383 protein-coding genes and 19 pseudogenes (2 of these 402 only partly in view) are annotated in these 456024 nt (G+C 70.5%); 185 read left to right on the top strand and 217 right to left on the bottom strand.

From position 1 onward, the window contains the following. Both OHB41_RS45965 and OHB41_RS45960 read right to left on the bottom strand, forming a co-directional pair. A pseudogene (locus tag OHB41_RS45965) lies at positions 1-1416 on the bottom strand (BamB-related PQQ repeat family beta-propellar protein); its annotated part reaches 804 nt to the left of the window's first position; the annotation flags it as partial. A gap of 426 nt (positions 1417-1842) precedes the next feature. Further along, positions 1843-5439: a phosphodiester glycosidase family protein gene (locus OHB41_RS45960; protein WP_266707676.1), complete on the bottom strand. Its 3597-nt coding sequence runs from the start codon at positions 5437-5439 to the stop codon at positions 1843-1845. Positions 5440-5732: 293 nt separating this feature from the next. Between OHB41_RS45960 and OHB41_RS45955 the strand changes: the two genes are divergently transcribed. Then, entirely contained in the window at positions 5733-5882 is a 150-nt protein-coding gene (locus OHB41_RS45955) for a hypothetical protein (protein ID WP_266707674.1), read from the top strand. Between the two features lie 30 nt (positions 5883-5912). On the opposite strand, the gene OHB41_RS45950 is transcribed toward OHB41_RS45955, so the two are convergent. Continuing rightward, entirely contained in the window at positions 5913-6812 is a 900-nt protein-coding gene (locus OHB41_RS45950; protein ID WP_266707672.1) for an MBL fold metallo-hydrolase, read from the bottom strand. A 171-nt stretch (positions 6813-6983) separates the two neighbouring features. After that, positions 6984-7883, bottom strand: coding sequence for a LysR family transcriptional regulator (locus OHB41_RS45945; protein WP_266707670.1), 900 nt, complete (start codon positions 7881-7883; stop codon positions 6984-6986). A gap of 137 nt (positions 7884-8020) precedes the next feature. Here OHB41_RS45945 and OHB41_RS45940 point away from each other — a divergent pair, with 137 nt between their 5' ends. The 3 genes from OHB41_RS45940 to OHB41_RS45930 all read left to right on the top strand — a co-directional run bounded on the left by OHB41_RS45940 (position 8021) and on the right by OHB41_RS45930 (position 10085). Next, positions 8021-8839, top strand: a complete 819-nt coding sequence (locus tag OHB41_RS45940; RefSeq protein WP_266707668.1) for a 3'(2'),5'-bisphosphate nucleotidase CysQ — start codon at positions 8021-8023, stop codon at positions 8837-8839. Between the two features lie 41 nt (positions 8840-8880). Next, complete coding sequence (locus tag OHB41_RS45935) at positions 8881-9477, top strand: NADPH-dependent F420 reductase (RefSeq protein WP_266707666.1); 597 nt, start codon at positions 8881-8883, stop codon at positions 9475-9477. A gap of 236 nt (positions 9478-9713) precedes the next feature. Further along, complete coding sequence (locus OHB41_RS45930) at positions 9714-10085, top strand: hypothetical protein (RefSeq protein ID WP_266707664.1); 372 nt, start codon at positions 9714-9716, stop codon at positions 10083-10085. Positions 10086-10448: 363 nt separating this feature from the next. Here the strand turns inward: OHB41_RS45930 and OHB41_RS45925 are convergent, their stop codons facing one another. Together OHB41_RS45925 and OHB41_RS52165 are read right to left on the bottom strand one after the other, a co-directional pair. Then, entirely contained in the window at positions 10449-12398 is a 1950-nt protein-coding gene (locus OHB41_RS45925) for an N-acetylmuramoyl-L-alanine amidase (RefSeq protein WP_266707662.1), read from the bottom strand. Between the two features lie 742 nt (positions 12399-13140). Continuing rightward, positions 13141-13503, bottom strand: a complete 363-nt coding sequence (locus OHB41_RS52165) for a hypothetical protein (protein ID WP_323138544.1) — start codon at positions 13501-13503, stop codon at positions 13141-13143. 272 nt (positions 13504-13775) lie between these two features. Here OHB41_RS52165 and OHB41_RS45915 point away from each other — a divergent pair, with 272 nt between their 5' ends. The 3 genes from OHB41_RS45915 to OHB41_RS45905 all read left to right on the top strand — a co-directional run bounded on the left by OHB41_RS45915 (position 13776) and on the right by OHB41_RS45905 (position 15665). Next, entirely contained in the window at positions 13776-14198 is a 423-nt protein-coding gene (locus OHB41_RS45915; protein WP_266707660.1) for a hypothetical protein, read from the top strand. Positions 14199-14886: 688 nt separating this feature from the next. Beyond that, positions 14887-15351 (top strand): hypothetical protein, encoded by a 465-nt coding sequence (locus tag OHB41_RS45910; RefSeq protein WP_266707658.1) that lies wholly within the window; start codon positions 14887-14889, stop codon positions 15349-15351. Then, positions 15348-15665, top strand: coding sequence for a transcriptional regulator (locus tag OHB41_RS45905; RefSeq protein WP_266707656.1), 318 nt, complete (start codon positions 15348-15350; stop codon positions 15663-15665). The genes OHB41_RS45910 and OHB41_RS45905 overlap by 4 nt, the downstream gene beginning before the upstream one ends. Before the next feature lie 400 nt (positions 15666-16065). Here OHB41_RS45905 and OHB41_RS45900 read toward each other — a convergent pair whose 3' ends face one another. Together OHB41_RS45900 and OHB41_RS45895 are read right to left on the bottom strand one after the other, a co-directional pair. Continuing rightward, positions 16066-17727, bottom strand: coding sequence for an MDR family MFS transporter (locus OHB41_RS45900; RefSeq protein WP_266707654.1), 1662 nt, complete (start codon positions 17725-17727; stop codon positions 16066-16068). After that, positions 17724-18317 carry a MarR family winged helix-turn-helix transcriptional regulator gene (locus OHB41_RS45895; RefSeq protein WP_266707652.1) on the bottom strand — a complete coding sequence of 198 codons (594 nt, stop codon included), beginning with the start codon at positions 18315-18317 and terminating at the stop codon, positions 17724-17726. Before OHB41_RS45895 ends, OHB41_RS45900 begins: the two co-directional genes overlap by 4 nt. Positions 18318-18805: 488 nt before the next feature. Here OHB41_RS45895 and OHB41_RS45890 point away from each other — a divergent pair, with 488 nt between their 5' ends. Further along, positions 18806-19474, top strand: a complete 669-nt coding sequence (locus OHB41_RS45890; RefSeq protein WP_266707650.1) for a hypothetical protein — start codon at positions 18806-18808, stop codon at positions 19472-19474. 162 nt (positions 19475-19636) lie between these two features. On the opposite strand, the gene OHB41_RS45885 is transcribed toward OHB41_RS45890, so the two are convergent. The 5 genes from OHB41_RS45885 to OHB41_RS45865 form a co-directional block, all read right to left on the bottom strand. Further along, complete coding sequence (locus tag OHB41_RS45885; protein WP_266707648.1) at positions 19637-20080, bottom strand: hypothetical protein; 444 nt, start codon at positions 20078-20080, stop codon at positions 19637-19639. A 597-nt stretch (positions 20081-20677) separates the two neighbouring features. Next, the gene (locus OHB41_RS45880) at positions 20678-21613 is read right to left on the bottom strand and encodes a GNAT family N-acetyltransferase (protein ID WP_266707646.1); all 936 of its coding nucleotides are present in this window, start codon (positions 21611-21613) and stop codon (positions 20678-20680) included. Between the two features lie 113 nt (positions 21614-21726). Next, entirely contained in the window at positions 21727-22074 is a 348-nt protein-coding gene (locus OHB41_RS45875) for a YciI family protein (protein WP_266707644.1), read from the bottom strand. After that, on the bottom strand, positions 22071-23021 hold the full coding sequence (locus tag OHB41_RS45870; protein WP_266707642.1) for a Vgb family protein: 951 nt from the start codon (positions 23019-23021) through the stop codon (positions 22071-22073). Before OHB41_RS45870 ends, OHB41_RS45875 begins: the two co-directional genes overlap by 4 nt. Next, the gene (locus tag OHB41_RS45865; RefSeq protein ID WP_266707640.1) at positions 23018-23695 is read right to left on the bottom strand and encodes a CatB-related O-acetyltransferase; all 678 of its coding nucleotides are present in this window, start codon (positions 23693-23695) and stop codon (positions 23018-23020) included. Before OHB41_RS45865 ends, OHB41_RS45870 begins: the two co-directional genes overlap by 4 nt. Before the next feature lie 293 nt (positions 23696-23988). On the opposite strand from OHB41_RS45865, the gene OHB41_RS45860 reads away from it, so the two are divergent. Continuing rightward, positions 23989-24882: a LysR family transcriptional regulator gene (locus OHB41_RS45860; RefSeq protein ID WP_266707638.1), complete on the top strand. Its 894-nt coding sequence runs from the start codon at positions 23989-23991 to the stop codon at positions 24880-24882. A 329-nt stretch (positions 24883-25211) separates the two neighbouring features. On the opposite strand, the gene OHB41_RS45855 is transcribed toward OHB41_RS45860, so the two are convergent. Further along, positions 25212-26381 (bottom strand): epoxide hydrolase family protein, encoded by a 1170-nt coding sequence (locus tag OHB41_RS45855; protein ID WP_266707636.1) that lies wholly within the window; start codon positions 26379-26381, stop codon positions 25212-25214. Between the two features lie 215 nt (positions 26382-26596). Here OHB41_RS45855 and OHB41_RS45850 point away from each other — a divergent pair, with 215 nt between their 5' ends. Beyond that, on the top strand, positions 26597-27172 hold the full coding sequence (locus tag OHB41_RS45850; RefSeq protein ID WP_266707634.1) for a CGNR zinc finger domain-containing protein: 576 nt from the start codon (positions 26597-26599) through the stop codon (positions 27170-27172). 201 nt (positions 27173-27373) lie between these two features. On the opposite strand, the gene OHB41_RS45845 is transcribed toward OHB41_RS45850, so the two are convergent. Then, positions 27374-28216, bottom strand: coding sequence for a DUF6461 domain-containing protein (locus OHB41_RS45845; RefSeq protein WP_266707632.1), 843 nt, complete (start codon positions 28214-28216; stop codon positions 27374-27376). Positions 28217-28926: 710 nt separating this feature from the next. Between OHB41_RS45845 and OHB41_RS45840 the strand changes: the two genes are divergently transcribed. Further along, positions 28927-29409, top strand: coding sequence for a hypothetical protein (locus OHB41_RS45840; RefSeq protein WP_266707631.1), 483 nt, complete (start codon positions 28927-28929; stop codon positions 29407-29409). A 148-nt stretch (positions 29410-29557) separates the two neighbouring features. Here the strand turns inward: OHB41_RS45840 and OHB41_RS45835 are convergent, their stop codons facing one another. Continuing rightward, positions 29558-30580, bottom strand: coding sequence for an NADP-dependent oxidoreductase (locus OHB41_RS45835; RefSeq protein ID WP_266707630.1), 1023 nt, complete (start codon positions 30578-30580; stop codon positions 29558-29560). A 100-nt stretch (positions 30581-30680) separates the two neighbouring features. On the opposite strand from OHB41_RS45835, the gene OHB41_RS45830 reads away from it, so the two are divergent. Continuing rightward, entirely contained in the window at positions 30681-31649 is a 969-nt protein-coding gene (locus OHB41_RS45830; protein ID WP_266707629.1) for a LysR family transcriptional regulator, read from the top strand. A 644-nt stretch (positions 31650-32293) separates the two neighbouring features. Here the strand turns inward: OHB41_RS45830 and OHB41_RS45825 are convergent. From OHB41_RS45825 to OHB41_RS45810, 4 genes are all read right to left on the bottom strand, one after another. Further along, positions 32294-35566, bottom strand: a complete 3273-nt coding sequence (locus OHB41_RS45825; RefSeq protein WP_266707628.1) for a family 78 glycoside hydrolase catalytic domain — start codon at positions 35564-35566, stop codon at positions 32294-32296. Between the two features lie 27 nt (positions 35567-35593). Next, positions 35594-39013, bottom strand: coding sequence for a glycosyl hydrolase (locus OHB41_RS45820; RefSeq protein WP_266707626.1), 3420 nt, complete (start codon positions 39011-39013; stop codon positions 35594-35596). Positions 39014-39064: 51 nt separating this feature from the next. Beyond that, positions 39065-41629: a glycoside hydrolase family 127 protein gene (locus tag OHB41_RS45815; protein WP_266707624.1), complete on the bottom strand. Its 2565-nt coding sequence runs from the start codon at positions 41627-41629 to the stop codon at positions 39065-39067. A 420-nt stretch (positions 41630-42049) separates the two neighbouring features. Next, the gene (locus OHB41_RS45810) at positions 42050-45400 is read right to left on the bottom strand and encodes a GH92 family glycosyl hydrolase (protein WP_266707622.1); all 3351 of its coding nucleotides are present in this window, start codon (positions 45398-45400) and stop codon (positions 42050-42052) included. 1157 nt (positions 45401-46557) lie between these two features. Here OHB41_RS45810 and OHB41_RS45805 point away from each other — a divergent pair. Then, entirely contained in the window at positions 46558-47166 is a 609-nt protein-coding gene (locus OHB41_RS45805) for a YdeI/OmpD-associated family protein (RefSeq protein ID WP_266707620.1), read from the top strand. 352 nt (positions 47167-47518) lie between these two features. Further along, the gene (gene ypfJ, locus OHB41_RS45800) at positions 47519-48421 is read left to right on the top strand and encodes a KPN_02809 family neutral zinc metallopeptidase (protein ID WP_266707618.1); all 903 of its coding nucleotides are present in this window, start codon (positions 47519-47521) and stop codon (positions 48419-48421) included. A 137-nt stretch (positions 48422-48558) separates the two neighbouring features. Here the strand turns inward: ypfJ and OHB41_RS45795 are convergent, their stop codons facing one another. Together OHB41_RS45795 and OHB41_RS45790 are read right to left on the bottom strand one after the other, a co-directional pair. After that, positions 48559-49083 carry a hypothetical protein gene (locus tag OHB41_RS45795; RefSeq protein WP_266707616.1) on the bottom strand — a complete coding sequence of 175 codons (525 nt, stop codon included), beginning with the start codon at positions 49081-49083 and terminating at the stop codon, positions 48559-48561. Between the two features lie 132 nt (positions 49084-49215). Then, positions 49216-49593 (bottom strand): hypothetical protein, encoded by a 378-nt coding sequence (locus OHB41_RS45790; protein ID WP_266707614.1) that lies wholly within the window; start codon positions 49591-49593, stop codon positions 49216-49218. Positions 49594-49970: 377 nt separating this feature from the next. On the opposite strand from OHB41_RS45790, the gene OHB41_RS45785 reads away from it, so the two are divergent. Then, on the top strand, positions 49971-51293 hold the full coding sequence (locus OHB41_RS45785; RefSeq protein ID WP_266707612.1) for a transcriptional regulator: 1323 nt from the start codon (positions 49971-49973) through the stop codon (positions 51291-51293). A 314-nt stretch (positions 51294-51607) separates the two neighbouring features. On the opposite strand, the gene OHB41_RS45780 is transcribed toward OHB41_RS45785, so the two are convergent. The 4 genes from OHB41_RS45780 to OHB41_RS45765 all read right to left on the bottom strand — a co-directional run bounded on the left by OHB41_RS45780 (position 51608) and on the right by OHB41_RS45765 (position 60662). After that, positions 51608-55474, bottom strand: a complete 3867-nt coding sequence (locus OHB41_RS45780) for a S8 family serine peptidase (protein WP_266707610.1) — start codon at positions 55472-55474, stop codon at positions 51608-51610. 77 nt (positions 55475-55551) lie between these two features. Further along, positions 55552-57810 (bottom strand): M4 family metallopeptidase, encoded by a 2259-nt coding sequence (locus OHB41_RS45775; RefSeq protein ID WP_266707608.1) that lies wholly within the window; start codon positions 57808-57810, stop codon positions 55552-55554. A 961-nt stretch (positions 57811-58771) separates the two neighbouring features. Beyond that, the gene (locus OHB41_RS45770) at positions 58772-59941 is read right to left on the bottom strand and encodes an NUDIX domain-containing protein (protein ID WP_266707606.1); all 1170 of its coding nucleotides are present in this window, start codon (positions 59939-59941) and stop codon (positions 58772-58774) included. 229 nt (positions 59942-60170) lie between these two features. Further along, positions 60171-60662 (bottom strand): hypothetical protein, encoded by a 492-nt coding sequence (locus OHB41_RS45765; protein ID WP_323138536.1) that lies wholly within the window; start codon positions 60660-60662, stop codon positions 60171-60173. A 683-nt stretch (positions 60663-61345) separates the two neighbouring features. On the opposite strand from OHB41_RS45765, the gene OHB41_RS45760 reads away from it, so the two are divergent. The 3 genes and pseudogenes from OHB41_RS45760 to OHB41_RS45745 all read left to right on the top strand — a co-directional run. Continuing rightward, the gene (locus OHB41_RS45760) at positions 61346-63460 is read left to right on the top strand and encodes a discoidin domain-containing protein (RefSeq protein WP_526025109.1); all 2115 of its coding nucleotides are present in this window, start codon (positions 61346-61348) and stop codon (positions 63458-63460) included. 258 nt (positions 63461-63718) lie between these two features. Then, positions 63719-64465 carry an ALF repeat-containing protein gene (locus tag OHB41_RS45755; protein ID WP_323138535.1) on the top strand — a complete coding sequence of 249 codons (747 nt, stop codon included), beginning with the start codon at positions 63719-63721 and terminating at the stop codon, positions 64463-64465. Between the two features lie 78 nt (positions 64466-64543). Continuing rightward, positions 64544-64791: pseudogene (locus OHB41_RS45745) on the top strand (IS630 family transposase); the annotation flags it as partial. A 194-nt stretch (positions 64792-64985) separates the two neighbouring features. On the opposite strand, the gene OHB41_RS45740 reads toward OHB41_RS45745, so the two are convergent. Continuing rightward, on the bottom strand, positions 64986-65513 hold the full coding sequence (locus OHB41_RS45740) for a hypothetical protein (RefSeq protein WP_266707604.1): 528 nt from the start codon (positions 65511-65513) through the stop codon (positions 64986-64988). A 329-nt stretch (positions 65514-65842) separates the two neighbouring features. Between OHB41_RS45740 and OHB41_RS45735 the strand changes: the two are divergent. Then, positions 65843-66649: pseudogene (locus tag OHB41_RS45735) on the top strand (MFS transporter); the annotation flags it as partial. 295 nt (positions 66650-66944) lie between these two features. Continuing rightward, entirely contained in the window at positions 66945-68084 is a 1140-nt protein-coding gene (gene ltaE, locus OHB41_RS45730; RefSeq protein ID WP_266707602.1) for a low-specificity L-threonine aldolase, read from the top strand. An 85-nt stretch (positions 68085-68169) separates the two neighbouring features. On the opposite strand, the pseudogene OHB41_RS45725 reads toward ltaE, so the two are convergent. Then, positions 68170-68528, bottom strand: a pseudogene (locus OHB41_RS45725) (NAD(P)H-dependent glycerol-3-phosphate dehydrogenase); the annotation flags it as partial. A gap of 265 nt (positions 68529-68793) precedes the next feature. Further along, positions 68794-69189, bottom strand: a complete 396-nt coding sequence (locus OHB41_RS45720) for a MerR family transcriptional regulator (RefSeq protein WP_266707600.1) — start codon at positions 69187-69189, stop codon at positions 68794-68796. 69 nt (positions 69190-69258) lie between these two features. Between OHB41_RS45720 and OHB41_RS45715 the strand changes: the two genes are divergently transcribed. Next, positions 69259-70473: an MFS transporter gene (locus OHB41_RS45715; protein WP_266707598.1), complete on the top strand. Its 1215-nt coding sequence runs from the start codon at positions 69259-69261 to the stop codon at positions 70471-70473. Positions 70474-70491: 18 nt separating this feature from the next. On the opposite strand, the gene OHB41_RS45710 is transcribed toward OHB41_RS45715, so the two are convergent. The 5 genes from OHB41_RS45710 to OHB41_RS45690 form a co-directional block, all read right to left on the bottom strand. Then, complete coding sequence (locus OHB41_RS45710) at positions 70492-71412, bottom strand: ROK family protein (RefSeq protein WP_266708363.1); 921 nt, start codon at positions 71410-71412, stop codon at positions 70492-70494. A 62-nt stretch (positions 71413-71474) separates the two neighbouring features. Beyond that, complete coding sequence (locus OHB41_RS45705; RefSeq protein ID WP_266707596.1) at positions 71475-73247, bottom strand: dipeptide ABC transporter ATP-binding protein; 1773 nt, start codon at positions 73245-73247, stop codon at positions 71475-71477. After that, on the bottom strand, positions 73244-74143 hold the full coding sequence (locus OHB41_RS45700; protein ID WP_266707594.1) for an ABC transporter permease: 900 nt from the start codon (positions 74141-74143) through the stop codon (positions 73244-73246). Before OHB41_RS45700 ends, OHB41_RS45705 begins: the two co-directional genes overlap by 4 nt. After that, positions 74140-75099, bottom strand: coding sequence for an ABC transporter permease (locus OHB41_RS45695; protein WP_266707592.1), 960 nt, complete (start codon positions 75097-75099; stop codon positions 74140-74142). Before OHB41_RS45695 ends, OHB41_RS45700 begins: the two co-directional genes overlap by 4 nt. 163 nt (positions 75100-75262) lie before the next feature. Continuing rightward, complete coding sequence (locus tag OHB41_RS45690; protein WP_266707590.1) at positions 75263-77077, bottom strand: peptide ABC transporter substrate-binding protein; 1815 nt, start codon at positions 77075-77077, stop codon at positions 75263-75265. A 320-nt stretch (positions 77078-77397) separates the two neighbouring features. Between OHB41_RS45690 and OHB41_RS45685 the strand changes: the two genes are divergently transcribed. The 4 genes from OHB41_RS45685 (at position 77398) to OHB41_RS45670 (ending at position 81976) form a co-directional block, all read left to right on the top strand. Continuing rightward, positions 77398-78654: an ROK family transcriptional regulator gene (locus OHB41_RS45685; protein ID WP_266707588.1), complete on the top strand. Its 1257-nt coding sequence runs from the start codon at positions 77398-77400 to the stop codon at positions 78652-78654. Positions 78655-78883: 229 nt separating this feature from the next. Then, a complete protein-coding gene (locus OHB41_RS45680) occupies positions 78884-80407 on the top strand; it encodes a M81 family metallopeptidase (RefSeq protein WP_266707587.1) in 1524 nt (507 codons plus the stop codon). Next, complete coding sequence (locus OHB41_RS45675) at positions 80404-81282, top strand: copper homeostasis protein CutC (RefSeq protein ID WP_266707585.1); 879 nt, start codon at positions 80404-80406, stop codon at positions 81280-81282. Before OHB41_RS45680 ends, OHB41_RS45675 begins: the two co-directional genes overlap by 4 nt. A 304-nt stretch (positions 81283-81586) precedes the next feature. Further along, a complete protein-coding gene (locus OHB41_RS45670; protein WP_266707583.1) occupies positions 81587-81976 on the top strand; it encodes a fascin domain-containing protein in 390 nt (129 codons plus the stop codon). Positions 81977-82251: 275 nt separating this feature from the next. On the opposite strand, the gene OHB41_RS45665 is transcribed toward OHB41_RS45670, so the two are convergent. Then, positions 82252-83361 (bottom strand): FAD-dependent oxidoreductase, encoded by a 1110-nt coding sequence (locus OHB41_RS45665; RefSeq protein WP_266707581.1) that lies wholly within the window; start codon positions 83359-83361, stop codon positions 82252-82254. Positions 83362-83431: 70 nt separating this feature from the next. Here OHB41_RS45665 and OHB41_RS45660 point away from each other — a divergent pair, with 70 nt between their 5' ends. Continuing rightward, entirely contained in the window at positions 83432-84112 is a 681-nt protein-coding gene (locus tag OHB41_RS45660; RefSeq protein ID WP_266707579.1) for a TetR/AcrR family transcriptional regulator, read from the top strand. 238 nt (positions 84113-84350) lie between these two features. Then, positions 84351-85184, top strand: a complete 834-nt coding sequence (locus OHB41_RS45655) for a PIG-L family deacetylase (RefSeq protein ID WP_266707577.1) — start codon at positions 84351-84353, stop codon at positions 85182-85184. A 327-nt stretch (positions 85185-85511) separates the two neighbouring features. On the opposite strand, the gene OHB41_RS45650 is transcribed toward OHB41_RS45655, so the two are convergent. Together OHB41_RS45650 and OHB41_RS45645 are read right to left on the bottom strand one after the other, a co-directional pair. Continuing rightward, complete coding sequence (locus OHB41_RS45650; RefSeq protein WP_266707575.1) at positions 85512-86504, bottom strand: helix-turn-helix transcriptional regulator; 993 nt, start codon at positions 86502-86504, stop codon at positions 85512-85514. Between the two features lie 136 nt (positions 86505-86640). Then, positions 86641-90375 carry a S8 family peptidase gene (locus OHB41_RS45645; RefSeq protein WP_266707573.1) on the bottom strand — a complete coding sequence of 1245 codons (3735 nt, stop codon included), beginning with the start codon at positions 90373-90375 and terminating at the stop codon, positions 86641-86643. Positions 90376-90874: 499 nt separating this feature from the next. On the opposite strand from OHB41_RS45645, the gene OHB41_RS45640 reads away from it, so the two are divergent. Continuing rightward, the gene (locus OHB41_RS45640) at positions 90875-91303 is read left to right on the top strand and encodes a pyridoxamine 5'-phosphate oxidase family protein (protein ID WP_266707571.1); all 429 of its coding nucleotides are present in this window, start codon (positions 90875-90877) and stop codon (positions 91301-91303) included. Between the two features lie 582 nt (positions 91304-91885). On the opposite strand, the gene OHB41_RS45635 is transcribed toward OHB41_RS45640, so the two are convergent. Together OHB41_RS45635 and cutA are read right to left on the bottom strand one after the other, a co-directional pair. Beyond that, positions 91886-92413: a GNAT family N-acetyltransferase gene (locus OHB41_RS45635; RefSeq protein WP_266707569.1), complete on the bottom strand. Its 528-nt coding sequence runs from the start codon at positions 92411-92413 to the stop codon at positions 91886-91888. A 178-nt stretch (positions 92414-92591) separates the two neighbouring features. Further along, the gene (gene cutA / locus OHB41_RS52160) at positions 92592-92768 is read right to left on the bottom strand and encodes a divalent cation tolerance protein CutA (RefSeq protein WP_323138531.1); all 177 of its coding nucleotides are present in this window, start codon (positions 92766-92768) and stop codon (positions 92592-92594) included. A 269-nt stretch (positions 92769-93037) separates the two neighbouring features. Between cutA and galE the strand changes: the two genes are divergently transcribed. Further along, the gene (gene galE, locus OHB41_RS45625) at positions 93038-94030 is read left to right on the top strand and encodes a UDP-glucose 4-epimerase GalE (protein ID WP_266707567.1); all 993 of its coding nucleotides are present in this window, start codon (positions 93038-93040) and stop codon (positions 94028-94030) included. A 225-nt stretch (positions 94031-94255) separates the two neighbouring features. On the opposite strand, the gene OHB41_RS45620 is transcribed toward galE, so the two are convergent. The 6 genes and pseudogenes from OHB41_RS45620 to OHB41_RS45595 form a co-directional block, all read right to left on the bottom strand. Continuing rightward, on the bottom strand, positions 94256-94783 hold the full coding sequence (locus OHB41_RS45620) for a hypothetical protein (RefSeq protein WP_266707565.1): 528 nt from the start codon (positions 94781-94783) through the stop codon (positions 94256-94258). A gap of 181 nt (positions 94784-94964) precedes the next feature. After that, on the bottom strand, positions 94965-95504 hold the full coding sequence (locus OHB41_RS45615; RefSeq protein ID WP_266707563.1) for a GNAT family N-acetyltransferase: 540 nt from the start codon (positions 95502-95504) through the stop codon (positions 94965-94967). Positions 95505-95513: 9 nt separating this feature from the next. Continuing rightward, positions 95514-95930 (bottom strand): annotated as a pseudogene (locus OHB41_RS45610) (transposase); the annotation flags it as partial. Between the two features lie 142 nt (positions 95931-96072). Then, positions 96073-96189 (bottom strand): annotated as a pseudogene (locus tag OHB41_RS45605) (IS5/IS1182 family transposase); the annotation flags it as partial. 125 nt (positions 96190-96314) lie between these two features. Then, on the bottom strand, positions 96315-96701 hold the full coding sequence (locus tag OHB41_RS45600) for a TraR/DksA family transcriptional regulator (RefSeq protein ID WP_266708359.1): 387 nt from the start codon (positions 96699-96701) through the stop codon (positions 96315-96317). Between the two features lie 58 nt (positions 96702-96759). Next, positions 96760-97830, bottom strand: a complete 1071-nt coding sequence (locus OHB41_RS45595; protein WP_266707561.1) for an NADH:flavin oxidoreductase/NADH oxidase — start codon at positions 97828-97830, stop codon at positions 96760-96762. A gap of 88 nt (positions 97831-97918) precedes the next feature. On the opposite strand from OHB41_RS45595, the gene OHB41_RS45590 reads away from it, so the two are divergent. Beyond that, positions 97919-98149, top strand: a complete 231-nt coding sequence (locus OHB41_RS45590; RefSeq protein WP_266708411.1) for a hypothetical protein — start codon at positions 97919-97921, stop codon at positions 98147-98149. Here OHB41_RS45590 and OHB41_RS45585 read toward each other — a convergent pair. Together OHB41_RS45585 and OHB41_RS45580 are read right to left on the bottom strand one after the other, a co-directional pair. Beyond that, a complete protein-coding gene (locus OHB41_RS45585; protein WP_266707559.1) occupies positions 98146-98946 on the bottom strand; it encodes a transposase in 801 nt (266 codons plus the stop codon). The genes OHB41_RS45590 and OHB41_RS45585 overlap by 4 nt on opposite strands. Then, positions 98943-99122, bottom strand: coding sequence for a transposase (locus OHB41_RS45580; RefSeq protein WP_266707557.1), 180 nt, complete (start codon positions 99120-99122; stop codon positions 98943-98945). The genes OHB41_RS45585 and OHB41_RS45580 overlap by 4 nt, the downstream gene beginning before the upstream one ends. Positions 99123-99578: 456 nt before the next feature. Here OHB41_RS45580 and OHB41_RS45575 point away from each other — a divergent pair. After that, positions 99579-100420 (top strand): annotated as a pseudogene (locus OHB41_RS45575) (IS5 family transposase). 90 nt (positions 100421-100510) lie between these two features. After that, positions 100511-100705 (top strand): hypothetical protein, encoded by a 195-nt coding sequence (locus tag OHB41_RS45570; protein ID WP_266707555.1) that lies wholly within the window; start codon positions 100511-100513, stop codon positions 100703-100705. Positions 100706-100934: 229 nt separating this feature from the next. Here the strand turns inward: OHB41_RS45570 and OHB41_RS45565 are convergent, their stop codons facing one another. Then, a complete protein-coding gene (locus OHB41_RS45565; RefSeq protein WP_266707553.1) occupies positions 100935-101165 on the bottom strand; it encodes a hypothetical protein in 231 nt (76 codons plus the stop codon). A 763-nt stretch (positions 101166-101928) separates the two neighbouring features. Beyond that, positions 101929-102216, bottom strand: coding sequence for a hypothetical protein (locus tag OHB41_RS45560; RefSeq protein WP_266707551.1), 288 nt, complete (start codon positions 102214-102216; stop codon positions 101929-101931). Positions 102217-102229: 13 nt separating this feature from the next. On the opposite strand from OHB41_RS45560, the pseudogene OHB41_RS52460 reads away from it, so the two are divergent. Then, positions 102230-102286: pseudogene (locus OHB41_RS52460) on the top strand (DUF3761 domain-containing protein); the annotation flags it as partial. A gap of 207 nt (positions 102287-102493) precedes the next feature. Here the strand turns inward: OHB41_RS52460 and OHB41_RS52805 are convergent. Then, positions 102494-102675: pseudogene (locus tag OHB41_RS52805) on the bottom strand (IS701 family transposase); the annotation flags it as partial. 370 nt (positions 102676-103045) lie between these two features. Here OHB41_RS52805 and OHB41_RS45555 point away from each other — a divergent pair. Both OHB41_RS45555 and OHB41_RS45550 read left to right on the top strand, forming a co-directional pair. Beyond that, entirely contained in the window at positions 103046-103414 is a 369-nt protein-coding gene (locus OHB41_RS45555; RefSeq protein WP_266708357.1) for a hypothetical protein, read from the top strand. 241 nt (positions 103415-103655) lie between these two features. Further along, positions 103656-106781 carry a discoidin domain-containing protein gene (locus tag OHB41_RS45550; RefSeq protein WP_266707549.1) on the top strand — a complete coding sequence of 1042 codons (3126 nt, stop codon included), beginning with the start codon at positions 103656-103658 and terminating at the stop codon, positions 106779-106781. Positions 106782-106968: 187 nt separating this feature from the next. Here the strand turns inward: OHB41_RS45550 and OHB41_RS45545 are convergent, their stop codons facing one another. From OHB41_RS45545 to OHB41_RS45530, 4 genes are all read right to left on the bottom strand, one after another. Beyond that, entirely contained in the window at positions 106969-107835 is an 867-nt protein-coding gene (locus OHB41_RS45545; RefSeq protein WP_266707547.1) for a carbohydrate ABC transporter permease, read from the bottom strand. An 11-nt stretch (positions 107836-107846) separates the two neighbouring features. After that, entirely contained in the window at positions 107847-108794 is a 948-nt protein-coding gene (locus OHB41_RS45540; RefSeq protein ID WP_266707545.1) for a carbohydrate ABC transporter permease, read from the bottom strand. 12 nt (positions 108795-108806) lie between these two features. Further along, positions 108807-110150, bottom strand: coding sequence for an extracellular solute-binding protein (locus tag OHB41_RS45535; protein ID WP_266707543.1), 1344 nt, complete (start codon positions 110148-110150; stop codon positions 108807-108809). A 395-nt stretch (positions 110151-110545) separates the two neighbouring features. Beyond that, positions 110546-111595: a LacI family DNA-binding transcriptional regulator gene (locus tag OHB41_RS45530; protein WP_526025108.1), complete on the bottom strand. Its 1050-nt coding sequence runs from the start codon at positions 111593-111595 to the stop codon at positions 110546-110548. Positions 111596-111826: 231 nt separating this feature from the next. On the opposite strand from OHB41_RS45530, the gene OHB41_RS45525 reads away from it, so the two are divergent. Continuing rightward, on the top strand, positions 111827-113695 hold the full coding sequence (locus OHB41_RS45525) for a glycoside hydrolase family 2 protein (RefSeq protein ID WP_266707539.1): 1869 nt from the start codon (positions 111827-111829) through the stop codon (positions 113693-113695). 66 nt (positions 113696-113761) lie between these two features. Here the strand turns inward: OHB41_RS45525 and OHB41_RS45520 are convergent, their stop codons facing one another. Together OHB41_RS45520 and OHB41_RS45515 are read right to left on the bottom strand one after the other, a co-directional pair. Then, positions 113762-114193, bottom strand: a complete 432-nt coding sequence (locus OHB41_RS45520) for an ankyrin repeat domain-containing protein (protein ID WP_266707537.1) — start codon at positions 114191-114193, stop codon at positions 113762-113764. An 11-nt stretch (positions 114194-114204) separates the two neighbouring features. Next, positions 114205-114516 (bottom strand): hypothetical protein, encoded by a 312-nt coding sequence (locus OHB41_RS45515; protein WP_266707535.1) that lies wholly within the window; start codon positions 114514-114516, stop codon positions 114205-114207. Positions 114517-114833: 317 nt separating this feature from the next. Here OHB41_RS45515 and OHB41_RS45510 point away from each other — a divergent pair, with 317 nt between their 5' ends. Then, positions 114834-114971, top strand: a complete 138-nt coding sequence (locus OHB41_RS45510; protein WP_266707533.1) for a hypothetical protein — start codon at positions 114834-114836, stop codon at positions 114969-114971. Between the two features lie 59 nt (positions 114972-115030). Here OHB41_RS45510 and OHB41_RS45505 read toward each other — a convergent pair whose 3' ends face one another. From OHB41_RS45505 to OHB41_RS45485, 5 genes are all read right to left on the bottom strand, one after another. Next, entirely contained in the window at positions 115031-116926 is a 1896-nt protein-coding gene (locus OHB41_RS45505) for an SMI1/KNR4 family protein (protein ID WP_266707531.1), read from the bottom strand. Between the two features lie 453 nt (positions 116927-117379). After that, positions 117380-117520: a hypothetical protein gene (locus OHB41_RS45500; protein ID WP_266707529.1), complete on the bottom strand. Its 141-nt coding sequence runs from the start codon at positions 117518-117520 to the stop codon at positions 117380-117382. After that, on the bottom strand, positions 117517-118443 hold the full coding sequence (locus tag OHB41_RS45495; protein ID WP_266707527.1) for an RNA polymerase subunit sigma-70: 927 nt from the start codon (positions 118441-118443) through the stop codon (positions 117517-117519). The genes OHB41_RS45500 and OHB41_RS45495 overlap by 4 nt, the downstream gene beginning before the upstream one ends. Continuing rightward, a complete protein-coding gene (locus tag OHB41_RS45490; protein ID WP_266707525.1) occupies positions 118443-118997 on the bottom strand; it encodes a dihydrofolate reductase family protein in 555 nt (184 codons plus the stop codon). The genes OHB41_RS45495 and OHB41_RS45490 overlap by 1 nt, the downstream gene beginning before the upstream one ends. Positions 118998-119367: 370 nt before the next feature. Next, positions 119368-119583, bottom strand: coding sequence for a tautomerase family protein (locus tag OHB41_RS45485; protein WP_057602221.1), 216 nt, complete (start codon positions 119581-119583; stop codon positions 119368-119370). A 167-nt stretch (positions 119584-119750) separates the two neighbouring features. Between OHB41_RS45485 and OHB41_RS45480 the strand changes: the two genes are divergently transcribed. Next, positions 119751-120665: a helix-turn-helix transcriptional regulator gene (locus OHB41_RS45480; protein ID WP_266707520.1), complete on the top strand. Its 915-nt coding sequence runs from the start codon at positions 119751-119753 to the stop codon at positions 120663-120665. Between the two features lie 39 nt (positions 120666-120704). Here the strand turns inward: OHB41_RS45480 and OHB41_RS45475 are convergent, their stop codons facing one another. From OHB41_RS45475 to OHB41_RS45460, 4 genes are all read right to left on the bottom strand, one after another. Next, entirely contained in the window at positions 120705-120836 is a 132-nt protein-coding gene (locus OHB41_RS45475) for a hypothetical protein (RefSeq protein WP_266707518.1), read from the bottom strand. A gap of 248 nt (positions 120837-121084) precedes the next feature. Next, positions 121085-121744 carry an NADPH-dependent F420 reductase gene (locus OHB41_RS45470; RefSeq protein WP_323138609.1) on the bottom strand — a complete coding sequence of 220 codons (660 nt, stop codon included), beginning with the start codon at positions 121742-121744 and terminating at the stop codon, positions 121085-121087. Positions 121745-121822: 78 nt separating this feature from the next. Beyond that, a complete protein-coding gene (locus OHB41_RS45465) occupies positions 121823-122761 on the bottom strand; it encodes an SDR family oxidoreductase (protein WP_266707514.1) in 939 nt (312 codons plus the stop codon). Between the two features lie 93 nt (positions 122762-122854). Beyond that, positions 122855-123487 (bottom strand): NADPH-dependent F420 reductase, encoded by a 633-nt coding sequence (locus tag OHB41_RS45460; RefSeq protein WP_266707512.1) that lies wholly within the window; start codon positions 123485-123487, stop codon positions 122855-122857. A gap of 268 nt (positions 123488-123755) precedes the next feature. Here OHB41_RS45460 and OHB41_RS45455 point away from each other — a divergent pair, with 268 nt between their 5' ends. Continuing rightward, positions 123756-124673: a LysR family transcriptional regulator gene (locus OHB41_RS45455; RefSeq protein ID WP_266707510.1), complete on the top strand. Its 918-nt coding sequence runs from the start codon at positions 123756-123758 to the stop codon at positions 124671-124673. A gap of 815 nt (positions 124674-125488) precedes the next feature. Here OHB41_RS45455 and OHB41_RS45450 read toward each other — a convergent pair. Beyond that, positions 125489-126100 carry a TetR/AcrR family transcriptional regulator gene (locus OHB41_RS45450; RefSeq protein WP_266707508.1) on the bottom strand — a complete coding sequence of 204 codons (612 nt, stop codon included), beginning with the start codon at positions 126098-126100 and terminating at the stop codon, positions 125489-125491. 144 nt (positions 126101-126244) lie between these two features. Between OHB41_RS45450 and OHB41_RS45445 the strand changes: the two genes are divergently transcribed. Both OHB41_RS45445 and OHB41_RS45440 read left to right on the top strand, forming a co-directional pair. Beyond that, a complete protein-coding gene (locus OHB41_RS45445) occupies positions 126245-126979 on the top strand; it encodes an SDR family NAD(P)-dependent oxidoreductase (RefSeq protein ID WP_266707506.1) in 735 nt (244 codons plus the stop codon). Between the two features lie 33 nt (positions 126980-127012). Then, a complete protein-coding gene (locus OHB41_RS45440) occupies positions 127013-127636 on the top strand; it encodes an NADPH-dependent F420 reductase (protein ID WP_266707504.1) in 624 nt (207 codons plus the stop codon). Positions 127637-127739: 103 nt separating this feature from the next. On the opposite strand, the gene OHB41_RS45435 is transcribed toward OHB41_RS45440, so the two are convergent. Then, positions 127740-128003, bottom strand: coding sequence for a Tn3 family transposase (locus tag OHB41_RS45435; protein WP_266708355.1), 264 nt, complete (start codon positions 128001-128003; stop codon positions 127740-127742). Here OHB41_RS45435 and OHB41_RS45430 point away from each other — a divergent pair. Further along, a complete protein-coding gene (locus OHB41_RS45430) occupies positions 127956-128084 on the top strand; it encodes a hypothetical protein (RefSeq protein ID WP_266707502.1) in 129 nt (42 codons plus the stop codon). The genes OHB41_RS45435 and OHB41_RS45430 overlap by 48 nt on opposite strands. Positions 128085-128138: 54 nt before the next feature. On the opposite strand, the gene OHB41_RS45425 is transcribed toward OHB41_RS45430, so the two are convergent. After that, positions 128139-128558, bottom strand: a complete 420-nt coding sequence (locus OHB41_RS45425; RefSeq protein WP_266707500.1) for a site-specific integrase — start codon at positions 128556-128558, stop codon at positions 128139-128141. Positions 128559-129050: 492 nt separating this feature from the next. Between OHB41_RS45425 and OHB41_RS45420 the strand changes: the two genes are divergently transcribed. From OHB41_RS45420 to OHB41_RS45410, 3 genes are all read left to right on the top strand, one after another. After that, the gene (locus tag OHB41_RS45420) at positions 129051-129455 is read left to right on the top strand and encodes an STAS domain-containing protein (protein WP_266707498.1); all 405 of its coding nucleotides are present in this window, start codon (positions 129051-129053) and stop codon (positions 129453-129455) included. Positions 129456-129578: 123 nt separating this feature from the next. Further along, entirely contained in the window at positions 129579-130127 is a 549-nt protein-coding gene (locus OHB41_RS45415) for a CGNR zinc finger domain-containing protein (RefSeq protein WP_266707496.1), read from the top strand. A gap of 451 nt (positions 130128-130578) precedes the next feature. Further along, on the top strand, positions 130579-131244 hold the full coding sequence (locus tag OHB41_RS45410) for a nitroreductase family protein (RefSeq protein WP_266707494.1): 666 nt from the start codon (positions 130579-130581) through the stop codon (positions 131242-131244). 598 nt (positions 131245-131842) lie between these two features. Here OHB41_RS45410 and OHB41_RS45405 read toward each other — a convergent pair. Next, entirely contained in the window at positions 131843-132946 is a 1104-nt protein-coding gene (locus OHB41_RS45405) for a Gfo/Idh/MocA family protein (RefSeq protein WP_266707492.1), read from the bottom strand. A gap of 279 nt (positions 132947-133225) precedes the next feature. Beyond that, a complete protein-coding gene (locus tag OHB41_RS45400) occupies positions 133226-134872 on the bottom strand; it encodes an alkaline phosphatase D family protein (protein WP_266707490.1) in 1647 nt (548 codons plus the stop codon). A gap of 377 nt (positions 134873-135249) precedes the next feature. Here OHB41_RS45400 and OHB41_RS45395 point away from each other — a divergent pair, with 377 nt between their 5' ends. Continuing rightward, complete coding sequence (locus OHB41_RS45395) at positions 135250-136026, top strand: DUF899 family protein (protein ID WP_266707488.1); 777 nt, start codon at positions 135250-135252, stop codon at positions 136024-136026. A 250-nt stretch (positions 136027-136276) separates the two neighbouring features. On the opposite strand, the gene OHB41_RS45390 is transcribed toward OHB41_RS45395, so the two are convergent. From OHB41_RS45390 to OHB41_RS45380, 3 genes are all read right to left on the bottom strand, one after another. Continuing rightward, a complete protein-coding gene (locus tag OHB41_RS45390; RefSeq protein ID WP_266707486.1) occupies positions 136277-136903 on the bottom strand; it encodes an HIT family protein in 627 nt (208 codons plus the stop codon). Between the two features lie 143 nt (positions 136904-137046). Continuing rightward, on the bottom strand, positions 137047-137739 hold the full coding sequence (locus tag OHB41_RS45385; protein WP_266708353.1) for a DUF4142 domain-containing protein: 693 nt from the start codon (positions 137737-137739) through the stop codon (positions 137047-137049). Between the two features lie 290 nt (positions 137740-138029). Next, positions 138030-139967, bottom strand: a complete 1938-nt coding sequence (locus tag OHB41_RS45380) for an AfsR/SARP family transcriptional regulator (protein WP_266707484.1) — start codon at positions 139965-139967, stop codon at positions 138030-138032. Between the two features lie 111 nt (positions 139968-140078). Here OHB41_RS45380 and OHB41_RS45375 point away from each other — a divergent pair, with 111 nt between their 5' ends. Further along, complete coding sequence (locus OHB41_RS45375; protein WP_266707482.1) at positions 140079-140957, top strand: alpha/beta fold hydrolase; 879 nt, start codon at positions 140079-140081, stop codon at positions 140955-140957. A gap of 305 nt (positions 140958-141262) precedes the next feature. Beyond that, entirely contained in the window at positions 141263-142255 is a 993-nt protein-coding gene (locus tag OHB41_RS45370; protein ID WP_266707480.1) for a DUF6215 domain-containing protein, read from the top strand. A gap of 491 nt (positions 142256-142746) precedes the next feature. On the opposite strand, the gene OHB41_RS45365 is transcribed toward OHB41_RS45370, so the two are convergent. Both OHB41_RS45365 and OHB41_RS45360 read right to left on the bottom strand, forming a co-directional pair. Beyond that, positions 142747-143622 carry a PhzF family phenazine biosynthesis isomerase gene (locus tag OHB41_RS45365; protein WP_266707478.1) on the bottom strand — a complete coding sequence of 292 codons (876 nt, stop codon included), beginning with the start codon at positions 143620-143622 and terminating at the stop codon, positions 142747-142749. Between the two features lie 312 nt (positions 143623-143934). Beyond that, the gene (locus OHB41_RS45360) at positions 143935-144630 is read right to left on the bottom strand and encodes a TetR/AcrR family transcriptional regulator (protein WP_266707476.1); all 696 of its coding nucleotides are present in this window, start codon (positions 144628-144630) and stop codon (positions 143935-143937) included. A gap of 262 nt (positions 144631-144892) precedes the next feature. Here OHB41_RS45360 and OHB41_RS45355 point away from each other — a divergent pair, with 262 nt between their 5' ends. After that, positions 144893-145378, top strand: a complete 486-nt coding sequence (locus OHB41_RS45355) for a hypothetical protein (RefSeq protein WP_266707474.1) — start codon at positions 144893-144895, stop codon at positions 145376-145378. A 461-nt stretch (positions 145379-145839) separates the two neighbouring features. Here the strand turns inward: OHB41_RS45355 and OHB41_RS45350 are convergent, their stop codons facing one another. After that, a complete protein-coding gene (locus OHB41_RS45350; RefSeq protein ID WP_266707472.1) occupies positions 145840-146412 on the bottom strand; it encodes a TetR/AcrR family transcriptional regulator in 573 nt (190 codons plus the stop codon). Between the two features lie 92 nt (positions 146413-146504). Between OHB41_RS45350 and OHB41_RS45345 the strand changes: the two genes are divergently transcribed. Both OHB41_RS45345 and OHB41_RS45340 read left to right on the top strand, forming a co-directional pair. After that, positions 146505-147554, top strand: a complete 1050-nt coding sequence (locus tag OHB41_RS45345; RefSeq protein ID WP_266707470.1) for a zinc-binding dehydrogenase — start codon at positions 146505-146507, stop codon at positions 147552-147554. 218 nt (positions 147555-147772) lie between these two features. Continuing rightward, complete coding sequence (locus tag OHB41_RS45340; RefSeq protein ID WP_266707468.1) at positions 147773-148771, top strand: NADPH:quinone reductase; 999 nt, start codon at positions 147773-147775, stop codon at positions 148769-148771. Between the two features lie 841 nt (positions 148772-149612). Here the strand turns inward: OHB41_RS45340 and OHB41_RS45335 are convergent. Continuing rightward, positions 149613-150014 carry a DUF8189 domain-containing protein gene (locus OHB41_RS45335; protein ID WP_266707466.1) on the bottom strand — a complete coding sequence of 134 codons (402 nt, stop codon included), beginning with the start codon at positions 150012-150014 and terminating at the stop codon, positions 149613-149615. Between the two features lie 114 nt (positions 150015-150128). Here OHB41_RS45335 and OHB41_RS45330 point away from each other — a divergent pair. Next, positions 150129-150230: pseudogene (locus OHB41_RS45330) on the top strand (hypothetical protein); the annotation flags it as partial. 151 nt (positions 150231-150381) lie between these two features. Here the strand turns inward: OHB41_RS45330 and OHB41_RS45325 are convergent. Next, positions 150382-152112: a RecQ family ATP-dependent DNA helicase gene (locus OHB41_RS45325; RefSeq protein WP_266707464.1), complete on the bottom strand. Its 1731-nt coding sequence runs from the start codon at positions 152110-152112 to the stop codon at positions 150382-150384. Between the two features lie 281 nt (positions 152113-152393). Here OHB41_RS45325 and OHB41_RS45320 point away from each other — a divergent pair, with 281 nt between their 5' ends. Together OHB41_RS45320 and OHB41_RS45315 are read left to right on the top strand one after the other, a co-directional pair. Further along, on the top strand, positions 152394-153041 hold the full coding sequence (locus tag OHB41_RS45320) for a class I SAM-dependent methyltransferase (protein ID WP_266707462.1): 648 nt from the start codon (positions 152394-152396) through the stop codon (positions 153039-153041). A gap of 119 nt (positions 153042-153160) precedes the next feature. After that, the gene (locus OHB41_RS45315; protein ID WP_266707460.1) at positions 153161-153676 is read left to right on the top strand and encodes a DinB family protein; all 516 of its coding nucleotides are present in this window, start codon (positions 153161-153163) and stop codon (positions 153674-153676) included. A gap of 84 nt (positions 153677-153760) precedes the next feature. On the opposite strand, the gene OHB41_RS45310 is transcribed toward OHB41_RS45315, so the two are convergent. Beyond that, entirely contained in the window at positions 153761-155665 is a 1905-nt protein-coding gene (locus OHB41_RS45310; RefSeq protein ID WP_266707458.1) for an AMP-dependent synthetase/ligase, read from the bottom strand. Between the two features lie 688 nt (positions 155666-156353). Here OHB41_RS45310 and OHB41_RS45305 point away from each other — a divergent pair. Next, complete coding sequence (locus OHB41_RS45305; RefSeq protein ID WP_266708351.1) at positions 156354-157889, top strand: AMP-binding protein; 1536 nt, start codon at positions 156354-156356, stop codon at positions 157887-157889. Positions 157890-157978: 89 nt separating this feature from the next. Here OHB41_RS45305 and OHB41_RS45300 read toward each other — a convergent pair whose 3' ends face one another. Both OHB41_RS45300 and OHB41_RS45295 read right to left on the bottom strand, forming a co-directional pair. Continuing rightward, positions 157979-158983, bottom strand: coding sequence for a helix-turn-helix transcriptional regulator (locus OHB41_RS45300; RefSeq protein ID WP_266707456.1), 1005 nt, complete (start codon positions 158981-158983; stop codon positions 157979-157981). Positions 158984-159129: 146 nt separating this feature from the next. Further along, on the bottom strand, positions 159130-160293 hold the full coding sequence (locus OHB41_RS45295) for a S1 family peptidase (RefSeq protein WP_266707454.1): 1164 nt from the start codon (positions 160291-160293) through the stop codon (positions 159130-159132). Between the two features lie 475 nt (positions 160294-160768). Between OHB41_RS45295 and OHB41_RS52155 the strand changes: the two genes are divergently transcribed. Next, positions 160769-161491: a lamin tail domain-containing protein gene (locus OHB41_RS52155; protein ID WP_323138520.1), complete on the top strand. Its 723-nt coding sequence runs from the start codon at positions 160769-160771 to the stop codon at positions 161489-161491. A 237-nt stretch (positions 161492-161728) separates the two neighbouring features. Here OHB41_RS52155 and OHB41_RS45285 read toward each other — a convergent pair whose 3' ends face one another. Beyond that, complete coding sequence (locus OHB41_RS45285; protein ID WP_266707452.1) at positions 161729-162022, bottom strand: MarR family winged helix-turn-helix transcriptional regulator; 294 nt, start codon at positions 162020-162022, stop codon at positions 161729-161731. Between the two features lie 14 nt (positions 162023-162036). Then, positions 162037-162180 carry a hypothetical protein gene (locus tag OHB41_RS45280; RefSeq protein WP_266707450.1) on the bottom strand — a complete coding sequence of 48 codons (144 nt, stop codon included), beginning with the start codon at positions 162178-162180 and terminating at the stop codon, positions 162037-162039. 219 nt (positions 162181-162399) lie between these two features. On the opposite strand from OHB41_RS45280, the gene OHB41_RS45275 reads away from it, so the two are divergent. The 11 genes and pseudogenes from OHB41_RS45275 to OHB41_RS45225 all read left to right on the top strand — a co-directional run bounded on the left by OHB41_RS45275 (position 162400) and on the right by OHB41_RS45225 (position 174938). Beyond that, the gene (locus OHB41_RS45275) at positions 162400-163443 is read left to right on the top strand and encodes a hypothetical protein (RefSeq protein WP_266707448.1); all 1044 of its coding nucleotides are present in this window, start codon (positions 162400-162402) and stop codon (positions 163441-163443) included. Between the two features lie 266 nt (positions 163444-163709). After that, entirely contained in the window at positions 163710-164615 is a 906-nt protein-coding gene (locus OHB41_RS45270; protein ID WP_266707446.1) for an NmrA family NAD(P)-binding protein, read from the top strand. Positions 164616-164806: 191 nt separating this feature from the next. Further along, the gene (locus OHB41_RS45265) at positions 164807-166090 is read left to right on the top strand and encodes a methyltransferase domain-containing protein (RefSeq protein WP_266707444.1); all 1284 of its coding nucleotides are present in this window, start codon (positions 164807-164809) and stop codon (positions 166088-166090) included. Between the two features lie 287 nt (positions 166091-166377). After that, positions 166378-168192 carry a cytochrome c biogenesis protein DipZ gene (locus OHB41_RS45260; protein ID WP_266707442.1) on the top strand — a complete coding sequence of 605 codons (1815 nt, stop codon included), beginning with the start codon at positions 166378-166380 and terminating at the stop codon, positions 168190-168192. Between the two features lie 110 nt (positions 168193-168302). Continuing rightward, a pseudogene (locus tag OHB41_RS45255) lies at positions 168303-168984 on the top strand (M24 family metallopeptidase); the annotation flags it as partial. A 248-nt stretch (positions 168985-169232) separates the two neighbouring features. After that, a complete protein-coding gene (locus tag OHB41_RS45250; protein ID WP_266707440.1) occupies positions 169233-169973 on the top strand; it encodes a DUF1684 domain-containing protein in 741 nt (246 codons plus the stop codon). Between the two features lie 46 nt (positions 169974-170019). Beyond that, the gene (locus tag OHB41_RS45245) at positions 170020-171540 is read left to right on the top strand and encodes an ABC transporter substrate-binding protein (protein ID WP_266707438.1); all 1521 of its coding nucleotides are present in this window, start codon (positions 170020-170022) and stop codon (positions 171538-171540) included. Then, positions 171540-172505 (top strand): ABC transporter permease, encoded by a 966-nt coding sequence (locus tag OHB41_RS45240; RefSeq protein ID WP_266707436.1) that lies wholly within the window; start codon positions 171540-171542, stop codon positions 172503-172505. Before OHB41_RS45245 ends, OHB41_RS45240 begins: the two co-directional genes overlap by 1 nt. Next, entirely contained in the window at positions 172502-173380 is an 879-nt protein-coding gene (locus OHB41_RS45235; RefSeq protein ID WP_266707434.1) for an ABC transporter permease, read from the top strand. Before OHB41_RS45240 ends, OHB41_RS45235 begins: the two co-directional genes overlap by 4 nt. After that, the gene (locus OHB41_RS45230) at positions 173377-174177 is read left to right on the top strand and encodes an ATP-binding cassette domain-containing protein (RefSeq protein ID WP_266707432.1); all 801 of its coding nucleotides are present in this window, start codon (positions 173377-173379) and stop codon (positions 174175-174177) included. The genes OHB41_RS45235 and OHB41_RS45230 overlap by 4 nt, the downstream gene beginning before the upstream one ends. After that, the gene (locus OHB41_RS45225) at positions 174174-174938 is read left to right on the top strand and encodes an ABC transporter ATP-binding protein (RefSeq protein WP_266707430.1); all 765 of its coding nucleotides are present in this window, start codon (positions 174174-174176) and stop codon (positions 174936-174938) included. Before OHB41_RS45230 ends, OHB41_RS45225 begins: the two co-directional genes overlap by 4 nt. 31 nt (positions 174939-174969) lie before the next feature. Here the strand turns inward: OHB41_RS45225 and OHB41_RS45220 are convergent, their stop codons facing one another. Continuing rightward, entirely contained in the window at positions 174970-175914 is a 945-nt protein-coding gene (locus tag OHB41_RS45220) for a helix-turn-helix domain-containing protein (protein WP_266707428.1), read from the bottom strand. A 143-nt stretch (positions 175915-176057) separates the two neighbouring features. Here OHB41_RS45220 and OHB41_RS45215 point away from each other — a divergent pair, with 143 nt between their 5' ends. Further along, complete coding sequence (locus OHB41_RS45215) at positions 176058-176783, top strand: alpha/beta fold hydrolase (RefSeq protein ID WP_266707426.1); 726 nt, start codon at positions 176058-176060, stop codon at positions 176781-176783. A 60-nt stretch (positions 176784-176843) separates the two neighbouring features. On the opposite strand, the gene OHB41_RS45210 is transcribed toward OHB41_RS45215, so the two are convergent. After that, positions 176844-177383, bottom strand: coding sequence for an AAA family ATPase (locus OHB41_RS45210; RefSeq protein WP_266707424.1), 540 nt, complete (start codon positions 177381-177383; stop codon positions 176844-176846). A 232-nt stretch (positions 177384-177615) separates the two neighbouring features. Between OHB41_RS45210 and OHB41_RS45205 the strand changes: the two genes are divergently transcribed. Both OHB41_RS45205 and OHB41_RS45200 read left to right on the top strand, forming a co-directional pair. Continuing rightward, positions 177616-177801 (top strand): CsbD family protein, encoded by a 186-nt coding sequence (locus OHB41_RS45205; RefSeq protein WP_187285469.1) that lies wholly within the window; start codon positions 177616-177618, stop codon positions 177799-177801. 661 nt (positions 177802-178462) lie between these two features. Continuing rightward, positions 178463-180013, top strand: coding sequence for a carboxylesterase/lipase family protein (locus tag OHB41_RS45200; protein WP_266707420.1), 1551 nt, complete (start codon positions 178463-178465; stop codon positions 180011-180013). A gap of 244 nt (positions 180014-180257) precedes the next feature. On the opposite strand, the gene OHB41_RS45195 is transcribed toward OHB41_RS45200, so the two are convergent. Further along, complete coding sequence (locus tag OHB41_RS45195; RefSeq protein WP_266707418.1) at positions 180258-181028, bottom strand: SDR family NAD(P)-dependent oxidoreductase; 771 nt, start codon at positions 181026-181028, stop codon at positions 180258-180260. Positions 181029-181223: 195 nt separating this feature from the next. Then, the gene (locus OHB41_RS45190) at positions 181224-181772 is read right to left on the bottom strand and encodes a hypothetical protein (RefSeq protein ID WP_266707416.1); all 549 of its coding nucleotides are present in this window, start codon (positions 181770-181772) and stop codon (positions 181224-181226) included. Between the two features lie 457 nt (positions 181773-182229). Here OHB41_RS45190 and OHB41_RS45185 point away from each other — a divergent pair, with 457 nt between their 5' ends. Continuing rightward, entirely contained in the window at positions 182230-182880 is a 651-nt protein-coding gene (locus OHB41_RS45185) for a DUF4360 domain-containing protein (RefSeq protein WP_266707414.1), read from the top strand. Between the two features lie 100 nt (positions 182881-182980). Here OHB41_RS45185 and OHB41_RS45180 read toward each other — a convergent pair whose 3' ends face one another. Then, the gene (locus OHB41_RS45180) at positions 182981-183187 is read right to left on the bottom strand and encodes a hypothetical protein (RefSeq protein ID WP_266707412.1); all 207 of its coding nucleotides are present in this window, start codon (positions 183185-183187) and stop codon (positions 182981-182983) included. A gap of 341 nt (positions 183188-183528) precedes the next feature. Between OHB41_RS45180 and OHB41_RS52150 the strand changes: the two genes are divergently transcribed. The 4 genes from OHB41_RS52150 to OHB41_RS45155 all read left to right on the top strand — a co-directional run bounded on the left by OHB41_RS52150 (position 183529) and on the right by OHB41_RS45155 (position 187419). Beyond that, on the top strand, positions 183529-183663 hold the full coding sequence (locus OHB41_RS52150; protein WP_323138517.1) for a chaplin: 135 nt from the start codon (positions 183529-183531) through the stop codon (positions 183661-183663). A 1311-nt stretch (positions 183664-184974) separates the two neighbouring features. Next, complete coding sequence (locus OHB41_RS45165; protein WP_266707410.1) at positions 184975-185853, top strand: hypothetical protein; 879 nt, start codon at positions 184975-184977, stop codon at positions 185851-185853. Between the two features lie 103 nt (positions 185854-185956). Next, positions 185957-186208 (top strand): NfeD C-terminal domain-containing protein, encoded by a 252-nt coding sequence (locus tag OHB41_RS45160; protein WP_266707408.1) that lies wholly within the window; start codon positions 185957-185959, stop codon positions 186206-186208. Positions 186209-186219: 11 nt separating this feature from the next. Then, positions 186220-187419: an SPFH domain-containing protein gene (locus OHB41_RS45155; protein ID WP_266707406.1), complete on the top strand. Its 1200-nt coding sequence runs from the start codon at positions 186220-186222 to the stop codon at positions 187417-187419. Between the two features lie 216 nt (positions 187420-187635). Here the strand turns inward: OHB41_RS45155 and OHB41_RS45150 are convergent, their stop codons facing one another. The 13 genes from OHB41_RS45150 to OHB41_RS45090 form a co-directional block, all read right to left on the bottom strand. After that, positions 187636-187875 (bottom strand): hypothetical protein, encoded by a 240-nt coding sequence (locus OHB41_RS45150; RefSeq protein WP_266707404.1) that lies wholly within the window; start codon positions 187873-187875, stop codon positions 187636-187638. Positions 187876-188071: 196 nt separating this feature from the next. After that, positions 188072-189661 carry an NADase-type glycan-binding domain-containing protein gene (locus OHB41_RS45145; RefSeq protein ID WP_266707402.1) on the bottom strand — a complete coding sequence of 530 codons (1590 nt, stop codon included), beginning with the start codon at positions 189659-189661 and terminating at the stop codon, positions 188072-188074. Beyond that, positions 189658-190215 (bottom strand): phage tail protein, encoded by a 558-nt coding sequence (locus OHB41_RS45140; RefSeq protein WP_266707400.1) that lies wholly within the window; start codon positions 190213-190215, stop codon positions 189658-189660. The genes OHB41_RS45145 and OHB41_RS45140 overlap by 4 nt, the downstream gene beginning before the upstream one ends. Beyond that, positions 190212-192170: a putative baseplate assembly protein gene (locus OHB41_RS45135; protein WP_266707398.1), complete on the bottom strand. Its 1959-nt coding sequence runs from the start codon at positions 192168-192170 to the stop codon at positions 190212-190214. Before OHB41_RS45135 ends, OHB41_RS45140 begins: the two co-directional genes overlap by 4 nt. Continuing rightward, positions 192170-192610, bottom strand: coding sequence for a gp25 family contractile injection system sheath assembly initiator (locus OHB41_RS45130; protein ID WP_266707396.1), 441 nt, complete (start codon positions 192608-192610; stop codon positions 192170-192172). The genes OHB41_RS45135 and OHB41_RS45130 overlap by 1 nt, the downstream gene beginning before the upstream one ends. A gap of 40 nt (positions 192611-192650) precedes the next feature. Continuing rightward, positions 192651-194558: a VgrG-related protein gene (locus OHB41_RS45125; RefSeq protein ID WP_266707394.1), complete on the bottom strand. Its 1908-nt coding sequence runs from the start codon at positions 194556-194558 to the stop codon at positions 192651-192653. Next, entirely contained in the window at positions 194558-195295 is a 738-nt protein-coding gene (locus OHB41_RS45120) for a CIS tube protein (RefSeq protein WP_266707392.1), read from the bottom strand. Before OHB41_RS45120 ends, OHB41_RS45125 begins: the two co-directional genes overlap by 1 nt. A gap of 60 nt (positions 195296-195355) precedes the next feature. Then, a complete protein-coding gene (locus tag OHB41_RS45115; protein ID WP_153286961.1) occupies positions 195356-195781 on the bottom strand; it encodes a phage tail protein in 426 nt (141 codons plus the stop codon). Positions 195782-195825: 44 nt separating this feature from the next. Beyond that, complete coding sequence (locus tag OHB41_RS45110) at positions 195826-199311, bottom strand: hypothetical protein (protein ID WP_266707389.1); 3486 nt, start codon at positions 199309-199311, stop codon at positions 195826-195828. Between the two features lie 186 nt (positions 199312-199497). Beyond that, complete coding sequence (locus OHB41_RS45105) at positions 199498-199656, bottom strand: DUF6760 family protein (protein ID WP_194280490.1); 159 nt, start codon at positions 199654-199656, stop codon at positions 199498-199500. After that, complete coding sequence (locus OHB41_RS45100; protein ID WP_266707386.1) at positions 199653-200150, bottom strand: hypothetical protein; 498 nt, start codon at positions 200148-200150, stop codon at positions 199653-199655. The genes OHB41_RS45105 and OHB41_RS45100 overlap by 4 nt, the downstream gene beginning before the upstream one ends. Then, entirely contained in the window at positions 200150-200593 is a 444-nt protein-coding gene (locus OHB41_RS45095) for a contractile injection system inner tube protein (RefSeq protein ID WP_153286958.1), read from the bottom strand. Before OHB41_RS45095 ends, OHB41_RS45100 begins: the two co-directional genes overlap by 1 nt. A gap of 93 nt (positions 200594-200686) precedes the next feature. After that, the gene (locus OHB41_RS45090) at positions 200687-202267 is read right to left on the bottom strand and encodes a phage tail sheath subtilisin-like domain-containing protein (protein ID WP_266707383.1); all 1581 of its coding nucleotides are present in this window, start codon (positions 202265-202267) and stop codon (positions 200687-200689) included. Positions 202268-202497: 230 nt separating this feature from the next. Here OHB41_RS45090 and OHB41_RS45085 point away from each other — a divergent pair, with 230 nt between their 5' ends. The 3 genes from OHB41_RS45085 (at position 202498) to OHB41_RS45075 (ending at position 207218) form a co-directional block, all read left to right on the top strand. After that, positions 202498-204144, top strand: coding sequence for an eCIS core domain-containing protein (locus OHB41_RS45085; protein WP_266707381.1), 1647 nt, complete (start codon positions 202498-202500; stop codon positions 204142-204144). Positions 204145-204258: 114 nt separating this feature from the next. Then, positions 204259-205680: an RICIN domain-containing protein gene (locus tag OHB41_RS45080; RefSeq protein ID WP_266707379.1), complete on the top strand. Its 1422-nt coding sequence runs from the start codon at positions 204259-204261 to the stop codon at positions 205678-205680. A 137-nt stretch (positions 205681-205817) separates the two neighbouring features. Continuing rightward, on the top strand, positions 205818-207218 hold the full coding sequence (locus tag OHB41_RS45075) for a hydrolase (protein ID WP_266707377.1): 1401 nt from the start codon (positions 205818-205820) through the stop codon (positions 207216-207218). A gap of 103 nt (positions 207219-207321) precedes the next feature. On the opposite strand, the gene OHB41_RS45070 is transcribed toward OHB41_RS45075, so the two are convergent. The 3 genes from OHB41_RS45070 to OHB41_RS45060 form a co-directional block, all read right to left on the bottom strand. After that, entirely contained in the window at positions 207322-209460 is a 2139-nt protein-coding gene (locus OHB41_RS45070; RefSeq protein ID WP_526025089.1) for an ATP-binding protein, read from the bottom strand. Continuing rightward, positions 209457-210224 (bottom strand): Pvc16 family protein, encoded by a 768-nt coding sequence (locus OHB41_RS45065; protein ID WP_266707375.1) that lies wholly within the window; start codon positions 210222-210224, stop codon positions 209457-209459. The genes OHB41_RS45070 and OHB41_RS45065 overlap by 4 nt, the downstream gene beginning before the upstream one ends. A 102-nt stretch (positions 210225-210326) precedes the next feature. Further along, on the bottom strand, positions 210327-210989 hold the full coding sequence (locus OHB41_RS45060; RefSeq protein ID WP_266707373.1) for a helix-turn-helix transcriptional regulator: 663 nt from the start codon (positions 210987-210989) through the stop codon (positions 210327-210329). A 189-nt stretch (positions 210990-211178) separates the two neighbouring features. Between OHB41_RS45060 and OHB41_RS45055 the strand changes: the two genes are divergently transcribed. Next, complete coding sequence (locus tag OHB41_RS45055; protein ID WP_266707371.1) at positions 211179-214007, top strand: AAA family ATPase; 2829 nt, start codon at positions 211179-211181, stop codon at positions 214005-214007. Between the two features lie 66 nt (positions 214008-214073). Here the strand turns inward: OHB41_RS45055 and OHB41_RS45050 are convergent, their stop codons facing one another. Then, complete coding sequence (locus tag OHB41_RS45050) at positions 214074-219647, bottom strand: hypothetical protein (RefSeq protein ID WP_266707369.1); 5574 nt, start codon at positions 219645-219647, stop codon at positions 214074-214076. 279 nt (positions 219648-219926) lie between these two features. Here OHB41_RS45050 and OHB41_RS45045 point away from each other — a divergent pair, with 279 nt between their 5' ends. Both OHB41_RS45045 and OHB41_RS45040 read left to right on the top strand, forming a co-directional pair. Continuing rightward, complete coding sequence (locus OHB41_RS45045; protein WP_266707367.1) at positions 219927-220271, top strand: SH3 domain-containing protein; 345 nt, start codon at positions 219927-219929, stop codon at positions 220269-220271. 14 nt (positions 220272-220285) lie between these two features. Next, the gene (locus OHB41_RS45040) at positions 220286-220678 is read left to right on the top strand and encodes a hypothetical protein (RefSeq protein WP_266707365.1); all 393 of its coding nucleotides are present in this window, start codon (positions 220286-220288) and stop codon (positions 220676-220678) included. A 56-nt stretch (positions 220679-220734) separates the two neighbouring features. Here OHB41_RS45040 and OHB41_RS45035 read toward each other — a convergent pair whose 3' ends face one another. The 3 genes from OHB41_RS45035 to OHB41_RS45025 all read right to left on the bottom strand — a co-directional run bounded on the left by OHB41_RS45035 (position 220735) and on the right by OHB41_RS45025 (position 222352). Continuing rightward, positions 220735-221202, bottom strand: coding sequence for a peroxiredoxin (locus OHB41_RS45035; RefSeq protein ID WP_266707363.1), 468 nt, complete (start codon positions 221200-221202; stop codon positions 220735-220737). Continuing rightward, positions 221199-221579 (bottom strand): DoxX-related protein, encoded by a 381-nt coding sequence (locus OHB41_RS45030; RefSeq protein ID WP_266707361.1) that lies wholly within the window; start codon positions 221577-221579, stop codon positions 221199-221201. Before OHB41_RS45030 ends, OHB41_RS45035 begins: the two co-directional genes overlap by 4 nt. Before the next feature lie 194 nt (positions 221580-221773). Beyond that, positions 221774-222352 carry a TetR/AcrR family transcriptional regulator gene (locus tag OHB41_RS45025; RefSeq protein WP_266707359.1) on the bottom strand — a complete coding sequence of 193 codons (579 nt, stop codon included), beginning with the start codon at positions 222350-222352 and terminating at the stop codon, positions 221774-221776. A 306-nt stretch (positions 222353-222658) separates the two neighbouring features. On the opposite strand from OHB41_RS45025, the gene OHB41_RS45020 reads away from it, so the two are divergent. Further along, entirely contained in the window at positions 222659-224107 is a 1449-nt protein-coding gene (locus tag OHB41_RS45020; protein ID WP_266707357.1) for an MFS transporter, read from the top strand. Between the two features lie 402 nt (positions 224108-224509). Then, positions 224510-224878: a hypothetical protein gene (locus tag OHB41_RS45015; protein WP_266707355.1), complete on the top strand. Its 369-nt coding sequence runs from the start codon at positions 224510-224512 to the stop codon at positions 224876-224878. Between the two features lie 22 nt (positions 224879-224900). On the opposite strand, the gene OHB41_RS45010 is transcribed toward OHB41_RS45015, so the two are convergent. Both OHB41_RS45010 and OHB41_RS45005 read right to left on the bottom strand, forming a co-directional pair. Then, on the bottom strand, positions 224901-225368 hold the full coding sequence (locus OHB41_RS45010; protein ID WP_266707353.1) for a hypothetical protein: 468 nt from the start codon (positions 225366-225368) through the stop codon (positions 224901-224903). 315 nt (positions 225369-225683) lie between these two features. Continuing rightward, positions 225684-225881, bottom strand: a pseudogene (locus tag OHB41_RS45005) (EamA family transporter); the annotation flags it as partial. A 98-nt stretch (positions 225882-225979) separates the two neighbouring features. On the opposite strand from OHB41_RS45005, the gene OHB41_RS45000 reads away from it, so the two are divergent. The 5 genes from OHB41_RS45000 (at position 225980) to OHB41_RS44980 (ending at position 230136) form a co-directional block, all read left to right on the top strand. Further along, entirely contained in the window at positions 225980-227299 is a 1320-nt protein-coding gene (locus tag OHB41_RS45000; RefSeq protein WP_266707351.1) for a hypothetical protein, read from the top strand. Positions 227300-227421: 122 nt separating this feature from the next. Further along, positions 227422-227586, top strand: a complete 165-nt coding sequence (rpmG, locus tag OHB41_RS44995; RefSeq protein ID WP_153286939.1) for a 50S ribosomal protein L33 — start codon at positions 227422-227424, stop codon at positions 227584-227586. A gap of 47 nt (positions 227587-227633) precedes the next feature. Then, positions 227634-227894, top strand: a complete 261-nt coding sequence (locus tag OHB41_RS44990) for a type B 50S ribosomal protein L31 (RefSeq protein ID WP_266707348.1) — start codon at positions 227634-227636, stop codon at positions 227892-227894. Positions 227895-227932: 38 nt separating this feature from the next. Then, the gene (gene ykgO, locus OHB41_RS44985; protein WP_148014371.1) at positions 227933-228055 is read left to right on the top strand and encodes a type B 50S ribosomal protein L36; all 123 of its coding nucleotides are present in this window, start codon (positions 227933-227935) and stop codon (positions 228053-228055) included. 506 nt (positions 228056-228561) lie between these two features. Further along, positions 228562-230136, top strand: coding sequence for a DUF7405 family protein (locus OHB41_RS44980; RefSeq protein ID WP_266707345.1), 1575 nt, complete (start codon positions 228562-228564; stop codon positions 230134-230136). A gap of 281 nt (positions 230137-230417) precedes the next feature. Here OHB41_RS44980 and OHB41_RS44975 read toward each other — a convergent pair whose 3' ends face one another. Both OHB41_RS44975 and OHB41_RS44970 read right to left on the bottom strand, forming a co-directional pair. Then, positions 230418-231230, bottom strand: a complete 813-nt coding sequence (locus OHB41_RS44975) for a bacteriocin fulvocin C-related protein (RefSeq protein WP_266707343.1) — start codon at positions 231228-231230, stop codon at positions 230418-230420. 348 nt (positions 231231-231578) lie between these two features. Continuing rightward, positions 231579-231707, bottom strand: a pseudogene (locus tag OHB41_RS44970) (IS5/IS1182 family transposase); the annotation flags it as partial. A gap of 169 nt (positions 231708-231876) precedes the next feature. On the opposite strand from OHB41_RS44970, the gene OHB41_RS44965 reads away from it, so the two are divergent. The 4 genes and pseudogenes from OHB41_RS44965 (at position 231877) to OHB41_RS44950 (ending at position 234631) form a co-directional block, all read left to right on the top strand. Beyond that, entirely contained in the window at positions 231877-233001 is a 1125-nt protein-coding gene (locus OHB41_RS44965) for an SMI1/KNR4 family protein (RefSeq protein ID WP_266707341.1), read from the top strand. A gap of 258 nt (positions 233002-233259) precedes the next feature. Then, positions 233260-233790, top strand: a complete 531-nt coding sequence (locus OHB41_RS44960; protein WP_266707339.1) for a GNAT family N-acetyltransferase — start codon at positions 233260-233262, stop codon at positions 233788-233790. Then, a pseudogene (locus tag OHB41_RS44955) lies at positions 233790-234005 on the top strand (transposase family protein); the annotation flags it as partial. The gene OHB41_RS44960 and the pseudogene OHB41_RS44955, both read left to right, overlap by 1 nt. Before the next feature lie 110 nt (positions 234006-234115). Next, positions 234116-234631, top strand: coding sequence for a hypothetical protein (locus OHB41_RS44950; protein WP_266707337.1), 516 nt, complete (start codon positions 234116-234118; stop codon positions 234629-234631). A 195-nt stretch (positions 234632-234826) separates the two neighbouring features. On the opposite strand, the gene OHB41_RS44945 is transcribed toward OHB41_RS44950, so the two are convergent. The 4 genes from OHB41_RS44945 to OHB41_RS44930 all read right to left on the bottom strand — a co-directional run bounded on the left by OHB41_RS44945 (position 234827) and on the right by OHB41_RS44930 (position 238266). Next, a complete protein-coding gene (locus OHB41_RS44945) occupies positions 234827-235048 on the bottom strand; it encodes a helix-turn-helix domain-containing protein (RefSeq protein WP_062039671.1) in 222 nt (73 codons plus the stop codon). Next, the gene (locus tag OHB41_RS44940; RefSeq protein ID WP_266707333.1) at positions 235048-235539 is read right to left on the bottom strand and encodes a DUF2975 domain-containing protein; all 492 of its coding nucleotides are present in this window, start codon (positions 235537-235539) and stop codon (positions 235048-235050) included. Before OHB41_RS44940 ends, OHB41_RS44945 begins: the two co-directional genes overlap by 1 nt. A gap of 319 nt (positions 235540-235858) precedes the next feature. Further along, positions 235859-237502: a peptidoglycan-binding protein gene (locus OHB41_RS44935; protein ID WP_266707331.1), complete on the bottom strand. Its 1644-nt coding sequence runs from the start codon at positions 237500-237502 to the stop codon at positions 235859-235861. 317 nt (positions 237503-237819) lie between these two features. Continuing rightward, complete coding sequence (locus OHB41_RS44930) at positions 237820-238266, bottom strand: peptidoglycan-binding domain-containing protein (RefSeq protein ID WP_266707329.1); 447 nt, start codon at positions 238264-238266, stop codon at positions 237820-237822. A gap of 262 nt (positions 238267-238528) precedes the next feature. Here OHB41_RS44930 and OHB41_RS44925 point away from each other — a divergent pair, with 262 nt between their 5' ends. The 8 genes from OHB41_RS44925 (at position 238529) to OHB41_RS44890 (ending at position 245978) form a co-directional block, all read left to right on the top strand. After that, positions 238529-239359 carry a peptidoglycan-binding protein gene (locus OHB41_RS44925; protein ID WP_266707327.1) on the top strand — a complete coding sequence of 277 codons (831 nt, stop codon included), beginning with the start codon at positions 238529-238531 and terminating at the stop codon, positions 239357-239359. Then, a complete protein-coding gene (locus OHB41_RS44920) occupies positions 239356-240339 on the top strand; it encodes a helix-turn-helix domain-containing protein (protein ID WP_266707325.1) in 984 nt (327 codons plus the stop codon). The genes OHB41_RS44925 and OHB41_RS44920 overlap by 4 nt, the downstream gene beginning before the upstream one ends. Positions 240340-240829: 490 nt before the next feature. Continuing rightward, positions 240830-241309: a DUF5707 domain-containing protein gene (locus OHB41_RS44915; RefSeq protein WP_266707323.1), complete on the top strand. Its 480-nt coding sequence runs from the start codon at positions 240830-240832 to the stop codon at positions 241307-241309. Between the two features lie 446 nt (positions 241310-241755). Beyond that, complete coding sequence (locus OHB41_RS44910) at positions 241756-242406, top strand: GntR family transcriptional regulator (protein WP_266707321.1); 651 nt, start codon at positions 241756-241758, stop codon at positions 242404-242406. 48 nt (positions 242407-242454) lie between these two features. Further along, a complete protein-coding gene (locus OHB41_RS44905; RefSeq protein ID WP_266707319.1) occupies positions 242455-243204 on the top strand; it encodes a PIG-L deacetylase family protein in 750 nt (249 codons plus the stop codon). Further along, entirely contained in the window at positions 243201-243920 is a 720-nt protein-coding gene (locus OHB41_RS44900) for a 4-carboxy-4-hydroxy-2-oxoadipate aldolase/oxaloacetate decarboxylase (RefSeq protein WP_266707317.1), read from the top strand. The genes OHB41_RS44905 and OHB41_RS44900 overlap by 4 nt, the downstream gene beginning before the upstream one ends. Beyond that, positions 243917-245002, top strand: coding sequence for a 4-oxalomesaconate tautomerase (locus tag OHB41_RS44895; RefSeq protein ID WP_266707315.1), 1086 nt, complete (start codon positions 243917-243919; stop codon positions 245000-245002). The genes OHB41_RS44900 and OHB41_RS44895 overlap by 4 nt, the downstream gene beginning before the upstream one ends. Before the next feature lie 10 nt (positions 245003-245012). Continuing rightward, the gene (locus tag OHB41_RS44890) at positions 245013-245978 is read left to right on the top strand and encodes a catechol 2,3-dioxygenase (RefSeq protein WP_266707313.1); all 966 of its coding nucleotides are present in this window, start codon (positions 245013-245015) and stop codon (positions 245976-245978) included. Positions 245979-246061: 83 nt separating this feature from the next. Here OHB41_RS44890 and sthA read toward each other — a convergent pair whose 3' ends face one another. From sthA to OHB41_RS44875, 3 genes are all read right to left on the bottom strand, one after another. Beyond that, entirely contained in the window at positions 246062-247465 is a 1404-nt protein-coding gene (gene sthA / locus OHB41_RS44885; RefSeq protein WP_266707311.1) for a Si-specific NAD(P)(+) transhydrogenase, read from the bottom strand. Positions 247466-247636: 171 nt separating this feature from the next. Continuing rightward, the gene (locus tag OHB41_RS44880; protein ID WP_266708347.1) at positions 247637-248965 is read right to left on the bottom strand and encodes an enolase C-terminal domain-like protein; all 1329 of its coding nucleotides are present in this window, start codon (positions 248963-248965) and stop codon (positions 247637-247639) included. A 74-nt stretch (positions 248966-249039) separates the two neighbouring features. Continuing rightward, entirely contained in the window at positions 249040-249999 is a 960-nt protein-coding gene (locus tag OHB41_RS44875; protein WP_266707309.1) for a 5-dehydro-4-deoxyglucarate dehydratase, read from the bottom strand. Between the two features lie 106 nt (positions 250000-250105). Between OHB41_RS44875 and OHB41_RS44870 the strand changes: the two genes are divergently transcribed. Continuing rightward, complete coding sequence (locus tag OHB41_RS44870) at positions 250106-250894, top strand: IclR family transcriptional regulator (RefSeq protein ID WP_266707307.1); 789 nt, start codon at positions 250106-250108, stop codon at positions 250892-250894. Between the two features lie 32 nt (positions 250895-250926). On the opposite strand, the gene OHB41_RS44865 is transcribed toward OHB41_RS44870, so the two are convergent. Genes OHB41_RS44865 through dnaK form a run of 7 tightly spaced genes read right to left on the bottom strand, consistent with a single transcriptional unit; the run spans position 250927 to position 258118 of the window. Further along, positions 250927-251193: a UBP-type zinc finger domain-containing protein gene (locus tag OHB41_RS44865; protein ID WP_266707305.1), complete on the bottom strand. Its 267-nt coding sequence runs from the start codon at positions 251191-251193 to the stop codon at positions 250927-250929. 37 nt (positions 251194-251230) lie between these two features. Further along, positions 251231-251674 carry a thioredoxin gene (gene trxA, locus OHB41_RS44860; protein WP_266707303.1) on the bottom strand — a complete coding sequence of 148 codons (444 nt, stop codon included), beginning with the start codon at positions 251672-251674 and terminating at the stop codon, positions 251231-251233. A 5-nt stretch (positions 251675-251679) separates the two neighbouring features. Then, complete coding sequence (gene clpB / locus OHB41_RS44855; protein WP_266707301.1) at positions 251680-254322, bottom strand: ATP-dependent chaperone ClpB; 2643 nt, start codon at positions 254320-254322, stop codon at positions 251680-251682. Next, complete coding sequence (locus OHB41_RS44850; RefSeq protein ID WP_266707299.1) at positions 254313-254708, bottom strand: chaperone modulator CbpM; 396 nt, start codon at positions 254706-254708, stop codon at positions 254313-254315. Before OHB41_RS44850 ends, clpB begins: the two co-directional genes overlap by 10 nt. Beyond that, a complete protein-coding gene (locus OHB41_RS44845; RefSeq protein WP_266707297.1) occupies positions 254705-255664 on the bottom strand; it encodes a DnaJ C-terminal domain-containing protein in 960 nt (319 codons plus the stop codon). The genes OHB41_RS44850 and OHB41_RS44845 overlap by 4 nt, the downstream gene beginning before the upstream one ends. Before the next feature lie 6 nt (positions 255665-255670). Continuing rightward, positions 255671-256213 carry a nucleotide exchange factor GrpE gene (locus OHB41_RS44840; protein WP_266707295.1) on the bottom strand — a complete coding sequence of 181 codons (543 nt, stop codon included), beginning with the start codon at positions 256211-256213 and terminating at the stop codon, positions 255671-255673. Between the two features lie 9 nt (positions 256214-256222). Next, positions 256223-258118 carry a molecular chaperone DnaK gene (dnaK, locus tag OHB41_RS44835; RefSeq protein WP_266707293.1) on the bottom strand — a complete coding sequence of 632 codons (1896 nt, stop codon included), beginning with the start codon at positions 258116-258118 and terminating at the stop codon, positions 256223-256225. Between the two features lie 269 nt (positions 258119-258387). Between dnaK and OHB41_RS44830 the strand changes: the two genes are divergently transcribed. Further along, the gene (locus OHB41_RS44830) at positions 258388-260214 is read left to right on the top strand and encodes a PucR family transcriptional regulator (RefSeq protein ID WP_266707291.1); all 1827 of its coding nucleotides are present in this window, start codon (positions 258388-258390) and stop codon (positions 260212-260214) included. 107 nt (positions 260215-260321) lie between these two features. On the opposite strand, the gene OHB41_RS44825 is transcribed toward OHB41_RS44830, so the two are convergent. After that, the gene (locus OHB41_RS44825) at positions 260322-260942 is read right to left on the bottom strand and encodes an L-threonylcarbamoyladenylate synthase (RefSeq protein ID WP_266707289.1); all 621 of its coding nucleotides are present in this window, start codon (positions 260940-260942) and stop codon (positions 260322-260324) included. A 322-nt stretch (positions 260943-261264) separates the two neighbouring features. Next, on the bottom strand, positions 261265-261447 hold the full coding sequence (locus tag OHB41_RS44820) for a hypothetical protein (protein ID WP_266707287.1): 183 nt from the start codon (positions 261445-261447) through the stop codon (positions 261265-261267). Between the two features lie 207 nt (positions 261448-261654). Between OHB41_RS44820 and OHB41_RS44815 the strand changes: the two genes are divergently transcribed. Further along, positions 261655-262200, top strand: a complete 546-nt coding sequence (locus tag OHB41_RS44815; RefSeq protein WP_526025088.1) for a DUF6328 family protein — start codon at positions 261655-261657, stop codon at positions 262198-262200. Between the two features lie 662 nt (positions 262201-262862). Here the strand turns inward: OHB41_RS44815 and OHB41_RS44805 are convergent. Beyond that, positions 262863-263156: pseudogene (locus tag OHB41_RS44805) on the bottom strand (cytochrome c oxidase assembly protein); the annotation flags it as partial. A gap of 155 nt (positions 263157-263311) precedes the next feature. Here OHB41_RS44805 and OHB41_RS44800 point away from each other — a divergent pair. Then, positions 263312-265633, top strand: coding sequence for a SpoIIE family protein phosphatase (locus OHB41_RS44800; protein WP_266707285.1), 2322 nt, complete (start codon positions 263312-263314; stop codon positions 265631-265633). Positions 265634-265849: 216 nt separating this feature from the next. Here OHB41_RS44800 and OHB41_RS44795 read toward each other — a convergent pair whose 3' ends face one another. From OHB41_RS44795 to OHB41_RS44785, 3 genes are all read right to left on the bottom strand, one after another. Then, on the bottom strand, positions 265850-266596 hold the full coding sequence (locus OHB41_RS44795) for a hypothetical protein (RefSeq protein WP_266707283.1): 747 nt from the start codon (positions 266594-266596) through the stop codon (positions 265850-265852). A gap of 466 nt (positions 266597-267062) precedes the next feature. Further along, positions 267063-268502 carry a dihydrolipoyl dehydrogenase family protein gene (locus OHB41_RS44790; RefSeq protein ID WP_266707281.1) on the bottom strand — a complete coding sequence of 480 codons (1440 nt, stop codon included), beginning with the start codon at positions 268500-268502 and terminating at the stop codon, positions 267063-267065. Positions 268503-268856: 354 nt separating this feature from the next. Continuing rightward, a complete protein-coding gene (locus tag OHB41_RS44785; protein ID WP_266707279.1) occupies positions 268857-269327 on the bottom strand; it encodes a VOC family protein in 471 nt (156 codons plus the stop codon). Positions 269328-270035: 708 nt separating this feature from the next. Here OHB41_RS44785 and OHB41_RS44780 point away from each other — a divergent pair. Beyond that, a complete protein-coding gene (locus tag OHB41_RS44780) occupies positions 270036-270977 on the top strand; it encodes a helix-turn-helix transcriptional regulator (RefSeq protein ID WP_266707277.1) in 942 nt (313 codons plus the stop codon). Positions 270978-271312: 335 nt separating this feature from the next. On the opposite strand, the gene OHB41_RS44775 is transcribed toward OHB41_RS44780, so the two are convergent. Further along, positions 271313-271864: a TetR/AcrR family transcriptional regulator gene (locus OHB41_RS44775; protein WP_266707275.1), complete on the bottom strand. Its 552-nt coding sequence runs from the start codon at positions 271862-271864 to the stop codon at positions 271313-271315. A gap of 110 nt (positions 271865-271974) precedes the next feature. Between OHB41_RS44775 and OHB41_RS44770 the strand changes: the two genes are divergently transcribed. The 5 genes from OHB41_RS44770 (at position 271975) to OHB41_RS44745 (ending at position 279305) form a co-directional block, all read left to right on the top strand. After that, positions 271975-272985 carry an NADP-dependent oxidoreductase gene (locus tag OHB41_RS44770; RefSeq protein ID WP_266707273.1) on the top strand — a complete coding sequence of 337 codons (1011 nt, stop codon included), beginning with the start codon at positions 271975-271977 and terminating at the stop codon, positions 272983-272985. 270 nt (positions 272986-273255) lie between these two features. Further along, positions 273256-274896, top strand: a complete 1641-nt coding sequence (locus tag OHB41_RS44765) for an IS4 family transposase (RefSeq protein ID WP_266707271.1) — start codon at positions 273256-273258, stop codon at positions 274894-274896. Between the two features lie 531 nt (positions 274897-275427). Beyond that, entirely contained in the window at positions 275428-276768 is a 1341-nt protein-coding gene (ltrA, locus tag OHB41_RS44760; RefSeq protein WP_266707269.1) for a group II intron reverse transcriptase/maturase, read from the top strand. Positions 276769-277410: 642 nt separating this feature from the next. Beyond that, positions 277411-277887 (top strand): hypothetical protein, encoded by a 477-nt coding sequence (locus OHB41_RS44750; protein WP_526025107.1) that lies wholly within the window; start codon positions 277411-277413, stop codon positions 277885-277887. Between the two features lie 458 nt (positions 277888-278345). Beyond that, positions 278346-279305, top strand: a complete 960-nt coding sequence (locus OHB41_RS44745) for a DUF1152 domain-containing protein (RefSeq protein WP_266707265.1) — start codon at positions 278346-278348, stop codon at positions 279303-279305. A 57-nt stretch (positions 279306-279362) separates the two neighbouring features. On the opposite strand, the gene OHB41_RS44740 is transcribed toward OHB41_RS44745, so the two are convergent. Further along, positions 279363-280187 carry an endonuclease/exonuclease/phosphatase family protein gene (locus tag OHB41_RS44740; RefSeq protein ID WP_266707263.1) on the bottom strand — a complete coding sequence of 275 codons (825 nt, stop codon included), beginning with the start codon at positions 280185-280187 and terminating at the stop codon, positions 279363-279365. Between the two features lie 477 nt (positions 280188-280664). Here OHB41_RS44740 and OHB41_RS44735 point away from each other — a divergent pair, with 477 nt between their 5' ends. Next, complete coding sequence (locus OHB41_RS44735) at positions 280665-282935, top strand: M4 family metallopeptidase (protein ID WP_266707261.1); 2271 nt, start codon at positions 280665-280667, stop codon at positions 282933-282935. 104 nt (positions 282936-283039) lie between these two features. Here the strand turns inward: OHB41_RS44735 and OHB41_RS44730 are convergent, their stop codons facing one another. Continuing rightward, on the bottom strand, positions 283040-284146 hold the full coding sequence (locus OHB41_RS44730; RefSeq protein ID WP_266707259.1) for a PP2C family protein-serine/threonine phosphatase: 1107 nt from the start codon (positions 284144-284146) through the stop codon (positions 283040-283042). 317 nt (positions 284147-284463) lie between these two features. Here OHB41_RS44730 and OHB41_RS44725 point away from each other — a divergent pair, with 317 nt between their 5' ends. Next, positions 284464-284811, top strand: coding sequence for a PRC-barrel domain containing protein (locus tag OHB41_RS44725; protein ID WP_266707257.1), 348 nt, complete (start codon positions 284464-284466; stop codon positions 284809-284811). A 237-nt stretch (positions 284812-285048) separates the two neighbouring features. Beyond that, the gene (locus OHB41_RS44720; protein ID WP_266707255.1) at positions 285049-286290 is read left to right on the top strand and encodes an NAD(P)/FAD-dependent oxidoreductase; all 1242 of its coding nucleotides are present in this window, start codon (positions 285049-285051) and stop codon (positions 286288-286290) included. Positions 286291-286573: 283 nt separating this feature from the next. On the opposite strand, the gene ligA is transcribed toward OHB41_RS44720, so the two are convergent. Continuing rightward, the gene (gene ligA / locus OHB41_RS44715) at positions 286574-288751 is read right to left on the bottom strand and encodes an NAD-dependent DNA ligase LigA (protein WP_266707253.1); all 2178 of its coding nucleotides are present in this window, start codon (positions 288749-288751) and stop codon (positions 286574-286576) included. Positions 288752-289063: 312 nt separating this feature from the next. Between ligA and OHB41_RS44710 the strand changes: the two genes are divergently transcribed. Together OHB41_RS44710 and fusA are read left to right on the top strand one after the other, a co-directional pair. Further along, positions 289064-289807 carry an alpha/beta hydrolase gene (locus OHB41_RS44710; RefSeq protein WP_266707251.1) on the top strand — a complete coding sequence of 248 codons (744 nt, stop codon included), beginning with the start codon at positions 289064-289066 and terminating at the stop codon, positions 289805-289807. Between the two features lie 608 nt (positions 289808-290415). Beyond that, positions 290416-292527, top strand: coding sequence for an elongation factor G (gene fusA / locus OHB41_RS44705; protein WP_266708343.1), 2112 nt, complete (start codon positions 290416-290418; stop codon positions 292525-292527). A 442-nt stretch (positions 292528-292969) separates the two neighbouring features. On the opposite strand, the gene OHB41_RS44700 is transcribed toward fusA, so the two are convergent. The 3 genes from OHB41_RS44700 to OHB41_RS44690 all read right to left on the bottom strand — a co-directional run bounded on the left by OHB41_RS44700 (position 292970) and on the right by OHB41_RS44690 (position 295182). Continuing rightward, entirely contained in the window at positions 292970-293851 is an 882-nt protein-coding gene (locus OHB41_RS44700; protein WP_266707249.1) for an RNA polymerase sigma factor SigF, read from the bottom strand. A 517-nt stretch (positions 293852-294368) separates the two neighbouring features. Next, positions 294369-294944, bottom strand: coding sequence for a Dps family protein (locus OHB41_RS44695; protein ID WP_266707247.1), 576 nt, complete (start codon positions 294942-294944; stop codon positions 294369-294371). A 67-nt stretch (positions 294945-295011) separates the two neighbouring features. Beyond that, positions 295012-295182 (bottom strand): hydrophobic protein, encoded by a 171-nt coding sequence (locus OHB41_RS44690; protein ID WP_266707245.1) that lies wholly within the window; start codon positions 295180-295182, stop codon positions 295012-295014. Between the two features lie 712 nt (positions 295183-295894). On the opposite strand from OHB41_RS44690, the gene OHB41_RS44685 reads away from it, so the two are divergent. From OHB41_RS44685 to OHB41_RS44650, 8 genes are all read left to right on the top strand, one after another. Next, a complete protein-coding gene (locus tag OHB41_RS44685; RefSeq protein ID WP_266707243.1) occupies positions 295895-296224 on the top strand; it encodes a hypothetical protein in 330 nt (109 codons plus the stop codon). Between the two features lie 177 nt (positions 296225-296401). Next, a complete protein-coding gene (locus OHB41_RS44680) occupies positions 296402-296578 on the top strand; it encodes a hypothetical protein (protein WP_148014566.1) in 177 nt (58 codons plus the stop codon). A 168-nt stretch (positions 296579-296746) separates the two neighbouring features. Next, the gene (locus OHB41_RS44675; RefSeq protein WP_526025106.1) at positions 296747-298423 is read left to right on the top strand and encodes a PP2C family protein-serine/threonine phosphatase; all 1677 of its coding nucleotides are present in this window, start codon (positions 296747-296749) and stop codon (positions 298421-298423) included. Beyond that, a complete protein-coding gene (locus OHB41_RS44670; protein WP_266707239.1) occupies positions 298420-299106 on the top strand; it encodes an STAS domain-containing protein in 687 nt (228 codons plus the stop codon). Before OHB41_RS44675 ends, OHB41_RS44670 begins: the two co-directional genes overlap by 4 nt. Positions 299107-299313: 207 nt before the next feature. Further along, a complete protein-coding gene (locus OHB41_RS44665) occupies positions 299314-299679 on the top strand; it encodes a PRC-barrel domain containing protein (protein ID WP_266707237.1) in 366 nt (121 codons plus the stop codon). 216 nt (positions 299680-299895) lie between these two features. Further along, on the top strand, positions 299896-300267 hold the full coding sequence (locus tag OHB41_RS44660; protein ID WP_266707235.1) for an STAS domain-containing protein: 372 nt from the start codon (positions 299896-299898) through the stop codon (positions 300265-300267). A 49-nt stretch (positions 300268-300316) separates the two neighbouring features. Next, positions 300317-300817, top strand: a complete 501-nt coding sequence (locus OHB41_RS44655) for an ATP-binding protein (protein ID WP_266707233.1) — start codon at positions 300317-300319, stop codon at positions 300815-300817. A gap of 224 nt (positions 300818-301041) precedes the next feature. Continuing rightward, positions 301042-302247, top strand: a complete 1206-nt coding sequence (locus tag OHB41_RS44650; protein ID WP_266707231.1) for a cysteine desulfurase-like protein — start codon at positions 301042-301044, stop codon at positions 302245-302247. 147 nt (positions 302248-302394) lie between these two features. Here OHB41_RS44650 and OHB41_RS44645 read toward each other — a convergent pair. The 3 genes and pseudogenes from OHB41_RS44645 to OHB41_RS44635 all read right to left on the bottom strand — a co-directional run. Beyond that, positions 302395-303411, bottom strand: a pseudogene (locus OHB41_RS44645) (MerR family transcriptional regulator); the annotation flags it as partial. Between the two features lie 309 nt (positions 303412-303720). Further along, the gene (locus tag OHB41_RS44640) at positions 303721-305175 is read right to left on the bottom strand and encodes a hypothetical protein (protein ID WP_266707229.1); all 1455 of its coding nucleotides are present in this window, start codon (positions 305173-305175) and stop codon (positions 303721-303723) included. Positions 305176-305435: 260 nt separating this feature from the next. Beyond that, complete coding sequence (locus tag OHB41_RS44635; RefSeq protein WP_323138500.1) at positions 305436-306761, bottom strand: MFS transporter; 1326 nt, start codon at positions 306759-306761, stop codon at positions 305436-305438. 515 nt (positions 306762-307276) lie between these two features. Between OHB41_RS44635 and OHB41_RS44630 the strand changes: the two genes are divergently transcribed. Then, positions 307277-307921, top strand: coding sequence for a dihydrofolate reductase family protein (locus OHB41_RS44630; RefSeq protein WP_266707227.1), 645 nt, complete (start codon positions 307277-307279; stop codon positions 307919-307921). Positions 307922-308173: 252 nt separating this feature from the next. Here OHB41_RS44630 and OHB41_RS44625 read toward each other — a convergent pair whose 3' ends face one another. Continuing rightward, positions 308174-309280: a hypothetical protein gene (locus tag OHB41_RS44625; RefSeq protein ID WP_266707225.1), complete on the bottom strand. Its 1107-nt coding sequence runs from the start codon at positions 309278-309280 to the stop codon at positions 308174-308176. Between the two features lie 57 nt (positions 309281-309337). Between OHB41_RS44625 and OHB41_RS44620 the strand changes: the two genes are divergently transcribed. After that, the gene (locus OHB41_RS44620; RefSeq protein ID WP_266707223.1) at positions 309338-309478 is read left to right on the top strand and encodes a hypothetical protein; all 141 of its coding nucleotides are present in this window, start codon (positions 309338-309340) and stop codon (positions 309476-309478) included. Positions 309479-309551: 73 nt separating this feature from the next. Here OHB41_RS44620 and OHB41_RS44615 read toward each other — a convergent pair whose 3' ends face one another. Further along, the gene (locus OHB41_RS44615) at positions 309552-310454 is read right to left on the bottom strand and encodes an oxygenase MpaB family protein (RefSeq protein ID WP_266707221.1); all 903 of its coding nucleotides are present in this window, start codon (positions 310452-310454) and stop codon (positions 309552-309554) included. Positions 310455-310884: 430 nt separating this feature from the next. Here OHB41_RS44615 and OHB41_RS44610 point away from each other — a divergent pair, with 430 nt between their 5' ends. Next, the gene (locus OHB41_RS44610) at positions 310885-311514 is read left to right on the top strand and encodes an RNA polymerase sigma factor (protein ID WP_266707219.1); all 630 of its coding nucleotides are present in this window, start codon (positions 310885-310887) and stop codon (positions 311512-311514) included. 102 nt (positions 311515-311616) lie between these two features. Here the strand turns inward: OHB41_RS44610 and OHB41_RS44605 are convergent, their stop codons facing one another. Continuing rightward, positions 311617-313929, bottom strand: a complete 2313-nt coding sequence (locus tag OHB41_RS44605; protein ID WP_526025087.1) for an FUSC family protein — start codon at positions 313927-313929, stop codon at positions 311617-311619. A gap of 602 nt (positions 313930-314531) precedes the next feature. Between OHB41_RS44605 and OHB41_RS44600 the strand changes: the two genes are divergently transcribed. The 8 genes from OHB41_RS44600 to OHB41_RS44565 all read left to right on the top strand — a co-directional run bounded on the left by OHB41_RS44600 (position 314532) and on the right by OHB41_RS44565 (position 320624). Beyond that, the gene (locus OHB41_RS44600; protein ID WP_526025105.1) at positions 314532-316730 is read left to right on the top strand and encodes a SpoIIE family protein phosphatase; all 2199 of its coding nucleotides are present in this window, start codon (positions 314532-314534) and stop codon (positions 316728-316730) included. Between the two features lie 39 nt (positions 316731-316769). Then, positions 316770-316952 (top strand): hypothetical protein, encoded by a 183-nt coding sequence (locus OHB41_RS44595; RefSeq protein WP_266707217.1) that lies wholly within the window; start codon positions 316770-316772, stop codon positions 316950-316952. A gap of 4 nt (positions 316953-316956) precedes the next feature. Further along, positions 316957-317571, top strand: coding sequence for a class I SAM-dependent methyltransferase (locus tag OHB41_RS44590; protein WP_266707215.1), 615 nt, complete (start codon positions 316957-316959; stop codon positions 317569-317571). Positions 317572-317823: 252 nt separating this feature from the next. Beyond that, positions 317824-318069, top strand: a complete 246-nt coding sequence (locus OHB41_RS44585) for a DUF5133 domain-containing protein (RefSeq protein WP_266707213.1) — start codon at positions 317824-317826, stop codon at positions 318067-318069. A 286-nt stretch (positions 318070-318355) separates the two neighbouring features. Next, complete coding sequence (locus OHB41_RS44580; protein ID WP_266707211.1) at positions 318356-319021, top strand: hypothetical protein; 666 nt, start codon at positions 318356-318358, stop codon at positions 319019-319021. Between the two features lie 595 nt (positions 319022-319616). Continuing rightward, positions 319617-319943 carry a PadR family transcriptional regulator gene (locus tag OHB41_RS44575; RefSeq protein WP_266707209.1) on the top strand — a complete coding sequence of 109 codons (327 nt, stop codon included), beginning with the start codon at positions 319617-319619 and terminating at the stop codon, positions 319941-319943. Then, positions 319940-320296, top strand: coding sequence for a DUF1048 domain-containing protein (locus tag OHB41_RS44570; RefSeq protein ID WP_266707207.1), 357 nt, complete (start codon positions 319940-319942; stop codon positions 320294-320296). Before OHB41_RS44575 ends, OHB41_RS44570 begins: the two co-directional genes overlap by 4 nt. A 1-nt stretch (position 320297) precedes the next feature. Continuing rightward, a complete protein-coding gene (locus OHB41_RS44565; RefSeq protein WP_266707205.1) occupies positions 320298-320624 on the top strand; it encodes a DUF1048 domain-containing protein in 327 nt (108 codons plus the stop codon). A gap of 265 nt (positions 320625-320889) precedes the next feature. Here OHB41_RS44565 and OHB41_RS44560 read toward each other — a convergent pair whose 3' ends face one another. The 9 genes from OHB41_RS44560 to OHB41_RS44520 all read right to left on the bottom strand — a co-directional run bounded on the left by OHB41_RS44560 (position 320890) and on the right by OHB41_RS44520 (position 331595). Next, entirely contained in the window at positions 320890-321861 is a 972-nt protein-coding gene (locus tag OHB41_RS44560; protein ID WP_526025086.1) for an endo alpha-1,4 polygalactosaminidase, read from the bottom strand. Then, on the bottom strand, positions 321858-322520 hold the full coding sequence (locus tag OHB41_RS44555; protein WP_266707201.1) for a spherulation-specific family 4 protein: 663 nt from the start codon (positions 322518-322520) through the stop codon (positions 321858-321860). The genes OHB41_RS44560 and OHB41_RS44555 overlap by 4 nt, the downstream gene beginning before the upstream one ends. Beyond that, complete coding sequence (locus OHB41_RS44550) at positions 322517-323443, bottom strand: NAD-dependent epimerase/dehydratase family protein (protein ID WP_266707199.1); 927 nt, start codon at positions 323441-323443, stop codon at positions 322517-322519. Before OHB41_RS44550 ends, OHB41_RS44555 begins: the two co-directional genes overlap by 4 nt. A 7-nt stretch (positions 323444-323450) precedes the next feature. Beyond that, positions 323451-324164, bottom strand: a complete 714-nt coding sequence (locus OHB41_RS44545; protein ID WP_266707197.1) for a nucleotidyltransferase family protein — start codon at positions 324162-324164, stop codon at positions 323451-323453. A gap of 31 nt (positions 324165-324195) precedes the next feature. Next, positions 324196-325197 carry an SDR family NAD(P)-dependent oxidoreductase gene (locus OHB41_RS44540; RefSeq protein WP_266707195.1) on the bottom strand — a complete coding sequence of 334 codons (1002 nt, stop codon included), beginning with the start codon at positions 325195-325197 and terminating at the stop codon, positions 324196-324198. Positions 325198-325429: 232 nt separating this feature from the next. Next, positions 325430-326806, bottom strand: a complete 1377-nt coding sequence (locus OHB41_RS44535) for a hypothetical protein (protein WP_266707193.1) — start codon at positions 326804-326806, stop codon at positions 325430-325432. Then, complete coding sequence (gene pelF / locus OHB41_RS44530; protein WP_266707191.1) at positions 326803-328332, bottom strand: GT4 family glycosyltransferase PelF; 1530 nt, start codon at positions 328330-328332, stop codon at positions 326803-326805. The genes OHB41_RS44535 and pelF overlap by 4 nt, the downstream gene beginning before the upstream one ends. Before the next feature lie 86 nt (positions 328333-328418). Beyond that, the gene (locus OHB41_RS44525) at positions 328419-330554 is read right to left on the bottom strand and encodes a hypothetical protein (protein ID WP_266707189.1); all 2136 of its coding nucleotides are present in this window, start codon (positions 330552-330554) and stop codon (positions 328419-328421) included. A 513-nt stretch (positions 330555-331067) separates the two neighbouring features. Next, positions 331068-331595: a COG1361 family protein gene (locus tag OHB41_RS44520; RefSeq protein ID WP_266707187.1), complete on the bottom strand. Its 528-nt coding sequence runs from the start codon at positions 331593-331595 to the stop codon at positions 331068-331070. 565 nt (positions 331596-332160) lie between these two features. On the opposite strand from OHB41_RS44520, the gene OHB41_RS44515 reads away from it, so the two are divergent. Both OHB41_RS44515 and OHB41_RS44510 read left to right on the top strand, forming a co-directional pair. Further along, on the top strand, positions 332161-333087 hold the full coding sequence (locus OHB41_RS44515) for an SGNH/GDSL hydrolase family protein (protein WP_266707185.1): 927 nt from the start codon (positions 332161-332163) through the stop codon (positions 333085-333087). A gap of 323 nt (positions 333088-333410) precedes the next feature. Further along, entirely contained in the window at positions 333411-334016 is a 606-nt protein-coding gene (locus OHB41_RS44510; protein WP_266707183.1) for a GOLPH3/VPS74 family protein, read from the top strand. 60 nt (positions 334017-334076) lie between these two features. On the opposite strand, the gene OHB41_RS44505 is transcribed toward OHB41_RS44510, so the two are convergent. The 3 genes from OHB41_RS44505 to OHB41_RS44495 form a co-directional block, all read right to left on the bottom strand. Beyond that, complete coding sequence (locus OHB41_RS44505; RefSeq protein ID WP_266707181.1) at positions 334077-335243, bottom strand: hypothetical protein; 1167 nt, start codon at positions 335241-335243, stop codon at positions 334077-334079. A 242-nt stretch (positions 335244-335485) separates the two neighbouring features. Next, entirely contained in the window at positions 335486-335857 is a 372-nt protein-coding gene (locus tag OHB41_RS44500; protein WP_266707179.1) for an ArsR/SmtB family transcription factor, read from the bottom strand. Between the two features lie 211 nt (positions 335858-336068). Next, positions 336069-336443: a roadblock/LC7 domain-containing protein gene (locus OHB41_RS44495; protein ID WP_266707177.1), complete on the bottom strand. Its 375-nt coding sequence runs from the start codon at positions 336441-336443 to the stop codon at positions 336069-336071. A 435-nt stretch (positions 336444-336878) separates the two neighbouring features. Between OHB41_RS44495 and OHB41_RS44490 the strand changes: the two genes are divergently transcribed. Continuing rightward, on the top strand, positions 336879-337064 hold the full coding sequence (locus OHB41_RS44490; RefSeq protein WP_266707175.1) for a hypothetical protein: 186 nt from the start codon (positions 336879-336881) through the stop codon (positions 337062-337064). Continuing rightward, complete coding sequence (locus OHB41_RS44485; protein ID WP_266707173.1) at positions 337064-337372, top strand: type II toxin-antitoxin system PemK/MazF family toxin; 309 nt, start codon at positions 337064-337066, stop codon at positions 337370-337372. The genes OHB41_RS44490 and OHB41_RS44485 overlap by 1 nt, the downstream gene beginning before the upstream one ends. A 94-nt stretch (positions 337373-337466) precedes the next feature. Here OHB41_RS44485 and OHB41_RS44480 read toward each other — a convergent pair whose 3' ends face one another. Beyond that, positions 337467-338927 (bottom strand): hypothetical protein, encoded by a 1461-nt coding sequence (locus OHB41_RS44480; RefSeq protein WP_266707172.1) that lies wholly within the window; start codon positions 338925-338927, stop codon positions 337467-337469. 160 nt (positions 338928-339087) lie between these two features. Here OHB41_RS44480 and OHB41_RS44475 point away from each other — a divergent pair, with 160 nt between their 5' ends. Beyond that, positions 339088-343944, top strand: a complete 4857-nt coding sequence (locus tag OHB41_RS44475) for a hypothetical protein (RefSeq protein WP_266707171.1) — start codon at positions 339088-339090, stop codon at positions 343942-343944. Between the two features lie 2 nt (positions 343945-343946). Then, positions 343947-345590 (top strand): response regulator, encoded by a 1644-nt coding sequence (locus OHB41_RS44470; RefSeq protein WP_266707170.1) that lies wholly within the window; start codon positions 343947-343949, stop codon positions 345588-345590. A 157-nt stretch (positions 345591-345747) separates the two neighbouring features. On the opposite strand, the gene ppk2 is transcribed toward OHB41_RS44470, so the two are convergent. The 5 genes from ppk2 to OHB41_RS44445 form a co-directional block, all read right to left on the bottom strand. After that, positions 345748-346653 carry a polyphosphate kinase 2 gene (gene ppk2, locus OHB41_RS44465; protein ID WP_266707168.1) on the bottom strand — a complete coding sequence of 302 codons (906 nt, stop codon included), beginning with the start codon at positions 346651-346653 and terminating at the stop codon, positions 345748-345750. Between the two features lie 57 nt (positions 346654-346710). After that, positions 346711-346944, bottom strand: a complete 234-nt coding sequence (locus tag OHB41_RS44460; protein ID WP_266707166.1) for a hypothetical protein — start codon at positions 346942-346944, stop codon at positions 346711-346713. A gap of 19 nt (positions 346945-346963) precedes the next feature. Further along, entirely contained in the window at positions 346964-348118 is a 1155-nt protein-coding gene (locus OHB41_RS44455) for an inorganic phosphate transporter (protein ID WP_266707164.1), read from the bottom strand. A 164-nt stretch (positions 348119-348282) separates the two neighbouring features. Beyond that, entirely contained in the window at positions 348283-348528 is a 246-nt protein-coding gene (locus tag OHB41_RS44450) for a hypothetical protein (protein ID WP_266707162.1), read from the bottom strand. A gap of 339 nt (positions 348529-348867) precedes the next feature. Beyond that, positions 348868-350349, bottom strand: coding sequence for a multicopper oxidase family protein (locus tag OHB41_RS44445; protein ID WP_266707160.1), 1482 nt, complete (start codon positions 350347-350349; stop codon positions 348868-348870). 238 nt (positions 350350-350587) lie between these two features. Here OHB41_RS44445 and OHB41_RS44440 point away from each other — a divergent pair, with 238 nt between their 5' ends. Then, entirely contained in the window at positions 350588-351358 is a 771-nt protein-coding gene (locus tag OHB41_RS44440; protein WP_266707158.1) for a DNA topoisomerase subunit B, read from the top strand. Positions 351359-351465: 107 nt separating this feature from the next. On the opposite strand, the gene OHB41_RS44435 is transcribed toward OHB41_RS44440, so the two are convergent. After that, on the bottom strand, positions 351466-351939 hold the full coding sequence (locus OHB41_RS44435) for a hypothetical protein (protein ID WP_266707157.1): 474 nt from the start codon (positions 351937-351939) through the stop codon (positions 351466-351468). Positions 351940-352274: 335 nt separating this feature from the next. Between OHB41_RS44435 and OHB41_RS44430 the strand changes: the two genes are divergently transcribed. The 7 genes from OHB41_RS44430 to OHB41_RS44400 all read left to right on the top strand — a co-directional run bounded on the left by OHB41_RS44430 (position 352275) and on the right by OHB41_RS44400 (position 358862). Then, on the top strand, positions 352275-352682 hold the full coding sequence (locus tag OHB41_RS44430) for a hypothetical protein (protein ID WP_266707156.1): 408 nt from the start codon (positions 352275-352277) through the stop codon (positions 352680-352682). 279 nt (positions 352683-352961) lie between these two features. Then, a complete protein-coding gene (locus OHB41_RS44425; RefSeq protein WP_266707155.1) occupies positions 352962-354167 on the top strand; it encodes a L,D-transpeptidase in 1206 nt (401 codons plus the stop codon). Next, complete coding sequence (locus tag OHB41_RS44420) at positions 354134-354409, top strand: hypothetical protein (RefSeq protein ID WP_266707154.1); 276 nt, start codon at positions 354134-354136, stop codon at positions 354407-354409. The genes OHB41_RS44425 and OHB41_RS44420 overlap by 34 nt, the downstream gene beginning before the upstream one ends. A gap of 278 nt (positions 354410-354687) precedes the next feature. Further along, positions 354688-355478, top strand: a protein-coding gene (locus tag OHB41_RS44415; protein ID WP_526025073.1) for an IS5 family transposase whose coding sequence is annotated in 2 segments (ribosomal slippage) — positions 354688-355012 and positions 355012-355478 — 792 coding nt in all. Because the reading frame shifts where the segments join, the coding sequence is not laid out codon by codon here. Positions 355479-355520: 42 nt separating this feature from the next. Continuing rightward, positions 355521-357326 carry a TIGR03767 family metallophosphoesterase gene (locus OHB41_RS44410; RefSeq protein ID WP_266707153.1) on the top strand — a complete coding sequence of 602 codons (1806 nt, stop codon included), beginning with the start codon at positions 355521-355523 and terminating at the stop codon, positions 357324-357326. Between the two features lie 181 nt (positions 357327-357507). Then, positions 357508-358170: a 3,4-dihydroxy-2-butanone-4-phosphate synthase gene (gene ribB, locus OHB41_RS44405; RefSeq protein WP_266707152.1), complete on the top strand. Its 663-nt coding sequence runs from the start codon at positions 357508-357510 to the stop codon at positions 358168-358170. Continuing rightward, positions 358167-358862: an HAD family hydrolase gene (locus tag OHB41_RS44400; protein WP_266707151.1), complete on the top strand. Its 696-nt coding sequence runs from the start codon at positions 358167-358169 to the stop codon at positions 358860-358862. The genes ribB and OHB41_RS44400 overlap by 4 nt, the downstream gene beginning before the upstream one ends. Before the next feature lie 64 nt (positions 358863-358926). On the opposite strand, the gene OHB41_RS44395 is transcribed toward OHB41_RS44400, so the two are convergent. After that, a complete protein-coding gene (locus tag OHB41_RS44395) occupies positions 358927-359580 on the bottom strand; it encodes a DsbA family oxidoreductase (protein WP_266707150.1) in 654 nt (217 codons plus the stop codon). A gap of 331 nt (positions 359581-359911) precedes the next feature. Then, the gene (locus OHB41_RS44390; protein ID WP_266707149.1) at positions 359912-361723 is read right to left on the bottom strand and encodes an arabinofuranosidase catalytic domain-containing protein; all 1812 of its coding nucleotides are present in this window, start codon (positions 361721-361723) and stop codon (positions 359912-359914) included. Positions 361724-362290: 567 nt separating this feature from the next. Between OHB41_RS44390 and OHB41_RS44385 the strand changes: the two genes are divergently transcribed. After that, positions 362291-362551 carry a hypothetical protein gene (locus tag OHB41_RS44385; protein ID WP_266707148.1) on the top strand — a complete coding sequence of 87 codons (261 nt, stop codon included), beginning with the start codon at positions 362291-362293 and terminating at the stop codon, positions 362549-362551. A 123-nt stretch (positions 362552-362674) separates the two neighbouring features. Beyond that, a complete protein-coding gene (locus OHB41_RS44380; protein ID WP_266707147.1) occupies positions 362675-363019 on the top strand; it encodes a hypothetical protein in 345 nt (114 codons plus the stop codon). Positions 363020-363092: 73 nt separating this feature from the next. Here the strand turns inward: OHB41_RS44380 and OHB41_RS44375 are convergent, their stop codons facing one another. Both OHB41_RS44375 and OHB41_RS44370 read right to left on the bottom strand, forming a co-directional pair. Next, a complete protein-coding gene (locus OHB41_RS44375) occupies positions 363093-363380 on the bottom strand; it encodes an STAS domain-containing protein (protein ID WP_266707146.1) in 288 nt (95 codons plus the stop codon). Next, positions 363380-367540, bottom strand: a complete 4161-nt coding sequence (locus OHB41_RS44370; protein WP_526025085.1) for a SpoIIE family protein phosphatase — start codon at positions 367538-367540, stop codon at positions 363380-363382. Before OHB41_RS44370 ends, OHB41_RS44375 begins: the two co-directional genes overlap by 1 nt. A gap of 202 nt (positions 367541-367742) precedes the next feature. Between OHB41_RS44370 and OHB41_RS44365 the strand changes: the two genes are divergently transcribed. Beyond that, positions 367743-369074: a PP2C family protein-serine/threonine phosphatase gene (locus OHB41_RS44365; protein ID WP_266707145.1), complete on the top strand. Its 1332-nt coding sequence runs from the start codon at positions 367743-367745 to the stop codon at positions 369072-369074. Further along, positions 369071-369424 (top strand): STAS domain-containing protein, encoded by a 354-nt coding sequence (locus OHB41_RS44360; RefSeq protein WP_266707144.1) that lies wholly within the window; start codon positions 369071-369073, stop codon positions 369422-369424. The genes OHB41_RS44365 and OHB41_RS44360 overlap by 4 nt, the downstream gene beginning before the upstream one ends. A gap of 107 nt (positions 369425-369531) precedes the next feature. Here OHB41_RS44360 and OHB41_RS44355 read toward each other — a convergent pair whose 3' ends face one another. Continuing rightward, entirely contained in the window at positions 369532-369897 is a 366-nt protein-coding gene (locus tag OHB41_RS44355) for an STAS domain-containing protein (RefSeq protein WP_266707143.1), read from the bottom strand. Between the two features lie 160 nt (positions 369898-370057). On the opposite strand from OHB41_RS44355, the gene OHB41_RS44350 reads away from it, so the two are divergent. Beyond that, positions 370058-370534 carry an ATP-binding protein gene (locus OHB41_RS44350; RefSeq protein ID WP_266707142.1) on the top strand — a complete coding sequence of 159 codons (477 nt, stop codon included), beginning with the start codon at positions 370058-370060 and terminating at the stop codon, positions 370532-370534. A gap of 184 nt (positions 370535-370718) precedes the next feature. On the opposite strand, the gene OHB41_RS44345 is transcribed toward OHB41_RS44350, so the two are convergent. Then, a complete protein-coding gene (locus OHB41_RS44345) occupies positions 370719-371072 on the bottom strand; it encodes a PRC-barrel domain-containing protein (protein WP_266707141.1) in 354 nt (117 codons plus the stop codon). A gap of 258 nt (positions 371073-371330) precedes the next feature. Here OHB41_RS44345 and OHB41_RS44340 point away from each other — a divergent pair, with 258 nt between their 5' ends. From OHB41_RS44340 to OHB41_RS44325, 4 genes are all read left to right on the top strand, one after another. Then, a complete protein-coding gene (locus tag OHB41_RS44340; RefSeq protein WP_266707140.1) occupies positions 371331-371507 on the top strand; it encodes a CsbD family protein in 177 nt (58 codons plus the stop codon). A 191-nt stretch (positions 371508-371698) separates the two neighbouring features. After that, a complete protein-coding gene (locus OHB41_RS44335; RefSeq protein ID WP_266707138.1) occupies positions 371699-373246 on the top strand; it encodes a CYTH and CHAD domain-containing protein in 1548 nt (515 codons plus the stop codon). Positions 373247-374184: 938 nt separating this feature from the next. Further along, the gene (locus OHB41_RS44330; protein WP_266707136.1) at positions 374185-377640 is read left to right on the top strand and encodes a phosphodiester glycosidase family protein; all 3456 of its coding nucleotides are present in this window, start codon (positions 374185-374187) and stop codon (positions 377638-377640) included. A gap of 286 nt (positions 377641-377926) precedes the next feature. Continuing rightward, positions 377927-378376 (top strand): spore-associated protein, encoded by a 450-nt coding sequence (locus OHB41_RS44325; protein WP_266707134.1) that lies wholly within the window; start codon positions 377927-377929, stop codon positions 378374-378376. Positions 378377-378659: 283 nt separating this feature from the next. Here OHB41_RS44325 and OHB41_RS44320 read toward each other — a convergent pair whose 3' ends face one another. Both OHB41_RS44320 and OHB41_RS44315 read right to left on the bottom strand, forming a co-directional pair. Next, the gene (locus OHB41_RS44320; protein WP_266707132.1) at positions 378660-379844 is read right to left on the bottom strand and encodes a GDSL-type esterase/lipase family protein; all 1185 of its coding nucleotides are present in this window, start codon (positions 379842-379844) and stop codon (positions 378660-378662) included. A gap of 168 nt (positions 379845-380012) precedes the next feature. Then, positions 380013-380609: a TetR/AcrR family transcriptional regulator gene (locus OHB41_RS44315; protein WP_266707130.1), complete on the bottom strand. Its 597-nt coding sequence runs from the start codon at positions 380607-380609 to the stop codon at positions 380013-380015. Between the two features lie 70 nt (positions 380610-380679). Here OHB41_RS44315 and OHB41_RS44310 point away from each other — a divergent pair, with 70 nt between their 5' ends. Then, entirely contained in the window at positions 380680-381171 is a 492-nt protein-coding gene (locus OHB41_RS44310) for an FBP domain-containing protein (protein ID WP_266707128.1), read from the top strand. A 279-nt stretch (positions 381172-381450) separates the two neighbouring features. On the opposite strand, the gene OHB41_RS44305 is transcribed toward OHB41_RS44310, so the two are convergent. Then, positions 381451-382218: an SDR family NAD(P)-dependent oxidoreductase gene (locus OHB41_RS44305; RefSeq protein ID WP_266707126.1), complete on the bottom strand. Its 768-nt coding sequence runs from the start codon at positions 382216-382218 to the stop codon at positions 381451-381453. Positions 382219-382796: 578 nt separating this feature from the next. On the opposite strand from OHB41_RS44305, the gene OHB41_RS44300 reads away from it, so the two are divergent. Together OHB41_RS44300 and OHB41_RS44295 are read left to right on the top strand one after the other, a co-directional pair. Beyond that, complete coding sequence (locus OHB41_RS44300; protein WP_266707124.1) at positions 382797-383660, top strand: NAD(P)-dependent oxidoreductase; 864 nt, start codon at positions 382797-382799, stop codon at positions 383658-383660. Between the two features lie 615 nt (positions 383661-384275). After that, the gene (locus OHB41_RS44295) at positions 384276-384782 is read left to right on the top strand and encodes a Dps family protein (protein WP_266707122.1); all 507 of its coding nucleotides are present in this window, start codon (positions 384276-384278) and stop codon (positions 384780-384782) included. A 189-nt stretch (positions 384783-384971) separates the two neighbouring features. Here OHB41_RS44295 and OHB41_RS44290 read toward each other — a convergent pair whose 3' ends face one another. From OHB41_RS44290 to OHB41_RS44280, 3 genes are read right to left on the bottom strand one after another with little or no spacing between them, the layout of a single operon-like run. Further along, complete coding sequence (locus tag OHB41_RS44290) at positions 384972-385871, bottom strand: helix-turn-helix transcriptional regulator (RefSeq protein ID WP_266707120.1); 900 nt, start codon at positions 385869-385871, stop codon at positions 384972-384974. A 45-nt stretch (positions 385872-385916) separates the two neighbouring features. Then, complete coding sequence (locus tag OHB41_RS52800) at positions 385917-386198, bottom strand: alpha/beta hydrolase fold domain-containing protein (protein WP_526025104.1); 282 nt, start codon at positions 386196-386198, stop codon at positions 385917-385919. 31 nt (positions 386199-386229) lie between these two features. Then, positions 386230-386691: a cupin domain-containing protein gene (locus OHB41_RS44280; protein WP_266707118.1), complete on the bottom strand. Its 462-nt coding sequence runs from the start codon at positions 386689-386691 to the stop codon at positions 386230-386232. Positions 386692-387262: 571 nt separating this feature from the next. Between OHB41_RS44280 and OHB41_RS44275 the strand changes: the two genes are divergently transcribed. Continuing rightward, positions 387263-387997 (top strand): calcium-binding protein, encoded by a 735-nt coding sequence (locus OHB41_RS44275; RefSeq protein WP_266707116.1) that lies wholly within the window; start codon positions 387263-387265, stop codon positions 387995-387997. A 225-nt stretch (positions 387998-388222) separates the two neighbouring features. On the opposite strand, the gene OHB41_RS44270 is transcribed toward OHB41_RS44275, so the two are convergent. Continuing rightward, positions 388223-389053, bottom strand: coding sequence for an SDR family NAD(P)-dependent oxidoreductase (locus OHB41_RS44270; RefSeq protein ID WP_266707114.1), 831 nt, complete (start codon positions 389051-389053; stop codon positions 388223-388225). 199 nt (positions 389054-389252) lie between these two features. Here OHB41_RS44270 and OHB41_RS44265 point away from each other — a divergent pair, with 199 nt between their 5' ends. The 4 genes from OHB41_RS44265 (at position 389253) to OHB41_RS44250 (ending at position 393044) form a co-directional block, all read left to right on the top strand. Beyond that, on the top strand, positions 389253-389927 hold the full coding sequence (locus tag OHB41_RS44265; protein WP_266707112.1) for a TetR/AcrR family transcriptional regulator: 675 nt from the start codon (positions 389253-389255) through the stop codon (positions 389925-389927). 31 nt (positions 389928-389958) lie between these two features. After that, on the top strand, positions 389959-390627 hold the full coding sequence (locus tag OHB41_RS44260) for an NAD(P)H-binding protein (protein ID WP_266707110.1): 669 nt from the start codon (positions 389959-389961) through the stop codon (positions 390625-390627). Between the two features lie 220 nt (positions 390628-390847). Next, a complete protein-coding gene (locus tag OHB41_RS44255) occupies positions 390848-391255 on the top strand; it encodes a hypothetical protein (RefSeq protein WP_266707108.1) in 408 nt (135 codons plus the stop codon). Positions 391256-391592: 337 nt separating this feature from the next. After that, positions 391593-393044, top strand: coding sequence for a purine-cytosine permease family protein (locus tag OHB41_RS44250; protein WP_266707106.1), 1452 nt, complete (start codon positions 391593-391595; stop codon positions 393042-393044). Positions 393045-393306: 262 nt separating this feature from the next. On the opposite strand, the gene OHB41_RS44245 is transcribed toward OHB41_RS44250, so the two are convergent. Further along, on the bottom strand, positions 393307-394266 hold the full coding sequence (locus tag OHB41_RS44245; RefSeq protein WP_266707104.1) for an amidohydrolase family protein: 960 nt from the start codon (positions 394264-394266) through the stop codon (positions 393307-393309). Positions 394267-394451: 185 nt separating this feature from the next. Here OHB41_RS44245 and gcvH point away from each other — a divergent pair, with 185 nt between their 5' ends. Next, positions 394452-394847: a glycine cleavage system protein GcvH gene (gcvH, locus tag OHB41_RS44240; protein ID WP_266707102.1), complete on the top strand. Its 396-nt coding sequence runs from the start codon at positions 394452-394454 to the stop codon at positions 394845-394847. 226 nt (positions 394848-395073) lie between these two features. On the opposite strand, the gene OHB41_RS44235 is transcribed toward gcvH, so the two are convergent. Beyond that, positions 395074-395520 carry an SRPBCC family protein gene (locus OHB41_RS44235; RefSeq protein ID WP_266707100.1) on the bottom strand — a complete coding sequence of 149 codons (447 nt, stop codon included), beginning with the start codon at positions 395518-395520 and terminating at the stop codon, positions 395074-395076. A 442-nt stretch (positions 395521-395962) separates the two neighbouring features. Here OHB41_RS44235 and OHB41_RS44230 point away from each other — a divergent pair, with 442 nt between their 5' ends. Then, positions 395963-397123: an acyltransferase family protein gene (locus OHB41_RS44230; RefSeq protein WP_266707098.1), complete on the top strand. Its 1161-nt coding sequence runs from the start codon at positions 395963-395965 to the stop codon at positions 397121-397123. Positions 397124-397255: 132 nt separating this feature from the next. Here the strand turns inward: OHB41_RS44230 and OHB41_RS44225 are convergent, their stop codons facing one another. The 3 genes from OHB41_RS44225 to katG form a co-directional block, all read right to left on the bottom strand. Beyond that, on the bottom strand, positions 397256-397663 hold the full coding sequence (locus OHB41_RS44225) for a VOC family protein (RefSeq protein ID WP_266707096.1): 408 nt from the start codon (positions 397661-397663) through the stop codon (positions 397256-397258). 148 nt (positions 397664-397811) lie between these two features. Beyond that, positions 397812-398204, bottom strand: coding sequence for a helix-turn-helix domain-containing protein (locus tag OHB41_RS44220; RefSeq protein ID WP_266707094.1), 393 nt, complete (start codon positions 398202-398204; stop codon positions 397812-397814). Positions 398205-398361: 157 nt separating this feature from the next. Next, a complete protein-coding gene (gene katG / locus OHB41_RS44215) occupies positions 398362-400593 on the bottom strand; it encodes a catalase/peroxidase HPI (RefSeq protein WP_266707092.1) in 2232 nt (743 codons plus the stop codon). 538 nt (positions 400594-401131) lie between these two features. Between katG and OHB41_RS44210 the strand changes: the two genes are divergently transcribed. From OHB41_RS44210 to OHB41_RS44200, 3 genes are all read left to right on the top strand, one after another. Then, positions 401132-401542 (top strand): Fur family transcriptional regulator, encoded by a 411-nt coding sequence (locus tag OHB41_RS44210; protein WP_266707090.1) that lies wholly within the window; start codon positions 401132-401134, stop codon positions 401540-401542. 132 nt (positions 401543-401674) lie between these two features. Next, positions 401675-402433, top strand: coding sequence for an IclR family transcriptional regulator (locus OHB41_RS44205; RefSeq protein WP_266707088.1), 759 nt, complete (start codon positions 401675-401677; stop codon positions 402431-402433). A gap of 100 nt (positions 402434-402533) precedes the next feature. After that, positions 402534-403856 carry a PP2C family protein-serine/threonine phosphatase gene (locus OHB41_RS44200; protein WP_266707086.1) on the top strand — a complete coding sequence of 441 codons (1323 nt, stop codon included), beginning with the start codon at positions 402534-402536 and terminating at the stop codon, positions 403854-403856. Between the two features lie 148 nt (positions 403857-404004). Here OHB41_RS44200 and OHB41_RS44195 read toward each other — a convergent pair whose 3' ends face one another. Continuing rightward, positions 404005-404445, bottom strand: coding sequence for an ATP-binding protein (locus OHB41_RS44195; RefSeq protein ID WP_266707084.1), 441 nt, complete (start codon positions 404443-404445; stop codon positions 404005-404007). A gap of 199 nt (positions 404446-404644) precedes the next feature. Here OHB41_RS44195 and OHB41_RS44190 point away from each other — a divergent pair, with 199 nt between their 5' ends. Then, positions 404645-405412 carry an IclR family transcriptional regulator gene (locus OHB41_RS44190; protein WP_266707082.1) on the top strand — a complete coding sequence of 256 codons (768 nt, stop codon included), beginning with the start codon at positions 404645-404647 and terminating at the stop codon, positions 405410-405412. A gap of 41 nt (positions 405413-405453) precedes the next feature. Further along, a complete protein-coding gene (gene glpK / locus OHB41_RS44185) occupies positions 405454-406968 on the top strand; it encodes a glycerol kinase GlpK (RefSeq protein WP_266707080.1) in 1515 nt (504 codons plus the stop codon). Between the two features lie 124 nt (positions 406969-407092). On the opposite strand, the gene OHB41_RS44180 is transcribed toward glpK, so the two are convergent. Continuing rightward, entirely contained in the window at positions 407093-407419 is a 327-nt protein-coding gene (locus OHB41_RS44180) for an antibiotic biosynthesis monooxygenase family protein (RefSeq protein ID WP_266707078.1), read from the bottom strand. 128 nt (positions 407420-407547) lie between these two features. Then, positions 407548-407790 carry an MmyB family transcriptional regulator gene (locus tag OHB41_RS44175; protein ID WP_266708331.1) on the bottom strand — a complete coding sequence of 81 codons (243 nt, stop codon included), beginning with the start codon at positions 407788-407790 and terminating at the stop codon, positions 407548-407550. On the opposite strand from OHB41_RS44175, the gene OHB41_RS44170 reads away from it, so the two are divergent. Next, a complete protein-coding gene (locus tag OHB41_RS44170) occupies positions 407779-408282 on the top strand; it encodes an alpha/beta hydrolase (RefSeq protein WP_323138485.1) in 504 nt (167 codons plus the stop codon). The two genes, OHB41_RS44175 and OHB41_RS44170, sit on opposite strands and share 12 nt — an antisense overlap. Positions 408283-408323: 41 nt before the next feature. Here the strand turns inward: OHB41_RS44170 and OHB41_RS44165 are convergent, their stop codons facing one another. Then, complete coding sequence (locus OHB41_RS44165) at positions 408324-408902, bottom strand: ester cyclase (RefSeq protein ID WP_266707076.1); 579 nt, start codon at positions 408900-408902, stop codon at positions 408324-408326. 179 nt (positions 408903-409081) lie between these two features. On the opposite strand from OHB41_RS44165, the gene OHB41_RS44160 reads away from it, so the two are divergent. Continuing rightward, positions 409082-409699, top strand: coding sequence for a TetR/AcrR family transcriptional regulator (locus tag OHB41_RS44160; protein ID WP_266707074.1), 618 nt, complete (start codon positions 409082-409084; stop codon positions 409697-409699). A 97-nt stretch (positions 409700-409796) separates the two neighbouring features. Here OHB41_RS44160 and OHB41_RS44155 read toward each other — a convergent pair whose 3' ends face one another. Next, positions 409797-412091 carry an FUSC family protein gene (locus OHB41_RS44155; RefSeq protein ID WP_266707072.1) on the bottom strand — a complete coding sequence of 765 codons (2295 nt, stop codon included), beginning with the start codon at positions 412089-412091 and terminating at the stop codon, positions 409797-409799. Between the two features lie 208 nt (positions 412092-412299). Beyond that, on the bottom strand, positions 412300-413232 hold the full coding sequence (locus OHB41_RS44150) for a Ppx/GppA phosphatase family protein (protein WP_266707070.1): 933 nt from the start codon (positions 413230-413232) through the stop codon (positions 412300-412302). A gap of 552 nt (positions 413233-413784) precedes the next feature. Between OHB41_RS44150 and OHB41_RS44145 the strand changes: the two are divergent. Then, positions 413785-414527 (top strand): annotated as a pseudogene (locus OHB41_RS44145) (SDR family NAD(P)-dependent oxidoreductase). 87 nt (positions 414528-414614) lie between these two features. On the opposite strand, the gene OHB41_RS44140 reads toward OHB41_RS44145, so the two are convergent. From OHB41_RS44140 to OHB41_RS44085, 12 genes are all read right to left on the bottom strand, one after another. Further along, the gene (locus tag OHB41_RS44140) at positions 414615-415130 is read right to left on the bottom strand and encodes a flavin reductase family protein (protein ID WP_266707068.1); all 516 of its coding nucleotides are present in this window, start codon (positions 415128-415130) and stop codon (positions 414615-414617) included. A gap of 124 nt (positions 415131-415254) precedes the next feature. Continuing rightward, complete coding sequence (locus OHB41_RS44135) at positions 415255-416085, bottom strand: alpha/beta hydrolase (RefSeq protein ID WP_266707066.1); 831 nt, start codon at positions 416083-416085, stop codon at positions 415255-415257. Position 416086: 1 nt separating this feature from the next. Continuing rightward, entirely contained in the window at positions 416087-417115 is a 1029-nt protein-coding gene (locus tag OHB41_RS44130) for an LLM class flavin-dependent oxidoreductase (protein WP_266707064.1), read from the bottom strand. An 82-nt stretch (positions 417116-417197) separates the two neighbouring features. Next, complete coding sequence (locus OHB41_RS44125) at positions 417198-418073, bottom strand: FAD-dependent monooxygenase (RefSeq protein WP_266707062.1); 876 nt, start codon at positions 418071-418073, stop codon at positions 417198-417200. A 10-nt stretch (positions 418074-418083) separates the two neighbouring features. Further along, on the bottom strand, positions 418084-419424 hold the full coding sequence (locus tag OHB41_RS44120) for an LLM class flavin-dependent oxidoreductase (RefSeq protein WP_266707060.1): 1341 nt from the start codon (positions 419422-419424) through the stop codon (positions 418084-418086). Between the two features lie 118 nt (positions 419425-419542). Continuing rightward, a complete protein-coding gene (locus tag OHB41_RS44115; protein WP_266707058.1) occupies positions 419543-420406 on the bottom strand; it encodes an ABC transporter ATP-binding protein in 864 nt (287 codons plus the stop codon). Further along, positions 420403-421356 carry an ABC transporter ATP-binding protein gene (locus tag OHB41_RS44110; RefSeq protein WP_266707056.1) on the bottom strand — a complete coding sequence of 318 codons (954 nt, stop codon included), beginning with the start codon at positions 421354-421356 and terminating at the stop codon, positions 420403-420405. The genes OHB41_RS44115 and OHB41_RS44110 overlap by 4 nt, the downstream gene beginning before the upstream one ends. After that, entirely contained in the window at positions 421356-422243 is an 888-nt protein-coding gene (locus tag OHB41_RS44105) for an ABC transporter permease (protein ID WP_266707054.1), read from the bottom strand. The genes OHB41_RS44110 and OHB41_RS44105 overlap by 1 nt, the downstream gene beginning before the upstream one ends. A gap of 2 nt (positions 422244-422245) precedes the next feature. Next, positions 422246-423274 (bottom strand): ABC transporter permease, encoded by a 1029-nt coding sequence (locus OHB41_RS44100; protein ID WP_266707052.1) that lies wholly within the window; start codon positions 423272-423274, stop codon positions 422246-422248. A gap of 31 nt (positions 423275-423305) precedes the next feature. Then, positions 423306-424880: an ABC transporter substrate-binding protein gene (locus OHB41_RS44095; RefSeq protein WP_266707050.1), complete on the bottom strand. Its 1575-nt coding sequence runs from the start codon at positions 424878-424880 to the stop codon at positions 423306-423308. Positions 424881-425470: 590 nt separating this feature from the next. Beyond that, on the bottom strand, positions 425471-426370 hold the full coding sequence (locus OHB41_RS44090; protein WP_266707048.1) for a DsbA family oxidoreductase: 900 nt from the start codon (positions 426368-426370) through the stop codon (positions 425471-425473). Further along, entirely contained in the window at positions 426367-426801 is a 435-nt protein-coding gene (locus OHB41_RS44085; RefSeq protein ID WP_266707046.1) for an RrF2 family transcriptional regulator, read from the bottom strand. The genes OHB41_RS44090 and OHB41_RS44085 overlap by 4 nt, the downstream gene beginning before the upstream one ends. A 138-nt stretch (positions 426802-426939) precedes the next feature. On the opposite strand from OHB41_RS44085, the gene OHB41_RS44080 reads away from it, so the two are divergent. Next, positions 426940-427446 (top strand): cupin domain-containing protein, encoded by a 507-nt coding sequence (locus OHB41_RS44080; protein WP_266707044.1) that lies wholly within the window; start codon positions 426940-426942, stop codon positions 427444-427446. Between the two features lie 36 nt (positions 427447-427482). Here OHB41_RS44080 and OHB41_RS44075 read toward each other — a convergent pair whose 3' ends face one another. Both OHB41_RS44075 and OHB41_RS44070 read right to left on the bottom strand, forming a co-directional pair. After that, positions 427483-428205: an FAD binding domain-containing protein gene (locus OHB41_RS44075; RefSeq protein WP_266707042.1), complete on the bottom strand. Its 723-nt coding sequence runs from the start codon at positions 428203-428205 to the stop codon at positions 427483-427485. 292 nt (positions 428206-428497) lie between these two features. After that, the gene (locus tag OHB41_RS44070; protein ID WP_266707040.1) at positions 428498-429631 is read right to left on the bottom strand and encodes a glutathione-independent formaldehyde dehydrogenase; all 1134 of its coding nucleotides are present in this window, start codon (positions 429629-429631) and stop codon (positions 428498-428500) included. Between the two features lie 174 nt (positions 429632-429805). Here OHB41_RS44070 and OHB41_RS44065 point away from each other — a divergent pair, with 174 nt between their 5' ends. After that, complete coding sequence (locus tag OHB41_RS44065; RefSeq protein WP_048456904.1) at positions 429806-429997, top strand: hypothetical protein; 192 nt, start codon at positions 429806-429808, stop codon at positions 429995-429997. Between the two features lie 648 nt (positions 429998-430645). Here OHB41_RS44065 and OHB41_RS44060 read toward each other — a convergent pair. The 6 genes and pseudogenes from OHB41_RS44060 to OHB41_RS44030 form a co-directional block, all read right to left on the bottom strand. Further along, positions 430646-430750, bottom strand: coding sequence for a multicopper oxidase domain-containing protein (locus OHB41_RS44060; protein WP_266707033.1), 105 nt, complete (start codon positions 430748-430750; stop codon positions 430646-430648). Between the two features lie 617 nt (positions 430751-431367). Beyond that, complete coding sequence (locus OHB41_RS44050; RefSeq protein WP_266707031.1) at positions 431368-433917, bottom strand: discoidin domain-containing protein; 2550 nt, start codon at positions 433915-433917, stop codon at positions 431368-431370. A 469-nt stretch (positions 433918-434386) separates the two neighbouring features. After that, positions 434387-434677 (bottom strand): annotated as a pseudogene (locus tag OHB41_RS44045) (aldehyde oxidase); the annotation flags it as partial. 65 nt (positions 434678-434742) lie between these two features. Then, positions 434743-434916 (bottom strand): annotated as a pseudogene (locus OHB41_RS52135) (helix-turn-helix domain-containing protein); the annotation flags it as partial. 110 nt (positions 434917-435026) lie between these two features. Further along, positions 435027-436151, bottom strand: coding sequence for a hypothetical protein (locus OHB41_RS44035; protein ID WP_266707029.1), 1125 nt, complete (start codon positions 436149-436151; stop codon positions 435027-435029). Positions 436152-436384: 233 nt separating this feature from the next. Next, positions 436385-436597, bottom strand: coding sequence for a thiamine pyrophosphate-binding protein (locus OHB41_RS44030; RefSeq protein WP_266707027.1), 213 nt, complete (start codon positions 436595-436597; stop codon positions 436385-436387). A 222-nt stretch (positions 436598-436819) separates the two neighbouring features. Between OHB41_RS44030 and OHB41_RS44025 the strand changes: the two genes are divergently transcribed. Next, positions 436820-437311, top strand: coding sequence for a hypothetical protein (locus OHB41_RS44025; protein WP_266707025.1), 492 nt, complete (start codon positions 436820-436822; stop codon positions 437309-437311). Between the two features lie 171 nt (positions 437312-437482). Here OHB41_RS44025 and OHB41_RS44020 read toward each other — a convergent pair whose 3' ends face one another. Then, entirely contained in the window at positions 437483-439831 is a 2349-nt protein-coding gene (locus tag OHB41_RS44020) for an FdhF/YdeP family oxidoreductase (RefSeq protein ID WP_266707023.1), read from the bottom strand. 137 nt (positions 439832-439968) lie between these two features. Next, positions 439969-440700 (bottom strand): YoaK family protein, encoded by a 732-nt coding sequence (locus OHB41_RS44015; protein ID WP_266707021.1) that lies wholly within the window; start codon positions 440698-440700, stop codon positions 439969-439971. A 394-nt stretch (positions 440701-441094) separates the two neighbouring features. Between OHB41_RS44015 and OHB41_RS44010 the strand changes: the two genes are divergently transcribed. From OHB41_RS44010 to OHB41_RS44000, 3 genes are all read left to right on the top strand, one after another. After that, positions 441095-443329 (top strand): ATP-binding SpoIIE family protein phosphatase, encoded by a 2235-nt coding sequence (locus OHB41_RS44010; RefSeq protein WP_266707019.1) that lies wholly within the window; start codon positions 441095-441097, stop codon positions 443327-443329. Positions 443330-443471: 142 nt separating this feature from the next. Beyond that, positions 443472-444866 carry a cytochrome ubiquinol oxidase subunit I gene (locus OHB41_RS44005; protein ID WP_526025103.1) on the top strand — a complete coding sequence of 465 codons (1395 nt, stop codon included), beginning with the start codon at positions 443472-443474 and terminating at the stop codon, positions 444864-444866. Further along, the gene (locus tag OHB41_RS44000; protein ID WP_266707015.1) at positions 444863-445867 is read left to right on the top strand and encodes a cytochrome d ubiquinol oxidase subunit II; all 1005 of its coding nucleotides are present in this window, start codon (positions 444863-444865) and stop codon (positions 445865-445867) included. The genes OHB41_RS44005 and OHB41_RS44000 overlap by 4 nt, the downstream gene beginning before the upstream one ends. Before the next feature lie 83 nt (positions 445868-445950). Here OHB41_RS44000 and OHB41_RS43995 read toward each other — a convergent pair whose 3' ends face one another. Continuing rightward, the gene (locus OHB41_RS43995; RefSeq protein WP_266707013.1) at positions 445951-446421 is read right to left on the bottom strand and encodes a nuclear transport factor 2 family protein; all 471 of its coding nucleotides are present in this window, start codon (positions 446419-446421) and stop codon (positions 445951-445953) included. Between the two features lie 199 nt (positions 446422-446620). On the opposite strand from OHB41_RS43995, the gene OHB41_RS43990 reads away from it, so the two are divergent. Then, the gene (locus tag OHB41_RS43990) at positions 446621-447061 is read left to right on the top strand and encodes a MerR family transcriptional regulator (protein ID WP_266707011.1); all 441 of its coding nucleotides are present in this window, start codon (positions 446621-446623) and stop codon (positions 447059-447061) included. A gap of 1 nt (position 447062) precedes the next feature. Continuing rightward, positions 447063-448133, top strand: a complete 1071-nt coding sequence (locus OHB41_RS43985) for an NAD-dependent epimerase/dehydratase family protein (protein WP_266707009.1) — start codon at positions 447063-447065, stop codon at positions 448131-448133. 23 nt (positions 448134-448156) lie between these two features. Here OHB41_RS43985 and OHB41_RS43980 read toward each other — a convergent pair whose 3' ends face one another. From OHB41_RS43980 to OHB41_RS43955, 6 genes are all read right to left on the bottom strand, one after another. Beyond that, the gene (locus OHB41_RS43980) at positions 448157-449074 is read right to left on the bottom strand and encodes an AraC family transcriptional regulator (protein ID WP_266707007.1); all 918 of its coding nucleotides are present in this window, start codon (positions 449072-449074) and stop codon (positions 448157-448159) included. A gap of 62 nt (positions 449075-449136) precedes the next feature. Continuing rightward, on the bottom strand, positions 449137-450087 hold the full coding sequence (locus OHB41_RS43975; protein ID WP_266707005.1) for an STM4011 family radical SAM protein: 951 nt from the start codon (positions 450085-450087) through the stop codon (positions 449137-449139). A gap of 8 nt (positions 450088-450095) precedes the next feature. Beyond that, positions 450096-451451 (bottom strand): STM4012 family radical SAM protein, encoded by a 1356-nt coding sequence (locus OHB41_RS43970; protein WP_266707003.1) that lies wholly within the window; start codon positions 451449-451451, stop codon positions 450096-450098. After that, the gene (locus OHB41_RS43965) at positions 451448-452254 is read right to left on the bottom strand and encodes an STM4013/SEN3800 family hydrolase (RefSeq protein ID WP_266708327.1); all 807 of its coding nucleotides are present in this window, start codon (positions 452252-452254) and stop codon (positions 451448-451450) included. The genes OHB41_RS43970 and OHB41_RS43965 overlap by 4 nt, the downstream gene beginning before the upstream one ends. A gap of 55 nt (positions 452255-452309) precedes the next feature. Then, on the bottom strand, positions 452310-453479 hold the full coding sequence (locus OHB41_RS43960; RefSeq protein WP_266707001.1) for an STM4014 family protein: 1170 nt from the start codon (positions 453477-453479) through the stop codon (positions 452310-452312). Between the two features lie 33 nt (positions 453480-453512). Next, positions 453513-454481, bottom strand: a complete 969-nt coding sequence (locus OHB41_RS43955) for an STM4015 family protein (protein ID WP_266706999.1) — start codon at positions 454479-454481, stop codon at positions 453513-453515. Positions 454482-454671: 190 nt separating this feature from the next. Between OHB41_RS43955 and OHB41_RS43950 the strand changes: the two genes are divergently transcribed. After that, positions 454672-454998, top strand: coding sequence for a DUF8820 family protein (locus OHB41_RS43950; RefSeq protein WP_266706997.1), 327 nt, complete (start codon positions 454672-454674; stop codon positions 454996-454998). A 171-nt stretch (positions 454999-455169) separates the two neighbouring features. Beyond that, on the top strand, positions 455170-456024 hold the 5' portion of the coding sequence (locus OHB41_RS43945; RefSeq protein WP_266706995.1) for a DUF6745 domain-containing protein. The gene runs 180 nt beyond the window's last position; the window shows 855 of its 1035 coding nt (coding positions 1-855); its start codon is at positions 455170-455172; its stop codon lies off the right edge, out of view.

Genomic DNA, 456024 nt, shown 5'->3' with positions numbered 1-456024 from the left:
GCCGGCGTCGACCGCGGGCCTGCGGTACACCGGTCCGACCTGCGCGTGCCACAGGCGCTCGTGGGTGTCGCGGGCGCCGGGCCGGATCGCGACCACATCGCCGGTGGTGGAAGCGGCGACCACCACGGGCTTCACGGCGGAGTCGATGAGGGCGATGCCGCCCTGGACCGAGCCCGGCAACTGGTACTGCCAGCGCAGCCGCGGGTCGTCCGCGCCGCGTTCGACCTCGAACCGGGCGGTGTCCTCCCACCAGGACCCGTCCGCCCCGGTGACCTGGAGGCGCAGCCGCTGGGTGCCGGGCACGACGGAGGAGACGTCGACCGAGCCGGTCCAACGGTGGCCCGAACTGGGGGTGAGACTTTTCCATACCGGAGTCGCGGCGCCGCCGAAGACCGTCTGCGGGTAGAGGTCGACGGCAACGGAGGTGGCCCGGGCGTCCTTGTCCAGCCGGACGGTGACCGGGAGTTGACCGCGGTCGACCTTGCCGAGACTGACGGCGTGGGGGCGTTGCGGACGGCCCCGGCCGTCGCCGGCCAGCGGCATGTCGGCCACCGGCGCCTCGGTCTCGGAGCCGTCGGCTGCGATGTTGACCCGGCTGACCCGCAGTGCGGGGGCGCCGTCTCCCGACTCGATCCGCTCGGCCCAGTAGTACAGGGCGCCGTTGCGAACCGCGTTGAGTCCGACCTGGGTGAGGCCGTTGAAACCGCTCACCACTTCCTTGTGGATGTGGCCGGCGAAGATGCCGCGCACGTTGTGGTCCGCGAGGACGTCGAGCACTTCAGGCTGGTCGTCGACGTAGTAGAAGGTGTTGCCCATCGGGAAGTGCTGGAAGAGCACCGTGGGCGTACGGGGACCCAGTCGCTTCAGGTCCGCCTTCAGCCATTCCAGGCCGCCGGGGCCGTAGTGCCCGGGCTCTTGGAGGACCTCGGTGGGGTCGAAGCCGATGAAGTGCACACCGCCCGCGTCGAAGGAGTAGGGCGCGGGGCCGAAGTGGGTACGGTATTCCTCCTTTGCCGACGGGTCCCACCGTACGTCGTGATTACCGGGGGAGTAGTGCATCTTGCCGTGCAGCGCGGTGGGCAGGACCTCGGCGTAGCGGTCGAACTCTTCCGGCCGACCCGTGTCGGTGATGTCCCCGCAGTGCAGGACCAGGTCGGGGTTGCGTGCCGCGATCGACGCCCACACCTGGGTCAGCCACACCGTGGACTGGGGGGAGTCGACGTTGACGTGGGTGTCGGTCACCAGCGCGAAGCGCAGAGGCGCGTCGGGGCGGGCGCCGACCGGTGTCGCGCTCGCCGGGGCGGCTCCCAGTAGGGACGCGAGCCCGGCGGAGGCCAGCGTGCCCCCGGCGAGTCCGAGGAAGCCACGGCGGCCGACGCCTGCGTGGCGGCACGCGTCGTGGGTGGGATCTGACATGTCGATTTCCGATCAAGTGGTCAAGAGTCGCCGAGACTTCGGGATTCGGGTTCAAGGCTCGTCAGATCGCGGAACACCGCACTGGAGATGGATGGTCCATGCATGAAACATTGGGTGGCCGAATGGTGGCCCAGGTCGTGTCCGCGGGCGCGCTCGGGGGAACGGCTGCCTCCGGGAACGGGACCCGCGGCCCCGGCGGGTGCGAAACACAGTCGGGCAGGATGTGCGGGCCGGGGCGGGACTGGTTGAGGCTCGTGAGCGGACGGGCTCGTAGCAGTGCTCGCCGCTGTCGGTACCCCGGTGGTCCCTGCGTCCCGTCCTCCGCCGGAGCGGGGCGCGTGGGCCGGACGCGGCGACGCCGCGGTACGTGGCGGCGGGGAGCCACCAGGTACCGCGGCGCGCGATGACAGTCGCCGCCCAGCCTGCTCAGGACACGTGGACAGAGGCTGTCGCCGTCAGCGGTCCCGTGGAAACCGTGATGTCGGTGGTCCCACGGTGTGCGCCGACCAGGCGCAGCGTGCGCCGGTCCAGAACAGCGACCACGTCGCGACGGCGCAGTGCGGCGGCGAGGGACCGGTCGTCGGCGACGACGGCCAGGTGGGCGCCGCTCCAGAAGACCGTCGCCGGGTAGCGCAGCGGAATGACCAGCCCGCCCATACCGTCGTCGACCGCGGTGGCCGTGATGTCACCGGAGCTGCCCGGCGCCAGAGCACCGGGTACGGTCAGGTTCACCCGGTCCAGCAACGGCCGGACGTCCGCGCGGAACCATCCGAAGCCGCTCGGGTCCGGCCTGTCGGGCGTGACCTTGGCGTCCTTCGGCGCCATGGTGACGAGTGACCAGGCGGAGAACCCTCCGTGGCGGGCGTCACCGTAGGGCGTCTTGCCGACGACCGGGGCGTTGAACTCGAGCAGGCCGTCGACCCGGCGGATGTGCGCGGTGTGCGCGTGGCCGCTGATGAGAGCGACCTGCTTGCCGGTGTGCTGACGGAAGTCGGTCAGCCACTGTTCCAGAAGGGCACCCTCGTTGGGGTCGGACAGCTGGCTGGCGCCGGTCCCGGTGGGGTCGAGCACGGGGTGGTGGAGGGCGACGACCACACTCTTCACGGACCGGTCGTGGGCGGCCTCGTCCAGTTCCTTACGCAGCCAGGGAATCTGGGACCAGTCCGACTGGCGCAGTGAGCCGAGGGTGGAGTTGAGCAGGATGAACCGGGTTCCACGGTGGTCGAAGGACTGCCGGGTGGGCCGGTTGGTGGAGGCGGTGAACTGATCGAGGGTCCCGCCGTTCACGGCGCCGGACTCATGATTGCCGACCGCCCAGTAGAAGGGGATGCTCGCCGGCAGATGCTCTTTCAGCACCTGCTGGAACAGGGCGAAGTCGGCAGGACGGTTCTGGTCGACCCCGTCGCCGGACAGCAGGACGAAGTCGGGCTTGGCGGCCGCGATCTCGTCCAGGGCGCGCGCGGTGTGCCGGTACGCGTAGGACGTGGTGCCACCGTCGGCGTTGACGTGGGTGTCGGACAGTACGGCGAACCGCCATCCCCGCTTGCCGCCGGTGGTCACCTGGTCGGCAGGTTCGACGACGGCCGGGTCGGGCTGGTCGGGAACGTCGGGAACATCGAGGTTCACACCGACACGCGCGTCGAGCAGAGCGAGATCGACCGAACCCGCGGTGCGCAGGGAAGGGTCGGTCTGTACGAGATAGACGCGCTCGATGGTCAACGGCGCCGTGAAACCGGTGGGAATGGCGCCTTCCACCCGCCGCCATCCGGTCCAGTCCACGTTCAGGGCGAAGGTGAGAGGGACATTGGTGTTGCCCTGCGAACGCACCTGCGCGCGCAGCCAGTGCCCCGAGCCGTCGCCGCGGACCCACAGGGACAGGCGCTGGGCGCCGGCCGGAACGGTCAGGGGGGTCTTGGCGACCGCGTAGGCCGCGGACGTACCGAGGGGTTGGCCGGTCATGTCGTAGGACAGACGCAGCCCCTTCTCGCCGGGTACGGCGCCGGGACGGTCGGAGGTGTCGACGGCGGACACGGAGGCCGTCGCCTTCGCCGAGGTCGCGGACCACTGACTCGCGTCGGCGAACGAGTTGATGGGGACGTCGGCCAGGCCGACCGTGGTGGGAAGCCGCAGCACGTGGCCCTGCACGGTCGCCGTGACGACGGTGCCCTTGCCGTCGCCGCCGGGCTGCCCGGTCACTCTGAGGGTGCCGTCGGGCCGGGCGGTCACGGATATGGCGGAGTGGTCGTACTCCAGGCTGATGTCGCGAGGCTCGATCGGGGCGGAGAAGCCCTCGGCGTCGCGTCCGGTGACGGTCACGTCCCGGTAGTCGCCGGGTGACAGGGACAGCGCCTGGACGTCGGCCTCGAGCCGGTCCAGGTCGCCCAGTACACGGACGGGGACCTGCTGGGTCACGCCGCCGCTGCGCGCGTCCAGCGTGCCGCTGCCGGGACGGCCGCCGCGCAGTATCCCGGACTCGTCCGCACGCGCGAGGTTCCCGGGCGCGGTGTGCCAGCGAGCCTCACCGAGCGGTGCGGGGGCCATGGTCTCGTCGTAGCCGGCAGCGCCCACGTCGCGGGACAGGCCGGGGAAGAGGCGGTCGGACCGGAGGCGGACGTCGATGCCGCGCAGTCGCCCGGACCCGGCCGGCGGGACGAGACCCACCGCGTTGGGGACGACGCGCTGCGAGCCGTCGGAGGGGACGTTCGTGACCGAGGCCGCCCGGTCGCCGGGCCGACGCGCCACCAACTGCGAGGAGCCCCCGCCGTCCAGCATGACGGCGTCCACCGCGCCCAGGTCCTTCATGTGCTGGGCGAGTTCGGCCGCGGTCAGTCCGCGGGCCCGGCTGGAGGAGCCGTCGGCGACGTAGAGCAGGAGTTGCCGTCGCGCGGTCCACCCGAGCGCGGTGCGCGGCTTGAGGACGCTGTTGGTGGGTTCACCGGTGTCGATGGGGGCGATTTCGCCGCCGTGGACCAGAACGAGGTGCGCGCCCAGAGCCAGCGAGTAGGGAGAGGGGGCGGAGTTGCGAGCATGGTAGGAAACCTGGATGGGGGTTCCCGGGGCGGTTCCCGCCAAGGCATCGGCGACCTGGCCGGTGGCCAGCAGCAGTTGCGACCCGGCGGGCACCGGCCCGGCGCCGGCGCCCTCGCGGACGGCCACCGCCTTCCCGCCCCGCACCTCGATCTCGACGACGTGGCCCGCGGGTACGGCGTAGTGCCGATCGCCCGAGCCCCAGTCGGAGGTGTACAGGGCGATCGCGTCGGCCGGGACCGATCCCGGGTTGAGCCCGGCCAGATCGCGCGGGGCGCCGTCCACCGTGACGCTGCCCTCGAGCAGAAGATCGGCGATCTGCCCGACACCGTTCTTGTCGAGGCCGACCACCGAAGCCGGGCGGGCGTCGGCCTTGATCAGCTCGCCGTCCCTGACCTCCGGGCCGATGGGCGCGTTGGTGGTGTCGATGGCGAAGAAGTCGCCGTTGGTGGCGGCCACGGCTTTGGCGCGGTCGGCCAGGTTCGTGGGCGTGTCGCGGGTGCTCACGGTCGGGGCGAGCAGCCGGGGCCGGGTCGGGCCGTCGAGGTCGGCGCGCAGCACGTATCCGTCGAGGAACCCGGCGGCGTCCACCGAGCGCTGACGGGTCAAGGTCACTCCGGGCGCGATCCGTTCGGTGTCCGACGCCGTCTGGATCGAGTCCGGGGCACTCCGCGCCGGGCGCCGGTCGGCCGTTGCCGAGGCACCGTCGTCCGGTTGCGGCGGCACGACGGGACCCGACGGTGCACGGACGCCGTCCTCGGCCTCGTCGTCCGGATGTGTCGGAGCATGTTGGACGAGGCCGAGCGGGAGTGCGGGGTGCGCCGACGCGGAGGCGCTCGTGGCCGGCGGAATCAGCAGAGTGGTGAACAGGCCGGCGGCGGCGGCCACGACGGCGACGGGCGCGAGGGGGCGGAGCCGTGATCTGCGCGGGAGGGCGCGGGTGTCCGTGGGCTCCGACCGGCCCACCCCGTCGGAGAGGAACAGGAGTCTTGTCACCCACGTGACACTAGGTCGGGATCTCGGGTGGTGGGTGGGGTGCATGGGAGCCGCTGATGTTCGTGGAGTGAACAGTGGGTGAGCGTCTGCGGTTTACCGCCTGGCGGAAGCCGACTACGGGTAACGACGGTACGGTTGCTCGGTCCGTGCGGTGCCGGGGTCTCGTCCGGGGACGGTCGGAGCCCCCGGGGACGTACCGGAACGGAGGCCGCGGGGCGCCGGTGACCGGTCGATCCCGACGAAAGGGATCCGCCGTGCAGAGGCAGAGTTCGACGCCGTGTCGGCTTGGCCAGTTGAGCTACAGGCCTCTACGGGCCTCTACTGGCTCGTCGATCCGTCCGCCCGAACGGTTCGGGCTCCATCACATCGGCAGGGTGCCCGAGGTCGGCGCGAAGTTCGGCCGATGGCTCGACCCGACCATCATGCGGCTGCCCCTGACCTGAGGTCGGTCATGCGGGTGCCGCGGAGCGTCCTCACCGCCATGCCGCCCAATCCTTCACCGCGAACCGGTCGCCGACGCGGCTCACTTCGACCGCGCCTGGCCCGGGGAAATGCGCCGGGAACAGCAGAGCGCCCCGGTCGGCGGCCTCGCCCAGCACGCGGAGCCGGCTGTCCCGTGCGCGGGACTCGTCCTCATCGAAGCTGGCGCAGTCGTCCGGCTCCACGATCTGCAGTGGGCTGTGCAGCAGATCCCCGGCGAACACCGCCCGGTCCTCGCCCGACCGCAGCCACACGACGGAGGAGCCGGGCGTATGGCCGGGGGCCGGCTCGATACGGAGCTGGGCGTCGATGTCGTAGCTGTCGCCCTCCCAGAGCACGGTCTGTCCGGCCTGGTGGACGGGGGCGACGCTGTCCTCGAAGACGTTGGCCATCCGAGGGCCGGAGCGGGTCCGGTGTCCGTTGGCCGGGTTCCAGTAGTCGAAGTCGGCGCGCGAGATGACGTACTGGGCGTTGGGGAAGGTCGGCCGCCACTCCCCGTCGTCCGTCAGGCGGGTGTTCCACCCGACGTGGTCGCCGTGGACATGGGTGCAGATCACCGTGTCCACGTCCTGCGGGCGGACGCCTCCCGCCGCCAGCTCTCCGAGGTAGTGGGTGTTCAGATGGTGGAAGGACGGCATGGCCGGGCGCTCCCGGTCGTTGCCGATGCCGGTGTCGATCAGGATCGTCCGGCCCTCGCTGCGGATCAGCCAGGTCTGGATCATGACACGGATCTCGTCGGCGGCCGGGTCGAGGAAGGCGGGGGCGAGCCAGTCCTCGTGCGCCCGCCAGTGCTCGACGGGCACGTCGGGGAAGACGAAGTCGCGGGCGAGGCCTCTGGCGGGCTGCTCCACCACGCGGGTGATCCCCACGTTTCCGAGCGTGAAGGTGTCCATGCTTCCAGCTTGCGCGCCGGACGGCGCAGACGCTATCGCGCGCATGACCGCACCTTCGGCAGGAGGGGGATGCGGCGCGATACGGCCGGTCGACGGCACCGGGTTGGAGCCCGACGGTGACGATGGCGGGGCGGGGGAGCGACCACAGATCGACCCACCCATGACCAGCAGTTACGGGACGACGCTCAGCGCGGTTCGCGCCAGCCCACGCAGCCAGGCGTGGGCGTGGTCGGTGTCGTAGCGCTGATGCCACGACAGGTATACCGGTGCCGCGGGTAGTTCGATCGGGAGGGGGAGCACGACCAGGCCGAGGTCGGCGACCGCGGACCGCGTGGTGGCTTCGGGGACGCTGACCAGGAGGTCGGAGCCGCGCGCGAACTCCAACGCGGCCGCTTCCGTGGGCACGGTCGCCACCACGCGGCGGGTGAGGCCGAGTCGCGCGAGGGCCTCGTCGAGGGCGTTGCTGAGGTTTCCACGTCGCGAGACGGTGATGTGCTCAGCGTCGGCGTACCGCTTCGCGGTGACGGTCCTGACGCGGGTGAGGGGGTGCCCCCGTCTCACGACGATGGCGAGGCGGCTCCCGCCCACGTTCTCGGCACGGATGTCCGGTGCGCTCGGGCGGTTGGCGTTCGCCTCCAGGTCGACCTCGCCGCGCCGCAGACCGGGGGTGTCGATGCTCGATTCCGCGACGAAACGCAGTCGCACGCCCGGCGCCTGTCCGCGCACGGCCGCGAGCAGTGCGGGGCCGCTCAGGGAGACCAGGGAATCGTGCCAGCGGAGAGTGAAAGTGCGTTCCAGCGTTGCCAGATCGAGGTCACGGCTCGGTGCCAGCACCCCCTGGACCTGGTGCAGCAGCTCGTGCACCTGCTCCCGGACGGCGATCGCATAGGGCGTCGGAGTCATCGTGCGGCCCGTGCGCACCAGGATCTGATCCCCGGTCGTGCGCCGGATTCGGCCCAGACTCCGGCTCATGGCGGGGGCAGTGACGTGCAGGCGCGCGGCCGCTCCGTTCACACTTCCCTCCTCCAGCAGCGCGTCGAGCGCGGCGAGCAGGTTCAAATCCAATTGCATATGAGTAACCCTATGCGTGCCTGACATGCATTTGAAGTTAATTGAGGGGCTGGATACCGTCGAGACCAGGTCGCAAGACGGAACGCACAGCCCGGCCCGACCGGCCTCATCCCCCCTCATCACACGGGAGCACCACCATGCCCGAAACGCTGAAGACCACTGACGTCGCCGCCTCCGACGCCGACCTGCTCGACCAGACCGCGATCGCCGTGCGCGCGGCCGGTTCGGCGCTGCGCGAGCGCTTCGGAGAGGTGATCCGCTACCGGACCCGCGAAGAGCTGATGCGCGCGCTCGCCGCCAACGACGACACGGCCCTCGACATCCTGCGCCCCCGCCTCACGGGCCTGCGCCCGGACGCCGGCTGGGTGGAGGACGAACTGGACGGCGGGGCGCTGCCGCCCGGCGAATGGTGGGTCGTGGATCCCGCCGAAGGCAATGTCAACCACCTGCACGCCCTGCCGGAGTGGGCGGTGACCGCCACCCTCGTGCGCGAGAACCAGCCGGTGCTCACCGTGGTCCACCTGCCGTTGACCGGCGAGACCTACACCGCGCTCACCGGCGCGGGCGCCCACCTCGACGGCAGGCCGCTGCACGTCTCCCGGACCGCGGACCTCGGCCTGAGCATCGTGGCCACCAGCCAGGCCCGGCCGGACGAGGACGAGAAGGTCGTGCGGCGCGTCGGCTCCTCGATCACCGCGATGCTCTTCGACGCCCTCGTCGTCCGCACCGCCGTGCCCGCGACCCTGCACCTGCTGAACGTCGCCGCCGGCAGGATCGACGCCTTCTGGCAGTTCGCCGGCGCCCGCGCGGACCTGCTGCCGGGGGCGCTGCTCGTCACCGAGGCCGGCGGACAGATCTCCGACGCCGAGGGCCGCCCGTGGACCCCGCGGAGCGAGAGCTTCCTGGCCGCCGCGCCCGGCGTCCACGCCGAGGCCGTCGCCACACTCTCACGCTGACCGCACACCGCAACCCGCACGCACGGAAGGACCAGATCATCATGACCGCGATCGCAGTTCTCGGAAACGGCCGCGTCGGCGGCAACCTGGCAACAGCCCTCACCCGGGCAGGGCATGAGGTGACCGTGGCGGACCGCGCGCCGGGCGCCGCCGCCGACGCTGCCCGGACAGCCCACATCGTCGTCAACGCCACCCCGGGCGCCGGCTCACTGGACCGGCTCGTCGCCCTGCGCGGTGAACTGCGCGCCAAGATCCTCGTCGACGTCTCCAACGCCACCGTCGACGGGCCGGACGGGCTGCCCGCCGACCTGATCTACCCCGGCTCCAGCCTCGCCGAGCAACTCCAGGAAGCACTCCCCGAAACGCGCGTCGTCAAGACACTCAACACCATGCTCTTCCCGGTGATGACCGCGCCGGCCATGCTCACCCAGGCGCCCGACGTCTTCCTCTCCGGCGACGACCCGCGGGCCAAGCAGACCGTCCGCGAACTGCTCACCGACCTCGGCTGGCACGAGGAGCGGATCACTGATCTCGGCGGGATCCAGACCGCCCGCGCCACCGAAGCCGCAATCCTGTTCGTACCGCACCTGATTCGGTCCAGCGGATTCGCGCCCTTCGCGATCTCGATCGCCCGCTGATCCGTCACACGGTGCGGATCGCAGCCGTCGCGCAGCCGCACGGCCGCTCCTGCTGATGGTGGCCGCCGTGATGACCGGTGGACTGTCCCTGTCCCAGGGTCCTGTACGACCGGGAAGGACCGGGCCGTGCGCCTGGTGATGCTTCGTCGACCGGGTCTGCGTCCGCCGGGCATACTGTCCCGGCTGCCCAACTGCCGCCAGGATGACCCCGACACCTGTTGACGAGAGGGGCGTACATGGACAGCGTGGAAGTGCCCTGCAGGACGTTCGACCACCTGCTCACAGGCTTCATCCGCAACGAGGCCAACGACGTCGCCATCTACCGCGTCGAAGGTCAGAGCGCGAACCCGGGCGACGCGTTCGGGAACGTGTTCGCCTGGCTGTGGGAGCGCGACAAGGACTCGGCCGTAGCCGCGTTCGCAGGCCTCCTGGCGGAAGCACGGAAGCAGAGCGACGAGGGTGACGAGGTCCGGCTGGAAGAGCTGATCAAGGGCTTGCGCCTCGCACTCCATCGCTCGCGACTTGGCCAGAAGGACGAGTTCTACGAGGTGGAGCGGGTACTGCGCGACCAGGTACCCGAGCACTTCGGTGGACGCACCGACCTTTAGGACCTGTCCGGTCGATCACGTACGGAGCCGGATGGTGAGGGCCGCGGCGGTTGCGGTGCCAAGGAAGTATGCGCTCCGAAACGCTATGACCTGCCATGGTCGGGTCTCTGACCGGGTGCGCGGTGGTGCACAGCGGTCTGGCGGGCTGGCATGCCACAACGCCCTTCGCCCGATTGGAGTGAGGGCGGAGGGCGCGCGTCGGACGCCGGCGGTCCGTCCCGCGTGCCACCATCCGGACCGGCAGCGTCCAGCCGCATCCGACCCGCCTCGCCCCGTACATGCCGGTGGCCCGGCCGGGGCTCACCGCCCCGGCCGGGCCACCTCGCGACAACTCGCGCTCACAGCCGCCTGTGTGCCTGTGCGTCAGCGCTTCGCGCCGCTGTCCTCCCAGTGTTTGGTCACGGGAGTCGCGGTCACGTCGCCCGAATACACCAGCGCCACGCGGTGGTTGTACTGGATCGTGTACTGCGTCTTCGCGCCGGTGACGACCGTCCCGCTGGACTTGAAGTAGTCCACCGTGGCGTTCGGCGGCTGCGTGGCGACGTACGCCTGGCCCGCGGGAAGGCTGTACCCGCTGATCGGGGCCTGCGTCGAGGCGCCCAGGCCGGCCGGGTACTCCGACGCGTCCGGGTAGCTCGACCCGTAGATGGCCACCGGGGTGCTGCCCGCGGCGGAGATGGTCTTCACGCCGTAGGCCTGCTTGGTGTTCTGGCCGCCCGGGTTGTAGAACCACACTTTCGCGCCGCTGAACCAGATCGCCGTCCAGTCGCCCTGCTGGTCGGCGACGACGAACTGCTGGCCGGTCTGCGCGGTGCTGCCCCAGTCGCTGATCTTGTCCGTGCCCGCGGCCGTGCCGTGGATCGCCTGGTCGCCGAAGAGCGGGGCGGACGCGTCAGGCGCGGTGCGCAGGAAGACGAAGTTCGATGCCTGCTGCCGGTCCGTGCACGCGGTCGTCGCACCGGTCGGGTCGTCGATCGGGCACACCTGGACGGTCTGCAGGTTGGTGTCGAAGACGGGGTCGATGGTCACGACCGAGCCCACGGGCGCCTCGCTCCGCAGGCCGCTGAGCGGCGCGCCGAGCAGGCGCATGAAGTGGTCCCAGTCCCAGCTCGGTCCCGGGTCCCAGTGCTGCGAGCGGACACCGGTCAGGCTCGGCCCGGCGACGTCGTCGTGACCCAGGATGTGCTGGCGGTCCAGTGGTATGTCGAACCGGTGGGCCAGGTACTGCACGAGGTAGGCCGTGGACTCGTACTGCGCCTCGGTGTACCAGGTGGCGCCCTGCGCGGCGTAGCCCTCGTGCTCGATGCCGATCGAGTGGAGGTTCGAGGAGTAGTTGCCCGCGTGGAAGGCGATGTCCTTCGTGGCCACCATCTGCGTCACCGCGCCGTCCGAGGACCGCATGACGTAGTTGGTCGACACGCTGTTCGACGGGTTGGCGAGAGCGGCCACGCCGGAGTCGTATGTGCCCTCCAGGTCGTGGATGACGATGGTGTCGATCTTGATGCCGTTGGCGGGGCGGTTCGACGCCTGCAGGCCGGCCGGGGAGCCGGGTACGAAGGTGCACGGCACGGCCGGCGGGCACTCGGTGTCCGTGGCGGCAGCGGCCTTCAGGTGCAGCCGCTCCACCTGGGCGGTGGCGGGGCTCACCGAAGGGGTGGCGTCGAGCCGGACGCGCTGGCCGTCCTTGGTGGTGACGCCGGCGCCGCCGCGGATGGTGGCGAAGACGCGGTTGGCGAAGCCCGCCGCGTCCTGCTTCCGCGTCGACTGGCTGTAGCGGGCGACCGCGCCGTACCACTGAGCGGTGTCCGACGGCACGCCGCCGGCCACCTGCTTCTCGTACGAGGCCAGCAGGGCCGCGCCACCGCGGATGTTCGCCGCGGGGTCCTTGCGCAGCGCGTCCTCGGACAGGCCGGTCAGCTTCGCGGCGGCCTGCAGGGTGTGCAGCGCCGGGTTCGCGGCCATCGACTTCAGATCGCTGCGCCCGACGGCGCCCGCGCCGCCGGAGGCCATCATGGCCGGGGTCACGTCGGTGAGGTGCATGGGCCCGTAGCCGCCGTCGGCGCTGGCCTGCGCGCCGTGCGACTCCCAGGCCGACTCCTGGTACGCCAGGCCGAGCAGGACGCTCGACGGGACGTGGTACTCCGCCGCGGCCGAGGCGAAGTCCTGCTGCCGGGCGCTGCTCGCGGCGCCTGCGGTGCCGCTCGTCGTGTCGGCCAGCGCTGTGATCGGCAGGACGGCGAGGCCGCCTGCGGCCACCGCGCCCATCGCGATCGCGAGCGTCACACGCCGACGCCGCGTCTTCCTCTTGTGCAAGGTGCTGATCCTTACGGGAGCTCAGAAGGGGGAGGTCGTCGAGCACTCCGCTGACCACGTCGCCGCCAGGGACCACGCACGTCGGAGGCCTCGAACGACGGCTACACGACCGGTCATCTACATCCAAACCTGTTCCCATGCGTGAGCCCCGGCCGGCTTCTCTGGCTCCGGAGGGCCGTCGTCGCAGATCAGGGCGTGAGCCGCCCGCACCGGCCACGTTGCCGTGCGGGCCGCCGGCCCATGACGAAGGCACCCCGTGACGACGGACGCCACGGGTAATTTGCTTGACGACTCAATGATCTTACGTGGTCGATGCACGTGAACGCGTTGCGGTCGGGCCACGAAGGTGTGAAGGTCTTGAACGGGTCCTCGCGGCAGGGGACTCGACCCGCTGCCCCCAAGGCGCGTTGCGCTTTCGCCCCTCCCCGTCGCCGTGCTTTCGCCCCTGGCTCCCGCTCGGTGTCCCCCTGCGTCCCCCTGTCACGCTGCCCCCGCTCCTCCGGGCCGGTACCCCGCACCCCCTCGGCGTGCGGTGACGGCGGGCGGAGGGGTGGCGGAACCGGCCGGCGGGGCGGGGCTCCGAGGGGGGGGCAGGGCCACGACGGGGCTGGAGTCCGGATGGGGCGGGGGATCAGAAGAGCAGCTGGGACAAACCCGGACGGTCCTCGGGGCGCGGTCCGAGCGGCCGGTGGAACGTTGATGCGCGTGATGCGGACCCGCATCATCCCAGTTGCCGGAGACGTCATGGCACTCGCGGACGAAGCGCACGACGATGTGGCTGCCGTCGATCGAAGGCCCACAGCTCCTTGCTGAGGCAGTAGTCCGGCACCAGGAGGGCGACCGGACAGAGAGCGTGGACGGCGTCGGCAGGCGCGTCCTCGCCGACCTTGTCGGCTGTCATGCGGACCGCATCTGGGAGAAACGGATCCACGAACTGGTCCGCCCCGACGTCCTCGTTTTGAATGACTTCGCGATGCGCCCACTCTCTGTGGTGCAGGCAGCTGGTCAGCGAGCGGGGCCGATCCCTGATCATCACCAGCACGGGGCGCCCAGCGACTGGTATCTCCTCTTCGCCCGGCTCCACGATCTGGCCCTCACCGGACATCTCACACCCCCCAGGGGGCAGCCTCAGAGGGCGAGGGCGAGGGCGAGGGCGAGGGCGAAGGGGAGGGTGACGGCGACAGGCTGGTCGAGGCAGCGGGTCAGGCCCTCGGTGAGGCTGGTTTGGGAACATCCCCGCATGCGTGGGGAGTAGAGATCACCGGTATGTTCCGCACTCCTCCTTCGGGGACCATCCCGCCGCGCGGGGAGAGTCCTGCGAGAAGGTCTCGGTGATGAGCCCGCCATATCAAGCTGCCGCGGCACTAGCATTCGATCGTGACCGAGGAATGGTATGTCCTCATTGAAGAGGACGCCCGAGAGACCGAACGTGTCGACGGTGGTGAACTGCAGCTGCACCGCTGGACATTGGTGGGCACTCACTACATCGACGGCGGCGAAGAACAAGCCACCGCAGCGGCTGAAGATGCGGCCCTGCACTTCATGCCGAGAGGTCTCGCCCTGCACGCCCGGCCCGGAGACGAGCCGGCCCGGCATGCTTTCCTCACCCAATTCGGGGCCTGGGTGGTACTCATCAGGCAGCGGACCCGCGAGTGCCATATACGAGTGACCACAGCCCAGTTGGTGCACTTCCGGGAAGAAAGGGAAGCGCCGCCGAAGACCCTGAAGCAAAAGCTCCTCGGTGCGGTGCAGGCACCGCCGCCCTCCCCGAAGCCGTGGACACCGCCCACGAAAGCTTGAGAGCGATGGGGCGGCCGAGCCTCCCGGCCCATCGACTCCGCGATGCGCCCGACGGGAGCATCTCCGCGCGTACGGGGAGCAGTCCTTCTTCATCGGAAGCGGCGCCTGCACGGTGCCGGGGCCTCCCCGCGCGCGTGGGGATGGTCCCGCGGCGGCGTCGATTCCCCGAGGGACACCCGCGCGTGCGATACGCCTTGTTCCGTCATGGACCACAGATCGACCGACGACACGCGGGCGGTGACGGGAAGTCGACCGCGAAGGCCGGCCTCGGCCTCTTCCAGTACGGCATCGTCTTGTCCCTGGGCGGTGGTCAGGTGGGGGGCGAGCTCGTCGGACCGGCCGCCGAACGGGGAGCTCTCCGGCCACCGGTCCGCGATCGCCTCGGTGGGCCGGCGAGCGTCGTTCGCGCTGGGGTGATCGCTCTGCCGGCCATCGGTCGGCCGCCGCAGTCGGGGCGCTCCGCACCGCGCACGATCTTGGTCGGGTTCTGTACGGCTGCCGGGCTGTCGCTCGCCTCGACCGGAGGCGGCGTATCGGCCTCGTGTCCAACCTCCGGCTTCGCCACCCAGCCGTCGGCTTCGCCGCCCAGCCCACAGGCTCGATACCGCAGATACCGCGTCCGGCCCTTGACTTTCCTGTCGGGAAAGAGGGATCCTTTCTTTCCTGATAGGAAAGTGAGGGGGTTGTGGTGGACAAGATCGCTCCGGAGCAGGCACGTACCGCCCTTGACGCGGCCGACCGCGCTCGGCGCCGAGTGGCTGAGGAAGTCGGCTTGCCCCGCGGTTACTGGTGGGCCATGGCGGCGGGCTGGGTCGTGCTGGGTGTGCTGAACGACCTGCTGCCGTCCTGGCAGGCTGGGATCGCGACCGTAATCTTCAGCGTGGGTCACACGGTGCTCGCCTCACGGCTGCTCGACGGGCGTCGGCGCACCGGCGAACTGCAGGTGAGTGCGGCCGTCGCTAGCCGCCGCATCCCGCTGGTGGTGGTCGGCATGCTGCTCGGGCTCGTCGTTCTCACCATCGTTGCGGCGCTCGCGCTGGATGCGGACGGTGCCGGGCATGCCGGTATCTGGGCGGCGGTGCCGGTCGCGGCCGTCGTCGGGTTCGGTGGGCCGGAGATCCTGCGGGTGCTGCGTCGGTGGGTGCGGGCATGACGAACGCGCGGTTCGACGAGCTGATCCACCCCAGCACCCGCCTGTCGCTGGTGGCGACCCTGGCAGCTGCCGACTGGGCTGAGTTCGCCTTCCTCAAGGACCGCCTGGCCCTGTCCGACTCGGCCCTGTCCAAGCAGCTGACGACACTCGAAGAGGCCGGGTACGTCGCTACGGAACGCCGCCTCAGCGGCAGCCGCCGCAAGGTGCGCGCCCGGCTCACCGACGCCGGCCGGGAAGCCTTCGACGGCCACATCGCGGCCCTGCAGGCGATCGTTGCCGACGCCACGGCGCCGGCCGCAGGGGGCTCGGCGTGAGGCGGTATCCGCAGTACAGCGGTTGAACCTGCGGTGGTGGCGAAGGGGACAGTGTCCTCAGGCCTCACCCATGGCCCATGAGGACGATCGTTCGGCTGAAGCTTCCTGGAGCTTTTCGCCCTGCACCGCCCTTCACGACACGACCGTACGGCCGTGCACGTCGACAGCCCCGGTCAGGATCCGCACCTGGTCGGGGCTGTTTGCATACCTGTTGCGCGGGCCTCGCGGCGTAGGGGACGTCGGTGGGGGAGGGGCTGGTGTGGGCGCGGTGCCGACGTGTGGGATGCCGCCATCGGCCGGCAGTGCCGCGGGCGACGTCGGCGAGGGTTACGGGCGGAGTGTGGAGCGCCGCGGGAAGGCGAGAAGGTCGTCCCACGGCGCTCGGCTCCGTCCGGTCTGCCTACTTCGCCTCGGCCTCGGCCGGGTCCTTGGTGAAGGCCGCGGCCGTGGTGCGCAGCGGCACCTCCTTGATGAAGAAGGCCAGTACGAAGGCGCCCACCAGCACCACGGCGCCGACCAGGAACGCCACGGTGACCGCGTTCGTGAAGCCGACCTTGAAGGGGTGGGCGAGGACCGGATCGAGGTGACTCAGGAACGACGTGTCGTTGAGCGTGCCCGCCGAACCGGAGGACGCGGAGGTCAGCGTCTTGAGCTGGTCGGGGTGGGCCTGGGCCGCGGCCTGGAAGGCGGCTGTGCCGCGTGCGTCCGCGAAGGCGTCGCTGATCTTGCCGCCCACCACGGAGTAGACGATCGACAGGAACACGGCGACACCCGCCGTACCGCCCATCTGCCGGAAGAACGTGGTGGACGAGGTGGCGACGCCGATGTCGCGCGGCGGGACGGCGTTCTGCATGGCCAGCACGATGGTCTGCATGTTCAGACCCAGACCGGCGCCGACCACGAACATCGAGATGTCGGTGTAGAAGAGGCCACTGTCGGCCGACAGTCGCCACAACATGAGCATGCCGATGACGAGCAGTCCGCCGCCGATGATCGGGAAGATCTTGTACCGGCCGGTGCGCGAGGTGATCTGACCCGCGACGACCGAGAGTGCCATGATGCCCAGCACCAGCGGGAGGGTCAGCAGACCCGCCTTGGTCGGGGAGTTGCCCTTGACGAGCTGGAGGTAGAGAGGCAGCAGGGTGATTCCGCCGAACATGCCGATACCGATGATCATCGACTGGGCGGCCCCGACGGCGAACACGCCGTTACGGAAGAGCCGCATCGGCAGCAGCGCGTCCTCTCCGGCCCGGCGCTCGGCGAACAGGAAGCCGACGATCCCGAGGGCGCCGACGACGTAGCAGACGAGCGAGGAGGTGGAACCCCAGCCCCAGGTCCTGCCCTGTTCCGCGACGATCAGCAGGGGCACCAGTGCGACCACGAGCGAGATGGCGCCCGCGAAGTCGATGCGGTGCTCGCGCCGGTTGTGCTCCAGGTGGAGGACCTTGGCGACCACGATCAGCGCCACGATGCCGATCGGGACGTTGATGAGGAAGATCCAGCGCCAGCCGTCGATGCCGAGCAGGGTGTTCTGGCCGGCCAGCGCGCCACCGACGACCGGGCCGAGCACACTGGACGTACCGAAGACGGCCATGAAGTAGCCCTGGTACTTCGCCCGTTCACGCGGCGCGATGATGTCGCCGATGATCGCGAAGGCGAGGGAGAACAGACCGCCGGCGCCTATGCCCTGGAAGGCGCGGAACCCGGCCAGCATGTACATCGAGGTGGAGAGTGTGCAGAGCGCCGAGCCGGTGATGAACACCGCGATGGCGAAGAGGAAGAAGGGCTTGCGCCCGTACTGGTCGGACAGCTTGCCGTACATCGGGGTGGCGATCGTCGAGGTGATGAGGAACGCGGTGGTCACCCACGCTTGTGCGGTCAGCCCGTTGAGGCTCTCACCGATCCTGTAGATCGCGGTCGAGACGACAGTCTGGTCCAGGGCTGCCAGGAACATCCCGAGGAGCAGGCCGGACAGGATCACCATGATCTGCCGGTGGGTGTAACCGGTTTCCCCTGTACCGGCCGAGCCGATATCGGCGGACGCGGCGCTGGTGGAACTCATGCGGTGGTCTCCTTTTGGCTCGCCGAGGGACGGAATCCCTTCCAGTCCGTGGCTGCGAGCGCCGTTTTGTACGTTTCAAAATCGTCGATAAAGCGCACCAGCAGTGCGGCCAACCTCTCGCGGTCGTGGTTGTCCCATCCGTGGAGCATTTCCTCGAAGTGCGCATCGCGTGACCGTGTCCGGTCGGCGACGGAGCGCCGGGCCTTGTCGGTGGCCACCAGCTGGCAGGCGCGGCCGTCAGCGGGGTCGGACCGCCTTTCGAGGAAGCCGTCACGTACGAGTTGTGCCGCGTGACGGCTCACGGTGGAGGGATCGGACTCGACCAACTCCGCCAGCTTCTTGACACGCATGGGCCCGTTTTTCACCAGCACGCCCATCAGGATCTGGACCGACCAGTCGATGTCGTCGCGAGCCCGGTCCAGCATCTGTGCGCGCGTGCGGATGAACATCCGCATGAGGCGCTCGACGCCCTCGGACAGTTGCCGGATGGGCTGATGGCCCTCGGACTCCCCGGTTGACGTGCTGTGATCCCCCTCCGGGGGCGGATTGCCCATGCCGACGTCTCCCGTGACTTCACCAAGCAGTTGCATGTGTCGCGCAACTATATATCCCTGGCCGGGCGCCGAAGCCGGGGTGGGCGAGATGCGGCGTTCGGAGAAGGCCGGGGCGTCCTGGAAGAGGCAGAGTGCACCTGACGCCGGTCGATGTCGGACGGGGCCCCGCACAGATCGATCAAGGTTCCCACTCGCGTCACCATGCCAGGGGAAGGGCGCGCGGCGACGGATCGGCTGACGGCGCGGTCCGAAGCTGATGCGGATGCGGCGGCACTGTGGGAACGTAGATATATCTGGCCCGTCGCGCTCCCCCCCCAGCGACGGGCCAGGTGTATGCCCGTTCGCGGGAGGGGGTCACGGGGATGGGGGCGTCAGGGCAGGCGGCGAGATGTTCGGCGAGCGCGGCCGGCCGTGCACGCCGAGCATGGCCCCTGCCTTCTCGGCCGTGCCGAAGTTGCGCACAGCGGCCGTGCCAACGGCGACGGCGATACGCTGAGGGCATTGCCTGGGATATCGGGGGGATCATGAACAGGCTTCCGGCGTACACGCTGACGGGCGTTGCGCTGCTCTCGGCGGCAGCTTGTACCACTCACGGCCAGGCGTTTCAGGCCGGGACACACAGCCCGACCGCGTCGATCGCTGCGGCCCGCACGGCTTCACCGCAGGCCACAACCGCGGCCCGGAACGCGGTCATTGAGGCCGCGAAGTCCACCCTGCTGGCAGAGGTGTCCACCAAAGACCTTCCCGGCTACGCGGGGATGGCCACCGCCAGCGTCGGCCAGGGCGCAGCGTTGTTCGTCTGGGCGACCACCGACGGCCGTTTCTGCTCGGGGACAGGTGCGGCGAACGGCGGGTCCACCGTGTCGACCTGCACCGCGTCCCCCGGCGACACCGCCTTCTCATCCCACCCCAAGCTCCTCCCCCTCGTCACGATGGGAGCGATCGGTACGAGCCAGAACCTCGTGATCGGCGCGGACCGGGAAACCGTCCAGTCGGTGACCTGCAACGGCACGCCCCTGACATTCCGACGGCTCGCCGGCGTGCTGGACAGCAGGCGCGCGCTCTACGCCTTCGACCTCCCCGGCCGGACCGGCGGATCCGTCACCGTGACCGTCGTCCGCGCTCACACCCCTGGCACGGAACACGTGAAACTGCTCTGGGAGCGGCACAAGGGCAGCCCGACCTGCAGCTGACGGAGAGTGGCGTGCGGCCTCGCATGATCGGTGGCGACCAGGCGTCACCGTGGTCGTGGGCATCGCACACAAGACACCGGCCAGTTGCCGGAGGCGGCGAAATTCCTGCGCCGCCTCGGGGGCTCTCGGGGGTGCTCGGACCGGTGTGTCGCGTGTGGGTGGTCACAGATGAGCCACGGCGTCTTCCCGCAGGTAGGCGAACAAGGCTCGCACCTCCTGCGGGTCGTCGCCGACCGTGGTGAAGGAGAGGATCGCCTGCAGGATGCGGCGGGCGAGGTTGCCGGTTGCCTGGACGTCCGCACCGGCGGCGAGAGCCCAGCCGGACATCATGGTCATCGCCACCGAGGTCATGTGCGGGACGAGGCCCTTCTGCAGCTCTGCCAGTGCCTCCTGCTGGTCGGCTCCGTCCAGGTTGGCGATGCCGGTCACGATAAGCACCATGCAGTGCAATCGGCTGGCGCCGTACTGGGCGACCAGCTCCGCAAGCGGTCGCTCGCCATGCCCGCTCTGCACCAGAACGGCCAGTGCGTCGTCGTCGCGGGCCCACGCCGCTTCCAGCGCGGCGACGGCGCGCATGACCTGATCAGCAGTCAGCTCTGGTGGCATGAGCCATACCGTAGCCATCCCAGCACGGCCCCGGGTGCGACCAGGACCGGAAGTCCCCTGTCCGGGTGAGGAGGCGGACCGGCGCGACCAGGGCGTCGGCTCCCGGCGGCACGAGGCAGTGCCATGGCCACCAGGGCTGAGGACTGCTGGAGTCCGGGAGGCAAGGAACCAGGCGTACGGAGCAGTCCGGCGGCCGTGGGACTCCGTGGGCCGGCACGGCGACGTCGGGGACCTGGTTCCGCTCCCGACGAGTGCCCTCCTGGTCATGGCACCCCGGCCGGGGCCGCTTGCGTCGATCACGCGGATGTCGTGGTGTGGGGGATGTCGGCGGGGTGGGGTCGGGTGGGGGCGGTGCCGGCGTGCGGAGTGGCGCCGCCGGCCGGCGGCGGCGCCGTGGCCACCGCTCGCCGCCGTCCAGGTGCCGGCGGTCGACGGGCCGCAGCAGCCGCCCCGCGCCGAGGACCCCCGCCGGCCGGTGCCGAGCGGGGTCGGCGTAGCGGGGCGTTCGTCAGCACCGCGCGCACACCGAGCCGAGCCGCCGAGCCCACGGTGCGCGCGGCCGGCCGCAGAGATCCGGGACCCGAACAGCAGGTGGGGTCAGTCCCAGACCAGGTTGAGGGAGCGTTCGAAGTTGGCGTATCCGGCTCGGGCGAAGGCTTTTGCCATGGGGACGTTGCCGAGGTCCGTCGATGCCCTGATCCGGTCGACGCCCTCGGCGGCCAGGATACGGGTGCCCTCGGCGAGGAGTTCGTCGATGTAGCCGTTGCCGCGGTGGGCGGGCAGGACACCGATGTACGCGATGATCGGGTGGTAGCTGTTGCGGGCCGGGATCACGAAGCCCACCGGGCCGCCGCCGTCGGGCAGTTCGGCGATGCGCCACCATTCGTGAGGGCTCTTGAATCCGGCGAACTCCCCGTCGTAGTGCCGTTCGGCGGCCTCACGCGGGCTCAGTCCGGATGCCAGGTCCGCCTGGCCGTGGGCGTCGAGGGTGCCTTCCATGACCGGGGTCATCAGGGCGAGGAGGTCCTCGCGGCCGGCCACCGGGCGGAAGACGAGACGGTCCTTGGGTTCCGGGAGCGGGGACGAGGGCGTCCACTGCAGCCGCAGCCGCTCGACCAGCAGGCGTGCGCCGGTGCTCTCCAGCACACGCGTGCGGGATTCGACCACCGCGCGGGCCGCGGGGTCCTCACGCCAGTCGGGCGGGACGAAGCGGCCGTACTCCGGGAGCTGGGCACCCGCCGGGAAGACGGTCGCGGTCGCCGTCTTGAACAGTCGCAGGCCGATCTCGTCGCGGTCGGCCTCGGGCAGCGTGTCGTCGATGTCGAAGAAGTCGAACTGCACCGGGATGTCACCGCCCGGTGGCGCCCACCAGGCGAGCCGGGCGAGGAGGCGGTCGCCGTCCAGGGCCACCCAGGTCCACTCGGGGCGGCGGAATCCGTTCGCGAAGTCGTCGCTCAGCTCGTGGTCCAGGACGTAGCGGAGCCGGCAGAAGAGTTCGAGCTCCTCGGGGCCGGTCAGAGGTCGGTAGCTCACCGATGTCGGTATCAAGTCAACTCCTGTGCAGGGGTGCGCGCTTGGGACCCGTCCGGCGTGCCGGTGAGGCACGCCGGGTGTCCGGGCAGAGGGCGGCGAGGGCCGACTGTCGCTCAGGCCGATTCGAGGACGGGACGGATTTCGAGCGCCTCCGGGGTGGGGAAGCCGCGGGCCAGCTCGATGGCCTCGGCGTGGTCGGCCACCTCCAGGATGAACCAGCCGCCGAGGGTCTCCTCGCCGCTGTGCACGGGTCCCTCGGTCACGGCCACGGACCCGTCCGTCGTCTTGCGTACGGTGACGGGGCCCTGGCGCTCGGTGTCAAGGGCGTCGCCGCCCGCCAGTTTGCCCGCTGCCGCGAGCTCGCCGATCCACGTCTCGTACGCCTTGCGGTAGGCGTCGCGGTCGGCCTGGATCCGCGCGCGTGACGCGTGTGTCTCGAAGACCACGAGTGCGTATTTCATGGGGTGTTCCTCTGTTCGGTGTTCCTGGTGATGATGTTGGTTCTGGCGGTGATGTCGGTTCTGGCGGTGGGGGAGATACGGGCCAGTGCGCCTGTCTCCAGGGCCGTCCACAGGGCGCCGTCCGGGCCCATCGTGATCCCGTGTGGTTCGGAGGCCGGGGTGGGCAGGTCGTGGACGGTGACCGTGCCGTCGGCGGTGATCGAGCCGACGCGGTTGCCGGCCCATTCGGTGAACCACGCGGTGCCGTCGGTGTCGGTGGTGACGGCGTGCGGCCGGACCGAGCGGTCGGGCAGCGGATACTCGGTGATCCGGCCGTCGGGCGCGCGGTGACCGATCTGACCGGCGGCGATCTCGGTGAACCAGACGCCACCGTCATGGCTCGCGGCGATACCCACCGGGGCGGCGGCCCCGGTGGGCAGCTCGTGGATCGTGATGCGGCCGTCCATGCCGATGCGGCCGATGGCGTTGGCCTGGTTCATCGTGAACCACATCGCGTCCCCGGCCGTGGCGATCGCAGAGGGGAACGCGCCGGTGCACGGCAGTGGATACTCCGTGACCGATCCGTCGGTGGTGAGGCGTCCGATGCGGTCGGTGGCGGTTTCGGTGAACCACAGTGCGCCGTCCGGGCCTGCGGCAATACCGAAGGGACCGCACCGCGCGGTCGGAAGCGCGAACTCCGTCGTGTGGCCGGCCGTCGTGATCCGGCCGATTCGGTGCGCCCGGTACTGGGTGAACCACAGTGCGCCGTCCGGCCCGGCACTGATGACCGTCGGACCGCTGTCCGGGGCGATCTGATGGCTGGTCGGCTTCTGTCCCGGGACGAGTCGGCCGATCTGGCCGCTGTGCACCATGGTGAACCACAGTGCGCCGTCCGGGCCTGTGGTGATGGCGTACGGGCCGCTGTCGCGACCGGACACCGCGTACTCTTCGACGGTCCGCGTCGTCACTGCTGCTCCAGACCTTCGGCGGCGGCGATGCGCTCGATGTCCCGCGGGGAACCCGCCATGATGGTGCGCGCGTGCGTGGTCACCAGCGCGACGGGCCAGTCCCACCAGGCGGCGCGCACGAGCCGTTCGACGTCGCTGTCGTCGAAGCGCTGTCTGATCGTTCCGGCCGGGTTCCCGCCCACGACGGTGTAGGGCGGCACGTCGGCGGTGACCATCGCACCGGCCGCGATCACGGCACCGTCACCGATCCGTACTCCCGGCATCACGGTGGCTCCGTATCCGAACCACACGTCGTTGCCGACCACCGTGTCCCCGCGGCTGGGCATGCCGGTGACGATGTCGAGGGTCTGCTCGGCCCACTCCCCACCGAACATGGTGAAGGGGAAGGTGGACACCCCCATCGACGGGTGTCCGGCACCCGCCATCAGGAATCGAGTGCCCGTGGCGATCGCGCAGTATTTGCCGATGACCAGCCGTTCCGGACCGTAGGCGTAGAGCACATTGCGCTGCACGAAGTCGGTCGCGCCGTCGGGGTCGTCGTAGTAGGTGAAGTCACCTGCCACGACGTGGGTTCCGGCGACCAGTGGCTTGAGGAAGACGACCCGCTGGTGGGCAGGCAGCGGGTGGAGCGCGGCCGGGTCAGGTGTCCGGGCAGCGCTCGGGTCGGATGGCACGTGGGAATCGCTCCGTGGGGGTTCGTGCGCGGCGGCCGGGGACCGGCGCGTGAAGACCAGGGCCGGCGAGGTACGCGACTTCCGCGCGGTCCGGGTCTTGCGGGCCGTCGGCTGGATCGAGCGAGCCCGATCCTGCTGTCTCGTGCCGGTTCATGCCCTCACCTGTGGGGGGTGGCCGACCGGCTCGGCACCCAGCATGCCGAGCGAGCAGCCTGGGCGCAACGGCATATCTGGTTATGATCGTTAACCCAGAGGTTCATGAATTCGGGGGCCACGAGGGAACCGGGGATGGAATGGAACTGCGGGACATAGAGATCTTCCTGGTGCTCGCGGAGGAACTCCACTTCGGCCGCAGCGCCGAGCGCCTGCATGTCTCCCCAGCCCGTGTCAGTCAGGCGATCAAGAAGCAGGAACGCGTCATCGGCGGTCAGCTCTTCGAGCGGACCAGCCGCCACGTGCGGATGACCCCTCTCGGAGAGGTGCTGCTCCAGCGACTGAAGCCGGCGTACGAGGGCATCCAGGAAGCCATGGCCGAGGTGACCACCATCGCCCGCCATCCGGCCGGCACGCTGACGCTGGGGGTCATGGGTGCGCAGATGCACGAGATGCGCCCGGTCCTCACCCATTTCCGGGCCGGGCATCCGTCCGTCGAACTCCGGTTCAGAGAGGTGTTCTTCAGCGATCCGTTCGGAGCCTTGCGGGCCGGTGAGGTCGACGCGGTGGCCACCTGGCTGCCCGTTCGTGAACCGGACCTGACTGTCGGCGTGGTGCTGCGCGAGGAACCGCTCCACTTGATGGTGGCCACCGGCCACCCGCTCGCCCGGCAGGAGTCGGTGAGCGTGGAGGTGCTCGGTGACCACATCGTGCCGCGCCTGAACGGCCCTCTTCCCGCCTACTGGGAGAGTGCGGTCCTGCCGACCCGCACACCGGCCGGACGCCCTGTCCGCCGGGGGCCGGCCGTCTCCACCTTCTACGAGATCCTTGCCCTCGTCGCGGCAGGCGACGTGGTGTGCACGGTCCCCGACGAGGGACGCCGCTACAACGCGCAGCCCGACGTCGCCTTCCTTCCCCTCCATGACGCCCCGCCCGTCCAGTGGGCCCTGATCTGGCGCACCGACCGCGCGACCGCATTGGTACGCGCACTCGCCGAGGCGGCGACGGACTGCGGGGACGCAACGGAGCGATAGAGACGGGATGGGATGGCGTCGGTGTTGTCGTCCGTGGCAGCACCCCGCCACCGCCACCGCCACCGCCACCGCCACCGCCACCGCTCCGGCCCGAGCCAAGGCGAGCGCGACCAGCGACCCCTGCCCGGCGTCACCGCCTGCCTGCTGCACATCCACCAGGCAGGCGGTCAACCCGAACAGCACCGTTGGCAGGGCGTCGAGGGGCTGGTCGCGAAACGCGCCGCCTCCTCCAACCACCCTCGGCCTCGCACCGCCTGCGGCAGTCAGCCCCCGGTTTCACGCCTCCACGCCGGCGTCGACGACGACATGACCAATCTCAGTCAGCGTTTTCAGTCAGCGGCCAGCACTGCCGCGAGGCCCTCTTGGAGATCCCTGACGAAATAATCGGGAACCTCCAGCGACGGGAAATGCCCCCCGGTTTCGGGCGACCTCCATCGGACGATCTGCCGGTACCGCTCCTGTGCCCAGGCGCGCGGACACTTCTCGATGTCGCGGGGATACACACTGATTGCTGACGGGACGTCCACCCGAAGGTCGGGGTCGAGCGAGTTGTGGCTCTCGTAGTAGATGCGGGCCGATGACGCGCCGGTTCGCGTCAGCCAATACAGGGTGACGTCGTCAAGAACGCGGTCCCTGGAAACCGTCTCGAACGGGCTGTCTTCGGTATCTGTCCACTCGGCGAACTTGTCGAGGATCCAGGCAAGAAGCCCGACTGGTGAGTCGACGAGCGAGTATCCGATGGTCTGCGGCCGGGTCGCCTGCTGCTTCGCGTACGCCGCGTGGTGGCGCCAGAAATCGCGGGTTTCCTCGGTCCATTTGCGCTCGGCCGCCGTCAGCCCGTCCGTTGGCAACCCGGGCGGTGCCTGCGCGGTCGTCGTGTGGATGCCGAGAACGTGCTCCGGGAACCTGCCGCCGAGGACCGTGGTGATCACACCTCCCCAGTCGCCGCCGTGGGCTACGAACTTGCCGTAGCCGAGCCTTGCCATCAGTTCCACCCATGCGGCCGCGATCTTTTCGATTCCCCACCCGGTGGTGGCCGGCTTGTCGCTGTGACCAAAACCTGGCAGCGACGGGACTACGACGTGGAACGCCGGCGCGTCCGCGTTTTGCGGATCTGCCAGTTCGTCTATCACATGGATGAACTCGGCGATGCTGCCTGGCCAGCCGTGTGTCAAGATCAGAGGGGTGGCGTCTGCGCGGGTGGACCGGCGATGCAGGAAGTGGATTCCCAGACCGTCAATGGGCGTGCGGAACTGGCCGATCTGGTTGAGGCGCGCTTCGAACGACCGCCAGTTGTACCCGGTGCGCCAATAGTTCACGACGTCCACGAGGTCGGCGAGAGGAACGCCCTGTTCCCATCGGCGAGGGTCGGACGCGGCGCGGTAAACCGTCTCTGCCTCCGGCAACCGTGCCGCGGCCAATCGTGCGCGCAGGTCGTCGAGGTCGGTGTCGGTTGCGTGGGCTTCGAATGCTTGCACGTCGCGGGTTTGACGGTTCATGAGATACCCCCGCCGAGGTGAGCTGACGTGGTGACAACGCCGCGATCAATGGCGGCCGCAGCGTCGGTGACGCACCAGTGCGTGGACATGAGACCTCCTGCTCATCGGTGGAACCGACTTGGGACCGAGGTGGGACCGAGGTGGAGCCTGTTGGAACCGGCTAAGCCGGTTCTAGCAGGTCTCGATGTCGGCGTGCAACCAGCTAAGGTGGTTCCATGAGTGCTCGTTTCCCTGACTTCCGTCTCGGCAAGGTGCTGGCGACCAGCTTCACGGGGACCCTGTCGGAGCGTCATGGCGACGCTGTGGAGCGCATCCCCACGCCGCAACGACTCGTCGACTGGCTGGTGGTGAGTGGCCTCGCCGTGGAGTCCTGCACCACCGCCCAGCTCGAACGCGCTTGGGAGCTGAGGGAATCAATTCACGCCGCTGCGACAGCGGCCGCGTGCCGAGCCCCACTCCCTGTGGCTGCTGTCCAGATCATCAATGACTGCAGCACTCAGGGTCGGGCCGCGGCGGTCTTGACGCCCGAGAACAATCGGCAGTGGCGGCTTGGCCCGACTTCCTCCGTGGAGGATGCCCTAAGCGTTGTCGCCGCCGACGCGGTCAGCATCATCGCAGGTGAACGAGACGGGAAATTGGCCTTGTGCGCGTCGCCAACCTGCCAAGCCGCCTTCTTCGACACCAGTCAGAGCCGCACCCGCAAATGGTGCGACATGAACACATGCGGGAATCGTCAGAAGAAGGCGCGCTTCAATGCCAGTAGTGGCGAAAACGCCAGATCGGCAAAGTGATCGTTGCTCTCGGTACGTCCAGCGCCTCACGTCCGCGACACAGGTGTTGAAAAAAGGGGGTGCCGCGTCCAGTCCGTCGCCGGTCGACCGGCGGAATACACACAGCGAAGACCAGTTGATCCGCGAGGGGCGCGGCACCCCGCTCCGGGTCCCTTGCCGAGGGAGGCAGGTACGCCGGGTCACCCTCCACGCGCTCGCTCGCTACTCACCTGTCTCGTGCTCCGAACGATCCCTGGCTGGTGAATCGTTGTAGGTGATCACCACCGGCGCGTTTGCCTCCGCCCGTACCCGGTCCGACGCCGTCGCGATCTCCTCGTAGCTCCATTCCCTGTACAGGCGCTTCCCGTGGGCATCGGTGATGTCGATGACCACGCCGGTCCACTTCTCGGCGGGCTGTTCGGGGACGAGTCCCAGCTCGTACGCAGCGTCCTGGAGGAGGGATTCGGTGACGCGTACGCCGGTGAGTCTCTCGGCCAGAGCGAGGACCGCCGCCTTCCGGTCGACGTCCGGGGCGCTCTCGTCGTGCTCTCCCTCAGGGGTCAGAGGGAAGCCGACTTCCCGCAGCAGGGGGACCAATTCATCGGGGGTGCTGCCGCCGCGCGAGGAGGGGCCCTCGAACGTCGTACGGAGGTCACCGTCCTCGAACCAGTGGAAGAAGTGCATGGGCTTGCCGCCGTTGGTCGAGTGCGCCACGACCCGGCCGCCCCTCGACAGCGTCTCCACGCACGGCGCCGCGATCCCCAGGCCGCCGTCGAAGCCGAGAACGAGTGTCCAGTCGCCGTTCTCGCCCGGAGTGCTGAAGGCGCCCGCGACGTAGGACTCGTCCCAGTAGTCGTAGTCCACCTCGGCGCGGTGAGCGTCTTCCGCCTCGATCAGCCCGGCCGTTCCCACCCCGGTGCCGCGCGGCGCCGCCTCCATCGCGCGCAGCACCTCGCGCGGGGTCCGCCCCCGTATCAGTGTCAGTGTGTATCCGCTCTCCATCATGTGGCGGAAGAGCGGCGAGGTGCGGATCCATGCGTAGTCGTGCGCGGTCACCAAGGTCATACGGCGAAGTGTGCCTGATGCCTCTGACAACGCCCGGCGCAAGCAGCTTCCTACGGCTGGAGCTGGTCCTCGGGCCGCGCCACCGAGTCCGTGTCGGCAACATGATCGTGTTACGAGCCCGTACGAGTCTCAGCTCGTCGCCTTCGGCCGGTCCGCCCCGACCCAGGCGAGCCGCATGATCACTCTGCTTGACTTGGTGCGGGGAAGGCAGAAGGTCCGGTACGCGGACACCGTCGCCCCCGACGTCGTCGGCTTCACCGGACCGGCCACCCGTTCCGGACCCGGCCGTTCAACTTCCCGACGGACGCGTCACACGCGCCCAGAGACTCGCTGTGCCGCTTGCCGCACAGATGGCAGGGCGCTGAGTCACGCGTCGAACCCGTGCAGGCGACGGACTTCGCTGACGGTCGCTGAGCCGGTACTCATGTCTCATGACAACTTCTGACGGTGTGTCCGGAGCCGGCGACGCGCGTGAGTCCGACGCCGAGAAGATCGACCGTATAGCGGCCTACGCGGCAGAAGTTGATCAACGCAGGTCGAAGGACACAGTGAGCTCAGGAAGCTCGCGCCGCGTGTGTTCCGTCGGTCTACCAAGCTGACCAGTCAGGCGAACGCAACCGCTCCGACACCCTTGGCCGCAGCCCTACGCACCGCCGTGGCGAATTCCCTCATGGTGGTTCTTGGGGCCCGAGCTGTCCGGGGATACTGTCGTGGTGCTGTTGACGTGGATCGCTGAGGTGGCGGACGAGCCCCTGGTGCTGGAGCCGGCTGACCGGCGCGTGGAGTGGGAGACCAGCACCTGGTCGCTGGGCGCGTCGGACGACGACAGGAGGTCGTTGTCCGTCTCCCAAGTGGTGACTGCCTTCGAGCGGACGGCTTCTGCCATCCGGGAACGTGCTCGCGAGCTGGGCTTTCCCGGGGTGGCGACGTTCTATGTGTGGCACGACGAGCAGGCCGGGCAGCTCCGGTGCTCGACCGGTTCTGTGCCCCCGGAGGCGTTGCCGTTCAGCGGTACCTATGTGGTTACGGACGAACTCGGCCCGGTCGTCGAGGGGTTTCTGGCCGACAGCGAGCCGGGCATCATCGACTGGTCGGCCCTGGACGACGTGCAGGGCCACGCGGAGCAGACCGAGACCGAGCCGGAGGTCATGCCCTTCCGTGTCTGGGTCTGCAGCGTCGGAGCCTCGCACTGACGGATTCTGCCGGTAGTCGTAGCCCTTGTCGACGTGCACCTTCGCCGGGCGGCGACAACGGGATCCGCGGCGGGAACGAAGGGGCCGATTCCGCTGGGGAGAGCCGGAGCCGGGAGGGCCTGGACGGGGCGGGAAGGTCCAGGCGGTGTCAGTTTGCGGGCGGGGCCTGTGTGTGGTCTCGCACGATGATTTTGCCGGTGTTCTCGCCGCGCAGCATTCCCAGGAATGCGTCCACGATGTGCTCGAACCCGTCAACGAGGGTCTCGTCCAGGGCGAGCCGGCCGCTCTGCAGACGGGGTACCGCGAACTCGTACAACTCCTCCTGCATGTCTCGGTAGTTGCTGACCAGGAAGCCCTCCATGCGGATGCTCTTCTCGACGATGTCCGCATAGTTGAAGCGAGGCGCCGGTGCGTCGGGGGTGTTGTACTGGCTGATCGTGCCGACGCGGACGATGCGTCCGAACTCGCACAGCGCTCCGACCGCTGCGGCCAGCTGCTCGCCGCCGACGTTGTCGACGAACACGTCGATGCCGCCCGGTGCGGCCTTGCCGAGCAGGTCGGCCACGGGCCCGTCGTGGTAGTCGAAGGCGACGTCATAGCCCACCTCCCGCACGAGGTGGGCCGCCTTGGCCGTCGAGCCCGCGCTGCCCACGAGCCGTCCGGCGTGGAGCAGTCTGGCGAACCGTCCGGTCGCTGTGCCGACCCCGCCCGCGGCGGCCGACACGAACAGGTTCTCCCCCTCCTGGAGTCGGGCGATCCGGGTCAGCCCCACGTAGGCGGTCAGGCCGGTGCCGCCGAGCGTGCTCAAGTACGCGGTCAGGGGCACCCCGTCGAAGTGGGGTAGCTCCCGGACGTTTTCGGGTCCGACCACCGCGTGTGTGCGCCAGCCCTGCCGGTGCATCACGACATCGCCCTCGGCGAGCCGAGGTGTGCGCGAGGCGATCACCCGCCCGATGGTGCGGCCCTCCAGCGGTGTGTCGAGCGCGAAGCCGCCGGGTACGTCGTCCATCATCTCGCGGTGGTAGGGGTCGACGGACCAGTAGAGGTTCTCCACGAGCGCGCTGCCGGCGGCAGGGGCGGGAAGTGGGGTCTCGACGAAGGTGAAGTGCTCGGCGGTGGGGAATCCGTGGGGGCGGGTGGTCTGGTGCACGGAGATCGCGGTCTCGTTCATGTCCGGACCGTAGGGCGGGAATGCGCCTCCCGGGCAGCCGGTTGGGCTCATGCGACGCACCGTTCCATGAGCAGTTCTCATACGCTGAGGTGAGCGCCCCATGGCACGTACGACCGACTCCGATCTCGTACCGCAGGAACTTCGCGTCCTGGTGGCGATCGCGGACACCGGGAGCTTCTCGACCGCGGCCGGCACACTCGGCCTGACCCAGTCCGCGGTCTCCCACTCGGTTCGCGGCAGCGAGCGCAAGGTCGGTGCCGTCCTCTTCGAACGCGGCCGCACGGGCGCCCGCCCCACCCATGCCGGAGAGAGGGCCGTGGCGCACGCCCGCCGCATCCTGCGCCTGCTGGACGTCCTGACCGCCGAGGCGCGCGCGGCGGCCCGGCCCGATGCCGCGGAGGGACTGCTGCGGATTGCGGCTTTCCGCAGCGCGGCTCTCCACCTGCTGCCGCCCGTACTGCAGCGCCTACGCGCCCGACACCCCGGGATCGAGCCGCGGGTGCGGATCGTACGCGAGGTGGGGCGCGGCGCAGCGGGCGAAGTGGCCGACGGGAAGGCCGACATGGCCATCGCCGCGCTGGGCGGCTCTACGCTGATTCCACCGGGTCTGATCGCGAGCGGACTCTTCGAAGAGCCGTATGCCCTGGTGCACGCGACGGGTCACGAGGCCCCGCGCTCGCTGCCGCTGGTCGACTGGGCCGAAAACTGTGGTCCGTACACCCGCCGCTGGTGGGCCGCACAGGACTGGATCCCTAAGGCAACCGTCGAGGCCGAGGACGACGGAGCGGTGCTCTCCTTGGTGAGCGGAGGCCACGGAATGGCGATCATGCCCGCGCTCTCCTTGGTCGGAGCACCGAACTCGGTCGAGATCACTGACCTGGGCCCCGAACGCCCGACACGCCAGGTCGGTTATGTCACCACCTCCGAGCTGGCCAGGTCCGCCGTCGTGCGCGCCTTGGTGAGAGAACTACGGGCCACGGTCGTCCGGGGTGTGAGCGTTCTCCAGCATGTCGATTCTCTGCGAGCCCCAACGAGTTCGTGCACGGTCGGTCGAGCGGATTCCAGTTGAACCAGCCTCGGGAAGTGTCGTAGAGGGTCGTGGGTTCGTCGCATGTCTGGGATGTCGAGATCTGCAGGGCGACGGCATCCGCGCGCGCCGCATGATCGTCCGCCAGAACCACCGAGATCAGAACCGAGGACAGCATGAGCACGGGAAGAACTCGCCCGCGGCGTACGCGTGAGATGACAAGGGCCGCCACGGCCAGCACGAGGCCGGCCAGCAGGAGCCACCGGTTCACGCTTGCTTCCCGGTCGAGTCGTCGGGACAGCTCGGCGAGGTCATCGCAGAGTACGTACGTCTCCGGTCCACCGAACAGCGACAGACAGCGTTCCAGTACCGCGGCCAGCACGATGAACATCCCTCGCGCCGGCAGCGGACTCGGATCTCTCTCCGCCCCCGACCCCGACCCCGACCCCGACCCCGACTCCGACCCCGACTCGGATCTCGCCCCCGTTCTGACCTGCCGCGCAACCCTCATGGCCCCTACCCTTCGGCTGCCCGCGGAACATCCGGCCGAGCGCGGAGATTACCGCCCCCTGTGGGTCGGGGTGCGGTGACCCAAGGCGGTGAACCCATGTGGTCAGAGCACGTGGTAGTCCCCGGGCCGGGTGGTGCCGATCCCGGTCCACGGGATCGGCACCACCCGCGGCCCTTCAGGACGTGGCCGCCGACTCGCCGGACGGCGGCGTCGACCGGAACGTCCAGCTGCCGGAGCCGACCTCGTACACGGCCTCGGTGGCCGTGGTGCGCAGCGGCTTCGCCTTGCCGGGGGCGGTCGCGTGGCCGCCGGCGGCGGGGACGTGGATCTCGGCCGTACTCCCCGCGGGGACGTCCACCGTGAGACGGAAGGCGTCGGCCGTACGAGTCCAGTCCGTCCGGGCGAGTCCGTACGGGGTGCGGTAGGAGCCCGACGCGGAGGTCAGAGCGCCCACCGCCGCGGGACGGACGAGGAGTTCCCGGTAGCCCACGGAGCCGGCCGTCTGCTCGATGCCCGCGACCCGCCCGGTGAACCAGGAGTCGACGGCGCCGAGCATGAAGTGGTTCTGCGACTGGCCGGGACCGCCGTCCCAGGACTCGCCGAGCGTGGTGTTGCCGGCGAGCACCTGGTAGCCGTAGCTGGGGCTGGTCGTCTGGGTGGCGATCCGGTACACGACGTCGTCGCGTCCCGCGGCGGACAGCACACGGAACGCGGCGGGCAGGGAGATCTCGCCGAGCAGCAGGTGGTCACCTGCGGCGGCGACGGACGAGGTGAAGTGGGCCAGCAGCCGGTTCTCCTCACCCGCCGGATAGGCGCCCATGTCGAGAGCGACCGCCTCGGCGCCCTGGCCGCCGCCCCCGAACGTACCGGTGGCCGAGTCGTAGTACTTCGCGGTGAGGGCCTGTGCGGATGCGTCGGCCTCGGCACGGTAGTCGGCGCCTGCCGTGTCGTCGCCGAGGACCGTGGCGATCCGGGACAGGGCGTCGACGACGCGCCAGTAGCCGTAGGTACCGGCGACCGCGCGCGGGAAGGTGCGGTCGGGGGTGAACCAGTCGCCCAGGCCGTAGTCGAGGATGCCGTCGGACACCTGGGTCCTGAGGAAGGCCGCGTACTGCTTCATACGCGGGTAGTAGGTGCGCAGGGTCTCCCGGTCGCCGTAGGTCGTGTAGAGCTGCCACGGCACCAGGACGAAGGCGCCGCCCCAGTTGGAGTCGTTGCGGTAGGCGCCGGGCAGGCTCGTGTACTCGGGGACGGTGCTCGGGATCAGACCCTCGGTGGTCTGCGCGTCGGCCATGTCACGGACGATCTTGCGGAGATACGCCTCCATGTCGAAGTTCGCGGCGAGGGCCGGGAAGACCAACTGGTCCTGTTCCAGCCAGCCGAGCTTCTCCCGGCTCGGGCAGTCGGTGAGGACGCTCATCATGTTGCCCTCGACGGCCCGGCGGATGATGCCGTGGATGCCGTTGATCAGGGGGTCCGAGCTGGTGAAGTCACCGGCGGAGGCGTTGTCGGTGCGCAGGACCTTGCCACGCACCGAGACCGTCGCGCCCTCGGGTACGCCCTTCAACTCCAGGTAGCGGAAGCCGTGGTAGCCGAACGTGGGATGCCAGGTGGCGGTGCGGCTGTCGCGGGTGGTGTAGCTGTCCCACAGGGGCGCGCCGACGTTGCTGATCGACTGGAAGGCATGGCCGTCCTTGAGGCTCTCGGCCGGGTAGACGCGGATCTCGGTGCCGGCGGGCGCACTGACGGTGATCTCCGGCCAGCCCGCGATGTTGCGGCCGAGGTCGAAGACGCGGCTGCCGGCGGCGCCGTCGACCTCCTCGCCGGTCAGGGTCTGTACGACCCGGATCGGTTCGGTCTCACGGGCGCTGAGCGCGGCGGGAGCGCCGGGGGATCCCGGAGCGGCGACGGTGACGGCGTTCTTCCAGGAGCGGTGGTCGCCGGCCGGCTCGTCCCAGTGCGGGATCTCGCGGCGGGCGTCGTGGTCCTCGCCGCCGTACCAGTTGCTGGAGGTGGTGGGGCCGAGCGTGGTGCGCCAGTCGTCGCCGCTGGTCACGGTGCGGCGGGTGCCGTCGGCGAGGGTGACCTCCAGTTGGGCGATGAGCTTGGGGTCGCTGATGTTCCCGTACAGCTTGCGGTAGCGGTCGGCGGTACTGATGACGTTGGACATGCCGTTGCCCAGGGCCACACCGAGGGTGTTGGCACCGGTGCGCAGCCGGTCGGTGACGTCGTAGGTGGCGTACTGGACGCGTTCGCGGTAGTCGGTGTTGGCGGGTTCCAGCACCGCGTCCCCGACGGGCTCGCCGTTGACGGTGGCGTCGTAGACACCGAGTCCGGCGATGTGGAGCCGGGCGCTGCGGATGCCGTGGGGGAGCGTGAAGTCGTCGGCCAGCAGGGGAAGTCCGGCGGGTAGGTAGGGTTCCGGAGGCTGCTGGCCTGTGACGTGGGCGAGCGGGGCGAAGGGTCCGGCCGGGTCGTCGGAAGCCGAAAGGGCGTAGTCCACGGGGAAGTCGGGGACGTTGCCGTCGGCGGTGAGGACGTCGGCGCGCGGGTAGAGCGCCACCTGGTCGAACGTCTTGGCCGACTTCAGGTCGAGGGTGAGGGTGACGGGAGCGGCCGAGGTGTCGGCGGAGGTGTGGGCGGCGCTGGAGTAGCCGGCGGCCGTCTGCAGGGCGCTGTTCGTCAAACCGTCGGCGGCGAGGGCGGGTTCATAGGTCTTGCGGATCGTGTAGGTCTCGGAGGCGGTGACCGCGGCTCCCACGGCGAGCCCGGTCGCCCCGGTCCCGGAGTCCCGTACGTCGATCTCGCCCAGCTGGAGACGCCACGTGCGGGCGTCGACGCTCTCCTTGAGCGGCAGACCGAGACGGCTGACGTCGAGTCGCAGGTAGCGGGCCGTCGTGCGGGGCAGTCTGACCACGACGGGCTCGATCTTCCGGTCGCTGAGCCGCCATGCGGGGTGGGTGATCCACTGGGCGTGCCAGTCGCCGACTTTCGTCAGACCCGTCTCGAAGGCGGCCGGTGCGCTCCAGCCAGAGGTCCGGCGGGAGTCGGACCACAGCCGCACACGCCAGTACACACGGGTGCGGGAGCCGAGCGCGCGGCCCGCGTAGGTGGTGTCCGGTACGGCGGAGGCGACCTTCCCCGAGTCCCACAGGTCGGGTCGGCCGGAGCGCAGCCGCTCCGTCGAGGTGGCGGCCTGGACGCGGTAGGCGCTCTGGAGGATGTCGGCGGTGCGGGCGTCGGTCTGCCAGCTGAGGGCGGGGGTGGTGTCGTCGATGCCGAGCGCCTCGTCGAGGTGTTGGGTGCGCAGATGGACGGGGGTGAGGGCGCCGGTGGTCGTGGCCGCGGCCGGGACGGTGGCGGACACGGCGGTGACGAGGGCGGTCAGCGTGGCGGACAGCAGGGCGGCGAGGCGCCGGCGTCCGGTGTGTGGTCCGGGTCTGGGCATGAGGGTCCTTCGTGACGGAGCGGCTCGTTACACACGGTCCAGGTCGGCGTCGGCCCGGCGCCTGAAACGCAGCGTGACCGGGCCGAGCAGACCGGAGGGCAGGGGCTTGTTGCGTTCGTTGGAGAGGGTGTTGGCGACCCGTACGGCGATCCGGTTGCGGCCGGGGACCAGCAGCGTGGTGACGTCGGTGACGAAGGGCGCCCACAGCAGCGGGGGGAGAGCGGTGCCGTTGACGGTCACGCCCGCGACGTCGCGTACGTCTCCGAGGTCGAGAAGCACCCTGCGCCCTTCGAGGAGCGCGCGGGGCACGTCGACCTCCTTGGTGTAGGTGCCGCTGCCGGAGAACAGCGGCGCGTACGTGGTCCAGCTGCCGAGCGGGCCGGTGACGGGCGTGTCGTTCTCGCGTTCCAGGGCGAGCGTCCAGTCGCCGGTGACGGGGACCGGGGTCAGCGGGTCGTCGACGTGAACCGTGCCGCGGTAGGTGCGGCCCGCGTCTGTGCCGGTGAGCATGTGGGTCCCGGGTTCGGCCACCTCGATCGTGGCGCGCAGGCCGAGACCGTGGCGCTTGACGGCGAGGACGTCGACCGGGGCGTCCGTGAGGTGCGGCCCCGCCGTGCCGTGGGCGCGGACGACGACGACACGGGTCTCGTACGGTGCGAGGCCGAGCGGGACGTGCAGGCCGCGTCTGCTCACGCGGTACACGGGCGCGGATCCGGTCGCGCCGGTCACCGGGTCCCACAGCTCGGGGACCCCTTCGGCGGGCAGGACGGCGGTGGCCGCCACCGCCGCCGCGCTCTCGTTGTTGAAGAGGAAAGCGGTGTCGTCCCCCCGGGTGACGCGCAGGACGCGGACCGTCTCCTGGGCGGGGTCGAGGACGGCTGCGGCGGCGCCGGCGTCCTGGGCGGCGGTGCCCAGGCCTGCGACATCGGGGACGCGCACCGCGCGTCCCCGGCCGAGGGTCCGGCTGCCGGGGGCCGTGCCGGTGAACAGGTCGTTCAGGGCGCGGGTGAGCGAGTGGTCGTGGGCGTCGGCCTCGTCGGCGGGCAGCGTGCCGACGGCGACGACGGTGCCGCCTGCCCGCGCGAAGTCGTTCAGGGCGCGGACCGTGGCGGTGTCCAGGGTCGGCGTCTCGGGCAGGACGACCAGGTCGTAGCGGGCGGCTCCGACGGCCAGGCGTCCGGAGTGGACCCGGGCGTGGGCCAGCAGCTCGGGATCGCCGGTGAGGACGCCCTCGTGGAGGAGGTCGAAGTCGACCTGGGCGCGTTCCAACGCGTAGGCGGCGTCGCTGAGCGCGCCGTCGAGTGCGCTCTGCCGGTCGGTGCCGGTCCACTGTTCGGCGGCCCGCTGGGGCTGGAGCAGTGCTGTGCGCGCGGCGGAGGTGCCGCGCGCGGCCTCCATGACCCGGCCGATCCATTCGGCCAGCGGACGCATGGACCACCACCAGGGGGCGCGCGGCCCGAAGGGCGGCGGGAAGTAGACCACGGCCTCGTCGGTCCACAGGGCGTGCAGCACGGTCAGGTTGACGCCGCGAGCGGCCTGGGCGCCGACGGTCGCGTGCACGAAACCGGGGGTGACCTGCCAGCCCATGTTGCCGAACATCTCCATCAGGGTCCGCTCCCGGCCCATCTGATGGGCGACCGAGACCGGGTTGCGGGGCAGCATGGTCTGCTCGCCCGCCACGTACTCGGCGGTGATGATGTCGCCGCCGGGCACCTGCGCCCACTGGTTGACCTTGTGCAGGTCGCCGGTGCTGGGGATGCGTTTCGAGGGGGCCGTCTCGTCGTAGAGCGGGTTGGTGATGAGGGCGACTCCCCGGTCCTCGCACCAGGAGGCCTGGGCCCGGAAGTAGCGGGCGAACCGGTTGGAGACGGCCTGCCAGTACAGGCCGCGGGTGATACGGCCGGTGCGGCCGAGGTCGTCGAAGGCGCTGGCGTAGGCGACGCCGGGTTCGGCTCCCACGTCGCGCAGGGCCCGGTCGAGCGTGGGTGACCAGGGAAGCCGCTTGAAATGGGCCTCGGCGGAGGCGAAATAGGGTTCGTCGTCCCAGAAACCGGGCACCACGGTCCCGAACCACCGGTGGAAGCGGCGGTGGTACTCGCCGGGCACGATGTCGAGGAAGAGCTGTACGGGTTCGTCGTCGAGGAGGTCGACGTAACTGCGGCTGTAGCCCTGGGAGTCGTCGATCAGCGGGACCCCACCGAACAGGTCGAGCTGCCAACGGCCGGCCGGGACCTGCCAAGTGCCGTCCTTGGCGAGACGGTCCGTCAGGTCGACGACGGCAGCCGCGTCCGTGGACCCCACCGGGCGGGCGGCCGCGGCGGCGGCCCGGACGGCGAGCGACGCCCGTTCGGGGAAGTCGCCGGCGACGGACGCGTCGTCGAAGGCCGTGGAGTACAGCGTGCCGCCGTCTGGTGTGGTGACGGTGAGGTCCTCCCACAGACCGCGTTCGTCACCGACCGCGCGCACCCCCACCCCACCGGTCGCGTACCGGTCGTCGTCGACGGTGCCTTTGGCGCGGCCGTCGAGGGTGACGGTGAGGGAACCGCCGCTCATCGTCACGACGAGCGCGTGGTACTTCGTCTTGTTGAAGCCGTCGGTGCGGGTACTGGTCAGCAGCGTGACGGGGCCCGCGTCGCGGGTCAGGCGCAGCACCGTGACCACGCCGGTCTGGTCGAAGGTGACGGCGTAGCCGTCGAGGCCGTCGGTGGAGGCGCGCACGACCAGCCCGGCGGCGGTGTGGTCCGCCTTGGCGCTCGCGGTGACGGTGAGGTCGCTCCAGCGCTCGCCGCCCCGCAGCACGGTCGCGCCGCCCAGTACGGCGGCGTCGGCGACCAGGTGTCCGGTCTCCACGCCCACGCCGGTGCTGCGGCGCAGGTCGGCACGGGCCGGGCCCTCGACCACGGAGGTGGAGCGCCACAGGGCCTTCAGCCGGAGGTCGGGTCGGGGTGCGTAGGTACGGGAACCGACGGTGCCGCCCTTGACGATGAACTCGCCGGCCCTGCCGCTCGGGAAGTGGTCGTCATTGAAGAGCCAGACCCGCATACCGGTGCGTTGGGCCGTGCGCAGCACGTGCTCGACAATGTCGAACCATTCCTCGGTGAAGTAGACGGGCCGCATTGCGTCGTTGTCGAAGGAGAAGAGGATGACCTCGTACATGCCCTTGTCGCGCAGGTCCGCCAGCTGCCGGTCGACCAGCTTCGGGGTGACGGCGCCGTTCCAGTACCAGTAGACGGTGGGGCGGCTGTCCCTGGGCGGGTCGGTGAACCGGCGGGCGGAGAAGGCGGCGGCTACGGTGTCCGGTGACTGCGCGGACGCGGCGGCGGCCGGTACCGCGAGGCCGAGACCGGTCAGCCCGGTCGCGAGGGCGGTGCCGGCGCCCGCCGCGGCGACGAAGCCGCGTCTGGACAGGTGGCCTTCGGGGCGGACGGCGGGGGTGGAGTCGGACATGCGCGTGCTCCTGCGGAGTGCGGGGGTGGGGAGGAATGACGGCGGGGCCGGTCAGCCGGCGGCGAGGCGCGCCACCTCGGCCCCCGTGAGGGCGCGGTTGTGCACGCGCAGGTCGCGTACGGCGCCGTTCAGGTAGGGGTGGCTGGTGTTCTGCGAGCGCCCGAGGTACGAGCGGGTGGTCACGCCGAGCAGCAGGGGGCTCGACACCATGGCGGAGTTGCGGCCGGCCTCGGTGCCGTCGAGGTAGAGCACACCGGTGCCGCCGCCCAGGGTGAGCGCGACATGGGTCCAGCTACCGACCGGAAGCGGTCCGTCGGCGTCGATGAAGTCCTCGCGTTCCATACCCGCGATCTTCAGCGCGGCCCGGGCGCGGCCGGCGCCGGTGGTGACGGCCAGGAACAGATACGTGTCCTTGTGATAGCCGAAGTCGAAGACGCGCGCCGAGGCGGCGAGGGCGTCGGCCCGGACCCGCACGCTGATCGTCACCTCGTCCAGACCGCTCAACAGGCCCGGCGGCAGGGCGACGTGACCGCCGGTCCCGTCCAGCTGGACGGACGGTCCCGTGCCGTCGCCGGCCCACCGTGCTCCGGCGGCGAGGGCCGCGTCGGCGAAGCGGCCCGTGGCGTCGGCCGGGTTGCCGATCGCCTCGCTCAACGGGTAGTGGGCGACGTCCCGTTCGCGCCCTCGATGCGGGGCCACGGCCCAGTAGACGTTGTAGCGCTGGTGCTGGATCTCGTGGAACGGCCGCAGGCTCACGGAACCGCCGTCGGAGAGTGCGGTGAAGCGGGTGGAGGTGCCTTCGACCGGGCGCAGCGATGCGGGACGGATGGCCGGGACGGTGGCGAGTTCGGTGTCGCCGTACTCGCCCGCCAGGACGAGGGGGCCGTACGACAACGCTTTCACCTGTGGGTTGTCGGGCGCCGGGGTCCACACGGGCCGTCGGGGCAGGGTGAGTTCGACGGTGTCGCCCGGGCGCCAGGACCGCTCGACCGCCGCGTAGGCGCGGGGGCGGACGCGGCTCGTGACGGGCCGCCCGTTGACCTTGAGCACGGCGTCGCGTCCGGTGTCGGCCACCCAGGCGGGGATCCTGAGGTGCAGCGTGAAGCGTCCCCGGCCCGCCTCGACGGTCAGGCGTGTGCTGCCTTCGTCCGGATACCGCGTCTCTTGACGGAGTGTCACCTTCATCTGGCGCCAGTGGACTTCGGAAGGGATGAAGAGGTTGACGTAGAGGGCGGGCGAGCGGGTGTCACGGGAGTGGAAGTAGACGGAGTCGGCGAATTTGGTGTGCGTCTCCAGTCCGGTGCCGTGGTCGCAGGAGAAGTTGTCGTAGTCGCCGCTGTAGCTTCCCGGCGCGGCACCCAGACCGCCCTTGGGCTCACGCTGCGAACCCGCCCACAGGCCGGTGTAGTAGGTGACGAACCCGTGCGCGGAGTCGGGATCCTGCTCACCCAGCATCTGGTTGTGGAGGGTCCACTCATAGTGGTCCATGTACTCCGACCGCTCGGGGTGGTGCAGGAAGAGACTGCGGCCGAGCTTGAGCATGCTGTAGCTGTTGCAGTTCTCGCAGGTGACCGCGGAGAGTCTGCCGGCGATCTCGTCCGGCGGCCCGAAGAGCTCCTGGTTGGAGTTGCCGCCGATGGCGTACGAGTGATGGCGGACGACGGTCGTCCAGAAGGTTTCCGCGATGTCCAGGTAGCGGCTCTCGCCCGTGGCTTCGTAGGAGGGAACGGTTCCGACGATCTTGGCTATCTCCGTGTTGGCGTGGTGCCCGGCGAGTTCGTCACGGCCGGCGGCCAGCGGCGCGTACAGCTCCTCGTGGTCGAAGCGGCGCGCGGTGCGCAGGTGCGCCGGGTCGCCCGTCTCCAGGTACAGCCTCGTCAGCACCTCGTTCATACCGCCGAACTCCACCTTGAGCAGGCTCTGCATCTGCTCGTACGGCAGCGGAGCGGTACGTGCGTCGGCCCAAGCGGCCATCTCCCGCAGGACGTCGAGGGCTTGGCCGTTCCCGCAGAGCCGGTACTGGTCGAGCAGTCCCGCCATGATCTTGTGCAGCGTGTAGTACGGCGCCCAGGGCTTGCCGCCCGCCTCCAACTGGTCGAAGACCTGCTCGGGGAAGGCCGAGAGGTAGCCCGGGGTGAAACCGGCCGCGGGCGCGGCGCGTTGGCATTCGGCGAGAGAGCCGACCAGGAGGCGCCCCTTGTCGGCGTACGCCGTCACACCGGTGTTGGCGTGGGCCTGGGCGAGGGCGCTGAGCAGGTGGCCCGTCGTGTGGCCGCGCAGCTGGACATCGGGGGCTTCCCAGCCGCCGCAGGGTTCGGCCGCGGAGGGCAGGCCCACGTTCAGGCGGAAGCTGCGCAGGAGCCGGTCCGCGTCCACGAAGAGCAGATAGGCACTGGTGCGCCGCATGTTGGCGAGGAACGGGCTCTCCAGGAGCCGGACGTCCGACAGGTCGAAGGCGACGAGGGCGGGACTAGGGCCACCTGGCGCCGCATCGGGGCCATGGCCGGCCGCGCGAGCGGGCGGGACGGATCCGAGGGTGGTGACGGCGGCCGCGGCGGAGGCGGTGAACAGCACCTGGCGGCGGGGCGGGCCGGCGATGTCGCGTGATGCGGGCAACGTACGGAGCTCCCTTCGGCGGTACGGGCAGGCACGGCACGCGCGGCCGGCGCCGGTCCCTGGAGGGGGAAGCACCTGGCCGCGCTGCCGGTTGAATCGTTTTACATCGCAGCCGCAGACGCTAGGCTCGGGCACCGCAAGCGTCAATACTTCTCACAAGTATTGAGCGGACCTCCTGAAAGTGCGGGGATGAACAGTCCGATTGACCAGGCAGGTTGAACGAAGAAGGGCTCAACCATCCGCGTGGGACGACGTGTTGCAACAGCAGATCGACTGATTGAAACGTTCAATTCTCTCGAAGTCGAGTATCTGAGCGGAGGGCACTTCGATCACCGCTGTCGGGGACCCGCCCATGCACGAAGGGCTGGTTCCGGAGGTCGTGACCGGAACCAGCCCTCTGTCGTCAGTGCCTGCCGTGCCTCACTGCCCGAAGCCGTAGCCGAACAGGTGGACAGTGCCGGTGGAGCCCGTCACCGGAAGGGTGATCGACGCCACCTGCTTGGACACGTCGAGGGGGACCTTCGTCGCGAAGACGTACGTCTTCACGCTGTCCCGACCTCCGCTCGCCGTGTTCCGGTAAGCCGTCGCGACGGCCGTCGTATCACCCGGAATCGGCTTGCCGCCGCCTCCGTTGAGCGTCCAGTCCGAGAAGCCGACTGTCGCCCGGGAAGTGGTGCCGTCGGTGTAGGTGACGGTCAGCGTGCCCGAGACCCCGCTGCCGTCGATCGGCGCGTTGGTCGCAGCGCCCAGCAGGCCGAGGGACGCACCTGAAGTGCCGGCCGGCATGGGGATGGTCTGGCCGGCCATCTCCAGGTTGTCCGGCTGACCGGACGTCACTGTCGGCCAGGTGTAGGAGATGCCGTCGGCCGTGACGGCGGAGCCGTTGGTGACCCCGGCCGCCGACAGCGCGTTCTGCGAGAACGCCCAGCCGCCGCCGTCGAACCCGGACGAGAAAGTGGCCCCGTCGGGGAAGACGCCCTCATTGGTGTCGTAGGGCCACAGCGCACCCGCCTTCGCGACGGCCACGCCGAGGACGGCACTGCCCACTGCCGTACCGGTGGTGTGGTCGGTCAGTGCGAAGGTGACCGGGAACGTGCCTTCGGTCGAGCCCGCCGTCACATGGACCTTGGCCTCGGCGCTGCCGGACGCGGCCACCGGCAGTGCGCCGGATGCCGTGTCCAGCGTGACTCCCGACGGTGCCGTGGCCTTCCAGTCGACCGTGACGGCCTTGCTGCCGAGGTTGGTCAGGTTCAGCGTCCCGTCACCGGACGCACCCGGCTGGAGGACGAGGCCGTCACTGGTGGGGCCGGTCGCGGCCAGCACCCGGTCGCCGCCCGTGGTGTCCGACGGCGGCGCCGCGGACGGGTCGGACGCCCACGACTTGTCGGGCTGGGTGCCGAGCGTGAAGTCGAGCGTGCCGGCTCCCGTGAACTGCTGGTAGGTCAACCAGGAGGTCTGCCACGGCTTGCCCTTGACGGCGAGCGACTGCACGTACGGCGCGTCGGGCGCGGCCTGGGGCGCCTTGATCTGCACCGCCTTGCCGCTTCCGAGGGTCACTTTGGCCACCGGGAAGGACGGACTGCCGAGCACCAGGGTGTCCGTGCCCGGGGTCTCGGGATACATGCCGAGCGCGGACCAGACGTACCAGGAACTCATCGCGCCGAGGTCGTCGTTGCCGAAGGAACCGACCGGGGCGTTGAAGTACAGCTTCTGCTGGGCGTCGCGGACGGCCGCCTGGGTCTTCCACGGCTCGCCCGTGTAGGCGTACTCCCACGGGATCTCGACGCTGGGTTCATTGCTCAGGTCGGCGTCGGTGCCGCCGGGGTGGGCAACGTTGTCCAGCAGGCTGTCCAGGTAGGACGAGTACGCCTGGGTGCCGCCCCGCGCCTGGATGAGCTGCCGCAGGTTGAACGGGACCATCGGAGTGTACTGCGCCGACGTACCCTCGACGAAGCCGTTGGAGGTGCCCGGCGTGAATCCGCCCGCGAACTGACCGTCCTTGTTCTTGCCCTGCATGTACCCGGTCTGCGGGTTGAAGACGTTCATCCAGTCCTGCGCGCGGGTGGCGAACTTCGTGTAGACGGGCGTCTTGCCCAGTGCCTTCGCGAAGGCGGCGACGGCGTAGTCCGCGGAGTCGTACTCCAACTGCGTGGAGACCGGTCCGTAGAAGTTGCAGCAGCTGTAGTCGTTCTCGTCCAGCGGGAGGTAGCCCTTCGCGTCCCGCACCGATTCGCCGGGACGGTCGTTGTTCGGGGTCGTGCCCTCGTGCTGCAGGGCGGCGAGCGCCTTGTCCGTGTCGAAGCTCCGGGCCCCGAAGGCGTACGCGTCGGCGATGATGCCGGCGGCCGGGTCGCCGACCATGACGTAGCTCTCGCCGTTGTTCGACGCCCACTTGGGGAGCAGGCCCGTCTGGTCGTACCCGTTGAGCATCGAGGTGACGACATCGCTGGTGACCTTGGGCTCGACCATCGCCATCAGCTGGGTCTGGGAGCGGTAGGTGTCCCAGCCCGAGTAGTTGGCGTACTGGGCCTGTTGTCCCTTGGCCAGCTTGTGGACCTGATTGTCCATGCCCATGTACTGCCCGTCGGCGTCCGAGAAGACGTTCGGGTGCAGCAGCGCGTGGTAGAGCGCGGAGTAGAACTGCACCTGTTGGTCCGCGGACCCGCCGCCGATCTGGACCTTGTTCAGCACCGCGTTCCAGGCGTTGTGGTTGGCCTGCTCGACGGTGCCGAGGTTCCAGTCCTTGATCTCGCGGGAGAGGTTGCCCGCCGCACCGGCGTCACTCGTGTAGGAGATGCCGACCTTCGCGCGCACTGTGGGGTTGGTGGAGGTGTCGAAGGTCAGGTACATCCCGTTCGCACCTGTCGTCGGCGGCTCGACGCTCGACTTGGCCTTGCCCGTGGCCGACTTGCCGGGTGCGCTGCCTGCGCTCGCCGCCGGGGACGGGGCGACGGAGCGTGTGCCGCCGCCGGCGTCGTGCACCGTCGGGGACGGGGCGGCCGGAACGGTGAAGTGCTTCTCCTTCAGCGGCTTCGACGGGTGCGTGGACAGGTTCTGCCGGACCTTGCCCGCCTTCAGAGCGGTCGCGCTCGGGTTGATCGTGCTGCCGACCCAGGTGCCGCCGGCGGTGAACGGCTGGTCGAACTTGATGTCGAAGTGCAGCGTGTACCTGTTGCTCGCGCCACAGAAGTGGCCACTGTCGATCGAGCCGCTGATCTCCTTCTTGTTCACCACCTGGACACGGGTCCCGTCCACCTGCGTGGCGCCACCACTGAGCTTGAAGAGCAGGTTGGCCTGCTGGCCCTTGGGGAAGGTGAAGGCGCCCAGCCCGGCGCGGGTGGTGTCGGTCAGCTGGGTCGTGACCCCGTTCGCATCGGTCACCTTGTACGAGCCGATGCCGGTCTTCTCGTCGTTGTGGCTGAAGCCCACGGACGTGCCGCCGAGGCTTCCGGACAATGCTCCGGTGACCGGCAGGACGGGCAGGTCGCCGGCGACGCCGCAACCGGGCCCGGAGACATGAGTAAGGCTGAAGCCGGAGATCTTGCTGTCGTCGTACTCGTAGCCGCCGCCCGAGGGCCGGTCGGGCGTCGTGTCGGGACCCCACTGCACCATGCCGGCGGGCATGTCGGGGCCGGGGAAGGTGTCCACCGCACCGGAGGTGCCGATGAGAGGGTTGACCAGGGACGCGGGGTCCTTGACGAAGCCCGGCGCCGCGGGGCTCGCTGCTTGGGCGTTCCCGATGGTGGGAAGCGGCAGCACGGCGATGCCCATGATCGACACCACGGCCAGGCGTTGACGGAATCTCTTGCGGTTACGTGGAGCGGCTGAACGTCGGGGTCTTGCCATCTGTTGCCTCCACAGCGGGTCCCACTTCGCACATGAGGAGTCGGCGTGCCGAAGAGCGCACACCGACGAGCGGCAGCGGTGCCGGTCGCTCCAACGGCCTGACAACGTTGCCATGCACGAGAGACGAGTGAACGCGCGTGCCTGCGGCGTGTCAACGAGGCCAACAGGACTTTCTGGTGCGGCAGTTCACAGCGAGCAACCTCGGGGACATCCATCGGGCCTGCCGGTTGAGCTGTCAGGGACGACAGGCAGCCTCGAATGCGGTCCTACCTGCGCGACTTCGGCCGATCGGACGCTCGGGCATGCCCAACTGTCCACCCGCACCGGGTAGGTGACCTCACGCACGGTCACCGGAAGGCGCGTCAAAGGTTCTGCAAAGTGGCCGCTGCGACGTGCTTCACGTGAAGTCCGTGGCCGACACCGGGGGCGGGGGTGTGGAGTGGCTCGGCGTCGTACCAGCCACCCCATTGGGCGGCGGCATGTTCGACCTGGCCGACGCCCCGTAAGGGTCCTTGGGTGCTCAAAAGGGACATCTTCTCGTCGACGCCCGGGGAACCCTCCTCGTCCCTGCGTCAACCCGGCGGGTGTCGGCGCTGTGGTGCTCTTCGTCCGAGCTGCTGAAGCCTTCCCGCATCTGAGGCACGTGCGGGTGGACCGGGGATGTCGCGGCTCCGGCCTCCACGCGGGGATTCGGCTCGACCTGGGTCCGAGTGGCAGAGCTGCGTCCAGCGGTGCCCCATCTCACCGTGGCCCCGCGTCGGTGGAGGGGAGAGCGGGCCTTCTCGGCCTTCGACTGGCCGGCACGATGCCGTGTCGACGATGCCGTGTCAGGGAGTGCCACCAGTGCGCGGCAGGCGAGCGTCTGCTCTACGAAGCCGGGATCCGCGGCTCATCAGGTTCGTTGAGGCGAGCGCGGTAGGTGGTGCGCTCGGCCGGAGCGAGGACGGCACCGCCGGCCCGTGCCGCGCCGGGCGGGGAATCAAGCCGAGCCCGTGGCTCCTGCGTGATCGTTCTGCGGCGAGAGCAGAGATGATCACGCAGGCCCACGGGCATCCCGCATCCGGGGCCGTGCCGAATGCCTCATGACCACCGGCCGGGTGTGGTTCGCTGCTGGGGTGACTCAGGACATGGAGACCGTCGCATTCGAATCCGCCGAGGCATTCCAGGCATGGCTCGGCGAGAACCACGCCGTCTCGCCCGGCATCTGGCTCAAGCTTCGCAAGAAGGGCCCCGGAATCACCGCGCTGGACTACACGCAGGCGCTCGACGTGGCACTCTGCTATGGCTGGATCGACGGCCAGAAGGCAAAGTTCGACGACCAGTGGTGGCTTCAGCGGTTCACCCCGCGCAAGCCGCGCAGCAAGTGGTCCAAGGCCAACCGGGACAAGGTGGCCGCCCTGATCGAGCAGGGGCGGATGCATCCGCCTGGACAGGCCGAGGTCGACCGCGCCAAGGCAGACGGTCGCTGGGAAGCGGCCTACGACGGCGCGAAGACCGCCACGGTGCCGGAGGACCTCACGGCGGCCCTGACCGCCGACCCGGCCGCGGCGGAGTTCTTCGAGACACTGGACCGGCAGAACCGCTACGCGATCCTGTACCGGATCCAAGACGCGAAGAAGGCCGAGACCCGGGCGCGCCGGATCGAAAAGTACGTAGCGATGCTGGCGAAGGGCGAGAAGCCGCACCCGTAGTCACGGAGAGGGCCGTGGCCGTGTGCTGCCCCGGACTCCCGGCGCGCCCGCGGCCCCCAGCAGCAGCCACCGACCGCCGTCGCTGAGCGTAACGAAACGTCAGAGGCCCTGCACAGGCGCACCGCTCACGATCGAAGCCCCATCGAGCCGGTCGCCGCGAGCACGGTGAGGCGGGCCTGCCTCGGAGGCAGTACACCTTCGCCGAGTTCTTCGGATGCCTCCCGGCACACCCTCACCGTCTGCCGACGGCGACGAGTCGCCGCGGCGGGACGGATGTGAACCCCCTTCCACGGGGTACGCGAGCGTCACGACGCGGGGCGGGCCGACGCGCTGCTGGAGGGAAAGTCAGCGAATGGAATTCGACGACAACGCTGCTCTGGACACGTCCGAGGTGCAGGACAATCGAGGTGGAGCGCTGGGCGGCATCCCGGGCGGCGGGAAGACCGTCGGCGGTGGAGTGGTCGGGCTCCTGGTGCTGGTCGCGTCAGTGGTCTTCGGCGTTGATCCGAGCCTGTTCGGCTCGGACAGCACCGCCAACTCGCCGGGTGCCGGCACGGGATCGGGCACGTCGGCCGCCGACCTGGCGGCCGACTGCCGGACCGGGGCCGACGCCAACCGCAAGGAAGAGTGCCGGATCGTCGCCGTGGTCGACAGCGTCCAGGCGTTCTGGCAACAGACTGAGACCGCCGCCGGCAAGTCCTACGAGCAGGCCCCGACGTTCCTGTTCACCAGCAGCGTGAACACCGGCTGCGGGAACGCCACCTCCGACGTCGGCCCCTTCTACTGCTCCGCCGATGACAAGGTCTACCTCGACCTCGGCTTCTTCAACGACCTGAGCAGCAAGTTCGGTGCCCAGGGCGGGCCGTTCGCCGAGGCCTACGTCGTCGCGCACGAGTACGGGCACCACGTCCAGGACCTCAGCGGCACCATCTCCCGGGGCGGCGGCCACGGCCAGAACAGCGGCTCGGTGAAACTGGAGCTCCAGGCGGACTGCTACGCCGGAGTGTGGGCCCACCACGCCACCACCACTCGTGACCCCAAGAGCGGAAAACCGCTGATCACCAAGCTGACCCAGGACGACATCAACCGCGGGCTGGACGCGGCCGCCGCCGTCGGCGACGACCGCATCCAGCAGCGGTACCAGGGCAAGGTCACGCCCGACACCTGGACCCATGGCTCCGCGAGCCAGCGCCGGCAGTGGTTCTCCACCGGCTACAGCTCCGGCAGCGTCACCCGGTGCAACACCTTCGGCTGAGCACCGTACCGAGGGGGCGAGCGACGCGGGAGCCGCCCCCTTTCGCGGGCCCCGGGCCCCGGGCCCCGGGCCCCGGGCCCCGGCACCGTACTGGTGGACTCGCACGATCGGACTGACCCGGCGGAGCGGCTCCGCCGTCAGCGGGCGCTCGTGGTCTCGATGTCGACGATGTGGTTGTACCGCTCCACCAGCACGTAGAGCTTGGGCTTCTGCGTCGTCTCCCCGCTGCCGAAGGTCAGGGTGACGACGACCTCATGGCCGTTACCGACGGCGCCGTTGTCGGTCACCGTCCACCGCCCCGGGACGTTCTGGGCACGTAGGACGCCGTCCGTGTTGTTCTTCTTCTCCCAGGCCGCCAGCCGTTCGGCGAAGGCGGGCGTCAGGTAGTGCTTGCGGAGCGTCGTGGCCAGCGTGACGTCCGGGTCCGTGTAGTCGCCCTTCGCGTCGATGTACGCGCCGTAGAAGTCGGCGACCCGGGTCACCGCTTGGCCGGGCGTGCCGCTGACCGACTGCGGTGCGGCGGTGGACGCCCGTGGGGGAGCATGGACGGACGCCTGTGCCGACACCTTTGTCGACACACCCAGCCCGACAGCCAGGACGAGGCCGGCGGCGACGGCCGCGCGGCGGCCCGGACGACGGTGTGCGGGTGACTTCCTGTTCATGTGCGTCTTCCTTCTCTGGTCCATAGGTGGTCACTCCCGGCCGGTTCCGGGCCCGGGTGCCGGGGGCGCTTGCCGACTTGTCGCCGTCCGCGTCCGATGCGAGGACAGGACGGCCCGACTGCCCGAGCGGATTCAGCAGGTAGAACTGCTGGAGATCTTTATTCCGGTGACGCTGTAGGCGTTCGTGAACCACGTCTCGGAGTTCGGCACCAGGCAGATCGAGTTCCCGTCCTGGAGCCGCAGATACGCCACGTCGTCGTTCCGGGTGTTGACGACGTGGTAATGCGGGCGGGGCCTGACCGTCTGGTAGGAAGCGGTGACATCGCGGTACTTCGTGATCGGTGTTCCCGCGTCATAGGCGTGCTCGTCCACGTAGAAGCAGACGTAGGGGTACGGGCAACCGTGGGTGGGGGGCTCCGCCCGGGCCGCCGACGCGCCGGTCACGGACAGGGCCGCGACGGCCACGCCCGTTCCCGCGAGGCCTGCCGCCTTTCGAAGGACAGATTTCATGAAACCTCCAGGAGTTGTGCGGATCGTCTGACAGAGCAGCTGTGGTTGGTGATCCGTCGCGGATGCCGCTGGTCGGCACGGGCGAGGCCGGTGCTGCGGACGAGTGCGACGGCCGGCCGGTTGAGCGTGTGTGACGGCGTACCAGGCGCGGTGGCCGTAGGAGCAACCGTTGGCGCATGCGCACCGGACGTCGCCCAACGCCGGTTGGCCCCCTGGCCCGTGGTCGGTGCGACACCAGAAGCATCGGCGGTCACCGGAGTCCGGCGCAACAACCGCCGCCTCTTATCGAAGGTGGAACCATCCCAGCCCACCTGACGTGCAGGGATATGAGTGCCTGGGATACGGGATCGCGGGCGGACGACGGAGGAACGGTGTTGATGCGGGACGACGTCGAAGAGTTCGCGGCGCTGCTGCGCCAACTGAAGGACCGCACAGGCCGGACCTATGGCTCGCTGGCTCGCCGCCTCAACATGAACACCTCTACGCTGCACCGGTATTGCGCGGGGGAGGCGGTGCCACAGCACTTCGCGCCCGTGGAACGCCTCGCGGCCTTCTGCGAGGCGACGCCGAAGGAACGGCTCGAGCTGCACCGGCTGTGGTTGGCGGCGGTGGCGGCCCGGCAGCGAGTGCGCACGGCCGGTTCGGCGGAGGCGGTTCCGGCACGGACACCGGCACCGCTACCGGCCCCGGACGGGGCCCTCGTCGAGGAGAACAACTCCGCGGAGCAGCAAGGGGACACTCCCGACCTGGACGAGCCCGCCGGCACCCCCGCCCCCCGCCCTTGGTACCGCCGCCGGCGGGTCCTGGCGGCCACTGCCGTCACCTGCGTGCTGCTCGCCACTTTGCGGGGCACGTCCGCGCTGTCGGACAACCGCTCCTCCGAGGCGGAGGCTTCCCGCACCGAAGGCCCGCGGACGGCCGCCCCGGGCGTACCCCACCGTTCAGCGAAACCGCCGGCCTCCGCCTCTCCCTTCCCTGGCCCGAGCTCCGCGACGCCCAACCCCTGGCAGAGGACGCCCGCCTCGTCCGCCACCGGCGGCGGTCCCACGTCGGCCGCGAAGCCGGCCACCGGCCTGCCCCTCGCCTGGAGCACGGACTCCCTGGTGTGGGACAAGGGGTGCGACCACGACTACGTGATCGACAAGCCGCCCGCACAGGTGCCTCCGCCGCCGACGGAGCAGGACGCCAGCGCGTGGGCGGCAAGGCAGGGTGCGGTGCACGGGCGGCAGACGAGGGTGCGCATCTCGGTGCAGGGGCGCTCGTCCACGGCCGTGGTCCTGGAGGCGCTCCGCGTCCGCATCGTCAGCCGAGGCGACCCGGGCGCCGGAGGCGCGTACGCCATGGGCCAGGGCTGCGGCAGCGACCTCACGCCCCGCCGCTTCACCACGAACCTCGATGTCGACCGCCCCATCGCCCGCCCGACGGACGGCGCCGACAGCGAACACACCATCCCCGCCGTGCACTTCCCTTACCGCGTCTCCGCCGAGGATCCGGAGGTGCTGCAGGTCGACGCGACGACACAGACCTACGACGTCCACTGGTACCTCGAAGTCGACTGGTCCTCCCAGGGCCGCACCGGCACCATCCGTATCGACGACCACGGCAGCCCGTTCCGGACCACCAGTATCAAGGGGATGCCGCGCTACTGGTACGGCACGAATGACGCGGACCGGCGTGCCTGGGTCCCCTACAACAGCTAGCGCGTGTCTCTTTGACAGGCCGGCCACCGCCGCACCCTTGAGGCCGTCGCGGCGAAAGGACCGCACCTGCTCGCCCCGGCGCGACCTTCCACGAGCCCGGCTCGTTCCAGACCGCTCACACACGGCTGATGAGGTGGGCCGTGGACGCCACTCGGGAAGGGATACTCACCACGGTCCTGGTAGGTGCCGTCGACGGCCCGCATCCGACCGTCCTGGGCGTCGCCGGACGGCGCGGCGGGTGCCGGGGTCCGAAGACCCCGGCACCCGCCGCGTTCGGGCCGGGACGGTTCACGTCACCGGTGGCCGCCGGCGCATCACTTGGGGCCGCGCTGCAGGAACGCGCGGACCACGGTCTGCTGAACGCTGTTGCCGGCCGCGTCCGTTGCGGTCACCCGCAGTGTCACGTACGCGTCGCCGTGAATGTACGACGGACGCTGAAGGGTGGCGATGAACTGCCCGTCGCTGCCGCGCCGCGCCGTATGCACCGTCGCCCAGTTCTTCCCGTCCTCGTAGGACGCCTCGACCTTCAGCTTCACCCCGCGCGGGGCGGGCATGCCGTCCTGCATGCGGACGTTGAGGCCGAGCGCGTGCACGCGCTCCCGACTCACCGCGTTCTGGGCGTCGACCGGTACGTTGTAGTCGATCTGGAGCAGCGGCAGCATGGTCGTTGTTGCCGCGGTGTCCGAGTGGAACGTCCACGACGTGTGCGTGTCGGTGGCGAAGCGCCAGTCGTCGGACTCGCGGGCCGTCGTCAGGGACAGGTTGTAGGCGGCCTTGCCCGGGGACACCTCGAAGTTGCCCCAGGCGCCGTTGTCGGACGCGGCGATCTGCTTCCCGTTGCGGGACAACACCGCCGTGGCCGTGTCGGGCACCGCGTCGGGCCCGCTGTCGTTCACCGCGGCGTCACCGACACCGCCGCCGAAGACCGGCAGTTCGGAGAACGACCAGTGGCCGGTGCCGGAGTCGTTGAACTCCGGCACATACACCGACAGGGTGTCCCCGTTGCGCACCGACTTCATGGCAAAGCCGCGCGGGACCGACGGTCGGACCACTGCCCCGAACCACCGCTCCGTGGCGTGCTGGCCGGGCCGGTAGGTGTGCGGAGAGTCCTGCGACCCGGCCTGCAGGGGGAAGTCGGGGATCCAGACGACGTTGTGGTGCACGACGTGGTTCCACAGCGTGTCCTCGGCACTGCTCACGTACTCGACGCGCTGCTGACCCACCGGCACGTAGCGGCTGTACTGGTTCCACGCCGTGTCCTCGTACGGCCGCCAGCCGAACCGCTGCTCACTTGCCCAGGCCGAGGCACCGGTGCGGGTGTACGTGGCGCTGACCTGCGCGGTGTTCCGATCCGAGACGGTGTAGACCATCCGCTGGGGGATGGAGCCCTTCGAGACCGGCATCACGTCGTACAGATACGGGCTGTTCACCGTGCCGGAGAACTCCAGCGTCGTGGTGCCCTTCTTGATGCGATCCAGCAGGGCACCGCCGTTCTTCCAGTTGGTCCGCATCGAGGGCAGCTCCAACCGGTCACCGTCCGGTTGCCACCGGGTCCAGGCGGCGCCCCCGGCAGGCTCCCAGGCGAATAGCACCGCCTTGGCCCCGGCTGCCGCGGCGAGTCGTGAGAAGCCGGCGTAGTCGCCCGTGGGCCACGCGTAACGGGCCACGGCCAGCTTGCCGCGCACGTTGTCGAGTTGGGGCGCCGTCACCGACCCGGCGTCCACGGCGGTCAGCCGTGCGCCCCGGTCCCCGAAGACCGGGGAGAGCGGCTCGTAGTACGGGGTGAATCCCTGCGAGCTGCCGGAGACCTTCGCGCGCAGCTGCGGGGCCACCAGCTGCCAGCGCGTGTGGTACTCGAAGGCGCCGTCGGTGACCGGAGCGGTGGGGCTGACGTAGAGATGATTGACGGTGTCGAAGTACAGGGCGCCCTGCAGCAGGCCGTGACCGTCGATCTGGCGGTGCAGCATGGTGCTGATGACGCCGTGCTGCTCGGCGGGGCGAGGTGTGCGGATCTTCACCTCGGTGACCTTGGCGGCGTTCAGCGTCACCGTCATGTCCTTGGTGACCTTCACTTCGGGGACGACGACGTCGCCCACCTGGTCACCGTCCGACGTCGTGTCGTAGAAACCGGAGTTGAGGTAGTACGTGCCCTCTTCCACTACGGCGACCGCCGCGTCCCTGTCCGTGTACTGCACCCAGCCGTCGGCGCCCCAGATGTTCGGCAGCGAGCCGGGCACGACATGGCCGTCGCGGTCTCGGTAGACCACGGTCAGCCGGTGCTGCGGCGCATGTACCACCAGGGAGACCGTAGTGTGCGCAACCACGGCGCCGCCCGCGGACTTCGCGGTGACGTATCCATAGAAATTACCGCGGAAGGCCTTCGTCGCGTCGGTGCGCAGCGGCACGTCGACGGTGCCGCCGGCGGCCAGTTGCACGGTGCCGGAGCCCAGGCTGACCACTCCGGCCGGGAGCGCCTTCCCGGAGTCGGTGGCCAGGCTGGCCGCCAGGGAGAGGGTGATCGGGTGGTCACCTGTGTTGGTGTAGTGGATGGTGGCCGCCTGCTGCCGGCCCGCCGCGCCGCCGATCTGGAGCGGGGCGAGGGCGACGGAGCCGGTGGCCGTGACCGGACCGATGGCCGTGGCCAGGTCGATGCGACCGCCGCCCTGCTCGGTCACCTTGGTACCAGGCACCGTGCGAGCGGTGCTGGTCAGGGCGTCCTTGAGCTGCTGTGCCTGCCAGTCAGGGTGCTGCTGGGCCAGCAGGGCGGCCGCGCCGGCGACGTGCGGGGTGGCCATGGAGGTCCCGGACAGCGAGATGTAGTGGGCGTCGACCGGGTCGCCCAGGGTGGTACCGGCCGCGCGGGCGGCGACGATGCCGACCCCGGGGGCCGTCACGTCGGGCTTGACCGCCCCGTCGCCGAAGCGCGGGCCGCGGCTGGAGAAGGGGGCGAGCGAGTCGTCGCGGTCGACGGCCCCCACGGTCAGCGCGGAGTCGGCCGCGCCCGGCGTGCCGATGGTGGACGTCCCCGGGCCGTCGTTGCCCGCCGCGACGACGAACAGGGTGCCGGTGGAGACGGTCAGGGTGTTGACGGCCTCGCTCAGCGGGTCGGTGCCGTCGGTCTCGATGGACGCACCGAGGCTCATGTTGACGACCTTGGCGTGCTCGCCGGTCGCCCACTCCATGCCGGCGATGATGCCCGACTCGTCGCCGGAACCGCTGTCGTCCAGCACCTTGCCGATCAGCAGGTCGGCCTTGGGCGCGACACCCCTGCGGGTCCCCCCGGACGCCGCGCCGCTGCCGCCGACGATCGAGGCGACATGCGTGCCGTGCCCGAAGTGGTCACCGGTGTTTCCGCTGCCGGAGAAGTCCTTCGCCTCCGCGATGCGCCCGGCGAGGTCGGGATGGCTTGCGTCGGCACCGGTGTCCAGCACGGCCACCTTGACGCCCTGGCCCTCGTAGCCCGCCTTCCACGCGGTGGGGGCATTGATCTGCGCGGTGCTGCGGTCCAGCAGCGCCTTCACCTTGCCGTCGAGCGAGATCCGCGGAGTGACCGCCGCGCGGGCGGCGTCCGACGACGCGCCGGAGTTCAGCGTCTTCCAGAACTTGCCCAGGTCGTGGTCGGCGACACGCATCGAGTGAGCGTGGATGCTCTCCAGGTCGCGGAAGGGGGTCGCGGCCGCCTTGAGGGCCAGGAGCCGGTCGGCTGTGGCCGTGGCGGCCTTCGAGGCTTGCGCCGTGACCCTCGCTCCGGCCCGGGACGGCACCGGCTGCGAGGAGACGATCAGCGGCAGCGCGGTGGTGTGGGCCTCGTCGTAGCCATCGGCGATCAGGGCCGTCACATCGAACAGCCGCCGGTCCAGGGTGCCCGCGGACACCAGCCCTTGGGCGTCGAACGGCAGCACGGTCAGTGCCTTGTCGTCCCCCTCCAGCGTCCGGAAGGGAATGTGCTCGCGACCGGGTCCGGGCTGCACCGACGCGGTGTGCAGGCCGCCGGGCAGCGTCGTCACCGTCACCTGGTCACCGGTCACCAACCGTACGGTCGCGGAGCGGGCAGTCGGCGCGGCGGCGGGCTGGGCGGCGGTGTCGGTGCGGTCCGGCTGCGCCGCGAACGCGGCTGGCACGGCTGCGGCAACCAGTATCAATCCGGTTGCTATCGCCGCCGCCGGGCGGATTGTGGACATCAGTCAGATACCTCTCGTACGGCTTGGGTGGTCGGGCCGGGATCACGAGCACTGTCCGGCCGGGAAGGGGGCACCGCTCAGAAGGTGAGCTTCCAGCTGTTGATGTGGCCGCTGTCCAGGTGGTACGCGTCCTGGACCTTCAGCTTCCATGTGCCGTCGGCGGTCTCGGTGGAGGTGTTGACGGTGTAGGTGGCGATGACATTGGCCGCGGAGTCGAAGCCGTTGGACTTCTTCAGGTGGTAGAGGCTGCCGTCCGGGGCGACCAGGTCGACGACCAGGTCACCGCGGTAGGGGTGCACGATGTTGACGCCGACCGCCAGGTTGCTCGGCGCGTGGCCCGCCCGACCGGAGACCTTGATGGGGGAGTACACGGCTGCGCCGGCGTCCGGCACCGGCACGTCGGTGGTGTTCGTGAAGACGTTGCCGCCGACGGTGGAGACCCCCCAGCCGAACGTCGCCGAGCCGGCGACCTTGGAGGAGTCCTTGACCTTGACCGTCACGGTGCTGAGGCCTACGGCGGTCGGCGTGCCGGAGATCAGGCCCGTGGTCGCGTTGATCGACAGACCCGACGGCAGGCCGGTGGCGGAGTACGTCAGCGCTCCCGGGTTGTTGCTGCCGGCCTGGACCTGCAGGCTCACGGGGGTCTTGACGACCGTGTTCTGGTCCGCCGGCCTGGTGACCGTGACGCGGGCGACGACGCCGACGGCGGCCCAGGTGTTGGCGACCGTGTTGTAGGTGGCGCTGCCGGCCCCCCACAGGTCGGCGGCGGCCTGCAGGGTCTGGGTACGGGCGCTCGAGTAGTCGGTGGTGGAGGTGAAGCGCTCGGTCAGGGCCTTGTACCAGAGCTTGGCGGCGTTCTCCCGGCCGATGCCGGGTACCGCCACTCCGTCGGCGGTGGGACTGTTGTAGCTGACGCCGTTGATCACCTTCGCGCCGCTTCCCTCGGACAGCAGGTAGAAGAAGTGGTTCGCCGGGCCGGACGAGTAGTGCACGTCCAAATTGCCGAGGCCGGGGGACCAGTTGTCCGGCGAAACGCCGTCCCGCGAGGGCTTGTCCTGGTAGCGCAGCGGGGTGCCGTCACCGTAGAGGTCGATCTTCTCGCCGATGAGGTAGTCACCGACGTCGCTCGCGTTGTCGGCGTAGAACTCGACCGACGTGCCGAAGATGTCGGAGGTCGCCTCGTTGAGGCCGCCGGACTCATCCCCGTACACCAGACCCGCGGTGGCGGCGGTGACACCGTGGCTCATCTCGTGGCCGGCTACGTCGAGCGAGGTCAGCGGGTGCTTGTCGCCGTCGCCGTCGCCGTACGTCATGCAGAAGCAGTCGTCGTCCCAGAAGGCGTTGTTGTAGGCGACGCCGTAGTGGGTGCGGGAGTAGGCGGCGACACCGTCGTTGCGGATTCCGGTGCGGCCCATCACGTTCTTGTAGAAGTCCCAGGTGGCCTGGGCGCCGTAGGCGGCGTCCACACCGGCGGTCTCGGCGTTGGCCGGCGAGCCGTCGCCCCAGGTGTCGGTGGAGTTGGTGAACAGGGTGCCGGTACCCGAGTCGCCGTGACTCAGGTCGTACGTCTTGTGGCCGCCGCGGGTGTTGTCGGTCATGCTGTACGTCGAGCCCGACAGAGTGGTCCCCAAGGTGACCTTGCCGCTGTACTCACTGTTGCCGGCGCCGGTCTCGATCCCCTGATACTCGAACAGCTTGGCGCCGGTCTTCGCATCGGAGATGACGTGCAGGCGGCTGGGGGTGCCGTCGTCCTGCCGACCGCCGACAACGGACTCCCAGGCCAGGACCGGAGCCCCGGAGGCCGCCCAGACCACCTTGCGGGAGCTGGTCACCGTCGGGCTGGTGGCCCCCGAGGCCTTGGCACGGCCGAGCGCGAGGGTTTTCGCCGAAGCCGCGGAACGGGTCGCGGTGGTGCTCGGCACGCTGATGCGCGCGTCGGTGGCCCTGTCGGTCCCTTTCGAGGTCCCGTCGGCAGCCGTGTGCACGACCAAGTCGCCACCGAGGACCGGGAGTCCCGCGAAGGTGCGCTCGTAGCGGGTGTGCACGGAGCCGTCGGCGTCCTTGACGACCGACTTGGGGACCAGCTGCTCCGATGCTCCCAGGTGCAGCGACCGGGCGGTGGCCGCACGGCCCGCCAGAGCCGCTCCGAGGAGCTTCGCCTGCTCCGTGGCCGAGAGCCGCACGGGCAGTGCGCCTGCCCGGGGCTGGACCCGGACCGCACGGGCGTGCGCCTGGGGCGTACCGGCCGTCGCGGCGCCGGACGACGCGGTGACAGCGAGCACCGTGGCGCCGGCTATCAGCGCACCTGCGACCGACTTGCGAGGGGATTGTCTCACTCGGACTCCTTCTGCGGCGGCCGCTGGATGGCGGCCGGCGAACAGCCCGGGCACGGGGCTTTCGGCACTGCCCGGTTGGAACTGGCGGCGGGGATAGGCGATTTGTGGCCGCTGTGCGGGCGATCACTGCGCTGTAAAACACCAAGCGCACAGCTGGAGGTAAAACCCTCCGAAAGGATTGGCTAATAGAGCCTGAAACGTCACTAGCGCCGGGTGTCGTACCTGCGACATGTCTCATTGGCGACACGCCTCAGCCGCACGCCGCCGCGCCATGTCAGCGCCACCCGAACCATCGGGAATTGCGTGTGCCCCGTTCCGAAGGAGCCGCCTGTCGGACCCGCCTCGCCCCGCTCACCGGCGCGATCCGCACCGGCCCTCTCTCCTGGCCGGTAGCCTCATCCGACCTGGTCCGAGCCACGTGCGTGCTCTCCACGCCGGCGGAGGCCGCGCTGAGCAGTGCTCCGGCCGACAGGACGGCACCTTTCGGAACCACGGCAGCCATACCGGTCACTGACGTGGCGCGCCGATCGACCTGGACCTGTCCTGTCCCGACGCAGGATTTTCCGTTCCGGTATTTCAGCCGGATCCTGGCGGCTGAAGGCCGAGGTGAATGGCGTCACCAACATAGTGTCGCCAGCAACTACGAATCCAAAGTGCCGAGTTGGGCCCCGAGCTTATGAGGTTCTTCCTCGGCGCGGTCAAATCCCCAGTCGGCACAGCCGGCCCGTCACCGGGCCCCGCACGCACAAGCATGGGGCCCTGCGCGACGCCGGGCGGCCTCCGATGTCACCGAGGATTGCAGCACCGGGTCCGACCTGCTCCCAAGGTGTCCACGCCAGTTCTTCGGCGACCGGTGGGACGGAGGAACGGGGGAGCCGGCGCTGTCTCCAGACCGTGCAGGCCTCGCCGTTGATGCCTTCGACGGACACGGGCGTCTCCTTGGCAGGCGGCGCGCCGTGGGTCAGGTGTGCGTGACGAGGTGGGCGGGGCCTTCGCCGAGCCGGGCCCGTTCGACGGCGTCGAGGCGGGCGAAGGCCTCCGGCGCCATCAACTGCCGCCACCCGTCCAGGTCGTGCACGGCCCACATGTCGTGCTCCGACGGATCGAGGCGGATCCGGCGGAGCCGGTCGGAGGTGAGGCGCCCTCCGTCGAAGATGAATCCGACCTTGTTCAGCGCCAGGGGCGGCCCGGCGTGCAGGAAATGTGTCAGGAGCAGCCTCGGTGTTTCCAGGCCGAGGTCGAGACCCGTTTCCTCGACGGCTTCGCGGCGGGCGGTCTGGACAGGATCTTCCCCTCGCGTGTCGAGATCGCCGCCCGGGAAATGCCAGAGCCGGGACCCGTAGACCGAGCGCAGTTGTACGGGCCGGTCGTGCTCGTCGCGGACGTACAGGCAGCCGTACACGGTGTGGTGCGGCACGGTCCGCACGTACTCCGACGGCGTCATCGGCCTGGAGTGGCCGGGGAGCGCCGGGCGGTGGTCGAACTCGAAGGCCAAGGGGCCGAGGGCTTCCTTGTCCGGCGGGTAGATGCTGCGGAGCCTGCTGAGCAGTTCTTGGCGGGGTGCGTCAGGGTCGATGTATGCCGGCTCCTCCGCGTCGAGCAGCTCCTCGAAGGAGGTGTACGGGGTGGCCCGCTTCACGACGATGTCGAGGTCACGACCGCTGGCCCGGTCGCGGAAGACGGTGGCGTCCCCGACTTCGACGGCTGCCGTCCCAGGAGTGGCGACGCGCACCTCGACCGTCTTCCGACCGGACTCCACCTGTCGGTAGGAGCGAGTCAGGAGAGAGAAGCGATGCTGCCGCGGGGAGGCGGGCGCGGTGGACTCGACGCTCCCCGCGCCTGATGGCCCGCCCTGCGCTCCGGCCGTCTGAGGGCGGTCCTGCGGCGTGGTCGTCCCGGTCCGGCACGGGCCACGCAGGATCACGAAGGCCAGGCCTTCGGCGTCGTGCACGGTCGTGCTCGCCCATGCGGTCCGCAGCTGGGCGAGTTCGTCCTCGTCGAGCGCGACACGACGCCGCTCGGCCGGGATGTCGGCGGCGCGCGGCGTGATGACCACGATGGCGCCTCCGCGACGCAGCCGTTGCCCCAGGGCGTGCAGGGTCCGGTCCCGGGACTTGAGTGACGGAACCACGAATCGCAGGGTGATGAGGTCGTAGCCGTCGGCGTGCAGCGGTGTCCCCTCGTCGCTCTCTTCTGGTGGTGCTTCAGCGACGGGTCGAAGACAGGGCGCTGCATCACGTCGTCCCCCGGCACCCACCGCAGCGTCTTCGGCAGGTCCTCGGCCCTGCGAGTGGCCTCGTCCAGCGGCTCCCGGGGCAACTCGGTGCTCCGCCGGCCAAATCCGTCCCACGCCGTCCCGCTCACGTCCGTACCCCCACAGACTCCTCGATCCAACCGTCGTCCACGGACAGGTCACTGTCGTACAGCACGAACTCCCGCTCCACGCTCAGCACCACGAATCCGCCCAGCTCCGACAGCAACCGCTCCAGCGCCCGCCCCGCCCCGTCGGCGCCCACCCCGCGGCACCGCTGCGTCACGAACCGCTCGTGCCCCGCGCCGGCCCGTACCCGCGCGTTCCATGACAGATGAGCGCCGTGCGGGACCACCCGGGCCGCGAGGGCGGCCAGGTCCGTGTCCGCCTCGAGCAGCAGCTTCACATGGTGCTCGAAGTGCCGTTCGTCGCCCCCGCCGAGCCGCGCCGGTACCTCCGCGGCCCACGGCGTGGACTCGGTCTTCAGCCGCACCGGCTCGAAGCCGTCCGTCCGAAGCCCCGCCACAACATGCCGCGCTCGTGCGGCCTGCTCGGCGTACGACGAGGAACAGGACAGCGTGAGCATGGGCTGCTCGCGCATCCGGCCACGCGCCAGAACGATATGCGTCAGCTTCAGATCACCCGAGGGCCGCCCATCGCCGAAGTCGCACCCACTCGTCGGGGTCGGCACAGCGAACCGTCGGGGGACCGACCGACGGTCCCAGGTCCTGTATGCCAGCGCAATGAAAATGAGGACGTCGGGGATGACCGCCTCCCCGCTCCCGATCGGGTGGTGGACCTCGGGCATTCAGTCCAGTGGTCCTCACAGGTCACCGTGGCGTCGGGCGTCCTGCTTGCGCTCCGGTGGGATGCCCCTCGAACTACCGGAGTTGGTCGCCGGTACCCACGCCGAGCGCTGGGACCAGGACCCGGTGGCTGCCGCGGGCCAGAAGGGACCATCCCCACGCGCCTCGGCCGGGGCCCCGATCCCGCCGTCGCGGACCGTCGATGCGTCGCGTTCAGCGGTTCACCGGCCCGTTGGGACATAACGGGCACTCCGGGTCCGTGCGGCTCAGACGTCTTCATTCTTTGAAGGCATACGGCGGCCGCGGAAAGCCCGTCGCCCGATTTCGTTCACAGCCTTGACGTGTCAGCAACAAGGCCGTAACCATCAGTCATCCGGAGAGCGCTCTCTCATTCGGCGACCAACCCACAGGAGACGCCGTGAGTGGAAGACCCCCGTACCGCTTATTCCGCCGTCCCGGCCCACGTTCGTCCCGAACCCTGCTGTTCACCGTCGTCACTGCTCTGCTGGCGACCTGCCTGCTGGCCCTGGTGCAGGCGCCCGCCCAGGCAGCCGGAACGCTGTTGTCGCAAGGCAAGCCCGTCACCGCCTCGTCCACCGAGAACGTCGGCACCCCCGCCTCCGCCGCCGTGGACGGCGACGCCGGAACGCGCTGGTCCAGCGCCGCCACCGACCCGCAGTGGCTGCAGGTCGACCTGGGCTCGACCTCCACGGTCAACCAGGTCGTCCTGAACTGGGAGAGCGCCTACGCCACGGCGTACAGGATCCAGACGTCCGCGGACGGTGCTTCCTGGACCGACATCTACTCCACCACCACGGCCACCGGCGGCGCTCAGACACTGACCGTCAACGGCACCGGCCGTTACGTCCGCATGTACGGTACGGCGCGTGCCACCCAATACGGCTTCTCCCTCTGGGAGTTCCAGGTCTACGGCACCAGCGGCAGCGGCGGCACCGGGTGCTCCACCACCAACGCGGCGCTGAACAAGCCCGCCACGGCCTCGTCCACCGAGAACGCCGGCACCCCCGCGTCGGCCGCTGTCGACGGCAGGAACGACACCCGTTGGTCGAGCACCGCCGCCGAACCGCAGTGGATCCAGGTCGACCTCGGCGCCACGCAGAGCATCTGCGGCGTTCAGCTCAGCTGGGAGGCCGCCTACGGGAAGGCCTACCAGATCCAGGTCTCCGACAACGGCACGACCTGGACCACCGTGTACCAGACGTCCACCGGTGTCGGCGCCACCGAGCTTCTCACCCTGACCGGCTCCGGCCGTTACGTCCGCATGAACGGGACGACCCGGGCCACCCAGTACGGCTTCTCGCTCTGGGAGTTCCAGGTGTTCACCACCGGGACCACCCCACCGCCGGGCGGCGGCAACGCGGTGCTGCTCTCCTACAAGAAGCCCGCCACCGCCTCCAGCACACAGGACGACGCGCAGTGCGGCGGCTGCACCCCCGCCAAGGCCTTCGACCACGACCCGGCCACCCGCTGGGCCACGGCCGCGGGCAGCGGCTGGACCGACCCGCAGTGGATCAGCGTCGACCTCGGCGCGAGCGCGCACGTCACCCACGTCGTCCTGCAATGGGACCCGGCCTACGCCAGCGCCTACCGGGTCCAGGTCTCGGCCGACAACGCCAACTGGACCGACGTCTACTCGACGACCACCAGCACCGGCTTCAAGCAGACCCTGAATGTCGACGGCACCGGCCGGTACGTGCGGATGTACGGCACGGCGCGCGGCACGGCGTACGGCTACTCGCTGTGGACCTTCGACGTGTTCGGCACCGGGGGCAGCCCGACGGCCCCGCCGACCGACCCGCCCGACCCGGGCAGCCCCGAACACGTCGTCTTCCAGGACGACTTCAACACAGCGGCCGGTACCACGCCGGACGCCTCGAAGTGGACCCAGGACACCGGCCCCGGTGTCAACGGTGAGCTGGAGTACTACACAAACGCCAGGAACACCACGATGGACGGCGCCGGGAACCTCGTCATAGAGGCCCGCAAGGAGGCCACGCCGGGCTCCAGTTGCCCCACCGATCCGTTGACCGGCTCCACGACCTGCCAGTACACCTCGGGCCGTATCAACACCTCGGACCACTTCAACTTCACCTACGGACACGTCGAGTCGCGGATCAAGGTGACCGGCACCCAGGGACTGTGGCCCGCGTTCTGGCTGCTGGGCTCCAACTTCAAGACCGGGACCCCGTGGCCGGCCTGCGGTGAGATCGACATCATGGAGCACATCGGCAAGGTGCCCGACACCGTCTACTCGACCCTCCACGCGCCGGCCTACAACGGCGGCGGCGGCTTCGGCTCGCCGTACCAGGTCGCGGGCAGTGACTTCTCTTCCGCCTTCCACACCTACGCGCTGGACTGGGACTCCAGCCACATGACCTTCACGGTCGACAACAACGCCTTCTTCACCGTCGCCCGCTCCACACTGGAGACGACGAAGGGTCCGTGGGTCTACGACCACCCCTTCTACATGATCCTCAACAACGCGGTGGGCGGCGACTGGCCGGGCGCCCCGAACGCCACCACCGTCTTCCCGCAGAAGATGCTGGTCGACTACGTGCGCGTCTCGCAGTAGCCGAGCGGTCCCGGCCCGTCCGGACCTGTGGCGCCATGCCCTGGGCATCCCGCCACAGGTGCCGTGTTGGGTTCGGCGGAGCCTGTCGCCCCGAGCCCGCCCGTCACGCGAGGCCCGCCACCCTCCACCGCGACACCCGCACGACCCTCCCCATCCAGTCCCCAACTCTGCACGCCCCCAGGAGAATTCGCGTTGACGCTGATGCGGTGCGGGGATGAGGATGTGATCACCGCAGTCTGATCACGGAGGCATGCATTCATGAGACCGACCCGCACGGTTCTGCTCGTCGTGGCCACCGCCCTGACCCCAGCCCTCCTTTTCACCGCCCCGGCGTTCGCCGCCGGTCCCCAGGCCCCGGCCACCACCGTGTCGGCCACGTCCGACACCCCGGTGGACGAGATGTCGGAGGCCGAACTGCGCACCGCCATAGCCGACATCCTGGCGGACGAGAACAGCGGCGTGGCGGTCGTCCGGGAGGCCAATGAGGCCCTCGCCGGCACCGTGGAGGACATGCGGGCCTTCCTGGAGACCGGCTACCGACTGGCCCAGGCCGAGGACGACCGGGTGGCGGTCGCCCACATCCTGTTCGTGGCGACGGCCAACGGCGACAAGCGGGTCATTTGTGAGGCCAACCAGGTCCTCGACGACGACTCCCCGGAAGCGCTGCGCGCGTGGCTGGAGACCGGCTACGGACAGGCTCAGGCCGAGGACGACCGGGTGGCGGTCGCCCGCATCCTGTACCTGGCGCGGGCCAACGGCGACAAGCGGGTGGCTCAGGAGGCCAACGAGGTTCTGGGCGGCACCCCGGAAGAGCTGCGCGCCTTCAGGGAGACGGGCTACCGCCTGGCCCAGGCCGAGGACGACGCCGTCTACATCTTCCGCCTGCTCGCGGACCCGAAGACCAGCGACGCCCTCCGCACCGCGGCCGAGGCAGCCCTCGACGACGGCTCCCCGGAGGCCCTCCGACACTTCCGCACGGTCGGCCAGTACGAGGTCGGCGACTAACCGTCGTTGCCTGCTCGCCCCGCAGCGGTGGCACCTTTCCTGCCGCGTCAACCGCCGCAGGAAAGGTGCCACGATGCCTACGCCTCGTGGACAATGCCCATCGAAGCCCACTTCGGACCACTGAGGCAGCGCACCGCCACCGTCACCAACTCCAACCACCCCAACCACCTGCGCAGATCCGGGCCCTGCGCGCCTGTCTGCGCCGGCGCAACGCCAACGCACGCCACCGCGACGACGTCCTGGCCGCCGAACGCAGGGAACGCGCCCGCATGCGAAGCGAGAAGGGCGTCCGCTGGGGACGACGTCCGCTCACGATGGCAGCCTGACCAAGGGGTTACGGGGGTCAGGCCACCAGCGCCGTGTGCAGAGCACTGAATGTCTCACGCAGTTCCCGCGCGGCGCTCGGATCGATCTCCATCTGCAAATGGACTCAGGATCGTATGGGGCGGATCTTCGTCATCGGAAGTCGTCCCTTGCCATCCGCCCATCCGCGGACCCGGCGAACCTTCCCGGTCGGAGCCTAGGCGGCAAGTGCCGGGTCGGGTCCGGGATGGGGGCTGAGCGCCTCCAGCCGCTTGATCTTCTTCCGTACGACGTACAGGGGGATCACCCCGAGGACCCCGAAGGACATGTCGATGACTGTCCACCAGAAGGGAATTCCGCGGAGCGGCCCGCAGATCAGCGCGAGCGGGACGATGCCGGCGCAGGCGATCATGCCGAACTCGACGACCCAGATGTTGCGGACGGGGTCGCGGTACGGCCCGTAGAAGGCCATCGCGATCACGAGGTGGGCGAAGGCCAGCCAGTCCGTGCCGTACAGGAGGAAGGGGTACTCGGCGTCGGCGGTGTCGAGCCCGCGGCGTACGCGCTCGATCCAGTCCATCAGGACGGGCAGGTGCTCGGGGACCGAAAGGGATCGCAACAGGTCCTCGGTCCAGTGCAGTTCGTGCACCAGGGGGAAGGCCGTGGCGCCGCTGAGCACCAGGCAGACGACGAAGAGGACCAGCCATGCGCGAATGCCCTTCAACAGGGCCGCTCTGTCGCTCATGGCAGAAGCGTACGCGCAGACTTGAACATGTTCAAAACCAAGTCCCTGGCGGGAGTGGCAGGTTTCGGATCGGCGTCACGGGGGCGCCGTAGGGGCAAGCGCCATGGACCGGCGGCGCGTTTCATCTCTGGAGCTGGTCACCGCCGTTGCTCGGTAAGCGGGCCGGATGTTGCTCAGGGGGAACGGCGCCGCCGGGCCGATCGGCCGGCGGCGCGCTCCGCGCGGCTGAGGTCGTCGAGGCGAGGGTGACGGGTCACGTCGCTGGGTGTATCGGTGGCGTGCCCGTGTGGGACCCGACCCGCTCAGGCTCCGGCTTGCAGACGGAGGCCCAGCACGGCTGGCTCTCCGCGGTCACCCTCACGTCGATCGTGGGCGCCGTCGTGGCCGCGACGGCGTTCATACGGCACGAGCGACGCAGCGCGGCTCCCATGCTGGATCTGGGTCTCTTCTCGAACGGCACCGTCCGCGGCGCCACCATCGCGCAGATCGGGACGTCCATCGCGATGGCCAGCGTGATGTTCGGACTGATCCCCCACTTCCAGTACGCCTACGGGTGGAGCCCGGTACGGGCCGGCCTGGCCAACCTGCCGATCATCGTGACGATGCTCACCGCGACTCCCCTGTCCGAGTGGCTCGGGCTCGGGCGCCGGTTCGGCCACCGCATCGCCTGCCTGGTGGGCGCGGCCTGCCTGGCCGGCTCGCTGGCAGGTCTCTCCTGGGGAGTCGACCACGGGTACGCCGCCATCGCTGTCTGCATGGTGCTCATGACCGTGGGACTGCGCACCGTGATGACGATCTGCGCGGTCGCGCTCGTCGACGCGATGCCGAGCAACCGCACCTCCATCGGTGCCGCGCTCAACGACACCGCGCAGGAGGTCGGTTCCAGCGTCGGTACCGCTGTCGTCGGCACCCTGATTGCCGCGTTGGTCACGACCCGGCTCCCCGCCGGCACCTGGAGCGGCGGGCTCGTCGCGTCGTTCTTCCACGGCGAACGGATCACCTACGCCCTTCTCGCGGTCGTCGTCGGACTGATCGCGGCCGGCGGGGCGTTGAGCCTCACCGACTCCCACACCATCGAGGAACCTGCTGTCGAAGAATCCGCTGTCGAGGAACCCGCTGTCGAGGAACCCGCCTGACGACCGGGTTCGCCAAGGGCGTCACGAGGTCTCCCTGCGGGCAAGTATCGGAACAGGCGTCCTGCGAGGAACCGGCCGCCGCCCGCTCACTCGTCCGGCAAGCACCGGCCCAGCGCCTATCGGATGCCCAGGGCCCATCGGATCGGGAAGAGTCCGGGCGGGAGCACGCTGCCCGAACCTCCCTCAGACCCGTGGAACGGTCGTCTCCTGGCCGAGATGCGCGGCCGGGACCGCCCTCTCCTGATCGTCGTCCCCCGGGCGGTCGCGGCCCGTCCAGCCGTGGCAGAGTGTGCGTGTGCTGACCACCGATAGCGCCCGCGCCGCTGACCCCGTCGATGTCTCCCATGCCGAGAACGAGGCGGGCGCCGCCCGCGACGAGCCCGGTCATCCCATCGATCTGCGCAGCGACACCGTCACTCGGCCCGGCGAGGCCATGCGCCGGGCCATGGCCGAGGCCGAGGTGGGGGACGACGTCTTCGGCGACGACCCCACCGTCAACGCGCTCCAGGAGCGGATCGCCGGGCTCCTCGGATTCGAGTCCGCGCTGTTCGTCTCCTCGGGGACACAGAGCAACCTGTGCGCTCTGCTGACCCACTGCGGTCGCGGAGACGAATACATCGCCGGTCAGATGGCCCACACGTACCGGTGGGAAGGTGGCGGCGCAGCCGTGCTCGGAGGCATTCAGCCCCAGCCGCTCCCGCACCGGGCGGACGGGACACTGGACCCGCAGGACATCGCGGCGGCCGTGAAACCGGACGACCCGCACTTCGCCCGAACCCGGTTGCTCTGCCTGGAGAACACCGTCGGCGGCCGGGCTGTGTCCATGGACTACCTCAAGACGGCCACACGGATCGCCCGGGACCACGGACTCGCCACGCACCTTGACGGGGCGCGGCTGTTCAACGCCGCGGTGGCCGGCGGGGACGACCCGTACGACCAGGCACGCCGGATCGCCGGCCACTTCGACAGCGTCTCGGTCTGCTTCAGCAAGGGACTGGGAGCGCCGGTCGGCTCGGCGCTCGTGGGGTCCCGGGAGTTCGTGGCGGGTGCGCGACGCTGGCGCAAGGTTCTCGGTGGCGGCATGCGTCAGGCGGGCGTTCTGGCGGCTGCGGCTCTCCACGCGCTCGACCACCACGTGACACGCCTCGCGGACGACCACGCGCACGCCGCCCTGTTCGCGGAGGGACTGAAGGGGCTGGAGGGCCTGACCGTGGAGCCGAGCGGGACCAACATGGTCTTCGCGAAGCCTGCGCCCGGCCTCGATGCCGACGAGGTGAACGCCCGGCTGAAGCGCCGTGGCCTCCTGTGCGCGGCATACCCGGGCCAACTGCGCTTCGTGTTCCACCTGGACGTGACGCGCCTCGATGTGGATCGTGCGGTGCGGATCGTGCGCGAGACCGTGACCGAAGCGATCGGCGGGCCGGCCGAGAGCTGATCGCCCCCTCTCCCACCGTGATGAGCTGCTCGGCCGGGGCACGTCAGTCGCCTGGGTCGGAGCTCCCCGGCAGACGGACCAGGCGTCAGGCGCCGGAGCGTTCCGGTTTCGGTGTCCTGGACATCAGGGCCGCGGCGGCGTCCGGGACGGCCATGGTGCCCGCGATGACGGCGGGACCACCTCGGTGATCGGCATCTCCACGCCGTAGGTGCCCGCCAGGTCGAGGACGGCGCGGCACGATTTCACGCCCTCCGCGGTCTGCCTCGTCGCTGCCGTGGCCCCGTCGACACTCAGCCCGCGGCCGAGGTGTTCGCCGAAGGTGCGGTTCCTGGAGAGCGGGGAGGCACAGGTGGCGATGAGGTCCCCGGCACCGGCGAGTCCGGAGAACGTCAAGGGGTCCGCGCCCATGGCCGCGCCGAGCCGGGCGGCCTCCGCGAGGCCGCGAGCACGTTGCCGTGGATCAGACCGATCACGCGGCCGGTCGTCCTGCCGGCGGTGATCTGTGAGCGGCCCGCGTCGTGGCCCCGGCCCGGCGTCGGTCGAGGCGGATGAGACCTGACGGGCAGGGCCTCGGGGCCGCGGATCAACGCTCCCTTTCTGAACGGGGGGGACCCTGCAGGCGCAGGACGACCCGAGCCCGCGACCGGTGCGGCCACCACGTGCACCTGGAACAACCGGATGTGGTGGACGCCCTCTTGAGGAACTGGCGTCAGGCGCCCCGCGGCCCATCAGGCGCAACCGGGGCGCGATGCTGCTCCACCTCGGCGAAGTACTCGGTCATCGCGTCCCGGTTACGGGTGAGCACCTCGATCCGCTCGGTGAGCTTGTCCCGTTCCGAGGTCAGCAACGCCAACATTTCCGGGGTCGCGTCCGGGAAGTGAATGGACCTGGGTTTGTCCAAGCACGGCAGGATCTGTTTGATGATCCGAGTCGGCAGCCCTGCCGCCAGCAGACCGCGGATCTGCTTCACGCGGTCCACGTACCGTTCGTCGTACTCACGGTATCCGTTCGTCGACCGATCGGGGACGATCAGTCCCTGCTCCTCGTAATAGCGCAGCAGGCGCCGGGACGCGCCCGTCAACCGTGACAGTTCACCGATCCGCACACCGTCGAGAGTAACCGCGCACCCGCGCCCTTGACCCTCACATCAATGTGAAGGTTTCATGATCGGTGCATGACGACCACAACGGCCTCTCCGACAAGACGTGAACTCCTGCCATGGTCCGCGCTCCTGGCACTGGGAAGTGCGGTCTTCATCACCAGCCTGACCGAAACCCTCCCGGCAGGCGTCCTCCCGCAGCTGACCTCTTCTCTCGGCGTCAGCTCTGGTGCGGCGGGCCAGGCCGTCACCGTGTACGCCGCCGGCACGGCCCTGACCGCCGTACCGTTGGCCGCCGCCACCGCGGGAATTCGGCGCAAGCCTCTGCTGCTGTGCGCCATGACCGTCTTCCTGATCGCGAACACGCTCACTGCCGCCGCGCCCGGCTACGCGGTCCTGCTCTGCGCGCGTTTCCTCGCCGGGGTCGCCGCCGGGCTCGCGTGGGCCATCCTCGCCGGCTACGCGCGCCGCATCGCGTCTCCCGGCCAGGAGGGCCGCGCCATCGCGATCGCGATGGCGGGGATCCCCCTGGCGCTGTCGCTGGGTGTTCCCGCCGGGACGCTGATCGGGCAACAGATCGGGTGGCGAGCGTCCTTCGCCGCCGTCTCAGCGATCACCCTCACCGTCATCGGATGGATCGCGTCCAGTGTCCCCGCCATAGGCCTGCCGACGACGACAGTCGAAGAGCCGAAACCGACCGTCCGAGAAACACTCCGGGTCCCCGGGGTCGGCGCCGTCATGGTCGTCGTCGTGACCTTCGTCCTCGGACACACGATCATCTACGCGTACATCGCGCCGTACCTGCGGCACGCCGGCCTCGCCACCGCGGTGGACGCGATCCTGCTGGCTTTCGGCATCGCATGCCTGGTCAGCATTTGGTACACCGGTCGTCACATCGACCGGCACCTCCGCGGGCTCGCGCTGACCGCCGCAACGCTGTTCACCCTCGCCACCGCCGCCTTCGCCGCCACCACGGCACAGGCCGTCGTCTGGGCCGCGGCCATCGCGTGGGGCCTGGGATGGGGCGGTGCGCCCACACTCCTGCAGACCGCGGCCGGTCACGCCGGAATGCGACGCGGCCCGGCCGTGGCCGACACCGCGCAAGCCGTCCTGGTGAGCTTGTGGAACGCGGCCATGGCGCTCGGCGGCATCATCGGCGGCGTACTCCTGCAGCGCGTCGACAGCACCGCCGACGCCCTTGCCGCGGCGGCGCTCGGAGCCTTCAGCCTCCTCGTGATCACGCTCTTGCGAAAGCATGCCTTCGCGACGGAGGAACAGGACGCACCGTGACACACGTTGGTCCTGTCGCTACGTCAACGCCCTCAGCCCCGTGCCCAGTTCACCTCGCACGCGGGCGGCGGCGCCGACCGGGACGGCATCGGAGGCCAAGGCGGCCCGGACCAGGCGGACGGAGTGACCGCTGACGGGGGGATCGGCGGCGAGGGCGGACAGGATGAAGGGTTCCAGCAAGGGCCAGGCGCGGCTGACGCCACCGCCGACGACCACCGTGGTGATATCGGCGACACCCGCCGTGATCACGATCGCACGGGCGACGCCCGCCCCCGCGGCGCGGTACACCGCGCGAGCGTCGTCGTCGCCTCGGACAGCGGCCTCGGCGACTTCACGGGCGGTGCGGCGCCGACCGGTGCGGTCGGCGTAACGAGCGCCTATGGAGCGGCCGGAGGCCAGCGTCTCCAGGTGGCCGCGGCCACCGCAGGAGCAGGGCAGGTCTCCGAAGCCGGGAATGTGCCCGATCTCGCCGGCCGCGCCGTGCGGACCCGCGTACAGGGCGCCGTTGGTCCACAGGGCGCCGCCGACGCCCGTCCCCAGGGTCATGCCGAGGACATCGGCCTCACCGCGCACCGCCCCGCCGTGGACCTCTCCGAAGAGGAAGGCGTTGACGTCATTGTCCAGGTAGGCCGGGACACCGAGGGCGTCCTCGACGGCGGCGGTGACGGCGAAGCCGGCCCAGCCGCGGAAGGAGTCGCTGGCGACCAGGATGCGGCCGTTCACGGAGTCCACCACCCCGGCGGCGCCGATTCCGGCGCCCACCAGGCGGCCCGGGGTACGGGCCAGCAGCGGGGCGAGCGCGTCGAGTGCGGCGCCGACCATGGCCTGGCCGCCCTCGCGCGCCGGGGTGGCGGCCTCCGCGCGGTCGAGGACCGTCAGATCGTCGGAGCAGACCACCACCTGGGTGGTGGTGCCGCCGATGTCGATACCGGCGAACAGCGGCCGGAGAGCGGTGGGCACGGCCGGATCCTGCGGGGTGTGGGGGGAGAGGAGAGGGCCGGTCACGCCTGGGCCTCCGTACGGCCGGCCGCGAGGGTGGCCAGGCGCTCGGCCCTGCGGCCCCGCTGCACCACCGGGTCGGGCACCGGCACGGCGGCCAGCAGACGACGGGTGTAGTCGGTCTCCGGATGCAACAGGGTCGTCCCGGTGGAGCCCTGCTCCTCGATCCGGCCGGCGCGCATCACGACGACGCGCTGGGCGAAGTGCTGCACGACGGCGAGGTCGTGAGAGACGAACAGACAGGCGAAGCCCAGTTCGCTCTGGAGCTCGGTGATCACCTCCAGGACCGCTTCCTGCACGCTCACGTCGAGCGCGCTGGTGGGTTCGTCCGCGACCAGCAGCCGGGGTTCCAGCACCAGGGCGCGGGCCAGGCTGACCCGCTGGCGCTGTCCCCCGGAGAGTTCGCGGGGCGTGCGCCGGGCGACTTCGCGTGGCAGCCGGACCCGGTCGAGGACGGCGGCGATCCTGGCCTGCCGGTCCCTGGGGGACAGGTCGCGGCGGTGTATCCGGAGCGGTTCGGCGATGCACTCGCCGATGGTCATCCGGGCGTCGAGGGAGGCCACGGGGTCCTGGAGGACGACACCGATGCCGGCCCGCAGCGCGCGGCGGGCCCGGGCGCGGGTGCGGCCCAGGTCGGCGCCGAACAGGGAGACGGTGCCGGACGTGGGCGGGATCAGACCGAGCGCGACCCGGGCGGCGGTCGACTTGCCGGAACCCGACTCCCCGACCAGGCCCAGGGTCTCCGCCGGCCCGACCCGGAACGACACTCCGTCGAGGGCGTGCACGGCGGCCTTGCCGCGGCCGAACACCACGCTGATGTCCCGTAGTTGGACCACGGGTTGGTCCTGGGGGCCGTCGGAACCCGTGGGCGGAACCGAGGGCTCGGCTGCCGGACGGCGAGTAGCGGCCGGTGAGGTCGAGGCGTCGGTTCCGCCCGCGGCCTCGGCGACGGACAGCCGGGGCACGGCGGCCAGCAGGCGCCGCGTGTAGTCGTGGGTGGGGCGCAGCAGAACGTCCTCGACCGGCCCGGTCTCGACGATCCGCCCGTGGTACATGACGGCGACCCGGTCCGCGAAGTCGGCGACGACGCCCATGTTGTGGGTGACGAGCAGCACGCCGGTGCCGGTTTCGACGGCGAGCCGACGCAGCAGGTCGAGGATCTCGGCCTGCACGGTCACGTCGAGGGCGGTGGTCGGCTCATCCGCGATGAGCAGCCTGGGCTCGTTGGCGATGGCCATGGCGATGACGACCCGCTGGCGCTGTCCGCCGGAGAGCTGGAACGGGTAGGCGCGGGCACGCTTCTCCGGCTCGGGGATGCCGACCCGGCGCAGCAGGTCGACGGCCTCGGCGGCAGCGTCCCTGGAGGTCACCTCGCGGTGGTTGCGGATCACCTCGGCGATCTGCTTGCCGACGCGGGTGAGCGGGTCGAGCGCGGTGGCCGGCTCCTGGAACACCATGGACGCGGTCTTGCCGCGCAGCGCCGCGAGGCCGTTCTCCGAGGCGCCGACGATCTGGGTACCGTCGATGACGGCGCTGCCGGTGGTACGGGCGTTCCCGGTGAGCAGACCCATCGCCGCGAGCGCGATCGTCGACTTGCCGGAGCCGGACTCGCCGACGAGGGCCAGCGTCTCGCCCGGGCGGACCTGGAGGGACACGCCCTTGACCGCGGGTACCTCGCCGGTCTCGGTGGTGAAGACGACGCCGAGGTCGTCGAGTTCGAGGATCGGACCGGGTGCTGCGGTGCGGGCGGGGGAGCCCTTGGTGGTGGCGGTCATCCGCGTCCCCTCACATCGAATGCGTCGCGGAGTCCGTCCCCGATCGCGTTGAACGCCCACACCACCAGGATGATGGCCAGGCCGGGCGGCAGGATGAGCCACCAGTAGCCGGAGTAGGCGGCGGTGAGACCGGCGGAGAGCATGCCGCCCCAGTCGGTCTGCGGCGGCCGGACTCCCATGCCCAGGTAGGAGACGTACGCGACCAGCAGGATGGCGTCGGCGACCTGGAAGGTCGCGGCGACGATGACGGTCGAGACGGAGTTCGGCAGGATGTGCCGCAGGATCGCCCGGGCGTGCGTGCCGCCGATGGCGCGCAGGGTCAGGACGTAGTCCCTGTTCTTCAGGGTCAGTGTCTCGGCGCGGACCAGCCGGGACGGCACCAGCCAGGACACCAGGCCCAGGATGAGGACGAGTCCGGTGAGGCCCGGTGTGGTGATGGCGGAGACCACCAGCAGGATGAACAGCGCCGGGATCGCGATGCCGGCGTCGACGATCCGCATCATCACGGCGTCGATCCAGCCGCCCGCGTAACCGGCGGCGGCGCCCCACAGCGTGCCGATGCAGGTGGCGAGGACGCCCGCCGCGAGGCCGACGATCAGCGACACCTTGCCGCCGTACATCAGCCGACCCAGCTCGTCGTGGCCGACGGCGTCGGTGCCGAGCCAGTGGGCGCCGCTGGGGGCGAGGTTGACCTGCTGGAGCAGGGTGTGGGTCTGGTCGGTGGAGTACACCAGCGGACCGGCGAAGCAGAACAGGAAGAAGAGGACCACGACGGCGAGTCCGACGACGGCCAGCCTGTTGCGCAGGAAACGGCGGACGGCGAGCCGGGTGCTGGTGGCCTCACGCGGAGCGGCGGCCTTCGCCGGGCCCGCGTCCGGCTGGATGACGGCGCTCATGCCCGGCCTGCCTTCACTCGGGGGTCGATGATCCGCTGGACGATGTCGGCGAGCAGGGTGCCGGTGACGGTGGCGACGGCGATCACCAGGACGCAGCCCAGGAGGACCGGGTAGTCGGAGGACTGCGCCGCCGTCCAGAACAGCAGCCCCATTCCGGGGTAGTTGAAGAGCTGCTCGACGACCAGGGCACCGCCGAAGAGCACCGGGATGTAGTAGCCGAGCATGGCCACCACGGGCGTCAGCGAGTTGCGGAACACGTGCCGGCCCAGGATGGCGCGGGAACGGGAGCCGCCGGCCCTGGCCGTGCGGACGTAGTCCTCGGAGAGGTTCTCCAGGGTGGCCGCCCGCATGTACCGGCTGAACACCGCGACCATGGAGGCGGCGCCCGCGACGACCGGCAGCACCAGGGCCTGCGGGTCGGAGAACACCTGGCCCAGCGTCGCGCCCTGGGGAGCCTGCGAGGGGAACCACGCCAGCTCCTGGCTGAAGACCAGCACCAGGATCAGCCCGAGGAAGTACACGGGTGTGGAGTAGGCGATGAAGCTCAGCGTGGTGATGACGTAGTCCGTCGCCTTGTTGCGGCGCATGGCCTGCCACATGCCCAGCGGTATCGCGAGAACGAGACCCACGAGAGCCGACAGCAGGGTGAGGACCAGCGTCTTCGGCAGCCGTTCGCCGATGAGCTGGGAGACCGGCTCGTTGAGGGTGTACGAGGTCCCGAGGTCTCCGTGCACCAGTCGGCCGAGGTAGTGGAAGTACTGCACGGGCAGTGACTTGTCCAGGCCCTGTTCGTGGTTGAAGCGGGCGATCTGCTGTGCGGTGGCCTGGGGGCCCAGGATCCCGCGCGCGGGGCCTCCGGGAAGGGCGTGCAGCAGGCCGAAGACGACGATCGTCACGATGACGATCACCACGACGGCCTGGAGGACGCGTTTGATCAGGTACGAGGAAGTGCTCATGTCGTTTCCGGTCGCTTCGTCTCTGTGGCGCGTGCGGGCGTCACCTGGACAGGGGCGTCACTGCGACGGGGTGTCGGGGTGGCGCGGGTGCGCGAGGGGTGCGCGCGGGCTCCGGCCGGCCGGGCGGCCGGGTTCCGTCGGCCCGCGCGGGCACCGACCGGGCTTACTTGGTCCACTTCCACATGGCCGGGTGGAAGTTGGCGAGCGAGTCCTGGGCGAAGCCGCCGAGACCGTTCTTGACCACGGAGATCTGGTAGTCGGGCTCCGGCAGCCAGATCACGGGGAGGTCCTTGGCGAGTGCGGCGCTGTACTTCTGCACCGCCTCGTTCGAGGAGGACGTGGTGGTCTCGGTGATCAGCTTGTCGACCTCGGCGTTCGAGTAGCTGCCGAAGTTGGAGCCGCCGCCGGTGGCGAAGAGCGAGTCACCGCTCGGGTAGGCGGGGAAGTACCAGCTGCCCGCGGTGCCGAAGAAGGACAGCTGCCACGAGCAGCTCGACTTGCCGGCGGTGCACTGGCCGGCCTGCGACAGGACGGAGTTGACCGGGGCGGTCTTGATGCCGAACTTGATACCGGTCTTCGCGAACGACGACTGCAGCGCGCTCATCATGTTGTCGGTCACGGTCGAGCCGGACTGCGACAGCACCTGTATCTCGAACTTGGTGCCCTTGTCGACGCCCGCGCCACACTGGTTGCCGCCGGTGCCGGGGTCGTTGCACACCATGGTGCCGCCCTGTTCGGTCCATCCGTGGTCGGTGAGCAGCTTCTTCGCCTTGACGGCGTCGAAGGGGTAGGGGTTGTTCTTCTGCTCGGAGGAGACGAAGGACGACTCCTGGCCCTGCGGAATCGGGCCGTAGGTGGAGACGGCGCTGCCGTTGAAGACCACCTTGGAGAGGGTGGTCTGGTCCACCGACATCTGGATCGCCTGGCGGGCGTACAGCTGCTTGAACACCGGTCCCATGGCAGGGTTGTTGAAGTTGTACGGCATGTACGTGATCGCCCAGCCGCTCCACGGCTTCACCGAGTAGCCCTTGGCCTTGAAGGCCGATTCCTGGCCCAGGTCCGTGGCGTTGATGTAGCCGTAGTCGACGGTGCCGGCGCGGAGGGCGTTCTCCTCGGCGTCGGTGGTGGTGAACGGCAGCAGGTTGACGTTCTTGATGTTGGCCTTGCCGCCGCCGTCGTACTTCGCGTTGGCGGTCAGCTCGACCCTGCCCGCGGTGGAGAAGGACTTGATGGTGTAGGGGCCGCTGACCGTCTTCCACAGCGGGTCGCTCGCGTAGCCGGAGATCTTCTTGGCGGCGTTGTTGAGGTACGTCCAGACCTGCTTGGCGCCGGCGGCGGTGCGGTCCAGATCGGAGACGGCGCCCGAGTCGCTCGTCTTGTCCCAGACGTGCTGCGGGATCGGGCGGATCATGCTCAGCTCGTTGGCGAGCATCCACTCCTGGTTGTAGGCCTTGTCGAAGGTGATCGTGAAGTGCGTGTCGTCGACCGTCTTGAAGGAGGTCCAGTTGTCCGGCGCCTTGCCCGGGCTGTAGCTGGCCCAGTCGGCCTTGTCGGCCTTGACCAGGTTGAACCAGAACTCCACGTCGCGCGAGGTGATCGGCTTGCCGTCGCTCCAGTGACGCTGGTCGAGGGTGATCGTCACGCTCTTGCTGTCCGGGGCGAACTCGGCCTCTTTGGCGAGGGAGTTGTCCTTGTTCCAGCCGACCTTGCCGGTGGAGCCGTCGTACGCGATCAATGGCTCCCAGGCGGCCTGGGATATGGAGGAGTTGTTGGTGTTCAGGTGCGCGGCGGTGCCGATCGGGAGGATCCAGTTCGGCGTGAAGTTCGCGGGGAGGGCGTAGTTGATCGTGTCCGACGATGCCGAACCGGAGATCGAGGTACCGCCGCCGGAACAGCCGGTGACCAGCGCGCCGGTGATGACGGCAGCACCCGCGACGAGCGCCCAGCGGCGGCTGGCGGCCGTGTGAGCAAGGAACATGACTCTCCTCAGGGTGAAAGGACCCGCAAACGTCATGGGAGGACCCAGAACCGGCGCCGCGGGATCGGCGCTGTGTATGGCGACAGTCAACGACGGACCCGCCGAACAAACAAACAAGAATTAGTAACAAATAAGTTACTGCGATCTCGACGAAAGTCCGACGAGCCCCTCACGGGCGCCTCAATCGGAGAATATGGGCCGGTTTGCGTGGAATCGACTTCGCGCACGTGCTCTCCGCTTTCTTCGCGAAGCCGTTCCCTGCCGACCGCAACGAGCGTACTGTCTCCGGCACACCCAACACCGTGGAAGTTACTTCGTACATGACTGAAATAAGTGCACGGGACCGCAAGGGCACCAAGGGCGTGTCCCCGAAGGGCACCGCGCCGAAGAGCGCGACCCTCGCCACGCGAGTCCTCGAACTCGTCGCGTCAGGGCAGGCGTCGTCCCGCGCCGAACTCGCGCAACTCCTCGGCACGGCCCCCTCCACCATCTCCCTCACCGTGGCCGAGCTGGTCGAGCGCGGGCTCCTCGCCGAGGAAGGCACCCAGTCCTCGACCGGAGGCCGCCCCCGCAGGGTGCTCAGGGCCGGCAGCACCGACGAGTACGCCGTCGCCGCCGACGTCGGCGGCCGCCATGCCCGGATCGGTGTGGTGCTCCCGGGCAACGGTGTCCGCGACGTCGCCAACGTCCCCTTCGAGATCGCCGACGGCCCCGAGGCCGCCCTGCCGAGGCTCGCCGAGCACTTGGAGTCCCTCGCCGAGCAGCGGGGACGCGACCGGCTCCGAGGCGTCGGGCTCTCCCTGCCCGGCCCGGTGGACGTGGCCGCCGGCGCCGTCATCCTGCCCTCCCGGATGCCCGGCTGGAACCGTTTCCCGGTCGCCGCCTGGCTGGAGGAACGCTTCGGGGTCCCGGCCGTCGTCGACAACGACGCCAACTGCATGGCGGTCGGCGAGCAGAGCGTCAGGCCCGCCGAGCACCGACGGACGATCACGGTGAAGATCGGCTCGGCGATCGGCGCCGGCGTCATCATCGACGGCAGCCTCTACCGGGGCGCCACCGGAGCCGCCGGCGACATCACCCACATCCGTATCGACGGCGGCGCCGACATCCCCTGCTCCTGCGGCAACACCGGCTGCCTGGAGACCGTGGCGTCCGGCGCCGCGCTCGTCCGCATCCTGCGCGAACGCGGTCTGGACGTCACCAGCACCGAGGACGTGGTCCAACTCGCCACCGACGCCGACCCGGAAGCCACCCGAGCCGTCCGCAGGGCCGGCGACCACCTCGGCCAGGTGCTCGCCGCCAACGTCAACTTCTTCAACCCGGACGCCGTCTACCTCGGCGGCATACTCTCCACCCTCGAACCGTTCGTCGCCGCGGTGCGCAGCCAGCTCTACGAGAGCTGCCACCCACTGGTGACCGAACACCTCACCATCGAGCGGGCCGTCCTCGGCGCCGACGCCGGACTGGTCGGAGTCGGACTCTTCGCCCTGCAGCGCGCCCTGGCCCGCGCTCTGGGCGATGTCGCCGGCACCGGCACGGACCGGTTCCACACCGTCACGCCCCCCAGAAGCGGCTGACGCCGCTCACCACGTCCCGCCCCGGGTGAACTCCCGCCCCGGGCCACCTCCCACGGCACCGGAGCCGTCCGGCAGCCGGCCTCCTGCCGGAAACGAAGTCCTGAAGGAAACGAAGAAGGTCGGGGGCCCGGGACCCGCCCGCGGCCGGAGCCCGGATCCCGGGCAGCAGCCCGGAGCCCGCGGAAAGCCCCCCGCACCGCCCACTCCGCACCACCCCGCACGAGGAGCCATGACGCACACCCGCACCGCTCTCGCCCGCCCCGTCATCGCCGTCGCCGGCCTCGGCATCGAGTCCTCGACCTTCTCTCCCGCCCGCACCGAGGCGCCCGCCTTCCATCCCTCGCGCGGTGTCGGGGTGTTCGACCGGTACCCCTTCCTCGCCCCGGGCGAGGAACTGCGCGAAGCCGCCGAATGGCACGGCGCCCTGGTCGGCAAGTCGCTGCCCGGGGGCACCGTCACCGCCGCCGCCTGGACCGCGCTCGCCGACGAACTCATCGAACGCCTCGCCGCGCTGCCCCGGCTGGACGGTCTCTGGTACGACATCCACGGCGCCATGACCGTGGAGGGGGTCGACGATGCCGAGGCCGTGCTGCTGCAGCGCATCCGCGCCACCGTCGGCCCGGACGTGATCGTCTCCACCTCGATGGACCTGCACGGCAACGTCTCCCGCGAACTCGCCCACCGCAGCGACCTGATCACCTGCTACCGGATGGCGCCGCACGAGGACCACATGGAGACCAAGGAGCGCGCCGTGCGCAACCTGGTCGAGCTGCTGGTCTCCGGCAGCCCCCGCCCGGTCAAGGCGTGGGTGCCGGTCCCGGTGCTGCTGGCCGGCGAGCAGACCTCCACCCGGATCGAACCGGCGAGGAGCGTGTACGCGGCGGTCGACGAGGTCGAGGCCGTCGACGGCGTGACGGACGCCGCCGTCTGGGTCGGCTACGCCTGGGCGGACGAACCCCGCAACCGCGCCGTCGTGGTCGTCACCGGCGACGACACGGCAGCGGTCTCGGCCGGGGCCGAACGCCTCGCCCGGGGCTTCTGGGACGCCCGCCGCGACTTCGACTTCGTCGCCCCGACCGGCACCTACGACGAACTCCTCGACGAGGCCCTCGCCTCGGACCAGCGGCCGTACTTCATCAGCGACACCGGTGACAACCCCACCGCGGGCGGCGCCGGCGACGTCACCTGGGGCCTGACCCGGCTGCTGGAGCGTCCCGAGTTCCAGAAGGAGGACGGGCCGACCGTCATCTACGCCTCGGTGCCCGCCCCCGCCGCGATCGAGACCGCCGTCGTCGCCGGGATCGGCGCCACCGTCACCGTCACCGCCGGCGCGGAGGTCGACGACCGGCACGCCGGCCCCGTCACCCTCACCGGTGTGGTCCACGCGATCCGGCACGGCGACCGGGACGCCGAGACCGAGGTCGTCATCCGTGTCGGCAGCGTGTACGCGATCCTCACCAGGCTGCGCAAGCCGTACCACCACGAGCACGACTTCACCGACCTCGGCCTCGCCCCGCGCTCCGCCGACATCGTGATCGTCAAGATCGGCTACCTGGAGCCCGAACTGTTCGACATGTCGGTCGGCTGGAAGATGGCCCTCACCCCCGGCGGCGTCGACCAGGACCTGGTGCGCCTCGGTCACCGTCGCATCCGCCGCCCGATGTTCCCCTTCGACCGCGACATGGCCGCCCCGGACCTGACGGCCCGTATCATCCCGGCTTCCGACCGGCCGCTCACCGGGAACGACGAATGAGCGGGCGCACCACCCGGTCTCTCGACCCGTCCCGGACCGGCGGTGCGGGCCAGGGCCCCGCACCGGTTCCCGCCGGCGAGGTTCCCGGACGCGGGCAGCCCGGCGCGGCCGGACCGGTAACGCGGCCCGCACTGGAGATCGCCGTCACCTCAGCGGCCGGCGCCCGTGTCGCCCTCGACCACGGAGCCGATCGCGTCGAACTCTGCACCGGTCTGGAACTGGGAGGTCTGACCCCGTCGGCCGCCCTGGTCGAGACGGTCGCCGCCGTGGGCCTGCCGGTTCAGGTGCTGGTCCGCTGCCGCCCGGGCGACTTCGTCTACGACGCCGAGGAGACCGCCCTGATGGTCGCCGAAGTGCGATCCGTGATCGCCTCCGGAGCCTCCGGCGTGGTGGTCGGCGCCCTCGCCGCCGACGGCAGCCTCGATACCGCTGCCGTCACCCGTCTCGCCGCGGCGGCTCACGACGTGGGCCGCCCTGTCGAGGTGACACTGCACCGCGCGATCGATCTGTCCACGGACCCCGTCGCCACCGCCGCGCTGCTGCCCGCTCTGGGGCTCACCCGGGTGCTCACCTCCGGCGGCGCCCCGGTTGCCGGGCAAGGGCTGGATCGCCTCGCCGCCATGGTCGAAGTCGCGCCCGGCGTGCAGGTCATGGCGGGCGGCGGGGTACGCCCCGCCGACATCCCGGAGTTGACCGCCGCCGGCGTGGCCGCGGTCCACCTCTCGGCGAAGCGCCGCGCCGAACCCCGGCGCGGCGCCGCGTGGATCCCCCTCGGCGCCTCCAGCGCGTCCCCCGAGCAGGACACCCACTTCGTCACCGACGCGGCAGTGGTCGCCGAGGCCAGGAGAACGCTGGAGCGGCGGACCACAGGCTGACGGCCCTGCGCTCCCCGGCCGGTCTCGCCGCCCCGGGAGCCAGTGGTCCGGGTAACCCCTGGCCCGGCAAGGCGGTCCAGGTCGTCAACGGGTCCAGCAACCCGGTGGTGGTCTCCTCCACCACGACCGGTACCTTCGACGTGCCGGTCGTCTCCGGCCAGTCCTACCTGGTCGAGCAGGTCGCAGCCCCTACCACGGCGCTGCCCTACGCTCAGGTCTCCGGGTCTCCGGCGACCACCGCCAGACACCTGGGCACCGTACAGATCGGCATCGACGGCAGCGGAGGCAGCCCGGCGACAGCTCTGTGGTCTCCTTCAAAGCGCACGCCAACGGCGACTACGTCACCGCGGACAATGCCGGCGCCGACCCGCTGATCGCCAACCGCACCGCCATCGGCCCCTGGGAGCAGTTCGACCTGATCGACCAGGGCAACGGCTCCGTCGCGCTCCGCGCTCACGCCAACAACAAGTACGTCACCGCCGACAACGCCGGCGCTGACCCACTGCTGGCCAAGGTGGACGCGGTCGGCACCTGGGAGCAGTTCCAGCTCATCCACAACGGCGACGGCAGTGTCAGCCTCAAGTCCATGATCAACGGCGACTACGTCACCGCCGACAACGCCGGCGCCGATCCGCTGATCGCCAACCGCACGGCGATCGGGCCCTGGGAGGAATTCGACCTCGTCAACGACTGACCGCGGCACGTACCCGCCGCGCACGCGACCCGGCGAGTCCGGCGAGGCTGCCGGGCCCGAGCGCGGGGACGACCGTTGTCCAAGGGCGTGTTCGCCGAGCGGCTCGGTGCCGGCCGGGTGACCATCGAGCGCCTCGCGGCGCTCGCTTGCTGCCCTGCCTGCCCTGCCCCGGACCGCACCGCACCGCACCGCACCGACGACGACGATCTCGCCCTTGTCGACGGCGGTCTGCGGCCAACTGTTCAGGCCGGCCACCTGGTTGTACGTGGTTGCCTTCAGCCAGGTCGGAAGAACGCGAGCATCTTCTGGCCGGCGTCCGGCGACATCAGCAGTTCCTGCAGATCCGCGGACATCCGGGCGGCGGCGCCGGTGCGTTCGAACATCTCGCTTTCGTATTCTTTGACGGCAGCGGGAAAGTCGTCCGGATGCGCGGCCAGCGCGAGACCGAGCAGGGCGCCGTCGAGCAGCGCCATGTTGGCGCCCTCTCCCACCGGCGGCATCAGATGCGCGGCATCGCCGACCAGTGTGACGCCCGGCGTCGACGGCCAGGTCAGGCCGACCGGGAGAGTGCTGATCGACCGCGGCACGACCGTGTCGTCGCAGGCCGCGATCAGCGCGGTGAACCGTGAGTCCCAGCCGGGGAGCAGGTCGATCAGCCGCGCCCGGGCGGCGGCAGGGTCGTCGAACGGGATCCCGCTGGTGGCGAACCAGTCCTCGGCGGTGTTGTAGAAGCTGAGGCCGATGCGAACGCGGCCGTCGCCGTTGCGCTGCGCCGCCAGGGACAGTCCGTTGCCGAGCACCCAGTAGTTGCCGCGCCCGACCATCACCGCGAGGTCGGGGTGCGTGCGGTCGATGTCGGGAATGCCGATCTCGACGACATTCTGGCCTATATGTGTCGGACAGGCGTCGGTCAGCAGCGCGCGAACCCGGGACTGCGCGCCGTCCGCGCCGACCAGCAGGTCGTACGTCGCACTGCTGCCGTCGGCGAAGCGCAGTCGGCCGTTGTCGGCGGATTCTAACGCGTGCCCCCAGCGCACCGCGTCCTCGGGGAGGGAATCCAGCAGCAGGTCGCGCAGATCGGCGCGGTCGACCTCGGGCCGCTCGAGCGGGGCGTCGACGGGCGTGTCCTCCTGGAGCAGCAGGGTGCCGTCCGGCTCGAGAAGACGCATGTCCTGGCCTTCCCCACGGGCAATCGCCCGGAACTGGTCGATCAGACCGGCCTCGCGCAGCGCGCGCTGGCCGGAGTGGATGTCGAGCATGCCGCCCTGGCCGCGCGCGCTGCGTGACGCTTCCCGTTCGTACACGACGGAATCCATGCCCTTCACGTGCAGCACACGGGCGAGAGCCAGGCCGCCGAGGCCGGCTCCGACGATGGTGATGGTCACGGCTGTTTCCCTTCGATACAGCGTACTGGTCGATACAGTGTATCGACCGATGCGATGTATGGTGAGCGGCATGTTGGTGTGGGAGAGGCCGGAGCCACCGAATCGACCCGTTCCGGCCCCGTTGAGCCGGGAGCGGATCGTGCGGGCGGCGATCCAACTGGCCGACGCCGACGGCCTGGACGCGGTATCCCTGCGCAAGGTCGGCACCGCGCTGGGCGTCCGTCCGATGCGGTTGTACGGCTACATCGCCGGCAAGGAGGAGTTGCTCGACCTCATGGTCGACGCCGTCCATGCCGAGATCCGGCCGGTCGGAGACGGCTGGCGGGAGGCGCTCCGGTCTCTTGCCGAAGCCACTCGGCACGCCGCTCACGAGCACGAATGGCTCGCCGATCTACTGGGTGGCCGACCCCAGCTCGGGCCGCACGCACTGGCCACCGGGGAGACTGTGGTGGCCGCACTGGGCGCCGTCGACGTGGACGCCATCATGCCGGTGGTCGCCGCGGTCAACGCGTACGCCATCGGCGCGGTGCGTCGGGAGATCGCCGAGCGGCGTGCCGAGCGGGCCACCGGGACGGACGAGAGGCGTTGGCAGGCCTCACTCGGGCCCTATCTGGAGCGAACCTTCGCCACGGGCCGATTCCCCGCGCTGGCCACGGTGGTGCGCGATGCCGCCCACCTGGACGCCGACCGGACTTTCCGGATCGGCCTCGACTTCCTGCTCGACGGCATCGAAGCCCGCCTCTCAAGGTGACGCGCTCGCGCCTGCACCTCGTTCGCGTTGACATGTCGACGACTGGAATGCCGCACCGCCATGCCGGGAACAGCCGGTCCGGCCGGCACGGTTGCATCGACCGGGGGACCGGCGCCGCACGGGCGGGGAACACGGAGACCACAAGGTCGTCCGTCCCACCAGGATCCGGATCCCGGGGCCGCTGTACACCCGCGGCGCCCTCGGACCAATACGTATATCTGCAGGAGGACTGTTCTTCATGACTGACCGGCGCTTGACGCTCATGGCAGTACACGCACACCCCGACGACGAGGCCACCGGAACCGGAGGGGTCCTCGCGCGGTACGCGGCGGAAGGCATCCGCACGGTTCTCGTGACGTGTACCGACGGCGGTTGCGGTGACGGAACGGGGGGTGTCAAGCCGGGCGAACCCGGGCACGATCCGGCAGCCGTCGCTTTGATGCGCCGTCAGGAACTCGAGGCGAGCTGTGACGTCCTGAAGATCAGCGATCTGGAGATGCTGGACTACGCCGACTCCGGGATGACGGGGTGGCCGAGCAACGACGCCCCCGGATCCTTCTGGCAGACCCCCGTGGAGGAAGGCGCCGCCCGACTCGCGGAACTCATGCGGCACTACCGGCCCGATGTGGTCGTCACCTACGACGAGAACGGCTTCTACGGCCACCCCGACCACATCCAGGCGCACCGCATCACGATGGCCGCGCTGGAGATGACGGCGCTGACACCGAAGGTGTACTGGACGACGGCGCCCCGCTCGATGATGCAGCGGTTCGGGGAGGTCATGCGCGAGTTTCAGGAGGACATGCCGGAGCCGGATCCCGCCGAGGCCGCCGCGATGGCCGAGATCGGCCTCCCCGACGACGAGATCACCACGTGGGTGGACACCACTGCGTTCAGTGGTCAGAAGTTCGATGCGCTGGCCGCGCACGCCAGTCAGGGCGAGAACATCTTCTTCCTCAAGATGGGCAAGGAGAGGTTCGGCGAGTTGATGGGTATGGAGACTTTCGTACGGGTCAAGGACGCCACCGGCTCGGCCGTCCCCGAGAACGATCTCTTCGCCGGATTGCGCTGATCCGCCCGCCCGACCGGGGCCCGGGAAAGCTCATCGGCCGCACCACGTGCTGTCGCGAGCCGGCCCGGGCCCGGTCGGCCTGCGACCGCTCCGTGTACTGCCCCCTTTCGACGCCCCGTCGTGGGAGGAGCCGAACACACAACGGGACCAGGCCCAGCGGCGAGACCGCGTTCGACTCGGCCGGCGGGACCTCGTGCGGCCGCTGCCGGAGCCGGCCTCGTTCCGGTCCCGCAAGGGCGCCGGCACGTCATGCGCGAGCCGAACCCCAACTCACCGAGGGCGTGATGGAGTGCGGCGCACAGTCGCACTTCTGAACGGCTCGGACCTTCACCGCGACTCCACCCAGCCGTGTCGGACGGCGTAACCGCCCAGCTGCATCCGGGTCCGAACTCCGGCTATGTCCATGAGGTGGCGCAGGCGTCGGTGCAGCGTGCGCGGTGACAGACCGAGCTGTGCCGCCGCCGTCGGGTCGGTCAGTCCGGCCAGTAGCAGCGCGAGGATCCTTCGGTCGAGGTCGGTCGGGCCCTCCACACCGAGCTCGACGGTGGTTTCGGCCTCTCCGCCGGTGCCCGACAAGTGGAGCGGGTGGGCGGTGCGCCATACCGTCTCGAACAGCGCGTCCAGCGCGTCCAACAGGCCGCTGCGGTGCAGCAGCACGGCGCCGGGCTCTCCGGCCGGTGTGACCGCGAGCGGGACAAGTCCGAGGTCGGCGTCGGCCAGCACGAGTTTCATCGGCAACTGGTCGGCGACACGCAGTTGCACTCCGTTGCGCAGTGAATCGATCGCGTCGGTGACCATGCCCGGCTCTGCCAGCACGGCCCGGTCCAGTACCGCCCGGAAGTGCACGCCGCGGCCGATGGCCATGGGTTCGGCCGTGTTCTCGTCGGGCGGCACGGCGAGGAACGGTGCGGTGATGAAGCTGCGGACCTCCGTGCGGGCCGCCTGCTGCACCTGCAGAAAGCGATGACGGATGGCGTCGACGCCCGTGACGACCTCGATCAGATCGTTGATGCTGTTCCCGGTCATCGCCGCCCGGTGTTCCTCGGCGAAGGTCACCAGCGCCTGCTCAGCGACGCGCAGACCGTCCCGGCGCTGGCTGATGAGAGCGCCGAGGGCCATGGCCGGCGGGGCGGCGCTGAACCGCTCGTCCACCGACCTGATCACCAGTCCCCACCCGACCAGGCGGGACAAGGCCTTGTCGACGTCGGCCTGCGCTACGACGAGCAGATCCGACAGCAGCGTCGCGGTGGAGTTCGGCCTTCCGAGCAGCACCCGGTAGACGCACTCGTCATCGGGTTCGAGGCCCAGAACGTCCAGCACCGGCGACCGACTTTCTTCCGCTTGCCGCAGCGGGGAGAGTATGCGCCACGGCGACAGACCCTGAACAGTCCCTGCTGGGAGCGGACATGACGGGAAGGGCCCCGGGGAGTCTCCTCCCCGGGCCCGACAGCGCGGGTCATCGCAGGCCGTACGCCCGGATGATCTCGTTCTTGACACCGAAGCCGCTGTCCGTCCCGGCGCTCGCGCGGACCGAGATGAAACCGCCGGGCTTCTTCGCCGTCCTGAACGAACCCGTCCAGTAACCGTGGGCGCCCTTGGCCAGGGTCACCTTCTGCCAGGTGGCGCCGTCGTCGTACGAGACGTCCAGCTTCACCCTGGTGACGGTGCCCGGCACGGTGCCGAGGTCCATCGACACCGGCTTGAGCGCGATCTGCTGGGTCGCGTCGGCCTTGACGTCGCCGTGCAGACTCGACTCCAGCTCGTAGTCCAGGTTCAGCACCGAGAACGGCTCGAAGGAGTCCGAGTCGACGGTGTCGGACAGGAACGTCCACTCGGTGTGGGTGCGCGTCGACAGCCGGAAGACGTCACCGGGCCGCTCCGCGTCGAGGACGGCGCGGTAGGGCAGCTTGCCCGCCGGCACCTCCTGCCACTGCATGTCTCCGCTGTTCGGGTTGTCGTATATCCGTGTGTCGCCCTGGAAGACCTGCAGGTGGGACGGTGTCTCACCCCACGGCAGGTAGCCACCCAGCCGCATGTTGTCGCTGGCGGAGGCCCACGCCTGCACATTCCACGTCATGTAGTTCTGCCAGCGGGAGTTGTACACGCCGAAGGACTCGCTCTGCCCGGGGCGGGTCGCTGGGGCGAACCAGTTCAGACGGGTGGTACTGCCCTTCTCGTACGTGTTGTCGCCCGACACCATCGACCACGGCAGGGTGCCGTCGACGCCCTGCGTGTGGAACTCTCTCCAGACCTGCCCCGGGGTCACCCACTCGGTGCGGGTGCCCGGGTGCCACTCCGTTTCGGGAATGTTGACGGACGGGCTGAGGGTGAAGTCGGATCGGTAGCCTTCCGCCAACTCGCCGTCCGTGGCCGAGTAGTAGCGGGCGTCGATCCGCGCGAGGTCGCTCCTGGTCGGCTTGTAGACCAGGGCTCGGTCCGGGACCTGCCGGGGGTAGTCGCGGGTCAGGTCGTAGACGTACGGGGTGTACTGGGTCTGCTTCACTGTCAGTTTCAGGGTGCCGGACCTGGCCATCGCGATGAGTGTCCTGCCGGCGTCGCGGTGCACGGTGGCGACCGGGATGGTCGACTCGCCGACGTACTCCATCAGGGCGCCGGCACCGTCGTTGACCACGATCAGGGCTTTCGCACCGGCCGTGGCCGCGGCCTCGGCGCGCTCCAGCGGCGAGACCTCGTCGCTGTGCTCGACAACAGCGACCTTGCCCTTGGCCTTGACCTTCTCGTAGGCGGCCGCGGTGCCGTCGCCCGCGTAGACCACGTCCCGCCGGTCGGTGGCGGAGTCCAGTGTGCTGCCGGTCTGCACCAGCGCGTCGAAGCGGAGGCGACCACCCGGCGTGCTCAGAGCGAGTTGCGGCTCGCCCTTGCGCCAACGGGTGGTCAGCACGAACTCGCCCTGTTTCATCGGCTCCGTCGGCGAGACGTAGACGTCGTCGTACGTCGGCGGCAGCACATACGCGCTGCGATAGTCCGTGTACGGGTCCTGGCCCTTGTAGTGGACGTTGAAGTCGACCTTGCGCTGGCGGTCCTCCGTACGCTGCGGCGCCTCGGTCCGCAGCAGCCGGGCCTTGCTCGCGTCCAGCACCACGTTCGCGGCACCGTCCTTCAGCACGGTCTCCGGGTCGACCAGTACGGCCAGACCCGAGCGGTCCCTCTCTTCCCCGGCCACGTCGAGATACCCCGCGACGGTGTAGAGGCCCGGAGCCATGCGCATGGTCGTCCTGCCGTCGACGTAGACCGACCAAGGAAGGGTGTCACCGGCCAGGTTGATGCCGACCCAGCCGGAGGCGGGCTTGCCGTCCCGGCCGACCAGCTTGATGTTCAGGTCGTAGCGCTCCTCTTCCTTGAGCAGCGCCACGGACGTGCGGGTCACCGGCTTCCCGGTGGCCGCGTCGGTCGCCATGACGTAGCCGACGTGCCGGCCCACCGAGGCGGATTGCGGGTCACCGGTCACCGGGACGGCGGCGGTGCCGCCCGCCGGGACGCTCACCTCGGTCGCCCCCAGGGTGAACGGGCCGCCGTCGTCGCTCAACGCGAGGTTCAGTGTGACGTCGGCGGCACCGGTGTTGGTGAAGGTCAGGTCCTTCGTCACGGCGACGTCGCTCGGCTCGTGCGGCCACGTGTGGTTCCCGAAGAAAAGCGATCCGGTGCCGCGGACGGCGGTCCGCACGGCGGCGGCCACGTCGACACGGCCGGTGCCGACCTCGTACGGAGAGTACCCCTCGTCCAGGCCCTTCGCGGTGCTCATCAGGTGTTCCTTGAGCTGCGCGCCGGTCCAGTCCGGGTGCTGCTGGGCCAGGATCGCCGCCGCGCCGACCACGTGCGGGGTGGCCATCGAGGTGCCGCTGAGCGTGCGGTACAGGCCCTCACCACCGTCGGTCATCTCCTGCGAGCGGGCCGCGGTGATGTCCACTCCTGGCGCCGCGATGTCCGGCTTCATGGCGCCGGAGGAGGCCAGCGGGCCGGTGCTGGAGAAGGACGCGAGCTGGTCCTGCTTGTCCGTGGCCGCCACGGTCAGCGCCGAGGCGGCCGCGCCCGGGGCGGAGATGCTCTCCGGGCCCGCGTTGCCGGCAGCGATGACGAACAGAGTGCCGTACTGCGCGGACAGCGCGTCGACCGTCTGCGACATCGGGTCGCTGCCGTCGGTCGGGTAGGAGTCGCCGAGGCTCATGTTCACGACGTCCGCACCGGACTCGGCGGCCCACTGCATGCCGGCCATGACCCAGGAGTCCTGGCCGTAGCCCTCCGCGCCGCTGAGCACCTTCCCGACGTACAGGTCGGCCCCGGGAGCGACGCCCTTGTAGTCGCCACCGGAGGCGGCGCCCGATCCGACGATGGTGCCGGCCACATGCGTGCCGTGCCCGTTGACGTCGGTGATGGCCTCGCCCGGCACGAAGCTGGCCGTGCCGTCGATCACGCCGGCGAAGTCGGGATGGTCGACGTCGATGCCTGTGTCGAGAACCGCGACCTTGACGCCCTTGCCGGTGAACCCGGCCGCCCAGGCCTCGGGAGCGCCGATCAGCGGCACGCTCTCCTTCAGGTCGACCTTCACTCGGCCGTCGAGCCACAGCTTCGCCACACCCGCGCCCAACTTCGCGCTGCCCCGCGGCGCGACGCTGGTCCAGAAGGTGCGGGCCTGCCGCTTCGCGGTGCTGAGCGCGGCGCCGCGGATGCCCTTGAGTCTGCGGGTCAGCCTGCTGCCGCGGGGGGCCGTCGGCTCGACGGCCGCGCGAGACTTCGGCTGGGCGTACGTCGCGATCAGCGGCACCGCGGCCGACTTCGCATCGTCGTAGCCCATCTTGATCAGGCCGGTGACGTCGAACAGCCGCCGGTCCAGCTTGTCCGTGCTCAGCAGGGGCGCCGCCTCGTCCGGGATGACGAACAGGTCACCCTTGATCTCCTGGATCTTTACGCCGCCGACGGCTCTGTCCGGCCGGTGGACCTCGGCGGTCTGCTTGCCGTCGGCCATCGTGGTGACCGTGACGACGTCGCCGGTGACCAGGGTGACCTTGTGGGTTGCCGAGGGCTTGGCGAGAACGGTGGGCTTGCTCGGAGCCGCTTGAGCGGGCGCTTGCACAACCGCGAGCCCCGACGCCAGCAGCGGCACCACGACGGCGGCCGAGACCAACTGCCGGCGTCTGCGCAGGACGGCGGAAGACTGTGAGGGAGAGAACATGCCATGGGTCTATCGGCCGGTAACGCCGACGAGAAGGCCCGATGAAGGCAAGTCCTTGCCATGGCACAGACTTGTCAGCCGTGAACCGCGCGAATCCGGGCGAGGTCACACTTTCCGCAGGTGGGCGTTGAGTCGGCGGTTGCGGCGCAAAGGCCCTGGGTGACCGCTCGCCGCCCGGTCGCGCCGGTCGCGCCGGTCGCGAGATGGTCACGTGAGGACGGTGGGGGTGGCGTCCGCGCCGTTCTGCTCGCCGCGGTCGTGGGGAGCGCCCCCGGGTGCCAAGCGGCAGCGGGGAGTTGGTTTGGTTCCGTTGATCGCGTTTCGTGAACCGACAGACGAGGTTGGACAAGCGGCGCATGGACGCCCGACGGGCTCCAGCGGGCGTCATGGCTTCGGAGATATCGCGCAGGCAGGCTTCCTGACCGCGGCCGACCTCCCGGAATACCTACCCGCTGCGAGTCACGATGCGCTGTGAGTGCCCAGGCCTAGAGTCGGGTGCATGGCACTCTCACGTGAAGAACGCGAAGCCTTCCTGGCACAGCCGCACGTCGCCGCGCTGGGCGTCACCGACGGCCCCAGCCGCGGACCGCTACTCGTACCGATCTGGTACGGCTACCGACCCGGTGGCATGCCGTGGATCCTCACCGGCGCGAACTCGCGCAAACTGAACTTGATCAGAGCCAGCGGCCGGTTCAGCCTCCTCGTCGAGCGCAGCGAGCCCACCCCGCGGTACGTGTCCGTCGAAGGTCCCGTCGCGGACATCGCAGAGCCCGGCCCCACCGCTCACCGCGACCTCGCCGCCCGTTACCTCCACGGCGAAGCCCTGGACCGATACGCGGTATGGGCCGAGGTGGAACTCGCCGACCACGTCGTGGTCCGGATGAGGCCGGAGCACTGGACCGGCGCCGACCTGGGCACGATCGCCTGACGCGCGGCCGCGTGAGAGGGCAGGGTCTCAGGTGAGGTCGGGTTTTTGGAACGGGCCATGCCTGGCGCCGCACGTTCGCGCCGGGCGCGGCTGCCGATCGAACTCGATTCCGCCCACGTCAGGGCTGACCGATCGTTTCAGAATCCCGCCGACGGAGACGCCGGAAGTCCACCTGGAACGAACGCCTAAGTTTGCCTGAGCCTCTTGACCTCACAGAGCATCACCTGCGGTCCGCGGCGGAGTCCCCGAAGTCTCTGCTGACCGAGGGGCGCCCGGGGCGGTTCAGCTGGGCTGGGGCCCAAGGGTCGTCCTGTATCTGGTGGTCACGTGACCAGGCGCAAGCGTTGGATACCGCCCCATGTGAGCCGCATTTGGGCGTGGACCACCAGCTCATGGGCGGTGACGCCAATCCTCATGCCTGAGGTCTTTCGCCCCCGGCCTCGACGGTGGCGGGCCGACTTGCCGGTCGCAACGCCCGCCAGACCAGGCGTACCTGCTCGGTCTTATCAAAACCGAGCCTCCGCGCGCAGACGATTCACCGACCCAGGCGCCGCGAGGCAGGCGGGACTTTCGCGACACGACCTATTCACCGAGGAGCCGCTCCCAGAGCAACCCGTCTTGCCAGCGCCCGTCGAGAAATATCGACGAGTGCGCGACGCCGTACGGACTGAACCCGTTGCGGCGCAATACCCGCTGCGACGGCAGATTCTCCAGATTGGTGGACGCCTCGGCGCGGTGCAACCCGAGTTTGTCGGCCATCACTTGGAGTACGAGCCCGACGGCGCGGCCGGCGTGGCCTTGATTCTGGGCGACGCTGGCGATCCAGTATCCGACGGAGCCGCGGAGCAGGTGCGCCTGCAGCAGGATGCCTCCGACAGTGACCTGCCCGATCACCTGGTCGTCGGCAAGTACCACGCCCGGCCAGACCGTGCCGGCCCGGTATCCGGCCAGCAGCCTGTCGATCCGCTCCGCCTGGCCCTCCGTGGTGAAGAAGCCGTCCGGCTGGACCGGTTCCCATGGCCTAAAGGCCTCGACGTCCCGCACCCGATGTGCTGCGATCTGGGCCGCGTCGGTGGGCTCGATCAGGCGGATCCTGGTGCTGCCGTGCATGGGCTGATCCTTGTCGCGGTGCGTCGGATGAGACGGCCAGCCTATGCAACGGTCCTCGCGCGGCCGAGACATCGAGGCGCACTGTGGCTGATCAGCACACCGATCACTTCCGGGTTGTCCCACGGATGGTTCTCCAGGAGGTACGCCTCCAGAGCGGGGTACCGGTCCGCTGTCGTCGTTAGGTCAGCCGCCACTCCTCGCCCTCACCGAACTCGCCGAGGTGCCAGTGCACACTCAGGACCGGACCGGCGATCTGTGACCCGGCAGCGAGCCGCTCCTTCACTGCTCCTTGGGCCGACTCGACGGCGTCGTCGCGCGTCGCCGTGGCCGTCGAGACCTGCACGTACGTAGTCATGCGGCGAGCGTAGTGACCGCCCGATCCGGCGTTGCCGATCTCGACCATGCCAGGGTTGGAGCGCGACCATGTGGACGAAGTCCGCGCAGCCCGGCGTGGGTCACGGCGACGCCACCGTGTACGAGTTACACCATCCGTCACTCTGCAGCCGGCCTCGACCGTCGGCTCGATGTGGGACTCGGCGATCAACACCGGTGCCTGGGTCGGACGTTAGGCTCACCGCACGAACAATCTGGTCAGCGGGCGGATAGAAAGGGTCGAACCCTGACATGAAGGTACTGATCTCGGGCGGCGCGGGGTACATCGGTAGCACTGTCGCCTCTGCCTGTCTGAACGCCGGGATCACCCCGGTGATTCTGGACAGTCTGGTGACGGGGCGTCGGGAATTCACCGAGGGCCGCGCCTTCTACCGGGGCGACATCGAGGACGGTGTTCTGGTGGACCGGATCTTCGCCGAGCATCCGGAGATCGAGGCGGTCGTGCACTGCGCGGCGCTGATCGTGGTCCCGGATTCCGTGGGTGACCCGCTCGGCTACTACCAGGCCAACGTGGGCAAGAGCCTGGACTTCGTGGGCCACCTGATCCGCAACGACTGCCAGAAGATGATCTTCAGCTCCTCTGGCTCGATCTACCTGCCGGGCGATGACTTCAGCGTGGACGAGGAGTCCGGAATCGCCCCGCAGAGCCCGTACGCGCGCACCAAGGCGGTCTGCGAGGGCATGTTCGCCGACATCGCCGCGACCCAGCCGATCCGGGTCCTCTCTTTGCGCTACTTCAATCCGATCGGCGCCGACCCCGAGCTGCGCACCGGCCTTCAGCTGCGTCGGCCCAGCCACGCGCTCGGCAAGCTGATCGAGGCACATGACGGGGGAGTGCCGTTTGAGATCACCGGCACCGATTGGCCTACCCGGGACGGCTCCGGTATCCGTGACTACGTGCATGTCTGGGATCTGGCCACCGCACACGTGGCCGCGCTCCAGCGGTTCGAGTCCGCGCTGGCCGATGCCCGCTCTTCGGTGATCAACCTCGGGACCGGTACGGGTACCACCGTCACCGAGCTGGTCTCGTCCTTCAACAGCGTGGTCACTCCGCCGGTCGCGGTGGTCGACGCGGATCCGCGCCCGGGCGACGTGGCTGGTGCTTTCACTCGCAGCGACCGGGCCAAGCGGCTGCTCGGCTGGGAGCCGCAGTTCAGCATTGCCGAGGGCATCCGTGACTCGCTGCGCTGGGCTGAGATCCGCGACCAGCGACTCGCACAGTAGGGCGCGTCCGACCTCGAACGGCCGGGCGGCAGATCGGGACCCGCCCGGTCCGATGTCGGCCAAAGTGGTGAGGGCCTGGTGTCTTCTTCAGCTGACAACGGCTTGCTGTTCGGCGCGGGCGAGCCCGGGGTGGTGGCGAGGCGGTAGGAGTCGGTGCCGGTTGATCACCTGAGCTTCCGAAGGCGAGGTGAGATCCATCCCTGGTCTGGTGCCGGCACTCCAGCTCTACTTCCTGCCGAGGTTTCCAAAGACGCGCGCCAGCCACTGATCGAGCTGGGTGCCGAAAGCTGCTGCCGAATTGATGCCGAACGCCGGTATCGGGCCGCCATCGTCGAGGCCGTCGAAGTAGTCCACATCCGCCCAGCCGCCCCGGAAAAGCACCACCGACAGCTCAGCGTCCGCCGGGCCGGAGATGAGCACGCCGACAGAGTCGGGCTCACGCACGAGAGCTCTGTCAGTCTCAACCTGCTGAGGCCACCGTGCAGTTGCGTCCCGCCACGTCACTCGCCCGACCTTGAGACCGGCTGCCAGCCATCGCGGAACCACCTTGGCGATTTCTGCGGCCGCCTGATCAAGGTCGATGACGCGCTCCATGAGCGGATCATGCACCATCCCGACGTAACCGTTCCACTGACTTCCACATCCCATCCGGTCGGACCGCAACACCATCGAGCCGACTCCGGAGTAGTTCGAATTGCGGCGTGATCCTCCTTGGGTCAGGGCGGTGGGGTGACGGATGAGCCAGCCGGTCACCTGGCGAACCGTCGGAGGGCGGGGCGACCGCCACACCCGCGCGGGAGTCAGCCGCCCGCAGTTGGGTGTGGGCGGAGTAGGCTCCTACGCCGTCCGCTGCCAGGACCAACTCGCGCTCGCTGCTTGATCCTTGATGCTTCGGAGCAGTCACCGCATCAGAAACGCACTCGGGTGACTGGGGTCACGTGGACGCCATGACAGGCGACCGCAGGCCGAGCCATTGCTCGGCGTCCCAGGCCTGGAACCGCTCTACCTCGGCGAACCCCAGCTTTGCCGCGAGGCGCATCGAGCCGACGTTGGCGGTTTGGGTGTGGAGCACCACCGGCTCGGCGGGAAGGACGCCGTCGAACCAGCCGAGTACCGCCGCGCACGCCTCGGCGGCATACCCGAATCCCCACGCCCGCGGCAGGAACAGATAGCCGAGATCAACTTTCCCCGCAGCAGCTGGGCGACGGTGCTCCGTTGCTCTCCTGAGCAGGATGTGGCCGATCATCGCCCCGTCGAGATCAACGACGAAACTCCCGGGCCACCGCTCGGGTACCCCGGGCATCTCGCGCTCAAGCTCGTCACGCGGGCGGGGGCCGCCGAGGTAGGTGTGCACCTCTGGCGACGCCAGTAGCTCGATGAACGCCGCACGGTCCCGGGCCTCGGACTCACGGAGCACGAGTCTCTCGGTCTTGATCGGCTCAGGCGGCCAGGCGATGGGCCCCAGGTCTGACATACGCGCAGACTACTGACCTTTTCGGATTGGCGTCGGGGGATCTGGGGTGAGGGTCAGTCCGGTTTCGGTGAGGTAGCCGTCGATGAATTTGGGGTGGCGCTGGAGGTGGGCGGGCCCTCAGCGGAGGGTGCGGGCGAGGTGGTCGGGGTCGGTGAAGCCGGTGTTGGCCATCGGCCCGCGCCGTAACCACGACCAGATCCCTTCCATAGGATTCAAGTCCGGACTGTAGGAGGGCAGCTGGATGACGGTGAACCATTCGTGGCTGCCTGCGTACTCCCGCAATCCGGCAGCACGGTGGGTGTTCAAAGTGCCCCAGACGACAATGATCGGGGCGCCGAGTTGCAGGTGCGCACGGACCAGGAGGTCGCGGTAGTCCTGCCAGGCAAAACCCTTGCGTGCTCCTTTGACTAGCAGGTGGAAACGGGGCCCCGCGCAGCCCGCCGCTCAGCGGTCAGGCCCCCACCATCCGCGTACCGCATAACACCGGCATACCGCAGGAATCACCCAACGCCACCACCCGAAGGCAACCCGAAAAGGTCAGTAACAGCCGAGAGACTTGAAAGACATCTCATTTGGTGAGTTTGCGGTAGCAAATGAGGGTGCAGATGATGCTCGTGTAAGCGAGGAAGTGGTCGGCCTTGCGTTCGTAGCGGCGGTGTGGTCGGCGGTATCCGATGAGCCAGGCCGTGTCTTCTCCTGATCGAGCCGGGTGAAGGTCAGATGGTGAATGGCCGCCGACGGAGGAACTCGGCATCTACCCGCACGCCGAGTTGGGGCAGGACGACATGTCGCGCCCTCAACTGTGACCCTTCAGCGAGCTACGGACGCGCAGCGCACGCAGGTTTTCGCCGCCGGGCGAACTTCGAGGCGCTCCGTCGGGATCGGCTCACCGCATTGCTCGCAGCGTCCGTAGTCGCCTCTCTCCAACCGTTCCAGGGCGCGATCGAGATCGTTCAGATGCTCGCGCGACTGGGACAGCAGAGCGGCGACGTGCGCCCGCTCGAAGGCCGTGCTCCCCCCCTCCGGGTCGTGCTCGTCGTCAATGGCCACCTGTGCGTTCGCCTCGACGATCCCTTCGAACTCCCGGCTAAGGGCGGATATCTGCTGCAGCGTGGCGACACGGTCGGCCGCGAGCAGCGCCCGCATCGACTCGCCCTGGGGCACGGGAAAAGCGGCATTGGTGCATGGATCGCTCATATCGGAGGAAACCTCATTGTCTTGTGCCGAATTCCCGGCTGCTCGGGCGACGACGGCCTCAGCGATGACGTGGGCGGCCACGCTGGTACTGCTTCGGCCACGGGACGTCGTCACCGAGCACGCGGGCCGCGCGAAGCGGCCAGGTCGGGTTGCGCAGCAGTTCGCGCGCGAGCATGATCGCGTCGGCCGAGCGGTCCACGAGGATCTGGTCGGCCTGCTCCGGTGCGGTGATCAGGCCGACCGCGGAGACGGGCAGGGCCGCGCCCTCGCGGACGGTTCGGGCGAAGGGCACCTGGTAGCCGGGCTCCACTTCGATACGGGCGTTGTGGACGAGCCCGCCGCTGGTGATGTCCACCAGATCGACGCCGTGGGCCACCAGATGCCGCGACAGCTCGACCGTCTCCTCCGGGGTCCAGCCACCGTCGGCCCAGTCCGTGGCCGAGAAGCGTACGAACAGCGGGCGGTCCTCCGGCCACTGCGCCCGTACGGCGTCGGTGACCTGGACCAGGAAACGGCTGCGCCCGTCGAGATCGCCTCCGTACTCGTCGCTGCGGTGGTTGGACAGCGGTGACAGGAACTGGTGCAGCAGATAGCCGTGCGCGGCGTGGATCTCCAGGACCTCGAAGCCGGCGGACAGCGCGCGCCCGGCGGCCTCACCGAAGGCCCTGACCAAAGCCCGGATGTCGTTCGCGCCGAGCTCCCGCGGGGCCGGCCAGTCGCCGAACGGCAGCGGTGACGGTGCGACCGTCTGCCATCCTCCGGCCTCCGGTTCGACGTACACGTCACCCTCCCACGGCGGTGCCGTCGACGCCTTGCGGCCGGCATGGGAGATCTGGATGCCGGCAATGGCTCCCTGCCCGTGGACGAAGTCGGTAATCCGCGTGTACGCGGCAGCCTGCCCGTCATCCCAGATGCCGGCGTCGGAAGGAGTGATCCGGCCCTCAGGTTCCACTGCCGTGGCCTCCTGCATGACCAGGCCGGCCCCGCCGCGTGCCAGGGAGCCGAGATGGACCAGATGCCAGTCCTGCGGATAGCCGTCGACCGAGCTGTACTGGCACATGGGGGCCACCCAGGCCCGGTTTGGGAAGGTCGTGCCGCGGAGGGTCAGCGGCGAGAAGAGACGGCTCATAGGAGGCCTCGCAGGAGGGAGTGGGACGCCGGGTGCCCCGCGGCCGTCGAGCCGTGACGGCCTGGGTTCCTGCGGGGCGCCCCGCACGGTGGCTACACCCGAGTACCCCTGGCCGCTCGTGGCACACACCACCGGCCAGGCGTGCTCACCCGCGCGGATGTCCGGGCACGTGGCGGCCCCGGGCCGTGGTCACGTGCGCACCTGGGTCGTCGTCCTGATCGGCCTCCTCGGCTTCTGGCACTCGCACACCTTCCTGGCCCCCGCCATCGAGTCCGGCACGCGCTCCGGAGTGAACGTCGTAAACCGCCCACACACCTAGTAGTGCCTGGTCAGGTTGATATGAGGTTCGGCGTGTCGCGGTGACAGGTGGGGCAGGCGCCGCCGGTCCAGAGTGCGAGGAGTGACTGCAGTTCGCGGGCAACTCGGTAGAGGCTCAGGCCGGCGCCGTCTCTTTTGGGGAGCGGGTGATGCGCTGGAGGGTGCAGAAGGCGTGTGCGACGGAGACGAGGGTGACGTGGTGTGCCAGCCCCGCCAGGTGCGGCCTTCGAAGTGGGTCAGGCCCAGGGCCTGTTTCATCTCGTGGTAGGCGTGCTCGATGCGCCAGCGCAGTTTCGCGGTGCGCACGAGGGTGGCCGGAGGGGTGTCGGCGGGCAGGCTGGACAGCCAGATCTGCACCGGTTGGCTCGGTGGCGGGCCATTCGGCCAGCAGCCACCGCACGGGCAGTTCAGGGCCGTCGTGTTCTTGCGGATCTCGCGTCCGGCGGGCCTGATCCGCAGGGCCACGAAGCGTGAGTACATGCGCTTCAGCCCGCTGCGGCCGGTGCAGGGACGGGAGCCCTCCTGCCCCTGCACCGGCCGGGCGGCCTGTCTGCCGGCCGCGATGACCAGCCTCTTTACTGTCTGCGCCGGCTCGGGGTAGACCGGCTGGGGTCTTGGGCCGCGGCCGCCGTAGGGCGGGAGGTGCGGGCGTGCGTCTTGGGGGTGGGCGGTGGTGGGGATGCCCCCCCGCATAGGCGAGGCCGGCGTTCCTCCAGGCCGAGGCGGAAGGCTGCCGTGGCCGCCGTCGGCGACGACGAGCGGAATGTCGATGCCCCACGATCTCGTCTCGTCGATCATGTCCAGGGCCAGCTGCTACTTCTCCACGTGGCCGACGTCGGCGGGGATGCCGCGGGGGTGCGGCGGGCGATTCTGGCCGGATCGGCTTTCGGCGAGGCGGGATCCCAGCTCTCGGGCAGGAACAGCCGCCAGTCGACAGCCGCCGAGGCATCGTCGCAGGCCAGGTGCAAAGACACCCCTTAGGTCCTCGAACATGAGCCGCTGCGGGGTGGTGCCGCGCGTCTGACCGCACGACGAAGGCGCCCTACCGGATGTGGGGCGCCTTGCGCATCCCATCAGCTCAACACTTGCCCGGTAGGGCGGCTGGGGTGTCGCATGCGGCGGCAATGTCCAGGCCATCAATGAAGGCTTGATTGAACGCAAGGTTGTCGAGCGTCTTGCACACTCCGGGTATCTTGGGGTCGTCTTAAGTGGGCATTTAGAGATGACTTGTGTCGGTAAGTGACTTTCGCGGCCGTCACGCTTGGGGTGTTTGTCTTATATGCGCACCCTCGCGTCCATCGGGCTGCGGACTTGCCCGCCCGTTTGCTCCGGTTCTCAAGCATGAAGTCCGTCTGGTTTGAAGATCAGGCAGAAACGCCCAGCAGCAGCGGAACAGCGCCGACCACCGCAATCCATGATCACGCTACGGCGTGAGCCAGCGGAAGCCGTACCCCAGCGACCTGTCCGACGCCCGATGGGCCTTACTCGAACCGACATTGACGGCCTGGAGAAAGGCCCGACTCGACCGCAGGCCCACCGGGCAGCCGGCCAAGGTCGACCTGCGCGACATCTTCGACGCACTCCTCTACGTCAACCGCACCGGAATCCCCTGGAAATACCTCCCGCACGACTTCCCGAACCACGCCACCGTCTACGCCTACTACGCCGCCTGGCGCGACGAGGGAATCCTCACCCAGCTCAACCACGACCTCACCGGCCTGGCCCGCGTGAAGGAAGGACGCAAGCCCGAACCCACCGCGGCATCCTCACCGACACACTCGGCCTGCTCCTCGCCGCGACCGTCACCGCCGCGCCAGGGAACCGACGCCGCCAAGAAAATCGTCGGCCGCAAGCGAGGTGGTCAGGGGCACGTTGGTGGAGGTCTTCACGCTCTGGGTGTCGATCACGGACGAGCCTGTCCGAGAACGCCGTGGGAATCCAGCTCCTCGACCAGGCCAAAAAGACCTACCCGACCATCTCCAAGAGCTGGGTCGACACCGGCTTCAAAAACGCCGTCATCGAACACGGAGCCAAGCTCGGAATCGACGTCGAAGTCGTCAATAGAACTCCGGGAGTTCGCGGCTTCCACGTTGTCAAAAGGCGCTGGGTTGTCGAGCGAAGTATTGGATGGATCATGATGCACCGGCGTCTCGCCCGCGACTACGAGACGCTGCCCGCCAGCTCCGAAGCCATGATCCACGTCGCCTCGATCGACAACCTCACCAAGCGCATAATGGACGAGACGACACCCACCTGGCGAGGAACATACTAGGAGATAAACGGCAATCCACCTAGATCAAACGCCCTCTCAGGCGGCCCTGTCGTCCCAGCCCGGTGTGCCCCTGTTCCGTCCAACTTCCGTGTGTCGGACAGTGATTGTCTCGCCTACCGGTTCGGGAACGCCGCCGACCGCCCTGACGGGGTGCCTCAGTATCCGTCGGACACGACGGACGCGGAGTGGGCAGTGGTGCGGGAGGCGGTGCCGGCGCGGCTGGAGGGCCGGGGCGGGCAGCCGGAGGGCTACTGCCATCGGCGGGCAGTCGACGCGATCCGCTAGGTCACCGACACGGGATCAAGTGGCGCTCCATACCGGCCGGCTTCCTGGCGTCGGACCGCGTGCATGCCTTTTTCCGCAGGCGACGGGCGAAGGGCCTAGCCAAGGAGTTCGACGACCGGCTTCGCGGCGGGACCCGCCTGGCCGAGAGCCGCGAGGCGGAGCCGACCGCGGCCAACACCGACTCGTAGTCGGTCAAGGGCGCCGCCTCGGTGCTGGCAGCATCACGCGCCTACGACGGCGGCAAGGACGTGTTGCGCGAGTCGTGGTCGGCATCCACCCAGGGCGTGAAGCGCGTGCACTGGTGGCCGTCGCGGGTCTCGACGGCGGACGGCAGCGGGTCGACGGCCGCGCACAGCGGCAGCGGTGCGACGTACCGGGCGGAGTCCTCGGCTGCCGGGGTCGTGAGGGGCGCGACGAGGAGAGCGGCGGCGGTCAAGCCCCGCAACGCGATCTTGAGCATGCTGCGTTGATACCGGCCGCGCGGCGGGCCGCGGCAGGGAACCGCGAGAACGTCACCCGGGTGAGCGGAAGTCATACGAGCGCCGGGGCAGCCGCATGGCCTCCCGTGGGGAGCCGGGAGGTGCGGCGGGCCCTGCTTCGCGGCAGCCGGCAGGGCCCAACAAGGGCGCTCACCCAGAGGATTGGCGCGGCGCCCGCATGGACACCATGCACCACAAACCAGCCAGGAGGATAGACGCTGGCCGAAACCAGTTGGCTGCCGGTGCCACCAGCGATGATTGCTTCATGTCGACCACCGTGCGGTACTGCGAACTCACCTGAACAGGCCCCGACGACACCCCGCGTGCGTCGGGCGCCAGCTGCGAGCGGGTCCGCGCCGACAACCGGAAGGCACCCGCCGGAAGCAACGGGTACAGAGATGTGAAGATCGCGTCGGTTGAGCCGGGACCTCCCGCAGTCGCGCTGACGTGCACCGAAGCGGCCATGTCGGACTCGTCTGCCCATCCGTGAACGGTCACAAATGTGTCACCACCACCGCAGGGCACTCACACGTTCTTCACAGCGCCCGTTACGGTCGCCTCACTACGAACCATCCTTGGGGGGACCATGTCGTACAACCAGCCTCCGCCGCCGCCCGGTTACGGGCCGCCCGCGCCATTCACGCCCTCCCCACAGCCGGCGAGACCGAAGTGGGCCCGGAAGCGGTACATGCTGCCCGCCGTCGGCCTCGCGTTCATCCTCGGCATCGGCGCCGGCGGGAACAGTCAGGACAGCAACACCACGAAGGCCGCAGCGAACAAGGTGCAGCCTGCCGCCACCGTCACGGCAACAGCCACAGTCACAGCCACGGAGACCGCGACACCGAAACCCGCCCCCACGGTGACCGCCACGAAGACGGTCAAGGTGAAGGTGACCGTCACCGCGAGAGCCGCCTCCGTCAGCGGCTCCGGTAGCGGTTCGGCCGGCGGATCATCTGGGAGCGGTGGCTCAAGTTCTTCGGGCGGCTCCAGCGCTGCCGGAAACGGTGCTACCGCTCGCTGCAATGACGGCACTTATTCCTTTGCCGCACACCATCAGGGCGCCTGCTCGCACCACGGAGGCGTGGCTGTCTTCTACAAGTAGGCCAGGTCGCACGGGCATCCATCGGGAACGCGCCGCCAGACGTGCGAGCGCCCGCCCCAGCTTGGGGCGGGCGCGAGGCTGGGCGTCGAGTAGCCGGCCCGCCGTGCGGCGGCCCGTCGGACGAGACACCCGATGCGTGTGTTCTGCCCTGCGGGGGAGGGAAGCCGGGGCCGGGTGAAACGGCCACGGCGGCGGCCTGGACCACCTGCGGTTCTCGTTGATCCGCACCTTGGTGGTGCAGGCGGCTGCCAGAACGTAGCCGATTCCGCGCGCCGCAAGGGCGGACCGAAGCTGTGGGTCCTGGCCGTGGACCTCGTCGCCGGTCACCATTTGGAGGAGCATCCGGCGTCCAGGGCCGCTTCGATCATCTGCCAGGCCAGGCGGGGTTTCGGGTGGCGAACTCGACCTCCGTCGCCCGCGGTTCCACTCGGCGCAACCGGCCCGCGACGCGGGCCATGACCTGGTCCAACATCGCCTGCCGACGGGCCGCGTCCACGCTGCGGCCCGCGCCCATCGCACGGTCTTCAGGAGTCCAGACAACCTCTGATGATCACGCGTTGGCCGTTCTCGTACTCACCCGGGCCCAGCGCACTAGCGCGAGGGCCGACCGGATGGGGATGACGCGTCCCGCCCGAGGCGGCTGATCCACCGGTCAATTCCTTTGCGCGACCGAGCAAGTCGCCCCTAGCGTGCGAGCGCATAGAAACCGCGGGCCAGGGCCGCGAGCCACACGAATGAGGAGCAACCGCCGTGGGAATCATGGTCTCGATCAGGGGTTGGCTGGAGTGCGACGACCGACAGTTGGCCCAGGTCAAGGAGATCGTGGAAGCAGACGATCCGGAGCGCACCTACAGCGGCGGCTGGGCCTTCCCCGCTCGGCAGTACAACAGCGGCGGGTGGGCCTTCTACGGGGGCAACATCCGCGCGGTGTCCCTTGACTGGTTCGAGGAGAGGTTGCGTCAGATCGCCCAGATCCCGGCCTCCTACCAGGATGACGAGTACGACGAGAGGCCCCGGGGGCTGTTTCTGGTCAGCCACGACGTCAACGGCATGAGCGAGTGGAGGGTCTACAACGGGAGCCTTGTGGTCGGCCTCCCGGATGGGGATTACCACTACCTCGACGCCTAGCCAGATCACGAAGTCGCACTGGGGTATCAGGCTGTCTAGGCCTTGCAGTTCACAAGGCCGGTACGAGGCCGATGAGACCGGCAGGGCGCGGGCCCACGCGTCCTCGGTTTCGAACGGGGCTGCCCTCGCGCACCGCGGGGAGCAACGGTCACTCCTGCCACGCCTCTTGACGCACGGACGATTCCGGACGAAGAATTTCGGTCATCTGCTTGACAACGTTGTCTTACGAAAGGCGCCCAGCGTGCCCGATGCATCCCTGCATGTCGACCGCCGCCGTTTCGTCCAGCTCCTCGGCGCCGCCGCGCTCGCCGCAACCGTCCCCGTCACCCTCGGTGGCGGCACCGCGCGCGCCCAAGGACGCCCGGGCACGGCGCCCGACACCATTGCGGACACCTACTACCGCGTCCTGTTGAACCACACCCACTGGTCCGAGACGCAGTGGGACGAGGCCCGCGGGTACTACACGGACAAGGACTTCGGCTTCGCCGTGGTGCTCGGCAACGCGGTGCTGCTCACGCACGGCAGCTACGACGGCGACCGCGCCGGGATCGACGAGAAGACGCTGAAGGCCCGGACGATAGCCACGATCCAGCACTTCGCCGCCTCGAACCGGCTCACGGGCGGCACCCAGTGGGGCCGAACGCTGTTCTTCGACACCACCTTCCAGCTCTACTTCGTGCTGGCCGCACGGCTGTTGTGGGACGAGCTCGATGAGGCCACCCGCACCAACGTCGACACGATCGTCCGCGAACAGGCCGCCTACGCCACGGGTTTGGGCACGGGCGACGACCCGAACTCCGGCGGCTGGACCCCGCACGGCCTGCTCGGTGGCCACGAGGGCGACACCAAGCTCGAGGAGATGGGTGTCTACGCGCAGTCCCTGGCCCCCGGGCTGGCCTGGGCCACGGACGATGCGCGGCATGCCGACTGGGACAAGGCCTTCGGCACCTGGGCACGCAACGAGACCGGTCTGCCCCAGGCGGACCTGGTCAACCCGGCCCGTGTCGACGGCGTCCCCGTGTCCGACAACACCGCTCGCAACCTGTACGACACCTTCATCGTCGAAAACCACGGATCCTTCGGCCCGCACTACCAGGAAGAGCTGTGGCGCACGTCCGGCCGCAACGCCGCCCACTTCATCACCGCCGGGCGCCCGTTGCCCCAGGTGCTCACCAACCAGCCGAACGCGGACAAACTGTGGCGCACCCTGCTCGGGGTGATGAGTGACGCCGGCGAGCCGCTGATGCCGATGGTCAACGACCGCGAGCACCTCTACGGCCGGGACGTCATCCCGCTCGCCTTCCTCGCCCAGGTGGTCGGCGACCGCGCGGCGGCCCGGGCGGAAGCGGCGCTCGCGGAGCGGCTGGAGGCGTACCAGAAGTACCCGCCGGAGTACCGTCTGGCGAAGTTCTCCGGCGAGCCGAAGTACGAGCCGGAGGCACGCGCGGAGGTGGCCATCAGCTACCTCCTGCACCTGTGGGCGTCGGCCCAGGGCCGCACGGTGCGACCCCTGACCGCGGAGGAACTGTTCGAACACGCCTCGGGCGTGACCGACTTCGGCACTGTCCCCGGTCTGGTGTCCCACCAGTCGACCGGCGCCTGGGCGGGCGCCGTGACCAAGCCGGGCTTCGTGAAGTTCGCCTGGCAACCGGCCCACGACGACTGGCTGTTCAAGCTCAGTGGCGCCAACCCCATGTTCCTGCCCAGCACGGCGGCACAGGTGACCGGCCGTCAGGTGCGCACGTACAGCAGGCTCCGTGACGGGTTCGACGGCAGCGCCACCATGGTGCGCCTGAGCACGGGCCGTGCGGGCCTGACCACCTTGCCCTCGGGCGCCGTCGTCTACGCGACGACCGGCGTCGCGGAGGGGGAGGGGCACCTGGAGGTCCACAACCTCACCATGCCCGGCATGGCGGGCCTGACGGGTTCGCGCACCTACCGCTTCGAGGAGGGCAGCGCCACGGTGACCGCACAGGACGCCCGACCGGCCGCCGCCACCCCGCGCGTGGACGAGGTTACCTTCGCGAAGTCGGAGGTCAGGCAGTTGCGCATGGTCGGCGTCCTGCCCGACCCGACGTACGGCTACTCCCTCTACGCCTTCGAGGTCCGCGACGGTTCGGACGGCGCCGACCTCGCCCGGAACGGGACGGCGACAGCGTCCTCGTACGACCCCGGCAAGGAGCCGGCACTCGCGGTGGACGGCAACGCCACGAGCCGATGGGCGGTTTCGAAGGCGGACCGACCCCGGGCGGACAGCTGGATCGCCGTCGACCTCGGAGCGACGCACGCCGTGGACCGTGTCACCCTCCGCTGGGAGGCCGCCGCCGGACGGGCCTACACCGTGCAGGGATCGACCGACGGCCGGCAGTGGAACGACCTCGCCTCCTGGCCCGAACCCGACGTCTCCAGCAAGGGCGGCTGGCTGGACGTCGACGGCCGAGCCGGCCTCGTCGTGAGGGGCACCGAGCAGCCGCTCGCGGTGTACGGCGACACGGTCGTCCTGGCCGACGGCCCGGCGTCGCCCCTGCTCGCCGAGGGCTATCCCGGCATCTCCACCGACAAGCTCCGCGACCTCGCCCGCCGTGCCGCTCCGCAGGCCCAGGACGATAACGTCCGCGCGGCTCTCACCGAGGATCACCTCAGCCTGTTCAACCTGTCCGACCAGCAGGTGACGACGCGCATCGACATCCCTCAATCCGGCTCGCGCACGGTCCTGTTCGAGGGACTCCAGACCCTCACCGCCCAAGGCAGCGCCTACGAGGCCCACCTTGACGCCGCCACGGCCGAACTGCTGCCTCCGCGCATGGTGGTGAGCCCACTGTCCGGAGGAAGGCTGCCCGCCGGACTCCGGGCGGAGGTCGTCGACGCCGCCACGGTGCGGCTCACCGGGCCGTCCTGCCGCTTCCGGGTAACGGCGCAAGGCCGCAGCCAGGTGACCCAGGTCCGCGCCCGCCGGACCACCACCGTCACTCTGCGGGGCGTCGAGGTCTACCCGCTGGACGACCTCGCCCTGGGCCGCACGGTTTTCCCGACCAACCCGCTCCCGCCCGGCATGTCGGACCCCTCGGCCGCCGTCGACGGTGACCCGCATACGGCCTGGACACCCGGCCCCAACGGCCGCATGGTCGTCGACCTCGGCGCCGAGCGCCCCGTCCTGGAGATCCGCACGGAGTGGACCGGCGGTCACGTCCCCAGCCTCAAGGCGGAACTCAGCAGTGATGGTCTTGCCTACACGCAGGCCGGCCACCTCACGGGACGCGGCACGAGCCGCCGGCTCACCACCAACGGCACCGCCCGTTACGTGGCACTGGCGACCGACGCGGGGCAGCGGGACGGCGCCCGGCTGACCAGCCTCTCCGTGCGCTGACCGACGTCTCCACCGCTGACCGCAACCCGACAGCGGAATTCCCGGGACCGCGACGGGAGTTCTCGCCTCAGCGGGGCGCCGAGGTCGTTGTGTCCTCCGGCCGCGAACGCCGCCGCGGCGGTGCCGTCTCCCGTCCCGGTCTCCCGGCACGGGACGTGGCACCGCCGCGATGGCGGGGTCGGGTCCGTCACTTGATGCCCGTCGTGGCGATCCCCTGGACGATCTGCCGCTGGAAGACCAGGAAGACGGCGATGAGCGGGATGAAGCCGAGGACCGAGGAGGCCATGACCTCGGCGTACTGGGGGCTACTGGGGTCCACCAGCGAGGCGAGGCCCACAGGGATGGTCTGGGACTTGGTCTGGCTGAGGACCAGTAGCGGCCACAGGAACGAGTTCCAGGAGCTGATGAAGGTGAGAATCGCGACGGTGGACACCGCCGGGCGGCAGATCGGCATGCAGACGTTGGCGTAGATGCGCCACCAGCTCGCCCCGTCGATGCGGGCCGCCTCGATCAGCGCCGTGGGGATGCCGCGGAAGAAGGAGTGGAAGACGAACACCGAGATCGGTGCCGCGACCGACGGCAGGACCAGCGCCCAGAACGTGCCGAGCAGGTGGAACGACCGGTACTCGATGAACTGGGGCAGCACCAGCGCCTCGGTCGGCAGCATCAGGCCGGCCGTGGCGACGGCCACGACCAGGCCCCGGCCGCGGAAGCGCAGGAAGGCCAGCGCGAACCCGGCCATCGAGCAGAAGGCCACCGTGAAGACCACGGCGAGCACCGAGATCACCAGGCTGTTGAGGTACCAGGTGCCGATCGGATGGTTGCCCCAGGCGGTCGAGTACGCGTCCAGCGACCAGCCGCCGGCGAAGATGGACGTGGGGCTCTGGGTGATGGACGCGTCGTCGCGCAGCGAAGTGATCAGTGCCCAGACGAAGGGCACCAGCCAGATCAGGGCGAACAGGGTCAGGCACACGGCGCAGAGCCGGTTGAAGAGCTTGGCGCCGTTGACCGCGCCCTTCGGTTCGGCGGCCTGCGGCTGGGTGATGGTGGTCATGGGTCCTCCGCTCAGGCCGCGCTGCTGGTCGCGCGACGGCGTCGCAGCCCGTACCAGGCCGCCGAGATCGCGACGATGATGACGAAATACACCATGGTGGCGGCAGCGCCGTAGCCACCCCGGTAGGCGGTGAAGCCGGTGTCGTAGATGTACTCGATGACCGGTCGGGTGGATTGGTTGGGTCCGCCGCCGAGCAGCTGGTAGATCTGGTCGAACACCTTCAGCGACGCGAGAATCTGAAGGATCAGCACCAGGCTGGTGGTCCGGCCCAGCAGCGGCACCGTGATGTGGCGGATCTGCTGCCAGGGGCTCGCGCCGTCGATCGCCGCCGCTTCGTAGACGTCCGCGGGGACGTCCTGGATCGCGGCGGTGTAGAGGACGAAGTTGAAGCCGAACGTCCACCACACGGTCATCAGCACGACGGCGGTCCAGCCGCCCGAGGTGCTGCCGATGAAGTCGGGCACCGGCAGTCCGACGGCGTCGAAGACCTTCGGTATGAGGCCGATCTGCGGGGTGTACATCCACAGGAAGACCAGGGTGACCACAGAGGACGGCACGACGTACGGCAGGAAGAAGGCGATGCGGTAGAAGAGCCTGCCGCGGCGTACGCGCGAGGCCAGGATGGCGACGCCCAGCGCGAGGATCACCAGCGGGGGAGTGGTCAGCAGCGTGAAGAGCACCGAGTGCCACATGCTCTCCCAGAAGAGGGAGTCGGCGAGCACCTCGCGGTAGTTCGACAGGCCGACGAAGTCCCCGAGGCCGCTCTTGACGGTGGTGGTGTTGAAGAAGCTCAGCACCACACCGACGAGCAGCGGGCCTACCAGGAACAGCAGGTAGATCACGAGGAAGGGGGCGGTGAGCAGCCTGCCCGCCCGGCGTTCGGAACGGGTGGGCCGGTCGGCGGCGAGGCTCGTGGGGGATGCGGCGGGTGCCGGTCGCGTCGAGACGACGGTCGTCATGGTGACTGCCTCCTACTTCATCGTGACCGGCGGTCGGGACGTGGTGTACCGCTTCAGAGCGGAGCGCATCGCGGCCACCATGCCCTTGGGCGTGACCCGCCCGGCGAGCGCCTCGATGACCGTCCCGCCGATCACGCCCTGGAAGTCCGAGCCGGCGCCGGTGTACCAGGCCACCGGGTCGTACTGGGCGTCGAACGCGGCCTGCACGTAGTTGCGCTGGGGCGACTGGTCGAGGAAAGCCTTGCTGTGCTGCGTCGGCAGCCAGGCCGGGATGTGCCCGCCCTCGGACCACACCGCGCTGCTGTCGAGCAGGCTCTTGACGAACTTCGCCGCGTTGCGGGTGCGGGTCTCGTCGCCGCGGTCGTTGCGCGGCAGGATCAGCGCGTGCGAGTCGGCGTACGCCACCGGCTTCGAGCCGAGCAGCGCCGGGAACGGCACCACGTTGAACTTCAGGTTCTTGACCTGGCGGTACGTCGGGATCTGCCACTCGCCGTCGAAGAGGAAGCCGGCCTTGCCCGTGCTGAAGAGGGCGTTGGCGCCCGCACCGGTGAGGTTCTTCGGCATCAGGTCGGGACCGGTCAGACTCTGCATGAAGGCGACCGTCTCCTGCGTCGCCTCGTCGTCGATGGCGATCTTCGTCCCGGAGTCGGTGACGATCGGGCCGGCGAGGCCGGAGTAGATCATGCTGAAGAAGCGCCAGGCCGTGGACGGGTCGGCGGTGATCGACATGACCGCGCCGAACTGGGCGCCGCCCGCGTCCTTCATCGCCTTCACCGCGTCGACGAAGTCCTCCTTGCCCTTGAGGGGCACGAGACCGTCGCCGGCGTAGTTCAGCAGGCCCGCCTTGCGGGCGATGTCCACGTTGTAATAGAGGACGAAGGGGTGCGTGTCCAGCGGGACCGCGTACGCCGTGCCGTCCACGGTGGCCTTCTTCCACGCGGCCGGGGTGAACTTGTCCTGGGTGACACCCAGTTCCCCGAGGGGGGTCCGCTCGATCGGCTCCAGCAGGCCGGAGGCGGCCAGCAGCGGAAGCCGCGAGAGGTGGGTGATGCCGACGTCCGGCGGGGTGCCGCTCGCGGTGGCCAGTGCCAGCTTCGTGTAGTACGGATTGCCCCAGCCCAGGATGGTCGCCTCGACCGTCGTGCCTGGGTTGGCCTTCTGGAACGCCTTCTCCATCAGCACCATGTTGGCGCCGTCGCCACCGGTGAAGAGGTTCCAGAAGATGACATCCGCCGTGTTCGGCTGCGAGCCCGTCAGGCCGGACGCGAGCGGGGAGGAGCACGCCGCGAGCCCTCCGGTCAGGGCAAGGCCACCGCTGAGGGCTAGAAACCGTCGGCGCGCCATCGCTCCGCTCATAGGGGTATTCACCTCGTTAATTCGATGTGAACTCGATGGCGCAGACCTTGGCACACGTTTTGCAACGATGCAATAGATCGATGAGAAGAGGGCCGCCGGGCCGGTGTCGTGGCCCCGCCGCCCCATCTCTCGCGACCTCGTCGAGCCCGGTTCCGCGACCTCTTCGAGGCCGGTTCCGCAGCGGCGCTGGGCGTGGTTCCTGGGCGGCGCGCGCGCCTCGCCGCGCCGGTCGGGGCTCGGACCGCATTGCCTCACACCCTCACAAATCGGGCATCGATGGGGCGCGCGCCGATGCGCCCGCCTCGCCCGACTCACCCTGCCTCTGCCGGGCCGTCGTTCACCGCGACGGGGGTCACACAGCGACAGGCGTCACATCGCGCGCGCCGGGTCCCGGCTCACTCCCGCACGGGCCCGCGGCGCGAGGACTCCCGGACGACCAGCCGGTACGGCGTCGCCTCCTGGGGGGCCGCCACAAGCTCTCCCACCTGCGTGTCCTCGCCCGATACGGGCTCCTCGAGCCCTCCGGGGGACTGCATCTGTTCCTCCAGCAGGACCAGCGAACGCTCGGCGATGGCATCGAGGTCGGGGGCGATGGAAGTGAGCGGCGGGTGGGTGTAGGCCGACTCCTGGATGGCGTCGATGCCGACGACGGCGACGTCCTCGGGCACCCGCACCCCGGAGGCGTCGAGGGCTCGCAGCGCGCCGACGGCGAGCGCGTCGTTGAAGGCGAAGATGGCGTCGGGCAGCGGGCCGTCGCCCTCCAGCAGCTCCCGCACGGCCTCGTAGCCCTGCTCCCTGGTCCAGTCCTCGACCGGTACGACCAGCCAGTTCACCCGCCGCACCCGGGCGGCCGACATCGCCTGCTCGTACCCCTCGGTGCGCTGGCGGCCGTTCTCGCTGCCGTTGCGGCCGAGCGCGACGATCCAGCGGCAGCCCTGCTCCAGCAGGTGCTCGACCGCGGTGCGGGCAGCCTCCACGTTGTCGATGCCGACCCGCGGGAACTGGTCGCCGACACTGTGCTCACCCAGCATGACCAGCGGAAAGTCCGGCCTCTTGGCGGCGTTGTCGCTAGCCGGCAGGGTCAGGGCGCTCAGCAGCACACCGTCGGCGACATTGGTCAGGCCGCCCTCGAGGATCCGCCGTTCCACCTCGCTGTCGCCCGCGGTCGACTCGACGAGCACCGTGATGTCGCGCCGGCCCGCGGCCCGGATGACGGCCTGGGCCAGCTCGGCGAAGTAGGGCTCGGCGACGAACGGCACCGCGAGGGCGATGAATCCCGTGCGGCCCGAGCGCAGGCCGCGGGCCAGGTAGTCCATGCGGTAGCCCAGCTCGTCGAGCGAGCGCTGCACCTTGGCGCGGGTGTCGGGGCTCACGTGCGAGTAGCCGTTGACCACGTTCGACACCGTCCGCACCGACACCCCGGCGTGCTCGGCCACGTCCCGCATCCGCACTCTGGCCACTGGGGCCTCCTTCCCGTCGCACCCGGCACTCAGAGCCTGGCGGTGGCCCCGATCGGGCGCCCGACAGGCTCTCAGAGTCTGCCGCACCGGGGAGCCCCGACTCGCCGCCGCGTCTCACCAGGTCTTGCATCGATGCAAACGATCACTCATGATGACAGGGCTTCGACCGTAGAAACGCCTATGCCGGGAATTCCGGAAAAGGCAGGAGGAGGATCCGTGAGGGCGAGCGAGCAGGACGGGACGTATCCGAGGCCGATCCTGCGGCGGGAGCGGTGGCACAGCCTCGACGGCGTCTGGGACTTCGGGTACGACGACGCCGGCGAGGGCGAACGCGACACGTGGTTCTCCGAGGAGCCGAAGGGTGCGTTCGACCGGGAGATCACCGTCCCGTTCCCACCCGAGGCCCCCGCCTCCGGCATCGGCGAGACCGCTCCGCACCCGGTGGTCTGGTACCGCCGCCGCGTACCCCACGAGGTTCTCGCCGTCAGCGGCGGCGACCGGGCGCTGGTGCACTTCGGAGCCGTCGACCACCGGGCCAAGGTCTGGCTGGACGGCCGGCTGGTGGCCGAGCACGTGGGCGGCCAGACGCCGTTCACCGCCGACGTGACCGATGCGCTGCGCCCCGGCGCCGCCGAGCACGTGCTCGTCGTCCGCGCCGAGGACGACCCGGCCGACCTGGCACAGCCGCGCGGCAAGCAGGACTGGCAGGACCGGCCGCACGCGGTCTGGTACGAGCGGACCACCGGCATCTGGCAGACCGTGTGGACCGAGACCGTCGCGGGTCAGCACGTCACCGACCTGGCCTGGATCCCCGACCCGGCGCGCGGCGTCGGGGCCGAGATCACCCTGGCCTCGGTGCCGGCCGCCCCGGTGAGCGTGGAGATCGTGCTGAGCCTCGACGGCGAGGTCCTCGCCGAGTCCACCTCCCTGGTACGCACCCCGCGCAGCCGCATCGACCTCGTCGTGCCCGCCCTGCGCAACGGCATCGACCGTGAGGACCTGCTGTGGAGCCCGGAGCGGCCCACGCTGATCGACGCGCGGGTGACCGTCCGCGACGCCGCCACCTCCGGGGTGCTCGACACCGTCGACAGCTACGTCGGCCTGCGCAGCGCCGGCGTCGGCGGGGGCGCCTTCCTGCTCAACGACCGCCCCTACTACGTGCGTTCGGTGCTCAACCAGGGCTACCGCCCCGACACCCTGATCGCGAACTCCGGCACCGCCGAACTGCGCCGCGAGGTCGAGCTGATCAAGGCGATGGGCTTCAACGCCGTCCGTATCCACCAGAAGGCAGAGGACCCGCGCTTCCTGTACTGGGCGGACCGGCTCGGCCTGCTGGTGTGGGGCGAGACCGGCGCCGCGTACGAGTACGGCACCGAGGCCGTGGAACTGCTCACCCGTGAGTGGCTGGACATGGTGCGGCGCGACCGCAGCCACCCCTCTGTCGTCACCTGGGTGCCGGTCAACGAGAGCTGGGGCTGCTCCGACATCGCCAACGACCCGGCGCAACAGGCGTACACGGTCGCGCTCGCGAACTTCACCCGCGCCCTGGACCCGACCCGCCCGGTCATGTCCAACGAGGGCTGGGAGCACACCGACAGCGACATCATGGGTGTGCACGACTACTCCTCCGACCCCGAGTTGCTCACCCGCCGCTACGGCGACGCCGCCGGGTTCGAGGCGCTGCTGGCCTCGCCGGGGCCCGCCGGGCGGACCCTCTCGCTCGACGCACGGCAGACGGAGCGCTACCGCGCCGGTGAAGCCCCGCTGATGGTCACCGAGTTCGGCGGTCTGTCCGTGGGCGCCGAGGAGGACGAGTTCTCCTACACGCGGACCAGCTCCGACACGCAGTACGCCGCCCTGCTCGGCGACATCTTCGGGGTGCTGCACACGAGCCCGATCGTCGCGGGCTTCTGCTACACGCAGTTCATGGACACCGCCCAGGAGACCAACGGCCTTCTCTACACGGACGGTTCACCGAAGCTGCCGCTGGAGACGATCCGCCGCATCGTCACCGGCACCGAGCCGGAGCCCGAGGAGAAGGCCGAATCCCCGGCCGTGGCCGACCAGGGCCTGTTGCGAAGCTGACTCGTGGGGAGATCCAGCGCGGTAGTCGGAGCGCTGCAGTCGGAGCCCGGATGACGAACGGGGATGCTACGGAGTTCCCCCGGGGGTAGCTCCCGCCGCGAGGAGGAGATCGGCACTTTCGGGATGGGGGCCGTGGTTCGCCCACGTCAGGGGGGCCCATCCCGTGCCGTGATCCTCGTGAAGGTTCGCATCAGCGCCGTGCGCCAACAGTTCGCGCACCGTTTCGGTGTGCCCCCAGCACGCGGCCGCGCACAAGGGCGTGCCATCCGCGCCGAGTCCGCTGCTCTCGGCGTTCGGGGAAGACCCAGCCGCCAGCAGCAGACGGACGATCTCGGTCTTCCCGTTCACGGATGCCTCGTACAGAGGCGTGGTGCCCTCGCTGTCCGCGTGATCCGGGTCGACTCCCGCCCGCAGAAGCGCCTTCACGACGGCGGTGTCACCCCTGGGAATGGCTGCGAAGAGACGTCGGGTGAGCTTCTTGCGCCGCCGCTGGTTCATGGGGGCCGAGGCTAACTTGAGTTTTGACTTGCTGACGGTTCCATGTCCCAGCGGAACCACGCGCGGTCCTGGTCGATGTGAAGGAGGTACTCGGCAACGGGCCCCGACAGTGACACCACGGTCAGGGCACTTTCGATGCGATCGTAGGCGTTGTCGAACCGTTCGAACTCCTCCGCCTCGACGCGGGCGTTGACCTTGTCGAACCAGGGCCTGAACTGGCTGAAGGCAGGCTCTGGGAGGAAACGTCCATGCTGCCAGGGCATGCCGGCCTCGTCGACGTTGATCGTGCCGATGAGGGTACTGCCCCGCTCCAGAGCCGCCACTCGCTGTCGGGATCGGTCATCCTGGCCCCATGGGATTGGTTCCTACGGCTTCATCGCGTGGCCGTGCCCAGCACGGATGTCAGGCTCGCAGAGGCTACGGAACACATGCGGCACGGCACCTCGCCGGGGCGGAGTTCCGAAACCTACCCAGGCTCATCTCCCGGCTGCTCATCAAGGCACTTCTCGCATAGCTACGGCAGACAGACATGTACCGGAGAGTGACGGCCCGTCTGGGCTTACCGCGGTACATGCGTGCAGCTCAACGGCGACAACACGGCCGTCTCTGCTGGAGCGGCCCAGGCCGCTGATCAAGGTGGATGGCTACAGACGCCACCTGGCCGCAGCCAGACGAGAACAGGGCTCCGACCACGGATGACACGGTGCCGCAGCCGGTCCTCACGAAGGTCGCCCAAGAGGTCGGCGCAGCAAGCGCCCGCGCGATCAACCTGAGCTGAGACCACGGCCGGCGTCCCGGGCGGGCCCGCCTTCCACGGGGGTGCGGGCCCGCACCCGCTCAGGGCCGGTGCCGTACGAAGCTGGCGTAGGCGAACCCCTCGCCCGCGCGTGGCGCCCGGGTCCAGGACCGGGTAGTGAAGGTGCGGAGCCTGCCTTGGGTGAGCGCGAAGCGGGGGAGCGAGAGCCCGAGCTCGGTGTGCAGGGCCTCCAGCACACGCAGCTCGTTGTCCAGTTCGGTGTCCTGCGGGTGGAACAGCCGTGCGGGGTCCAGCGTCTCGGGTATTGCGCCGGAGCGCTGGATCTCTGTACCCCGCACGGTGAACGCGTAGAGCTCCTCGCTCTGTTGGGCCACCGACAGGTGGAATGCGGCCGGGTGGTCACCCGGCGACGAGCGCCTCGGCTCGCGCCACACCACCACCACGCGGCCGGACGAGGAGGCAGCCGGAGCGGGGGACAGGAACAGCTTGTTCAGGTGGTGGGGGTGGCCGTCGAAGGCGAAGACCCACCCTTCGGCGGTGCGGCCGACCGCGACCACGGCCCGGTCCTCCCAGAGTTCCACGCCCTCCCGCTCGCGAGGCCGGGGCGCCCGCCAGGACGCCTCACGCTGATCCGTGGGCGCGCTCAGTGCGGTGCCTTCCTCCCCGATCAGGGCGGGAAGTCGGGCGGGATCGATGCCCTCCACCCAGACACAGCGGTATCCGTCGAGCGGCCGCCATCCCGCCGCAGGCTCTGCCAGCCAGGCGAGTCCCGGCGGGTCGAGGTCGGGCACCGGCTCGGGAGCGGGACCCCGCTCCCCGGCCCGCGGTGTCGCGAGGATTTCCCGCCCACGCTCCGGGGTGATCAGCGGACCCAGGACCGGATCGGCGAGCAGGCCGATCGGGGCGATCAGCAAGGGCCCGGGAGCCTCCCACAGCGGGAGCGCGTCCCGCAGCACCCGCCACGCGGCGTCGGTCGCCCCCCAGCAGGCTGATTCCCGGGCCTCGGCGACGGCCCGGCCCCATGGACCGGGAGGCGTGTAGTGGTGGGTGCCGTCCCGCATCGTGCTCAGTACGGCCTCGACGGTCTTCCGGGCGGCCCCGCGGGCGGTCATCATCCCGAGCCAGTGGTCATCCCCGCCCAGCCGCCATTCGCCGCGTGCCGGCGCCATGGCATGCACGGGCAGAAGCTCGGGCAGGTAGCGCGGGTCGGCCACGAGGTTGCCGTAATCCCGGGAACTGCACGGAGCCAGCAGATGCCGGAGCTGGTTCAGGAGGACGGCGCTGCGTGGCCGTCCGAAGGACAGTGCTTCCTCGAGCAGGGGCAGGGCCTCCTCGTACCGTCCGCGCAGGGCCAGCAGACGGGCCTCCTCCACATGGGCATCCTGGGCCCGCGTGGTCGTGTTCACGAAGTCGGGCCGCTCCACTCGGTCCGAGTGGAAGCCGCGGTACATGGCCTCCATGTACGCGCGGAACGACGGGTAGCGGTCTGGCAGTTCACCGCCCCAGCCCTTGTAGAGGTAGAGCGCCCACTCACCGTCCTGGTCACTGTCGCCCGGGTCGAGCAGGGCGTACGACATGTCGGAGTCCGTCTCCAGCCGTAGCGCCCGTTGCCACATCCCAGCCAGCAGGATGTCCTCCTCGCGCGAGTTGTCGCCCAGGTTCTCCTCGTACAGCGGGGTCATGTCGAACGGATCCTGGAACCAGTCGATGTCCGCGGCGCCGCCAAGCTGATAGACCCCGGCCGTCTGGTCCACGTGCCACCCGTCGCTCACGGCCAGGAACTCCCGGTACGAGGGCGGCAGCCGCCGACCCAGCCGCTCCTTGGCCGCGGCGATCGCGGCCTCGTCCGCCGCTGGCCTGCCGGGGCGGACGAGGGAATGCCCGCCGTCCTCGTCCTCGTCCTCGTCCGCGCGCGGAACCCACTCCTCCTGCCACCGTCCCAGGAACTCGTGCCAGTTGAAAGACTCATCACTCATGGCCGGATGGTGTCATCCGGCACCGACAACGGTGTCGGCCCTGTTCTCGTCTGGCTGCGGCCAGGTGGCGTCTGTAGCCATCCGTCTTGATCAGCGGCCTGGGCCGCTCCAGCGGGGACGGCCGTGTTGTCGCCGTTGAGCTGCACGCATGTACCGCGGTAAGCCCAGACGGGCCGTCACTCTCCGGTACATGTCTGTCTGCCGTAGCTATGCGAGAACCGGGCCACCAAGGCGCTGAGCCGCACAGCGGCACCACGGCGGTAACGATCTTGAGACCGATGTTAAAGATCAAACTAAGGGCTGTCCCGTAATCCCCGGTGGGCGCACGACGACAGCTACGGCACCTCGCCGCCGGATCGCCCGAATACGTCCAGTATGAGGACGACCCTCCGCCTCGCGATGCACCGCATCTGACGCCGCGCGCTGATCCACCGGAAATTAACGGGACAGCCCTCAGCGACCGGACACGCGGCGGCGCCAGTCATATCCGTTCTCCTGTTCGTCGGTGCTGCCAGGTCGGCTCCAGCCGTAGACCGTGATCCTCCGGGCGTGGTGGTCCGATCCCGCGAGGCCGCCGCGGGCCTTCGCGGTCATACGAGCGCGGGGAATCCGAACCGCTTGACGAGCGCCGGATCCCCGAACGCGTTGATGCTCGCGATGCCCGTCGAGGTCACCGTGAGCACGAGGATGCCGTAGGGCCGCCCCTGGTGGTAGCCGACGGCCGCGGGCCGGCCGTTCGCGCTGGTCGGCAGCAACCGCCAGTCGCCCGGCGAGCCCAGGACCTGCCGCACGAGGTGGGGCACACAGGTGGCACGCCCGGAGAACCATGTGCGCCAAGGCGTCGCCTCGACCCTGGCATCAACGCGTAGCAACTGTTCGAGGGCGGCTCCGTCGGCCTCCTCGACGGCCGCGATGTACTGGGCGAGGACGTCGCTCAGGTCGCCGGGATCGACCGCTTCCTCGACATCGGGAGGCGCATCGTGCAGTCGCGCACGCGCACGCTGCAGTGTGCTCTTGACGGCTGCCGTACTGGTGCCCATCACCTGCGCGACGTCCGACGCCGGCCACGCCAGGACGTCCCGCAGGATGAAGACCGCCCGCTGGCGGCCTGGCAATTCCTGGAGTGCGGCGATCAGCGCGATGCGCAGGCTGTCGCGCGCTGTGACGATCACCGCCGGGTCGAGCATCGAGGTGGGAACGGGTTGTACCCATGGTGTTCCCGCAGCCGTCAGCGAGGCCAAGGGGTCTTCGGCGGGGCCGCCCAGGCCCGACGGCAGGAAGCGCCTACTGCGGTGCGACAACGCGGAGAGGCATGCGTTGGTGGCAATGCGGTAGAGCCAGTTGCGCACCGACGATCTGCCTTCGAACGACTCAAACGAACGCCAGGCACGCAGGTAGGTCTCCTGGACGACGTCCTCGGCGTCGTCCACCGACCCGAGGATGCGATAGCAGTGCGCCAGCAGCTCGCGCCGGTAGGGTTCCGTGTCCGTTGCGAAGTCGGCCATGCCGCGCGCCATCACGGAGCGTAGGTGAGCGTGACGACGCCTGTCGCACTCGGGGTCGCGGCGACGAATCGCAGCGAGCGCGGCAGCGCGGTGTCGAAGAGCCTCCTTCCCGCGCCGACGACAACGGGGTGGACGCCGAGGTTCAGTTCGTCGATCAGGCCGTGCCGCAGCAGCGTTCGCATCAGGGTGAAGCTGCCGTACATGACGATGTTGCCGCCGCGCTCCTGCTTGAGCTTCGCGACGGTCTGCGCCGCTTCACCGGTGAGGGCGGTGGCCTTCCAGGGCAGCGGTCCGCTCAGCGTGCTCGTGACGACTGCCTTGGGCAGGTTGTTCATCGCCTCGGCGTACGGTCCGGTGTTGCTCGACCAGGCCTTCTCGAGGATCTCGTAGGTCACCCGTCCCAGCAGGAAGGTGTCGCTCGCCAACAGAGCGTCGGTGGCCCGCCGACGCGAGAGGTCGTCGAAGTACTCCAGCGCCCAGCCGCCGCCTTCGATCTCGCCGAAGCCGCCCGGATCCTGGACCACGTTGTCGAGCGTGACGAACGCTCCCGCGATGAGCTTGCGCATGTCGGTCTCCGTCCTCAGGACCGGCTGTTCCGGACCTGTGGAATGAGGACTCGGGTCGGCTCCGAAACGAATCGGTCGGCATGCCGGGGCGGTCGACGATTCGCCATGGCGGGGTCGAAGGGGTCGGCGTCGACCGCGGTCCGCTGAACGGCGGCCGCCCTGCCCGGGGCCGGACGCGATCGCCCCCGAGCCGGCCCGGATCGCGGGCACGGTCGGGGCGAGGACGATCGCCGAGTTCACACGCCACGGGCGGTGGCGCGTGCCGGGACGCGCCCCTTGCGCCGTGGGGGGTGGCCCCGTCGAGAACCGTGCCGCCCTCCACCGGGCGACGAACGAGGCCGCGCCACACGGGCGGTGACCGGCCGGCCCGTCACTCCTGCGGCGTCTGCCGGATCTTGGCCAGCGTCAGGACACCGCCGCCGATGCCCCATCCGGCGTCGGCGACCTCTTCGACCAGTACGAGGGTGGTGGCCCGGGCGCGGTCGCCGAAGATCTCGGCGTACAGGTCGGTGGTGCGCGTGATGATCTGCTCCTTCTGCTCTGCGGTGAGGGCGCCGGCGGGGACCTTGAAGTTCGCGAACGGCATGGTGCTCTCTCTTCGTGCGGGGGCGCCGGTGCTGCTCACAACGAGCAGGAGGTCGACCCGGAGGGGAGTAACGATCCGTCCGAGTCACCTGCTCCGGCCAGGGCTGAGCCCACCCAGGGGTCACCAGCCCCTGGCTCGGACCTCGTCGGAGAGACGACGATGAGCGGGTGAACCTTCCCGAGCTCGCAGCGTTCCTCCGGTCCCGGCGTGATCGGATCCGGCCCGCCGATGTAGGCCTGCCCGCCGAGCCCCGGCGCCGGGTGCCGGGCCTGCGGCGCGAGGAGGTTGCGCAGCTGGCGGGCCTGTCGGCCGACTACTACACCGAGCTGGAGCGCGGACGCGGCGCCCAGCCCTCGCCCCGGACACTGGCCGCCCTCGCCCGGGCGCTGCGGCTGGGCGGCGACCAGCGCGACCACCTGTTCCATCTCGCCGACCGACCTCTGCCCGCATCGACGCACGGCGCGAGCGCGCGACACGTCCAGCCCGCCCTGCTGGGGCTGCTGGACCGGCTGGCCACCACCCCGGCCCAGGTCATCACCGACCTGCACGAGACCCTCGTCCAGAACGAGCCGGCCGCGGCACTGCTCGGCCGGGCTCCGGAGCCGCGCGGCCCCGCCACCGGCTTCGCCTACCGCTGGTTCACCGATCCGGCCTCCCGGGCGGTCTACCCGCCCGAGGACCATCCGCACCACTCACGGGTCTTCGTCGCCGACCTGCACGCGGTAGCCGCGCGCCGGGGCCGCGACACCGAGGTCGCCCGGATGACGGCCGCACTGCGGCAGCGCAGCGCGGAGTTCGCCGCGCTGTGGGACACCCACGACGTCGGCCTGCGCCGCACCGATCACAAGCGCATCGTGCACCCCGCGCTGGGCGTCATCGAGTTGGACTGCCACAGCCTGTTCAGCGAGGACAGCCGCCAGCGACTCCTGTGGTTCACGGCCCCGCCGGGCACCGAGGGCGCAGCTCAGCTTGCACTGCTCGGCGTCATCGGCACCCAGGACATGGCGGCGGCCGAGGGAGCCTCCCGCACCGAAGGCGACGTCCAGGCGGGCCGATACCCCTCGCCCGGTCCACTTGCGTGACACGGCCGCACTATCGCCGCTCGGCGATCTCCCGCAGGCTCAGTTCCTGTCGCGGAGGTGGAGCACGGCGGCGAGCATGGCGTCATCCGTGACGGGGCCCCGCCGATCGACTGCTGCCACCCCGATCGTCTCGTCCGAGCTGTCCGGCAGAGCGCTGAGGCTGTCCGGCACTACGGCAGCGTGCGGGACAAAACCACCAGCTAAGGAGGCCAACACGAATCTGCGCGGGCAGTTGGACGCCCGGGGAGCAGTCCGCGACCTGGCCCAGCGACATCGAACCTGACTCCGCGCGACGAGACGCAGGGGCAAACCCTTCGCTGGATTCGACGCCTTTGCGTGCGAAATATGCCCCCGCCCAGTATCCACCGGGCGGGGGCATGGCACGGCCGGACCACATCACGGTCCGCCATAATCGACGGTTACCGCGTTGCGGTGGCCAGTGCCGCGTGAATGGCGTCCTCGCCGACCGGCTGGCCCTTCTCGTTCGAGTACGGCCCGTACGGTGTTCCCCACACAGGCGTGCCCGTCGCCTGCCGCCAGCTGTCGGACAGCGTTCCCGCGTCTACCACGCTGAAGCCGATGGAGTCGATGAATTCGGTCACCGCCGCCTTTGCCGATGCGGAGTCTCCGGCGATCGGAAGGTAGGAGCGGTCGCCCGCCCGTGCCGGGCGGGCGAGTGACAGCAGGTGCTTGAAGAAGATGTTGTTGAACGCCTTTACGAGCAGGGCGTCGGGGACGTACCGCAGGAGCAGCTCGCTTGAGCTGAGGGATTTGCTGTCGAGCTCGGGGATGTGCCCGTCACGCTCGGGGCCGTAGTTGCAGGTGTCTATGACCGTCTTCCCGGCCAGTGGCGCGGCGGGCACGTGGGGGAAGGCGCTGACCGGCACCGTGACCACGACAATGTCACCGGCCGCCGCGGCCTCTTCGCTCGTCGCCGCGGACGCCCGCGGCCCCAGTTCCTCGGCCGTGTCCACGAGCGTTTCGGGACCGCGCGAGTTGCTGAGCACCACCTGGTGCCCGGCCCCGACGGCGAGTCGCGCGATGGTCCTGCCGATGCTTCCGCTTCCGATGAAGCCCACAGTCGTCATTGTCTCAACGTCCTTCAGAAAAGCCGAACTTGCCGGTTGCCGGGCTCGTTTCGGTCCCGGTTCCCGCCGTCAGCCGGCGGGGAAATAGTGGCCGTTGTCCATATCGGCGAGCAGGCCGGGCTGGGAGGGTTCCCAACCGAGGGTCCGGCGGGTGACGAGGTTGGACGCTGGGTAGCTCTGCGTGACGATATTCGTGAGGAACCCGAAGTACCCCGGCGTCATCAGGGCATCGTTGGGAACGCTCACGGCGGGCAGGCCCAGACGGCTGGCGATGGCCTCGGCGATCTCGCGGAACGGGATGGCCCCGTCCCCGACCGCGTGCCAGTATCTGCCGGCTGACCCCTTCTCCAGCGCCAGGCGGAACAAGGTGGCGGCATCGCGGATGTGCACGGCGTTCCACAGGTTCGCGCCGTCGCCGTGGTAGCCGACGAACCCCTTCTCCTTCGCGAGCGCGATCAGCGTGGGGAGGAAGCCGACACGATCGGTCGTGCTGTGCGCGATGTTGGCGATCCGCACGACCGAGGACCGCACCCCCTGCTCGGCGAGGTCGACTACGGCCCTTTCCACGACGTTGCGGATTCGCAGGGTGCCTTTGTGCTCCTCGCCGGCGGGGAGGGCCGGGTCCTCCTCGGTGGCCGACCGGCCCAGGTGCTGCCCGGGTGAGCCAATGCTCCCCGCCGTGACCAGCGGCTTTCCGGTTCCTGCCAGTGCCTCGCCGTACGCGAGCATGATCGGGAGCTCCGCAGCGGCCACGGCGTCCATCCCGCCGGAGGGCAGCAGATCCTGCCTGTGGGCCACGTGGATGACGCCATCGGAACCCGAGGCTGCCTCCTTGAGCCCGTCGAGATCCTGGACGTCGCCGCGACGCACCTTCGCGCCGAGCGCGGACAGGGCCGCCGCGGCCGCGTCCGACCGGGCCAGGCCGGTGACCTCGTGCCCGGCGGCGATGAGCTCGGGGATGATGTACGAACCGGAATGGCCGGTCCCCCCAGCGACGAATACGCGCATCTGATTGTCCTTGTGAGGGTAGGTGCAGGGTCTTTTTCGGGCCGCAAGTGAACTGGCATAACGCGGCACGAAAGGTGTGGGTAAGGGGTGTGCTCAGCCGAGCAGGGCGATGCCGAGGGAGAAATTGGCGTGCTTGACGGAGTGGTTCATGAGGCCCAGCTCCAGCAGGCCGGCGTTCTCCAGTGCCCGCGCCATGAACAGTTCCCCGATGTCCCAGGGGCGCAGCCCAAGGCTCTCGACGAACGTTGACACGCGTGCCTTCGCCTGCGCGTCGTCGCCGGCGATGAACACGTCCAGAGGGCGATCCTCGGCCGGGCCGGCCGCCAGAACGTGTGAGAACACAGTGTTGAACGCCTTGACGACATACGCGTCGTCGGGAGCCGCCTTGGCGATCTCCTGTGCGCCAGAACTGTCGTCGGGGACGACGAAGCCTTGAAGGTCGGGGGCTACGGGGTTGGTGACGTCAACGATGATCTTGCCGCGCAGTACGTCCCCGTACTCCCTCACCACCGCCGCCGCGCCGGCGTACGGCACGGCGAGGACAACGATGTCCCCGGCCGGGGCGGTGCCGGCCGTCCCGACCGTGGCGCCACCGAGCGCAGCGGCCAATTCCTTGGCCTTGGCCTGGTCGCGGCCGATGATCTCGACGGCGTTACCGCCGGCGAGCGCCCGGCCGGCCAAAGCACGGGCCAGGTTCCCCAGGCCGATAATGCTGATGCTGCTCATTGAGTTCCTGCTTTCTGGAGCTGGATAGGACGCCAGGCCACCCCGTCGTTGTCAACGGTTGTTTCGTCGACGCCGTCGAATGACGCGATGGGGGGCGTTCAATTCCTGATGTGCTCATTCTGGGCCTGGGTCCTCCGACGTCGAATTCTTGTGCCGAATTCGCTCGTACTACTAGGTATCTATTCAGGTTGCCATTGGCCTGAGTGGGCGTCCAAGACTTCTTTCAGTCGTGGTGATACCCTGGAGGCATCACCGACCGGGAGGGGTCATGGATCCGGACCTGGACCTGCGCAAACTGCGTTACTTCGTCGCTGTGGCCGACCGGTTGCATTTCGGTCGCGCCGCCGATGAGCTGCACATCGCGCAGCCGGTGCTCAGCCGGCAGATCCGTGCGCTCGAGCAGGATCTCGGCGCCTCGCTGTTCACCAGGGATCGCCACGGCGTGGAGTTGACAGATGCGGGCCGGCAACTGCTGGCCGACGCCGGTCCGCTGCTCGCCTCAACCCACGCGGTCCGCCGCCGGGTGTCCGCGGCCGCCGGCGGCAAACGGCGGCTGATGGTCGGTTTCCGGGCCGGCGTTGCAGTCACCCCGGCGGCCCGTGCGTTCGAGGACCGGCACCCGGACGTGGTCGTGGACGTGCAGCGGATCGAAGGCGACGACCAGGCTGCGATGCTGCTCGACGGCCGCATCGACGTCGGCTACGTGCGGCTGCCCATCGACGAGGCCGGCCTGCGCGTCACCCCGCTGTACACCGAGCCACGGGTAGCGGTACTGCCCGCCGGACACCGGTTTGCCGACAAGGAGGAGGTCACCGAGGCCGACCTGGCCGGCGAACCGCTGGTCTGGCAGGGTGACCCGAGTACGCAGCCCACCAAGCGCCCGCTCGCCAATGCCGGGTACCCGGTGCGCGGGGTGGACGAGACGCTCGAGCATGTGGCGGCCGGACGGGGCATCTCCTTCCTGGCCCGTTCGGCGTCCGTGTTCTACTCGCATCCGGACGTCGTCTATGTGCCCATCCCGGATCTGGCGCCCGACCAGGTGTGCCTCGCGGTGGCGGCATCGCACACCTCACCGGTAGTAGATGACTTCGTCACTGCGGCCCGGTCGACGGCTGAGATCACGGCAGAATGTGGGAACTACGAGATGTGGCAGCGTGGGGGCGATGCCGTCACGAGGCACGCTTGAGCAGTTCGACTGACCCCCGTTCATCATGCGCTGAAGAGTGACATGGCCTGACGGAGTGGTGCTGTTGCGGCTGACCTCTGAGCCGGTTCCGTTCTTCGGCAAGCCGTTGTCGGAGGGGCAGGGAAGCACCTGAGACCGACTGGAAGTACGTGCTGCGGACGCGGCCCCAAGTCGGCTGATCGCCCTGTCGTCGGAACGGAGCCGTTCACCGACGGTCTGCCGTTCATGGCGTCGAGAGTCGGTCTCTGGGATCCCGAACTCGATGGTGGGTTCCAGCCGGACGTGTTGGCTGCCCGCCTGTTGGCCTTCGTTTCGTGCTGGCGTGGGCCAGATGGGCCGCTCGCTGATGGTCAGCGTGAATGGCTCAGCCGGCTCGGTCCAGAAGTCAACGCCGTCCTGCCCCGCGAGGAGAGCGCCGCGGTGGAGTGGATGAGGGCGGTAGCAAGTCTCCGGCTCGTAGAGGTTCTGAAGATGCGGGTGGCCCGCCAGCGACGCTGGCGGGCCACCCGCATCTTCAGAACCCCCAGCCGCATACGAGTTTTGCATGCGCCGCCGCGTACGGACTCATGTGATCAGCCGTCTGTTCGAACGGGCGGCGCGTCAGCGCCCTGGGCCGGGATGACGGCCTCGAACTCCTGAAGCCTTCGGGGGGTGCCGGTCGCCCCGGCGGCTTCTGTCGCAGCCTTCAGCAGGCGGGCGGCCAGTTCCGGTAAAAGCCCGCAGGTCCGGGCCAGGTGCCGGACGGCTGGTGTCGCGTACCAGCGGGTGCAGCCGCGCGACCGGCAGCGCGTCCGGCCCGGCCGCGGAGTGCCAAGTCAACTCGACACTTCCTCCCGCCGCCGGTCGTCGCCGGCTGTGGCGGGGATGGCGTTGTCGATGAGGACGGCGGCGATGGCGGCGGCGGTGGGGAAGGCGTCGGCGTTGAGGACCCGGGTGCGTGCCGCGGCGCCGTCGATGAGCAGGGCAAGCTGCTCGCCGAGCTGTTCAGGGTCGGCGGCGCCGGCTTCGCGGGCGGTGTCGGCGAGCCGCGCGGCGACGGCTTTCTTGTAGTCGCGTGCGTACTGGGACGCGGGGTGCTCGGGGTCGTGGAGTTCGACGGCGGTGGCGATGTAGGGGCACAGGGGGGTGTTGGCGGGGATGTCGAAGGCGGCGAGGAGCCGTTCGCGCGGCGTGAGGTCGGGGCGGTCGAACACGCCGGACAGAACGGAGGGGTCGAACCGGCGCAGGTACTCGGCGACGAGTTCGTCCTTGCCGGTGAAGTGCTGGTAGGCCGTGCGCTTGGATACCTGGGCCGCCGCACAGAGCTGGTCCATGCCGGTGCGGTTGATGCCCTGCTCGCGGAACAGCTGCTGGGACGCGCTGATGATGCGCTCGCGGGCGCCTCTGCCGCGGCGGCGGCCCGTGGGGCCCTTCTCCAACTCCGTCATGGCTCCATCGTACCGCAGCTAGGTAACGACCGGTGTACATAGTTTGCGTCCCGGTCGCCCGCCCCGTACCTTAAGAAAACAGAGCGGTGTACATAACGTCATCGCCTCAGGTACACACGGCACCACCGACTCAAGGGAACGACCATGGGAAAGCTTGACGGCAAGGTCGCGGTCATCACCGGCGGCACCACCGGCATGGCGCTGGCCGGCGCGAAGCTGTTCGTCGACGAGGGAGCGCACGTCTTCATCACCGGCCGCCGCCAGGAGGCCCTGGACGAGGCCGTGCAGCAGATCGGCCGCAACGTCACCGGCGTCCAGGGAGACGCCGCCGACCTGGACGACCTGGACCGCCTGTACGACACCGTCAAGCGGGAGAAGGGCAGCCTCGACGTGCTGTGGGCCAGCGCGGGAGGCGGCGAGCCCGCCCCGCTCGGCGAGATCACCGAGGCTCAGTTCGACACCTGGTTCGGGCTCAACGCCCGCGGCACCCTGTTCACCGTCCAGAAGGCCCTCCCGCTCTTCAACGACGGCGGCTCCATCCTCATGACCGGCTCCAACGCCTCCCTCGGTGCCTTCCCCGGCTGGAGCGTCTACGCCGGCAGCAAGGCCGTCCAGCAGGCCTGGGCCCGAATCTGGCTCAACGAACTCAAGGACCGCCGCATCCGCGTCAACGTCCTGACCCCCGGCCAGGTCGCCACCGCCAAGCAGGCAGAACTCTTCGACGAGGCCACCAAGCGCCAGTTCGAGTCCCTCATCCCCCGCGGCCAGATGGGCCACCCCGACGAGATCGCCACCGCCGCCCTCTTCCTCGCCTCCGACGACTCCAGCTACGTCAACGGCATGGAACTCGTCGCCGACGGCGGCACCACCGCCATCTGAACCGAACAACCCACAACCAGGGCAGGACATCTCATGAGTAACATCAGCATCATCGGCACCGGGAACATGGCCCGCACCATCGGCGCGCGGGCGGTAGCGGGCGGCAACACCGTCGAGGTCATGGGCCGCGATCAGTCCAAGGCCGCGGACCTGGCCACGGCTCTCGGCAGCGGCACCACGACGGGAGAATGGGGCACCGCCCCGGCCGGGGACATCGTCATAGTGGCCCTGCTGTACGACGGCGTCGTGCCGGTAGTCGCCCAGTACGGCGACGCTCTCGCGGGCAAGGTCATCGTCGACATCAGCAACCCCTTCAACTCCACGTTCGACGGGCTGGCCCACCGCGAGGGGACCTCGATCGCGCAGGAAGTCGCCAAGGCCGCCCCGGCAAGCGCCAGCGTGGTGAAGGCGTTCAACACCATCTTCCGCCACGTCCTGGAGAAGGGTCGGCCCGACGTCTTCCTCGCCGGCGACAACGCGCGAGCCAAGGCGCGTGTCGAAGCGTTCATCGAGACCCTCGGGCTGCGCCCGCTGGACGTCGGCGGCCTGAAGATGGCGCACTGGCTGGAAGGAGCGGGCGTGGTCACGGTGGGCCTCGCCAACCACGGAGTGGGGAACCTGGACTTCGCCCTCAGCGTCACCGAACTTCCCGTCTGAGCAAACGGTTGACGGATTACCGAAAGGAGAGCGCCCGCCGCGCAGCCCGCCGCCGCGTCATGCCGACGGGCAGTAAGCGGCACCCAGGCCGTCCGAGGCAGGCCTACCTCCTGGTGATGTCGAGCCTGGGGGCCATATCGAGGTGAGATCTCCCGTACGGGTTGGCGTGGGACCGGAACAGCGGGGACAGCCCGCGCCGGTCTGCGGCGGTGAGCTTCCCGGCCCACCGCGGGTCGCGGAAGACCGCCTGGAGAAGCTGGGTGTTGATCAGGACCAGGCTGGATTGCGGGAGATGGAGTGCGAGCATGGAGACCTCGGCGTGGTCGCGGTCGGCGCCGGTGAGGACGCTCTCGCGGCCGTAGAAGATCTTGTCGTTGGTGGAGTTCCAGCTCGCGACGACCTGCGCCAGGAGATTCAGCAGATCGACGATACGGATCTGACCGCATGACCAGGTGGGGCCTCTCCAACGCTCCGGAGAGGCCCCACCGATATCCAGAACGTTTCAGGAGTTCGAGGCCGTGACCGGGGCGTGTACCGGTGGGGCTATTTCGCTGATGAGCATCTCCGGCGCGAGATCAACGGCGGACTGGAGTTCGCCGGTGTCGACCGCCTTCGCGCTGATCCGGCGGAGGTCGGCCAGGTGCAGGTAGAAGCCGTGGATCGCCGCCAGGGCGGGGGCGAGCGTGGAGTCCTGTGGGAGCTGCCCCCGGCCGCGGCCGCTCGTCAGCCAGGGCGTGGTCCTCAGCTTCGTCAGGTAGTGCGAGAGTTCGGCGGCCGCGTGTTCCGGCGACAGGTCGTGCTCGCCGCACCAGGCGTGGAAGCGCTTGAGGTGACCTGTGTACGTCTTCGTGGTCGATTCCGCGCGGGCCCGGCCGAAGCGCAGGTGATAGAGGAAGCCGTCCACGTCCCCGACGACCGTCAAGGTGGGCCCGGCAAGAACCGTCCAGATGTGAGAACCACGGTCTACGGGGCTCCCGGGAGCTCCGCGCTTCTGCGAATCGCGTCTGAGCATCGACTGACTCGTACCGTTCGCGGGCGGGCGGTCCAGTGAGGGGAGCCATCCACGCACTTTTTGATGTACTCGCGCACAGTCCCGACATCGGGTACTTCGTTGAGTGATTGAGCTGCTACATTCCGCTTTTGTTCACTGCGGACAGGCCGCCGAGATCCTGCGGGGCAAGGCCACTGACACGCTGGCCTACTGCGTCACTGTCCGTAGTCGGGGGCCTTTCGGTGCCTCTCTGAACACCTGTGGCGCAAACCGAATCCGCATCTCGGCCGCGAACACGATGACGCCACGGCCTGCGGGCTCGTATGGTGGACGAAGGGCGACATATACCGATACCAGCTGGCATCACGGAGGTGCGCGTCGCCGGGGGCTCCAGTCGTACCCGCCGCGGAGAAAGAGCCAGAGATGCGAACGAACATCATCCGCAACCGCGCCGTAGCCGTCAGCCACCACAGCCTCAACGGCTGGACCGTCTTCGAGGTCGACGGCGAAATCGATTTCCACACGGCCCCTCAAATACGCGAAGCGGCGATCGGCCTGCTCGATCAGGGGCACCGGAATTTCGTACTGGACCTGTGCTTCGTCCCCTTCCTCGACTCCACGGGACTGGGCGCCATCGTCGGGATCACCAAACGCGTCAAAGCCTGCCAGGGCTCCCTCCGCATCGCCTGCCCTTCGCCCCGGATACGCAGAGTCTTCGAGATCAACAGCCTGCAACCGATCTACGACTTCTACGACTCGCCTCAGGACGCCACCCAGCAGCCACCCACTCCGGACGGCCTCGCCCACTGGCCGCACCCCATAGTCTGAGGCACTCACAGGCCCAGAAGCCGCCCCTTCGGTCGCCGTGTGCGATCGTACGGTTTCGGTGGGTCGCGTCGGCGGCCGGGGTTGCGCGTTGCACATTTGGCTGTCACCGGTCAATATGGTGACGTGAACCATGCCTTTCCCTGCGGAACGCTTCCTCTCGACTTCGTCGGCACCCTGCGCGCGCGACGCAACGCGGTGCCCACGGAGAAGCTCGCCTCTCCCGGGCTGCTCGACGCGTGGTTCGTCGAGTCCGGGATGCTCGACGCGGAGCCCGGCGCGAACGACACGGACCTCAAAGCCGCCTTGGAACTCCGTGAGTTGATCTATGAACTGGTCGTGGTGCGCCTCGCGGGTGAGGAGCTGCCCGCGGCGGCGGTCGCCGCGTTGAACCAGCGAGCGGCCGGCATGCCAGTGGAGGTGCAGCTCGGCCCGCGCGGCGTGAGCCACACCGGGTCGGCCTCCCAGGGGCTTGCGGGCCTCGCGCGTGAGGCGGTCGAGATTCTCGGCGGTGATGAGGGGACGTTGCTGCGCGAGTGCGGGCGACCCGAGTGCACCCAGGTCTACCTCGACCGGTCGCGTGGTCACCGCAGGGAGTGGTGCGCGATGAAGACCTGCGGGAGCCGGGTCAAGTCGGCCGCTTATCGGGCGCGTCAGCGCAGTACGAAGAGCTGACGGGCCGGTCCGGGCAGCCGGTGCGGAGCCCCGGCCGTAGAGCGCATCGACGGCCTGGCGCCACCAGCGGCGCCACGCAGCCTCTGAGTCCGCCGCCGGCCCCTGCCCTGGTCGGACATCACGGACTGGAGATCGTCATCGCCGTGTGCCGCGGCCGACGTCCAGGCCCGTGGTGCCGTCCTGCGTGCCGACACCCTTCGCGAACCGGCGCGTCGGCGGGAGACCCGGTCAGGACCTTCGCCGCCCGCGGGGACAACCGTACGCTCCGGGCGCACCGGTCACCGGCGGGCACCGGGGATGTCGTCCAGGCCGACGAAGCCACCCTCCTGTCACCCCAGCCCAATCAACGACCCAACCGCCCGTCAGGAGACCGCCCTTGCCGGGTGACGGTCGACGCTGACCGCTGAATACGGTTGCGGTGGTCCGTTGTTGAGGGAGAGGGCGGGAGAACGTGAATGTGTACGAAGCCGTGGAAAGCCGCCGGGCCGTGCGGGCGTTCAGCGACGAGCCGGTACCCGTGGAGATACTCGAACGAGTGCTGTCCGCAGCCGCGCGAGCTCCGTCGAGCGGGAACCTCCAGCCGTGGCATGTGTACGTCGTGACCGGCGGTCCCTTGGCCGAACTGAAGAGGCGCGCGACGGACAGGGCGCTGGCCGGAGACCCGGGTGACGAGCGGGAGTACCCGATGTACCCGGCCGACTTGACGTCGCCGTATCTGGACCGCTTCACCGCCGCGGCCGCACAGCGTTACGCGACCCTGGGAATCGAGCGCGACGACCCCGAGAGGCCCAAAAAGATCGCCGCCCTGAACGCGGGGGCGTTCGGGGCACCAGTCGTACTGTTCTGCTATCTCGACCGCGCGATGGGGCCCGGACAGTGGGGGGACGCGGGGATGTACCTGCAGACGGTCATGCTGTTGCTACGGGCGGAAGGGCTGCACAGTTGTCCCCAGGTGATGTGGACGATGTTTCGCAAGACTGTCACCCAGGCAGTCGGAGCCGATGACGGACGCGCACTGTTCTGCGGTGTCGCAGTCGGGTTCGAGAAGGAAGGCGTGCCGCATCTGCGCACTGGGCGGGCGGACATGGCAGAAACAGTGAGCTTCATCGGGGTGTGACCGTCAGGCAGCGGAGATCCGCAGGAGGCGCACGACAGGACCGCGGTGGCCTTGGCGAAGGGAGATGTTGCCGCCCTGTTGTACGGGGCGAGCAGGCTGCTGGTCCGGCGTGCGCCACCGCGCGCGGCCGACTGGACATCCCCCTGGAGCCCGAACCGGAGATCCGGGGAAGTGGACGGCGGCTTCGACGAGGATCTCGTCGGCCGTCTCCACCAGGCGGAGAGGCGCCTCGACCAGGCGGAGAGGCGGATCGCTTCCGCGTTTCCCACGGTGGTCCCCGGTGGGCGCACGACGACAGCTGCGGCACCTCGCCGCGTCGTCGGACCGCCGGACACACCCGGTGCGAGGCCGGCCCTCCACCCCGCGACGCATCGCGTTCGGTGCCGCGCTGATCACCGAGGAGTACCGGACAGCCTCAGGCCCCTGACAGGTTTTTGACCAGGAGGAGACCTCTGCTGCTCGGCCGCGTGTCGCAGCAGCACGGACTTGACGCCGGGAACTCCGCCCGCGCCACGGGACGCCCCGTAAGAGGCCTACGTCCCCAGCGGGGAGCCCGGAGACGTCCAGCCGGTGCTCCGACCGCGCGCGGTCGGAGCGATCAGCGTGCCGCCCATGCCTCTACGGCGGTCGTCACCGGCGCGCCCGTACGCGCCGACTCTTCGACGGCCAACGCCAGCAGATGGTCCTGGCAGCCTTCGGCCAGCGGATACGGTTCGGGGCCGGCGTCCCGGACCCATGCCCCCGTGCGGCACAGCAGGTCCACGACGGCGAGATCGTCCTCGGACAAGCTCGCGCCCAGGTAGTCGTTGCGCCACACCACCCGTCCGTCGAACGAGATGTGGTGCACCTCCGCGCCTTCGAGATTGAGATCCGTCCCGGTTCGGCGACGTAGCAGCGGGGACTCCACGGGCGTGCGCGGATCGGCCATCCGTACCACCGTGTCGTCCACCATCTCGCCGAGCGAGCCGCGTACCACGATCCGGCGGGCGCGCAGCGGATTCCACCACTGGTTGTCCGTGAAGTCGTACAGGCCCGTGCGGGCCCCACCGAAGTCCAGGAAGGCGAGGGTGTTGACGGAGTCCTTGGGCGTGAGATCGTCCGACCAACCGGCGGGGGACAGCGGATCGGCGAGCGGGGCGGTGAAGGCCCGGGCGGTCACAGTGACGGGCCCGCAGGCGACACCCAGCGTGTGCCGGATCAGCGACATCGCGTGATACATGTGCGTCGAGGACACTTGGACGGACGTGACCCGGCCGATCACGCCCTCGCGTACGAGTGCCGTGCGAGCGGCGTGGCCGGGCATCAGGGTGTACTGTTCCGCGACCTGGACGAGTCCGCCGCCCCCGGCGCGTGTCGCGCCCCCCACGGCATCCCACAACTCCCGAAGGCCGCGTACGTCGGGCGCCGGCGGAGTCTCGGCGAGGACCGGCACCGCACGCTCGACGAGTTCCTGTACGACCTGCGGCGTGATCTCCCACGGCACCGACGGGATGACGAACTCGGGTTCAGCGGCGCACAGTTCGCTGACCGTCCGGAAGGCGGGTACACCCCACTCCGCCTCCAGTCGGGCAACGCGCTCGGCCGAACGTGTCACCACGCCGGCCACCGCCAGCCGCTCGGGCAGCAGCCTCGCCAGTCGGGCGAAGAACTCGGCCCGCCAGCCACTGCCCACGATGCCGAACCGTATGGGTGCTGTCCTCACGTGTCCGTCCCTCCCCACGTCCGCGGCCGAGTCTAGCCCGGCGACCTCTGCCACGCGCCACCATGGCCGGCGCCTGACCAGGGAGTGCGGGACCAGCACGCGGCTTGCTCACGCGGTCTGTGAGCAGTGTGGGCACGGCGGTGGCGATCCGCTTGCCCGCTCGGGCCTCGCCGGAGTCGGGTTCGGTGGTTGTATCCGCTGGCGGGGCTGACCGGGTCACGGCAAGAGCCCCGGGAACCCCCCCCGGGGTCTCGCCACGTACCGCGACCTGTCGGAGGATCAGGCGGGCGTGAGTCCCGGGTTGCCGGCCTCGGTGACGAAGGAGGCGGCCGTGGTGATGGGGGCGCCCGGCGTGGTCACCGCGGAGACCGTCTTGAAGTCGGCGCGCGCCGTGTCCTCGCCGAGAGTCACCAAGGCATAGCCGCGGCGGCCGTTGTAGAACTTCAGATGCGGGTTGGCCTGCATGTAGGTGGCCCAGTTGGACGGCTTGTCGGAGCCGTCCTTGCCGCTGGTGATCGAACTGGTGACGATCTCGGTGCCGAGGGTCTTCGAGGCCGGGTCGTCGAAGTCCTTCTTGATGTCGAAGCCGTAGTGGACGTGTACGTCGCCGGTGAGGACGACGAGGTTGTCCCGGCCGGCGGACTCCCAGCCGTCGAGGAGGCGCTGCCGGGAAGCCGGGTAGCCGTCCCAGGAGTCCATGGAGACCTTGAAGTCCGGTGTCGTGCGGTCCTTGCGCTGGGCGAAGGTGACCTGCTGGGGAACGACGTTCCAGGTGGCCTTCGAGGTGCGCCAGCCGTCGATGAGCCAGCGCTCCTGGGTGGCGCCCGTCAACGTGCGGGCCGGGTCCTGCGACTCAGGTCCCGGGACCTGCCAGCCGTCGCCGTACGCCTGGTCGGAGCGGTACTGGCGGGTGTCGAGGATGTCGAACTGGGCGAGCCGCCCGAACTGCAGACGCCGGTAGAGCTGAGCGTCGGGGCCGTGCGGGAGCTGCCGCCGTCGCAGGGGCTGGTTCTCCCAGTACGCGCGGTAGGCGGAGGCCCGCCGCAGCAGGAACTCCTCCGGGGGCACAGTGTTCTCGGGGGTGTCGTCCGCGTAGTTGTTCTCCGTCTCGTGGTCGTCCCAGGTGACCACGAACGGGTGTGCCGCGTGGGCCGCCATCAGGTCGGGGTCGGACTTGTAGAGGGCGTACCTGAGCCGGTAGTCCTCCAGCGTGAGGGTCTCCCGGTTGAAGATCTCGGGCAGGACGCGGTCGGTGTAGGCACGGGCGCCCCCGGTCGCGGTCACCGCGTACTCGTAGAGGTAGTCACCGAGGTGGAAGACCGCGTCGAGGTCCTCGTCGGCGAGGTGGCGGTAGGCGGTGAAGTAGCCGTCGTGGTACGCCTGGCAGGACACCGCGGCCAGGCGCAGCTCGGTCAGCCGGGCGCCCTTCGACGGGGCGGTGCGGGTACGGCCCACGGGGCTGACCCACTGGCCCACGCGGAAGCGGTAGTAGAGGACGCGGTCGGCGTCCAGGCCGTCCACCTCGACGTGCACGGCATGGTTGTACTCCGGGTGCGCGTCGACGCTGCCGCGCTTGGTGACGTGGGTGAAGCGCTCGTCGTGGGCGAGTTCCCAGCGGACCTTGAAACGCTTCTGGGGCAGGCCGCTGCCGCTCTCGTAGGGGCGGGGGGCGAGCCGGGTCCACAGCAGCACCGAATCGGGCATCGGGTCACCCGAGGCCACGCCCAGCGTGAAGGGGTTCTCGGTGATCTGCACGGCGCTCGCCTCGGCCGCCGCGGCGGTGCCGCCGAGCGGGATGTCCGCGGCGAAGGCCAGCGTCGCCGCCGCCCCGGTGACGGTCAGGAAGCGGCGTCTGTCCAAGTGCCGTGCGGCGTGGCGCAGTTCGGCGGAGTGCCCGGACGGGGAAACTGATGCGGAAGGCTGCATGTGTGTGCGCAATCCCTGACGTGCGGAGTACGGCCGTGAGGCCCGGTCGGTGGTGCCAGGGCATTGCAGTGGTGCAGGGCGGCGCGCAGTTGCCGGATGGTTGGCGCGTCCATGTCCGGCGGATGACTGTTGATCTTCCCCTTCGTCCCGAGGCCTGCTCTTCACGGTTCCCGCACGGAACCGCCGTTCCCCGGGGGGTTGTTCGACGCGGTGCGGACCGTCGCCGACGACATCCACAGCAGGGTCTTTCCGTTCTGTTCCACCTGTCGTCCGGCGTGCCGATGTCGGCGGGAGGGTCGTGAACTGGCTGCGGACGCCAGGCCGCCCGCCTCGGACCCCGCCGATGAGTTTCCGTCGGCTGCCGGGTCAGTACGGGCATGACTGCTACGAACAAGCCGCCGGTCGTCTCCCGCTCGGAGTGGCTGGCCGCACACGACGCCCTCCGCGCCCGGGAGAAGGCGCACACCTGGGAGGGCGATGCGATCGCCGCCGCACGGCGACGGCTGCCCATGACCGAGGTCGACCCGTCGACCCCGCTTGTCGGAGGCAACGGAAGGGTTTCCCTGATCGACGTCTTCGACGGCCGTACCCAGCTGTTCGCGTCGTACCACATGTGGCACGACGGCCGCCCCGCCGCCGACCAGTGCGAGGGCTGCACCTTCTTCACCGGCCAGGTCCGCGAACTGTCCTATCTGCACCAGCGTGACGTCACTTTCGCCGCCTTCTGCCAGGGACCCTACGAGGAGTCCGAACGCTACCGGCGCTTCATGGGCTGGGAGATGCCGTGGTACTCCGTACCCGCCGAGTCCCGCGAACGGCTCCTCACCGGCCGTCACTTCGGCATGAAGGCGTGCTACCTCCGCGACGGGGACCGCGTCTACGAGACGTACTGGACCACCGGCCGCGGGGTCGAGCCCATGACGCCCTCCTACGGCATCCTCGACATGACCCTCTACGGACGACAGGAGGTCTGGGAGGACTCCCCGGAAGGCTGGCCGCAGCCGTACGAGACCCGCGGCCAGCAGTTCCGCAGGAACGGACGGCCGACCGCGCAATGGACACGGATCGCTGCCGGGCACGAGGACGACCTTTACGGCGGACAGTCCAGCACGGGCAGCTCGGGCGGCACGGGCAGCTCGGACTGCTGCGGCTGAGACCGGGCCCGACAGCCGGCGGAACCACCGTCGGAAGACCGCGGTGGGCACAGCACCTGTGCCCACCGCGCTCCGCCCTCACTCGATCCCCCCTCTCTGGGAAGGGGGACCACCGGGGGAGGAGCAATTCCCGCCGGTTGCGGGCCTCTTACGACGGCTTCCGTGAATCCCCAGGTCAGGGCTTCAACGAACAGGACCGTACGTCAGCGCAATAAGGGTCGAGGCCGAGGGTTGGCGTCCCGTCGTTGGATCAGTCGTGCCGCGATCCGCTGGTGGCCGAGCGACGGCCCCCGATGGAGGTGACCAACGCGTCCGCCACGATCGCCGCATCGGTCTCTGCGACGTCCGCCGGGTATTCCGGCAGCAGGTCGTCCCAGACGGGCATCCATGATCCGTACAGCTGGGTCTGTCCCTCGGGCCTGGCGAAGAACCAGATGTGCAGGTGTGCGCCTCCGTCTCCGATGCGGTAGACGTGGGCTCGCGAGATGTGTGGCAGCGCCTGCACATGGCGGACGATGTGAGTGGACAGGACCCCCAACTCGGCTGCCAGCTCATCGGGCAGGTCAGCCATGTCATGGTGCTCACGCGGATGCAGCATGAGCACCAGCGGTACACCGACTCCCGGGATCCGGGTGAGCCGCCAACTGTCGTTGAACCAGATCCCGTCGTCTCGGGCACGGCACGCCGCGCAGTTCGCCGGGTCCTCGCCGTGGCGCGGAGGCTCGGGCAGAACCGGAGGGCGCAGCGCCGCGACGCGCAATCCCTCCGGTTCGAACGGGCTGATGTCCCACCCTGTCATGCGCGCGAGCGGGAGCCGACGCTCACCGTCTGCGGCGGCGAGCGCGTGGTCGTAGAACTCGTCAGGTCGCAAGGCCATGGTCCGAAGGTTAGTTCGGCCTCGACTCCCGGGGCGGCCCGGGGTGGCGGGGATCACCGACGTGCGGGTGATGCCGGATGCGGGCTGGTGAGCCGCTCCGGCAGCACCGCGACGGCGGTCGCATCAGCCGGACCCTGCGCCGTTCAGGAGGCGCTCAGATCCAGCGGTGTGGAAGTCGGGTTGGGCGGCGGGGCGAGAACGACCTGGGGCTGACCTGGCACCGGATTCGGCGGGGTCATGTCGGACTTGGGCAGCTTGGGCGGGGTGGTCTGGTTGAAGACCGTGGTGTCGAAGTCGACGAGTCCGGTCTTCTCCATCACGGTGATGTGGTCGAGCACCGTGTCGTTCGCCTGATTGGCCAGGGCGCGGATCAGCGTGTTCTTGGTGGTAGAACGGACCTTGGCGATCGTGTTGAAGATCGAGCCGTGGGTCATGCGAAGGATGTTGGCGAAGTCGACGTCGAACTGCCGCCCCGATTCCCCCTTCAGCTGAGTGACGAAGCCCTCCTGTTGAGGACTCGCCACGTTGGGCAGCGTGATGTTCAGCATCGGTGCGATCTTGCGGCAACTCGTGTCCAGGGCGGCGTGCCCGTCGACGAGGTGCTGGCTCGCGGTCTTGACGGCTTTGCTCTGTCCCTTCTGCAGGCCGATCTGGCCGAGCGGGTGCTCCCACAGGCCGGCCGCGCGCACCTTGACCACGAAGTCCCGTTCGCCTTCTGTCAGCGGTCCCCACTGTGTGTTTGCGATGACCCGGTCGGGGGTGGTCGACACAGTGTCCAGGCCGAGCATCGCTGGGTATGCGAGGGCGCAGAGGGTCAGGGCTAGAGCACCGCCCACAAAAAGTGTTCCGATCACATTTCCCGAACGCTGCACCGTTCCTCCTGTCTGTCGACATGTCCGTCGATCTGTCGTTGCCTGGTGGGGGCGGACGAAGAGGAATACGCACGGGGAGCCGCTAGCACTCAGCGGACCTGGTGAAACCTGAGGCTCCGAAAGTCCTGCTTCCCGGCCGTCCCTGATCGGCGAAGCACGAGCGCGGAGCGCGGCCACCCCCATGACACCGGCGTGGGCATCTTCCGCCACATCGTCGGGCACGGGCGGGCGCGAGCATTGCGCAGAGGCGTCGCCTACCCCGCTCCGGCGCATGCCTCAGCCTCCGCCAAGTACGGCGCCACCGGGCCCAGCGTCAGCATTCCGCCGGCGGCGCCGGCGTGTTCCGCACGGGCATCACGCAGGGAAGCCACGGCGCGTGCGGCGATGGCGCGCTCGCCGAGGCGTGCGGCGGCGCGGGCGGTCAGGCACCACATGGCCTCCTGCATGTGGTCACGCGCTGGTTCGGGCGCCGAGGCGAGGGCGGTACGGGCCTCCTCGCACCGGTCCTGGGCGAGCAGCACGAGGGGTCGCGCCCAAGGCCGGTACGGGCCCCAGTCGAGGTGCGGGTCAGTGGGCGCGGGCCGGCCGTGCAGCAGGCGCAACCCCAGCAGGGCGAGCGGGAGAAGGCCGCGGTGCAGCCCCGGCATTCCGGCCGTCCGGAGGGCGTTCTCGGCAACGCGGTAGTGCGCTGCGGCCGTGGCCGCGGTCGGTCCGCCGGGTTCTGTGCTGCGTGCGGCCGCGCTCCGGGCCCGGAACCATCCGGTGAGGACGGAGACGAGGGGCGACTCGATGGTGTCGGCGAGTTGTTCGGCCGCTTGTGCGTGGAAGGTTGCGGCGTCGAGGTCACCGAGGGCCGAGGCGGATTGAAGGCGGACGAGTCGGCCGAGTACGGCGAAGTTCGGGAGTTCGTGCCGGGTGGCGAGGTCGAGGATCTCGACGCCGATCCGGTCCCGTACCGCCGCCAGTCCGGGACGGGCGAAGGAGTGCAGGAACACCCCGTTGAGGGCGAAGGCCAGCAGAGCGGGATCGGCCAGGTCCCGCGCCAGCGCCTCGGCATGCCGTGCCGCCTGCTGCGCACGCCTCTGCTCGGTACCGGACAGATCGGCGCTTCGGCTCTCGACGGCGATCGTGGCCAGGAGACGGGCGGACAGGTCGGCGGGGCCGTCGGCGCCGAGCGCGGCGAGCGTGCGCTCGGCAGCCGCGACGACGGCGCGGGACTGCTCGGGGTCGTCGGCCCTGCTCCAGACGGCGGGCACGTCGTAGGCGCCGATGATCCGGGCGGTCAGGGAGAGGTCTCCCGTGCGTTCCGCCGCCTGGACGGCGGCGAGGCGGTCGCGCCGCGAGTGGACGAGAGCGTCGCCACCCGCCAGTGCGAGAGTGCGGGCCACATCCACGGTGGTGCGCGGGCCGAGACGGACACCCATGCCGGTCCACGCGGTACGTGCGCCTTCGAGGGGCGCGGACCCGTTGAGGATGTCGGTCTCCAGGCGTTGGAGCTCGGCACCGGGGTCGAGTCCGAGTTGATCAACGAGCATGGCGCGGGCGCGGCGGAGGGCAGCCAGCGCGTCGGCCCGGCGTCCCGCGCGGTACAGCGCGCGGGCGAGCAGTCCCCAGGCCGGCTCGCGCCACGGATGCTCGGCGCAGTGGGCACCCAACTCGGCCACGAGATCACCCCCTTCCCCGTGGTCGAGGAGGATGCGGGCGCGCAGCTCCACCCCCTCCAGCCGCAATTCCTCCAGCCGGGTCCGCTCGCGTTGCGCCCATGCGGAGCCGGGCACATCGGCGTAGGCGGGTCCGCGCCAGGCCGCGAGTGCCGCGCCGAGGTCGGACACGGCGTCGGGGCTGCGCCGGGCGCGGGCCAGAATGTCCTGGAACCGATGGACGTCCACGTCCTCACGCGGCAGGCGCAGCGCATAGCCGGGACCTTCGGTGACGAGAACGCGCGGCGGATCGCGGGGTGGCCGGCCGGGTTCGACGGCGCGGCGCAGCGCGGCGACGAAGGTTCGCAGGGCGCCCACGGCGCGGGTCGGCGGATCGGTCCACAGGTCGTCGACGAGGGTCTCGGTGGTGACCATCCGTCCCTCGGCGGCGACGAGCCGGGCGAGTACCTCACGATGGCGGGGTCCGCCCAGGTCGATCGGGCTGCCGTCGTCGCCGAGGGCTCGCACGGCACCGAGCACGTCGATTCGCATACCCCTATCCTCCGTGCCGGAGGTCGGCTGCGCCCAACCGTACTGATCGGCTGCTGATCGTTGTCGCCCAGGCTGATCCGGTCAGTCCCCGACCCGCAAGGACGGCCTTTCATGACGCTCACCATTCCCGGCTTCGACCACATCCGCCTGCCCGGTGCGGACGGTGTGGAGCTGGCTGCCGCTGTCGGCGGCAGCGGCAGCCCGGTCGTGCTGGTGCACGGTTTCCCCCAGACCCACCTGATGTGGCGACACGTCGCCGAGCGACTCTCCGCTGAGCACACGGTGATCTGTCCCGACCTGCGGGGCTACGGCGCCAGTGACAAACCGGCGGCCACCGACCCCGGTGTGTATGCCAAGCGCACCATGGCCGCCGACATCGTGACCCTGGCGGCGGCGCTCGGCCACGAACGCTTTGCCCTCGTCGGCCACGACCGAGGCGCCCTGGTCGCCTTCCGGGCGGGGCTGGACCACCCGGAGACCATCACACACCTGGGCATGCTCGACATCGTGCCGACGCTCGACATGTGGAACGTCCTGCACGGCGCCTCGGCGGCGGTCGGCTACCACCTCTTCCTGATGGCGCAGCCGCCAGGCCTGCCGGAGGCGATGATCGCCAACAGCGCGGACATGTTCTTCGGTTCGTTCCTCGACGCCTGGGCCAACGACCCGACCGCCATACCCGAGGACGTGCGCGCCGAATACCTGCGGGCCGGCGCCGGGGCCGTGACGTCGATCGTCGCGGACTACCGGGCCTCGGCGGGCATCGACGTCGTGCACGACCAGGCGGACCTGGACGCGGGGTCGCAACTGGCCATGCCCGTGGCGGTCGTCCAGCAGGACTGGGGCTCGCAGCTGGGCTACGACGCCGCCGCGGTGTGGAAGGCGTGGGCGCCGGACCTGGACCACCGACTGACCCGAGCGGGGCACTTCATGGCCGAGGAGGCCCCCGACGAGATCGCGGCGGCGATCCAGGACCTGCTGGCCCGCTGAACCGCCGTTCGCGACCCGCCGGGCCGGGCCACGGCCCGTCGGCGGCGCGCTCTTGATCGCCGCCCGGCCCCGCATCGGGGGACAACGAACTGCCTCATGCCCAACGGAGCCGGATCGACCAGCGACTTCGCCTCCGCCTCCGACCGGCGAGGGTTCGGGGAAACGACGGGTCCGGATCAGCCGCGGCCGGGCCCGTCCTGGAAGTGGGCGACGTCCAGTTCGCCGACGAGCGTCGGCCCCTGCCCGTGCCCGGAACTGTGGCTTCCACCACGGCGCCCGTGATCTTGGCGTGGTGAGATCGTCGGATGCTCGGTTTCCTCCTCCGTCTCCTGCCGTTCTGGGTCCGCGAGCCCCTGCTCATCGTGGTCGGGTCCGTTCTCGGCGTACGCATCATGTATCTCGCCGTCCGCGATCACGACCGGATCGCGGCCGGTCTCGGCGTGGTGTTCATCGTGTTCACCGCCGTACGTGTCCACACGGTGGTCCGGGCCCTGCGCGCACGCCGGAGCCCGAGTCCTGTGGCCTCCGAAGACGGAGCGGCGGTCGATGCTGCCGCCCAGGCCGGAGCCGAGCCGCGTCCTCGCCCGGACGCCCCGGAGAAGGATCACAACGCATGGGCCCAGGCCGTCGCGGCCGTGGCCGTGTTCGGGGCACTCGCGGCCGTGCTGTGGTTGGCCCCACGCGTGATGCCGTCCGACGACAACTCCTCGCAGCCCGCCTCGTGTTCGGTCGGAGAGCGCGAGAAGCTGCCGAAGGTCTACAAGGAGAAGCCCCAGCCGGTGACCGGCGAAGAGCTGTGCAAGGCGCTCAACCGGCCCGACCTCGCCAAGCTCCTCGGAACGCCTGGCGAGACCGCGACCACCGCTTCCGGCACCAGCAACACCGCTCTCCTGACTGATGGGAAGGTCGCCCAGCCGGAGGCCGAGGTCGCGTTCGACACGTACACAGTGAACGCCTCGGCCACTTACAACGAGATGTCGACCGACCAGTATGTGAAGCTGATGAAGTTCGGGGACGAGACGGACGTCAAGACCCTGACGGTTCTCGGCCGGCCCGCGGTGTTCTCCTCGGATCACACCATGAGGTTCCAGATCAGTCTCGGGAGCGGTGGATCCGGCGGACCGGCCGAACAAGGCCCCCTGGCCAGGACGCTGTCCGTGGCCTTTGACCGTGATGACCGGGGCGGCTACTACGACATCACGGTGTGGAGCGCGTCCGGAGCCCTCCCGGACGACAGCGTTCTCCTCGGCATCGCCGAGAGGGTTCTTCCGACGATTCGCGGACGAGCTGCTCGATGAGGCGCCGAGATCATTTCGGCCGCGCGAAGGGGTCCGGTCCCGCCGCCGACAGTGATGGCGTCCGTCGACGGCCTTCCACGGACCGGAACGGCTCGGGCAGGTCACGCCGCTGAACACCGGCCCGCACCCGGTGCAGGATCCACCCGGTCCCCGCAACCTGACCGGCAAGGGCGCCCTGCCGCAACGCCTGTTGCGCAGAGTCCTGCAGGGGATGTTGCCGAGGCTCCCAACCGGGCGGACAGGAACGGCTGATCACGCCGTATGCGTGGGCCCGACGTGCGGTCTGACATCCCCTCTGCGCTCCCGCACCCACCTTTAGGAGAGAGCAAGGGAGGGCGGGCGTGGGAGCGCTGCGGGGGATCGGGCACGGGTGATGTCTGGTTGCGCCGGGCAAGGTTGACGGCGGGCTGTCGGCCGCGCGCGATCGCGGAGTTGCGACGCTCTGCGGCCACCGGGAAGACCGGTGCCTGTACTGCCATCATGGCCGCGCTTCAGCTGATGCGAGCTCCCGTGCCGCTGACACGGACGCGTGGGTCACCAGCGCGCAGGGTCACGGTGAGCTCGCCGGGGCGGCCCAGGTCCACACCCTGGTGCAGGGTGAGGACGGCGTCTTCGGGGACCAGGTCGAGATCGCGGACGTAGGCACCGAACGCGGCGGCCGCGGCGCCGGTCGCCGGGTCCTCGACGACACCGCCGACGGGGAACGGGTCACGGACGTGGAAGACGGTGGCCGACTCCCGCCACACGAGCTGGACCGTGGTGAGGTCCAGGCGGTGCATCAGGGCTTCGAGGCGGGCGAAGTCGTAGGCGAGATCCGCGAGACGGGCGCGCGTCGCCGCCGCGAGGACGAGATGGCGGGCGCCGGCGAAGGCGATACGAGGCGGGAAGGCCGGGTCGAGATCGGTGGCCGGCCAGTCGAGCGCGGCGAGCGCCTCCGCGAGGTCGGCGTCGGCGATGTCCTCGATGTGCGGCTCGACACTGGTGAGCGTGGCCCGGAGTGTCCCGTCCTCCTCGGCCACCTCCACCGGCACGGTGCCGGCGCGCGTCGCGAACACCAGCTCTCCGGGGCCGATCCGCTCGGCGAGCGCGATGGCCGTCGCGATGGTGGCGTGCCCGCAGAACGGCACCTCGGCCTTGGGGCTGAAGTAACGGATGCTGTACGCCCGTCCCTCCTGGCCGCCGAGGGCCTCCGGCGGCGCGGTCAGGAACGCGGACTCCGAGTATCCGAGGCCGGCGGCGATGGCCAGCATGTCGCCGTCGTCCAGGGCAGCGGCGTCCAGAACGACACCGGCGGGGTTTCCGCCGTCGGGGGAGTTGGAGAAGGCGGTGTAGCGCAGCACCTCGGGCCTCGGCGTATTCGTCGTCATGCTCGTGGCAACGCGGGGCGGGGCCGCGGCTGTTCCCGGACGCGGGTGGAGGCGGAGGCCGGTGTCCGCGGCGATGCCTTGGGTTTGGCCAGGACGCGGCTGTGGTTGGTGGTGGCCGGGTTGCTGACATCCCCTCTGCGGCACCTGGTCCGCGCCTGATCGGGGGGATGAGCGGTGAGGAGCGGGGGCGGCGTGGTCGGGCGGCGGCCTGGGGGATCGGGAGCGGCCTGTGCCCCGTGGCGCGCGGGCCCCGCCGCCGCACACCGCCGGGTGGGCCCCGGCGAGGTCCTGCCGGCCTCGTCTCTCGCGTGGTCAGGACTGCTCGCGGCAGTCCTCTTCGGTGCACTCGAGAGTGACGAGGGTCTGGTCGGCCTGCCGGCTGGTCAGGGGAGGTTCGGGCAGTTCGTGGGCGCCCTGCGTGCGGAAGGCGTCGAGCATCAGGTGGAGGTGGCGGCGCCAGGCCCGGGGCGCGACGGTGCGGGTGGCCTGGATGATCCCGGCCTGGGACCAGATCACGAAGGCGATGTCCTGAGCGGTGACGTCGCCGCGCAGGGCGCCCTGTTCTTGGGCGCCGCGCATGATCTGGGTGCAGAGTTCCTTGGCGCGTTCGTGCATCTCGCGGCCGGCCGCGTGAAGGGGCAGCCGTGCCGAGACCAGGTCGTTGAAGGCGCGGTCGCAGGCCTGCAGCTGGCAGAGTTTCTCCAGGTAGCGGCAGAACCCCTCCCAGGCGTCGTCCATGGCCGCGGCCTCTTCCGCGGTGGCGAGCAGTTCCGTGTACTTCGCGTTGAAAAGCGCCTCGACCAGGGCGAGGCGGGTGGGGAAGTGGCGGTAGAGCGTGCCGATCGCGACGCCGGCCTCGCGGGCGACGCCCTCCAGGGACGCCCCGAGGCCCTGCTCGGAGAAGGCCGTGCGGGCGGCGGCCACGATCGCGTCCCTGTTGCGCTGTGCGTCACGGCGCAGGGGTTTCGCCCGTGTCTCGCTCGCGGTGAGGACGTGCTGGTGGCTCATGGCTGGAGCGTAACATGAGGTACCCCTCGAATTCGATGGTTGTCATGTTTCCGATCGCAATCTCACCCCTCTGGCGTGCTGTGATGGGCCTCACTGCAAACATGAGGCACCCCTCGGGTATGGTGGCGGAGTCGAACGTGAGGCACCCCTCCGGATGACCTTGAAGCCAGCCGACCGACCCGGGACTTCCGGATCTCGGATCACATGGAAGCGGCGCCCGCCAGATCGGCGAAGCCGCGGCAGTTCTGTAAGGGAAATGACCATGAGCAGCATGACGAAGCGCCTCTCGATCGCCCTCGCCTCCACCGCGCTGGCCGGCGGAGCCCTTCTCGGAGCCGGCGGCGCGGCGTCGGCCGCCACGGCCTCGGCACCCGTGCAGCACACGCAGTACGTGTCCGCCACCTCCGCGACCAGCGCCGAGCAGGTGGGGCGCCACACGGACGGCGACAGCCGTGGGCTGGACACGGTGCGTTACGTACGGGCTGCGGACCACGAGGGCGAGGCGGCTTCGTGGCACGGCGTCAGTGCCGCCCGTTGGTACGAGGACCAGGTCGAGGAGGCGGCTTCGTGGCACGGTGTCAGTGCCGCCCGTTGGTACGAGGACCAGGTCGAGGAGGCGGCTTCGTGGCACGGTGTCAGCGCGGCCCGTTGGTACGAGGACCAGGTCGACGAGGCGACGTCGTCGCACCGGGTCACTCCCGCCCGCTGGTACCAGGACCAGGTCGAGTGGTCCCTGAACCACAGCTGACGCGGCCCGGGCCGCCCCACTCAGGAACGTCGACGCCTGCCACCACGGCAACACGACCGCACCCCCGGCCCACCTGAATCCCTGATCGCGTGCCCCGCGGCGGTCCGCACCCGCATCGAGACGAACGCCGCACGCAAGGCGAAGGCAGTCTGGCCCTCGGTGCCCGCCACACCGGCCACGGCCCGGCCCGCACCGACACACGAACCTCGTCGACCGCCTCCCTTGACGATCGTTTCCCCCACGCTGTGACACCCCGCCGGACCGGGCGGGTCCTCTCCACGCCGGGACGGTCACCGGATGCGAACGCCGAGGACACCGCCCGAGGGGCGAGAGCGTGGTCCCGCCTCGCGATGTCGCCTCGCCTCCGTACACCCCGTATCAGGACGATCCTCCCGGCTCGTGGTCGCAGGCACCGGGCGCCGCCCAGGCAGGCTGAACGGCAGCCCCTCGTCGAAAACGCTCTACGTCGAAACCGCTCTACTGGCGGTGGATGTGGCGGCTTGAACCAGGACTCGTGCCAGGTCGGTGCACTCCGGAAGGGTGTCGAGTGAGAGGGGCTGCGTGGCGACAGCACCCTCGTGCAGCACGAAGAGTCGGGTGGCGAGGGCGGCCGGGTGCGAGCAGCCCGCCGCGACGGCGAGTTCCTCGAACAGGTTCAGCAGCCAGAGCTTCTGGTTCGCGGCGATGCGGTGTGCGGGATGCGAGGGATCCGGGAGTTCTGCCAGCGCGTTGATGAAGGCGCATCCGCGGGTGTTGGTCTCGCTCCAGGTCCGCAGGGCCTCGAAGGGGGCCGTGACGGCCTCCGCCGGAGTGTTGCCCGCTTCGACGGCGGCACGGACGAGTGACCGCCAGCGCTGGTCGCGTTCCGTGAGATAGGCCGCCACGAGGTGGTCCTTCGAACCGAACTGGTTGTACAGGGTCCGCTTGGTCACGCCTGAGTGCTCGGCGATCAGATCCACGCCCACCGCCGTGATGCCGCGGCTGTAGAACAGCTCCTCGGCGGCCGCCACGATGCGGCGGCCGGCCGGCGTCATAGGCCGCGCTTCCTGCACGACGGGCCCCTTCACAGATCGGTGTACGGTGGGGGATGTTCACAGATCAGTATACCTGTCAGGAGGTTCAAGCTATGGGTGTGCCCGATGTCATGCGAGCGGTTCGCATCGCCAGGCACGGAGGACCGGAGGTCCTTGAGCTGACGGAGGTCGCCGTCCCCGCCCCTCGGGCAGGGGAGGTGCTGGTCCAGGTCGGTGCGGTAGCGCTGAACAACACCGACCTGTGGACCCGGGAGGGCGCCTACGGACGTCCGGACGACCCGAAGGCGCTGTCGGGCTGGCGAGGCCCGATCGACTTCCCGCGCATCCAGGGCGCCGACGTCGCCGGCCGGGTGGTGGCCGTCGGGACCGGTGTGACGGGGGGCCTCGTAGGACGCCGAGTGGTCGTCGACCCCGCGATCTACGACACCGAAGGACCGGACGCCCACCCGGTGGGCCTGATGGGGAGCGAACGCGACGGCGGATACGCCGAGTACGTGACGGCGCCGGTGGAGCGTGTACACGACGTGACGGAATCTCCGCTCACGGACGAGCAGCTCGCGACGCTGCCGACCGCCTACGGCACGGCGCTGGGCATGATCGAGCGAGGCCGCCTGCGGAAGGGGGAGACCGCCCTGGTCTCGGGAGCGTCCGGTGGCGTAGGCCTCGCGCTGATTCAGATCGCCCGTGCACGCGGCGCAAGAGTGCTCGCCATCAGTAGTGGACCCAAGATCGACGCGGTGCGCGAAGCAGGCGCGCACGAAGTCGTCGACCGCGCAGGAGACATCGCCGAGCGGATCCGCGCCGCCGCCCCGGAGGGCATCGACGTCGCACTCGACGTCGTGGCGGGCGAACTGGTCGGCGAGGGGCTGCCGCTGCTGCGCGAAGGGGGCCGGTGGGTCATCGCCGGTGCGCTCGGTGGCTACGACGTGGCCTTTGACGTGCGGCGCCTCTACCTGCACAACGCCCAGGTCATCGGGTCCGCGATGCACACGCCCACGCACTTCGGCCTCCTCATGAACCTCGCTCGTCGCGCAGAGGTCCAGCCCGTCATCGCCGCGACCTTCCCACTGAACCAGGCCGCTCAGGCCCAGGAGGAACTCTCGCGCAGGGAGCATGTGGGAAAGATCGTCATGCGCCCCTGAGTTCCATCCGGCCGATCAGGGGCGCAGCCATGGGCGGCCTGGGGTGCAGTGCCGGGACGGGGGCGATGGAGGGGAGCGTCGGCGCGGGCGCCCTTGGTGGCTGGGTGTGCACGGCATCCGGCTGGTGGTCGATTGCGACGGCCGGACGGCCGGACGGCCGGACGGACGGAACGTGTCGGGCCGGGAAGAACCAGGCTCGGCCGTGCCTTGTGCAGATCATGAAAGCAATCGTGTACACGGAAGGTGGCGGCCCTGAGGTGCTGCGCCTGACCGAACGTCCGCTGCCGGAGCCGGGGCCGGGCGAGGTGCGGGTACGGGTCGAGGTGTCCGGGGTGAACCCGACGGACTGGAAGTCGCGCACGGCCGGGCCGCAGGAGAAGGGCGAGCAGGTGCCCAACCAGGACGGCGCCGGACTGATCGACGCGGTCGGGGAGGGGGTCGACCCGGCCAGGACCGGTCAGCGCGTCTGGATCTGGGAGGCCGCCTGGCAGCGCCCGGACGGCACGGCGCAGGAGTACGTGGTGCTCCCCGAGGAACAGGCCGTACCGCTGCCCGACAACGCGTCCCTCGACCTCGGCGCGAGCATCCCCATTCCCGCGATGACGGCCCACCGCGCCCTCACCGTGCGGGAAGGCGACCCGACCCGGCTCGGACCCGGCGCACTGCGCGGCCGTACGGTGCTGGTCGCCGGCGGGGCGGGCGCGGTCGGCAACATGGCGATCCAGCTTGCGCGCTGGGCAGGGGCGACCGTGGTGGCCACCGTCAGCAGCCCGTTCAAGGCGCGTCTGGCCAAGGCCGCCGGCGCGCACCATGTCGTCGACTACAAGGCCGAGGACGCGGAGGCGGCGATCCGCCGGGTGGCCCCGGACGGTGTCGACATCGTCGTGGAGGTCGCCATGGCAGCGAACGCGCGGCTCGACGTCTCGGTGACCGCCCAGAACGCCGCCGTCGCGTACTACGACGACGGCGCCGACGTGACACTGCCCCGCCGGACCTTCTTCGGCAACCTGCGCTTCCAAGGCGTTCTCGTCTACACCATGCCGGCCGAGGCCAAGCGGGATGCCGTCGCCGCCATCACCGCCGCCCTCGCCGACGGGGCGCTGCGCGTGGGCGAGGAGGCGGGCCTGCCGCTGCACCGCTTCCCGCTGGAAGCCACGGCGGACGCGCACACCGCGGTCGAGAAGGGAGCGGTGGGCAAGGTCCTCATCGACGTGTGAGCCCGACGTCGCCGTCGCGTTTGCTCATCCTGTGAACCGTCGGCCGTTGGCTGAGGTGGGTGGCCCCAGTGATGCCCGGCTGACGGTGCAAGAGACCATGCCGCACATTCGGCCGGTCGGCGGTTGGTCGCCCTCCCGCCGGCTCCGGGTCCGGTCGGCTGCCCCACTCCCGGTTCTTGTCACGGAACCCGGATCCTGGCAGGTGTTTGACCTGTCCATGCTCGGACATCCGGCGCTGCGCTGAAACGCGGTCGGTGTCGCGTCGCTTGCGCAGGCGCATCGGCAGGGGGTTCCGATGTGGTTCGGACGCACCGTCAAGGCGACTGCCGGAGTCCGCGCGCTGGGGGCTCTGCTGCTGGTGGCCGGCCGCGGCGACGACGGGGACGAGAACTCCGAACGGCCGCGCTCCGGCCGTCCCCACGACCCTTCCGCCGACGCGAGCCCGTCCTCGACCACGCCCAGGACGAGTTACCCGTCGGCTCACACGTTCGACCTGGTCAGTGCGGTCCCCCTGCCCGACGAGGCGGAGGGCGGCAGGCAGGTCACCCTGCACGTGACCACGGCCTACGTCTGGTCCCCGGAGAGTCTCCAGGCCGTCGACACCAGCACCGGCGCCGTCCTCGCTCGTGTCTGGGCATCGCCCAGGACAGCGGCAGCGACGCGGCCCTTGCCCACCGCACCACGGGTTGGCCCAACCAGCAGCGCACAGGACCGAAGACCGAAGATGTCTCCGTCACTGATCACGCCGCTGTCTCTCCACCCGCACGCCTGTGGGCGGGCCTGGTGCGAGCGGACCGTGCCGGCCGGCTCCCGGGGGCGGCACGGTCCGCGTTGTGGTCGCTCAGGTCCAGGTCTGGCGTTGCAGCCAGAGGTTGCGCGCCGTGCCCGAACCCTGGGTGAACACGTAGAGGAGCGCTTCCTGGTTGGCGATGGCGGGGCTCACGTTGACGTCGCCGATGACGCCGTCCAGGGACTGGAAGTCCTGGTACGTGGTGTCGTTCTCGGCGGCTTGGACGGCGACCCACAGGGCCTTGTCGGTGCCCTTGGCGAACACGTCGACCCGTCCGTCTAAGCCGAGGGCGGCGGTGGGCCGGTCGATGATCTGGCCGCCCAGATTGGCGGAGGTCTGGAAGGTCTCGTAGTCGTCGTTCTGGCCGACGCGCCAGGCCGAGCCGTTCGAGCCGCGGCAGAGGATCTGCACGCGGGCCGCGGCGTCCAGAACCACGGAGGAGCGGGTGGTCACGCCGGTGGTCCGCGACGTATCGACGGCGGGGCGGCAGGCTGCTCCAGGTGCACAAGCGGGCGATCAACCCCCGAAATCCGCTGACCGGGTCCGTCACACAGCTCGCCGAACGTTCCTTTCGGCGGCCGGAAGATGTCGGGATACGGGCGGGAAGGGGGACCGGAAGGTCTCGCCGGCTTCCTCGCGGGCAAGTCGGTCTTCATGCCTGCTTCCTGATCCGAGGCGCAGGCCGACGCACCCGATCCGTCGACAGGACGCCGAACACTACTCACTACTGGCCCGGAGGCGCCGACGACGTCAACGGACGGGCCGTCGCCGGCAGATGATCGCGGCGGCGGCCCTCCGGCAGACGCTCGGCGAGGTGGCGTCAGCTTCTCGTCGCGGCGGACGACACCGGCGTCAGCAGGCCCCGCGCCTTGACGGCGGGGAGGGACAGGGTGCGATAGCCCACGCTCTCGAACAGAACCGTGATCTTGTCCCCGTCTTCGCTCATCACCTCGCCCTCGCCCCAGGTGGTGTGGCCCACCCGCGTTCCGGGCGGGAAGGCGCCGTCGATCGCCACGGGTTCCAGCGGAGCGGGGCCCGTACCGGAAAGGATGTCTCCTGTCCGGACGGGTGCCCTCTTCAACTCCTGTGTACGGGCGCACATGTCGCATCCCGCGCAGTCGCCTTCTGCCAGACTCTCACCGAAGTACCCGAGCATGTGGCGCCGGCGACAGCCGTTCGTCTCCGCGTACGCCCGCATCATCTCCACCCGGGAACGCTCCAGGTCGACACGGGCGGAAGCGATCCGGATCGCCTCGCGGACGCAGGCGTCGCGCTGCGCCCCGGGCACGGCGCGAACGCCGCCGCGCTTCTGTGTTGTCACGGCTCCGGCCTCCTCCAGCAGGTGCAGCATCGACGTCAGCGGCGTCTGGGACAGCCCGGTGCTTTTGCGCAGGCTGGTCGCCGTGACCGGGCCACGGTGCTCGCGCACCGTGTCGATCAGCCCGCCCAGCGTCTCCGGGTCGGGGTGAGCGCCCGTCCGGAACCGCTGGACGCCGAGGTCCTCGGGCCGGTACGCGAGGATCGCCGTCGACGGTTTTCCGTCGCGGCCGGCCCGGCCGATCTCCTGGTAGTAGGTGTCGAGGGAACCCGGCACGGATGCGTGCAGCACGAAGCGGATGTTCGGCTTGTCGATGCCCATCCCGAACGCGGAGGTGGCGACGACCACGTCGAGTTCGCCGTCCTGGAAGCGGTCGTGCGTCCGGGAGCGCTCAGCAGCCGACAGCCCCGCGTGGTAGGCGGCGCTGTCGAATCCGAGCGCCGACAGTTCCTGCGCGTACTCCTCGGTCTCCCGTCGCGTTCCCGCGTAGACGATGCCCGGTTTGGCCTCGGCCGCGGCCCGTTCCACCACCCACCGGCGCTTCCCCGCGTTCTCCGGGTGCCGTACGACCTCCAGCGTGATGTTGCGGCGGTCGAACCCGGCGACCACCTCGTACACCTCGCGCATGCCGAGCCGCTCCACGATGTCCGCCCGTACGGGTGCCGCCGCGCTGGCGGTGAGGGCGAGGAGCGGAGGCCGGCCGATGCGTTCGCGCACGTGGCACAGGGACAGGTAGTCGGGCCGGAAGTCGTATCCCCACGAGGAGACGCAGTGCGCCTCGTCGACCACCATCAGCGCGGGAGCCGCCGCGGCGATCTGCTCCACCACCTCGTCCTTCGCGAGCTGCTCCGGCGAGACGAACAGAAAGTCCAAACTGCCTTCTCGTACGCGTTCCCACACGGCTTCGTTGTCCCGAGCGCGCTGCGCGGAGTTGACCGCCGAGGCGCCGGACCCCTTGATGCGCGCGAGATGGGCGACCTGGTCCCGCTGGAGCGCTATCAGGGGCGAGACCACGAGGGTCGGCCCCTCCAGCAGCACACCCGGCACCTGGTACACGGCGGACTTCCCCGCACCCGTCGGCATCACCACGATGGTGTCGCGCCCCTGCATCACGGCCGTCATGGCGGCGAGTTGGGGCGGCCGCAGGCTCTTCCAGCCGAACACCTCTCGGGCACAGCGCTGGAGGCGTCTCCTGAGTGACCTGGTCTTGAAGTATCCGACCTTGACGCGCATGGCACTCCTGACGCCGTTCTCCAGTGGGGTTCGGCGCTCGAGTACCCCCGACAGGACGAAAAACGGGCCACTCGCGAGGAGTTGCCGTTCCGTGTCCTCGGAGCGCGATGGCACGGTGTTCTCCGGTGGCGTCGGCACGCCGGCTCGCCACGACGGATCGGTACCCGACTTGCCGCCCCACCCGGCCGCGACGGCTGACCGCATCCGCCACTTCGGCCGAGGCACGAGCACAGCTACGAAACGCAAGTTTCCGTCGTGACGCAGGAACTAATATCCCGCGCATGGTCGAACTCGATTCCCTCAGCGCCACCCGCGAGGCCTACGACGCCGCTGCCGCCACCTATGCGCAACTGTTCCGCGACTCGCTGCGTGACAGTCCCCTGGACCGCGGGATCCTGGGTGTCTTCGCCGAACTTGTCCGTGCGAGTGGGGACGGTCGCGTCGCGGACCTGGGATGTGGGCCCGGCCACATCACCGCATATCTGGACGGGCTGGGGCTGGCGGCGTTCGGTGTCGATGCCTCTCCCGCGATGATCGAGCTGGCTCGGCAGGAGCATCCGGGCCTGCGGTTCGACGTGGGCTCGATGGCCGCGTTGGACATCGCTGACGGCGCACTGGACGGCGTACTCTCGCGTTGGTCCATCATCCACACGCCACCGCCTGAACTCCCCGTCGTCCTGGCGGAGTTCCATCGCGTACTGGCGCCTGGCGGCCACCTTCTGGTCGGCTTCTCGGCAAGCGACGATCCGTCTCACCCGACGCAGGTCTTCGATCACGCGGTCGTGCCGGCCCATCGGTGGTGGCCCGATCACCTCGCCGCGCTGCTGCGCGAGTCCGGGTTGGCCGAGGTGGCCCGGATGGTCCGCGAGCCTCAGCCCACCGACCGACGGCAGTTCCAGGAGATCCACCTGCTCGCCCGCAAGGTCTAGGGACCGCCCGGCGGATCCAGCCAATCTCTCTCCCTGAGCACTGCCGCTGCTGTGGCACTCGACGGCACGTCCGGTCAATTGAGTCGACACCCGTTCCGGACTGCGGGAAACTCCCCACGATGACTCAACGAACCGACACACCTCCCGCGTGGGACGAGCGTACGCAGCTGGTCACCTTCCTGGACTATGCCCGTGACACCGCGCGAGCCAAGTGTGAGGGCGTGTCCGCCGAAGACGCTCGCAGGGCCCCGCTCCCGCTTTCACCGCTGATGACGTTGTGCGGGCTGATCAGCCATCTGCGGTGGGTCGAGTACTACTGGTTCCAAGTGATTTTTCTGGGCGAGGAGCTCGCGGGGCCGCTCGCCGAGGCGACCGACGACGATCCCGATCCTGAGATGCGGACAGCAGCCGAGATCCCGTTGCCCCAGCTTCTCGCCGAGTACGACGAGCAGAGTGCCCGCTACCGTCGCCTGGTGTCCGACCACGAGCTGAACTCAACGGCCAAGCGCCCCATCAGCGACGGCCGCTACGTCGACCTCCGTTGGGTGATCCTCCACGTCATTGAGGAGACGTCCCGCCACAACGGTCACCTCGATGTCGTGCGTGAGCTCGTCGACGGGCGTACCGGCACCTGAACCCCGTCGTGCCGGTCACGAGCCGAGCGGAGTCGGAGCCGGATCGAAGCACGAGAAGTCACATGATCCGGCGGGCTGCTGCCCTCAGCGGAACACGTTGTCCGAGTCGTCCCAGACCGACGGCTCGTTCGGCGTGTACTCCCGCGGCCTTCGCGACGACGTCTGGTACATGGCGTCGATCTCGGCGGCGAACCGCTGTGAGATGGCGTCCCGACGCAGCTTCATCGAAGGGGTCAACAACCCGTTGGCCAGGTCGAAGGGCTCCGGAAGGACACGGAACACCCTGATGGACTCCGTGGGGGACACGGTGCTGTTGGCCGACGCCACGGCACGTCTGACCTCTTCGCGCAGCTCGTTCTCCTCCCGGGCGTCGCGCGGCGCCGCCGCCTCACCCTTGGTCCACGTTCCGCGCCAGTGCGCGAGGAAGTCGGGATCCAGGGTGATGAGGGCGCCCACACAGGGCCGGTTGTCGCCCACGATCACCGCCTGATGGATCAACGGATGGACGCGCAGACGCTCTTCGAGGGCGGCGGGAGCCACGCTCTTGCCGCCGCTCGTGACGATGATGTCCTTCTTGCGGCCGGTGATGGTGAGATACCGCTCGGTGTCGAGGTGGCCGATGTCGCCCGTCGCGAGCCAGCCGTCCTGGAACGACGCGTGGGTGGCTGCCTCGTCGTTGATGTACCCCTGGAACACCGAGGGCCCCCAGACCAGGATCTCCCCGTCGTCGGCTACCCGGATGTCCGTGCCCGGCAGCGCCTGTCCGACGGTTCCGAACTTCGCCCGGCCGACCGGCTGCGCGGTGATGCCGCCGCTCGTCTCGGTCAGCCCGTAGCCGTCGTGGATGAGGATCCCGATGCCCGCGTAGAAGAGCGCGAGTTCCCGGTTGAGGGGCGAACCGCCCGAGACCGCACCGCACACCCGTCCGCCCAGGGTGGCGCGCAGTTTCCGGTAGACGGTCTTCTCGTAGAGGGCGTGCTGCAGCTTCAGGTCGAAGCCGGGACCGGGCCCGGTGCCCAGCCGCTGGCGTTCGCCGGCCGCGGCGAAGTCCTTGGCGGTCTGGACGGCTCGCTCGAACAGGGCGCCACGGCCGGTCTGCTGCGCCGTCCGCACGAAGTTCTTGTAGATCTTCTCGAAGACGAACGGGACGGCGTAGAGGAAGGTGGGGCGGAAGGAGAGCAGCGCCGCGGAGAGCGCCTCCTCGCTCAGGTCCGGCTCGTGTCCCAGGAGGATGCCGCCGCGCAGACACAGTCCCTGGATCAACAGGCCGTACACGTGGGAGAAGGGCAGGAAGGCGAGGATGGCGGGCTGTTCACCGGGCGGAGCGGCCGTGTGTCTCCAGCCGGTGAGCAGCGTGTCGACGGGGCTGGCCAGGCTGCGGTGGGTCAGGGCGCAGCCCTTCGGGTTCCCCGTCGTGCCGGAGGTGTACGCGATGACCGCGGTCGAGTCGGGCAGCACGATGCGGCGGAGCGAGTCGACCGTCGTCGGCGGGATCGCCCGGCCCCGCTCGGCGAGCTGCGACAGGGCCCCGGTGTCCAACTGCCAGACGTGGCGCAGCGACGGGAGCGACGCGCACGCCGAGCCGACCGTCATGATGCCCTGTTCGTCCTCGACGACCACGGCGACGCAGGCCGCGTCCTGCAGGATCCACGCGACCTGCTCGTGCGACGAGGTCGGGTAGATCGGGACGAGTTCGGCACCCACCGTCCACAGCGCGTAGCTGAGCACGGTCCACTCGTAGCGTGTGCGCGCCATGATGGCGACGCGGTTGCCCGGGCGTATCCCGGAGGCGACCAACCCCCTGGCGACGTCCACGACCTCGTCCCACAGCTCGGCCGCGGAGATCGATGCCCAGGTACCGGAAGCCCCGTCGAGACGGCGCGCCACCTGGGCGAGTGCCGGCTCACGCCGCGCCGTTTCGAAGAGACTGTCGGCGAGTCCCCCCTGCATGACGCCGGTGGCCGGTGGAGGAAGTTCGAACGCGTGCATCCCCGCTCCAGAATTCTCCTCGCCATGGCCTCACAGAGAGGCGCCTGTGCCGAGGATTCCTGAATCTAGCCCAGACCGACGACCACTGTGCCGGAATCGGCAAGCAGTTCGTCTACCGATGCGGTCACGGTCCGGGGGCGGGTCTCCTTCGCTGGTGGGCGGAGGCCCGGACGCGCTCGACGAAGGCTCGGCGGAATGGGTGGGGGCCGTCCCGCCGGGGCAGGGCCGTCGGTCCCGAGGGTGGCCTTCCGGCAGGTGGTCCTCCTCGGCCCGGCCTTCCGCGGGAGGTCGTCCACGGGGTGGTCGTCCGCGGGGCGCGGCGGCAACGTCCGCAACGGTTCCACCGGTTCGTACGCCGGACCGGACCGAGCCGGGCTGGGCCCAGCCGAACCGCGCCGGACCGAGCCGGGCCGAACCGAGCCGCACAGCGCCACGCCGTACAACGCCACGCCGCACCGCACCGCACCGAGCCACGCCGCACCGATCCCGACGCGCCCCCGATCCGCGTCCGACCCGGCGAGGACCTTCGGCCGCACAACGGCACGGGAAGGACATCGCCGCCGGGGCCCGGTTCGAGGCCCCGGCTGTGGCTGTCGGCGGAGTGGCTCGCCGAGCTCGTGGGGTTGTCCCGACGGCCGCGTCGTGGCCGGATGGAAGCCGCACATCTTCTGAGCTTCGGGAGGCCATGATGATCGTCCCGTTCGGGGCCCGTGATTTTCTGGACCGCGCCACGACCGTGTACGCCGACCGGATCGGCATCGTCGACGAGCCTGATCAGCCGGCGGAGCCCTGGGACGGCCTTACGTACCGGCGGATCGGCGAGCTGGCGCGCGCCCAGGCCGCCGGACTCGACGCGCTCGGCGTGCCCCACGGCGCGCGGGTTGCGGTGGTCTCACCCAACAGCGCACGGCTGCTCACCGCGTTCTTCGGCGTCAGCGGGTTCGGCCGGGTCCTGGTGCCGGTCAACTTCCGGCTGACGGCGGACGAGGTGAACTACATCGTCGACCACTCGGGGGCGAACGTCGTCCTCGTCGACCCGGAACTGACGGACCGGCTGGCCGGAATCACCTGCAAGCACCGGTTCACCATCGGGGCCGCCGCGGACGCGGAGCTGTACCGGTTCGGCGCCGAACCGGCGCCCTGGCAGCCGGACGAGAACGCCACCGCGACCATCAACTACACCAGCGGCACGACGGCCCGCCCCAAAGGCGTACAGATCACCCACCGCAACATCTGGGTGAACGCGGTGACCTTCGCCCTGCACGCGGGGGTCACGGACCGGGACGTGTACCTGCACTCGCTGCCCATGTTCCATGCCAACGGCTGGGGCATGCCGTTCGCGATGTCGGCCCTGGGCGTACGGCAGATCGTCCTGCGCAAGGTCGACGGCGCCGAGATCCTGCGCCGGGTGGCCGAGCACGGCGTGACGGTCATGTGCGCGGCTCCCGCGGTCGTCAACGCGGTGCTCACCGCGGCCCGTTCCTGGGAGGGCGAGATCCCCGGCCGCGACCGGGTACGGATCATCGTCGCCGGCGCCCCGCCGCCCACCCGGACCGTCGCCCGCGTCGAATCCGAACTGGGCTGGGAGTTCATCCAGATCTACGGCCTCACCGAGACCTCGCCCCTCCTCACGATCAACCGCACCCGCGCCGAGTGGGACGGCCTCGACACCCAGGCGCGGGCGGAGCACCTGGTCCGGGCCGGTGCTCCCGCGCTCGGCGTGACCCTGCGCACGGACGACGAGGGCGAGATCCTCGCCCGCTCGAACGTGGTCCTGGAGGGTTACTGGGACCAGCCCGAGGAGACCACCCGGGCGTTGTCCGACGGCTGGTTCCACACCGGCGACGGCGGATCGGTCGGCGAGTACGGCCACCTGACCATCAGCGACCGCAAGAAGGACGTGATCATCACCGGCGGCGAGAACGTGTCCTCGATCGAGGTGGAGGATGTGCTCTTCAGCCATCCCGCGGTCGCCGAGGTCGCGGTGATCGGCGTCCCGCACGAGACGTGGGGCGAGACGGTCAAGGCGCTGGTCGTCCTCGCGCCCGGCACCGAGGTGACGGAGGACGAACTGGTCCAGTACTGCAAGGCACGCCTCGCCGGATTCAAGGCGCCGACCTCCGTCGAGTTCCGGGACCAGCTGGCCCGGACGGCGACCGGCAAACTCCAGAAGTACAAACTGCGCGAGAGGTACTGGGAAGGACACGGCCGAGGCGTCAACTGACGGACCATCCTCCGCCGCGCGGGCCCGGTGCCGCGCAGGCCCGGTGCCGCACGGGCCTGGTGCCGCACGGGCCTGGTTCCTCGTGGTCTTCAGAGCCATCCCCGGCGTGCGGCCTGCCAGGCGAGCTGCATCCGGGTGGCCGCGCCGGCGAGTTCCATCATGTGCTGGATGTGACGCTGCACGGTGCGGCGGCTCAGGCCCATCTGCGTGGCGATCGCCTTGTCGGCGACACCGGCCACGAGGAGGGACAGCAGGCGCCGGTCCGTGGACGAGAGCAGGTCGCCCGCCCCGACTCCGTCGGTACCGGCGACCGTGCCCGAGTCGTCGACGTCCAGGGGAACGGCGTCCTCCCAGTAACGTTCGAACAGCGCGATGAGAGCGGCCAGCAGGTTGCTGTCCCGTACCAGCGCCGCGGTGGGCTCGTCGGGACTGCCCTGCGGGCCGCCGGGCACGAGCGGGCAGACCGCGATGGCACGGTCCGCGACCGCCAGGCGCAGCGGCAGATGGGGAACCGCGCGTGCGACCTCCCCGGCCCGCACGCCCGCCACCACGTTGTCCACGGCGCCCGCGTCGTCGAAGAAGGCCTTCTCGTACAGGACCCGGTAGCGCACACCCCGCGCCAGTGCCTCGAACTCCGAGCTGTTGCTGCCCGAGGGCATCGCCACGTACTGGGCCTTGCAGAACCAGAGCATCTCGTCCTGCACGCTCGCCTGGATGTGGCGCAGATGCTGGCGCAGCGCCTCGGCCCCGATGATGACCTCGATCAGCTCGCTGGCGTCCTGCCGGCGCATCGTGTCGCGGTAGGCCTGCAGCAGGCTGGTGGCCTCCGCCCTGGCGAGGTCCAACGCGTCGGCGTTCCGTTTCAGCCGCGGCATCAGCGCGACGTCGGGCGGAGTGGCCTGGAAGTGGCGGGGGAGCACGTCCGTGTGGCTGGCCATGCCTTTGGCCGAGAGCGCGTCGAGCGCCTGCTCGGCCTCCGCACGGCTCAGTCCGGTGCGTTCGGCGACGTCCTGGGCCGAGGCCCGGCCCGTCGTCACCAGGTGTCGGTAGACGAACTCCTCGGTCACCGACACCCCTGCCGCTTCAAGCGACACAGCGCCCTCCCCGAGACCGACCGGCTTGACGGTTGAATACCGTACTGCATGCTGCGCGCCGGCAGTGGCCGACCGTCGCCGCACACCGTTCCGACGCCCGGATTGCGCGCCGGGGCACGGTGTGCGGCGATATGAGCCGGTACGGGTCAGGTGGTGTGGAGGGTGAGTCCGTACCGGCTGAGGATCTCGTTGACCGGCTGGTACCAGGTCTCACCGCCGCTGCTGCAGTTGCCCCAGCCGCCGGAGGTGACGCCCTGGGCCTGGTCGCCGCTGATGAACGAGCCGCCGGAGTCACCCGGTTCGGCACAGACGCTCGTCTTCGTCATCTGGTGCACGGCGCCCTGGCTGTAGTTGACGGTCTCGTTCTTCGCCAGCACGGTCCCGCAGTGCCAGTGCGACGTGGACCCCGAGCGGCAGATGGAGGCGCCCACGGGGGCCTCCGCCGAACCGCGGACGAGCTGGTCGGAGACGGTTCCCCAGCCCAGCACGACGGGCACGGTCCACCAGCCGCTGCCTACGTTGACCCAGGCGTAGTCGTTGTCGGGGAAGGACGATCCCTGGAAGTTGCCGATGTAGCTGCCGTCCCAGCCGCTGACACCGGCTCCCGGCTGCGCGCAGTGGCCCGCGGTGACGAATCCGCCGTACACCGAGAAGCCTATGGAACAACGGACGTTGCCTGTGTAGTACGGATCGCCGCCCACCGTCCCCGCGGCGAAGGTGCGCGGTGCCTGCCGCGTCTCCTCGACGGTCACCGGACCGCTCCGCCGGGCTCGGTCCAGGAAGGTACGGACATCGTTGTCATCCTTGTGCGCGGCGACCACGCCGACGACGACCGAGTTGCTCTTGGTGTCCACGTGCCAACTGCCCACACCGGCCGGAGCCTTGAGGGAGTCGACCCGCTTCAGCGTCGCGTCGAGCTGCCGCTCGTTGTGCCGGACGAGTGCGACCTCGGCCCCCGTCGCCTCGACGGCCTTCCGTCGCGAACTGTCGGCGACGGCGACGGTGAGTTTCCCGGTTTTCGCCTCGAACCACGATCCGCCGTATGCGTCGCCCGCGGCACGCTTGGCCGCGCGGTCCACCGTCCGGGCCCTCGCTTCGGCCTTGAGCCGTGTGGTGGCTTCGTCCTTGGACAGGCCCAAGTCCTTCTGCATGGCGGTGATCAGAGCCGACGACGCCGGGGCTTTGGGCGCGGAGGGGGGCGCGCCCACGGGGGTGTCGGAGGCCGAGGCCTGGGTGCTGAGACCGGCGGCCACGGTGCTCAGGAGCAGCGCCGCGGACAGGCCGGCGCGCAGAACTGTTTTGCGTCTCAAGGGAGTTGCCTTTCTTCGTTCCGTCATGGGGGAGTGGAGCGGAAGGGCATGCTGAGAGCGCTCTCAGGGTGTGCGACGCCGAGGTTAGCGACCGAGCGCGTGGAGGTCCATACCAAAGTCCGTGATCGTGTGGGTGGCCACTCCGGCGGTCCTCGCCGTCAGGCTCGAGTCGTGCGTCGAACCGAGGCGGTTTGCGGGTTGTTACTCACTTTCGGGTGAGGGGTGGGGTGGCGCGGAGGGTGGCGTTTGTGGTGGCGTCCAGTGTTTTGGGGGATTGTGGCGTCAATCTGGCGTTGTGGGGGATACGTGCAGCGTGCAGGCGAGGATCACAGCCTTGTCGTTGATCGGTAATGCTGAGCGGGTGGTGGGCTCGGGCGGCGTGGTGGGGCGGGAGGGTGTGGTTCTCGGCCAGTGGGCCGGGGCTCAAACTCGCGGATCCTGATGTGTGGTCCGCCTGTTCCTCTAGGGGGCGTTCGTGTCTGTTTCGCGGTCTGTGTTGGTTCGTCGTGCTGCCGCGGCTGCGGTGGCTGCCGGTGTGGTGGTGGGTGTGGCGGCGCTGCCGGCGTCGGCGGACCAGGGGCGGCTTCCGTTTCGTGCGCAGGTGCAGATCAGCCGGGTGCAGTACGACTCTCCGGGCTGGGACTCGGGGAGCAACGCGTCGCTGAACAAGGAGTGGGTGGAGGTGACGAACACGGGCCGTTACGGGGTCAACCTGAACGGCTGGACGCTGTCGGGCCGTGACGGCCGCGCGTACGTGTTCCACCTGCGCCTGGGAGGCCGGACGACGGTGCGGGTGCACACGGGGGTGGGGCGTGACGCGGGCCGGGACGTGTTCCAGGACCGCCGTGGCTACGCCTGGGACAACCGCGCGGACACCGCGACGCTGCGCAACGACCGCCATCGTGTGATCGACGTGGTGACGTGGGGCCGCGGCCACGGCGCCCCCGGCGGACACAACGGCCGCGGACACGGTCTCCCCGGTGGTCACGATGGTCGGGGTCACCAGGTTCCGGGTGGTCACGACGGTCGGGGTCACCAGGTTCCGGGTGGTCACGATGGTCGGGGTCACGAGGGTCCGGGTGGTCACGATGGTCGGGGTCACGAGGGTCCGGGTGGTCACGATGGTCGGGGTCACGAGGGTCCGGGTGGTCACGATGGTCGCGGTCACGAGGGTCCGGGCGGACACCCTCGTCGCTGACACCCTCAGGGGAAGGCAAGGAGTTGAGCGCCGGTCGGTGCTCGGCGGGCCGGTGCGTGCGTGGGCACGCACCGGCCTCAACGCGACCTGGTGTCGCGCGAACGTGATCGTGCTCGGGGAACGGCGGTGCCGTTTCCCGAGATGGTCTGCGTCGCGGTGTGCCGTCGCCGTTGCCCCAGCGGCGTCACCGTCGGCCGCAACGGTGCCGGCCGGGCGAGCCGTCGGCGGCCTGGTGCCCTAGTCGGCCCAGGGCTGGAAGCCGGTGTCGAGGACGGCCTTGAGGGACGTGCGCAGCCGGGCCGCCTCGTCACCGCCGAAGCTCTCCTCGAATTGGGCTTGTACGGCCCTCCACAGGGGGAGCGCCGCCTTCAGTCGGGAGAGGCCGTCCGGTGTGATGGCGGCGATCCGTGCGCGGCGGTCGGTTGCCGACGGCTCGACGGTCACCAGGCCCTCCCGCGCGAGCGGCTTGAGGTTCGAGGCCATCGTCGTACGGTCCATCGCGATCGTGTCGGCAAGGCTGGTGATCGTCATCTCGCCGTGCGCACTCAGCCTCTGCAGGATGCTGAACTGCGTGCCCCGGAGACCGACGGGGCCAGGGCCTTGTCGTACGTCGCCCCCAGGTATCGAGCCGCCTTGCGCAGCGCCAGGTTGTTGCACTGGTCGGCGACGCTCGTCGACGTAGGGGTCATGATCTCCTCCTGAGCTCCCCGTCCATCGTACGAGCCCATGCTCCTCTTCACGGCGAGCCCGGCGGGTTGACTGCCCGGGCCGGGGGATCGGGTCGAGGGGCCGGTCCCAGGAGGGCGGTGGTTGCCGAACTGCAAATAGGAGCATATCCTCCTAAGGATCGGCGTGGCGTGCCTGTCCGCCTGATCCGTTCCCGCGCCCTCTCCCCAGAAAGCCCCGCCATGGAATCCCCCGTCGGAGCCGCGCCCGAGCGTGAGCAGATACGTTCGACAGTGGCCGAGCCGTCCAGGCCGCCCCGCTCGATCCGCCCCCGGCCGCCGGTGAGGGCGTGGCTCCAGCCGGCCGTGATCTCCCTGATCGTCGCGGCGGCCTTCATCTCCTGCTATGTCGGGCTGCAGCGTGATCCCCAGCCGCATCAGGTCCCGATCGCCGTCGCCGCACCTCTCGTGCCGGGAGCGATACATGAGGCCCTCGGCGACACCGTCGAGGTGCACCCGGCCGCCGACGCCGGCGCCGCGCGCCAGGCGGTGAAGGGCCACGACGTCGTCGCCGCGCTGAGCGCGGACGGTTCGGACGGGCTGCGCCTGGAGATCGCCGGAGCCGACGGCACGTCCACCACATCGGCCGTGAAGACACTCGTGGGCGCCTACGCCCACGGGGCGGGCAAGCGCGTCACCACCGACGACGTCGTACCCTTCACACACTTCGACACCAGGGGGCTGGCCGGCTTCTACATGGCCTTCGGCGTGACCCTGTCCGGCTTCGTCCTCGGCTCGAACGCGCTCGGACTGGCCGGTCTCCTGCACCTGCGCCACCGGTTCTGGCTGCTGGCCGGCGCCTCCGTGGCCATCGGCACCCTCGCCGCGATCATCGCGGGCCCGGTCCTCGGAGCGGTCCCCGCCCCGGTCGCTCCCCTGGTCGTCACCCTCACCCTGCTGGCCGCCGCGGCAGCCTTCACCACCAAACTGCTGGGCACCTACCTCGGCCCCGTGGGAGTCCCCGTCGCCACCCTCCTGCTCCTCACCGTCGGCAACGCCACCAGCGGTGCCACCATCGGCGCCGATCTGCTGCCCACCGCGGCCCGGACCGTCTCCGCGCTCCTGCCCCCGGGCGCCGCGGTCCGCGCCGTCACCGACCTGAGCTACTTCGACGGCGCGCACGCGGCGGGCCCCGTGATCACGCTCGCGCTGTGGGCGTGCGTCGCCGCGTTCCTGCTCGCCCTGCGGCCCCGTCTGAGGCGACGGCGCACCGAAGTCGCCGCCTGAACCGGCACGCCGGCGCAGGTCGCCCCTCCACCAGCGCCGTACACCGGACGTGGCTCCGGCGTCGGGCGCCCACGTGAGGGCCGGCCGGAGCGTCGCCCTCCGCCGAGCGAGGCCCCGTAGGCCTCCATAGATTGGGGGAGGAGGAGGAACGGGGTCGTCCTCACAGCAGAGCGGCTCGGCCCTCAGCCAGTCACCCCATCCAGTCACGCGCTCCACATATCCACCCCGTCACGCGCCCACTCACCGATGCGGCAGGAGGCCGACCGATGACCACCAGCGACCTTGTTCTCCTCTCCAACGCCGGTGACGTGGGCCGCGCGGTACTCGACCAACTGCGCGCGCTGGACATGCCTGTCCGCGTACTGGTCCGCCGCGACGACGATCGCGCGGCCGGGCTGCGCGCGCTCGGAGCCGAGGTCGTCGTCGGTGATCTGACCCGTCCGGAGAGCGTCGCCGCCGCGCTGCGCGGCGTCGGGAGGATGTACTTCGCGATGCCCGTGTCGCCGGACCACCTGCTGGCGACGACCGTGGTGGCCACCGTGGCCCGCGACTGCGCGGAGCTGGACGTGCTGGTCGGCATGTCGCAGATGACGGTGTCGCAGATGACCGCGACCAGCACCGCGGAGTCGAACCAGCAGCGGCTGCACTGGCTGGGCGAGCAGGTGCTGAACTGGTCGGGGCTGCCGGTGGTGCACATCCGCCCCACGTCGTTCCTGGACAACCCTCTCTTCACCACGCTGGCGGCACGGTCCATCCGGGAGAACGGCACCATCGCGCTGCCCTTCGGGACCGGGCGCACCTCGCCGGTCGCCGTCGACGACGTCGCCCGGGTCGTCGCCACGGTCCTCCGCGATCCCGCTCCGCACATCGGCCATGTCTACGAGCTGACCGGTCCCCGCTCGGTCGACATGACGGAGATCGCCCAGGAGTTCTCGCGAGCCCTCGGGCGACCGGTGTCCTACGTGGACGTGCCGCTCGACCAATGGCGGGCGGAGGTGCTCGCCAAGGCGGGCCTGCCCCCGCACACCGAACAGCACATCGCCACCATGGCCCGACTGCACCACGAGAACCGCTACGACCGGACATCCGACGACGTCGAACGCCTGACGGGGGTACCCGCCCAGTCGGTCGAGACGTTCGTGGCCGCGCACAAGGACCTCTATCTGGGCTGACCCGCTACGAGCCGTCGGCCCGGGGGCTCGCCGGGGGGGGCGACGCAGGGTCACGCGCCACGCGCACGGCGGAACACTCGAGGCGCGGCCGTCGATCGAACAGCGAATGCGAACCAACCTGCGCGCACCGACCCGCAGGTGCGGTGTAATCACCCTGGTCCGGATGGAATCTGCTGACTGGGGGAGAGGCTGTGGGCGTACTGGTGGTGCAGCACCTGCGGGAGGAAGGCCCGTACGCGGTGGGCGAGGCGCTGGCGGCCGCGGGTCTGCGGATGCGGCCCTGCCGGGTCTGGGCAGGGGATCCGCTGCCCGAGAACCTGGCCGGAGTCGAGGCGCTCGTGGCGATGGGCGGCCCGATGGCCGCGTACAGCGACGCCGGGTTTCCCACCCGAGGTGCCGAACTCGACCTGTTGCGGGCGGCGTTGGCCGCCGAGGTGCCGGTGCTCGGGGTGTGCCTGGGTGCGCAGCTGCTGGCGGTGGCGGCGGGCGGTACGGCCCGTACGGGGTCCGGGGCGCAGGTGGGCTGGGGCGAGGTGCGGACGCGTTCGGCGGCGGGCAGGGACCCACTGTTCATGGGGACGCCCGAGCGGCTGCGCGTACTCCACTGGCATGCCGACACCATGGAACTGCCGCCCGGGGCCGTGCCGTTGGCGTCCTGCGAGCGGTATCCGGCGCAGGCCTTCCGCGTGGGCGGGGCCGCATGGGGCCTCCAGTTCCACCTGGAGGTCGACGAGGCGGCCGTGGACGCGTTCGTGGCGGCGTTCCCGCAGGAGGCCGCCGGCGCTCCAGGGCTGCGGGAGGCGGCGCCGGGCGAACTGGCCGCACTGGCTCCGCACCGGGACCGGGTGTTCGGGAGGTTCGCGGCGCTGGTGGCCGCGCGAGCCGAACGCACCGCGACCCGGACCTTCTTCACTCCGAAGGCCGCTGCCTGGGAGGCACGCTTCGCCGCCGACGGCCCGCGCTACGAGACGGCCGTCGCCCGCCTGGGGCTGAGCCCCGGCCAGACGGCCCTGGACCTGGGCTGCGGCACCGGACGTGCCCTGCCGGCCCTGCGCGCGGAGGTGGGCGACAAGGGAAAGGTACTGGGCGTGGACGTCACTTCGGCCATGCTCGTGACCGCAGCCCGCGAGGGCCGCGCCGGCCAGGCCTGCCTGCTGCTCGCCGACTGTCACCGGCTGCCGCTGCCACCCGGTGCGGTGGACGGAATCTTCACCGCCGGGCTGCTCGACCACCTTCCCGACCCGACGACCGCCCTGCGCGAATGGGCGAGGGTCACCGCGCCGGGCGGCGCGCTGCTCCTGTTCCATCCCTCGGGCCGCGCCGAACGCGCCCGTCGTCACGGCCGCCCGCTGAGCCCCGACGACCCACTGGCCGAGCCGAACCTGCGGCCCTTGCTGGACGGCAGCGGCTGGCAACTGGACTGCTACGAGGATGCCTCCGGGTACTTCCTGGCGCGCGCCGTCCGTACCTGCTGACGCGCGCCGTCCGTACCTGCTGAGGCGTCCGCACCTGTGGTCCGCACCTGCCGCGCGCACCGGCCCTCGTAGTGCCGTCCGCACTTCACTCGCCGGCTCAGCCCGAGGTGTACGCGGCTCTCGGCCTCACCTGTGACCACGCAAGCCTGTGGTCCGGACGCCGGCAGGCAGATCGGCGGCTGAGGCGAGGTCGGTGAGGCCGCCGGACCAATCCGTGCGGGTGAGCGGCTTCGTACCAGGAGTGAGCGGGCCGAAGGGCCCGGACTGCGCTTCGGAGGCCACATCGCATGATCACTTTGGTTCTGATCGGACTGCTCGGCGGGTTGATCACCGCGGTGTCTCCCTGCATTCTCCCGGTGCTTCCCGTGGTGTTCCTGGCCGGCGGACCCGCCACCGACACCCCGCGGGCGCGGCCGGGCGGTGCCGCTCCGGCCGATGCGGCCGCGTCGGGGGAAGGCCGCGACGAAGCCGCCACCCCCCGCACCTCCGACGACGGCGGGGTCCTCCTGGAGGCGCGGCCCGCGCCCCGGTCCTCGCGCAACCGCAGGCCCTACGCCGTGGTCGCCGGCCTGGTGCTGAGCTTCAGCTTCTTCACGCTGCTGGGCGTCACCATCATCTCCGCGCTGGGCCTGCCGGAGGACATCCTGCGCTACGTCGGTCTGGTCCTTCTGGTGCTCATCGGTCTCGGTCTGGTGTTCCCGGCCGTGGAGCGTGTCCTGGAGAAGCCGTTCGCGCGGATCCCGCAACGACGGGTCAACAAGGACGGCAGCGCCTTCGTCCTGGGCCTGGGCCTGGGGCTCCTGTACGTGCCGTGCGCAGGTCCCGTGCTCGCGGCCATCACCGTGGCCGGCGCGCGCGGCCGACTCAGCCTCGACGTAGTCGCGTTGACGGTCTCCTTCGCCCTCGGTACGGCCCTTCCGCTGCTGGTCTTCGCGCTGGCCGGGCGTCGGGTCGCCGAACGGGTCGGCGCCTTCCGCAAGCGGGCCCGCGCCCTGCGGTTCGGCGCGGGATGCCTGATGATCGTGCTCGCGTTCGGCCTGGCCTTCAACGTCACCGACGCCGTCCAGCGGGCACTGCCCGACTACACCTCCGCCGCACAGAAGAAGATCGAGGACAGTGACACCGCCCGTCAGAAGCTGTCCGGTCTGTACGACAACTCCAACAAGGAGCTCTCGCGTTGCGAGGACGGTGTCGACGAACTGCGTTCCTGCGGACAGGCGCCGCCGATCGGGGGCATCACGAAGTGGCTCAACACACCCGGTGGAAAGCCGGTCGACCTCGGGGCGGAGCGCGGCAAGGTCGTCCTGATCGACTTCTGGACCTATTCGTGCATCAACTGCCAGCGCAGCCTGCCCCACATCAAGGCCTGGGAACGCGCCTACGCGTCCTCGGGACTTGAGGTGATCGGGGTCCACTCTCCCGAGTTCGCCTTCGAGAAGAAGCCGGGCAACGTCGCCGACCAGGCCAGGAAGCTGGGCGTGACCTATCCGGTCGCCCTCGACAACAAGCTGACGACCTGGAACAACTACCGCAACCGGTTCTGGCCCGCAAAGTACCTGATCGACTCTCGGGGCACCGTGCGCTACTTCAAGTTCGGTGAGGGGCAGTACGCGCAGACCGAGGACCTGATCCGTACGCTCCTCGAGCAGGCGAACCCCTCGGTCCGGCTGCCCGCGAAGACCGGTCAGCAGGATGCCGCGCCGACCCGCGACCGTACTCCCGAGACGTACCTGAGCAACCTGCGCATCAGCGGATACGTGGGCGACCCGCTCCTCGACGACCGGCCCAAGACCTACCACTTCCCGGCAGCGCTCCCGCTCGGCCGGCTCTCCCTCGACGGCACCTGGACCGCGGGGTACGACCACTTCACCGCGGGCGCCGACGCCCGCCTCGCCTTCACCTACAAGGCCAGGAACGTCAACCTGGTCCTCGCGGGCAAAGGCCCCGTCACCGTCCTCGTCGACGGCAAGGCCGTCAGGACCCTCCATATCGACGGCACCCCCACCCTGCACCGACTCGTCGACGAGGACACCCCACGCCAGGCCCGGCTCGAACTCCGCCTCGCCCCGGGGATCCAGGCCTACGCGTTCACCTTCGGATAGACCTGCCGCGCCCGCACGGCCGACATCGCGCGGCCGGCGCCGGGACGGTCGGGATCGGTCCCGGCGGTGACCAGGGCCACGCACGCGGGACACACGACGACGGGGGACTTGTGACCGACGAGACCACCCGTGCCGCACGACTGCTGGACGCCCAGGCCAAGGCCGCCCGGCTCTTCGCCGAGATCGAGGCGAGGGGTGGTCGCGCCCGGAGAGGGCGAGCGAGCGGTCAGCGACCGGATCCGCGACCTGGCGAACGACCTGTTCGGCCCGACGCGCCACTGGCAACGGCGCATCGTCCGCTCCGGACCGAACACGCTCCACCCGTAGCGGGAGAATCCCCCGGACCGGATCACCGGCCGGGACGACATCGTCTTCGCGGACTTCGGACCGATCTTCGAGGAGTGGGAGGCCGACTTCGGCCGCACCTTCGTGCTCGGCGACGACCCCGTCAAGCACCGGCTGCGCGACGACCTGCCCGAGATCTTCGCCGCGGGCCGCCGCGCCTTCGAGGCCGACCCGGACATCACCGGCGCCCGCCTGCACGCCGAGATCGGACGGCTGGCCGCCGAACGCGGCTGGGAACTGGGCGGCCGGCACGCCGGACATCCGGTGGGCGAGTTCCCGCACGAGAAGATCGACGGCGCCGACATCGAGTCGTACGCCGCCCCGGGTAACGACACCCCGCTACGGCGTCCCGACCGGGCCGGACGCGTCTGCCACTGGATCCTGGAGATCCACCTCGTCGACCGCGAGCGCGGTTTCGGGGGCTTCTACGAGGAACTCCTCGACCTGGGCCGACCTGGGCCGGAGCAGTCGCGGGGCGTGCCGAGCGCGGTCGGCGCCGGCGGGACGGGCGCGCCCCCGCGGTTCGTCGCGGGGTCGTCGCCGTCCGCCCGACGGGAATCACCACACAGGTCGTCTCAACATGTGACTCAGGCATTTGACATTAGATCCTCTTATGGATGATAAAGAAGTTGCTTTGGCCATTCATATGCGCGGCGGGACCCTCGCGGCGTGAGGCCGGCGCCCCGTCCGAGTGAATGAGTCCCTCCGTGTCCCACCCCATCGCTGACCAGCCCGCCGCCGACGCCGTCGGGCAATGGCACGCGTGGCGCGCCGAGCGTCACAGGGCCCTCACCTCCCCGGCCGGGAACCTCGCCCTCGTCGAGACCCGCTGGCTCCCCGCCGGCGCGGACCCGGACGCCGAGAAGGCCCGGTCCGGTCATCCGGACACCGTGACGGTCACCGCGCTGCGACGCACCGATCTGGTCACCGGCGGCTCCGAGGACGGCCTGCGCTTCTGGGACGCGGACGCGCCCGCCATCCGCCACTTCGACCGGGTCGACGCCTTCCCCTACGACCCCGCCTGGGTGCTCCACGCGACCTACACCCCGGTGTCCGATGCCCGGCGTGTGTCCTTCGAGCACCTCAGGGACAACGGCGGCACCCGCGACCTGGTCGTCCCCGGCGACATCACCCTCACCGTCGACGGCCGCGACTACACCCTCAGCGCCTTCGACGACGACGGCACCCTCCTGCTCGTCTTCGGCGATCCCACCAACGGGGACACCACGTACGGCGCCGGCCGCTTCCTCTTCGTACAGCGCACGGAGGACGACCACCGCGTCCTCCTCGACTTCAACCGCGCCTTCGTACCGCCCTGCGGGTTCTCGGATCAGTACAACTGTCCGATGCCGCCGCGGCAGAACCGCTTCCACCTGCCCGTCGAGGCAGGCGAGAAGCTCCCCGTCTTCCGCGCCGGCTTCGACGCGCAGCACTGACCGTCCCGCAGCCTCCCGCACCGCAGCACGAAAGCGCCCCTTCACCATGAGCATCAAGAAGACCTCTCTGTACGGCACCGCGACGGCGGCCACCCTCGCCCTGGCCCTGACCGCCTGCGGCGGCTCCGGCTCGGGCGGCGGTGCCACGGGCGGCTCCTACGACAAGAACGCCACCGTCAACATCGGCTCCCTCTACGAGCCGCAGAACCTCGACAACACCGCGGGCGGCGGCCAGGGCGTCACCGAGGCCCTCAACGGCAACGTCTACGAAGGGCTGTTCAAGCTCACCGACGACGGCAAGGTGGAGAAGCTCCTCGCCCAGGACTACAAGGTCAGCGGCGACGGACTCACGTACACCTTCACCCTGCGCGACGGCGTGAAGTTCCACAGCGGCAAGGCACTCACCAGCCAGGACGTCAAGTACAGCCTGCAGAAGGTTCTCGCGGACGACTCCCAGTCCGCCCGCAAGAGCAACCTCGAGGTCGTCAAGGACATCGCCACCCCCGACCCGCGGACCGTCAAGGTCACGCTGTCGAAGAAGTCGATCTCCTTCGTCTACAACCTCTCCTACGTCTGGATCATCAACTCCCAGGCCAAGAACCTGAAGACGACCGAGGACGGCACCGGCCCGTACAAGCTGGACAAGTGGACGCGCGGCTCCGCCCTCGGCCTGGACCGGTACGCCGGCTACTGGGGCCGCGCCGCCGGCAACCAGAAGGTCGTCTTCCACTACTACAAGGACGCCACGGCACTCAACAACGCCCTGCTGACCAACGCCGTCGACGTGGTCACCAGCGAGCAGTCGCCCGACGCCCTGGACCAGTTCAAGAGCAACCAGAACTACAAGGTCAACGACGGCGACTCCACCACCAAGCTGCTGCTCGCCTTCAACGACAAGGCCAAGCCCTTCACGAACGTCAAGGTGCGCCAGGCCGTCTCGTCCGCCATCGACGACAAGAAGCTGCTGGAGTCGGTCTGGGCGGGCTACGGCAAGCTCATCGGCTCGATGGTGCCGCCCACCGACCCCTGGTACGAGGACCTCACCAAGGTCAACGCCTACGACCCGACGCACGCCAAGCAGCTGCTCGCCGAGGCCGGGTACGCCAAGGGCTTCACCTTCACCCTCGACACCCCGAACTACGACCCGCACCCCACCGCCGCGACCTTCATCAAGTCCCAGCTCGCCAAGGTCGGCATCACCGTCAAGATCAACTCGATCACGCCCGACGAGTGGTACACGAAGGTCTACAAGAACCACGACTTCACGGCCACGCTCCAGGAGCACGTCAACGACCGTGACCTCGTCTGGTACGGCAACCCCGACTTCTACTGGGGCTACGACAACAAGCAGGTCACGCAGTGGGTCGAGCAGGCCGAAGAGGCCTCCACCACCGCCGAGCAGACCGCACTGCTGAAGAAGGTCAACGAGAAGACCGCCGAGGACGCGGCCAGCGACTGGCTCTACCTCTACCCGCAGATCGTCGTAGCGAGCAGCAAGCTCTCGGGCTACCCGCTCAACGGCCTCAACTCGCAGTTCTACGCCTACGACATCAAGAAGAAGGGCTGATGGCGCGCTACCTCCTGCGCCGACTGGCCTTCCTCGTGGTGTCGCTGGCCCTGGCGAGCGTCGTGCTGTTCGTCCTGCTGCGCATGCTCCCGGGCGACCCGGCCAACGCACTCACCTCGGTGGGCGCCAGCCCGGAACAGATCGCCGCGGCACGGCACTCCATCGGGTCCGACAGGCCACTGCCCGAACAGTTCACGCACTGGCTCGGGCAACTGGCGCACGGTGACCTCGGCACCTCCTTCGTCAGCTCACTGCCCGTCGGACCCGAGGTCACCTCCCGGCTGGACGTCACCGTCCCGCTGACCCTCGCCGCCTTCGTCCTCGCCGTTCTCATCGCGGTGCCGGCCGGGTTCGTCGCCGCGTACAAGCGGCGCACCTGGTACGGGGCGTTGCTCAGCGGCGTGTCCCAACTGGGCATCGCCATCCCGGTGTTCTGGCTCGGCATGATCCTCGTCGCCGTGTTCGCGCTGAACGCGGGCTGGCTCCCGGCAGGCGGCTTCCCCCCGGACGGCTGGTCCGACCCCGCCGAAGCGATCCGTTCCCTCGTGCTGCCCGTCGTCACCATCGCCCTGGTGATGAGCGCGTCCCTGATCCGCTACGTCCGCTCCGCCACCCTCGACGTCCTCGGCAGCGACTACCTGCGTACCGCCCGCGCCCTGGGTTCGTCCTTCGGGCGGGCCATGTGGCGGCACGGCCTGCGCAACAGCTCCGTGCCGGTGATCTCCGTCCTCGCCATCGAACTCGCCTCCACCCTGCTCGGCGCGGTCGTCGTGGAGTCCGTGTACGCGCTGCCGGGCCTCGGCTCGATGCTCGCCACCGGCATCGCCCAGCACGACTACCCCGTCATCCAGGCCGTCCTGTTCGTCTCCACCCTCGCCGTCCTGCTCATCGGCTTCGTCGCCGACCTCGTCCAGCGATTCGTCGACCCACGGCTGCGCGGACGACTCTCCGGAGGTGCCCGATGACCGCGCCCGAGGTGCTCGGACCGGTGCTGTCCGAGACGGCACCGCCGCGCGGCCGGCGAATCGGCCGTTCCGCCACGCTCGTCGTCGGCTGTGTCCTCGCCGGACTCATCGCGCTGCTCGCCCTGGTCTCCCTGTTCTGGCTGCCCTACTCCGCGGACGACACCTCCGGCGGGCGGCTCGCCGGACCCGGCGGGGGACATCTGCTGGGCACCGACAAACTCGGGCGCGACCTGTTCACCCAGGTCATGACCGGCTCTCGGATCGCCGTCGAGGCCGGGCTCGGATCGGTGCTCCTCGCCGCCGCCATCGGCGTCACCCTGGGGGTGCTCGCGGCGTTCGCGCAGGGCTGGCTCGACGACACGCTCTCCGCGTTCCTCGACATCCTGATCGCCTTTCCCACACTGCTGCTCGCGATGCTCATCGTCGCCGCGCGCTCGGCGACCCTCGGCTCGGCGATCCTCGCGATCGGACTGGCACAGAGCGCCGTCGTCGCCAGACTGGTACGCATCCTGGTCAAGCGGGTCCTGGCACAGGACTACATCACCGCCGCCCGCACCTCCGGCACCTCCTGGCCGCGTACGGTGCTCGGCCACGTCCTGCCCAACATCTGGCCCACCCTCGTGGTCAACCTCGCGCTGCAGTTCGGGCTCGCCGTGCTGGCCGAGGCCGGCCTGTCCTACCTGGGCCTGGGCGCACCGCCGCCCAACGCCTCGTGGGGCCGCATGCTCCAGGAGGCGCAGGCCACCTTCACCACGGCCCCCGCCGGGGCCCTCGCCCCGGGCATCCTGCTCGTCCTGCTCGTGATCGGCGTCAACCTCATCGCCGACGGCGTGCGGGAGACCCTCGACCCGGCGACCCGACGGAGGCGCACATGACACTCCTCGACGTACGGGGCCTGACCGTCACCACCGCGGACGGCCGGACACTGGTCGACGACCTCTCCTTCACCGTCGCGAGCGGCGAACGGCTGGGACTCATCGGCGAGTCCGGTTCCGGCAAGTCGCTCACCACCCTCGCCGTGCTCGGCCTGCTGCCCGACGGCATGACCGCCACCGGCGGCATCGACCTCGCGGGCACCCAGATCGTGGGCGCCACCGAGAAGAGGCTCACCTCCGTCCGCGGCCGGGACGCCGCCGTTGTCTTCCAGGAGCCGCTCACCGCGCTCGACCCGCTGATGCGCGTGGGCCGGCAGATCGCCGAACCCCTCCGCAGACGCACCGGTCTGAAGGGAGCCGGCCTGCGCGACGCCGTCCGCGACGCGCTGGCACAGGTACGGCTGCCGGAACCCGAACGGATCGCCCGCGCCTTTCCGCACGAGATCTCCGGCGGACAACGACAGCGCGTCGCCCTGGCCATGGCCCTGGCGTGCGCACCCAGACTGCTGATCGCCGACGAGCCGACCACCGCGCTGGACGTGTCCGTGCAGGCGGAGATGCTCGACCTCCTCGACACCCTCGTCCGGGAACGGGAGATGGCGGTGCTCTTCGTCAGCCACGACCTCGCCGTCGTGGCCAGGGTGACCGACCGCGCCCTGGTGATGAAGGAGGGCCGGGCCGTCGAGGAGGGTCCCGTCCACACCCTCATCCGCTCGCCGCGCGAGGAGTACACCGAAGCGCTCGTGGCCAGCGCCCGCAGACTGCAGTCGGCCCTGGACCTGAGGAGCGCGCGGTGACGCCCGTACTGGAACTGAAGGACGTGGCGCTGCGCCACCGGGGGAGCGCGGCCAACGTGGTCGAGGACGTCTCGCTCACCGTCGAGGCCGGACACAGCCTCGCCCTCGTCGGCGAGTCCGGGGCGGGCAAGACGACGCTGCTGCGCCTGCTGCTGGGCCTGACCCGCCCCACCGCGGGCAGTGTCCGCTTCGACGGAACCGACCTGTCCCTGCGTGACCGGCGACAGCTGCGCCGCTTCCGGAGCAGCGTGCAGTGCGTCTTCCAGGACCCCTACTCCTCGCTCGACCCCCGCCGCCGCGTGGGCGCCATCGTGGCGGAGCCCCTTCGCTCCCTGGGCATCGACACCCGGGCCGGCGCGGCTCCGAAGGCGGCGGCGGCCCTTGAACGGGTCGGCCTGCCCGCCGACGCGGCGGACCGCTACCCGCACGAGTTCTCCGGGGGACAGCGGCAGCGGATCGCCATCGCCCGCGCCACGGTGTGCCATCCGCGGGTGCTGCTGGCCGACGAACCCGTCAGCGCACTGGACGTCACCACCCGGGTCAAGGTCGTCGACCTGCTCGCCGACCTCAAGGAGGAGCAGGGGCTCACGATCGTGATGGTCTCCCACGACCTGTCCGTCGTCGCGTCCTTGTGCGAGCGCACCGCCGTGCTGGAACGCGGCCACGTCGTCGAGCAGGGCGACACCGACCAGGTGCTGGGCGACCCCGCGCACCCCTACACCCGCCGTCTGCTCGACAGCGTGCCGAGACTGCCCGTCTGAACCACCGCCGGAACAGGCCGGATTCGCCGGATCAGGCCGAACCCGTACTCCACTGGTCGTCGGCTGCCGGGCGGCGGCCGGCCCGGTCCGCCGCGCGTGCACCGCGGTCGGTGCCCGTTCGCGTCTCCTCCGCGGCGGCGCCCCGTGGGGCGGCCGGTGCCTGCGTGGCAGAGGCGAGGAGCGCGAGCCGGTCGGCGCTGTCGGTGCCGGGGTCCGGGTGATAGACGACCAGCGTCTGGCCGGCCGTGCCGCCGATGCCGAGCCGCTCCCGGTTCAGCCACAGGCCACCGACCTGGGGATGGTCGATGTGCTTGGACGCGCCTTCGCACGCCGCCACGTCGTGGCGGGCCCAGAGCCGGCTGAAGCGGGGGCTGGCGAGGCAGAGCTCGCCGACGAGCCGGATGAACCGGGGGTCGTCGATGTCGGTGCCGACGGACTCGCGGAAGCCCGCCACCATGCCCACGGTGGCGCTCTCCCAGTCCGCGTAAAGAGCACGTTCGGCGGGGTCGAGGAACACGTCCCGCAGGCGGTTGGCTCCCGGCACGAGTCGCGGTGAGAGAGCGGTCGCCAGGGTGTTGGCGGCGAGCACGTCGAAGTAGCGGCCCTCGACCAGTGCGGGCAGCGGGAGCGTGGCGACGAGCTTGGCGATGCCCGGAGGAACGGTCTCCCTCCGGCGCCGGTTCCTGTGCCGCCGGGGTTTGCCGGCGCCCAGACGCAGCAGGTAGGCCGTCGCGTCGTCGTCGAGTTGCAGCACGCGCGCGAGCGACTCGAGGATTTGCGCGGAGGGGTTGCGGTCGCGGCCCTGCTCCAGGCGCAGGTAGTAGTCGGCACTGATGCCGGCGAGCATCGCGACCTCTTCCCGGCGCAGACCCGCGACGCGCCGCTTCCCCACGACCGGGATCCCCACCTGTTCGGGAGTGACGAGTTCACGGCGGGCGCGCACGTAATCGCCCAGGAGGTTCGTTTCGTCGCGCATCGCCCCACTGTAATTCGCCCCCTCGCGCGGGTGCCTGGCCCTGTCACCCCCAGGACCGAGGGGGCCCTGGCCCGGCCCGAGGGCGGGCGGCAGCCTGATCAGCGACCCGCCGAGCGCGGACGAGCACAGCGAGGAGCGAAACCATGTCGACCTATTTGTTGGTACACGGTGCGTGGCACAGCGGAGAGTGCTGGGAACGGGTGGTGCCGTTGCTGGAGTCGGCCGGACACCGGGTGCTCACACCGTCGCTGACCGGTCACGGCGACAAGGCGCGTCTGCTCGGCCCCGAAGTAGGGCTGGACACGCACATCGACGACATCGTCGAACTGATCACCGAGCAGGACCTCACCGAGGTGGTCCTCGTGGGCCACAGCTACGGCGGGCTGGTCATCTCGGCCGCGGCCGACCAGCTCCCGGACCGGATCGCGCATCTGGTCTACCTCGACGCGATGGTCCCCGAGGACGGCGAGAGCGCGGCCGACGTCATGCCCGTGACCCAGGCACTGATCGACCTCGCCCTGAAGTCCGACAGCGGCTGGCGGGTCCCGCCGCTCCCCGGACTTCCGCCGCCCTCGGGCCTGTTCGGGGTCACCGACCCGGCGGACGCCGCCTGGCTGCGCACGACGCTGTCGGACCTTTCGGTGCGCTGCCTCCAACAGCCGGTCCGACTGGACAACCCGGCGGCGAACTCCATCCCGCGGACGCACATCCACTGCACCGTCGGCAGGCCGGAGGGCTTTGACCGGCGCCCCGTCCCCGCCACACAGCCCAACGGCACCCCGGCACAGGTGCGGGAACTGGCGACCGGCCACGACTGCATGGTCACCATGCCGGCCGAACTCACCGACCTGCTGCTCGAGCTCGGCTGATCCGCGGACCCGCCCCACGCCGACCGGCTCGGACCCGGCATCGTTCGTGCCGTCACCCGGTCAGCCCTCGGAATCGGCCTCACGCAGGGTTCGCAGCCATTGGTCCGCTCGTCGCGGTGAGCGGAAACGGATGACGTGGAGCGGCGCGAAGCGGGGATCCTGGGTGCGTCGGCCGATCTCCGACCGCCGCGCGCCGTGCTGGGACCAGGCCCACCATGCCGGGTGGTCACTTCTGAACCAGCCCGACAGGGTCTCCACGTTGCCGCCGAATATGCGCTCGCGCAGCAGGGTCCGGCGCAACGACCTGCGCAGGATGCGGGGCATGATGACGGACTTCGGGTAGTCGAGCCAGATCACCGTGTCGGCATGCGTCCACAGCAGATCCCGGACTTCCGGGTAGCCGAGGGAGTCGAAGATCCACCCCGGGGTGGCAGCGATCGTGGCCACCTGCTCCCGCAGATCGGGGTTGGACGCCCATTGCGGGCCGGTGAACTTCAGGGCGTCCATCTCGTGGAAAGGCAGCTCGAGCCGTGCGGCGAGGGCCTGCGCCATGGTGGTCTTTCCGGCCCCGGTGATGCCGGCGACGAGGATGCGTTTCACCGGGGAAGGCTACCCGCCACGTCGCCGTGCGGTCGGAGAGGGATGTCTCCCGCGAGACACGCGACGGTCCGCGCCCCTGGAAGGCAACGGGGTTCTCCGCTCCGGCCGATCGGCGCGGACCCGAGGCGCGGGGGAGCGCACGGGGCCGGTGAGCGCGGTCACGCGCTCCGGATGCGGGAGCCGCCGACCGCCCCTAGCGTGGCAGGCGTATCCCCCCAACCAAGGAGTGATCATGGGCAAGAGTTCCATGGACAAGGCCAAGGGCAAGGCCAAGGAGATGGCCGGCAAGGCCACCGGCAACGAGCGTATGGAAGCCGAGGGCAAGACCGACCAGGCCAAGGCCAACGTCCGCGAAGCCGCGGAGAAGGCCCGTGGTAAGGCCGCAGGTGCTCGCGACTCACTCCGCGACAAGCACTGACCGCTTCACCCCACACGGAGGACGCCTCTCGACCCCGGTCGAGGGGCGTCCCTCTGCCGTCAGGAGCCACCGCCCGTACGCGGCTCCGACGCCCTCGGCACGCCGGTCACGCGGTTCGGGCCGAGCGTTGCCGTGCCGCACCGGCTACAGGGTTCACCTGAACGGCCGTGCATAGGGCAGGGTGAGGGGCGAGTGACGCTGCCCGGAGCCCGTGCACCCGGTGTCGGCCAGGTCGGCCCGGCCGACCTCGCCGCGGAGTTGTCGGCGGGGCTGACCGGTGACGACGGCGGGCGGTACACGAAGTCCCCCGGATGGCGGCAACACCGGGGACGGAACCCGGAACGGGAGATTCCTGACCGCCGACGACGCGCACGGCCTCCCACGGCCGCGGACCGGCCAACCATGTCGTTCCGTACGGTGAGTTGCTCGCCCTCGGCTCGTAAACTGGCCCCCGTGAGCGGTGACCGGCCAGTACTCGCCGGCGTCCACGGCACCACCGTCGGCTCCCCGACACGGCCGCCCGCGGCGAGTCCCGCCTCATCGGGGGACGCACGGCCGAGACCTGGCAGCCGCGGACGGGTGAGACGGCCGGCCGGTGTGCCGAGGTCACGGCGCGGGGCCGCCCGCGGAACCGGTCCCGACGGCACCACGGGAGGACGGCATGACGGGGACGCCACGGTCCGGCGCGGGCCCCACGGCGTATGTCGTGGACACCGCCGGCGGCAGGGTGCGCGGTGCCGAGATCGGCGACGGCGTCCTCGGCTGGCGCGGCATCCCCTACGCGGCCCCTCCCGTGGGTTCGCTGCGCCTGCGGTCGCCGAGGCGCCCCGAGGCCTGGAGCGGTGTGCGCGAGGCCACGGAATACGGGGCTCCCGCCCCGCAGCCGCCCATGTTCCTGCCCGCCGTGACGGCGGACCCCCTGTCGGCCGACGCGCCCGCGCTGCCCGAACCGTCGGAGGACTGCCTCTACCTCAACGTGACGGCTCCGGCGGGCGCCGAGGGCCGTCCCGTGCTGCTGTGGATCCACGGTGGCGGCTACCAGGTCGGTACCGGCACCGACATCGCGGGGGACGGCGCGGTCTTCGCACGCGCCCACGGTGTGGTCGTGGTGACGTTCAACTACCGTTTGGGCGCGCTGGGGTTCCTCGCACTGGACGGGGAGGAGCACACCGGTTCCTACGGTCTGCACGACCAGATCGCCGCGCTGCGCTGGGTCCGCGAGAACATCGCCGGCTTCGGCGGCGACCCGGACCGGATCACGCTCTACGGTCTGTCCGCCGGCGCCAAGTCCGTCGCCAACCTGCTCGCCTCGCCCGTCACCCGAGGCATGATCCACCGGGCCGTCTCGTCGAGCGGCGGAGCCGACCACGTCGCCGACCGGGCCCAGGACGCCGCCCTGACGCGGCGGTTCCTGCGCGTGCTGGGAGCCGGGGCGGACGGCATCCGCAGGGTGCCGCCGGAGGAGATCCTCGGCGCGCAGAACGCGGTCGGCGAGGGAGTGCGGGCCTCCTGGCTGTGGCGTCCCTCCATCGACGGACTCGCCCTCACCCGCAGGCCCCTGGACGCCCTCGCGGCGGGCGCCGCCGCTGGTGTCGCACTGCTGGCGCAGACGTGCGTCAACGAATGCGCGCTCTACCAGATCCTCGCTCCCGACGCGGCCGAGCGGGCGGACCGCGTCCTGGAGGAGTACTTCGGCGCCGCCGCGCGCGACCGCATCCTTGCCGTCTACGCGGAGCACCCGTCCGAACCGGCCCGCGATCCGCTCCAGTTGCGGGTCGACCTGATGACCGACGAGCGGTACGCAATCCCGACGACGCGCCTCGCCGACGCCCAGTCCGCCCACGCGCCCGTCTGGCGTTCCCGGTACGACATGCCGTTGACCGGCCTCCCGCCGGGAGTCGCCCCCGACGGGACACTGCCCGCGATCCACGGTACGGACGGCGCCGCGATGTGGCTCGGAGGTCCGGGCGTCAACGGGCTGCTCCACGAGGCCTTCGGGGCCTTCGTCACCGCCGGGGTCCCCGTCACCGAGGGGCTGCCGGACTGGCCCGCGTACACCACCGGCCGGCGCGCCACCATGGTCTTCGGCCCCACCGGGCCCCGCCCGGTCGACGACCCTCGCGGTGCGCGCCGTGCCGCCTGGCACGGCCGCGAGTGGCAGTCGGGGACCTGGTGGTCCCTCGACGACCTCGCGACCGGGCTGCACGGCTGACCGACGGCCCGCCGCGTACGCGCCGACGTGTGACGGCGAGCGAGTGATGGCGCGTCACTGCTGGAGGGACCGCGGAGCCGAGGGGTCTTCTCGTACGAGGACCCCGGCCTCCCGGGTCGGTTCCCGCGCGCTGTTCGGCAGTCCGGCCGGGACGGGGGCGTGCCGGACGGGCCGACGCGGTTCGTGCCCGGCGGTGAGGCCGGGTTCCACCGAACCCGCGGACACTGCCGGGGGTCGGCCGGCGCTACACGCTGTAGCCGCCGTCCACCCCCAGCGCCTGCCCCGTGATGAAACCGGCGCGGTCCGAGGCCAGGAACGCCACCGCCTCGGCGATGTCCGCCGCCTCGCCGAAGCGGCGCAGCGGGATATTGCTGCGGGTGATCCGCAGGGCCGTCTCGTCGAGTTCGCCGGAGGTGATCAGCCGGGCGGCGATGCCGTCGGTCAGCATGCCCGGGGCGACGCAGTTCACCCGGACCCCGTACCTGCCCTCCTCGGCCGCCAGAGCCCGCGCGACCGCCTCGACCGCCCCCTTCGGGCCCGAGGAGAGCCCGTCGCGGACCGGGAACCTGTGGGTGGCCACGGTGGTGACGGCGACGATGCTGCCCCGGCTCTCCCGAAGTCTCGGCAGCGCGGGATGGACGAGATGGAAGAAGGCCGCCGCGTCCGCGTCGAGCTGGGCCCGGAACTGACGCGGCGTCACCTGGCTGAGGTGCACCATCGGTACGTGCGGTCCGGCCGCGTACACCACCGTGTGGAGGCCGCCGAAGGTGTCGGCGGCCTCGGAGACCGCTGCCGCCGTGGCCACCTCGTCGGTCAGATCGAGGCGCAGCGCGAGGACTTGACGCCCGTGCTCGCGCACCTCGGCGGCGAGCGCGTCGGCCCCGGCCCGGCTGGTGCGGTACGTGAACGCCACGTCACTGCCGCGCTCGGCCAGCGTACGGACGACGGCCGCGCCGATACCACCGGTGCCGCCCGCGACGAACGCGGTACCCGACCTGCTGGAGAAGTCCGCCATGGTCCTCACGTTTCCAGGGAGTTGGCGACGATGACGTACCCGACCTCGCTGGTCCTACGGATCGACTCGCGCCGCATCGCGCCGCGTTGTCGGTTCACCTGAGGGCACCCCGTAGGGCGGGATATACCCCGTCGGGCCACGCATCGCACCGGCCACCGGCCGTTGGTCCGAGCGCGGGGCCGGACGGGACAGCCCTTAGCGGTCCGCGGCCGGGTTTCCCTCGACCCACTGGATGAGCAGATTCCGTACGTAGGGATTGCCCTCCTGTGCCGCGTGCGCCAGCCGCTCCGCGCTCGCGCGTGCGGCCCGCCAGGTCACCGGGGTGTCCTCGGCGTGTGCGGCGTCGGCGGCGGCCAGCGCGTCGGCCGCCAGGCCCCGGAGTTGCTCGGAGAGATCGTCGTGCGCCGCGGCCCGATAGGCCTCCAGGCGCAGTGCCGCCAGGTCGGGGGCCTCGGGGGAGGGGGACGCGTGCGCCGGGGGCTGGGCGTAGCCGCTGACCGCTATGACCACGCAGAAGGTCGCCACGTCCCGGCGGCTCTCCCGCTGCCCCCGTTCCACGGCGGGCGCGAGCCACGAGGCGGCCTTCCAGTGCGAGACCGAGGTGGCCGCGGTGAGCGCCACGATCAGCGCCGCCAGGGGAATCCAGCCGCCGAGGAGATAGCCGACCGGGCCGAGCACGAGGAAGCAGGCTCCGCTGAGCATCCATATGCGACGGCGGCCGATTCGCAGGTGTCGGGACTCCATGACGTTCAGTGTCGCAGGAGCGGGTGCGAGGCCGTGCGGCGGCGGGGGGATTCGAGGAGAGTCCCAGGACGGGTACGCCCGGGACGGCGGCCTGCGGGCGTCCGGTCGACGCCGTGAGGCGGGCCCCGGCCGGGCTCGCCGAGGCGCCCGGTGTCCTCGTCGGCCGCCGCGGGCGTGCTCCGTGAACGGGCGTAGGCGGTGAATGGCCGGAGATCGCCCTAACCCCCGGGCGCCGGGGTACATACGATGCGGTCGGTCCCGGACTTCACTGCTTCTTCACATTCCCGGGTCACCCATGCACATGGCTTTGTCATGTACATGTTTCAACAGTTCACGCTTGATCCAACGCACTGGTCTGCGACGGCCCTTCCCGTACGCGGGAGGAGCCGCACCCCCCAATTCGCGGCGGCACACGATCCGTGCCGCCGGAAACGCCAACGCAACGGATGGGAGCACCATGGCTGGTGGGCTGCTTCTGGGTGGCGCGATAGCCGCCCTGTTCGCCACCGCACTACCCGGACCGGACCCGTCCTCCGGGATCGTCGACCCTCCTCCGGACAAGATCGTCATCAAGGTCGCCACGGTGAACGGCTCCGGCTGCCCGCAGGGCACCGCCGCGGTCGCGGTGTCGCCGGACAACACGGCCTTCACCGTCACCTACAGTGAATACCTCGCCCAGGTGGGCGGCACCTCCGGGCCCACCGCGTTCCGCAAGAACTGCCAGCTCAACCTGATCGTCCACGTGCCGCAGGGCTTCACGTACGCCATCGCCAGCGCCGACTACCGCGGCTTCGCGTCGCTGCAGCCCGGCGCCAGCAGCACCGAGAAGGCCTCGTACTACTTCCAGGGCTCCTCGAGCACGGCGGCCATCACGCACCCCTTCGGTGGTCCGTACGACGACAACTGGCAGGCCACCGACGTCACGGACTGGGCCCAACTGGTCTGGGCCCCCTGTGGTGTTCAGCGGAACTTCAACATCAACACCGAGTTGCGCGTCAACGCGGGCACGTCCGCGCCGGGCAGCACCAGCTTCATGACCATGGACTCGACGGACGGCGACATCAGCACCATCTACCACCTGGCCTGGAAGGAGTGCCCCGGATCATGACCCGGGATCGCTGACCCGGCGACCCCGGTCCCTCGGGCCCTTGACCGGCTCCGCCGCATCGGAGCCGGTCAAGGGCCGCGGCACCGGGGCGGCGACTTGACTAGGGCAGCAACTTGTCGAGGGCGGCGGGCCCCTCCTGTGCCAGCTTGCGTTCGGCCCAGGCGAGGTTCTCCGGGGTGATGTCGCGACCTGCGGCGAGCACCAGGTCCTCGGCGGTGACCTCGCCGCCGGCGCCGGTGTGCAGCAGCGCGTCGGGGGTCGCCCTCTCGTCGGACGGCACGGGCGAATCCGATTGGCTCGTTGACATGATCTCTCCCTGTTCCACCTGACCTGTTCTCACGCTACGGGCAATCCGGGCACCCCGCGCGACGCGTCCCGGGTAGGTCCGGGGTGCCCCCTCCGTGCCCCCTCCGTGCCCGGACACGGGCCGGGAGGCGGTCCTCGGGGGCGGGGCGACGGCGACCCGTTCGGACGTACAACGATGTCGGCTCGCGGTCCCGCAGGTGATGGTGGAGGCACCGCACTCCTGCGACTGATCGGAGCATGTAATTCGTATTCGTTGATGGCCGCCGCCGGGCTGGCGAGCGTGGCCCTCGCGGCCAGCGCCGGGACCGCCTCCGCCGCCGACCCGACCCGGTCGGCGTCGCCGTGGGCAGCCCCGGTCTCCTGTCCGGCAACGTCATTCAGATCCCCGTCGACCTCGGCCTCAACCTGTGTGGCGACTCGGTCGACGTGGTGGGCCTGCTGAACCCGGCGAGCGGGAACACCTGCGCGAACAGCTGACCAGCCAGGGCTGCCGGGCAGGGTTGCCTGCCCGGCGGTGCGCGGCCGGGCACGGGATTCCGGCCGGCCGCCCTCTCACTCGTCCCGTCCGCCGAGCGCGTCGTCCGACCGTGATGATCCGGCCGCTACGGACACGGTCCGACCCGTAGGACGGCCGAGGTCCTGCGTCGCACGCACGATCCCTTCATGGTCAGTGGTCCGGCGTGCCGGTCGTCCACCTCCGCACCGGCCGTGACCGCGACGCTCGCGCCGATACCCGAGTCGACGCCCCCGCACCGACGCCCGCGCTCTCCGCGGCGTCGACGGCGGCCGGTACCGGCCCCGGGGCGTAGAGGCCGGCCGGACCCGATGCCTCCGCCAACTCCGCCCGGACGGGGGCCCGTTCCAGTCGCCACGTCGCGAACCTTGCCGGCTCCGCCCGCCGTCGGACGGTCGCCGATGCCGCCGAACGAGTACGGCTCGGAGCCGGAGGACGGGACGAGCGTCTAGTCGACGCAGTCGTCCAGTGAACCGGTGGGAGCGACGCAGGCGAGATCGCGCCGCGCCTCCCAGAACCCTCGAGTCAGGCACTCGGTCCCCTCGGCCTGCTCGGCCTGCTCGCCCTGCTCGGCCTGCTCGCCCTGCTCGGCCTGCTCGCCCTGCTCGGTCCCTCCGCCTGCTCGGCATCCAGGTACCCCGGTCCCCCCGCGCCGGCGGACTCGCGGCCCCCGCTGACGACGGCCACGGCGCGGTGGCGCGGCTCGTCCGCCATGGCCTGCCCGACCCGGAACGCCGCGTCGGTCACCCCGTCTGTCGCCTCGACGTCGCCGACCGTCGCCCACCCCCCTGCACGCGGGCTCGACACGCGTGGCGGTCTGTCCACCGGCCCGGCAGCACCGGCGCCGGAATCCACGCCCTCACCGGTTGAGTCGCGCCGTTGGTGAGCAGGCCCACCGGATGCCGCGCCGCCCGCTCCTTCGCCTCTCCGTGGCCTGCGTGCGGAGCCGTCGGGCAGCGGGTGATGAGACCGCCCGGCCGGCTCGAACCGTCGATTCCGGCCGCTCTCCCCGTCGAGCAACCCGTCAGCGGGCGTCAGGTCCGGGGTGTCCGGGCCCCGCTCGGGAGTGCGGGCGTGGCGATGGATGCCGCGTCACGGGTGCGTACGGAACTGAGAACTCGGCGTGGCCCCCGGTGCAGGGGGATGCGGGGGCAACTGCCGTGGTCCGGAAGGTGAGTGGACGGCCAATGATTCTCCATTGGCCTGTACATGCCCAATTACACCGGCCAGACTGTGCGCCGAAACCAGCACCCCCCACCCGAGGAGCACCCCTCATGCGCATGCCCGCCCGGCAACGTTGTCACGCCGTTCTGGCCGGTCTTGTCACCCTCGCCACGGCCGCCGCCCTCTCGGTCGCCGCCACCGCTCCCGCCGCGGCCGCGGACACCTGGAACGAGGTCGGTTCCGACCGCGCCGATCCGCTGACCGAGAGCCAGGGACTCGCCTCGGTCGAGGTCCCGGCCGGCAGCCCCAACCGGTACACGGGGATCGGCACAATCCCGTTCGACCTCACCGTCCGCGGCTGGAACCACGTGGGCGACCCCGACGCCTCGTACAACGGCTACTACGTGGAGCCGTACCAGGCGGACTCCGGCAGCGCCAAGATGTTCCGGGTGCAGGCACCGGGCGGTGCCTGGTCGGAGTACGTCCACGCCCTGAGCCCCGGGGAGGCGCTGAACAACTCCTTCGACACCATCTCGCCGAACGGCTCCTGGATGGTGTCCGGCGAGTGGGGCACGATGAACCGCCTGCTGGTCTTCCCGACCCCCGGCGTGAACCCCGCGACCTCCCCCTCCGCGAACCTCCCGCAGGCCTCCACCATCAACCTCGACCACGCCGTACGCGACGTGCAGGGCTGCGACTTCGTCACGTCGACGCAGCTGCTGTGCTCCTCCGACGACCCGGAGGGAGCGCTCTTCGGCATCACCAAGCCCCTGCTGCAGATCGACCTGTCGGCCGAGCCCGGCTCCGCCGACGTGACCGGTCATGTCACGGCCCTGCGCCAGCTCCCGCTGCGCAGCTCCTGCTCGGGCAGTTTCGAGTCGGAGGGCACCGACTACGACCGGCGCACCGGCACCCTGCGCGTGATCGTCGTGTCGCCGGGCTTCTGCGTACTCACCGACAGCAAGACCTACCGGTTCACCAGGAGCTGAGCGCACACCGGCCACGACACGGGGGACCGGCCGAAGCGTATGCGTCCGACGCGGGGAGGTCTAAGGTCGGAAGCAGAACGACAATGATTGGGGGCGGCCGGTAGTGGTGCAGGACGAGGCCGTGGTCGGCTGTATCGGGGAGCTCCTCGTCGGCACGCGGGGAGCCGCCGGTCCCGGCGAGATCCTGGTGCGGGTGAGAGGTGGATCGGAGACCTTCCTCGCCTGGTCGCAGGAGCCCCTCCCGATCGGGGTCATCGTGCTTGTGATCGAATCCCGTGGATGCCGTGAGGTCGACGTCATCGAGTGGGCCGATCCGTTGGACGCGTTGGGCGGGGATCCCGCCGACGCCGGTTAAGGAGTAGAGCGATGTTCGGTTACCGCGTTCCCGCACCCGACGAGGCGATGCTGATCTCGGGCGGCAGGCGGGGACTGGGGGGCGCGCCGTTCCGCGTGGTGACGGGTCACGGCAAATTCGTGCTCCCGGTTTTTCGCAAGACCCGTTTCCTCACCCTTTCGATGTGTGAGGCGGAGGTCACCGAGACCTGTGTGACCAAGCAGGGAATCGCGCTGCACGTCCGCGCCGTGATCGCGTTCAAGGTCGGCAACGACCACGAGAGCATCATCAACGCGGGTCAGCGGTTCCTGTCCGACCAGGACCAGATGTCGGTGCTGACCGGCCGGATCTTCGCCGGTCATCTGCGCGCCATCATCGGCTCGATGACGGTCGAGGAGATCGTCACCGAACGGCAGAAGCTCGCCGCGGAGGTCCTGGACACGTCGAAGATCGAGATGGCCAAGATCGGTCTGATCGTGGACTCGCTGCAGATCCAGTCGATCGACGACGGCGACACCGGTTACATCGAGGCCATGTCCGCACCGCACAAGGCCGCCATCCAGCGCCAGGCGCAGATCGCGCAGGCCCAGGCCACCCAGGCCTCGGTCGAGGCCGAGCAGGTGGCCGCGCGGAACCAGGCCGAGTACGCCCGGCAGACCGCGATAGTGAGGGCGGAGTACTCGGCCGAGGTGGACCGCGCGCAGGCCCAGGCGGCCCAGGCCGGACCGCTGGCGCAGGCCCACGCACAGCAGGAGGTGCTCGCGGCACAGACCGAACTGGCCCAGAAGGCGGCCCAGTTGCGCCAGCAGCAGCTGGTGGCCGAGATCGTGAAGCCCGCCGAGGCGGAGGCCGAGCGGATCAAGGTGCTCGCCATCGCCGACGCGGAGCGCATGAAGATCCAGGCCGAGGCGGCGGCTTCGCACGACCGGGTGGCGCTGGACCGGATGCTGATCGACCAGCTGCCGCTGATCGTGAAGGAGGCCGCGGGCGGTCTCGCGGGTGCCAACGTCAACGTCCTGAACGGCGCGGACGGTCTCGGTGAGATCGCCGCAGGCCTGGTCGCCCAGGGCCTGACGATCCTGGACTCGGTCCGTCAGAACCTGAACGGCAACAACTCCGACGGCCGCTCGGAGAAGACGGAGGCACTGCTGGAGCTGCCGGGGTACCTGCGGACGCCGGAAAAGGGCGCCGACGGGAACGAGCCGCAGGACGGCTCGTCTTCGAAGGGCTGACCGCGAAGTGCCGCCCCGGGAACGTGACTTCGGCAGCGTGACGTTGACGAGCTGAGGCATCGTCGGCGTCACGCGGCGAGTGCCGTCACGGTGGCACGGCTCCCGGGGCGCCGACTCCCGACTCCTTCGACGCGGCCGCCGCCACGGATGTCCGCGACGGGGGAGCGCCGGGCGCCGCGGGCGTCGGCGCGCGCTTCCGCGTGATGCGGCGGAGCGTCAGCTGAGCCAGCCGGTCGCGCTGTTGCCCGGGGGAAGCGAAGGTGGAAGGGACGGAGGCAGCGGGCGCGCGTTCGGGACCGAAGCGCCGGGAGGCCTCGGGAGGAGTCCGCCCGAGGAGGGATCCGTGTTGAGGATCCATTCGAGTTCGCGTTGGATCCTGCGGGCCTCGTTGCGGACCTGAAGCGGTATGTCGCCGCGTTCGGAGATCAGTTGGGCGTAGATCGGTGCTTCGTGCACGGGTGGCGCTTCTCCTCGTGTCTGGTGCCGTGCCTCTACGGTAAGGCCGCGGCGACTTCACGGGAGTCATCCTCCCAGTTCGGCCAGAACCGGAAGAACTCGACCACGGAGTGGCACGTTCAGGGGGACGGCCCTCGGCCCGAAGGCCGGGGACGTCCCCCTGGTACTTGGTCGGGAGGCCCCTTTCGGGGCGCCCCTAGGAGCCGTTGGAGCTCGACGGGCCGAAGAACTCGATCTCCGCTATGGAGACCTGCTTGGAGGCGGCGGCGCCGTACGCCGAGCGGATGATGAAGCGGACCGCGGTGACATCACCCGCGCGGAACTTGCGGCTCTGGCCGCCCGCGCCCTGGTCGAGGGTGAGGAAGCGGGTGCTGGTCCTGCCGTTCGCGGTGGTGACGCGCGCTTCGATGCGGTGCGGCAGCGCCGACTGGGAGAGCTGGTCCGCGCGGGTGGAGACGCCCGGGGTGATGACCAGGTCCAGGAGCCTGGTCGGCTGCGCGAAGCGGGCCTCCAGCCACTCGCCGTCCCCGGACTGCGAGACGCCCGGTCCCCACCAGGTGTTGTTGAGTTTGTCGAAGGCGAGACCGGCGCCGTGACCGGGGAAGGAACGGGACGCCTTGTAGCTGTCGGGCCCGATCGGGGCCCGCTTGGCGAAGTGGTCCTTCACGGCCTGCACCGCCGTACCTGTGTTCATCGCGGCGACCACCACCAGAGTGAGCACGACCGCGCCGACCACCCAGTTCATGACGCGTCCGAAGCCGCGCCGCAGACGGGGCCGGTCGCCGGCCCACGGCGTCTGCCCGTTACGGGAGTTGAGCAGCCGCCGCCACCAGGGCAGCCGCCCCGGGGCCGGCCGTTCGCCGGCCATGGGCAGGGCACACCGGCCGCAGAAGTGCCGGTCCGGACGGTTGGGAGTGGCACACCAGGGACAGGGCACACCCCCTTCCGCTCCGTGCTCGCCACCCGGGGCGCGGACCTGCGGGCGGTTCGCGACGGGGAGGCCCGGCAGCACGGGTGCCACCGAAGGCGCCGCGGGACGTTCCTCCGGGTCCGCCACCGGCACCAGCAGCGACCTGGCGCGCTCGGCCGCCGAGTCCCGGGAGACCGCGGGGGCGGCGGACGGCAGCGGCTCGGTGTCCGCGGCGTCGTCGTGCTCCGCCACGGCCGCCGTCGGGGAGGCCTCCGGAAGTGCGGGGTGGGCGCGCGGGACGTCGTCGTCCGCCCCACCCGGGCCGCCGTGGACCGGGGTCGCCACGGCCCGCGCCCCGACCGTCCCGTCCGAGGCCCCGTCGCTGCGGTGCACGTTCTCGCCGTTGCTGTTGCTGTTGCCGTTGCCGGCGTCGGCCTTGTCCGCGTCCACGGGGTCCGGGCCGCCCGTGCCCGCCTGCCGTCCGCCGGTTCCGGCGTCCGTGTCATGGGCCGTAAGCGCCGTACCCGTACCGGCGCCCGGTACGGGGAACGCGACCCACCCCGGCTCGTCCTGGGCGGTCCCGGCGCCGCCTGCCGCCGTCCCGGGGGCTCCGGACGCGTCGGAGGCCTTGGGCAGTCCGCCCCGGGGGCCCCCGGCCGGTGGTGCCTCGTCGGTGGCCACGGCGCCGGGGTGCCGGGCCTCCGCCCCCGCCCGGGAACCGGTCGCCCGGGCGGCGGCCGGCGCGGCCGGATTCCCGGCCCAGTCGAGCACCGCGCCGCAGGCGTCGCAGAAGGACTGACCTGGCACCGCCCGAGTGCCGCATTCGGCACAGGCGGGGGCACGCCCGGGTTCGGTGCCTGGGGTCTGGGTGGTCATCTCTCGGGGATCCTTTCGGCGGCGGTCACCTGGACCGTGTAGGGCATGTGGGCGGGGCGGGCGGCCGCCACGAGGCTCTCCAGCCGGTACTCGTCCGCCGGTGTCGGATCGGGCAGCCGCAGAGTGACGTGCAGCCGGGGGCGGCGGTCGCCGGGGACCGGGCCGAGCGGGCGGGGATCCCAGGCGGCGGCGCCGCTCTCGGTGATCTCCGGCTCGGCGCCGAAGGCGAGCCGCACCGCTTCGGCCAGACCGCGACGGGTGCCGCGTACCCGGTGCAGATACGCGGCGGCGGCGACGGCCGCGCGCAGCCGGGCGTCCGGCTCCGAGCCGTCGATCTCGGCGCCGACCCAGGTGCCGAGCCAGCGGGCGAAGTCGGCCGGCGCGAGCGCAGGGTCGAAGTAGCTGTGCAGACAGTCGAGGGCGAGCAGGATCGGTGCCACGACCTCGTCGAGGCCCGCGACGAAACGCAGCGCGAGGTCGTCGTCGGCGAAGACCGCGGGGAGCATCGCGCCGATCGGCGCCGAGGACTCCAGGCCGTCGATGGAGCCCCTCATGAACCGTCGCCGATGACGCGTACCCGGTGGTCGAACGAGAAGACCAGGGAAGGGGCTTCGAGATCGATCCGGTCGGTCGGGTCGCCGCGCTTGCCCGTCAGCGGGTCGGCGGGGTGGAGTTGCACGGCGTCGACGAGTTCGACGCCGGGGACCCGCTGCAGCACCGCGAAGACCTCGCCCGACTGCACGGGGCGGCCGAAGGGCCAGCCGGTGCCGTTCGCACCGCCGGTGAGCGGATCGAGGTGGCGGTAGAGCGCGTCGTGCGCCTGGCGGCGGACCCGATCGGTGTCGACCCCGCGGAAGGCGTGCACGGTGGCCACCACGGTGACGCCCTGGTAGAAGGGCGGGCCGACCGCGAGCCGGGTGCCGATCAGCCGCCGCTCGTCGAGATAGCGGGTGATGCGCTGCAACAGGGCGTCCCCGGGCACGAGTTGCTCGAAGCGCAGCCGTCCGCCGGGGTCCGGCACCGCCTGCGGGACGACCAGGACGCGGACCGCGTAGGCGCCGTGCTCGCCCTCGTCGCCCTCCAGACAGGTGATACGGGCGGTCTCGGGCGCGGCGCGCCGGGCGAGTTCCTCGTAGTCGCGCAGGGTCACCGCCCGCTCCTGGGCCCGCAGGGTGATCGGCGCCCGGGTCTTCGCCTCGGCGACGGTCTCGCCGTCGACGCCCCCGCGCGCCGCCTCCCGGTTGACGACCTCCGCGACGTACGGCACCGAGCTGCGCAGCACCTGGACCGCGCCGCGGGCCACGTTGCCGGCCCGGCCGCCGCCGGTCCGGTAGCGGCGGGCGCGGATCACGGCGCCCTTGGGCGCCACCGACCCGTACTGGCGGAGCGTGCCGTCGGGCTCGCGGACGGCGGGCCCGAAGGAGATCTCGCCGGTGGCCGCGTCCAGGGCGATGTGCCGGTCGTCGGGGCCGGACGCGGCGAAGTGCGGGACGACGTCCCAGTCGGTCCAGCCGTCGCGCTCGGCCGTCTGCAGCAGGACCGGCGGGGTGTCTCCGACGACGGGGAAGTGGACGAGCCGCATCCGCTGTCCGGGCAGCCCGGTGGACTCGCCGAGCGCCTCGTCCCGGACCGTCTCGGCGTGGATCGCCGACGTGGTGCCGCCGAGTGTGAACGCCTCCGCGGCCTGGACGGTCGGCGAGGTGGTGTAGAAGGGCTGGCCGGGCAGGGGCTCGGTGACCCGGCAGCGCAGCCAGCCCGCCTCCTGGCCGCCGGTGCGGGAGAGCGTGTGGCCGCCGGGGACGTGCAGGACGACGTCACCGGGCCGGTTCAGACCGCCGGTGCCGTCGCGGTCGACCTCGCAGGCGGTCCAGCCGTCCTCGGTCCACGCCTCCCAGGCCAGGGGCGGCTGGCGCGGGTCGACACCGACACCGTCGACCCGGCTGTCGAGCTCCAGGGCCACCGCGCAGTGCGGTACGGCCGTGGTGAGGCCGAAGAGCATGCAGTCACCGGGACCGGGCGCCTCCGCGAAGCACAGCACGTCCTTGCCCTCGGCGAGGTCGGCCGTCCGGTCGGTGACCGGAAGCCCGCTGTGCTGCACCACGAGATGACGCAACGCGGTGGGTACGACGGTGAGTTCACGCTCGGTCGCGAAGACGACGGCCTCCTCGCTCTCCGTGCGCAGCGTCGCGGCCTCGGTGCCGACGGGCAGCACGATCGGCTCCTCCTGCGGCGCGGACAGCCAGAAGGTGACGTCGGTGCGGGCGGCCGAGGGCGGGAAGAGCGTGATGCCCACGAGATCCAGGAAGGCCAGATGGTTCTTCTCCGGGACCCGGTTGAGCCGGTAGACGATCTGGTCGGCCATGTGGGCGACCGTCTCCACGAGGGTGACGCCGGGGTCCGACACGTTGTGGTCGGTCCATTCGGGGGCGCGCTGCTGGATGTAGCGCTTGGCGTCGTCGACGAACTGCTGGAAGCGGCGGTCGTCGAGATTCGGGGAAGGCAGTGCCATCAGCGGTCGCTTTCAAGGGAGTTGCCCGAGCCCGTGGCGTCGGGATCCTCGTGGGAGGGAATGACGTAGAACGGAAAGACCAGACTGCGGGGGTTGTTGGTGCCACGGATCGAATAGCGCACGTCGATGAAGAGCACGCCCTGGTCCGCTCCGGCCGTCACCTCGACGTCGTTGACCTCGATCCGCGGCTCCCAGCGGTCCAGGGTGGTGTACACCTCGTGCTGGATGCGCCCCGCCGTCGCCTCGTTGACCGGGGAGAACACCAGGTCGTGGATGGCGCAGCCGAACTCGGGCCGCATCGGCCGCTCACCCGGCGCCGTGGCCAGCACAAGCCGGATGGCCTCCTCGATCTCCCGCTCCCCGCTGACCAGCGCGATGCCTCCGGTGGGACCGATGCGCATGGGGAACGCCCAGCCGGATCCGACGAACTGCTCGGCCATCAGAGGGACACCCGCCTTTTCCTGACGAACTTCGCGGCCATCACGGCAGTGGATAGGGCTTGTTGTTGACCATCACCAGGCCCTGCAGCGGGATGGTGACGGCCCGGACACCGACGGCGGCGACGGAGTTGACCTGGACCGTGCCGCCCGCGCTGAGCATCGCGGCGCCGACCGCCTTGAGGTTGAGCGCCCCCATCGCGTCGACCGTCACCGCCCCGCCCAGGGACTTCAGGTTGACCAGTCCGCGGCCCTCGATGTTGAGGAGCCCGCCGCTCTTGATCGTCAGACTCCGGCGCGCGCTGAGGGTGAGGTCGGTTCCCGCCTCCACCGACACAGACCTGCTGCCCTTGATGGTGACGGACCCCTTGCTGTCCACCGTGATCTCGGTCTTCGTGCGGTCGAGGTTGATGGTCAGCTTGTCGTTGCCGGAGGCGATGCGCACGCCCTGCTTACGGGCACCGGTCTGCTGGCTGAGCAGGTCGACGCGATTGCCCTTCCGGTCGGACAGGGTGTGGCGGATCGCCTGCTTCTTGAGCCCGTCGTGCAGCGGAACGTCACTGACGACGGTCGGCCTGTCCCTGCCGTTGTAGAGGCCGCCGACGACGAACGGGTGATCCAGGGCACCGCGGTCGAAGGCCACCAGCACCTCGTCACCGACGTCGTACGGGAACACCCCGCCGCCGCCCTTCCCGCCCAGCTGCACGGTGCGCGTCCAGTCGCTCTCGTACAGGTCGTCGAGCCAGGGGAACTGCAGCTTGACCCGGCCCTGCTTGAGCGGATCCTGGACGTTCGTCACCAGGGCGTTGGCCACGCTCGGCAGCTTCGGCGTGGTGGCCGTGCCGCCTCCCGAGGTCAGGCCGTACAGGGAGCGCCACTGCCGGCCGCTGACGGTCACCCAGGTCCGGTAGGGCTCGTCGTTGCCGAACTCGTGCCGCACGGAGGTGACCGTGTACTGGCCCTCGAAGGGCTTGCCCACGTCGGTGAGCGCGATCGGGACGCCGGGGCGCAGTTTGGGGTTGCCCCAGACCACGACCTCCAGCTCGGCGAAGGACGAGGTCACGTCGTCGGCCAGGGCCTCGGCGGCGAACTTGACCTCGGGCTGGCGGTCGTAGGGCGTGTCGGTCTCGACGAGTTTGGCGGGCTTGAACTTCTTCGCGGTGTCCTTGGGCGTGATGCCGATGGCGAACCCGGCGTTGGCCGTGGCGGGCGCCGTCGCGGTCAGCTTCTTCTTGGTCCCGACGTCCCAGCCGCGGGCCTCGGTCTTGGCGACCTGGTCGGCGGAGGTCACCGCGGCCCGGCAGCGCAGCACGTCGACGCCGCCCTGGAGCACGAAGGGACTCTTCTCGCCGGGCGTGCTCGTCGAGGGCGCTCCGGACGCCGGGTCGGGCCTGACGAACTGGAACCTCCCCTGGGAGTCCAGCGACATCACCATCTCGTTCTCGTCGGCGAGCCGGGCCAGGAAGTCCCAGTCGGTGACGTTGGCCTGGCTGATGAACTCGTACACCGTCCGGGTCGACCTGACCTTGGCGCCGACCGGGATGCCGTTCATGGCGACCAGCTTGCGCACGATGTCGGAGGCCGTCTGATTGCGGTAGGCGGCCACCCTGCGCTGACGCATCAGACGGTGGCCCAGGTCGTAACCGCGCACGACGGTGAAGGTCCCGGTGCCGTCGTAGTCGGTCTCCATACCGGTGACCTCGCCGGTCAGCAGCGGGGAGGAGGCCCCCTGGCCGTCGGCCACCGGCGCGAGGACCACCTCGGTGCCGCACTGGACGTTGAGGTCGCCGAGCACCAGCCGGTCCGGGTCGCGGAAGGTGAGCCGGAACGCGCCGGGCACCCCGGCCCCGAGGTCGACCCAGCAGCCGACCAGGTCGGAGGCGATCTTGTCCGGGAGCGGGCTGCCGCCCACCGTGACGTGGACGACGCTGGAGTACGAGGCCTGCACCATCAGAGACCCACCTCCTCGGCGGCCGGAAGCACGAGCTCCGTGCCGTTCGACAGCCGGGACGGGTCGTCGATGCCGTTGACCTCGGCGATCGCACGCCAGGCGGCCGCGTTACCGTACTCCCGCCAGGCCAGCGACTGCAGGGAGTCGCCGGCCACGACCCGGTGCACGCGCTGTGCCGTGAGGGCGCCCGACGTCGGGTTCTGGCCCTTGGTCTTGCTGGGGATCTCGTGCAGGTGCACCTGGCAGGTGGCACGGATCGGCACGCCCGTCGTGCCGAAGAGCGAGTAACTGGCCTCCACGGAGCCGACGTACGCGGTGAAGCGCGCGGTCGAGAACGACCCCCACTGGAAGACCACCCAGGGCGTTGACGGCTGCTTGGCGGCGATGCTCTTCGTCGTCACCTCGCAGCAGGAGAACAGCGACTCGACCTTCTTGAGCACCGTGTTGCTGGTCGGGTCGTCGGAGGAGTCGAGGAAGATCTCGACGGTCAGTTCACGCGGCTCGGGACCCATGAACTCCGGGAGGGAGCCGTCGCGCACGGCCGCGGTCGGAGTGGTCTTCCACCGGGCCCGGCGACTCAGGGAGAGCGTGGAGGGGTTGAAGTCGAAGTTGAACGTCTTGATCAACGCGCCCGGTGTCGTGCTGTGGCCGATGGGCGGCTCGTGGATGGCCAGCGTGGCACGGACGAGGCTCTTGCCCGCACCGCCCTTGCTGCCCTTTCCTGCCTTGCCTGCCATGTTCTTCGCCGTCCCCTAGTCCCTGAAGTCCCCGAGTTCCTGACTGGTCCCGGTCCGCCCCTAGTCCGTGAAACCGTGGTGGGTGATCTCCAGGACCTCCGTGGCCACGCCCGGACTGGCCGGATCCAGGGACGGCCCCTGCCAGCTCACCGGCAGCACGTCGATCAGCCCCCAGCGCGCCACCTCCGAACCGTCCGCGCGCAGCGCCGCGATCTGCGCCGTGGGTCGTTCGACGCCCGTCGTCACCGACGAGATCCAGGCGGCGACCTTGGAGGTGTCGGGGGTGAGCGGCCGGGTCAGGCGGATGTTGGAGAAGGTCACGCGGGACGGAAGCTGCCACACGAACCCGTTGTTGCCGCCCTCCTGGCGCTGCTCGATCTCCACCTGCGACGAGAGTCCCTCACACCCGTTGAAGTAGCCGAGGCTCTCGCCGTCGATCGTCAGGGTGAAGAAGATGGTGGATCCCGGGTCGAGATCGGTGGGCATCGGGGGTGGGCCTTTCTCGGAACGGACGTGCGGGGTGGGGGAGATCAGCGGCGGGGATCGCGCAGCTTGCCGATCCGCTCGCGCTCGAGGCGGAGTTCGGTCCGCAGCAGGCGGGTGATCGGACCGGCCAGCTTGTGCGTCAGCTCGTCGATCTGACCTGGGGTCAGAGCCCGGGGGTTGAAGTCGACGGGGGTGTACGCGGGTGGGGCCTGCTCACTCTCCACGCCTCGGTTTCCCGAGGACGAGGGCGAGGACGGGGGTTCGCTCGCGGAGTACGCGGGCGGGGGACCGGTCGGAGGGGGTGGCGGGGGCGGCGACGTCGCGTTGACGACCCGCTGGACATGCGGAGTCGCCGGAGGCGTTGCGGGGTTCGGGGCGGGTGGAGTGGGCGGAGCCGCGGAGGCCCGCTGCACCGGGAGGGCGAGAGGCGGAACGGCGGGAACCGCGTTGAGAGGGACCGCCGTTCGGGGCGTCGACCCCGTGGTGGCGGGCGAATTCGTGCTGCCGGGAGCGCTGTTCGGGCTCGACGACTGCCGGACCGGAGTAGTGGCGCGGCCCCCGTACGGCGTTGGCGTCGCTGCCGCCGCCGACTGTGTGGACGGGCCGGCCGAGGCGTACCGCACCACGGGCGTGGGGCGTGCGGCGGCCGGCGGGAGCGGCGTGGGCGTGCCCGGAGCGATGGGGCGCTGCACGACGGGATGGTCGCTCCGGCCCGCGGTACCGGTGAGGGCCACGGGGAGGCCGTCGGCGGGCAGCGCGCGTGGCGGGGAGACGTGAGCCGCCGTCGAGCGCTGAACCACCCCCGGACCGGGGGTGGTTGCGCCGGAGGTCGGCGTCGGAACCGGTGCGTCGGCCGCTCGCTCCGGAGCGCCGTGGTGTGTTCCCGAGAGCGGGAGCGACAGGACGCCACCGGACGCCTCGGGCGCGGTGGCGACTCGCTGTACGACGGGGGCGCCCAGGCCGAGCCGCTGTACGGGTGTGCCGTGCGGACGGGGGCCGGAACCGGGACGGGGAGCGGTGTGCTGCGCCGCCGCCCCCGAAGCCGCCGGTACGGAGGCTTCGGGCTGCCGGGCGGAGGACTGCCCGGCCGACGCGGACGGAGCCGGGCCCAGCCGCGGCTCCGCGCCCGACGGCGCGACGGGCGAGGCCTGTTGACCTCGCGGCGCCGGGCCACCGCCGGGCTCCGCGGGCGAGTCGTCGACCGACCGTTGCACGGCAGGTGCGTCGGGACCGCCCGAACGGCCCCGGACGGGAGGAGTGCCGGTAGGACGCGGGCCGACCGGGCCGCCGGCAGCTGTGGGGTGCGTACGGCCGGAGGCGGGAAGTCCTGCCGCGCCGGGCGCGGGAACACCCGGAACGGCCGACGTCGGCGCACCGGGGGCCGGGGAGGCCGTCGTCCGCGCGACGGTGGGCCGCGGCGACGACGAGGCGCGTGATGCGGGGCCGGAGGCCGAGGCGGGCGCGGCAAGGCGTTGGACGGCAGGGGTGCCGGGCGCCGCCGTTCCGGCACCGGGTGCGGACGCGCGGCCGACGGGCGTGGCGGGGCCGCCCGGACGGGCGACGGTCACCGCGGAGCCCGGCGTCTGGACGACTGAGGGAACGGTGCCCGCGGCCGCCGAGCCCGGGATCGTCGCGTCAAGGGCGGGGGAGGGCACGGGAGTTCCGGCCGCAGGCCCGACCCGCGCCGAAGGATCGATGGCAGGCGACGGATCCGCGGCGGGGGTCAGCGTGGTGAGCCGCTGGACGACGGGAGCGCCGAGCCCTGCCGAGCCGGCCACGGGGGCGACCGCACCGGCGGCCGAGGGTGGTGGGGAGCCGGGCCGCGCGGCCGGATCACTCACCCCGCCCGTCCCCCGACCGGGCACCGCTGACCGGACCGTGGCGCCGGTGGTGCCGGGCAGCCCGGCACCGGCCGTCGAAGGCACCGGCCCCGAAGTGCCGGGACGCCGGAGCACCGGCCCGCCACCGGCTGCGGCGGAGCCGGTCGCCTTGGAGCGCTGAACGGCCGGAGCCGTCGTGGTCACGACACCACCGGGCAGCGGCGCGGCCCCGGTGATGCCGCCCCGCGGCCCCGGCGCGGCGCCCCCGGAGCGTTCCGCGCCCGGGCCGGACGGCGCGCTTGGTGAACCGCCGCCGCCCGGAAGCCCGTCGGCGGGCGTGGTGCGACGCAGGGGTACGGCCGCGGGGGCGGTCCGGCGCTGGACCGCGGTGGCCGGGGGTACGGCGGGCAGGGCCGAGGTCAACGCGCGTGCGGGGGCGAGCGCGCGTACCGGCGGACGCGACGGCACCGTCGGCGCGGACGACCGCGCGGAGCCGTTCCGTCCGGGGACACCCTGCCGGTCACCGTCCGCACCCGGGGCGCCGGACGAGGCCGGGACCGGGGCGGCGGAGGCGAGGGCGCGTTGCACCGGCAGGCCGCCGCTCGAGGACCCGGACCGGGGACCCGCACCCGCCGACGGAGCGCCGGACGAGGTTTCACCGCCGGCCGCTCCCGGTTGCCCCGCCGGGGCTCCCGTTCCGCGTACCGGCGCGGGATGTCCCGAATCCGGCCCCGCTACGGCCGAGTCGAGCCGCACGGGCGGTACCGCATGCGAGGCCGGGGAGGACAGGGGCGCGCCCAGGGCGGAGCGCCGCCGCGGCGTACCCGCGGTCGGGGCATCGGCCGGTGGCTTCGGCGGGGCGGACACCGGGGCCGGGCCGCCGGCCGCCGGCGCGCCGGGCACCGTACGCCCTGCGCCGCCGGACGTACGACGCTGGACCGGCAGGCCGGATCCCGTGGTGGCGCCGTCCGAGGGCCGTGGGACGGAGGCGGAAGGGGCGGCCTGCCCGGCGTCCGCAGAGGATCCGCGCGACGCCGAGTCCGCGGGAGCCACGACCGCGGGACCCGGTCCGGCGGAGGCGGGACCCGGTCCGGTGGACGTGGTCAGCGGGCCGGAGACGGGGGGAACGGGGGTGGGCCTGTCCGGGGAGGGCATGGCCGGGGAGGAGGTGTGCGGGGAGAGGGAGCCGGACCCGGCCCCGCCCGTGGCCGACGAGGCGGCCACCACCCTCTGCACCGAAGGCCCGGTCGCCGTACGTCGTGGCGCGGACGGTGTCACCACCGGCAGCGCCCGTCGCTGTACCGCGGGACCGGCCGGTGCCCTGGTGAGCCCGGTCGGCGCCGGACGCCGGATGGCCGCGGGCGGTACGGCGGTCACTGCCGGGCCCACAGGGCCGGTCGCCGTGCCCGGGAGGCTCGTGCGCCGCACGGACTGCGCGCCGACGTGGTCGGCCGGCTCCGCGGGTGTCGCCACCGGCAAGGAGAGCGAGGGGAGTTCGAGACCGGAGGCGGGCAGCGCCGGAGTGACGAGCACGCCGCGCACCAGCCCGCCGGGCGCGCCGTCGAGCACTGCGTGCGAGAGCGTGCCGGTGAAGGACGGGTTCTGCCAGGTCGTCAGCCGGCCGCCGAACCCGGAGTCGGCGACGGAGCCCCGGCCGGCGGTGGCGCGCTGGATGGGGGGCAGCGAGGGCCAGGCGGCAGCCCGGACCACGCGAGCCCCGCCTCCGTCGCCGACATCGCTCGACCCGGCTCCGGCACTCGCAGACACGCTGCCGGCCGCCCCCGGAGCCGAGCCGTCACCGGGAACCGGACCGCCGGCCGGGCCCGTGACGGACGCGCCGCTGGTGCCCCGGTCCCGCCCGCCGCCCCGAAGCCGATCAAAGACGCCCACGCCGCGTCACCTCTCCCCGGCGCCGCGATGGACGAGTGCCGCGATCTGTTCCGTGTAGCGGCGCCGGTCGCGGTGTTCGAGGTCCAGGATGGTCTCCAGGCTCCAGTGGAAGTGGTAGGCGATGTACGCGATCTCCTCGTGGATGCGGTCGGTCGCGTACGTCACGATTCCCCCAGGCGGCTCCCGCCGAGTTCGACCTCGAACGGCTCCTCGCAGTGCGGGCAGGTGACGGCGGCACGGGTGTGGCCCTCGGCGTTGACCTGGCGGTAGAAGTCCTGCAGGAACGCGAGGTCGGAGGCGAACATGTTCTCCACCACCCCGTCGTGCACCAGGGGCAGCGTGCCGAGCCGGGTGATGACCCGGCCGAGGAGTACGACGGACAGGTACGCCGGGTTCTCCTGGACGCGCATGTCCCGGAGCGGGATCAGCTCGTCCCGTGCGGTGGCGAGCCGCATCACGCCGAGGCGGTGCACGGTGCCGGAGTCGTCGACATATCCGCGCGGCAGCTCGAACTCGAACTCGGTACGCAGGGGCTGGGGTGTCGCGGCGGGGGCCGGGGCCGGAGCAGCGGTCTGCTCCGGCCCCGCCCAGGCTTCCGCCTCCGGCACCGGTTCGGCGACGGCCGCGGACGCGGCCGTCCTGGGAGCCGTACGGCGCATTACTCGATGACCAGTTCTTCGAAGGTGATCGTGACGGTCTCGGTGAGCGCGGCGGCCTCGCCTGCCTTGACGGTGCTGGTGTCGATCTTGCTGCACCAGGCGTTGCGCATGTTGTACCGCTTGACCGGGTTGTTCTGATAGTCCATCACCATGATGGTGGCGTTCTTGCGGGCGGTGCTCATCTGGCCGGCGACCGACTCGGTGATCCACTGGTTGAAGGCGGCCGACTGGGTCATACCGCGCACCACCGTGCAGGTGCCGGCCTTCTTCACACCCGGCAGCTTCTTGGTGACGGGGATGCCCTGGGACGAGACCTGCTGGTACTCGATGACGTCCTGCTCGATGCTGAGGCCGCTGACCTCCGCGAGGTACTCGACCATGACACCGTCGATCTGCAGGCCGAAATTGTGCGATGTGAGGGCGTCACCCGGCTGGAGACTCATCTGTTCTCTGTCCTTCTGAGGGTTCTGGTACGTACGGGAAGCGGCGGACGACCGCCGGGGCGGTCACGTCGGTGCGGGCCGCCGGCGCGTGAACTACTCCTCCAACTCGCCGTTCCCGCTGGAGAACTGGGCCAGCCGGAAGATCACGAACTCGGCGGGCTTGACGGGCGCGATGCCGATCTCGCAGATGACCCGGCCGAGGTCGACCGACTCCGGCGTGTTGGTCTCCTCGTCGCACTTGACGTAGTACGCCTCCTCCGGCCGTGAGCCGAAGAGGGCACCGCTGCGCCACTCGTTGACCAGGAAGGCGGACACGTTGCGCCGGATCCTGGCCCACAGCGCGTGGTCGTTCGGCTCGAACACCACCCACTGGGTGCCGATCAGGATCGACTCCTCCAGGTAGTTGAAGTACCGGCGGATGTTGAGGTACCGCCAGGCCGGGTCGGAGGACATGGTGCGGGCGCCCCAGACGCGGATGCCGCGGCCCGGGAAGGCGCGGATGCAGTTGACGCCGATGGGGTTGAGCAGGTCCTGCTCGCCGCGGGTGATCTGCAGTTCCAGGTCCACCGCTCCGCGTACGACCTCGTTGGCGGGAGCCTTGTGCACGCCGCGCTCGGAGTCGTTGCGGGCCCAGATGCCGGCGACGTGACCGCTCGGCGGGATCATCCTGGTCTGGCCGGTCGCCGGGTCGAAGGCCTTGATCCAGGGGTAGTAGAGGGCGGCGTACTTGGAGTCGTAGCCTGCCGTCTCCTGACGCCAGACCCGGATCTGGCGGGCGTTGAGACCCGGCGGCGGGTCGATGACCGCGACCCGGTCGCCCATCAGCTCGCAGTGCGCGATCAGGCCGAGCTGGACGGCCTTGACGGCCTCCAGGTCGATCGCACCGCGCTGGTAGGCGGCCATGAGGTCGGGCACGGCGACCATCGACACCTCGTCCACGGCCTCCAGGCCGCCGAAGCCGGTGCGGTCGGCCGAGTCGCCGAGGTACTGCGCGGGGCCGGGGTGACCGTCCCGCTCCTCGGCCGGGACGGCCGGCGCCGAGGGCGACGGGGCGGCGAGCGCCACCGTCTGGTTGTCGGGCCTGACCAGCTGCGCGGCGGGTGCGGCCTCCTGCACGGCGATGAGCTTGGAGCGCTCCTTCACCTGCGTGACCACGTAGTTGCGGCCGCCCTTCTTGGCGGTCACGTCAAACGTCTCGACGGCCTTCTCGCCGTCCTTGACGATCAGCCTGAACCGCTCGGCGGGGCCCTCGCCCTCGGGGTCGGCGACCTCGACGCTGAGCGAGCCGCCCGCGACGGCACTGACCGTGAAGGTGCCGAGCTGCTTCGGCTCGCCGGGCGGCAGCGCGGCCCGCGGCGCGGATCCCGTCACCGCGGCCGGAGCCGTCGCGTCGCCGTTCACACCGCCGGGCGTCCCGCCGACCCGGACGACATAGGCGGCGGAGCCACCGTTGTTGAAGAAGCCGTAGACGGAGTGCGCGAGGTAGTACCCGTCGGTGAACTCACCGAAGGCCGCCACGTACTGCGTCCAGTTGGTCACCAGCGTCGGCTCGTTGAGCGGCCCCGACGGGGCGAGCCCCACGAAGGCCGCCACCGAGGTGCCCACACCCTCGATCGGACGAGAGCCGCTGGCCACCTCCTCGACGTAGACGCCCGGCGACAGGTAGGACGGCATGCTCTGCTCTCCTCGGGGTACGAGATGGGACGTCATCACCCTCACGCGCGAAGCGCGTCTCCCGAAACGTCCTGGGGTACCTGTCCGGGGGCAGTTCTGTTGCCCCCAGGGGCAACCCGACGTGCCGTCCGCACCGCTGCCCTCACCGTTGCCCCCGAGTGCGTTCCCCGCGGCCCGCTTCGTCCGGTAGGTCTTGGAGGCTGCTGCACCCGCGTTCGAGGGGAGTCCCAGTGCACGCACAGGACAAGGACACCGACAAGACCCGTGGCCGGACGGGGGCGGCCGGTCCGGCCGCACGGGCTGCCGCCCCGGGGCCGGTCGGCCGGCTCCAGGTGCTGCAGCGCGCCGCGGGCAACGCGGCGGTGGCCCGCGCCGTCGCGGACCAGCGCCACGAGCACGACGCGAACTGCGGCCACGGGCCCGCCGTACAGCGCTCCGCGGTGCACGAGGTGCTGCGCTCTCCGGGCCGTCCGCTGGACGCCCCGCTGCAGGCCGAGATGGAAGGCCGCTACGGCGGCGAGGACTTCAGCGGCGTTCGCGTCCACACCGACGCGGCGTCCCAGCACGCGGCGGCGGAGATCGGCGCGAAGGCGTTCACCTCCGGGGCCGACGTGGTCTGGGACGGTCAGGACAAGCACGTCCTCGCCCATGAACTGGATCACTACCGTCAGCAGAGCCGTGGTCCCGTCCCCGGCACCGACAACGGCTCCGGTCTGATGGTGTCCGACCGCGGGGACTGGGCCGAGGTCCAGGCGGAGGAGAACGCCCGGCGGGTGATGAGCGGGGCGCCGCCGGTGCAGCGCGCGGTCACCGACGGCACGGGGAGGAACGGGTCGGGAGCGGCGTCCGCAGCTCCGGCGATCCAGCGCACGGTCTGGACGTACAACGGCAGCACCCGGACCCACGACGGCATGGGCGGGCGGCAGTCGGGCGTCTGGCAGGACGAGGCCGACCCGGACCGCACCGCCACCTCGGCGCAGCTGGGTGCCGGGACCGGTGCGCATCACGGGGACAAGTACGACGACGCCACCGGGCGTCACTTCGGCAGCGGCAAGGTCGCCTTCTCGCAGCGCGGCACCATCGCGGACACGCCGCAGGCACACCGGGACGGCACCGCGTACAAGGAGCGCGAGGCGCATGTACGCAGAGCACTGGTGGAGACCAAGAGGCGGCTGGCCGCGGCCATCACCATGGTGAGCGCGAGCGCCGCCCCCGGCGGCCGGGTCCTCGACGCGCTCCGGTCCGCCTTCCCGGCCTTCCAGCGGGCCACACCGCAGCAGATCCAGCCGGTCCTGTCGCATGTCGCCGAGGTGCTCCGCCGGATCCAGACGGGTCTGGACGCGGAGGGCGCACAGATCGCCCTGGCCGGGGAGACCGCCTGGTACGACCTCGGAGCGCTCGGGTCCAACCAGGCCAACGTGGCCGGATGGGTCGCCCCCACCGTCGGCGAACGCCTCAGCCCGCACGACATGAAGAGCGAGCAACTGCCGACCATGGACGCGGGGCGCGAGGGCCCGATCAACCTGCGGCCCGTCGGCGAGAACGTCTGGTACATCATCCACGAGGCCACGCACCGGTTCGCCGGCACGCTCGACTACCAGTACAGCCCGTACGAGCACGAGCTCAACGAGGACCGGGCCGACATGGGAACGGCCCGGACGCTGGGATGGAGTCAGCAGGAGCTCGCGGAGTACTCGGCGGACCGGCTGGGCAAGCGGACCGCCCGGGACGCGGACCAGTACACCGGCCAGGACGAGTCGGCCCATCCCGCGAAGCAGCTGAACTGGTACGCCATGGGCCGTCGGGCCCTGATGAACGCCGACTCCTACGCGCAGTTCGTCTTCGTGGCGACCGGGGGGACACTGCCCCGGCGCTGACATCCGCAGTAGGGGCGCGGCTGTCCGCAAGGGCATCCCCACCTGCCTGTTCGTCCGGCGACGGTACCCCTGTGGCTCCTGACCGCCACCGTCACCGCGGCTAGCGTTCCGACGGTGAGTATGTGGACCTCTCTGGAACCCGCGTCCGCGACCGTGGACCCGGGCGCCAGCACGCGTGTACGGCTGCGCCTGCGCAACACCGGCGACGTGGTGGACGAGTACCGGTTCGAGCCGGTGGGTGATGTCGCGCCCTGGACGACGGTGGAGCCGCAGATGCTGCGGCTCTATCCGGGGACGACGGGGACGGTGGAGCTGATGTTCGCGCCGCCCCGGACCCCGGACGCGGTGGCGGGCCCGAACCCGTACGCGGTGCGGATCACGCCGACCGAGCATCCGGAGGCGACGACGGTTCCGGAGGGGAACCTGACGATCACTCCGTTCACCGAGGTGCGGGCGGAGTTGGTGCCGCCGACCGTCAAGGGGCGTTTCCGTGGGCGGCCCAGGCTGGCGATCGACAATCTCGGCAATACGAAGCTGACGGCGTCGATCAGCGGGAGTGACAACGGGGACCATCTCAGTTACGACATCCACCCGAGCAACGTCCAGATCGAGCCGGGACGGGCCGCTTTCGTCAGGGCGACGCTGAGGCCGCGGCAGATCATCTGGTTCGGGTCGAAGGAGCAGCGGCCCTACTCCCTCGCCGTCCAGCGGTCGGGGACCAAGGCCCAGCCCGTCGAGGGGACTTATGTGCAGCGCGGCTTCCTGCCCCGCTGGCTCGCCACCTTCCTGGGCGTCTTCATGGCCCTCGCCATCACCTTCGTGATGCTGTGGCTGGCGTACAAGCCCCAGGTCCGCAGCGCCGCCACCGAGAAGCTCCAGGAAGCCGGGATCAGTACCCTTCCCGCGCCCACCCCGAGCCTCCAGGCGGCACCGAGTTCGGCTCCGGCTCAGGAGCCGACTCCGCCCGAGGCCCAGCGGACGCCGGAAAACGGCGGCGGAGGGGGAGACGGCGGTGCGGCCGCCAGTCCCGAGGCGACGAAGAAGAAGGCGACGGGACCGCTGCCCGCGTCCGGCGTCGTCCTGCGGAACGTCACGACGAAGAAGTGCGCCGACATCCCCGGTTACGACAAGGGACAGTCGACCGGGCCGGTGCGGGAGTTCGTGTGCGACGGCACCGACCATGACAACCAGCTCTGGAACCTCGAAGTCCGCGAGAAGGGCGGCGGTCCCGAGAAGTCGGACCTGTTCCAGATCCGCAACGTCAAGGACCAACTGTGCATGGACCTGCCCGACTTCGGTGCCAAGCCGCCGCGGACAGGAGTGTTCGAGTTCCAGTGCGACGGCACGACCGCCGACAACCAGCTGTGGTGGCTCGACAAGCAGAAGAGCGGCCACTACTGGATCCGCAACTACGCCAGCAACCACCTGTGCCTGGACGTCTCCGGCTACAGCACCGGCGGTGACGACACCCCGCTGACGATCTTCTACTGCAGCAACACCGACGACCAGGAATGGGACATCGTCCATCCCTCCTGACCCCGCGGGCGGCTGACCTCGTTGCCACGGAAGCCCTTCGGGCCGTCGGCAAAGGGCAGCCGGCCGCAGCCCTTCGGGCACCTACCGTGCCCCGGCGCCTGCTGACGGGAGACCGCCCGCGGCCATAGCGTCGACAGGTGAGCCTTTGGACTTCGCTGGAGCCCGCCTCCAGCACTGTGGATCCCGGTGGCAGTACCAAGGTGCGGCTGCGCCTGCGCAACACCGGCGACGTGGTGGACGAGTACCGGTTCGAGCCGGTGGGTGATGTCGCGCTCTGGACGACGGTGGAGCCGCAGATGCTGCGGCTCTATCCGGGGACGACGGGGACGGTGGAGCTGATGTTCGCGCCGCCCCGGACCCCGGACGCGGTGGCGGGCCCGAACCCGTACGCGGTGCGGATCACGCCGACCGAGCATCCGGAGGCGACGACGGTTCCGGAGGGGAACCTGACGATCACTCCGTTCACCGAGGTGCGGGCGGAGTTGGTGCCGCCGACCGTCAAGGGGCGTTTCCGTGGGCGGCCCAGGCTGGCGATCGACAATCTCGGCAATACGAAGCTGACGGCGTCGATCAGCGGGAGTGACAACGGGGACCATCTCAGTTACGACATCCACCCGAGCAACGTCCAGATCGAGCCGGGACGGGCCGCTTTCGTCAGGGCGACGCTGAGGCCGCGGCAGATCATCTGGTTCGGGTCGAAGGAGCAGCGGCCCTACTCCCTCGCCGTCCAGCGGTCGGGGACCAAGGCCCAGCCCGTCGAGGGGACTTATGTGCAGCGCGGCTTCCTGCCCCGCTGGCTCGCCACCTTCCTGGGCGTCTTCATGGCCCTCGCCATCACCTTCGTGATGCTGTGGCTGGCGTACAAGCCCCAGGTCCGCAGCGCCGCCACCGAGAAGCTCCAGGAAGCCGGCGTCAGCACACTGCCGCCCAGCCCCTCGGCGTCCGTCCCGCTTCCGCAGCCCTCGATTCCCCCGCAGGCCCCCACCCAGGAGGCGGCCCCTTCTCCGACCGAGAAGTCGGCCGGTGGGGGCGGCGGGGGCGGCGGCTCAGAGAAGAAGAAGGAGACCAAGCCCACCGAAGTGACCGCGGCGACCGCGGTCACGCGCCTGGCCGCGGACGATCCGGGCGTGCGGCACATCTGCTACCGGGCCTACGAGACGGGCGAGGGCTGGCAGAAACCGGTCTGCGACGGCGCCATGGCGGGCACGGTGGGGCAGAACCGCCCGATCAAGTCCCTCAACCTCGCCGTGTCCGGCACCAAGGGCATGAACGGCAACGAGTTCGTCCACGAGAAGGAGTGGCTGAACCCCTGGACGGGCGTGGCCGACGGTGTCGACCTGTACCTCGGAAGCACCAAGGCGGAGGACCCCTACATGCTGGCCTTCGGCGTCAACGTGACCGAGGGCGGCATCTGCCAGAACGCGCACGTCCACAACCAGGCCTGGCTCGGCCTGCAGTGCAACACGCCCCCCAAGTACATCCTCGGCGGGACCTTCAACCAGTCGCTCTGGCTCGAAGCCGTCAAGTTCACCGTGTGACACGTCCCTCGTGTGACATGTGGGCGCCCGGCCGGTTCATGAGGAACCGGCCGGGCGTTTCGCGACGGGCCGGACGACCGGCGCCGAGGTCCGCGCTACGCAGCTACCAGGTGCCCTCGCCCGGCACCAGCCGGCCCGCCTTGCGGTACTCGCGCCGTGCGCCCTCCAGCAGGTCGGCCGTGGTGACCTCCGCACCACGGCCCGCGGCCGTGTAGGCGGCCGTGACGACGGCGCTGCGGATCGAACCCCCGGCGAGCTCGAACTCGCGGGCGACACCGCGCGGGTCGATGTCGTCGGCGCGCGGCACGTGGGTCAGGGCGTGCCGCCACAGAGCCAGTCGCTGGTCCGCGTCGGGGAACGGGAAGTCCACCACGAGGTCGAGGCGCCGGGTGAACGCCTCGTCGATATTGGCGCGCAGGTTGGTCGTGAGCAGCGCGATGCCGTCGAAGGACTCGAGGCGCTGGAGCAGATAGGAACTCTCCATGTTGGCGTACCGGTCGTGCGCGTCCTTGACCTCGGACCGTTTGCCGAACACGGAGTCGGCCTCGTCGAAAAGGAGGACGGCATCGGTGCGGTCGGCCTCGGTGAAGATGCGTTCCAGGTTCTTCTCCGTCTCGCCGACGTACTTGTCGACGATGGAGGAGAGCTGCACGACGTAGAGGTCGAGGCCGAGTTCGGCGGCGACGACCTCGGCGGACAGGGTCTTGCCGGTGCCGGAGTCGCCGGCGAACAGACCGAGCACGCCTCGGCCGCGCCCGCCGCCCGCGCTGAGCCGCCATTCCCCGAGCACGCGGTCGCGGTGCCGGGCACGCAGGGCCAACTCGTGCAGTTGCAGGAGCGGTTTGTCGGGCAGGACGAGATCGTCCCAGCCCACGTCGGGACGGATCCGGCGGGCGTGCCGTTCAAGGCCGGAGGCGGACTGCTGCCGGGCGGCCAGGCGCAGATGGGCCGCGGTGAGCGTGCCGCCGTCGAACGCGGCGAGGTTCCGCGCGGCGCGGGCGGCGCGCACGATGCGGTCGCCGCCGAGCCGGTACGGCGCGACGACCGGCGCGAGGTCGAAACCGGGCGCGAGGTCGAACCCGGGCGGCGGATCCGGAAGGGGCACGGTGCCTGCGGTCCGTGCCGATACGGGCACCGCGTCGTCGGCCGGTTCCTCCCAGGGGCCGGCCTCGGATCCGGATTCCCCGCCGAGCGCCGTCGCCCACGCCTCCACGGCACCGGCCCGCAGCCGGGGCGCGTCGAGGACGAGCGGATCACGGTGATCGCACCAGTGCGGGTCGTAGGGGCGGGGATCGGTGAACAGTACGGAGACGTCCTCCACCGCCAGCGCCCGCATCAGCGGCGCGGGGTCCTCCGGCAGCGGGGACACGACGATCGCGCAGTCCCGCAGCCGCGCCTCGCGCAGGAGTTCGGCGATCGGCTCCTGTGCGTCGGTACCGCCGGGGGTGAAGTGGAGCGACTCGCGTCCGGACCGGTGCAGGGCGGCCGCCGCGCAGGCGAGACCGTCGCCGGCCCGGTGCTCGCGCAGGTACACGGGGAGCGGGACACGGGTGAGCCGGTCGGCGAGCCGGAGCAGGAAGCCCTCGTCGTACCGCTCGCCCCGCACCGGCGCCCGCAGCCGGCGGACATGGCCGCTCAGCGCGGCGTCGAGGGTCTCGTCGCCGAGCAGATGCGCGATCAGCCGGTCGGGGACACGCAACGACCGGCTGAGGAAGGGACGTTCGGGTTCCTCGACCACGACGAGACCCAGCGCGGACAGCGGAGCCGAAGGATGGAACCGGGCCCGTGCCGCGGCCTGGTGCGCGGGGAGTCCGCACAGGTCGAGGGCGAGTCCTGTGGTGGCCCGGCGGCGACCGACGTCGTCGTTGAGGTAGCCGTACAGCGGCTCGAAGGTGCGCTCGAGGTCCGGTGCGAGAGCGATGAGCAGGATACGGACGTCCAGTTCCGTCAGCCCGAGGCGCGCGGCGAGCAGGTCCAGCCGATCGCCCCGCTCAGGTCCCCAGTCCTGGGCCACGGGGCCCTGCCCGGCCGCCTCCAGGAGATGCCGTACCGCCTCCTCGGACAGATACAGGCCGCGCAGCGGATCGGCCGCGGTGGGGTCGGTGGCGCTGCGCTGCTCGACCAGCAGGGCGACCCGCTCGCGCAGCGAGGACAGGCGGGGGAGGAGCGCGTCGGCCGGTTCCCCGGGCACCTCGTTCGGAACGGGGGAGGCGGCGACGGCCTCCGGGACACGCGGGGTCACCTGGTCCGCTTCTCTCCGTCGCGACGGCCCTTGGCCGGGGGATCCGCGTCCGGAGCGGTGCCCGACGCCCGAGTGCCGGACCCCGGAGTGCCGACCGCCGCAGCGGCGCCCGGCGCGGTGCCGGCCGGTGCCGGTGCGCTCGTCAAGTGCCGTGCCTGGTGGTGCCGTTCGGGCGACCCTTCCAACGTGCCGTCCATGCCGCGTACGCGTACCCCGGCGCCCTCTGTGACCGGCGGCCCGGCGTCGTACTCCGGGAACGCCGGGAACGGCGCGGTCACCACCAGGTCGAGCGAGGGCTTCAGCTCGCCTCCGAGCGCGGACCAGATCTCGGCCAGGGACCGTGACTCGGTGTGCAGGCCCGCCACCGTCAGTGGTACGGACAGACCCAGCGCGCCCAGCGCGCCGGGGAGTTGCTCGGGAGGCAGGACTTCGTGGGGGAGCAGTGTCGCCAGCACGGCGGACAGCAACCGGTGTTCGTCCTGGGGCTGTTTGGTCCAGGCCGTCACCAGATAGGACAGCCGGAACCAGCGGGGCGGCTGGCGGCGGCGCAGCACGACACCGCGCTCGTCACGCACGGCCATGGCGCCGCGTTCACGGCGTCTGACGTCCTCGCGGATGTCGTACAGATACGTGTTGATGGCGGGCGCGTTGCGGCGCGCCGCCCACTCGCGGGTCGGCGCGTCGAAGGAGACGTCGATGCCGGAACCGGCGAGGGCACCGCTGTTGAGCAGTCGCTTGAGGACCTCGTCGACCTCGTGAATCACCGTCGTGCTCCCGCCGCGCCGTGTTGTGCCGTGTTGTGCCGTGTGCCCGCCGTGCACCACCGTGTTCCCGTTCGGCAGGCCCCGGGTGAAGCGCCGTCGGGCTCAGATGTAGCCTTCCCGGAGGGCATAGGCCACGGCGTGGGCGCGATTGCGCAGATGGAGCCGGGTGGTCAGTCCGTGCATGACGTTCTTGACGGTCCGTTCGGAGTAGGAGAGTTTGCTCGCTATCTCTCCGGTGTCCATTCCTTCGGCGATGAGCCTCAGGACGTCGATCTCACGCGGTATCAGGCCGGCCAGCGGAGCACCGGGCCGGCCGGCCGCGGTCCGCTGGAGCGAGCCCACCTGAGTGATGAGGCGTCCCAATAGATCCGCGGGCAGGTCACCGTCACCTCGCGCAGCCGCGAGCACGGCCTGCACCAGACGGTGCGCGCTGGCCTCGTGGCGCCAGACGATGGCTCCGACACCGCACTCGATGACGTCCAGGAGCTCGGCCTCGCGGATCGCGCCCACCACCAGGACGGCGCGTGCCCCCTCGCTGCGCACCAGTCGGCGCAGCTGGGAGAGCGTCGCCTCGTCAGGGCTCTCGTTGACCAGAACGGCCACCGCGCCGGGGCCGGCCTCCGTGCCGTCGAGGAGATCGATGACCGGGTGCTGGCCCAACTGGCTGCGGACCCCCGCCCGGGAGATCGGATCGGGTGCCTGGACCACCACCGGGATGCGGTTTCCCGGGTCCACGGCGCGGGGCTCGGCCTGCCGGTGTGACACGCCTGCGTCAGTGGTCCGTAATGAACTGCGCAACCGCTTCTCCCAAATCAACGTACTGGTCGCCCCTGTGCCGCCAGTGACCGAAGGGCTTGTCCCAGACTTCTGCGCCTGGTGTGCCTCGCGCAATCGTGGAGGACCACGAGACGTACCACGAGATCGATCATGAAAATTTCACGACAGGAGGCAGCGATGGGTGGCGAACTCGAAACGCTGCGGGAACGCCGGGAGGCCCTGGAACTGGTGGCCGCCGAGGCGGACCGTGCCCGTGCCGGATCCGGCCGCCTGGTGCTGCTCAGAGGCGCAACCGGAACGGGGCGCACCGCCCTCCTGGAGGCCGTCGCCGGACAGGCGGCGGCACGCGGCACCCGGGTACTGCGCGCCCGCTGCTCGCCCGACGGGGACACCGCCGCCTTCGCCCCGGTCCGGCAACTGCTCGCGTCCGGAGCCGAGTTCGAGAGCGGGGTCAAGCCCTGTCCGGACCCCGCCGACACCCCGCACCGGTGGACCCGCGCGGAACACCTGTGGGACCAACTGCGCGCGTACGCCGTGCGCTCGCCCCTGCTGGTCGCCGTGGACGACGTCCACTGCGCCGACGAGTCCTCACGCCGCTGGTTCGTCGAGGCCGCCCGCCGGATCGACCGGCTCCCCGTCCTGCTGGTTGTCACCGAGCGCAGCCAGTACGACCTCGACCCGCCCCCGGCGGGCCTCGCGCACGCGCTCTCGCCCACCCTCGTCCGTACCCACACCGTCGCCCCGCTGAGTGCCGACGCCGCCGCGCAGCTGGTGCGTTCGGAGTTCGCCGCCGCCCCGCCCGGCTGGGTGGACGACTGCGTACGGGCCGGCGCGGGCAGCCCCCTGCTGCTGCGCGCCCTGCTCGACGACCTCCGCGCGCGGGAGCCGGACGGCGCCCGGCGCACGACCCTGCCCGAGACCTGTGCGGCGCTGTACCCGGGCGCGTATCCGGCCGCCGTGACCTGGTGGCTGGACAGCGCCGGACCGGCGACGGCGGGGGTGGCCCGCGCCCTCGCGATGCTCGACGACGACGCGCTGGAGGACGAACACCCCCAGGAGGCGGCCGAACTGCTCGCCCGGATGGCGGACGCGGACCCCGCCCGGGTACCCGGCTGGCTCACCGCCATGACCCGCCTCGGCGTACTGCGCCCGGGCCCCGGGGGACGACCGGGCTACGCCCACCCCCTCTTACAGGACGCGGTGCTGAGCGGCTGGCCCAGCGCCCGGCGGCAGACCGCCCACCGTACGGCGGCCGAGGTGATGCTGCGCCGCGGCGATCGCGCCGAAACGGTCGCCCGACAGCTCCTGCGGGCACCGGTCGTCGGGGCGGCCTGGGCCGCGACAGCGCTGCTGGACGCCGCCGATCTGGCGGTGCGCGACGCCAGACCCGACGACGCCGTGGCGTTCCTGCGCCGGGTGCTCGACGAACCGCTCACGCCGGCCCGCCGCACCATGGCGCTCACCGAGCTGGGCTCCCTCGAGTTCGCCGTCTCCCGCTCGTCGGCCGGGATACCGCGGCTGACCGAGGCGACCCGGCTGCCGGGCATGCCGCAGGACCGGGTACGGGCGGCGGTGGCGCTCGGCACCGTACTGGCACGGCGCGGCAAGGCGCGTGCGGCGATGGACGTGCTGCGCGCCCTGGACGAGCAACTGGCTGACCACCCGGACCTGGTGAGGCTGCTGCAGACCGCCTCCGCGCTCCTGTCCGACCACGACCAGGGAATCCGCGAGGAGGCCTACCGCTGGCTGTACGGCGCCGCCGAACGGTCCCCGGATCTGGTCGGCACAGCCGGCCGGGCACTGCTGGTGCGCTACGACGCGACGGCCGGTCTGATCTCCGCCGCCACGGCCATGGAACGGATCCGCGCCCTGCTCGACGAACCGGTCGACGCGCTCGCGGAGCCCTTCCTGCTCGGTACGGCGGCCGCCGTCGCACAGTGGGCCGACGAACTGGAGGAGGCCGAGAGGCTGGTGCGCCAGGGGCTCGCCCGGCAGCGGCCCTCGCTGCTGCATCCGATGCACGAGGCACTGCTCAACGTACGGGCGGACATCGCCGCCGTCCGCGGGCGCTACCCGGACCTGCTCGTCGACCCTGAGGTCCGGCGGCCCGGCGAGAGGGCCCGTCGGGATCCGGTCAACGCGCACGCGCACGCCCTGATCGCGCTCGTCGAGACGGGTCGCGCCCAGGAGGCGTCCCGGCTCGCCGACAGCTTCGATCTCCAGGACGCCGGCGACTCCTGGGAACTCAACCGGTTCCTGTACGCGCGAGGCGTGCTGCGGTCGGCGACGGGTGATCCGGCGGGCGCCCTCGACGACTTCCTGGAGTGCGGGCGCCGGCAGACGGCACGGGACGTGGTGAGCCCCGTCGTCACGCCCTGGCGCACTGCCGCCGCCGCGTGCCGTACCGCGCTCGGCGCACCGCAGGACGCCCTCGCCCTGGCCCGGGAGGAGCTGCGGCTCGCCCAGGTCTGGGACACTCCCCGGCTGGTGGGCCGGGCCCTGTCCGGACTGGGCACGGCCACCGGAGGCCGCCGTGGTCTCGAACTCGCCGACCGCGCCGTACGCATGCTGCGGGACGCGCCCGCGGAGACCGAGCTGATTCCCGCCCTGATCGCGCAGGGGCGCCAGTTCGTCGCGGCGGGGGACCGCGCGCGGGCCCGTGACGCGCTGCGCGAGGCGGCCGAACGCGCCGAACGGCTGGGCGCGGTGCGCCTGCGGGTGCGGGCCGAGGAGGCCCTGCCGGAAGGCCGCTCCCGCGGCACGACGACGGCGCTCACCGGATGGGAGGCGCTGACCGGCAGCGAACGCCGGATCGCCGCGCTCGCGGCCGGCGGTCGCACGAACGTCGAGATCGCGGAGCTCCTGCACCTGGCCCGGCGTACCGTCGAGACCCATCTGACCAGTGCCTACCGCAAGCTCGGCATCCGCCGCAGGGCGGAACTCAACGCCGTGATCGGAGGACGGACACCGGACGCGGGTGAACCGGTGGAGCTACCGGGCGCCTGAGGCGGGGCTCGCGTCCTGGGCCGGGCTGTACGGGCCGCGCCCCTTCGGCAGTGCGGGCGACGCGGGTCAGGAGGAGGCGAGCCGCCCGTCCGGGTCGTGGAGCCTGCCGGGCCGGGACGGGTCCCGAAGCATGTGGCGCACCAAGGGTGCCGGCATCCGCACCACCACCGGGACGGGGAGCGTGAGGTCCCGTACGGCGACGAACGCGGCGCCGGACCGCCCCCGGCCGCTCACCCGGGCCACCACCCGCACGTCCAGGGTGAACTGCACGAGCGTCGACTCGGCCTTCGGCTTGTGCAGCGGCATCGAGCCGGACCCGTGGGCGGCCGCGTCGGTGGCGCCGCCCGCCCGGTCTGCGTGGCCGAGGAACTGGTTCATCCGGAACTCGTCCGCGTTCAATACCCCCGCGCCGCCCAGCCCCCGTACCGACGTGCCGTGCTCCGCCGCCTGCTGGTGGTCCGTGCCGGTGGGCCGGGGCGCGTCCAGGGTGCTCTGCGCCACCGTCTCGAAGGTCATCTTGTCGCCGACGCCCAGTACCCGCCCGTCGCGCAGCCTGGCGTGCAACGAGGTGCGCAGATCCTGCCCGCGTACGCCGGAGGCGTGGACGACGGGCAGGTCGGCCCCGGCCGCCGTCAGCAGCGGCAGGGCGGAGATCAGCCACTCGGTGGAGACCGCCTCGCGCTGGGTGTACGCCGCCGCGTCGCCCGTCCGGCGATAGCGCTCACCGCCGTGCGCCGCCCGCACCGTGTCGTCGATCACCCGCCGGATCTCGGGCGCCCCGCGGAACCCGTTGACCTGCGCCTCCATCGGCAGGCTCACCCCGCGGGCGTGCCAGGGCCCCAACCGGCCCGCCGAGGCGTCGTCCGGCCGCAGGAACGCCTGTCCCGCCTCGGCGCGCGGCACCGGCCGCAACCGGGACAGTGCTTCGAGGTCGTGCGCCAGTACGCGGTGGACCAGGGACCGGCCGCCGAGCGTGGCCAGTCCCACCCGGCCCCGGGACGAGTGCAGTTCGAGGGTCGCCTCGATCGGCACGCGCATCCTGACCGATCGGGCGGAGGCCTCCGCGACGGTCTTCACGCCCAGCTGACCCCGCCCGACGGCGGCGGACCTGGTCACGTCCGAGACTCCGACGCCGAGCCCGCCGGACGCGCCGACGCTCCTGAGCGGGCCACCGCCGCCCTCCGGTTTGCCCGCCCCGGCCACGACGCCCTCGAGTGTGCGTGTGTCGCCGGTCTCGGCGCTGTGCGCCCGCTGCGCGGCGGCCGAGGTGATGTACTCCATGTCGCGGCCGTCGGACGCCTCGCCCTCGATCGTGCCGGGCCGGGTGCGGCGTACGCGGAACACGGCCCAGTACGGCGTCCCGCGACCGCGGAACAGCTCGACGGGTACACCGCCGTCCATGGCCCCGGAGAGCAGCCCGGCGGACCCGTCCCGGTCCAGGACGCGCAGCAGCCGCTGCATGTTGTCGTTCGGATCGGCCAGTTGCTGCCGGGGGAGCAACGCGTCCGCGAGGCCGCGGTCACGGCGCCCGACGTCGGTCCGCAGCCGTTCGAGCAGGGGGACGAAGTCGGGCAGTTCCTCGATCATGCCGAAACCGAGCGGCAACTCCTGGGCCAGGGTGGGCGCGGCCGGCGCCGCGGTCGTCGATCCGCTCGCCCGGTCCTCGGTCCGCGACGAGCCGGCCTGCTCCGCGCCGGTCCTGTCCTCGCGCTCGGTCCGCGTGTCACGGGCGGAGGTCTCCGCTGCGCCCTTGGAGCCGGACGAGCCCACCGCGGGCGGGGGATTCCTCCCGGCGGTCCCGGGCAGGCGCAGGCCCGCGGCCCGCACCTGTTCCCCGGTGAGCCAGAGCGCCGCCGCGGCGGGCAGGGTCCGTTCGCCCTTCGCCACGTACGGTCCGCCGCCCGTGACCTTGACCTCGGCGACCATCCGGACCACCAGGTCGCAGTGGACCAGGTAGAGGGGACGGCTGCGCGGAGTGTGGGCATTGCGCTCGACGCTGCCGCTCAGCGTCGTCGCCGCGGAGCCGCTCTCGCCCAGGCTCCGGCCGGCCGACAGCCCCTCGCCGATCCGCCACTCGGCGCCGTTCTCCGCCCCGAGGAGACCTCCCTGCACCGTGGTCGTGGTGGCGCGGCCCTCCTGTCCGGTGGCCTGGTGCCCGCCGAGCACGAACGTCTCGGTTCCCGGTCCGGTGCCCTGCGCCACGACCTCCGGGTTGACGAGAGCGAGCCGGGTACCCACCGCGCCGTCGAGCGCCGCGAGCCTGCGCGGGTGGCGCAGGTTCTTCACCACCCAGCCGGAGGAGACCGCCTGGCGCAGCGCCGAGGTGACGGCCTGGGGGCTGAAGCGTTCCTCGATCGCCAGCCGCGGCGCGAGACCCTCCGTCTGCAGCGCCCGGTCCGCGCGCGACTCGCGGCCACGGGCCGCGGCCTGCGACAGCAGCTGGAAGGCGAGGTCCCGGACCGGGCCGCCGTCGCCCACGGTCTCCACCAGGGTCCAGTCCCGGACCGCACGGCCCGTGATCGACCGGGGCGTCATCGTGGACAGGTCGCCGATGCCGGACGCGCTGAACTGCCGCTGCGGCGCCCCCGGTCCGGCCGTACGGGTCCTGGTACGGGCCGTCAGCCGGTCCTTCGCCGCGGTGTCCAGGGTGAACGCGGTCGGGGTGAGCAGGCGGACGTCCTGCTCCGCCGTCGCCAGGGCCTCCGTGTCCGCGCTCGACGCGATGTGTTCGGCCTCGGGCGCGTCCCGGCCAGGCGCACCGGGGGTGAGGGCGCGCCGGGCGGTCCGCTCGCGGGTGGTCATGGTGACATCGACGTCGAGGCGCAGCGCGCCCCCGAAGGAACTGGTGTTCCCGCCGCCGTTGGTCAGCACGTCGGTGCGGGTCGTCGGGCCCGCCTGGTTGCGCCGGGAGCTCTGCCGGGTCCGTTCGCCGCGAACCGAGGCGGACAGCCCTCCGGGGGCGAGCCGGAACTGGCCCAGCGCGAGTCCGCCGACCGAGCGCGAACTGGAGCGCCCGCTCTGGGAATTGCTGGTGACACCGGAATGACTGCGCACCAGCCAGTCCTTGGTGTCCCCCAGATGTCCCGTCTCGCGCAGCGCGCCGACGACGCGGATCTGTACGTCGTGCGCGTGCCACCGGCTCTTGCGCCGCATCCGCACGCGGATCCCGGAGGAGAGCAACTGGTCGTTGTTCACGCGCAGGTTGGTCTCCGACAGTACGGTGACGAGCTCGCGGTAGTTTCGGCGCTGGACCTCGGCCTCCTCGCGGCTCACCTCCGCCGCGGGCCCCGGTCCGAACGAGGGCAGACAGCCCGCGAGGCGCGGATCGGCGGCGAAGAGCCGCTCGATGCCGGACAGCAGTGGCCCGGTGTCGAGTTGGCTGATGGTGACGCTCGATCCCATGGCCCCGAAGGGCAGATGGCGTTCGGTGTCCCGACCCGTGCGCGAGCTGCCGGCCTCCGCCGTGTGCCCGGGCATCCCGGTGTCCCCGGCCCTTTTCTTCTTCCCGGTGTCCGTACCGGCGGGCGCGGCGACCATCGGGCCCGCCGTGACACCGTCGGGCAGCGCGAGACCGAGCGCCTGTGCCTCGTCGGCCCGGAGACCGATCCACACGTCCATCGAGTGGTGCGCGGTCCGTGCTCCCGAGCGCACCCTCATCGCGGACGAGAGCGGTCCGGTGCCCTCGACACGGAACCGCACCCGGCCGAAGTAGAGCACCTTGTCGCCCCTGACCTCGGCCCCCTGACGGCTCGACACGGTCTGTTCGGCCACCGTGAACCGCGCCTTGCGGGCCCCGGCCGTGGGCATGACCGTCCCACGTACCGCGGCGGCGCCCCCGAGGACTCCGAACCCCGCCGCCGGGCCCGCGCCGAAGGTGCCTCCGCGCCCCTTGCCCGCCGAGTGGGACACCGAGTGCTGCGCCTGTTGGTGCGTGCGCAGCTGCGTCCCGCCGATCGTCCACGAGGGCGCCAGGCCGGTGAGGTCGGCGCGCATCCGGTAACTGCCCGTGGCGCTGCCGTCCTTGGCCACCAGGTCCTCGCCCATCACCCAGCCGCCCAGCAGCCGCGGCAGATCCTCCAGCACCGTGGTGGTGGAGGTGGCGTCGTGCAGCCGGGCCCGCCCGGGCGCACCCGGTGAGGTCAGGGAGGGATGCAGCACGGAGCGGACGGTGTCGAACAGCCCGCCGCCGCCCGGTTCCGGAGTCGCGGCGTCGTCCAGCGCGATCGGGGCCAGGGAGTCCGCGAGCCGCACACGGTTCGCCAACGGGGCGTCCAGGGACCGCAGTCGGGCCGGTGCGGGCGCTTCGGCGGTCACGGGTACCAGGTGTTCGGTGGGCACCCGCATCACCAGCGTCCCGCCGCCGCCGAAGGTCTGCGCGGGCTCACCCTGTCGCTTGATCCGTACGCCGTAGCGCACCCGCCGCGGTATCTCGACCGACCCCTTGTCGCTGCGCAGCACGCGCGGTTCGGACACGGCCTTCTGCACCCGGGTGTCCGTGGAGGACAGGAACGGCTGCGCGTTCGCCATCACCGCCCCGCCGAGCCATACACCGGGAACCACCGGCGCCAGTCCGAACGCCATGAAGTTGACACCCTTGCCGGCCGAGCGGCCCGAACTGTGGCTCACCGCACCCGACGTGTTGTGCTGGGTGTCCACCTTGACGCCGGCACCCTCGGCCACGCGCGCGGCCTGCGCCGCCTGCCGGGGGCCGGCCTCCGTGCGGGGAGCGGAGCTGTCGTCGCCGTCGTGGTCGCCGGCCCGCGCCTTGCCCTTGCCCGTCGTTCCGGCGCTCTCCGCCCTGGCCAGGAGGGCGGCCATGGCCCTGGCCCGTTCGGCGGCGGCGACCTGCGCCTTCGCCGCCTCGGGGGAGACGAAGTTCTCGGGCAGGTCGGCGCTGTCCCGGGAGACGGTGACGGTGACGTCGTACCGCCCCTTTCCCTCCGGTCCCTCGACGGTGAAGGAGCGTCCCTGTCCGTAGAACGTCTCGGGGCGCCCGGCCAGTTCCTGGCGGATCTCGGCCACCGTGCCGTCGGAGCGTCCGACGACCGTGCCGAGGGTGGTGGAGACGAACTCGTGCCCGGTCAGCCGGTACGCGGTGGAGAGGCCCGGAGCCCGTAACTCCCGCAGATACGGGGGCAGTCCGAGGGGCGCATGGGTCGCGGCCGGGGCGGCGCCGGGTGGCGGGGGTCCCGGCCGCCGACGGCCCGGCCGGCCCGAACGTCTCGCGGTGGGGCGCGGGGGAGTGGTCTCCGTCCCGTCCCCGGTCTCGTCCTCCTCACGGAGGGCGGGCAGCACCGTGGGCAGCTTGGCGGCGGCTCCGCTCTCCGGCAGCTCCTCGACCGTGGCCGGGACGGCGAGCCCGGGACGCGGAGGAAGCCCGGATCCGGCCAGGCCTTCGACCGCCGGGGACCGCCCGCGCAGTGCGCGCGCCGTCGCGGCGTTCCCCGCGGTCCTCTGCAGGGCCAGCAGGGCCTGGGGAGTCATACCGGGAGCCGTCGTCGCGGACAGCGGTTGCGGCGCCGGGGCCACGCCGCCGCTCCGGGCGGACGGGTCCGCACCGATCGGCGCCCGGCCGCGGTCGCCCGCATCGCGGTCGCCCGCACCGCCGTTGCCGCCCGACGTCTGCCGCTGTCTACGCACGGTGAGCCGTCCCCGTCGCGGGGTGGCAACCCAGCCCCATCGAATCCATCCGCTCGGGAGCGTAACCACTGCGGCGGCCGCCCAGGGAGCAAGATCACGGACACCGACAGGATGGACGTCCGCCGACCACCGAGGGGTCGACGGCAGTACACCCGGGCTCCATGTCCGGTGTCCGCGCGGTCACTTCGACCAGGGTGGAAAGCCGTTGCCGCCCGATGGCCGCGGCGCCCACTGTGGCGGTGTTCGACAACGAACCACCACCCACAGGGGGAACCTCTCATGCGCCGTATCCCGGCCGCCGTCGCCACCTGCGCCGCGACACTCGCCTTCCTCGCCCCGGCGGGCCTGGCCGCCGCCGCGCAGGCCGCGCCCGCCGAGCAGTCGTACACCGTCGTACCGTACGAGAACGTCAACGTCCGCCAGCTGCCGACCAAGGACAGCGCCTATCTGGCCACCCTGACGGCGGGCCGGTCCTACCAGGCGTACTGCTGGACGCACGGCCAGACCGTCACGGACCACGGGTACACGAACGACATCTGGATCGGGTTCGCCGACGGCTACAGCAGCGCGGTCTACTTCAAGGGCGACCAGTACGCCAACCTGCCCGCCTCCGCCGAGTGCTGAGCCGGGAGACCCGCATGCCGACCAGTCGACTCACGACCCGCGCCGCCGTCGCCGGTGCCGCTCTCGTCCTCGGACTGCTGACCGCCCCGGCCGCCTCGGCCGCCCCGGCGGTGCGGGCCGGGGCCAACAGGACCACTGCCTCCGACACGTACACGGTCACAGCCCGGACGACCACGTACGTCTACGCCGGTCCCAGTCTCTCGTACCCGCGCCGGGGCTCGCTGCGAGTCGGCCAGTCGTACCGCGCCGACTGCTGGCTCATCAGCGACGTCGTGGCCGGCAACGGGCAGTCGAGCGGCGTCTGGATCCACCTCCTGGGCGACCAGGACGTCGGTCCCGGGTTCGTCAACGTCGTGTTCCTCCAGGGAGACGACCACGCGGGCCTGCCTGCCTCGGCCCGGTGCTGACCCCATCCGGACGGGCCGGCGCGAACGGCCCCTGAAGCGGGGCGCCCGCGCGCGGCTCAGCCCTTGTCGGCGCGCAGCGCGGCGAGGGCCCGGTCGGCGTGGGCGCTCATGCGCAGCTCGCTGCGGACGACCTCCAGGACGGTGCGGTCCCGGCCGATGACGAAGGTGACTCGCTTGGTGGGGGCCAGCGAGAAGCCGCGCTTGACGCCGAACTGTTCGCGGACCGTCCCGTCCACATCGGACAGCAGCGGGAAGCCCAGACCGTTGCGCCCGGCGAACTCCTGCTGCCGGTCGACGGTGTCACCGCTGATGCCCACCGGCCGCGCGCCGGCGGCGGCGAACTCGGCGGCCAGGTCGCGGAAGTGGCATGCCTCGGCGGTGCAGCCCGCCGTGAGGGCGGCGGGATAGAAGAACACCACCACCGGTCCCTCGCCGAGGAGTTCGGACAAGCGCCGGCCCGTGCCCGTCTCGTCCGGGAGGACGAAGTCCTCCACCTTGTCGCCCACTTCGACCGCACGGGTCATGACCGGCCCTCCCCACTCCTGGCGACGCCGCGTGCCCACAGCACCAGCGGTACCTGCAACGGAAGCCGGGCGAGGGCCGCGGCCTTGAGCGGCGCGGGACGGTGACGCCAGTCCACGGCCATCTGCACATTGGCGGGGAACACCCCGACGAAGAACGCGGCCGTGGCGAGCGCGGCGGTACGTCGTGTACGGGGCAGCGCCACCCCGGCGGCCAGGGCCAGTTCGGCGGCCCCGCTCACATACGTCCAGGTGCGGGGTGATCCCGGCAGAGCGCGGGGAATGGTCGCGTCGAACTGCTTGGGCGTCACGAAGTGACCGACCCCCGCGGTCGCCAGCAGACCGGCGAGCAACAGGGCTGAGCGTTCCGACCGTGGCACGGTTCCTCCTCCTGGGGCTTCCGCGAGATATTACTGGAGGGTAGGAGGGAGCGTGGCGGGCGGTGCCTTGTCCGTCGCGGTGAAGGAGACGGCGGCGGTCCTCGGCGGAGGCCGCGTCGCCGCTGGGGCCGTAGAGGTTCAGCAGCCGGGTGCGGGCCGGGCGCGGGGCCGGGTGAACGGACCTGTCGTCCGCGTCAGTGCGGGGCGCGGACGCCGTCGAGGGCGACGGTGAGGACGCGGTCGCGCTGGGCGTCGTCGAGGAAGTTCGTCGAGGTGATCCCGGCGACCATGCGCAGGAGGTCGTCGAAGTCCATGTCCGTGCGGGCCTCGCCAGCCTTCTGGGCTCGCTCGAACAGCGGTCCGCCCGCCTGGTACATCGAGTCCCGGCAGGCCAGGAAGATCTCCGACTCGTTGTTGAGAGCCTCACGGATGGCCCGTTTGGTCACGGTGTAGTCCACGAACCGGCGCAGCCACGAGGTCAGCGCCGCCCAGGGTTCCTGGGCGGCGACGTCCTGCGCCACCCGGCACAGGGCGTCCACCTCGTCCGCGTAGACGCTCTCGAAGAGGTGGCGGCGGGTGGGGAAGTTCCGGTAGAGCGTGCCGATCCCGACGCCCGCACGACGGGCGATGTCCTCCAGGGACGCCTCCGCGCCGTTCTCCGTGAACGCCTCACGCGCGGCGGCCAGCAGGGCGTCGTAGTTGCGTGCGGCGTCCTTCCGGTGCGGACGCTGGGACGCCACGATCCCGCTGATGGAGAGCGGCTGGGCCGTCACGAGTGCCTCCCGGCAGCGAAGAGGTTGAACCGGAGGTGAGCCTCCGGTACAGTGGAGGTATACCTCCACTTTAGCAGTCGGGGCTACGTTCCCGTCGTTGCGTGCGGCCGCACGCAACGACGACGTGCCCGTGCCCCCTCCTGCTGACGGGCAGCGGGCCCTGTGCCGCCCGCGCCGCCCGTCCTCCCCTGGCCCCGGCGACCGCTCCTTGCGGTCGCCCCACGCTCACGGCCGCCCGTCGGCCCGCCCTGTCGTACGACCACGGCCGGATGACCCCGGCCGCATCCTGTTCCGAGAGGCTTTTCCATGCCCAGGAAGTCCACCCGCCTCACCTTCGCGGTCCTCGCGACCGGCGCGGGGGTGTTCTCCATGCTCCAGTCGCTGATCGCGCCGGCCCTGCCGACCGTCCAGCACGCCATGCACACCTCGCAGTCCACCGTGACCTGGGTGATGACGGCGTACCTGCTGTCCGCGTCGGTCTTCACCCCGATCCTCGGCCGGGTCGGGGACCTCGTCGGCAAGAAGCGCACCCTCGTCGCCGTCCTCGTGACCGTGACACTCGGCTGTCTGCTCGCCGCACTCGCGCCCACCATCGGCGTACTGATCGTCGCCCGGGTCGTCCAGGGCATAGGCGGGGCGCTGTTCCCGCTGTCCTTCGGCATCATCCGGGACGAGTTCGCCGCGGTCGAGGTCGGCCCGAGCATCAGCAACCTGTCCGCCGTGATCGCGGCGGGCGGCGGCGTCGGCCTGGTGGCGGCCGGCCCCATCGTGTCGGCCCTCGACTACAAATGGCTGTTCTGGCTGCCGGTCGGCGTGGTCGCGGTGACCACGATGATCGCGCTGCGCTGTGTTCCCGAGTCCCCGAAGCGTGCCGAGGGGCGCGTCAGCTGGCTCGGCGCCGTACTGCTCTCGGGCTGGCTGGTGGCCCTGCTGCTGCCGCTGAGCCAGGCGACCCACTGGGGCTGGGGATCGGACCGGGTGATCGGCCTGTTCGTCGCCGCCGCGGTGCTCTTCGCCCTGTGGCTGTACGCCGAGGCCCGCTCCAGCAGCCCGCTCATCGACCTGAACGTCATGCGGCTGCCCGCGGTGTGGACCACCAACGCCGCCGCCCTCCTGTTCGGCGCCGGCATGTACGCGATCTGGTCCTTCCTCCCCGGCTTCGTGCAGACCCCCCGCTCCGCGGGCTACGGCTTCGGGGCCAGCGTCACCGGGGCCGGACTGCTCATGCTGCCGATGCTGATCGCGATGTTCTGCTCGGGCGTGCTGAGCGGCCGGCTGGAGCCGGTGCTGGGCGCCAAGCGACTGCTCACGACCGGTGCCGCACTCGGCGCCGTGGCCTGCGGCTTCCTCGCCGCGTGGCACGATCAGCAGTGGCAGGTGGCCTTCGCCGCGGGTGTCTTCGGCCTCGGCATCGGACTGGCCTTCGCCTCGATGGCCAACCTGATCGTCGGCAGCGTCCCGGCCGAGCAGACCGGCGCCGCGACCGGTATGAACGCCAACATCCGTACCATCGGCGGATCGATCGGCGCGGCCGTGACCAGCGTCCTGGTGACCGGCCGTCTCCAGCCCTCGGGCCTGCCCTACGGTTCCGGCTACACCCACGGGTTCAGCCTGCTCGCGCTGCTCTGCCTCGGCGCCGCGCTGGCCGCCCTCCTCGTGCCGGCCCGGCGGACGGGCCGTATGCCCGGCGCCCGCGCCGTCGCCGACCTGCCGAGCACGGAGGCGGAGGCCGTGGTGTCCGGCGCCCGGAACTGAGGCGGACGGACGACGGGACCGGGGCTGTAGGGCCGCCGGGTCGTACGGCGGGGTCGTGTCGGTGGGACCGGGCTGTACGGCCGGGTCTTACCGATACGACGCGGTCTGTACGGCGGAGCCGTACCGGTGGGACCGGGGGCACTACGGCCGAGTCCCACCGATGGGGCGGCGCACGCACCACCCCGCCGGTCACGTAGCGTCCCGCCGGTACGGACGCCGTTCCGGCGGGGCGGCGGGGGTGGACGGTGTCTCGGCCGTCGGGACCGCGCCCCGGCGATGCGGGAAGACGGTTGTCCTACTGTGCTACCGGGGCATGACTCCGAACGGGCGGCGCCCTCACCCGACCCGGTGAGCGGCCGCACGGGCGCGTACCACCGGCGCACGCGCAGCCGTTGCTCCGTCATGGACAGCACACATACGGCCCGCCGACGCCGTCCGGAGGAGGACTTCGCGGGCCGGCCCCAGGCCGAGCCGGCGGCCGGCCACCAGGCGCACCCGCCGATCTACGCCCAACTGGTCGCGGAATGGCGGGCGAAGGGCCGAACGGTCCCGGAGCGCCGCGAGGTCTTCGAGGTGCTGTGGGCCTCCTTCTCCGCCCCCAAGCCGTTGGAGAGCGAACTGCGGCCGGCCGGCTCCCGGGCGGACCGTCGGCCGGTGGGACCGCCGCCCCAGCCGCCGAGCACCCCGACGGAGCAGGCCCCGGTGAAGGAGCTGGAAGAGGGCGAACAGGTGCCCGCCGTCCCCGTACCGCGCGGCCTCCCGGGCGGCTGACCCCCGCTGTTCCGCCGGTGTCTCAGCACTCCTGCGAGGGTGCCAGAACGGCGAGGGTTCCGTTGGCCTGCTGCAGGGCCAGTTCCAGGGACGCGGCGGAATGAAGCTCACCGGTTCCGTCCGGCGGGATGAGCCACTCCAGGAACCGTGCGGAGCGATAGGGCGGGGGGACGGCGACCCACGATCCCTTGCCGGCGTAACGGATACCGGATCCGACCCAGCGGCTTTCGGGGTCCGGCGCCAGGAAGAAGCCCACGCGGCGGACCGCGGTGTCCACCAGGGTCGGGCCCGGCGCGTGCAGGGGGTCCTGCCACAGGATGTCCAGGGCGAGCAGGCCGAGTTGCTCGGGAACGCTGAGGACGTCCCAGAAACGGCCGGCCTCCATCAGCGCGGTCCCGGGCTCCTGATCCCACTGCCGCTTGCAGGCACGCGGGTCCGAGGCCGCCGCCGCGAGCCACTCGACAGCTTGTCTCCACGCTGCATCCGGCATGACCAACTCCCGTGTCCTCACAGGCTGTTCGAGCAGGTGCGGAGGGACGTTCGGATGCGGGCCCGCACCCGGGCGTCGACCCGGCGTGTTCATGCTGGTAGATATTTCTATTCTTTGGAAGGGGTGGCGCGGTCTGGCGTTTACCGTCGGTCCGCTCGGATGTCATCCGGAGGGTTCGCGGAGGACGGCCGCGAGCCCCAGGCGGGCGACTGTCACGGCCTCACGGGAGGGCGGTGACGGTGCGGTGTACCGCCGCGAACCGACGCACGCCGCACGCCCGCCCGAGGGGGCTGCCGTGGAGACGGCCGCCCCCGGTCAGCCCCGCGACACGAGGACGCTGAGCGCGTTGGCGGCGACGACGGCCCCGATGCCGGCCCACTCCGGACACCCCAGCCCCTGGCCGAGTACGAGCCACCCGACCAGTCCGGCGAGAACGGGGTTGACACTCATGAAGGGACCGAAGGCCGGGGCCGCCACACGGCGCAGGGTGAACAGGTCCGCGAGGCAGGGCCCCGATGACCGCCGCACCGGGCGTCCCGGAACCCTGCGGCCCAAGGGTGTCGGAACAAAGGTGTTGAGAGCAGCCGGCCTGCCCGGAGATGATCTCCCGCATGTTTTCTCGCAAGAACCGCCGTCCGAAGTCCGCCGACCTGTTGAAGGCCTGGGAGTGCCTGGACGCCGGAGACATACCCGGCGCCCTGCGGCTGGTGAAGCCGGGCGCGGAGACCCTGCCCCTCGCGGAGACGGCCCTCGTGGTCGGCCGGGCCGCGGGAATGGCCGGCTTCGACGACCTCCGGAAGGCCGCCGCGGCGCTTGCCGCCGATCCCGGGAAGGGACAGGCGCTCTACGACTTCGGGTACGCCTGCGTCGAACGCGGGCTCTCCGCCCTCGCGATACCCGCCCTGCGTGCGGCGCTGCTCGGGAACCCGGGCGCGCTGATGGTGATGCGTGAGCTCGTGTCCGCTTACGAACGCGAGGGCCGGCACGGCGAGGCCGTGGAGGTGCTGACACGACACGAGAACGCCTTCGCGCACTGGCCGGACCGCTACCTTCTCGTCTACAACGCGATCATGGCGGGTGACCTCCCGCTGGCGAGGCGTCAGCACGCGCTGCTCCCGGACCCGACGGACCCGCAGTGGGTGCCCACGCGTGACCGGCAGGGCCGGATGCTGGAGCGGGCCGCGAGCGCGGAGCCCGTGAGCCCGCTCGACCTGACCGATCTGCGCGGATGGCAGTTCGTGATGGGCGGCACGGTCCTCGGCACGCTCTCGCCGTTCGGCTTCGGCGCCGGGATGACCGGCCGGTACGCGTGGCTGCAGGACTCCTACGGCCAGTGCCTGGAGGGCCTGCGGCGGCTGCGGGCGCTGCTGGACGCCGCCGAGCTGCGCCCCCGGTCGGTGTCGCTCCTGCCCGACCGCGACAGCCGGATCCTCGGCCTGGCCGCCGCCGAGGTGCTGGGCCTTTCCACGGAGCCCTTCGCCCCCGGCCGGGAGGACACCGTGGTGGTCGCGTACGACCTGAACGGGCTGGCCGAGGCCGACGGGGGCCCCGAGATCCTGGGGCAGCTCTTCGACCGCGCGCCGGGACAGGTGCTGCACGAACACGCGAGCAACTGGACCGACGTCCCGGTGATCACCGCCGACAGTGTCACGCTGCTGCACCAGTCGGTCGTGGCTCCCTGGAGCGGGCAGCTGCGCCAAGGGGACGACGGAGACGTGGAGCGCGGGCCGGCCGACGACCGGCCGGTGGAACTGATCGCCGCGGAGATCGTGGGAGCCGATCCGTCGCCGGCGGAGGGCGACGGCGAAACACCCGCGGACCCGCTCGGAGCCTTCACCGACTTCGTCGCGGCGGTCCACGGCTCCTGGCTCCGGGGCGACCGGGCCCGGCTGACCTCGACGGGCCCGGTTCCCAGCGCCCGTTTCGCCTGACCGGGACCGGCTCCAGGTGCGCCCGTCACGGCGGGAATGCGATGAGGGGGGTCGCTGTTACACCACTCGTAGCTGGCATGCGCGAGTCAAGATCCTCGCGGTGCGGGCGGAAGGAGGACTTCATGGCACGCAGCAGTGCGCGTCCCGTCGTCACGCTGAGGTCGACGGCCGGGACCGGCGTCACCTACGTGACGCGCAAGAACCGTCTCAGCGACCCCGACCGCCTCGTCCTGCGGAAGTACGACCGGGTGGCGGGTGAGCACGTTCCGTTCCGGGAGGAACGCTGAATCGACCCCGGCGTGGCCGGGTGGGCAGTGGCAAGGAGGGAACACGCATGAGGCCCCGTATTCATCCCGAATCCAGGCCGGTCGTCTTCCGTGACCGGGCCGCGGACGTCGCGTTTCTGACGCGTTCGACGGCGCGCTCGTCGAGGACGATCGAGTGGGAGGACGGCAACACCTACCCGCTGATCGATGTCGAGATCTCGTCGGCCAGCCATCCGTTCCACACCGGGAACTCGCGGGTCGTGGACACCGCCGGTCGGGTGGAGCGCTTCGAGCGCCGCTACGGCCGCGCGACCTCGCCGCGGCACTGACCGCGGCCCCCCTTGCCCAGCAGAAGGAGAGCAGAGCCGTGAAGGTACGTAATTCCCTGCGCTCGATGAAGTCGAAGCCCGGCGCCCAGGTGGTCCGCCGGCGTGGTGTGACCTTCGTCGTCAACAAGAAGAACCCGCGTTTCAAGGCCCGCCAGGGCTGACGAAGCACCCGGGGGTGGAGAGAGACGGCCGGCCCGGTCCGCGCAGGTGCGAGGACCGGGCCGGCCGCTTGTCGGGGAGCCTCCACGGCTGTGAGGCGCGGAACGCGCCCGGCCGAGGACCCTGTCGCCGGGACGCGCGTCCGGAAAGTTACGCCAGTCGACAGGTCCTGAGCCCCGCCGGGCCGCGTGTTGGCTTCGATGCCCCGGGCCGCGTGTGGTTATGTCGTGACAGCGAAGGTGATGGCGATGGCAATTTGCCCGCCGTCATCGGCTGGCCGACGGCGCGTGCGCAAGGTCGTATCGGCGCTGTGAGCTCCCGTATCTCGAGCAGACCCTTATGGGGGAGACGTGGTAGCAGGCCAATCGGGCGCCGGTCCTCAGCGACAGCGCACTCACCTGGTCCTCACCTTTTCGGGAAGGCCGATCACGGCCATTCGAGAAGGTCGCACCTCGGACCTCGATGCCGGGGTGATGGCCGATGGTGGCGTATATCCAATCCACAGAGGGTGAATACGTTCATGAAAGATGGCGACGAGAATTCGCGGGCGGGACGATCGCGCGGGAACCTGAGCAGGCGACGCCTTATTCAAGGGACGGCGGGCACCTTCGGCGCCGCTCTGGCGTCCGCCGGCATCTATGAGTTGATCGACACCATTGCAAAACCACCGTACCGACCCGCCGTCGACAGCGCGCCCGTCCAGGAACAATATATCCTGCAGAACGAGCAAGTGGTCATGGTCGATGGCTCGGGCGTGAAGAGCAAGAATGGCAAGATTGCGGTACGGGTACCGGCCCTGCACGATCATGTCGTTACCGCAAAGCTGAATGTGTCGGAGAATTCCAAGGCGTTGCAGGAGGCACAGCACCACCTCGAGTCCGTCCTCTTGGATCTGGAGCGCGAGTTTCCGCCCACTCCCACAGGGGTGGCCACCACGGTGGCCTGGGGGCTTCCCTATTTCCATCACTACATTCCGACCCTGGGCAAGACGTCGGGATACTTCAGGGCGGGAACGTCCTATCCGGCGTATCTGCCGGTCGATTTGACGACCTCCAAGACGGAGGGTCGTACCGTGTATGCGCTGCAGGAGGCCAGGACGTTCCCGAGCGACCAGTCCCCGCCCGGCTTCGGGCCGGTCCGCCTGGAACAGAATGACGTAGCCGTGCTGATCCGCAGTGACTCGCTCGCCAATATCAAGGAAGCCAGCAACGCTCTCTTCGGGTCCGGAAGCAGCCGGGCGGGCAGCTTGTTCAAGGTGACGAGTATCCGCCAGGGCTTCTCCGGGGGCGGTTTCTACGGGCAACAGGGTCTGCCGAGCAAGCTGGCGCTGGCAGCTGATATCCCCGGTGCGAAGTCGATTCCTCGGGAGGCGCAGGGCTTCCTGGGCTTCGCCACCACCCTGGATTCAAATATGGGTCCTGGCGTCATCGCCAATCTGGAGACCCTGCCCGGCCTCACCGATCAGTGGCCCAACGGTTACTTCAAACAGGGGACCACCATGCATCTCTCGCATCTGTTCCAAGATCTGGTGACCTGGTACGAAAAGAACTTCCCTCAGTACGCGGATCGCGTCCAGGCGATGCTCCATCCCGGCCTCTCACCCGCGCCCTCGCCGGGCACGCTTGCCCTCCAACCGCCAGGTCAAAGTCAGGCCGAAGTGGCGCAAGGGGTCCAGCGGTACCGCGGGTACGGCCACACCGGGAGCATGTCGGAGGTGGACAGCACCACATCGCCGAAGACCAGCCATTACGGGAAGGCTTACCCCACGGGGACGACCATCCCCGTACGCGGCGATTTCGACACGCTGGACAATCCGTTCCACTACACGTCCGATCCGACGGCGGACCACTACAGCAAGAAGCCGGCGGCCGGGTTGCACTTCATTCAGTTCCAGCCGACGACGGCGATCTTCAATCTCGTTCGGCTCTCGATGGACGGCCACTATCCCAAGAGGACACTCCCCGTCGCACCGCGCAGCCCCCACGCCGGCATCAACTCGGTCCTGCACACGACTCACCGGCAGAACTATCTGGTGCCACCACGTCGCCATCGCTCCTTCCCACTCGCCGAGTTCCTGGCCTGACACGAGCCACGTGCCACCGCTCTCGACGCGGACACGCGGGCATGACCCGATAGCCGGCTCACCTGGAGAGTGTTTTCTTTCCGTGCAGCCAGCAGGACCCTGGACACAGACACAGGCAAGTCCCGTCGACACAGGCAAGTCCCGTCGTCGGAATGGCGCGAGGCCAATCTCGCTCCTCTCCCGCCTCCTCGTATCAACCGCCGCCAGGACCGCCTTCGCCACCAACCTCAAGCACCCCAGCCGCTCACAGGAAGACGCGCACTCCGAGCAGGAGGGTGGCTTCAGGGGGCGCAGACCCCGCTGCACGGTCCCAGCCACAGTGGACCGCAGCCGTAATCGGTCCAGTTGCACCACCACGGTGAGGCGTAGCACACCATGTCGCAGCTTCCGGTCCCCGCGCACTGGGAATTGCAGTCCATGACCTGGGCGCTCTGATCGCTCCGGGGCGCCGCCCCTTGCGTGTCGGCAGGGCCCAGCGTCATGAGGATCGCCCGCGCCCCGCTCTCGCCGAACGCCGCCACAGCCGCCGTCTCCAGCCCTTCGACGACTGCTCCCTGCTTGCGCCCCGCGATGATCTGCGGTGCCAGCCGCGTCGCGTCGTCCAGGACGGCGGACTGCTCGGCCGACAGACCGGAGTGTGTCTTCCGGTAGTTCGCGAAGTGCGCCACCCACAGATCACTCCGAGCCGACGCGGACAGTGCGCCGTATATGGCGCGCCGGTAGTCCGCGGGGTAGGAGGCGAACTCGGAGTAGCCGGAGGGCAACCGGCCGAGGTTGGCCTTCACCCATCGCGACGCCTTGCTGCCCCTGGCGCGGGTCACGGCCTGCGCGGGCGAAGCCGCCAGGCCACCGGTGACCAGGAACGTTCCCAGGGCCAGCCCCGGCACGGCCTTGAGGATTCCTCGACGGCTCGGGGGCCGCAGCGCATCGAGTTCGCGGAGCGCACGCACCACCCGCAGCGAGTCCGCCGGGCCCAACAGCCGCGCCAGGCGGAGGGACAGCGCGGTTCCGGTCCAGGCCCGCACCTGCTCCCCGTCGACCGCCAGGAGAGTCGGGGCCCATGCGGCCCCGTCCCCCAGGGCACGCGTGCGCACGTCGCGAATACGGGGTTCCGTGAGGCCCGCGGTGGTCAACGTGCCGTCGACGGACACACGAACCCGATCCACCACCTCTTCGCAGAATCGGCAGTCGGCGTCGAATGCCAATATCCACTCGGTCATAAGATTCTCCCCACGTTTTGTGACAACCCGTCCCATGGTTGCGAGTGTTCATGCCGATCCGTAGTGCGCCGTTCCGCGCTCTTGCGCGCTTCGGGTCTACCTGAAGAGAAATCATTTGCCGAGGCGTCCGGAAGCGTCCATCATTTCGACGAAGATCGAAACGTTTTGCATTCGCGGCCGTGCTCACGGCGGGAGCACACCCGTTGCCAGAGCACCTTTGGGCAGGGCCTGGCGGCCAGCGCTCAGACGCCGCCGGCGGGAGCTGATCGCGCGACGGCGCTGCCGCATACGGGTGGAAAGCAACGGCGGGGCAGAACTGGACACGTCGACACCCGACGGGTAGACAAGCATGCGAAGCCTCTGGTGGAGACGGTTCTCTTGGTCGAAAACCCATCTACCAGGGGCTTGACTACATTGTCAGCCCAACCACCCTGTCCTTGAGGAAGGTTGGAGGGTGGTCACGTGCTTCCCCGCCCTCCCGGTCAACATCCGTTCGCTCCCGGTAAAGGTCTACCGACCCGTGAATGCTTCAGACCCGCACGTCAACGCCTTCGCCGAGATCTTCGGCGATCCGGCGGCTGACTTCGCCGTCCCTGTCGACTGGGCGGCAGTCGAGTCCTGGTTGGGGACGAGCCTTCCCGCCGACTACAAGGCCATCGCCGCCGCGTACGGCCCACTCGACATTGGCGCCCGGCTCTGGCTTCACGTGCCCTGCGTCAACCGCGGTTGGTTCGACTATGGAGCCTGGGTCCAGCAGACTCGGCGTAACGCCCCCGGTGTCCTTCCCTTCGGCGCCACCCGTACCGCCGACACCCTCTATTGGGACACCACAGCATCCGACGATCCCGACGAGTGGCCGGTCGTCATGCACTGTCAGGACGACGAGAACGCGGGCCGCGACCCCTGGCGGCGCTTCGGGACCTCGCTCGTGCCGACGCTGGCCCAGCTCGTGGCCGACGGCATGCACCCGGTGGCCGCCCGAAGCGGTATGCAAACCGACCTGGACGACACCCCGTGGACACCGCCGCCCAGGCGACCGGAACCAACCGCTCAGCAGCGGGCGGCGCTCACGACAGGCAGCGGGCTGGAAACTCTGATCACGCTCGTCCCGCCGCCAGGGATTCCCGTGCTCGGTAAGCACGACTGGGACTGGCTATACAAACGGCTGGGCACTCGTCTGCCCGGCGAGTACGTACGACTGATGGAGCGGTACGGGGCCGGCTCCTGGTGCGGCTGGCTGCGCTTCAACATCCCCTTCGACGAGGACCAGTACGCGCTCGCACCGTGGGCCGAGTGGTACGCGGAGACCTACCAGGGGCAGCGAGCCGAGTTCCCTGAGTATCACCCGCTGGCCGTCTATCCCGAGCCCAGGGGGTTCCTGCCCTTCGCCGACTCCATCGACGGCGACCAACTGTGCTGGCTGACCGAAGGCGCCACGCCGGACGACTGGCCATTGATTGTTCTACCGCGCCATGCCGACCAAGGCCCACCGCTCCATACTGACCTCACCAAAACCCTGCTGGAGTGGCTGCACGGCCGGTTCGCGACCGAGGGCCTACCCTCGCTCGGACGTCGCGACGAGGACCCTCTCGACTACATCGAATTCGAGCCCCACGCCCCAGAACCAGCCGCTGATGACCAATAACTCACCCACTCATCGGTCCAGTTCGAGGTAGGAAGCCAACTCCATCAGCACAACCCACCCTGTCGCTGCCGCTCCACGGCAGGCTTCTTCGATCTCGGTGCGCGGCCCCGTCGTGGAAGCGGAGACGATCTGCGTCGCCGACAAGGGGTACCAGGTACCGGTAGGCGGTGAACGCCCCCTTGGGAAGCTCCGGGCCCTGGGCGAGCAGGTCACGATATTCGCTGGTCGCCGGTTGTTGATGGTGGTCATACTGCCGCGATGGATCCAGTGACTCTCGAGACCGACCGTCTGCTGCTGCGGGCCTTCACACCCGCCGACGTGGATGCGGTGTACGAAGCCTGCCAGGACGAAGACATCCAGTTCTACACCCCGGTGCCGGTGCCGTACCGGCGTGCGGACGCGGAGAAGCTCGTCGGCGAGAAGCTGCCCGCCCAGTGGGCCGAGGACAAGGACTACACCCTCGGCGCGTTCCGCAAGGACACCGGTGCCCTGGTCGGCTCGTACTGCCTGACCCTCGTCAGCCGCGGCGTCTGGGAGCTCGGCTACTGGGCGGTCAAGGAGCAGCGTGGACGCGGGTACTCGGTTGAGGCCGCTCGGGCCCTGTGCGACTGGGGCTGGGCCACGCTCGACGTGCACCGCATCGAGTGGTGGGCCATGTTCGGGAACTCCGGCTCGCGTGCAGTCGCCGAGAAACTCGGCTTCACCGTCGAAGGGACACTGCGCAATCGCAGCATCGCCAACGATGGCAAGCCGCACGACTGGTGGGTGGGCGGACTGCTGAGGCCCTGATGTTGGGGCCGGTGCTTCGCCGGCTGCGTTTGCTGTTGGCGGGTCTGTGGCTCGCCCGGCGCGAGTCGGAGCTTCGTGAGCGGCGCGGTGCCGAGCGGCAGCGGGAGGCCGGTGCCGGCCCGAAGGACGAACTGGTCTTCACCGACCGGCTGCTCGTCGCCCTGGTCCACCTACGCACCGGGCTTCCGCACGCCGCGCTCGCCGAGCTGTACGGCATCGCCCGCTCCACGATCTCCCGCGCCAGCGGGGAGATCCGCCCGTTGCCGGCTATGCGAGGCTTCGCAATCCCCGACCACTCCGGCGGGGACTTGGGACCCTGGCGGACGTGTTCGCCTACGCCGGGACCGCGGGGATGCGGTTGCGCATCGACGGCGCCGAGACCCAGGTTCGCCGCCCGAAGACAAACGGGCCCGGACGGCGGGCCTTCGTCTCCGGCAAGAAGAAGCAGAACACCGTCAAGACCACCACCGTCAGCGACGGCCAAGGCCGTGGTCGGGTGCGGCCCGGGCGGATGGTCGACGAGGGCTACCGGGGGCTGGCCAACGAGTTCCCTGACCAAATCAGCGCCCCTCCGACGAAGCCGAAGGGCGACGCGCCGCTCGGCGAGCAGTACGCCTGGCGGGAGATGCGCCGACGGCAGTCCTCGCAGCGGATCTGCGTCGAGCACGCCAACGCCGAATTGCGGCAGTGGTGCCCGCTCCAGCGCTACACCGGCCCACGCGAGGACTGCGTCGCGACCCACCAGGCCATCGCTTCATTGGTTTCGGACCGTTCGGCTCGCCGACCGACCCGCCGCAAGCCGAGCACCGAGTTCGTGCTCGCCCGGCAGGCCGCCTGCTGATCAACCACCAGCCGACCCGCCAGGCCAGCACGCCAAAACCTCAATCGGGGACCAAGTCGTTGGTGGCCCACCGCCCGGTCCAACGCGTCGATCGCGAGGGTCGGACGGCTCGGTCAAACGCTCCAGCGGACTCGGGATCTCCTCGGATGCGACCCTGGGATGTTCGCGGAGTCGGGCGCCGTCGGCAGGCATGGTTCATTCGCCCGCGGCGTCCTCGGCCTCCCAGCGAAGCAGGTCGCCCGGCTGGCACTCGAGCACCTCGCACAGCGCGGCGAGCGTCGCAAAGCGCACCGCCTTGGCGCGGCCGTTCTTGAGTACCGCCAGGTTGGCGGGTGTGATCCCTACGCGGTCCGCGAGTTCGCCCACGGACATCTTCCGCCTGGCCAGCATCACGTCGATGTCGACGGCGATCGGCATCAGATCACCTCGTCCAACTCGGCCTGCATCTGCGCCGCTTCGACGTCGCGCGCGACGGCCTGGGCGAGCAGCATCCGCAGCACGAGCACGATGAGCGCGACTCCCAGGATGGCCAGGCCGATCCCGCCCATGATGAGGGTGACGCCCGGGTCGTCCCGCTGGCCGGGCGCATTCAGGGCCGCGACTGCGAACCACACGAGAGCAGCCGCAACGATCGCGCCGATGATGACGTCCACGTACCGGAAGGCGGCGTGGGAGAACACGGTTCCGCGTCGCACCATCGTCACCAGTCTCCATACACAGACCAGGGCGACCTGCGCCGCGCCGATGCCCAGGATCGTGATCACGCGCAGTGGGGTCAGCGGGAGCGACCCGTCCTCCGGGTCATTCCCGCTGACCAGCGCCCACACCATCAATGCCTGTACGAGCACCGTGCCGGTGAGCACCACTACGAGCACGGCGCGCAGCGCGCGCACGGTCAGCTTTCCCATGACCCAACCTTCCATCGAGATACGATGGTAATCTATCGAATCTCGATAGGTGAAGCAAGGGCTGGGAGGGGGCGGGCGGCACCTTCGCACCACGGCGGGACGCCGGCGCCTCCTCCCGTTCTGCAACCCTCGTCCGGCAGCACCTCTCACCAGGCGCCCCGCACTCCAGCCGCACGCAACGCCGTCCCACCCCGGCCGCCACGACCTCCTCCACTGCGGCGGCCATGGCTCCCACCTCACCCCCCCAGCCCCCGGGGCCGGAGTTCCGGGGAGTCCGCCGTATCCGAGCGCGAGCTGCCGAGAACCCCGGCGGAGCAGGTCAGCGGACCCGGATGAACACCACGTCGTAACCGCTGTTCGTGGCCCGGGACTTGACATAGACCCCGTCGCTGCCGCCGTTGGGGTTGCCCGTGTTGCCCTCGACAGTGGTGAAGGACGACCCGGACACCGTCCGCACGATGCCTATGTGCTCGTTGCCGCCGGTGAAGTCGCTTCCGCCGTCCCAGTCGAAGGCCACGATGTCACCGGGCTGCGGGCTGGTCGTCACCGACAGGTGGTAGTTGCCGGCCCGCGCCTGCTTGACCCAGCCCGAGACATAGGAGTTGCGGTAGGAGCTGGCCCCGGTCTGCTTGGCCACCCAGCTCACGAAGGTCGCGCACCAGGCGTAGCTGCTGGTGGACAGCGAGAGACCCACAGCCGAGCCGTAGCTGTTCGCGCGGGCGCTGCCCTCGACCGTGCCGACCTCGCCCTCGGCCACGTCGAGGATCTTGCCGTAGCCACCGCCGGGCGGGGGCGACGACGGCGGGGTGACGGCGCCGTACAGTGCGGCCTTGGTGTTCGGTCCCACATGGCCGTCGACCGAGAGACCCTTCTCGGCCTGGAAGTCCCTGACAGCGCTGTCGGTGAGCGGACCGAAGCCGCCGTCGACGGCGATGTCGGCACCGTGGTGGTTGAGCAGGCTCTGCAGTTCGGTGACGCAGCCGCTGCGCTGCCCCTTGACGATCTCGTTCGGGCACGAGGCGGAGTTCAGGTTGATCGGCGCGGGCGCGCCGTTGCCACCACCACCGCCGATGTTCGAGTACAGGGCGGCTTTGGTGTTCGGACCGACCTCGCCGTCGGCGGTGAGACCGCTCGCGGACTGGAACGCCTTCACGGCCGCCAGCGTCTGGGGGCCGAAGCTGCTGTCGACGTCGAGGCTCTGGCCCTTGCCGTTCAGCAGGGCCTGCAGCGTGGCGACGCAACCGCCGCTCTGCCCCTCCACGATGTTGTCCGGGCAGGACGACGACCTCAGGTCCAGGCTCGTCGACGGTGACTCGTCGGTGTCGTACAGCGCCCGCTTGGTGTTGGTGCCGACCTGGCCGTCGGCCGTGAGGCCGTAGGAGGACTGAAAGCTGCGGACGGCACTCGCCGTTCCGGCGCCGAAGTCACCGTCCACGTCGACCGTGTAGCCGTGATGGCGCAGCAGCCGCTGGAGCTCGGTGACGCATCCGCTCTTGTCGCCCTGGACGATGTTCGCGGGGCAGGAGGAGGACCGGAGGTTGACGGGGGCGGGCGCCGAGCCGCCGGTCGCATACAGCTTGCTCTTGGTCGCGGGGCCCACCCGTCCGTCCACGGCGATCGCGGTGGCGGCCTGGAACTCACGGACCGCGTAGAGCGTGCTCGGCCCGAACTGACCGTCCACCGCCAGACCGGCGCCGTGCGCGTTGAGCAGGGTCTGCAACTCCGTGACGCAGCCGCTCGCCTGGCCCTGCACGATCTCGTTGGGACAGGACGCGGAGGTCAGCTTGATCGCGGGCGGCGCCGCTGCCGCCGGACCGGCACCGAGTACGATGCCGGCCGAGACCATCGCCGCGGTGGCGGCGAAAGTCCCGACCCGGATCCGCCACCCCGTGCCGGTGCGGTGCCTGTCCCGATGCCGTGAGGCCTCGTCTTCGGCGCGGACGAGGAATGCGAGTCTTCCCATGGCGGCGAGGTTCTCCTTCGGTTGCTGGAGCGTCGTCTGACGCGTCGTCGGTGATGTGCGGTCGTGCTCGTCCGGGGTCTTCCAGCCCGGTCCGCGTGTTCGAGGGGTCCGGGAGGACGGCGGGGACGAGAGCGTGACGAGCGAGCACACGCGTCCGCGGCCCGTCCTCGCCGGGCAAGGACGGGCCGGGTCGGTCGACTCAACGGTCCGACCGGTCCGACCACTCAACGGTCCGACCGGTCCGACCACTCAACGGTCCGACCGGTCCGACCACCCAACGGTCGGACCGGTCGGACCGGTTGGGAACGTCGGACCGGTCAGGCGGCGAAGCGCTTGAACGCCGCGCGGGTGCCCGCTCCGGCGATGCCGTCGATCGCGCCCGTGTAGCCGTAGTCGTCCGCCAGCAGACGCTGCAGCGCCTTGATGGTGTTGGTGCCGGGGTCCCCGTCGATGGCGCCCGTGTAGCCCCAGTACCTTGCGAGGCAGCGCTGGAAGGCCTTCCAGCTGTTGGTGCCCAGCTGACCGTCGATGGAGTCCGTGTATCCCCAGTAGTCCGCGAGGAACTCCTGGACGTTCTTGGCCTCGGCCGTGGTCAGACCGAAGTTCTGCGTCGCGGCCACGGTGGCGGGGTGTGCGACCGCCGCCGTCCGCGTGGTGGTTGCGGTCGCCGCGTAGCCGGTGCCCGCGGTCGCCACACTGCCGGCGGCGAGGCCGGCAACGGCGATGAGGCCGGCGATGGTCCTGCCCAGAGCGTTCGGTCGCATGCGTTCCTCTTTCGGTCGTGGGTCGGCACCTGTCCCGCCTGGCGGGGAGGTGGCGAGACCAAAGGTGGTGGGCGCCCGGTCGCGTCGGCTACGGCTGTGGCACAGGTGGCGGTCTTGCGGGACGACAGACCTGCTGACCTGCGACGACAGCAACCGGTGGGACGGCAGTGTGGGACACCTGTGACAGATGTGTCGGGCTCATGCAGAATGCGCAGCAGCGGAGGGGGCCGCTGTTCACGCTGATGACCGCATTGGGGGAAACATGCCGCGCTCCAAGGCGCTGCCCGATGAACTCGACCCTTGCGCAAGGCAGTTGGTGGAGCGGTTACGCCGGCTGAAGGACCACGGCGAGCTGACGATGCGCCAGCTCGCGGCCAAGACCGGCTACAGCGCCAAGTCGTGGGAGCGGTACCTGGGAGGTACGGCGCTGCCGCCCCAGGCGGCGGTGGAGGCACTGGCCCGCATCACCGGGGCCGACCCCGTCCCCCTGCTCGCGTTGCACGAGATCGCCGCCGACATCCGGGCCAGCCGCCGCGCCAGGCCCGTCGCACAGTCGCAGCCCACCGGACAGGAGCAGGAGCAGGAGCAGCCGGCGGGGCCGAAGGGGCCGGATCCCGGGGCACCGGCCACACCGATCGTGCTCACGGCGCCACCCGCCACCGGACCGTCCCCCGGCCGCTTCCCGCACATCGCCCTCACGGCAGGCGTCGTCGCCCTGACCGTGGCCTTCTTGGCGGCGCTGCTGCTCATACTGCGCCTCGACGAGGACGGCACCCCGGCGGCGGTCGCCGCCCCGCCCAGCACCACTGAGGCTTCGCCGCCGCCGTCCTACACCTGCCACATCGCCCGCGTCGACGGCCGCTGGTCGGCAGGCATCAACAACGCCCGGAACACCGAGATCTCCTACGGCGCCACAGGCGCCGACGTCGCCGAGGCGCAGTGTCTCCTGCGCCGGGCGGGCATCTCACCCGGCGGGATCGACGGCATGTTCGGCCCGCTGACGCTGCGGGCGGTCAAGACATTCCAGCAACGCGCGGGTCTGGACGTCGACGGCATGCTGGGGCCGCGTTCCTGGAAGGCGTTGCGCGGATGACCCCAAGCGCACCCTCACCCCCGGGCGCCCGACTGGCCGTAGCACTCAAGCAGTTGAAGCAGCGGACCGGTCTGAGCCTGGCGCAGCTCGCGAACGCGACCACCTTCAGCAAGTCGTCCTGGGAGCGCTATCTCAACGGCAAGAGCTTGCCACCCCGCAGCGCGGTAACGGAGTTGTGCCGTCTCGCCGGCGAACCCGTCGACCACCCGTTGGCCCTCTTGGACATCGCCCGGACGGAACGGACGGACCTTACGGACCGGACGGGGCTTACCGACCGGACAGAAGACAGTGGGCCGACGCGGGATACGCCGGCTCGACAGCGCACCGGCACCCGAACGGGCACACCGACTGCGGCCCTCGTCACCGCCCCGCCCGACACCGGCCAAGGCGAGGCAGTTCCGAGCGACACCGGCCAAGGCGAGGCAGTCGCGAGCGACGCCGGCCACATCCGCACCGGCCCGACCGGGCACCGGCGGGTAAGCGTCCTCACCACCCTCGCGTCGGTCTGCGCCGTGGTCCTGGGAGCGCTCGTGCTCATCCACCTTCCCTCTTCCCCTCGCAAGCAGGCGTCACCGTCCCCCACGCCCCCTGCGGCCACCGGGGCGCTCTGCCGGCACACCGCCTGTCAGAACAAGGACCCGATCACGATGAAATGCGCCGCCGACCCGGTGACCCTCGCCGAGCACGAGACCGTGTCGGGCGCCTGGATCCAGATTCGCTTCAGCGAGGAATGCGGCACGACCTGGGCCCGGATGTGGGGCGCGGTCGTGGACGACCGTGTCGAGATTCGGGCGGGCGGTCGGGACGGCTCCCTCCGCGGCGCCCGCGTCACCAGCCGCAACGAGGCCGACACCTACGTCCACACCACCATGAGCCTGGTCAGCCCCGGGACGTCCGTGCAAGCATGCTTCAGCCCCGCGGCGGGTGGCGGGAAGGAATGCTTCGAGACCCGCACGGACCAGGCCGTCTTCGCTCCTTGAGACGTCAGGCGACTCGTCCGGCTCCCGACCGTTCTGGGCCGCACGCCGTCTCCACGGTCGAAGCGGCACCTGAAGGGGGGCGGCTCCACCGCCCCACCCGCACCGGCCCTGGCGGCGAGCCGTTCGCACCCGGCACCCGGCACCCGGCACCCGGCACCCGGCACCCGGCACCCGGCAGACGCTCCGTCGGAAGGGTGGACTGCCCGGACTGAGGCCGCCCCGATCCTTGCCGTTGGTCGCGGGTCGCCCAGCCGGGCGGAAGTTTTGGCAGACCGTACCGAGACGGGTTGAGTAGCCGTACTCATGCCGGGCAGCCCCGGTGGCACGCACCATGGACCTCAGACGGCACGATGCACGTCGAACGCCGCACGCTGATGGGCCGTCAGCGTCGGTTCAGGCCACAGGCCACACGGCTTGGTCCGCATCGTGCCCCACCGGCCCCGCGTGCGCGGTGGTCGGCCTGTCGGTCTTCTCGTCATGGGGGAAACACATGTCCAAGCGCCTCGTCGTGTCCGCGCTCGCCGGTGCCGTCGTCCTGGGTGGCGGCGTCGCTGCCACCGTCGCCCTCGTCGGAACCGCCGACGCGGCAGGTCCGACGGGAGATCCGGTGATCGGGAAGTCCTCCTCGGACCCGGTGGTCCTGGGGGACGGCGGGACCGACGCCCTCACGTTCACCACGTCCGTGTCCGACGACTCGGGCATCAGGAGCGTGAAGGTCCTTGCCTGGCCCAGGAGTTCGCACCTGGCGCCCAAGGCGTCGGAGATGGCGTCCGTGGAGAACGCCACGTGCCGGGCGTCGTCGGCGACCACGTCGGTGTGCACCTACCGGGCCCCGGTCGACGGGCGGAAGGACGCCGCCGACATCCCCACCGGGACGTGGTACATGGCGGTCCTCGTCACCGCCAAGGACCACGGCACGACGTTCTCCGCGAAGGCGTCGACCTTCACCGTCACGCGGCACGCGGGTTGAGCGGCACGCGAGCGGGTGGAACCGGCGACAGGCCCGTGAGGAAACGGGCCGCCGCCACCGCCGCGTTGTGTCCCGCGGCGCTTCTCCGCTATAGTCGATCTTGAGCACGCCGCCGGATCTCCGGTAGCGGGCCTGGCGTTGGTGGTCCAAGGAAAGACGTCCCGCTTCCTGCGGGGAGATGCAGGTGCAAGGCCTGCCCGGCGCTCCACACAGCCCCGCCCTCCGGTTCGGAGGGCGGGGCTCACGTGTTTTCCGGAACCCCCGCGCGCCGCTGGGCCGTCCGCACGGCAGGGTGGGACCGCCGCTCTCGCACCACCGCCGGCAGCCGGAGGTGACGGGCGCTTGCCGCCCGGGACAGCGTGTGTCGGCAACATACCGGACAAAATTGTTGACAATCTTCGCGGCCTGGATTTACGTTCGACAGGCACTCACTCAGGGAGGGCACGATGCCGAAGGAAGCCCGTCCGGGCACCGGCGAGCAGGCCAGGAAGCACGCACTGGCACAGCTGCGGCAGGCGATCCTGCTGGGCGAGATGGCGCCGGCCCAACGGCTCGTGGAGCACGAACTCGCCGAGCGGTTCGGTGTCACCCGGGCCAGCGTCCGGGCGGCGCTGATCGAGCTGGAGTCGGAGGGGCTGGTCGAGCGGATCCGCAACCGCGGCTCGCGGGTGCGGGTGGTGACGGTCGAGGAAGCGGTGGCCATCACCGAATGCCGCATGGCCCTCGAAGGCCTGTGCGCGGCCAAGGCGGCCGTCGCGGCCACCGAGGCCCAGCTCACCGAACTGGCCGACCTGGGAACGGCGATGTCGAAGGCGGTCGCCGACGGCGAGCCGTTGGTCTACTCCGGGCTCAACCACGAACTGCACGGCCGGATCAGGGAGTTCTCCGGTCAGCCGGTCGCCGTCGAGCTGCTGGAGCGGCTCAACGGACAACTGGTGCGCCATCGTTTCCTGCTCGCGCTGAGGCCCGGACGTCCCCAGCAGTCCCTGAGCGAACACCTGGCCATGATCGAGGCGATCAGGGCCCGGGACCCGCAGGCGGCCGAGGCGGCCGTCCGCGGCCACCTCGCGGGAGTCATCGACGCCCTGCGCCAATGACGTCTCGGAGGTGGGCCGACCGGCCCGTCCATCAAGGAGATGTGTGCCATGACGCACGGCAAGGCGCCCACCACCCCACGATCGACGCTCGTCATCACCGCGCACGCCGGGGACTTCGTCTGGCGGGCCGGGGGAGCCGTCGCCCTGGCCGCCTCCCGCGGAGAGAAGGTGACCATCGCCTGCCTCACCTACGGGGAACGCGGTGAGTCCGCCAAAGCCTGGCGCGAGGGCAGGAAACTGGCGGAGATCAAGGAGATCCGCCGTACCGAGGCCGAGGCGGCCGCCGCGGCGCTGGGTGCAGAGGTCCGCTTCCTCGACGCGGGCGACTACCCCCTGCCGGTGACCCAGGACCTGACCGACCGTCTCGTACGGGTTTATCGGGACACCCGGCCCGACGTGGTGTTGACCCACCCGTTGGACGACCCCTACAACGGCGACCACCCGGCGGCCGCTCGGATGGCGCTGGACGCGCGCGTCCTGGCCCAGGCCATCGGGTATCCGTCCGAGGGAGAGGTCATCGGCGCCCCTCCGGTGTTCTTCTTCGAGCCGCACCAGCCGGAGATGTGCGGCTTCAGGCCGCAGGTTCTCCTCGACATCACCCCGGTGTGGGAGGCCAAGCGCGCGGCCATGGAGTGCCTGGACACCCAACGGCACCTGTGGGAGTACTACACCGACCTGGGAAAACGACGCGGTGTGCAGCTCAGGCGCAACGCGGGTCCCCACGTCGGCCTGCCCCACGCCACCTACGGCGAGGCCTACATGCGCCCCTACCCGCAGGTCACGGAGGAACTGGCGTGAGCGGTCTCATCATCACCGATCCGCCGCGCGCGCACGCCGAGGACGTCGAGGCGCTCACCGGCTACGGCGTGGCCACGGTGCACGAGGGCATGGGCCGCCGCGGAAGCCTCGGTCCCGGCTTCAGGCCCATCCAGCAGGACGTACGCATCGCGGGCACCGCGGTCACCACGCTGTGCCCGCCCGGCGACAACCTCATGATCCACGCGGCGGTCGAGCAGTGCGCGCCGGGCGACATCCTCGTCGTCGCCACCACCTCGCCCTCCACCGACGGCATGGTCGGCGACCTGTTCGCCACCGCGCTCCAGCACCGCGGGGTGCGCGGCCTGGTCATCGACGCCGGGGTACGCGACACGGCCGACCTGCGCGCCATGGGCTTCCCCGTGTGGTCGACGGCGGTGTGCGCCCGGGGCACGGTCAAGGCCACGGCCGGCTCGGTGAACGTACCCGTCGTGCTGGGCGGCCAGATCGTCCGGCCCGGGGACGTGATCGTCGCCGACGACGACGGCGTGGTGTGCGTGCCCCGCGAGCAGGCCGGCGCGGCAGTCAGAGCGGCCGAGGCACGTGCCGCCAAGGAGGACGCCACCCGAACCGCCTTCGCCGGGGGCCAGTTGGGCCTGGACCGCTACGGCCTGCGCGAGACCCTCGTACGACTGGGCGTGCGGTACCGGTCCTACGAGGAGTGCGCCCCCGACGTCCGCGACGGAACCGTGTCATGAGCGCGGGCGAGGAAGTCCGCTGCATGCTCGTGCGCGGGGGTACCTCGAAGGGCGCCTACTTCCTGGCGGACGACCTCCCGCCCGTTCCCGGCGCGCGCGACGACCTGTTGCTGCGGGTCATGGGCAGCCCCGACCCGCGGCAGATCGACGGCCTCGGCGGAGCGCACCCGCTGACCAGCAAGGTGGCCGTGGTCTCCGCGTCGGCCGGCCCCGAGGCGGACGTCGAGTACCTGTTCCTCCAGGTCGGCGTCGACCGGCCCGAGGTCTCCGACCGGCAGAACTGCGGCAACCTGCTGGCCGGGGTCGGCCCGTTCGCCGTCGAACGCGGACTGGTCGCGGCGGGGGAGGAGCGGACCTCCGTACGGATCCGCATGGTCAACTCCGGGGACCTCGCCGTCGCCACCTTCGCCACGCCCGGCGGGCGCGTCGACTACACCGGTACGGCCGAGATCTCCGGCGTGCCGGGGACCGCCGCCCCCGTGGTGGTCGAGTTCCCGCCGGGCACCCGTCCGCTGCTGCCCACCGGGCACGCCCGCGACATCGCGGCCGACACCCCGGTCACCTGCGTCGACAACGGGATGCCGACCGTACTGATCGCCGCGTCCGCCCTGCACGTCACCGGCTACGAGGAACCCGGGGACCTGGAGGAGGACGGCGCGCTCGCCGACCGGCTGCGCGCGATCCGGCTGGAGGCCGGGAAGCTGATGGGCCTCGGTGACGCGGAAGCGGCCACCGTTCCCAAACTCAGCCTGCTCGCCCCGCCGTTGCACGGGGGAGCGGTCATGACCCGTACCTTCATCCCGGTGCGCTGTCACCCGTCCATCGGTGTGCTCGGCGCCGCCGGAGTCGCCGCGGGGCTGCGTGTCGGGGGCGGTGTGGGCGAGCGCGTCGCCCGGCTGCCCGCGCACGGGGACCTGCTGCGGATCGAGCACCCCGCGGGATTCCTCGACATCGAATCCGCCGTCGACCAGCGCGCCGGCGGCGCCCCGGTGGCCCGGCGCACCGCCGTCGTCCGTACCGCACGAAAGATCTTCGACGGCACGGTCTTCCCCCGGCCGGCCGCAGCCGCACCTCATCTGTGAGGAGACCTGGATGGCCCCGCCCCTCGGCGACATCGCCCACCTCGGGCATGTCGAACTGCTCACCCCGGACCCGGACGGAAGTCTCCGGTTCTTCACCGACTATCTCGGCCTGACGGTCAACGGCAGGCGCGGTGACTCGGTCTATCTGCGGACCTGGGACGACTACGAGCACCACAGCCTGGTCCTCACCGCGCACGAGACCTCGGGTCTGCGCCGCACCGCGCTGCGCGCCTCCAGCGAGGAGGCACTGCGGCGCAGGGTCGAGGAGTTGGAGACCGCGGGTCACGAGGGCCGCTGGGTGGAGGACGAGCCGGGCCTCGGCCCGCTGTACGTCACCACCGACCCCGATGGCCACGAGATCGCCCTGTACTGGGAGTCGGAGTGGTACCGGGCCCCCGACGAGCTCAGGCCGGGCCTGAAGAACCAGCCCCAGGCCAAGCCGGGCCACGGCGTGGCCGTACGGCGTCTGGACCACGTCAACTACCTCGCGGCCGACGTCGCCGCCAACGCGGACTTCCACCAGCGTCTGCTCGGCGCCCGGCCGACCGAGCAGATCCGGCTCGACGTCGGGAGGATCGCCGCGAAGTGGCTGACGTTCACGAACAAGTCGTACGACGTCGTCCACAGCGAGGACCGGACCGGTGCGCGCGGGCGGCTGCACCACATCGCGTTCGCGACCGACACCCGTGAGGACATCCTGCGCGCCGCCGACCTCGCCCTCGACACCGGCGTGTTCATCGAGACCGGCCCGCACAAGCACGCCATCCAGCAGACGTTCTTCCTGTACGTCTACGAGCCGGGCGGCAACCGCGTCGAACTGTGCAACCCGCTCACCCGTCTCGTCCTGGCCCCCGACTGGCCGCTGATCACCTGGACCGAGGCCGAGCGGGCCAGGGGACAGGCGTGGGGTCTGAAGACCATCGAGTCCTTCCACACCCATGGCACCCCGCCTCTCGACCAGGCCCAGGACACCTGACGGGCGGCGGGAGGGGCACGATGAGGTGACGGCGGGGCGCGACGTTCCCGCCCCGCCCCGCCCCGCCGCCCGGCCGCGGCCGGTCAGTCCTTGAGCCGGTCGATCTGACGGATCTTGTTGGTGGCGTCCAGGGCGGCGACCTTGTAGGACTCCGCCAGCGTCGGGTAGTTGAACACCGCGTCGACCAGGTAGTCGACGGTGCCGCCGCATCCCATCACCGACTGGCCGATGTGGATCAGCTCGGTGGCCCCGGTGCCGAAGCAGTGCACGCCGAGCAGTTTGCGGTCGTCCGGGGAGACCAGCAGCTTGAGCATGCCGTGCGAGTCGCCGATGATCTGGCCCCGGGCCAGTTCGCGGTAGCGGGAGACACCGACCTCGAAGGGCACGCAGTCCTCGGTGAGCTGGTCCTCGGTGCGCCCGATGAAACTGATCTCCGGGATGGTGTAGATGCCGATCGGCTGGAGGTCGTGCATCGGGTGCACCGGTTCGCCGAAGGCGTGGTACGCCGCCGTACGTCCCTGTTCCATCGAGGTCGCGGCCAGTGCCGGGAAGCCGATGACGTCGCCGACGGCGTAGATGTGCGGCACCTCGGTGCGGTAGTTCTCGTCGACCTTGATCCGGCCGCGCGGGTCGGCGGACAGACCCGCCTTGTCCAGGTCGAGTTCGTCGGTGAGGCCCTGTCGGCCGGCGGAGTACATCACGGTGTCCGCGGGGATCTTCTTGCCGCTCTCCAGGACGGTGAGCGTGCCGCGTGGATGACGCTCGACCGCGGCGACCGTCTCCCCGAAGCGGAAGGTGACGGCCAGGTCCCGCAGGTGGTACTTCAGCGACTCGATGACCTCGACATCGCAGAAGTCGAGCATCGCGGACCGCTTCTCGACCACCGTGATCTTGCTGCCGAGGGCGGCGAACATGGAGGCGTACTCCATGCCGATCACACCGGCCCCGACGATGACCATGGAGCGTGGCACCCGCTCCAGATTGAGGACGTTGTCCGAGTCCATGATCGTGCGCCCGTCGAACTCGACGGAGGCGGGCCGGGCCGGCCGGGTGCCGGTGGCGATCACGATGTGCTCGGCGGTCAACAGCTGGTCGTTGCCGTTCGCTTCGGTCACGGCGACGGTGTGGTCGTCCACGAAGCGGCCGGTGCCGGCGAAGAGGGAGACGTGGTTGCGGGAGAGCTGATTGCGGATGACGTCGACCTCGCGGCTGACCACGTGCTGGGTGCGCGCGGTCAGGTCGGCGACGGTGATGTCCTCCTTGAGCCGGTAGCTCTGGCCGTACATGTCGCGCTGGGTGAGACCGGTGAGGTAGAGGACCGCCTCGCGCAGGGTCTTGGAGGGGATGGTCCCGGTGTGGATGGACACCCCGCCGACCATGTCGGGCCGGTCGACGACGGCGACCCGGCGGCCGAGCTTGGCCGCGGCGATGGCGGCTTTCTGCCCACCGGGGCCGGATCCTATGACAAGCATGTCGAAGTCGCGCACTCTCCGGAGTCTGTCAGGCCGAAGTCCCTCCCCGGAAGGGTGAATGGGCAACGGACCCCTTCGCGCGGGGAAAAATCCGGTGGTCAACGCGCTTGACGCCGACGGTGGAGGCGTCGCACACCGGTGGCCGGCACGCCTGACACCGGTGGCCGGCGCACCGGACGCCGGAGGTCAACGCACCAGACACGGACGCTTCGCGTCGAATTCCCACCCGGGGACCAGGAAGCGCATCCCGACCGCGTCGTCCCGCGCTCCCAGCGCCTTCTCCCGGTAGAGGTCGTGGGCCGCGAGGAGCCGGTCCATGTCGACGCGGACCCCGAGCCCGGGGGCGTCCGGGACGGCGATCTCCCCGTCGACGATGCGCGGCGGCTCGACGGTGAGCCGCTCCAGCCCCTCCTGCCAGATCCAGTGCGTGTCCAGGGCGTTGTACGCGCCCGGAGCCGCGGCTCCGCAGTGGGTCACCATCGCGAGCGAGATGTCGAAGTGGTTGTTGGAGTGGCAGCCCCAGGTCAGTCCCGTCGCGTGGCACAGCTGGGCCACCCGGACGGAGCCCCGCATGGTCCAGAAGTGCGGGTCGGCCAGCGGGATGGAGACCGACTGCAGGGCCAGGGCGTGGGTCAGCTGCCGCCAGTCGGTGGCGATCATGTTGGTCGCCGTGGGCAGACCGGTGGCACGCCGGAACTCGGCCAGGATCTCCCGCCCGGAGTAGCCGTCCTCGGCCCCGCAGGGGTCCTCGGCGTAGGCGAGGGTGCTCACCAGCGGCGTGCACAGCTCGACCGCCTCGCGCAGCGACCACGCTCCGTTCGGGTCGAGGGTGACCCGCGCCTCGGGGAAGCGGTCCTTCAGGGCCCGTACGGCCTCGACCTCCTCGGCGCCCCGCAGGACACCGCCCTTGAGCTTGAAATCCCGGAAGCCGTAGAGGTCGTACGCGGCCTCGGCCTGGCGGACGATCGCCCCGGGGGACAGGGCCTCCTCGTGGCGGATGCGGTACCAGTCCACGGTGGCGTCGGGTTCACGGACGTACTCCAGGTCGGTGCGGTCGGGGTCACCGACGTAGAACAGATAGCCGAGGACCCGTACGGAAGAACGCTGCTGCCCGTCACCGAGCAGAGCCGCCACGGGTACGTCGAGGTGCTGCCCGAGGAGGTCGAGCAGCGCCGACTCGACGGCGGTGACGGCGTGGACGGTGGTCCGCAGGTCGAAGGTCTGGGCGCCGCGTCCGCCGGAGTCCCGGTCGGCGAACCGGGCCCCGATCTCGCGCAGGACGCGCTGGTAGTCGCCCACCTTCGCTCCGACGACCAGCGGCCCGGCGTCCCGCAGGGTCCGTGTGATCTTCTCCCCGCCCGGGACCTCACCGAGCCCGGTGCGGCCCTCGGAGTCCGTGAGGACGACCACGTTGCGGGTGAAGTAGGGGCCGTGCGCACCGGAGAGGTTCAGCTCCATGGAGTCCCGTCCCGCGACCGGATAGACGGAGAACGCGGTGACGGTCGGCCGGCTGATGCCCATGGTCTTCGGAGTCCTTGCGTGCGGGGTGAGTGGGGGAGGTGGTGGCCGAGGCGGAGTGCCGGGGCCGGTCAGACGGGTCGGGGCGCGGATTGGGTCAGGAGCTGCCCGGCGTCGAGGATCTTCGCGAGAACGACGAGGTCGTCCGCGCCCGGGTCGGTGAGCGGTGCCCGGACCGGACCGACGGGCAGGCCGCGCAGCCGGGCGGCGGCCTTGACCAGCGAGACGGCGTAGCCGGGCACCCGGTCGCGCAGCTCGACCAGCGGGACGTAGAACTCCCGCAGCAACGCGGTCGTCCGCTCGTCGTCGTTGTCCCGCAGGGCGGTGAAGAAGGCGTTCGCGATGTCCGGCGCGAAGGCGTGGACCGCGGAGGAGTACGAGGGCACGCCCACGGTGGCGTAGGCACGGGCCTGGATCTCGGCGGTCGAGGCGCCGTTGAAGAACAGGAAGCCGTCGGGCGCGGCGAGCGTGAGGCGCTGGAGACGGTCGAGGTCGCTGTGGCCGTCCTTGAGACCGATGACCGTGGGGATGTCCGCGATCCGGCGCAGGCTCTCGGCGCTGAAGGCGACCTGTCCCCGCTGGTAGGCGATGAGTGGCAGGGAGGTGCCGGCGGCGATCCGGCGCAGCTGCTCCACCAGACCGTCCTGCGGGGCGGCGACCAGGTAGTGCGGCAGCACCAGCGCGGCGTCCGCGCCGGCCTCCTCCGCGATCCGGGCGAACCGCAGCGCCTGCGCCCAGCCGTAGCCGATGCCCGCGACCACCGGCAGCCGCCCGTCGGCGATCTCGACCGTGGCCGTGACGACCGCGCGGTACTCGTCCTCGTCCAGGGAGAAGAACTCACCGGTTCCGCAGGCGGGGAAGACCGCGCCCGGCGCGGTCGCGAGCTGGGCGGCCAGATAGGCGCGGTACGACTCCGGATCGAGGCTGCCGTCGTCCCGGAAGCTCGTGACGGGGAAGGACAGCACCCCGCCCGCCATGCCGTCCCGCAGCCGCCGTGCCACATCCTCGGCCTCCGTGCTGAACCGTGCCATCAATCTCATCCTCATATGCAGATGACGTTTATGTATGCAGATGAAGGTTAGGTGGGTGAACCATTGCGGGTCAATGGGGCGGCGCGGCGGTTCTACGATGGGGCCCATGTCCGAGAGCAGAGGTGTCCGCGCCGTGAAGTCGGCGTCCCGCACGGTCGCCCTGCTGGAACTGCTCGCCGGGCGCGGCGACGAGCCTGCCCGTCTGGACGAACTCGCGGCGGAACTGAAGGTGCCGCGCAGCAGCATGTACCAGCTGCTGCAGACCCTCGTCGACTGCGGCTGGGTACGTTCCGACACCACCGGCTCCCTCTACGGCATCGGGATCCGCGCCCTGCTCACCGGTACCGGCTATCTCGACGGTGACGCGCATGTGCGGGTGGTGCGCCCCTGCCTCGACGAGGCCTCGGACACGCTCGGCGAGACCATCCACCTGGCGCGGCTCGACGGTCCGAACGTCGTCTACCTCGCCACCCGCGAGTCCCACGAGTACCCGCGCACCCTCAGCCGGGTCGGCCGCCGGGTACCGGCCCACGCCGGCGCCCTCGGCAAGGCACTGCTCGCCGAACGCCTCGACGAGGAACTCCCGCTTCCCGCCGGTCCGTTGGAGGCCCTGACGGAGAACACGCACACGGACAGGGCCGCACTGCTCGCGGACCTCGCCCGGGTGCGTGAGCGCGGCTACTCCGTCGAACGCGAGGAGACGGTGCCCGGTATCGCCGGGTTCGGTTTCGCCCTGCGCTACGACACACCGGCCGTGGACGCCGTCAGCTGCTCGGTTCCCGTCACCCGGCTCACGGACGAGCACGAGGCCCGCATCGTCTCCGTCATGCGGGAATTGCGGACGAGGATCGAAACCCTCGCCTCCCCGGCATCGGGCGCTCCCGACTGGCGCTGACCGGGGGAGCGCAGGCCCCGTGCCGGCGCACCTCAGACCATGGCTCGGTCGATGTAGCACCAGCGCCAGTCCTCGCCCGGCTCGAACGACTGCACGATGGGGTGGCCGGCCGTGGCGGCGTGCGCCCGCGCGTGCTGGAGCGTCGAGGAGTCGCAGCAACCGACATGTCCGCAGGTCAGGCACATCCTGAGATGCAGCCAGGTGGAGCCGACGTGCATGCACTCGTCGCAGCCGTCCGGAGTACGCGGGGTCACGGAGCGGATGTACGACAGGTGCGGGTCGGGCCGCACGGTGGCCATGGTGGGCCTCCTTCCTCCACCCTTCGCCGGGGGCGGTTCATGCGCTGACGGCCAGGCTGTCCTCGACCCACTGCCTCAGCTCCGGCGCGGGTGCCGCCCCCGTCATCCGGGAGACCACCTCACCCTTGTCGAGCAGCAGCAGGGTCGGCACGGCCTGCACCTGGAACCGCTGGGAGAGCCGCGGACTCCGGTCGATGTCGACCTTGACCAGCTTGACCCGGCCGGCGAGCTGGTGGGCGACCTGCTCCAGCGCGGGGCTGACCATCCGGCAGGGCCCGCACCAGGTGGCCCACAGGTCGACGAGCACGTACGGCTTCGCCTGCTCGGCGACCTCCGCGAAGTCCGCGTCACCGGCCTCGGTGATCCACGCCAGCGGGGCGTGGCAGTTCCCGCAGCGCGGTGTGCCCGCGGCCGCCGCCGGCACCCGGTTGCCGCGGCCGCACCGGTCGCAGGTGACGGTCCCGCTCGGGTTTGTGCCCATCGCGCTCACGCGGCCTTCCGGACATCCGGCACCGCCGGTTCGCCGTAGGTGACGACCAGTTCGCCGTTCTGCGCGTCGACCCGGATCGTCGATCCGTCCTGCACGTCACCGCGGATCAGCGCGCGGCCCACGAGTGTCTCGACCTCGTGCGAGATGTACCGGCGCAGCGGGCGGGCTCCGTACACGGGGTCGAAGCCCTGCCGGGCGATGAGTTCGAGCGCCGCGTGCGTGAGCTCGACGGTGATCTGCCGTTCGGCCAGGCGCCTGCGCAGGTCGGTGAACTGGAGCTCCACGATGCGCTCGATCTGGGGCAGGCCCAGCGGCTTGAACAGCACGACGTCGTCGATCCGGTTGAGGAACTCGGGCCGGAAGTGGCTCTGCAGCTCGCTCAGTACCAGAGCCCGCGCCTCGGGCTTGATCTCGCCGTCGGAGGTCACCCCGTCCAGCAGGTACGCCGATCCGATGTTGGACGTCATGATCACCACGGTGTTGCGGAAGTCGACCGTTCGGCCCTGCGAGTCGGTGATGCGGCCGTCGTCGAGGACCTGCAGCAAGGTGTTGAACACATCCGCGTGGGCCTTCTCCACCTCGTCGAACAGGACCACGGAGTACGGCTTGCGGCGCACCGCCTCGGTGAGCTGGCCGCCCTCCTCGTAACCGACGTAGCCCGGAGGCGCTCCGACCAGCCTGCTGACGGTGTGCCGCTCCTGGTACTCGCTCATGTCCAGGCGGACGATGTTCTCCTCGGAGTCGAAGAGCGCCGCGGCGAGCGTCTTGGCGAGTTCGGTCTTCCCGACGCCGGTGGGGCCGAGGAAGAGGAACGAGCCGATGGGCCGGCGCGGGTCACGGATGCCGGAACGGGCCCGGATGATGGCGTCGGCGACCAGCTTGACCGCCTCTTCCTGGCCGATCACCCGCTCGGTGAGGATCTCGTCCAGCCGCAGCAGCTTCTCGCGCTCGCCCTCCTGCAGTCGGGTGACCGGGATGCCCGTCCAGGCCGCCACGATCTCCGCGATCTCGTCCTCGGTCACCACCTCGCGCAGCAACCGGTTGTCGCCCTGCTTGGAGTCGAGCCGCTCCTCCTCGGCCGCCAGCCGGCGTTCCAGCTCGGTGAGTCTGCCGTAGCGCAGTTCCGCGGCGCGATCGAGGTCGTAGCTGCGTTCGGCCTCCTCGGCCTCCTGCCGTACCTGCTCCAGTTCCTGGCGCAGTTCCTGCACCCGGCGGATGGCCTGGCGTTCGGCGTCCCACTGGGCGTGCATCGCGTCGGACTCGGCGCGCAGGTCGGACAGTTCGCGGCGCAGCTCCTCCAGGCGCTTGGCGCTGGCCGGGTCGCTCTCCTTGGCGAGCGCCGCCTCCTCGATCTCCAGCCGGGTCACCCGGCGGGTGATCTCGTCCAGTTCGGCGGGCATGGAGTCGATCTCGGTCCGCAGCCGTGCGCACGCCTCGTCGACCAGGTCGATGGCCTTGTCGGGCAGGAACCGGTCGGTGATGTACCGGTGGCTGAGCGTGGCCGCCGCGACCAGCGCGGTGTCCTGGATCTTCACACCGTGGAAGACCTCAAGCCGCTCGCGCAGCCCGCGCAGGATGGACACGGTGTCCTCGACGCTCGGCTCGTCCACGAGCACCTGCTGGAAGCGGCGTTCGAGCGCCGCGTCCGACTCGACGTGCTTGCGGTACTCCTCCAGGGTCGTCGCACCGATCATGTGCAGTTCACCGCGGGCCAGCATCGGCTTGAGCATGTTCCCCGCGTCCATGGCGCCCTCGGCACCACCGCCCGCGCCGACGACCGTGTGCAGTTCGTCGACGAAGAGCAGGATGCGCCCCTCGGCCGCCTTGACCTCGCTCAGTACGGCCTGTAGCCGTTCCTCGAACTCGCCGCGGTACTTGGCGCCCGCCACCAGGGAACTCATGTCGAGCGAGAAGATCGTCCGGTCGCGCAGACCGTCGGGCACGTCACCCCGTACGATGCGCTGCGCCAGACCCTCCACGATGGCCGTCTTGCCCACGCCCGGGTCGCCGATGAGCACCGGGTTGTTCTTGGTCTTGCGGCTCAGGATCTGGATCACCCGGCGGATCTCCGCGTCCCGGCCGATCACCGGGTCCATCCTGCCGCCGCGGGCCTCGGCCACCAGATCACGCCCGTACTTCTCCAGGGCCTCGTACGACGCCTCGGGGGTCGCCGAGGTGACGCGCTGGTTGCCGCGGATCCGGGTCAGCGCGGCCAGGAACGCGTCCTCGGTGATGCCGAACTTCTGGAGCAGGCGTCCCGCGGCCGTCTGGGAACCCTCGCCCGCCAGCGCCAGCAGAAGGTGCTCGACCGACACGTACTCGTCCTTGAGCCGCTTGGCCTCCTGCTCGGCCGAGTCCAGCACCCGGGCCAGCCGTTGCGTGACGTACACCTGACCGGGCGTGGCACCGGGACCGGTGACCTTCGGCCTGCGCGCCAGTTCGTCCGAGAGGGCGGAGCGCAGAGCCTGGGTGTCGGCACCGATCTGTTCGGCCAGGCGCGCTATCAGGCCGTCCGGCTGGTCGAGGAGGGCGAGCAGCAGATGCTCACCGTCGACCTCGGTCTGGTGCAGCCGGCCGGCGATGGTCTGCGCTTCCTGCACCGCCTGCTGGGACTTCTGGGTGAGCCGGTTCATATCCACGATTCATCACTCCTGGAGCCGGCATTGCTGCGCCTCAGTGCGTCCTCCAGCTCGCTGATCCGGTCGAGCAGATCGACCACCAGACCCAGGGAGGCGTAGTTGAGGGGGAGCGCGGCCCGTAGACGTTGGATGCGGGCGAGGGCGATGGGAGCGGACGGTTCGAACCACAGCCGCCCTGTCGCGTCCCGGGTGGCGTCGACGAGGCCGAGGGCGACGAACCGCCGTACGAGATCCGGGTGGATGCCGGTGCGGCGGGCGACCGCGTCGAGACCGAGCCTCAGGGGCGGACCGAGGGTGGCGGTGCGCACCCGGACGTTGAGGACCGGCGGGGCGGCCGGAGTGGCGGTGCGGCGGCTTGCGCCGCCGGGACGGGGGGCGGTGGTCATCGGGGCCTCCTCGGGTCGAAGGCGGACACCGCGGCCAGCTCCTCGAAGAGCTCGCGTTCGCGGGCGGTGGGTTCCGGCGGCACCATGATGCGGATCTCCGCGTAGAGGTCACCGTTGTGGCCGCGCGGGTTGGGCATGCCCTCGCCGCGCAGCCGGAGCCGGCGGCCGCTGGACGAGTTCGGGGGGATGGTGACCTTGGCCGTGCCGCCGGGGGTGGGCACCGGCACGGTAGCGCCGAGCACCGCCTCCCACGGCGTCACCGGGGCGACCACGTGGATGTCCCGCCCCTCCAGACGGAAACGTCCGTCGGGCTTGATGCGCACCCGGAGATACAGGTCGCCCGGCGGGCCGTCGCCGCTGCCGCGGCCGCCCTCTCCGGCCAGCCGGATGCGCTGACCGTCCACCACACCGCGCGGGATGGTGACGTCGTAACTGCGCTGTCCGTTCGGGCCGCCCAGCGTGATGCTGCGCCTTCCGCCCCGGTACGCCTCCTCGACACTGAGCTGGATCTCGGCCTCCTGGTCGGCGCCGGGCACCGGACCCCAGCCGCCGCCTCCGCCGCCCCGTCCGAACATCCCGCCGAACAGGTCCTCGAAGTCGACGCCCGAGCCGTCGAAGCCGGCGCCGTCGGAGGTCCGGAAGCGGACCCCCCCGCCTCCGCCGCCGCCCGCCCACCCGGCCCGGCCGCCGCGGGCGCCCGCCGCCGCGGCCACCCGCTCGTCGTAGTCCTCCGGGATCTGCCGGAAGTCGTCGCCGAAGCGGTCGTAGCGCTGCCGGGTCTTGGGGTCGGAGAGCGCGCTGTAGGCGTCGTTGAGTTCCTTGAAGCGCTCCTCGGCACCCGGATCCTTGTTGACGTCGGGGTGGTGCTTGCGCGCCAGCGTGCGGAAGGCCTGCTGGATCTCCTCGGCACTCGCGGTGCGCGGCACCCCGAGCACCTCGTAGTAGTCGCGTGCCATGAGGCGTCACTCCTGCCGCTTGCTGACCATGACGAACGCCGGGCGCAACTGGTTGCCGTCCGCCCCATAGCCCGGACTCACCACCTGGGCCACGGTGTTCGGCTCGGCGCCGGGGTCGTCGACGACCCCGACGACCTCGTGTCTGGTCGGGTCGAAGGGCACCCCGGTCTCCTCGTGACGCGGGTATCCGAGGCCGCGCAGCACCTCGACCGCCTGGTCGCGCACGGTCTCGATGCCCTTCAGTACGGCGGAGGGGTCGGCGTCGGCGTGCCCCAGGGCCCGTTCCAGGTTGTCGAGCACCGGCAGCCAGGCCGCGGCCGTGCGGGCACGTTCCTCACCGCGCACGCGTTCCAGTTCCTTCGCGTGGCGCTTGCGCAGGTTGTCCAGGTCGGCGAGCGCGCGGCGCCAGCGGTCCCTGAGCTCGTCGAGCTCCGCGGCCTGTTCCTCCGCCTCCGGCCGCGCCGGGGCGGCCGGGGCCGCGGGGTCGGCGGCGTCCTCGATGCGCTGTTCGCGTTCGGGGGGCGTCACAGGCTCCTGTCCGGTGGCCATGACCGCACCTCAGCTCTTGTCGAATTCGGCGTCTATGACGTCGTCGGAACCCGTTGGGGCGCTCGTGGTGTCCTGCGCGCCGGGCGCGGCCTCCGCGGCCTGTCCCGCGCCCGTCTGATGGGCGGTGAGGGACGCCAGCACCTGTTGCAGCTCGGAGGTCATCGGCCGGACCTTCTCGGGCGGCGCGTCCTGCCTGACTGCCTCGCGGGCCTCGGAGACGAGCATCTCCGCGCGGGCCCGCTCGTGTTCCGGCGCGGCCTCACCGAGTTCGGTGAGGCGGCGCTCGACCTGGTAGGCGACGGCGTCCAGTTCGTTGCGGGCGTCGACACCGTCGCGCAGTGCCTGGTCCTCGCCGCGGTGCTGTTCGGCCTCCTGGACCATCCGCTCGACCTCGCCCTGGTCGAGGTTGGAACCCTCGCTGATGGTGATGCTCTGTTCCTTGCTGGTGTCCTTGTCCCGCGCGGTCACGTTCAGGATGCCGTTGGCGTCGATGTCGAAGGTGACCTCGACCTGCGGCTCGCCGCGCGGTGCCGGACGGATGTCCTTGAGCTGGAAGCGGCCCAGGACCCGGTTGTCCGCGGCGAGTTCGCGCTCGCCCTGCAGCACGACGACGTCGACGGCCTCCTGGTTGTCCTCCGCCGTGGAGAAGGTCTCGGAGCGGCGTACCGGGATCGTGGTGTTCCGTTCGATGAGCTTCGTCATGACCCCACCACGGGTCTCCACGCCCAGCGACAGCGGCGTGACGTCGAGCAGCAGGACGTCCTTGACCTCGCCCTTGAGCACGCCGGCCTGGATCGCCGCGCCCAGCGCCACGACCTCGTCCGGGTTCACGCTCATGTTCGGGTCCTTGCCGCCGGTCAGCCGGCGGACCAGGTTCTGCACGGCCGGGATACGCGTCGAGCCGCCCACGAGAATGACCTCGTCGATGTCGTTCTCGCTCACCTTGGCGTCGGTCATCGCCTGCTTGACCGGCTCCAGGGTCCGCTCCACCAGGTCGGCGGTGATCTGGTCGAACTTGGACCTCATGATCGTCTCGGTCAGGTGCTTGGGACCGGAGGCGTCCGCGGTGATGAACGGCAGGCTGACCTGCGTCTGGGTGACCGAACTCAGCTCGGTCTTGGCCTTCTCCGCCGCTTCGAACAGCCGCTGCAGGGCCTGCGGATCCTTGCGCAGGTCGATGCCGTTCTGCTGCTGGAAGGTGTCGGCGAGCAGGTCGACGATCCGACGGTCGAAGTCGTCGCCGCCGAGGTGACTGTCCCCCGCGGTCGAGCGCACCTCCACCACGCCGTCGCCGACGTCCAGAATGCTCACGTCGAAGGTGCCGCCGCCGAGGTCGAAGACGAGCACGGTCTCGTGCTGCTTCTTCTCCATCCCGTACGCCAGCGCCGCCGCCGTCGGCTCGTTGATGATCCGCAACACCTCGAGGCCCGCGATGCGGCCGGCGTCCTTGGTCGCCTGGCGCTGCGCGTCGTTGAAGTACGCCGGCACGGTGATGACCGCTTCGGTCACCCGCTCGCCCAGCTGCTTGCCCGCGTCGTCGGCGAGCTTGCGCAGCACCAGCGCGCTGATCTCCTCGGGCGAGTACAGCTTGTCGCGCACCTTGAAGCGGGCGACCCCGCCCTCGCCCTCGACGACGTCGTACGCCACCGCCTTGGCCTCGGCGGACACCTCGTCGTAGTGCCGGCCGATGAACCGCTTGGCCGAGTAGATGGTGCCCTTGGGATTGAGGATCGCCTGGCGCCTGGCGAGCTGTCCCACCAGACGTTCGCCCCCTTCGGCGAAGGCGACGATGGAGGGCGTCGTACGCGAGCCCTCGGCGTTCGGTATGACAGTGGGTTCGCCGCCCTCCCACACGGCGATCACCGAGTTGGTGGTGCCCAGATCGATTCCGACTGCCTTGCCCATGAGGAACTCCTTCGCCTGCCGCCCCGGCGTCTGCCCCTGTCCGGTGACGGCGGTCGTGTTCAGGTCGGGTCCGTGCGTCCGCGGGTGCACGCGTCGGGCGACCGAAGCGCACCCGCGTCGTTGCTCGCGTCCCTGCCAGACTGTTACGGGGCGCGGAGAGGCGCCTGCGCCTGACGGGGTGAAATTCGCGCCCCGCCTCGACTTGCCGGGACAAGGGACGCCACCCGGTACGACAGGCGACCAAAAGGTTCAAACGGTACTATTACGTTATGCCTGGCATGGTCGACGACGCCTCCGGTGCGGGGCACCAGCGCATCGGACCGCGCGGCTTTCCCGGCCAGGTGCCCTCCACCGCCCCGGCCTCCTGGGGCCGGAAACAGCTGGCGAGCCTGTACGACGTGTTCGTGCTGGCCGTGACGATGCTGGACGCCCCGGAAGCTCAGGAGATCCTGCGCCTGGCCATGGACGCGGTACCACGCCTCACCGACTGCCGGCCCGAGGGCTGCTACCTGCTCAGGGACGGACGCTTCGAACTCGACGCCACACCGAGCGCACCCTCCCTCGACGGCCGGGCCCCGAAAGAGCTCCCCGCGGCGATCCGACAGCTGAGCGCACTGGGCGGGGAGGACGGCATCCTCCGCTTCCGGGAAGGTGGCTGGGGGTGGGCGGCGGGACTGCGCAGTTCCCGCGGACTCCTCGGCTACCTCGTCGTCAGCGCCCCCGAGCCGCCGTCCGACGACCAGCGCTTCCTCCTGTACGCCCTCGCGCGGCCGACCGCCGCCGCGCTCTACAACGCCGACGCCCGCAGCCGCGACCGCGAGTACGCCCGGCAGCTGTTCCGGGCCATCGAGGAGCGGGACGCGGTCAACGAACGGCTGACCACGCTGGTCGCGGAGCTGGAGGCGCAGCACACCGTGCACGACGTCCTCTCCCGCGCCCACGTCGGCGACGCGGGAGAGGACGGCATCGCCGACGCCGTGTACGAGCTGACCGGCCTCGCCACCCGCATCGAGGACCGCTTCGGCAACCCGCTCGCCCGGGCGGGACCCGGGGTGGACGGAGCCCACGAGAAGCCCGATCCGACGCTGCGCGAACAACTCCTGCACCGTGCGATGCGGACCCCGGACCCGGTCCGCCACGAGGGCCGCCTCATCGGGGTCGCCCGCCACCACGGTGAGATCCTCGGCACGATCGAACTCATCGATCCCGGGGGCGCGGCCGGTGACGCCGAGGCGTTCGCGCTCGGCCACGCGTGCACCGCGCTGGCCCTGGAACTCGCCCACCGCCGCAGCCTGGCGGAGACCGAACTGCGCATGAGCCGCGATCTCGTGGATGACCTGCTGACCGGAGCCGACGAGGGCGGCGCGTACGCCCGGGCGGAGGCCGTCGGTCACGATCTGCACGGACCGCACCATGTCGTGGTCGCCCAGTGGCATGCCACGGCCGCCGACGACCGGTTCCTGGACGCGGTCGGCCGCGCCGCGCGCGGACTGGGACTGCGGTCGCTGCTCGCCCGGCGCTCGGACATGGCGGTGCTGGTCGTCCAGGGCGGGCCGTGCGACCCCGGACTGTACGGCGCCGTCGTCGGCGAGGTGGGCTCGTGGCGCGGCGCGGTGGGCGTCGGGAGCCTGTGCGAGACGACGGCCGGCCTTCCCCACTCCTACGAACAGGCCGTCAGCGCGTTGCACGTGCGCAGGCAGTCACAACCGCCCTACGGCACCGCGGTCTACGAGGAACTCGGCCTCTACCGCATCCTGGCCAGGGGCAACGACGCACGGGACGTCACGTTCTTCGTCCGCGAGTGGCTCGGTCCGCTGCTCGACTACGACGCCACCCACGGCACGGACCTGGTGCACACCCTCACCCGGTACTTCGACCACGGCGGCAACTACGACGAGACGGCGCGGGCCCTCGCCGTCCACCGCAGCACGCTGCGGTACCGGTTGCAGCGCATCCGGGAGATCAGCGGCCGGCGACTCGACGACGTGGACAGCCGCTTCAACCTCCAAGTGGCCACACGGATCTGGAAGGTGAGCGGTCCGGCGGCCGAGGGCAACGCGCACTCCGACTCGCTCCCCGGCGGGGAGTCCCGGTGACGAGCCGTACGTACGGGGTGTGAACCCGCCACAACACCGGTGTCCGGCAGGTGAATTCGCCCGCGGCGCGCTTGACCGGCGGCGCCGCCGTCCGTGGGCCGGGCCCTCTACTCGAACCGTGACGGATCGCCCGCCCCGTAGCGTACGATCTCGGGCTCTCCCTGCGAGAAGTCGATGACGGTGGTCGGCTCGACGCCACAGTCACCGGAGTCGAGGACCGCGTCCACCACGTGGTCGAGCTCGTCCTTGATCTCCCAGCCCTGGGTCAGCGGCTTGTCCTGGTCGGGCAGGAGCAGGGTGCTCGACAGCAGTGGCTCGCCGAGCTCGGCGAGGAGCGCCTGGGCGACGGCGTGGTCGGGGATCCGGACGCCGACGGTCTTCTTCTTCGGGTGCAGCAGCCTGCGCGGTGCCTCCTTCGTCGCCGGAAGGATGAAGGTGTAGCTGCCGGGGGTCGAGGCCTTGACCGTGCGGAACACCGAGTTGTCGATGTGCACGAAATGGCCCAGCTGCGCGAAGTCCTGACACATGAGGGTGAAGTGATGCCGGTCGTCGAGCCGGCGGATGGAGCGGATGCGATCGAGTCCTTCCCGATTCCCGAGCTGGCAGCCCAGCGCGAAACAGGAGTCGGTCGGGTAGATGACGAGACCGCCGCCGCGGATGATCTCGGCCACCTGGCCGATGATCCGCGGCTGGGGGTTCTCCGGATGCACGTCGAAGTACTTGGCCATACGCCGAGCTTAGATCGCCCGGCGGTCACGCCGAGGAACGTGCCGAGGGGCCGCCGCCGCTCGACCGGTCCGCGGGACGCGACGCCCGGGGTCCGGGGTTCGAGACCCGGGGTCCGAGGCCCGGGGTTCGAGACCCGGGGTCCGAGGCCCGGGGTCCGAGACCCGGGGTCCGAGGCCCGGGGTTCGAGGCCTGGGGTCCGAGGCCTGGGGTCCGAGACCCGGGGTTCGAGGCCCGGGGTTCGAGGCCCGGGGTCCGAAGTCCGAAGTCCGGGGCCCGGGCCGGCCTCGTGGCCACACCGCCGCCGCGCGCGCCGGGCAGGTCTCACAGCGACAGCTCGACCACCAGGGGGCGGTGGTCCGAGATCGCCGTCCGCGCCGTGCCCGCGGCGCCGACCGCCCCCGCGCCGCCGTCCGCGAGGCGTACATGGCCCGAGCCATCCCCGAGTTCGTGAAAATGCCGGCCCCGGTCGTGACTTCCTGGACCACCGTGCACGGTGATCTGCACTGGCCGAATCTGACCGCCGCTGCGGATCTCTGGCTGAGGGCCTGGGGACGGGCCCCACAGGGCTTCGACGGTGCCACGCTCTGCGCCTGCACGCTGCTGCGGCCGGGCCGCGGACCGCGTCGAGAGGTCAACACATGGTCAATTCGGTGTGCACGAATGCGGCGATCGGGGGTACATGCCGACACGGACGAGACACCGGGAGGGGTCGTGTTGGACGGCAGAGTTTCGGAAGCGATACCAGCGGCTTGGGTATCAGAAGGAGCCGAGCAGGCGCGCCGACAGGAGTCCGAGGCTGAGCGCGCCGACCGGCAGTGGAACGAACTGATGCAGGAAATTCGGGTCGCGCAGACTGGTGTCCAAATCCTCTTCGGTTTCCTGCTGAGCGTGGCCTTTACGCCGGCTTTCGGACACCTGTCCGACATGGACCGGATCATCTACATCACCACGGTCGTGCTCGGCGCGACTGCGACCGGTGCACTCATCGCACCGGTCCCGTTTCACCGGTGGGTGTCTGGCCGCAGTATCAAGGCGCAGGCAGTGCGCTGGGCCGCGCGGCTCACCTTCATCGGCCTGGCGCTGCTGATTGCCACGCTCACTTCGGCCTTGTTCCTGATCCTGCGGGTGGCCACGCATGACGGCTTCGTCCCGTGGCTGGTCGGCGGGGTGGTGGCCTGGTACCTCGCGTGCTGGGTGGTGCTGCCGTTGTGGGCGCGGCAGCGGTACACCACCCTGGCGGAGGAGGCCGCCGACTGACGACAGGCGCGTCCCGGGGGGCATCATCAAGTCTTCCGTGCCGGAGGCGAGACTCGACGGGCGACAGCGGACCCGAGGTCCCGGCGCAGAGCGCCGCCTGCGGCGCGCCCCCAGGCCACCGCGTTCAGCGCCTGACCCCTGCTGCGCCGCGTGATCCTGCGGCAGGTCCGGGGCGCCTAGGGCCAAGGGTGTAATCCGCTGCTCGGGTTCGGTAAGCCCGTGATCGGCGGACCACCTCCGGGTAACGGTTCCCGAGGACGCTGTGGTCCACGTCCAAGCCGATCTCGCCCACGCGGCGCTGCGCATGATGAGCCTCAACATGGACGCCCACATCTGCCCGGCCGACGAAATCTCCTTCTGAATCCCGCCCCCCGGTGCCTTCAGTCCCTGACCGACATCGAGGAAGGGCAGACATGCGCATCCGCCGCCGTTCGATGTTCAGCCGCCGGCAGCAAGGCCTGTCTGGCCCTGAACCGGTCCGCCACAGCGGTTCTCGTAGCGCAGTGGGTGGCTCGGGCACCGAGAGAGGGCCGCGCACGGCTGAGGGCACCGCGAACAGTCCTGTCCTGCAAGTCCCCTGCGCCTCGTGCGACGGATGCTCGGTGTGGTGCGGCTGCCATGCCGATCGTCTTGTCTCGGGGCATGCAGGTAGCGGCGGTGTGGCGTCCGGGGCGCCAGGTCGCTACGAGTGCTGCGGCCAGGAGGAGTTCGGCGAAGTCTCCGCCGTAGTACATGATCTCGGCGCCCTGCTGGACCTGGACGACGGGAGCGTGGATGTCGACGAAGAATCCGCCGTACACGGCTTGTGCGATCAGGGCATGTACGGCGATCGCGACGCCCAGATACACCAGGCGGGTCCGTACCCCGGGCCGGGTAGGTGCGGGGTCGGGACCGGCGATGACGTTGGCGAACAGGCATCCGGACGCGAGGAAGTGTGCTTTCAGCGGCCGGTGCCCGATGCCCCCACTGCCGTCAGGACAACGAGCTCGGCCATCGGGAGCAGGCCGACAGTTTTCGTGTGGCGCGTGCTGAGCCGATCGGTGTAACTGGCGGACGAGCGGACCAGTCTCCGGCGCAGCGAGGGCAGGCATGGGGGCGGAGGTGTTTTCGGATGCCCAGCGGTGACGTGCTCGTGCTCATTGATGAGAGTGGCCGGGTGATCGAGTGGGGGCGTCCGGCTGAGGATCTGTTCGGGTGGTCTGCCCAGGAGGCCCTTGGCCGGCAGGTGGCCACGCTGATGCGTGAGGCCGCTGCCGGCGGCGAATGGCGCGGGAAGTTCTCGGATGCGGCTGCGGTGCTGGTCAAGCCAGTACTGCGAGGTACGTCCGTCGTGTGGCAGGTCCTCGCGGCTGGCGACGCCATGCCGGGGCAGGACGCGGCGATCTTGAAAGCTGTGTTCACCCATTCTCCCGTGCGGCTGTACGTCCTCGACAACCAGCTGCGCGTGGTCCGCATGAGCACCATCGCCGGCGAACGGCATGACACGTCCGTACGGCACCTGTTGGGCACGCATTTCACCGAGGCGTGTGAATTCTCGGACCCGGAGGAAGAAGCCGCCGTGGCGCAAAGGGTCCTGGAGAGCGGGGAACCGGTGGTGAACCGGCTCGTCCGGCGCGACAAGGCACCAGATCGGCCTACGCGCCGCATCTGCTCTGTCTCCTACCTCCGCTTGGAGGACTCCGCCGGCGAGGTAGTCGGCCTGGTGACATCGGCGCTCGACGTCACAGAACGGGAAAACGCACAGAATCGTCTGGCTCTCCTGGACACGGTCCGCACGCAGGTGGGGCACCTGCTGAACGTGATGCACGTCTGTTCGGAACTGGTCGATGCGGTAGTACCTGCTTTCGCGGGCATCGCGGACGTCGAAGTGATCGAAGGCGTCGTCCGGGGAGAGGAACCTCCCTCGGTACCGGTCCACCGGGACGCTCTCCTGCGCCGAGCAGCCTTCCGAGGCCGGATCGGGGGTCCCCCGGTCGGCGTCAAGCGCTCTTTGCCGGTCGGCACCCCCTTCTCGGACGTTCTGGCCGACCTGCGACCGTGCCTCGCGAAGATCGATGAGGACAATTCGTGGCTGGCCGCCGACCCGGCCCGAGCCGACGTCATCAGACGAGCCGGTGCCCATTCTCTGATCGTGGCTCCGCTGGCATTGCGCGGCCATGCTCTGGGCCTCGTCAGCTTCTACCGCTACCAGGAGGAAGACCCCTTCGAAGAGGAGGACGTCGCAGTGGCATCCGCCATGTGCGCGCACACTGCGCTCTGCATCGACAACGCCCGTCAGTTCATGCGCGAGTGGATCACCGCACGAACCGTGCAGCGCAGACTCCTTCCTCACCAGCCCGCCACGCACGCCACGGCGGAGATCTCCCAACTGCACATTCCCGACCCGGAGGGCGGCGGCGCGTGGTCCGACGCGATCGCGCTGCCCGGTGCACGGACCGCGCTGATCGTTGGCGACGTGGCCGGAAAGGGCATCGCGGCAGCTATCACGATGGGACTCCTGCGGACGGCGATCCATACCCTCGCTGATCTGGACCTGCAGCCAGACGAACTGCTGGCGCGCCTCAGTGATACCACCGCCCGCCTGGCGGCAGCGCGGGCGGCACTGCCCCCGGACCCGGTGAACCGCGAACCGCTCACGGCCAGATGCGTCATCGCGATCTACGACCCCGTCGATCTCACCTGCACCGTCGCCCGCGCCGGCCTTCCCGATCCGGTCGCGGTCTTTCCCGACGGCACCTCGGCCTCTTTGTCGGTTCCCCCAGGTCCACCACTCGCCGAACCGGGCAGCGCACCATTCCCTGCGATCACCGTCAGCCTCCCCGAAGGCACCACTCTGGCGATGGGCACGGCCGCACTCGCCGACGAGGTCCTGGCGCCGTCCGGCTCCCTGCACCCGTTCCTGGACAGCATCGGCACCAGGCCACTGCGAGACGTGTGCGACGACATCGCGCACACGCTCACAGACAACGACCGCACCGGCGAGACACTGATGCTGCTCGCCCGCACGAAAGCGCTGCCCCACGACCGCGTACTGACCCGCGACCTGCCCGCTGACGCCGAGGCCGCGCCGATCGCCCGCGCAGCGGCCCGCCGCCAGTTGGAGGCATGGGACGTGGACGAGAAAACGGCGTTCACCACCGAGCTCATCGTCAGCGAGCTCGTCGGCAACGCGGTCCGCCACGGCGCTCCACCCTTCCAGCTCCGGCTGATCTTCGAGCGGATGCTGACCTGCGAGGTGAGCGACACCGCAACCAGCTCCCCGCAGGTGAAACACGCCCGCACTGTCGACGAGACAGGTCGGGGCCTGTTCATCATCGCGAGCCTCGCGGACCAGTGGGGCACCCGCTCCCGAACCCAGGGAAAGACCGTCTGGGCAGAGCAACCGACAGGGGCGGCGACAGAGCGGCAGAACGACGCCGCGGACCCTGCATGAGAGAGCAGGCAGGCCCGTCGCGGCACGCCCGAAACCTTCCTGAAAGCGTCCCAGCGAAAAGCGTGTTGGTACCGCTGCCCGACCGCGCGCCCTGCGGCCTCGAACTGGGCCGTGCCAGGGAGTTCGACGTACAGGGGAACGGCGCGCCTTTCTTCCTTGACTCGCTCGGCCATGCCGTGCGTGGCGGTCGGGCAATCCAGCGGGAGGCTCCAGGGTTCAGCGCTTGAGGCTTGTCATCAGGTCACGCATGTCGTTGACCAAGGCTGACTGGTAGGAAGACACATCAGGGATCTCAGGCCCCTCACCGATGTCGTCGTCGGTGTCTTCGCTCTGGTAGCTGCTGCTGGCGGCCAGGGTCAGGGAGAGGACCGCTCCGCCTTCCAGGACCCGCAACTCGGTGTTGCTGGTGTCCCGGGTGATCAGGTACGCCGTGTCGCCGAGGTCTGGAACAGTCTTGACGTTGTCGGCCGGGACGATGCCCTGATCGGTCGTCCGCTGCCGTGCTTCGAACTCGACGCCAGGGTCGGTCTCCTTGTGCAGTGTCACGGTGATGCCGACGTAGTAGTCCAGAGACCACCCGGTCTTGGACTGCTTTGCCTTAGCCAGCGGCCGTACCGCTATGGAGCACTGGGCCTGGTCGACGGCGGGATGCTTCAACAGCCCGGAGTCGACGACATCGGCGGATACCCTCGGTGCGATGGCAGCGCTGATCGACGCCAGTCGTACGGAGGAGCAGGGGTCCTTGTCGAGCCGGTATCCGTGCGTGCTGGGCGTCTGAGCGCCCAGTCCGTAGACGAACACGGCCGGCGCCCACAGCGCCGATGCCGCCACCACACCTCCCAGCGCCCACAACCACGACTTGCGCGGCCGTCGTCGACCGACAGGCTCACTGCTGAAGTCGCCCACGACCTCGCGGGTCTCCATCGGGCCGGGCTCTCCAGCCATCTCCGGCTCAGAAATCATCGTGTTCCCCCTTCGGACATTGTGAACGTGCGACACGATGATCGCTGATCAGGCCTGCAGAGAGTCGGGCCGGTTGTTCGTCTCCGCCAGGTCATTCTTCGGCTGGAGTGATGCACGCCTCGCCCGCGACTGCGAACCCCGCCCCCTCCGAAGCCAAGATCCACATTTGCGGTGATCGACGTCAAGTTCAAGTGAGGCCCGGAGAGCGGGCGTTGCGGGGCTGCGAAGCCCCGCAACGCCCACCAGCAGACCGTGCCGGAGCTGCGTTCAGCGGGGAACTGTTGCACCGGACGCCGGAGAAGACGATTCGGTACAGCACCTTGCGCTCATCCGGAGCCCTCGGTCCGATCCGTGCCCACGGGCACGCCACTGCCGGCCACCAGGACAGGAGGATCGTTCCTCACCCGCAGACGACCGAGTCACCCGGTGGAGGCCAGGACCACCCCGCATGCCGGGCGGAGCATGCTCAGCCGCGGTAGGTCTCCAGCAGCCGCAGCCAGACCTCGCCGAGGGTGGGGAAGGCGGGGACGGCGTGCCAGAGCCGGTCGAGGGGCACCTCGCCTGCGACCGCGATGGTGGCCGAGTGCACCAGCTCACCGACGCCGGGGCCGGCGAAGGTGACGCCGACCACGGTGTTGCGGTCGGTGTCGATGAGCATGCGGGCCCGGCCGCGGTAGTCCTCGCCGTACTGGTGGGCGCCGGCGACGCGGGCGAGGTCGTAGTCGACGACTTCGATGCGGCGCCCGCTCTGCTCGGCCTCACGGCTGGTCAGCCCGACGGAGGCGATCTCAGGGGTGGTGAAGACGACCTGGGGGACGGCCGCGTGGTCGGCGGTGGCGACATGCGCGCCCCAGGGGGCGTCGTGGATGGGCTCTCCCTTGGCGCGGGCGCCGATGACGGTGCCGGCGATCCGGGCCTGGTACTTGCCCTGATGCGTCATCAGGGCGCGGTGGTTGACGTCGCCGACGGCGTAGAGCCAGCCGCCGTCGACGCCGGTGACCTGGAAGGTGTCGTCGACGGTCAGCCAGTCTCCGGGGGTGAGACCGACGGTCTCCAGGCCGACGTCGCGGGTCTGCGGTGCGCGGCCGGTCGCCAGCAGGATCTCGTCCGCGGCCAGCTGCCCGCCGTCGGAGAGCTTGATCCGCACCTCGCCGTCCTGGCCGCCCGTGCGGTCCAGTGAGGTGACGGCGGTGTTGAAGCGGATGTCGACGCCTGCTTCGCGCAGGGTGTCAGTGACCAGTTCGCCGGCGAACGGCTCCATCCGCTCGAGGAGTCCGTTGTCGAGGACGAGCATGGTGACCTGGGAGCCGAGGCCCTGCCAGGCGGTGGCCATCTCGACGGCGACCACACCGCCTCCGACGACGGCGAGGCGGCCGGGCACCTTGTCGGCTGTGGTGGCCTCGCGGCTGGTCCAGGGGCGGCCGGTGTCGAGTCCGGGGATGGGGGGCAGGGCGGCGCGGGTGCCGGTGGAGACGGCGACGGCGTGCCGGGCGGTCAGCATGACGGTGTCGCCCTCAGGAGTCTGCACGGCCACCTGCTTGGGGCCGATGAGGCGGCCGTGGCCGCGTATGAGGTCGACGGAGACCGAGTTCAGCCACTCGACCTGGTCCTCGTCCTTCCAGTACGAGGACATCTTGTCGCGGTGCGCGAGGACCCGCTCGACGTCCAGCGGGCCGGCCACCGCCGGGTCGAGTCCGGGTACGCGGCTCGCGTCGGCACGTGCCACCACCGGCCCCAGCAGTGCCTTGCTCGGGTCGCAGGCCCAGAACGAGCACTCGCCGCCGAGGAGTTCGCGTTCTACGACCACGGTGCTGAGCCCCGCGGCACGAGCGCGTTCGGCCACGTTCTCGCCGACCGGCCCCCCGCCGATGACGATCACGTCGTAGGTGCGGGTTGTCTCGTTCATCACTGCTGCGTTCCTCACTGTTTCGTTCCTCATTGCTTCCGTGACTCGGTCGGACACTCCGGCCGCCGCGGCCCGTTGACGGCCGCGTTTGCCGATACCCGCCGCCGGACGGCGCCAGGGCCGCGGCGCCGCACGGGGTCGAGCGGGCGGGGTCACGGGACGGGACGGCCCCGCCGGCAAAGCCGTCTCTCGGCGCCCCGTACCGGCCGCCAAAGCCGCCGTGGCAGGGGGGACGACCGGGCGGCGGGGAGCACCCCCGCGCCGCCTGGTGGTCCGGTGCCGCGCTCGGCCCGGATCGCGACAGCCGCTGGGCCGGAGCGGACGGCAGCTCTTGGGCGGCAACTTCTGGGGTTGTCAGCGGCCGGGCTGGCGCTGCGTGACCTCCTGGAGCACCCAGCCGTTGCCGTCCGGGTCGCTGAAGGTGAGGAAGGAGCCGTAGGAGGCGCGCTCGGGGTGCAGTCCGGCCAGTCGCTCCTGGCCGGGGGACCGGTGGGTGACGTCCCCGTCCTCGTGGCCGTGGAAAAAGAGGTTGGCGTCGTGGAAGATCTCGCTGACTTCGATGCCGCGGCCGACGAGCTCCGCGCGGGCTTCCTCGATGTCGGAGACGATGAGATACAGGCCCTGGAGCGAGCCGGGTGCGATGGGTGTCATCCCCTCGCCGAAGATGATCGAGCACTCGGAGCCGGGCGCCGTGAAGTGCACAGCTCGGAAGTCCTGGCTGGCCGTGTAGTCCACGTCCAGGCGGAATCCGACCTTCTCGTAGAAGGCCTTGGCCCGGTCGATGTCGGAGACGGGCATCACGATCATTTCGAGCTTCAGTTCCATGGGGATGTCCTTGTTTCTTGACTTCGGTGGAATATTCCCAATGCGTCACCAGGGGGGTGAACGGGGGTTTCGTGCCTCGGTCGGTGAGCCTGCGGGCTCTGTGCTGACCTGCAATCCAGAGAACCATTCGAGAAGGCGCCTGTGGGCGGTCAAAGAGGCCTATCTCGGTCATGGTCTGCTGGTCCAGGTTCTGGCAGGCCCCCTTTCCCTGTCGCTGAGTAACCGCCCATGCACAACGCAGCTTGATCCTCGTCGAGGCGGAAAGGGCGAAAGGGTCGTCGGCGCGATCACATGCCGGTGCCTGGACGACAGCAAGGAAATCGGATCCGCCGCCGCCCCAGCCGGCGAGGCATGCGCGCGCCCCGCTACTTGGGTTCTGCGCGGAGATGGTCTGAGATGGTCTGTGGGTCCAACAGGCGTGGCCGGTACGGCAGTCCGCGTCAGCGGCTGCCCGCTCGCCTGTTCGGCCGTGACGTACACGCAGCCTCAGCCGACGCATTTCCGCATGTCCCGCCACGCGTGATCACATCCCGCGTGGATTGGGTATAGGCAGGTAGCGGTCCGCCGGTGAGCGGGACGGTTCCACTTCACTTTTTAGAGTGGCTGTTTCAGGAATCTCCCTTTTGCAATGACATGGATTTACTTATGTGGCGGAAATAATGCACTGTGCGTTTGCCGGAGCGGCGCGTTGAGGGCTAGCCTCAATATATGGGCACGACGTCGTCCGGTTCAGATGACAACAAAGAGCTGAGCGATTTTCTGCGCTCGCGGCGAGCCCGGGTGACTCCTGGGCAGGTCGGGGTCACGCCGGGGGCGAGTCGTCGTGTTCCGGGACTCAGGCGTGAGGAGGTTGCGCTCCTGGCCGGATTGAGCGCGGACTACTACATCCGCCTGGAACGCGGGCGGGTGGCCAACGCCTCGGAAGCGGTACTGGAGGCCGTAGCCCGCGCTCTGAGGCTGGATGATGTCGAGCGTGCGCATCTGTTCGCCCTGGCCAGGCCGCAGTCCGTGGTCAGAGTGAGCCGGCCGGCCGTTCCGTGGCGAGTGCGTCCAGGTGTGTACGCGCTGCTTGAGGTTCTTCGGGACATCCCCGCCATGATTCTGGACGGCCGCATGGACGTCCTTGCCGTGAACCGAATGGCTTGCGCGATGTACGTCGATTTCGATGCCGCGCCAGCCCGCGAGCGCAATCTGGCGCGATATATATTTCTCGACCCTGCGGCCCGTGAGCTATTTATCGACTGGGACATGGCCGCCCGGATGGTCGTCACAGGTTTGCACCTGTATGCGGGTCGGCATCCGAACGATCCGCAACTTACCAAACTGATTGATCAGCTGTCAGCCGTAGACGAAGACTTTCGCCGATGGTGGGCCGCACAGGATGTGGAGGAGTACTCCCACGGCACCAGACACTACCGGCACCCCCTGATCGGCGAAGTCACCTTGGACTATGAGTCCCTTGTCTTTCCCGGTGATCCGGACCAGTGGCTGTTCGTGAGTACAGCTCAACCCGGCTCGCCGTCTTCCGAAGCCTTGAGGACCCTCGCCGACCGGATCGGTGACCTGGACACCGCGGGACAGACAGGTTCTGTGGGCAACCCCGAGCGGCCGTCCGACCGTCGGTTCCAAGATCACCGGGAAAAGGGTTGATGTCGGGCGGTCGGTCTACCGCCGCCTCTCGCAGGCCGCCGTGCAGGATTCACGTGGCCCGGCCGCAATGCAGTATTCGCTCCGTGTCACCGCCTCGCTCGTCGCGGCGGGCGAAGTGTCGGCCCTGGCCGGCACCGCCGCCTCCGCGCTCCGTCCCTGCCGCAGCGGGCACTTGACTGTGCTGAAACACGGTGCGTCCGCTTCCGGTCGCGGTCCGCTTCCGGGGAGCGCGGCGGCTCGATGCCGGTGACCTCGACCGCCCTGGCGAACTCGGCGTCGATCCGCTCCTGCCCAGCGCGGGCGGCCGAGTTCGCGGCTCCGCGTGTGCGACGGATTCAGCTCGGGCGCGTCAGGATCGCGCTTGCGACAACGTCGAAGAGGTGATCGGCGCGTGGCGCGAGCGAGCGTTGATCGCCGAGCCAAGCGAGCGCCTCCACCAGCGCGAACAAGTCGGTGCCGTCGATGTCGGTCCGCGCCATGCCCGCGGACTGGGCGCGGGTGAGGAGGCGAGCACCGGCCGCACGCAGGGTGACGCACGAAGCGTGGAGTGCGGACTCGGTGTCCTCGATGGCGGCGGCCATCAGCACGACCGCGCCCCGGTACTCGGTTGTCCACGCGACGCAGTCGCGCAGCCACGAGACGAGAGCATCGTCGGGGGAGCCGGATGTTTCGAGGGCGCTTGCGTTGGCGGTGAGCTCGTCGAAGCTCGTGCGGAGCAGGGCGTCGAGCAGCGCCTCGCGCGTCGGGAAGTGCCGCAGCAGTGTCGCGAGTCCGACGTCGGCCCTGCGTGCGATGTCCCGCAGTGACACGTCGACGCCCTGCTCGCTGATGGTGGTGCCCGCTACTGCGAGCAGGTGCTCACGGTTCTTCCTGGCGTCGGCGCGCATCTGTCCCCCTTGACTATCCGGATCAGTGGTCCATATATTCGGATCAGTGGTCCGAATATATGGACCACTGATCCGAATGAGTCTATCCGCAGCGCGGGCAGGAGAAAACGATGCCGATACACACGATGAGGGCGATCCGGCTGCATGGGCACGGCGGCCCTGAAGTCTTGCGTTACGACGAGGTGCCGATTCCCCAGCCGGGGCCGGGTGAGGTGCTCGTTCGCGTGCACGCGGTCGGCATCAACCCCCCCGACTGGTACCTGCGCGACGGGATGTCCAACCTGCCTCCGGAGACGAGGCCGAAGTTCAGTTTGCCCACGATCCCGGGGACGGACCTGTCGGGCGTCGTCGAGGCCGTCGCCGCGGATGTGGACGGCTTCTCCGTCGGCGACGAAGTCTTCGGCCTCCTTCGCTTCCCCGGCTTCGAGGGCAGCACCTATGCCGAGTACGTGGCCGCGCCCGCGTCGGACCTCACGCTCAAGCCCGCCGGCATCGATCACGTCCACGCTGCCGGGGCGCCCATGTCCGGACTCACCGCGTGGCAGTACCTGATCGAGCTCGGACACGATCACCCGTCGCCCTTCCAGGCGGCGCAGCATCGCCCGGTGCCGCTCGACGCCAACGCGACGGTGCTCATCAACGGCGCCGCGGGCGGCGTGGGGCACTTCGCGCTCCAACTGGCGAAATGGAAGGGCGCACGTGTCATCGCGGTGGCGTCGAGCGCGCATGAATCGTTCCTGCGCGGGCTCGGTGCCGACGAGTTCATCGACTACACCAAGAGCCGCCCCGAAGAACTCGTCCGCGACGTCGACCTCGTTCTCGACGCCGTCGGTGGCCCCGACAGCAGGCGCTTCCTGCGCACGCTCAAGCGCGGCGGCTCCCAGTTCCCCGTATTCTTCGGCGAATTCGACGATGAAGAGAACGCGAAGCTGGGCGTCACCGTCACGGGCACCACGGTCCGCTCGAACAGCGCGCAGCTCGCCGAACTGGGACGCCTGCTCGACACGGGCACAGTCCGGGTCGCGATCGACAGCACGTTCGCACTCGCGGACGCCCGAGGCGCGCACGAACGCGCCGCCCGAGGACACATCCAGGGCAAGCTTGTACTCACGGTCGCTTAGCCGCGAGTTGTCAGCGGGATCGGGCCGGCTCTGTCCGTTCGGCAGTTCGCCGGTCGTGTCCCCGGCTCGTTCGGGGCGGGCCGTTGCGACGTTGCCGGTGCGCCGAGCTCCAGGCCTCGGCGTGCTGCCGGTCTCTCGGGCCTTGACCCAAGGCCGGGTAGTTAGCGTTTTCGCAGGTCACGCAAGCCAGTTGAAGGACTCCCGACGCAGAGCAACGGAGCTCGTTGGTACAGGCAGTCGACCAGGACAGCTTGTCCCGAAGGAGCTCCGTTGCCCCGTCATTGTGTCCTGCCGTCTCCGCTGACGGCCATCACCCGAACGGTCACCGTGGCTGCGGGCCGGTTCGCTCCAGGGCATCTGGGGGAACTGACCGCCGTCGTGCCGTTCGAGCTGGTGGACGCGGTCCTTGCGGAGACGAGGACGGTGCAGCAGCGGCTGCGTGATCTCCCGTCGCGGGTCGGGGTCTACTTCTTGCTGGCGATGTGCCTGTTCCCCGGGGTCGGCTATCGCCTCGTCTGGGACAAGCTGACCGCGGGTCTGTCCGGGATGCCAGTGGCCTGTCCGTCGGCGAAGGCGTTACGTGACCTGCGCCGGCGGATCGGCAGCGCGCCGATGCGGGCGTTGTTCGAGGTACTGGCCGGGTTGCTGGCCCGTCCGACGACGCCAGGTGTGCGTTTCGGTCCGTACCGGACGGTGTCGTTCGACGGCTGCAGTTCGCTGAGGGTGCCCGATTCCGAACGGAACCGGGCCTGGCTGGGCAGGACTTCGCATCATGGCTATCCGACGCTGGAGTTGATGACGCTGGTCGAGACCGGCACCCGGGCCCTGGTCGGCGCGGTGTTCGGCCCCACCGCCGAGGGCGAGACGAGCTACGCCGGCCGGCTGCTGCATCTGCTGCGGCCGGACATGCTGGTGCTGTGGGACAAAGGATTCGACAGCAACGCCTTCCTCGCTCAGGTCACCGACACCGGCGCCCAGGTCCTGGGCCGGCTCCGCAGCAACCGGCGCACGCCGGTCCTCACCCGCCTCGCTGACGGCTCCTACCTGTCGGTGATCGGCACCGTGAAAGTGCGGATCATCGACGCACAGATCGCCGTGACCTGCGCGGACGGCACATCCTTCACCGGGTCCTACCGACTGGTCACCACCCTGACCGACGCCCGCCGTCACCCCGCCACCGCCCTGGTGGGTCTCTATCACCAGCGGTGGGAACACGAATCCGCGTACTACGCGCTCCGCCACACGATCATGAACGGCAGCAACCTCCGCTCGGGCGACCCGGCAGGCATCGAGCAGGAGATGTGGGCCTTGCTCACCCTCTACCAAGCCTTACGCACCATGATGGTCGAGGCCGCAGAGTCGCTGCCTGGCACCGATCCGGACCGCTGCTGCTTCACCGTCGCCCTCCAGACCGCCCGCGACCAGGTCGTCCAGGCCGCCGCCGTCATCACCGACCCCGCCGACGCCGGTCACCTCGGACTGATCGGGCACCGGATCCTGACCCGTCTCCTCCCGCCCCGACGCAGGCGGGTCAGCACCCGCAAGGTCAAGTCACCGATGTCCCGCTACAGCACCCGCCACGAGGACGGCAGGCCCGACACCAGCCGCACCATCACCGGTCTCGACATCAACGTCCTCGAGCCTCCGCAATCCCGCCCCCAGCTCCCCGCCGTCTCCCGTGACGACCGGCACACCGCCCTCACCGAGCGCCGCCGTCACCGAATCCTGGCCCTGCTCGAGAACGACCCCAACCGCCTCTGGCGCCCCCGTGACATCGCCTCCCATTTCGGCGACATCACCATGGAGACCATGTATCGACAGCTGTCCAGATGGGCCGAAACCGGCCTCATCCACAAACTCGGCCCCGGCCTCTACGCCGCCACAGCATGGACCCCAACTCCCCTTGCGTGACCTGCGAAAACGCTAACTACCCGGCCTTGTTGTGTCCTGAACGCGAAAGGGAGAAGCATGTAGGAACTCTTCGTGTAGCGATGCTGTACGGAGGATGAAGGTTTGGCCCTTCAAATTCGCCCTGCGGGGGGAGGATTTAAACCACCTCATGCTGCGCTAGCTGAAGACTGCCGTGGTGAACGATGAGGAAAAGGCGCCGGAAAACGGTGTCAGGTGGGGATCGGGAAGGCGAACGCAAGTGAATCGCTGCTGACGTGTCGAAAAGTAGAGTTGACATCAGAACCGGGGTGTCAAGGCAGTCCCGGGAGGAGTCTGGCGGGTGCCCGTTTATTGGCCAGGCGGTGTCCGGCATGCAGGCGACGCGAGCCCGGTCTGCGGCCTTCGTGCGGAACAGGAGAAGGCGGGTCTGGATACGTCTCCGCTGGTGAGCGGGGGAAGGGAGCGTCCCGGGCGGTCCGAAGCCGTGAGGGACTGAGTACCGATGCCAGGCACGCCGGCGGACCGGCTCGTAGTAGTGATGAAGCCCCTGTAATGGGGGTGGAGCGAAGGGGCCGGGTCGTTCGTGACTATGTTTATTCGATCAACCGGGTGTTTCCCGGGAGGAGTCGCGTGAACGAGTTGAAAGCATCAGGCAAGCCGTTCGATATTTCGAAGCAGTCCGTCTGGGAGGCGTACGAGAAAGTCAGGTCGAACAAGGGCGCAGCGGGTGTGGATGCGGTGTCGATGGAAGAGTTCGAGAAGGATCTGAAGAACAATCTGTACCGGATCTGGAACCGTCTCTCCTCCGGCACCTATTTCCCGCCCCCGGTGCGTGCGGTGGAGATCCCGAAGAAAGGGGGCGTCCGGATTTTGGGCGTGCCCACGATCGGGGATCGTATTGCTCAGACGGTGGTTGCCGGGGCGCTGGAGGCGAAGGCCGAGCCGGTCTTCCACCCGGACTCATACGGCTATCGTCCCGGGCGGTCGGCGATCGACGCTGTAGGCCGGTGCCGGGAGCGCTGCTGGAAGGCGGACTGGGTCATCGACCTGGACATTCGCGCGTTCTTCGACAGCGTTCCGTGGGATCTGGTCCTCAAGGCGGTCGCCGCCCACACTGATCCGTCCCAGTCCTGGGTCCTGCTGTACGTGCGGCGCTGGCTGGCCGCACCGCTGCAACTGCCCGACGGGACACGGCGCGAGCGGGACCGGGGGACGCCCCAGGGCTCTTCGGTTTCGCCTGTCCTCGCCAATCTCTTCCTTCACTACGCCTTCGATTCCTGGATGGCGCGGAACTTTCCCGCCATCGGGTTCGAACGCTACGTGGACGACGCGGTGGTCCACTGCGTCAGCGAACGCCAGGCACGCTTCGTGCTCAAGGCGATCGAGAAGCGGATGACCGAGGTGGGGCTTGAACTGCACCCGGAGAAAACCCGGATCGTGTACTGCCAGGATGCCAACCGGCGTGCCTCGTACGAGCAGACCGAGTTCAACTTCCTGGGGTTCACCTTCCGCACACGCTCCGCGGTGCGCAAGGACGGGCGGATGTTCCGGTCGTTCCTCCCCGCCGTCAGCGGGGAAGCCCTGCGCCGTATCAGTTCCGAGGTGCGGTCCTGGCGGCTGCACCACCGCACCAGCCTGACCGAAGCAGACCTCGCACGGTTCATCAACCCGATCATTCGGGGATGGATGGCGTACTACGGGGCCTTCTACCAGTCGGCCCTCCATCCCCTCCTGGAACGTGTCAACGCCTACGTGATGCGGTGGATGCGCAAGAAGTTCAAGCGACTGCGGGGCAGGAAGAAAGCCCAAATGGCGTGGAACCAGGCCGTCGCACGACGACCCCGGTTCTTCGCCCACTGGGCCTGGACCACCCATGCCCCCCGCGTCTGGTGACCAGAACGACAAGAGCCGTATGACGAGAGATCGTCACGTACGGATCTGTGAGGGCCGAGGGGTGAGAATCCCCTCGGCTACTCGGCGGCCTTGACCCCTGATGTTGGACACACGAGACACTGGATCCTGAGGGTCTGATATCAGACATCTTGTGGTCATGAAGAACTACTCGCCGGAGTTCAAGGCGGACGCGGTCGTGCTGTAATCGTCGCGCTCTCCATGACAGCGGGCATGGTCCGGGGAAACCTCACCCTTCTGCAGGCAACAGCGGTGACCGACCGATGGGGAGCCGGCACAGACTACGGCCGTTCCCCCCTTCGCCGGCGCCGTGCTGGTCGGCCCCGTGGGCGGCCGACTGCGCACGCCCAACGCCCTCGCGGGCACTGCGCAATGCACCGGGCCGGCGGCGCGGGGCGACTGTGCAACTACCTGACCACGGCAGGCAGTAGGCGGCGTCACGGGATCGTGACCGGATGCTGTCAACTGCTCTGGCCGCGGAAGTTCTCCAGACTCGACGGCGTGGCCAGGTCCGCCGTTACCTGGGTCGGCACCGTCACATGACCCTGGCCATGACCGAAGTGCTCTAGGTTGACTGCCGTGAGTGCGCGGGTACGGAGTTACCGGTACGTCGGACCGGTCGAGCTGAAGACCGCGGTCCCGCCTGGTGGCGGCGGGTGGCGGATCAGCTCGGCGGCTGACTTCGAGGGTTGGATCGCTGAGCGATCGTCAGCGGATTTGGCCGAACCGTTCACCTTCGTGGTCGGTAGGGACGGTGTGCTTCGACTGGCACCGCGGCGAAGCGAGCACGTGGCCTGTGCCGGCGGAGACAGGGTTCTGAGTGCGGGCGAGATCAGCTTCGTGCGCGAGGCAGACCGGTGGGCCGTGAGCGAGGTCAGCAACCAGTCCACCGGGTACTGCCCAGACATCACCTCCTGGGCGGCAGTCGCCCGCGCTCTGGACGATATGGAGCTTCAGCGGCCCTGTGGCTTCACCCACGAAGTGGTGTTCCGGCGGTGCCCCGACTGCCAGGAGCACAACATCGTGCGCGAGGACGACTTCGTCTGTGTCTTCTGCGGCAGCGATCTGCCTGCGACATGGAACGTGGACCCCACCGCGTGACAGCCGAAGACCACAGCCACTCGCTGACGGCAGCGACGAGGACGGTCGCCTGGTCGCGGACCGCGAGCCTGTCGCATGTGGTGGCGACAGCGCGGTGCCTCATGAGGCGGCTGCCCCCGCACTCGACCGCATGACACTCGCGGCAATCGGCCGGGTCGAAATGCGGCAGCCGACGACCACAGGAGCCGAGCTTCTGGTGGTTGCGCACCTGGCCGCCGCTGTCAGGGACGGTGCAGCGGATTCCGCGGCGACGCAGCTAGGCCCGGTTCTTGCAGGAGACGTAAGCCTTGTCAGCCCACCCACGACTGGGGCGGAAGCCCAGCCGGCCCGTCCCGATACAGGGCACGCGACTCTCGGCGGTCGAGGGTCGAAGGTCTTGATTCCGGTCACTCCGTGGCTCCGCCGTCGCGTCGAGAACTCGGGAGCGCCCGGGGTCGGGTCCCCGGACAATGATCGTCATGACGTCCCTCCACTCCAACCCACTCTTCACCCGGCTCGCCGATGCCGAACGGATCCTCATCGCGGGCGCGGGTGGCGGCTTCGACATCTACTCCGGCCTGCCGTTGGCTCTCTCCCTCCTGCACCAGGGCAAGCAGGTATATCTCGCGAACCTCTCCTTCAGCGCACTCGCCGGTCTCCCGATCGATGACTGGGTCGCCCCCGACCTGGCCGCCGTCACTCCCGACTCCGCTTTGCACCAGGGCTACTTCCCGGAGCGGACCCTCGCTCAGTGGCTGCGCCAGCACGGCTACCCGTTCACCGTGTACGCCTTCCCCCAGACCGGGGTGCGCCCGCTGCGCGCCGCCTACCAAGCACTGATCGAGCTGCACCGCGTCGACGCTGTGGTGCTGGTCGACGGCGGTACGGACATTTTGATGCGCGGCGATGAAGCCGGGCTCGGCACTCCAGAGGAGGACCTGACGAGCGTGGCGGCGCTGGCCGCGCTGGACGGCATACCGACCCGGCTCGTCGTGTCAGTCGGCTTCGGTGTAGACGCCTACCACGGCGTAAACCATACGCAGGTACTGGAGAACATCGCCGCGCTGGAGCGCGACGGCGCGTACCTCGGTGCGTTCTCGATACCGCGCGCCACCCGTGAGGGCGCTCTCTATCTTGACGCGGTGACGCACGCTCAGCACCACACCCCGGAGCACCCCAGCATCGTGAACGGTTCCATCGCGGCAGCCGTGCGCGGCTCGTTCGGCGATGTCCGGTTCACTGACCGCACCCGGGGCAGCGAGTTGTTCGTGAACCCGCTGATGTCCCTGTACTTCGCCTTCGACCTCCCGGGCCTGGCAGCCCGCTGCCTCTACCTGGACCGGATCGAGGACACCCACCTGATGCGCCAAGTCCATGCGCGGATCGCCGAGTTCCGCGAATCCATAGTCACCCGCCCACCCCGCCGCTTCCCGCACTAGTGACGACTGCGCCCTGCCCGGTGCCATCGCTGCGTCCGCCAGGAACGACAGCCGAAGTCAAAGAAATCCGCACCGCCTGCCCGCACCTCGACGCCACCGCACGGCACGTCCGGGACTTCGCCCGCACGATGGGCGAACTACGTGGCCACGAACTGCCTGCCTGGATGGACCCCGGGGCGCGTTCAGTACGGCCCTGGGCGCGGCGCCGACCAGGTTGAAGTCGCCCAGCAGGACGTGCGGCAGGGGCAGATCGGCGATCCAGTCGCGGACCTCCAACAACTGACGGACGTTCCACCCCGGCACGAACGTCAGGTGCACCGCCACGGCCGTGAACGGCCCTTGCGGCCCCTCGAGTACGGCCGCGAGCGCCGCGCGCGTCCGGTCCCGGACCAGGGTGAGGCCGGGCTTGCCGGGCACGAGCAGGGGCATGCCGAGCGGCGCCGGGGCCAGCCGCCTGACCCGCCATTCCCGCGCCGGCAGCCGGGTGAGCAGCGCGAGCCCGTGCGAGGGGACACCGGCGTCCGTCCCGGTGTCCCGGGGGCCGTACATCCGCGGTTCCGGCTCCTTCGGGTCGAGGTCCCACCCCTGGTCCCCGGAGGCACGGCCGTGCAGCGCCGTCGCGTAGCGCCACTCGTCCAGGCCCGCCGCCCGGGCCGCGGCGCGGGCCTGGTCGACCCGGCCCGACCGCTCCTGGAACCGGTCCACCTCCTGCAGCGCGAGGACGTCGGCGTCCAGGGACATGACGGCACGGGAGAGCGGTTCCGCGGGCTCGTCCCCGGCCGCCGGGGACACGGGGCGGCCGTCCAGCATCGAGCGGCCGTGCAGCACGTTGAACGTCGCGAACCGCAGCCGATCGCGGGAGGAGGGCGAAGGGGAGTTCATGAAGAAAGTAGTACGTGGCGGGGCGGGTGAGCGGCGTAAGCGTCGGCGGAGTGTCCCCGGGTACGGACTCCGCCGCGTCCGGCGGCGGAGTTGACCGGCCGGCCCGCGCCCTGCCCATGGTGCGCGTCGGCATGGGCACCGGCACCGATCCCGATCCGCCTCCCTTCGTACGCGCCGTCCGTCGGCGGCCGAAAAGAGCCCTGGGCGGCGGTGAACGTCCAGCAAGCAATAGTCAGTTTCAGCCTTAGCGTTGTCATCGCCATGACAAGACGCCACGCAGGATGCCAGTCTGCTCATGAACGTTCACCGTTCCTTCACCTCCCCCCACCTCTCGCGCGCCGCCGAGTTCGGTCACGCCCCCGTGCGTCGCCTCGTGCAGCGCCCTTTCCTGCTCAGCGCGTTGCCCGCCGGCTCCACCGCGCCGGCCCGCTCTCTCGGCCTCGACCACAGGCCGATCGTCGCCAGAAGGAGAAGCCCTTGTCACGGCCACGCCACTCCTCGCACCGCCGCAGATACACGGCGGTGTTGGCGCTCACCACCGCGAGCGCCCTGCTCGCCGCCGGATTCCAGGCCGGCATCGCGTCCGCGGCGCCCCACGGCAGCGGTCATGCGAAGATCGTCGCCACCCCCCGGGCCGGTGCGGCCCCGGCGAAGCTGTCTCCCGCCCAGCACGCCTCGCTGCTGAAGAGCGCGACCGCCGCGGTCGGCGACACCGCGAGGATCCTCGACCTCGGCTCCAAGGAGAAACTGGTCGTCAAGGACGTCGCGAAGGACGCCGACGGCACCACGCACACCCGCTACGAGCGCACCTACGCCGGCCTGCCGGTCCTCGGCGGCGACCTCGTCGTGCACACCAAGGACGGCCGCAGCACCGTGTCCGAGGCCACCAAGGCCACCGTCAAGGTGCCCGCGCTCACTGCCCGGGTCACGTCCGCCACCGCGGCCCACCAGGCACTCACGGTCGCCAGGAAGGCCGACGCCAAGCGTCCGAAGGTCGACGGCACGCCCCGGCTGGTCGTCTGGGCCGCCGGAGCCAAGCCGGCGCTGGCCTGGGAGTCGGTGGTCGAGGGCACCCAGGACGACGGCACCCCGAGCGAGCTCCACGTCATCACCGACGCCACCTCGGGCAAGGCCGTCTTCGACTACGAGGGTGTGGAGACCGGTACGGGCACGGGCCAGTACAGCGGGACGGTGCCGGTCGGCTCCACGCTCTCCGGCTCCACGTACGAGCTGGTCGACGGCGACCGTGCGGGCCACCGCACCTACGACCTGAACCAAGGCACCTCCGGTACCGGCACCCTGTTCACGGATGACAACGATGTCTGGGGAGACGGGAACCAGAGCAACCGGCAGACGGCCGCGGTGGACGTCGCCTTCGGCGCCGCGGCCACCTGGGACTACTACAAGGACGTCTTCGGCCGCAACGGCATCCGCAACGACGGGGTGGCCGCCTACAGCCGGGCGCACTACGGCAACGGGTACGTCAACGCCTTCTGGTCCGACACCTGCTTCTGCATGACGTACGGGGACGGCGCGAGCAACGCGCACCCGCTGACCGCCCTCGACGTCGCCGCGCACGAGATGAGCCACGGCGTCACCGCCGCCACCGCCAACCTCACCTACTCGGGCGAGTCCGGTGGCCTCAACGAAGCCACCTCGGACATCTTCGCCGCGGCGGTGGAGTTCCACGCCGACCTGGCCTCCGACGTCCCTGACTACCTCGTCGGCGAGAAGATCGACATCAACGGCAACGGCACCCCCCTGCGGTACATGGACAAGCCCTCCAAGGACGGGGCGTCCCGCGACTACTGGGACTCCTCGCTGGGCGGCATCGACGTCCACTACTCGTCGGGACCGGCCAACCACTTCTTCTACCTGCTGTCCGAGGGCAGCGGCGCCAAGACCGTCAACGGCGTCTCGTACGACAGCCCGACGTACGACGGCGTACCCGTGACCGGCATCGGCATCGAGAACGCCCAGCGGATCTGGTACCGGGCCCTGAGCACCTACATGACCTCCAGCACCGATTACGCCGGCGCCCGCGTCGCGACCCTGCAGGCCGCGGCCGACCTCTTCGGGGCCTACAGCGACACGTATCTCGCCGTCGCGGCCGCCTGGGCCGGAATCCACGTCGGCGACCGGATAGCGCTCGGCGTCAACGTCTCCCCGATCGACGACCAGACCAGTGGCGTCGGCCAGCAGGTCTCCCTGCAGACCAGCGCCTACACCACCAACACCGGCGCCGGTCTGACGTACGAGGCCACCGGTCTGCCGGACGGTCTGACCCTCAGCGACACCGGGCTGATCTCCGGCGTTCCGACCACGACCGGAACCAGCGCCGTCACGCTCACGGTCACCGACAGCACGGGTGCGTCCGTCTCCACCGGCTTCAACTGGCGGATCGCGAACATCTACGTCAACGGGACACGTGTCGACATCCCCGACGTCGGACCCGCGGTCGAGTCGCCGATCACCGTCACCGGCCGGACGGGCAACGCCTCGGCCACCACCCAGGTCTATGTCAAGATCATCCACACCTACCGCGGTGACCTGACGGTCGACCTCGTCGGCCCGAACGGCACCGTCTACTCGCTGCTGAACCACAGTGGCGGTTCCGCCGACAACGTCGACCAGACCTTCACGGTCGACGCGTCCGCCCAGCCCGTCGACGGCACCTGGATCCTCAGGGTCCGGGACACCGCCGCGATCGACGTCGGCTACATCCAGCAGTGGCAGCTCACGCCCTGACGGCGACCGAACCGACCCGGTCCCGTCCTCGCTGACCCGACTCGCCCGTCCGGGACCGCCTCGCGCGGACCGGGCGGGGGAGCCCGTTCGTCCGTCGAGTCCGTTCACCCGGTGACGTGCTCCGTGCGGGGGGTGAGGACGAGCATCGTCACATCGTCACGCACCGCGCCGCAGAACTGCAGAAGGTCCTCCCAGAGGCGGGTGGTGAGCTCGGACGGAGACTCCTGCGCGAACAGGGTCAGGCGCTCGGTCAGGGGATAGAACGCCCCCGTCGTGTCCCGGCTCTCGGTCACGCCGTCGGACCCCAGGAACAGTCGGTCGCCGGGTTCGAGCAACACCGTACGGACATGCGGCGGAGAGAGCTTGAAGAATCCGAGACCGAGTGGAGCCCCGGGTTCCAGGACCAGTTCGACAGCTTTTCCGCCGCGCAGCAGATACGGATGCGGGTGCCCGCACGAGGTCAGCCGTACGGTGTCCGCGGTGGCGGAGAATTCCAGCAGCAGGGCGGTGGCGAACAACTCGGCGTGCTCGGTCTGGGCCGAGTCGACGATCAGCCGGCGGTCGAGGCGGGAGGCCGCAGAGGTCAGGTCGCGCTGGTCGAGCACCGACTCGCGGAACGCCCCGAGGAGCGAGGCGACCGTTCCGACGGCGGACAGACCGTGCCCCTGGACGTCTCCCATCACGGCTCGTACACCGTAGGGCCCGTCGCGCACGTCGAAGAAGTCACCGCCGACCAGGGTCTCGCGTTGCGCCGCACGGTAGAGGCCCATGCACCGCACCGGTCCGACGGACTCGGGAAGCGGCGGCAGCACGGCGAGCTGCGCCGCCTCGGCGACGGTGCGCACCGTGACCAGGTCGGCGTCGCGACGGCTGCGTACCAGGGACAGGATCACGCTGAGCGCCGCGATGAACGCGATGGTCAGCAGGTCGGCGTTGCCCGGATGGTTGAGCTGGAGCGCCGGAACGACCAGCAGGGCGATGACGATGCCGCCGTAGAGCGCCGTCACCAGCGGCCCGTAGGAGAGCACGGCCAGGGACGGGACGACGCCCAGCAGGAATCCGATGTCCACCGGTCGCTTGCTCGCGAGTTCCGTGCCGCAGACCACAACCAGCAGAGCCGGCGGCAGCACCCGCACCCAACGCGGGGGCGGGGCTCCGCGCAGCCAGCCACGCTTCTTGTTCGCTCCGAGCCGTGGGACGGCCGCGCCCATAGCACTCCTCCCTCCTCCACCACGCTCCTACGTCCGGGGCCACGGCGCATCACGGTGGGGAATTCCATGGGCCGAACGGAAAAGGTCCGGAGCAGTGGTTGAAATTCGGATTTCCCCGCCGGGATCTGTCTTCCGCGGAATATGTGTCGGAGCCGGAGAAGAGGACACCCGGTCCTTCGAGCGCGCACCACACAGAATGCGCGCCCGCACCGAACACGCAGCCGCACAGAAGACGCAGCCGCACGGAACACGCACCCGCACGGAACGCGGACCCGGAGAGAACACGGATCCGCGCGGACAAGTGGAAGGACTTCTTCGTGAACGAGAACCTGTGGGCCTACGCTCCGACCGCCGGTCACACCCCGGACGCCGATCTGACCGGATACCGGGTGGACGCGAGCGACGGCCACATCGGCAAGGTCGACAAGCACTCCGACGAGGTCGGTTCTCAGTACATCGTCGTCGACACCGGCATCTGGATCTTCGGCAAGGAAGTGCTGCTGCCGGCCGGGACGATCACCGCGATCAGCCACGAAGACAAGACCGTCCATGTCTCCCGGACCAAGGACGAGATCAAGGCGGCGCCGGAGTTCGACAAGGAGAAGCACCTCGGCGACCCGCACTACCGCGACCAGCTGGGCGGCCATTACGGGTCCGGTCACTGACACCGCTTCCGCGCAGACACTCCTACGCCGGTGCCGCCCCCTCCTCGGAGGCGGCACCGGCGTCTGCGTCGACCCGGACCGCCTCGGCCGGCCGTGCGAAGGAGTGATCCACGCCCTTCCGCATCCGGACGGGCGGCGCGACGGGTAGACCGGTTCAGGAGAGCGCGGGGTCGTGCCACCAGGGCCGTGTGTCCGGACACCCCGCGCCGACGCAGCCGCTCAGCGAAGGAGAGCCTCATGGCCACCACCCGCGGTGTGCCCGACGTGCTGGTGGTCGGCGCCGGTCTCGCCGGTCTGGCCTGCGCCCACGACCTCGCCCTTGCCGGATTCGGCGTCCGGGTCCTGGAGGCGTCGGACGGCGTCGGCGGACGCATGCGCTCGGACCGCCACGAGGGGTTCGTGCTCGACCGCGGTTTCCAGGTGTTCAACACTTCCTATCCGCAGGTCCGACGCCGCCTTCCACTGCGCGAACTGCGGCTGCGGCCGTTCACCCCCGGGTTCCTCGTGCACACCGACGACGGTGTGCTGCGCTTCGGCGACCCGACCCGGAAACCGCACCGGCTCGGTGATCTGCGCCCCGGGCGGTTCGCGGGGAGCCGGGACCTGCTCGCCCTGGGCGTCCTGTCGGCCCGCGACATGGTCGCTCCGGTCCGCTCGCCGGACCGCGGCGACGACCGGACGACGCGCACCGCGCTGGCGGATGCCGGGTTCTCCGAGGAGTTCGTCGAGAGGTTCTTCCGTCCGTTCCTCTCCGGGGTGTTCCTGGAGGACGAGCTGGAGACCTCCAGCCGGGTCTTCCACCTGGTCTGGCGCAGCATGCTGCGCGGCACCCTGTGCCTGCCTTCCGAGGGCATCGGGGCGGTGCCGCGGCTGCTCGCCGCCGCACTGCCGCCGGACGCCGTGAGCCTCGACACCCCGGTGGCCCGGCTGACGGGCACCGGGGTCGCCCTGGCCACGGGCGGCGAAATGCCCGCGCGGGCGGTGGTGGTGGCGACCGGCCCCGGCCCGGCGACCACGCTGCTGCCGGGGCTGGACGCGCCCGCCTGTCGGGTGGTGACGACGTACTACCACGCCGCGACGCATTCCCCGCTGGCCGAACCCACCCTTCTGACGGACGTGCGAAGGAGGTTCCTCAACACCTGCGTTCTCAGCGAGGTGGTGCCCGGCTACGCCCCCGCCGGCGGGGCGCTGATCGCCACGTCCGTGCTCGGCGGCGACCACGAGGGCCGCGAGAACGAGGTCCGCGGGGCACTCTCCGAGGTGTACGGGACCGACGCGGGCGCGTGGCAGCTCCTGAGCGCTCGCACCGTGCCCGACGCGCTGCCTGCCATGCCGCCACCGCACCCGCTGAGCCGCACCGCCCGGTTCGCTCCGGGCCGGTACGTGTGCGGCGACCACCGCGCCACCGGGTCCGTCCAGGGGGCACTGGCCTCGGGCGCACGCGCGGCCCGCGCGGTGGCGCGGGACCTGGCGTCGTAGGCCTGAGGCGCGCCGCCGGGCCGCGGATCGGCATGAGAGAGCCCCGGCTGGACGGGGGAGACCAGCCGGGGCCGTGTGCGGTGGCCGGCGGAGGGCAGTCGCCTCTCGGCGGAGGGCTCCATGGGGCTTCAGCCGGACGATCGTCCCCATGGGCTTCGGGTAGGGCCCGGGGACACTGTCCCCTCCGCAGCCACACACGGACCAACGGCCGGACGGCGCGCGTTGTTCCCGGCCCGTCCCCGTCACCGCTGTGAGGTGCGGAACACGAGCGGACGCGGCCTCCTCAGCCGAGGAAGTCGGCGACGAGCGATGCGAACTCCTCGGGGGCGGCCAGACGGACACCGAGATCCTCGGCCTTGGCGCGCTTGGACCCGGCGTTGGCCCCCGCGACGACCAGGGTGGTCTTCTTGGAGACGCTGGAGGAGGAGCGGCCACCGGCGCGTTCGATGAGCTCGTTCATCTGGTTGCGGCTGAGCTTTTCGAGGGCGCCGGTCATCGCGCCGGTGACGACGACCGTCATCCCGGCCAGTGGACCGCCGGCCGGCTCGCCCGCCCCGCCGGCCGGCTCGCCCGCCCCGCCGGCCGGCTCGCCCGCCCCGCCGGCCGGCGTGCCCTCCTCGTCGGCGGTCGTGTCCGCGTCGGTGGTGTCGCCGGTGTCGGTCGCGGGGGCCGGCGGAGTGGCGCCCGGTTCGGTCATGTTGACCCCGGCGGCGCTGAGTCTGTCGATGAGCGGGGCCAGTTCGGCGAGCTCGGCGACGATGGACGGCGCCTTCTCGGTGCCGATGCCCTCGACCTGCTGCAGTGTCTCGGCGTCGGCGGCGCGGATGAGGTCCATGGTGGCGAAGTACCGTGCGATACGACGGGACATGGAGCGACCGGTGCCGCGGACACCGAGCGCGCACAACACCCGTGACAACGGCTGTCCCTTGGCCGCGGCGATCGCGGCGAGGAGATTGTCGGTACTGGTCTCACCCATCCGCTCCAGGCCCAGGAGCTGTTCGCGGGTGAGAGCGAACAGATCGGCGAGGTCGGCGACCAGGCCGGCCTCGACGAGCTGGACGACACGGGTGGAGCCGAGTCCCTCGATGTCGAGCTGGTCGCGCCCGGCCGCGTAGGAGAGGGCGGCGACCAGGTGGCAGTTGCGGCCGTTCGCACAACGCCAGCGCTGCTCGCCGGTGTCGATGGCGGACCCGCACCGCGGACACGCCTCGGGGAAGACGATCGGTTCCTCTTCGCCGCTGCGCAGATGGGCGACCGGGGCTTCGACACGGGGGATGACGTCACCGGCCCGGTGCACCATGACGTGGTCGCCCAGGCGCAGATCGCGGCGGGTGATGTCCGCCGGATTGTGGAGTGTGGCGTACGTGATGGTGGAACCGTCGATCTCGACCGGCTCCAGGACGGCGCGCGGGGCGATGATGCCGGTGCGGCCCACGTTCCACTCCACCCCCAGCAGCCGGGTGATCTTCTCGACCGCGGGCAGCTTGTAGGCGATGGCCCAGCGCGGGGCACGCGTACCCGACCCGGCGGCCCGCTGGTCCGCGGCCAGGTCGGCCTTGATCACGATTCCGTCGATCCCGAAGGGCAATTCGGCTCGCAGCGCCGCGATCTCCTTGACGCGGGCGAGGACCTGCTCGGCGGTGCCGGCGGTGATGCCGGGCACCGCGGTGGTGGCGGTGGTGCTCACCCCGTAGGCGCCGGTCTGCGCCATGAGGTCGCTGTGCGCCAGCTCCGCCAGGCGCTCCGCGAGGGCGCTGTCCGTGCCGGGCAGCGGCAGCAGGCCGTATCCGAAGAAGCTCATCGGCACGGTGTAGGCGCGGTCCTTGGCACGCAGGGTGCCCGCCGCCGCGTTGCGCGGGTTCGCGAACGGCTGCCCGCCGTGCTGGGTGCGCACCTCGTTGGCGTACTCGAACTGGGCGGTGGACATCAGGACTTCACCGCGCACCTCCACCGTGACCGGCTCGGTGAGCTCCCGTGGCAGGCCCTCGACGGTGCCGATGGCGTGCGAGACGTCCTCCCCGGCCGTCCCGTCGCCCCGGGTGATGAGTCTCTCCAGACGGCCGCGGGTGTAGCGGGCGGCGATCGCGAGTCCGTCGAGCTTCGGCTCCACGCTGAAACGAGTGGCGTCGTGGCCGATCCGGCGGGCCAGCGACGTGGTCCACGCGGTGAACTCCTCGGCCGAGAAGACGTTGTCCAGGCTCAGCATCGCCACCGTGTGCGGGACGTCGCCTTCCACGGCGCCGCCGGCGACCTTGCCCGACGGTGAGTCGGGCAGCACCTCCTCGGGGTGCTCGGCCTCCCACGCCGCGATGCCGCGCACCAGCCGGTCGTAGGCGTCGTCGTCCAGTACCGAAGTGCCGCCCGTGTAGTAGGCGGCCGACGCCCGCACCGCGTCCTCGACCGCCTGCGCGTAGGCGACGGCATCCACGATCACTGCAGCTGGTGTTGTCATACCCGTCATCCTGCACGCCACCACTGACAACGCCCTCGTACGACCGTCGTCCGCCGGGTGCTCGGCGGAGAGCCCCGGCGGAGAGCGTGAGGACGGCGCGAGGACCCGGCGGCCCGGCACGACCTCGAGCGTCCGGAAGCCGACCTGGACGTCTGATCCCACGCCGGCCCCGGCCCCGCGCGAGGACCCTGGCCGCAGGGACGAGGGGGATGTTCACGTGGGGATGACCAATCCGCGCGGCGCCCGGCGACGGATGATGCGGGGGGGGCGACGGGACAGCGTGTCCGTCGGCGGGCGGACCGGGCCACAGGAAGAGGTGCGATGGACAGCCGTACGCAGAGGACGCCCCTGGGCGCGCCGGGTCGACGGCCGGCCGGGGACCGTCCGGCCCTGGTGCCGCTCCGTCACCGGGGTCCGGCGAGCGCGGCCGTGCTCGTCCTGCACGGAGGCAGGGCCGACAGCCTGGCGCCCTCACGGCCCTGGCACGTGGCGGCGCTGCGCATGCGGCCCGTCGCCCGGGCCGTCGCCGCGGCGGTGCCGGACGGCGAGGTGTTCCTCGGCAGGGTCCGCTACCGCCACCGGGGATGGAACGGTTCCCGCGCCGACCCGGTCCAGGACGCCCGGCAGGCCCTGACCGAGCTCACCCGGCTCGTCGGGGAGGTGCCCGTGATCCTCGTGGGCCATTCCATGGGAGGCCGCACCGCGCTGCGCGTCGCCGACGCACCTCAGGTCAGGGGAGTGGTGGCGCTCGCCCCCTGGTGCCCGGAGGGCGAACCGGTGGCCCACCTGCGGGACCGGGAGGTGATCGTGCTCCACGGCGACCGGGACCGGGTCACCGATCCACACGCGTCCGTGTCGTTCGTACACCGTGCCCGGGACGCCGGTTCGCACGCCGGTGTCCTCCTGGTGAAGGCCGGGGACCACGCCATGCTCCGGCGGTGCGGAACCTGGCACCGGGCCACGGCGGCGGCGGTCGCCGGACTGCTGACGTCCGGCGGCCCGGCCGGTCCGGCCGACGGACTGCTCGCCACCGCACTGTCGGCGTCCGGCGTGGGCGTGCTCTGACGCGAGCCGTGAACCGTGAACCGTAGGGTCTCGATCGGTACGGCGCGGGCGGCGACCCGCAGGCCCCGACCCGAGGTCCCCGGGCCGTGCGCCGCGACCTGTCTAGCTGCGGCAGCCGAAGTACCCGGTGATGTGTTGGGGTTGGGGCGGCGGGGGGTTGGGGCGGCGCACGAAAAACCCGATGCCCCGACCCCTGCGGATTCCCTACACTCGCCACACATCGCGCGCCGGAAGCGGAGCCGCGAGCACAGCCGACGGCAGACCTGCCGACCCGGCCGCGGCTCCGCGGGACATCGTGGCGCGCGCCGTCACGAACCGAGGGGAGCCGAGCCGTGCGTCACCGCATCGCTGTCGTCGTTCCCCCCACGCGGTACGAGGTGATCCTCGTGTCCACGTGGACCCGGTGCCTGCCGCGCGGCCCGCACCGGTCTTCCGCGACGAACTCCTGACCTCTGCCCGTCCGTTGTCGGATCGGCCGGCTCCGTACGCCCTGACGCGCGGGTGCCGTCCGCTCCGCCCTGCCAGGGGTCCCTTCACGGTCCGACCACGGGCCGCTTCGTCCGGCAATCGCGCCGTTCCGTTCCGGATCGTCCCGAAAGGCCGTGGCCGTGCGCACCGACCTGCACCGTCATCCCGAGAATCCACCGACCGCCGTCCGCAACCTGGGCATCCTCGCCCACGTCGACGCCGGCAAGACCACCCTCACCGAGCGGATCCTGTACGTCACCGGGACCACGCACAAGCGCGGTGAGGTCCACGACGGCACGACCGTCACCGACTTCGACCCGCAGGAGCGCGACCGTGGCATCACCATCTTCGCCGCGGCCGTCAGTTGCGCCTGGGACGGCCACCGCATCAACCTGATCGACACCCCGGGCCACGTCGACTTCTCCGACGAGGTGGCGCGTTCGCTGCGGGTTCTCGACGGGGCCGTCGCGGTGTTCGACGCCGTCGCCGGAGTGGAACCGCAGAGCGAGTCGGTGTGGCGGCAGGCGGACCGGTACGGCGTGCCGAGGATCGCCTTCGTCAACAAGCTGGACCGTGCCGGTGCCGACCTCGACGCGGCGGTCGAGTCGATCCGGGAGCGGCTGCATCCGGCCCCGCTGGTCGTCCAGCTGCCGATCGGTACGGAGTCCGGCTTCACCGGCGTGGTGGACCTGCCGCGCATGCGGTCGCTCGTCTGGACCGACGGCCGCGACACGGCCGAGGAAGGTCCTGTGCCGGAGACACTGCGCGCCGAGGCGGACCGCCGTCGAGGACTCCTGGAGGAAGCGGTGGCGGAACTCCATCCCGCCGCGCTGGAGGAGTTCTGCGCCGAGGGGAGCGTCTCCGCACCGACCCTGGTCGCCGCGTTGCGCGACCTGACCCGGTCCGGTGACGGCGTCGTCGTGCTGTGCGGATCGGCCTACCGCAATCGCGGCATCGAACCGCTGCTCGACGCGGTCGTGGCCTACCTGCCCTCGCCGCTGGACGTGCCCGCGGTGCGCGGCACCCGAGGCGGCGTGGAACAGGAACGGGCCGCCGACCCGCGGGCACCGTTCGCGGCCCTGGTGTTCAAGGTGAACGCCACCAACACGGGACGGCTGACGTACCTGCGTGTCTATTCGGGAACGATCGGGAAGGGAGAGACGGTGTGGGAGTCGGGCGCGCGGCGCGTCGAGCGGATCGGCCGGATCCTGCGGGTCCAGGCCGACCGTCACGCCCCACTGGAACGGGCGGTGGCCGGTGACATCGTCGCGGTGGTCGGGCTGAAGTCGGCCCGCGCCGGGTCGACGCTGACCGCACCCGGGGCCACCTTGGTGCTCGAACCGCCGGCGGTCGCAGAACCCGTCGTCTCCGTGGCGATCGAGGCCGGCGGGGACACCGATGCGGACCGCCTGGTGCCGGCGTTGGCGCGACTGGCCGAGGAGGATCCCTCGCTGGTCGTCCGCACCGACCCCGAGACCGGTCAGACGGTGCTGTCGGGCATGGGAGAACTGCATCTGGAGGTGGCGGTGGAGAAGATCCGGCGCGCGCACGGGCTGGACGTCCACGTCGGCAGACCGAGGGTGGCCTACCGGGAGACCGTCGTCCGCGGGGTGTCCGGGCTGGTCCACCGGCACGTCAAGCAGGACGGCGGCGCGGGCCAGTTCGCCCATGTCGTCATCGACGTGGAGCCGCTGGAGGCCGCCCGGGACCCCCTCGGTGACCTCGCCGACGACGGCGCGACACGGTTCGGGTTCCGCTCGGCCGTGGTCGGCGGCCGGGTACCGCAGGAGTACGTCCGTGCGGTGGAGGCAGGTTGCCGGGACGCGCTGGCCGAGGGGCCGCTCGGCGGCAATCCGGTGACCGGGGTGCGGGTCGTCCTGACCGACGGAGCGATCCATCCGAAGGACTCCTCGGAGATGGCGTTCCGCACGGCCGGCCGGCTCGCGCTGCGGGAGGCGTTGCGGGCCTGCGCGATGGTGCTGCTGGAACCGGTGGTCGACCTCACGGTCACCGTGCCCGACGACGCCGTGGGCGGGGTGCTCGGCGACCTCGCGGCACGCCGCGGACAGGTCTCGGGCTCCGTCACGCGTGCGGGCGCCGTGGTGATCAGTGCCGTCGTGCCGCTGGCCGAACTGTTCGGCTACGCGACGCGGCTGCGCAGCCGGACCCGGGGCCGCGGGGTCTTCACCACCCGGCCCGCCGGCTACGCGCCGGCGCCGAGCACGGCGTTCCAGGGGACACCGACCCGGTGACCCACGGGACACCGACCCGGTGACCTGTACGTGGATCCGTTCGCATCCGGACCGGTTCCGCACATGCCGGTCCCGCCCGTGCCCGGGCGGGACCGGTGGCAGGATCGCCGCGCAACGCGGCGCGCGTCCGAAGTCCTGTGCATGCTTCGACCCGAACTGCTGTGCGTGCTTCCATTCGAGGTCCTGTGCATGCTTCGAATCGACCGGGGCAGACGGAACCACGGACCGCTCGAGGAAGCCCACCCCCCTGGCGACCTCGAGCCCACGGCCCCGCCCGCAGTCATCCCCCCCGACTGCGGGCGGGGCCGCGTTGCGTGCGGCAGCGCGGCCGCCGAGTCCGAGGCACCCGGATACGCGTCATGGCGGGGGCTGCTGCCCGAACCGGAGTTCCGGTTCGGGCAGCAGCCCCCGCCATGAGGGATCCAGGACGGTGTCCGGTGTGTCAGGCGACCGACGGATCGAGCAGCCCGCTGCGCAGACGCTTCAGGATGCGGGTGATCAGACGCGAGACGTGCATCTGCGAGATGCCGAGCTCCTCGCCGATCTGGGCCTGGGTGCGCTCCTCGACGAAACGCATGTGGATGATGCGGCGCTGACGGTCGTCGAGGCCGGCGATCAGCGGCGCCAGGGAGTTGAAGTCCTCGACCAGTTCGAGCGCGGGGTCGTCCTCGCCGATGAAGTCCGCCAGGACACTCTCCCCGTCCGTGCCGTTGTCGGCCGTGAGCGCGGCGTCCAGGGACGAGGAGTTGTAGCCGTTGGAGGCCTTTCGGGCCTCGATGACCTCTTCCTCGGAGAGGGACATCAGCGCGGACAGCTCGCGCGTGGTCGGGGTCCGGCCCAGGCGGGTGCGCAGCTCCTCGGTCGCCTTGGCCAGCTCGATACGGGCCTCCTGCAGACGCCGGGGCACGTGGACGGCCCAGCTGGTGTCGCGGAAGAAGCGCTTGATCTCACCGACGATGTAGGGGACGGCGAAGGACGTGAACTCGACCTCGCGGGTGAGCTCGAAGCGGTCGATCGCCTTGATGAGCCCGATCGTGCCGACCTGGACGATGTCCTCCATCTCGTCCTGGTTGCGGCTGCGGAAGCGGGCGGCCGCGTACCGCACGAGGGAGAGGTTCATCTCTATGAGCGTGTTGCGCGCGTACTGGTACTCGTGGGTGCCTTCCTCCAGCACGGCGAGCCGGTCGAAGAACTGACGCGACAGGGTGCGCGCGTCCTTCGGGCTGACCTTGAGAGGCTCGTTGATCAGAGGGAGTGCCTCCCCCTCGACCGTCACCGCATGCCGTGCCGTGTCCGTTGCCATCGCTGCCGTCACGGCTGCCATGCGATCCACCCCAAATCGTCCGAAGGAACTGAAGACAGGGCTCGTCTGCCCTGCCTCATGCGGGTCATGCCGGCACACCCCGATATTTTTGGAACTTGTTCGTTCGAGGTGCGTCGACGCCGGCTCACGCGTTCCTTCCCGTCGGACAGGCCTTGCGGATGCACCCTGTTTCGGCGGTCGGCGGTCGGCGGTCGGCGGTCGGCGGTCGGCGGTCGGCGGTCGGCGGGCCGGGCGCACCAGTGCTTGCGTAACCCGGCCTCCGGGGTGATCGAGTGGACACTGGCCGGCCCACATCCGGTGCGCCCCGACCAGTGCGGCGGTAGCGGTCCGTTCCTGGTCCACTTCGTGTCGGACCTCGTCCGCGTCCACACCGGCGCGTGGGGCACCACCGTACGCAGCTGCGTCGCCCCGTGTGACCCGAGTCACCGCGCGCCCGCCGCCAGGCATCGGGCAAGGGCGAAGGCCCGGACCCGGCGCGCGGGTCCGGGCCTTCGCCCGGAGGGGTGTCCACCGGCGGTTACCGCTGCTTCTCGCCGCTCCGCTCGGCCAGCTGCGCCGCCTGACGTTCCGTCTGTGCGGTGGCGTTCGCCAGAGTCCCGCCAGAGCTTTCGAGGTGGGCGCGCACGAACCACTGGAACTGCTCCAGAGACCGCAGCTGTCCGATGAGGAGGTCCTCGGTCACCGGATCGATCTTGCCGATCTCGGCGACGGCCGCGCGGTGCTCCTCGATGATCCCCGTGTAGACCAGGTCGAGGGCGCCGAGATGGGCGATCGCGTCCGCCCGGCCGACGCTGTAGTCGTCCCAGGTGCGCTCGGCCACCAGGGCCCCCGGAGTGCCATGGGGCACCCCGCCGAGGGCGGAGACGCGCTCGGCGGCGTCATCGGCCATGCCCCGTACCGACTCCACCTGCGGGTCGAGCATTTCGTGCACGGCGATGAAATGCGGGCCCACGACGTTCCAGTGAATGTGCTTCAGGGTGAGGGAAAGGTCGTTGAGGGCGTGCAGCCGTGTACGGAGCAGATCGATGATCCTGCCGCCGTCGCTCGTGCTGATTCCGGGAATCGTGTAGTTCGGGGTTGTCGAAGATGCCATGATTTTATTCTTTCTTTCGCGTCGTATTCCCTGCGGGAGTTCTTTGGATGCCGCGTCGACGGCGTGGCTACCAGCGATACCGACGTCCACGGCGGCCTGTGGCCGCCCCGGGGCGTACCACGGAACCGAGCGGCCGGACGGCCGGCACAATGACAGCGATCCACCACGGGCCCTGGACGGCGAAGCCGGCGCCGAAAAGCACAAGAGCGAGCAGAAGAACCACGATCAGGGGAACCATCGGTATCGACCTCCAGGACTTCAGGTGCCCCGGTTCCCTTGGGTCACACATTCCCCTGGGGCCTACTCGCCCCGATTGCGCCAATACCAGATCGCGCCCGCGGCGAGCGCGAGGAACGAGGCGAGGGGCAGGATCAGGCCCGGGATACGGGCCGCGATCACGACGCTGCTCCGACCGTGAGGCGGTCCGGAGCGGCCGGGGTGTGTGCCATGGGCGTCTGCTTTCGATGAACTGATGGCCGGTGCGGCGCGTCACAGCGAGGGGAACGGGCGGAACGGTACGCGCCGGCCCGATCGGCGGGGGCTCAATGATGGCCTCGGAACGCGCCGTCGGGACCCGTCCGGAAGGGCTGGACTTGTGTGCTGCGGCTCCTCGCGGCCCGGCCCAGACGTCATTCGAACGGCTGAACGACTTTCCGGTGACTGGCTCGTTGTCCTGTCGTGAGCATCGTCGATGCGGAGAAGAGGAACCGATGAGCCGACACCGCAAGGGGCGCAGGCACCGCACGGTGAACATGACGCCGCGTCCGGTCGGACGGGCCGGTGCGCCGCGCGCTGTGCCGCCGTCGACGGCCGGTCGTGAGGAAGTGGCGGCCGGTCGCGGGACGCCGCCGGCCGACCGTGGGGCGCGGGTGGCCGGTCATGAGGAACCGGCAGCAGGTCGCGGGGCACCGAACGCCGGTCGCGAGGCGCCGGCGACCGGGGACGAGGGCATGCCGACGGCCGCCCGTACCCCGCTTCCCGAACAGAGTCAGGGGGACGAGGACCATCCCGCCGTCCTGCGCAGAGTGCGGGAGAGCGGACTGAGCCGTCATGCGGTGCGTACGTGGGAGCAGTTGGCGAGCGCCGGCGCGAAGGGGTCCGGCCTGGACGAACTCTGCGCGGCCGTCGGCTTCCAGGAGGCCACCGTCCTGCGGCATCTGAAGGGACTGGCCGACCAGGGGCTCGTCGTGCGGGAGGAGACCGTCTGGCGGGCGGCCGGTGCGGGCCGGGAGCCGGGAGCGCCGGAGCGCGAAGAGGCGCCCGAGCCCGTCGTCTCCTAGGGATTCGTCAGGGCGCGCTCGACGAAGGTGCCTTCTTCGCCGAGCGCGCCCACGCCCTCTCGCCGCCCGAGATGCTCGTATTCCTCCCGCACGGGTGATGAGGCCGGCCACGAGGTTGTGTCGGCAGGCGACTTGGGGGCATCCGGAGGTCACCATTACTTCGGAAGAGGAGACACCATGCTCGGCATCGTCGCGGCGGTCCTGCTGTTCATCGCATTCCTGATCAATGCCGCGGACATCTCGACGAATGACGTGTTCACGTCAACCAATGTCATGCTCATAGGACTTGCCCTGCTCGCTCTCCACGTGGCCGGGATCGGCAGCGGCTGGGCGGCCCGAGGTCGCAGGCGCTGACACGGGGCGGGCGGAGGATACGCGAACTGGGTTCGTCCGTAGGGCTTGACGGGACTTGTGGTGGGCAACTTGCAGTGGTGCGGGCCCACGCGAGATGGTTGCCTGAAGGAAACTGTGTTCTCGTCCTCGGAAAGAAGGTTGTGGGCACGCAGTCACGCGCCCTTGCTCGTGGACACTTCCCAGCAGCCTCCCGTCGGCCCGCGCGGTATCGATTCCGGTACGACGTGGGGCGCCGCCCCCTACCCCGTCCTGGTCGCCGACGCGTCCGGTGATGTCGTCGAAGTGAACGCGGCGGCGGCCGCCCTGTTCCCGAGCGCCGTTCCCGGCGCGTGGCTGCGCTGTGTGGTCCCGGCGTGGATCGCGGACGCGCACGCACGAACCGGTTCCCCCGCCGTGGAGACCGGGGACGCCGCATCCGGGTCTCCCTCATCTCCCGTCCACGGCCGGGTCGGTGACCGGACCTTCGAAGCGCACCCCACCCGCACGGACGACGGTGACGTGACGTGGTGGCTCGTCGACGACACCGACCGGCGACTCGCCGAGGACGCACTCGCGAGCGAGCGCAAGCGCACCGCGTTCCTGGCCGACGCCTCCAGCGCGCTGCTGTCGTCACTGAACGTCGAACGCTGCATGGAGGTCACCGCCCGCCTGGCCGCCGAACACCTCGCCGACGCCGCCGTGATCGTCGCTCCGCCCCGCGGGCGGAAGGTGCCGCTGACGTACTGCGGCCCCGACGGCGACGTCGTGCACCGGCAGGTCCGGGCCGACGTGGAGCAACTGCCCGGCCTGAGTGACGCCCTGCGCGGGGTCCAGCCCGTACGGTCGCGCCGGATCGACCCTGCCGCCGTTCCCGAGTGGGCCGTCCCCGACCGGTTCACGGATCCGGTCCGCTCCGTCATCGTGACGCCCCTGCCCGGCCACGGTGTCCCGGCGGGCGCGCTCGTGCTCCTGCGCTCCGGCCGGCAGCCGGCCGTCACCGAGAGCGAGGAGATCTTCGCCCGGCTCTTCGCCTCCCGGGCGGGAGCCGCGATGTCGGCGGCCCGCATGTACGCGGAGCAGGCGGCCGTCACGACCACCCTGATGCGCGACCTGCTGCCGCCCCGGCTCCACAGCGTGCACGGTGTGGAGTTCGCCGGGAAGTACCTCCCCTCGGGCCAGGCGGACCGCGTGGGGGGCGACTTCTACGACGTCCACCCCGGCACCGACGAGGGACAGGAATCCCTGGTCGTCCTCGGGGACGTGTGCGGCAAGGGCCTGGACGCCGCGGTGCTCACGGGCAAGGTCCGCAACACGGTGCAGGCGCTCCTGCCGTTGGCCGAGGACCACCAGCGGCTGCTGGGACTGCTCAACGGGGCACTGATGAACTCCCACCACACCCGCTTCGTCACCCTGGCCCTGGCCTCGGTCGTCCGCAGCGGACGAACGGTCCGTCTGCGGGTCACCAGTGCCGGACATCCCGCTCCGCTGATCGTCCGGGCCGACGGTCTGGTCGAGACGGTCGAGACGCGGGGGACACTGGTCGGCGCCTTCTGGGACATCACTTCCACCACCGCCCATGTCGAACTGGCCCCGGGGGAGACCTGTCTGTTCTTCACCGACGGCATCACCGAGGGCCGGGGCGGGCCGCACGGGAACGAGTTGTTCGGCGCCCCGCGACTGGAGTCTGCGCTGGCCCGGTGCGCGGGCCTGCCCGCCGAGGCCGTGGTCGAGCACATCCAGACGCTCGCCGCACAGTGGGTCGGGCGTGGCGGCCACGACGACATGGCGACCGTCGCGGTCACGGCACCGCATCACGCGCACCTGAGCGCGGTGAACGGCCACACCCGGGGAAGGTACACCGCATGACCAGTCCGTCCGTCCGCCGCGACGACCACGAGGGTGCGTTGCCCGAACGGGCCCGCGACCGCCGGTGGCCCGCGGTCCCCGCGGGCGACGAGCTGGCTGCCGCCGCCGCGGTCGTCGAGACCCAGGGACCACCCGCCGACGCCGATACGGTTCCGCCCGACGCGATCGTCCGCGTGCGGGCGGGGGCGGCGCGGTACGGGCGGCTGACCGCGGGGCGGGATCCTGCTCGCCGGAGCCCGGCCCGGGCGCGGGAGGCGCTCGCCACCGTCACCGCGGGCCCCCGGCCCTGGAAAGCGCGCATGAACCCTTCGAGTTCCCCGCCCCTCACGCTCACCGTGAAGGCCGAGGCCGGCGCCGTGCTGGTCAGGGTCGCCGGAGACCTCGACTTCGAGACGTGCGACGAGCTGATGAAGGCCGTCGAGCGGTGTCTCGGCGACCGGCGCGACACCGGCGAAGGACCGGCCGGTCTGCGCGTCGATTTCTCCGGGCTCGCGAGCATCGACTCCATGGGCCTGTCCACGCTGCTGATGATCCGTCGGCTGACGGACCTGGCGGGTGTCCGCCTCCCTCTGGACGAGCGACCCGTCGCCCTGGAACGGCTCCTGGACATCACCGGCACGCTCCACCACCTCACAGCGCCCCGTGCGGAGAGCGGCGCTGAGCAACGGCCCGGCACGGGCTGACCTTTCGAACGGTCGTACGCGGCTGTCGCGCGCCATGGCGAAAACGCCGACGCGCTGGAATTTCCGCCGAATGCGATCCGGATAGCAGGGTATTGGCTGCTCTGGAGCACGCTGGAGACGGTTTCCCCTCCCGCGTTCTCCCTCCACCGGGTCTCACCACGGGTGACTTCCCGGCGGAGCGAACCGGCCACGCAGGAGGAAGAAAAGATGACGATCGAAAGAATCTGGTCGTACGCGCCGCATTTCCGCAGCCCGGAGGCGCAGGACCTCACGGGGTACGCCGTCGAGGCGACCGACGGGACGATAGGCCATGTGGACCGGCAGGCCGACGATTCCGGGATGCGTCATCTCGTGGTCGACACCGGCGTGTGGGTGTTCGGAAAGAGCGTCCTGGTACCCGTGGGTGTTGTCGCCGACATCGACTCGCAGGCGCAGAAAGTGACGATGGCGTGCACCAGGGACGAGATCAAGTCGGCGCCGCGCTTCCGGACCGACAGCGAGACCCTGGATCCCGAATACCTCGCCCGGGTCGGCAGCTACTACCGGAGCCTGCCGCCGAGGCAGCCCGCCTGATGGCGGCCGCAGAGAACAACCCCCGGGCCCGGGCCCGGGGCCGTCGGCTGTACGCGGCGCGGCCGTCGCACGGCCCGGTCCCACGGACGGGACGTCGTATCCGCAGGCGTGCATCCGGAAACTCATCTCGTGCCGAAACGCACATGGGACACGTGATGCCCGTGATGCCCGGCCGGCAGGGTGTCCTTGCACCACCGGACCAGAAAGAGTGTTCAAATGCCCGACGAGTTGGAGGCCACCGTCACGTACGCGGAGGCCCAAGACGCGTTCGTGGTGCGAGTCGGAGGCGACATCGACCACGAGAGCGCGCCCCAACTGGAGGAAGCCCTTGATCTCGCACGACGGGTGGGCGCCGCGCGCACGGTCGTCGACCTGTCGGGGACCGTCTTCGCGGACTCGTCGATCCTGCACGTCCTCCTGGAAGCGCAGCGCGCCCACCGGGCCTGCGGCACGTTCATGGTGGTGTGCGGGCCCTTCAGAGACATCGTCCGGAGGCTGTTCGACGTGACGGGCACGGAGGGATTCTTCGTCCTCGCCGAGAGCGTGCGGGCGGCGATGACCGTGTCGGACCCGGCGGTCGGGCGATGAGCGCGGCCGGCCTCTCGTGGCAGGGTGCAACAACCCGCGAGGAAACCGTATGAGAGCAGCAGAACGGAGGGACATCACCATCACGGACCAGAACGACGCACTCCAGCGCGCCTCTCTCGCCACGCCCTCCGCCCGGCCGCCGACGACCTCGTCATCGGCGGCTCAGGCGTCGGAGGTGACGAGCCCCGCGTCGGCACGTCAGTATGTGGGGTCGCTCGTACGCGAACACTGGAATCCCGCCGGTGGGGTGCGTCAGGAGGCCGTCGTCGACCTGCTTCTGGTGGTCTCGGAGCTGGTCACGAACGCCATCCGCCATGGTGGGGGCCTGGCCGGATTCCGGGCGACGCTGACCGCGGAGGGTGTCCGGCTGCACGTGCGCGACAACAGCGACGTCGTGCCGGGCGGCGCCTTCGGCTTCGCGTCGATTCCCGAGGGGTTCCGGCCGAACGGGTACGGATGGCCTCTGATCAACCGCCTCGTCCGCGAGGTCACCGTCGAACCGTCCCTGGGCGGCGGCAAGACGATCCGGGTCCTCGTCCCCCTGACATGACAGGCCGTCGGCGGCCGTCCCCGTGCAGCGGCGCCCTGCGCGACGGCGCCCCGCGGGACCGGACGGGTTCCCGGAGGCCGGGGGATGCCCCGTCTTCCCCCACGCGCGACCGCCTGCGATGATCGTCCGCGGACCGTTGCCCGCGCCGGCGGGCGGTTGTCTGCCCGGGCGTGTCCGGGTCGGGCAGCGGAACAGGATCCGACGTCGCCGATGAGGAGCCCGAGTTGACCTTTGACGTCGGCGCGTTGCGCGCCCAGATCCCCGCCCTGCGGGCCGGCCTCGCGCACTTCGACGGTCCGGGCGGAACGCAGACGCCCGCCCCGGTCGTCGCGGCGATCGCCGACGCCCTCGAGGGCCCCCTCTCCATCCGCGGCAGCGTCGCCCCGGGTGAGGCGAACGCGGAGGCGCTCGTCAGGGAGTTCCGGCAGGCCATGGCCGACCTGCTGGGCGTGCACCCCTCCGGAGTCGTCTTCGGCCGCAGTGCCACCCAGCTCACGTACGACTTCTCCCGGACGCTGGCGAAGGACTGGGCGCCCGGTGACGAGATCGTGGTCAGCCGTCTCGACCACGACGCCAACATCCGCCCCTGGACGCAGGCCGCGGAGCGGGCCGGCGCCGTGGTCCGCTGGGCGGACTTCGATCCGGCGACGGGCGAACTCCCTCCCTCGGCCGTGGGTGAACTGCTCACCGAGCGGACCCGGCTGGTCGCCGTGACCGCCGCCTCCAACCTGATCGGCACGATCCCCGACATCCCGGCGATCGCCCGGCTGGTCCACCGCACGGGCGCCCTCCTCCACGTCGACGGCGTGCACTACGCGGCACACGCCTTCGTGGATCTCGCGGAGCTCGGCGCCGACCTCTTCGTGTGTTCGCCCTACAAGTTCCTCGGCCCGCACCACGGTGTCCTCGCGGCGTCCGCGGACCTGCTGGAGACGCTGCGGCCGGACAAGCTGCTGCCGTCCACCGACGCGGTCCCGGAGCGCTTCGAGCTCGGGACGCTGCCCTACGAACTCCTCGCCGGCACCCGCGCCGCCGTCGACCTGCTCGCCGGACTCGGAACCGGCCCGGCGGAGGGACGCCGGGCGCGCCTCGGATCCGCGCTCCGGTCGATCGAGCGGCACGAGCGGGAGCTGAGGGACCGCACGGAATCCGGACTGGCCGCGCTGGACAGCGTCACGGTCCACTCACGGGCCGCCGAACGCACCCCCACCCTGCTCCTGACCTTCGAGGACCGCGACGCGGTGGACGCCTACCACTTCCTCGCGGAGCGGGGCGTTCACGCGCCCGCGGGTTCCTTCTACGCGCTGGAGGCGTCGCGGCACCTCGGACTGGGCGACACCGGGGGCCTGCGCGTCGGGCTCGCGCCGTACAACGACGAGGGCGACGTGGAGCGACTCCTGGAGGGCCTGGCCGCGTTCCTCAAGTCGTGACCGGGCAGGGGAAGGGGCACTCCCGCGCGACGCCCGGCCGCCGTCGAAACCGTACTCGGGCGTGCGCCCGGTACGGCGAGAGCGCGCGCACGGAGTCGCGGGGCAGACGGGAATCGTCGGACAGAGGTCCTGGAGCTCCGGCACGCCGAGTATCCGCAGCGCGTCGTCCAGTCGGCGTGGCCGCAGCAGTCCGGGAGGTCCGGGTCCCGATTCCCTGCCCCAGCCGGGGCCGCTGAGGAGGTCCGGGCTCTGCGTCCGCGCTCCCCGTACGCCCCACCGTGTCCCGGCGACGTGCCGGGCGAGGGGCAGGTTCGCCGTGGAGCGTGACTGCGACCACAGGACGACCACCGAGGGGCCGACCCGTCGTACGGCCGCGGCCAGCGCCTCGGCGGGCACGGCGCCGCCGAGTGTCAGGGCCGGTACCCCCCGCTCCGTCAGCACGGCGCCGAGCGCCTCCAGCGGCAGCGTGTGCGACTCGCCCGGAAGGCAGGCCAGCAGGACGGGCGGCTCACCCGTGCGCGGCTTCCGTACCGAACACACGTACACATGCCGGAGGGTGGCCGAGATGTGCCAGGACAGCAGGTGTTCGACCTCGAGGTACCGGTCGCCCGGCGACTCCCACTTCCGCCCGACCGCGCGGAGCGTGGGCACCATCACCTCGGCCCAGGCCGTCGCGAGTCCATGCGTCTCGACCGCGGCCGTCAGCAGGCTCTGCACGGCCGCCGCGTCCAGTCGTTCAGCCGCTCGCGCCAGGCCCCGGCACTCCTGCCGTACGCCTCCGAGCGGCGGACCGGTCCCCGGCCAGGAGGCCGGCGGGCTCTCGGCGAGGGCCGTCGCGGGTGGTGAATTCGGCGCCCACGGTGCGGCCGGGGGCCGTGCGAGGGTGAGCGCGGGGGACCGGGTGCGGCCGCGGGCCCGTTCCTTCGCCGCACGGGCGGCCTCGGCGGGAGGCAGACCCGCGGCCGTGAACCGGCACATCTCCTGGGGCATGGCCACGTCCTCGGGTGTCCACCGCCGGTGGCGGCCGTCGGTCCGCACGGCGGGACCGATCCCGTACCGGCGGTCCCAGGACCGCAGTGTCGTGGGCGACACCCCGAGTTTCCGCGCCAGGGAACCGGTGGTGACACCCGCGCCCGTGCTCCGCGCGACCACGTGCTCGCTCACCTCCACGGGGCGGCCCCCACCCGCACGGCGCCGGGCGGCGCCTGGGTGCGGGAGCACGGCCTCGTGAGGCGCCCGATGGGGCGGAAGCAGCGGATCGTCACCAGTGGTTCGCCTCGCTTCGAGCACCGTGCGGGAGCGGGGGTCCGCCCGGCTCACCGTTTCTTCGGCGCTCGGGCGTCCCCCGGATGCAAGCAGGCCCGGCGCGACTCGACCGGCGTCGGTTCAGGAGGGTCCCGGTCCCCGGCGGAGTCGACGAGAAGCGTCCACAGCACCACCTCGGGGTCACAGGCCGGTGATCGCGGCGCGTTGTCACAGCCCCGCTTGATCGAGCAGATGGTGCATCGTGGTCACGGGAAGCAGCCGGTTCGCGGCGGCTCCTGCCGCGACGGCGGAATCGGCGGCCCCTAGCAGTTCGATCAGCCGGTCGGCCGGAACGGCGGGGTTGGTCGCGGCTCGACCTCGCACGGTGGCCTCGTCGTCGGTCAGCAGCGCCTCGACCGTATCGGCCGGCAGGCCGGGATGTGCCGCGGCGACCGCGCGGTCGCGGACTTCGGCGGAGCGGGCCAGGCGATCAGCGGCCTCGGCGGGGAAGTTCTTGTGGGCGAGCATGTCCCATCGGCTGTAGCTGGTCCACTGCTCGGCGATCTGAGCCAGCAGCCGGCCGGGGGCGTTCGGCTGTCGCTCGCACACGAAAAGCCGAACCGCGAAGCTTTCGTCGCCGGCGAGGATCTCGACGATCTCGTCCGGTAGATCGGGACGCATGGCCAGGGTCTTGCGGAAGATCTGGTGACGGCTTCGGGCCAACGCCAGCCGATCCTGGTCGGACAGGGATTCAGTCAGCAGCCAGCCGACGCTCTTGCTGCTCCTGTCGTCGTAGTCGACCGGTATCGACTCGCGCAACACGGGGTCGAGTCCGTACCGTGCGACAACAGCCGCGCGTACTTCGTTGTCCGGATCGCCCGCCAATTCCGCGACGTGCTCGGCCGACAGGGTCGGGTTGGCCGCCACCGTCGCGCGCAAACCCGCACTCGCCAGGAACCGGTCGGCCAGACCGTCGTCCAGGTCGGCGACTTCGGCGACCTGCCGCAGCAGACCCTCGCTGTTCGCAGCGCCCGCCGCGGCGTCGATGTCGGCAATGATGGCGCGTGCTGCTTCAGCGGGAAGCGGACCGTCGAGGTGCATCAGAAGCATCTGCCGGCCAGAAGCCCCGGTCACCCTCGACAGGAGCTCTCCGATCCGGCCGGTCGGCGCCAGGGGCCATTCGGTGGCGGCTATGGCGGCTGTTCGCGAGTCCGCGTCATCGAGCATCCTGGCCCGCACATCGTCCGGCAGGCGACGGTTGAAGGCGAGAGCGCGGCGGACTTTCGGTTCCGGGTCGCGGGCCAGCAGTTCGTAGACCTCCCGCGGCAACGGGTCCGGGACATGGTGCCCGTGTACACCGACCGTGGTGAAGTACTCCGCACCTTCAGCCAGCCGGCCCCGTACCCGCGGGTCGGCATCGCCGGCGAGGACGACCTGAACCGCGGGCGGGAGGGTCGGATGCGAGGCGAGCTCCGACCGCACCGTGGCATCGCGGTCGTCGGCGAGCGCGGCCGCGGCGTTCGCCGGTAGGTCGCGGCGCCGGGCCAGCGCGGACCGATCGACGTCCGCCGCCACGAGGCGGACCAGGACTTCCGGCGGTGCGGACGGGTTGCCGGCCAGACCACGCAGCAGCGCTTCCAGGCCGGTTTGCGTGAGGGCGGGAAGTTCGAAGGAAGCGGACACCGCCCCATGGTGCCAGGCGCGTTGCCGGAGTTGTCGTGACACCTGTGTGTCCGTTGCGCCAAGGCGACTCGACCACGTTCCGGCCGCTTTGCTGCTGAGGGCGGCGGAGCGGCTGCAAGGTACGCGCGAACTTCCGTGCCGTCAGCGCCGATTGCGCTCACCTGGCGCAACACCGTTGAGGATCAACGTAGTCTCCGCCTAGTGCCGTGTCCCTGGGGTCATAGGTGGCGCCGGGAGCCACGTGGACGCCGGATCCACGATCAGCGCGAGGCCGCCTCGGTGTCACGGCCGGCCGTCGGCGACGCGCCCGGCGAGGCCGGAAGCGCCCGTCCCAGGCGTGCGAGCGGAGACAAGGCCATCACCGCCGGCGACAGCAGCATGCCCCCGGCCGTCACCAGGAGGCTGCTGCGCAACCCCCATGCTTCCGCGAGGAATCCGCCGAGCAGAGAGCCTAGCGGGGTCAGCCCCATGCCCACAAAGGTGATCGTCGCAGCCGCGCGGCCCTGCATCCCGTCAGGCGTGACGGCCTGCCGGACGGCCATGACCGTGACGTTCACCAATTGGCCGCCCGTCCCGAACACGAAGCCGGCCGCGAGGAGCGTGGCGACCGTCGGCGCGGAGGAGCCGTGCAGCGCGGGCACACACAGGAAGGCGCCGTCTCCGACCACCGCCGCGGACACGAGTACCGGGCCATGGCCGAACCGGCTGGGCAGGCGGGCCGCCAGCACCGAGCCCAGGAGCGCGCCGGGTCCCACCGCGGCGAGTGCCAGCCCGACGACGGTGCCTGACAGGTGCAGTTCCCGCGGCAGGAAGAGCAGGTAGACGGTCATCATCGCCGCGAAGGAGAACTGGAAGCAGGCCGAGGCCAGGCACACGGTCCGAAGCGCGGTATCGCCGACGACGAAGCGGAGGCCCTCATGAATGCGCTGCCAGACGCGAGGGGGACGTTCCGGGCGCTCCGGGATCGATTCGATCCGGCGGATCCCCCGGATCGACAGGAACGACAACGCGAAGAACAGCGCGCCGGCGGCGGCGGCGATCGGCGCCGACAGGGACACCAACGCACCGCCGAGGGCGGGGCCGCCGATCTGGGCCGCGGACCGGATGCCCTCGAGCGCGCTGTTGCCGCGCACGAGGTGGTCGCGTTCCACCAGCCGTACGAGAGACGCCTGGTAGGCCACGTCGAAGAACACGGACAGGGCCCCGATGGCGAAGGCGAGCCCAAGCAGGGCGGGCAGGCCGAGCCGGCCGAAGAGGACGGCCACGGCGGCGCCGCCCAGAGCCAGGGCCCGACCGACGTCCGTGAGCACCATCGTCGTGCGGGTCCGCCATCCGTCCACCCACGCGCCGACGAAGAGCGAGAGCAACAGGATCGGCGCCTGCCCCACGGCGCGAAGGACACCGAGCCGGCCGGCACCGGCGTGGAGCGTCAGGACGGCGAAGAGCGGCAGAACCACCAGACTTGCGTGTTCACCGAGTTGGGAGGCTGTCTGACCCGTCCAGAGTCTGCGGAAGTCGACGTCCCGCCACAGGCTTGACGGAACAGGTCGGCCGGAATCGGATACAGCGGAGGAAGCGGACGGCACGGGAATCCCTTGTGTTGCCGACAACGAGGCCCGCCACCGGCCACACGAGAGGCGCACCGACGGTTCAGGCAGGGGAAGGCTTGCTGTGCCGCAACGTCAAGGGCAGCACGCGATGACAGGCCGGTCACGGCCCACAACGTCAACGCGCGCTCGGAAAACCGACCATGTTCTCGCTCCTCATGGGTCACTTGCCGCACCCGAAGAGTAGCCCTCGGCCGCCCGCCGCGAAAGGCGAAGAGGCCCAGCGGGACATGGTCCGCCCCGCTGTCTGCGGTGTCGTTCTTCGTCAGTGGGGCCGGGCGCACTTCGTCAGTGGGGTCGGGCGCCCCTCCTCGAAAAGGCGCTTCGGCCCAGGCGCAGGCTTGGCGACGGACAGGTTCCACTGGTCCTGCGTCGGTCGGCGAGAGGAAGGAAGCGACGACCACGGCGAAGTCGGGTGCCGTCGCGGCGATGAGTCCGCCGGAGTCCAGAGGTCTACCTGCCGACCGGTACACCCACATCATCGGGAGCAAGGCATGGGCCTCATCCACATCGAGCTGTTCGCAACCCTCGACCTCGTCGGGCAGGCGCCCGGCGGCCCGGAAGAGGACCCGGTGGGGTTCCCGTTCGGCGGCTGGCAGGCGCCCCTGCTGGACGAGGTCGCCGGGGCGCAGGTCGGTGCCGCGTACGAGGGCACGGACGCCCTTCTGCTCGGCCGGCGGACGTTCGACATCTTCGCCGCCTACTGGCCGCACCAGAAGGGTGGCCAGGACAACGAGATCGCCACGCTCTTCAACAGCGTCCCGAAGTACGTGGCCTCCCGCGGCAGGCCCGACCTCTCGTGGGCCGGGTCCACGCAGCTCGGCCCGGATCTGGCCGCCGCGGTGCGCGAGATCCGTGACCGGCACGAGCACGTGAAGGTCGTCGGGAGCCTGAACCTGGTGCAGACCCTCCTGCGTGAGAAGCTCTTCGACCGTCTCGACCTCTGGGTGCACCCGGTCGTGCTCGGCGTCGGGAAGAAGGTGTTCGACGGTGGCGCGGTGCCCGCGAACGTCACACTCCTCGAACCGCCGGTAGCCGGTCCGAAGGGCATCGTGTACCTGCGCTACGGGCTCGCCGACGGTATGCCCGCGACGGGGGACATGAGCGCACCCGATCGCGGCGCCGGACGCGACGACTGAAGCCGCCCCGCACCAGGTGGGCCGTGTCGTCGCCGGTGAATTCACCAGGCGGCCCCCGTCATGCGGCGGTCCGGCCGGGCCAGGCGCCCTAAGTGCTGTCCCGTAATCCCCGGTGGGCGCACGACGACAGCTACGGCACCTCGCCGCGTTGTCGGATCGCCCGAGTACGCCCAGTATGCGGACGACCCTTCGCCTTGCGATGCACCGCATCTGACGCCGCGCGCTGATCCACCGGGGATTACGGGACAGCCCTTAGAAGAGGTCGACCGGTCCTTCCTGCGTGAGTTTCCCGAGGACCGTGCCCATCCACGGGCTGCGAACGGCCGGCAGCCGGACCAACGTGTGCTGGAACGTTCCCCGGTCGGCCCGGAACAGGTGGTTGGGGAGCAGCGGGAGCGGGTCGTCGCGGAGTACGTCCTGGGGTATGCGGCCCGACGCGGGAACTGGCAGGTACGGCTGGGGAGAGACCAGCCACAGCCAGACCCCCAGTGGCAGGGGCACCAGATATGCCGACGCAGTCGGGCCGGCGGGGGTCCAGGTCTGCCCCGTCCGGGGATGGACCGGTACGAGGAGGATGTCGACGCCCGCGTCGGGGGATGACTGTCCCGGTCCAGCCAGGACGGCGCGCCGCGTGGGCGGGCCTGCGGGCAGCAGGGCGTCGAGCGCGCGTTGGAACACGTCCGCGGTCAGACCGCCCGGGACCTTCACCGGCTGCCCTTTGGAGGCCACCAGCAGGTGGGCGAGCGCCTGACCGGCTGCCGCCTCCCATCGCGGACTCCACGACCAGTGGTGGTCCGACCCCAACCGTCCTCCCCAGGAGGCGATCGGCTCGAACGGAGGCGTGTTCTCGCCCTTCTCGGTCAGCTCCGACCAGGAGAGCGGCGCAACGTGGACACCGTCGACGAGGAGGCGGCGCACGGCGTCTGAGCTGAGCCGCACCGCCTGCCAGAGCGAGCAGTCGTCGAGCCTGGTCGCCACGGGCAGGTCGCACGCCTGGCAGGCCATGTTGGGCCCGTCGGACCCGTCGAGGCCACAGCAGGCACCGCCGCGCTTCTCGGGGATCAACCGGGTTCCGCGGACATCACCGGGCGCGATCACACTCGCCCCGGGCGCGCCGTCGGACAGGGCGCGGACCGGCGCGTAGACGCCGCGCGCCTCGGCCTCGCCCGCATCGATCTCGTCCCACATCCGCCACGGCCCTCCCCAGGGGTCCGGGTCCACGGCGAAGGTCCCTGACTCCATGAGTACCGGAAGCTGGGCCCCGTTCCCGTATATCTGACGGGCGTGGGCCGGAAGGGCGACCTGGGACAAGGGGACGGTCAGCTCGGCATCGCACCTCGCACAAACGAATACGAACAAAGACCCCTCCGCATGGGAAACAGCTGCATCGTCGCAGCTCCGCGGTGGCCGGCCAACATGTTTTCTCGTCCGCGGGCTCCCGCTGCCGGCGAGCCGGATCAGCTCAAGCCCCGATACGCGTGGGCGGCGTCCCTCGCGACCGGCGTACTCCTGGCCCTGGGCGGTTGGGTGCTGGTCCGTTTGATGCCGCTGCTGTGATCCGCAGGTCCGACCCCACCGCACGATCGGCTGCACTGCTGCGGCCCTCTGTACCACGGCTGTTGACGGTCCGTCACTCGACGGGGGAGGGCAGCCGGCTCCGCGAGGGTGCCATCGCCCACCGCACCACCGAGGTCACGACACCGCCGAGGGGGCGTACGAACAGCCAGTCGACCACCGGCAGTCGGGGCAACCCGAGCTCCGCGGTGGCCCAGGAGGGCAGCAGGGAGACGGCGTTGGCGGCGAGCACCCCGTACGGCACGCGGGCGACCAGCGGCACGGGCGGGTCGAGCAGCAGGAAGCGTGCGGTGGCCCGCGCCTCGGGGGTGGCCCGAAGCTCGCCCCGGTACGCGGTCAGCCGTTCGGCCAGCTCGGCGCGGTTCGTCGGCGGGTCGGGGACACCGAGCGCGACGGCGACCCGGGCGGTGTCGGCGACGTACGCGTCGCAGTCGCCGTCGGACAGGGGGCGGACGCCGTAACGCTGGTGCGCGCGCAGGAAGCTGTCCGTCTCCGCGAGGTGGACCCAGCCGAGCAGCCGCGGGTCCGAGGCGTGGTAATGCGTTCCCTCGCCGGTCACCCCACGCACCCGCTCGTGGACCGCGCGAACCCGGGCGCAGGCCTCCTGCGCGCTGTCGGCGGTGCCGTACGTCGTCACCGCCAGGAACGTGCTCGTGCGCTGCAGCCTGCCCCATGGGTCGCCCCGGTAGCCGGAGTGGGCGGACACGGCGGCCATGGCGAGCGGATGGAGCGACTGGAGCAGCAGGGCCGAGAGCCCGCCGATGAACATCGACGCGTCCCCGTGCACCCGGCGGATGGGGCGGTCCGGGCCGAACCACCGGGGTCCGGGCGTGCCGTGGATCCGGGCACGGTTCTCAGGGCCGTCGGGTCCGGCGACACGGGCGAAGAGACTGTCTCCCAGCCGTTCGCGCAGGCGGCCATGCGGTCCGGTGGGTCGCGGTCCGGTCGGTCTCGTCATGGTGGCCTTCCGTCGGACGGTGTTCCCGTCGGTCCCGCCGTGCGGGCCTTCCACCGTCGAGGGCGGAACGCCCGGGGACCACGGTCCATTGTCCCTTCGGGTGGGGACACAGCACCGTCCCGTCATGAATTCCGTTGCCCACGCGCCCTCGGATGCGGTGCGGGACCGGTCCTTGCCTGCGACCGCCCCCCGGACTCCCGGCCTCCGTCTCTCTCGCCCCGTCCTCGTGGCTCGGGGCTACTGCGCGGGGAGAAGTCGATGCAGAGTCGATGCAAGTTGCCGCGGCGCATCGAATCCTCGCAAGGTGACGGGGACGGAACGGCTCCGAACGACGGGAGCCCCCGACACCTCCGGGACGGCACGCCCTGACGGCAGGGCGCACCCCTCCGGAAGCCGGGGCGGATTCCGCCCGGCACGAGGAGCAGTCACCATGACCGCACAGCAGAGCACCGAGCGGAACCCCGACGCCCCAGTGCCGAGGGCCGCGGCGCGCGACTCGCTCACCGACGAGGAACTCGCCACCGGATTCGCCGACGGTGACGAGGAGTGCCTCGCCGCCGCGTACGACCGCTGGGGCCGCCTCGTGTACACCCTGGCCCGGCGTTCCCTGGGGGACGCCGCCGAGGCGGAGGACGTCACCCAGCTCGTCTTCCTCGCAGCGTGGCGGGGGCGCGCCGGGTTCTCGCCCGAGCGCGGCGTCCTCGCCGCCTGGCTCGTCGGGATCACCCGGCGCAAGATCGCCGACGCGCTGACGGCCCGCACCCGGCGCGCCGACCTCGTCGCGGCGGCCGGCGCGGTGATGTCCCTGACCGCACACGACTCCGCGTCCCCGGCCGACACGGTCCTCGACCGGGTCCTCGTCCGGCACGAGCTGGCTCGACTGCCCGCACCGCAGCGCCGGGCCCTCAGCCTCGCGTTCTACGACGACCTCACGCACACCCAGATCGCACAGCTCACCGGATGGCCCCTGGGGACGGTCAAGAGTCATGCCCGGCGCGGGCTGCACCGACTCGGCCGCCGACTGCGGGAGGAGACGGGCACCGGCAGCCGTCGCGGTTGAGGCGTGCGTGAGGACGACGAGGAAGCGCGGCCGTCTCGTGAGCGCGCGGCGCACCACGCCGCACTCGCCGCTCCGCACTACGCCGCACTCGCCGCTCCGCTGCTACCCGGCGGGACCCCGGGAGGACGCCGTCCTCCGCGTGGACGCGGACCCCGGCGACGACACGCGGTCGCCGGTCGAGACGGGGACGCCGAGGGGGCGGGCCAGACCGACCACACCCTCGTCCAGCCGCTGCAGATGCCGCAGGACACGCGTGGTGACCCGGTCGTGGCGCGGGCCGTCCGGACCTCCCGGCTCCAGCAGGGCCGCGAGACTGGCACCGGTCTCGGCCACGCCCTCGGTGTCGTCGTCCTCGACGCGCGCGACGAGCACCTCGATGTTGTGCGCGATGCGCCGGCCCGCCTTCTTCAGGCGCGGATCCGCCGCGACGGTCTTGCTGTGGGGGAGGAGTTCCGCCGTCGCCGCCAGGGAACGCGCGTGATAGGCGCACGTCTCCAGGAGGGCCACCAGATAGCGCACCGTCTGACGACGGGACCGCAGCGGGGTGATGGGATGGGTCAGCGGCTGGACGGAGGACCGCAGATCGTCCAATGTCTTGTCGAGATCCCGCGCCCCGTCCAGCAGATCGAGCGTGCGGCCGCCGCTGAGCTGATCCACCGCCGCGCCGGTGACGTCCCCGAGCCGGCGCAGCACCGTGGCCAGCTGTTCGTCGGTCCGGCGGTCGGTGTGCACCGGCAGGACCAGAGCGGCCGCGATGACCCCGCAGGTGGCACCGAGCGCGGTCTCCTCGATACGCAGGACCAGCACCGCGGTGCTGTAGGTGTTGAGCAGGGTGTACAGCAGGCCCAGCATCGCCGTGACGAAGAACGACATCAGGGCGTAGGACAGCGGCGCGGTGAAGAACATGGCGAAGATGAACAGCAGGACGAGCCCGAACGCCGTCCACGTGTGGGTGCCGACCAGGCCCGCCAGGAGGGCGCCGGCGACGACACCGAGGACGGTGCCGATCAGCCTGCGGTACCCCTTGACGAGGATCTCCCCGGTGGACGCCGTGTTCAGGAACACGACCCAGCAGGTCAGCACCGCCCAGTACCAGCGCTGACTGGAGAGGAACTCGCCGCCGACGATTGCCAGCGCCGAACCGACCGCGACCTGCACCGCGGTCCGCGTCGTCGGACGCTCCCAGCCCCTGCGGCCGCTCTCCTCCCGCTCGGCCTCCTCGGACCCGGCGATGGAGACGTCCTCGGCGTCCAGCTCCTCGCGCGACCGGGTCGTCGAAGGGGTGTCGTCGGACTCGTCCTGGGGCCCGTCGAGAGCCAGTCGCAGTCCGAGCACGGAGCGCGCCGTCTCGCCGATGCCACGGAAGACGTCCTGCACGGCGGTCGAGGCCTGTGGCAGGTTCTCCTCGTCGCGGTAGCCGAGGAGCCGGTTGCGCAGGTGGGCCAGCGCGGTGCCGCGGTCGTCGGCGATCGGGCGCAGGACCAGCAGGCGCAGCGCGTCGAGATCCCGGCGCAGGGTGGCGGTGACGCCGTCCTGCGCCCGGAGGCGGTCTCCGGGCGCGGGGACGGGTGCGTGCGGCAGATGCAGGGTGAGCGTGTCGGCCCGTTCCGCGCTGCGCGCGGTGAGCAGGAGCACGCCGAGCCGCTCGGCCGCGATCTCGGCCTCGGCGACCCGGCGCTGCACGAGCGAGGCGGTGGCGCTGTCGCTGGTCCCCTCCGCCAGCTGCCCCTGGATCATCATCGCGCTCTCGTGGAGCCGGGCCGTGTGCCGCCGCAGGTCCTCCAGCGCCTTCTCGACGCGGTCGGGTCCGGCGTCCAGCAGCTCGATCTGGGCGGAGACGAGCTGTGCCAGGCGAGCCCGGAAGGCCTTTCGCAGCCGGTCCAGAACGCGTTCAGGAGTGTCGGGCACGACGACGAACCGCACCAGCGCGCTGCACACGAACGCGATGGCGAGCGTGACGCACAGGCCGGGCAGAGCGGAGAAGGTGGCCCTGACGAAGAGCGAGATGAAGTAGATCTGGAACCCGATGAGTCCCAGGGCGGTCCCGCGGTCGCCGAACCGGCGGCTGTACACGGCGGCGAAGATCAGCGCGACGAAGAAGAGGTCGCCCTCGACGACGGTCTTGTTGAGCAGCGCCCCCAGTGACATCGCCGCGAGCGCCACGGGCAGCCCGAGCAGGAGCGTCAGTGCCTGGTCGCGGCGCTGTTTGTCCTTGATGGCGAAGGTGCCGACCATGGCCGCCATGGCTCCGGCCACCATGTGCGTCACATCCACACTCATGACAGCCAGTACGGCGAGCGTGAGCGCGATGGCCCCGACCGTCCGCAGGCCGGCCATGAGCCGCAGCAGCCCGGGATCCGATGCCGCGAATCGGTCCCAGATCCTTGTCCGGCCCGGCCGTGTCGCTGTCCTCACGCTGCCTTTCGTCCCCGCTCTCCGCCATGATCAGCGTTTCCAGCATGGCACGGGTCGAGGTCCGTGCCGCCGACCGGGGGTCCGGCCGGCCGGCTCGTGGCGGGCGCCGCGACGGGGCGAACGCTGCGACGGGGCGAACGCTGCCTGCCGCGATGACGGACCCGTCGCACCACGGCTCGGCTTCGCGACACCGGCGGTCGACGAGTCCGACCGTTCCGGAGCCGTGCAGTTGGGCCAGGACGTCCCGCGGCTCCTTCGGTCCCCGCTCCCGGAGGGCACGACCCGCACAGGGCGGCTCGGGGTGACCCACGGCCTTTGCGATCCTGCCGGGTTCCGGACGAGGGTGACCATGCCCAGGGCGGTGCTGCGGACGGCCGGGTCCACCCCACCGAGGACGAAAATCATGGCCTGGCGCCAGGGGACGACGGCCGGCTACGTGTATCCCCCTGGTGGCATTCCTCGACGTCCTGCCCGTCAACGCCACGGGCAAGGTCCTCACGCGCGAACTGCGGGAGGCTGACCTGTGGGTGCGGGCCGGAGCGAAGCCGTGGAAAACACCGGCCGCCTGGCCGTGTTGGGGCTGTTCGGGTACCCGACGTGGCGTGGCGGTCCATCGGCACGCCGCTCGGGCAGTCTGGGTGGCGGAGGTGATTTCTGTGGCGGACGAGGACCCGACGCGACGGACGCCGGCGGGCGGGGACGCGGGGGACAGGGTGGGAGGGGCGATCTTGGATGCCCTGTTCACACAGTCACCGGTAGGGCTGCACGTTCTGGATACGGACCTTCGGGTCGTGCGGGTCAACACCGCCACGCAGGGCATGCGCGGCGTGTCCGTCGAAAGCCTGCTCGGACTGCATTTCGCCGAGGCGTACGCCGGTCTGTCCGCCCCCGACGAGGCGGAGGAGATGCTGCGTGGCGTGCTGGAAAGCGGCGTGCCCGTGCGCGAGTACCTGGTCCCCATGCGGCTGGTGACCGAACAGGGGCGGGAAAAAATCCGGTCGGTTTCGGCGTTCCGCCTGCAGGACCCGCAGGGGACGGTCCTGGGACTGGCCGTCACGGTGGTGGACGTCACGGAGGAGGAACAGGCGCGTGCCAGGCTGCGTGTCCTGAACGCCGTGCGGGAGCGTGTGGGACGGACCCTGGACGTTATCTCCACCTGCCAGGAGCTGGTGGAGACCCTGGTGCCCGACTTCGCCGACGTTGCCGTGGTGGAAGTCGTGGATGCCGTGGCACGCGGCGAGGAGTCCGCGACAGGGCCCCTCGCTCAGGATGTTCCCCTGCGCCGCGCCGCCTTCCGCACCCGCGACGGCCGGCAGACACGGGCCCACCCGGTGGGCGACGTGCGGAGCCTCCACTTCGCGACCCCCTACGCGGAGGCCATGAGCGATCTCCGTCCCCGCCTCGTGGCCCTGAGTCCCGTCAGCCCCTGGCTCGACGCCGACCCCGCCAGGGCCGGGGCGATCCGCACGACCCGATCGCACACACTCATCGTGGCGCCCCTGGCTCTGCGCGGAACCCCACTGGGAGTACTGAGCCTCTATCGCATCGGCGCGTCCGACCCCTACAACGAGGACGATGTCGGCCTTGCTCTCGATGTGGCCTCCCATACCGCTCTGTGCATCGACAACGCCCGCCGGTTCACCCGCGAGCACACCATCGCCGCGACGGTCCAGCGCCACCAGCTTCCCCGCTGCCCGGCCTCGGACAACACCGTTGAGACCACGCACCTGTACGTGCCCGGCGCCGACGGCGGGGGAGGCTGGTGCGACACGATCCCCTTGTCCGGCGCCCGCACGGCCCTGGTCGTCGGAGAGGTCGCCGGCCGCGGCATCCAAGCCGCCACCACCATGGGACAACTGCGCACCGTCGTTCGCTCTCTTGCCGCGCTGGACCTGCAACCCGACGAGCTCCTCGCACGCCTCAACGACACGGCGGCATTCCTGGCAGCAGAGCGCGCGACTCTGCCCCTCGGCGACCCCCTGCACCGGCAACCGCTCTCGGCGAGTTGCGTCTACGCGGTCTACGACCCGCTCAGCAGCACATGCACCTTCGCACAGGCCGGGTACACCACACCCGTGATCGTCCGCCCCGACAGCAGCACCGAGGTCCCGGACGGCTCCCCGGGGCCTGCGCTGGGCGGCGCGGAAGGTCCCCCCTTCGCCGCTACCACCACCGAACTGCCCCACGGCAGCATCCTCGCCCTCTGCACCCCCGCGATGCTGCCCACACCTACCGCCGATTCCGACGCTGGCGCCGCACTCCTGTACGACGTCGTTGCTCAACCCGGCCGGCCCCTCCAGGACCTGCGCGACGACATCCTCTCCACCCTCCGCGGTACGGACCGCGCCCGTGACGCGGTTCTCCTCCTCGCCCGCACCCGGCCCCTTCCCGCGCACTCCCTGGCCAGCTGGCTCCTCGACCACGACGCCGCGGCAGCGGCCACTGCCCGCGGACACACCCGCCGGACACTCGCAGACTGGAACGTGGACGAGGACACCGCCTACGCAGCCGAACTGATCGTCAGCGAACTCGTCACCAACGCGATCCGCTACGGTGCCCCGCCCCTGCAGCTACGCCTCATCAAGAACCGCACCCTCACCTGCGAAGTGCACGACGACGCAGCCGCTTCCCCACGCCTGCGCCACGCCCGCACGGTCGACGAAGGGGGACGCGGTCTGTTCATCGTCGCTCAACTCGCCCAACGATGGGGTACCCGCTACACAGCGGAAGGCAAGACGGTCTGGAGCGAACAGGCCCTCCCCCTCGCCTCGGAATCTTCGGCTTCTCCGGAGACTGGATAATGCCTGTGTATCTGGAGCGTGCACGCGGAGAGGTGCCTGATGCCGGATTCGGTTGACCGTCCCGAACCGCAGATCCAGGAGCAGGCGTTGGACGGTTGCCGGGTCGTCACCGTGAGGGGAGATCTCGACGTGGATTCTCTCCCCGCCATGCGGACGGTCCTTCGGCAGCCCGATGAATCCGGCAGCGCGCACTGGGAGACCCCGGACATGCTCCTACGATGATCCGATGCACCAGGCCGACCCGAAGCCGTACTGGAACACCAACGTCGCCCGGCACCCGGACATCCTCCGTGCCGTGCCCGAGGGTTGCGGCGACGCATTGGATGTCGGTTGCGGGGACGGGCTGCTGGCACGGAAGCTCGCCGTGCGGGCGAAGCGCGTCACAGGGGTCGACAAGTCGCCGGAGATGATCGCCTGCGCACGCGACCTCGCTGCCGGTCACCCGGATCTGGCCTTCGTCGAGGGTGACTTCCTCACCGCCGACCTCTCCGCTGCGGGCTACGACTTCATCTGCTCCGTGACCACGATCCATCACATGGACTTCGAGGCCGCGCTCATCCGTATGCGGGAGCTGCTGCGACCGGGCGGCACACTCGTGGTCGTTGGCCTGGCGCGCGAGGCGAGCGTGGCGGAGTGGGCAGCGATGATCGCGGCTGCCCCGGTCGTGCGGATCACGAAGCTGCTGCGTCGCGCGCGCGGGCCCGAGGGCATGCCGGTCGCTGCTCCGCAGATGAGCTATGGGCAGGTGCGGGCTGCGGCGCGAGGGCTGCTTCCCGGTATGCGCTACCGCCGGCATGTGCTCCGTCGGTACTCGCTGACCTGGGATAAACCCGTCCGCTGACTGGGCGTTGACGGTTGCCTTCACCATCTGGGGCCATGCGAGTGTCAGCTGATCGGCGGAGGCGGTCGTGCGGGCCAGTCGTCAGGGGTGGTGCCGGCGCGCGGTGGCATAGGCCTGTCGACTGGGGGCACATGAAGTCCTGCCTGACGCCGGCTCGGTGCTGAGTGCGGTGCCAGATGGCATACATGCGACCTGTTTCTCGGGGTGTCGGTCAGCTGTCACGCGAGCTGTGTTCTGGGGAGAGGAACCATCATGATTCTTCCGGCGGAGAGGGAACTGCGCGCGGTACTGGCCCGGTTCGCGCAGACGCGCATCGATCACGATGTCCGCCCCAGCGGCCGTACCAGCCGGGCACTGGACGACGTGACGTACACGCTGTGCGTGATGACCGGGGCCCGGACGGCGGAGCAGGCTCTGCTGGCAGCGGACGCCCTGCTGGAGCGGTACGGCACCGACCGTGAGGGCGGCACGCAGGCGGACGAGACGCTGGCCGCGTAGCAGCGGCAGCTCTTCCCCGCCCGCGGGATGAGGCGTACCGCCGGGACTCGTTCGAGGCGCGGTCAGGAGCGGCCCTCGTCGCTGACAGCACCGCCACCGCGGGCATCCGGGTCCTGGCCCGTCACCGCCGCTCGCGACACCCGCACCCGAATCAGAGCGAACACTTGCTCACCTACTCACTTGTTTCGACAGCGGACCCTGTGACGGATATCCCGGACCTGTCATTGCCCGGGAAGCCGGACCCCGTAGGCGCGGTCGTCGGCTACTGCCACTGCTGAGGAATCGAATGAATATGGCCACCCATCGGAATGACCCGTACCCGGACGTGACCGCTTCGGGCGGCCTTGCGGCAGCCATGAGAGAGGTGGCGGAGCTGCGCGGATGCGACATCGGGCTGTCGCCTTGGGTCACGGGCGTCATCAGTATCGAAACATCGAGAGGCTTCCTGTTGGTCGATCCCGCGGCCGAGGAACGTCTTTTCCGGCTGCATGTACACATCCCCGGGTACGCCCGGGAGATCGGCTCGACGGGGGATCTCGGATTGCTCGTGGAGGCGGTCGCCGCATGGCGGGAAGGCATGCCGCTGGACGGGTTGAAGGAGACATTCGGGTTCATGGAGCTCGATGAATTCGCCCATGCGATCGCAAGTGGAGAGCCCACCTCGTTGCAGTGGTCCGAGCTCCTGTCCTCCGACTTCCACCGACGACAATGGAACCTGCTGCGGCGCCTCCATGCGGATGAGGTACTGCAGAACATGTTCCCGACGATCACGCACGGTGCCGTGCGCCTGCGTGTTGACCCGTTGGACGGAACGAGCCGTCAGGTTCTGGTGCATGAGTTGGACGGGGAACGTTATGAGGTCAGGCGTGTCGGGGGACCTGAGGCCGCCTGGGTCGAGGTGCCGACCGGTGACCTGATCGCCTATCTGCGAGCTGCCTTGAGCCAAGAGTGATCTCGGGCAGATCGATGAAGTCGAAACCCCGCCAGGCAGGCCATGGTGGGGTTTCTTCATGCTGTCGCTGCTTTCCCCCATATCCCTGACTTGAGTTGAGGGAGAGGAAGACGGGATGGACGGTGCGTACGCGGGAGCCCCTGGTACGCGTGGTGCTCGCCTGGCAGGCCGACAGCATCGTCGCCCGCCGTCCATAGAACTCGTACCAGGATCCTGAGCGTTGGCTCTGGACGGGCGTGACCGATGTTGACGACGCGGCCGTTCGGAGGGTGTGAGTACTCGGCCGTGGATCGTTGATGACGACTTGTTGGCGCTGATCGAGCCACTGCGCACGTCAACATGCAGAACTTGACGGAGAATCCGCCGGCTGGGGCAGCCGGGACACCCTGGATGTCACCCTGGTCGAACCCGAGCAAATGGCCCACCCGTCAGGTCAACGATGACCGGGCTACAGCGTTCGACGGAACCCGGTCCCTCGCCGAACGAGTCGGCCCGGGGTTGCGTCCACCGGAGAGGTTGCCGCTCCACTACTCGGTGATACCGTATAGCGATACTCGGTATCACGTAGTACCAGCAGGGCTGAGGAGAACCCGCGATGGACGGCCTGACGGAGATGTTGAAGGGCACGCTCGAAGGTTGCGTGCTCGAAATCATCGGCAGCGAGGAGACCTACGGCTATGCCATCACCCGCCAGCTGAACGAGCTCGGCTTCGCCGACGTCATGGAGGGGACGGTGTACACCATCTTGCTGCGGTTGGAGAGGAACGGGCTCGTCCAAGTGGCGAAACGGCCATCCGGGGTCGGGCCGCCGCGCAAGTTCTACGCGCTCAACGACGCCGGACGCGAGGAACTCGCCAAGTTCTGGACGAAATGGCACTACCTCTCATCACGCATCGACAGGCTCAAGGAGGGCGGGAGATGAACTTCTGGGAGAAGGTCACAGGCAGCGATCTCACCAGGGAATGGAAGGCGTTCGAAGCCCGGGCCGAGGCCCTGCCGGACGACTACCGGGTGGCATGGGGACAGATCGTCTCCCACCTCTTCCCCTACGGGGACTTCACCGGCCGCAACCTGATGCCGATCCTCGACGCCGCCCTGGGGCTGCTCGAAGTAGCAGCGGCGGACGGGCAGAGCGTCCACGAGGTGCTCGGCGACGACGTCCGGGGCTTCTGCACAGCGCTGGCCGGCGGAGCAGGGGCCCGGACTTATCGCGACCGGTGGCGCGAGCAGCTGAACAGGAATGTCGCAAGGAAACTGAGCAGGCTGGGAGGCTGACGTGAGCGTCCAAGACATCATCGAAGGCAAAAAGCAGTGGCGGGCGCACCTGGCCCGGGTCAAGGCACTCCCGCCGGACTACCAGATCGTCTACAAGGAGATGCAGAAGTACCTGTTCAAGGTCGGACCGGTCAGTCTGGCCGACGGGCCCCTCCTTTCTGGAATCGTCGACTTCTTCGAGGAGGGCGTCGCCGCGGGCAAGGGAGTGTTGGCACTCATCGGCACCGACGTCGCCGCGTTCTGCGACGACCTGATCAAGGACTCTCCCACCTACGCGGATGCCTACCAGGAATCGATTAGGGGGGAACCCGGCGCGGCCAGGAAGTGAAAGCCGCCGGACCGGTTCGCGACGCTGCCGGGGATCTCCCGCACCACCCTTCGTTTTCAGGCCCGTCCCAATTACGGGCTGAACAGCGGGGGTTCCGGGAGAGGACCCGACTCCCGGAACCAGCCGCCCCCAGGTGCGAGCGGTTCCTCCCTTCGGGGCGGCCTCCGTCGGCGGCGACCGGCCATGTCTCCGTCGGCCCTCCACGGCGTGGGCAGCGGGTTTCCCGCCGGGAGCCGATGCCCGCCTTCGGGGTGTCGGGCGCGGATCAGCAGGGCTGGCGCCACACCCCGAGCTCCAGCTTCTTGCGCATGGAGGACAGCCTCAGTTTGCGTGACTCGGCGCAGAACGCGCTGGTCGGCTCCTTGTACTCGACATGGAAGACCGCCTTGCCCGCCGCGATGAACGGACTGAGCAGTTCGCACTCGTCGTACTGGGCGCACTCCTCGTTGACCGCGAAGTCGAAGTCGCCCAGGAGCTGCGGGATCTGCGGGAGGTCGTTCTTGAGCCCCACGGACATCCCGCGCGCATGCGTGATGCGCGCGATCATGCGGTTGTACGCCAGCTGGTCGCGCGCGGTCAGCGGGAACCCGGTGTCGTTGCCGTACCCCTCCACCAGGTCGGGTTCCACCGCGTCGAACCCCTTGTCGCGGCACATGTCGATGCGGCGTTCCATGATCGGCCGCAGGACGGACAGGCGGCGGATGTCCAGCCAGCGTTCGCCCGCCCAGCCGTTGTCGGCACCCAGCACGGAGCGTGGGAAGTCGTCCTTGTCGGGCCGGAAGTTCTCCCAGGCACCGGTGTTGAGGTAGCAGATGACCTTGCGGCCGGCACGATGGAGACGGGCCACGTCCGCGGCGGTGTTCTCGAAGCCGTCGATGTCGTAGACGGGCACGTCGGCCGACGGCCGCACCTCTCCGTCGAGCTGCCACTGCCAGGCCACCCCCGGCCGGGGCTGCCAGCGTCCGGGCCGGTGACGGCCGGTGGCGGACGGCGCGGGCGAGCCGGCCGAGGCGCTCGCGCCGCCACCGCCGGACGACCGCCCGGTGCCGGACGGCGGTCGATGAGTCGCGCCGGGGGAACCGTCGGCCGGCCCGCCCGGAGAAGAATGACGACCGCCCGCGGAAGGGCGTCGCCCGTCCGAGGCCCGGTCCTTGCCGTCGGACCCGGAGCACCCCGTCAGCATCGTGGTCACCAGCAGGCCGACCAGGGTAAGGCGGGTCACCGCAGGGTGCCTCATCGCTCCGCCTCGCTCAGCGCCGGCGTCAATTGCGCCCAGGGATTCGGGGGTTCGCCGGTCACGGGTCCCGAGACCGCCGCGCCGCGTTCGCGCGCGGTGCGCACGGCGAGCGGCACCAGGGCCTCGGGTACGCCGTAGACCAGATGGCAGAACCTCTCGGGCGGGTGCCGCGCGGTCCACGCCGGTCGGCTGAACGCGGACACGTACGTGGACCAGTGCCCCTCGAAGGTGACGATCAGGTCCGCGACGCGGGCGTAGCCGGGAGCCGGATGGACCCCCGGATTGAGGACGACGGTGCCGGCGCCCAGTCGGCGGGCCTCCCGCACCAGCCTTCTGCAGGCGGGGAGTTCGGCCGGGGCCGAGGTCACCCGGTCGAGGAAGCAGCCGTCGGCCGCGTACCACTCCCGGTGCCGTACGACGTCGTCCGCGACCTCCGCCCGGGGACGCGCGCCGTAGTCGGTGTCCACATATCCGAGCAGGCGCGCGCCGGCCGCCCGCAGCGCCCCGGCCGCCGCGGTGAACGCGGGGTCGGGGCTCGTGCCGGGTCCGTTCGCGGGATTGAGGACGACCGCGTACGTGTGGGTGGCGGCGGTGATCAGACGGTGCCAGGCACCGGGGTCCTCGGCCGGATGGACGTAGAGCGGAATCAGCAGACTCACGGCGCGTGGCCGCCTTCCGGGCCGAGGGGCGTGTCCGCGGTCGTGGCCGCCCAGAGTGCGGCCAGTGAGTCCTCCAGGGTGTGGGACGGACGCCAGCCCAGGGCGTCGGCGGCGGCGGTGATGTCGGAGCACTGCCACGACACCTCACCCGAGCGCGCGGATCCGCCGCCGTTCTCCTCGATCCGCCCTCGGAACCCCGCGGTGCGCGCCAGCGTCCGTACCAGCTCGCGCACCGGGACCGCCTCCCCTCCACCGATGTTGAGGACAGGTGGCAGCGGCCGGGCGGACGTGGCCGCGAGCGCCGCCGCCTCCGCCACGTCACGTACGTCCACGAAGTCGCGGTAGGCCGACAGGTCGCCCAGCCCGATCACCGCGTCCTGGTCCTGACCGGCCGCACGCAGCAGCCCGGCGATCCGGCCGGGCAGCCCGGTGGCCGGCGCGCCGGGCCCCACCGGGTTGCCCACGCGCAGCACCACCGCGTCGAGTCCGGACGTGGTGACGGTGATCGTGCCGGCGAGCTTGCCGGCGCCGTAGGCGGTGACGGGCCGGGTGGGCGCCGACTCGTCCACCGCGGTCTTCGGGACGCCGGGGCCGTACTCGGCGGCCGAGCCCAGATGGACGAGGCGGGCGGCGGGTGCCGCCTCCCGCAGCGCCGCACACAGCACAGCGGGGCCACGGGAGTTGGCCTCGGCGAGGGTCACGGCGTCGCCGTCGGTGGATCCCGCGCAGTTGATCACGGCGTCGGGCGCCACCGACGCCATGGCCTTGGCCAGCAGGTCGGTTCGGGCGGTGGCGAGGTCGACGCCCAGGTCCGCGGTGGCTGAGCGCCCGCCGCCGAGCACGCGGGTGCCCGGCAGGGCGCGCAGCCGCTCGACGACGTGACCGCCCAGATAGCCGGTGAAGCCCAGGACGAGAATGCGCATGCGGTGGTCAGGCTCCCTTGAGCAGCATCGACTTGCGGGTGGTGAACTCGGCGTTGGCCCGGTCGTAGTCGTCGGGGCGCCCTATGTCGAGCCAGTACCCGTCGAACTCGTACGCGTGCGGGGGTTTCTGAGCCCCCAGCAGGTCGAGCACCAGCTCGTCGAAGCCCAGTGGCAGGCCCGCGGTGTAGCCGTCGAGGATCGACCTCGACAGTCCGTAGACGCCCATGGAGACGTTGTAGTCCATGCTCGGCTTCTCGGTGAATCCGACGACCCTGCTCGCGTCGGTGGTCAGTACCCCGAAGTCGATGTGCACCTTGCGGGTGTAGGTGGCGATCGTCAGCGGGGCGCCCGCGGACCGGTGGCGCCGCAGGACGTCGGCGTAGTCGAGGTCGGTGAGGATGTCGCCGTTCATCACCAGGAACGACTCGGGCAGGCGCTCGCGCATGGTGAGCAGCGGGCCCATGGTGCCTAGCGGGCTCTCCTCGGTGGCGTAGTCGACGGCCATGCCCCACTGCGAACCGTCGCCGACGTAGGCGCGGATGATCTCACCGAGGTGGCCGATGGCGATGGTGCAGCCGGTGAATCCGGCCGTGGCGAGCTGGCGCAGCACGATCTCGAGGATGGCGTGCTGATCGCCGATGGGCACGAGCGGCTTGGGCAGCGCGGTGGTGTAGGGCCGCAGCCGGACGCCCTTGCCTCCCGCCAGGATCACTGCGTGCATGGGACTCCTCCTTCGTGGACGTGCCGGACGGTCAGATGTTGTAGACGCCGGTCTTGTAGCGGGCGAGATTGGCCGGGTCGCGGAAGAACTCCACGGTGTGTCCGAGGCCCTGCTCCAGGTCGTGGCCGGGGCTCCAGCCGGTCGCCTCGCCCAGCCGCGTCGCGTCGGCGACCAGCCGCATCACCTCGGAGTTGGCGGGCCGGATGCGCTGGGCGTCCTCGCGCACCTCGATGGCGGTGTCCATCACCTTGCCGATCAGCGTGACCAGGTCGCCGACCGAGATCTCGCCGCCGGTACCGGCGTTGAAGGTGCGGCCGACCACCTGTGCGGCGGGTGCGGTGCCGACCGCGAGGAACGCCTGCACGGTGTCCTTGACGTAGGTGAAGTCGCGGGTGGGGCGCAGATCACCGAGGGTGATGGTGTGCGCGCCGGCCGCCACCTGTCCGATGACGCTCGGGATCACCGCCCGCATCGACTGGCGGGGGCCGAAGGTGTTGAACGGCCGCAGGGTCACCACCGGGGTGTCGAAGCTCGCGTGGTAGCTGTCGGCGAGCCGGTCCCCTCCCGCCTTCGAAGCGGCGTACGGCGACTGGGTGTTGATGGGGTGGTCCTCGGTGATCGGCACGGTCTGCGCGGTGCCGTAGGTCTCACTGGTGGAGGTGTGCACGAGACGCGGGATGCCGAGGGCACGCACCGCCTCCAGCACGTTGAGCGTGCCGGTGACGTTGGTGTCCACGTAGCTGTGCGGTGCCTGGTAGGAGTACGGGATGGCGATGAGGGCGGCCAAGTGGTAGACGCAGTCGGCGCCTTCGAGGAGACCACGGACCGAGCCGGGGTCCCGGACGTCTCCGAGGACGATCTCCACCTGGTCGAGGACGTCGGAGGGCAGGGTCTCCAGCCAGCCGTAGGAGGCGAAGGAGTTGTACTGCGCCATGGCCCTCACCCGGTGCCCGGAGGCGACCAGCGCCTCGGTGAGGTGCGAGCCGATGAAACCCTCGGCTCCCGTGACGGCGGCGAGCGGTGCGGAGGTCAACGCGTGGGTCCTTCCGGTCGGTTGCGCGGATCGGTTCGAGGCGTCCTGCACGGCCCGCAGGGGCCGGCTTCGTGCGGTGGTTCCGTGCGGCGGTGCGGGGTCCGCGGTGCGTGGTCCCGTACGCCGGTGCGTGGTTCCGCACGGCGGTGCGGGGTTCGGTGGTGCGTGGTGGCGTACGGCGGTGCGGCGTCCCGTGGTGCCTGGTGGCGTACGGCGGGACCGACCGGGCGGGTCAGGCATGCGCGGCGGGGCGCCCGAGCCGCCGTAGCGCGCACGCCGTGAGACACAGCGCGGCCGCTCCACAGCACAGCGGCAGCACCGCCGTGCCCGGTGGCAGCGAGAACAGGGTGAGCGCTCCGGCCGCCGCGGCTGCCGTGAGGCACACCCCGGCCGGTGTCCAGGCCACCCCGAACGCCTGGAGCAGCAGCGCCGTCCACAGCGTCGCCGCGAGCGGCAGCAGCGAGGCCGGCTCGGCACCGGTGAGGAGTGACGCGGGCAGCAGTGGAAGCAGATAGACGAGCAGACACAGCGCGAGGACCCCGGCCGAACGCCACAGGAACGCGGCCGGGGTGGCGGTCGCGCGCAGAGCCGCCACCGAAAGCCCCCGGTAGCGGTACAGCAGCCACTCGGCCGGTCCCATGCTGACGGTCAGCACGATCACGCCGTACGGATCACGGTGGCCCTCCAGGAGGACCAGCGTCCCGGCGGCCAGCCCGAACAGTCCGTAGGGCAGCGACCGCAGCAGCCGGGGACGCGTGTCGTCCGCCACCGGGGCGGCCACCAGGGCGGTGCGCAGGGCCCAGCCCGCCGCGGCGACCGTGCCGAGGAGCGCCAGCAGTGGCAGTCCGGCGCGCAGCAGGGTGCCCGGCTCCCACCACGGCAGCACCGCGGCGCCGCCGATCAGCGGGGTGAGCGCGGCCAGCAGCAGCCGCTCCCGGCCGAGCACCAACAGCACCCCGGCAGCCGCCAGATACACCGACTGTGCGGCCGCGACCAGGGTCGCCGTGCCTGCCCCGGCGAGGACCGCCCCGGCGGCCGTCGCCACCGCCGCTCCCAGGGGCGCGCCCCTGAGGAGGGTACGGCCCGCTTCCCTGCGCCCCGTGGTCATCCGCAGATAGGCGCGGTGCCCCAGCGCCTGGCCCCAGGCCCAGGAGACCAGCCCGGCCAGGATGAGGACGTGGGTGTGGCGGTCGGCCTGCCATAGCCGCGCGGTGAGCAGATAGGCCAGCCCGGGCAGCGCGAACAGTGCTCCGCGCAGGGCGCACCGCACATGGTCGGGGCGCCACGGGTCGGACGGTTTCGCGGGCTCCGGGAAGGTGCGCGGCACCCGCTCGAACAGTGTGGAGGCGAGCGAGAAGAGATGGGGGTGTCCGTACCGCTGCTGGATCACCTCCGCGGTCAGTCCTTCCGACTCCAGCAGCGCCGCCACCTCGTAGGGGTGGACGGCGGGCCCGACGCGGTCGGCCAGTTCGGCGGCGAGCCGGTCGACCGCGTCGTGGTCCGGGCCCTGGTCCGGGAGGCGCAGGGCGAGGGTGCGGTCCTCGGCGAGGCGGAAGGACAGCGTGTCCCCTTCCGTCGCGCCGGGTTCGAGCGCCATCGGTCCGCTCATCCGGCCAGGCTCCTCTGCCGCTCGTCCGCCGTGGTGAGTTCGGCGGCGGGGTCCGCCGCCCACGGGTCGCGCGTCGTGATCCGGCCGAGTGCCGACAGCTCCAGATAGATGGAGCGGAAGGTGTCGACGGTCTGGCGGAGGGTGAACTGCTCGATCACCCGCAGCCGTGCCGCCTCGCCCATCGACCGCCGTCGAGCGGGGTCGCCCAGCAGCTCCAGTGCGGCGGCGGCCATAGCGGCGGGATCGCGCGGTGGTACGACGAGACCGGTGTCGCCGACGGCCTCCCGGACGCCCCCGACGTCCGTGGAGACGGTCGCACGCCCGCAGGACATGGCCTCGATCAGGGTGAACGGGAAGCCCTCGCTGATGCTGGAGAGCATGACCACGTTGCCCGCGGCGTAGGCGTCCTTGATGTCCTCGACGCGGCCCTCGAACCTGACCGCGTCCGCGTGACCGAGTTCGGCGGCGAGCGTCTCGCACCGCTTCCGGTAGCCCTCCCCTCCCCGTGGTGTCCCCCCGAACAACCGCAGCCGCAGGTCGGGGAGTTGGGCGCGGGCGAGAGCGAAGGCGCGGATGAGGGTCTCCAGGTCCTTGATCGGGTCGACGCGGCCGGCCCAGCTGAGGGTGGGCTCGGCCGGTTCGGGTCCGGCGGCCGGGAAGGCGGCCGGGTCCACCCCGTTGTAGACGGTGCGGATCGACTCGGGGTCGGCGCCGCCCTGTTCCTCCCACAGCCGGTTGTAGCGGTTGCCCGGAGTGATCAGCGCGGCCCGCCGGTAGGTCTCCTCGGCCAGCAGCCGGAAGAAGCCGAGGACGACGGCCTTGACCGGCCAGCGGTAGGGCGCCGTGCGGTATCCGAGGTAGCGCTCGCGCAGATAGACGCCGTGCTCGGTCAGCAACAGCGGTACGCCGTGCTGTTCGAGCGCCGCCAGCCCGGGCAGGACGGCCACGCCGCCGCTGACGGCGTGGGCCACGCCGTCCTCCGGCGGCGGCACCGCCAGGGGACGCAGCGCGTGTTCCAGCAGGGCGGTGGCGGTGATCGCGTCGTGGAGGGTCGGGCGGGCCTCGCGCACGGCCAGCCCGGGGCGGTTCCAGACCGAGGTCAGGATGCCGATCGCCCGGTCACCACGGAGGAAGGGGCTGAGCATGCCGTCCGCCGCGGCCCTCGCCATCACCTGGAGGGCGGCGCCGAACCTGTCCTCGGCGCACGGATCGAGCAGGGCGGTCAGGAACTGCTCGTACGCGGTGGCGAGCCGGTTCCGGCGGCGACCGCGCGGCGGACGGCCGTCGGGCGCGGGTCCCCACATGGGTACGGAGACGACACGGGTGGCGTGTTCGGGGATGTCCCAGACGAGTGGTTCGCGTCCGGTCCCGGTGACGGCGACGACGTCGAAGTCGATGTCGGGCATGCCGCGGACGAGTTGGTCGCACCACACACTCACGCCACCGTGACTGTGTGGATACGTTCCTTCGGTGAGCAGGGTGACGCGCGTCGCGCCGGGGCGTCGCGCGCCGTGGTGAACGTGCATCGGTGTGCTCCACGGCCGAGGTGTGGGGTGGTCGCTCCGGTCCCGGCCGCCGAGAGAGCGGCCGGGACCTGCGGTCGGTGCGCCGTTCAGCTGTGCGGGGTGTACGGCGTCCGCCGGGTCACGCCGGACGGCACCCGGGTGTGGGGCGTGGCGCGGGTGGCGGGAACCCTCGCCGCGGGGTGGACGGCCGCGGGCATCCGCGCGGCGGCCGACGGCAGGCCGAGCGTGAGCGGCACGCCGGCCGACGCGGTCCAGCCGGACACCTCACCGGCGTACGCGGAGCCGAAGCCACCGGCGCCGTTCGTGGTGCCCGCGGGCATGGTGGCGGTGACCGCGACGCCGGCGGGCGCCTGGACGGTGACCGAGTCGCCGATGCGGTAGGCGGTGACCTGACCGGCGGCGACCGCGGTCTTCCACGCGCCGCGGCGCTGCAACTCGGTGCCGATGTCCTTCATCCGCAGGTTCACCACGGGGGTGTTGTCCGCGAACAGGCCGGAGTAGGCGTCCAGCACGCCGTCGAGAACCGGGTAGGCGATGCGGTCCTCGGCCAGGTTCGACTGGTGGATGAAGTGCGGCTTGGGGTCGTTGGAGAGGACGTGGCCGAGGTCGATCCGGGTCTCCAGCGGCACGATGTAGTCGGTGTAGCCGGTGCTGGTGTCGAGCGGAGCGGGCAGGCAGGTGGAGGTGTCGGCGTGGTCCTCGCAGATGCCGCTGCCGCCATGGGCCCGGCTGGTGTAGATCCAGTTGTACTCGTCGACCTGTTCGGCCGCGCGGCCCGCGTTGTAGAAGACGTTCATCGGGTAGCGGGGGACGGTCACCGCGGGACCGACCTGACGCTGCTGCGGATCGCGGGAGTTGTCGGAGGCGAGCCGGCCGACGCCGTTGTCGGCGAGTGCCGGGGCCAGGTTGGGATTGTCCTGAGGCTGCTGCGGGGTGACCTTCAGGCCGGAGTGCTCACCGGTCACCAACTCGCTGGTGTCCAGGGGCAGTCCGGCCGTCTGGCCCCAGACACGGTTGTTGGCGATCTCGTCCGAGATGGTGTTGCGGCTGACCCACTTGGTACTGCCGTCGGCGTTGGTGGAGCACTTCCACGGCACGACGGTGGTGTCCTGGTCGCAGCCGAGGAAGGCGTGCGTGTAGGTGTGGTTGATCCAGCGGAACCGGTTGCGGTCGGCGATCAGCTTGTCGGCGAGCAGGTCGACGCCGTTGTTGTCCTCACGCTGGTCGACACTGCCGGCGCCGTTGTAGGCCAGGTCGAGGGTGAAGTTCCGGCTGCTCTCCCAGGCGGTGGCGTGGCCGACGTCAGCCGGGGTCATCCGGATCGGGTTCGGTACGCCCTGGCCCGGCGAGCAGTCCACGTCGCCGGGCGTGCAGTTGAGCCGGGTGTCCCAGCGGTCGTCCGCGGCGAAGACGTCGTCCACGTGGACGGCGAAGTAGTTGCGCGAGGCGCCGAGGTGCACGCCCCCGGTCATCCACTCGACGATGCCGCGGGCCAGCAGCCGGAACTGCTGCTGGTACTGGTTGTAGACGAACGTGACGACGAGTTCGCGACGCCCGTCGTGCCGGTACTCGCCCACCAGCGAGCCCCGCGTCGACTGCCCCGGTATCGGCGCGTCGACGTACGGCGTGAAGTCCGCCCCGACGGCGGGGGAGGAAAGGTAGGCGTAACTCTCGCCCACGGTGGGGGAGTTGTTCTCGAACGGCACGGCTCCGTCGAGATAGCCGAAGGGACCGGCCTTGCCCGCCGCCGTGACCTGGGCCTGCACGCCGTCGAGGCTTCCGGAGTAACCGCCGCTGACCGGGTACTGGAGACCGGCCTCGGGCCGCGCGTAGGTGTAGGCGTCGACCTGCGGGATGGCGTACGACTGCTCGTAGGCGGACAGTGCGGCCATCTCGGCGGAGCCGGCCGGGAAGGGATTGTCGTTGGGCAGGACGACGGCCTGGAACCTGGCGCGCGGCCGGCCGTCCACCGTGTCCGCGAGAAACCCGGCGTCGATCACGGGCCGCCCGGACTGCTGGAGGTCGACCTTGGTGTACGGCGTTCCGGAGGCGTCCAGTTCGGCAGCGATGGCGTCGGTCGAAGGCCCCCCGTCGCTCACGACCAGCACCCGCAGCTCGATACGGGGCGTGGTGGCGTCGGCCCGTGCCGCGCCGGCCGGCAGGGCGAGCGAGGCGATCAGTGCGCCCACGGTGAACGCGGTCGTGCGTATGGTCCGCTTCATGCGGCGAAGTCCCCTCCCCGGGCAGGGGTGAGTACTGCTCCACCGGAGCGGACGCACCCCCTTGCGCGACGCCGCCGCCCCCCTCAGGTGTTGGTCGTCGACGCATCCGTCGCGTCACATAGTGGTGTCTGTGTGTAGCTTTCGTGGTCATGTTGCGAAACATGACGGAAAAGCGCAGGCGTCCATTTGGTCACGCCCGTGTCCGGAACACCCATCCGGCGGTCGTTGTGGGACCAGGGGCGCTGAGGGCTCGCGCGTCCGGTGGGCTGGTGGTGACCTGAGGCGGAGCCGATGCAAGGCGGCAACGTCCGTTCGTGCCATCGCCAGTGGTTCAGACCACGTGAACTGCTCGGCTCCTGACCGGATTTGACTCGACCCAAGAGCCCGGAACGCCGGTGGCGGCCGGTCCGCGCGACGCGCGGACCGGCCGCCACCCGGGCTCGGTGTCCCGCGGATGCCCTGTGCGGGGCTTGATCCGACGTGGACACCGTCCCGTGGTCGGGGTGCCGTTTGTCAGGAGCAGAGCACGCGGGTCTCGGGCGTGTAGGCCGGGCCGCCACTGGAGTTGGTGCTGTCGCTGAACTCGGCGTAGTAGTACGAGTAGAAGCCGATGTTCCCGTTGCATCCGGAGTCGGCGGCGACCTGGAGCGTCAGGGTGACGGTCCGGCTCTGGCCGGGCGGGACGGTCGCGCCGTAGTTGGCGCCGAGGTTGGCGGGCCCGGTGCCGGAACAGGGCGTGCTGCCGGCCGCCGTGGCCAGACTGCACCCGGTGAAGCTGTACTTGAGATCGGGCCGCTGCGTGGTCAGCCACGTCGGGTCGATCGTCTGGTACACGAACCAGATGTCGTAGGTCCTGTTGTTGGTGATCGTCATCGACAGGTTCACCGTGCCGCCCGGATGGGTGGTGGCGCTGTCGGTCGTGAACGTCAGGTCGGCCGGAGCCGGGTCGGCCGCGCTGGCCTGCGGGGCCAGACCGAACACGGCGAGGGCAAGGGCGAAGACGGCGGCGAGACCAAGGCGTCTCATCTGAGTGGATCGCATGGGCCGGGAGGCTAGGCAAACCGCGAGCGCACCGTCTGCCCCAGCCGGCACACCGGAAGCGCCGGTCGGCCGGAAGTGTACGTCTCGTGAAGGCGGTGTAACGGTGCGGTCGCGCAGAGTGATCTCCCCCATCTCCGCACGACATCGGAGGTGTGGAGGGGTGGGAGGGGTGAACTCGCGGCGCCGCACGATTCCGTGGCGTCACCGGGCGCTATTGGCGAGTACCGCGTGCGCCGGGCACGTCGGAAGGATTCCTACCGGATTCCCGCCGGAGACGTTCTCGGCCAACCCGTGATTTCCGGCCGGGTCACGCCCGGCCGCACGCTCCTGGAGCGGCGGGGGTGGTCCGCACGGGCCGTTCGCCCGGCCCGGAGTGGCGGGCTCTTCCGGCGCGTCCGAGCCACCCCTGTCGAACCTCTGTTCCAGCGACCTACCGGCCGGTATACAAGCGATGTTGAATCTGCAAGGGCAGCGCTCTCCTGACCGTGGTGGCGCTCGGCGTGGCCGGAGCGCCGGCGACGGCTGTGATCGGGCTTGCTGTGTCAGCGACGACGGAGGAGAGTTGATGAACCATCACATGGTCCCGAGCGGCACGGCCCCACGACGGCGACACGCACCCGCGCTGGGAGCGACCCTCGGCTGCGGCGTCCTGTTCCTCGGCGTCGTCGCGGCGTCCCCCGCCGCGGCCGACGGAGGTCACGCGCACCGCGGCGAGAAGTACGTGGCACTCGGCGACTCGTACACCTCGGGCCCCCTGATCCCACGTCAGGTCGACACGAACTGTGCCCGGTCCGACCAGAACTACCCCTCGCTGGTCTCGGCCGCGCGCAGTACCGGCGCCTTCACGGACGTCAGCTGCAGCGGCGCGACGACCGAGAACATGTGGAAGGCCCAGGGGACCAACGGTCCCCAGCTGAACGCCCTGGGCCGCTCCACGGATCTGGTGACGGTGCAGATCGGCGGGAACGACGTCGGCTTCAGCTCCATCATCGGCACCTGTGCCGCGCTGAGTTCGAAGGACCTGTCGGGCGACCCCTGCCGGCAGTACTACAACGCGTCGGGGCCCGACCAGCTGACCCTGCGCATCCTGCAGACGGCTCCGAAGCTGGCGCGGGTACTGCGCGCGGTCCACGACCGGGCCCCGCACGCCCGCGTCCTCGTGGTCGGCTACCCGGACCTGCTGCCCGACGACGGCAGCGGCTGCTATCCGTCCGTCCCGTTCGCCGCGGGGGACTTTCCCTACCTGCGCGACGTGAGCAAGCGGCTCAACCTGGTGATGCGCGCGGTGGCGCTGTTCAACCGCGCCGACTACGTCGACACCTACAAACCCACGATCGGGCACGACATGTGCAAGGCGCCCGCCGACCGCTGGATCGAACCGTTGAAGCCCGCCTCGCCCGCCGGCCCGGCGCACCCCAACGCCAAGGGGGAGGCAGCGATGGCCCGCGCGGTCCTCGCGCGGATGTCCAGGGGGGACGGACACCACCACTGAACCCCGACCGCCGGGAAAGTCGCAGCCGCCGGCGGAATGCCCCCGCACCGCATCCGGTGCGGGGGCATCGCCGTGTCGTCCCCCACGTCGAACGGCCGCGGCGAGGCGGGGGCGCTAGAGTCCCGAGTGCTGGAGGCCGCTTCGGCCGGACCTGACGCCCGTCGGCCCGGCGGTCCGTTTCCGTGATCGCGGCGACGGACGCCGACGACGACGTCGGACCGTGCCGTGCGGCCGCACACCGGATGCCCGTCCGTTGTCCGCGCAGTACCAGGACACCTGCTCAGCGACCTGTCGCCGGCGATGACTCTGTGGGAGATCCCTTCATGACCACGGCCAAGGACCTCTTGATCATCGCCATCGAAGTGGACGCCGGCGGCCCCGTGGGACAGGGCGATCTGTCCCTCGCGCTCGCAGGGGCCGAGCTGATCGATCTCCTCGGCGCGCGGGCCGTCACCCTGGCGGGCGACCGCGTCGTGCCGGCCGGGCAGACCGCGGCGGAGGACCGCCTCCTGGCCGAGGCCCTGGCGTCGCTCGTACGGGAGGTGCCGTACGAGACGGTCGACGACTGGCTGTGGCGCAGGGGCCGCGATCTGTCCTCGGCCTATACGGCCGTCCTGGAGGAGGAAGGGCAGCTCACGCGGGAACGCCGTCGCCGGATGTCCTTCGCGGCCGCCCGGACGACGGTGGCCGATTCTGCCGCCCGCCGTCGCGCCCTGCACCGCTGGGCGGCGGACGAGCCCGTGGTCCTCGCCCTCGCGGCGGCCGTCGGGATCCAGGGCGACCAGACGGCGGACGAACCGGTCGTCACCGACGACGCGGTGACGACCGTACTGGCCGCCGTCAACGACGCGGTCATGGAGCTGGAAGCCGTCCGCCAGCGCCGGTCCTTCGAGAACGCGGCCTTCGCCAACGTATGGCGAGGAGCGTGAGGCCGGAGGGCGTCCTGAGCCGAGGGGGCCTCCCCGGCCGTACGCTCACTGGCCGTACGTTCACTCGGACGTGTCGGAGTCGTCCCCGGACGTGCCCGCGTTCCGGCCGGAGACGTCGGCCCGCGCCGTACGGCGTGGGCGGATGGCCCCGGCGACCCGCTGGAACGTCCGCGTCAGCTGCTGCGGCAGCCCGCGCCCGTCCGTGTCGTCGAACGCCTCGTGGGCCCGGGACGCCACCCCTCGGAACTCCTTGATCTCGGCCAGCGCCGCATGCGCGAGTTCGGTGGCCTCGCGGTACCGGTCGCGCGACTTGGTCATCGCGTCGAGCGCTTCGGCGTAGGCCGCCACCAGCGCGCGGGCGCGGTCCAGCTCCTCCTCCATCGTCAGCAGCTGCCACTGCTCCCGGAGCGCGGTCACGGCCTCCTCCGCCTCGTCGGCCAGCGGCCGGGGCAGGGCGGCGTACCGTACGACCTTCTCCAGGAGCTCCGTCGGCTCCGACCCGTCGAGGAACACACTGCGCACGGTGAAGTCCTGCTCCGCGTACCCGGTCCGGGCCGGCGAGCCCGGCAGGATCACGGCACCTCCGCGCGGCACCCGTACGCCCAGGTCGTAGAGGGCCCAGTTGACGGTCTGGAACTGGTCGGGCGCGGCCCGGTGCTCCACGACGCGGTGGCGCAGGGCCGGCGGCAGCAGGTGTGCCAAGGGGACGCGGCCGCGCTGGTCGGTCGTCATCGCCTCGTGGACGACGACGTTGATGCTCCAGCTGTGCTGCGCCGACTCCCGGAGGAGGCGGCGCAGCGCCTTGTCCTCCTGCGGAAGCGGGTTGATGTCCTGCAGGGCGAGATCGCCGACCACGTCGTGGTCCCAGCGGACCTCCCCGTTCCCGGGCCAGAACATCGTCGCGGGAGAGGGCCAGGAGAGGTTCCAGGGCCGGTCCGCCTCGGCGGCCAGCGTCCAGCGTCGCTCCTCGGCCACGTGCGCGCGTCCGTCGGTCGTGAGGCGCGCACGCACGGTGACGGTGTCGTCGACGATCCAGCGGGCTTCGAAGACGTACGCGTCGGGTTCCGTGGAGTTCCCGGTCTCCAGGAAGTCCTGGATGGTCTCGGCGGCCTTCAGCCTCCGCAGGTTCTCCCGGAGGATCTCCTGCGGCGCGGGCCCGGCCTGGCGTCCTCTGGCCAGCCAGACGGTGTCCGGAGCGGTGGGGCGGGCGGTGGTCGACTTGGGCATGAGTCACTTTGCAGGTGGGAGGCGGCGTGCGCTCCCAGTATGGTCGCTACGGGTGGCGGGCGGCGAGGTGAGGGCGGGGTGGATCACCGACCTCCGCCCCTGTCCCCCCGTGGCCGGTTTTCAGCTGTGCGCGCATCTACGGGCGTTAAGTGTCGATATGGACGCTTGTGTCCGCTAGGACTGTATTCGCGGAAGCCGTGTTCGCGGACGTGAGGAATCGCAAGAAATCCCTGAGGGGGAGCTCAGGAGGTTCGGCTCCCGCTGCCCTGGGTCAGGGCCGGCCGGACGTCGGCCTGGCGGAGCTCGGCCAGCAGTTCGCTCTGGCCGACGAGGAGTTCGGTCAGGATGCGGCGGGCGGCACGCAGGAGTTCGGCGACATCGCCGCCGGCGAGCGCGTAACTGACGGTGGAACCCTCCCGGATGGACACCACGATCCCGGAGCGGCGCAGCACTGCCAGTTGCTGGGAGAGGCTGGAGGGTTCGATCTCGATCTCGTTGAGCAGGTCGCGCACGGGCACGGGGCCGTTCTGCAGCAGCTCCAGGACGCGGATGCGCACGGGGTGCCCGAGCATGCGGAAGAACTCGGCCTTGGCCTGGTAGAGGGGGACCTGCATGGTGATCGTTCGCTCCCTACCGCGGTTGACGGACTGGGCTCTGGCCGGCGCGGCGGCCGTGTGCGTGCCGCCGCGGGCGGACGCTTGCGGACCGATGACCGATCCTCGCGTCTCCCGCCCCGCACACCCATCGGATTGTCCTGATCTGGATGTGCCCAGATGAAGAATTCTTCAATTCGTGGGCGTGCGGAGGCGTGGAGGAAGCGGCCGGCTACACCTCCAGTTCCGCCTCGATGCGCTTGAGCTGGTGGCGGGCCATCGCCAGGTTGGATTTCGTCTTGTCGAGCACGAGGTAGAGGAACAGGCCGTTCCCGTCCCGGCCCTTGAGCGGCCGGATGAGGTGGTACTGATTCGAGAGGGTGATCAGCATGTCCTCGATGTCGCTCTTGAGGCCGAGGTGTTCCATGGTGCGCGTCTTGGCGCGGATGACATCGGTGTTGCCCGCGGCGGCGACCGCCAGGTCGAGGTCCTTGCCTCCTCCCAAGGTGCCCAGTGCCATGCCGCTGGTGTAGTCGACGAGAGCGGCACCCAGTGCGCCCTCGATCGACGTCATGGTCTCCTTCAAAGAGATGTCCACACTTGCCATGCCGGTGTCTCCTCGCTCTGCGCGGCCCGGAATCCCCGGGCGGCTCCGTGAGCGGACCCTACGTACCGTGCGGGCCGGTCGGCCGAGTTGTTCCGGGACTGACAGAAGGAGTGTCGGAGCGGTGAACAGCCCGCTCTCTTCTGATCGTCGACATGCGGTGGGTGACCGTTGCCGTACTCCTGGTGCGGCAGGTGAACCGGTCCCGGACCCCGGCCCCGGACCCCGGTCATCTTCGCCTGCCGTGCCTGCCCCGCCGACCCCGGCCGCCCGACGCCGGTGCATTCAGGAGGCGCCTGCCGCCGCGGCCTCGTCCGCGCACATCGGCATTACATATCGGTCAAGTCGGACAAGTGGCCAGCTGGGAAAAGTTTCCGCGACGCCGGGCCGCACGACGCGGTCTGTGATGGTGGCGGTTCCGCCACTATATTTGGTGTCATGACTGCCATCACGCTGCGGATCCCCGACACCATGGACAAGCCCCTGCGCGACGCGGCGGCGGCCGCCCCTTCGCTGAACGACTACATCCTCCGGGCCGTGCGCCGGCAGATGACCCTGGACGCCGCCCGCGTACTCGCCGCGGTCGAGCCCCTCGACCTCGACGGCGAGGGCGACGCCCTGTGATGATCCGCAAGGGCGACGTGTGGGACATCGACACCGGCAAGGGTGTCCGCACGGTGCTCGTCGTGAGCCTCGACGGACTCGCCGACGCCTACGGTGCCGTCGTCGTCCTCGTCCTGCACGCCCCGGCCGTGCATCCCGACACGGCCATGAGCGTGCGCCTGACGACCCCGGTCGACGCCTCGGTCGTCGCCGTCAACCTCCTTCAGCTGTCCGCGGCACGGTTCGAGACCGCCACCCCGCTCGGCGCCATCGGGCCCCAGCAGCAGGAGCTCGTCGACAACGCACTACGGGCGGTACTCGACCTGTGAGCTCGGGCGTCCCGGCCCCACCGGGGCGCCTCGGCCCGGCGTGACCGGGGCGCCTTCGAAGCACGGCTGGGCAGCCGGGTCCCGCCGCCGTGGGTCAGCTCCGGCTCAGCAACCTGCTCGCCCCCGCCACCACCGAGGTGGCGAGCAGCCAGCCCGCGAGGATCAGCAGCACGGCCACCACCTTGTCCACTCCGGCCGGATCCCACGCGGTCCGCTGACCGAGGCCGGCGACAGGGACGATCAGGTCGAGGGTGTACAGCACGGGGTCCCAGTTCCGCTGCGCGCCGCCCTTGACCGGTGGCGGCGCGTGCGTGGCGAACCACGCGGAGCCCGCCCCCACCAGGACGACCAGCCAGGCCAGGGCGCGCCCTGGTGCGTATCCGTAGCCGAACAGCGCGTCCTGGACGGCGCCCCAGACGCGGGCGGGCAGCCGTTCCGATCGCCGAGTCCGGCGTTCGCGGGCGCGCCGGACGACCCGCGCGGACCGTTCGTCGCCGGCGCGCTGGTAGGACAGCGCAAGTTGTTCGAAGGAACCGGCGGTGGCCGTGCCGTCCCTGGCCAGCCAGGTCAGCCGTTCCTTGACCCCGACCGGTTCGACCGAGCCGAGCCGGTCGTAGGTGAGCCCCTCCACGTCGAGCGCACCCACGGCCGGCCAGCTGCCCGGCGCATCCACGTACGAGCCGATCCGCGCGTCGCGAAGCACGACCGCGCCCGCCGGATTCGTACGGAAATCCACGCGCAGGCGGGCCGTGCGCAGTCGGGTGAGGATCGCGGCACCAGCAGGGGCGCCGAGCACGGCGTCATGAAAGGTGACGATGCCGGCGACCTCGGCGCTGCGCAGGCGAACGGGTCCCGAGCAGCTGAAACCCCAGTCGGCGTAGAAGCCGCCGTCGCAGCGCAGGCCCGTGGCGTCGATCGCGGTCACCGATGCGCCCTCGAAGAGCAACGAGTGACTGACCTGCCCGTCCCTGAGGTAGAGGCCGCCGGACGACTCCAGGCCGCTCGCGCGCAGTGAGTCACCGACCGTGACGCGTGGGGCGAACAGCGCCCACGGGCCGGGGCCGCCCAGCACCGTCCGTTCGAGGACGAGTGCGCCGTCCACGTGCGCGGCCACCAGGCGCAGCGGTGCGGTGGTCAGTTCCTCGGACACCCGGCGCGCGGCCGGCACCCGGTCGCCGTCCGTGCGGAAGTCGACGAACGGAGCCGCAGCGGTGGCGGCTCCGATCCGCGCTTCGCGCAGCACCAGGTCCCCGCGCACCCGCAGCCCGTCGGCGAGGAGAGTGGTCACCCGACTACCGCTGAGGTCGAGGGAGTTGACGACAGCGCCGGACAACCGGATCTCTCCGTCGAAGACGCAGTTCACGAACTGCAGGTGGGCATCGAGAACGGCCTGGCGCAGATCCACGGTCCCCGTGCATCGGGCCCCGGCGATGAGGACGCGCTGTGTGCGCGCGGCAGCACGCAGCACGTACGCGGCGAAGCGGACACCGTCGATCTCCCGACCCCGCGCGACGTCCCGTCGCAGACCGCGCACCCCACCGTGACCGGATGTCATCCGCCCTCAATGTCACTTGTCCGTAGGAAAGTTGCCGCACTGCGTCGATGATGGCAGTTCGGTACCCGAGGGGGAAGAAGGGCGATATTTCCCCGGGTCGTGTGGGCAGAACCAGTCACAGGTACGGCAGCGGCGACCGGAAGAGAGAGGGCGCCAGACCATGGCAGGACTTCACTTCGCCCCCAGACTCACTCCCAGCAGCTGGGAGAAGGTGATGCAGCCCCGGCGCGCACCGCTCGCGGCGGACGGGCGGTGGACGCACCGGACTCTGGAGCAGGGACTCCATCTGGACTTCGCCCGGGTCGAGTTCGCCGACATGGCGGCGCTGGCGCGAGCCCTGCTGCTGATCGACGCGGCGGTCCGCGACAGTGTGCCGGTCCGGGTCACGCTGCCCACCGCGGAACTGCCCGGGTCGGGTGGCGATCCGGTGGACACCGACGGCGCAGAAGGTGATGCGGGTGCGGTGGGTGCGGAGCGGGACCGGGCGGCGGCGCAGCGGCTGCTGACCCGGCAGGCCCGGGCGCGCGGCGATGCCAGGGCCTTCATGGGGCAGGTCGGCTTCCTGGACGCCCTGCGTCCCGGCCGCTGGCCGGAAGGAGCGGTCGTGGTGGACGACGCGGCGGCGGTGGACCACCTTCCGCCGGCCGACGACGCGACACCGGGCGGCGGCAAGTCCACGGCTCGCGACGAGTCCCCCTACGTGAGGCGGCGCATCCTGCCGTTCCAGTGGCTGTCGCCGCTGGACGGTGACGCGTTGCGCGTGTCGCAGGATTTCCTGGGCATCGTGGCCCGGCTCCGTGATCTCGGGCTGTCGGAGCCGGATGCCGACGCGCTGAGCCAGACGGTCCTTCTGGAGCTCCTGGAGAACGTGGCGGAGCACGGCGCGGCCGGAGTCGTCGGCGAACCGCCCCGTTGCCTCGTGGGCGCGGTCCTGCTCGACTCCGTGACGTACGGCCGGCGCCACGCCGACATGCCGCCCGCCTCCGCCGATCTGGCGGAACTGACCACCACGACGCGCAGTCAGGTACTGCGTCTGCTGGTCGGCGACTCGGGCAGCGGGCTGGGGATCCGGCTGGATCCGGCGCAGGCGTGGCACGGAGCTCCGTCCGGCGTGCGGCCGGCGTCGGGACACCGGCTGACCGAGGCGGAGGACACGGTGTTCCACGCCTTCGGGCACCACTTCCCCGTGCCGGACGGTACGCACACCGACGCGCACGCGCCGCGGCCCGGCCAGAACGGGCTGTGGCGGGTGGCACACCTGGTCAGGAGTTACGGTGGCAGCATCGTCGTGCGCACCGCGGACACGATGACCGGCTGGGTGTACACGGAGTCCGACGGTCAGGCGGTCATCAGCGAGGGATCGCTCGGTCACGCGCCGGGCACGCTGCACGAGGTGCAGGTCCTCACCGATCCGAAGACACACCGCACTCCGGTGTCGTGGATCGACCGCCCCCAGGCCGCAATGGGCCATCAACTGCGCTGGATCCGCTGCGAGTTCGACGCGGCGAACGGCCTCGACGAGGCCGGCCGCGCCGCGCTGGTGGACGCGGCCCGTGAAACCGCGGGGGATCCGGCGCTGGGCGGAGTGGTCGTGTCGGTGCCGTTACGGGACACCGGTTACCTCAGCCCCTCCGGGTTGCAGGACGCACTGAGCGCGGCACTCGGTGTGGCCGACGGACTGGCCGACCTCACGGCTGTTGCCGTCCTCTTCCCCGACGCCGACCCGCGGATCGTCGACCTGAGCGTGAGCGGGCTGCACGCCGAGCAGCGCCCCGGCGCGGTCGCACCACCGAGCCCGACACTGGTGCACGGCTGCTACGGACCACCCATCTGGTACGGCGGCTCGGCGGCCGTCCGCGCCGTCCTGACCGAACTGAGCAGGGTCGGCGGCGTGGTCTCGACGGAGACAGCGATGCGGTGCTGGAGACAGGCCGGAGGGGAACCGGGCGACGGCCTGTGGCGTGCCCTGGAGCAGTACCCACGGCTTTTCGAGGTCTCCGGCGGGCGGGTGTCCCTTGCCCTGACCCCACTGGGGGTGCTGCGCACCCTGGAGCGGGAGGCGCACCGCGAGCTGGCCGAGGTCGTCGAGCACGGGGGAGAGGCCGCGGGCGTGGCGAACGGTCTGTTCCGGACGCCCGGGCTGCGGATCACCCGGTGCTGGGTCGACTCCGCGCTGCTCCTGGAGGCGACGATCGGAACGGCGACGGCGGCGTACGTACTGGCCCGCAAGGTGGAGGCCGTGCTGAACGAACGCGGACACGGTGAGGTGCCCACCATGGTCGCGCATGTGTCGGCGGCGCCGAGGCCGCTGGCCGCGCGGCTGAGCGAGTGCCTGGCATTGGGCGGGAGGCACCACGCCATGCCGGGTGAACTCGACCTGGAGGGGCTGCACCCGAGCGAACCGGTCCAGGCCGGCGAACGGGTCGTGCTCATCACCGACCTGCTGTCGACGGAGAACACCACGCGGCGTGCGGCGGCGGCCATCGCGGGTGCGGGGGCCGAACCCGCGCTGATCGCCTGCGTGGTGGACGCGCGGCAGGAGCGTCGCGACATCCAGCTGCTCAACCGGAGCATTCCCGTGGTCTCGCTCACCGACGTCGCCATCGACATCTACGCGGCCGACGGACGCACTCCGCCCACCGGTGACGCGGTCGGAGTGGACGTCGTGGACATCGATCCGATCCTGCGTCATCCGGTCGTTCCCTCGCCCCCGGAGCCGCCCCGCATCTCGGAGCTCGACTTCCTGCGACTGTGCACGGGCGCGCCCGACACCCTCTCGCTCGGGCATCTGGCCGGGCCGCGGTCCCACTCCAGCGCGATGCTGCACCTCGACCGCGCACTGCGGCACCCGGAGACGGGCGCCCGGATCACGGACGCCGTCCTCGACGTGCTGGGCGAATCACTCGCCGCCCTGGAGGAGACGCCCGGACCGGCGGGCGCACGGACGCTTCAACTCTGGTACGCGGGCTCTCCGGACGCCGTATACGACAGCAGACTCCCGGAAGCCGTGCACGCCCGGCTGGGCGAACTCGGCCATGCGGTCGGATCATTGGTGGCCGTGCCACGCGGGGTGGCTCAAAACCAGTGGATCTTTCCGACGGCCGTACGGTACGACGCGCGCGGCCAGACCGTGGTGGTGGTGGACGGCCGTGCGACGACCGGGACGACACTCCAGCAGATGATCCGGCTGGCGGCGGCGAGCGGGGCGGTCGCGGTCGTCGCGGTGGTGCTGCTCGACCGGCTGGACCACCAGGAGGCAGCGGCGCTGCGCATGCTGCGGGCCGTGGCCCCGCCGGGCGGCGGTGCACCCGTGCCGGCGGTGGTCCGGTTCGTGAGCGAGAGCAGCATCCCGGGCGAGCCGCCGCACGACTGCGCGATCTGTGCCGCCCGGCTGCGCGTCCAGGACGACTCGGCCGCACCCGACCGGCTCCGGAGGCACGCGGACCAGCTGCGCGAACTGTTGCGTCCGCGGCGCCGCGAGGAGGTGTTCAGCAGTGCGGCGGCGGACCTGTTCGCGGTTCCGATCCGCTCGGACGACGTGATCGACTACATCCGTTGGCGTGCGCTGCTGCGGGAGTCCCTGCGCGACACGGGCTCGCGACAGCGAGTGGTGGACGCGCTGCGCGCGCTCCTGGACGGCTCGCCGCGGCCCGCGTTCACGCGGTCCAACCTCATCCGGCTTCTCGCCGCCGAACAGCAGTGGCTGAAGCTGCCGCCGCTTCGGTTCACGGTGGCCCGGGACCTGCTGGCGGAGATCTGTGTGGCCGGGGTCGGCAAGTCGGTCAACGTCTCGCCGTGGCTTCGCGTGCAGGCGCTGATGGTGCTGGCGGCAACCACACCGCAGCAACTGACCGAGATACTGCCCCGGTTGCTCACCCTGGCGTTGGACGAGCCGGTCCTGGTCGACCAGATGCTTCTGGAGTGCCAGCGGCTCCTGAGCCGTCCACCGCACGATTCCCCCATCGACGTGGTACGGCTGCGCAAGAGCCTGCTGCGCTGCCGCAAGAGCCTCGAGGAGCGGCGCGAGGCGCGCGTCCCCGGTCTCGCGGACGAGTATCTGCACGTGGTGCAGCAGCTGATCACCGTCGCGGACCACAAGGTGGGCCCCAAGCCGGATGATCCGCAGAAGGCGTGGGAGCAGCTCCGCGAGGACTTGGGGCACGCGGTGATGCGACACCGGCTGGACTCGGGGCTGTTGCGCGTACGGGACTACGTGGAGGACCTGGAGGACGCGGCGCCCTCGCAGCGCGCGGCGCTCGACGCCCGCTCCGACTGGGAGACGTGCAAGCGGCACCTTGCCGAGCGGGCGCTGGTCTGTCTTCCCGCTCTGCGGCACGTCCTGGCCGGAGAGTACGTGGACGACCGGCTCGGGCGACGCGACCACGAACGGCTGATGCGGCTGGTGCCCAACGGGATCACGGCGCTCAGCGAGGTGACGGAGCGGCTCGACCGGCTGCTGCGCGCACCGCGCCAGGTGGACGACCCCGACTGGCAGACCGTACGGTACGAACTGCTCGACCGGCTCGACTGGTGGTACCGGATGTTCCTCGCGACGCATCTGCCGGAGACGGGCAAGCGCGCCCATCTCGTGGACCTGGTGTCGTCGGCCCCGGCCAGGCTCGGGCCCCGGCTGGAGGCCCTCCGTGCCGCGCAGGACCCCGCGGTCGAGGTGGTGGCGCGCGGGGCCGCGGGGGAGGCCGAGGTGTTCTGTCCGGTGCCGCTGCTGACCGAGGCCGTGGAACACGTACTGGACAACACGCGGCGCCATCGCGTTCCGGACGCCGAGTGCCGTGTCCACGTGGCGTACGCGGCGTCCGGGCCGGGCACCGTCGAGGTCTCCTTCCGTAACACCGGCACCCGGCCGCGGCGCGCGCCCGGCCAGGGGCTGCGGGCACTGGACGCCAAACTCCGGCCTTTCGGCGCGTCGTTGACGGGGCATGCCCTCGACGAGGCGGACGGCGAGAAGGGCTGGACGTTCGAGACGCTCCTGGCGCTGCGCCTGTGGGAGGGGGCCTGATCATGCAGGAGATCAGAGGGCTCATCATCGATGACGAGGAGCGCAACCAGCGGCGGTCCAAGGCCCGCCTCCAGACGCACTTCGCAAAGATCGGCTGGGACGTCCTGTGGGACTCGGCCACCGAGCCGGACCGTGGCCACGAACTGATCCGGGACGCGGACCGGCCCTACGACGTCGTCCTCGTCGACCTGCTGTTCGCGCGGGAGGACCTGCCGGACCTGCCGGAGCCGCGTGGCCTTGAACTGATCGCCGAGGCGAAGGAGCGATCGCCGCGAACGTACATCATCGCCGTCAGCTCCGGTGACGACACACGGCCCGACCTGTTCGACCAGGCGCGCCGCTCCGGGGCGCACCACGTCTTCCGGCGCTACGAGTTCACCCAGGGATCGCTGGACAACAGTCCGGCAGCCGTCGTCCGGGCCGTGCGCGAGCATCTCCTCAACAACGGGACGGTGCGCGCGATCCAGGTGGAGGCGGACGCCGACGACCCGGCGGTCCAGTCCATCGTCGACGAGGTCGGCGCGCCGACGTTGTCCCAGCTCTACAGCCGCGTCCTGGAGGCTGAGGGCGCGGAGACGGCGACGATGCGACTGGCACATCTCACGCCGGGCGCCTCGGGAGCGGTGGTGTGCTCGGTCGCGGCGATCTCACCGGGCAGTCCGGTGCTGCGGCATGTCCTGAAGGCCTCCCGCGACGAGGAGGCGCTGGCGCACGAGGCGGAGCAGAACGCCCGGGCGGCGAAGGTGTTCCCCGCGCTGCTGTTGATCAGGCAGCGGCCCGAACGACCGGTGGGCCCGGTCAACGGCTGGTACGCGCTCGGCGCTCCGCTGCCCGAGAACGCGAGGACGCTGCGCGCCTGGCTCGCGGCGGAGCCGCCGAAGCCGGACGTCGAGGACGTGATGTTCAAACTGTTCTGGGAGGGGCTGCGCACGCCGCACACCGAGAACCGGGAGAGCGCTGTCCCGCTGGTGGAGTTGCTCCGGTTCCCGTCCCTGCGCCGCCGGTTGGTACTCCAGGCGCTGGAGGAGTTCTCGCCCGCGCTGAGGCGCCCGGACGGGGGCGGCCTGTCCGACGTGAGGGACCTGACCCGGGAGCTGCGGTCGTTCCTGGAGGAGGGCAGACCACTGGGCGTACCGCTGAGCGAGCTGACCCGGCCGACCGTGACGACGTACGCCCACGGCGATCTGCACGGAGGCAACGTACTGATCTGCCTGGGCCGGCATCCGACGCCGGTGCTCATCGACACCAGCGCGTTCGGTCGGCTCAACTGGGCAGCGGACGCGGCCCGGTTCGGCGTGGACCTGCTGATGCGGTCGATCGACGCGGGCGTGGAATCGATGTTCTTCACCCGGTTCGCCGCCTGGCGTGCTCTGGCGGCGCGACTGGGCAGCCGCACCCCACCCGCCGAACCGGACACCACGGGCACCGCCGCCGCCCTGACGGCCTTGTCATGGCTGGTCACGCATCTGCACACGCTGTGCCCGGACGCCGCGGAGCCCGAGCGGGCCTGGGAGTGGCACGTGGTGCTCGCCGAGTACTTGCTGCGCGCGGCCTGTCACACCGACGTACCACCCCCGAAGCGGGCTCTCGCCCTGGTGGCGGCCCACGATCAGCTGAGGGAAGCCACCATGCTGTTGATGTCCTGAGTCAGTCCCGCGACGACCGTCGGGGGCTCCTCATGAACCGTCGAGGCGCGGCCGGCCGGCCGACGAGCCGCGCGGTGAGCCCCTTACCGGTCGTCCGACGCGACGAGTGGACGTACGCCGGCGGGGACTCGGCCCGGTCGGCGTACGGCGGTGGATGTCAGGACGCCGCGGGGCCGCCGACGGCCACCGCGTCGTCCTCGCCCTCCTCCAGCAGGTTCGCCGCCGCGCCCACGATGCTGGGGTCGGGGCTGCCGACGACCTCCTCGTCCTTGTCGGCGTAGGCGAAGCGGGCCAGCACGCTGCGCATGGCCTCGACGCGGGCCCGCTTCTTGTCGTTGCTCTTCACCACGGTCCAGGGCGCCTGCTCGGTGTCCGTCTCGCGGAACATGGCGACCTTGGCCGCCGTGTAGTCGTCCCAGAGGTCCAGCGAGGCCAGGTCCATGGGGCTCAGCTTCCACTGCCGCACCGGATCGACCTGCCGGATCGTGAACCGGGTGCGCTGCTCACTCTGGGAGACCGAGAACCAGAACTTGACCAGGTCCACGCCGTCGTCGACGAGCATCCGCTCGAAGGCGGGCGCCTGCCGCATGAAGCGCCGGTACTCGTCGTCGGTGCAGAAACCCATCACGCGCTCCACACCCGCCCTGTTGTACCAGGACCGGTCGAACATCACGATCTCGCCCGCGGTCGGCAGATGCTCCACGTACCGCTGGAAGTACCACTGCCCGCGCTCCCGCTCCGTCGGCTTCTCCAGCGCCACCACCCGAGCCCCGCGCGGGTTCAGATGCTCGGTGAAGCGCTTGATCGTGCCGCCCTTGCCGGCCGCGTCACGTCCCTCGAAGACGATGACGAGCCGCCGGCCGGTCTCCTTGATCCAGCTCTGCAGCTTCAGCAGCTCTATCTGCTGGAGCCGCTTGTGCCAGTCGTACTCCTTGCGCTCCATGCGCTGCTCGTACGGGTAGTTCTCCCGCCACGTGTCGACCGGGCTGCCGTCCGGCCGGATCAGTACGGGGTCGTCGTGGTCGGAGTAGTCGACCTGCATGCCAGCCAGCAGTTCCGTCATCCGGCCCTCCTCTTTCCGTGCTTCGCGTTTCCCACCACTCAGGTTCTTCCCGCTGTGTCAGTGGAACTGCGGCACGATCAGATATATGCCGTACGCCACCACGGCCGCGCAGGCCAGGAAACAGAGGCCGGCCTGGGCGAACCCCAGGGCGTCGCTGCCGCCGCCGCTGTCACGCGTGCCCTCGACCCGGGCGATGCCCAGCACGCCGAGGGCGAAGACGACGACCACTGCCACGGTGACTCCTGTGCTCACCGCGGCGACTTCACCGAGTGCGGTCCAGTCGAGATGCATGTCCGGGACTCTCCTAGGCTCAGGCGGACGTACCGACGCCGGTCGGCGTCGCGGTACGGACGGAGACCTCGTGGTGGTCGTTGACGTTCGAGGCGTGTACGGGGTTGCGGCGGGAGGCGACGACGATGAACGCGGCGACGGCCGCCGCGACGAGCGCGATGACCACGGTGCCAAAGGTCCCGCCGTGCTTCACGACGCTCGCCGACACCCCGCCGACCAGCGCGGCGGCCGGCAGTGTGACCAGCCAGGCGACCGCCATGCGGCCCGCGGTGCCCCAGCGCACCTCGGCCAGCCGCCTCCCGAGCCCCGCCCCGAGAATGCCACCGGAGCAGACCTGCGTGGTGGAGAGCGCGAACCCCAGGTGGGCGGATGTGAGGATCACCGTCGTGGAGGCCGCCTCGGCCGCGAAGCCCTGCGGGGACTGGATGTCGGTGAGCCCCTTGCCCATCGTCCGGATGATGCGCCAGCCGCCCAGGTAGGTGCCGAGCCCGATGGCCAGGCCCGCGGACGCGATGACCCAGACCGGCGGACCCGCGTCATGGCCCAGCGCGCCCGCCGAGATCAGCGTCAGCGTGATGACGCCCATCGTCTTCTGCGCGTCGTTCGTGCCGTGCGCCAGCGACACCAGCGAGGCCGAGGCGATCTGCCCGAGCCGGAAGCCCTTCGTCACCGACTTCTCACGGGCCCGGGCGGTGATCCGGTACGCGAGGTAGGTGGCCAGCAGCGCGGCGACACCCGCCACGAGCGGCGACGCCACTGCGGGGATCAGGATCTTCTCGAGCACCTTGTCGAAGTGCACGCCCTGCTGACCCGCGCCGACCCACACCGCGCCGATGAGGCCGCCGAAGAGAGCGTGCGAGGAACTGGAGGGAAGCCCGAGCAGCCAGGTCAGCAGATTCCACAGAATCGCCCCGACCAGGCCGGCGAAGATCATGCCCGGAGTGACGAGGGTGTCGTCGACGATCCCGCCGGAGATCGTCTTGGCGACCTCGGTGGACAGGAACGCTCCTCCGATGTTCAGCACGCCGCTGATGAGGACCGCTGTTTTCGGTTTGAGTGCCCCGGTCGCGATGGACGTGGCCATCGCGTTCGCCGTGTCGTGGAAACCGTTGGTGAAATCGAAGGCCAGAGCCGTGACGATGACGACCGCCACGAGGAACGTGATGTGGTCCATTCCTCGATGGAAGCAATCGGAGGCGTACGGAGGGGGAACCGGAGGCAAAGCCCACGCATGGCCGAGTGGAGGTGAACGTGTGTTTGCGGTCGTATCGGGCAACGTTCACACGCGCCGGGACCCGAGGATCCGCCCGACCGTCCACGCGTACCGATGGCCGGTCACTACCAGCCCGTCTGTGCCGGGCCGAGGCTCAGGCCGGTAGCCCGTAGCCAGTCGTCCTGGACGTCCCGGTTCCTCGTGCCGATGGAGAGATGGACGGCGTGGTTTCCTGGCGCGGGCTCGGAACACTGCTTGGTCCAGGCGCTGTTGACGCACAGCTGTACGCCGCACAGCTTGGAGGCCGGCAGTCCGCGCGGGGCCGCGTACCAGTGGACGTCGAGCTCCAACGGTCCCGCCGCTGCGACCATCTCGTCGACCTCGGCCTCGGTGCAGTTGTCGAGGGATCATGATCAGTACGGAGGTCGTGCCATGACCGCCCTCACCCTGTCGCGCCCCACCGGGCACCACGACGAGCGATCGTTCCTCCTCCAGCGGGCGCAGCCCGCGACACCGGCTTCCTGCGCTCCTTGATCTCCAACGCGATAGGCGGAGCGATCATCGCGAGCGTCAGCGCGGCATTGGGCACGGTCACCTGAACGCCCCTCACGCGGCGGGAAATCTCCGGGCGCCGCCGGAGCAGTGGCGGTCAGGTGCCGTCCGTTCCGCTCGTCCCCAGGTCCGGCGACACCCAGGCCCTGGGGACGGGATCACGTGCCAGGGGGATTCTGGTTCGGCTCGACGATGTCCAGGACGGCCATCATGCCCATGTCCTCGTGGTTGAGGATGTGGCAGTGCAGCACCGTCCTGCCGGTGAAGTCGGTGAAATGGATGCGGATGACCGCCTCGCCGAGCGCGGGCACGTTGATGGTGTCGTACCAGCCGTGGGAAGGGTCGTGCGGTTTCCCGTCGATACTCATCAGCTGAAAGTCGTTGGTGTGGATGTGGAAGGAATGGTCTTCCTTCGCGCGGTTGCGGATGGTCCACTCCTCGACGCTGCCGAGGGCGGAAGTGAAGTCGACCCGCTGCGGGTTGTACATCCGGCCGTTGATGTAGAACTTCGTGCCCGCCCCGTTCTCCGTGTAGACGACGGTCTTGCGGGCCGCGATCGTCGCGTTGCTGAGGTCCTCGTGCGGGGCGAAGCCGGTCGGGAGGGCGGCGCGGCTCATGGCGGTGCCGCCGCTGACGACGGTGGCCAGGTCGGCTCGGGGGAATTTGTTTCCGGCCGAGCCGGTGTCGTACGGGAGGGTCTCCAGCCGGGTGGTGCCGGGTCGGCCACCCTGGACGAGCACGTCGAAGCGCGCGCCGGCCGCGATGACCAGAGTGTCCTGGTCGTATGCCTTGGGTACGGGGATGCCGTCCTGGGCGATCACGCGGAAGCGGGTGCCCGGGAGGTGGAGCTTGTAGTAGATGTTGGCTCCGATGTTGGCGAGCCGCCAGAGCTGGGTCTCACCCGGCCGGATGTTGATCACCGGGTTCCGCTGGCCGTTGACGGTGCGGTTGGTGGCCGCCCCGATGTGAAGGGGATGGGTCTTCACCGAATCGCCATGGACCTGGAAGTCCTTGAGCGCGATCGTGTGCTCGGTGATGCCGCGCAGCGCCGGGGGCAGGTACTTCTGCAGGCCGTCGACGATGATGACGCCCGACTCACCGCCTGCTACCTGCGGTGCGGACATCATGTCCGCGTGCGAGTGGTACCAGTAGGTGCCGGTCGGGTGGTTGGACGGCAGCTTGTACGAGTAGTGATACGAGTGGTTGTACTTGATGGCGATGAAGATGTCGTCGGCGGGGGCGCGCGGCGAGACGTGGAGACCGTGCGTGTGCAGGTTGGTGTCCTCGTCGATGCGATTGGTCATGGTGAGGTCGATGCGGTCGCCGGGCCGTACGCGCAAGGTGGGCGGCATGTAGGCGCCGTTGTACGTGGTGGCGTACAGCTGACGGTCACCCACCTGCACCTTGCGGCGCTCGACCGTGATGGCGGCCTTCAGGAGGCCTTTGCGGCTGACCAGCTCCGGCGGGTCCTGCAGTCGAGGGCCGGGCGCGGAACTGTGGGCTTCCCTCGGCGCGGGCTGGAGGGTGGAGCGGGACGGGCCGGTCGGTGCCCGGCTCCCGCAGCCGGCCGACCAGCCGGAGGTCAGGAGCAGGCCGGCGGCGAGCCAGGCCGACGAGGAGCGGATACGGGACCGGGGCACATCACTCCCAGGGAAGCCGAGCGACCGGGCGGAGTCACGCCCGGGGAGGCCGAAGCCACGACGGTCCACCGACGGCCCGTCGGCCGGAATGTAGGAAAGAGGAACACCGTCGGGCGACACGCCACGCCCGCGAAGCGGCGGCAACCACTCAAGGACCGTGCGACTTCCACACGGATGGCGGCAGTTCCGATGAGCACACAACTCCGCCTGGAGGATCCACACTTGGCTCGCTACAGCGGTGCCGAGGTACGGGGCGAGGGCCCGCCGGACGCACGAGTACGCGCGCGGTGTCGCGGTCGCCCCACCCGCCGTCGTGGAGCCGGTGCCGGGAAACGGCACGACCATCGCCTTCTGGCCCGACGCCGAGATCTTCGGGACGGCGCGGTGCTCGTTCCCCGTGCTGGCGGAGCGTTTCCGGCAGGTGGCCTTTCTCGACCGGGGCCTGAGGATCTCCCTGACCGACGAACGCCCGGCAGGCGAGGCCCGAGCGGTGCTGTTCCGCTTCCCTGACGGAGTGCGGGACTTCGTGGCCGCCCTCGACGCGGAGGCGGGGGCGGCTCTCCACCCGAACGTCATCGGCTTCGAGCGGGAGGACCCGCGGATGGCGGGGACGATGGAGGCGGCCCTGCTGTGGAACGGCTGCCGCGAGGAGCGGATGCGCGGCTTCGCCAACAGCCTGGCCACTGCCCAGGGTGGCACGCACGTGGACGGCTTCCGAGACCGCGTGGCGGCCGCGGTCACCGCGTACGCACGGGAACGGGGGCTGCTGGCGGCAGCGGACCCCGATCTCCGCGCCGACCGGGTCGGCGCGGGTCTCACGGCGGTCGTGTCGGTGAAGCTCGACCGACTCGAATTCCTCGGCGCCACGCGCGGGTTGCTGGGCAACCCCGACGTGCGGGTCTGTGTCGGGGAGGCCGTCCGGGAGTACCTGGGCAGCTGGTTCGAGGGGCAGCCGGAGCGGGCCGCGGAGGTCGTCGGCCGAATCGTCCGGGGCGTCCCTCAGGACTGAACGGCGGCGGACGGTCTGGCGGCCGGCCGCCGAAGTACGTCGGACCGGCGCACCGAAGGCGCAGCCGGGCGGCGCCCCGCCGCCCTTCGCCCACGAGACCACGAACGCTAACTCAGGTGATGCCGCGCCCAGTCGGAGACGCCGCTCAGCCGGGCGGCGGCTCTGGCGGGGTCGCCGGTTCGGGTGGGCTGGTCCACCTCGAAGTCGTAGCCGGTCAGGCCGCTTTCCTCCTCGACGATGCGAGCGATCCGATAGACCAGATTCATCATCTCGGGTGCCGCCGGCCCCAAGTGGCGGTAGGCGACCTCGATGTTGGCCGTGTCCCCGTAGTAGTCGAACTGCACGCGTCCCGGTGGACCGACCGTCTCGAAAGTCAGGCTGTACGGGTACTCCTCGGACTCGACGGATCCGATCTCCCGCGAGACCCGGTCCACGATGCGGCCCCACACGGCCCGTTGTGTGCCGGTGAGGCGGAGCTCTGGCGGGTCGGCATCGGGATCGGAGCCGGCGTGGAGGCGGTCGAGCGTCTCGTGAAGCGTCAGGCCCTGTCGCACCCGCACGAACGTGATGTCGTAGGTCACCGGGTGAATCTACGGAACTTCCGGTTCCGCAGCGACTCCATTGCCTCGGCCCGGCGCCCGCCCCCGTGAACGGATGCCACCGGTCAGTGGACACCTTCGCGGTCCGGCGCGGAGTCCATGTGACACGCGCAGTCCACTGCGGTGAAGGCCCCACAGGGACCAGCGGAGCACACGCGCCGTGAGCACGGGCCGGCCCGGATCGTGCGGGGACAGCGCCGCCGTGATGCCGAACCCGACAGGAGGGCTGTGACGGGCATCACACCCCAAGGTTCGAACTTCCAGGCTCGCCACGCATCTAGTCGGCGTCGGGTCACCGGGCGACTTCGGAACAGCACATGGCCCAGGTCCTGTTGTCGACCGCCACCGAAGCGCACGACGACGCTTCCTCGCTCACCGAGGAGAGCCGCCACGAGGCCGTGGCGACCCTCCAGGCGTCCGAGCGCGGCCCCCTGTCCCGGGAGATATCCGAGTTGTGGCCGGCTGGGACCGAACTGGTCGGCATCCTCAACCCGCAGGGAGAACGGACCCATCCCACCCCGGTCATGCGTCGGACGTTGGAAGCCGGAGTGCGTCAGCACGTGCGTCATGTGGTGGCCAGTCGCTCCATCACCATCTGGGAGATGGATGTCACCAACCCCGTGGGCGCCCTGAACCCCTGCCCGTCGACCCTGGCCTGGCTCATGTTCCGCCGTGACGGACGAGTCCAGAGGCTTCGGGTGGTCTTTCCCCAGCCGTCGCGCTGAGGACTTGTTCCCGCGGACGGCGGCGGGGCTCGGGATCGGCGTGACCGCCGGCTTTCCCTGGTCCCGTCACCGTCCCGCGGGACCGTGTGCGGGCCTTGCCGCAGCCTGACAACTTCCTGATATTCGCACGCCATGTTGGATCCGTGTCCCGCCGCGACCGTGAGTTCCTCGCGCGCGGTCCTGCGCCATCACGCCGCGCCGCGTCGGCACCGTGCCGTCCGAACCGGCACCGGTTCCCCGGAGTGGGACACACCACCCGACGCGAAAGACGGAGCTCCCATGCACCACACCCGCCCGGCCGCGGCCCTTGCCGTCCTGTCGATCTCAGCCTGCCTGCTGGCCGGCTGCGGCACCGGACCCGGAGGCGACAGCGACCGTGCACAGGCGTCCCCCGTCATGGCCGGAGCCCCGGACACCCCCCGCATACGCCTGAACGCCGCCGACGGACAGAAGCACGTCTCCGTCAGGCGCGGTGGCCGTGTCACGGTCGCGGCCGGGAAGATCACCAAGGTGTCCCTGGCCACCGCGAACGGCCGCGTCGTCCACGGCGCCGTCTCCTCGAGTGGCAGAGCCTGGGCGCCCGATGCCCTCCTCGACCATGACACCGCCTACCGGTTGACGGTGGTGGCCGCGGGAGCCGGGGGCCGCAGGGCGACGAAGGAGATCGCGTTCACCACGGTCGCCGCGTCCGACCGCTTCACCGGAACGATCACCCCGGGCAACGGCTCCACGGTCGGTGTGGGGATGCCCGTGTCGCTCACTTTCGACAAGGCGATCACCGACAGGAAGGCCGTGGAGTCGGCCATCGAGGTCGGCTCCAGCAGTGGCCAGACCGTCGTCGGCCACTGGTTCGGCGCGCGCCGCCTCGACTTCCGTCCGCAGCGGTACTGGAAGGCCCACTCCGTCATCACCGTCGGAATCCGCCTCGACGGAGTAAAGGGTGCCGAGGGCGCGTACGGCGAACAGGACAGGACGGTCCGCTTCACCGTGGGCCGCAGTCAGGTCTCCACCGCGGACGCCTCCACGCACCGGATGACGGTCGTCCGAGACGGCACGCCGCTGCGGACGTTGCCCATCACGGCGGGAGCCCCGAACTCGACCACGTGGAACGGCCGGATGGTGATATCGGAGAAGCTGACCAGCACCCGGATGGACGGAGCCACGGTCGGGTTCGCCGGCCAGTACGACATCCCCGACGTCCCGCACGCCATGCGCCTGTCCACCTCGGGCACGTTCGTCCACGGCAACTACTGGGGCGCCGACTCGGTGTTCGGGCACACCAACATCAGCCACGGCTGTGTCGGACTCAACGACGTCAAGGGCGGCAACGACTCCCACCAGGACGGCGCCTGGTTCTTCGACAACTCCCTCATCGGCGACGTGGTCGTGGTCCGGAACTCCGCCGACCGGACGATCGCCCCCGACAACGGCCTCAACGGCTGGAACATGCCGTGGGACCAGTGGAAGGCGGGCTCCGCGCGCTGACGCGGAGGCTGGACACACGGCTCCTCCCGTCGCGTCGGCCGCGGGCGAAGGCTCGGCAGAACCAGAACCAGAACCTGGAGCAGAACCTGGAGCAGCAGCAGCAGCAGGAGCAGGAGCAGGAGCAGGAGCAGGCACGGTCGGCCCGGCGCGGGGACCGGGTCGGGCCGACCGTGCTGCCGAAGCCCTTGTTCTGGGGCCGCGGGTGGCCGTACCCCGCTCGGTGGACGCCTTCCGCGTCTTGATCCCCGTGTCCGGGGACTGACGGCCCTCGCGTCTCGTCCGGCCGCAGTCGACGATCATCACGGCGCCGGACACCTCGAACGGTGATCCGGAGCGTGAAGATCGTCCGGCTGGTCCGGAACTGCTGTTCCGGCGGCGTTCACCGCGATGCCACGCCTGTGTCCCTGGGGCCTGAATGAGTGGTTCCGCTAAGAGGTCCTAACAGAAGTTGTTGATCATGTGACCTTCGGCTTGGACAGTCGTTGGTCCAAGCGTGGGGAAACGTCAGTCGCGGCCGTGGATCGTGTCGGATGAACTGTGGTCGCTCATCGAGCCGTTGCTGCCCGAGCCGGGACCCAAGCTGGTCGAGGGTAGACCAAGGGTGCCGGACCGGCAGGCCTTGTGCGGGATCCTGTTCGTGCTGCACACCGGCATCCAATGGGAGTACCTGCCCCAGGAGTTGGGCTTCGGCTCGGGCATGACCTGCTGGCGGCGCCTGGCCGCGTGGAACGAAGCCGGCGTGTGGGATCAACTGCACCTGGTGCTGCTGAAACAGCTGCGGGCAGCAAAGCAGCTGGACTGGTCGCGGGCGGTGATCGACTCCTCGCACGTGCGGGCGGCCCGGCGGGGCCCAAAAGCGGACCCAGCCCGGTCGATCGCGCGCGGCCGGGCAGCAAACACCACGTCGTCACCGACGCCCAGGGCATCCCGCTCGCGGTGTCGCTGACCGGCGGGAACCGCAACGACGTCACCCAGCTCCTGCCCCTGATCGACAAGATTCCGGCCGTCGCGGGAGTCGTCGGCCGACCCAGACGCAGACCCGATGCCCTGCTCGCCGACCGCGCCTACGACCACGACAAGTACCGGCGCCTGCTGTGGCAGCGCGGTATCCGCCCAGTCATCGCCGAACGAGGCGTCGAGCACGGCTCCGGCCTGGGAACTTTCCGGTGGGTGGTGGAGCGCACCATCGCCTGGCTCCACGGCTTCCGCCGCTTACGCGTCCGCTGGGAACGACGCGACGACATCCATGAAGCCTTCCTCGGCCTCGCCACCTGCCTCATCACCCACAGGCACGTCCAACGCCTTTGTTAGGACCTCTAAGTGAGTCACTCGGAGGCACCGGAGGGCTGCCCCATGACCGGGATCGAACCCGAGTCCACCATCAACCGCCGTCGTTTTCTGCTCGCGTCGGGCGCCGTCGCGGCGGCCGGAGCAGCCGGATCGGCCGGGGCGTTCCTGCCCCGGCAACGCCGGCCCCACGCCGCGGAGCCCGCCGTGCGCGCCGCCGCTCAACGGTCCGCGCCGCACGCGACGACCACCCTGGAGACGACGGCCCGCCTCGGCGGAGCCCCGCACACCGGCACCTACCGGCGGCTGGTCTCCGGCCCGGGCTGGCCCATGGTCGTACGGGAGGAGATCGCTCCACCCCGCGCGGGCCGCGAAGACCGGCGTACCCCGCTCGCGTGTTTCGTGCAGTTCACCGACCTGCACATCGCCGATGTGCAGAACCCGCTGCGCACGGAGTTCCTCCGCTCCCGCACACCGACCGCGTGGCGTGCCCAGGAGGCGCTGACCGTCGCGGGCGCCGTCGCGCTCGTGGAGCAGGTAAACAAGCTCGGCGGGGGCCCGCACTCGGGACTGCCACCGGCGTTCGTGATGACCACGGGCGACAACATCGACAACAACTCCGCCATCGAACTGGAGTGGTTCCTCACGCTGATGAACGGCGGCCGGATCACCCCCAACACCGGGGACCCGAAGACCTACGAAGGCGTCCAGAACTCCGGGCTTCCGCTGTACTGGCACCCGGGCGACCCGGCGCTGCGCGACCTCGACAAGCGGCGCGGGCTGCCGCTGATCCCCGGTTTCCTCGACGCGGCGACCCGCACCCTGACCAGCCCGGGCCTGCGGATCCCCTGGTACTCCACGGTCGGCAACCACGACGACCTGCCCGGCGGCTGCCTGTCGCCCGCCCTCGACGACTTCGCCGTCGGTTCCCGCAAACTGCTGTCGGTCCCCGACGCGGACGCGGCCGCCTACGCCAAGGCGCTCGGTTCGGGCGACGACCCCAAGAGCGAGGTGCTCACGGCGATCCTGAACAGGCACGCCGCCTCCGCGCGGACAGTGACGGCGGACGAGCGGCGCCACCTCTTCACCCCGCACGACTACCTGGCCGCGCATCTCGACCCCGCCCGCGCCGGTGCGGGACCGGTGGGCCACGGCTACACACCGGACCACCTCGACGGCGACCGCATGTACTACACGTTCCAGGTCGCGGAGAACGTCATCGGGATCAGCATCGACACGACGTATCGCAGCGGCCACTACGAGGGGTCCCTCGGCGGCGATCAGATGCGCTGGCTGGAACAGACCCTGGCCGCGCACAGCTCCCGCTCCTACGACGCGGACGGCCGTCTCGTACGCCGTCCCGGAGCCGACGACGCCCACATCCTGGTCTTCAGCCACCATCACAGCCCGAGCATGACCCGCCGCCCCGACGCCGCCCGTACGGACGAACCGCGCCACGACGGCGCCGAGGTCATCGCCCTGCTCAGCCGCTTCCCGAACGTGGTCGCGTGGATCAACGGCCACAGCCACGTCAACCGGATCACCCCCCACGCGCACGCGACGGCCGCCCGCTCCTTCTGGGAGGTCAACACCGCCTCGCACGTCGACTATCCGCACCACGCCCGACTGTTCGAACTGGTCGACAACAAGGACGGGACGGTGTCCCTGTTCACCACCCTCGTCGAGTCGGCCGCCCCGCACCGCACGGCACCGGACTTCGACGATCTCTCGGCGGTCGGCCTCGCGTCGTTGTTCCGGGAGCTCGCCTACAACGCCCCCGGTCTCGCCGACAGCATGCGGGCAGGTGTCCAGGAGGGATGGGCCGGAGGCGCGGGCGACCGCAACACCGAGCTGTTGAACGTCGTCCCGTGACCCCTGTCGGAGAGGGCACGCGCGCCTCCGCCGTCCTGTACGACCTCGGGCGGAGACCGCGGCTTGTCTGAAGAATCGTTCTGTTGGTGTACAGGTTTCTCGAGCTTGTTTGTTCGGTTACCGATGCATCCGCAGCAAGAACGATTCCCACGATGGGTTGATCGCCGTGACGTCAGCATCGGTGCGACAGTCGCTTGACCTGCTCGCGGTCGCCGTCGACGATCTACGAGCCGGGCGACCGGTCATCGTGGTCGACGACGCGGACCGGGAGAACGGAGGTGACCTGGTCATGGCGGCCGAGTTCGCGACCGTCGAGACCATGGGCTTCTTCGTCCGCTGGACCAGCGGGCTGATCTGCGCGCCGATGGCCCCCGAGGTGGCCGACCGGCTGGAACTGCCACTGATGGTCCCGCCCGCTCCGGGCTTCGACACGGTCACCGGAACGCCGGCCGACATGGCAGTCGAAACGACCGCCTACACCGTTTCCGTGGACGCGGTCGGGGTCGGCTCGGGAATCTCCGCCGCCGACCGGGCACTGACCGTGCGGACCCTGGCCGACCCCGGCACCCGGCCCGACCGGCTGGTCCGCCCCGGGCATGTGTTTCCGCTGCGCGCCCGCCCCGGAGGGGTCGCCGAGCGACGTGGGCACACCGAGGCCGGTGTCGACCTGCTGCGCCTGGCGGGACTGTCGCCGGTCGCGGTGCTCAGCGAGGTCTGCGAGGACGACGGCTCGGTCGCCGGCTCCGCCCGGTTGCGTGCCTGCGCCGACGAGCACGGTCTCACGCTGGTCTCGATCGAGCAGCTGGCGAACCGGCTGCGGCTCTCGGGCACGGCGACGGCGTGACCCGCGTGCTCCGAGCGACGGTGTTCGACCTGGACGACACACTGATCGACACGGGAGACGCCTGGGGGCGGGTGTGCGCGGACTTCGTCGCCCGTCACGGTCACCGCTGGCGCGCCGAGGACACCGCCGCGCTGCACGGCAACGGCAGCTGGGCTTCGTACGTCAGCGGCCTGTGCGGCGGTGCGGCCGGCCCCGCCGAGGTGGTCGAAACCTGTGCGGCCGCGATGGTCGACGAATGCGCCGCGGGACGGGTGAGGGCGCTGCCCGGGGCGGTGGAGCTGGTCCTCGAAGCCGGACGGCACGGGCCGGTCGGCGTGGCCACCGCCAGTCCCCGCAGCTTCGTCCTGGCGGCCCTCGAAGGGCTGGGCCTGCTGGCGGGGCTGCGCGCCGTCGTGTGCGGCGAGGACGTGGTCCGGGTCGAACCCGCGCCGGATCCGTACCTGCGCGCGGCGGCAGAGGTCGGCGTCCCGCCGTCCGGTTGTCTGGCGGTCGAGGACTCGCCGAACGGCATCCGGTCGGCGGCCGCCGCCGGCATGTGTGTCCTGGCCGTCCCGCGCGGGGGCACGACACTGCCGGACGAGGTCGCCCACCTTTCCGCGGCGCGGGCGAACGGCGCGGCGGAGGCCCTGCCGCTGCTGACCCGGCTGCTCGCGGCCCGGCCCGAGCTCCTGATCCATGAAGGCGCTTCATGAAGGCGCTCCATGAAACCGCGACCGGCAGAGGGGCCGGTTCCGTCGCGGTGTCGCGCGGCTTCGGTCAGGACCTCTGCTCCGCGGGCTGACCCGCCCAAGCCTGCTCCAGCGCCCGGGTGAACCCCTCGGGCGACTGGACGCCGCTGACGCCGTAGCGCCGGTCCAGCACGAAGAAGGGCACTCCGCCGGCGCCGAGGTCGGCAGCCAGGCGTTCGTCGGCTCGCACCTCTTCGGCGTACGCGTCCGGGTCGCCGAGCACCGCCCGTGCTTCCGTCTCGCCCAGCCCGACCTCGACGGCCAGGTCCACCAGAGTCTCGGTGTCGTAGATCGAGCGCTCCTCCGCGAAGTTCACCTGGAAGGCGAGATCCGTCAACTCGTCCTGGACGCCACGGGTCTTGGCGAAGTGGAGGAGCCGGTGCACGTCGAAGGTGTTCCCGAAGACCCGTCCCCCGACGCGGAATTCCAGTCCCACGGATCTCGCCATGTCGGCGGCCTGCTCCTCGCGGGCGATCTGTTGCTCGCGCGTGCGCCCGTACTGGGCCGCGACCGCTTCGATGATCGGCACGGCACCGTTCTCGGCGCGTGGATTGAGCTCGTAGGACCGGTGCACCACCTCCACCTGATCACGGTGCGTGAAGGCGGCCAGCCCCTGGTTGAAGCGGGCACGGCCGACGTAGCACCAAGGGCAGGCGATATCGGTCCAGATCTCGACACGCATGGGTGGCATCTCCTGTGTTGTCCGCGCGGGCGGCGCGTAGGCGGAATCGGCCGGCCGGGGCGCGTGGTCCCGCCTGACGGAATCCTGACGGGAAGGGTCACGGCCGAACCGCGACGGTTTGTGTAACGGTCAACCAGACAGTAGACGACCGATCGTCTACTAGCAACCAGTGGATGGCGCGACGGAGGGTAGGCGGGGCAGGTAAAGGGTGCAGTTGACATGGGCACGGACGTTCGCTCCCGGGTGCTCGGCACCGGGGCGCCCGGCCGGACCGCTCTCGTCCGACCGGGCGCCCCGGCCTCGTGCGAGGAGCAGATGCACCGACCGCTGCTCAGCCGAGCGCGAACTTCTGGGCGGCGGATCCGTTGCAGTCCCAGATGCGCAGGCGGGTGCCGTTGGCGGTGGCGCCGTCGGGTGAGTCGAGGCAGCGGCCCGACTGCGGGTTGAGGAGCGAGCCGTCGGCCTGCTGCTGCCAGATCTGACCACCGGCACCGTTGCAGTCCCACAGCTCGACCTGGGTGCCGTTGGCGGTTGCGTTGCCGTTGATGTCGAGGCAGCGGCCCAGGGTGTGCAGCCGGCCGTCCGAACTGTGGAACCAGTGCTGGTCGACCGCGTACGACTGGCAGCCCCACAGCTGTACGGCGGTGGCGTTGGACCCGATGTCGTCCCCGGCCACGTCGGCGCAGGTGCCGCCCGGACCCGCCACGGGGGCGCCGCCGTTGACGGCGAACTTCTGGGCGGCGGACCCGTTGCAGTCCCAGATGCGCAGGCGGGTGCCGTTGGCGGTGGCGCCGTCGGGAGAGTCGAGGCAGCGGCCCGACTGCGGGTTGAACAGCGAGCCGTCGGCTCGCTGCACCCATTTCTGGCCCCCGACCCCGTTGCAGTCCCACAGTTCGACCTGGGTGCCGTTGGCGGTGCCGTTGCCGATGATGTCGAGGCAGCGGCCGATGGTGCCGAGGGATCCGTTGGCGTTGTGCGTCCAGTGCTGGTCCTCGGCATAGGACTGGCAGTTCCACAGGCCGACGGCGGCACTGTTCACGCCGGTGTCGTCCGCGCTGACGTCGACACACTGGTTGCCCGGGCCGGTGATGGTGCCCTGCGGACCGTTCGGGACGCTGGTCTGGCCCGAGTAGCCGACGGAGACGATGTTCGCCTGCACGGCGTTCTCGGCGGCGTCGGTGGGATAACCGGCGACCATGACGCCCTCGAAGAAGGACCCCATGTTCCAGTTGCTGTTGTCGCCGCCCGTGCCCAGGATGATGCCGCCCTCCTGCTGCATCGGCCGGTATCCGCCCCGCGAGGGCAGGGCCCCGTCCCACCATGTCGTCAGCCCGCCGGACTGGGAGTTGCCTCCCTTCAAGGCGTAGGTGGTCTGACCGTTGTTCTTGAGGACCGCCGTCACGTACGTGCTGTTGTTGCCCTTGTTCGCGGTGTTGGAGCCGTTGTCGCCCTGGAACATCCCGTTCTCCAGGTCGGCTTCGACCCACGGTCCGGAGCCGCTGCAGGGCGCGAAGTAGCAGGTGGTGGCGATGGACACGGCGTCCATGTGACCGTTGCCCGTGTCGGCGGGCGTGGACTCCGCGTTCCCGTAGTCGAAGCAGCAGGCGGAGCCGACGTGGGTGCCGCTGGCGACCATGTACGCGCCCTCCGGCTGCCCGTTGACGGCGACACCCGACGCGGCACCGTGCGAGCGGTAGCCGACGCCGGGGGAGACCCAGATCCCGTACACCTTGTGGCCGCCCGCGGTGACCGACAGCTCGCTCGCGTCCGCGCCCCGGTCGGCGCCCATTCCGGCCGTGCCGGCGGGGCCGGGAAAGAGGTCGTTGTGGCGGGAGGTCTGGTCGTACACCTTGGAGATGCTGCACGTGGTGTTCGCGCAGAAGGTGTCCTGCTGACCGGCGTTGGCGTAGCCGCCGGCCGACAGGAGTCCGATGTCGGTGCTCGCGCCGTCGGAGACGCGGGTGACCTGGTAGAGCGGTCCGCCGTACGCGGAGAACAGCGCGCGGGTGGTGCTGTGGGCGGCGACGCACGGGGTGCCGGCACCGGCGTAGAGGTCGCAGGGCTGTGATCCCGCCGCCTGGGCCACGCCGGGGAGGCCGACCAGGGCGGTGACCAGCAGGCCGAGGGCGGCGGCGACGGACATCAGGGCCTGTGCGAGTCGGCGAGCGGGCCCGGCCGGGTGCGGTGGGTGGAGACGCGAGGTGGCAGATCTTCTTCTGCGCATAGGTGCTCCCAATGGGGGGATGGAGCTACAACTCGCCCTTGGGGCAGCTGAGTTGACGCTGCCTGGCGACTGCGTCGGAAGCTACGCGCGCTGGTTGATAGCGTCAATATTTGTCGCTTTTCTTTTTTCCTGGCTCATTGTCGTGTCTGAACGTGTTGCTTTGCGGCGATTGATGCAAGGGGGACCTGTCGCGCCCCCGAGAACCCGTCGCGACGCGGCGAACGAGGCGCCCGGCCGGTCCGCACGAGCGAGGCCGCGATGTGCGGCCTCGGCCCCCTCGTTGGGCGGGTGCGGACGCTGGGGTCACTTTCTTGCGGCGGCCGTCCTTTACACCGGGCACCTCCGGCCGGCACACCGTCCGGGTGCGGATGAGCTCCGGGCGGCAGAGCAGGTGACCAGCCCCGGGGCGACCCGGTTGCGGCATCATCGCCGGCCGCAGGGGTACCTGCGTCCCATGCCATCCCTGCGCCAGGAAGTGAGAACGCCATGAGTGAACGCCGCGTGGAAGCCCCTGGGAACGGTGGGGCACCGTCGTCGAAGCCGATCCCGAGGGACCTGCCCGATCAGCAGGCCACCTCCGACGAGGACCCCTGGGACGTCGTCGGTGTCCCGACGCGGGCCGCCGCCGACCAGGAGCCCGATCCTGAGATTCCCGATACGGACGAGGCCGGGACCGGCCGCAGGGGCGCGTCGCACTCCGGCAGCGAACGCCCGGCGCATCCCGTGCCCGACGAACCGCCCGCCTGACCGCCCCCCGCGGGGCGGGAGTTCCGGCGGGTGCAGCCGCCACGGGGTCTTCGCGGCGGCCGACGCCTCCGCCGAGGATCCGAAGCGTGTCGTCGACCCTCAGCAGAAAGGAGTGTGACCCCGATGGTCACTGTGTCCCTCACCGGAGCGTCCAAGGAGGACGCGGCCACCGTCTTCGACGTCCTGCGGACGGCGTTCCCCGTCGACCGGCCCCCGGACGCCGTGCCCCAGGAGCAGCCGGGGGACCACCCCGCCGTATGGACGGCGCAGTTCGTGCCGACGCAGGAGCGCATACCCACCGGGCCGGCCCGGCTGGAGGGCTCGCTCACCGCCACCCTGCAGGGCGGCTATGTCGCCGTGGACCAGCTCTGCGAAGCCCTGAGAGCGGCCTTCGCCGTGGACGAGGAGGGCACGGCGTCGGGAGACCAGGAGAAGGAGGTCGACCTGCGCCTCCGAACGAAGCGGTAGTGACACGGGGACCGCGTCGCACGGCCTGCGCACACGCCTGAGCGGCGCCCGCCGCCCATGCTGCCGGATGAGGTCACGCCTCCTGGACGGTGGTGAGGTCGGCGAGTCCGGAGAACATCAGGACGGGAGTGAGCAGCGGGGCGGTGATGAGCTCGATGCGGTCCGCGTGGGCGAACAGGACGCTCAGCCCGGCGCTGTCGAGATAGTCGATCTCGGTGAGGTCGATGACGACACGCCCCGGCATGTTCTCCAGTGCGGAGGCGAGCGCGTCGGTGTTGCTCATGTCGATCTCGCCGGTGGCCTTGAGGAACGCGGTTCCGTCCGGCCGGTGCCCTGGGGTGAGGGTGAGGGGTGTGGTCATCAGGAGATCCTCGTGTGCATGTCGACAGTGGTGCCGACTGGTCCAGGGGTGATGGTGACCTGTTGCATCATCGCTCGCATCAGGGCCACTCCACGGCCGCGGTGCGCGTTGGCCTCGGGTTGAGGAGTCTTCCAGCGTCCGGTGTCGGCAACCGTCAGCCGCAGGTTGCCCACGAGGGCTTCCGCGCGCAACCGCACGGTCTGCCCCGGGGCGTGACGGTGACCGTGCTCAATGGCGTTCGCGCAGGCTTCCCCCGCGGCGACCAGCACCCTCTGTGCCGTGTGGGGCGGGAGGTCGCACTTGGCCAACCAGGTCCGCAACGCCCTGCGCACCGGGGCGAGTTGCTCCGACTCGGCCGGGAACGTCAACTCCAGGGGCGCGGGGTGACGGTAGAGCAGGAGAGCGACGTCGTCGTCGTAGCCGTTCGCCGGGGCGAGGCGTGTCATGACCTGGGTGGCCAGCTCGTCGACCGCGGTCTCCCGGCCGTCCTGGACGGCTTCTCCCGCCTGGTCGATGCCGGTGGTCAGCGGGCGCCGACGGCGTTCGACGAGGCCGTCGGTGTACAGCAGCAGGGTGGCGCGGGCGGGCACGGTGCACTCCGCCTGCGGCCGCTGGGCACCGGGGCGTACGGCGAGCGGAGCGTACCGACCGCCGTCGAGGAGTTGGGTGGTGCCGTCGGGGTGGGCCAGGATGCCGGGCGGATGTCCGGCGCTGGAGTAGGTGAGGTGACCCGTCTCCGGGTCCAGCACTCCGCAGAAGACGGTGGTGCACAGGGCGCCCTGTACGCCGGCCGCGAAGTGGTCCAGCGCCATCAGGGTCCGGCCGGGATCCGAGTCCTGGAGCAGCAGGGCCCGGCAGGCGCTGCGCAGTTGACCCATCACGGTGGCGGCTTCCAGACCACGGCCCACACAGTCGCCGACCACGATGCCGATCCGGCCGTTGGGCAGGGTGATGGTGTCGTACCAGTCGCCTCCTACCTCCAAGGGGCGGGCGGCGGGCTCGTAGCGGACGGCGAAGCCCTCGGGCAGCTTGGACGGGCCGAGGATGGCCCGTTGCAGAGCCAGAGCGGTCTCCCGCTGCTGATCGATCTGGTGGGCGCGGGCGAGACTCTGGGACAGGTGCCCGCCGAGCAGCGACAGCAGGAGCTGGTCCTGGTCCGTGAACGGCCGGTGCCGGTGCAGGTCGAGCCAGATGACCAGGGGACCGTCAGGGTGTTCCAGGGTGATACCGGCCCCGGTGGCGTCGGCGAGCGGTGTCAGCGTCGGCCCGTCCCGCAGCGCGGTCAGCGCCGCACGCCGGTCCTCGTCCAGGGTGCTCCAGGCCAATGATGCGTCCGAGCCGCTCAGTTGAGGCCCCTGGTCCGCGGAGAACACCACGGCGACGACGCGCTGGGCGCGCCACAGGGTCTCCAACTCCTGCAGGGCTCCTGCCAGGGCCTGCGGAAGGCTGGTGGCCTGGGAAAGACGCATGCTGAGAGCGGCCAGAGCGGTCTCTCGCTGGATCGCGTAGTGCTCCGCGGTGGCGTCCCGGAAGGTTCCCACGGTGACGGTGCGTCCGGTGTCGGGGTCCTGCGCCTGGTTGAAGGAGGCACTCGCCCACAGCCGGTGTCCGTCGCGGTGCGTGACGGGGATGGTGTAGCTGCCCCGGCTGTTGGCCAGCAGACCGGAGAAGGCCTCGGCGACCTGCTGGTGGGCGTCGGCGTCCGCTTCGGCGTCCGGCCACCAGGGGTGGACGGGCGCGTAGGGCAGCCCCTCGGGCCCGTATCCGAGGATGTCGGTGAACGCGGTGTTGATCTCGATGACCGCGCCGTCCTCGTCGCAGACGAAGAACGCCTCCTGCAGGGAGTCGACGAGCGCGGTGCGCCAGCGGGCATGGTGGTTGCGCAGCCGCGAGAGGTCCAGGTTGGCGCGCACCCGGGCGAGGAGTTCGGCCGCGGCGAAGGGCTTGACGAGATAGTCGTCAGCGCCCGCCTGCAGTCCCTCGATGGACGCTTCCTCGCCCGCGCGGGCGGACAGCAGGAGGACGGGGACGGCCGCGGTCCGCGCCTCGGCACGCAGTGCCGTGACGAGGGCGAGTCCGTCCATGCGGGGCATCATGACGTCGCTGACGACGAGATCCGGCGGCTGCGCGCGCACGGCCGACAGAGCCTCCACGCCGTCGGTGACCGTGGCCACTTCGTACCCGGCTCCGGTCAGCAGCCTGGTGAGGTACTCACGCATGTCGGCGTTGTCGTCGGCGATCAGAACCCTGGCGGCCGCGACCGGTTCGACGGAGGACGTGTCGACCGACGGGTCCTTGACGCCCTGGGGGACCGCGTCCGTCCGCTCCCCGGGCAGCCAGCGCAGGGCTTCCTCCACATACGGCGCGGCCGCGGCGGGTATCGCGTCCCGTCGGGTGCCGGAGACCAGACTGTCGGGCGGCAGATGCGCGGTACCGAAGGGCAGACGAATGGTGAAGCGGGTGCCCTCGCCCTCGGCGCTGGACGCGGTGATCGTGCCTCCGTGCAGGGTGACGAGTTCCTCCACGAGGGCGAGACCGATGCCGCTGCCCTCGTCGGAGCGGGACCGGGCGTTCTCGATGCGGTGGAAACGTTCGAACAGGCGCGGCATCTCGTGGGCCGGGACACCGATACCGGTGTCCGTGACGGTCACCACCGCCTCGCGGCCGTCGCTGCGCAGCCCCACAGCGATGGAACCGCTGAAGGTGAACTTCAGGGCATTGCTCAGGAGGTTGAGGATCACCTTCTCCCACAGCCCGCGGTCGACGTACACCGGGTTGTCGAGCGTCGGGCAGTCGACCGTGAAGGTCAGCCCCGCCTTCTCGACGGCCGAGCGGAAGACGCTGGAGAGCTCGGCGGTGAGCGAGGCCAGATCCACCGGCTCGTACTGGGCCTGCATCCGGCCGGCCTCGATGCGCGAGAAGTCCAGCAGGCTGTTGACCAGCTTGCCGAGCCGCAGCCCGTTGCGATGGATGACGTCCAGCTCCGCCCGGACCTGCGGATCCGACTGGGCCAGCCGGCCGCGCAGTTCCTGCACCGGGCCCATGATCAGGGTGAGGGGGGTGCGGAACTCGTGGCTGATGTTGGAGAAGAACGTGGTCTTGGCCCGGTCCAGCTCCGCGAGCACTTCCGCACGCCGCTGCTGCGCCTGGTAGCTGCGCGCGCTGGCGATACCCGCCGCGATGTGTCCCGCGGCCAGCTCGACGAAGCCCCGGTAACCGCCGTCCAGTGGCCGGTAGCGGTTCAGCGCCGACACGAGGAATCCGTACGGAGCGCTGCCGGGCTGCAACAGCGGCACCACCAGGGCCTGTGTCGGGGGCTCCTGCCAGCTTCCGGCGGGCAGCGCCGAGGCCGGAACGCCATCCAGATCCATCAGCACCGCTTCGCCCTGGAGCAGCTCGGTGACGGGCCACACCGTCCCGGCGCCGTCGGCGGGCAGCGTCCGCGGAGCCACGGGATCTCCCGCGCTCACCCCGGTCGAGGCCGCCAGCCGGGCGGAGCCGTCCTCCTCGAAGATGTACGTCAGGGTGAAGGGAAGATCCTGCGGATTGTGCTCCAGCTGCCGGCCGGCGAAAGCCAGCATCTCCTTCTCGGTACGCACCACGCTCGGATCGGATCCGAGATCACGCAGTGTGGCCATCCGTCGCTCGCCGATGACCCGCTCCGTGTCCTCGCTGACCACGCACAGCATGCCGACCACGCGGCCGTCGTCATTGTGCAGGGGACTGTAGGAGAAGGTGTGGTACGACTCCTCGGGGAAACCCGAGCGCTCCACGAACAGCAGGAGCGCCTCGTCCCAGGTCGCCCGGCTCGTGGTCATCACCGTGTCGATCCGCGGGCCGATGTCCGGCCAGATCTCCGCCCAGACCTCGCGCGCCGACCGTCCCAGGGCCCACGGGTACTTCCCGCCCAGGGTGTCGCTCCGGTACGCGGCGTTGCAGAAGAACGTCAGCTCCGGGCCCCACGCCATCCACATGGGGAACCGTGAGGACAGGAGAATGCTCACCGCCGTCTGCAGGCTCTGCGGCCAGCCGGACGGTGATCCGAGCGGCGTCGCCTCCCAGTCCACCGAGGCGAGGTCACGCCCGACCTCGCTGTCGGCGGCGAAGACATCGATGCCCGCCGCCGGTCGTGCCTCAGGCTCGGGCTTCTCGGTGCCCACTCGACATCCCCTCGTTCCTGTCTGCCGACACCGTCAAGCGCGGTACACGTCCAAAGAGCCCTCACGACCGCGCCGCCCTCGCCCCGCCCGACCGCTCGGCGTCCCCCGGGAGTCGCCACCACGGCCGTGGTGCGGTGGCGCGATCCGTAGGATAGGACAGCCACTCTCACCATGGGGGTGGGGGGACGAACAGGAGTCGGCGGTGGCTGTGCAGGACGACGCCCCACCTCCTCGAGCGATGACCTCGTTGATGGGCGAAGCCCGGCGCCCGGACGTCACGCAGCGCTACGGCGGCCTGGAAGCAGCCGCCGTCGACAGCATCCTCAGCCGGGTCGCCTCACTGGCCGCCGCCCTCTTCGACGCGCCCCTGGCAACGGTAGCGGTCGCCGGCACCGACGGTGCGTGGTTCCGGACGACGCACGGACCGGACCCGGTGGCCGACTCCGGCTGCGCCCCGGAGCTGTGGACCCGCACGCTCCTCCCCGACAGCTCCGGCACAGCCGGTGCCACGTCCACCGGTGCCCGTACGGTGATCGGTCGGCCGATCCATGGTGAGCTGGGCATACGATTCTGCGTCGCCGCTCCCGTCGTCACCGCGGGCGGCGAGCGACTGGGCAGCATCCAGGTGCTGGACACCCGGCCCAGGAAGGCCACCGACCGGCAGATGAGCGCTCTCGAGGACCTGTCCACCCTGCTGGTGGACGAACTCGAACTACGGCTGTCGGTGAGCGGCACCGTAGCGACCGAGCGCCGTATGCGCAGGGACGCCGAACGCCTGGCCCGCACCCTCCAGCGCACGCTGCTCCCGCCCGCCCTGCCGGAAGTTCCCGGGCTCGGGGTCGCCGCCTCGTACCACAACGCCTCACCGGACGAGGTAGGAGGAGATTTCTACGACCTCTTCCCCCTCAACGACGGACGCTGGGGTTTCTTTCTGGGGGACGTGTGCGGAAAGGGCGCCGAAGCCGCCGCCTTGACGTCCCTGGCCCGATATACACTGCGTGCCGCGGCCATATACGACCCTGATCCGTGCGGGGTTCTGGCGAATCTCGACACCGTCCTCAAGGGCGAATACCAGGGTGATGATCCCCGTTACCGCACCGCCGTATTCGGAGTCCTCCAGCCGGAGGCGGACGGGTCCTTCGCCGTCACGCTGGCCGGCGGAGGCCACCCGCCGGCGCTCGCCCTGCGCGCGGACGGGGCCGTCCATCCCATCTCCACCAAGGGAGGCCACCTCATCGGTCTCCTTCCCGACCCGCACTTCGTGACGGCCACCCTGCGACTCGCCGCCGGCGAGACGCTGCTGCTGTACACGGACGGTCTGACCGAGGCACGCACCGAGACGAGGGCCATGCTCGGAGAAGCGGGACTGGTCGCCCACCTCTCCGCGATCCGCCCTCCGGGTTCCGGTGCTCTGCTGACCGCCATCGATGAGCTTCTTGGTGGCCTCGGCGCAGGTGTCACCGACGACACGGCACTATTGGCCCTCTCCGTCCCGCCTCCCCGCAATGAACCGACCGCCCAGGAGCTCCAGTGACCCAGCGCACCCTTATCGCCGCCTCCAAGGCTCATTCCTCCGGGGTCACCGTGCTCACGGCAACCGGTGAACTCGATTACCACACCGCCACGGAACTGCGCGCGGCGGTGGACGACGCCGCCTTCACATCCGACGGCACGGTGATCGATCTGAGCGGGCTCACCTACTGCGACTCCACGGGCCTCACCGTCCTGGTCACCGCGTACCAGCGGGCCCAGGCCGCCGGATCTCCCCTCGCCCTGGCCGGACTCAGCGCGGATCTCACCCACGTGTTCGAGATCGTCGGACTCGACCAGCTGTTCAGCCTCTCCCCGACGATTGAGGAAGCCATCAAGTCGCTGCGTCGCTGATGCCCGCCCCCGGCGTCCCGAGCGCGCACCCGGTCCGCGGCAGTGCCCTGGAACAACGCGGGGACGGCGCCCTTAACCCGCTGTCGGCTCGCGAGGCGGGTGGACGCTCAGCTGTGCAGGGCCTGTTCGACGGTGGGATGGCAGGCGATGACGGAGTCGAGGCCGACGAGCTGGATGACGCGCAGGACGGGTCCCTGAGCGCCGGCGACGCGCAGCCAGCCGTTGGCATCGGCGGCAGCCTGGTGGGCGGAGACGAGGACGTTGATTCCGCTGGAGTCCATGAAGGTCACGGCGCTGAGGTCCAGCGCGGTACGGGGCGGGTCCTGGCCGTCGGCCGGCAGCAAGATGGCGCGGAGGGCGTCCGCCACATCGTGGTCGATCTCACCGGCCAGCGTCACGACACGGATTCCGTTGGTCGTGTGTTCTTTGACGGACAGTCGGTCCGGCCTGTCCGTTCCCTGGATGCTGGTCACTGTCTCCTCGTTTGCGCTCGCCCGGTCCACCGCGTGGAGATTGTGCCCCAACGCCCGGGGCGGATGCAGCTGAACGGCTGTGCCGAAGAGCACGTTGTGATTACGTGATTGAGTGACGGGTACACGAGGGCTGTAACAGACGGGGAACGAGGGAGTCGGGATGGGAGCCCAGACCGGCGATGAGCACGGTGTGGGGCATGTCACCACGGTACAGGCGAGTTACGCCTTGGGTGACGACGACGGCTGCATCGCCGACGCCCGCCATCTCGCTGTGGCCTTTCTTGAGCAGGCGCGTACCGTGCACGGTCTGGCCGTGTCCGCCCGGGTCATGGATCTGACGCAGCTGGTCGTGAGCGAACTGGTCACCAACGCCCGCAAGTACGCTCCGGGGCCGACGCTGATGCACCTTCGGATCGCCGACGGCATCGTGGACGTCGCCGTCTGGGACAGCGACCCCACCGTCCCCACCGCCCGGACCGCCGACCCCGGCAGGATCGGCCAGCACGGTCTGGAAATCGTGAAGGCCGTGGCCTGGCACCTCGACGTCGAACGGGAAGCGGTCGGCAAGCGCATCACCGCCCGGCTGCCCCTGGCCGACACACCCCGGAGCGGGGTCACCGCACTCCGCCTGCCGTGACGGAACGTCAAGCGGCCTTCCAGCCACCGAGGCCCACCCACCCACCCTCCTGGCTGCGCCGTGCCGCCGGTGAGTGGGACCAGAAGCCGGTGGGTGGGATGAGCGAAGCCGGTGACTGGGATGGGAAGTGGGGGCCGGCCGGAGAATCTTCGGCCGGCCCCCGCTCGTGGGGTGGTGCTGCGGGTCAGGCGCGTCGTTGGCCCTGGTAGTAGGCGCCGACCTGCTCGTGGTAGCCGGCGTCGCCGACGTGCTTGTCCTTGTCGAACTCGGGGGAGTCCTTGATCTGGTCCTTGGTGAGAGCGACGTAGATCTTCTGTTCGGCCTGGTCGATCGTCGTCACGGTGCCGGCGGGCAGCAGGACGTGCTTGCCGAAGATCCACACACCGGTGTCGACCACGAGGTAGGAGGAGTGGACGTCGTCCGAGTGCTTGTCGACCTTGCCGATGCTGCCGTCGGTGGCCTCGACCTTGTAGCCGATCAGGTCGGTGCCCGCGGCGTGGCCGGTGGTCGGCTGGTAGCCCCAGATGTTGTCGCTCATAAAACGGCTCCTTCTTCGATATTTTTCGCTTCCCCACGGTCAGAAAATGCGGGGTTGTACAGGCGCCATCGAATTCGGTGACGTTTTCTCGGAACGCCGGGTGCCCTGCGTCCCGGATGCTACACATCGAATGTCTCAGCACGCCGGGATGGGGCGGCACCGATGTTTTCCCTGTGGAAACTTTCCGGGTTTGGGGGCCGTGAACGGGGTGAGACGGGGGGTGAATCCTTTTCCCGATACGACAGGATGTGAGTGGTTGTGGCTGCGGACGAGAAGGCTCAGGCCAAGGGCGAGCAGGCCGAGGGAAAGGTCAAGAAGGTCGTCGGTGGTGCGGTCGGCAACGAGTCCCTGAAGGCCAAGGGGCACGCCGAGGAGTCCAAGGGCGACCTGCGCGAGGCCAAGGAGAAGGCCAAGGACGCCGTCAAGCCCAAGTAGTCCACGGCAGGTGCATGTGACACCGGCCTGTCCGGTCCCGGCAGTCCGTCTCCCGTTTCGGACTGCCGGGATCAGTGGCGTCCCGGCACGACGACGTGGGAGCCGGCAACGACGACGAGGTACCCGGCCCCGGATGCCGTCGGTTCGCCCCGCGCATGTTTGAGCGGCGCTGAGACGTGCACGCGCCCCATATGACCTATTCGAAGCGAGAGACAGAGCGAAAGTACGAAGCCCCGTCGGCCGATGACACCGCGTGGCTGCCGGACCTCACCAGCGTGGACGGCATCGCCTCGGTCGTGGGTGAGGGCCCCGACGAACTGGACGCCGTGTACTACGACACTGATGATCTGCGTCTGGTCGGCGCGTCGGCGACACTCCGGCGAAGGACCGGTGGGGCCGACGCCGGCTGGCACCTCAAACTGCCCATGTCCGGGGACAGCCGGGAGGAGGTGCGGGCCCCGTTGTCCGACACGATTCCGGTCACCCTGCGTGACCTGGCCCTCTCCCGTACCCGAGGGGGAGATCTGAGGCCGGTCGTCCGTATCCGGTCCACCCGCAGCACGCAGCACCTCGTCGGTCCCGAAGGTACGGTCCTCGCGGAGCTGAGCCTCGACAGGGTCCGCGCCGAGTCGCTGCTCGCCAAGAGCACACGGGCCGCACACACCTCGTGGACCGAGATGGAGGTCGAGCTCGCCCAGGACGTCGATCCCGCACTGCTCGACGTCGTGGACAAGGCGCTGCGCAAGAACGGCATCGACCGTGCGCACAATTCGTCCAAGCTGGCCCGGGCCCTGGAGGAAACGGGAACGGGAGCCGCGCCCCTGTCGCGGGAGCGTGTCGAGGACGTCGTACCCGGCTCGGCCGCGGAGGACGTCCTCGGGTACGTGAACGCGCAGGTGCACAGCCTGGTGGACCTCGATCCCGCGGTACGCCGCGGTCTGCCCGACTCGGTGCACCGGATGCGTGTCACCTGCCGTCGACTGCGCAGCACCCTGCGCACCCACCGGGCGGTGTTGGCGCGTGAGGTCACCGATCCGATCCGCGAGGAGCTCAAGTGGCTGGGAGGCGAGCTGGGCGCCGAACGCGACCAGGAGGTCCTCATGGAACGGCTCGACGCGCGCATCGGGGCCCTGCCGCGCGAACTGGTCCTCGGGCCCGTCGACGCCCGGCTCAGGGTGTGGAACGTCTCCCGCTCCTCCGAGGCGCGGCAGCGCACCCTCGACGCCCTGCGCTCACCCCGTTACCTGGCCCTTCTGAATTCCTTGACCAAGCTCACGAAGCAGCCTCCGCTGCGTCGCAAAGCCGCCCGCGAACCGGAGCGGGTGCTGGTCAAGGCGATCCTCAAGGAGTTCGACCAACTGGCCCGCCGGGTATCGCACGCGCTCGAGCTCTCCCCGGGGAAGGAACGGGACACGGCCCTCCATCAGGCCCGCAAGGCGGCCAAGAAGACGCGGTACGCCACCGAAGCGGCGCGCGCCTCGCTCGGCAAACCCGCCAAACGGCTCGGCAGGCGCGTCAAGGCCGTACAGAAGGTGCTCGGGGAGCACCAGGACAGCGTCGTCGCGCGGGACGTCCTGCGGAACCTGGCCCTGGCGGCGCAGGCGGCGGGGGAGTCCGGCTTCACCTGGGGCCTGTTGTACGGCCAGGAGAACGCCGTGGCCGAACGGTGCGAACGGGAACTGCCGACCGTGTGGGCCGACGCGTCGAAGCCGGGGCTGCGTGAGGCGCTCGTTCACTGAGCGACCGTTCTCTCCCGGCGTCCGGCGTCACCGAGGCGCGGACACCAACGACCCGGGGACGGCCCCCGCATATCTCGACGGCCGTACCTCTCGACTGCGAACGGCACCGCAGCGCACCCATCGTCGCACCGTCCCCCTGATAGCCGTCTGAGCCGCGCCCCTCGCTCTGCGCGCGGCCTTGACGACCCCGGCTTCCTGCCCTCCCTCGGCGCCAGTCCGATCGCGACCACGCGGGCCGGCCGGGACACCACGCGCCCAGGGAGCCGTACGCCGTCGAGCCGTGTTCCGGGGCTCCGTCCAGCCCACAGCCGCACCGGCGTTGACGGCCGCACCCGCAGCACGGCGACGACGGGAGGCGCTCGACGGCGTAGGCCCCGTATCGGTGCCTCGCACTCGTCCACGGCGACCTGATCCCCAAGACCCGCGACACCGCCCCGCGTTGCGACAGGCCGCCAGGCCCGCGCAGCCGGGTTCCCTGGACGAACGACGCCGCCCCGACGTACCACCGGTGAATCGGCGGGTGCCCCGGGATGCGTGCCCGTCAGGGGGCTTGTACACCTCGGCGGGCCCACAGCTGTGCGCGCTGTGGCTCTGCCGGCGGCCATGGCGCCGCTCGACCGGCTCCTGGTGGTACGGCTGTTCAGTTCACCGCGTGGGCGGCCCGGCTCGAGGGCATGGCCCCGACCGCCATCGTTTCTGCCGACGGGGGTGCTTCCGCCGCCGTCGCTGGGGGCGCCCGACGGAGCTGCCGTCGGGCGGCGAACCGTGCTCCGGGAAAGCGGAGATGAAGGTTAACGCAACCTGACCTTGTCCGGAGCGAAACGCTCCAGATGGTCATCTGCTTCATCCGGTGGGGAAACCTGCGATCCGCCGAGACGGTGTGCGGTGGCTGTGCGCACCGGTGTCCACCGGTACGCATGGTCGTAAGGAATCACTCAATGACACTTCGCGCAAAGAGACCCGCGGGACCCGGCATACGCCGTACCGCGGTCGCAACCGCGGTGGCGCTGGCGTTCGCCGGTGCCGCAACCGGTGTGGGAACGGCTTTCGGTTCCACCGACGACGTGGCCTCGCACGGCCACCCGGTGGACCGGAACTGGCTCCCGGACACGCCGGAGAACTGGCCGCTGGTGGTGGACTACACCCATACCCCGGCCGAGACCGTCACCCGCGGTCTGCAGCACTACGGCGAGACCTACGACACCGTCGGCGGCCGCCAGCACATCCAGGTGCTCAAGGCCGACCTCGCCGACCCGAACCTCCGGGTCGGCGTGGTGGAGGCCGGCGACACCATCACCGACCCTGACGACGAGACACCGTCGTCCATGGCCCGCCGCACCCACGCGGTGGCCGGCGTCAACGGCGACTACTTCGAGATCCACGCCAGCGGCCGCCCGCTCGGCGGCGTCGTCTCCAACGGGCACATGCTCAAGAGCCCCAAGCCGGGCTTCGCCTCCCAGTTGGGCGTCAAGCCCGACGGCACCATGGTGATGGGCCCGGAAACCTTCTCCGGGACGATCACCGCGGGCTCCGCGACCCGCCCGCTCACGTCGGTGAACACCGTGAACGACGCGGCGTCCGGCGGCGTCACCGAAGTCACCCCCGACCTCGGCGAGACCCCGGGCCTGCCCCAGCCCTCGACACTGATCCTCGGTCACACCACCACCGGCGGCTTCGTCGTCGACAGCGTCCGGACCGGTGTCACCACCGTGCCGCGGCTGACCTCCGATCAGCTCGGCCTGCTCGGCGCCGGGAACGGCGGACAGTGGCTGGGCGACACCCTGCACACGGGTGACTCGGTGGGCATCACCGCGCGCCTGTCTCCCGACAACGATGTCACGCAGCTGGTCAGCGGTGTCGACACGCTGGTGAAGGACGGCAAGGTCTACAAGGACCCGACCGGCACCCCGCCGAGCGGTGCCAACCCGGAGACGGCGGTCGGCATCACCAAGGACGGCAAGCACGCCGTCGTCGTCGCCATCGACGGCCACGGCGGCGCCGATGCGGCGTTCGGTGTGACGCCCGAGCAGGCCGCGGGCTACATGGTCGCCCACGGCGCCTGGACCGCCATGCTCTTCGACGGCGGCGGCTCCACCGGCATGGTCAGCCGTGCCCCCGGCGCCGATCAGGCCGAGGTCGTCAACACCCCCTCCGACCAGCCCGGCAACACCGAACGCCCGGTCGCGAACGGCATCTTCTTCTACACCACCGCCAAGGAAGCCGGAGACGCCGTCAAGGTCGTGGTGAACGGCGGCGAGACGGTCACCACCGTCGCCGGCGGCGCCGTCCCGGTTCCCGTGCACGCGCTGGACCGGTTCTCCAACCCGGCGTCCGGCAAGGTCGAGGTCCGGATCGAGCCCTCGTCCCTCGCCACCTACGAGGACGGCAAGCTGACCCCGCGCCGCACCGGCACGGGCCGGATCGTCGCCTCCGACGGCCGGGTCACGACCTCCGAGAAGCTCGAGGTCGTCAGCAGGCTGCAGTCCCTGACGGTCTCTCCCGACCAGGCCGACCTCGACAACGGCGCCATCCAGCAGCTCTCCCTGTCCGGCACCGTCAAGGGCGGGGACGCGGTGCGGATCCCCGCCGAGGCCGCCACCTGGAAGGTCACCCCGGACAACCTGGGAACCGTCGACGCGCACGGTCTGTTCACGTCGGACGCCGAGCACGGCGGTCTCGCCGAGGTCAGCGCCACCGTGGCAGGCACCACCACGACCACGTCGATCGCGGTCGGCCGGGTCACCAAGGTCGTCGACCCGATGACCAGCACCGACGTCTGGCGGCTCAGCAACAACACCACCGGCAAGCCGGCCACACTGAGCGCCGACCCGGGCGTCGTCCCGCCGGAGTCCACCGAGTCCGGTTCGCTGCGCCTCGACTACACGATGCCGGCCGGCGCGGGCGTCAAGCAGCTCGTGCTGGCGCCGAAGGTCACGCTGAAGACCGACACCCACGACGGTCAGGTCCCCACCGGCATCGGTGTGTGGATCAAGGGTGGCGGCCCCGACGGCCTCCAGCTCGCCGAGAAGTACATCAACGTCGACGGCACCGCCAACACCCCCCTGTACCTGACCGGTGTCACGTCCGACGGCTGGCGCCTCGCGGTCGCCCAGCTGCCGGCGGGCATGAAGTTCCCGCTGACCGTCAGCTACCTCGACTTCCTGGCCATCAGTCCCAGCACCACGTACACCGGTTCGCTGAACGTCGCCGGGCTGCAGGCGCTGTACTCCCCGCGACCGGTCGTCGAGCCCGAGTACAAGGCGATCCCGAAGAACCCGTCGTGGCTGAAGTTCGAGGAGGACTCCGCGGAGTTCGCCAAGCGCGGCACGACCCTGCTCACCGGTGACGACGCGCACCTGCTCGCGAGCGACCCCGGCTCCGTGAGCAGCAACGTGATGGATTCCATCGCCAAGAGGGTGCCCACCCTCACCCCGCAGGCCCGGCCGGACGCCGCCCAGTTCCTCGGCGACATGTCCGACGACGGCAAGCCGGCGGACCTGCAGTTCGCCAAGTCCAAGATGGACGCCCTCGGCGTCCCCGAGCGCGACATCGTCGGCAACCACGAGATCACCCAGGGCGCGGACGCCGAGAACGGCAACTACAGCGACACCTTCGGCGACACCCACTACGGCTACTCCCAGGGTGCGGCGCGGATGATCGTCACCGACAACTCGCACGGCAGCCTGCAGTCCTCGGACCCGTTCCAGGACCCGGCGGGCGAACAGTACCCGTGGCTGGTACAGCAGTTGACGGACACCACCGCCAAGGACGTGCTGGTCATCACGCACATGCCGGCGTACGACCCGCACCCTGCCGCGAACAGCCAGTTCACGGACCGGTGGGAGGCGCGCATGTACCTGCGGCTGGTGCAGCGCTACCAGGAGACGCACCCGAAGCAGCACGTGATCATGATGTACGGTCACGCGCGCGGCTTCTCCGAGCAGGTCCTCGACCCCGAGGGGCGGAGCGTGACGACGGCCGAGGGCGGCATTCCGCAGTTCGCCTTCGCGGACCTCGGCATGCCCGCCTACGCCCCGGCCGACCAGGGCGGTATCTACCACTTCGGTCTGATCCGGATCGGTGACGACGGAGACCTGCAGTACACGGTCGAGCCCGCTCTCGCGTCGATCACCGTCAAGGGCCCCAAGGACCCCATCGCCGAGGGCGACCACGTCACCCTGACCGCGACCGGGGACCAGATCGCCGGTGACAACATCGCACCGCTCACCATTCCGGTCGCGGACCCGGCGTCCCACCTCTGGAACTCCAGCAACCCGCAGGTGGCGTCGGTGGATCCCTCGACCGGAGCCCTGACCGCCCACCGCCACGGCACCGTCACCGTCTCGGTGACCTCCGGCGGCATCACGGGCAGCGCCCAGGTCGTCGTCCGGTGACCTGATCCGCCACGGGGTGCCGGGCATCGCCCGCGCAGCCCGCGGACATGAGTGCGGGGAAGGAGTCGACTCCTTCCCCGCACGGCTTTCCCCACGTGGTCCGTACGAAGCGGTGTCCGCCCCGAACCCCTGCCGGACGGCCGTCCGAACCGGCGGCGGTGCCCTCCGAGACTCCGGTCCGCCCCACCCGGGTCTGACGTCTCCGGCGAACAGGTACAACCATCCGAACGCGTCGCGGGTCACACCAGACAGGAGCAACCGACTCCAAAAACAACAAGGGGGAAATATGCGATTCAACCGGGCTGTCCTGACCGCATCCGCGTTGGCGGCGCTGTCGGTCGGGACCGCGACCGCGATGGCGGCACCCGCCTCCGCCGCGGCCAACACCACACCGCAGAAGGTCTGCGGAAGCAGCTACCGGACGGTGAACTCGGCGCCCGTCGGGTCGCTGGGGACGGTCTACCTGACGTACAACTCCTCGAACGGCAGGAACTGCGTCGCGACCATCCGCAGCACCCCGGGTGCCCTCAAGGACATGTCGGCATGGATCTACGTGGGCGCCACCGACGAGGGGGCCCAGGACTACGGCCGGTACACGTCGTACGCCGGCCCGGCCTCCGTCTACGGCAAGGCCTACTGTGTCGACTGGGGCGGCAACATCGACAACGTGTACGTGCAGGTCACCGGCTCCAACTGCAGTGCCCTGAAGGAGCACCGGGTCACCACGACCCGTTGATCCGCTCCGCCCGTCCCCGCCTCGTCACGCGTGCCCCCGTCACCCGCGGCCCGACCGTCGGGAAGAACGAGTTGACGGTCATCCGGTGACGACGTCCGTGCGGCGGGCCGGGCGGTGACCCGCAGTGATGCAGCTCGTCCTGACGGAGTTCGCGCGGTTCCGTCAGGGCGAGCTGCGTGCGCCACCTGGGCCGGCGACTTCGGGGATGTCGCCGGCCCTTCCCCAACCGATGCAGGCCCAGGCCGCCTTGTGGGCGATGCCGTACCGCGGTTCCACGTGCCGTTCAGTCACCCGTGGTGGCGAGCGGGCCGCCCGGGGAGAAGGCCAGCGCGGCGAAGCGTTCGCCCATCCGGCGGTGGGTGGTGGCGTCCGGGTGGAGTTCGTCGGGGAGCGGCAGTTCCGCGGCGTCCGCCTCGCCGTAGAGCTCGCGGCCGTCGATGTGGCGCAGGTTCGGGTCCTCGGCCGCTCTCTGCCGGACGATGCGGTCGAGTTCGGCCCTAATGACGCGCAGGGTGAGCTTTCCGGCGGCGGTTTCCGCGGGATCGCCCGCCGCGCGGAAACGCAGTTGTCCGGCGCTCAGTGCGCTGAAGTCGGGGGCGCTGGGGCCGGGCGTGTCCTCGTGGATGGGGCACAGGATGGGTGACACGACCAGCAGTGGAGTGGTCGGGTGGCCCTCTCGGACGGTGTCGAGGAAGCCGTGGACGGCCGGAGTGAACGCGCGCAGCCGCATCAGGTCGGTGTTGACGAGGTTGATGCCGATCTTGACGCTGATCAGGTCCGCGGGGGTGTCCCGCAGCGCGCGTGCCGTGAACGGGTCGAGCAGGGCGCTGCCGCTCAGCCCGAGGTTGACCAGCTCGACGCCGCCGAGGGCTGCGGCCAGCGCGGGCCAGGTGGTGGTGGGGCTCGCCGCGTCGGAGCCGTGGCTGATCGAACTGCCGTGGTGCAGCCACACCGCGCGGCCCCGGTCCGGCACCGGCTCGACGGGGGCGTCGGAACGCAGGGCGATCAGCTCCGTGGTCTCGTTGTGCGGCAGCCAGATCTCGACGTCCTTCACACCGGCGGGCAGATCGGCGAAGCGGAGGGTGCCGACCGGGCCCGGTTCGGTTCTCGTGGATCCGGTGGTCATGTCGATGGTGAGGACGTTGCCGCCCGCCACGCTCGCGCGACCGGCCAGGCGGCCGTCGACAAGCAGGTCGTACACCCCGTCCGGACGCGCCGGGGCACCCACGTAGGCGCGTTTGGTGGGCAGTGTGTCCAGCTCGACGACGGTGGCCCGGGTCCGCAGAACCAGCCGCACGCCGGAGGGTTGGGCCTCCGCCATGGCCAGCTGGCCGTCGGTGCACTGGGCGCGGGCGCGGGCGGGCAGCCGGTGGGGCAGTACACCGTGCTCGGTCCGCTCGAGTTCGAGGGCGCCACGCAGGAGGTCCGCGGTGAGGGGCGTGGTGGTCAGGGTGCTGTCGTTGCTCATGGTCCGGGGCCTGTGCCTGTTCGAGTCGGTGCGGCGGTGCGGCGGTGCGGCGGTGCGGCTGTGCGTCTGGCGCTTCTGGCGCGTCGGTGTGTCTGGTGTGTCCGGCGGGTCACGAAAGGCCTTGTGCCGTCCTGGACGGCGGCGGCCGGTGGCGCTCTGCCCGTGGGGTCAGGCCGGTGGGCGAGAGGGGCTCTGCGCGGGCGCGGACCAGTTGCGCAGCAAGGTGTCGAGAGCGTCCACGACCCACGCCCAGGATTCCTGGGAGTCGGGGGCGCTGTGACTGAACCCTCCGCTCATCTCCAGGGTGACGTAGCCGTGGAAGGTGCTGCCCAGCAGCCGGACCGCGTGGGTCTGGTCCGGTTCCGTCAGGTCGTAGCCGCGCAGGATCGCCCTTGTCATCCGCGCGTGCCTGACCCCGGCGCTGGCGGCCGCCGTCTCCGGATCGAGCCTCAGCTGCGCCGCGGCGTAGCGGCCGGGGTGCTCTCGCGCGTAGTCCCGGTAGGCGTTCGCGAAGGCCGCGAGGGCGTCCTTGCCGGCCCTCCCGGCCAGGGCGGCGGCGACCCGGTCGGCCAGTTCCCCCAAGGCCAGCAGGGCGATCCTGACCTTCAGGTCGTGCGAGTTCTTCAGGTGCGAGTACAGACTCGCGTCCTTCACGCCGAAGTGCCGGGCGAGCGCCGCGACGGTCACCTTGTCGAAGCCGACCTCGTCGGCCAGCTCCGCACCCGCCAGCGTCAGCCGTTCCGCGGTCAGCCCGGCTCTTGCCATGACCATTCACCCACCAGTCAGAGTCACTAAATGATTTGCCTAACCATCTTAGGCAATTTACTTTACTCCCATGGAACCGCTGACTGAGCAAGAGATCCGTGCCGCGTTCGTGAACTGCACCAAGGGCGAGGCCAAGCGTCTGTCCGTCCCGCGCGACCTGGCCGACCGACCCTGGGAGGACCTGGACTATCTCGGCTGGCGGGACCCCCAGGCCCCCGACCGCGCCTACCTCGTCAGCCCGCTCGACGGCGGCCTCAAGGCCCTCGCGCTGCGCTGTCCCGGTCCCGGCGCCCAGCAGACGCGCCGCAGCATGTGCTCGATGTGCCTGACCACCCACACCGGGGGTGTGTCCCTGATGGTGGCCCCGAAGGCGGGCAAGGCGGGGCAGCAGGGCAACTCGGTGGGCGCCTACATGTGCAGCGACCTCGCCTGCTCGCTGTACATGCGCGGCAAGAAGGACGCGGGCGTCGGCGGACGCCTGCACGAGTCGCTCACGCTGGAGGAGAAGGTCCAGCGAACGGTGTCCAACATCGCCGCGTTCATGGCCAAGGTGACGGCGTGAACGCGGTGAACCGCATGCCGGTACGCGGTTGAAGGGCCGCCGGCCAGGGTCCCCGTAGGTGCCGGACGGGACCTACCAGGTCGAGGTGGCCCCGCGCTGGGTTGGATCAGCCGTGGATCAGCGCCGCCGGGGCCCGTGGAAACAGCCTCCAGGTCGGGCGAGGCGGAGACCCTGACGCGGGCGACGTCCCGGTCGGCCACGTCCCCCGACCACCTGAGACTCCATCGCACGGCCCTGTCCATCCCGGCCCTGTCCTTCCCGGCCCTGTCCTTTCCCGGATCAGTACCAGCCGCCGTCGGCTTGGATGGTCCGGCCGGTGATGAACGAGGCGTCGTCGGACACCAGGAACGAGACGACCGCGGCGATCTCGGAGGGTTGGGCCATCCGGCCGAGCGAACTGGCCGTGCGGATAAGGGTGTTGAAATCCGTGTCGACGTCGGGATGGACGTAGTGGGAAGCCGCGTCGGTGGACATGTCCGTGACGGTTCCCCCGGGCGCGATGGCGTTGATGGTGATGCCGCGCCGGCCCAGTTCGGGACTGAGGTTGAGCGCCATGCATTCGACGGCGGCCTTACTCGACGCATAGAGGGCGTGGTAGAAGACCGCCTTGTGGGCACTCCGCGACGACGTCAGGACGATCCTTCCTCCCTCGCCCATGTGCCGTACGGCGTTCTGCACGGCGAAGAACTGGCCTCGGGTGTTGATGGCGAAGACACGGTCGAAGTCGGCGGGAGTGACGTCGGCCAGCCTGCCGAAGTACTCGACTCCGGCGTTGCTGACCAGAATGTCCAGCCCGCCAAGAGCTTCGGCGGCCTCGTCGGCCAGCCGCCGGATCTGGTCCGGATCGCCGACATCCGCCTTGATCGCGACCGTCCGGCGGCCGTCGGCGCCGATCTCGGCGGCGAGCGCCTGCGCCGCGTCGCCGTTGCTCCGGTAGTTGATCGCCACGTCCGCCCCGTCATCGGCGAGCCTGCGGGCCACCGCCGCGCCGATCCCTCGTGCGCCACCGGTGACCAGGGCCTTCCTGCCTGCCAGTCTTCCGCTCATCGGGCTGCTCCCGTCCACGAGAATCCGGCGGTCACGCCGAATGCGGGCAACGCGGTGTACGGGTCCGGAACGCATGGCAACGGACGACCCACCTCACCACGCACAGGCGGTCCAGGACCGCCGTGACGGTTCTCGTCGCGGCGGGCGTTTCCTCGTTCACCACCGGACCGTCCCTACAGAATCGCCCCGGCCCGAGCGCCGACGCCACTCGGACGAACGTCCGGCCCCGGCGCCGGATTCTCAGGGTCACGCAGGCGTCGGCCCGTGGTCGGAGCTGTCGGCCGTCTCTCCGGTGGCGCGAGCAGACACGTCCCATATAGTGCGTTTTGCGAAAGCGGCAGGTCGCCGACGTCGATCCCGACGCCGATTGGGCTGCCGCACGCGGTCGCGCGGCCCGCGGGCCGGGCCGGAATCCGATCGCGGTGGCACCAGGGGGTGAAGGCCCTCACCGTCATCGACCCGGCATCCCGCACAGTCGCCGCCACGGTCACCCTCGGTACCGGCCCCTACGGCGTCGCCGTGACCTGGACCCGCCACGTACCACCGGACCGACGGGGGGCACAGAAAAGGGGTCTTCCATGTCTCAGGCTTCCACCGTCGCTGTTCTGGGCGCAGGCGCACTCGGCGCCGCGATGGCGATGCGTCTCGGCGAAACCGGGCACGAGGTACGGCTGTGGAACCGAACGGAGGAAAGGGCCCGCGCGGTTGCCGAGCAAGCGGCCGGAGTCACGGCGGTGAGGGCGCTGGAAGATGCGGTCTCCGGCGCGTCCGTCGTCATCACTGTGCTCCGTGACGGCGACGCGGTCACGGAGGTCATGTCAGATGTCATCGCCCGGCTCGACGACGACGCCGTCTGGGTGCAGGCGAGCACGGTGGGACCGAGGGACGCCGGCGTGCTGGCAGGCCTGGCTCGTGATCACGGTGTCGCGTACCTCGACGCACCGGTCTCGGGAAGCACCGCTCCCGCTCGGCAGGGCAGGCTCGTCTGGCTGGTTGCCGGCCCTGAAAACGTCCTTGCGCGGGCGCGTCCCGTGCTCGACGATCTCGGCTCGTCCGTGCTCCACGTCGGGACGGACGTCGAGGGCAGTGCCGTCAAGCTCGTGGTCAACGCCTGGATGGCTGCCTCGACGGTCGCCATGAGCGACGTCCTCGCGCTGTGCGACGCGCTCGGCATCGACCACGCGACGTTCGTCCGCGTGCTCGAGGCCGGCCCGCTCGCCATGCCGTACGAGTTGCAGAAGGTGGGCGCCATGGACGACGCCTCGTACGCGCCCGGATTCGCGGTGCAACTCGCCCTGAAGGACATCGACCTGGCCGCGGCGGCCGCCACCCCCAGCCCCCTGCTCGAGGCCGTACGGGACCGCCTCGATGCGACCGTCGCGGCCGGCCACGACAGGGACGACCTCGCCGCCGTCGACTACTTGAGGAAGCCGCCGTCGTAGTCCGTGTGCGGGCCGTCGCTCCGGCCCCGGCCACCTGGCTGGGGCCACCGGAGCAGGAGCAGGGCGGCAGCGAGTGCGACAGTCGGTACGACCGCCTGCTACCGCGGTCCTGCGGTCCCGTCCGGTCCGCGACGCGCGGCTGTTCCCTGACGGTCCGCGACGCGCGGCAGTTCCGTGTCGGCCCGCGTCTGCGTGCCTGGCCGCGTCCGCGTGTCCGGCCCGGCGCCCGGGCGGCCGACCTCCCCCGGCCGCCGGTCGGGCAGCCATCGCGCGCCACGCCTTCGGAAGGTACCGGGCCGTGATCCGGAAGGGCGCGTCCGATCCGGCGACCATGCTGCGCCGCGGTCGAGAAAGGCCAGGCGGGTACGCACCGACAGCGACCGCTCAGAGGCGTCGTCATCGCACGGGCGGCGCTCGGCCACCCGGCCGGCCGGAGCCGGAAAGGCGACGACTGCGCGGGGCATGCCCGGCAGGAAAGCGCCGACGCAACCGTTACGGGCAGGCGGCCGAACCCCGGTTGCGGCGCGGAGACTTCTTCGTAGGTTGGGAGGCGTCAGCCAACGGGCCTCCTGTCTCCAGGGGCCCACTCCCTTGTGCTCTCGAAGGAGAGATGCCATGACCGTTTCCTCTGCCCCTGGGGGCTCCCGGCGTTCGGAGACCGATACCGCCGGGTTCACGGCCTCGCCGCAGCTTGCCCAGGCGTTGCAGCAGGTCGTGGTGGACCTGGTCGAACTGCACCTCCAGGGGAAGCAGGCCCACTGGAACGTGGTCGGTCACAACTTCCGGGACCTCCACCTGCAACTGGACCAGGTCGTCGACGACGCGCGGGAAGCGGCCGACACCATCGCCGAACGCATGCGGGCGCTGGCGGCGTTCCCTGACGGCCGTACCGACACCGTGGCGGCGACCACGACCCTCCCCGCGTTCCCGGAGGGCGAGCAGAGTGTGCGCGCCGTCGTCGACCTCGTCACCGCACGCCTGCGCGCCACCGTCGACACGCTGCGCACCCACCACGACCAGGTCGACAGCGAGGATCCCGCCACGGCCGACCTGCTGCACGGGATCATCGACTCGCTGGAGAAGCACGCCTGGATGGTCAGCGCGGAAAATCGATCCGTCTGACACCGGTCCCCGAAGCGGCCTGGCCTCGCCGTTCCACCGGGCCCTTACGCGTTCCCGCACGGAACCCGGCCCCGCACCAAGTGGTGGGAGGGAAAGCCGCCGAAGCCGGACGTCCTGCCGCAATGGACGTGGTCCTCGACGGAACCGGCGCCGCGGCCGCAGCAAGGGACCGGCTGGAGAGCCGCGGACCTAACCCGGGCGGGAGAGTTCGGAGCCGGGACGGGGTGCACCGTCGCGGCGCGGCCGGCAGGACGTACGCAGGGTGTCGAGTTTCCGCGCGTCGGTCGCGGCCCTGGCCGCGTACGTGACGATCCGGAGATCGGAACCGGCGACCATCAGGACGTCCAGCTCGAGGGCGATGTCACCCACCACAGGATGCTCGACGGTCTTGCGGTCACCGACGAGGGCGCGGGCGGTGCCGTTGAACCACAGATGTGAGAAACGCGGACTGCTTCCCAGCATGCGTTCGACGAACGAGGCCAGGCGCGCGTCTGCGGGATGGGCGGCCGCCGTCACCCGCAGGTCGGCGACAAGGGCCTCCTCCTCGGCCGCGTCGCCGCTCCACGACCGCACAGGCCACGCCGCGACGGCGCGCGGCTTCCGGCCGCCGTGCGCACGGAACATCCCGGCGACGAGACTGCCCTCGTCCCAGTCGTACGTACGGGGGTCGCCGACCGTGACGGACCACATCCCGTTCCAGCCGATGATCGTCCAGTCCGCGGCGAAGACCGCGACGGGCGCGTCCGTCAGCTGACGGACGAGCCGGTACACCCGCGGCGGCACGTGCGTGGACACGTTCCCGTCCGCAGGCGGTGCGAGACGGGCGCACCGGAACAGGTGGTCGCGCTCGGACGGGTCCAGTCGCAGGGCTCTCGCCAGGGCGGTCACGACCTGGGCCGAGGGGTGGCGGGCGCGGCCCTGCTCCAGCCGGACCACGTAGTCCACCGACAGGCCCGCCAGTCGGGCGAGTTCCTCACGGCGCAGTCCTGGTATGCGCCGGTGCGCCTCGGCCTCCAGACCGCCGTCCAGCGGTGAGAGGCGTTCGCGCCAACCCCGCAGTGCGGTACCGAAGTGATGCGTCGTTGCCATACGGATCATCATCGAACGCCCGGCGCGAACGAGGGGTTGGTTCGGTCAGGGCGAAACACGTTCTTTGCGCGCCGTTTCCTCCTGGTCGCCCGTGCCGACGGGAGGTGTGGCGGAGACGGCCCAGTGCGCCCGGATGAAGACCGCCGCCGAACGCGGCGCCGCGTCTTCTTCGTCGAGCATTGCCGCGAACGCCTGGAACACATGCGGGACTTGGGGCCGGACCTGCAACTCGACGCGCACGTCGCGTGCGGCGGCGCGGGCGGCGAGCCCGGTGGTGTCGTCGAGCAGGATCTCGTGCGAGCCGACCTGGACGAGCGGGGGCGGCAGGCCGGTCAGGTCGTCGAAGAGCGGGCGCGGGTCAGCGCGGCGGACCGACGATGACCTGACCGTACGTGTCGGCGGCCTCCGCCATACGGGCCTCGGAGATCTCGAAGCCCTCGGGGCGAGGGGTCGTCAGGTCCCGTCCCACGTGCCGGAACATGCCCTCGATGCCGCCGGGGGTGCAGATCATCAGCAGGTCGGCGGTGTCCGACGTGATCCGGTACCCGTGCGGGACGTTGCGGGGCAGGAAGACGATGCCGCCCTCCGACAGTTCCATCTCCTCGTCGTCGCACCACAGCAGAGCGCTGCCCTTGACCAGCATGAAGACCTCGTCCTCGCGCGTGTGCAGGTGGTACGGAGGGGCTTCGCCCTTGCCGACGGAGAACCGTCCGACGGTCAACTGCCCGCCGGTGGCCGCGCTGTCCAGGAGTACGGCGAACTCCCCGCCGTCGAGCCATTCGAGCTTCTGCTGCTGATCGGGCTGTGCGAGGTAGGCCATGGTCACGAGGGTGTCCGTTCTGCGCGGTCGGCGGACGAGGAGCGCACTTCGAGGGGGGGCTCTCCGAGAGGATCAGCGCGGTCACGGCGCCCCGGCTCCGTCTGGATCACCGAAGTGCGAGGACGGTGGTCGAGGTCGTCGCCGGATGCCGTCGTGCCGCGTGTTCGATCATCCTCCGGGAAACGCGGTGGCCGCCAGACGCGAGGGTGGCAACAGCAGTACCACCCCATGTGCCGGCCCTCGTCGGCCAACTCTCGTCAGGGGTGCTGCCGTTCATGTTCCGTTATTGCGATCCTCACCCCGACGTCACCCTCCTTTTCCTGCTGATTTTCCGTTGCGCGGGTCGTACCGGAATTTATTCCGTGTGAAAGACAGGGCAACCAATTACGTGCCCCACGGGTCAAACGTGTGTTGTCAGGAACCACAACCGCCTCTTGGAGGCCATGCAATGCCCTCTTACCCCATAAGCCGTCGGGCTTTACGCGCCTCGGCCCTCGCGCTGGTTATCGGCGCGGGACTGACCGGTCCGGTCGCCCTGGCCACCACGGCCGGAGCCGCGGCCTCGTCGGCCATGGCCGCTGTCAACGACTACGACTGGCAGCTCACCTACAAGGCCGCCGCCGGCCAGACCAACAAGGTGACCATCGCCGAGTCGTACACCATCGGGCACGAGGCCATCACCTATGTGATCGACGACATCGTGCCGATCGACGCGGGGCACGGCTGCTCCCACCCGGTCGCTACGGACCGCACCAAGGTCTCCTGCACGGTCGCCGCGCTGGAGAGCCAGGACCCGTACGCCGCCCTGGAGATGAGCCTCGGCGACGGCAACGACACCGTCACCTCCCACAACTCCACAGGCCAGGTCTACTACTTCAACCGGATCGACCTCGGCGCGGGCAACGACAGGCTGACCGACACCACCGGACTCGACGGCAACGAGGTCGTCGGCGGGACCGGCGACGACACCATCACGGTCGGCAAGCTCGCGTCCGTCTTCGCCGGTGACGGCAACGACACGGTCAACGCCGACGGCGGGGACAACATCGTGAGCGGCGGCAACGGCAACGACGTGCTCCGGGGCGGCGCCGCCGACCAGATCCTCAACGGTGACGACGGCAACGACACGATCTACGGCGGTACCGGCGACGACTCGCTGTACGGCGGAAAGGGCAACGACATCCTGTACGGGAACAGCGGCGACGACGAACTGTACGGGAACAGCGGCGACGACGAACTGTACGGCGGTCCCGGCGCGGACACGCTTTCCGGCGGCCCGGGCAGGAATATCGTCCATCAGGACTGACAGTTCCGCCGTCAGGGGAATTGCGTCGCGATCCGTGCGGTTCCCCGGACGTGAACCGCGGCTTCGCAGTTGCCTTTCGCCGATGACTTTCTGACTTTCGCTGATGCGTACGCCGAGTCGACGGCGCTGCCCAGGGCGGCCGATCAGCCCCTCAGGAAACGCCTGAGGAATCCCGGGAGCCGGTAGCCGCTGACTGCTGACCGCCGGACCCGCGGGAGCGCGCGGTCAGTCGGAGACGGACTCGGACACCTCGCGCCACTTCTCGTCGGACTCGGTGATGGCCCGGGAGGCGGCCTGGGCGATCTCGTAGGCCTGGGCGCCGAGCACGATCCGGACGGGGGCGTCCTGCCGTCCGGCGAGGTCGTGTACCACGTGGGCGACCTTGACGGGGTCGGACTCCGCCGAGTTGGACGTCGAGCTGCCCCTGATCATGTCGGCGAAGGTGCCCACCGTCTGCTGATAGGGCTCGCTGACCGGCGGGATGGTCATGGACGATCCGGCCCAGTCGGTGCGCATGCCGCCGGGCTCCAGCACGGTGACCTTGATGCCGAGCGGGGCTACTTCCTGGGCGAGGACGGTGGAGAAGCCGCCGACCGCCCATTTCGCGCTCTGGTAGGCGCTCAGCCCCGCCGAGCCGACCCGGCCGCCCACGGAGGAGACCTGGAAGATGTGCCCGAAGCCCTGCAAGCGAAGGGCGGGCAGCACGGCCTTGGTGACCTGCACGACGCCGTAGAAGTTCGTGTCGATCTGGGCGCGGAAGGCGTCCAGGGTGACGTCCTCGACGGAGGCGATGTCGCCGTAGCCGGCGTTGTTGACGACGACGTCGTAGCGGCCGAAGGCTTCGAGGCCCTCCCGAACGGCGCTCCGGACGTCGTCGTCGCTGGTGACGTCGAGGGTCAGCGGAAGGATCCGATCGCCGTGGCGGGCCACGAGGTCGTCGAGCCGGGCGGACTCGCGAGCGGTGGCCACCACCTGGTCGCCGGCTTCCAGAGCCGTCTCGACGATGGCGCGGCCCAGACCGCGGGAGCTTCCGGTGACGAACCAGACCTTGGGCATGGGCGTTCTCATTTCTTCCTGGTGGAGGGGGGTGCGCGGGACTGTTCCGCTGTGACCGGCCCGCGGACGGCCAGGCCCGCCGGGTATGCCGGGTCGGCCGGGACCGCCGGACCGATTGCGGACCGCCGGTCTCTTCTGTGTTCACCGTAAGGGACCGCCGGTCTGATGTCAAAAGACCGACAGTCTGTAACATGGCCGCATGACGACTTTCCAGCGTGCGCGCAGCGAGGAGCAGCGTGAGATCCGCCGACAGGCGATCCTCGACACCGCGGCCGCGATGCTCGACGAGATGCCGGTCGGCGAGGTCAGCCTCAATGAGCTGAGCCGACGCGTCGGGCTGGCCAAGTCGAACGTGCTGCGGTACTTCGAGTCCCGCGAGGCGATCCTGCTCGAACTGCTGGACACCGCCTGGACGCGGTTGATGGGCGAACTGCCCGACCTGCTCGCCGCCGGCGTCGGTCCGGAGCATGCGGTACGGCAGCGGGGTGACGCGTTCGCGGCGGTGTTCACCCGCTCGCTCGCGGAGCGCCGGGTGCTGTGCGATCTGCTCAGCGCGCAGGCCGGCGTCCTGGAACACAACGTGTCCGCGGCGGTCGCCGCCCGGTACAAGAGGGCGGCCATCGGCAACGTCGACGCACTGGCCGGCCTCGCACGTCAGTACCTGCCCGAACTGGGCGACGGAGCAAGGCCGTTCAGTGCACAGGCCTTCATGATGGTCGGCGCCGTCTGGACCCACGCCCGGCCTTCCCCGGGGATGCTCGCCGCCTACGAAGCGGACCCGTCGCTCGCGGCACTGCGCATGGACTTCGCCTCCACCCTGCAGGAGATGGTGGCGACCCTCATCGCCGGCACCCTCACCCGTACGGCTTCCTGACCGCCGTCTCACACCCCACCCGGGAGCAATCATGCGCGTGGCCGTTTTCGGAGCCTCCGGAATGGTGGGGCAGGGCGTGCTGCACGCCTGCCTCCAGGACGGAAGGGTCGACGAGGTCGTGCTCGTCGTGCGTACGCCACTGGAGGTGGAGCATCCGAAGGTACGGGAGGTCGTGCACACGGACTTCACCGACTTCGGCGCGGTCCAGGCCGAGTTGGAGGGCCTGGACGCCTGCTTCTTCTGCCTGGGCGTCTCCTCGGCAGGCCGGGACGAGGGGGAGTACACCCGGATCACGTACGGCTTCACGCTGGCCGCCGCCCGCGCCGTGAGCGTGAACAACCCCGGCCTGACCTTCACTTACGTGTCGGGGGAGGGGACGGACAGTACGGAGTCGGGGCGTTCGATGTGGGCGCGGGTCAAGGGCCGTACGGAGAACGCGTTGTTGGCCATGCCGTTCCACACCTACCTGTTCCGACCCGGCTACATCCAGCCGCGCAACGGAGCCGTCTCCAGGACGTCGGGCTACCGTCTGATGTACCGGCTCACGTCGTGGCTGTACCCCGTTCTCCGCAGGCTGGCCCCCAAGTACGTGACGACGACCGAGCACCTGGGCCGTGCGATGATCGCCGTCGTCGCACTCAAGGGCGACGGCCCGTCGGTGCTGCACAGCCCGGAGATCAACCGGCTCGGAGCCGAGTGACGCGGCGGGACGGTGACGCGCCTTCCTGGCCGAAGCGTGGGTGAGTACCGGCTCCGGCTCGGGGAGGTCCCGTGGCGGCGCCCGGGGACACGAGCCAGGATTCCATCAGGATCGAAGTGATCGCCCCGTGGCGTCGGTGCTCGCCATAGTGGTCGCATGCGTCGTCCATCGGCGCACGTGACCGTTCACCGCTCGGTGGACGACAACTCCGGGGGAACATATGCGTGTTCACAAGAAGCTCGGTACGGCGCTGACGACCGCGGCGCTGGCCGTCGGATTCGGCGCGGTGGCGGTCCCGTCCGCGCACGCCGCCGCGGGCTGCTGGACCAATGACGGCATCAGGTGGTACTGCAACAACGTCTCGGGCGCGGCCGTCTACGGAATCATCGGCAACAACCACTCCTACCCGGACCCCGACAAGATCGTCGGCCACATGTACTCCAACCCGAGCTGGTTCTACTGCAAGGAGGACGGCCAGGCATGGGTCGGCGGGCCGCACCCGACCCGCTGGCTGATGACCGTCGCCGACAACGGGCAACTGGGGTTCATGAAGGACACCGCGATCTACAGCGAGACGGACCCGGTGCAGAACTGCTACCCGGGCCTCCAGGCGACACCCCCGCGCTGACACGGTCCCTTTCCATGCCCCGGCGCGCGGCGAGAACGGCGATCGCGCGGGGCGAGGAAAAAGGTGTGGGACCAACGGATGACGTGCCGGCCCGTGAGCGATCCGGGCCGGCACGCCGCCGGGCGGCTTCAGAATTCCCTTGACGAAACCCATGGAGCTCTTCGGACGACCAGCCCGAACCATGGCCACCACGTACGCGTCGGCCGGAGGCACGGACCCGGTGCGTGATGCGCTTCCCGGCCCGGCTCCTTCCTGACCCGTACGGCTCGGGGCATGATCGTGGCGACAGATGATGAATGATCTCATCGCTCGGTGAACCCCCTCGAAGGAGGCGCTCGTGTCGACGTCCTCGCAGCCACGGGTATCGGGTCTGGAAATCCGTTCCATCGACTACGTCCCCCTGGACGAGCGGCATGGAAAGCTGTGGCACCTGGGGCCCCTGTGGTTCATGTCCAACGCGCAGATCGCCACACTGGCGGTGGGCCTCATCAGCATCACCGGGGGCGGGAACCTCCTCTGGTCGCTGATCGCGATCGCCGCGGGCACCATTCTCGGAACGTTCTTCATGGCGTTCCACTCCGCGCAGGGCCCACAACTGGGACTGCCGCAGATGATCCAGTCCCGGCCGCAGTTCGGCTACGTCGGAGCCCTGTTGGTGTGGCTGTTCGCCTACGTGCAGTACGCCGGATTCAACGTCTTCAACACGATCCTGGCCGGCGAGGCCCTGCACAGCACGCTGCACGGCGGAGTCAAGCCGTGGGTCGTCGTCGTCACGCTCATCGCGTTCGTCATCGCCCTGGTGGGCTACGACGTCATCCACCGTGCCGAGCGGGTCCTCACCTACGCCTTCCTCGTCATCTTCGGGGTCTTCACGGTCGGCATCCTGGTCACCCTGCACTATCCCGCCGGCTCCTTCGACCTCGGCGGCTTCAAGTGGACGCCGTTCCTCGCGCAGTTCGGCGTGGTCGCCGGCTACCAGATCAGCTGGGCCATCTACGTCTCGGACTACTCCCGCTACCTCCCGCCCGACGTGACCGTCCGCAAGACGTTCTACTGGACCTACTTCGGGTCGGCGCTCGGCGGTATCTGGCTGATGACCCTCGGCGCACTGCTCGCCGGGTGGGCGGGCAAGGACTTCGAGACGATCCGCTCCATCAACGCGGCGGGTGACAAGGTCTTCAGCGGGTTCGGCGCGATCGTGCTGCTGTTCGCCGCCCTCGGCCTGGTCTCGGTGACCGCGCTGAACATGTACGGCGGCTCCCTCACCCTCATCAGCGCGATCGACTCGTTCAGGAGAGTGCGGCCGACCATCGCCGTACGGCTCGTGACACTCGGACTCACCGCCGCGCTCTCCGTGGTGGGTGCGCTGGCCGCGACCGCCCACTTCCTGGAGAACTTCAACGACTTCCTGCTGCTGGTGCTCTACCTGTTCATCCCGTGGACCTCCGTGAACCTCATGGACTACTACGTGGTGCGCCGCGGCCACTACGCGGTCGCCGAGATCTTCAACCCCCGTGGAATCTACGGTCGTTGGGGCTGGCACGGCATCGTCGCCTACCTCGTAGGCTTCGCCGTCATGGTGCCGTTCTTCTCCGTCGGCACGCTCTACGTCGGACCCGCCGCGCATGCGCTCGGCGGCGCGGACATCTCCTTGTTCATCGGGCTGCCCGTCGCCGCGGTGCTCTACTGGCTGTTCACCCGCTCGATCGACGTCGAGGCCGAGACACGCATCGCCGAAGAAGAGCTCACGGCTTTGGAATCGGCCGCCCACGACCACCGGGAGCCATGACCTCCGCCCTCGACCGCCGTCGACGCACTCCTCTGCGGGTCCGCCCCCCCGGTTTCCCGGGAGACGGGGACTGCGCTATGCTCGATCATGAGCTTCCCGGCCGAACTCCGGTCGCCGCTCAGTGCGTTGGTGGTCCAAGGAAAGACGTCCCGCTTCCTGCGGGAAGATGCAGGTGCAAGGCCTGCCCGGCGCTCCACACAACCCCGTCTCCGGCCTTCCGGAGACGGGGTTCTTGTTGTTACCGGGAAGCCGGGTCGGCACGTCACGGCGCGGACAGGCCGAGCAGGTCCGCCGCGTTGGTGTCGAGGATCATCGTGACCTCCTCCGGGCTCAGCCCCGAGTCGGCGATGTGGTCCACGGCCCGCACGAACACCTCCCCGTCCTCGTACGGGAAGTCCGTACCGAGCACGATGCGGTCCGCCCCGAAGGAAGCCACCGCGGCGACCAGTGCGGGCGGGTGCGCATGGCTGACCGTGTCGTACCAGAGGCGCCGGGCGGCCACCGAGGGCGGTTCGGGCGTGCCGGGGGACTCGAAGGCCAGATGGTTGTCCAGCCGGCGGGGCAGCAGCGGCATCGCTCCGCCCAGGTGCGACGCCAGGACGCGCATCCGCGGATAGCGCGCGGGGAGTCCCGCCAGGATCAGGTGCATGATCGCCACCGTGTCCTCGACCGGCGCCCCGACCATCCATGTCAGGTCGTGCTCGGTGATCAGCGGGCTGGCGGCGCCCTCTCCGGCCGGGTGGACGTACAGCACGGCACCGCGCCGGTCCAGCTCCTCGTAGAGAGGGTGGAAGAGGGGATCGGCGAGTGTGCGGCCGAGCACGGTCGTGGTCACGCCGACACCGACCGCCCCCAGGTCGTCGAGGGCGCGGGCGAGCTCGCGCAGAGCCGCGTCGACATGGGGGAGGGGCAACGCGGCGAAGGCCCGGAAGCGTTCGGGGAACCGGGCCACCAGCTCCGCGTACGAGTCGTTCGCCGCCTCGGCCGGCGCCACGGCGTCCGACTCCCCGGGCAGGTGCGGGGACTGCGGGGCCGTGGACAGCACCTGGAAGTCGATGCCCGCCCGGTCCATCAGCGCGAAGCGGGCCTCCAGATCGGCCTCCTTCGCGTCGGCGCCGATCCCGCGCTGAGTACCCGTGTCGGACTTCCCCAGCCGTTCGAGACGGTCGAGGTACCCCGCGGTCCACAGGTGGGCGTGCACGTCGATACGCGTTGGGGTCACCCTTCGATGGAACGCCCGGGAAGTGGTGCGGGCCACTCGACGGGTGAGCGTTCACCGGCACGGAGCGCACCAACACGGTCTCTGCGGGCCGTTCGGGTGGAGATGCACGGGCGGCCGGACGGGCACGCGCAGACTGGCCCCACCGACGTGACCGTTCGGCATACGACAGCCCCGAAGGAGTCACCATGTCGAACGTCCCGAACGAGCTGAAGTACACCAGGGACCACGAATGGGTGCGGGTGACGGGTGAGGGCGTGGTGCGTGTCGGCATCACCGACCACGCCCAGAAGGAACTCGGGGACATCGTCTTCGCGGAGCTGCCCACCCTGGGGAACGGCTTCTCCGCGGGCGAGCCGTTCGGCACCCTCGAGTCGGTCAAGGCGGTGACCGAGGTCTACGCACCGGTTTCGGGAGAGGTGACCGCCCTCAACGATGAGCTCGGCGACAGCCCCGAGAGGGTCAACGAGGAGCCCTACGGCGACGGCTGGCTGATCGAGATCAAGTTCACCGACAAGAGTGAACTCGACCGTCTGCTCAGCGACGACGGGTACGAGAGCTACATCAGCGAAGGCAGCGAGTAGTCCCTGAGCGGACATGAGCGCGGTGACGGGCGCGCTGTGCGGAGGTGATCGCGTCACCGCTGACGGCACCGCCCCGGCGGCCGTACACACCGCCGCCGCGACGCACGCCGCCCCTACCGCCGCACGGCGCCGGAACCTCGGAAAGAGGACCAGGACCCCGGGCGGACGATCCGGGTTCGCGGATCACCGCAAGGGGTCTTCCCTCCCTCAGGAATTCTTCCGTCCCTCAGGACGCCTCCACCGCAGCCTTGATCCGCCGGCCGAACGCGTCCGCGTCCTTGCGCGCCGCACTCAGCGCGAGGCCCACCAGAAGCTTCCCGATGCCGTGGCCCTCGAGGACGTTGAAGATCCTGACGTGGGTCGTGCCCGCGCCGGTGGACTCCAGGTCGTAGCCACCCTGGTCGGCCGTCACGACGTTCTTCGAGATCTCCGTCCACCGGATCCGCCGAGGCGGGTCGAACTCGGTGATCCGGAACTGCCGGCCCGTCTTCATGCCCGCGTCCTTGACCGTGCTCGTGAAGACCGTGCCCACTGCCGTCGGGCCCTCCGGCGTCTTCTTGATCTCCTGCACCCTGGGGCTGAACTTCGGGTCGTTCGTGCCCTCGGCCAGGAAGGCGAAGACCTCCTCGACGGGGCGGTTGATCTCGGCTGTCGCCTCGAACTGACCGGCCACGGTTCCTCCTGTGCTGCGATCGCTGGGGTTCCGGCTGAGTACACGCGAGTCTGCCGAGCGGCCTCAGCCTACGGGCCCCGTCCCACCAGCGCGTCCCGTTGCCGGAGTCGGTCCCGCCGATCACCGTCTCCCGAGGTCCGACACACCCGAGAGAGCCCGGTTTGACCCCGGCAGGTCCGCAAAGGGTAGTAATGGCTGGATGCACGTAAGTGGCTTCGACCCCACCTGTGAACGTCCTGTCCCGGACGCCGGCCCCCGGGCGGGTACGTCATGGCCGGGCCGGTGGGGCCGCCGAGCGGCATCACGCCTCCCGCGGACCGAGTGGAGCCGTCCGGGCTCGCGGAGGCTGGTGTGACGCTCCCCACGAGGCCGGAATGAAACATGACGAACAGGTAACGCTCTCCTTCATGCTTTCCACGAACACCCCTCGGCAGGTGACGCGATGACATCGGCGACCGGGACGACCTGGGCGCCGGCCCCGACAGCGACCACGACCGAGTCCGCCCCCACGGCTCGACCGCCCTCGCTGCCCTCGCTCACCGGACTGCGCTGGGTGGCGGCGGTGCTGGTCTTCGGGCTGCACGTGCACAACTTCGGCTACTTCGGGGGCACCGGCGGCCGCATCGTGGCGTGGGGATTCGGGGCGGGCGCCAACGGCGTCTCGTTCTTCTTCGTCCTCTCCGGCTTCGTGCTGATGTGGTCGGCACGGCCGCGCGACCGCGCCGTGGCCTTCTGGCGGCGGCGCGTCGCCCGGATCTACCCGGTCCACCTCGTCACCGCCGCGATCGCGCTGCTCATGGGATTCACCCTGTCCGGCCAGATGAGGCCGACCCTGAACTCGGCGCTGGCGAATGTGCTGCTGACGCACTCCTGGTGGCGCCCGTGGTGGCAGACACTCGACCCCGTCAGCTGGTCGCTCGCCTGCGAGGCCTTCTTCTACGCGGTCTTCCCGCTGCTGGCGCTGGGACTGCGCCGGCTCGAGGCGCGAGCAGTGACCGTCGTCGCCGGGCTGTCGGTGCTGGCGGTGCTGGCCCTGGCCTGGTCGGACGCGCACCACTGGCTGAGCCAGCCGGTGTACTCCTTTCCCGCGGCCCGCCTCCCCGAATTCGTCCTCGGTGCCGCCGTCGCCCGTCTGGTGTTCCTGGGACGCTGGCGCGGGCCCGGCATGGAGGCCTCACTCGCCCTGACGATCATCGGCTACTTCCTCGTTCCCCAGGTCACCCCCGGGTACTCGGCCACCACCTGCACCATCATCGGCTTCGCGCTGCTGATCCCGGCGGCGGCCGTCGCCGACCTGCGGGGGCGGCCCTCACTGTGGCGGCACCGACGGCTGGTGCGGCTCGGTGAACTCTCCTTCGCCTTCTACATGATTCATCTGCTCGTCCTGCGGGCCGGTATCAACCTGCTCGGGAAGTCCCCGCACTTCGGTGTGGCGGCCGGACTGACCGCCACCGCCGTGGCGTTCACCGTGGCACTGGGGCTGGCCTGGCTCCTGTACGAGGGAGTGGAGAACCCTGCCCGGGAACTGCTGCTGCGCCGCCGGGGCGGAAAGTCGAAGCCGCCCGTGACCGAGCAGGACAGAGGCGTCGTCCGAGAGGGATAGGGTCCCGGCGGCCCGGGCGGCGCAGCACGGGGGCCTGTCCGGCGGATCATGCCGCAGACGCGGGGAATGGCACGCCCGCCTGTGTTGATCAGGCGCCGATGCTCTCCCGCAACCTGATCCGCCGGACGGACCCTAGGCCGGCTGGGTGAAACGGATGTTGTTGCCGAAGGGGTCGCGGAGGCCGCAGTCGATGCCGTACGGACGCTCGGTGGGCTCCTCGGTGAACTCGACGCCCCGGCCGAGCAGTGTCTCGTACGTCTTGCGGCAGTCGTCCGTGCTGAAGATGAGCGAGCCGCCGGTCGCGCCCTTGGTCACCAGCTCCCGGACCTGCTGCGCCGTCTCCTCGGAGAGGGCCGGGGGGCCCGGCTTCTCCAGCAGGATCTGCCGCTCGGGGTGTCCCGGGACGTTGACGGTCAACCAGCGCATGAAGCCGAAGTCGACATCGGAGTTGACCTCGAGGCCGAGCTTGCCCACGTAGAAGTCGAGGGCCTCGTCCTGGTCGAGGACGTAGATCTGTGAGTGCGTGATGGCGTTGAACATGTACGTCACGCTACCGGGCGGCCCGGGCGGAAACTTGTCCAAAACTGCTCAGTCGACGGCCTGCGGAGGCGGGCTGCGGGCGGCCGGGGGAGAGGGGGTCCGAACCATCGCGGGGACCGTTGTCGCCGAAGAGTTGCGGCTCAGTGAGTCAGCCGGTGGGCCGCATCCACGCCATGGTGAAGCACGTCGGCACGTTCGCGGGGGTCGCTTCCCTGCGGTACGTCCTCGGTGACCGGCCGACGATGTCGTGGAACGTGCGGCTGAACGTTCCGGGGCTGCCGAAGCCGACCGCGAAGCAGATGTCCGTCACGCTGCGGTCGGTCTCCCGCAGCAGGAACATCGCCCGCTCGACCCGGCGTCGCTGCAGGTAGCGGTGCGGTGTCTCGCCGAACGTGGTCCGGAAGGTGCGGGTGAAGTGGGCCTGGGACACGTGGGCGATCCGGGCCAGGGCCGCGACGTCCAGCGGCTGCGCGTACGCGCGGTCCATCGCGTCCCGTGCCCGCAGCATGCGGCGGTTGGTGTCTTCGGTGGCCCGGCTCACGACGTCATCACACCATGATTCTCCGTCGTCCCTCACCCGTGCGCGGCTGCCCCGGCGCTTCCGCGTCCGCGGAAGCCCCGGGACGGTGTCGGCACCGGGGCCCCCGAGAGGGGTCCGGGCCGGCCGGCGCGGTGCCGGCCGGCCCGGACGTCATGCGTCAGACCAGATCGAAGCGGTCGAGGTCCATCACCTTGCTCCACGCCGCGACGAAGTCGTTCACGAACTTCTCCTTCGCGTCATCGCTCGCGTAGACCTCCGCGAGCGCGCGCAGCTCCGAGTTCGACCCGAAGACGAGGTCGGCGCGGCTGCCGGTCCACTTGACCTCGCCCGTGGCCGCGTCGCGGCCCTCGAACGTGTTCGCGTCCTCGGAGACCGCCTTCCACGTCGTCCCCAGGTCGAGCAGGTTGGTGAAGAAGTCGTTGGTCAGCGCCCCGGGGGTCGTGGTGAGGGCGCCGAGCGACGACTGCTGGTAGTTCGCGCCGAGCACGCGGAGACCACCGACGAGGACCGTCATCTCGGGAGCGCTCAGGGTCAGCAGGTTCGCCCGGTCGATCAGCAGGTACTCGGCCGGGAGCCGGTTGCCCTTGCCCAGGTAGTTGCGGAAGCCGTCGGCGGCCGGCTCGAGCGGAGCGAACGCTTCCACGTCCGTCTGCTCCTGCGAGGCGTCCGCACGGCCCGGCGTGAACGGGACCTCGACATCGAAGCCGGCGTCCTTGGCGGCCTGCTCGACGGCGGCACCGCCGGCCAGCACGATCAGGTCGGCGATCGAGACCCGCTTGCCGCCGGTCTGGGCGGAGTTGAAGGCGCTCTGGATTCCCTCGAGGGTGCGCAGCACCGTCGCCAGCTGGTCGGGGTCGTTGACCTCCCAGCCGCTCTGCGGCTGGAGGCGGATGCGTCCGCCGTTGGCGCCGCCGCGCTTGTCGCTGCCGCGGAAGGACGACGCCGAGGCCCAGGCGGCGGACACGAGCTGTGCCACCGACAGGTCCGAGGCGAGGACCTGGCTCTTGAGAGCGGCGATGTCCGCGGAGTCGACGAGCTCGTGCGTGACGGCGGGCAGCGGGTCCTGCCAGAGCAGCTCCTCGGCCGGGACCTCCGGGCCGAGGTAGCGCACGACCGGGCCCATGTCGCGGTGGGTGAGCTTGAACCACGCGCGGGCGAAGGCGTCGGCGAACGCGTCGGGGTTCTCGAGGAAGCGCCGCGAGATCTGCTCGTAGGCAGGGTCGACGCGGAGCGACAGGTCGGTCGTCAGCATCGTCGGGGCGTGGGTCTTCGACGGGTCGTGGGCGTCGGGGACGGTGGTCGCGCCCGCACCGTCCTTCGGCCGCCACTGGTTCGCGCCCGCGGGGCTCTTGAACAGCTCCCACTCGTAGCCGAAGAGGATCTCGAAGAAGCTGTTGTCCCAGGTGACGGGGGTGTTCGTCCAGATGCCCTCAAGACCGCTGGTGATCGCGTCGCCACCCTTGCCGGTGCCGAAGGAGTTCTTCCAGCCGAGGCCCTGCTCCTCGAGCGGGGCGGCTTCGGGGTCGGCGCCGACGCTGTCCGCCGGGCCCGCGCCGTGGGTCTTGCCGAAGGTGTGGCCGCCCGCGATCAGCGCGACGGTCTCCTCGTCGTTCATGGCCATCCGGCGGAACGTCTCGCGGATGTCGCGGGCCGCGGCGAGCGGGTCCGGGTTGCCGTTCGGGCCCTCGGGGTTGACGTAGATGAGGCCCATCTGGACCGCGCCGAGGGGGTTCTCCAGCTCTCGGTCACCGGTGTAGCGCTCGTCGCCCAGCCAGGTGGTCTCGGGACCCCAGTAGACGTCCTCGTCGGGCTCCCACACATCCGCGCGACCGCCGGCGAAACCGAACGTCTTGAAGCCCATCGTCTCCAGGGCGACGTTGCCGGTGAGGATCATGAGGTCGGCCCAGGAGATGCTCTGCCCGTACTTCTTCTTGACGGGCCACAGCAGTCGGCGGGCCTTGTCGAGGTTGCCGTTGTCCGGCCAGCTGTTGAGCGGCGCGAAGCGCTGCTGCCCGGCACCGGCGCCGCCGCGGCCGTCGCTGATGCGGTAGGTGCCCGCACTGTGCCACGCCATGCGGATCATGAACGGGCCGTAGTTGCCGAAGTCGGCCGGCCACCAGTCCTGCGAGTCCGTCAGCACCTCCGCGATGTCCCGCTTCACGGCGGCGAGGTCGAGGCCCTTGAACGCCTCGGCGTAGTCGAACTCCTCGCCGAGGGGGTTGGCGACGGCCGGGTTCTTGGCGAGGATCTTCAGGTTGAGGCGATCGGGCCACCACTGGCGGTTTCCGCCGCCCTGCGTCGGGTGCGTGGCCCGATCGTGCGCGACGGGGCAGCCACCTCCGCCCTCCGTCTTCGCGTCTACGACGATTGCATCATGGTTCTCAGACATGGGAATCCTTCCGGACCAGGCGGATCGTGGTGCTCAGGTGCTGCGGGTGGGGGAACAGCCGGGGCAGGGGCCCCGGCGCACGCCCCCAGGCATCGTCGGGCGGGAGGCCGTGATCGTCGTACGGGTTCGCACGGGGCGCCGGCGTGCGGGCCGGTCCTGTGCGGCGAACGGGCCCTGTCGCGCCGAGGGTGGGGAGATCCCCGCCAGCGGCCCGAGGGGAGATGCGGGGCGCGCGATCGCGCGCCCCGGACGTGGCCGCCCCGATGCCGAGGTGGTCACACTCCCGGACGGCCGCGAGCCGTGCGACGCGGGCGGCCGCCATCCTCAGGCCGGCACCGCGCAGCTTCCCGGCGGTGGTCCCGTCACATCTCTGTCTCATGCCGTTTTGGAGTCTTCCTGTCCCTTGGCCAGCGCCAGAACCGATCCTACGATGGACAGAGTCTTAGTCAAGAAGCGCGCCAAACCCGTATCCAATAGGAGCCCGGACGTTCACTGGTAAAATTCGGGTATCCCGCCGAACCTGAATAGGTGAACCGATATGAGTGACCTGCTGGAGCGACTGCGAGCACGTGGCTGGCGGATGACCTCCCAGCGACGTGTCGTCGCGGAGGTCCTCGACGGCGATCACGTCCACTTCACCGCCGACGAGGTGCACGCCCGCGCCGCGCAGCGACTGCCCGAGATCTCCCGGGCCACCGTGTACAACACCCTGGGTGAGATGGTCTCCCTCGGTGAGGTCATAGAGGTCGCGACGGACGGCCGCGCCAAGCGCTACGACCCCAACGCCCACCACGCCCACCAGCACCTGGTGTGCTCCAACTGCGGCACCATCCGGGACGTCCACCCGACCGGCGACCCGCTGGCCGACCTCCCCGCGGTGGAACGTTTCGGCTTCCAGGTGTCCGAGGTCGAGGTCACGTACCGCGGGCTGTGCCCCTCCTGCGCCTGACGGTCGTCCCGCTGATCCGCGGCGGGCGTGCCACGGCGGCCGACGACACCTGAGGTACCCCGTCGCGCCGTCGGAGCCGCGAACGGGCGAGGGGGTGTTGCCCGCGCCGCACACTCGGCGCACGCTGGTCCTATGGGTGCTCACGACGGCCCCACGCTCATCGCGTCCGTGCAGCGGGCCTTCCGACTGCTGGAGGCCGTGAGCGCGCACGAGAACGGCGCTCCCGCGAAGCAGTTGGCGCGCGAGACCGGGCTGCCGCTGGCCACCGCGTACCACCTGCTGCGGACGCTGGTGCACGACGGATACATACGGAAGCTGGACGACGGCGGCTTCATCCTCGGGGACAAACTGCAGGCGCTGCACAGCACCGCCCGTGGCCAGACACTGCTGAGCCGGATCCGTCCCACGCTCGCCGCACTGCGGGACGAGCTCGCGACCCCCGCCTACCTCACCTTCTACGAGGAGGGCGAGATCCGGGTCGCGGAGATCGTCGACGGCCCCCGGGCACCCCGGGTCGACCTCTGGGTGGGATTCGAGGACGCCGGCCACGCCACCGCCCTGGGCAAGTCCGTACTGCGGGAACTGGACGACGACGCCCGCAACGACTACCTCTCCCGGCACGGCCTCGCCGACCTCACACCGCGGACCGTGACCAGTTCCTCGGAGCTGCTCAGGCGGCTCGACTCCTCACCGGTGGCTCCGGCCGTCACCGACCTGGAGGAGTACGCCCTCGGCACCGTCTGCGTCGCCGTGCCGGTCTACTGCGGGGACACCCTGGGCTCGCTCGGCGTCTCGCTGCCGGCGGAGCGGGTCTCCCGGCTCGAGGATGTCGTGACACGGCTCATCCCGATCGCAAACCGCGTCACCAGAAGTCTCTCTCTCACTATCTGAAATCTGTCTCCTTGTGAGGCTCGGACGGAACGCGTTTCCTGGATGAAACGGACATACCGGGAATGTGATCCGGCACACAGGTGAGGACTGCGGACGAAACATGAGTCATGCCCGAGACCATGGTGGCGCCCACAGGCCGTTGCGGCCGACCAGGGATCGACTAGCGCCCCTCAGGGCATTCGCCCAACGGCGCGCCACCGCCCAGCTCGCCGCCGGAGTACCCGTACTGCCCCTGCTGTTCGTCTTCGTCATCGTGCTCGTCGACGTCGTCGGCGGAGCCGGCATGATCTGGCTGTCACTGCTCGCGGCCGCCCCCGCGCTGGCCGCCACGACCAACGGGCCGCGCGGAGTGTTCTCCATCGGTCTCCTCGCCGCCGTACTGGGCGCGAGGCTCGGCATCAGGGACGGCGTACCCGCCGGAGAACTGGCGGCCCTGCTGTCCGCGCTGTCGGCCGTCACCCTGGCGAGCGGCCTGGCCAGCTCACTGCGCGGACGCCGGGAACGGGTGCTCGCCGCAGTTCGCTCGGTCGCTGAGGCCGCCCAGCACGCCCTGCTCACGCCGATACCGGAGACCGTCGGCCCCTTTCAGGTGGCCGTCCGCTACAGCGCCGCCGCGGCGGAGGCCCGGATCGGCGGAGATCTCTACGCCCTGGTGTCCACCCCGTACGGCGTCAGACTGATCGTCGGCGACGTGCGCGGCAAGGGACTGCCGGCCGTGGGGACCGCCGCGCTCGTGCTCGGGGTCTTCCGCGAGGCCGCCTACGACGAGCCCGATCTGCTCGCCGTCGTCAGCAGGATCGAGCGGAGCCTGGCCCGCAATCTCGGCGGGGACGACTTCGTCACGGCCGTGGTCGCCGGATACGGGCAGGCGGGACATCTGGAGGTCGTCAACTGCGGGCACGCTCCTCCGCTGCTGGTACGCGCGTCCGGGAGCGTCGTGCCGGTCGAGCCCAACCACCCGGCCCCGCCCCTGGGACTGCGCGCCCTCTCGGGCGAGGTCCCCAGCCTCCACGTGCTGCCCTTCGACGACGGGGACCAGCTGCTGCTCTACACCGACGGGGTCACCGAGGCCCGCAACCACGATCGCGAGTTCTATCCGCTGGCCGAGGGACTGGCGCGCCATGTGTCCGAAGAGCCGGCGAGCACCCTCGACGCGCTCCACGACGAACTGCTGACGTACGTGGGGGGCCGACTGCACGACGACGCCGCGCTGCTCCTGCTGCGCAAGCCGTCCGCTTCCCGAGCGCCCGGTGCCGAACCGGCAGCCGCTGTTCCGGGCGCGCCGGAACCGGCCGCCTCTGCTTCGGCCGCGTCCGGTGCGATCGCATTCGATCCGGCCGGGTCAGGTCGGCCGGTGTCGGGTCGGGCCGCTTCAGATCTGGTGGTCTCTCGTCCCACGGGTGTGGGCTCCGACCACTTCTGACCGCGCCGCGGTACGACGCCGGTCGCGATCCCCTCTCCGTGAACGGAGACGCCGAGCGACGGGTTCTGCGTGGATGGGGGCGTTGAGCGACGGGCTCCTCGTGAGCGCGGGCCTCCCGCCACGCGCTCTCACGTACGCCCGCTCCTGTTCACGCCGCGACGAGATCGGCCCACCGGGTCACTCCACCGGGATGGAACCGTATGCCGTAGCGGGCCGCCAGGGCCTTGACGATCTCCTCGCCGCGGCCGTGCTCGTCGGGGTCGATCCCTTCGAGATCCTCCCCGGCGGCGCGCGCGGGCCCCGCGTCGGTGACCTCGACCCGCAGGGTGTCGAATCCGTTGCCCCGGATCCAGGACAGTCGCAGCTCCGCCGGGGGCAGAGCGTGCACGATCGCGTTGGTGAGGAGTTCCGACACCACCAGCAGCGCGTCCTCGAAGATCCCCGGAGACACGTTCCAGTCGGTGAGGACCGTGCCCGCGCGTCGTCGGACGGCCGAGACGGCCCCAGCGACAGGCGGCAGCGGAAAGACGTACTCGACTGCCTCGCGAAGCTTCGTCTCGCGAAGCCTCGTATTGAGCTGTAGCGCCATCTCTACTCCTCCGGGGTGAGCGCTGTCGGCCGGTTGCCGGAACCTCAGCGCGTTGCCGGGCCTCAGAGCACGTTAAGGACCGAAATGAGGTGGGTCAATGAACGGCGGTCGGCATTACCGAACGCCGCATCCGGGGCAGCGTTCGCATCGACTCCCCGCACGTCAAGCGGACCCTCCACAGCGGTAATAGGCTCGGATCATGGCCGGCCCAGTCCAGTCGATCGAACGGGCGGCTGCGATCTTGCGTCTGCTCGCCGGTGAGCCTCGCCGACTCGGGCTGGGCGAGGTGGCGGCCTCGCTCGGGCTGGCCAAAGGCACCGCCCACGGCATCCTGCGCACACTCCAGCACGTGGACTTCGTGGAACAGGACGCGGAGACCGGGAAGTACCAGCTCGGAGCCGCCCTGCTGCACCTCGGCACCAGTTACCTCGACATCAACGAGCTGCGGTCGCGCTCCATCAACTGGGCCGACGCGCTCGCCGCGCGCAGTGGGGAATCGGTCCGCCTGGGCACGCCCCTGGAGGGCATGGTCCTCGTCGTCCACCACGTGTTCCGGCCGGACGACACGCTCCAGACCCTGGACGTGGGCTCGCTGCTGCCGCTGCACGCCTCCTCGCTCGGCAAGGTGTTGCTGGCCTTCGGGGCCGTGACCGTGGAGCCGGTACTGGAAGCCGGTCTCGAGGCGTACACCCGGCACACGCTGGTCACTCCGGAGCGGCTCACCCGGGCGCTGACCGAGATCCGGGACCTCGGCTGGGGTGCCGAGGTCCAGGAAATGACCATGGGTGAGGCCGGCATCGCCTCGCCGATCCGGGGGCACGGCGGACTGGTGGTCGGCGCGATCGGCCTGTCCGGCCCGGTCGAGAGGATCTGCGACGGTCACGGCGTTCCCCGGCCGAGGTTGGTCACCCTCCTTCGGGAAGCCGCACGGGCCATTTCCAGAGAGCTGGGGGCAGCTCGCTGGTGACACCACCGCCTCACCGACACATCGGAAGGCAGAAGCCGATCATGGTTGAACGGTATGTAATGTCCATCGATCAGGGCACCAACTCCACCCGATGCATCCTGTTCGACCACCATGGGCGGTTGGTGTCGGTCGCCCAGCGTGAGCACCAGCAGCACTTCCCGCGCCCCGGATGGGTCGAGCACGACGCCGTCGAGATCTGGCGCAACCTGCAGCGCATCGTCCCGGAGGCCCTGTCGGACGAGGGTGTCGGCGCGGCGGAGGTGGCCGCCATCGGTCTCGCGAACCAGCGGGAGACGACGGTGGTCTGGGACCGGCGGACGGGTGCCCCGCTGGGCAGGGCCATCGTCTGGCAGGACACCCGTACGGCGCCGCTCGTCGAGGACCTCAGGATCGACCCCGGAGACGACTTCTTCCTCGAGCGCTGCGGTCTGCCTCCCTCTACCTATTTCTCGGCGCTGCGGATCCGCTGGCTGTTCGACCATGTCAACGGACTGGAGCGGCGGGCCAGGGACGGCGAGGTGCTGTTCGGCACGATGGAGAGCTGGCTGATCTGGAACATCACCGGTGGTGCGGACGGCGGCCTGCACATCACGGACGCGACGAACGCCAGCCGCACCATGCTGATGAACATCCGTACGCTGAAGTGGGACGACGAGCTTCTCGCGTTCTTCGGGGTCCCCCGCCCCATGCTTCCGGAGATCCGCTCCTCCGCCGAGAGTTACGGGGAGGCCCGTTCGCTTCTCCCGGGCGTCCGCATCACCGCCGCGCTCGGTGACCAGCAGGCGGCCCTGTTCGGCCAGACCTGTTTCTCCCCGGGTGAGGCGAAGTGCACCTACGGAACGGGCAGCTTCCTGCTGCTCAACACCGGTACCGACGTCGTGCGGTCGCGGCACGGACTCCTCACGACCGTCGCCTACAAGATCGGGGACGAGCCTCCGGTCTACGCACTGGAGGGTTCGATCGCGGTCACCGGCTCACTGGTCCAGTGGTTCCGTGACCGCCTGGGACTGATCAACAGCGCGCCGGAGATCGAGACCCTCGCGCGGACGGTCGAGGACAACGGCGGCTGCTACATCGTCCCTGCCTTCTCCGGTCTGTTCGCACCCCGCTGGCGCAGCGACGCGCGCGGGGTCATCGTCGGACTCACCTCGTACATCACCAGGGGACATCTGGCCCGGGCCGTCCTGGAGGCCACCGGCTGGCAGACCCGGGAGGTCGTCGACGCCATGAACGCCGACTCCTCGGTGGCCCTGAAGCAGCTCAAGGTCGACGGCGGTATGACAGCGGACAACCTGCTCATGCAGTTCGTGGCCGACGTGCTCGACGTGCCGGTGGTGCGGCCGATGGTGGCCGAGACGGTCTCCCTGGGCGCCGCCTACGCGGCGGGCCTGGCCGCCGGCTACTGGCCGGACCTGGAGATCCTGCGCCGCAACTGGCACCGGGCCGGCCAGTGGCTGCCGAACATGGACCCCGCGCACCGTGAGGCGGAGTACGACAACTGGCAGCGGGCCGTCGAGCGGTCCCTGGGGTGGATCAAACCACCGGGCTCCACTTGACGGGGGTCGGGCGGACGATGCCGGCAGCCGGCGCGGAACTCACCGACTGCCGGTCCGCATCACTCACTGGAAAGCCGGCTCACCCACTCGCCGGCTGACCGCGGTGCAGAGTGCCGGGGTCCGGCTACGCGGTCTTCGGTGCCGCCTGCTGCACGACGTCGAACGACCACAGCGTGGACCCGGCGGCGGCCGGCTTGGGGCGCTCACCGCCCTCGCCGGCACCTTGGTGGGCCGCCTTCATGGGCCCCTCCATCCAGGCCTGGAAGGACGCCTCGTCACGCCAGCGGGTGTAGACGAGGTAGCTGTCGGTGCCCTCGACCGGGCGGAGGAGTTCGAACCACTCGAAGCCGTCGGAGTTCTCCACGGCATGGGCACGGGAGGCGAAGCGCTTCTCCAGCGTCTCCCGCTGCTCGGCGGGGACGGTCAGTACGTTGATCTTGACTACGCTCATGGCCTCATCCTGCCGCATTCCGAAAGAAGCTCGGCCCTCACCGCCTTGGTGTTGTTCACGGGGTCGGCCTTCCTCCAGCGCGCTTCGGTGTTCGATGCGGCGGGTCGGCGGCTCGGGACGGCGGCCCGTCAACTCGTCGGGTTCTCCCTGCGGGACGGTGCGGGGCCCGACCAGGACGCGAGGAAGTGGAGTGCCTCGTGGGAGTCGGATCCGGCGGCCGCGGTCATCACCATGAGCTGCTGGTCCGGGTCGGTGGTGCAGCCGAGCATCTCCCAGTCGACAGTGAGGGCTCGGACGACGGGGCGGTGCAGTGTCTTGGTGCCGCAGGTCTTGTGCGCGACGTCGTGCGCGGCCCGGGCGTGAGCGAGCAGACGGCCGGTCTCTACGCGGAGGAGCTGGCCGCGGAGGGCTTCGTCGCGCTGGCCTTCGACACCGCCTATCAGGGCGACAGCGAAGGGGAGCCGCGGGGCCTGGAGAACCCGTTCGCGCGGGCGGAGGACATCAGGAGCGCCGTGACCCACCAGATCGCGCAGTACTCCTCCTTCGGCCTTATCCATCTCGTCGCGCCGCGGCCGCTGCTGATGATCGCCGGAACCGAGGCGGACACCGCCTACTTCAGCCGTGAGGCGATCGGGAAGGCACGGGAGCCGAAGGAGCTCTTCCGGGGCGAGGGCGCCACCCACATCGACCCGTACGACAAGGACGCGTACGTGCCGACCGCCCTGGCGAAGCTGACCGGCTTCTTCAAGGAGCACCGGCGTCCGCCTGAGCCGACACCGAGGACGGCGGTGAAAGGTGTCCGTGCGGCGGGTCGGGCCCGTGCGGCGGGTGACGCCCGGTCCTCCCTGGGCCCGAGCCCCTGAGAGGACGCAGGCGTCGGCCAGCCTACGGTGCGGCGTCCGGCTCAGCGGCTCTCGGCCCGCCCACCCGGCCGCCGGGCCGCCGCCTCGGCCGCCCGTGTGGTGATGTCGGCGGCCGCGCGTGCGGCGCGTCCGGTCACCTTCCAGGCGACCATGCGCAGGGCGGTGGCCGGGGACGGGGGGAACACGCCGAGCTGTCCGAGCATGGTGATGTCGTCGCGTACCGCCTCGTGTCCGACCACCTTGCCGTCCCGCAGGTCGAGCACATGGATCTGTTCGAAGTCGATCTCACGCCCGGTGGGAGGTACGGCCTGGTCGAGGGCGCCGTCGCGGAAACGGACGAACGGGCCGGTGTGGCGGCCCCGCATCCGCAGCCGTACCCAGACCTGCTCGTCGTTCCCGGCGGTGCCGAGCACGGGGAAGCGCAGGTCGCTGAAGGCGGACCGCATCCACGCGCTCGAGGCGAGGACCCCCGCCGGTCCCGGGATCGAGCAGGCGGCGGGCGCCACGGCCGCTTCGCGGTTGTGGAAGTCCTCGCCCACCACCTCGGCGGCCAGTGCCGGATCCCCGGTCTCGAGGATGCGGAAGAGCCCGTGGGCCAGGCCCGTGGTGTCCATGCCCATTGCGTCCGTACCTTTCACCGGTTCTCACCGGCTGTGCGATCTGTGCAGCGACGTCGTTCTGTCCGGGGGACCGAGGCGGCGCGCGTTCCACGCCGGGTGTGCCCGCCGAACGATGATTGAGGTTACAGGGCACCTAATGAATAGGGAAACGGTGTGATGACATTGACTAGGATGTCCGAATGCCCTCCAAACGCCCCTACGTCTCTCCGCTGCGGGAGCAGGCCGCCGCCCGGACGCGCGCGCTGATCCTGCAGCGCGCCGCCGAACTGTTCGCCGGACGTGGCTATGGGCGGGTGACCGTCGCGGACATCGCGGCGGCGGCCGGTGTCTCCGCGAAGACCGTCTTCGCGAGTGTCGGCAGCAAGAGCGACATCCTGGACCGGATCGTCGACCAGGGCGTGGTCGACTCCGGCTACGAGCAGGCCATGCGGCAGGTGCTCGCCCTGCCGACACCCGAGGCGGTGCTGAAGGCGCTGGCACACGGCACGCGCCTGGGCAACGAGAAGCAGTTCACGGTGCACGAGGCGATCCGCAAGGCGCTGCCCGTGCACGAGAACGGTGAGGCGCTGTGGGAGCGCGCCACCGCGGACTACCGGCTCGCCCTGCGCGCCGCCGCCCGCCACCTGCACACCCTGGACCCAGCGCCTCCCGGCCCGGTCGACGAGACGGCCGATCTCCTGTGGTTCTGGTTCGGCCCGACCGGCTGGCGCACGCTGGTGGTCGAGAACGGCTGGCCCTGGGAGCGGGCCGAGGAAACGCTCCGCCGCACCGCGGTCGCGACTCTGTGCACGGGCTGAGTGGCCTTCGCGTCCGCCGCTGTCCCGGGCGCGGGGTTCGGACCGCCCCGCCCCCGCGGACGACTGCGCCGCGGGGTGGCCCACTCGAGGGCACCGGTCAGGACGCGGGGTGGGGTGCCGCCGCGGCCGCCAGGTTCGGTTGGAGCCGGCGGGCCACATCGAGGTGGTCGGCGGTCCAGATGATGCGGACGGCCGTGGCGGTGGACTGCCCCCGCTCGTCGGTCAGGTCGCGACGCAGGGAGTCGACGAGCCGTCTCTCGGCCGTGGGATTGCGGGGCAGCGGTTCCGGCACGGGAGCGGCCCGGCCCAGTGCGGCGGCCAGATCCCGGTACCAGCCGGTCACATGGCCGGCGGTGCCCAGGATCACGAGACGCGCCTCGGCCCGGTCCGTACCGGCGTCCTCGTCGCCGGCGCGCTGCCACAGTCCCAGGACGGCGTCCCCGGCCAGGCGCAGTCCGACGATGCCGGTGACGAGCGTGGTCATGTCGGCGAGGGGCGTCGGTTTGGCGCCGCGTTCGGCGAGGTAGCTGCGGAAGGCGTCGTCGAGCCGCCGTGCGGCGGCGGCCGCCGCACGGCCTTCCTCGACGGGAGGGCCGGCCGTAGGCGCGGGGCCGGACCCGCACCGGCCCACGGCGTACGCCACCGTTCCGGCGAGGTAGCGGGCACTGTCCGTGTACGCCTCGGCGAGGGCGCGGTCGACAGCGGCCGTCGCGCCGCGTGGCCAGAGGAACAGGGCCATCAGCACGCTCACGGCGCAGCCGACGGCGATGTCCTGGATCCGCAGCAGGACGATGTGCCAGTCGGGGTTCTGGCCGATGTTGAACAGGATGACGACGGTGACGGTGAACGCGGCCTGGCCCGCCGCGAAGGAGATCGCGGCGGGGGCGATGCCGGCGATGAGCACGGCGAGAGGCAGCAGGATCCACAGCACGGTGCTGTGGTGGCCGATGAGCTGCAGCAACCCGGCTCCGATGATCGAACCCGCCAGGGTGCCCAGCACGGCGCGCATCGCGTTCTGACCGGTGTTGAGGGCGTTCGAGCGCAGCACCGACAGGGTTCCCAGCAGGACCCAGAACGAGTGCTGGAGGCTGGTCAGTTGGGTGAGGGAGACCGCGATGCCGAGGCCGAGCGCGCCGCGGAGGCTGTTGTGCAGCCAGACCGACTGCGGCCGAAGGTGCGTGGCGGCCCGCTCACGCGCCGACATCAGTGGTTCGGTGAGGGTCCCGGGCTCGCGGCCGAGCAGGCGGTCGTGCCAGCTGCGCCGCTCCGCGGACGCGGCCAGGTCCACGTTGTTCGCGATCTGCAGCGTCGCGAACCCCAGCTCCTGCGCGCGGAACGACAGGTCCAGCCTTCCGATGACCGGATGCACCCGCGACGGTGTCGCGGCTCCCGCCTGGTGCCCGCTCAGCCTGCCGGTGGCGTGGCGCTCCATACCGGCCATCGCCGCACCCAGGTCGTTTGAGGCGGCGCGCAGTGCGTCCCGGGGGTTCATCGGGACGTCGAGCAGTCCTGCCGCCTCGTCCAGGACACGCGCGGCGGCCCGTCGTACGGCGTGGGCGTCGGGGTCGCACGCCGGGCGGCCGTCGAGAGGGGGCACGCTGTCGGCGAGGACGTCGCTGAGCCAGGTCAGTTCGTCGACCAGACGGACGATGGCGCGTGAGCTGGTCGACAGACCGGTGGGCCGATAGGGCGTGGTGTCGAAGACGCCGCGCAGGTCGGCGGCGGCGGCGGCGGCCCGGTGGGCGGTGATGCGGCACTGGCCGACGCCCGCCATGCCGGGGCCGCCGGCCAGCCAGGACGCGTCGGCTCGCAGTTGCTCCGCGGCGGCGCGGCAGACCCGTGCCGCGGGTGCGCTGAGCGGGTCCGCGGCAGGCCGGGGCCACAGCAGGGAGACGGCGAGCATGGCCGCGGCCGCCGCCAGTCCCGCACCGGCGAGCCGGTCGGGGAGCTGGGACAGCGGAGCGGGTGAGGTGACCGGGAGAATGAAGGCCAGCAGGAGCGCGGTGGACGCGCCCGCGAGGACAGAGCTGATGGCGCCCGCGAAGAGCACCAGGAAGCCGACGACGACCATGACGGCGACCGCGAGCCAGATCCGGTGGGCGACGAGCGTGCCCAGACTGATGAGGACCGCCCACGCCACCGCGAGCCCCGCGTGCGCCTGCAGCCGCTGCACCATGGGGCCGGTGAAGTCCACCAGCAGGAGCATCGAGAACGAACCGAACGCCGCGAAGGTCGCCATCGCGGGCGAGCCGATCACCTGACCGCACAGGGCGAAGAGGGCGGGCATCACGATCGCGGTCCGCACGGCGCGGCGGGTGGCCGCCAGCTCGGGATCGTGGGCCCGCAGCCAGGACATGGCGCGGCCGAGAGTGACACGGCCCGGTCTTCGCACGCGCCGCACCTCCCGTCGCCGAGGCAGTCCGCCTCAGCAAGTCTGACGGCTGCCCCGTGCGGAACGCCATGCGAACGCGAACGTAGGCGCGGGCGCGAACTGGACTCGGCCCGGTGCGAGCGGCGCGTGCGTGATCAACACCGGCCGCGGCCGGGTGTCCCGTGCCGTCGTTCGGCTCCTCTCCGACCGGCGTGCCCGAGGAGCCGCGTCAGTCGGTGCGGGCGCCGCCGAGGCGTTCCAGGAGCAGTCCTTCGCGGGTGGACCAGGGGCAGATGGTGACGCTGTCGACCCCACAGGTTTCCATGAGGGCCTCGGCGATCAGGGCTCCGGCCAGCGACTGCTCGGCGCGGTGCGGGGAGATGCCGGGCAGTCTGCCGCGCCGCTTCGGGGTCGAGGCGGCCAGGAGCGGAACCGTCGTCCGCAGCGCGGGCAGCGTCAGGCGCTGCGGCGTGCGGGGCGGCCGGTTCTTCCCGGCCGCGGCGAGCCGGGACAACTGGGTGAAGGTCTTGGAACACGCCAGGACCTGCCCGCCCGGCTCCGCCTGGGGCAGGTCGGGGAGCGAGCTCAGGGAACGCCGCAGATGCCGCCGCAGCTCGGCCAGCCGGCGCTTGGAGGGGGCGGTGCCGCCGGGAAGCCACTCGCGGGTGACCGTGCGGGCTCCCAACGGCAGCGACAACACGGTGCGGGGCTGGTCCGCGGTACCGGAGGCGATCTCCAGGGTGCCGCCACCGATGTCCAGGACGAGCAGGGGGCCGCCGGTGGGCGCCGCCCATCTGCGGGCGGCCGCGTACGCCAGCCGCGCCTCCTCCTCACCGGGCAGCACCCGCAGGCGGATGCCGGTGGCGTGTGCCACCCGGTCGATGACCTCGTCGCGGTTGGGCGCGTCCCGGATGACGGACGTGGCGAACGCGAACACCTCGGGCAGGCGCAGCTGTGGGTCCGCCGAGGCGGCCTCCGTCACCGCCCGCTGCACGCTCCTGACCCCCGACTCGCGCAGCCGCCCGTCCGGTCCCAGGCTCTGGTGCAGTCGCAGCCGCACCTTGTGGGAGAGGACAGGTTCCAGCGTCCCGCCCTTCGGCCGCCGCGCGACCGTCAGCAACGCGCTGTGGCACCCCACGTCGAGTACCCCTGCCTGCCGCATACGCTTGCCTTCCCGCATCATGAGCTCCCCCCAGCGCCGGACCGCTTCCCGGCGGCCGTGACCGGTCGGGACAGCGGTGGGCGGCACCACGCGGATGCGGGTGCCACCAGGCCATCTTGTCACTGCCGGTGTTCTCCATGATCCGGCAGACCCCCTCCGGCCCTCGTTCATACCCCGCCGGCCCGGCCCGGGCGGAGGGGGCGTTCGGCCCGGTGAGGACGCTGTACCGTGCCGACCGCCGACCACGGAGGGCCTGCGGCGTGTACGTCGTCGGGCATGGAGCGCTGCCGGACGCACACACGACGGTCCCCGGTTCACCGACGTGAGGACCGCCGCCGTGACGACGCCGACGTGACGGCCGTCGCCGTGACGACCGCCGACGAGGAGCGTGCGTGCGGAGGCGCGTCCCCCGGCGGGGACCTGGACCCCGCCTGGTCGTGCCGTACCTCTTCGAGATGCCCCCAGCACGACGTCGGAATGCCGCCGGACACCTCATGGTCCGCCGGGGAGCATCGACAAGTCGGCTAATGAGAAAGAGAGTTGAGCGAAGACATGACTGCGAAGCTTGACGGCAAGGTGGCCATCGTGACGGGCGGAAGCCGGGGGATCGGTGAGGCTGTGGCGCTCAGGCTGGCCGAGGACGGGGCCGACGTCGCACTGACCTACCGGGACAGCGCGGACCGCGCGGCGGAGGTGGCCGGCCGGATCAGGGACATGGGCCGCAGGGCCGAGGCCGTCCGGGCCGACGGTGCGGACCCGACGGCGGTGCGCGAGGCGGTGGACCGGGTCGCCGCCGAGTTCGGACGGCTCGACATCGTCATCAACAACGCGGGGATCGGAGTGCTGGGACCCGTCGAGGACCTGTCACTGGACGACATCGACCGGGTCCTGCACATCAACGTACGGGCGCCGTTCGTCGCGTCCCAGGCGGCGGTCCGGTACATGGCCGGGGGCGGGCGCATCATCAACATCGGCAGTTGCATGGCCGAGCGGGTCGCCTTCCCCGGTGGCTCCCTGTACGCGACCAGCAAGACCGCGTTGATCGGCCTCACCAGATCACTGGCCCGCGAGCTGGGTCCACGGGTATCACCGCCAACCTGGTCCACCCGGGCCCGACGGAGACGGACATGAACCCCTCCGACGGTCCGGGCGCCGACATCCAGAGGGGTCTCACCGCGCTCGGCCACTACGGGCGGCCGTCGGACGTCGCCGCGACCGTGGCCCACCTCGCGGGCGACGCGGGCCGGTACGTCACCGGTGCCACGATCGCCGTGGACGGTGGATTCGCTGCCTGAGTCACTCCCATGCGGCCTGAGTCCCTCCCGGGCGGCCGGCGGCACGGAAGCCGTCGGCCGCCTGCGGGGGAGCCGCCGGGGGCACGGTCATGCCAGAGGGTGCGCCGAGGCGAACGATCCATTGTGGTGCACGAGTGCCGTGGTTTCCGCGGCGGCGGCGCCCGCGTCGACCTCGCCGACGACCAGCAGGTGGTCGCCGACGGTCTGACGGAGGGTGATCCGCGCGGAGAGCCAGGCGGTGACCCCGTCGAGCACGGGCAGACCGTCCGCCTGGGCCCACCAGGGGACGCCGGCGAAACGGTCCACGCCACTGCGGGCGAACCGGCTCGCCAGACCGGCGTTGGCCGTGCCGAGCACATGGACCGCGAACCGGTCCGCGCGGCGGGCTGCGGGGGCGCTGGAGGCTTCGACGCCGACGCAGAACGACACCAGGGCCGGGCGCAGCGAGACGGAGGTGAACGATGTGGCGGTGAAGCCGACGGGGCCGGGGAAGGTGATCACCGTGACCCCGGCCGCGTGCCGGCGCAGGGTGTCGCGGAGAAGGTCCGCGCCGTCGGGAGCCACCGGCGGCGGTGGCGCGTCGCGGTGCAGAGGGGCGGTCATACCGTTTCCTTTCGGCGGGTCGGGGTGGCGGATCCGGTCCGTCCGGCGGGCCGGACGGACCGCGCCGCACGGCACGGGTTCGCGGTAGCGGGCCGCCAGGGGCGCTCACCGACGGGGCCGGCCGTCACCACGCGCTCGACTCCACCGTGACGACGGGCACCAGCGTGTTGCGGACCGTTTCCAGGAACGTGACGACCTCGGCCGCCACCGAGCGGTGCTGCAGGTCGTTGAGGACGTCGTGGTGGGCGTCCCGGACCACCGCCAGGCGGCCGCGCGACAGGGACTTCGCGGTGCGGGTGAGAGCGTCGCGGTCCGCGAGCGGATCGGCGTCGCCGACGAGGATCAGGGTGGGGACGGCGATGTCGCCCTGGTGGGCCGCGTCGAGCAGCGCATCCGGCACCGCGGTGCCGAGCGAGCCCCGCTGTGTCCCGGAGTCGTCGGTGAGGACTGCTCGGTGGGCCGGGCAGAAGGTACGGACATCGAGTTCGTCCTCCCACGATCGCCCCGCACCCTCCGCAGCGCCCGTGTTGCCGGTGTTCCCCGAGCCGTCGGTGCCGTCGGTGTCGTCGGTGTCGGCACCGCGTCCCGGCAGTCCCGCGAGAACGACGGCCTCCGGCAACCGGACGACAGGTGACTCCCCCTGGCCGAGGAGCGCGGCTACGGCGGCGGCGCCGGTGTCGGCCCCGACGAGGACGACAGGACGGACCACCCCGTCCTCGGCCGCGGTACCCCCGACGGCCGCGGCGATCCCGGCGCCGAACCGCGCCAGCGAGCCGGTCAGATCGTCGGCGTCGATGCGCGGGGCGTCGACGACGCGGACGCGGTAGGCGTCGGCCGCGAGCCGCCTGCCGAACCGGGCATAGGCGGCCCGGCCCTCGCCGCGACCTGGCACCACGACGATCGTGCCGCGGGTCCGGAGGCCTTCGGGGCCGTAGTAGTCGGTGTACTGGGTCATCTCACGCTCCTGCGAGGTCGGGCACGGTCGCGGGCTTCCAGCCCAGGGCGGGCGCCACTTCGGTCGCGATGAGCTCAAGGGCACGGATCGCGGCGTCGTGGTCGGGGACGGCGGGGTTGAACTGGGTGATCAGGTCGGTCGCGACCGGCAGCACCTTCTCCTCGCGGAGCGCGGCGGTGATCTCGTCGGGATGGCCGTAGAAGGAGTGGAAGCGACGCAGTGCCTCGTCCACGCCCAGGTCCTTCGGGAAGGCGGCGCTCTCCCCATGGCGAAGAGCCGCCCGGTGGACGTCGTCGCCGATCTGCCGAAGAGCCGTGCGTCTGTCCTTCGCCGGGAACACGAACCGGGACAGCCCGATCCGTGGACGGCGCGGCTTCTCCCAGGCGTCGAGGAACGCGTCCGCCCAGGGGCGCTGCACCTCGTCGGTGGGAGCGTCGAAGCCGTACGCCGCGCGGTTGAGCAGGAGGTTCGAGCCGCCGCCGGCGGCGTGCCGCGCGCCGGGGCCGCTGAAGACCCCCTGCCAGATCCGGTCCGTGAAGTCACCGGGCGTCGGCTGGATGCGGAAACCGGGTGTACGCACCTCCTCGCCGGCCAGCGCCCGGCGCAGCACGCCCAGCTTCTCGCTGGTCAACTCGCGCTTGCGGGCGACGTCCTGGCCGAACGCGGCGTACTCCGTGTCGCTGTAGCCGCTGCCCACACCGATCTCGACGCGCCCGCCGCTGAGCGTGTCGACGACGGCGACGTCCTCGGCGAGCCGGACCGGGTCCTCCAGCGGGAGGACGGTGATGGCGGTGCCGAGGCGGATCCGCCTGGTCCGCGCGGCGGCGTGGGCGAGGAACGTCCACGGCGAGGAGAGGCCGCCACCACCGGCCGGCACATGGTGCTGGGCCACCCAGCCGGTGTCGAAGCCGAGTTCGTCGGCGACGACGAAGAGCTCCTGCGCGTTCCGGTACGTCCGCGCCAGGTCGTCGCCGCGGCCCTGGACGTGGGTGAGGAAGCCGAGTCTGAACCGCGGTGTCAGGGGGGTCATGAGTGCTCGCCTTTCAGGGATCGGACCGTGTCGTTCCCCGGTCACGGGGGAGGGGGATCGATGCCGAGGTGGCCGGGCCCGCTCATCGGCCGGCCGCGCCCGCCGCGACGAGACCGGGCGTCACCGTCCCGTCGCGGGCGCCGCCCAGTACCCGGTCGAGGACCGCGGCCGCACCCGCGTCGGGAAGCTCCGTGCCGCGCCAGGCGACGTGCCGGTCGGGACGTACGAGCACATGGCCGGTGCCGTAGACCGCGCGGGCCTCGGGATCGGTCAGGTGGATCACCGTGAACGGCAGCGAGCGCGCCGCGGCCTCCAGGACGAAGGCCCGCTCGACACTGCGGTCCTCGGTCAGGACGAGCAGGGCGAACGAGTCGCCGACGCGGTCGTGGAGCGTGCCCCCGTACGGATCGATGAGTCCGTCGGGCGCCCGGTGCCCCGGCCGCGGGTCGTCCTCGTAGACGTCCGCGCGCCAGCGGGGCTCGGAGTCGAGCTGGCCGGGTTCGTACCGGATGGCGGTCGAGGCGTCGCAGCGCTCGTCGTAGGCGACGCCCGCCGCGCCGGAGCGGTCCCGGCCCAGTCGCTCTCCGATCTCGCTCCGGCGCCGGAAGGCCTCGGGGCTCAGATCCGCGTCGTCCGGAGTGCCGCCCTCGCGGAGTTCCGCGAGGGTCCGCTGCGCGCGCCGCGAGCGTTCGAGGGAGTGGTCGGCGACCCTCCAGTTGTGCCTGCGGCGCTCCTGGTCGTAGGAGTCGAGCAGTGTCGTGGGCGCGTGGCCCCTGACCACCGCGGCCAGTTTCCAGACGACGGCGCCCCGGACGCCCCGGGCGGTCAACTCGACCGCCGCCGACAGGCCGACGGGACCCGCGCCGACGATCAGCACGTCCACCGCCGTCGGTGGCGTGGCGAGCGGGAACCGGACGGTGTGGACGTCGCGCCCACCCGTATCCGACAGTCCGGTCATGATCCTGCCCTCAGCCGTTCACGAGCTGGGGCTCGCGGGTGTGACGGTTGGCCGGGACCGGCAGGCCGAGGTTGCCGCGCAGGGTGTCGGCCGCGTACTCGGTGCGGAACAGGCCCCGCTTCTGCAGGATCGGCACGACACCGTCGACGAAGAGTTCCAGGTCGTCGTCGGTGCGGAAGGCGAGGTTGATGCCGTCGAAGGTACCCGCGGCGAACCACTGCTCGATGGTGTCGGCGACCGTCGTCGGCGCCCCGACGAACGGCGAGCGGCGGAACTCGCTGACCGACTGCGCCACTTGACGTAGCGTCAGATTCTCTGTCCGGGCGCGCTCGATGAGCTTGGTGGCGCCGGTACGGCCGCCCTTCTCGGCGAGGTGCGCGACGTCCGGGAACGGCGCGTCCAGGTCGTGCCCGCTGAAGTCGTAGGCGCCGAAGGAACGGCCGAGGAGCGCGAGGTTGCGGTCGAAGTCGTTGTCCTCCTCGAAGATCTCCTGCTCGCGCCGCCTGGCCGCCTCGTCGGTGGAGGCGACGACCGGGCCGCCGTGGATGAATATCTTGATGTGCTCGGGGTCGCGGCCGTACGACGCGGTGCGCGACTTGATGTCCGCGTAGTACTCCTGCGCCTGCTGCAGGCTGCCGCCCGGCGCGTAGATGCCCTCGGCGACCCGCGCCGCGAGGTCGCGCCCCTCCGCGGAGACACCCGCCTGGAAGATCACCGGCTGGCCCTGCGGAGAGCGGGAGAGGTTGAGCGGCCCGGCGATCTTGAAGTGTTCGCCCTCGTGGTCGAGCGCGTGCAGCTTGGCCGGGTCGAGGAAGACGTTGCGCTCCACGTCGGCCGGGAACGCGTCGTCCTCGTAGGAGTCCCACAGACCCCTGGCGACCTGGACGAACTCCAGCGCGCGGCCGTAGCGCGTGGTGTAGTCGAGGTGCTCGTCGAGCCCGAAGTTCCTGGACGTTCCGGTGTCGAAACTGGTGACGACGTTCCAGCCCGCGCGGCCGCCGCTGATGTGGTCGAGGGAGGCGAACCGACGGGCGAGATTGAAGGGCGAGTTGTACGTCGAGCTCGCTGTGCCCACCAGGCCGATGTGCCGGGTGTGGGTGGCGACCGCCGACAACAGCGTGAGCGGCTCCAGCCGGTTCAGGTAGTGCGCCGGGTAGGTGGAGTTGATGAACTGGCTGTCGACGATGAACAGGGCGTCGAAGAGCGCGTGTTCGGCCGCCTTGGCCTGCGCGATGTAGTAGTTGATGTCGATGCTCGCGTTCTTCGCGACGCGCGGGTCCTTCCACAGACCGTGCTGGCCGGGGCCGCCGACACCGTAGGGGTGCAGCGCGAGGTGAAGGGTGCGGGACATGGGTGTTCCTCTCCGTGCTTCTGAGGCTCTGAGGATCTGAGTTCTGTGGATCGCTGGTTCCGGGAACCGTGGGTTCGGGAGATCCCCGGTGGAGTGGTTCTTGGGTTCCGTGCCGCGCTCAGGCGTGCAGCAGGGCACGCAGCGCGTCGCGCTCGGCCCGGTCGGCCGAGGCAGTCCGCAGGGTGGGCGCGGAGCTGACGAGCAGACGGGTGTAGTCGTGCCGCGGGTGGGTGATGACGTCCCGGGCGGCACCGACCTCGACGAGTTCGCCCTGGTAGAGCACCGCGATGCGGTCGGCGATCCCGGCGACGGACCCGAGGTCGTGCGAGATGAAGACGAGGGCCACGCCGGCGGCGCGGAGTTCCTTGAGGATCTGCAGGACCTGGACGCGGTTCGCGGAGTCCAGAGCGCTGACGGGCTCGTCGAGAATGACCAGCCGCGGCTCGGTGACCAGCGCCCGGGCCACCGCGACCCGCTGCCGCTGGCCCCCGGAGAGCTCCCCGGGCAGCCGGTCGAGCAGCTCCTCCGAGAGGCGCACGCGGGCGAGGAAGGTACGGACCCTGTCGGCCGCCTCCGTCCGCGCGACCCCCTGCACGAGCAGCGGCTCGACCAGGGACTCCTCGACGGTCAGGTCGGGGTCGAGGCTGCGCAGCGGGTCCTGGAAGACGTACTGGACCACACCGCGCCGGCGCAGACCGCGCCACTGGCGTGGGCCGTACGCGCTGACGTCCTCGCCGCCGATGACGATCCGGCCCGCCGAAGCGCGGACCAGGCCGAGCACGGTACGGGCGAAGGTGGACTTGCCCGACCCCGTCTCGCCGATGACCCCGACGGTCTCGCCCGGCGCGACGCTCAGCGAGAGTCCGTGCAGGGCGCGACGGCGCCGGCGGCGCAGGCCGTAGTGCACGTCCAGGCCGGTGACCTCGAGGACGGCGTCCTGGTTGGTGCCGGCGGACTCGTCCGGGGTGAGTGCGGCGGTCATGAGGCCTCCGTCGGCGTGAGGAACTTCTCCAGGCCGTACTGCTCGTGTTCGGCGATGAGCAACTGGGTGTACTCGTGCCGTGGACGGTGGAGCACCGCCTCGGTCGGGCCGTGCTCCACGACCTCGCCCCGACGCAGCACGAGGACCTCGTCGCAGAGCTGGGCGACGACGGCCAGGTCGTGGGAGACGACCACCAGGGCGAGACCCGCGCGCCGGCGCAACTCGGCCAGCAGATCGAGGATTTCGGCCTGGACCGTGACGTCGAGTGCCGTCGTGGCCTCGTCGGCGATGAGGATCCGCGGATCGGCGGCGATCGCCGCCGCGATCAGGACGCGCTGGAGCATGCCTCCCGAGAGCTCGTGGGTGTACTGGCCGTAGACCAGTTCCGGGTCGCGCAACTGCACCGCCCGCAGCAGCTCGACGGCGCGATGGCGCGCCTCCCGCCGCTTCAGTCCTTTCTTGACCCGGACGACCTCGGCGATCTGAGGGCCCACTCGGATCGAGGGGTTCAGGTAGGACGCCGGATCCTGGAAGACCGCGCTGATCGTGGCTCCACGCAGAGCCGTCCACTGCGGCGGGGTCAGGGTCGCGATGTCGGTGCCGGTGATCTCGATCGAGCCGCTGGTGACCTCGAAGTGCGGGGGCAGGATGCCGAGCGCGGCGCGGCAGGTGAGGGTCTTTCCGCTGCCGGACTCACCGACGATGCCGACGGCCTTGCCGGGGGTGAGCTCGAAGCTCACCCCGTGCACGATCTCACGGTCGCCGGCCAGGTCACTGATGTGCATCCCGCGGACGGCGAGCACGGGGGCGGCTGTGGCACCGGTCGCACCGGGCGTACCCGGTGTACCGGTCGCAGAGGTCGTACCGGTCGCACCCGTCGTACCGGGCGCGTCGGCGGCCGCGGCACCGTGGGTCCTTTCGCGGGCGGCGTTCTGGGACAGCGTCGTCATCACGCACCTCCGGTGGGAACGGGCTCTGACTTGTCGAGGCGGTTGGCGCGAGCCTTGCGGTTGTTGACGAACGCCCGGCCCGCCTCGCCGGAGACGTCGCGGATCGCATCGGCGAGCAGGTTGCTGGCCCAGACCGTCACCATGATCAGAACCGCGGGGGCGAGGGGCGCCCACGGCTGGTAGCTGAGGTAGCCGAGGTCCGAGGCGAGCAGGCCGCCCCAGGTGGGCGCGGGAGGCTGGACCCCGATGCCGAGGAACGTCAGGCTCGACACGATGATGAAGCCGACGCCGATGGTCTGGGCGAGTGCGACGGCGATCGGCGGGAGCACCTTGACCCACACATGGCGCCGTACGATCCAGCCGATCGAGGCACCGGAGATCAGCGCGGCCTCCACGTACTGCGAGCGGGCGACGGCCAGCGTGGCGGCGCGGGCCACCCGGTAGAAGAGCGGGGAGACCAACGCGCCCGTGACGAACATGGCTTGGGTGATGCCGTTGCCGAGCAGCGCGATCACCGCGACCGCGAAGAGCAGGAACGGCAGCGCGACCAGGGTGTCGGCCAGCCGGAGGGTGACCCACTCGAAGACCCGGCCGAGGTAGACCGACAGCATGCCGGGGATCGCGCCGACCACCAGTGCCATCAGGGCGACTTCGAGCGAGCCGAGCACACTGACACGGGAGCCGTCGAGCAGCCGGCTCAGCACGTCACGGCCCAGGTAGTCCGTACCGAGCCAGTGCGCGCCCGACGCGGCCGCGAGCGTGTGGTCGCTGGTGGCGAGGGGGTTCTGCGGGGCGAGCAACGGTCCGAGGACCGCGAACAGGGCGATCACGGTCAGGATGGCGACGGCGATCCGGCCGGACGCGAGGGAGAGGACGTGGCGCACCATGGTCATACCCCCCGCCGGGAGGCCGGCGTCACGCGCGCCAGCACCAGGTTGACGATCAGGTTGAACAGGACGACGAGGACGATCGACACCACGAGGACGCCCTGCACGGCCGGTACGTCGCCGGCCTGGGCGGAGTCGTTGGCGAACCTGCCGAAGCCCTGCAGGCCGAAGATCCACTCGGTGACGACCGAGGCCCCGACGAGCGCGGGGAACTTCAGGCCGAGGGTGGCGAGCGCCGGTCCGATGCCGTTGCGCAGCACGTGCACGAGGAAGATCCGGCGTGTGCCCAGTCCGCGAACCACCGCGCCCGTCACGTAGTTCTCCCGGTAGGCCGCGACGAGACTGCCGCGGAGCTGGCGGGCGACGTCCGCGACGACGTCGAAGCTCAGCGCGATCGCCGGGAGGGTGATGTGCGCGAGCCACGGGCCGATTCCCTGCCGTGCCGGGATGTAGCCGGCGGAGGGGAACACATGGAGCCCGACCGCGAAGACCGCGACCAGCACGATGCCGACGACGAAGGCCGGCATCACCGAGATGAGGGTGACGAAGCCCGTGATCGCGCGGTCGACCCATGTGGTGCGCCGCAGCGCCGCCACCGTACCCAGGACGAAACCGACGAGTACGCCGATGACGAGCGCGAACGTCGCGACGGAGAGGCTCACTTCCAGGCCCAGGCCGATGAGCGTGGAGATGTCGGCGCCGTTGGTCCAGCTGGCGCCGAGCTGTCCGTGCAGGACACCGCTGAACCAGTCCCAGTACTGGACCAGGAAGGGCCGGTCCAGCCCCCACTGGGACTCGACCCGGTGGATCGCCTCGGGAGTCGCCTCTTCGCCCAGCTGGATCCGCGCCGGGCTGAGTCCGCTCAGCGACCGTAGCGCGAACGTCACGAACGTCGCGACCAGGAAGACGGGCACGAAGATCGCGATCGACCGGGCGAGGGCGACCAGGACACGGCCCAGCGTGTGCCGCACCCTGGTCACGGCGACCCCGCGACGCCGGGCAGGCGCGGCCGGTACCGCTGTCGTCGTCATGGAGTTGCCCCCTCTCTGTAGTGGACGGATGTCAGTTGCCGCGGGAGATGGTCACGCCGGTCCAGTCGATGTGGGCCGGGTTCTTCGGCAGGTCCGAGATCGACTTGCTCTTGGCGATGAGGTTCGGCTGCGAGTACGTGAAGACGAGGGCCCTGCTCTTCAGACCCGCCCGGGTCGCCGCCTGCAGCACCTTGGCGTAGTCCGGCGAGTCCAGTGGGGTCTGGCGGACCTTGGCGATGGCTGCCTCGAAACCGGCCGGCTCGTAGGGCGAACTGAGGTTCAGCGGGCCGTTGGGACCGAAGTGGGCGGTCAGGGTCTGCGCCGCGGAGTCACGGCCGGTGGTCCCGTACAGCGAGAACTTCAGGTTCTTCGCGAAGAACGGGGTGGCCCAGTTCTTGTCGACCTTGATGGTGACCGTGATGCCGACCTTGGCCAACTGCGACTGGACGATCTCCGCCTGCGGGTCGTCCGCGGGGATCACCAGGTCGAGCTTGATGTCGCCCGCCTCGTAGCCCGCCTCGGAGAGCAACTGCTTCGACTTCGCCGGATCGTAGGGGTAGTCGGCCTCGGACTTCGGGTCGTAGGCCACGTACCCCTTGGGGAACGGCTGGTCGGTGACCTCGCCGTAACCGAACGTCAGCTTGTCCACGAACTCCTGACGGTTGATCGCGTGGCGGACGGCGTCGACGACCTTGCCGTTGTCGAACGGCGCCTTGTTGATGTTCAGGCTGAGGTTCGAGGCGTTGAAGCCCGGCTGTACGAAGACGTCGAGGCCGGCCTTCCTGGCGGCCGACGCCTGACTCGGGTCCAGGTCGGCGAAGTTGTAGACGCCGGTCTGCAGACCGGAGACGACCGTGGAGGCGTCCGGAGCGGAGGTCAGTTCGACGTTGTCGATGTGGATGTTCTTCGCGTCCCAGTAGTCCGGGTTCTTCCTGAGGACCGCCTTGGTCCCCGGGATCAGCTGCGTGACGGTGAACGGACCGGCGCCGACCGGGTTCTGGTCCAGCTTCGCGGGGTTCTTCGCCGCCTGGGGACTGGCGATCTGCAACACACGCTCACCGAGCAACTGAGGGATCTGGTAGTCGACCTGGGTCAGGTGAAGGACCGCGTCCAGTCCTTCGGCGTCCACCGACTTGATGGAGGTCAGGTCGCCGAAGAGTGCCGAGTTCTTCTGCTTCTGGGCCCGTTCGATGGCCGCCTTGACGGCGGCGGCGTCGACCGGCTGACCGTCACTGAACTTCAGGCCGGGGCGCAGATGGAAGGTGATCTCGTCACCCTTCGCGTTGTACTCCCAGCTCCTGGCGAGGTCGGGAACGGCCTTGCCCGTCTCGTCCGTACGGGTCAACGAGGCGTAGGTGAGGGCGAGTTCGCGGAACTGGGCACCACTGCCCCCGACCACCGGGTCCCAGTGGGTCGGGAAGTACGAGGACGTCCACTTCAACGTGGCACCGCCACCCGCGGCTGCGGTGTCACCGCCGCACGCGCTGAGGGCGGGTGCGAGCAGTGCGACGAAGGCGGTGGCGAGGGCGGCGGTGCGCGGGCCGCGGGTCCGTCGGGCTGAAGGGAGAGCCAGTCTGCGGCGCTGGGTGGTGAGTTGAGCGGGCATCGTTTTCTTCCTGTGGTGGGCCCCGGCCCGGCCCGCGGCGGAAGGAGCGGAGCGCGACGGGCGGAGCGGAGGCAGCGAGAGGGAGAAGGCGCAGGGAACAGGAGCGCAGGCGAGGGAGCAGGGCGCGGGGCCCGGCTCGACGCCCGTACGCACCGTCGACCGGGACCCGGGCGGGCATACCGGGGGAGGCGACCGCGCACAATCGGGATGCGCGGCGCCCAGGGCAGGGAATGTCGGGGGTCCGCGGAGGCGGGCCCGGAGACGGAGAAGGCGTGCGACGGTGCACGGAGGCGCTGAGGCGGAGGCGCGGACGCAGGGGGACGGACGCGGCTCGGGCGTGTGGCGGGCGGCCGGTGCCGAGAGCGGCGGTCAGGCGCCTGCGGGCCGGGGGCGGCGGAAGGTCAGCGACAGAGTGCGCTGCTGGTGCGCCGCAGGTCCACGTAGCGGCACACCACACCGGGGTGCGTCGTGAGCATGCTGCACATCCTGGGGGCAGCCTCGACCGGCTGTCAATGGACACCAATTGGTGTCTCATTCGGCGGGACGGTCACTGATCGCAGATCAGAGACGCGCGGGGCAGGGGGGAGTGCTCAGCGGCCGGCGGCGGGATGCACGGCGGCCTCATCGGGGTGCAGCCACAACGGGCCGTTGCCGGTGTCCACCCGCACGGCGTGCGCCGGCGGCCACGCACCGTCCGTGAGCAGCCGCCGCTCGGGGTCCGTCAGGCTCCGGTAGCGCTCCAGCGCGTCCGCCGGGGAGAGCCGTGCGGGGACCCTCAGCAGCCCGGGACGGAACGCGTCGACGGCGGCGGCGTACTCCTCGAAGGACCGCCAGCCGGGCACCGCGCGACACCCCGCGGGGGACCGGACCAGCAGGGTTGGCAGCGCGTACCGGCGCCCGCCGTCGGCGGTCTCCTTGGCGGCGCCGGGATGCGGTGACCCGCCCCCCGGCGCCAGCACCTCGGGCACCGGCCGACGGGCCTCAGCCCGGTCGGCGCGCACCTGCTCCAGCACCGTCTCGGAGGCGGCCTCGGCGGTCAGCCGCCGCAGGTCGAGTCCCGGCGTGCCGCGTACCGCGGACAGTGCCAGTGCGGCGGTGTCCGCCGGTTCCCCGAGGACGAAGACTGTCTCCCGCAGCCGTCGCAGCACCCGCTCGGCCACGTCACCGCCCTGGAGTTCGGCGGCCTTGGCGACCAGGGAAGAGGGCCAGGAGCTGGCCGCCACACGGCTGAGCCGCAGGGCGCGCGGGGCGTGGCTGTGCGCGCTGATCTCCTCGACGTAGCGCGCGTACCAGGCGGTCTCCGCCGCCGGGTCGGGCGGCGGGTCGTCGTCGTGGTCGAAGAGGATGGCGTACGCCCGCCGCCAGCGCACCCGGCCGGCCAGCGCCGCCCGCAACTTGCGGAAGACGGGCTCGGATCCCCAGGCCCACGGGCACAACGGGTCGGTGTACTCCACCACTTCGACCACCGGCGGCACCGGCGAGCCGGTCACGCGGCGCCCGTCCGGGCCAGCCCGCCGGCCGCTGCCCCGGGCAGCAACGACCTCAGGGTCACCCCGCCCAGGACCGCGGCCGCGCCCGCTTCGACCTCGCGCCACACATCCGGCAGGCCCGCCGCCGGACCGGGATAGTCGAGGCCGTCGAGCGGCGCGCCGCGCAGGGTGATCAACTCGCCGTCGACGGCGCGCGCGACGTCCAGCAGGGTGATCTCCTCCGCGGGCCTGCCGAGCCAGTAACCGCCTTCGCAGCCACGCTGACTGCGCACCAGGCCCGCTCTGCGCAGCTCGCCCACCACGGACTTCAGGAACCGGAACGGGATCTCCTGCGAAGAGGCGATGGCCTCGCAGGTGAGCGGACGGGCGGGTTCACGGGCGAGCTCCAGCAGCGCCCGCATGGCGTAGTCCGCCTTCGCGGAAATATGCATGCGCACATCATGCCCGAGGAGCCTGCGGCGCGAAGGGCGTCGAACGGCTCGCGCCCTGCATTGCGGGAACGTTGCCGCAGGTGAACGGCAATGGACACCACTTGACATCCTTTTCCGGCCCGCTCTAGCGTCCCGGCCATGAGCGAGCCGTCGACGACCCCTGGTGAAGGCTTTCACCCTCATCTCCACGACACCGCGGGCCGCCCGGCGGCACCGCTGCGCACCCGTCTGCACCACATCCGGTCCGACTCCCTGGACGGCGACACCGCCCAGAGCGGCGGCATGCGCAGGTTCGCGGCCGTAAGCGGGAAGAACGTGGGTTCCGAGAAGCTGTGGATGGGCCAGACGCACGTGGCGCCTGCCACGTCCTCCTCCGACCACCATCACGGAGAATCCGAGACCGCCATCTACGTGGTGAGCGGACATCCCGAGTTCGTCTTCCTCGACGACTCGGGCAGCGAGCCGGAGGAGGTACGGCTGCGCACCTCCCCGGGCGACTACATCTTCGTCCCGCCGTTCGTACCGCACCGGGAGGAGAACCCCGACCCCGACGACGAAGCGGTGGTCGTCATCGCCCGCAGCACCCAGGAGGCGATCGTGGTCAACCTTCCCCACCTGTACGCGCTTCCGGCCGACGAGATGTGAACTCCGGTCGGTCCGTGGACAGTCGAGAGCTCCGGATCACCGGTCGGTGACACGGGCCAGGACGGCCGTGACCTGTTCGCGGACCGACTCCGAAGCCGTGGAGTGGAGTGCGCCGATGTCCGTACGGTCCAGGGTGTGGAGCACCTGAGCGGAGTCCGTGTCGCACTCGACGCTCTCGCAGAGGACGTCGTAGCCGTCCCGGACCGCGACCCTCAGGCGGTGGCGTCCGTCGTCGTCGGCGTGCACGGCGGTGGCGACGACGAGGGGCGGCGGACCGCCCGCATCGCCGGACGCCTTGTGGTAGCCGCTGACCATGGGTTCTCGCCAGTGGAGGCTGAGCAGGAGATGGTGCTTGGCGATCACTTCGGCCAGGTCGGTCTCGTACACCCTGTCCGGTTCCAGCACCGTCGCACCTGCGTCCAGGACGAGTGCCGCGGGCAGCAGACAGCGCAGCGTGCTGCCGACGAGGTTGCCCCCCACGGTGGCCGTCCGGCGGACGGCTCCGGTCCCCACCGAGCCCGCCGCCCGCCGCAACACCTCCGGCACACGGTCGTCGATCCGGTTCAGCACCACGGCGGAGCCGAGCGACCGGGGCCCGATCGCGTTGGCCTCCGGCAGGTTGCGCAGCGACATGGCCCGCTCCGGGAAGCCGTCCCGCTGCCAGGTGGCCCAGACCAGTGTCGCGCCGCCTATCGGTTCCGCCCCCTCGGCCATGCACTCCTGTGCTTCGGACACGGACGTGGGCAGACGCAGCAGCATGGCAGCCGACCCTGCTTTCCTGGGGAGTTGGCGATGGTGGAACGCGGCAGCTCAACCGTACGAGCGCTGGTATTCGCGCATTCTCCCCAGGGACACGGGGGCGCATGCAGGGCTCATCGTTTCACCTGCTGCGCTCCTCGCATGCCGGCGCACGACAGATCCGGCCACCGCGGTCGGGCGGCCGGTGCGGCACCTTCGCGGGCGGCACGCCGAGAGGCTGGGGCCGCATGCGGCTCCAGCCTCTCGTCCTTCCCTTGCGGACGGGTCCCGTCGGTGTGCCGGGACTCCGGGACTACGGGTGCAGCACGACCTTCGTGTAGCCCTCGATCCGCTTGTCGAACTTGTCGTACGCCGACGGCGCCTGGTCCAGGGGCATTTCATGCGAGACGACGAAGCTGGGCTTCGCCCGCCCCTCGATGATCATGTCGCGCAGGAAGCGGTTGTAGCGCTTCACGTTGCACTGGCCCGTCCCGATCCTCAAACCCTTCTCGAAGAGCTTGCCGATCGCCACGAGGAGCATGCCGTGTTTGGCCTGCTCGTCCGGGCCGCCGGGGTCGGACGGGACATAGAGCCCGGGTACGCCGACCGCTCCGGTCGCCCGGACCGTCCCCACGAGCGAGTTGAGGACGGTCGCCGGCTCCTCGCGATCCGTGCCGTGCGCCGTGGCCTGGTAGCCGACGGCGTCCACGCCCTTGTCGGTTCCGACGCCCTCGGTCCGGTCCTTGATCTGCTCGACCGGGTCGCCCTCGGCGAAGTTGATAGGAACCGCGCCGATCTCCTCGGCCTTCTGCAGCCGTTCGGGGATGCGGTCCACGACGAACACCTTCTTCGCGCCGCGTATCAGTGCCGAGTACGCGGCCATGAGCCCAACCGGTCCTCCGCCGTAGACCGCGACGCTCTCGCCAGGTCGGACCTGTGCGAGTTCACAGCCGTGGTAGCCGGTGGGGAAGATGTCGGCGAGCAGGATGAAGTCGCTCTCGTGTTCCTCTCCCGGCGGGAGCTTCAGGCAGTTGAAGTCGGCGTAGGGGACGCGGAGATAATCGGCCTGACCGCCCTTGTACGGTCCCATGGCGACATAGCCGTAAGCGCCGCCCGCGAAACCGGGATTGACGGTGAGACAGTATCCCGTGAATCCCTCGACGCAGTTGGTGCAGAATCCACAGGCGACGTTGAAGGGCATGACCACCCGGTCGCCCTTCTTGAGCGCGGTGACGCCCTGGCCGATCTCCTCGATGATTCCCATGTTCTCGTGGCCGAAGACGATGCCGGGCTCGGCAGCGGTGCGACCCTCGTACATATGCAGGTCCGACCCGCATATCGCGGTGGAGGTGATGCGTACGATCGCATCGTTCGGGTGCTGGATGCCGGGCCTTTCGACCTCTTCGACCGCCACGGTGAACGGTCCCTTGTACACAACGGCCTTCACTGCTGTCACCTCCGTCGGGAAATGCGCGTCCGGATGTCACCCCCGCCGCCCCGCCGATTTGTCGCGTGACCCATCTCTCATGATTGTCCGGTCTGCCCGATCGGACAAGCCGGTAATGTCGCCATGAATGGCATTCCGCTGCCGTAGCGAGAGAATGGAAAGGGAGAGCGAAAGGTGTCAGCACAGAGACTCGGAACCCTGCTTGTCGCCGTGCCCGGCCTGTCCGGCACCACGTACCCTCCCGGGACGACCGTGACTGTCCGCGGTCGGGGCGCCACGGTCGACGCCTTCGTCAACGGCGACTGGCTTCCCCTGTCGTGGTGGGAGTTCTCCGACGGCCTGCGCGAGGACATCGCCGACCGCTGACCCCGGCCCTCGTCGACATCGCCGTCCGCTGACATCCCCGCGCCGCCTCGGGCACCCGTTCCTCCGTGGGTGACCCCACCCAGGTGGACCCCGCGGTGCGTGCGCCGTTCGTCTCACCGCACCCGCGCGTACCCCGGCGGACGTTTCCCCGCTCGTGCTCGCCTCACCGCACCGGCGTGGACCCGTCGCGGATGCCGCCCCGCCCGCCGTCTCCGCCTGGACCGTGCGGTCCACGTGATCCGCCGGCGGGTCGTCCAAGCCCGTCGGCTGCGGTCCGTAGACGAGCAGGAACGTACCGTGCCCGCCCTCGGTCAGGAGGCCCGGATCGCCGGTGCCACCGCAGTCGAGCACGTGGCCGCCGCCCCTCGCACGGATCCACTCCGCGCCGGCCGTCCGCGCGAGCGACCGTGCGGACGGCCGGCGCGGCGAGCGCCGGCAGGTACTCCGGATCGGCCGAGACGCCCTACGCGCGGGCCGGCGCGGCCCGGGTATCGGAACCCTCCTGGCCGGGCGGCGAGAAGGCCGACGACAGGCGGAGGGCGGCCGCCCGGCCGCGGTGCCCCTGGCCGGCAGGACGACCAGCCAGAAACCGACCACCCACCGGCGGTGGCACGGCGTGAAGTGCGCGAATGTGCGCACGGGTGCTCCTCAGCAGCTGGTCCGGAAGGTCGCCGTCATCGCCATGTCCTCGTGTTCGAGGTTGTGGCAGTGCAGCAGGTACCGGCCGGCGTGGTCGTCGAACCGGACGGCCATGTCGACGTACTGCTTGGGCCGGAGATCGATGGTGTCCTTCCACCCGTGGTCGGCCGGACCCGGCGGCCCGCCGTTGCGGGAGAGAAGAAGTCGATGACCGCATCGAACCGCTCCGCCGGCGCGATCGGAAGAGTGGTGTGCCGCAGCGGCGCTGCCAGCAGTCCCTGGTCCGATCCGATCCGGGTGAACGACCCGCCGCGGCGGGGTGCGGGGTCGAGCGCCAGCTCGTGGCGGCGGGCGTCGGAGGCGTTGAGCATCCGGAACCGGTACCGGACCGCGTCGACCTCGAGCTCGGGCCAGGGCGCCCCGTTGACGAGGATCGGCGAGCGGCTGTACGTCTCCCCCTGACCGCCAAGACCCATGTCAACCGGGCGATGGTGAAGCTCGGCGCGCGTGACCACGCCCGACTCGTCGTCTTCGCCTATCAGAGCGGCCTGGTCCGTGCCGGTGGCCTTCCCGTCCGGTGACCGCGTCGAGGACCGCTCCGCGACGCCGGCCCCGCAGCCGACGTCGGCCGGGTCCCGCGATGCGGCCCCTGTGAACACCATGGGCCCGTGGCCCGCCACCAGGGCGGACCACGGGCCTGCGGTCAGGTGTTCAGCGGCCCCGACGGTTCGTCAGGGGAACAGAGTGATCTTGGACGGGACGGTGTCCGTCCCCGAGGTGGGTGCGCCCGTGTTGTTGATGACGTGGGCGTACTGACCCTTGCCGCCGAGCGAGATCACCAGGATGTCGTGCATCTTGATGCCCGTCTTGACGGGGACCTGGAAGCCGTGTTGCTGGACGATCGTCGGATCGGACGTGAAGTTGCAGTAGCTGCCCAGACCCCAGGCCTCGTGCACGTTGACCGTGTCCGCGACCTTGTAGGCGGCGTAGCCGACGATGCCGTCATGGGTGACGGCGGCGGCGTTCGGCACGTCGTAGGCCTTCTCGTTCTGGAAGAAGATCGTCCGGCCGCGTTCGCCGTTCCAGAGCACGTCGTACTTGTTGAAGTGCTCCACGAACAGACCGGTGGTGAGGACGTCGTCGCCGTTCACCACCAGACCGTAGTCGGCCCGGTTCGTCTCCCAGCCGACCCCGGTGCCGTGGTCGGCGCGCCAGAGCCAGGTGTGGTCGATGATGGCGTCGTCACTGTTGACCACCACGGAGTTGGTGGCCAGACCGGGTCCGGCACCGCCGATGCGGACGAACACGTCCTGCATGGTGGTCGGGTTGGCGGCGTGGTCGGCCGAGCTGCCCGCCGGACCGATCTGCAGCAGCGTGTCGGACCTGGTGGAGCCCGCGTCGATGAGGAACCCGGCCAGCCGGACGCCGTCGACGTCGGCGACGTGCATGGCGTCGACGCCGTTGTCGGGAACGATGGTGGCAAGTCCCAGCCCGAGCACGACGGTGTTGGCGCGGGTCACGTTGATGGTCTGGTCGAGGTGGTACACGCCGGGCGTGAAGAGGAGGTTGAGGCCCTGGGCGAGCGCCGTGTTGATGGTCGCGGCGGTCGCGCCGGGCTTGACGACGTAGAACTGGTCCAGCGGCAGCGAGGTGCCGCCGGCGTTGGCGGGCCAGGACACACCGCGGGCGTTGGTCCGCTTACCGGGCACGAACACCTTGTAGGTGCTGCCGTCCAGGTACAGGAACGGCTTCTCGCGGGAGACCGGCGTGTTGTCCAGAGTGGTGTAGGGGCCACTGTCGAAGTTGGTCGCCGGCGCGCCCTGGACACCGGAGAAGGTCATGTTCCAGACGCCGTTCGTCCAGCCGCCGACCGAGCTGTCCCGGGTGTACCACTGCTGCTGCGAGTACGGGCCGACCGTGCCGTCGATCTTCGAGTCGGCGATGTAGCCGCCGGACGCCCAGCCGTAGCCGTTCGGGGCGAGGTTGAGCCCGCCCTCAACGTGGATCCGGCGGAACGGCGCCGCCTGTGCGACGGCCCAGCGGTCGGTGCCGTTGACCGGCTTGATCGCCAGGTTCTCCGCGGAGCGCCAGAAGTTCTGCGTGGCGTTTCCGTTGAACCAGCCGGCGTCCACGGTGATGTCACCGTTGATCTGCGTGTCGTCGGGGTTGAGCCCGAGCCCGGAGATCGAGGTGTAGAAGCCGAGTTGCGCGTTGATGCCGTTGTACGTGCCCGGCTTCAGCAGGAACTGGTAGCGGCCGGAGCCGAACTGGCTGGACTCCTGCTGGGCGAAGACCTGGTCGAACTTGGCCTGCAGATTGGGGGTGCTGGGATCCACGACGATGACGTTGGGACCGAGGTCTCCGCCGCCCTCGACCGGCGGGGTGCCGGTGGAGCCGGTGTGGACGGCGACCTCCCAGAGCGAGTAGCCGTAGGCGGTGCCGCGGACCGTTCCGTTGACGCGGACGTAGCGGCCCGAGCCGGTGACGTCGTAGGAGGCCGTGCCGCCGGTCCCGTTGGTGACGGACTTCAGAGTCGTCCAGTCCTGGCCGTTGGCCGAGGACTGAATGGTGAACTCCTTGCCGTAGGCGGCCTCCCAGTTGAGGTCGACCTTGCAGATGTCCTGGACCGAGCCCAGGTCCACCTGGACCCACTGCGGGTCGGACGCCTGGCTGGACCAACGGGTTCCGGTGTTGTCGTCGAAGGCGCTCGAGGCCGGCGTCCCCGCGTTCTCGGTGGACGACGCGGTGGCGGGCTTGCCCTTGGCGGCGTTGGCGGTGTTGCAGTTCCCCGTGGGGGGAGTGCCGGTGTCGCTGGTGCCGAAGACCTGGAACTCCCAGAGAGAGTAGCCGTACTGAGTGGCCCGGGTGACGCCGCTCATCCGGACGTAGCGTCCGTGGCCGGCCACGTCGAGGGTGTCGGTGCCGCCGTCGCCGCCGGTGACGGACTTGACGTCGGTCCAGGAACTCCCGTTGTCGGAGACCTGGATCTTGTAGTCCTTGCCGTAGGCCGTCTCCCAGTTGAGGACGACCTTGCTGAGGCTGGCGGCTGTTCCGAGGTCGACCTGCAGCCACTGTGCGTCGGAGGCGGCCGAGGACCAGCGGGTCCCGGTGTTGCCGTCGACGGCGTTCGCGGCGGGCGTCCCGGCGTTCTCGTCGGACGAGGAGGTGGCTGTCCTGCCTTGGGAGAGGGGTGTCTCTGCCGCGGCAGCGGGCGAGTGGGCGGGGAGGGTGATGAGCGCCGCCGCTGCGGCGAGCGCGATCCCCAAGGATCTGAGTCTCATGCGTTCACTCCGTTCGAAGGAGGGGACGGGTCGTGCGGTCCTCCCGAGGCCGTGCACGACCAGTGACGGGGCACGCCAGGGTGACCTCCGTGCCGAGATCCGTGCTGCGGCCGAGGGGACCCGGAGGAGACGAAATGGCTTACTGGGCTGCTTAGTTCAGGCTTTGATTTAAGTCATGAGGCAATGCGCGGGCAACCCCTTGGACGCGTCTTATTCACAGACTCCGACGACGCGCCGGACGCCGGCGGCCCGGCCCGTACGGGGTGAGCTGCCCGGACGTGCCCGGTGCGGCCGGGGAACCGGAAAGGCCGTGATCAGAGGTTGAAGGCGATGGCGACGCCCCCGAAGGCGTCCGCTCGGCCGTCCGCGGGTCCTGTCGTGACAGAGAGTGCGAGAAGGCGCCCCTCGTCACCCTCCCCTGGGTGCAGAAGATGAACACAAGCGGGGGAGGAGGCAACCGCCTGTTCTCCTACACGCCTTGACGGCCCGTCATACCGGCTTCGCGGAGGGCCGGCCAGACCCGGTCGCGGGTGAGCGGAAGGTCCGTGAAACGGACGCCCGTCGCGTCCCGCAGGGCGTTGGCGAAGGCCGGGGCGACCGGGTTGAAGGGGCTCTCGCTCATCGACTTGGCGCGCAGCGGGCCGATGGCGTCCGACGTCTCCATGAAGTGCACCTCGGTGCGCGGGATGTCGGCGTACTGGGGGAGGCGGTAGCGGCGGAACGCGGCCGTCTCGACCTCTCCGCGCGCGTCGACGCGTACGGCCGACGCGGGCAAGGTCATGAACCCGACGCAGTGCCGCGGTCAGGTGGAGGCGGGGTGGCGCAGGCCCTGGGTGCGACGCTCTTCGAGACGAACCGCGCGAGCCCCACACCGTCGACCACCCGGTTCCCCGACCCGTCCCTGCCCATGGGCAGCCGGCCCCCGTCCGCCCAGCGGCGCACGGTCTCCGGAATCACCCTCAGCAGGCGCGCGGCCTGGCCAATGCTGTACGTCGGCACACAGGAACCCCAACGGGCGCCTGCGGGGCGGTCGCGCGTCCCCCGGCCGGTCGCGGGCGGGGCGGATCGCGAGGCGGACGGCGGGGAGGGTGCGCGACGGGCAGGATGCGTCAGGCCGGTTCCGCGTAGCGCGAGCCCGCGAAACACCGTGCCGCCCGCTCCACCTCGTCGCTGTCGCGCAGCCGGCGCAACTCGACCAGGGGGTAGGTCCGGTGGCCGTCGGCGATGTCGTGGGGCAGGTCGAAGCTGTGGCCGGGGACCGGCCACAGCAACAGCCACGGATGCTTCTCGGTCACGCCCGGTCTGCGGGCCACGGTGACAGCCACCACCTGGTCCCAGCCGATCGCCACCTCAGGGGCGGCGAAGTTCTGTACGGCCAGGCCGGCCGGTCCGATCCGCAGACGCAAGGGCCGCAGCCACCTGCGGAAGGACAGCACGCTCAGACACCATCCCAGCGTCGCGCCCAACGGCGCGAGCGCGGCGGCCGGTTCGGGTCCCCATGGGAGATGGCCGGTGAACAGCGGGATCGTCGAGGCCGTCCCGGCGACCGCGAGGGCGAGCGCCAGCAGCAGCCGGGCGCCGGAGTTGCGACGTGCGGTGAACGTACGAGCCGCCACGGCAGGGACCTCCGCGGCCCGCGGGGACCCGGCCGCGTCGGTCAGCGGCCCGAAGCCGGGGCCCTGCGACGTCACGGGCCCGGGTGCAACCGCCCGGCGCAGCCCGTGCGGCGCTCCTTCGAAGCGCGGGCCCGCGTACCGGGTCAAGGCCTCGATCAACTCGCCCACGCCATGGTCGAGTTCGGCGGCGTCGGCCACGTCGTAGACGCGCCGGCCGCCGGCGACGGATGCCCGCAGGCCCGGCAGTTCCGCGCCGTCAGTGGGAAAGACGTGGAGATGCGGCGGTGGCGGAGCGGTGGTGCCGTCGTCACTGTCCACTTGGACCGCCGCCCTGTAGTGCAGGGCGACGCCCTCGATCTGTCCCCAGCCGAGACCTCCGTCGACCAGCGTGATGCCCTGTTCGTCGACGCGCAGGCTGTACGGGTGTGCGGCGCGGCGCAGTTCCCGGATCCCGGTGAGGACGCCCAGGGCGGCCAGGGCCATGAGGAGGTAGGCCGAGTCACGGCCCTGGCCGTTCGCCAGGACCGCCCACACGACCGCCCCGGCCCCGACGGCGAGCCCCCATCCGGTCCGGCGTCTTCCGCTCGCGCGCAGCCGTCCGCTTCTCGTGAACTCCATCTGTCCGCCCCCCTGCCGCTGTCGCGGCTCCTCGGTGTGCCCCTGCGCGCGGATTCACCGGAACGCTGTCCGGCTTCGCGCCGTTGCGCCAGCTCTGCCCTTCAGGACGCCGCCGTACGTCCCGCAGGAGGGGACGCCGGATGAACAGATGGCAACCGTCCACCAGCAGGTCTGCCGCGCCACGGGCGCGCCGCCCGCGGGTGCTGTCCGGCCCGGAGCCTGCGGCTGCCGGGCTACTTCTGCGGCACCTCGATCAGGGGGCATCTGCTCGTGCCGGCCCTGGGCGTAGGCGTCGGCCATACCGAGGGCTGCAGAGCGAGGTAATAGGGGATGTCGTCCGGCAGGCCCGTCAGGAAGGACAGCTCGTTCGAGCCGGGGTTACCGAAGACCGCGCTGACCCCGTGCTGCCGGAGAACGCCGTAGAAGGCATCACTTACGGTCACCATCGCAGGGCGCCCCTCCGCCCGATTTCATGCGTAGGACGTTAGTCTCGCGACGAGTGGTGAGCGACTCGGACCACCTGTCCAGCGTCGACGGTGGAGCCTGTGTCGCCCGTGAGCGACGCCGTTCACCGCCACAGGTGCTGAACGGGGTATGGGTGTTGAATGGGATACCCGGGGGGTCGGAAGAGTGTCCTCTCCCTCATCGGGCCCGGCGAAAGGTCCACCATGACGACCCTGACACGCGGACTGATGTACGGCGCCGCGGCCGGCGCCGCGGGCACCACGGTGCTCGACGCCGTGAGCTACTGCGACATGGTGCTGCGCGGGCGTGCCGCCAGTTCCACGCCGGAGGTGACCGTGCGCAGGCTCTCGCAGAAGCTGCACGTCCCGATCCCGGGTGAGGGGGAGAAGCAGGACAACCGGGTGGCCGGCCTCGGCCCTCTGACGGGCTACGCCGCGGGACTCGGCATGGGAGCACTCCTCGGCGTCGCCCGCGCCGCCGGGTGGCGCCCGAGCCTCGCGACCCACTATGCGGTGGCCGCCGTCGGAGCCCTCGTCGGTACCAATGGCCCCATGACGCTTCTGCGGGTCACCGACCCGCGTACCTGGTCACTCGTCGACTGGGTCTCCGACATCGTCCCGCACGTCGCCTACGCCGTGGTGACGGTGGCGGTCGTCGAGCGGATGATGCCCACGGCCGGCCGCAAGGGCGGATGAGGGGCGACGGCGCCGCACCAGGGTTACCAGCGCACCAGGACGGCGCAACCGCGCACACCCATCGCACGGGTCACCGCGCGGGCCACCGCACGGGTGGCCTTCACCTCACCGGGTTGTGCCGGCGTGCCGACTCACCGAGCCGACTCACCGTGGTGTGCCGACGCGCCGGCCTCAGGTCGTCCGGCTCGGCGTGATCGTCACCTTGAGGCTCTTCATCAACGGCTGGTCACTCTGGATGCTGTAGTCGCTCGCCCCGATGAGGGCGTTCATCTCCGGCATGTAGCCGGCCGCGCAGCTCCGGGGCACGTCGTAGGGAAGGGCGTGGTACTGGCGGAGCGTGCGCCGGGAACCGTCCTTGGCCGTCGCGGTGATGTCGACGAGGCTTCCGTCCTTGATGTGCCGGGCGCGCATGTCGGCCCGGTTCATGAAGACCAGCGTGCGCAGGTTCTTGATGCCCCGGTAGCGGTCGTCGTCGGAGTAGATCGTGGTGTTCCACTGGTCGTGGGACCGCATGGTCTGCAGGATCAGGGTGCCGTCCTCGGGGACGACGTCGGTCAGCGGGGCCGCCGAGAACTCGGCGCGTCCGGTGGGGGTGAGGAAGACGAGTTCGCGGGCGGGCTGGCGGATGCGGAAGCCCAGGGGGAGCCGCACTCGGCGGTTGAAGTCCTCGAAGCCGTCCAGCACCCGGGCCATGGTGTCGCGGATGCGGTCGTAGTCCTCGATGTAGTGCTCCCACGGTGTGCTGCTGTCCGGGAGGGTCGCGCGGGCCATGCCGGCGATGATGGCCGGTTCGGACAACAGGTCGGGTGAGGCGGGCCGCTTCATGCCCAGCGAGAGATGCACCATGCTCATCGAGTCCTCGACCGAGGTGGCCTGCACGCCGTGTCGCTGGTGGTCCTTCTCGGTGCGGCCCAGGCACGGCAGGATGAGGGCCTTCTTCCCGTGGACGAGGTGGCTGCGGTTGAGTTTGGTGCTGACGTGCACGGTGAGGGCACAGTGCGCGAGGCCCTCGGCGGTGTAGGCGGTGTCCGGGGCCGCCAGGGCGAAGTTGCCTCCCATGCCGACGAACACCTTCACCTTCCCCGCGTGCATGCCCGCGACCGTGGCGACCGTGTCCATGCCGTGCGGACGCGGCGCGTCGATCCCGCAGACGTCGTCGAGCCGCCGGAGGAACACCTCGGTGGGCCGGTGGTCGATCCCGCACGTCCGGTTGCCCTGGACGTTGCTGTGGCCGCGCACGGGGGAGGGGCCGGCACCTTCACGGCCCAGATTGCCCCTCAGCAGCAGTACGTTGACGATCTCGCGGATGGTGTCGACGCCGTGTTCGTGCTGGGAGACGCCCAGGCACCAGCTGATCAGGGTGCGGTCGGCGCGGGAGTAGACGTCCGCCGCCTTGAGGATCTCGGCACGGGTCAGTCCGGACTGGAGCTCCAGTTCCTCCCACGGTGTGGCCTCGCAGACGGCCCGGTACGCGTCGAAGCCATGGGTGTGACGGTCGATGAACTCACGGTCCAGGGCCTTGGGATCGTGCTCGGACTCCTCCAGCACGGCCTTGGCGATACCCCGCATCAGAGCCATGTCCCCGCCCGCGCGGACCTGAAGGTTGAGCGTGCTCGTCCGCGTCGACTTGAACAGGACCATGTCCGTGATGTCGTGCGGCACGATGGTGCGGGTGGCGGCCGCTTCCACCAGCGGGTTGATGTGAACGATCTGCGCGCCGCGCCGGTAGGCCTCGGCAAGCGCGGTCAGCATGCGAGGGGCGTTGGAGGCGGCGTTGACACCCATGATGAACAGGGCGTCCGCGGTCTCCCAGTCCTTGAGGTCGGCGGTTCCCTTGCCGGTGCCGAGGGCGGCCTGCAGAGCGCGGCCGGAGGCTTCGTGGCACATGTTCGAGCAGTCGGGGAGGTTGTTGGTGCCGAATTCGCGTGCCATGAGCTGGTACAGGAAGGTGGCCTCGTTGCCCAGCCGGCCGGACGTGTAGAAGGCTGCCTGGTTCGGGCTGTCCAGGGCTCGCAGTTCGCCTCCGATCAGGTCGAAGGCCTCCTGCCAGTCGATGGGGACGTAACGGTCGACGGCGGCGTCGTAGACGAGGGGCTCGCTGAGGCGGCCCTGGTCCTCCAACGCGAAGTCCGTCCAGGTGGAAAGCTCCGAGACAGTGTGGGCCGCGAAGAAGTCCGCGCCGACCCGCTTCGGGGTCATCTCCCAGGTGACGTGTTTGATGCCGTTCTCGCAGATGTCGAGCTTGAGCCCCTTGGTGTCGTCGGGCCAGGCGCACCCCGGACAGTCGAAACCGGTGTTCTCGTGGTTCATCCTGAAGATCGCGCGTGGCCCGTCGACCAGGGCTCTTTCCTTCACGAGGACGTGGGTGACGCTCTTGGCTGCGCCCCATCCGGCCGCGGGGTGGTGGTAGTGCACCTGCGACGGCTTCTTGTCCGTGCTCGGCCCCATGCCGCCGTCGGGCGTCCGGGGTGGTTCCTCGGGTTCGGCAGGCGCCGACTCGTTCACATCCGAGGCAGTCATATCCATCACCCTGCAATAGGTGGAAAGGTCGGACTCCGCAGGCTCCGATGTTTCATGCTATGTGCGCCCGTCCGGATTGTCCTGCGTGCCCGGACGGGCCGGTCCTCCGTGACCGCTGCGCGTCCGAAGCCACGGGATCACGCGTCCTGGAGCGGCCCGTCGTCGGGCGCCGACCGTCGCCGTAGCACGGTCGCCAACAGCGCGGCCGTCACCAGAACGGCAGGAACCGCCGGCGCGAGGAGATGGGCCCAGCGCACCGCCGCACCCCCCACCGCGGCACCGACCGGCAGCAGCAGGATGACCAGCGCGTTGTGCCGCTGCAGCTTTCTTTCGACCGTCGCCTGAGCCACGAGCCCCGTCAGAGCGCCGGTGATGTAGGCGGTCGTCACACTGCTGCCGGCCACCACTCGGACGCTGCCGCTCTGGCAGCCCATCGACACGGCGCCCACAGCGAGCAGGACCGCACGAGCCGTCGTCCCCGGCGCGCCGTCCAGAAAGAGCCAGGAGGCGAACACCGCCCACAACAGCACGCTCTCCGCCAGCAGGGCGCCGGTCACCCCGGTGAGCGGTACGCGGCCCGTCGCGGCCGTGATCCAGCTTCCCGCGGCAGCCCCCACCAGGTACGCCGCGATGGCGAGAGCCGCGAGGTTGGCCAGCGAGAGGTGCCCGTTGCCCAGGGCCAGTCCCAGCAGCGCGGAATTGGCCGTCATGACGCTCGTGAACACCCCGCCCAGTGCGAGGAAACTGAGGGCGTTGACGGCGCCGCTCGCCAGCGTCAGCAGAAACTGAGCCGTCCGCGCGTGTCCCGGCCACTCCCGACCGCCGGGCGCGCTCGGTCTCAACGCCATGACGGCGAGGGGTGCAGCCATGACAGGGCCGGACGGAGCCGTGACAGCAACCGACGGAGCCATGGCGGAGACAGGCGGAGCAGCCCTGCACAGTCCACTTCCACGCTCCTCACACGGCCTCGCCGGACGTTGCCGCGCACAGCCTCGATGCGCTCAATCTAAGGGCAGTCCCCTGGTCCCCGGTGGATCAGCACGCGGCGTCGGATGCGGTGCACCGCAGGGCGGAGCCTGTCACCGGGGCGGACGGCGGGTGACTGAGTTGCCGGTGCCCTCCCCCGGCGGCATTCTGGAAGGTAATCATCCTGCGGCCCTCAAGGAGTCGTGTAGGCAGGGGAATGGAGGCCGGCCCTCTTCCCGGCCACGCGGAAGCCGTTCACCACGGACTGTCTGCCCTGGGGAGCTGGAGGAGGCGGGCATGCAGGCGCACGAGACGTGGTTCACGCTCACCGAGGAAGGCGGCGTCACCGACTGGACGCGGGCGGCCGCCGCGGCGACGGGAATCGCGGCCTCCGACGCCGAAGGCAGTTCGGCGGGCCAACTCCTCGGCCGGCTGCTCGGACCCGACTCGGACCGCGCCTTCAACCTCGAGGTGGGACGCGACACGGACGACGGCGTCATCCACGTGTGGCCCGTCCGGCACAGGCCCGAGGACACGATGGGTTCCGTCTTCGATGAGTCCGTCGCGGGTCTCGAGATATACGACCTGGGCCTCACTGTGCTGAGATCCAACCCCGCCGCCCTGGCGCTGCGTGGTCTGCCCGCCGATCAGGTCGTCAACCGACCGGTGGCGGACCTCGGGCCCGGTCTCCCCCTCACCCCGCTCCTCGACCAGGTCCTCACCGGCTGTCTGCCGGCGCTCAGCCGAGAGATCCGGGGACACGACCGCAAGGGCGGCTCGCACACTTACCACGTGACCGCCTACCTTCTCCACGGGGTCTGCCACGAACCCGTCGGCATCGCCACCGTCATCCACGACGTCACCGAGCGGGTCCGGACGCAGGCGGCAGCGGACCTTCTCGCCCTGGCCCGCGGGAGGATCGGGACCACCCTCGACGCCACCCGCACCGCCCAGGAACTCGCCGAGGTCGCCGTCAGGGACTTCGCGGACGTCGCCTCCGTCGACCTGCTCGACTCCGTGTTGCGGGGGGACGAACCTCCCGAGCCACCCGTCGACGCCGATGTACCCCTGCGCCGGGCGGCGTTCGAGGGAGTCGCCCACATGAGGGGCGTGTACGCGGTCGGCGAGCCCAGCCGATTCGTGTACCCCACTCCCTACACGCAGGTGCTCGCCGATCTCGCGCCGCGCCTGATCGACCCGCACTCCACACCGTCCGACTGGCTGATGCACGACGGCGCGCGGGCCGGAGCGCTGCAACGCGCCGGCGTCCACTCGATGATCATCGCGCCGTTGGCCGTCCATGGCCGGGTCCTGGGACTCGCCTGTTTCTACCGCGGCCCCCGGCACCCGGAACCCTTCACGACCGACGATGTCCCGCTGGCAGCCGAGTTGGCCGACAACGCGGCCATCCACATCGAGAACGCCCGCCGCTACATCCGTGAGCACACCCTCGCCATCAGCCTGCAGCGCAGCCTGCTGCCCAGGGTGATGCCGACGGTCTCCGCGGTCAGCACGTGCCACTTCCACCTTCCGGGAACCGGCCAGGCCCTCTGGTTCGACGTCATCGAACTGTCCAGCGCCCGTATCGGTCTCGCCATCGGCCAGATTCCCGATCAGGGGCTGGCCGCGGCGGCCACCGTGGGGAGACTGCGTACGGCTGTGTCGACGCTCGCCGTGCTGGACCTGCCTCCCGACGAACTGCTGGCCCACCTGGACGACGCAGCGCAGCGCATCGCCCGCGAAAAGTCCTCACCCGAGTCCTGCGGAGCGGCTCACGCGTGCTGCCAGTACGGCGTCTACGACCCCGTGGACGGACACCTCACCATGGCCAGCGCCGGCTGGCCACCGCCGTTGATCACCCCGATGGCGGGGGCGACCCCGGAGAGCCTCGAGCACATCGTCGGACCGCCTCTGGGAAACCACGCCAGCTACGAAAGCGTCGACATCCCTCTCGTGCCGGAGAGCCTGCTCACGCTCTATTCCCCCTCGCTGCTGGGCACCGGCCCGCAGGCCGACCAACGGCTTTCCCGGCTGCGGGAGATCAGCGCCCGTCCGACCGCCGACCCCAAGGCCACCTGCGACGCCATCGTGTACAGCCTGCTGCGCGAGCCGCCGCCGGACGGTGTCGCCGTGCTCGCGATCCGCACCCACCGCCTCGCCCGCGACCAGGTCGCCTCGTGGCGGTTTCCCCCGGAGGCCTCGTCCGTCGCCGATTGCCGGCACCGGGTCCGCGGACAGCTGGAGCGCTGGGGACTGGGCTCGCACGCGTTCACGGCGGAGATGGTCGTCAGCGAACTCGTCACCAACGTCATCCGCCACGCCACCGGCACGGCCACGGTGCGGCTGATCCGGGACCAGTCGCTGACCCTGGAAGTCTCCGACGGGGCCACGACCGCCCCCCATCTCCGGCACGCCCGCATCCAGGACGAGGACGGCCGCGGTCTGCTCATCGTCGCCGCCCTCACCGACCGTTGGGGCACCCGCTACACCGAGGACGGCAAGACGGTGTGGACCGAGGAGCCCCTGCCCTGACGGCCGCACCGCGGTGCGGCCGCGCGGCGGGCCACCCCTAGTCCGTCCGGGTGACGCGCCGCGCCGCGCCGCACCCGGGACATCCCGGATGTGCCGTCACGGCACAAGGATGGACCGGGTGTTGCATCCAGTGAGCAAGGCCATGGCGGCCGTCGGAGACCCCTCGCAGATGCTCCCCGCCCGGGAGCAGATGGCGTTCACTCTCGGCTTCCACATCATCCTGGTGCCCTTCGGTGTCGCCCTGACCGCGCTCATGCTCATCGCTCACTACCGGGGGCTGCGCCACGGCGACGGCGACGCCCTGCGGCTGGCCAGACGATGGTCGAAGGTGGCCGCCGTGCTCTTCGCGGTGGGGGCGATCACCGGTACGGTCCTGTCGTTCGAACTCGGCATCCTGTGGCCCGGTCTGATGGGCGACTACGGAGCCGCCTTCGGGATGCCGTTCGCGGTCGAGGGCCTCTTCTTCTTCCTCGAAGCGATCTTCGTCTCGATCTATCTCTACGGCTGGAACCGGCTTCCGCCCTGGGCCCACTTCTGGACGGGAGTTCCGGTCGTGCTGGCCAGCCTCGGCGGTGCGGCGGCCGTCATCGCGGCCAACAGCTGGATGAACCAACCCGGCGGGATCACCCTGCGCGACGGCCATGTCACCGCCGTACGGCCGCTGCGAGTCTTCTTCAACGGAGCGTTCTGGTACGAGACCGTGCACATGCTCCTCGCCGCCTACATCGTGGCCGGCTTCACGGTCGCCGGCGTGTACGCCGCCGGCATGCTCAAAGGACGCCGGGACCGCCACCACCGGCTGGGATTCCTCATCGGCTTCCTGGTCGCGGCGGCGGCCATCCCGGTGCAGATCGTCGTCGGCGACACGGTGGCACGCGAGGTGTTCAAGGAAGAGCCCGCCAAATTCGCGGCGATCGAACTCCTGCCCGCGACCGATGACCACGTGGCGGAGAACGTCGGCGGGTTCCTGGTGGACGGCAAGGTCAGGTACGGCCTGCCCATCCCGGACATGGCGTCGATCCTCGCGGGCTTCACCCCCTCGACCGAGATCAGGGGCCTGGAGGCCATCCCGGCCGGGGTGCGGCCCACCGACCGCAGCGTCACCATCGTGCACCTGGCCTTCGACGTGATGGTCGGCACCACCTTCCTCATGCTCGGCCTGGTCCTCTGGTTCGCCTGGCTGTGGTGGCGGGGACGGACGATGCCCACCAACCGCTGGTTCCTGCGGGGCGCCGCTCTCAGCGGCCTCGTCGCCGTCGTCTGCCTGGAGAGCGGCTGGGTCGTCACCGAGGTCGGCCGTCAGCCCTGGACCGTGGTCGGGCTGCTGCTGACGAGGCAGGCGGTGACGACGCAGGGCAACCTGTGGCCGCTGTTCGGGGCGACCGTCGTCCTGTACGCGGCGGTCGGCATCGGTGCCGTCCTGGTCCTGCGCGCCATGGCCCGGCGCTGGCGGACCGAGGGCGACGAGACCGTCTACGTTCCCTACGGACCCGAGCAGCCCCACGTCACGTCCGGCGCGGCAGGAGAAGACCGATGAACCTCAGTGACGTGGTCGCCCTGGTCATGTTCGTCGGCGTCGTCGCCTACGCGCTGTTCGGCGGGGCGGACTTCGGTGCCGGCTTCTGGGACCTGACGGCCGGGGGAGCCGAACGCGGCAGGAACCCCCGCCACTTGGTCGACCTGTCGATCGGCCCGGTCTGGGAGGCCAACCACACCTGGCTCATCTACTGCCTGGTCATGCTGTGGAGCGGCTTCCCCGCCGCCTTCGCCGCGATCACCACGACCCTCTATCTGCCACTCGTCTTCGCCGCTCTCGGAATCGTCCTGCGCGGAGCGGGCTTCGCCTTCCGCAAGGTCTCCGTGCGGACGCCCCAACAGCGCCTCAACGGAACGCTGTTCGCGGCCTCCTCCGTACTGACCCCCTACTGCTTCGGCAGCATCGCCGGCGGCATCGCCTCGGGCCGTGTGCCCTCCGGCGGCAACGGCGACGCCGTCACCAGCTGGCTCAACCCCACCTCCGTCCTCGGCGGCATCCTGGCCGTCGTCAGCTGCGCCTACCTCGCCGCCTTCTACCTGGCCACGGCGGCCCACCGGCTCCAGGACGACGACCTCGAGCGGTACTTCCGCGACCGCGCCCTGCTGGCCGGAGCCGTGGCAGGGGTGGTCAGCATCGCCGGGATCTTCGTACTCAGAACCGACGCACCCCGGCTGTTCCATCAGCTCAGTCACCGAGGGCTGCCGCTCATGGTGCTCGCGGCGCTCTGCGGCGTCGTCGGCATGGCGGGGGCACGCCTGGGCCGACGTACCGGCCGGCGGGAGATCGCGGCGCTGGCCATCGCCGCCGTGGTCGTCGGCTGGGGAGTGGCGCAGTACCCCTTCCTGCTCGGCACGCATCTGCGCATCCACGAGGCCGCGGCTCCGGACACCACACTGGCCGTTCTCCTCGGCGTCGCCTGCGTCGCCGCGCTGATCATCCTGCCGTCCCTGATCCTGCTCTTCCGCCTCTCCGGCCAAGGCAGACTCCGCGCCCACACCTGACCGCTCCCGCGGCGCCACCGAACCCGATCCCGGGGCGTTGTTCCGCCCGAGCCGCGGTCTTCCCGGGCCGCGTCCTCCCAGGGTCAGAAGCCGAAGTCGCTGAGGCTGGGGTAGTCGGGCGGGCGGGGCCCCGAACGGTCCCAGTCGAAGGCGCGTTCGGAGGCCGTGATCGGCACGTCGTTGATGCTCGCGTGGCGCACGCTCATGAGTCCGTCGTCGCTGAACTCCCAGTTCTCGTTGCCGTAGGCGCGGAACCAGTCCCCGGTGACCGTGTGGTACTCGTAGGCGAAACGGACGGCGATCCGGTTCCCGCCGAACGCCCACAACTCCTTGATCAGCCGGTATTCGAGTTCGTTCTCCCACTTCCGCGTGAGGAAGGCGACGATCTCCTCGCGGCCGTTGATGAAGAGCGAACGATTACGCCAGCGGCTGTCCTCGGTGTAGGCGAGCGAGACCTTCTCGGGATCGCGGGTGTTCCAGGCGTCCTCGCCGGCCCTGACCTTCTGCACGGCACTCTCGGCATCGAACGGCGGATAGGGCGGCTTCCCGGCCATCGTCAGCTCCTCCGACTCGCACTCGGCTCGGTATGGGGTGGGGGTGGGGTTGGGGATGCGGTAGGCCCAGTGTCTCCACGCGCGGCGTCCCGCGCATCCGCGCGTCCTGTGGTCACCGGAAGCCGGGTCCAGGACATTTGACTTGAAGCGCTTGAGGTGTCGGAGGCTTCTTCATGACGGAGACGACGGAGGACGAACGGTGAGTCTGACCATTCAGGAGATGGCGCGACGCTCGGGCTTCAGCGAGCCCACGCTCCGCTACTACGAGAAGGTCGGCCTGCTGGGAGTGGTGGGCCGCGACGAGTCCAGCGGGCATCGCCGTTACGAAGCGGCGACGGCCGACCGGGTCGTGGCTCTGGCCTGTCTGCGGTCGGCGGGCATGACGGTCGCCGGTATGCGTCGCTACGTGGACCTGCTGCCCCTGGGCAACGCCGCGGCGGCGGAGCAGCGAGACCTGTTCGCCGACCAGGCGGAGAGGCTGGCCGACGACATCGAACGGCTGAAGTCACGCCTGGACTACCTCCGGGGGAAGACCCGGATGTGGGATGCCCGCGTGCGCGGCGACGCCGATGCCGAACGCCGGGCGATCGAGGCGGTCACCGTGATCCTCGAACAATTCGAACACCAAAGGACTGAGTGAAATGACTGCGGACATCCTTGCTTCCGGCGCTTCCGAGGCGGGAACGGTACTGGTGACCGGCGCGACCGGGTACGTCGGCGGGCACATGGTCGCCCGCCTGTTGAGCGAGGGGTACCGGACGCGGGTGACGGTCCGCGAGCCCGGCCGTGACGCCGAGGTCTTGGCCCTCGTGCGGCAGGCCGGGGTGGATCGGGAGGACCTTCTGGAATTCGCTGTGGCGGACCTGTCCGCCGACGCGGGCTGGGCGGCCGCGGCCGACGGCGTGAGCCATGTGCTGCACGTGGCGTCCCCCTTTCCCGTCACGCCGCCGGAGAACGAGGACGACCTCATCCTTCCGGCACGCGACGGCGCGCTGCGGGTCATCTCCGCGGCCCGGACCGCGGGCGCACGACGCGTGGTGATGACGTCGTCCTTCGCGGCGGTCGGCTACACCGTCAAGCCCGACGCCCGGTACTCGGAGGAGGACTGGACCGACCCTGACACCGAAGGCCTCCCCGCCTACCCCCGGTCCAAGGTCCTCGCGGAGCGTGCGGTGTGGGACTTCGTGGAGACCAACGGGGGGATCGAGCTGGCGGTCGTCAACCCCGTGGGCATCTTCGGCCCCGTGCTGGGACCGCGCCTGGCCGCGTCGGCCAACATCGTCAGGGCCATGCTCACCGGCCGGATGCCGGTGGTGCCGCTCATGTACTTCGGCGTCGTCGACGTCCGCGACGTCGTGGACCTGCACCTGCGCGCCATGCTGCATCCCAAGGCGGCGGGAGAACGCTTCCTCGCGGTGGGCGGACCGTCGATCAGCTTCCTCGGCATGGCCCGGACCCTGCGAGCGCACCTGCCCGCAGCGGCCGACGCGCTGCCGTCCTCGGAGCTCACGCTCGAACAGATGCGTGAAGCGGCGAAGACGGATCCGGCGCTCCGGGACGCGGCGGGACTGGGCGGCCGCATTCCCGTCATCAGCGATGCCAAGGCCCGCTCCGTGCTCGACTGGGAACCCCGCGACGTCACCCGGACGATCCGTGACACCGCCGACAGCCTCATCGCACTGGGACTGGTGCCCCCGGTCGGCAAGCCCTAGGTCCGAGCGCGCGTTCCCGCGCTTCAGGTTGCCTGCGCCGTCCTGCGGTAGTCCCGGGGCGAGACGCCGTTGACCCGCTTGAAGGCCGTACTCAGCGCGCTCTCCGAGCCGTAACCGACCATACGGGCGATGGCGGACACGGTGTCGGTTCCCCGCCGCAGGTGGCGGGAGGCGAGTTCCACCCGCCACCGGGTGAGGTAGTCGAGGGGCCCACGGCCGACGGTGTTCTTGAAGCGTGCGGCGAGCGTCGACCGCGACACGGCACAGGCCTGCGCGAGCTCGGCGACGGTCCACGGGTGCTCCGGCCGGCTGTGCAAGGAGGTCAGCGCCGCTGCCACCACCGGATCTCCGAGGCCCGCGAGCCAGCCGGAAGCGGCCCCGGGCTCACGCGTGAGGTGCAGACGCAGGACGTGGACGAGCATGACGACCGCCAGGTGCTCGGCGACCAGTGTCGAGGCCATGGGCCCGTCCCGCAGTTCGCGGTCGATCTGGGCGAGCGCCCATTGCAGGGTCTCGGCCTGAGGTGTTCGCGCGGGTACGTGTATCACGGGAGGCAGGCCTTCGAGCAGCAGTGTGCGTGCCCGGTCGCCGAACGAGAATCGGCCGCCGATGAGGAGTACCTCGTCCTCCCCGTTGCCCGCTCGGGCGACCCCGCCCTCGGACGAAGCGAAGACGTGGGCGGCGTCGACGGCCACCGCTTCCGGGTCACCGCGGAGGGTGAAGCGCCGCGGCTGGGTCAGCAGATAGCAGTCCCCCTCCTCCAGGACGAGCGGGTCAGCCGTGCCCTCCAGCTCGAGGAGGCAGTGACCGCGCCGGACGGCGTTGAACTTCACGCCGGACGGCGCGTCGAACCGGACGGCCCACCGGCCTCCGGCGACCAGGCTCGAGGAGAGGTGACCTCGTGTGTCGAGCAGGGTCAGCACATCCTCCAGGGGATCCATCACGGACTCCTTCTGGACGGTCGAGCAAGTTTCCCGGATCGCCAACTATAGATCGTCCATATTTAGGCGTTCGCCTCCGGGGCCGCGCCCCAGCGAGCGGACTCACCCGTGGCCATCGGGAGGAGTGGGCGGGGTGGCAGCGACTCCGGGCGCGGGACGCGTTCGAGGATTCCGCCCGCGAAGACGTCGTACAACGGCAGGGTCTCCAGATGTACGTACCCGATGTGGCAGTCGCACGCGGCGAGTGGGCACGGTCGCGGAGCGAGCGCGGAACGGTAGGAGCCGTCGTAGAGGTTGCCGAGTTCCGTCCGCACGAAGTGGCAGCGCCGGACGGTGCCCTCTCCGTCGACCGAGACGACGCTCCGGCCGGTCCGGCAGGGCAACCCCGCCGAGCGGTGGGGACGGCGGCTGTAGGGGAAGAGCGGGTCCAGTGCGGTCCACTCGGCTGCCTGCTCGTCGGTGTACGTGTGCCCTTCGGCGGCGTTGATCCACAGGTAGACGTGCGGAGGCAGGTCCGCGCGCAGTCGTCGTGCGTGGTCCAGGTGCTCGGGGAGGCCGACCACGCCGACGCTGAACCGGATCCCCAGGTCGGACAGGCGGTGCGTCCTGTCGAGGAACCTCTCGTAGGGTGTCTGCCCCGGATGGTAGGTGCACCAGAGGGCGACCGTGTCCGCAGCCGCGTCCGCGAGCCAGTCGGTGCGGCAGCTGAGGTTGGTCTGGATCGCGACGCGCCCGATGCGCGGCTCATGGGACAGATCCACCAGGGCCCGGCGGTACCACGAGCGGGTCAGCCCCTCGCCCCACGGCGTGAACAGTACGGACAACCGGTGATCGTGCGGGCCCCGCGCCCAGGCCACGAACCGTTCGAGCGCGGCCCGGTCGGCGCGCAGTTGCGCGGTGCTGTCGCGGCGCTTGGCGAACGGGCAGTACGGGCAGTCGTAGTCGCAGGAGGCGAGCGGCCCCCGGTACAGGATCGTGAGGTCCGTCGGGTCGGTCGGGTGCGTGAGATCCACGGAGCCAGTCACCTCAACTCGTAGGCGGTCATGGCGTCCTTGACGGCGGGAGAGAAGAACTCGGGCCCGATGGCGTCCGAGTGGGCGAGTCCCTCGGGCGAGAGCCTGAGCCGTTCCGCCCCCGCGTCCTGGAGCCACCCGCGCCGGGCGAGGACGTCCAGCTCGTCGGCGAAGTCGTCGACGGGCGCGGTGCCGAAGCGCTGCCGGTAGTCACCTGCGGCGAGGCCCTCGGCCTGCAGCAGCGACTGCAACAGGTGCCGGCGTCGCGCCTCGTCCTCGTCCACCCAACGGCCGTGCAGGGCCCGGGAGAAGTCCTCGGTGGCGCTGTAGTCGTCGATGATGGCACGCACCTCGCGCATCGACACGGCGTAGTCGAAGGAGTAGTGCAGAGCTGAGGTGTACGACCGTGCCCCGCAACCCAGCCCGATCATTCCGTCGCTCTGGCACGCGTGGTCGTCCGGCCCCTGCGCGGGGGCGTCGGCGCGGCGGAACATGCGCATCGACACCTGCTCGTACCCTTCGGACAGCAGATGGTCGCGGCCCTCGCGGTAGAGGCGCAGCCGCTGCTCGTCCCAGTCGCGGTCGGCGGTCCGCGCGTCCGCGTGGCGGCCCAGGCCGGTGAGCGGACGGATGTAGAGCGGGTAGAGGTAGATCTCCTCCGGCCGCCAGGCGAGGGCCGCGTCGAGTGAGTACCGCCAACTGGCCGTCGTCTGACCGTCGATGCCGTAGATCAGGTCGATGTTCAGGACCGGGACGGCCGACTCCCGTATCCGGGTGAGCGCGGCCTCGACGTCGGCACGTCGCTGCGGGCGTACGGCGGCACGGGCCTCCTCCTCGACGAAGCTCTGCACCCCGAGACTGAGGCGCGTGGCGCCGCGCCGGACCAGGACGGCGAGCCGGTCGGCGCTCGCCGTCGCGGGCGACGCCTCCACTGACAGAGGGATGGACCGCAGGTCCGCGCCCATGTCCCGCTCCGCGATGTCGCAGAGCCGCTCCAGTTCCGCCGCCTCCAGGAAGGTGGGCGTGCCACCGCCGAAGGCCGCGTTGGCGAACCTCGGTGACGGGTCGTCACCTAGCGCCTCGCGTACGGCGACGGCCTGCCGGCTCAGGGCGTCGAGGTAGCGGCCGGTCAGCCCGTCCGGGGCACCGACGCGCGTGAACAAGTTGCAGAAGCCGCAGCGCACCTCGCAGAACGGTATGTGCAGGTACAGCGAGAGCGCCTGCCGTGACTCGCCCGCCCACAACTCCTCGAGCGCGGGCCGCGGGTGGAGCGGCCGGTAGGCGGTCTTGTGCGGATAGGCGTACAGATAGCTCTGGTACGGGCGGGGCACGGGGTGCGCCGCCGCCACGGAAGCGACGGTCATGCGGAGGACTCCAGGAAGAAGTGGCTGTAGGGGACGGTCCACACGGACTCGTGGCCCAGCCGGTGGCCGGTGTAGCCGTCGTCCCCGTACGCCGTGCCGTGGTCGGAGCAGACGATGGCGAAGCAGCGACGACGTGCGGACATCGCGGCGAAAAGCCGTCCGACATGGCGGTCGATGTACTCCAGCGCCGCGGCGTGGGTGAGGCGGCTGTCACCGGCCTCCCGGGTGGCGCCCTCCAGGTGGAACCAGTTCGGCTGATGCAGCGCGGAGGCGTTGAGGAAGAGGAACAGCCGCTGTTGCGCGGGCAGTTCGGCCACGACCTGCTCGGCCCGGGCGACCTGTGCCTCGAAGGACGTCGGCGAGGCCACCGAGAACTCCGGTTCCCAGTGGCTCTCCTGGAAGAGACCGGGCAGGACGTCACCCAGGGCTCCCTGCTTGTTGAAGAAGCCGACACCACCGATGCACACGGTGTGGTAGTCGCGGGCGGCCAACGCCGACACGATGTCCGGGGTGTCGAAGACGAACGTACGCTCCTCGGTCGTCTCGCTGCCCGCGAACCGGGCGGCGAACAGCCGCGGATGAGGCCCCTGGGAAGCCGGCGTCGGCAGGAACCCGGCGAACATCGCCTGGTGGGACGCGTAGGTGAAGCTGCCCGGAGCGTGCCGTTCCTCCCAGACGCCCCCGGGCAGATGCGCCGCCAGGTTCGGCAGGCGGCCCGCCGCCGCGAGTTCGACGGCGACGTCGTGGCGCAGGGTGTCGAGGGTGAGCAGCAACAGGTCGTCCCGGCCCACCACCTCGTTCATGTCGGGCGTCGGGAACGCGTCGGCCGGCGCTGCCAGGTGCGTGCCGGTGGGCGTGTCAGAGTGAGGCATGGAGTGTCCTTGAACGGTGGTGCGGTGCGGGCGCGGTCCGCGGGACGAACGGGACGGGCCACCGCGGACCGACGGCCGCGATCTGGGCGGCGTAGGTGTCCAGCCCCTCCGCGGGGCCACCCGGCAGACCGGTGAGCCGGGGCAGCAGGTCACCGAACGCGTTGACCTCCCCGACGGCGAACCGGCGCCAGCCGACGGCGGGCAGGAGGTCGACGCCCACGCACAGGGTGGCCGGGAAGCAGGCCGCGGCCTGTTCGCAGACGGCGAGCGCCTGGGCCCACCGGTCGCCGGCCAGGGCCCGGACGGCGGACAGATCGCCGCGGGTGCCGCCGAGATGGAGATTGGTGAGGGGAAAGCGGCTGATGCGGACGACGGCGTGGGTGGCCCGGCCCGCCACGACGAGGACGCGCAGATCCGCCGACCGGTTGCCCAGCGACGCCTTCGGCAGCCAGCGCTCGATGTGCAGTCCGTCCGGCGCGAGCCTGTCCACGATCGCGGCGACCTCGGACTCGTCGGTGTAGTGGCGCACACGGAGCGAGTTGTGCAGCCGGCCGTCCGCGACCTCCACGGAGGTCGTCGCCCGGACGCGTCCCGCCGTCGTCGTCTCGACCGCCAGTACGCCCGATGCGGACGAGCCGTGAGCGAGTTTCACGAACGCACGCCGCAGACCCGCCTCCGCCATCCGGGCCCGTACCGCCGACCAGTCCCCGGCCGGAACCGTGTCGCCCGAGGTCGGGGAGACCGGCACCGGTACGTCCGCACGCCGCAGGCGGCCGTGGCAGAGCCGCTTGTCGAACAGGACGGCCAGGTCATCCGGGGTGTCGAGCCGGCGTCCGCCGCGCAGGGAGGCCACGCCGTCGAGGAAGCGTGCGTACCAGCGCGCGGAACCCTCCACCCGGGTCGGGTCGTCGACGCCGCGCAACAGCCGGTCCACCTCCGCGTTCTCCCCCGGGGAGTCCAGGCGGACGATCTCGTCGTCGGCGAATGCGTGGCCGCCCTCGCGCAGCACCTCACGCCACTCGACCACGCGAGGCCTGCCGTGCCCGGCGGCCTCGGCCGCCGCGGTGAACAGGGCGACCCTCCGGTTCTCCCCGTTGGCGACGACCGCCCACCGAGGCGGGTCGCTGCGCGCGTCCTCGCCGTCCACTCCTGACACCCTTCCGTCCTCCGTCCGCCCGGTACCGCCGCGCTACTCGCCCACCGCCACGAAGCGCCAGACGGTTCCGTCCTCCTCCTCGTCGGAGTCGGCGTCGTCCTGATCGGCGCGGACCTCCACGCCGTGCGGTTCCAGCGTCTCCTGCAGTCGCGAACGGACCGCCGCGCTCAGGTAGTTGTGGTGGAGGTCGAGTGACTTCAGATGGGTCAGCGGCTGGCCCGAGAGCAGCGCCGTCGCGCCGTCGTCCGTGAGGACCCCCATGGAGACGTCGAGAGCCTCGAGACGAGCCACCACGGGCGCCGAGGCCAGCGAGGAGCAGATGACGTCCTGGATCTCGCTGTTGCGCAGGGCGAGGTGTGTGAGGGCGGGCAGGCGGCTCCCCGCGAAGAACGGCTCCAGGTCGCTCACCTCGCTGTCGCCGCCGTACTCGGATGTGCCCAGCCACAGGTCGAGATGGACCAACGCCGGCAGATCGCTGCCGGCGACTCCCCGTACGGCCTCGGCGGGCATACCGCCGGTCTCCACCGTCAGCCTGCGCAGCCGCTCGTGGCGGACGGCGGGGAAGACCAGCTGGTTGCCACCGCGGACGCCGAACTCCTCCAGGTTGGGATAGGCCTCCAGCACGGGAGAGACGTCGCCCTGGACGATCCAGGAGATCTCGCACTCCTCCATCACGATGTCCGCGAGGAATATCGCGCGCAGCTCGGGAAGCCGGTCGCGGGCCGCCACGAGAGCCTCGATCACCTCCGTCGGAGCGTTGTCGTACGCGTCGCTCCAGGCGCCCACGACCAGGGCCCGCACACGCGTGGTGTCGACGGCTTCGAGGAACCGGGCGAAGGCCTCCGGCCACGACTCCTGGCTGTCGTAGGAGTCCACGGCCACCCGCCAGGCGACGGATTCCGGGGACGGGAGGGCGGAGGCCCGAAGGGGTTTGTCGGCCGCGTCCGGGAAAGTGAACGCGGGCAGTCCGTGAAACTCCTGCAGGTGGCTTCCGATGGTCATGCGCGCCCGCTCCTTCGTGCATCTGGTCGGTGGTACGACGGTCGTGATGGTGCCTGGTGCGCGCAGACCGCATTCCCAGGTACCGGAGTTCTACCAAGCCCCACTGACAACCCCGCGCGGCGGGGGAGTGTCAGTGCCCGCCTCTACGGTTCTCGCACGGCACACGTGGTGCCTCGACGGAGGGAGACGCATGTACCGCCAAGGAGATGTCCTCATGGTGTCGTTGGCACCGGAGGCGGTGCCCGCCGGAGCGGTCGACGCGCCGTCCGAGCCGCGTGACGGCCGGGGCCGGCTCGTCCTCGCGCTGGGTGAGGTCACCGGCCACGCACATGCGGTGGTGGGCCCCGGGCGGCTGATCAGGGAGGCCGGTGTGTTCGGGCCCATGCTGCTGCACGTTCCGGACGGGGCGCGTGTCGTCCACGAGGAGCACGCGGCGATATCCCTCCCGAAGGGTTGGTACCGGGTCGTCCGGCAGCGGGAGTACGTGCCGGGTGCGGTGCGGATCGTCGCCGACTGAACCCAGGGGGGCGCGAGCACGCTCGCAGGGCAGTGACGTACATCCGCGGGTGCTCGTCGCGGTGTCACCTCTCGGTGGTGTGACGTGACGGGCACGGCGACAAGGACGGGCCGGGCGGGCGGAGCGTGACGCTTCCACACCCGTACCGAAGGACGTGGGAAGAGAACCAACATGACGGACATGGGTAGTTGGCGTGCGGTGGCGGCGGCCACGGGGGCCGCGGATCGAGCCGCGGCCGAGGAGGGGGTCCGGCTCGCCTACCGGAGCGCGGGTCTGACGGAACCCGGGCGCGTGGTGTGGGTGCGCTCTCCCCGCGAGGCGGTTCAGATGCTCATGGGCGCGCCGGGTCCGGCCGGGGTGACGCTGACGGGGGACGAGACCGGCGCGAGCGTGCGCCACGCCGTACTGAGCGGGCCGTGGGCAGCCGAACGGGAGCGACTGCACCGGCGGTTGGGGCCCCAGGGATGGAGTGGCCACTGGCATGCGACGGGGTCCGGCCTGTGGGAGTCGACCCGCATCCTGGTCGACCGGATCCGTGCGGGAGTCGTCGAGCAGTCGGCCACAGGCAGGGAGGAGGAGACCCGGGTCCGGCTCCTGCTGCTCGACGCCGCTCTCGGGCAGCACGACGCGGCCTGGCTGTCCGCGTTCGACACGGATCGATCGGGCCCGCTGGGCGGTCCGGCGATGGTGGCCCGCGCGGCCGGCTGGTGGTGGCCCTACGAGCGGGTGGCGGTCATGTGTGAGCGGCCCACGGAGCTGCACCGCGATGAGGCGGGCCGTCTGGACCGCGCTGACGGCCCGGCGCTCGGATACGAGGACGGATTCGAGCTGTACGCCTGGCGTGGCATGCCTGTTCCGGGGGACTTCCTCGACGAGCTGGCTTCGCTCGACCCGAAGCGCATCCGTGACGAGGAGAACGCCGAACTCCGCCGTGTGATGCTGGAGTTCTACGGCTACGACCGGTATCTCGCCGAGTCGGGGGCGGTTCCCGTGCACCGGGACGAGACCGGGATCCTGTGGCGGCTC

Source organism: Streptomyces sp. NBC_01571 (assembly GCF_026339875.1).
Taxonomy (GTDB): domain Bacteria; phylum Actinomycetota; class Actinomycetes; order Streptomycetales; family Streptomycetaceae; genus Streptomyces.
This window is presented reverse-complemented; position numbering and strand designations above follow the sequence as displayed.

What these genes read in the sequence shown, in the direction of transcription:
- OHB41_RS45510 (WP_266707533.1), top strand. Translation starts at nt 114,834, where the DNA reads ATGGCTACAGACGCCACCTGGCCGCAGCCAGACGAGAACAGGGCTCCG.
- OHB41_RS44310 (WP_266707128.1), top strand. Translation starts at nt 380,680, where the DNA reads ATGGAACCGCTGACTGAGCAAGAGATCCGTGCCGCGTTCGTGAACTGC.
- OHB41_RS45600 (WP_266708359.1), bottom strand. Translation starts at nt 96,701, where the DNA reads ATGAGCGATCCATGCACCAATGCCGCTTTTCCCGTGCCCCAGGGCGAG.
- OHB41_RS44295 (WP_266707122.1), top strand. Translation starts at nt 384,276, where the DNA reads ATGACCGTTTCCTCTGCCCCTGGGGGCTCCCGGCGTTCGGAGACCGAT.
- OHB41_RS44830 (WP_266707291.1), top strand. Translation starts at nt 258,388, where the DNA reads ATGCCTGGCATGGTCGACGACGCCTCCGGTGCGGGGCACCAGCGCATC.
- OHB41_RS45810 (WP_266707622.1), bottom strand. Translation starts at nt 45,400, where the DNA reads ATGGGCATCGCCGTGCTGCCGCTTCCCACCATCGGGAACGCCCAAGCA.
- OHB41_RS45220 (WP_266707428.1), bottom strand. Translation starts at nt 175,914, where the DNA reads ATGCGCGACGAAACGAACCTCCTGGGCGATTACGTGCGCGCCCGCCGT.
- OHB41_RS45500 (WP_266707529.1), bottom strand. Translation starts at nt 117,520, where the DNA reads ATGACCGCGAAGGCCCGCGGCGGCCTCGCGGGATCGGACCACCACGCC.
- OHB41_RS45895 (WP_266707652.1), bottom strand. Translation starts at nt 18,317, where the DNA reads ATGCAACTGCTTGGTGAAGTCACGGGAGACGTCGGCATGGGCAATCCG.
- OHB41_RS43965 (WP_266708327.1), bottom strand. Translation starts at nt 452,254, where the DNA reads ATGAACGAGGTGGTGGGCCGGGACGACCTGTTGCTGCTCACCCTCGAC.
- OHB41_RS44035 (WP_266707029.1), bottom strand. Translation starts at nt 436,151, where the DNA reads ATGGAGTTCACGAGAAGCGGACGGCTGCGCGCGAGCGGAAGACGCCGG.
- OHB41_RS44130 (WP_266707064.1), bottom strand. Translation starts at nt 417,115, where the DNA reads ATGACCCCCCTGACACCGCGGTTCAGACTCGGCTTCCTCACCCACGTC.
- OHB41_RS45245 (WP_266707438.1), top strand. Translation starts at nt 170,020, where the DNA reads ATGAGCATCAAGAAGACCTCTCTGTACGGCACCGCGACGGCGGCCACC.
- OHB41_RS45045 (WP_266707367.1), top strand. Translation starts at nt 219,927, where the DNA reads ATGCGCCGTATCCCGGCCGCCGTCGCCACCTGCGCCGCGACACTCGCC.
- OHB41_RS44730 (WP_266707259.1), bottom strand. Translation starts at nt 284,146, where the DNA reads ATGGGCGCGGCCGTCCCACGGCTCGGAGCGAACAAGAAGCGTGGCTGG.
- OHB41_RS44680 (WP_148014566.1), top strand. Translation starts at nt 296,402, where the DNA reads ATGCTCGGCATCGTCGCGGCGGTCCTGCTGTTCATCGCATTCCTGATC.
- OHB41_RS45905 (WP_266707656.1), top strand. Translation starts at nt 15,348, where the DNA reads ATGACGAACGCGCGGTTCGACGAGCTGATCCACCCCAGCACCCGCCTG.
- OHB41_RS44205 (WP_266707088.1), top strand. Translation starts at nt 401,675, where the DNA reads ATGGGTGCTCACGACGGCCCCACGCTCATCGCGTCCGTGCAGCGGGCC.
- OHB41_RS44545 (WP_266707197.1), bottom strand. Translation starts at nt 324,164, where the DNA reads ATGCACGCAGTGATCCTGGCGGGAGGCAAGGGCGTCCGGCTGCGGCCC.
- OHB41_RS45830 (WP_266707629.1), top strand. Translation starts at nt 30,681, where the DNA reads ATGGCACGTACGACCGACTCCGATCTCGTACCGCAGGAACTTCGCGTC.
- OHB41_RS44945 (WP_062039671.1), bottom strand. Translation starts at nt 235,048, where the DNA reads ATGCCGATCGCCGTCGACATCGACGTGATGCTGGCCAGGCGGAAGATG.
- OHB41_RS45940 (WP_266707668.1), top strand. Translation starts at nt 8,021, where the DNA reads ATGCCCGAAACGCTGAAGACCACTGACGTCGCCGCCTCCGACGCCGAC.
- OHB41_RS45740 (WP_266707604.1), bottom strand. Translation starts at nt 65,513, where the DNA reads ATGAGCGACAGAGCGGCCCTGTTGAAGGGCATTCGCGCATGGCTGGTC.
- OHB41_RS44940 (WP_266707333.1), bottom strand. Translation starts at nt 235,539, where the DNA reads ATGGGAAAGCTGACCGTGCGCGCGCTGCGCGCCGTGCTCGTAGTGGTG.
- OHB41_RS44785 (WP_266707279.1), bottom strand. Translation starts at nt 269,327, where the DNA reads ATGGAACTGAAGCTCGAAATGATCGTGATGCCCGTCTCCGACATCGAC.
- OHB41_RS44620 (WP_266707223.1), top strand. Translation starts at nt 309,338, where the DNA reads ATGTTTTCTCGTCCGCGGGCTCCCGCTGCCGGCGAGCCGGATCAGCTC.
- OHB41_RS45130 (WP_266707396.1), bottom strand. Translation starts at nt 192,610, where the DNA reads ATGGCCGAGCAGTTCGTCGGATCCGGCTGGGCGTTCCCCATGCGCATC.
- OHB41_RS44260 (WP_266707110.1), top strand. Translation starts at nt 389,959, where the DNA reads ATGCGCGTGGCCGTTTTCGGAGCCTCCGGAATGGTGGGGCAGGGCGTG.
- OHB41_RS44800 (WP_266707285.1), top strand. Translation starts at nt 263,312, where the DNA reads ATGCCCAGCGGTGACGTGCTCGTGCTCATTGATGAGAGTGGCCGGGTG.
- OHB41_RS45375 (WP_266707482.1), top strand. Translation starts at nt 140,079, where the DNA reads ATGACGCTCACCATTCCCGGCTTCGACCACATCCGCCTGCCCGGTGCG.
- OHB41_RS44050 (WP_266707031.1), bottom strand. Translation starts at nt 433,917, where the DNA reads ATGAGACTCAGATCCTTGGGGATCGCGCTCGCCGCAGCGGCGGCGCTC.
- OHB41_RS45100 (WP_266707386.1), bottom strand. Translation starts at nt 200,150, where the DNA reads ATGCGCCGTACGGCTCCCAGGACGGCCGCGTCCGCGGCCGTCGCCGAA.
- OHB41_RS45935 (WP_266707666.1), top strand. Translation starts at nt 8,881, where the DNA reads ATGACCGCGATCGCAGTTCTCGGAAACGGCCGCGTCGGCGGCAACCTG.
- ligA (WP_266707253.1), bottom strand. Translation starts at nt 288,751, where the DNA reads ATGACGGGTATGACAACACCAGCTGCAGTGATCGTGGATGCCGTCGCC.
- OHB41_RS45185 (WP_266707414.1), top strand. Translation starts at nt 182,230, where the DNA reads ATGGCTGGTGGGCTGCTTCTGGGTGGCGCGATAGCCGCCCTGTTCGCC.
- OHB41_RS45035 (WP_266707363.1), bottom strand. Translation starts at nt 221,202, where the DNA reads ATGACCCGTGCGGTCGAAGTGGGCGACAAGGTGGAGGACTTCGTCCTC.
- OHB41_RS45260 (WP_266707442.1), top strand. Translation starts at nt 166,378, where the DNA reads ATGATCACTTTGGTTCTGATCGGACTGCTCGGCGGGTTGATCACCGCG.
- OHB41_RS45095 (WP_153286958.1), bottom strand. Translation starts at nt 200,593, where the DNA reads ATGAGTCTCCAGCCGGGTGACGCCCTCACATCGCACAATTTCGGCCTG.
- OHB41_RS44085 (WP_266707046.1), bottom strand. Translation starts at nt 426,801, where the DNA reads ATGCATATTTCCGCGAAGGCGGACTACGCCATGCGGGCGCTGCTGGAG.
- OHB41_RS45275 (WP_266707448.1), top strand. Translation starts at nt 162,400, where the DNA reads ATGGAATCCCCCGTCGGAGCCGCGCCCGAGCGTGAGCAGATACGTTCG.
- OHB41_RS45495 (WP_266707527.1), bottom strand. Translation starts at nt 118,443, where the DNA reads ATGGCGCGCGGCATGGCCGACTTCGCAACGGACACGGAACCCTACCGG.
- OHB41_RS44790 (WP_266707281.1), bottom strand. Translation starts at nt 268,502, where the DNA reads ATGAACGAGACAACCCGCACCTACGACGTGATCGTCATCGGCGGGGGG.
- OHB41_RS44430 (WP_266707156.1), top strand. Translation starts at nt 352,275, where the DNA reads ATGGCCCAGGTCCTGTTGTCGACCGCCACCGAAGCGCACGACGACGCT.
- OHB41_RS44060 (WP_266707033.1), bottom strand. Translation starts at nt 430,750, where the DNA reads ATGGCCGTCCGGTTCGACGACCACGCCGGCCGGTACCTGCTGCACTGC.
- OHB41_RS45555 (WP_266708357.1), top strand. Translation starts at nt 103,046, where the DNA reads ATGGTCTCGATCAGGGGTTGGCTGGAGTGCGACGACCGACAGTTGGCC.
- OHB41_RS45090 (WP_266707383.1), bottom strand. Translation starts at nt 202,267, where the DNA reads ATGCCGTCCTACCTGTCGCCGGGCGTCTACGTCGAGGAGGTGGCCAGC.
- OHB41_RS44580 (WP_266707211.1), top strand. Translation starts at nt 318,356, where the DNA reads ATGAATATGGCCACCCATCGGAATGACCCGTACCCGGACGTGACCGCT.
- OHB41_RS44015 (WP_266707021.1), bottom strand. Translation starts at nt 440,700, where the DNA reads ATGGCTGCACCCCTCGCCGTCATGGCGTTGAGACCGAGCGCGCCCGGC.
- OHB41_RS44275 (WP_266707116.1), top strand. Translation starts at nt 387,263, where the DNA reads ATGGCCGCTGTCAACGACTACGACTGGCAGCTCACCTACAAGGCCGCC.
- OHB41_RS45685 (WP_266707588.1), top strand. Translation starts at nt 77,398, where the DNA reads ATGACTGAAATAAGTGCACGGGACCGCAAGGGCACCAAGGGCGTGTCC.
- OHB41_RS45145 (WP_266707402.1), bottom strand. Translation starts at nt 189,661, where the DNA reads ATGACCACCCAGACCCCAGGCACCGAACCCGGGCGTGCCCCCGCCTGT.
- OHB41_RS45615 (WP_266707563.1), bottom strand. Translation starts at nt 95,504, where the DNA reads ATGTCAGACCTGGGGCCCATCGCCTGGCCGCCTGAGCCGATCAAGACC.
- OHB41_RS44030 (WP_266707027.1), bottom strand. Translation starts at nt 436,597, where the DNA reads ATGGTGACCGTAAGTGATGCCTTCTACGGCGTTCTCCGGCAGCACGGG.
- OHB41_RS44105 (WP_266707054.1), bottom strand. Translation starts at nt 422,243, where the DNA reads ATGGTGCGCCACGTCCTCTCCCTCGCGTCCGGCCGGATCGCCGTCGCC.
- OHB41_RS44910 (WP_266707321.1), top strand. Translation starts at nt 241,756, where the DNA reads ATGCCGAAGGAAGCCCGTCCGGGCACCGGCGAGCAGGCCAGGAAGCAC.
- OHB41_RS44335 (WP_266707138.1), top strand. Translation starts at nt 371,699, where the DNA reads ATGACCTATTCGAAGCGAGAGACAGAGCGAAAGTACGAAGCCCCGTCG.
- OHB41_RS45190 (WP_266707416.1), bottom strand. Translation starts at nt 181,772, where the DNA reads ATGGAGTCCCGACACCTGCGAATCGGCCGCCGTCGCATATGGATGCTC.
- OHB41_RS44210 (WP_266707090.1), top strand. Translation starts at nt 401,132, where the DNA reads ATGAGTGACCTGCTGGAGCGACTGCGAGCACGTGGCTGGCGGATGACC.
- OHB41_RS45155 (WP_266707406.1), top strand. Translation starts at nt 186,220, where the DNA reads ATGTTCGGTTACCGCGTTCCCGCACCCGACGAGGCGATGCTGATCTCG.
- OHB41_RS44660 (WP_266707235.1), top strand. Translation starts at nt 299,896, where the DNA reads ATGCCCGACGAGTTGGAGGCCACCGTCACGTACGCGGAGGCCCAAGAC.
- OHB41_RS45595 (WP_266707561.1), bottom strand. Translation starts at nt 97,830, where the DNA reads ATGAGCCGTCTCTTCTCGCCGCTGACCCTCCGCGGCACGACCTTCCCA.
- OHB41_RS45690 (WP_266707590.1), bottom strand. Translation starts at nt 77,077, where the DNA reads ATGTTCCTTGCTCACACGGCCGCCAGCCGCCGCTGGGCGCTCGTCGCG.
- OHB41_RS44870 (WP_266707307.1), top strand. Translation starts at nt 250,106, where the DNA reads ATGTCCGAGAGCAGAGGTGTCCGCGCCGTGAAGTCGGCGTCCCGCACG.
- OHB41_RS44570 (WP_266707207.1), top strand. Translation starts at nt 319,940, where the DNA reads ATGAACTTCTGGGAGAAGGTCACAGGCAGCGATCTCACCAGGGAATGG.
- OHB41_RS44380 (WP_266707147.1), top strand. Translation starts at nt 362,675, where the DNA reads ATGGTCACTGTGTCCCTCACCGGAGCGTCCAAGGAGGACGCGGCCACC.
- katG (WP_266707092.1), bottom strand. Translation starts at nt 400,593, where the DNA reads ATGTCTGAGAACCATGATGCAATCGTCGTAGACGCGAAGACGGAGGGC.
- OHB41_RS44200 (WP_266707086.1), top strand. Translation starts at nt 402,534, where the DNA reads ATGAGTCATGCCCGAGACCATGGTGGCGCCCACAGGCCGTTGCGGCCG.
- OHB41_RS44665 (WP_266707237.1), top strand. Translation starts at nt 299,314, where the DNA reads ATGACGATCGAAAGAATCTGGTCGTACGCGCCGCATTTCCGCAGCCCG.
- OHB41_RS44560 (WP_526025086.1), bottom strand. Translation starts at nt 321,861, where the DNA reads ATGAGGCACCCTGCGGTGACCCGCCTTACCCTGGTCGGCCTGCTGGTG.
- OHB41_RS44410 (WP_266707153.1), top strand. Translation starts at nt 355,521, where the DNA reads ATGACCGGGATCGAACCCGAGTCCACCATCAACCGCCGTCGTTTTCTG.
- OHB41_RS45125 (WP_266707394.1), bottom strand. Translation starts at nt 194,558, where the DNA reads ATGGTGCAGGCCTCGTACTCCAGCGTCGTCCACGTCACGGTGGGCGGC.
- OHB41_RS45230 (WP_266707432.1), top strand. Translation starts at nt 173,377, where the DNA reads ATGACACTCCTCGACGTACGGGGCCTGACCGTCACCACCGCGGACGGC.
- OHB41_RS45020 (WP_266707357.1), top strand. Translation starts at nt 222,659, where the DNA reads ATGCCCAGGAAGTCCACCCGCCTCACCTTCGCGGTCCTCGCGACCGGC.
- OHB41_RS43950 (WP_266706997.1), top strand. Translation starts at nt 454,672, where the DNA reads ATGTACCGCCAAGGAGATGTCCTCATGGTGTCGTTGGCACCGGAGGCG.
- OHB41_RS45780 (WP_266707610.1), bottom strand. Translation starts at nt 55,474, where the DNA reads ATGTCCACAATCCGCCCGGCGGCGGCGATAGCAACCGGATTGATACTG.
- OHB41_RS45835 (WP_266707630.1), bottom strand. Translation starts at nt 30,580, where the DNA reads ATGAACGAGACCGCGATCTCCGTGCACCAGACCACCCGCCCCCACGGA.
- OHB41_RS45200 (WP_266707420.1), top strand. Translation starts at nt 178,463, where the DNA reads ATGACGGGGACGCCACGGTCCGGCGCGGGCCCCACGGCGTATGTCGTG.
- OHB41_RS44115 (WP_266707058.1), bottom strand. Translation starts at nt 420,406, where the DNA reads ATGACCGCCGCACTCACCCCGGACGAGTCCGCCGGCACCAACCAGGAC.
- OHB41_RS44795 (WP_266707283.1), bottom strand. Translation starts at nt 266,596, where the DNA reads ATGATTTCTGAGCCGGAGATGGCTGGAGAGCCCGGCCCGATGGAGACC.
- OHB41_RS44000 (WP_266707015.1), top strand. Translation starts at nt 444,863, where the DNA reads ATGAACCTCAGTGACGTGGTCGCCCTGGTCATGTTCGTCGGCGTCGTC.
- OHB41_RS45280 (WP_266707450.1), bottom strand. Translation starts at nt 162,180, where the DNA reads ATGACCCCTACGTCGACGAGCGTCGCCGACCAGTGCAACAACCTGGCG.
- OHB41_RS44150 (WP_266707070.1), bottom strand. Translation starts at nt 413,232, where the DNA reads ATGCGGCAGGCAGGGGTACTCGACGTGGGGTGCCACAGCGCGTTGCTG.
- OHB41_RS44100 (WP_266707052.1), bottom strand. Translation starts at nt 423,274, where the DNA reads ATGACGACGACAGCGGTACCGGCCGCGCCTGCCCGGCGTCGCGGGGTC.
- rpmG (WP_153286939.1), top strand. Translation starts at nt 227,422, where the DNA reads ATGGCACGCAGCAGTGCGCGTCCCGTCGTCACGCTGAGGTCGACGGCC.
- OHB41_RS45765 (WP_323138536.1), bottom strand. Translation starts at nt 60,662, where the DNA reads ATGCGCGAGCAGCCCATGCTCACGCTGTCCTGTTCCTCGTCGTACGCC.
- OHB41_RS45950 (WP_266707672.1), bottom strand. Translation starts at nt 6,812, where the DNA reads ATGGACACCTTCACGCTCGGAAACGTGGGGATCACCCGCGTGGTGGAG.
- OHB41_RS45055 (WP_266707371.1), top strand. Translation starts at nt 211,179, where the DNA reads ATGGGTGGCGAACTCGAAACGCTGCGGGAACGCCGGGAGGCCCTGGAA.
- OHB41_RS45180 (WP_266707412.1), bottom strand. Translation starts at nt 183,187, where the DNA reads ATGTCAACGAGCCAATCGGATTCGCCCGTGCCGTCCGACGAGAGGGCG.
- OHB41_RS45120 (WP_266707392.1), bottom strand. Translation starts at nt 195,295, where the DNA reads ATGGCAGGCAAGGCAGGAAAGGGCAGCAAGGGCGGTGCGGGCAAGAGC.
- ppk2 (WP_266707168.1), bottom strand. Translation starts at nt 346,653, where the DNA reads ATGACGGAACTGCTGGCTGGCATGCAGGTCGACTACTCCGACCACGAC.
- OHB41_RS45390 (WP_266707486.1), bottom strand. Translation starts at nt 136,903, where the DNA reads ATGGCCTTGCGACCTGACGAGTTCTACGACCACGCGCTCGCCGCCGCA.
- OHB41_RS45320 (WP_266707462.1), top strand. Translation starts at nt 152,394, where the DNA reads ATGGTCGAACTCGATTCCCTCAGCGCCACCCGCGAGGCCTACGACGCC.
- OHB41_RS43970 (WP_266707003.1), bottom strand. Translation starts at nt 451,451, where the DNA reads ATGACCGTCGCTTCCGTGGCGGCGGCGCACCCCGTGCCCCGCCCGTAC.
- OHB41_RS45535 (WP_266707543.1), bottom strand. Translation starts at nt 110,150, where the DNA reads ATGAGCGGAGCGATGGCGCGCCGACGGTTTCTAGCCCTCAGCGGTGGC.
- OHB41_RS45820 (WP_266707626.1), bottom strand. Translation starts at nt 39,013, where the DNA reads ATGTCCGACTCCACCCCCGCCGTCCGCCCCGAAGGCCACCTGTCCAGA.
- OHB41_RS44520 (WP_266707187.1), bottom strand. Translation starts at nt 331,595, where the DNA reads ATGCGATCCACTCAGATGAGACGCCTTGGTCTCGCCGCCGTCTTCGCC.
- OHB41_RS44925 (WP_266707327.1), top strand. Translation starts at nt 238,529, where the DNA reads ATGCCGCGCTCCAAGGCGCTGCCCGATGAACTCGACCCTTGCGCAAGG.
- OHB41_RS44740 (WP_266707263.1), bottom strand. Translation starts at nt 280,187, where the DNA reads ATGAACTCCCCTTCGCCCTCCTCCCGCGATCGGCTGCGGTTCGCGACG.
- OHB41_RS44590 (WP_266707215.1), top strand. Translation starts at nt 316,957, where the DNA reads ATGCACCAGGCCGACCCGAAGCCGTACTGGAACACCAACGTCGCCCGG.
- OHB41_RS44010 (WP_266707019.1), top strand. Translation starts at nt 441,095, where the DNA reads ATGCAGGCGCACGAGACGTGGTTCACGCTCACCGAGGAAGGCGGCGTC.
- OHB41_RS44325 (WP_266707134.1), top strand. Translation starts at nt 377,927, where the DNA reads ATGCGATTCAACCGGGCTGTCCTGACCGCATCCGCGTTGGCGGCGCTG.
- OHB41_RS44305 (WP_266707126.1), bottom strand. Translation starts at nt 382,218, where the DNA reads ATGAGCGGAAGACTGGCAGGCAGGAAGGCCCTGGTCACCGGTGGCGCA.
- OHB41_RS44110 (WP_266707056.1), bottom strand. Translation starts at nt 421,356, where the DNA reads ATGACGACGCTGTCCCAGAACGCCGCCCGCGAAAGGACCCACGGTGCC.
- OHB41_RS45355 (WP_266707474.1), top strand. Translation starts at nt 144,893, where the DNA reads ATGAGCAGCATGACGAAGCGCCTCTCGATCGCCCTCGCCTCCACCGCG.
- OHB41_RS45370 (WP_266707480.1), top strand. Translation starts at nt 141,263, where the DNA reads ATGCTCGGTTTCCTCCTCCGTCTCCTGCCGTTCTGGGTCCGCGAGCCC.
- OHB41_RS44290 (WP_266707120.1), bottom strand. Translation starts at nt 385,871, where the DNA reads ATGGCAACGACGCATCACTTCGGTACCGCACTGCGGGGTTGGCGCGAA.
- OHB41_RS44850 (WP_266707299.1), bottom strand. Translation starts at nt 254,708, where the DNA reads ATGACCACCGCCCCCCGTCCCGGCGGCGCAAGCCGCCGCACCGCCACT.
- OHB41_RS45855 (WP_266707636.1), bottom strand. Translation starts at nt 26,381, where the DNA reads ATGAACCGTCAAACCCGCGACGTGCAAGCATTCGAAGCCCACGCAACC.
- OHB41_RS44685 (WP_266707243.1), top strand. Translation starts at nt 295,895, where the DNA reads ATGCCGACGGCCGCCCGTACCCCGCTTCCCGAACAGAGTCAGGGGGAC.
- OHB41_RS44025 (WP_266707025.1), top strand. Translation starts at nt 436,820, where the DNA reads ATGACGACCCTGACACGCGGACTGATGTACGGCGCCGCGGCCGGCGCC.
- OHB41_RS44385 (WP_266707148.1), top strand. Translation starts at nt 362,291, where the DNA reads ATGAGTGAACGCCGCGTGGAAGCCCCTGGGAACGGTGGGGCACCGTCG.
- ypfJ (WP_266707618.1), top strand. Translation starts at nt 47,519, where the DNA reads ATGGAATTCGACGACAACGCTGCTCTGGACACGTCCGAGGTGCAGGAC.
- OHB41_RS44610 (WP_266707219.1), top strand. Translation starts at nt 310,885, where the DNA reads ATGACCGCACAGCAGAGCACCGAGCGGAACCCCGACGCCCCAGTGCCG.
- OHB41_RS44710 (WP_266707251.1), top strand. Translation starts at nt 289,064, where the DNA reads ATGGACAGCCGTACGCAGAGGACGCCCCTGGGCGCGCCGGGTCGACGG.
- OHB41_RS45490 (WP_266707525.1), bottom strand. Translation starts at nt 118,997, where the DNA reads ATGCGCAAGCTCATCGCGGGAGCGTTCGTCACGCTCGACAACGTGGTC.
- OHB41_RS45660 (WP_266707579.1), top strand. Translation starts at nt 83,432, where the DNA reads ATGTTGGTGTGGGAGAGGCCGGAGCCACCGAATCGACCCGTTCCGGCC.
- OHB41_RS45885 (WP_266707648.1), bottom strand. Translation starts at nt 20,080, where the DNA reads ATGCCACCAGAGCTGACTGCTGATCAGGTCATGCGCGCCGTCGCCGCG.
- OHB41_RS45640 (WP_266707571.1), top strand. Translation starts at nt 90,875, where the DNA reads ATGGCACTCTCACGTGAAGAACGCGAAGCCTTCCTGGCACAGCCGCAC.
- OHB41_RS45365 (WP_266707478.1), bottom strand. Translation starts at nt 143,622, where the DNA reads ATGACGACGAATACGCCGAGGCCCGAGGTGCTGCGCTACACCGCCTTC.
- OHB41_RS45205 (WP_187285469.1), top strand. Translation starts at nt 177,616, where the DNA reads ATGGGCAAGAGTTCCATGGACAAGGCCAAGGGCAAGGCCAAGGAGATG.
- OHB41_RS44345 (WP_266707141.1), bottom strand. Translation starts at nt 371,072, where the DNA reads ATGAGCGACAACATCTGGGGCTACCAGCCGACCACCGGCCACGCCGCG.
- OHB41_RS44230 (WP_266707098.1), top strand. Translation starts at nt 395,963, where the DNA reads ATGACATCGGCGACCGGGACGACCTGGGCGCCGGCCCCGACAGCGACC.
- OHB41_RS45680 (WP_266707587.1), top strand. Translation starts at nt 78,884, where the DNA reads ATGACGCACACCCGCACCGCTCTCGCCCGCCCCGTCATCGCCGTCGCC.
- OHB41_RS44330 (WP_266707136.1), top strand. Translation starts at nt 374,185, where the DNA reads ATGACACTTCGCGCAAAGAGACCCGCGGGACCCGGCATACGCCGTACC.
- OHB41_RS45545 (WP_266707547.1), bottom strand. Translation starts at nt 107,835, where the DNA reads ATGACCACCATCACCCAGCCGCAGGCCGCCGAACCGAAGGGCGCGGTC.
- gcvH (WP_266707102.1), top strand. Translation starts at nt 394,452, where the DNA reads ATGTCGAACGTCCCGAACGAGCTGAAGTACACCAGGGACCACGAATGG.
- OHB41_RS44865 (WP_266707305.1), bottom strand. Translation starts at nt 251,193, where the DNA reads ATGGCCACCGTGCGGCCCGACCCGCACCTGTCGTACATCCGCTCCGTG.
- OHB41_RS45340 (WP_266707468.1), top strand. Translation starts at nt 147,773, where the DNA reads ATGAAAGCAATCGTGTACACGGAAGGTGGCGGCCCTGAGGTGCTGCGC.
- OHB41_RS45240 (WP_266707436.1), top strand. Translation starts at nt 171,540, where the DNA reads ATGGCGCGCTACCTCCTGCGCCGACTGGCCTTCCTCGTGGTGTCGCTG.
- OHB41_RS44390 (WP_266707149.1), bottom strand. Translation starts at nt 361,723, where the DNA reads ATGTCCGTCGCCGCCGCCCTCGGCCTGCTGGTCACCGCCCTGGTCGGC.
- OHB41_RS44190 (WP_266707082.1), top strand. Translation starts at nt 404,645, where the DNA reads ATGGCCGGCCCAGTCCAGTCGATCGAACGGGCGGCTGCGATCTTGCGT.
- OHB41_RS45445 (WP_266707506.1), top strand. Translation starts at nt 126,245, where the DNA reads ATGGGAAAGCTTGACGGCAAGGTCGCGGTCATCACCGGCGGCACCACC.
- OHB41_RS44495 (WP_266707177.1), bottom strand. Translation starts at nt 336,443, where the DNA reads ATGGCAAGTGTGGACATCTCTTTGAAGGAGACCATGACGTCGATCGAG.
- OHB41_RS45505 (WP_266707531.1), bottom strand. Translation starts at nt 116,926, where the DNA reads ATGAGTGATGAGTCTTTCAACTGGCACGAGTTCCTGGGACGGTGGCAG.
- OHB41_RS45565 (WP_266707553.1), bottom strand. Translation starts at nt 101,165, where the DNA reads ATGCTCAAGATCGCGTTGCGGGGCTTGACCGCCGCCGCTCTCCTCGTC.
- OHB41_RS45310 (WP_266707458.1), bottom strand. Translation starts at nt 155,665, where the DNA reads ATGCACGCGTTCGAACTTCCTCCACCGGCCACCGGCGTCATGCAGGGG.
- OHB41_RS44630 (WP_266707227.1), top strand. Translation starts at nt 307,277, where the DNA reads ATGGGCCTCATCCACATCGAGCTGTTCGCAACCCTCGACCTCGTCGGG.
- OHB41_RS45585 (WP_266707559.1), bottom strand. Translation starts at nt 98,946, where the DNA reads ATGATCGACGAGACGAGATCGTGGGGCATCGACATTCCGCTCGTCGTC.
- OHB41_RS44165 (WP_266707076.1), bottom strand. Translation starts at nt 408,902, where the DNA reads ATGGGCATGGACACCACGGGCCTGGCCCACGGGCTCTTCCGCATCCTC.
- OHB41_RS45655 (WP_266707577.1), top strand. Translation starts at nt 84,351, where the DNA reads ATGACTGACCGGCGCTTGACGCTCATGGCAGTACACGCACACCCCGAC.
- OHB41_RS45520 (WP_266707537.1), bottom strand. Translation starts at nt 114,193, where the DNA reads ATGAACCAGCGGCGGCGCAAGAAGCTCACCCGACGTCTCTTCGCAGCC.
- OHB41_RS44780 (WP_266707277.1), top strand. Translation starts at nt 270,036, where the DNA reads ATGGGCACGACGTCGTCCGGTTCAGATGACAACAAAGAGCTGAGCGAT.
- OHB41_RS45645 (WP_266707573.1), bottom strand. Translation starts at nt 90,375, where the DNA reads ATGTTCTCTCCCTCACAGTCTTCCGCCGTCCTGCGCAGACGCCGGCAG.
- OHB41_RS45195 (WP_266707418.1), bottom strand. Translation starts at nt 181,028, where the DNA reads ATGGCGGACTTCTCCAGCAGGTCGGGTACCGCGTTCGTCGCGGGCGGC.
- OHB41_RS44270 (WP_266707114.1), bottom strand. Translation starts at nt 389,053, where the DNA reads ATGCCCAAGGTCTGGTTCGTCACCGGAAGCTCCCGCGGTCTGGGCCGC.
- OHB41_RS44180 (WP_266707078.1), bottom strand. Translation starts at nt 407,419, where the DNA reads ATGAGCGTAGTCAAGATCAACGTACTGACCGTCCCCGCCGAGCAGCGG.
- OHB41_RS44120 (WP_266707060.1), bottom strand. Translation starts at nt 419,424, where the DNA reads ATGTCCCGCACCCTTCACCTCGCGCTGCACCCCTACGGTGTCGGCGGC.
- OHB41_RS44020 (WP_266707023.1), bottom strand. Translation starts at nt 439,831, where the DNA reads ATGACTGCCTCGGATGTGAACGAGTCGGCGCCTGCCGAACCCGAGGAA.
- galE (WP_266707567.1), top strand. Translation starts at nt 93,038, where the DNA reads ATGAAGGTACTGATCTCGGGCGGCGCGGGGTACATCGGTAGCACTGTC.
- OHB41_RS44300 (WP_266707124.1), top strand. Translation starts at nt 382,797, where the DNA reads ATGTCTCAGGCTTCCACCGTCGCTGTTCTGGGCGCAGGCGCACTCGGC.
- OHB41_RS44075 (WP_266707042.1), bottom strand. Translation starts at nt 428,205, where the DNA reads ATGCTGCTGCGTCTGCCCACGTCCGTGTCCGAAGCACAGGAGTGCATG.
- OHB41_RS44575 (WP_266707209.1), top strand. Translation starts at nt 319,617, where the DNA reads ATGGACGGCCTGACGGAGATGTTGAAGGGCACGCTCGAAGGTTGCGTG.
- OHB41_RS44775 (WP_266707275.1), bottom strand. Translation starts at nt 271,864, where the DNA reads ATGCGCGCCGACGCCAGGAAGAACCGTGAGCACCTGCTCGCAGTAGCG.
- dnaK (WP_266707293.1), bottom strand. Translation starts at nt 258,118, where the DNA reads ATGGGCAAGGCAGTCGGAATCGATCTGGGCACCACCAACTCGGTGATC.
- OHB41_RS45040 (WP_266707365.1), top strand. Translation starts at nt 220,286, where the DNA reads ATGCCGACCAGTCGACTCACGACCCGCGCCGCCGTCGCCGGTGCCGCT.
- OHB41_RS45635 (WP_266707569.1), bottom strand. Translation starts at nt 92,413, where the DNA reads ATGCACGGCAGCACCAGGATCCGCCTGATCGAGCCCACCGACGCGGCC.
- OHB41_RS44425 (WP_266707155.1), top strand. Translation starts at nt 352,962, where the DNA reads ATGCACCACACCCGCCCGGCCGCGGCCCTTGCCGTCCTGTCGATCTCA.
- ltrA (WP_266707269.1), top strand. Translation starts at nt 275,428, where the DNA reads ATGGGGGTGGAGCGAAGGGGCCGGGTCGTTCGTGACTATGTTTATTCG.
- OHB41_RS45000 (WP_266707351.1), top strand. Translation starts at nt 225,980, where the DNA reads ATGTTTTCTCGCAAGAACCGCCGTCCGAAGTCCGCCGACCTGTTGAAG.
- OHB41_RS44095 (WP_266707050.1), bottom strand. Translation starts at nt 424,880, where the DNA reads ATGCCCGCTCAACTCACCACCCAGCGCCGCAGACTGGCTCTCCCTTCA.
- OHB41_RS45530 (WP_526025108.1), bottom strand. Translation starts at nt 111,595, where the DNA reads ATGCGGGACGTGGCCGAGCACGCCGGGGTGTCGGTGCGGACGGTGTCG.
- OHB41_RS45675 (WP_266707585.1), top strand. Translation starts at nt 80,404, where the DNA reads ATGAGCGGGCGCACCACCCGGTCTCTCGACCCGTCCCGGACCGGCGGT.
- OHB41_RS45315 (WP_266707460.1), top strand. Translation starts at nt 153,161, where the DNA reads ATGACTCAACGAACCGACACACCTCCCGCGTGGGACGAGCGTACGCAG.
- OHB41_RS44265 (WP_266707112.1), top strand. Translation starts at nt 389,253, where the DNA reads ATGACGACTTTCCAGCGTGCGCGCAGCGAGGAGCAGCGTGAGATCCGC.
- OHB41_RS44320 (WP_266707132.1), bottom strand. Translation starts at nt 379,844, where the DNA reads ATGAGCAACGACAGCACCCTGACCACCACGCCCCTCACCGCGGACCTC.
- OHB41_RS44915 (WP_266707323.1), top strand. Translation starts at nt 240,830, where the DNA reads ATGTCCAAGCGCCTCGTCGTGTCCGCGCTCGCCGGTGCCGTCGTCCTG.
- OHB41_RS44875 (WP_266707309.1), bottom strand. Translation starts at nt 249,999, where the DNA reads ATGGCACGGTTCAGCACGGAGGCCGAGGATGTGGCACGGCGGCTGCGG.
- OHB41_RS45930 (WP_266707664.1), top strand. Translation starts at nt 9,714, where the DNA reads ATGGACAGCGTGGAAGTGCCCTGCAGGACGTTCGACCACCTGCTCACA.
- OHB41_RS43985 (WP_266707009.1), top strand. Translation starts at nt 447,063, where the DNA reads ATGACTGCGGACATCCTTGCTTCCGGCGCTTCCGAGGCGGGAACGGTA.
- OHB41_RS45115 (WP_153286961.1), bottom strand. Translation starts at nt 195,781, where the DNA reads ATGCCCACCGATCTCGACCCGGGATCCACCATCTTCTTCACCCTGACG.
- OHB41_RS45215 (WP_266707426.1), top strand. Translation starts at nt 176,058, where the DNA reads ATGTCGACCTATTTGTTGGTACACGGTGCGTGGCACAGCGGAGAGTGC.
- OHB41_RS45460 (WP_266707512.1), bottom strand. Translation starts at nt 123,487, where the DNA reads ATGAGCAGCATCAGCATTATCGGCCTGGGGAACCTGGCCCGTGCTTTG.
- OHB41_RS44595 (WP_266707217.1), top strand. Translation starts at nt 316,770, where the DNA reads ATGCCGGATTCGGTTGACCGTCCCGAACCGCAGATCCAGGAGCAGGCG.
- OHB41_RS45325 (WP_266707464.1), bottom strand. Translation starts at nt 152,112, where the DNA reads ATGCGCGTCAAGGTCGGATACTTCAAGACCAGGTCACTCAGGAGACGC.
- OHB41_RS45285 (WP_266707452.1), bottom strand. Translation starts at nt 162,022, where the DNA reads ATGACGATCACCAGCCTTGCCGACACGATCGCGATGGACCGTACGACG.
- OHB41_RS45465 (WP_266707514.1), bottom strand. Translation starts at nt 122,761, where the DNA reads ATGCGCGTATTCGTCGCTGGGGGGACCGGCCATTCCGGTTCGTACATC.
- OHB41_RS45395 (WP_266707488.1), top strand. Translation starts at nt 135,250, where the DNA reads ATGACTGCTACGAACAAGCCGCCGGTCGTCTCCCGCTCGGAGTGGCTG.
- OHB41_RS44770 (WP_266707273.1), top strand. Translation starts at nt 271,975, where the DNA reads ATGCCGATACACACGATGAGGGCGATCCGGCTGCATGGGCACGGCGGC.
- OHB41_RS44160 (WP_266707074.1), top strand. Translation starts at nt 409,082, where the DNA reads ATGCCCTCCAAACGCCCCTACGTCTCTCCGCTGCGGGAGCAGGCCGCC.
- pelF (WP_266707191.1), bottom strand. Translation starts at nt 328,332, where the DNA reads ATGCACGTTCACCACGGCGCGCGACGCCCCGGCGCGACGCGCGTCACC.
- OHB41_RS44505 (WP_266707181.1), bottom strand. Translation starts at nt 335,243, where the DNA reads ATGCCCAAGTCGACCACCGCCCGCCCCACCGCTCCGGACACCGTCTGG.
- glpK (WP_266707080.1), top strand. Translation starts at nt 405,454, where the DNA reads ATGGTTGAACGGTATGTAATGTCCATCGATCAGGGCACCAACTCCACC.
- OHB41_RS44935 (WP_266707331.1), bottom strand. Translation starts at nt 237,502, where the DNA reads ATGGGAAGACTCGCATTCCTCGTCCGCGCCGAAGACGAGGCCTCACGG.
- OHB41_RS44845 (WP_266707297.1), bottom strand. Translation starts at nt 255,664, where the DNA reads ATGGCACGCGACTACTACGAGGTGCTCGGGGTGCCGCGCACCGCGAGT.
- OHB41_RS45860 (WP_266707638.1), top strand. Translation starts at nt 23,989, where the DNA reads ATGGAACTGCGGGACATAGAGATCTTCCTGGTGCTCGCGGAGGAACTC.
- OHB41_RS43995 (WP_266707013.1), bottom strand. Translation starts at nt 446,421, where the DNA reads ATGGCCGGGAAGCCGCCCTATCCGCCGTTCGATGCCGAGAGTGCCGTG.
- OHB41_RS44585 (WP_266707213.1), top strand. Translation starts at nt 317,824, where the DNA reads ATGATTCTTCCGGCGGAGAGGGAACTGCGCGCGGTACTGGCCCGGTTC.
- OHB41_RS45485 (WP_057602221.1), bottom strand. Translation starts at nt 119,583, where the DNA reads ATGCCGTTCGCGAACTTCAAGGTCCCCGCCGGCGCCCTCACCGCAGAG.
- OHB41_RS45380 (WP_266707484.1), bottom strand. Translation starts at nt 139,967, where the DNA reads ATGCGAATCGACGTGCTCGGTGCCGTGCGAGCCCTCGGCGACGACGGC.
- cutA (WP_323138531.1), bottom strand. Translation starts at nt 92,768, where the DNA reads ATGACTACGTACGTGCAGGTCTCGACGGCCACGGCGACGCGCGACGAC.
- OHB41_RS44475 (WP_266707171.1), top strand. Translation starts at nt 339,088, where the DNA reads ATGGCAGGACTTCACTTCGCCCCCAGACTCACTCCCAGCAGCTGGGAG.
- OHB41_RS44140 (WP_266707068.1), bottom strand. Translation starts at nt 415,130, where the DNA reads ATGACCGCCCCTCTGCACCGCGACGCGCCACCGCCGCCGGTGGCTCCC.
- OHB41_RS44930 (WP_266707329.1), bottom strand. Translation starts at nt 238,266, where the DNA reads ATGCGACCGAACGCTCTGGGCAGGACCATCGCCGGCCTCATCGCCGTT.
- OHB41_RS45455 (WP_266707510.1), top strand. Translation starts at nt 123,756, where the DNA reads ATGGATCCGGACCTGGACCTGCGCAAACTGCGTTACTTCGTCGCTGTG.
- OHB41_RS45135 (WP_266707398.1), bottom strand. Translation starts at nt 192,170, where the DNA reads ATGGCACTGCCTTCCCCGAATCTCGACGACCGCCGCTTCCAGCAGTTC.
- OHB41_RS45875 (WP_266707644.1), bottom strand. Translation starts at nt 22,074, where the DNA reads ATGAAATACGCACTCGTGGTCTTCGAGACACACGCGTCACGCGCGCGG.
- OHB41_RS44670 (WP_266707239.1), top strand. Translation starts at nt 298,420, where the DNA reads ATGACCAGTCCGTCCGTCCGCCGCGACGACCACGAGGGTGCGTTGCCC.
- OHB41_RS44510 (WP_266707183.1), top strand. Translation starts at nt 333,411, where the DNA reads ATGACCACGGCCAAGGACCTCTTGATCATCGCCATCGAAGTGGACGCC.
- OHB41_RS45890 (WP_266707650.1), top strand. Translation starts at nt 18,806, where the DNA reads ATGAACAGGCTTCCGGCGTACACGCTGACGGGCGTTGCGCTGCTCTCG.
- OHB41_RS44535 (WP_266707193.1), bottom strand. Translation starts at nt 326,806, where the DNA reads ATGAGCGGACCGATGGCGCTCGAACCCGGCGCGACGGAAGGGGACACG.
- OHB41_RS44920 (WP_266707325.1), top strand. Translation starts at nt 239,356, where the DNA reads ATGACCCCAAGCGCACCCTCACCCCCGGGCGCCCGACTGGCCGTAGCA.
- OHB41_RS44905 (WP_266707319.1), top strand. Translation starts at nt 242,455, where the DNA reads ATGACGCACGGCAAGGCGCCCACCACCCCACGATCGACGCTCGTCATC.
- OHB41_RS44080 (WP_266707044.1), top strand. Translation starts at nt 426,940, where the DNA reads ATGAGCGAGCCGTCGACGACCCCTGGTGAAGGCTTTCACCCTCATCTC.
- OHB41_RS45795 (WP_266707616.1), bottom strand. Translation starts at nt 49,083, where the DNA reads ATGAACAGGAAGTCACCCGCACACCGTCGTCCGGGCCGCCGCGCGGCC.
- OHB41_RS45010 (WP_266707353.1), bottom strand. Translation starts at nt 225,368, where the DNA reads ATGCCGGATGCAGCGTGGAGACAAGCTGTCGAGTGGCTCGCGGCGGCG.
- OHB41_RS45695 (WP_266707592.1), bottom strand. Translation starts at nt 75,099, where the DNA reads ATGAGCACTTCCTCGTACCTGATCAAACGCGTCCTCCAGGCCGTCGTG.
- OHB41_RS44515 (WP_266707185.1), top strand. Translation starts at nt 332,161, where the DNA reads ATGAACCATCACATGGTCCCGAGCGGCACGGCCCCACGACGGCGACAC.
- OHB41_RS45140 (WP_266707400.1), bottom strand. Translation starts at nt 190,215, where the DNA reads ATGAGGGGCTCCATCGACGGCCTGGAGTCCTCGGCGCCGATCGGCGCG.
- OHB41_RS44135 (WP_266707066.1), bottom strand. Translation starts at nt 416,085, where the DNA reads ATGACCCAGTACACCGACTACTACGGCCCCGAAGGCCTCCGGACCCGC.
- OHB41_RS44490 (WP_266707175.1), top strand. Translation starts at nt 336,879, where the DNA reads ATGACTGCCATCACGCTGCGGATCCCCGACACCATGGACAAGCCCCTG.
- OHB41_RS45755 (WP_323138535.1), top strand. Translation starts at nt 63,719, where the DNA reads ATGAGACCGACCCGCACGGTTCTGCTCGTCGTGGCCACCGCCCTGACC.
- OHB41_RS44690 (WP_266707245.1), bottom strand. Translation starts at nt 295,182, where the DNA reads ATGGTTCCCCTGATCGTGGTTCTTCTGCTCGCTCTTGTGCTTTTCGGC.
- OHB41_RS45440 (WP_266707504.1), top strand. Translation starts at nt 127,013, where the DNA reads ATGAGTAACATCAGCATCATCGGCACCGGGAACATGGCCCGCACCATC.
- OHB41_RS45360 (WP_266707476.1), bottom strand. Translation starts at nt 144,630, where the DNA reads ATGAGCCACCAGCACGTCCTCACCGCGAGCGAGACACGGGCGAAACCC.
- OHB41_RS44700 (WP_266707249.1), bottom strand. Translation starts at nt 293,851, where the DNA reads ATGGCAGCCGTGACGGCAGCGATGGCAACGGACACGGCACGGCATGCG.
- OHB41_RS45450 (WP_266707508.1), bottom strand. Translation starts at nt 126,100, where the DNA reads ATGACGGAGTTGGAGAAGGGCCCCACGGGCCGCCGCCGCGGCAGAGGC.
- OHB41_RS44455 (WP_266707164.1), bottom strand. Translation starts at nt 348,118, where the DNA reads ATGGACCACATCACGTTCCTCGTGGCGGTCGTCATCGTCACGGCTCTG.
- OHB41_RS44655 (WP_266707233.1), top strand. Translation starts at nt 300,317, where the DNA reads ATGAGAGCAGCAGAACGGAGGGACATCACCATCACGGACCAGAACGAC.
- OHB41_RS45790 (WP_266707614.1), bottom strand. Translation starts at nt 49,593, where the DNA reads ATGAAATCTGTCCTTCGAAAGGCGGCAGGCCTCGCGGGAACGGGCGTG.
- OHB41_RS44550 (WP_266707199.1), bottom strand. Translation starts at nt 323,443, where the DNA reads ATGCGCATTCTCGTCCTGGGCTTCACCGGCTATCTGGGCGGTCACGTC.
- OHB41_RS45945 (WP_266707670.1), bottom strand. Translation starts at nt 7,883, where the DNA reads ATGCAATTGGATTTGAACCTGCTCGCCGCGCTCGACGCGCTGCTGGAG.
- OHB41_RS44480 (WP_266707172.1), bottom strand. Translation starts at nt 338,927, where the DNA reads ATGACATCCGGTCACGGTGGGGTGCGCGGTCTGCGACGGGACGTCGCG.
- OHB41_RS44485 (WP_266707173.1), top strand. Translation starts at nt 337,064, where the DNA reads ATGATCCGCAAGGGCGACGTGTGGGACATCGACACCGGCAAGGGTGTC.
- OHB41_RS44895 (WP_266707315.1), top strand. Translation starts at nt 243,917, where the DNA reads ATGAGCGCGGGCGAGGAAGTCCGCTGCATGCTCGTGCGCGGGGGTACC.
- OHB41_RS45270 (WP_266707446.1), top strand. Translation starts at nt 163,710, where the DNA reads ATGACCACCAGCGACCTTGTTCTCCTCTCCAACGCCGGTGACGTGGGC.
- OHB41_RS44695 (WP_266707247.1), bottom strand. Translation starts at nt 294,944, where the DNA reads ATGGCATCTTCGACAACCCCGAACTACACGATTCCCGGAATCAGCACG.
- OHB41_RS45345 (WP_266707470.1), top strand. Translation starts at nt 146,505, where the DNA reads ATGGGTGTGCCCGATGTCATGCGAGCGGTTCGCATCGCCAGGCACGGA.
- OHB41_RS44280 (WP_266707118.1), bottom strand. Translation starts at nt 386,691, where the DNA reads ATGGCCTACCTCGCACAGCCCGATCAGCAGCAGAAGCTCGAATGGCTC.
- OHB41_RS44990 (WP_266707348.1), top strand. Translation starts at nt 227,634, where the DNA reads ATGAGGCCCCGTATTCATCCCGAATCCAGGCCGGTCGTCTTCCGTGAC.
- OHB41_RS45015 (WP_266707355.1), top strand. Translation starts at nt 224,510, where the DNA reads ATGGACAGCACACATACGGCCCGCCGACGCCGTCCGGAGGAGGACTTC.
- OHB41_RS45235 (WP_266707434.1), top strand. Translation starts at nt 172,502, where the DNA reads ATGACCGCGCCCGAGGTGCTCGGACCGGTGCTGTCCGAGACGGCACCG.
- OHB41_RS45400 (WP_266707490.1), bottom strand. Translation starts at nt 134,872, where the DNA reads ATGCAGCCTTCCGCATCAGTTTCCCCGTCCGGGCACTCCGCCGAACTG.
- OHB41_RS45540 (WP_266707545.1), bottom strand. Translation starts at nt 108,794, where the DNA reads ATGACGACCGTCGTCTCGACGCGACCGGCACCCGCCGCATCCCCCACG.
- OHB41_RS44525 (WP_266707189.1), bottom strand. Translation starts at nt 330,554, where the DNA reads ATGAAGCGGACCATACGCACGACCGCGTTCACCGTGGGCGCACTGATC.
- OHB41_RS52165 (WP_323138544.1), bottom strand. Translation starts at nt 13,503, where the DNA reads ATGTCCGGTGAGGGCCAGATCGTGGAGCCGGGCGAAGAGGAGATACCA.
- OHB41_RS44615 (WP_266707221.1), bottom strand. Translation starts at nt 310,454, where the DNA reads ATGACGAGACCGACCGGACCGCGACCCACCGGACCGCATGGCCGCCTG.
- OHB41_RS43980 (WP_266707007.1), bottom strand. Translation starts at nt 449,074, where the DNA reads ATGGATCCCCTGGAGGATGTGCTGACCCTGCTCGACACACGAGGTCAC.
- OHB41_RS45700 (WP_266707594.1), bottom strand. Translation starts at nt 74,143, where the DNA reads ATGAGCGCCGTCATCCAGCCGGACGCGGGCCCGGCGAAGGCCGCCGCT.
- OHB41_RS45805 (WP_266707620.1), top strand. Translation starts at nt 46,558, where the DNA reads ATGACCACCGGCCGGGTGTGGTTCGCTGCTGGGGTGACTCAGGACATG.
- OHB41_RS45845 (WP_266707632.1), bottom strand. Translation starts at nt 28,216, where the DNA reads ATGACCTTGGTGACCGCGCACGACTACGCATGGATCCGCACCTCGCCG.
- OHB41_RS44125 (WP_266707062.1), bottom strand. Translation starts at nt 418,073, where the DNA reads ATGACCGGACTGTCGGATACGGGTGGGCGCGACGTCCACACCGTCCGG.
- OHB41_RS45900 (WP_266707654.1), bottom strand. Translation starts at nt 17,727, where the DNA reads ATGAGTTCCACCAGCGCCGCGTCCGCCGATATCGGCTCGGCCGGTACA.
- OHB41_RS44225 (WP_266707096.1), bottom strand. Translation starts at nt 397,663, where the DNA reads ATGTTCAACGCCATCACGCACTCACAGATCTACGTCCTCGACCAGGAC.
- OHB41_RS44255 (WP_266707108.1), top strand. Translation starts at nt 390,848, where the DNA reads ATGCGTGTTCACAAGAAGCTCGGTACGGCGCTGACGACCGCGGCGCTG.
- OHB41_RS44195 (WP_266707084.1), bottom strand. Translation starts at nt 404,445, where the DNA reads ATGGCGCTACAGCTCAATACGAGGCTTCGCGAGACGAAGCTTCGCGAG.
- OHB41_RS44375 (WP_266707146.1), bottom strand. Translation starts at nt 363,380, where the DNA reads ATGACCACACCCCTCACCCTCACCCCAGGGCACCGGCCGGACGGAACC.
- OHB41_RS45250 (WP_266707440.1), top strand. Translation starts at nt 169,233, where the DNA reads ATGAGTCCCTCCGTGTCCCACCCCATCGCTGACCAGCCCGCCGCCGAC.
- OHB41_RS44840 (WP_266707295.1), bottom strand. Translation starts at nt 256,213, where the DNA reads ATGGCCACCGGACAGGAGCCTGTGACGCCCCCCGAACGCGAACAGCGC.
- OHB41_RS45350 (WP_266707472.1), bottom strand. Translation starts at nt 146,412, where the DNA reads ATGACGCCGGCCGGCCGCCGCATCGTGGCGGCCGCCGAGGAGCTGTTC.
- OHB41_RS44500 (WP_266707179.1), bottom strand. Translation starts at nt 335,857, where the DNA reads ATGCAGGTCCCCCTCTACCAGGCCAAGGCCGAGTTCTTCCGCATGCTC.
- OHB41_RS44890 (WP_266707313.1), top strand. Translation starts at nt 245,013, where the DNA reads ATGGCCCCGCCCCTCGGCGACATCGCCCACCTCGGGCATGTCGAACTG.
- OHB41_RS44460 (WP_266707166.1), bottom strand. Translation starts at nt 346,944, where the DNA reads ATGCATCTCGACTGGACCGCACTCGGTGAAGTCGCCGCGGTGAGCACA.
- OHB41_RS45850 (WP_266707634.1), top strand. Translation starts at nt 26,597, where the DNA reads ATGAGTGCTCGTTTCCCTGACTTCCGTCTCGGCAAGGTGCTGGCGACC.
- OHB41_RS44005 (WP_526025103.1), top strand. Translation starts at nt 443,472, where the DNA reads ATGGCGGCCGTCGGAGACCCCTCGCAGATGCTCCCCGCCCGGGAGCAG.
- OHB41_RS44350 (WP_266707142.1), top strand. Translation starts at nt 370,058, where the DNA reads ATGGGAGCCCAGACCGGCGATGAGCACGGTGTGGGGCATGTCACCACG.
- OHB41_RS43955 (WP_266706999.1), bottom strand. Translation starts at nt 454,481, where the DNA reads ATGACCATCGGAAGCCACCTGCAGGAGTTTCACGGACTGCCCGCGTTC.
- OHB41_RS45420 (WP_266707498.1), top strand. Translation starts at nt 129,051, where the DNA reads ATGCGAACGAACATCATCCGCAACCGCGCCGTAGCCGTCAGCCACCAC.
- OHB41_RS44470 (WP_266707170.1), top strand. Translation starts at nt 343,947, where the DNA reads ATGCAGGAGATCAGAGGGCTCATCATCGATGACGAGGAGCGCAACCAG.
- OHB41_RS45705 (WP_266707596.1), bottom strand. Translation starts at nt 73,247, where the DNA reads ATGACCGCCACCACCAAGGGCTCCCCCGCCCGCACCGCAGCACCCGGT.
- OHB41_RS45825 (WP_266707628.1), bottom strand. Translation starts at nt 35,566, where the DNA reads ATGCCCAGACCCGGACCACACACCGGACGCCGGCGCCTCGCCGCCCTG.
- trxA (WP_266707303.1), bottom strand. Translation starts at nt 251,674, where the DNA reads ATGGGCACAAACCCGAGCGGGACCGTCACCTGCGACCGGTGCGGCCGC.
- OHB41_RS44395 (WP_266707150.1), bottom strand. Translation starts at nt 359,580, where the DNA reads ATGCGTGTCGAGATCTGGACCGATATCGCCTGCCCTTGGTGCTACGTC.
- OHB41_RS45785 (WP_266707612.1), top strand. Translation starts at nt 49,971, where the DNA reads ATGCGGGACGACGTCGAAGAGTTCGCGGCGCTGCTGCGCCAACTGAAG.
- OHB41_RS44960 (WP_266707339.1), top strand. Translation starts at nt 233,260, where the DNA reads ATGGATCCAGTGACTCTCGAGACCGACCGTCTGCTGCTGCGGGCCTTC.
- OHB41_RS45715 (WP_266707598.1), top strand. Translation starts at nt 69,259, where the DNA reads ATGACGACCACAACGGCCTCTCCGACAAGACGTGAACTCCTGCCATGG.
- OHB41_RS45305 (WP_266708351.1), top strand. Translation starts at nt 156,354, where the DNA reads ATGATCGTCCCGTTCGGGGCCCGTGATTTTCTGGACCGCGCCACGACC.
- OHB41_RS44450 (WP_266707162.1), bottom strand. Translation starts at nt 348,528, where the DNA reads ATGGTCGCAGCGGCGGGACCGTTGGAGCTCGACGTCCACTGGTACGCG.
- OHB41_RS44315 (WP_266707130.1), bottom strand. Translation starts at nt 380,609, where the DNA reads ATGGCAAGAGCCGGGCTGACCGCGGAACGGCTGACGCTGGCGGGTGCG.
- OHB41_RS44720 (WP_266707255.1), top strand. Translation starts at nt 285,049, where the DNA reads ATGGCCACCACCCGCGGTGTGCCCGACGTGCTGGTGGTCGGCGCCGGT.
- OHB41_RS45165 (WP_266707410.1), top strand. Translation starts at nt 184,975, where the DNA reads ATGCGCATGCCCGCCCGGCAACGTTGTCACGCCGTTCTGGCCGGTCTT.
- OHB41_RS44825 (WP_266707289.1), bottom strand. Translation starts at nt 260,942, where the DNA reads ATGGCCAAGTACTTCGACGTGCATCCGGAGAACCCCCAGCCGCGGATC.
- OHB41_RS44745 (WP_266707265.1), top strand. Translation starts at nt 278,346, where the DNA reads ATGACGTCCCTCCACTCCAACCCACTCTTCACCCGGCTCGCCGATGCC.